Origin of the sequence: Haloferax gibbonsii ATCC 33959 (assembly GCF_000336775.1) — an archaeon.
Lineage (GTDB): Archaea > Halobacteriota > Halobacteria > Halobacteriales > Haloferacaceae > Haloferax > Haloferax gibbonsii.
This window is the reverse complement of sequence record NZ_AOLJ01000011.1, coordinates 1-443,739: the sequence shown is the minus strand read 5'-3', so window position 1 is coordinate 443,739 and position 443,739 is coordinate 1. Positions and strand designations below refer to the sequence as shown.

Genomic DNA, 443,739 nt, shown 5'->3' with positions numbered 1-443,739 from the left:
CGACCTCGCGCTCCTCCCGGTCGGAAGCACGGAACAGCACGGCCCGCACGCGCCGCTCGGAACCGACGCGCTCAACGCCGAATCGGTCGCCGAGGCGGGTGCCGACGCGTTCGACGGCGAGGTCGTCGTCGGCCCGACCATCCCGGTCGGCGTCGCCGAGGAACACCGCGCGTTCGACGGCACGCTCTGGGTCTCGCCGGACACCTTTCGCGCGTACGTCCGCGAGACTATCGAATCGCTCGCCCACCACGGCTTCGACCGCGTCGTCGTCGTCAACGGCCACGGCGGCAACATCGACGCGCTCGCGGAGCTCTGCCGGCGCGTCTCGCGGACGGGCGACGTCTACGCGGTCGCCTTCACGTGGTTCGACGCCGTCGGCGACCACTCCTCGGACATGGGCCACGGCGGTCCGCTAGAAACCGCCTTACTCCGTCACACGCACCCCGAACTGGTCCGCGAGGACCGAATCGACGAGGCCCGCGATGGGGGTGCCGACCGCTGGGGCGAGTGGGTCTCGGGCGTCAACCTCGCCCACGACTCCGACGAGTTCACCGACAACGGCGTCGTCGGCGACCCCGCCGAGGGGGACGCCGACCGCGGCGCGGAGCTGGAATCGCTCGCGGCCGAGGCGCTCGCGTCGCTCCTCGACGCGGTCGAGCGCCGGCAACTCGACTGAACGGCTCGCAAGTCGGCGCGCCGGCTCACCGGCGGGCCGGTCGGCGGGTTACTCCTCTTCCTCTTCTTCTTCGTCGTCGGCCGCTTCCGCCGCCTCCGCGGCGTCGGTGAGCGCGCCGCGGAGCTGGGGCATCGTGTTGGTGAGTTCCCCGACGAGTTCGTGGGCCTCCTCGACCATCTCGATGAGCTCCTGGAGCTCCTCGATGGCTTCTTCGAGGTCCTCGGGGTCGTCGAACGCCTCGGCGCGCTGGCCGATGACGTACCATTTCTTGGCCTGTCGGACGTGTTCGGCCGCGCCCTCGACGTCGAGCGAGGAGCGGAGACCGTTGAGGACGCCGAGGACGTTGTCGGCCTCCGCGTCCCACACGTCGTCCGGGTCGGGCAGCGCCGACCGGGCCTCGTCGAGGTGCTCCTCGACGTCGGCGCGCATCTCCGCCGCCGCCTCTCCGAACAGGTCGTCGTCGCCGAGCGTGCTTTGACTCATGCTCACACGTTCGGCGCGCGGGGGTTTAAAAACGACCCCGAAAGTGAAAGTGAAATCGAACGACTCCGCGCTCGTCGCGGGTGGATTCTCAGTCCACGTCGCCGAGGTAGACCGCGTCGCGTCCGCCGCCCATCTCGTCGGGGTCGCCGTCCCGAAGTCGGTCGCCGAGCGGGCCGGGGAAGAATCGGACCTCGCCGAGTTCGTCGAGGGGGAGCCACCGCACGCCCACCTGAACCGAATCGCGCTCTGTCGGGTCGTCCGGGTCCTCGCTCACTCGCTCGCACCAGAAGAAGTGGTCCACTTGGTGGCCGTCGTCGCCTCTGTCGTCGTAGTGCGTCGAGGGGACGAAGTCCCTGACGAACGCGAGCGACCCGACGGCGACCTCGTAGCCGGTCTCCTCGTACACTTCCCGGCGGACCGTCTCCGCGAGCGACTCGCCGCGCTGTTGGCCGCCGCCGGGCGCGACGTACCAGTCCTCGCCGTCGGTGCGGTACCGAATCGTGAGGAGTTCGCCGTCGCGGACGACGAGCCCGCGGGCGGCGCTTCGCGGCCGGGTCATTCGACCGACACGAGTTTCATCAGCGGGTAGCCGTCTTCCATCTCCATGCGCGTCCGGACGCGCACGCCCTCGTAGTCGATTTCCATCTCGACTTCCATGAACCGCCCCGTGAGTTCCGTGTAGTCGGCGGTCGACTCGGCGAGTTCGGCGTCCAGCGCGTCGTCGAGGATGCGCACGGAGACCGACTCGCAGTACGGTTGGTTCTCGATGGCCTCGGCCATGGCCCGTTCGAGGCTCCGGGCGCTGTCGGGCGAGACCGGCGTGCCGGCGAACTGGTGGTAGAGCGTCCCGAACTTGATGCCCGCCTCGAAGCAGGCCGTCTGCGGGTCTGTGACCATACCCGGAACTCCGTCGCCCTCGGGTAAAGTTCGGCGGTTTGAGGGGTCGCGCGAGCGCGAACCGGTCCTTACTTAGCCTCTCTTGTTAGAACTTACACCGAATGGACCAGCCGGTTTTGCTGACGGGGGCTGGCGGGCGCGTCGGCCAGGCGATACTAGGGCACATCGGCGACGCCTACGACTGGCGGCTGCTGGACCGCGAGCCACTCTCCGACGAGAAGATACCCGACTCGGTCGACCCCACGGAGGTGTACGTCGCCGACGTCACCGACGAGACCGCCGTGCGAAACGCCATGGACGGCGCCGAGGCCGTCATCCACCTCGCGGGCGACCCGCGTCCCGAAGCGCCGTGGGACAGCGTCCTGCGGAACAACATCGACGGCACCCAGCAGATGTTCGACGCCGCCGTCGACGCGGGCGTCGAGAAGTTCGCGTTCGCCTCCTCGAACCACGCCGTCGGCGCGTACGAGACGATGGACCGGACCCCGGACATGTACCGTCCGCACCACGAGTTCCGACTCGACGGGACCGAACTCCCGCGTCCGAGTAACCTCTACGGCGTGAGCAAGGCGGCCGGCGAGACGCTCGGCCGGTACTACCACGACCACCACGACATCTCGGTCGTGAACGTCCGCATCGGCAACCTCACCCAGCACCACCCGCCGAAGGAGTACGAGCGCGGCCAGGCGATGTGGCTGTCGTACCGCGACTGCGCGCACCTCTTCGAGTGCTGTATCGAGGCCGACTACGACTACGAAATCGTCTACGGTATCTCCGACAACGACCGGAAGTACTACTCCATCGACCGCGCCCGCGCGGTGCTCGGCTACGACCCGCAGGACAACTCCGCCGAGTTCACCTTCAAGGGCGAACCGCTGGACGAGGCCTGATTGCGTCGTCGGAACCCCGATTTTCGGCCCCGTTGAACGCCGATTCTTCAGATGAGTCGTCGTGTGAAACAGCCGGTCAGGAGGCGTGCGAACGTGTCGGAGAAAGCTTATAGAAATACGACACGATGGTGTACGTAATGTCGTCACCCGGTTCCAATGCGGAGGGAGCAGGAGTTTCGCTCCGCAACGCGGTTTTACTCCTCTGCTCCCTGTTCATCTTTCACCTCGGTCGGGGATGGGCGCGGGGACTCGTCGAAGGGAACTACCTGCTAGGCGTCGTCGGCTTGCTACTCGCCCTCGCTCCGGTAGTCTGGCTCCTGTTCGTAATTAGAGAGGCGTATTTCTGAAACGATATCGTCTCCAACGACGTTCGGCATCTCTCTCTTCTCACTCGAACAGGCCGCTCACGTCGTCTTCGCGCCGTCGCCGACGGCGGACGTGCTCACCCAATCGCTGAAACACCAACCCGCGCTGGGCCTCGTTGCGCACGAAGTCGAACACCATCGCCGTGAACTGCGTCTGCGCCCCGTCGGCGACCTCTTCGCGGGCGTACGCGACCGCGTCGGCGACGATATCCTCGTCGTAGCCGTCGAGTTCTTCCGCGAGCGTCTCGGCCGCGACGGCGACCGCGTCGAAATCGAGGTCGTCGTAGGTGACGACTCCCCCGTCGAGTCGGAGCGCGAGCGGGTCGTCGGCGACGGCGGGGTCGGCTTCGAGTCGTGCGAGAAACGTCCGAACGCCGGCGAGGTCGACGCCGCGGTAGTCGTCGCCGAGGCCGTCGAGGTACTCCCGCGCACTCCGGGCGAGGCCGACCGCGCCCGAGTCGTTGCCGTCGCGGGCGTGGTGGACCGCCGCGGTGAACTGGATGAGGCCGTGGAGGAACCGCTCGTCGTCGCTCCCGCGGTCGAGCGAGAGCCACTTCGCCTCCCACGCGCCGTGGGCCGCCCGGTACGCGCCCGCGTTGTAGATGGCGACGCCTGCGCGAAGCGAATCGTCCATGCGAACCGTTCGCCGTCTACGAGTAAAGATTCCGCGAAAAGCGGGGGCACCCGCTGTAGGCCTTGCATACTTATGCCTCTCGGGAACATATGTGGTATGATAGCATATGAATGCCCTCGAAACCCTCGTCCGAGGTGTCGTACGATGACCCAGTCCCCGGTTTGTATCCGCTGCGGTGAGCAGTACCTGTTCACGCGGGCGTACAAAGGCAACTACTGTCGGGACTGCCACGGGTCGTGGGCCGCGAAGCCCCGGTCCGAGGAGGCGCCTCGCCCCCGTCCACAGCGGCCGCGCACGACCTCGTCGGTCCGCCGCCGCGAGGACGACGAGCGGTCGCCCGGCCTCGAACCGCCCTACGACGAGGCGTAAGCTCGTTTTTTCCGGCCAGACTGCCGAGTGCGCTCGGGGGTCCGGGTTCGGTTTCGTCAACCGCCACGTTCGTACCCGCGACGGGTAGGCTCCCGTTAGCGACGGTTAGGGGACGCGTTCGCCCCGCGGATTGACCCGACCGGTGACTCTATAGGCCGCCCGGACGAGCGCTATCGAAATGTCGTCCGAGTCGATTACCGTCCATCTCGTCGGGGACTCCACCATGGCCGATAAGGATGCCAACGAGCGTCCCGAAACCGGCTGGGGAATGCCCTTCGCCGACCGCTTCGACGACGCCGTCGCGGTGGCGAATCACGCCCGAAACGGCCGGAGCACCCGCACGTTTCTGGAGGAGGGCCGCTGGCGTCCCGTCGTCCGGCAGTTGACCGAGACCGACTACGTGTTCGTCCAGTTCGGCCACAACGACGAGGTGCCCTCGAAGGAACAGCACACGACCGAGGAGGCGTTCGTCGACAACCTCCGGACGTTCGTCGGCGAGACGCGCGAGCAGGGGGCGACGCCCGTGTTGCTCACCTCCATCGCGCGTCGTCACTTCGACGACGACGGCGTCCCGAAGGACACCCACCGCGAGTACGCCGACCTGACGAGAGCCGTCGCGCGCGACCGCGACGTGCCGTTTATCGACATGGACGAGCGAACGCGGTCGCTCTTGGAGGAACTCGGTCCCGCGGACTCGACGGCGCTCTACAACCATCTGGAGCCGGGCGAACATCCGAACTACCCCGATGGAATCGCCGACGACACGCACTTCAGCGAGCACGGAGCGCGCCGCATGGCCGACCTAGTGCTCGACGGGGTCGAAGAACTGGACCTCGGACTGGCCGCCCACGCCGAGTCCTGACGCGCGCTGAACTCGCTCGCGGCGATATCGCTCGCCGTTCAGATTCCGTACGGAGACTGTAGACCGACCCGGGAGAACAGAAGGCTCTCGGAGGTCAGTTCCAGAGAGAAACGTCCTGACGGAGATTTGAACTCACTCACTTCGCTCACTGCGTTCGCTACGCTCCCTGTTCAAATCTCCTCGGTGGCCGCTCACCGCAGACAGACCGAGAGCCACAGAGGGCTCTCGGAGAATAGTGTTCTAAAGGAAAGCGTCCTGACGGAGATTTGAACTCCGGTCCCTGGCTCCGCAAGCCAGGAGGATAGTCCACTACCCTATCAGGACTGTCTTGCTGCATTCTTCGGTACTCGACGGTTACTTAAGACGGTTACGATGTGAACTCCCAGTGAACCGCGGGACCACGGCACGAGGCGGGCGTCGAACTCCGGGCACGGAACCCGGTCTCCGGCGTGAACGACGACCGCTTCTCACGCCGTCTCCGGCGCGTTTCCGTCCGCCGCGGCGACCGTGCGGACCGCACGCAAAGGACTTTTTCGCCGGCGAGCCTAGTCTCGTGTGTGAATCGACGCGCGCTCCTCCTCGGAACCCTCGGGCTGTGCACCTCGCTCACGGGGTGCGCGAGCGGCGGCGACGACGCCGCCGAGCGGTCGACGGCGAGCACCGAGACCGAGGCTGCGTCGACGACGGAGACGCCCCGCCGTCCGCGACTCGTCGGGCGCTCGTTCACGCCCGTCCGCGCCGACGCCTGTCCGGCCGACGGGGCGCTCGCGACCGAGACCGAGACCGGGTTCTCGGTCGTCGGCTGTGTCTCGGGGGCGACCGAGTGCACCATCGCCCGACTCACGCGGGCCGACTACGACGCCGACGCGGACACGGCCACGCTCGTCGTCGAGGCCGTCGAGCGGACCGACGTGAAGAACTGCGCCGAATCGCCGGTCGCCCGCGGCTACGAGGCGACGCTCCGGTTCGAAAGCGGCCTCCCCGGCCGGGCGGTCGTCGTCCACGACGACGCCGACGGTCGCCGCGAGGTCGCCCGCGTCGACGCGGACGCCTGACGGTCCGAAGGTTCAAATCCGAGGCCGCGGCCACCCCCGCTATGTCGCTCGATTCGCGCGGCCGGTTCGGCGGTCCAATCCGGAGGAAAACAACGCTTAAGCGCCGCCCTTCCCTGTTCGTCCATAGTATGAGTACGACGTTTGGTCTGCCGCGACGCGCGCGCTTCGTTCCGGGAGGTGACGCCTGATGGGCGTCATTCGGGAGGTCTACGACGACCTCGACACCGATGTCGAGTTCGAGAAGTTCGAGGCGGCGGTCAACGATAAGGTCGAACAGATGGGCGGCCTCGCCGACGAGGAGACGGCGGCGATGCTCATCGCCCACGAACTACGCGACGAGGAGGTCAACGGCATCGCCGACATCGAACCGGGCATGGAGGACGTGAAGTTCCTCGCCAAGGTCGTCAGCATCGGCGAGGTCCGGACGTTCGAACGCGACGGCGAGGACGAAGACGGGCGGGTCGTCAACATTGAGGTCGCCGACGAGACCGGTCGCATCCGCGTCTCGCTGTGGGACGAGATGGCCGCCGGCGCGAAGGAGAACCTCGAAGTCGGCACCGTCCTCCGCATCGGCGGTCGCCCGAAAGACGGCTACAACGGCGTCGAGGTCAGCGCGAGCAAGGTCGAAGAGGACCTCGACGCCGAGGTCGACGTGCAGGTGCTCGACACCTACCGCGTCGAAGACCTCGCGCTCGGCCTCTCGGACGTGAACCTCGAAGGCAAGATTCTCGACACCGGAACCGTCCGAACGTTCGACCGCGACGACGGTACCGAGGGTCGCGTCTCGAACCTCTCGGTCGGCGATCCGACCGGCCGCGTCCGCGTCACGCTCTGGGACGAGCGAGCGGACCTCGCCGAGGAGCTCGAAACCGGCCAGTCGGTCGAGGTCGTCGACGGCTACGTCCGCGAGCGCGACGGCTCGCTCGAACTCCACGTCGGCTCCCGCGGCGCGGTCGAAGTCATCGACGAGGACATCGAGTACGTCCCCGAGACGACCGACATCGGCACGCTCGAACTCGGCCAGACGGTCGACATCGCCGGCGGCGTCATCGAGGCGGACGGCAAGCGCACCTTCGACCGCGACGACGGTTCCGAGGGACAGGTCCGCAACATCCGCGTCAAGGACGACACCGGCGACATCCGGGTCGCCCTCTGGGGCGAGAAGGCCGACGCCGACGTCGACCTCGCGGACTACGTCGTCATCACCGACGTGGAGATAAAAGACGGCTGGCAGGAGGACCTCGAAGCCTCCGCCGGCTGGCGGTCGTCCGTCACCGTGATGGACGAGGCCCCCGAGGGCGCGGCCGGGACCGATGCCGGCGATTCGGGACCGACGCCGCCGAGCGACCAGGGCCTCGGCGCGTTCTCCGGCGGCGGTTCGTCCGAGTCGTCCGGTGACGCGTCCGCCGCGAACGGCGGGTCCTCGTCGGACGCGACCGCGACGGAGTCCGCCGGCGAGTCGGTCGAGTTCACCGGGACGGTCGTGCAGGCCGGGACGCCGGTCATCCTCGACGACGGCACGCAGACCAAGACCGTCGACACCGACGCCGACCTCGGCCTCGGCGACGAGGTGACGGTCTCCGGCACGGAGACCGACGGCCGCATCAGCGCCGAGACGGTCGAGGTCCACACCGGCGCACAGCGGTAACGACGAGGGCGCGACGAAACGACGGCGCTGCGAAGCGCCGAGGCGACGGCCGGTCGCCCATCGTCCCGCCGTCGGCGGGCCATCGAATCCCACTCATCGTTCGTCCGGTTTTGCGGGTTCTCACAGCGAAATCCCATCGCTCGGGAGCGCTGCGTGCGATAAAATACAGAAGGGGCCGCGACGGAAAGGATTATACGCCGCACGGACCCGATATGTGGGTATGAGTGTCGAGCTACCGTTCGCCCCGGTAGACGCGATTATCCGGCAGAACGCAGGTGAGTTGCGAGTGAGCGCCGGCGCCGCCGAGGCGCTCGCCCGCCGGATTCAGGACCGCGGCGCGGAACTCGCGATAGACGCCGCCGACCGGGCGACGGCGGACGGTCGCAAGACGTTGATGGCCGAGGACTTCGGCGTCCAGCAGGTCGTCGACCGCGACGAACTCCTCCTCCCTATCGCCCCCATCGACCGTATCGCCCGCCTCCGAATCGACGACCGCTACCGCGTCGCGATGGACGCTCGAATCGCCCTGGCCGATATCCTCGAGGACTACGCCGTCAACGTGGCGGGCGCCGCCGTCAAACTCGCCCACCACGCCGACCGGCGGACGGTCCAATCCGAGGACATCGAGACCTACTTCTCCCTCTTCGAATAATGCAATTCGGCTACAGCGAAACGTGTCTCGACCACGACACCGGGCCGCGACACCCCGAGACGGCCGACCGACTCCGAGCGATACGACGCGGGCTGGCGAAGCGCCACGGCGTCGAGTACGTCGACGCGCCCCCCGCCGAGAAATCGACCGTCGCGGCCGTCCACGAAGACGGCTACGTCGACGAGTTCCACGACTTCTGTCGCGACGGCGGCGGTAACTGGGACCCCGACACCGTCGCCGTCGAGGCGTCGTGGGACGCCGCGCTCACCTCCGCCGGCCTCGCCGAGTGGGCCGCCCGGGCCGCCCTCGACGGCGACGACGGCCGCGACACGCCGTTCTCGCTCGGCCGCCCCCCGGGCCACCACGCCGTCGAGGACGACGCCATGGGCTTTTGTTTCTTCAACAACGCCGCCGTCGCCGCGCAGGCGGTCATCGACGACGGCCTCGCCGAGCGCGTCGCCATCTTCGACTGGGACGTCCACCACGGCAACGGCACGCAGGACATCTTCTACGACCGCGGCGACGTGTTCTACACGTCCATCCACGAGGACGGCCTCTACCCCGGCACGGGCGAGGTCGAAGAGACCGGCGAGGGCGACGGCGAGGGGACGACTCTCAACGTGCCGCTCCACGCCGGCGCGGGCGACGCCGACTACGTCTACTCGTTCGACGAGGCGGTCGCCCCCGCAGTCGAACGGTTCGACCCCGACCTGTTCATCGTGAGCGCCGGCTTCGACGCCCACCGCCACGACCCCATCTCGCGGATGCGCGTCTCGACCGAGGGGTACGCGATGCTCACCGAGTGCGTCCAGGACCTCTGTGAGGCGACCGACGCCGCCATCGCTTTCGTCCTCGAAGGCGGCTACGGCCTCGACACCCTCTCCGAGGGCGTCGCGACCGTCCACGAGACGTTCGACGGCCGCATCGCGATGGACCCCGAGGAAGACCCCGACGAGAAGAACGTCGAGCTAGTCGACGACGTGCGCGCTGCTCACGGTCTCGGCACGAAGTAACGACCCAAGTCGGCGCCGAACGACTCGGCGAGCGCGGCCACGTCGTCGCCGACGAGCACGTCGTAGCCGTCCTCCCTGAGCGTCGATTTCACGTGTTTTCCGAGCGCCACGTCGAACAGCGCGTCGCTTTCGAGGAAGTCGGTCGCCGAGGTGAACTCCCGCTCCCGCTCGACCACGTAGCGGTCGCCGTCGAGGAACGGTCCGTAGTGGTCGTCGCCGTCCTCGTACGCGTCGTAAAACCCCTCGGCGTGGCGTCGGACGTGGACCGGCGGCCCCTCGTGGCGCTCGACCGCGGGACGCTCGGCAACCGAGAGTTCCGCGAAGAGGACGGCCTCTGCTTCGTCGCCGGCGTCGTCGGCGGCGAACGTCGCGCGCCGGAACACGTCGAAGCCGCGCCTGTCGAGGCCGTCGGTGACGCCGGTCAGCGACTTTCTCAGCTGCGGGTAGAGCTGGTCGTCCACGAGGTCCGGGCAGTCGAAGACGACGGCGACGGCCGTGGTCCCGCGGCGGTCGAGGTGGCTCCGAACGCCGTCGGCGTCGAGCGCCGGCGGGCCGGGCCGGAAAAACAGCGATTCGCGCGGCTCAGCGAGCAGGTCGCGGGCGTAGTGCTGGAGTCGGGCGACGTTCTCAGCCGAGCAGACCGCGGCGACGTTCCGCTCGGGGTCGGTCGGGTCGATGACGACGAGCGGGTCCGAGAAACGCCGCGTTCCGTGGCTTTCCGGGTCGAAATCGACCTGCGGGCTCCAGTCGGCGGCCGCCCGAAGCAGCGGCTCGAAGCCGCCGTGTTCGACCACGAGGAGTTCGGCGAGATAGCCGGAGAAGCCCTCGGTGCGGAGGTCGCTCCCGTAGGCTCCGATACCCTTCAGGAACCGCTTGAAGACGCGCACGTCGGCCGCGAGGTCGTCGTCGAGGCGCTCGGTCAGGTAGGCGTTGTGAAAGGGCGTCCGGTCGACCGCCGAGCGGATGTCGGAGGCGGTGGGCACGTCGTAACAGGGGACGAGGTCCACGTCGAAGCCGTCGTAGTCGCCTTTCACGTAGGGATGTTCGGCGTACTCCTCGTGGCCGTCGGGGAGGACCGCGTGGCCGACTTCGAGGCCGTACGTTTCGAGCTCCTCGCGGTCGAGGTCGGCCGGGAAGCGCACGAACAGGTCGATGTCGCGGTCGCCCGAGAGCCACGTGCCGCGGGCGGTGCTGCCGACTTGGAGCGCGTCGGCGTCCACCGGCAGGTCCGCGAGGGCGTCGCGGACGCGGGATTCGAGGGCCGACGCGGCCTCCGCGAGCGCCCGACGCTCCGCCTCGTCGGGGTCGATGCGCTCGCGGACCGCGGCGACGACCGCGTCGAGGTCCGAGTTCGTCATGCCCGCTGGTTTCCCGCGGGCGGGCGAAAGCGTGACGGTGCTCCCCCGACCGCGTCAGGCGGTGGCATCCGCCAGCCGTCGGGTAAAAACGAAAGCCCTATCAAGAAACATCGAATACGAGAGAGTGCAGACGAAAGCCGCCGTAGCTCAGTTGGTAGAGCACCTCGCTGTTAACGAGGTTGTCCCAGGTTCGAGTCCTGGCGGTGGCGCTTCTCCGTTTCTCACGTCGATGAGCGGTGCGTCTCCGATTCGCCGGCGGCGGCTTCTGATAAGACATAAGAGGGACGACGGGAAAGAATCGACCGAGGGCCCTTAGCTCAGTCTGGTCAGAGCGCTCGGCTCATAACCGGGTGGTCATGGGTTCGAACCCCATAGGGCCCATACGTTCTCCACACGGAATCGAGCCCACAGCGTATCGGCCGATTCTGTACGATACCGCCCCTGCTCCGGCCGTTCGAAACACGAGCGGTCCGCTCGGCGGACGTGATTCGAACGGATTTCTTGACGGACCCCGTCGCCGTCCCGCGGTCTATAGAGCCGACGGCGACCGCCCGGCGACTGCTTGCGAGCCACTCTGGCGTCGTTCCCTCGCCGTCCGTCTTCGAGCGGCGCGACGACCCGGTTGAAACGCGCGAATCGGCCCCACGAGACGCCGCGCCACCCACTCGAAAATTCATAATGAATGTGATATGTTGTGCGTGCCTATCACGGACAGGTGTATTCATCGGCCCAGGTCGTGTGCCCATCTCACACACGTCATTCGTCGTTTTAGAAGCAATCAGACGGTTCCGGCAAACGATGTTTTAGGCCACACGAAAAATTGTTTGTTCTCGGATAAGTATTAAGTGGCCTCGGTCCCAACTACTGATTGTAATGAGCACGCAGAAGTCAGTCCTCAAGGAAGCAGGCAGCGTCGGCGACAACCCCGTTCGGCTCGACACCGAGAAGGCCGAACAGATAATCGAAGCGCTGAACACCGACCTCGCGGACGCCTACGTCCTCTACCACCAGCTCCACAAGCACCACTGGAACGTCGAGGGTGCCGAGCACCTCCGCATCCACGAGTTCCTCCAGGAGGCCTACGAGGAAGTCGAGGAGGCCGCGGACGAAATCGCAGAGCGCCTCCAGTCCATCGGCGGCGTCCCTCACGCCAGCATGCCGGCGCTGAGCGAGGCGGCGACCGTCGAGCCCGAGGACGAGGACGTCTACGACATCCGCACGTCGCTCTCGAACGACCTCGAGATGTACGGCGACATCATCGAGAGCTACCGCGAGCACATCGAACTCGCCGCGGGTCTCGGCGACCACGCGACGGCGCACATGCTCCGCGAGCAGCTCATCGAAATCGAAGAACACGCCCACGTCATCGACCACTACCTCGAAGACGACACGCTCGTCCAGTAAGCACCGCCGCCGACGCGTCGGAGGACGACGCCCCCGTTCCGACGTTTCCGACGTTCTACGCTTTTTCTCGCGATAGCTGCCAGCGCTGTTCAGCTACTGCGCTCGTCAGGTCCGCACTCCGCGCAACCCGGTCCGAACGGAGTTACCGCGTGACGTCGACGGTCACGTCGCTCGAAATCCAGCCGTCGCTGTTGCCCGACTCCATGAACACCGACTTCCCCGGCCCGCCCTTGCAGACGGATATCTCGGGGGAGTCGGGTCGGTCCGGTTCCGACGCGGATTCAGCGTTCGACTGCGTACCAGCGGCCATTACGATGATTTAGGGAAACCTAAAACAAAAAGGGTGCGGTTCTGCGGCGGTATTTGCGTGCTATTTGTTGACAACTATCAGTACCGGAGGCGACTTTACCGCGACGTGTTCAGCTCGCGGGGCTGTCGGGGGAGGGTTGCGACGCCGATTCGGCCGATTCGGCCGCCCCGTTCGCCTCGGTCGCTTCGCCGCGGTTGTCGCCCCCGCGGAGCAGCGTCGCCGCGAGCCGTTCGGCAACCGTCGGACTGACGTTTCCGACCAGTTGCATCGCCTCCTCTTCGTGGTCGTCGACGCCGAGCACGTCCCGACAGAACCGCGAGAGGATTCGGTAGGTGTCGTAGAGCTCTCCGGCGGCGTCGCGACCCTCGTCGGTGAGCGTCGCGCCCTCGTAGGGCTCGTAGCGAACGAGCCCCTTCGCGTCGAGGTTCTGGAGGCGCTCGGTCGCCGCGGGCGGCGAGCGGTCGAGCGCGTCGGCGACGTAGCCCGGCGAAATCGGCGTCTCCTCGTCGTCCTCCCGCTCGGCGATGTACAGCGTGAGGAGGTACTGCGGCGCGCCGATCATACGCGGCGGACGAGGTGGTCGCGAACGGCCCGCTGGCAATCCGCGCAGACGCCCGCCGCGCGGGTCGCGGCCGTCAAGACCGGGTAGTCGGTCGCGCGGTCCTCGTAGAGATACTCGGCGAGAAACCGGTGGTCGATTTCGACCGCCGCGGTGTGGCGGGTCGCCCCGTCGAGATGCCGCTGTCGCTCGCGGACGAGTCGGTCGCACGCTTCTCGGTGGTCGGCCAGCGTCTCGTGGCGCTGCCGGAGCCCCTCGAACCCCAGTTCCGAAAGCGGCGTCGCGTCCGCCCGGCCCAGCCAGTTCTCGCACTCGTCCAGCACGGCGAGCGCCGCCCGGAGCGACCGTTCCTCGGCGTCGAGCGCCCGGCGCATCCCGTCGAGGCACCGTTGCCGGTCCGTCGCCGCCGACACGACCGCCTCCTTGACCGCCGGTGTGAACCGCCCCCCAGCGTCGGGGGAGAGCGCCGTCGCGACCTCGGGGCCGAACTCCTCGCGAATCGTCACCGCGAGCGGTTCGGACCCGTTCACGTCGGAGACGCTGTGCGGGCGTATCGTCTCCGCGAATAGCTCCCGGACCCGCCGTCGCCCCGGGCCGGCGTCTCGTCGCGTCGCCGCGGGTATCGATGTGGTCCCGCAGGCGGTCGCTCGGACGGTCCCGCTCGGTGGGCGCTCCGGCCGTGCGGCGAGCTTTCGAACGCGTCGCTCGAACCGCCTGACGGCCCGCCGCTTCGCCAGCACCTGTTCGCGCTCGCGTTCGACGCGGTCCAGCGCGTCCCTGACGCCCGCGGTGCGCTCAGCGTTCATCTCAATCTCCCTGCGAGGACGCCGTCGACGCGGTTGCCTCGGAATCCGCTCTGGTCATACCATTTAGGGCAACCTAAAACAACATAGTGTCTTCGGTTTTTAGGCCGTCCTAAATACGAGTGGCACGGAAGCGCCCGCGCGTCGAGCGTCAGGCGGTCACTCGTCGGTCGGGTCCGGTCGTTTACCCTCCGGGACGCCCCAGCCGAGTTCGGTGAGCGACGCCACGCAGACCGCCGCGACCACGACGTGCATCAGCATCAACACGAGAACGCCCGGGACCGTCGCTCCGGGATCGACGTACAGGAGTCCGAGGTCGGGTGCGAAGGACACTACGAGCACCGCCACGGCGACCCTGAGGAACGTCCGGTCCGCGTCCGCGACGCGGCCCGCGAGCAGTCCGTAGACGAGCGTCGCCGCGACCGCGCCGGCGGCCGAGAGAAACACGACCGGCGGGTACGAAAGCGGTCCGAAGACCTCGACGAGACCCGTTTCGAGGACGAGCGTCAACAGGAGCGCGTTCGCGACGGTCGCGACCGCCGCGGTCGCCGCTCCGCGACGCATGAGGTCTGTCCACGTCGGGCGGACCGCCGGTGTCACGGTTGCCATGCCACAACATAGCACTCCACGGCTGATGAATCTACGCGTCTTCGGCGGTTCGTGATTCTCGGCGAGTCCGACGCGTGGGTCGAAGGCGGCCGGTCGCCGCCCCGACTCAGTTCACCGGCGCAGCGTCCTGATTCAGTTCTCGGTCAGGAGCCGACGGAGTACGTAGTGGAGGATACCGCCGTTTTCGACGTACGTCACCGCGGCGGGCGTGCCGACCTGCGCGGTCACGTCGAACTCGATTTCGGTTCCGTCGTCCTTCGTGGCGACCACGGTCAGTTCGTCGTTGACTTCGAGGCCGTCGTCGAGGCCGCGGATGTCGAACTGTTCGGAGCCGTCGAGGCCGAGCGACTCCCACGAGTCGCCGTCTTCGAACTGGAGCGGGAGGACGCCCATGCCGACGAGGTTGTCCCGGTAGATACGCTCGTAGCTCTCGGCGATGGTCGCGCGCACGCCGAGGAGGTCCGTGCCCTTCGCCGCCCAGTCGCGGCTGGAACCGGTCCCGAACTCGACGCCCGAGAGGACGACGAGCGGGGTTTCCTCCTCGCGGTAGCGCTGGCTCGCCTCGAAGACGGTCGTCTCCTCGCCCGTCGGGTGGTGAATCGTGTAGCCGCCCTCCACGTCGTCGAGCATCTGGTTCTCGATGCGGACGTTGGCGAACGTCCCGCGCATCATCACCTCGTGGTTCCCGCGGCGGGAGCCGTAGGTGTTGAAGTCCACGGGGTCGACGCCGTGGTCCATGAGCCACTGGCCGGCCGGGAGCTTCGACCCGAACGGCCCGGCGGGGCTGATGTGGTCGGTCGTCACCGTGTCGCCGAGCGTCAGGAGACAGCGGGCGTCCTCGATGTCGGAGACGCCGGGTTTCTCCAGCGGGAAGTCCGTGAAGAACGGCGGCTCGCGGATGTAGGTCGACTCGTCGTCCCAGTCGTACACGTCCCCGGTCGGCGCTTCGAGCGCCTCCCAGCGCTCGTCGCCCTCGAACACCTCGGCGTACTTCTCGCGGAACATCGACGGGTCGACGCTATCGTGGATGGTCTCTCGAATCTCGTCGGCGTCCGGCCAGATGTCGGCGAGGTAGACGGCGTTGCCCTCGTCGTCGGTACCGAGCGGGTCGGTCTCGAGGTCGATGTCCATCCGGCCGGCGAGGCCGTAGGCGACGACGAGCGGCGGGCTGGCGAGGTAGTTCGCGCGAATCTTCGGGTGGATGCGCGCCTCGAAGTTGCGGTTGCCGCTGAGGACGCTCGTCGTCCACAGCCCGTGTTCGTCGATGGCGTTCTCGATGGGTTCCGGAAGCGGGCCGGCGTTGCCGATGCAGGTCGTACAGCCGTAGCCGACCACGTCGTAGCCGAGCGCTTCGAGGTGCGGGAGCAGGTCGGCTTTCTTCAGGTACTCCGTGACGACGCGGCTCCCCGGCGCGAGGCTCGTCTTGACGTACTCGGGCACGTCGAGACCCCTCTCCAGCGCGTTGCGCGCGAGGAGGCCCGCGGCGACCATGACAGACGGGTTCGAGGTGTTCGTACAGGACGTGATGGCGCTGACGACGACGCTCCCGTGGCCGATTTCGACCGTCTCGCCGCCGAGGTCGACTTCGACGCGTTTGGTCAGTTCCCCGAGGTCGGGCTCTTCGGGGGCCGTCTCTGGCGTCTCGGTCAGCGTCCCGCCGTCGCCCGCGAGTTCGCCGTCGGGGTCGCCCCCGCCCTCGCCGAGCCAGCGGACGATGGCCTCCTCGTCCACGTCGTCGACGGTGTCTTCGAACTCGCCGTAGAGGAGTTCGCGGAAGTGGGCCTTCATGTCGCCCATGGCGACGCGGTCCTGCGGGCGCTTCGGCCCGGCGAGACTCGGCTCGACGGCGGAGAGGTCCACGTCGACCGTCTCCGTGTACTCGGGGTGTTGCTCGCCGAAGAGGCCCTGCGCGTCGAGGTACTCGCGGACGAGTTCGATGTGTTCGGGCTCGCGGCCCGTGAGTTCGAGGTAGTCCAGCGTCGCCTCGTCGACCGGGAAGACGCTGATGGTCGACCCCTGTTCGGGGGCCATGTTGGAGATGGTCGCCCGGTCGGGGACCGAGAGGTTCCCCACGCCGGGGCCGAAGAACTCGACGAACCGGTCGACGACGCCGACCTCGCGGAGCTGTTCGGTGACGTGCAACACGAGGTCGGTCGCGGTCGCGCCTTCGGGGAGTTCGCCCTCGAGTTTGACTCCGACGACCTCGGGGAGCTTCATCGTGATGGGCTGGCCGAGCATCGCCGCCTCGGCCTCGATGCCGCCGACGCCCCAGCCGACGACGCCGATGCCGCCTATCATCGGCGTGTGGCTGTCGGTGCCGACGAGCGTGTCGGGGAGGAGCCAGCGGTCGCCGCGCCACTCGCGGTCGTGGACGACGCGCCCGAGGTGTTCGAGGTTCACCTGGTGGACGATGCCCGTCCCCGGCGGGACGACGCTGAAGTTGTCGAAGGCGTTCTGCGCCCACTTGAGCGCCTTGTAGCGCTCGGCGTTGCGCTCGTACTCCAGTTCGACGTTCTTCTCGTAGGCGTCGGGCGAGCCGAAGAAGTCCACCTGCACGCTGTGGTCGATGACGAGGTCACAGGGGACTTCGGGTTCGACGAGTTTCGGGTCCTTCCCGGCGCGGTCGGCGGCCGACCGGAGCGCCGCGAGGTCGACGACCGCGGGCACGCCCGTCAGGTCCTGTAGCACCACGCGAGACGGCGTGAACGGGACTTCGACGTTCGGCACGTCCGGCTCCCACGAGGCGGCGTTCCGCACGTCCTCCTCGGTGACGATGTCGCCGTCGACGTTTCGCAGCACGGACTCAAGCAGGATGCGGATGCTCACCGGCAGTCGGTCGAGTTCGCAGAGCCCCTGTTCTTCCAGAACGGTCAGGTCCGCCATCTTGTACGTGGTTCCGTCGTGTTCGAACTCACGGACGGCGTCCAGCGTATCTGCGTCGCTCATAGTCGACCGGTAGGGTCTCCGCGGGCTTGAATGCGGGACTCGTTCTCACGGCGTCGGAATCGAGGCGAACGGAGCTCCAGAGCGGCGATATCCGGGGCTCTGGAGGCCTAACGCCGGCTCACGGGGGTCTGGGTCGCGACTTCCCCAGTTCGCCCGCGACGATGACGCCGCCGTGTTCGAGAAGCGAGTACGAACAGTCCCAGCAACAGTACCGCAGGTCGTGGCCGCGGGCGACGACCACGTCGGCGCGCTCGCCGCAGCGATAACAGGGCCGGTGGTCCGCCGGGTGGATGACGCGCATCGGCCTCGGATTACTCCTCGGGGACGCCGGCGACCCCGACGAACTCGTTGACCTCGTCTTGGACGTACCGGCGGACGCGTTCGCAGTAGTCCCACAGGAGGTCGTTGAACTGCTCGCGCTCCGGTTCGGTCAGGCTCTCCCCGCCCCGCGACCACGACGAGGGAATCTCCGGGTGGCGGGTGCAGACGACCGAAATCGGGTGATTCTTCGGATGTCCCATGACGACCGCGTACTCGTCCGTCCCCCAGAGTCCGTCGCCGCCGTCGCCCGCGAGCTCCGCGTCCACCTCGTCGAGAAGCTGCCGCTCCTCGGCGGTGACGGCGGCGTCGTCGCCGGCGAACAGCTCGCGGTAGGCCCGGTCGCGGGCCGTGTAGGTCCACCCGTCGAGTCGCTCGCGCGCCTGTCGGAGGAGTCGTCTGTCAGCTTCCATGAGTATCCAAAGGGGCGCCGAGGCCATAGTCGTACGCCCGCCCCGTCCGAGCGACCGGAGCGCGAACCGTACGGCTCGCCCCCGTCGCTGAACCCGTGGCCGTCGGTCGCTGCTGCTGACGAAACACCTATTGAACTCACGGCTCTCGGACGAGTATGTCCACCCCCGACGACACCACCGGGAACGGCGGTGACGACCCCATCTCCGTCCTCTACGTCGGCCGGGACCCGGAGTTCGTCGCCCTCGTCGCGACGGCGCTCGAACGCGAGTCCGACCGGCTCGACGTCCGGGGCGAGACCGCCGTCATCGACGGTATCTCCGTCGTCGAGGACGACGGCGTCGACTGCGTCGTCTCGGAGTACCACCTCCGGGACGGCGACGGCCTCGACCTCCTCACCGCCGTTCGCGCCCGCTCGTCCGACCTGCCGTTCATCCTCTACACCGCCCACGGCGACGAGGCGGTGGCGAGCCGCGCGATTTCGCTCGGCGTCAGCGACTACGTCCGGCGGACCGCCGGCGACGAGGACTTCCACCTCCTCGCGAGCCGCGTGTTCAACGCGGTGTCGCAGTACCGCGTCCAGGAGCGACTCACCGAGTCCGACGCGCACCTCGCGACCGTCTACGGCCGCGTCACCGATGGCATCTTCGCGTTAGACGACGACTGGGCCGTCAGCTACTGGAACGACGCGATGGCCGAGCGAACCGGCGTTCCGGCCGCGGAGGCACTCAACCGCGACTTCCGCGAGCTGTTCCCCGAGGTCGGCTCCGAGATTCACGGGGCGCTCGAAGCCGCGATGGCGTCGGGAGCCACGACGCGACTCGACACCCGAATCGACGCCTTCGACGTTCGCGTCTCGGCGCGAATCTACCCCGACGACAGCGGGGTAAGCGTCTTCATCCGAGAGGTCGCCTCCGATGCCACAGCCGCGGCGGACAGAGCCGGTACCGACGATGCGGGCCTCGACGCCGGGGAAGTCGCGGACCGGTGCGACTCCGGAGCCGGAGCGAACGCGGGGACGCGTCTCCCGGGGAGAGACGCCGCCGAGCGCGAGCGCCTCGAACGGGCGCTTCGCGACCTGCAGTCGGTCGCCCGCGAACTCCTCCGCGTCGAGACGAGCGAGGCGGTCGCGGCCGTCGCCGTCGAGGCCGTCCGCGACGTGGTCGGCTGGCCCATCTCGGGCGTGTGGTTCTACGACCCCGACGACGACGCGCTCGTCCCGGTCGCGCAGTCCGACGCCGCCCGGCAGGTGTTCGGCGAGTCGCCCACCCTCCACCGCGACGGCGAGGAGACGCTCATCTGGGAGGCGTTCGACGCCAACGAGGTGCGGGTGTACGAGCGAACCGTCGGCGGGTCGGAGGTGCAGCACCCCGACTCGTCCATCGAGTCTGAGGTCCACGTCCCGCTCGGCGAGTACGGCGTCCTCCTCACCGGCGACACCCGTCAGGGGGCGTTCACCGACGTCGACGTCGAACTCCTCCAACTGCTCGCGTCCACCGTCTCGTCGGCCGTCGAGCGGGCGAAGCGCGAACAGACGCTCCGCGACCGCGAGGCCGAACTCGCGGCGGCGAACGAGCGACTCGACGAGTTCGTCTCCGTGGTCGCACACGACCTCCGAAACCCGCTTTCGGTCGCCAAGGGCTACCTCGAAATCGCGGCCGACACCGGCGACCCGGAGCACTTCGAAAAGATAGAGACGGCGCTCGAACGGATGAACGCCCTCATCAGCGACCTGCTCACGCTCGCCCGACAGGGCTCGCCGGTCACGGAGTTCGAGGCGGTCGACCTCCGGTCGAAGGTCACCCACGCGTGGAGCTTCGTCGCCACCGAGGACGCCCGTCTCGAACCGCTCGACCTCGGCGTGGTCCGCGCCGACACGGGCAGGCTCCTCCAACTGTTCGAGAACCTGTTTCGCAACGCTGTAGAACATGGTTCTACAGGCAACCAGACTACGTCTGGTGACGCTGTCGAGCACGGCGCCGCGGCCGCGACCGTGACCGTCGGCCGACTCGACGACGACGCGGGCTTCTACGTCGAAGACGACGGCGACGGCATCCCCGAGTCGCTCCGCGAGCGGGTGTTCGAACACGGGTACACGACCGACCGAACCGGGACGGGCTTCGGGTTGGCTATCGTCGAAAACATCGCCGAGGCCCACGGCTGGTCGGTCACGCTCACCGACGGCACCGACGGCGGCGCGCGCTTCGAGTTCCGCGGCGTCGAGTGGGTCGACATCGACGACGCCGAGTGACGGCGCTCACTCCTGGGCCGCGGTCAGTTTCTCCCTGAGCCGGTCGGCGTCGACGCGGAACTTGAACGCCGGTCGGCCGTCCACGTAGACGTACGGCACTCGCTCCCCGTACTTCTCGCTGAGTTCGTCGTCGGTATCGACGTTCACGAGCTCGATATCGACCGGGACGTCCGTCTCGCCTGCGACCTCGCGGACGGTCGCCTCCGCCTCGTCGCAGAGGTGACACTCCGTGCGCGTGTAGATGATGACGGGGACGGGGTCGCTCATCGCCCGATGTCGTCGCCGCGGCCTGTTGAGTCTTCTCGTCGGGCTCGTTCCGCCGGACGCCCCTTCGCTGGCGAACGGGCCGAGCGGTTCCTGACAGTCCGCAGGCGCGGGGCCGTTGGCGACGACCGCATCGTAACCCCGGTGATGCGTGCGAGGAATTCGTGTCACCGGGCCACTACGTTTCGGGTCGCGTCGGGCGCAGAACGTGTCATTAATGTATCTTTTGGCCGATTGGCAGTCGAAATAGAGCCGCAATTCGGGCGTTAGAGTGAATAAGGGCCTTGGTTTCTGCCGATACTCGTTATTCCGGACGGCGATTCCGGAGGCGAACTGTTAATATAGAAGAAGCGACCAGTCACAAATCGATCGAATCCTCGTATGGCGACAACATCCGAACCCGGACTCTCCGAGACGCGAATTCACGAGGTACTGAGTAACGACCGCCGTCGGATGGCCATCGAGTTCCTCCAAGACGGCGACCTGACCCTCCGCGAACTCTCGGAGCGCATCGCGGAAGCGGAGACCGGGGAGTCGCCGCCGCCGCGGAACATCCGCCAGAGCGCCTACGTCTCGCTGCAACAGACCCACATCCCCAAACTCGCCGAACTGGACATCGTGAACTACGACGACGAGTCGAAGGTCGTCTCGCTGGCCGAGGCGGGCGACGTGACGGTCTACATGGAGGTCGTCCCCGAGGGCGAACTCTCGTGGAGCGAGTACTACGCCGCGCTCGCCGCGCTCGGCATCGTCCTCATGATCGCCGCTGCTGTCGGCGTCCCGGTCATCTCCGGCGTCGGCGCGCCCGGTCTCGGTTCGCTCGTCTTCGCCGTTCTCGGCGGCTCCGCGGTCTACCAGCGCTGGACCCAAGAGAACTAACGCTTCGTCGTCCCCGCTTTTCTGTCGAGTCTGTCAGTTCAGTCGAACTCGTCGCCGGCCGCACCCCGCCCGCTCGCCGCCCGCTCGCCGCCCGGACACGACGGCGTCGGCGACGACTGGCGACGGTGGCATTTAGTCCTCTCCGCCACGATTCGGCGTATGCGCGACCCGTCCGACCCGAACGGACCGCCGACGGTCTGCGACGAGTGCGGCGCGAGACACTCGTTTCGGCGGCGGTTCGTCACCGGCGGCGGCTGGCGGGCCGTCTATCGGTGTTCTGAGTGCGGTTCCCGCGCGCCGAGCGACGCCGAGTGACCGAGTGCGCTCGGGAGTGACCGGCGACGACCCGCGGCGCGTCAGCAGTAGGTGTCGCGCATCGTCCGCGCGAACAGTCCGTCTCGGTCGAGCGCGATGGCGACGAGGACGAACTCCTCGTCGAGGGGGCGCAAGACGAACACCTCGCGGGGCGCGTCGGAGACGTCGGCCTCCTCGTCGAGGCGGTCTAAAAGCGGGTCCACGGGGACGACGCCGTCGCCGAACTCGTCGAACAGGTCGCGCGCGCCGGGCTGTTTCGCGAAGACGTAGAGCACGGCGTTCGGGTCGCCGTCGGTGCCGTAGGTGACGCGCGAGCCGATGGCCTCGCCGTCGCCGGTCGCCTGCCACGTCTCGCGGGCGGCCTCGAACAGCCCCGTCGCGGCACCGACGAACCGAAAGCGGGTCCGGTCGCGGACCGACACGTTCGCAAACTGCGGGTCGCCGTCGTCCCACGTCAACGTCGCCTCGATTTCGTTTCCGGGTTCGAGCGCCGAGACGCGCTCTGCGAGGTCGCCGTCGTAGCCGGTCTGTGGCACGTAGGTCGGTGAGTAGGCGTCGTCGGCGTCGGTCTCGACGGCCGGGTCGGTCCAGTCGACGCGCTCCTCGGGGAGTTCGAGCAAGAGGAGTTCGTCTCCGTCGCGCGGACTGCGATAGACCCGGAACCGGCCGGTCGTCGTGACCTCCATGTCGGCGGCTACTGGACGGACGGAAATACGCCTGCCGGTCGCCGCCGGTCGCCGGGCGACCCTACCGCGAGATGCCGTCGCCCTCGTCGGCGACGACGCGCTCGACGTCCTCGGGGTTGACGACCGCGATGTCGCCGTCGACGGTCCGCTTGAGCGACGCCGTCGCCGACGCCCACTGCAGCGACTCGGCCACGCTCCCGCCGTCGAGGTGCTTGGCGAGGTAGCCGCCGACGAAGGCGTCGCCGGTCCCGATGGCGTCGCGGGTCTCCGCCTCGTAGACGCCCTGTTCGGACACCGCTCCGCCGGAGACGGCGAGCGACCCCTCCTCGCCGCGGGTGACGACGACGGTCTCGATACCGTAGTCCTCGGCGAGCCCGCGGGCGACCGACTCGGCGTCGCCGTCGCGCCCGAGGACGGTCGCCGCGTCGCGTTCGGCGGCGAACAGCAGGTCGACGGAGCCGAGCAGGGCTCGGTAGCCCTCGGCCGCCTCCTCGGGCGACCAGAGCTTCGTCCGGTAGTTCAGGTCGAAGGCGGTCGTCGTCCCGGCGTCCTGCGCCGCATCGAGCACGTCGGCCGTGGTCTCGCGGAGCGTCTCGGAGAGCGCGGGGGTGATGCCGCTCGTGTAGCACACCTCGGCGTCGCGGACGGCGTCGAGGTCGGTTTCGCCCGTCTCCAGCGTCGTCACGGCCGCGTCGGCGCGGTCGTAGACGACGTTCGTCGGGCGCGGCGACGCCCCGTGTTCGAGGTAGTAGACGCCCTGCCGGGCGTCGTCGGTCCAGACGACGCCGTCGGTGTCGACGCCGTGGCTCCGGAGTTCGCCGACGATTCGCCGGCCGAGCGGCGAGTCCGGGAGCTTCGAGAACCACGCTGCGTCCCCTCCGAGTCGGGTGGCGGCGACGGCGACGTTCGACTCCGCGCCGCCCGCCTGCACTTCGAGTTCGCGGGCGGTCTCGAGTCGCTCGCCACGCGGCGGCGACAGCCGAAGCATCGTCTCGCCGAAGGTCACGAGTGCTGTCATGGAAGGCCGTTCGCGGGCGCGATATAAACCTCCGGCGTTGCCGTCGAATGACACGCCTGCGGTCGATTCGCTCGCCCCCCGCGCCGGCTCACGCGGCTGTCAATCGCCGGACCAGGTAGATGAACGCGATTGGGATGCTCAGAAACGGAATCGCCACGAGGTAGTACACGGGCGAGGGAACCCAGTCGCTCTCGCGGGCGAGGTCCAGCCGGTCGGCGTGGAGCGCCAGCGGGCCGACGACCACGGCGGCCGCCGTCCCGTAGAGCCGAATCGCCTGCCCGGCCGCGTCGGCCCACGGCGGCACGCTCGGTCCGGTCGCCGCCGTGAAGAGATACGAGACGACGAGCGCCAGCGGCCCGAAGCAGATGCCCAGAAAGACCAGCGGGTTCATCGCCTCCACCGTCTCGGTGCCCCGACTTGAATCCTCGCCGATGCTATCGGTTCCGAGAATCGGAGGTCGGGTCGCGGATAGCGGCGGCAACGCGACCGACCCGCGCCGGCTACTCCTCGCGTCGCCGCCCGCCGTGGCCGGGGTAGTCGCGCTCGAAGCGCGAGGCGATTTCGTCGCGGTCGAACTCGATGATGACCGGGCGACCGTGGGGGCAGGCGTAGGGATTCTCGCAGTCGTCGAGCGCGGCGAGCAGGTCGAGCACGGAGCCCTCCCGGAGCGACGTGTTGCCCGTAATCGAGGGGTAACACGCGAGGTCCGACAGCAGTTCGTCGGCGACGGCGTCGACGGTCTTCCGGCCGCCGTCGGCCTCCTCGCGGACGAACGCCGTCAGCGCGTCGCGGAGCAGTCCGGGGTCGAGCGCGGCGTCGAACACCGCCGGGACGGTCCGCACGGAGACGGTCCGCTCGCCGGTCCGCCCGGCGTGGAAGCCCACCTGCGCCAGCGCCTCGCGGTACTCCTCGAACAGCGCCGCCTCGCGCGCCGTGAGTTCGAGTTCGACCGGTTCGGCCAGCGCCTGCGTCGGCGTGTCGCCTTCGACCTCGCCCTTCAGGCGCTCGTAGTTCACGCGCTCGTCGGCGGCGTGCTGGTCGACGAGGACCAACCCCTCGCCGGTCTCGGCGACGATGTAGGTGTCCGCGAGTTGGCCGATGATTCGCATCGACGGGAGCGAATCGAACTCGGGCGAGAGGTCCGCCTCCTCCCCGGAGAGGTCGCGCTGGGTCGTCGGCGCGGTAATGCGCGAGGGACGACGTGGCGGGGTTTCGCTGTCCGACTCGGTCTCCGATTCGGGGTCGTCGGACGGCCTCGGTGCCTGCGCCGCCTCCGGTTCAGTCTCGTCGTCGGTCGAAAGCGACGACTGCTCGGTCGTCTCCGGTCCCGGCGCGAGGTCGTACTCGCGGGGCGGCGTCGGCGGCGCGGACGCCGGCGTCGAGGGCGAAGTCGAACCGGACGAACCCCCCGAACCCTCGGGCGTCTCGGCGGGCGTATCGGCGTCGCCGTCAGTCGGATTGTCGGTGCCGACTCCCGCCCCACGTTCAGTTGCAGTCGTGGTGTCTGGTCCGGCGTCGTCGGCCGCGTCCGGGTCCGGGTCCGGATTCGACCGCGCGTCCGACTCGCGGGCCTCCCGCGCCGACTGCACGTCCCGCGCGGACGGGGGGTCCGCGTCGTCTGTTTCGCCGGCCGATTCCGCTTCCCGGACCTCGTGGGGGTCCATCGACGCCGCGTCGTCGTCGTCCGGCGAACCGGGTTCGATGGCCGCCTCGTCGGCTTTCGACCGGCCCCGCGGGGCCGACGACCGGACGAGGCCGTGATTCAGCAGGGCGTCTTCGACCGCGTCGGTCACGTCGCGCTTGACGCCGGCCTCGTCGTCCCAGCGGACCTCCATCTTCCGCGGGTGGACGTTCACGTCCACGGCGTCGGCCGCGACCTCGACGAACAGCACCGCGAAGGGGTAGCGGTCGGCGTCGAGTTGGCCGCCGTAGGCGTCGAGGACGGCCTCGCGGAGCACGCGGTCGGTGACGTAGCGGTCGTTGACGAACGTCGAGAGATAGTCGCGGGTGCTTCGGGTCGTCTCGGGGTGGCTCACGAGCCCCGAGACGGAGACGCCGGGGGCGTCGCGGTCGACCGGAACCATCGACTCCGCGACCTCGCGGCCGTACACCGAGAGCACGGTCGACTGGAGGTCGCCGCGACCCTCGGTGGCGAACACCTCGCGGTCGTCGTGTTCGAGCGAGACGGCCACGTCGGGGTTGGCGAGGGCGTAGTGGGTGACGACCGCGTTGACGTGGTCGAACTCGGTCGCCGTCGTCTTGAGGAACTTCCGGCGCGCGGGCGTGTTGTAAAACAGGTCGTCGACCTCGACGACCGTCCCCTCGGGACAGCCGGCGGGCCGAATCGACTCGACCTCGCCGCCCTCGTAGTTCAGCTCCGTCCCCACGTCGCCGCCGCGGGGCTTCGACCGGATGGTCAGCCGCGAGACCGCGCCGATGGTGTGGAGCGCCTCGCCGCGGAAGCCGAGGGTGCCGACGCCGGCTTCGAGGTCCTCGATGTCGCCGATTTTGCTCGTCGTGTGCTCGCGGACGGCGAGTTCGAGGTCCTCCTCGTTCATGCCGACGCCGTCGTCGCGGATGCGGACGCCCTCCACGCCGCCGGCGTCGACGGCCACGGAGATGCGCGTCGCGTCCGCGTCGAGGCTGTTTTCGAACAGTTCCTTGACGACCGAGGCGGGTCGTTCGACCACCTCGCCGGCGGCGATGCGCTGGATGGTCTTCTCGTCGAGCTGTTTGATGCCGCTCATTCGCCGTCACCGCCGTCCAGTTTCGACTGCCAGGCCTGCACCTTCGCCATCAGGTCCAGCGGCGACGTGTCGTTCACGTCGGTCGCCCGGAGTTCGTCGAGGACGGCTTCGGCCTCCGGGTCCACCGCGGCCCCGGACTCGGTCTCTGTCTCGGCGTCGGCCGCCTCGGTGCTCGCCCCGGCGAGCGCCCCGGCCGACCCGTTGCCCGTCGCGCCGTTCGCGGGCGCGCCGGAGCCCGCCGAATCGCCGGCGGCGTCGCCGCCCTCCGCGACGTTCATCTGTCCGCTCCCCACGTCGAAGACGGCCTGTACGGGCTCCGAGGTTCCGGACCCCTTCGCCTCGATGGCCTTCTCCTCGCGGAGCCGGTCGAGCACGTCGGCGGCGCGGTCGACGACCGGGCGCGGAACCCCCGCCAAATCGGCGACGTGAATCCCGTAACTCCGGTCGGTCGGGCCGTCGACGACGGTCCTGAGGAAGGTCACGTCCCCGTCGCGCTCGTCGGCCGCGACGTGGACGTTGGCGACGCGGTCGAGGTGGCTGTCTCTTATACACATCTCTGATGGCGCGAGGNGCCGCCCACGCGATGGAGATGCCGTCGTAGGTGGCGGTTCCGCGGCCCACCTCGTCGAGGATGACGAGCGAGTCCTCGGTGGCCGAGTGGAGGATGTTCGAGAGTTCCTGCATCTCGACCATGAACGTCGAGCGACCCTGCGCGAGTTCGTCCAGCGCGCCGACGCGGGTGTAGATGCCGTCGACGACGCCGACGGTCGCCGAGCGCGCGGGGACGAAACTACCGACCTGCGCGAGGAGCGTGATGAGCGCCGCCTGCCGCATGTACGTCGATTTGCCGGACATGTTCGGCCCGGTGACGATGAGGAAGCCGCGCTCGTCGTCCATGCGGAGGTCGTTCGGGACGAAGTCGGTCGTCGTCTCCACGACCGGGTGGCGACCGGCCTCGATGTCGAGCGCCCCGGCGTCCGTGAGTTCGGGGCGCGTCCAGCCGTTGCCGGCGGCGTGGGTCGCGAGCGACGCCAGCGCGTCCACCTCGGCGATGGTCCGGCCCACGTCCTGTAAGAGTTCGGCGCGCCGGGCCACGCGCTCGCGGAGGTCCTCGAACAGTTCGTATTCGAGGTCGCCGCGGGCCTCTTCGAGCCGGAGCACCTCGCGTTCTTTCTCCTCTAACTCCTCGGTGACGAAGCGCTTTGAGTTCTTGAGCGTCTTTATCTGCCGGTAGTGTTCGGGCACCTGGTCGGCGACCGACTTGCCGACCTGGATGTAGTAGCCGTCGGTCTTGTTGCGGTCGACGGTGACGTGCGAGAGGCCGTGGTCCCGCTTTTCGCGGTCGGCGAGCGTGTCGAGCCACGACTTCGCCGACTCGTGGCGCTCGATGAGGGCGTCGAGTTCGTCGTCGTAGCCCTTCTGGAACAGCCCGCCCTGCGTGACCGTCTTCGGCGGGTCCTCGGCGAGCGCGTCGGCGAGGTCGGCGCGGAGGTCGGCCGCGGCGTCCCGGTCCGGCCGCGAGACGACTTCCGCGAGCGGGGAGTCCGCGAGTTCGGTCCCCTCGATGGCGTCGGCGAGCGCGGGAAGCACGGAGAGGGTGTCCCGGACCGACAGCAGGTCGGACGCGCCGGCGCTCCCGGACGCCGACCGGGAGGCGAGCCGTTCGAGGTCGTACGCCCCGTCGAGCACCTCGCGAACGCGCTCGCGGGCGAGGGCGGCCGCGGCGAGCGACTGCACGGCGTCGAGTCGGCGGGCGAGTTCGTCGCGGTCGCGCCGCGGTCGGGTCAACCACTCCCGGAGGAGGCGGCCGCCGGGAGAGGTGACGGTGTGGTCTATCGTGTCGAACAGCGACCCCGAGCGGTCGCCGTGCATCGTCTCGATGAGTTCGAGGTTGCGCTGGGTGGTCGCGTCGAGTTCGAGCAGGTCCGAGGGGTGGTAGACCTGCAGGCGGGTCATCGACCGGAGGACGCCCGCGCCCGTCTCCTCGACGTATGCGAGGACGCCGCCGGCGGCGCGGGTCGCGAGGTCGGAGTCGAGACCGACGCTGTCGACCGTGGACGCGCCGAACTGCTCGCGGACGGCGTGGCGGGCGCGACCCGGCGCGAACGCCTCGGTGGAGAAAAGCGAGAAGGAGGCGTCCGTGGCCTCGCGCAGCCGAGAGAGGGTCTCGTCGTCGCCGCGCAGTTCCGGGCCGGGGAGGACTTCGACGGGGGCGAAGCGGTAGAGTTCGGCCGCGGCGTCGTCGACGGTCGCGGCCTCGGTCACGAGGAACTGGCCGGTGGTGATGTCGGCGAACGCGAGGCCGACGCCGTCGCCGTCGGTCACGACGGCCGCGAGGAACTGCGCGTCGGCGCGCGACGTTTCGAGGAGCGTCCCCGGCGTGACGACGCGCTTGATTTCGCGGCGGAGGTCGCCGGACTCGGTCTCGTACTGGTCGGCGACGGCGACCCGGTAGCCGCGCTCGACGAGCGCCTTGAGGTAGGGCGTCAGGTCGTTCAGCGGCACGCCCGCCATCGGATACGACGACCCGTGCGAGGACTTCTGGGAGACCTTGAGGTCGAGTTCGCGGCCGACGGTCTCGGCGTCGTCGGCGAAGAACTCGTAGAAGTCGCCGCACTGCATGGCGAGCAGGTCGGCGTCGGTCTCCTCTTTCAGCGAGAGGAACTGTCCGACGATTCCCTGAGTAGTCATGTCCGCACGTGGGCGGGCCGGCGGATAAAACGCTACGATGCCCCAGTCGTGAGGGAGTGCGAGCGCCCCGAAACTGACCCCTCGGCGCGACGACTCGCTCGGCTGTTGCGTGGTAGCACATCCATATCTCGTGTTCGATGTTGGACAATCGTCCCAAAAATACAGCGTATGATAATCGGTGGCCCAAAATTATATACGGGAGTTGTCTCGGGAAATCTGTGACAGCAAGGTACGACAGACGAACGTTTCTCCGCACCGCCGCCGGCGCGGTGGGGCTCGGCTCGCTGTCCGGGTGCGTGGGGACGTTCGGAACGGAGTCCGGGGAGCCCGTTCGATTCGGGGCGATGTTGCCCGTCAGCGGGTCGCTGGAGCAGGTGGGAGTGCACGGAAAACGCGCCGCCGAGCAGGCGGTCGAAGACATCAACCGCGCGGGCGGCGTGCTCGGGCGGCCGGTCGAACTGACCACCGTGGACACGGAGGGGTCCGCGTCGGTCGCGACGGACGGTTACGCCTCGCTGGCCGACGCGGGCGTCGTCGGCTTCGTCGGCGGCCTCGTCAGCGACGTGTCGCTCGCGCTCGCCCCCGAGGCGGCCGACGACGCCGTCATGGAGATGAGTCCGGCGAGCACGAACCCGCGGCTCTCGGAGGCCGGGCGCGCCGACGGTCGGAAGTTCTTCGGCCGCACCGTCCCGAGCGACAGCCTGCAGGCGACCGCGATGGCGAAGATTCTCGACGCGCCGCAGTACGCCGACGCCGACCGGGTCGCCGTGCTCACCGTCGACGGGGCCTTCGGCTCCGACCTCGGCACCGCACTCGGCGACCAACTCGACGCGGAGGTCGTCACCGAGGTCAGCTACGACCCGGCCGCGGACGACTTCGGCGGCGTCGTCGACGAGGTGTTCGCCGACTCGCCCGACGCGGTCGGCTTCGTCAGCGTCCCCGGACAGGAGGGGGGCGTCCTCGACGCCTACGGCGCGTCCGACTACGAGGCCCCGTGGGTCTTCTCGGCCGGCCTGTTCGACGGCGAGATTCCGCCCTACTACGAGGGCTTCTACAGCGCCTCGCTGTCGTCGGTTCGGACTGACGGCTACTTCCACCTCGCCCAGCGGCTCTCCGACATCGCGCCGCTGCAACCCTACGCGGCGAACGCCTACGACGCCCTGTTCCTCATGGCGACCGCGGCGGAGTACGCGGGCGAGGCGTCGGGTCCGGCCATCGCAGACGCCCTGCAGACCGTCTCGGGCGGAACCGGACACACCGTCTCTGTCGGCGAGTTCGACCGGGTTCGAACGCTCGTCGACGCCGGCCGCGAACTGAACTACCAGGGCGCGTCGAGCGGGGTCGACCTCACCGAGGCGCTCGAACCGCTGAGTTCGTACCTCGTCGAGCGGGTCCACAACGGCTCGGTCGAGCAGGTCGAACTCCTCCAGCGCCAGTTCTTCGAGTCCGGAGGTGACCAATGAACCCGTTTTCGCGGCTGACGAGCCTCCTCGAACGGGCGCTTCCGAACGTGATTCGCCGCCGCTACGCGGCGAAATTCGGGGTTGTGCTCCTCCTCATCGCGCTCGTCATGGGCGGCGCGGGCGCGTACATCCACTTCGACACCAAGTCGGTCGTCGAGTCGCAGACCGAGTCGCAGATTCGCGGCGCGGCGGCGACGGAGGCCAAGTCGGTCGCCGACTGGGTGACCTCGAAGGAGTCCACCGTCTCGTTCCTCGCCGAGTCGCTCGCGGACCAACCGGCCGGGACTCCGCCCGCCGACCACCAGCGGTGGCTCGAAGGGAAGCTCATCCAACTCTCCGGCGACGTCCGCTCGCTCCACTACGTCGACGCCGACACCGGCGCGGTCGTCGCGAGCACGACCGACAGCGCGACCGGGCAGTCGCTCGACTCGCTGTCCGCGCCGTGGGCCGACGACGCCGCGTCGCTGGCGTCGGGCCAGTCCGTGACCGTCACCGAGCCGTACGAGTCCGGCGGCGAGCCGGTCGTCGCGTTCGCCGCGCCCGTCTCCGGAGCCAACGGCGCAATCGTCCTGACGGCGTCGCTCGCAGCGGGCTCCCACCAGTTCGAATCGCCCTACGCGACCGGCGACACCAAGGTCGTCTCCGAGTCGGGAACCATCCTCTTCGACAACCGGAAGGCGTCCATCCTCGACCAGTACGCGGCCGCCGACGGCTCGTCCATCGAGGCCATCGACGCGGCGCTGTCCGGACAGACCGGCTACGAGGTCGTCTCCGCCCGCACGGGCATGGCGTCCGGCGAGTACGCGATGGCGTACGCGCCCATCACCGGCACCGATTGGGTGCTCACCTACCACGTCCCGGCCGACCGGGCGTTCGCGCTCCAGTCGCAGGTGACGACGAACGTGATGCTCCTCGTCGCGTTCGGCGTCGGCGCGCTGTTCCTCGTCGGCGCGACCATGGGCCGCGGCACCGCGCGGTCCCTCTCGGTCGTCGCCCGCAACGCCGACGACATCGCCAACGGCGAGGTCGACGGCGACCTCCCGAACACCGCCCGCATCGACGAGATGGGCCGGCTGTACGACTCCTTCGAGTCGATGCAGTCGTACCTGACGACCGTCGCCGGGCAGGCCGAGGCGCTCGCGGACAAGCGCTTCGACGACCCCGTCCTCGACGAGGACATCCCGGGGTCGTTCGGCGAGTCGATGGGCCAGACGCACACGGAACTCGAAGCCCTCATCACCGAACTCGAAGCGACGGCCGCCGAGTTCAGTGAGACGATGGCGGACGCCGCCGACGGCGACCTCACGCGCCGGATGTCGGAGGACGCCGACAACGACGCGATGAACGAGATGGCGCGGTCGTTCAACGACATGGCCGACGAGCTCGAAGCGACCGTCGCGGAGGTCGTCGAGTTCGCCGAGACCGTCGCCGCGGCCAGCCAGGAGGTCACCGCGAGCTCCCAGGAGATAGAGCGCGCGAGCCGACAGGTCAGCGAGTCCACGCAGGTCATGGCCGAGGGCGCACACGAACAGCGCGAGAACCTCCGGCAGACGACGAGCGAGACGAGCAACCTCTCTGCGACCATCGAGGAGGTCGCCTCCTCGGCGAGCGAGCTCGAACGGACCGCCCAGCACACCCTCGAAGCGAGCGAGGACGGCCACGAGGCGGCCGCCAACGCCATCGACACCATCGAGACCGTCGAGACGCAGACCCGCCGGACGGTCGACCGCATCGAGGACCTCGAAGGCGACATGGCCGAAATCGGCGACATCGTCGAACTCATCACCGACATCGCGGAGCAGACGAACATCCTCGCGCTCAACGCGAACATCGAGGCCGCCCGCGCCGGCGAGGCCGGCGAGGGCTTCTCGGTCGTCGCAAACGAGGTCAAGGAACTCGCCGGCGAGACCAAGGCCTCCGCCGAGGAAATCGAGGCGACTATCGAGGAGGTCCAAGCGAAGTCCGCGGCGTCCGTCTCCGAGATGCGCGAGACGCGCGACGCCGTCGACTCCGGCGTCGACGCGGTCCAGACGGCCCGCGACTCGCTCGACACCATCGTCGAGAACGTCCGCGAGACGACCGACGGCGTCGACGAAATCAGCCGGACCACGGACGAACAGGCCGCCTCGACCGAGGAGGTCGCGTCGATGATGGACCGCGTCTCCGATATCAGCGACGAGACCGCCGAGCGCGCCGAGTCGGTCGCGGCCGCGGCCGAAGAACAGACCGCCTCGCTCAGCGAGGTCTCCGACGGCGCGGACCGTCTCGCTACCCAGTCCGAGCGGCTGATGTCGCTCGTCTCCGAGTTCACCGTCGACCACGACGCCGCCGACCGCGACGGCGCGTTCGCCGACGCAGACGCCGCGTCGACCGCCGAACTCGACGCCCCGGCGACCGACGGCGGTCTCGACGCAGACGGCCGTTCCGACCGCACCGACGACGGCCGTTCCGACAGACTCGACTGACGCCGCACCCGTCGCAGGGCACCCTGCGACCCTCCGAACGACTCGTCCCCCATTCGGCCCTCCGGTCCTTCATCCGGCCCTCTCCGGTCCCTCACTCGGCCTTCCTCGGTCCCCATTCGGCTCTCCCGCCCGACGACCGCGTTTCTCGACCGTTCGTTCTCCGTCTCCGTTCGCCAGAAAATATCACTTTCATATCACCCAATATCAAATATGATATCTCGGAGCGTAGCGTTATACCGGCAATCCGCGTGAGGTGGACGTATGGACCTGCTTTCGCGACTCGCGGCGCTGGTCCCGGGGGTCGGGGCTCGGACGCGGACCGACGGTGGCGCACAGGCTGACGAACGAGGGACGGTCGCGCTGGCGGCGGAGCGACTGGACACCGGTAGCCTGCTCGACGGCGTGGGAATGCCGGTGTTCGTCCTCGACGCCGACGGCCGGGTCATCACGTGGAACGGCCCGATTACGAAACTCACGGGCGTTCCCGCGGCGGAGGCGCTCGGGTCGGAACACGTGAGCGAACTGTTCTACCCGGACGGCCGGCGGGCGAAGACGCTCGCCGACAAGGTGCTCGACGACCCGCGGACCGCCGACGAGGTCCACGGGCTCGACGTGGTCGACGAGGGGAGCCGGCTCTACCGCGACACCAGTACCATGACCGACCGACACGGCGCGGACCGGCACATCGCTTTCACCGCCCAACCGCTGTTCGAGGGCGACGAACTGGTCGGCGTCGTCGAGGCGGTCCACGACCGGACCGACGCCGTGGAGAAACAGCGGGCGTCGGAGGCGCTCGTCGACGAGGTCTCGACCACCATCGGGAGCCTCACGGCCGGCGACCTCTCGGCCCGCGCGTCGTTCGCGGACGACCGCGGCGTCCTCAACGACGAGACGCTGGCGGTCGTCTCGGACCTCAACGAGATGGCGACCCGGTTCGACCGCCTCGCCAGCGAGGTCGACGCCACGACGGCCGACCTCGGCGGCGCGATTCAGCGGGCCGCGACCGCCGCGACCGACATCGAGTCGCAGGTCACGGAGCAGGCGGACCTCCTCTCGACGGGCGCAGAGGAGATGCAGGACCTCTCGGCCAGCATGGAGGAGATAGCGGCCACCTCCGACGAGGTCGCGTCGGCGGCGAATCAGGCCCGCGCGGCCGCCGAAAACGGGCAGGAGGCCGGCCAGAGCATCCGGTCCGCGACCGACCAGGTCATCGACATCTCCGACGAACTGCTCGACAGCGTGACCGAACTCCAACAGCGCATGGTCGTCATCGAGGAGGTCGTCGAGGTCATCGCGGAGGTCGCAGACCGGACGAACCTGCTCGCGCTCAACGCGAACATCGAGGCCGCCCGCGCCGGCGAGGCCGGCGAGGGCTTCTCGGTCGTCGCCGACGAGGTCAAGCAGCTCGCGAACCAGACCCACGAGCACACGGAGGAAATCGCCGACAGCATCGCCGAGATTCAAGAGCAGGCCGACGAGACGGTACTGGCCTCCGAGCAGTCCCACGAGCAGATTCAGGTCGCCTCCGGCGAAATCGAGGACGTGCTCGCCTCGCTCTCGGAAATCGCCGACGCCGCCGACTCCGCGGCCAACGGCGTCACCGAGGTCGCCCGCGCGACCGACTCGCAGGCGACCAACATCGAGGAGGTCACGACCACGATTCAAGTGGCCCAGGAACACGCGACCGCGGCCGAGGCGTCGACGACCGACATCACCGACGCGACGGCCGACCAGACGGTCGCGCTCGACGCGCTCGCCGACCGGGTGGACGCCCTCGTCGGCGGCGACGCGGCGGCGGTCGAGGAACTGGACGCGATGGACTTCGACGAGGTGGTCGACGGCGCGGACGCCGACTCGGTCCGCGCGGCGACCGACGGCGGCTCTGCGGACGAGTTCGGCGGGTTCCAGTTCGACCGGTAGCGCGACCGACTCGGGGCGTTCGACGACGCCGCGTTGGAGTTCTCTTCTCAGTCGAGACTGATTGCGCAGCTCTCGACGTAGTCGATGTCCTCGATGGAGTCGACGCCGCCCTCGCCGCAGACGGGGCAGTCCGGGTTCTTCCGGTACGGGACCGTCTCGAACGTCATGTCCATGGCGTCGTAAAACAGGAGCCGGCCGTCGAGCACCTCGCCCTCGTCGAGGAGGAGCTTCATCGCTTCCGTCGCCTGAATACAGCCGACCGTTCCGGGGAGGACGCCGAGGACGCCGGTCGTCGCGCAGTCGGGGACGGTCCCCGGTTCGGGCGCTTCGGCGAACAGACACCGGTAGCACGGCCCCTCGGGGACGAGCGTCGTCGCCTGCCCCTCGAACTTGTATATCGCGCCGTGGACCAGCGGGATTCCCTCGAAGCGACAGACGTCGTTGAGGAGGTAGCGCGTCGGGAAGTTGTCCGAGGCGTCGACCACCACGTCCGCGCCCGCGAGAATCTCGTGGACGTTCGACTTGTCCACGCGGGCTTCGACCGGCTCGACCGACACGTCGGGGTTGAGCCCGCGGACGAACGCGGCGGCGCTCTCGGCTTTGGCCACGCCCACGTCGTCGTCGCGGTGGATGACCTGCCGCTGGAGGTTGCTCCGCTCGACCACGTCGTCGTCGACGACGACGAGTTCGCCGACGCCGACCGCCGCGAGGTACTCGATGGCCGGCGCGCCCAACCCGCCCGCGCCGACGACGACGACCCGCGCCGAGAGCAGTCGCTCTTGGCCCTCCGGGCCGACCTCGTCCATGATGATGTGCCGCGAGTAGCGGTCCAACTGGGTGGCGTCGAGTGAGAGCGTCATATCCCGAGGTTGGCGTCGCCCCCGAATAAAGCCGCGGCACGGGCGGACCGGTTCCCGTGGCCCGGGTCGCGGACCGCCGTCGCCGCCGACGACATCGCCGGAAGCGACGCGCCTTTGACGCTCCGCCCGTCACGTCGGGTATGGTCGCCGAGACGACGCCCGACGAACTACGCGAGAGACTGGCCGACGACGAAGACATCGCCGTCGTCGACATTCGAGACCCCTCGTCGTACGCGTCCGGACACATCCCCGATTCGGAGAACCTCCCGGCGGCGACGCTCGGCCCCGAGGTGTTCGACCGCGAGTGGCCCGCCGAGGTCGTCGTCTCGTGTTACGTCGGCAAGAGTTCGAAGCAGGTCGCCTCGGTGCTGGACAGCAACGTCGACGCCGACGTGTCCAGCCTCCGCGGCGGCTTCGACGCGTGGGACGGCGCGGTCGAAGACGGGTCCGAGGGCGAGGCGGACCTCGGACCCACGTCGCCGTTCTGAGTCGCCGACGGATTTTCACGACGGCTCATCTCGACTCGCAGAGCGACGCCCGAATCTACGCCCCGGGAACCGTGACGGGCGACCCCCGCCGCCGGTTCCGGTTTCGGAGGTAGAAGACGAAGACGGCGAGACCGCCGAGCACCGGCAGGAGGACGAACGCGACGAAGAACCCGACGGCCCACATGTCCGCCGTGTCCATCGCGCGGCGCTTCGCGTCCCGGTATATCCACGCCGCCCCGAGGACCGCGGCGGCGAGGAGCAGCGGCCCGCTGATTTCGATACTGACCATGCAGTCGCGTCAGTAGTTCTGACCGACCGAAATAAGCGTACGGGCCGTCGATTCCGACGGAGACGAAGCCGCTGCTCGGCGGTGGATAAAGAGAGAAGATTGGCGCGGTGCGCGGGGCGTTACTTGCCGCGGCCGTTGCCGGCGCGGATGGACGGACGGATGTGCTCCGTGCCCTTGCCGCGGTTCTGGAGACCGCGGTTCTTCTTGCCCGCGTTGGTGAGACCGCGGAAGGCGCGGCCGTCGTGGGTGTTGTCGCAGATCCAGTTGAGGTCGTCGTCGTTCTGGATGGCCGGGTGCTCGGGGTCGACGAGGATGACTTCCTGCCACTTCTGGGAGCCGTCCTGTCCGACGCCGTAGGAGTTCAGCACGCGCAGGTTGGGGTGCTTGCGAGAGGCACGCTCCTCCGCGATGCGCGGGATGGACTTGCGGCGGCCGATGCGGTTGACGCCCTGGCGCTTCGTGCGGCGGCCGGCCTTGTGGCGCTGTTTGCGCGCGCCGCCCTTGCGGACGGAGACGCGGACCACGACGATGCCCTGCTTGGCTTTGTAGCCGAGCTCACGGGCCTTGTCGAGGCGGGTGGGGCGCTCGATGCGCTCGATAGCGCCCTGCTCGCGCCACTCCTGTTTTCGCTGCCACTGGAGTTCGGCCAGCTTGCCTTCCTTCGGGGTCTTCCACGCTTCCTTGATGTGGGAATAGAAGCTTCGTGCCATTGTATATCACCGCGGGCGCTTGCGATTCAGTCCGTCGGGGAACTCCCCTGAGACCACATTTCGTCCCGTTCGTGACGGGTGCCCTCTGGCGTGCCCGCATTGCCAGCGAGTTGGCGGAACTACCAACAGGGGAGGGTTAAGGACTTCGGATTCGAGCGACGCGCGTGCCACCGACTGGCGCGGTGAAACGGTCGAAAAAGACGGTATCGAGGGTGCCGCCGACGCGGCTCAGCCTTCCATCCCGCCGAACGACAGGCCACCTTCGATGTAGCGCTGTGCGAACAGGTAGATGAGCATGATGGGCGCGGCGAACGTCAGCGCGAACGCCGAGAACCGGGCCCACGGGATGGAGTACCGGCCGACGAGCGAGTACAGCCCGACGGGGAGGGTGTAGTTGTCCGTCGAAAGCAGCGTCTGGGCGACGACGAACTCGGTCCACCCGGTGAGGAAGGTGAAGATGAACACCGTCGCCAGCCCCGCCTTCGACAGGGGGAGGATGATTTCGGTGACGATCTTCCACGACGGCGCGCCGTCCATCATCGCGGCCTCCTCGTAGGAGACGGGAATCCCGTCCATGTACGTCTTCAGGAGCCACGTGTTGAACGGGACCGCGGTGGCGGCGTAGTACGCCGACAGCGCGAGCTTGCTGTCGTTGAAGCCGAACTGGACGAACAGGGCGTACAGCGCGATGAGGAGCGCGACGCCGAGGCCGCCGCCGATTTGCGTGAACAGCACGTAGCCGTACAGCACCTTCGAGCGCCCGATGAACTGCCGGCGCGACAGCGCGTAGGCGCTGGGGACGATGAGACACATCGCCAGTATCACCGTCGGAATCGCCACGGTGAGGCTGTTCGCGAAGAACCGCTTGAACTCGGAGGTCTCCGTGACCCCGTACTGCGACACGTCGAGGAACGTCAGTTCGGGCGTCTGCAGGAACACCTCGTAGCCGCCGAGGCCGAGGCTGATGCGGTAGCTCGGGACGATGAGGTCGCCGATGACCCACAGGAACGGCTCGATGGTCGGGTCGGCCGGCCACAGGCGAATCCCGCTCGACGAGTACAGCGACGCGCCGGTGCCCGAGAAGGCCCCGACGGCGACCCAGTACAGCGGGAACAACAGGAGCGCGACGACGACCGCGGCACCGAGGGTTATGCCGGCGGTCTTCAGCACCGTTGCGGGGCTGACGCGCCCCTCGCGGATGCCTTCGAGGGTGTACCTGGCGTCCTTGACCGACTCGACGGGGGCCATCGCGGCGGTCCGCGCGTCGTCGGCGAGCTCGGCCGCGATGTCGGAGATGGCGCTCATGCGTCGTCCACCCCCTCGGCGAGCTGTCCCTTCTTGACGTTCAGCATCATGAAGACGCCGATGACGGCCACGGCGACCAGCATGATGGCCGCGCCCTCACCGTACTTCTGGAAGCGGAACGCCTCGCGGTAGCCGTAGACGATGAGCAGTTCGTTCGTCCGCGACGGCCCGCCCTGATTGAACACGTACGGGATGAGGAACTGCTGGAACGACGCCGCGGCCGTGAGAATCGAGGCGAACAGCACGGGGCGCTTGATAGAGGGAAGCGTCACGTGCAGGAAGCGGGCGAAGAATCCCGCGCCGTCTATCATCGCCGCCTCGTGGAGCTCCTCGGAGACGTCCTGCAGGGCGCTCACGGTGATGATGACCATGAACGGGTACGCCAGCCACGCCTCGGTGACGTTGTAGGCGAGAAAGGCCATCCAGCGCTCGGAGAGCCAGGCGATGGAGTCGAGGCCGGCCATCCGGAGGAACTGGTTGGCGAGGCCGAACTCGGCGGAGCTGAAGATGCCGCGCCAGATGGTGATGGTGAAGATTCCCGGCAGGCCCAGCGGGATGATGATGAGCGCCCGCATGAACCGCTTGCCGCGGACGCGGTTGCCCGTCACCACGAGCCCGATGCCGAGGCCGACGAGCACCTTGAGCGCGACCGACGTGGCGACGAACAGCCACGTCACGCCCATCGAGTTCCAGAACTGGCCGTCCGAGAGGACCGTCGCGTAGTTGGCGAGGCCGACCCATTGCTCTTTGCCCTGGAACAGCGTGGCCGGCTCCGCGTTGGTGAACGAGAGATACACCAGGTACAGGACGGGAAAGAGCATGAACGCGAGGAAGACGAACAGCCCCGGCAGTACCAACAGCAAGGGCAGGTCGTCCTTGCTCACGACCGGGCTGTCCGCGACGCGCTCGACGGCGCTGTCGACGACGCTCATCGTCCTTACTCCCAGTTAGACCGGATGTTTTCTTCGGCCTTCGTGAACGCGGGTTCGAGCTCCGCGTCGCCGTTTTTCACGCTGTTGAAGGCGTCTTCGAGCGGCCCCCACACGTCGCCCATGTTCGGGTGCGTCGGGATGGGCGTGCCGAGCGAGACGGACTCCGAGAAGCCCTTGACGGCCTCGGGGAGGTCGCTGCTCGAAGCGAGTTCCTTGTGGACCGGGATGTAGCCGAACTCCTCGGCGTTCGCCGAGAGCACGTCGGTGTTCGTGGTGTACCACTCGGCGAACGCGCGGGACGCGGCCGCCGTCGCCTCGTCGCCCTCCAGCGTCGACGTGAAGTAGAGCTGCTTGACCGTCGTGTACGGCTTGGGCTCGGCGTCGCCCTCGGGCGAGGGGAGCCGGGCGATGCCGGCGTCGATGTCGTTGGAGCGAACGTCGCCGAGGAACCACGGCCCGTTGATGGCGAAGGGCGCGTTGCCTTCGAGGAAGACGGCCGCCTGCGGGTCGTAGCCCGTGTCCTTGGGCTGGTACGGGACGAAGTTGTCGAGGATGAACTGGAACCCGTCGAGGGTCGCCTCGTTCGACAGGCCGAGTTCGACGTTCGACTCGTCGAAGTAGTAGCCGCCGAAGGCGTGAGCCCACGCGCTCATGAAGTAGGCGTTCAGCGGGTAGCTGAGGCCGTACATCCCGTTTTCGGGGTCGTGGTACTCCTCCATGATGGCCGTCATGTCGGCGATGGTCTCGGGCGCTTCGTCCACCATCTCCTTGTTGTAGATGAGGCCGACGGTCTCGGCCGCGTAGGGGAGCGCGACGGTCGCGCCGTCGAACTGGACCGCCTCCTGCGCGGGGCGGGTGTAGACCGAGAGGTCCACGTCCAGCTGGTCGCTCTGGTCCGAGAGGAAGCCGTTCTGGTAGTACTCGCCGGTCCAGTCGTGGGCCCAGTCGAACATGCCCGCGCCCTGTCCGGCCGGGATGGCGGAGGTGGTCTTCTTCCGGAGGTCGGCGATTTCGGCGGGCTTGGCCGTGTGGTCCGTCTCCGAGGTGAACGTCTCGGCGTTGGCTTCGAGCGCCTTCTTCTCGGCTTCCGCGCGCTGATGCCAGAGCGTGAACGTCCCGCTCGGGCCCGCGGACTCGGTCTCCGCTCCCGCGGTGGTCTCTTCGCCACCGTCGTCGCCCTCCGCACCGCTCTGTTCGGGCGTCTGCGTCGAATCGGTCTCCGACACGCCCACGCACCCTGCGAGTGCGCCGACGGCCGTCGTGCCTGCCAGTTGCTTCAGGATTGTGCGGCGGTTCATTGGCATAACGAATCTATGATGAACTATGTGTTCATATATTTAATAGTTCGGAATGACGGCCGCATTCGCGGAGAAAATTGCCACTCCGATGGTCGGGTTCGATTCGCGATATGTGGTGTAGAGGCTTTCAGTAAGCCGAAAACAAGCGATAAATATAATACGAACTATTGCATCACAAATTCAGAAAATAGGAAAACGGTTATGGACGATGGGGCTAGACAGGGAGTAATGGCACGTCTCACGCTCGAAGCGCTTCGCAAGGAGTACGACCGGGGTCGCGTCGTCGCCGTCGAGGACCTCTCGCTCGACGTCGAGGACGGCGAGTTCATCACCGTCGTCGGCCCCTCGGGTTGCGGGAAGTCGACGACGCTCCGCATGGTCGCGGGGCTGGAATCGCCCTCCGGCGGCACGATTCGAATCGGCGACGAGGACGTCACGGACCAGCACGCCCGCAAGCGCGACGTGGCGATGGTGTTCCAGAACTACGCGCTGTACCCGCACAAGACCGTCATGCAGAACATGGCGTTCGGCCTGCGGATGAGCACCGACCTCTCGAAGGACGAGCGTCGCGAGCGCGTCCGCGAGACGGCGTCGATGATGGGCATCGAGGACCTCCTCGACGACAAGCCCGACGAGCTTTCCGGCGGGCAGAAACAGCGCGTCGCGCTCGGCCGCGCCATCGTCCGCGAACCCGACGTGTTCCTGTTCGACGAGCCGCTTTCGAACCTCGACGCGAAGCTCCGCACCACGATGCGGACCGAGATTCAGCGCCTCCAGAACGAGCTCGGCATCACCTCGCTGTACGTCACCCACGACCAGGAGGAGGCGATGACGATGGGCGACAAAATCGTCATCCTCAACGACGGGAAACTCCAGCAGGTCGGCCGCCCGAAGGACGTGTACGAGAACCCCGCCAACGAGTTCGTCGGCGGCTTCGTCGGCTCGCCCTCGATGAACTTCCTCGACGTGTCGGTCGAACGCGAGGGCGACCGCCTCGTCCTCGTCGGCGACGGGGCGTTCTCCTACCGCCTGTCCGAATCGTTCTCGGCGACGCTCCGCGAGGCCACCGACGCGACCGACCTCCGAGTCGGCGTCCGCCCGGAGGACGTGGTGACGGCCTCGTCCGGCGAGAACGTCGTCGACTCGACGGTCGGCGTCGTCGAGCCCATCGGCTCGGACAACTACCTCCACCTCGACATCGGCCCCGACTTCATCGCCCGCGTCGACTCGGACGTCGAACCCGAGACGGGCGAGACGGTCGGCGTCACCTTCGACGAGTCGGACCTCCACGTCTTCCACCCGCGGACCGGCGAGTCGCTCCTCTACCGCGAGTCCAAGCGGCGCGCGGCCCCGACGCAGCAGTCGTGAAGAAGTAGTTCGCTGTTTTCTCGCGGCGGTCCCTCGCTGTTCGACAGCCGCGTCGCCGCCGACTTACTCCCCGTCGAAGGCGTCGTCGGCGTCGAGCGTCGCCAGCGTCGCCAGCCGGAGCGCGTGCGGCCAGCCGAGCGGCGTCGCGCTGTCGGGCGTGCCGTCGTCGAAGAACTGCTCCGCGAGGTAGCCCTCGTCGGTGCACAGCGGGCCGTCGGGGAGGACGAGGTCAAGGAGCGCCCGGCCCTCGTCGGCGAACTCCCCGGCCCGGTCGTCGCCGTGTTCGGCCAGCAGGGCGGCGAGCTCGACGCCGGCGTTCGCGCCCCACGCGGTCGAGACGGTCCAAATCTTCTCGGAGGACTGCTCGCGCATCCGCCAGTCGTCGCCCTCGAAGCGGACGAGTCCCTTCACGTCGCTGTCGTCGGGGTCGTGCCAGAGGCCGTCGAAGACGGACTCGACGTGGCGGACGAGCCGGTCCAGCCGGTCGTCGTCAACGCCGTCGAGTCGGTCGTAGGTCCGGTGGGCCGACGCGAGCGCGAGCGCGGCGGAGTCGTAGCGGTCGTCGAGTTCGCCGTCGGCGACGCGGAGGGCGTAACAGCCGCGGCCCTCGCTCCAGAGGTGGTCGATGCCCTCGTACACCTCGCGGGCGCGCTCTGCGGCCCGGTCGGTCAGCGCCGAGTCGAGGTCAGACAGCGCGAGTTCGGCGTAGGCTTCGAGGAACGTCGCCGCGGTGTGGCTGAACCGGCCGGTCATGTTCTCCCACGCGTTCTGGCAGTCGACGGGGAGGCCGTCGTCGCCGAGGGTGTCGTCGAGGCTGTCGAGCGCGCTCGCCAGCGTCTCCTCGATGTCGGCGCGGAGGTCGTCGTCGGCACAGCGGTCGTGGTAGGCCGCGAGGAAGGCGATGACGCTCCCGGTCTGGTCGGCCTGATAGTCCGCGTCGTCGCCGGATTCGAGGCGCGCGTTCGCCCAGCCGGGCGCGAGCGAGCCGTCGAAGGGCCAGACGCGGTGGGGCCACGAGCCGTCCTCGCGCTGGGTTCGGCAGTAGGCGCGGGCGCTCCGCTCGTGCCACGCGTCGAGGCCGAGGTCGAGCCGCTCGTCGGACTCGAAGAGGAACGTCGAGATTTCGGCGTCGTCGCGGAACCACGTGTAGCCGTAGCCGCCCGAGTAGGCGTAGTAGGGGTCGAAGTCGGGACCGGCGATGCGGAGGCCGAGCGCCCCGGACAGAAGCGAGAGTACGCGGATGTCAGCGCGCATCGCGGCCGATTCGCGGTGGTCGGGAACCGCGCCTTCGACCTGTCCCGCGGTGCGCTCGCGGAGGTCGTCGAGGTCGCGGGCGACGAGGTCGCGAACGCGGTCCAGCGCGTCCTCCCGGCTCGTCTCGGTGTCGTCGGTGAGCAGGTGGCCGACGGCGGCCGCGCCCGCCTCGAACGGGACGGTCCCGACGACCGCGCCGCTCAGTTGGCCCTCCTCGTAGCAGTCGTCGGTGCGGGGGCGCGGCAGTTCGACCTCGCCCTCCGAGAGCAGTTCGTCGAAGCCCTCGGGCACGCGCCCCTCGACGTGTTCGAACGCCGGCGACGACGCGAGGAAGTCGTGTTCCTCGGCGTGGTAGGCCTCGACGGCGTCGCCGTGGGTCAGTTGCCCGACGAGCGTGTCGCGGCCGTCCGGCTGGAAGTGGACGAAGGCGACGAGTTCCACGTCGGCGTCGGTCTCGAACCGGCTGACGTGGCCGTCGCCGACCGCGAGGTCGTACTGCGTCACGCCGCCGTGGGGCGTCTCGTGTTCGGTGACGACGAGCGCGCCGTCGCCCGCGTACGACTGGCTCGCGCCCTCGTCGAACCAGTGGACGCCGGATTCGTCGCCGACGGGGCGGACGCCGAACCGGGAGCGCTCGACCCCCCAGAGCCCGGACAGCGGGTAGCCGAAGTCGCGGAGCGAGCCGTCGGTCTCGACGTGGACTAACCGGCTTCCGAGGCCCGAAAACAGGCCGCTCGTCGTCCGTCGCTCGCCCGGGAACCGAGTCGGGTGGTCTGCGTGCCGCTTGTAGTCGGCCAGCGCGTCGCGTAGTTGCATTGCTGAGTCGTGGGACCCCCGCAGATAATAATCTTGGTGTAATGTTCCTTCAAACTTTCATGCCGTTTCGAAACGGTAAGGGCCCCCCTCCCCGGAGAGGTGGTATGCATCACCCCGGTCCGCCGCGAGTCACGACGGTCGGCCGCCCCGTCGAACTCGCCCCGAGAGCCCCGGAACGAGACGCAACGTACCGCTGGCGCGTGCTCGACGCGCCCGAAGAGAGCGCCGTCGCGGTCGGCTCCGGGCCGGTCGCCCACCTCGCCCCCGACGTTCCCGGCACGTACCGTCTCGAACTCGACGCGCTCGACGGCCGCCACGAACAGACCGTTCGCGCCTTCCCCGACGACCGCCGCCCGGCGACGATGGCGGTCCCCGCGGCCGACCTCGAACCCGCGTCGCCCGACGAGGTGTCCGTCATCGGGCCGTTCAACGACCGCCTCGTCGGCCGCGACCGCCCGCGCCGCGTCGGCGACGACTACGCCCTCGACGTGGACCTTCCGCCGGGAACGCACCCGTTCGGGTTCGCCCCGCACGACGACCTCGCGGAGCAGGTCCGCGGCGAAGTCGAGGTTCCCGGACCGGGCCGCCCGCGGGTTCGACTCGACGCGCGAGTCGGGCAGGAGAACAGCGACGAACTGGTCGTCGTCGCGGACGCGGAATCCGCGCCCGACGCCGAGGAGGCGACTCTCTCGGTCGAGTTCCTGTTCGACGGCCGCGACGCGCTCGAACCGGGCGACTGCGAGGTCGATGGCGACCACCTGCGCGTCCCGGTCGAAACGCTCCGCGAGTTCGACTCGTCGGAGCCGGTCCGCGTCCACGCCGTCGCGGTCCAGACGACGACCGAGTCGGGCGAGTCGTCCGTCCGGCACTCGGTTCTCGACACGCTGGTCGTGGAGTCCGGAGGTACGGGTGACGAAACCGGTTCCGGCCTCGCCGGCCTCGCCGTCTCGCGTCCCGGCGACGCGCCCGAGTGGGCGCATCACGCGACCGTCTACGAGGTGTTCGTCCGGTCGTTCGTCGGCGAGACGCCCGACCCGACGTTCGACGAACTCGCCCGGCGGGTTCCCTACCTCGAATCGCTCGGCGTCGACTGCCTGTGGCTCACGCCGATACTGGAGAGCCACACGGCCCACGGCTACCACGTCACCGACTACTTCGAGACCGCCTCGGACCTCGGCACGCGCGACGACTTCGAGGCGCTCGCCGACCGCTGTCACGACGCCGGCATCCGCGTCGTCTTCGACCTCGTCATCAACCACACGTCGCGGGACCACCCGGCCTTCCAGTTCCACTCGACCGGCGTCCCCGGCTACGAGGACCACTACGCCCGCGTCCCCGAGCGCGAGGACCCCTCCGAGGTCGACTGGGGCGGCCCCGGCGCGGCGGAACACTACTTCAACTGGACGCGCATCCCGAACCTCAACTACGACTCGCCCGCGGTCCGGTCGTGGATGCTCGACGTGGTCTCCGAGTGGGCGGCGGTCGTCGACGGCTTCCGCTGCGACGTCGCGTGGGGCGTCCCCCACGGCTTCTGGAAGGAGGTCCGCGAGCGGGTGAAGGCCGACGACCCCGACTTCCTGCTCCTCGACGAGACCATCCCGCGGGACCCCGCGTACCACGAGACCGAGTTCGACGCCCACTACGACACGACGCTGTACGGGTCGCTCCGCGACGTCGGCGCGGGCGAGAAACCGGCGACGGCCGTCCTCGACGCGGTCGCAGACGCCCGCTGGCACGGCTTCCCCGACGACGCCGTGCAACTCCGGTACATCGAGAACCACGACGAGGAGCGCTACCGGAGCGAAGTCGGTGAGGACGCGCTCCGGGCGGCCGCGGCCGCGACGTTCACGCTCCCCGGCGCGCCGATGATTTACTACGGCCAAGAGACCGGCGTCGAAGCCCAGCGCGGGACGATGCGCTGGTACGACGCCGACACCGACCTCGTGGAGTTCCACCGGCGGCTCTCCCGTCTCCGCGACGCCCACGAAGTCCTCCGCGTCGGCGACGTCGAACTCGTCCCCGCCAGCGTCGCTCCCGCCGGAAACGGCGGCGTCGAGTCCGACCGCGTGGTCGCGTTCGCCCGCGACGACGGCACCGACCGGCTCGTCGTCGTCCTGAACTTCGACGGGGAGCCGACGACTGTGGAACTCGGCGCGGAAGTCGAAGGAACCGACCTCCTGACGGGCGAGCGAGTCGACGCTGGCGGCGCGGCCGGGGGCGACGGGCGCGCTCGCGTCACCGTCGCCGACGCGGCCGTGCTCCGAGCCGCCGGCGATTCGAGCCATTAAGTATCATGGTCGATGACAGTCCGACCATGGACGACCGGGAACTCGCCGACCTCCTCGAGCAGTTCGGGCTCTCAGAGAAGGTCGTCGACACGTACCTGACGCTGCTCGAACTCGGGGAGGCGAAGGCGAGCCAGATTGCCGACGCGGCGGGCGTCTCCAAGCGCTACGTCTACAGCGTGAGCAAGGAACTGGAATCGCGCGGGTTCGTGGAGGTCAACGACCACGTCGTGCCGACGACGATTCGGCCCCTCCCGCCGATGGAGGTCATCGAGTCGCTCTCCGAGAGCGTCGAGTCCATGCGCCCCGCGCTGGAGGAACGCTACACGGCCACCGCCCGCGACCAAGAGCGCTTCGAGGTCATCAAGTCCCGCGTGACGGTGCTCAAGCGCATCGCCGAACTCGTCGGCCGCGCCGAGTCCGAAATCACGCTGTCGCTCCCCTACGACGTGCTCGACGAGGTCGAAGACGAGCTTCGGGCGGCCCGCGAGCGCGGCGTGCTCGTCTCGCTCGTCGTCAGCGGCGTCGAACCGCACGACGACCTCGCGCTCGACGGCGTGGCCTCGCTGGTGCGCGTCTGGCACGAACTCATGCCCACGATGCTCACCGTCGACTCGCGAACGGGGCTCATCTCCCCCGGCGAGATGGTCGCCCGGTCGAACTCCGAGTCGCAGGCCATCGTCTTCGCCCAACCGCACCTCGGCCCGGTCATCGTCGGCTCCTTCTTCGGGAACTACTGGCCGATGGCCGCCGAGGCGTACACGACAGACCCCGACCCGCTCCCGGCGACGTACCACAACTTCCGCCACGCCGTCCTGCAGGCGGCGCTCTGCGAGCGCGCGGGCATCGACCTCGACGTGACCGTCAGCGGGCGGATGGTCCACACCGACGGCCCGACCGAACTCCACGGCCGCGTGGTCGACATCCGGCAGGGGCTCCTCGAACCCGCGAACAACTCCTTCCCGGTCGAGAACGCCTTCGTCGTCGAGACGGACGAGGGGACCTACAGCATCGGCGGACAGGGCGCGTTCGTCGAGGACTTCGAGGCCGACGCGGTCGAGTTCACCGCGACCGAGTAGCCTGCCTGACCCCGTTCCTGTTCCTTCGAGACCGCCCGCATCGCCGCCCGCGTGGTACGTTCGCGGACCCGCCACCGAATTATTACGTGGGCCTCGCGTTGGACGCTCATGGACCGCGACGGAGCCCGCCGCCTCGCCGCGCGGACGCTCGCCGTCATCCGCGAGAAGAACGTCACGGTGACGGCCGCGAGTCTCGCGTACTACGCGTTCAACTCGCTCGTCCCGCTGACGCTCCTGCTTTTCGTCCTCGTCACGACGTACGGCCGCGTCGAAGCCTTGCTCCCCACGTTCGAACTGCTCGTCGGCGTCGACCTCTCGCAGTTCGAATCGACGCTCAGAGCGGTGAGCGGGAACTCGGCCGGGCGAGTACGCGCCGCGGCGCTCGCCCTCGGTATCTTTCTCTGGAGTTCGCTCCGGCTGTTTCGCGGGATGGACAGCGTCTTCAGCGAGGTGTACGGCACGCGGAAAGAGGTCTCGGCGCTCAGGCGATTCCTCAACAGCGTCCTCGTCATGGCGACGGTCGCGGTCGGCGTCGGCGTCATCGCCGCCGCCGGTCTCGTCGTCTCCTTCCGCGTGACACAACTGCTGTGGTCGGTCGTCGCGCCGGTTCTCCTGTGGGCGCTGCTCACCGTGCTTTTCGTTCCGATGTACGCGCTGTTTCCGGGCGTCGACGTCTCTCCACTGGAACCGGTCCCGGGGGCGGCGCTCGCGGCGCTCGGGTGGACGGCGTCGCTCCAGGCGCTCCGCCTCTACTTCGGCGTCTCTCAGAGCATCGAACTCTACGGTGCCGCGGGCGGGGTCTTGCTCATCCTGACGTGGCTGTACGTCGGCTCGCTGGCCCTACTCGTCGGCGTCGTCGTCAACGCGGTGCTGGCGAACCGGGTCGATGCCGACGCCGACTGGTACCCCGGCGACGAGACGGCGGGTGACGAGACGACGGGTGACGAGCGAGGCTGACGGTGGCGCGTCGCCGCGAAAAAGCGTTCAGCGTCCCCTACCTGAATCGAGGAGAGAGTCCCGCCGTTCACGGCGGGCGTGAATCCGACAACAGGGACACAACCGCCGACAATGCTCAGTCCGGGGTATCCAAATCCTTCGCCGCGTGGAGCAACTTGTCCGTGACCTCATCGAAAGGTTGCACGGCGAAGGCGTTTCGACGGTGTACGTCGGGACGTTGACGGACGTACTCGATACGCACTGGTCGGTGGAGACGAACGCCAAGACGCACAACTTCTGGGCGTTCCGCGCGTTCATCAACCGCCTCGCCTGTACCGCCGAGGAGTATGGTATCTCGGTGGAGGTTCGTTCGGAAGCATGGACCTCTCAAGAGTGTCCGAACTGCGGTTCAACAGATCGGACGACACGCCACCGCGACACGCTGACGTGCCCGTGCGGTTTCGAGGGCCACGCAGACCTCACAGCGTCCGAAACGTTCCTGAGACGTCATCAGAACTCAGAACGTTCTGATTGGCGAACGAGACACGGTGTGTCTCGTCAACGGCAGACCGACGTAGCACGGCCGATGGCACGGCCCGTGTGCCTCAAGTGGAACGACCACGACTGGTCAGAGTCACCACGCTCTTGTTCCAACGAGGAGCGCACGAACCCGCAAGTTGCCTCCGTGGGTTGGTAAGCGATACCCCCAGCGAGAGGAAACCCCGGCGTTCGCGCCGGGGAGGATGTCATAGGAGGAACGTGACGACGGCCAGCACGAGGAAGATGACGACGAGGATGCGCGCGACTTTCATCGAGAGCCCCGCGATTCCACGGAAGCCGGCGAGCCCGGCGACGAGGGCCAAGACGAGGAACACGACGGCGTAGTAGAGGAACCCGCCGCCGCCCTGCAGCGGCGTGAGCGCGGCGACTCCGAGCGCCGAGAGCGTCATCGTCCGGCGGTGGGCCGCGTGCCCCCGCGTTTCACCTCCCGCACGTGTGCGACGGGTTTCGGCGGCTTCGGAGCGCGAGCGTCCCCGGTCTCATCGGCGTGAACTGTGTGTCTCATCGCGTTCGTGATTGCCACCCGCACACAATGAGGTCGGCCCCTGCATTGGCAAGGTTCGGTCCGTCGCGGGGGCCTGATTCGCCGACGCCGACCCCCGAGTTAGCGACGGTTCAACGCTTCGGCGGCGAGTTGCGCCGCGAATCCGGCGCTACTCCACCGGAGCGAGAGCGCTCCGGCAGCCAGAAACAGCACTCCCTGTTTGGTTCGGCCCTTCGCCAGCGCCCTGAACCCCGCGACGGCCGAGGTCAACACGCTCAGCGTTCTCGTCCACTTCGAATCCAGCAGTTGGCGTCCAATCACGTTCTGAACGAGCATCCGAAGCAGTGTAACCGGCGGGCCTGCGTGTGCCCCGGGCCGCCCGCAGACAAATGTACCACGCTCGCCTATCCACCGCCATGGCAACTATCGTACGGGGCGCGATTCCGTCCGAAGAATTCGCGTTAGGTCACACGCTCTCCGCACTTCCGGGCGTCGAAATCGAGTGCGAGCGTATCATCGAGAGCGGTGAACACACCGTGATGCCCCTCGTGTGGATTCGTCACGCCGACCGCTCGGACATCGACGACGCCCTGCGAGAAGACCCGTCGGTCGACGAAGTCACCTGTCTCTCGGAGTTCGACGACGAATATCTCTACCGGATGGCGTGGGTCGACCACGTTCACCTGCTCCTGCAGATGATAACGAACTCTCACGCGACGATTCTCGACGCGTACGGTTGGGGCGACGAGTGGCAGTTCCGCGTACTCTACCCGGCTCGCGACGACTTCGCGCGGACGCACGACTTCGCGGAGGAACACGGACTGCGATTCGAAATCGAGTCGATTCGAGAGATGGACGCCGAACCGGCCGGACGGTACGGTCTCACCGAAAGCCAGTTCGAGGCGCTCGTGACGGCGGCCCGAGAGGGCTACTTCGAAGTGCCCCGGCGAATCTCGCTCTCCGAACTGGCCGACAAGATGGGCGTCTCTCACCAGTCGCTCTCCGAGCGAATCAGGCGGGGAACGGATGCGCTCGTCGAAGACTCCTTGCTCATCGGGTCGGTCCCGGACGATTTCCGGGACTGAGACGCCGGATTCGGGATTTCATATCGCGGTATGTGATTTATTCTCTCGTCGAGTGGCCCCTCGGCGAGCGAGAGCGGTAGCTGACGCTCGCAACGGGTGACACGCGGAGTCGCCGAGCGAAAGGCCGTCAGGCGTGGGTGGTGACGCTCTCGAACTCGTTTTCGGCGATGGCGGCCGATAGGGCGTCGATATCCACGTCATCGGGCATCTCGGCGGGGTACTTGCGGCGGAAGTAGCCGACGATGTTCTTCGCGTCGCGCGCGAGGAGTTCGCGGGCGTTGTCGTGGTCGGTCGGGACGGCCTGCGGCCAGTCGAAGACCGTGATGCCGCGCTCGCCGACCGCGACGTTGTACTCGGACATGTCGGCGTGGACGTAGCCGGCCTCGTAGGCCTCGGCCATCTCGGAGAGAATCAGGTCGAGGACGCCCGTCACCTGCTCGGATTCGAGCTTCGCCTTGGCGAGTTCGACGCCGTCGAGTTTCGCCATGATGATCGCGTGGCGGTTGTGGTCGACGGGGCGCGGGACCGACACCTGCGGAAAGAGGGTTTCGAGCGCCTCGTACTCGCGTTCGGCCGCCTTGCGGGCGGTGTAGAGCCACGAGACGTGGTGGTTCTCGGAGGTGTAGTCGCGCTCGCGGCGCACCTCGCGGAAGTTGGTGTACCCCTCGCGGTGGAACTTGAGCGCGAGCGGCTTGAACGACTGCACCTCGAACACGTCGCTTTCCTTGCCGACGCCGAGGGGCGCGCCGAACCCCTGAATGGTGTCTCGTTGGGCGAACGTCCGGAGGGCGAGCGCGTCGTACCCCTCGACCGTGAGCTTGTACCCCTCGTACTGGATGGTCTTGCGCTCGATGAGCTCGCGGGTCATACAGCGGTCGATGCGGTAGTCGACCTCTTCGGCGGTCAGCCCCGAGTTCTTCGGGAGCTTCTCCCGGTTGACCCACTCGCTGAAGCGCATGCCCTGCTCGACGCCCGAGAGGAGGTAGAAGTCCTCGGGCTCGAGTTCGGCCATGACGCCGGCGACGTTCCGTACCATGCACGTCCGTCCGTCGGCGAGGCGTAAAAGGCCCGCGAGTCGGCGAATGTCGCCCATGATAAATTGCATGTGACGATACGAAATCGGGCGTGACGACTCACGCAGTTTCGGAGGGTGGTGTGGGGGTCGGCGTCCCCGTCAGAACTGACCGAAAGAGTTGCTACGCACAGTGCCTACCTACCGTTCGTACCGTAGTCGCCCCGTGGAACTGCCGTTACAGAGATACCTGCTCACCGTCTTCGGGGACGAGGACGTTCTCGGTCTCCGCTCGCAGTTCCTCACGGGAGAGCAGACAGTGGTTGATGGCTTCCATATGGACAACTGCCACGGTCGCATCCGTGGCCTCCCGGACGGCCGCGATGTCTTCGACGCCCATCGTGATTGGTTCGCCCTGGTCGAACTGTGCTTCCCCACCGTTGAGGACGACCATCTCAGGTTCGAACCGGTCGAGCGTTTCCGCTACTGGGTCGTACCAGATGGTGTCCCCGGCGATGTACAGCGACTTCTCGCCCTCGAAGGCGAACCCGGAGACAGGGCCCATCCCCTCGGCGAGTTCGCCGTGGCCGTGCTGTCCCGGCGTCCGGTGGATCGTCACCCCGTCGAACGACGTCTCGTCCTCGACGGGTCGCACGTCGGTGAAGCCCTCGTCGCTGAACGCGCCTGCGTCCTCGGGTTGGCAGAACAGCGGCACGTCCGCATCGAGTTTCTCTCTGGCTGCCTCGTCCCAGTGGTCGGGGTGACGATGCGTGACGACCACGGCGTCGTAGTCGAGTTCGACGTCCGGGAGCGGCACCAACGGATTTCGCTTCTGGTTCGCCGTCGTGAGGAACTCGGGCACCGCCGGATTGTCCGTCACCGTCGGCATCTCGCCCTGCGGCGTGAACATGGGGTCAACGAGGAACGTGGTGTCATCGACCGTCGCAAGCACCGTCGCGTTTCGCACGAGTCGTACGCGAATCTCGGAGTCGTTTGTCATACGCACCTCGCTTGGGGAGTTGACCGGTTACGATTTGTTCTGAAATATTCCAACTCCCTCGATTCGGGCGTGGTGGCAACTACTCGATGAACTCAACGTCCCCGAGGTCGAGGGACGTGTCGATATCGACGGTCATCGAGTCGGCGGCGAACTGTTCGGCAAGCCACGCCTCGGCTCGGTTGAGTCGGTACTGGAGCGTGGAGCTCGGCACGTCGATCTCCTCGGCGATCTCGCTAACCGAGGCCTTCCGAGGTTCTTCGTAGTAGCCGCGAGTGAGCGCGGCTTCCAGTGCTGTCTTTTGCGCTGTCGTAAGGTCGTGCTGTGTCCGTCCATCTTCGAGCAGACAGGGGGGTTCACCGAGTCGTTCGACCGTCAGCGAAAGTCCGTCGCGGAGATTCGCTCGAACGTCGTCGTGTAAGGTTCCGAGCGAGCCGTCGACGAGGAGGTGCCAGCGGAACTGGTCGCCGTGGCGTTCCGACCGCATTATCACTCCCTCACCGAGGTGGTTCGCGGCGGCGATCGGGAGTGACCGCGGGCCGTCACCTTCCCGCTGGAGCGAGTAGATTTTCCGCGATTCCGGGTTCGACGAGAGCATCTCGTACCTGTACTCGGTGACCGGTGCGCCGCACATCCCGACCAAACTCGACTCTTGGGCGACCCGTTCGAGGCGCTCGTCGTACTCGTCGAGGACGGACGGTGTGCCGACGAGCTTCTCGATGCCCCATACCGCCTCGCTGGTCGCTTGCACCTGCATCGACCGCGCGTACAAATCGGGAGACTCGATGAAGACGTCCATCAGTGGGTCGACCCCTCGCTCGTACTCGATGGTAAACACGACCTCGCGCATTATTGGATAATTCCGCTCGGTGGGTATAACCGGTCGGCTCCTATCCCAGAAACGCGCTCCTGATTGGGAGTACGTCTCCGAGCGCCCGGTTCAATCGGCGAAACCGCGCGAAAATCACTATCTCCCCGCCTCCGAGGCTGTGGACTCAGGCCGCGTCGAGGTGGAACTCGACGACCGCACCCTCGCCCTCTTCGGTCGGCGGGAGTCGGAGTTCGCCGCCGTAGGCCTCCACGATCCACTTCGAGAGCCAGAGGCCCAGCCCGTTGCCGTGGGCGAGGTCGCTCTCTTCGACGTTCTGCTCGATGAGTTCGCGCTGGTGGTCGGGGATGCCCGGTCCGTCGTCGGTCACGCGCACGACGACCTCGCTTCCGACGCGTTCGTACGCGAGTTCGACCGTCGGAGCCGGGCCGGCGTGTTCGAGCGCGTTCTCGACGACCTCGCGGAAGGCGATTTTCAGCTTCTTCCCGCCGACGACTGTCGCGGGGCCGTCGCCGCTGACGGTGATGGTCGCCTCCGGGGTGGCCGCCGAGCGGTCGTCGACGAGCGATTCGAGGAGCGCGCTGAGGTCGACCGTCTCGCCCTCGGGTTCGCTGTCGACGAGTTGGGTGACGGTCTTGACCTGGTCGCTCATCGTGCCGAGGTCGTCGCCGGTCGCTTTCAGGCGCTCGCCGATGCGGACGGTCTCGTCGTCGCCGCCGTCGGTCGCGAGTTGGTCGCCCCAGCCGAGGAGCAACTGCGCGGTGTGCCGGAGGTTGTGGCGGACGAGTCGGTTGATGACCGCCGACCGCCTGTACTGTTCGGACAGCTCGCGGGTTCGAATCCGGCGCACGTCGTTGAGGCCGATGAGGACGTGCGCGACGGCGCTCACGCCGACGACCACGGCGGCGCTGAAAAGCGGTTCGCTGACCGTCCCGCCCGCGGCCCGCTGGTAGCTCCCGATGAGCGCGAGGACGAACACGGTGACGACGACGCCGAGGAGGTTCCAGCCGGCGACGCGGGCGACATGGACGGTTTTGAGGTCGCTTCGGTAGACGACGGGGCCGACGGCGACGAAGAGCACCGCGATGAGGAGGCCGAAGCCCGCGGCGACGAGCCCCGCGAGGTCGGATGCGACCGAGGCGACGCTGTTCGAGACGATGGCGAACAGGGCCAGCCCGGTGAGGCTGAGCGACCCCGCGCCGACGAGACGAGAGACGTTCACGGTTCGTTGACTCTCGTGAGTGTAATAACGCTTCTCTGAAACGAGTTGTCACTCGACGTTGACGCGGTACGGAAGTCCCTCGGGGTCGAAGACGCCGTCGGCGTCGCACTGCGCAGAGACCGGGCCGACGGTCGCCTCGCTGTCGGTCGGGTACCACGCGCGGCCGACCGGCGAGACGACGAAGCGGGCGTCTCGGCCGCCGACGAACACGAGGTCACCGCCCTCGAACGACTCCAGCGGCTCGATGCCGAGGGTCTCGGTCATCGACGCCACGAACTCCTCGACGTTCGGGACCGCCATCCCGACCTCGGTCGCGCCGCGGAGGTCGGTCGCCGGGTCGAACTCGCCCGTGGCGTCGCCGTCGTAGCAGACGTACTCGATGACGTTGCCCTCTGGGTCCTCGAAGTAGACGGAGTCGCAGCCGAGGAAGTCGAACCGGACGCTCGGCCCCTCGTCGGTGTCGAGCACGTCAACGCCTGCGCGCTCGTCTAACCACGCGACCACGGAGTCGACCGCGGCGGAGACGGTGAAGGCGAGGTGGCCGGGGTCGGTGTCGCCGAGTTCGAACCACAGGGTCGTCTCTCCAGCGGTCGCCGAGCGTTGTGACCCGGTGACCGGCGCGAACCCGAGCGTCTCGACGTAGAACTCACACAGCGAGATGGGGTCGGTCGCGGCGAGGGCGACGCGGTTGAACTTCATGGTTCCACGTCACCGCGGTGCGGTTTAATCGAATCGCTCGCGTCGGCCGCGCCGGCCGCGTCGACTGCGCCGCCGGTCGGCCGCCCGACCGGTGACCGTCGCGACGAGGCCGGACGGCTCGCGGCCGAGCGTCGAAATCGCTTTCTCCCGGATGGACGAAGCCGACGTATGAACGACTCGCAGGGGTCGATTGCCGACCGCGAGTGGCGCGTGATTCGCGAGGAGGTCCGACCGGGGCCGATGCAGATGGCGCTCGACGAGGTCGCGGGCGAGACGGCCGCCGCGGGCGGCCCCCGGACCGTCCGCGTCTACTCGTGGGAGCCGAGTTGCCTCTCGCTCGGCTACGGACAGGACCCCGAGACCGTCGATTGGGACTACTGCGAACGCGAGGGAATCGACGTGACCCGCCGACAGACGGGAGGCGGCGGCATCTACCACGACCGCCACGGCGACGTGGCCTACTCCATCGCCGCGCCGAAATCGGAGCTGCCGGGCGACCTCATGGACTGCTATCACCTCCTGTGCGAGCCGATTCTCGACGCGATTCGCGCGGTCGGCGTGGACGTGGACTTCGTCGACGACGACGTGCCCGTCATCTGGCATCCCGCCTGCTACCTGCGGGCGCTCCACCCCGCCCACGACATGGTCGCCGCGGGCCGGAAGGTCGCGGGCAACGCCCAGTACCGCCGCCGCGACGCCGTCGTCCAGCACGGCTCGCTCACCTACTCGGTGGACGCCGAGACCCACCTCGACGTGTTANCCCCGCCCACGACATGGTCGCCGCGGGCCGGAAGGTCGCGGGCAACGCCCAGTACCGCCGCCGCGACGCCGTCGTCCAGCACGGCTCGCTCACCTACTCGGTGGACGCCGAGACCCACCTCGACGTGTTCGACGGCCACGACGTGACGCCCGAGGCGTTCCGCGAGCGCGTCGTCGGCATCGACGAACTCGTCGACGCCTCCCGCGAGGAGTTCGTCGCGGCGCTCACCGAGTCGCTCTCGGGGTTCGTCGACGCCGACGAGGGGTCGTGGACCGACGACGAACTCGACCGGGCGCGCGCGAAGGTCGACGAGAAGTACCGCGCTGACGACTGGGTACGCCGGCGTCCGGGGTCGCGGTCCGACTGACCGGCCGCCACCGCTCCCGTCGCCGTCGCCGCCGACTCCGAAGTCCCTTTGTTCGGGTACGCCGTCGGACTCTGCATGCACGTCGGCGCACACGTCTCGATGTCCAGTTCGAAGGTCTCCTCCGACGACGAGACCCCACCGCACGGTAACGTCGCCAACGCCGTCTTCCGGCAGGTCGCCTTCGGCGGCAACTGCGGGCAGATTTTCACCACCTCGCCGCAGGTGTGGCGCGACCCCGACATCTCCGACGAGGAGGCCGAACTGTTCCGCGAGGAGACCGCCGACGAACTGTCGGGGCCGTGGGTCATCCACTCGTCGTACCTCGTCAATCTCTGTACGCCCAAAGACGGCCTCCGACAGAAGTCGCTGGACTCGATGCAGACGGAGGTCGATATGGCCGACAAGCTCGGCATCGAGTACGTGAACGTCCACCTCGGTGCCCACACCGGCGCGGGCGAACAGCAGGGCCTCGACAACGCCGTCTCCGTCCTCGACGACCTCGACATCCCCGACGGCGTCACCGTTCTCATCGAGTCCGACGCGGGGTCGGGCACGAAGATGGGCGACGACTTCGCCCACCTCGGCTACGTCCTCGAGGAGTCCGAACAGGACCTCGACGTCTGTCTCGACACGGCCCACGCGTTCGCCGCGGGCTACGACCTCTCGACGGCGGCGGGCGTCGAAGAGACGTTCGAGGAACTCGACGCCGAGGTCGGTCTGGAGCACCTCAAGTGCGTCCACCTCAACGACTCGAAACACGAGTGCGGGACGAACAAGGACGAACACGCCCTCATCGGCGAGGGGCTCATCGGCGAGGCGGGCATGCGCGCGTTCATCAACCACGACGCCATCGTCGACAACGACGTGCCGCTCGTCCTGGAGACGCCCACCGAGGACGGCAAGGGCTTCGCGTGGAACATCGAGCGCGTCCGCGAACTCCGCGCCGACGCGGAGTAAGACACCGGACGGGGAGTCACTGACCCGTCGCATCGACTGTTTTTTGGGTCGCCGCGCCCGACACCGCGTGTGCGACGTTTCTCGGAATCGTACCTCCGGCGGACGCGAGCGGGCATGTGGGACGACTCCCGCGCGGCCCTCGCCGACCTCGACCTCGACGGCCGGGCTCGCATCCTCGACGTGGGCTGCGGGACCGGCGAGTTCACGCGCGTCCTCGCGGAGGCCTCGGACGCCCGCGTCGTCGGCGTCGACGCCGACACCGACCTGCTTTCTGTCGCCAGCGACCGCGCCGGAATCGAGGCGGTCGCCGGCGACGCGACCCGACTTCCCTTCGCCGCCGACAGCTTCGATTTGGTCGTCTGTCAGGCGCTCCTCGTGAACCTCCCCGACCCGACCGCCGCGCTCTCCGAGTTCGCCCGCGTCTCGTCGGACCTCGTGGCGACGGTCGAACCCGACAACGCCGCCGTCGGCGTCGACTCGACCGTCGAGGCCGAGGCCGCGCTCGACCGCCGCGTCAGAGACGCGTTCCGCGACGGCGTGGCGACCGACGTGGCGCTCGGCGACCGCGTCCGCGGGCTGTTCGCCGACGCCGGCCTCTCGGTCGTCGGAACCCGCCGGTACCACCACCGGAAGCTGACCGAGCCGCCGTACGACGACCACGACGTGCGGAGCGCGGCCAAGAAGGCGACCGGCGAGGGGCTCGACCGCCACGAGGCGGACCTCCGCCGCGGCCTCGACGACGACTCCTACGAGTCCGTCCGCCGCGAGTGGCGCGAGATGGGGCGCGAAGTCGTCCAGCAGATTCGGGACGGGGAGTACCGCCGGGCCGAGGTCGTCCCGTTCGACGTGACGACGGGGCGAGTGTAGTCGGGTCACCGCCGGACCGATTCAACGCGACCCGACTCGACGGCCGAAAAAAGCTATCTGTTCAGTAGCCGACCGCGAGCTGTTCGTGGACTGCGTCGCCGCTCTCCAGTTCGTCCGCGAACGCGATTGCGAAGTCCTCCATGGAGATGCGGCTCTCGCCGTCTTCGTCGGCGACGAGTTCGCCGAGCGCGGTCCGGAACTCGCCGGTCCGCTCGCCGGGTTCGATGAACGCCGCGGGCGCGACGTAGGTCCACCGCAGGTCGTCGGCGTCTTCGAGCAGGCCGTACGCCTCGATGGCGGCGCTGGCGACCGGCTTCCACTCGTCGGGGAACTCCGGCGAGTCGATGAGCCGCGTGTCGGGGGCGACGTTCAGGATGCCCGCGCCGCCGGTCCAGACGAGGCGGTCGACCGAGGCGCGGCGCATCCCGTCGACGACGGCGTCGAGCATCTCGACGAGGACCTCCGGCGACTCGTCGTCGCCCGGGCCGAGCGCGGAGGCGACCGCGTCGTGGCCCGCGGCGAGTCGCGCGATTTGGTCGGCGTCGGTCGCGTCGCCGGCGACCGCCGAGAAGTCGGGGTCGTCGACGCCGTCGACGTCGCCGCTTCGGGAGACGCCGGTCACCGCGTGGCCGCGGTTCAGGAGTTCGTTCGCGATTCGCGTGCCGATTCGGCCGCTCGCACCGAGGAGGAGTACGTGCATGATGGTGTGTTGTGGGTCGTGTCGTGAGTGTGTTCGTCGCTCGGTTCGCCGCGACGATGCGGTCACATCGTCATACTTGGTCAACGAGGGTGAGTTTATTATATCTAAGCGAACCTCGGTGTGAGTAGGTCACGCCGATGTCACCGCACCAGAACCTCGAAACGAAGTACGAACAGTGTCCGGTCATCAAGACGCTCGAAGAAATCGGCTCGCGGTGGCGGATGACGGTCATCCACGTGCTGCGCGAGGGCGACCTCCGGTTCAACGAACTCAAGCGCGCGAGCGGCGCGAACTCCCAGACGCTCTCGCGCGTGCTGGACGACCTTCAAGAGCTGGGGTACGTCGAGCGGGAGGTCGAAGACGGCAGTCCAATCGCGGTGTACTACTCGCTCACGCAGAAGGGCGAAGAGCTGCTACCGGCGTTCGACGACATCTCGGAGTGGGGCGAAAAATGGATGTCCGAGGACGGCGGCGCGGAATCGTAACCGGCGCAGCGTGGTCGCTCAGCCGAGGAACAGGTCGACGAAGTTCCCGCTCGACTGCCCGCGGTAGAGTTCCGAGTAGCCGCAGTTCGCACACGAGACGACGGTGAACTGGCGGTTCTGGATGTCGAACATCTTGGAGAGACCGGTCCCCGAGGTCGCGATGGAGTCGATTTCGGTCTCGGAGTGGCCGCACTTCGGACAGCCGTCGCGGTCGGCACTTGGTGGAGGGCTCATGTTGGGTAGTTGAACTACTCCAGTGAAAAAAACCACCTCCAAAACGATTTCCTGCCTCCCGCCCGCGAGTACGCACATGCCCGCCGGTGGTCTCGTGTTCTTCCTCTTCGTCCTCCTCAGCATCGGTGCCGCAATCGCCCTTTACGCCGCGATTCAAGGCGAGACGAGCGACTTACCGACGATGAGTCGCGAGGAGGCGGAACGCCGCGCCCGCGACGAGGGGATGCGGTACAACGAAAAACACGGTCGCGGAACCGACCGCCGCCCGGACGAGAACGACCGAGGTGACGGCTCTGGCTGGGGCTCCGAGCGCATCGACGACCGCGACCGCGGCCGCGACGACGACCGCGACTGGTAGCCGGTCGGCCCGGCTCGGTTCCGCCCTCAGACCACGTCGCCGCGGACCGACGTGCCGGTCTGTTCGGCCCGGTAGGCTCGCATCGCCTCGACGGCCGTCTCGGCCTCGTCGCCTTCCAGCCCGAGCATCTCCAGCGCGCCCGAGAGCGTCGGGAAGGCGAACTCGCTGTTCCGGAGTTTCGACATCGCGTCGGGCGAGCGCTGGCCGTCGGCGTAGAGGCAGACGCCGCGGGGGTCGAGAATCTGTTCGTAGGCCTCGCGGGCGACCGCGCCCTTCAGCCGCTGGGTGACGTTGTCCTCGAACGAGGCGTTGCACACTTCGAGGTGGACCGGTTCGTCGTCGTCGGGGAGCAGGTGAGCGGCGAGGCATTTCTCGGGGGCCGCGTAGCCGTTCGCGTTGGCTCGCAGCAGATCGGGATGCTCGCGCGCCCACTCGGCGCGGACGCTCTTGCCGACGCCCTTCACGCCGTGGGACCGCTCGAACGCCTCGGCCGCGTCGGGGTCGCCGCGGAGGAGGATGTCTTTCGTCACGTACACGTCGAGTCGGTCGAGGGGGTCGAGGCCGAGCGCCACGTCGCCGTAGACCCACACCTCGCGGACCGGAACGGGGAGCGTCTCGGACTCGACGGCGTCGACGACGGCGTCGACTCGGTCGAGGGCGGCGTCTCTGTCCATCGACTGTCCGTGGGGTTCGGAGGGTCAAACCGGTTGCGACCGAGCGTGATGGGTGTGACCGAGCGCGGTCGGGTCGCCGGTCGAGCGAGCGACGCCCGCCCCGAGGCGAAACCCGTATCCCTCCCGCCGGGCAAGCGACCGGCAATGGAGTGCGACAAGTGCGGCCGCGACGCGGTGATGCACGCGGCCTACTCCGGGGCCCACCTCTGCGAAGACCACTTTTGCGCCTCGGTCGAGAAACGCGTGCGCCGCCGCATCCGCGAGGACAACATGCTGCCCCGCGACGCCAGCCCGGAGAACCCTCAGACGTGGGTTATCGGACTCTCCGGCGGCAAGGACAGCGTCGTCCTCACACACATCCTCGACGACACGTTCGGTCGAGACCCCCGAATCGAACTCGTCGCCCTCACCATCCACGAGGGCATCGAGGGCTACCGCGACAAGTCCGTCGACGCCTGCGTCGAACTCGCGGAAGACCTCGACATCCACCACGAACTGGTCACCTACGAAGACGAGTTCGGCGTCCAGATGGACGACGTGGTCGAAAAGGACCCCGAGAACATGGCCGCCTGCGCCTACTGCGGCGTGTTCCGCCGCGACCTGCTCGAACGCTTCGCCGACGAGCTCGGGGCGGACAAACTGCTCACGGGCCACAACCTCGACGACGAGGCGCAGACGGCGCTCATGAACTTCTTCGAGGGCGACCTCAAGCAGGTCGCAAAGCACTTCGACGCCAGCATCGGCGACTTCGAAAAGCGCCGCGACGCCGGGGAGTTCATCCCGCGGGCCAAGCCGCTGCGCGACGTGCCCGAAAAGGAAGTCGCGCTCTACGCCCACCTGAAGGACCTCCCGGCGCACATCACCGAGTGCCCCCACTCCTCGGAGGCCTACCGCGGCGAGATTCAGCAGTTGCTGTTGAAACTCGAAGAGAACCACCCCGGCACCCGCCACTCCATCATGGCCGGCTACGAGGAGTTAGCCGAACTGACCGCCCGCGAGTACCGCGGCGAGGGCCGCGTCGACCTCAACGACTGCGAGCGCTGCGGGTCGAAGACCGCCGGCGACGTCTGTCGGAAGTGCCGGCTCATCGAGTCGATAGAAGCGGTCTGAGCGGTACGGAACGCCGATTTCTCGCCGTGTCTTACGAGTCGGACAGTCAGACAGCGACGGGTGAGGTCACACCGACCGAGCCATCGTCGACGCTCACGGTCGGAGAACCGCGTCAGCGAAAAAGAACCCACGAGTGTACCCGACGGGCGCGGCGGCGTCCGCGCGGGTCAGACAGGGCGTTACCGGATGACGTCGAGACCGTTGTTCTTCTCGACCTCGTCGCGGCCGCCGTCGGACCACGTGCCGCTCTGCGCCGTCTGGGCTCGTTCCGAGCTATCGAACTCCGAGCTTGAACCCGAGTGCTGTTGTTGCTGCGACTCGCGCGACTGGATGCTCTGACGCGACTTGTCGGCCTGCTTCTGCGTCGTCGGGCCGAGGACCTGCGCGGACTGGACGCCCGTCATGATGGCCATGACGCGGACTTTCCCCTTGTACTCGTCCTGAATGCGAGCGCCCCAGATGACGTTCGCGGCGGCTTCCAGCCGTTCGGTGATGTTGCTCGCGATTCCCTCGGCCTCCTTCAGCGTGAGGTCGGGGCCGCCCGTGATGTGGACGAGACCGCCGGACGCACCGCGGTAGTCCACGTCCAAAAGCGGGTGGTTCATCGCGTCGTTGACCACTTCTTGGGTCTTGTTCTTGTCTTGCGTCTCGCCAACGAGCATCACCGCGACGCCGCCCTGATTCATGATTGTCGACATGTCGGCGTAGTCGAGGTTGATGAGCGACGGTTGGGTAATCGTCTCCGAGATGCCCTTGACGGTCTCGGCGATAATCTGGTCCATGACCGAGAACGCCTTGCCGATGGGCAGGTTCGGGACGTAATCGAGGAGGCGGTTGTTGTCCAGCACGATGATGGAGTCGGCCTCGTTGCGGAGGTTTTCGAGTCCCTCCTCGGCCTTGACCGTGCGGGCGCGCTCGACGTTGAACGGGGTCGAGACCATGCCCACGACGATTGCGCCCTGCTCCTTTGCGATCTTCGCGACGACGGGGGCCGCACCGGTACCGGTGCCACCACCCATCCCCGCGGTGACGAACACGAGGTCGGCGTCGCCGAGCACGTCTTTGATCGTGCCCTGTGCCATCTCGGTCGCACGCTCACCCATCGACGGGTCACCACCGGCGCCGAGACCCTGCGTCAGGGACTTCCCGACGAGGATTTTCGTGTCCGCTTCGATCATCTTCAGGTGCTGCTTGTCGGTGTTGATGGCGACCGTGTCGGCTCCCTCGACACCGATGTTGTACAGGCGGTTGATGGTGTTGTTGCCAGCACCACCGGCGCCGACGATGACGATTCGCGGGTCACCGAACTGGTCGTCGCTGTCGTCGAGCGACGACTGCGTCTTGCGCTCGGCCTCGTCCCGTTCCATCGCCTCGCGAACGATATCCTGCATAGTTACACCTTTGCCCAGCCGCGCTTGCTGGTAGATTCGCGCTGTCGCTTGTCAGTAGTCTGTTCGTTGAGCATATCGCGAACGGCTGAACGGATGGCTTCGGATCGGTTCGGGAACTCTCCCGTCTCGACCATCCGCTCGACCTCCTCGATTTGCTGCTTCGGAATTCGTAGTGTCACACGCTCCATGTTTACATTCCCCCGGTAAGACGGCGCGCCGCACTCGTGTGCGAGTGTCTTACACCCGAAAACCGACGGACGACGCCGGGATGCGGGCCGCCGTCGGGTGGCTGTAAGACAACCGTCTTACGCGATAATCACCACAGAGGGATAGAATATAAATGTAACGGCGATTGTAAGACGGGGCTGAATATCCCGTATAGGACGCTTTAATCGCCGGTTATGCTCATTCCAGAACGTCGGCTGCGGGCGTCCGGCGACCGCAGTCGGGGCAGAACGCCCAGTCGGAGCGGAGTTCGTCGCCGCACTCGCAGAACACGCGATGGGAGGTTTTCTCGCCGCAGTTCGGGCAGTACACGTGGTCCTTCCCCACGGATTCGCCACATTGGCCACAGCTCATCTCGCGGTCGTCAGCCTTTGACGACTGCAGTTCGTCCCGTGTCTTACGAACCGTATTCGGGTTTTCTTCCCGGGCTACACCCGCGTTTACGCGTGATTCGCCGTTCGAACCATCGACGTTGATGTTGACGTTCAGGTCCGAGGGCGTCGGACGCTCGGACTCGCGGGCCGCCGCCGCTTCCTCGACGAGCGTCGGGAGTCGTTCGTCGAGTCGCTCGTCGACGAGTTCCTCGACCCGCGCCGAGAGCGCGCCGTCGAGGCCGTCGGTGTCGGACGCGTCGTCGTCCGCGGCGTCGTCACGTTCCAGGTCGTCGAGGTACCGGCGGAGCGCCTCGCGCATCACCTCGCTTTTCGAGGTGTCGAGGCGGTCCAAGCGCTCGACGAGGGCGTCGTCGGCGCGGAACGTGATTTTACTCATTACTCCGGGATTATCTCGGCGGCATATCAATGTTCGCACCTGTCTGACACACGGCACACATGCACGGTGCACGCGGCGGCGAGAATGATAATGGTTAAACGCATCGACCGGATAGCAATCGGTGACCGCTCTTAGCTCAGCCTGGCAGAGCAGCCGACTGTAGATCGGCTTGTCCCCCGTTCAAATCGGGGAGAGCGGATTTTGCTTGCAANACCGCTCTTAGCTCAGCCTGGCAGAGCAGCCGACTGTAGATCGGCTTGTCCCCCGTTCAAATCGGGGAGAGCGGATTTTGCTTGCAAAACCCGGTCGAGCCGGTTTGAGCAGCGAGCGACGCGAAGCGTTGCGAGTGAGTTCAAATCGGGGAGAGCAGTCAGGACCCGACTTCGTTCGAACCCTCACGAACAATCGGCGTATATCTCGCCGCGACCCCGTCATTTACCCCCGTCTGTCCGAAATCGGACGCCATGGATTCTCGACCGCTCGGTACGACTGGATTCGACGTCTCTGAGGTCGCGCTGGGAACGTGGCAACTCGGCGGTAGCTGGGGTCCAGTGACCGACGAAGAGGCGTACGACGCCATCGAAGCCGCGCTCGACGCGGGCATTAACTTCCTCGACACCGCGGACGTGTACGGCGACGGCGACAGCGAACGCCGAATCGGCGACGTGCTCGACGACCGCGACGACGACGTCACCGTCGCCACCAAGGCGGGGCGACGACTCGACCCGCACGAGGCGGACGGCTACAACCGCGAGAACCTCGAACGGTTCGTGGACCGAAGCCGGGACAACCTCGGTGTCGACTCGCTCGACCTCGTCCAACTCCACTGCCCGCCGCGGGACGTGTACTACCAGCCGGAGGTGTTCGACGCGCTCTCTGACCTCCGCGACGGCGGGAAGATAGACCACTACGGCGTGAGCGTCGAGAAGGCCGAAGACGGCCTCAAAGCCATCGAGTACGACGGCGTCGAGACGGTGCAGATAATCTTCAACCCGCTCCGACAGCGGCCGGCCGAACTGTTCTTCCGGGAGGCACAGCGCCGGAACGTCGGCGTCATCGTCCGCGTCCCGCTGGCGTCGGGGCTGCTCACCGGCGCGCTCTCCGAAGACGCCGAGTTCGGCGAGGACGACCACCGGAACTACAACCGAAACGGCGAGGCGTTCGACGTGGGCGAGACGTTCGCCGGAATCCCGTTCGAAGACGGTCTCGCCGCCGCGGACTCGATAGCAGAGGTCGTTCCCGAGGGAGTGTCGCTCGCGCAGTTCACGCTCCGCTGGATTCTCTCGTTCGACGCCGTGAGCACCATCATCCCCGGGTCGACCTCGCCGGAACACATCCGCGACAACGTCGCCGCGGCGTCGCTCCCGCCGCTGTCGGCGGAGCAGTTCCAGCACGTCGAAGAAGCGTATGACGCGTACGCGCGCGAACACGTGCACCATCGCTGGTGAGGTGTCCCAGTAGCGGCTACCGAGGTGCGACAGCCGGTTAGCTCTCGAAGACGTCCTCGTATTCGTTGCGGATGAAGTACCGGACCCAATTTCCGTAGGTCCGGTCGGCCGGGTGGTCGGCGACCTGTTCGTACTGGACGACACCGCCCTCGCCGACGACGTAGGTGCCGGCGATGCCGGTCACGCCGTGGCTGGTCTCTTCAGTCCCGCTGTACCGCGCAGCGACCTCGCCTTCCGGGTCGGCGGCCAGTTGGAAGTCGAAGTCGAACCGGTCGCGCATCTCGACCGCGTCGCCGAGGTCGCTCGTGACAACCGGGACCACGTCGACGCCGTCGTTGAACCAGAGGTCGTAGGCGACCTGGTCGAACGTCTGCAGTTGTTCGGCGCAGAACGAACACCACGTCCCGCGGTTGATGAGGACGACGGCCGGCCCGGTCTCCAGCGTCTCCGAGAGGGTGACGTCGTCGCCGGCGGTGCGTTCGAGCGTGAAGTCGGGTGCTTCGGTTCCCTGTAGACTCATGGCTCGAAGCGACGAACTGGTCGTAGCTATATGTGCGGTGGTTGGACGACTAGGGCACACCACCACCCGGAAGTGAAACCGGGGTCTTGTCGGACTCCGCAAGCGGTGATAGCCCGGCTGAATCTGCAGCTCGGTAATGCCCGAGTCTCTGCCACCCATCCACAGAAGATACTTATCCGCCAACACGTTCGAACCCAGTAGTGCCCTCCCGCAAGACGCTCCTCCTCGCAGTCGCTGTTGGGGTCGCGCTCATCGGCGGGTCCGTTGCGCTCGACGCGACGACCCCCGACAGGACGTACACCTACGAGGTGAGAGAGCTGTCTGCCTCCTCCGAGGGCGCCGCAGCGGTAGTCGTAGACGACACCACGGTCGATCTGGCGGGGCCGTCGGCGGCGTTCATCGCCAGCGACGGTCCCGGTGACCGACCGGAACGGACGGCGCTCCGCGAGGCGGCAAACGGGTCTCGGACGAAAGCGGCGCTCCCCGGGTCGCTCGTCGACCACCGGTATGCCGTCGTCGGGACTAGCGGCACCACCTCAGACGTGAGTGAGGTCTACCGCCTCCACGAATACGAGGAAGACGGGACGGTACGAGTCACCACCGAGCGAGTCACACTCCGCGCGTTCTACGACGACCTCGCGGTTTCCGCCGCCACCCCTCGACTACGCGAACTCGTTCGAACGGGGGAACTCACCACACACGAACGCCTGACCGCCGTTCTCGTCGCACACGACGGGCGGTACTACCACGTGACTCAACCACCGCTGTCAACCCGATACGCGGGGGTGAGCACTGACCTCCACGACGTGGGGTACCTGCTCGGGAGTGGGATCGCGCTCCTCGCGGGGGGATGGTACGTCCTCGAACGGTGGGGGCGACGCGCTCGAGGGGACGGTCCCGAGGTTCGTCGCTGACGACCAGCGAGACACTCGATGGGGCCGCCACAGCCGAACCCCCCGCTTCGCTATATTCAAGTACAGTTTCGCCAATGAAATTCTAGTGGCAGTCACGTTCGACCTCTTCGGTACGCTCGTCGACGCCGAGTACCCCTCAGACCCCGGCGCGGCGGTCGCAGACGCGCTCCGCGAGTACGGCGTCGCCGTCCCCGACGACTGGGACGACGCCTACCGCGAGGTCCACATCGACGCGCCCGAGGGCGCGGAAGTCCCGCTTCCGGCCCACGTCGCCGCGGCGCTCCGCTCTCGGGGCGTCGCCTCGCCGGACAACGCCGCTCGGCGGGCGGTCATCACGGCGTTCGACCCCGAGGTGACCACCCGTCCCGGCGCGGTCGAAGCGGTCGCGGCTGCCCGCGAGGCCGGCCCGGTCGGCCTCCTCTCGAACTGCTCGGTCCCCGAACTCGTCGCGCGGACGCTCATCCGGTCGGACCTCGACAGACGCGGTTTCGACGCCATCACGACGAGCGTCGCCTGCGGCTGGCGGAAACCCCACCCGCAAGCGTTCGAGGCGGCCGCTCGCGGCCTCGGCGTCGAGGCGACCGAGTTAGTCCACGTCGGCGACGACCCGGACTCCGACGGCGGCGTCGAGGGCGTCGGCGGCCGGTTCGTGAACCTCCGGGAGACGACGCTCGAATCGGTCGCGGCGAGGCTACGCGCCGGGGAGGACCCGTGCCCGTGACCGCCGCGGCCGCCGTCGTCGCCGCCGCGGCGCTGGACCGAGGGTTCGCCGAACCGCCGGCGCGAATCCACCCGGTCGCGCTGTTCGGACGACTCGTCTCCCCCGTCGACCGCGAGTGGACCCGTCCGACGCTCGTCGGCGGGGTCGCGGCCGTCGCGCTCCCGGCGCTCGCCGCGGGCGTCGCCGCGGGCGCGACGTGGGGTGCGACGCTCGTCTCGCCGTGGCTCGGCGCGGCCGTCGCCGCGCTCGCGCTGTTTTCGACCACGAGCCTTCGCATGTTGCTCGACGCGGCGGAGACGGTCGTCTCGGCCACGGCGGACGAGTCCGACCTCGACGCCGCCCGGGACGAACTCCGGGCGCTGGCCGGGCGCGACCCGTCGTCGCTCTCGGCGGCCGACATCCGGAGCGCCGCCGTCGAGAGCGCCGCGGAGAACCTCGCCGACGGCCTCGTCGCCCCGCTGCTCGCGTTTACGCTCCTCGCGCCCGTTTCGCTCCCGCTCGCGGTCGGCGCGGCCGCGTGGGTGAAAGGCGTCAACACGCTCGATTCGATGCTCGGCTACCGACACAAGCCGGTCGGTCGCGTTCCGGCCCGTCTCGACGACGCGGTGATGTGGCTCCCGGCGCGCGTCTCGGCCGTCTTGTTGGCCGTCGTCGCCGGCGCGCCGGCCACGGTGACGCGGGTCGGCGAGCTGGCGCGTCGCCCGTCGTCGCCCAACTCGGGGTGGCCGATGGCGACCCTCGCGGTCCTGCTGGAAACGCGACTCGAAAAGCCCGGTCACTACCTGCTCGACGGGGGACCCGAGGCCCCCGACGCGGCGACCGCCGCGCGGGGCGTCCGACTCGTCTCGCGGGCGGGGCTCGCCGCGTTCGCCGTCGCGGGGGTGGTCGCGTGGTTCTGACCGCGCTCCGCGGCGCGCTCGGCTTCCTCACCCGTCTCCCCGTCGGCGGCGACGAGTCGAACTGGGACGCCTTCAGACGCGCGCCCGTGGCGTTTCCGCTCGTCGGCTACGTCGTCGGCGCGCTCGCCGCGCTCCCGCTGTTGCTCCCGCTCCCGATTCCGACCGCGGCCGCGCTGTACCTCGTGACGCTGTACCTCGTGACCGGCGTCACCCACGCCGACGGCCTCGCAGACCTCGGCGACGCCGCGGTCGTCCACGGCGACGCCGACCGGCGGCTGTCGGTCCTGAAGGACTCCCAGACGGGGGTCGGCGGCCTGCTCGCGTTCGGCCTGACGCTCGTCGTCCTCGCGCTCGGCGCGTTCGGTCTCGCGGGCGCGGGTGGCCGTATCGGCCTCACGGCCGCCGTCGCAATCGCGCTCGCCGCCGAGGTCGGCGCGAAAGCCGGCATGGCGACGCTGGTCTGTCTCGGCACGCCCGCCCACGAGGGGCTCGGCTCGGCGCTCGTCGGCGAGAACAGCCCCTCGGGGCTGCTCGCTGTCGCCGTGGCCTGTCTCCCGGTCGTCGCGCTCGCGCCGGTCACGGGCGGTCCCGCCGTCGTCGCGGCGCTCTGCTGCGGGCCGGTCGTCGCGCTGCTCGTCCGCTCGTGGGGTCGCGCCCGACTCGGCGGCGTCTCGGGCGACCTGCTCGGCGCGACGAACGAGCTGGCCCGCGCCGCGGCCGTCCACGTGGGGGTGGTGGTATGGACGCTCTCGTGATGTGCGGCGGCCGCGGCACCCGCCTCGACGCGCCGGTCGAAAAGCCGCTCGTGGACATCTGCGGGCGACCCATGCTCGACCGAGTCGCCGCGGCGCTCCGCGATTCGAGCGTCGAGAGCGTCCGCGCGGTCACCTCGCCGCACACGCCGAACACCCGCGACCGCGCCGCCGACCTCGGCCTCGACCCCATCGAGGCCCCCGGCGACGGCTACGTCTCCGACCTCGGATTCGCGTTGGCCCGCGTCTCCCGACCGGCCGTCACCGTCGTCTCCGACCTGCCGCTCGTGGCACCCGAACACGTCGACGCCGTCGTCGCGGCCGCCGATGGCGGGGCCGCCACCGCGTGCGTCCCCGTCGAACTGAAGCGAGAACTCGGCGCCAGCGTCGACGACGCGCTCGTCTTCGACCACGAGGGGACCGCCGTCTGCCCGACCGGACTGGGCGTCGTCGGTCCCGCGGACGCAGATGGCGAGACCGACGCCGAGACGAACACGGACACCGACACCAACACTGACGCCGACACCAACACCGATTCGACCATGTACCTCTCCACAGACACCAGACTCGCACTCAACGTGAACCGCCCGACAGACATCGCGCTCGCGGAGGACCGATGCGAGTAGTCCTCGTCGCCGGCACGACCGAGACGGCGAAGATTCCCGGTATCAGCGCCGCCGGCGCGGACCCCTCGCTCGTCGGCCACACGCCGAGCGCCGACGCCGAAATCATCGAGTACGGCGAGCCCGTCCGCTCGCCGGTGACGCCGGTCAGTCCGACCGGCTGTCCGACGCCCGCGGCCGTCACCCGCGCCGTCAAGCAACTCACCGGATTCGACGTACTCACCGTCGACGCCGGCCTCGCCAAGCCGAGCGCCGCGCCGACCATCGACGTGGGCGCGCGACCCGGCCGCGACATCCGCGAGAGCGAACCGGTCCCGACCGCCCCCGGCGCGTTCGAGGCGGCCCGGCGGATGGGCCTCGCGCTCCCCGAAGACGAACTCGTCATCGGCGAGACCGTCCCCGGCGGGACGACCACCGCGCTCGCGGTGTTCCGCGCGCTCGGCGAGGAGTTCCCCGTCTCGTCGTCGCTCCCGGACAACCCGACGAGCCTGAAAGAGGAGGTCGTCGCCGAGGCGTTCGAAGCCAGCGACGTCGAACCCGGCTTCGCGGCCCACAAGCCCCGGCGCGCCGCCCGCTACCTCGGCGACCCGGTGCTTCCGGTCGTGGCCGGACTCACCGTCGGCGCGCTCGAAAACGGCATCGACGTGACGCTCGGCGGCGGGACGCAACTGCTCGCGGCCGCCGCGCTCGCCCGCCACGCCGGCGCGAACGGCGACCTGACCCTCGCCACCACTTCGTACCTCGCCGACGACGTGCCCGAGTTGGCCGACGCCGCCGAGGCGCTCGACCTCGAGTTGACCGTCACCGACCCCGGCTTCGAGACGCACCCGCTGGACCGCTACGCCGCGGGCGAGGCCAAGGAGGGCGCGGGCATGGGCGGCGCGCTCATGCTCGCCGACCGAATGGGCGTCCTCGACGACGTGGAGGCGGCCACGCTCGACGTGCTCTCGACGCTGGACCCCGAGGCCGTCGAGACCGGGACCGCGGCGGCCGACGCCGAGGTTGACGCCGACATCGACGATGGACCCTGAGTCCGTCCGGGCGGGGAGCCGCGTCCTCCACGGCGGGACCACCGACCCGACCGTCGTCGACTTCAGCGCGAACACCAACCCCGAGCGGCCCGCGGGCGTCGAGGCGGTGTACCGCGAGGCGTTCGACGCCTCGACCCGCTACCCCGACGACGACTACGCCGACTTCCGGGCGGCCGCCGGGGACTACGTCGGCTGTGTGCCCGAAGCGGTCGTGCCGACCGCCGGCGGCCTCGAAGCCCTGCGGCTCGCGTTCGAGGTGACGCTGTCGCCCGGCGACACCGCGCTCGTCCCCGAGCCGAGTTTCGGGGAGTACGACCGCGAGATTCGCCTGCAGGGCGCGGAGCCGGTTCCCGTCGCCCACGACGAACTCCTCGACGCCGACCCCGCGGGCCACGCGGTCGCGGTCGTCTGCACGCCGAACAACCCGACGGGCGAACTCGCGCCCGTCGTCGACCTCCGGGCGTTCGCGGCGCGCTGCCGCGAGGCCGACACGGTCCTCGTCGTCGACGAGGCGTTCCTCGATTTCACCGACGAGCCGAGCCTCGCGGGCGAACCCGGCGTCGTCGTCGCCCGGTCGCTGACGAAGATGTTCGGCCTGCCGGGCGTCCGCGCCGGGTTCGCCGTCGCCACCGACGACCTCGGCGACCGACTCGCCGTGGCCCGACGAGCGTGGTCGCTCTCGACGCCCGCGGCCGCCGTCGGCACGTACTGCATGGACGACGCCGAGTTCGTCTCGCGCACGCGAGAGCGCGTCGCGGACGAGCGCGAACGACTCCGCGAGACGCTGTCCGAGGCCTTCGACGTGTACCCGTCGGACGCGCCGTTTCTCCTCCTCGACGTCGGCGACCGCGACGTCGACGCGGTGGTCGAGACCGCCCGCGACCGCGGCGTCGCCGTCCGGGACGCGACGACGTTCCCGACGCTCGACTCGCACGTCCGCGTCGCGGTGAAACGCCCCGACGAGAACGACGAACTGCTCCGGGCGCTCGCCGCCGTCGCCGACGATGTTTGAGGCGACGCGCCGCGGCGGCGTCTGTCGGCTGGGCCGTCCGGACACGCGCTGGCTGTCGACGGGCTACGCCGGCGGCGAGTCGCGAGCCGACGCCGCGTTCAACGTCACCGTCCCCGAGGGCTGGCCCGAGACGGACCTCGACGCGTACGTCGAACGGCGGCTCTCGTCGGCCGGCTTCGACGAGCGCGGGCCGACGCTCCTGACGGGCGTGGGCCAGGAACACGCCCGGCGCGCCCGGTTCGACCCGGTCGAGGTCGTCGCCACCGCTGGCGTGTCGAACCCGGCGGAACTCCCGATAGACAGCGACCCGAGCGAGCGGGCCGACGAGTCGGGCGAATGGGACGACGAGTCCGACACGGCTGACGTGACGGCCGGCGGCGACGGCGGTGACCCGACAGGCACGGTCAACGTCTTCGTCGGGACGACGCGGTCGCTGGAGCCGGGTGCGCTCGCGAACCTCGTCGCCGTGGCCGCCGAGGCGAAGGCGGCGACGCTCCTCGCTCGCTGCGGCGCGCCGGGGACGACGACCGACGCCGTGGTCGCCGCGTGCGACCCCGCGGGCGACCCGGTGACGTTCTCGGGAAGCGCGACCGAGGTCGGCAACGCCGCGCGGGTCTGCGTCCGCGACGCGGTGCTCGCGAGCCTCGATTCGCGGTACGCTGACGACCCGATTCCGCGGGGCGTCGACGAGGCGAGTTACGGCGTCGTCGCCGACGACCGCGCGACCGTCTCTTCGATTTGAGAACTACCGAGAAAACGGCCCGTAGGGTGTGGAATCAACGGTGGTAGCTAAATGGTTCCCGTAGAAGCCTTGATTATAGTCGGTGGCTAGCACGTTGGTATGGATCCCGGTTCCGTTCCCGATGTCGACCACGTTACCCACGGCGGGACCGCCGACCACTCCCTCGTCGATTTCAGCACCGGGTCGAACCCGGAGCGGCCGGCGGGCATCGCCGGCGTCTACGAGTCGGCGCTCTCCACCTCGCGGCGATACTCGCTGGACGACTACTCTCGGTTTCGCGTCGCGGCCGCGGAGTTCGTGGGCTGTCACCCCGAGGAGGTCGTCCCCGCGGCGGGCGTCATCGAGGCGATGCGGCTCGCCGTCGGCGTGACCGTCTCGCCGGGCGACAGCGTGGCGCTCCCGGCACCCTGTTGCGGCGAGTACGCCCGCGAAATCCGGCTCCAGGGCGGCGAGCCGGTCCACGTCCCCCACGACCGACTGCTCGAAACCGTCGACCCCGGCGAGCACGCGGCGGTGATTCTCAGCTACCCCGCGAACCCCGTCGGGACGGCGTACCCGAGAGACGAGCTTCGGGCGTTCATCGACGCCTGCCGCCGGGTCGGCACGCCCGTCATCGTCGACGAGTCGTACCTCGGCTTCACCCGCCTCCCGAGCACGGCCGGCCTCGACGGCGTCATCGCGCTCCACTCGGTGACGAATATCTTCGGCGTCCCCTCGCTTCGAGCGGGGTTCGCGGCCGCGACGGGCGACCTCGGTGACCGGCTCTCGCGGGCGCGGTGTACGTGGGTGTTGTCGGCCCCCGCGGTCGAGGTCGCGACGTTCTGTCTCAAACAGGACGCCTTCCTCGAAGCCACGCGGGACCGGGTCGAACGGGAGCGCCCGCGGGTGGTCGCGGGCTTGGACCGACTCGGCTACGAACCGCACCCGGCCGACAGCACGCTCGTCTTGTTCCGCGCCGACGACGTCGACCGCGTCCTTCACGAGACCCGGCGTCGCGGCTTCGCCGTCCGCGACGCCCGCGACTACCAGCGGCTCGACTCGCACGTCAGAATCAACGTCCGCCGCCCGGACGAGAACGACCGCCTGCTCGACGCGCTCGCCGAGGCGACCTGAGTCGCCGCGGTCGCGTCTCGCTGACGCCGAGTCACCGATTCAGATAGACGATGAACGCGATGGTGAGGAGGGTCGCGTACACCGCGAACGTCGAGTCGTCGACGACGAAAGCGAACGATTGGATTACAATTCGGAACATCAGTGGTCGTTTCGCACCATGACGTGCTCACTATTAATGATTGTTACCGTTTGACACGGTATTCGTCGGCGCGCGTCCACAGCCGTTCCGAACACTTATGCGAAATCACCGGACACGTGGGGGCATGGTCGAGGCGTTCGCCGTCGCCAGCGGGAAGGGCGGCACGGGGAAGACGACGAGTACGCTCGCGCTGGGGATGGCGCTCGCCGAGGACTACGACGTGACCGTCATCGACGCGGACACGGGCATGGCGAACCTGCTGTTCCACGCCGGGTTGGACGACGCCGACGTGACGCTCCACGACTTACTCGTCGACGAGCGCGACGCCGCGGTGTCCGACGCGGTCTACGAGCGGTTCGGCATGTCGGTCGTCCCCTGCGGGACGAGTCTCGCGGCGTTCGAGGCCGCGGACCCCGGTCGCCTCCGGGACGTGGTCGCCGAACTCGCCGCCGACACGGACGTGCTGCTTCTCGATTCGCCCGCCGCGCTCGGCTCGAAGAGCGCGGTGCTTCCGGTCGTCCTCGCGGACCGCATCGTCGTCGTCCTCCAGCCCACCGTGCCGTCGTTGTCCGACGGGCTGAAAGTCCAGGAGTACGCTCACTCCTACGGCACCGACACGGCGGGCGTGGTGTTCAACCGCGTGCGACCCGACGAGAACGTCGACAAAATCGCCGAGCAGGCCGGCCGCTACTTCGGAGGGCAGACGCTCGCCTCGGTTCCCGAGAGCGACGCGGTCCGGGCGGCCCGCCGCGAGGGGAAGCCCCTCCTCGCGCACGCTCCCGAGGACCCGGCCGCGGACGCCTTCCGCGAGGCGGCCGCTCGACTCGACGTGCGCGACGGCGACGGCCGCGACGTGGCAGAGCGGTTCAAGAGCGCCGTCGTCCCCGAGCGGATATGAGAATCCCGCGGGGCGAACTCCGCCGGTCGCGCGTCGTCGACGACGCCGCGGCGGTCCTGCGGGCGGTGCTCGACGAGGAACTGACCGGCTACGTCGTCTTCGAGCCGCAGGACGCGCTCCTCCTCGGCGAGACCACCAGCGGCGTCGTCACGTTCGAAGACGGGATTCCCGTCCTCGCCTACGACACGGAGCGCGAGGTCGGCGGCCGCGACGGCCTGGAGGGGTTCGCCGTCACCGGCCCGACCCGCGCCGCGGTCCACGCCGTCGACGCCGCGGCCCTCGCGGACGCCCACGAGGTCGAGGCGTTCCGCATCCCGCCGGGCGAGCCGGCCCGCGTCCTCGCCGGCGACGAGCGGTTGGCCGAACGGACCGTCGACGCCGCCCCCGCCGCCCGCCGCGAAGAGGGCCGCGACCAGAGCGCGGTCGAGGCGTTCCTCGCCGACGCCGACGCGATCGAGGAGATCCGATCCGAGGCCCGCGAGGAGGCTCGCGCGAGGGCGTCGGAGTGGGGACTCGACGACGTGCTGGCGGACGACGCGCGCGACTCGGCCGCGATAGAACCCGGGACAGACAGCCGCTAACACGCTTCCCGAGGGCTGAGAACCGCCGACTGGTGTTATCGGCCGCGTGCGCGTCTGTACGGCTATGTCCGCAGAGAAACCCCAACAACTCACCTTCGACGTCAGCGCCCGCGCGGAATCCCCGACCGAGACCCGCGTCTCCACCCGCGGCTTCGAGTTCGTCGTCGACGAGCCCGAATCGCTCGGTGGAGCGAACGCCGGGCCGAACCCCGTCGAGTACGTCCTCGGGGCGCTCGCCGGCTGTCTGAACGTCACGGGGCACGTGGTCGCCCGCGAGATGGACCTCGACGTACGAGACCTCGAAATCTCCATCGAGGGCGACCTGAACCCCGCGAAGTTCATGGGCAAGCGCGACGACGGCCGCGCCGGCTACGAGGAGATTCGCGTCGCGGTCACCGCCGACGTGGACGCCGACGAGGCGACCATCGACGCGTGGCTCGCCGCCGTGGAATCGCGCTGCCCGGTCAGCGACAACCTGACCAACGCGACGCCGCTCGCGCTCTCGTTCGACCGACGGTAGGTGTCGTCCTCGCCTCGCCCACGCGGGGATAGAGCCAAACCGCCGTCGTCCGTAGTTCTCCTGTGACCGTTCTGCGCCTCCTTCGACTCCGCCGGCCCGCCGACTTCGCGGACTGGTACCGAATCGGTGCCGAGTACGTCCACGACGTGGCCGCGGGCATGGGACTCCGAGTCGGCGATTTCGAGTCGCGGGTGGTCCGCGCGACGGACGCCATGCGGGCGGGGCGGACCGACCTCCCACCGGACCTCGCCCGCTCCGTCGCCGCCGACCTGCTGGCCGACGCGGTGTTCTGCGACCCGTTCTGTCAGTGGATGCCGCTGTGGTACGAACTCGGCCTCGCGGCCCCCTGTGCCTACGCCGACTTCCGGCTTCGGCGGGTCGCCGAGCGCTACGCCGACGACCTCCCGCACCTGTCGGTGCCGCGGTTTTCCCGCCCGGACGACGTGTACGTCGACGGTCGCCCCGCGACGGCGTACGTCGACGGCTTCGCCGAGCGGTTCGTCCTCGCCGACGCGGTTCTCCATCTGGAGTGGTTCACCTACGTCGCCCGCGAGTCGGGCATCTTCGTCCCGCCGCTGTTGGTCGAGCGGACCCGCGAGCAGACCGTCGCCTACTACGCCGGCCGCCGGACCGAACTCGACCCCGACGTGCGGACCTTCCAGCGACTGCTGTTTTCGGACGACGAGTGGGTCCGTCGCATCGCCGACGTGTACGACCTCGACAGCGTCCTGTTCGACTACTGGGAGCGAATCCTCGCACAGGAACGCCGCCGGCTCTCGGCGTTCGACGGCTGACTCGCCGGTCGCCGAGGGGTGATTGCTGTCCACACGTCGCATATGACACTTGAAAAATGTTTTAACCGAGGACGTTGTAGGCGTCTACTGCAGGTACATACCTGCACTTGGGTTGCGTATACAGGGGAGTTTTTCCCCAGTGTCCGTGGAGTGCGGGCGGGTGCCCGGTCGCCCGTGCTTCCTTCTCAGTTGCCGAGCGGCGCGTCCGTCGCACAAAAAGTATCGGTCTCTGTTCAGGTCACGCCTCAGGTAGTTCGACAGCGCCGAGTTGCGTGAGCATGCCGAGCATGTCCGGTTGGACCCACCGCTCGACTATCATGTCGTCTTCGATACGGCTGAACACCATGTTGCCGACCTCGACCGTCTTCCCGGTGGGTTCGATGCCCATGAACGCGCCGTCGTGCGTCCCGCGGAGCGTGACGCGCATGGCGACCATGTCGCCCTCCGTAATCGCGTCTTCGACCGTGGCCGAGAAATCCGAAAAGGACTCTCGGAGTCCCGAAATCTGCGCTTTGAGTTCGTCGCGCCCGTGAACCTCCCCGAGCGGGCTGTGGTCGAGGATGTCCTCGGCGCAAATCTCGTCGATGAGGCCGATGTTCCCCTCGCTCGCGACTTCCTCCGGGAAGCGTCGGGCGATTCGCTCGTTCCCCGTCGGCGTCGGTGTCGGTGTGCTTGCTGATGCCATTCTGAGTTTCCCCTCTCTCGTACCCGTCCGCGAGCGGCCGCGTTCTCGCTCGCCGCCGCGGTGGATACAGTTGTCTCTACGCTGTGTGGGATGTTAACAATTGTTTGTTTAGAATCGTGTAGTTCGGGTGGATAGTTATGTAAATTTCATGCACGAAAGATGGCGTGGCGAATCTGAGAACTAACCCAAACGAATATACTCAGAAACTATATTCTGAAATTTTCCGGAAGACATTGGTAATTCAATAAATATATGCTACTATATGTTGTTTGACAAATATCGATTCAGAAGTCGCTCGTAGCCAGTGATATCTCGTCAAAGAGTATTGTGCAAAATTGGTTTTTCTCCTCGCTCCAAATCGCCGCCTCGGCGCGGTAATCTTTGTAGCGAACCTGAGTACATTTCGGGCCGACGCGCGTACGGCGAACCCTCAGTGATGACTCTCTCACAGCAGGCGGGACGACGGCCGCGTCCGCGGTCGGCGTCCGAGCCGTTCGAACGCAATACGTATATGGGTGTGCTCGCTCGACTCCCGACAATGAACGACACGTTGGTACGGTGTTGTATGGATGAGTGAGGTGCACAACGACGTCCAAGCGTACACGCTCCGGCTCGAACTCGTCGACGAACCCGGTGAACTCCTGCGCTCGCTGCAGCCCATCGCCGAGCACGGGGGGAACCTCCTCTCGATTTTCCACGAGCGCGGCAACGTCACCCCGCGCGGCTACATCCCGGTGGAAGTCGATATTGAGGCGACTCCCGACCGCTTCGACAACATCGTCGAGGGCCTGAGCGACGCCGGCATCAACGTCATTCAGGCCGGAACCGAGCGCTACAGCGAGCGCCTGACCATCATCCTCTCGGGACACCTCATCGAGACGGACCTCTCCGACACGCTGACGCAGATCGAGGCGACGCGGAACGCGACGGTCACCGACATCTCGCTGTCCGCGCCCGCCGGCTCCATCGACGTCTCCAGCGCCCGCTTCCAGTTGGCCGCGGCGTCGGGGGCGACTGAAGAAGTCCTCGCCGCGATGCGAGAAATCGCCGACGAGAAGGACCTGCAACTCGTCGAGCCGCTGACCGTGGGAGGTCGCGCGTGAGGCTCTGTGTCCTCGGCGCCGGTGCGGTCGGGAGTGCCGTCGTCGAACTGGCCGCGGAGCACGGCCACGCCGTGACCGCGTTCGCGGACTCCGAGAGCGCCGCCGTCGACGCCGACGGCCTCGACGCCGACGCGGTGCTCTCGAAGAAACGAGACGACGGCGTGGTCGGCGAGGCGCCCCCCGAGGCGGTGTTCGACGCCGCCTACGACGTGTTGGTGGAGGCGACGCCGACGACGCTCGGCGACGCCGAGCCCGGCTTTTCGCACGTCGAGCGCGCGCTGGCCGACGACCGCGATGTCGTCTTGGCGAACAAGGGTCCGGTCGCGGAACGCTACGCCGACCTGCGCGCGCTCGAAGCCGAAAGCGAGGGGACCGTCCGATTCGGCGCGACCGTCGGCGGCGCGCTTCCCATCCTCTCGACTATCGAGGACGTGGGTCCGTCGCGGGTGTCGGCGGTTTACGGCGTCCTGAACGGGACGGCGAACTTCGTCCTCTCGCGGATGGCCGCCGAGGGCCTCGACTACGAGCACGTGCTCGCGGAGGCCCAGGACCTCGGCGTCGCCGAGGCGGACCCGACGTTCGACGTCGACGGCACGGACACGGCCCTCAAGGGTGTCATCGTCGCCAACGTCCTCTCCGACGGCGAGACGGAGTTCACGCTCGACGACGCCGACGTCGAGGGGATTCAGGAGCTCTCGGGGAGCATGCTCGACCTGGCACAGGAAGACGGCCAGACGATTCGACTCATCGTCGAGGTCGCGGACGGCGGGGTCCGCGTCGGCCCGCGACTGGTACCTGAAAACGGGGCTGTCGCCCCGTCAGGGACCGAAAACGCCGTTCAAATCGAAGCCGACTACTGCGGTCGACTGGGTATCACCGGCCGAGGGGCCGGCGGTCCCGAGACGGCGAGCGCGGTGCTGACGGACGTCGAGCGACTCACCGACTGACGTCGAGCGACGAGTTCGCGGCGAAAAGAGATGAAACGAGTCTGTTGACGGCGGACGGCCGTCGGGTTTTCCGGCGTCAGTCCGAGAGCGTCAGTTCCTTCGGCACCGACACTTCGCTCCGGAGCGTGTCGATGACCTGTCCGTCGACGCGCTCGTTTTTCGTGAGTTCGATGAGCGAAGCGAGCTTTTCGAGCGGAATCTGCCCCGGCGCGTAGTCGTTGTCGTCCGCGAGCAGGGGCGCGTATCCGAGCTTCGACCCGTAGAGGTGGCCGATGACCCGCGTGTGGCTCCCGATTTCGCCCATGGAGATGCCGGCCACGTCGATGCCGCGGTTGGTCGCGTCGTTGACGGCCTCGAGGAGGGTGAGCGTGTCACCTTGGTTCCGCGGGAAGACCGCCACCTTCGCGATGTCGCCGAACTCCGCGCACTGTTCGATGATGGCGTCGAGGACCTCGCGGTCGGGCGTCTCGTCGAAGTCGTGGTGCGAGATGATGAGCTGGACGTCGTTCTCGCGGAACTCGTGGGCCAACCACTCCTTGGCGCGAACGGTCTCGAGTTCGATGTCGACGAACTCCACGGCGTCGAATCGAGATGCGGAAAAGAGGTCGTCCAGCCGGCCGGCGTCGCTGGCCTTTCCTCCGAACCAGCGAGCGCGGTTGGTCGCGATTATCGGGAGTTCGCCGTCGTACGCGGCGAGTTGTTCGAGCGGGTCGTCCGCCTTGTCCATTCGGAATTCGATGAGGTCTGCCACCCCTCGTGCGTCGACCTCTCGTGTGAGGTCGTTTGTTGTTGCCGCCAGCGCAGACTCGTCGAGTTTCATGTGAACGCCTATCACTCCGCTGCGTATAAATGTTAGCTGTCGGTGCAAGAGTTCTCACCTCCTCGTAGGCGGTGAGAGACGCCGTCTTCGGCGGATTCTCCGGAATGTTCATCCAGAATAATCGGCGTGAGCCGACGCTCTGTCGGCGCGGTTTTGAATGCTTCCGAGACATCGTCGGTGTACGTCGCTCATCGTCGGCCATTCGCTGTTAACCCGAGTTGGGACCGGCGGAGGTGGTCGTCGGTGCTGGGTACATCGAGAGCGTGCGTGCGCTCGGGACTGCCCGCTCAGTTGCGCGGAGCCAGACGATAGCTGGACGACGCGCGGTCGAGAGAGCGAGTTATACCAAATCTATCGGAAAATATTGAATGATGTGATTCTGATATAAATTTCCTTCTTCCGGCCCGTCGTCTTCGAAGCGCTCGTCCTGCGGTCCCGGATGTCGCGGACTGTCTCCCGGGCAGGCCGGTCGCTTCGGTGGGTACCCGTGTCCACGTGTTCGACACCGGCAGTACGGCCTCAGCGCGCGGAAGCGACCCAATCGAGCAGGTTCGACAGTTTTCTGAGGTCGATGTCGTTCGGGCCGCGCTCGTCGCTGACGACGGGCGCGTAGGCGATGGACGCACCGTAAAAGACGCCGATAACGCGAGTGTGCCGGCCGATATCCCCCAACGCGTATCCGGTGACTCGCACTCCCCTCTCGGAGGCGGCGTTGAACGACTGCAACAGCGAGAGCGAGTCCGTCTTCTCCTCGGCGAACACGACGAGCTTCGCCACGTCCCCGTACGTATTACACTCTGATATGATTCTATTTAGCTCTGATTTCTGAGGTGTCTCGCGGCGGTCGTAGTGAGAGACGATCAGTTCGACGTCGTGTCCGCGCAGTTCGTCCCGAAGCCACTCGCACTCGCGAATCGTCCGCAGTTCCACGTCGACCATCTCGACGGCGTCGAACGCGGCGGCGGCCGCGAGCGTCTCCAGTCGCTCGGACTCACCGGCGGTGCCGCCGGCCCACTCCGGCCGGTTGGAGACGACGAGCGGGAGCGCTCCCTCGTACTCGCCGAGCGCGTCGAGCGGGCGGTCCGCCCCGTCCATCCGGAACTCGACGAAGTCCGCGATGCCCTCCGCGGCCGTCGCTTCGGTCAGCGTGTCGGTCACTCCGGCTAACGCGTATGCGTCCGCACCCATGAGATTTGATACCAAGCACTCGTATAAAAGTAGTTCCCTCGAGAGCGCTCCGCGGCGACTCCTGTCGTCCCCGTGAAACTCCAGTCGCAGTCGCTGACACCGTCGTTTCTACAATGTTGTAACGACGCGAGAGCCGCGAAATCTCGGGAGACGACGCCGTTTCCCCGCGATTGATTACAATCCTAAATCTGTAATTATCATGGTCTTACAGACCGAATTTGTTTCAACGATGTCGAAATCCGGACGGTCGGCGCGTCGCTCGTTCGACCGGGCTGAACTTACCGACGCCACCAAGATTTAAATCGGGGAGTTCCGTATCCCTCAGTAACGATGGTTACGCAGCAAGTCCTAGTCACGGGTCCGTTCGGTGAGGCGGGCGAAGCGATTCTCAACCACCTCGCGGAACGAGACGAGTACGAGTTCACGTATCTCGACCGGACCGAACATCCGGAGTACGAGACGTTTGTCGCCGACATCGCGGACTACGAGGCGATTCGCCCGGCGTTCGACGGGCAGGACGCCGTCATCCACCTCGCCGCGCAGTCCGACGCGGGCGCGTCCTTCGAGGACATCATCGAGCCGAACATCACGGGCACGTACAACGTCCTCAAGGCGATGGAGGACGCCGGCGTCGAGAAGCTCATCTACGCCTCCTCCCAGCGCGTGATGGGCCTGTACGAAGAGGACCTCGCGCCCGACCTCTACGAGGAAGACTACCCCAGCAGGTACGACCCCTTCCGGCTCACCCACGAGACGCTCCCGAAGCCGGACGGCTACTACGGGGCCTCGAAAGTGTTCGGCGAGCACATCTGCCGGACGCACGCCCGCCGCGACGGCGCGCCGAGCCAGGTCTACTCGATTCGCATCTCGAGCGTCCGGACCGAGCGGTACGACCATCCCTACGGCGACGCGGAGCGCGGCGTCGACCGCGGCGACGAGCACAAAGTCGAGGAGGGCGAGGTGTGGGACCAGTCCCAGACCGGTTCGTGGGAGCGCGGCAGCCCCGAGTACGAGGAGATGGTCAAGCGGCTCAAAGCGACGTGGACCTCCCAGCGGGACTTCGCGCACCTGCTCGAATGCTGTCTCGAAGACGAGTCGGTCACCTACGACACGTTCTACGCGGTGAGCGGCAACAAGGCCCGCTGGTTCGATATCGACCACGCGAAGGCGGTCCTCGACTACGAACCGGCCGACGACGGCTCCGAGTGGGACAGCCCGCCCGAGTGAGCCGACGAGAGACCGACGCCGAGAGCGACGGCCACGACCGACGGCGGTGAGGCCGCCGGCTCAGTACTGCTTTATTTTCAGCTCGATGATGTTCTTCTTGTTCAGAAGCGACGGGGCGAGTTCCTCCTCGATGCGCTCGGGCTCCATGCGGCTCATCGGACCGCTGATGCTTATCGCGCCGACGGCGTCGTCCGGCTCGGAGACGATGGCGGTCCCGACGGCGCAGACCCCGGGGTAGTGCTCGCCGCGGTTGATGGAGTACCCCCGGTCGCGAATCGCCGCGAGTTCCTCGTGGAGCGCCCCGCGGTCGGTGATGGTGTCGTCGGTCAAGGCGGGGAGACCGCGGCGGTCGACGATTCGGTCGACCTCGTCCCGCGAGCGCTCCGCGAGCATCGCCTTCCCCGTCGCCGTCGAGTGGAGGTAGAGGTGGTCGCCGAGCGGCGCGTCGTCGTCGATGGACTCCGGGCTCTGAGCCTTGTAGAGCTGAACGGCGAACCCGTTTTGCTCGACCGTCACGTTGGTGTGCTCGCCGGTCTGTTCTTTCAGCTCGTCGAGTTCCGGCTTGGCGACCCGGTACAGCGCCATCCCGTCGCGCATCGCCCCGCCCATCTCGAGAAAGCGGAGGCTACAGCGGTACTCGCTTCCGACCTTGACGACGTAGTCGGTGTCCACGAGTGTCGCCAGGTGGATGTGCGCCGTGCTGACCGGCATCTCCATGTCCTCGGCGGTCTCCGACAGCGTCGCGCCGTCGACCTCGCGGAGGTACCGGATGATGTCGAACGCCTGTTCGACGCTCTGTATCCGCCGCGAGCCCGACCCGGTGGAGTTCGTCATGATTCGACAATTGACCACCGCGTCCCTAATAGCACCGATTCGTTTCAACGATGTTGGATTTCGAGGGGCGAACGCTTCGGCCACCGGCGTCACGGGTCGAGGCGTCGCTCGCTACGGGTCGGGTGCTCGCAAAAAAACGCGGGTCGCCGGGTGGCATGCCAGTCGAGATGCGGACTTCGCGGGTCAGTCGCGGTCGCTGTCCGCCGCGGCTTCGGTGACGTTACTGAATCGAGTCTTCGGGACCGACGATGGTCAGGTTCTCGAACAGTTCGTCGTAGCCGTTGAGTTCGTAGAGGTACTCGCCGTCCAGTACTTCCTCGCGGACGGAGTCCTCGGCGCTGAGCTTCTCGTGGGCGCGTTCGAGGACTTCTTCGGCCCCCTCGCGGGGGATGACCGCCAGTCCGTCGTCGTCGCCGATGACGATGTCGCCGGGGTCGACGCTCACGCCGCCGACGGAGACGGTGACGTTGATGGACCCGGGGTCCTGCTTGAGCGGTCCCTGCGGGTTGACGCCGCGGCCGTACACCGGGAACTCCATCTCGGCGATTTCCCGGCTGTCGCGGTACGCGCCGTCGATGACCAGCCCGGCGAGGCCGTTCGCCTGACAGGAGGTGCACATCAGTTCGCCGACGTGGCCGGTGTCGGTGTAGCCGTCGCAGTCGATGATGAGCACGTCGCCGGGCTCGGTCAGCGTGATTGCCTTGTGGATGATGAGGTTGTCGCCCGGGGCGGCCTTCACCGTGACCGCGGTGCCCGCCATCTCGACGCCCTCGTAGGCGGGCCGGAGGCCGGCGTCCATGGTCAGTCCGATGTTACCGGTCACGTCGGAGACGATGGTGCTCGGAATCTCTTCGAACGCCTCGACGAGTTCGCGGTCCGGTCGCTCTACGTCGGGCTCTATCGTGTGCATACCCGACCTGATGCGGACGATTCACGTTAAACTATCGGTCGGTCGAACGCGTGCGGTTCGCGGCGCGCGTCGCGGGTCCGGTCCGGTCGGTACGGCCGTCGCTCGCGGTGACGCGGGTCCGAAAGGGAGAAGGGCGCAGGTACGTGTCGCGTGGGGAGTCAGTCGGTCGCGGGGCTCGGAATTCGACTGCGGCGTTACTGCTTTTCGATGCCGAGTTCGTCGACGAGGTTGCCGTAGAACTCGTACTGCTGGTCGAGGAAGTCAGCGAGCTCGTCGGGGCCGCGTTCGACGCGAATGAAGTCGTTGTTCTCCATGAACTCCACGAACGAGTCGTCCTCGTAGACGGCGCTGTACACGTCGGCGAGCTCCTGCTTCAGCTCGTCGTCGATGCCGGCGGGCGCGAAGTGCGCGAGCCACGAGCCGATGGAGATGTCGAGGCCCTGGTTGGCGAGCGTCGGCGTGTTCGGGAGCGCGTCGACCTGCTGGTCGAACGCCACGCCGAGGGCGGTCAGTCCGCCGTCTTGGACCTGCGGGGCGACTTCCGCCGCGCCGACCGCGGTACAGTCCACCTCGCCGTTCACGACGGCCGTCATGGCCGGCGCGGCACCCTCGTAGGAGATGTGTTCGACGTTGACGCCGGCCTCGCTGGCGATACCCGCCGCGGCCATGTGCCACGACGAGCCGAAGCCGGAGTTCGCCATCTGCAGGGTGTTGTCCTTCCCGTAGTTGATCCACTCGTCGAGCGTGGAGAACTCGGCGTCCTCGCTGACGACGAGCGCCGCGGGGAACTCGGTGTACTGCATGATGGGCGTGATGTCGTCGGGGCTGAGGTCGGCGATACCGAGGTGCTCGAACAGCGCGATTTCGGGGGCCGTACAGCCGATGGTGTGCCCGTCGGGCTCGGCGTTGGCCGCCGCGTTCATCCCGACCGAGCCGGAGCCGCCGGTCTGGTTGCTGACGTTCCACGAGACCTCGGTGTGGTTCTCGGCCGCGTCGGCGACCGCGCGGCTGGTCCGGTCGGCCCCGCCTCCGGCCGACCACGGGGAGATGACTTCGACCGGCCGAGAGGGCCACTCCTGCTGTCCGGAGAGACTGCCGAGACAACCGGCAGACAGCGCCACGCCGCCGACGCCGGCTGCCTTGATGAAGTTCCGTCTGTTCAGCGTGCTGCGTCCACTCCGATTGCTAATGGTATCGTCTCCCATTGTACCCGAATGTTTGAACAATCCATACAATAAGCATTGCGGTCCCTCTGAATATGACGCGAGGCCAGCGGAGTCGGCGCAGTGCTTCGCTTCTGTGCGCCCGCGAGGTCCGCGAGCGCCGAGGCGAGCGGGCGCGTGGCGGGACGCTCGCGCACGTCTGGCCGGCTTCCGCCCGCAAGCTTCTCCCCCAAGAGCGTAGATTTATACCCCGGCGGTATTCAAGGAGATGTATGCGCGGGTTAGCCAAAACGAGCCGAGAGCCCGGAGCTATGGAACTCGTCGACGTCGAGACACCCGAACCGGCGTCGGACGAGGTCCTCATCGAAATCGACTACGCCGGGCTCTGCGGGAGCGACGCGGGAATCTACAAGTTCAAGTCCGCCTTCGAGCGGATGACCATGCCGACCATCATCGGTCACGAGTACACCGGTCGCGTGGTCGAGCGCGGCGACGACGCAACCCGGTTTTCCGTCGGTGAGCGCGTGGTCGAACGGCCGATTCGGGGCTGCGGCGAGTGTTTCCAGTGCCAAATCGGCGAGGAGAGCATCTGTCAGGACGCGGAACTGACCGGTATCGACCACGACGGCGCGTACGCCGAGTACATCGCCGTTCCCGAGTCGGCGCTCCAGTCCGTACCCTCGAACGTCGACCCGAAGCACGCGGCGCTCGTCGAGCCGACGGCGATTTGCACGCGCGCGGTCCTCCGGAACTCCCGCGTCGAGGCGGGCGACCGAGTGCTCGTCGCCGGACCCGGCCCCATCGGGTTGCTCTGCGCGCAGGTGGCCGCCTCGCAGGGCGCGGAGGTCGTCGTCGCGGGCGTCGGTCGAGACACGAACTACCGGCTGCCGCTCGCGGAGGAGCTCGGCTACCCCGCGCTCAACATCGAGGAAGACGACCTGACCGGTATCCAGCGCGAGCTGACCGGCGGCGTCGGCTTCGACGTGGTGTTCGACACGACCGGCCACCCGTCGGGGCTCCCGATGGCCGTCGAGCAGGTCCGCAAGGGCGGCCAAATCGTCCTCGTCGGCCAGACCGGCGAGACCACGATGGAGTTCACGCCGCTCGTCCGCGCCGAGGTCGACCTCCAGTGTACCTACGGTGCGACCTTCGAGGACTTCGAGCGGGCGTTCCGACTCATCGGCTCGGGCGACGTTGACCACGCCACGTTCCTCGACGACCGCTTCCGGCTCACCGAGTCCGAAGACGCCTTCGAGGCGTTCCTCGCCGGCGAGACCTGCAAGCCGGTGTTCGACGTTTCGGTCCTTCGAGACTGACGCGACCAGTTCCGTCTCGTTCGCAGCCGACTCTCCTCAGCGATTCATCTCTCGACCGCGGTTTTTCTCAGACGCAGGTCGCTCACCACCTCGCTCGTCTGTCACGTCACTCGTTCGTGTCTCGGTCGGACGCCGTTTACGGCGCGGCCGCTCGGGGTCGACGGTCGGAAAAGCATGCCGCGGAGTCGGCTATCGAGAATGTGACGCCGTCAACGCCGCTCGGTTCGGCGGGTCGGGTTCACTCCGGACGGGGGTCCCACTCGCGCTCGACGAGGAAGTCGTCGAGTTTGCCCTTCGGGTCCTCGAAGACGTGCGACCCGTGGAAGACGAGCAGCGTCTCGAAGTCGTACTGGAGCAGGTCGTAGAGGTTGATTTCGGCGGCCTCGTGGTCGTCGTTGAACAGCGCCGGCGGCGGGAGGAGGTAGCCCGCCGGGAGGCCCGCGCGGTCGGCCCCGTCGAGGGCGTCCCCGGAGATGAGGATGCCGCGGTCTTCGAGCAGGAGCGCCGAGGTCGCCTTCGTGTGCCCCGGCACCTCGATGACGCGGATGTTTCCGTCGAGCACGTCGCCGTCGGTGAACGTCACGTCCGGCTCGTAGTCGATGGCCTCGTGGAGCTTCGACTCGTTGGCCGACGCGAGGAGTTCGGGGTCGAACGCCTCCATCACCGACGGGAGGCCGCCGTGGTGGCCGTGGTCGCCGTGGGTGATGATGACGCGGTCGACGCCGCCGTACTCCCGTTCCAGAAGCTCGACGAGTTCGTCGCCGTCCTCGTCGAAGCCGGTGTCCACGAGCGTCGTCTTCCCCGTCGGCGTGTCCTTCAACACGAGCACCCGGACGTGTTCGAACTGAATCTGGTCGATACCCTCGGTGACGTTGCTAACACTCATTCCGGTGGAACGGTAGTTCGCAGCGCTGGTTAATTCTATCGATGGCCGCGAAACGCGGCGTTGTCGCCCGTAGACATGTCGAACGCGTGAATGTACCGGCCGGCCGTTGCAACCGCTCTCGTTGTGCAGTCGTCCACTCTCGACGGCCAACCCGAGGCGCGACTGGACAATCGACTCGGCCGCCTGCGGCTTTCGTGTCGAAATCGTGACTTTCAGCCCCGAACGGGCTCGTAAAGACCAATATGTTTATTACGAACGATTGCTTGGTATCATACCACGAGGCAGAAAAAATAATGGTGATTCAGAAAGTCGGGGCCGTCCTTGATAGAATCGGCTTGGAGAGTGTTCGTTCAAGTCCGCTGTCAGTCCTCTTTATCCTGTTTTCGGTCGTCGTCATCTTCTTTGCGAGCCAGTTCCCGTCGGGTGACGGCGTCGGGCCGTCGTTCTTCCCGATTGCGGTGTCGGTCGGCATCATCTTCTTCGCCGCTATCGACGTGCTGACGGGCTCCGACACGGAACTCGAAATGTCGGAGTTCGACTTCGGACCCGCCGCCGTCGTCGCGGCCTTCCTCGTCGGGTACGTCCTGTTGATGCCGGCTCTCGGGTTCCTCGTGTCGACCATGCTGTTCATGCCGGTCGTCCTCTACTACTCGGACATCCGCTCGAAGCTCCTCGTCGTGGCGCTGTCGATCGGGTTCCCGGTCGCGCTATTCTACATCTTCGGCCGGATTTTCCTCGTGCGCCTGCCTGAGGGCATCATCCCGGTGTCGCGGCTGCTGCCGCAGCTCCCGCTGGTGGTGACCTTCTGATGGTGGTTGAGTACATCTCGCAGGCGCTCGTCAACCTCGCCGACCCGTTCGTCCTCCTGCTGATGATCGGGGGTATCTTCCTCGGCATCCTCATGGGGTCGATTCCGGGGATGACCGCGACGATGACCATCGCGGTCCTGCTGTCGTTCACCTTCACGATGGAGCCGAGTCAGGGGATGATTCTCCTGTTGGGCATCTACGGCGGCGCGGTCTACGCGGGGTCGATTCCGGCGATTCTCATCCGCACGCCGGGCACCCCGTCGGCGGCGGCGACCATCTTCGACGGTTACCCGCTCTCCCAGAAGGGCGAGGCGGGCCGCGCGATTCGCGTGAGCACCATCGCGTCGTTCGTCGGCGGCGTCATCAGCGTCTTCGCGCTGATGTTCTTCTCGCCGGTCATCGCCGACGCCGCCCTCCGGTTCCGGTCGCCGGAGTTCTTCGCGCTCGCCTTCTTCGGGTTGACAATCATCGCCAGCGTGAGCGGCGACTCGCTCACGAAGGGGATGGTCTCGGGCCTGCTCGGGATGCTCGTCGCGACGGTCGGTATCGACCCCGTGACCGGCTTCCACCGCTTCACGTTCGACATCCCCGAACTGCTCACGGGCGTCGAGTTCATCGCCGTCATGATCGGTCTCTTCGGCATCGCCGAGGGACTCCGCAAGTACTCGCAGGGCATCAACAGCGGGAACGACCGCGTCGACCAGGAGATTTCCGGCGTGTTCCCCTCGCTTTCTGACCTGCGGTCCATCGCACCGGTCAGCGTCGGTTCGGGCGTTCTCGGGTCGTTCATCGGCGCGATTCCCGGCGCTGGCGGCGACATCGCCGCGTTCATCACGTACAACGAGGCCACCCGCTGGCTCAAAGACAGTATCCCGTCGTTCGGCGAGGGGAACGTCCGCGGCGTCGCGGCCGCCGAGTCCGGGAACAACGCGAGCACCGGCGGCGCGCTGATTCCGACGCTGACGCTCGGGATTCCGGGCGACTCCGTCTCCGCCATCCTCATCGGCGCGCTGTTGGTCCACGACGTGAACCCCGGGCCGGGCTTGTACCAAGAAGAGCCGGTGTTGCTGTACACCATCTTCGTCGGGTTCCTCCTCATCTACGTGTTCATCCTCATCTTCGGCCTGCTCGGCGCGAACTACTGGGCGCGCCTCATCAACATCCCGAAGTCCCACATCTGGCCCGTCATCCTCGTGCTGTGTGTCATCGGAGCCATCGCCCTCCGGGGCAACGTCTTCGACGCGTGGATTATGCTCGGCGCGGGCGTGTTGGGGTACGCGATGCGGCTCCGGGGGTACCCGCTGGCACCCATGGTGCTCGGGCTCATCCTCGCCCCCATCGCGGAGGAGAACCTCCGCCGGTCGCTCGTCCTCTCGGGCGGCTCGCCGAGCATCTTCCTCACGAGCCCCATCGCCCTCGTCATCATCCTGCTCGGCCTGGGCGCGATTGCGCTGCCCGCCGTCCGCTCGATTCGCGCGTAGCACCGCGTTCAGACCTCGTCCGCTTTTCTTTTCTCGCGGCACGCGCGTTCCGTCGAGCGCCGTCTCGCGTCGCCGACTGTCCACGAACCGCGCTGCGCTCCCGTCGCCTCGCTGAGCCCCTGCCGCGGCTGGCAGGGTTTCGGCCCGCTCGCTTCCGCATCTCTCTGTCGTACCTTCGTCGAGAGCGGAGCGTACCGCTCGACTCGCCCTCAGTTTTGAGGATGTTGAAATACAGGGGTATTTTTCTCCCGTCTGGCATCGGAATTACAGCAGTACAACTGTAACGAAACTCGCCGATTCCGACCCGTATTACGACATCGTTGAACTCAGATACTGCTCGCCGGGCGAACCCGTGGGCGGAGGACGACCGTCGGGACCGCGAGCCGCGTCGACGCGGTTGCTCCGAACGAGATTCGGCGAAACGATATTATATCTCTCCGTGGTACACGCTGGTATGGTCGTTGTTGCAGCAGTCGACCGGTCAGGTCGCTCATCACACGTTGTCGCGGAAGCCGCATCGCTAGCGGCGGCGTTCGACGAACCGGTCCACGTCGTCCACGCGTTGACTCGCTCGGAGTTCGTCGACCTCGGGCTGACGAGCGCGCAGGCCGAGAAGCCGAAGGACATGGTGGAGATTCGGTCCGCCGCCGCCGAGATGGCCGAAGACGCCGTGTCGGGACTGTCCGTCCCGTACGAGACGGTGGGACTCGTCGGCGACCCGGCCGACGAGGTCACCGAGTACGCCGACGAACAGGACGCGAGCTACATCGTGGTGAGCCCGCGACGCCGCTCGCGCACGGGGAAGATGCTGTTCGGAAGCGTCGCTCAGTCGATTCTCCTGAACGCGTCGTGTCCGGTCGTCTCGACGCTCGTCGCGCAGGAATAGCCGTTTTCCGGGACGTTCGCTCCGCGGGCCGTCGACGCTCGGGGCCGTTTCCCGTCCACCCGTTACACGCCCCTGAGAACGCGCGTCCCCCTTTTTACCGCAACTCTCCGTAGCCTCGACCGTACATGACGGTAACAGCAGTCGCAGATGGAGTGTACACGGTACAGTTCGACCACGTCCGCGTGTTCGTCCTCGAAGACCGACCGTCCGGAACGACCACGCTGGTCGACGCGGCGTTTCCGGACGACGGCGACGAGTTGGTGTCCGTGCTGGACTCGGCGTTCGGCGGCGTCGACCGGCTCGTCATCACCCACGGCGACGAGGGACACTTCGGCGGGACGCCCGCCGTGGTAGACGCGTTCGACCCCGAACTCCTCGTCCCCGGCGGCGCGAAGGGCTTTTACGACGCGCTCGACGTCGAGGCCGACCGGCACTTCCGCCACGACGACGTGCTCGACGGCGGGATTCGAATCGTACAGGTCCCGGGGCACACGGTCGCGAACAGCGGGCTGCTCTTGGAAGACGAGGGCGTCTTCATCGCCGGTGACGTCTTGGAGGGGTCGGACCGTCGCGGGCTCCCGCCGGGGTTCCTCGTCCCGCCCGCGGCGCAGTTCAACGACCTGAGCCACGAGGAAGCCGAGCGAAACCTCGTCAAACTGTTCGACTACGACATCGAACGGGTCCTCGTGAGTCACGGCACGCACGTCGACGAGGACCCGCTCGGAAAGCTCGACGCCTGGCTCATCGACCGCGAGTGGACGCTGTCGTACTGAGTCGGTTGAATCGACCAGTGGCGTCGTTCGGCGCACGTTCGAACACACAGTGCCACATGCGTTCGCACCCATTCTAACAGAATACTTTTATGTACTGAAAATAGATAGCTCTGAGTCACCAAGACAGCGTTTTCTGAATTTTCACCTGATAGGTGCACGCCTCCTATTGGGGGCAGGATGTTCAATACCGCGCTCTACGCCAATTTTCTCTTTCTCTGACATTGGATTCGAATACATCGACCACTATAGATAGTATCTAGTCGTATTCTCCAGCTATGGGCGTTCTTGCCGTGTTTTTCTCGTGACCGCGCCGATATTCGACTTCAGTGCTGAGAAATACTCAAAATAATATATTTGCCCAAAAGTTTCAAAATGCATATTATTCGAATCCTACTGCGCGACTACTGACCCATGTTCTGATGGAGTCGAATCCGCTTCGGCTCGTTTCGCCCCGAGAAGGCGCGGATTCGCACGAGGTGGTCGTTGGACTGGCGGCGGACCTCGCGGCCGTCGTCCGTGATGGTCCACTCGTCCGGCCCCTCGCCTTCGGTCACGCCGACGATGAACGAGGTGTTTCGGGTGTTCCGCCAGACCTTCCGGACGAACCGCTTGTCCGCGCCGCTCTGGAGCGGTCGCCCGCTCACCGGGTGGGAGTGCGCGCCGCCGGCCAGGCGGTGGTCGATGTCCCTGTGGAGGCTGGCCAGTCGCCGGAGGTGCGAGAAGAACTCCGAGGTGAACGAGATGGAGTCCGTGCGACTCCGGAGGAAGTCCGGGTGGTCGATGGCGTGGTGGTGGCGAATCAGACCGCGCTCGTCGGCGTACACCGTCGAGTAGACTTCACGGCCCGGCGTCGCGGTGGCCTGAAACGTCAGTTCGTTCAGCACGTGCTCCGTCACGTCGACGACCGAGGGGTCGCTCGACGCGGGCGCGTCGCCGAACGGGACGATTCCCGCGCCGGCGTCGATATCGTCCGCGGGCGTCTCCGGCGTCGACGACGGCGACGCTGACGACCTCTCGGGCCGGGTCGGCGTCGCTTCCGACGACGGCGACTCCGAGCCGTCACCGCTCGGCGGACTGCCCGCGCCGTCGTCCGGGGTCGTCCCCGCCGGGACCGGAAACTCTGCTGGGAGCGTCGTCTCGGGCTCCGGTGTCGTCTGCGACTCCCCGCCACCGGACGGCCCCCGACCGCTCGGCGCTCCGTCCGACGAGGAGCGATTCGGTCCGCTCTCAGGGGCGGCCGGCCGGCTCTCGGGCGTCGCTTCCGCGGAGCCCGACGCAGGGGGCGATTCGTCCGACGCCGCGCTTTCGCTCGATGACGCGTCGTCTCCCGCGTCGGGAGCGCCGCCAGCGCCGCCAGCACCGTCGCCGCCGCCGGCTTCGCCTCCACGAGTGTCTCCCTCGCCCTCCGCGTCGGACTGGTCGTCGTCGGAATCAGTCCCCGAACTCCCAGCGCCCGGACTCGAATCGTCTTTTGCCGGGGTCGAATCGGACCCGCGATTCGTCCGGTTCGATCCGTCTTGGTCGGGCTCCGGCCCGGTCGTCGAGTCATCTGGTTCCGAACCAGTCTCCGGTGCCTCCTCCTCGGGCGCATCCCCTCCAGTTTGCGGCGGCGACTGCGACGAACGGGGCAGGGTGGACCCGCCCGACGCGCGGCCGCCGTCCGGTGTGGTCTGCGGGGTCGTCCCGTCGCGGGGCACCGCCTTCTCGTCCGTCTCGGGCGACTGCGGAGGGCCCTCACCCGACGACTCGGGCGAAGCGTCGGTACTCGGTGGCCCGTCGGCGTCGGACGACGACGAGTCACCGGACGGCGCGTGCCCTGGAGAGTCGTCGCCCGACGCGGTCACGTGGTCGGGGAGGTCGACCGCCGACGCGAACACGAACCCCGCGACGTGAATCGCGGGGCGGTCCCATTCGACGACCTCGATGACCGGCGCGTAGTCGGACAGCACCGACCGGACGGGGCCGGTCCACTCGGACGGTGCCGACGCGGCGATGAAGTCCGGTTCGGTCCGGGCCATCGGGTGCCGAGGCTCCCCCTTGTGTCCGCGGAGTGCCTTCAGCGTCCCCTGACTCTCGCGTTCGGTTCCGGGTCGCTCCGCCGCTGGGAGCGTCACGGTGCGGACGGAACCGACGCCGGAAATCCCGTCAGTCCGAATCAGCGCCGGGAGGTACCGGAGCACGTCCGAGAGGACGGCCTCGTGGTCCGGGGTGACCACGAGCAGTAGCTCGTACGTCCGGCCGAGTCGCTCGACGGTCGTCTCGTTGTTCGCGGTCCCGACGAGAACGGGACTCACGTCCCGACAGTGAACGCCGAGTTCCTGCGGGATGCCTTCGAGCGTCGACGCCAGCGGGCGCTTGATGGGCGAGACGACGCCGAACGCGTCCGGGAGCGGCCGCGAGTCCGACGCGCGCATGAGGTGGTCGACGATGACGGACACGTCCCGCTCGTCGGACAGGCGGCTCACCGAAATCGACGGCGGGTCGCTCGCGCCACGAGCGTCGTCCGCGTCCGAGAGGTCCGAGCCGTCCGGGCTCGTCTCGTCGTCTGGGTCGTCTGGGTCGTCCGCGTCGTCCGCGTCGTCCGCCCCATCGAGCGAAGGCGCACCCTCGGGCTGGCAGTCCGGTGGTTCGTCTCGGGTCGTCCTGAACGGGACCACCCTCCGAACGGTCCGTCGGAGCGCCCACAAGCGCGGACGGAGTGCGGGCATCAGCCCCAAGAGACCGAGGTTCGTCGTGATGACCGCCTCGACCGATTCCGGAGCGACGACCGCGACCACGCCCAGTCCGAGGAGCACGGCGGCCGTCACGCCGAGCGCGACCCAAAGGAGGCGGCGGCGTCGGCTGGAGCTGGAGTCGTTGTCGATCGGTTCGTCGGCTCGCTCGTGGTCGTCGTCGGTCGGCTCGATGACTGCGCTCAGTTCTACGAGTTGGATATCGTCTGTCATGGTCGGTGAAAACGCGCGTTCGTGGGTGGTCTGCGGGCGGTGCGGCTTACTGCTCCGGGAGCGCCGGCTCGATGTGGTCGGCGAAGAAGCGCTCCCACCGGTCGACGGGGTCGCTCACGCCGAACTTCGCCGTGTGCGCCTCCCACACCTGCCGGAGCGGCGACGACTCGTCGTGGACCTCCGCGTCGACGTACGCCGCGCCGGCCCGGCGGACGTGAGTGTGTATCCACGCCGCGTCAAGCGGCCAGAAGCCGACGACGTGGGCGTTGGCCACGTCCGCGTGAATTGTCCGGAGGTTGTGGTGCTGGCCGAGGGTGACGCCGTGGGGGAGGACGACCATCAGGTCCGGTTCGGCCAGCGTCGGGACCGTCGCGTCGGGTTCGATGTCTCCGTTTTCGATGGCCCACGGAGCCCACTGCTCGGCCGACAGCCACGGCGTGAGGCTGTTTGCCGCCCGCTGAACCGCGGGGTTGAGGTCCATCTCGGCGCGGCCGCCGATGGGGACCGTCGTCATCGCGGCGCTCCAGTAGCCGAACGACCGGTTCGCCACGTCGGTGTGGGTCGTCGCCGCGAGGAACTTCGCCAGTTCCGGTGGCACGTCGTCCATCCCGACCGCCTGCGCCCGGTGGTCGATGAGTATCGCCGGCGCGTCCATGACCGCGACGCCGAGGCCGGCCAACAGCGCGTTCTGCGGGTTCTTGTGCAGCCCGTCAGCGGTCTTGTGCGAGGGAACGACCACGTCGACCGTCTCCTCGAAGACGAGGCCGACGTCGACGAACTTGTAGGCCGGAAAGCCGGTTCCGAGCGACGACGGGACCAGCGCGTGATCGGCGTCGTACGACAGCCTGAGCAGTTCGCGCTCGACTTCCGGGGCGAGCATCGGCGTGACGTCCTCGATGCGAAGCGGGTTGCGACCGAGCTGCACGTCCTGGACGAACCGCGACGGAATCGACGTTCCGAGCATCTCCTCGGCCCGGGAAATCCACTCGCGCCGCACCACGTCCGCGAGCGTGTTCGGCGGGAAGAACACGCCCACGCTGTTCTCGTCGTGGTCGTCGCCGTCGGCGCTCGGTCGGTCCGCCGCCGCGTTCGCCTCGACCGCCCCGCCGCCCGCACCGTCGGTGATGACCGCGTCGTCGTTCGACTCGTCGGTGCCGCTCCACGGAACCGCGTTGCGTACGTATTTGGATATGTTCATGGATGTCTCCGTGAGTGGTTATCTGAGGCCGGACCCCTCGACCTCGGGTTCGGTACCGGTGTCTTCGGTCTCCGGTTCGGACTGTCCGCGACGGCCAAGGGCGAATCCGACGACGCTCGTCACCGCACCGAGGGCGACGACAACCCCGCCAGCGACCCACATCGGCGACAGCCAGTTCGCCAGTCGGACCGCGTTCATCGAGGGAAGCGACGACTCGACGTCGCTGTTCAGCTGTCGCGCCGCTCGGTAGCGCTTCCGGTGGTCGGCGAGCGTTTCCGGGGTCTGCGCGCGAAGCTCGGCGGCGCGCTCGGCGAACTCGGCGGTGTCGGCCGTCGCGTAGCCCTTCGCCTCGCGCTTTTCGATGAAGCCGACCGTCGCGTTGAGGTTCCGCGCGGTCCCCTCGGCGTAGGCGCGGGCGAGGGCCGCGGTCGCCTGCTTCTCCGCGACCGACCAGTGTTCGGCTGCGGTGTCGTAGTTCGCCCGCGTGTAGCTCAGGTTCCCCGTCTCGATGCGGTTCTGGACCGTCTGGAGCGTGCTCGCCTCGACCGAGACCATCGGTCGGTCGTCGAGGCGGCGGAGTTCCGCGAGTCTGTCTTTCGCCGCCTCGCGGGCGTCGAGCGCCTCGTCCGCGCTCACCGAAGCGGTCGGGGGTCCGGACAGCGCCGCCGACCCCGCGTCGGCCGTGACGACCGGAACGGCGACCGCGAACAGCGAAAGCACGACGAGCGCCGCGAGGGTGGCGCGGACGACCACCGTCGTCACGGACGGCCGCCGCTCCGTCTCTTCGGACGCCGGGCGGGTACACCCGTGTCCGAACCGCGAGTTCATGTCTATATTCGGAGTGTTCGGATTCGATTCCGTCGATTTGCTGGGATGGGTTGAATCGTTGGTCATCGTAATCTGTTGTGTATCGGGTTTGTGGGGGTTCTCGTGACGTTCTCGTTTTCGTCTTCGCGTCACACAAACAGATTGTATGACTGTAAACAAATATCTTGCGTGTGACATAATTGGCTGTATTTTGTACCCTCGTATACAGTTTATATGCGTATACAGTAGTGCAGAATCGTATGACATACGCGATGACAAGAACTATCTCACCGTTTGACATACCGGCGGTCATGACGAAAGACGAGATACTCCAGGCCCGCGTCTCGAAGCGGGTCAAGAGACAGGTGGACGAGATCGCCCAGCAGAAGAACAAGAAAACGTCCGAATACGTCCGGTCGGTCATCAAGGCGAATCTCACGGACGACAGCGCGTCGGTCAACATCCCGAAGCTGTTCGAAGACGACCTCCGTTCGATTGCGCGCGACACGGGCGAGCGGACGGGCGTGTACGAGGCCATCGAAGCGCAGGTCTGGGAGACGATTTCCGACGACGCCTTCCGACAGGAGGTTCGGCGGCCGGTGTTCGACGCCGACGGCACCGTCACAATCGCGGGGCAGGGGTCCTCAACGTCGGTTGGCTACTGGCTCGCCGACCGCCTCCGCGACCGCGGCATCCGGTCACAGGTCCGCAGCGGCGTCGAAGCCACCGGGATGCACTCGTCGGCCGACGACACGATTCTCGCCATCTCGCGGAGCGGGAAGACTGATTCGATACTCGACCTCTGTTCGAATCAACAGGCGACCGTCGTCGCCGTAACGGACCCGGACAGCCCGCTCGCGGAGCGCGCCGACCACGTCGTCCCGCTTCCGGGCGTCGAAGAGCGAATCGAAATCTACGCGACGAAAAGTGTCGTCGCCCAGCTCGCCGTCCTGCAGGTCGTCTTCCTCGACGACTACGTCGACCTCCAGCGGTTTCAGGCGCGGTTCAGGGCCCTCGACGAGTTCGTCGAAGGCCAGTTCAAACAGGGCGACGACGCCGCCGGCCTCTCCGGCCAAAGCGATATTCTCGCGGCCATCGAAGAGCTCCAGCGACACAACGACCTCCAGAGCGACCCCATCTTCGGGGCCCTCGCGTCGCAGCGCGGGCTCGGAAACGAGGCGCAACTCAAGCTCACGGAGTTCCTCCACGTCCACGGCGAGGCGACGAACCTCCAGAACATCGTCCACCGCCTGGTCAACGTCCTCCACGGCGGTTCGAGCTACCTCGTGACGGCGATTCCGCAACAGGGCTCCGCGACGTACCGCGAGTGGAACGACGTGCTGTTCGGCGACGAAACCTCCGTCTGGAACGTCCTCCAGTCCGCGGACTTCGACCAGAAGGTCCCGCTCATCGCGTTCACGCTGAACGGTGGACCCGCAGAGCAGGCCGTCCGCGAGCGCTCGCTGTACGGTCGGGACGGGCTCGTCCGACTCGACGCCTACGCCGTCGAACCCGAGGCCCGAGACCTCATCCTCTTCGTGGCGATTCAACTGTTCGCCTACGGGGCTCTCTGCAAGCTCTGGCTCCAAGACCCGGCGCTCCAATCTCGGGTCATCCAGAGCATTTACAATCCGGCCGAGACCAGCGACACGGAGGTGAACTAACGTGCCGAACGACGGCTGGAACGCCGACTACTTCGACGACGAGTTCGACGAACCGGACCCGTGGGACTTCGATTCTTCGACCTACGAGCAGCGCAAGTACCGCCGCCAGAACCGCGTCGTCGAGAGCCACGTCGGCTCGCCGGAGTCGATTCTGGAGATCGGCTGCGCCGAGGGCGTTCACTCGGAACTCCTCTTAGAACGCTTCCCCGACGCGGAACTCCACGGCATCGACATCTCCGAGGCTGCCGTCGAGCGCGCTCGGGAGCGGACCGATAGCGACCGGGCGACGTTCTCCGCCGGCGAGGCGAGCGCGTATCTCGACTCCCTCGACGAGCAGTTCGACGTCATCGTCTGGAGCGAGACCATCTACTATCTCGGGGACACGATGAGCATCCCGGAGTTCCACCGGTTTCTCGACGTGGTGGCGGGCCTGCTTTCCCCCGACGGCGTGCTCTGTATGGCGAACATCGTCGGCCAAGACGAGGGGCCGGAAGCGCCGCTCACCGAAGCGCCGATTCTGGACGCCTACAAGACGCTCCTCGCCGCCCGACTGGACCGAGTCCACGAGGCGCGCTACACCGAGCCCAAATCCGAAGACGACGCCGAACACACCTACGAAGTCCTCGGCTACGTGCCGAGCGCCTAACCGCTTTTTCGACCGCTTTCAGTTCGGGCGCACGGCGACCTCTGTTTCAACTGGAGTACACCCCTGGATTTTCCCGCAACAACACCCACCCAAACAGCCATCGCGCCGTCCAAACAAACCCAGCCATCGCGCAGGCCAACCAACGGCGGCCATCGATACCAGTCGTTCGGGTCGAGCGACCCGCGAGAGAAGCGTGCTGGCGAGCGTCCACAGGGGAGACGGGTGTCGTCGCGGGGGGTGGAACACGGGACGGAAAGTGCCGACAGATGTGGGGGTACGACGCCAGATTCCCCCTCGAACGCGAAATCGAAATCGGTCGATACACCCCCTGTACGATGGGGTGTACCGGGGAATCGAGGGTGTGAGAAGTCGCGTCTCGCGGCGTGACGACGGGCGTGTGCGCCAGCAAGTGATGTGTTCATCACCCGAAACACGTCGCGAGGGGCGTCGAGCGTGGCGAACACGAACGAATCGGTGTCTCGAATCGGAGCGACTCGCGGGGGCTCACGGCTGGTTCGATACACCCCTGAAGGGGTCACAACCGAGTACACCCTTGCGGAGAACCGGCGTGCATGTACACCCCTGGAAACCGGGGGTGTAGCGCGTGTGGTTCGGTTCACCCCTGCAATCAGGGGTGTAGGTTTCGGCGCTGAGTATCAACCTTGTGAACGTGCGGGAAACAGCTATCACGGGGCTGTCGAGACCACAACTCGCAATGACGCCATCACTCCCGACCCGGGACCAGCTTCCAGAATCACTCCTCGAACAGGCGACCTGGGTGGGATGGCGCAGACAGACGCGTGGTGGAGACGAAACGAAGGTTCCGCGGGACGTGACAGGGGGGTACGCATCGGCGACCGACTCGGCGACATGGACGACGTTCGAGGAGGCGCGGGCGTACGCCCAGGATGGCCCGGCGGACGGCGTGGGCTATGTGTTCACCGACGACGGGCCGTTCGTCGGCATCGACCTCGACAAGTGTCGCGACCCCGAGACAGGCGTGACCGACGAGTGGGCACAAGAACTCATCGACCGCCTGGACTCGTATACGGAAGTCAGTCCCTCAGGGACGGGCTACCACGTCATCATCCGCGGGGTGCTGCCCCCAGGTGGCAACCGGACCGGGGACCTCGAACTGTACGATGATGCGCGGTTTTTCACCGTGACCGGCGACCACGTCGACGGGACGCCGACGACGATTGCCGAACGGGGCGACGAACTCGAAGCGATTCACGCCGCGTACTTCGAGACGCCGGCAGCTGTGGAGTCAGCGACGACGACGCCGACGACAGCGACAGCGACGACCACCAACGGGTCGACTGGCCCGGGCAACGACCTGTCTGACGACGCGCTCATCGAGCGGGCTACGAACGCCGCGAACGGCGAGAAGTTCAGCCGCCTGTGGCGCGGGGACACCACTGGCTACGACAGCCACTCCGAAGCGGACATGGCGCTGTGTTCGATGCTCGCGTTTTGGACGGCCGGTGACGCCCAGCAGATCGACCGCCTGATTCGCGACTCCGGGCTGTCTCGGCCGAAATGGGACGCCGTTCATTTCGCGGATGGGTCGACTTACGGCGAGACGACCATCGAGCGGGCAATCGCCGGGACGAGCGAGTACTATCAGTCGTCGAGTGGGTCGAGTGTGGGCCGGTCGGCGGCGGCGGATGCAGCCGACGGTCGGGCAGCGACCGACGCCGGTGACACCGTGTCCTCGACTGACCGAGGTGCTTCGTCGGCCGACCAGCCGCCGACGGTTCCGTCGCCACTCGGCGGGCGTGAAGCGGTCGGGCGTGTGAAAGAACTCACGACGCAGCTCGAATCGGCACTCGACGAGAACGAACAGCTGCAGGCGACACTCGAAGCCGAGCGGGCGGCGCGCGAGGCGGCCGAAGCACGGGTTCGCGAGTTAGAACGAGACGCAGACGAGGATAGTGGGGGGTGGTCGTTGTTCGGGTGGTTGCGGTGAAGTGAGGCGTTACTCGTCGTCTGTGTCACACACCAATTAGTGACTGACGAGCAGTTACCTTAGCTATTTAACCCATTCTTCGTATTGGTGACAATGATACTGAATGGCCCAAGCAGGCGAGATCTGAAATGAAATAAATGAGTGGACGCAACTTAGTTGGCGAAGACCTTCACGGAGTAGATCTATCTGGGATGAACCTTCAGGGAGTGGACTTCAGCTCCTCTAATCTTGAGAATGCGAATCTACGTGGTGCTGATCTCAGATACGCGGATTTTTCTGACGCAGAATTATCTGATGCGGATTTTACTGGTGCTGATCTCAGATACACTGATTTCACCAATAGCACTCTACGCAAAGCGGACCTTACTAACTCGGGTCTTGAGGGTTCAAAGTTGTCAAATTCTGATTTTGCACATGCGGATCTTAGCGGTGTTGACTTGTCACAAACACAAATTCACCGATGTAACTTTCAAAATATCTCTGCATTTGGTGCAGATTTTAGCCAGAAAGATTTGACGGGAAACGAGTTTGCTAGTGTTGATATCACGAACGGAGATCTCAGCGGTTCAAGATTAGGGGATATTGATTTCAAGGACGCAAATTTATACAATACAGACCTATCTGGTACAAAGTTACAACGAGCTAAGTTCCACCGTGCAGAGCTCGTTGATACGGATCTCACAGGTTCTGACCTCCGTGGGACTACGTTCGTTTCAGTAGACGTCCGGGGGATCCGATTCTCTGATGTAGAACTCAGCGGCTACACCACATTTCATGGCTTTTGTTCGGAACCCGCCAATGCATCGGAATGGAATGTATTGGCAGAGGGATACGAAGTAATTCGCAAGGCGTTCAGACAGAAAGCGCTTGATGACACCCATCGGGGACTGTACTACCTGCAACGCAAGGCCCGAACGAAAGAAGCCTCTCAGAATGGTCAGTTGGTCAAATATCTTGGAAACTTGGTTTCCCAAGGGTTGACTGGGTACGGGGTACGCGTAAGTTACGTCCTCATCTGGACGGCGTTATTGTTACTAATATCAACATTTTGGTATTCGATTGTGGGAACAGCAGATAGTTGGACTGGAGGGAGTCTCTTCTATAGTGTTTCAACGCTCGTGACGTCGGCTCCACACCCACCGAGAAACCTCGTGACATGGGTTCCTAGACAGTATACTGAATTCGTTGTGTTGTTCGAGACGTACGTCGGAACCCTGTTGATTGTTCTGCTTGGGTACGTGCTCGGAAACAGAGATACCATCTAAGGAGTTTTCGTCACCTCGAACGCCCCCACGGCGACGACTCGAGGGCCGCCGTGCGCGCCTCGGCCTTCGGCCTGCGGTGCTACAGTCGGCCGTCTTCGTCCTCGCCGCGGCCCCGTTCAGTCCCACCCTGTTAGGTGGGGTGTCATTCCTTGTGAAAGAATAATTGCGTAGGCAGAAATTATATTGCGCGCAAGCGCATATTGATGCGCATGACAGACACGCCGTCGTCGGGTCGACCACCCGATTTTTCGACATCGTTCCGTGAGCGACTCGATGAAGCCCCGGCAGATGACCGCGTCTACCGTGTCGCACTCGAACTCACCGAGCCAACGCGCGTCTCGGAGATTGCGACGCGGGCAGAATGTGCCCCGAACACCGCGCGGCGGCACCTCACTCGACTCGCCGACATCGGCGTGTTGACGCAGGTTGGCGACGACCCCATACGCTTTGAGCGCAACGAAGCCTACTTCGAGTGGCGACGCCAGCGCCGACTGGCTTCGCTCAGCGAGCAGGAGTACAAACAGCGCCTCGGGGAACTCCTCGCGGAAGACGCAGCATACCGAGACAACTACGGCGTTGACCGACCGGGTGCGCTCGACCCACTCGACTATCACGACTACGGCGACCCAGAGCAGGTCTGGCTCGACATCACCTCGTGGGAGGCCATCCAGACTGAGATTCGAGACCTTCGACAGGCACACGACAACCACTCGGAGCACGAAGGGCTCGCCTGAGCGTGCCCCCCGAGCGAACAAAACGGCAGCCGAACCGTGCGCTCCTTCGAGACCTTGCCAGCGGATTCGGGGATGAACCCTGGCTTTCATCGATAGCCGTCTTTCCTGCGAACCGACCGGACTCGATTGTCCTCACGGTTCGTCCGTTGTACTATCCGGAGTCGGTCGTCGACGCTGCATACATCGAAGTGCAGGCGTACACGGACGGGACCTTCCACATCACGTACGTCGAATCTCGACACGGTGATCGCTGGCTGTGCCGGTGGGACCGACACGACAGTCCCGACTACTCACGAGACCACTTTCACGAGCCCCCGGCGGCACGACACAGCGATGGTGTGAATCGAGACTATCCGCTGCATCTCGGTGACGTTCTCGCGGACGTTGTCGTCCCGTGGGTCAACCGCCGAGTCGGTGTAGTCTGGGACAACTACGAGGGGTGAACCTGTCCAGCGTGGTTCACTCGTTGACGGTCTGAAACGTCGACAGCGCCTCTTCGGGTCCGGGTTTCGATACGCTACTTGGTCGTGTTCACTCCTCTTCGCACTCGTTCGCCGACGACGCAATGGCTATCGTGCCGACGACAACTCACTACGCGCTCCCCTCCTTCGAAGACGAGACCATCACCCAGCCTACGCCACCGCTACGAGTGGTCCAACGTCGAATCGCGCAACTGCTGAAGCGTGTGCATCTCCGAAAACCCGGGCTGGTCGATTTGGAACGTCTTCGGCGGCGAGTTCGTACTGTAGGTTTTCTCGACGCGCGGCGGGCCCTCCTTCGGCTCGTTGAGCCCGCGGAGCACCTCGTGTGCATCAGCCCGATTTTTCACCACCCAGATGGCCGCTTCTGGATCGCAGGCGGCCATCTTATCGAAGTCCTCGGGGACCGCGGTGAGCAGGTCGTTGTTCACCCGCTCTGCTTCGAGGGTGACGACAATCTCTCCATCAGCATCGAGACAGACGGCGTCGAGTCGCGAGCCCTCGTGGTCGAAATACGAGACTGCCTCGACGGCGGCCGAATCGTCGTCCTCGACGAACGCCTGTTCGAGATAGCGCCGGCCGACTTCGACCATCACGACGTGGAGACTCGATTCGCTGAGGTCGCCGCGGCGGTGGCCATACGCGACGCCCTCGCGGTGGCGAACCCCAATCGCGCGGCGGCCCTTCGGCGTGACCGTATAGAGTTTGTGTGGATAGGTACAGTCGAGGGCGAGCGTGCCACCATCGACGAGTTCGCGAACCGAGGCGTGGTCGATGCCCGTGTACTCCTGGAGGCGGACCATACTGTCGTACAGGATGTCGTACTCGAATTCCGTGTCAAAGCGGCGTTGGTGTGCGGAATACACCGCCTGGAGGAACCGAAGCTGTGCATCCGTGAAGACGCTCTTGCGGCGCTCTTCGGGCGTGAGCGTCAGCGGCACGTTCGAAATCGGGATGTCGTCGCGGTCGACCTCGTCGAGACTGTGACAACACCCGATGGCGTTTTTCAGCCCCGTGAGCGACGGGTCATAGCGCGTCGAACACTCGTCGCATTTCGCCGCGTGCGCCTCGGGGTCATAGACGACCGTCGGCGGGAGCCGACTCGTGTAGGGGAGCGTCGAGTTGACCCGTGCTTCGGGAATCGGCGCGTTCCACGGTGCGTCTGCCGACTCCTCGGGCGGCTGTGTGGTCGACTCGGGCGTCCGTGCAGTCGCTTCGGGCGTCCCAGTCGGGTTGTCAGATGTCGGCGTGGGGGCCTGTTGTGACCGGCGCCTCTGTGCATCGACAGCGAGGCCATGGGCGTCTCGTGACCGCGCTTCCAGCAGGTCGCACGTCGCGGCGAACGCCGTCTCGCGGGCGTCGGAAAACGGCAAGTGTCCCTCTGGGTGGCCCGCGGGCAGCGGCGCGCTTTGGAGGACGAACGGCGTCGGTTCGGCGTGGCCGAACCCAGCGGGGAGCGTGGTCAGCCACTGGCCACGGCGGAGCGCGCGAAGGCGGGCTTGGACCTCGTTTGCAGGGTGGTCAGTCGTCGCGAAGCGATGGCTGAACTCGGGGTCGACCGCGACGTTGCCGGTGACAATCGTCGAGACGTTGTTCAGAACCTCGCGATACGCTTCGGGGTTGGCCTCGCGAAGCTGTGCTGGGAACTGCATCGCGAGCGTCATCGACAGGCCGAACGACCGCGACTGCGACAGAAGCTTCGACAGCAACGACGACGTCGACAGCTGAGAGGCTTCTTCGAGATACAGATTAACGAGTGGGTGATCATGGTCGCCGTCGGGGTGGTGTTGGGTGCGGCGACGCAGCGCCGTCCACAGCGACGACAACAACACGAGTGTGATGACGCGTCGCGATGCCGGTCGCAACCCACCCGTGTCGATGATGATGACGGCGTTGTCGTCGAGATGGCTTCGGAGGTCGAATCGCGGGCCAGTTCCGTCCTCGGCGTGGACGTGATTGAACAGCTGTGCAAGCCGGGCGTCGAGCGGCACCTTCTCGATGCGGTTGGCGACCCCCTGCATGAGTTCGTCGAACGAGCGCTTGGAGTTGGCCGCGACGCCCGCGAGCATGGCTTGGAGGTCGTCGTCGACGACCGGTGGCGGGTCGCGCGTCTCGTGGAGTCTGGCGACCGCGGTCTGGAACTCGCGGTGGGTGAACGCGTCCGCGCCGTGGACGGGGTCGAACATCGCCTTGAGGACGTAGCGGATGATGTCGGGCGACCGAACGGCCTGCTCGAAGCGGTCGCGACCCATGATGCCGATGAGGATATCGACGTAGTGGTCGACGACGTCCTCGACGGCAGTCGTGCGGTCGATGCCCGCATCGAGTTGGTCGCGAATATCGAAAAACGATAGCGCCGGCAGTGTCTCCGTGCAATCGAAGTAGTAGACGTTCTCGAGCGAGCCGTGGCGAGCGTAGTGCGCGCGGAGATAGTCCGCGGCCATGCCGTCGCCTTTGGGGTCGATGAGGATATCCGCGCCCGCGGTCGCGTCGTGATTGTCGAGCATGGCGGTGACGAGACTGGTCGACTTCCCGGAGCCGGTTCGGCCGAACCAGCCGACGTGCAGCGGCTGGAGCGACGGCGGAAGTGAGATGGGTGCGGCGTCGGCTTCGCCGTCGGCGCTCTGGGCGTAGCCAAGCGTCATCCCGGGGTCGCGATAGCGTTCGAGGCGGTCACGCGCCGGTCGGGTGAGCCCGTGTTCGTCCGTCGGCGTCGGCGCGAGTGCGCGCTGGGCATCGGCTGGGAGTGCCGACGCATCGAGGAGACAGAGTGCGGGGAGTTCGCGCCCATCCATGACGAGCGCGGGACTCGCGTGGTCGGTCCACGGGAGTTTCGTCCGCAGACTCATGTGTTCGGGGTCGACTGCGACGCGATTGCGGAGGGCTTCGAAGACCGCCTGTGCGTCGTCGCCGGTTCGCTCGCGGCCTTCGATGTAGTAGTGATCGCCGCTGAGCGGCGCGAACGCCGTCTGCAACGTAGTGAGCTCGGGGAGTGATTCATCGGGGTCTGTCGTCGTCGCCACCGCGCGGGCGGTGACGGTGAACGACCGTCGGGCGTCCTTGTCGTCGAGGGCGTCGAGTCGCGAGTTGACCGTCGGGTCGGCGGTGTTGGCGTCGGTGTTCGTCGAGGTAATCCAGTCGTCGACGAGTCGCTGTGACAGCGTATCGCGGCCGTTCGTCAGGCGGCGGCGACGGTCGCGGGCGTGGTGTCGCCAGTCAGCATGCGGGGTGACGAGCACTTGGACGGCCATCGGAACGGTCGCGTTCGCGAGCGTCGAGACGACCGTCGCAAGCGGTGGTCGTGTGTCCGTCTCGTGGAACGCGTCGTACGGCGTGAGAGTCGTCTGCCAGTCGTCGCGGCGGTCGGGACAGCCGACGAACTCGACCGCCCGATAGCGAGGTGGGCGGTAGCGTTCGAGCGCTTCGGCTTCAGGGGCGGCGTCTGGCTCGGCAGGCGAGAGTCGATCTAACGGGTCGGTCGTCGTCGTCGTAATCTCGAACGAGTCGGGGACGAGTTCGCGACACCACGAGTCGATGGCTCCGCCGAGATCACCATCGATGCTGAGCGTGTAGTCGATGGTACTCGCCGGCGAGCCGTCGGTGACGAGGAGCCATTCGAGCGTTGGTTGGTCGGTGGGCGCAGAAAGCAGGTCGAACAGTCGTGTGAACTGCGCGGCGACGGTCGTGGGGTCGAACGAATCCGTTGTTGGTCGCAACCGAATGAACGACCGCGTGGCTGTGGATTGAATAGTGCCCAACGGTCACGGTGATTCGAAATAATTCCTTCTCTATGTGTGGTTGTGATAACAGGACATTCGCCTGTTCTATCGATCAGCGACACAGCGTATTTCGAAGGGTGGTCCCCGTACATTGCTCCCGTCAATTACGATGGCCCCGCGAGTAGTGTCGCGGTATCCTTGTATGATTCATATTTGCGTGCTGCCCATGCAAACGACTCATCGTCAGCGGTCTCAAGAAGTGCATAGGGAATCCCATTATTCCCGCAACTTCCGACCTGCATCACGGTCTGGTCAAACAATCCGAGATACTGTGGGATTGGGTCGTCACAAACGTAGACAGACACTCGACCTGTTGCAATCATGTCTTCGAAGAGATCGACCACCGGCTCTGACTGGAGTACCTCTGCAACGGTACGGTCGACAATTACCTCATGTTCAGACTCGTGTTCGAGGATACTTCGGTATTTGACTTCCATCGACTCTCGGCCGACGGACGGTAAGAGGCCTCGATATCGATGTGCCGCCTGTACCGTCTCAATGTGACTGTCTAGTGGCCCAAATGAGTCGTTTGCCTCAGCAACCCAGATTCGTGCCGTCTGTAGACTCCTGAGATCGATATCGAACCAGTCAGGGTCGACTAACTGTAAAAACGGCGCGAGCCGTGTCGTCGTCTCAATTGTGTCCTGAAAGTCGGTAAACGCCTGGCCGAGAAACTCACCAACAGGGGTGAGACCATACATCCTCCCTTCATACGCCACAATTCCTGCAGACTCTAACTCGCGTACGCCTCGGTCAATCGTGGACCGAGAGACATCTAATTTGTCAACAAGTGTGCGCTTGTCTCTCGGTTGCTGCAAGAGACACTCGAGGAGTGCGGAGCGGCGGTTCAAAACACCGATCATGTCTGCCTCAATGGATACCATGGTGTCGCCTCGTTAGAGTAATATCTTCGTTCGGATATGATATATAAATTGACAAATTGTGTATGGATCCAGAAGTTCACTAACTCCGATGCATCGACGAATATCGACATCAACCTCCGAGTTTGAACAGACGAAATATCAGACCATCTGCTGAGTACTGTTTGGTTGCTGCCATTTATGACTACGCTTCTTATATCAGTTCGCAGGAGTTGACGAACCAACCGACGCGTGACGTAATGACTGCTCACCATCTATTTCAAATGGTAGCATGCCACACACAAAACCACCTCTCAAACGGCTCTTCCAGCGACAGTCACTTCTCGTACTCTTCGTCGTGATTTCGTTGCTGTTCGTCCCTGTCGGGGCAGTATACGCAGACGAGACTGCAGGAATCAAGCGCGTGCGGATTATCGATACTGTTGACCGCGACGGTGACGGGTATTACTCCTCGTTCACTATTGAACTCCTCCTCGACACCAAGTGCTGGGGTTGTTACGACAAAACAGGCATCATCAGTGACCCAGCGATGGAGCCAGTCATTCTCATGTCGATCGAGGGGTCCCGAATCGGTCGAAAGAACGTGGGTATGAACGACGACAATGTGCTCGTTGAGCTCTCGACAAAAGACGATTTGTGGGATAAGCAGTTTTCGCGACGTGAATTGGCTCTCGAGATCAGCTTGTGGGATGACGATGCACCACCACCGAATGCCGGTATTCTCACGACGGAGGTCGACGACAAAATCGATACTTGGTCAGGGACTGTAAAGTACGAGCCCAGCAGCCAAGACCAGCCAGGTGCGGATACTGCAGCCCAGTCGGAATCGACGAATCAGCAGTCTGAACCAAGTGGTCAAGCCCAAGCATCGTCGAGTACCCAATCCGAACCCACGTATCAAGATACAGATGGGGATGGGATTACTGACAGCGATGAGCGGTCGCTTGGCACAGACCCACGCTCGGCAGATACGGATGGTGACGGTCTCAGTGACAACCGAGAGCGGAGCGGCCCAACAAATCCGACGATGAGTGATTCCGATGGCGACGGGCTCACAGATGGTGAAGAAGTGAATTCGTACGGAACGAGTCCCACGTCAGTGGATTCTGATGGCGACGGGCTTACTGATAGTGCAGAGGTTTCAGGACCGACTGACCCCACACTGAGTGACTCCGACGGAGACGGACTCTCTGATGGGGATGAACAATCACAGGGGAGTGACCCCGTGATGGCCGATAGTGACACGGATGGCCTTACTGACGGACGTGAGGTCTCACTCGGGAGTAATCCAACCGAGATGGATTCTGATGGAGATGGCCTTACTGATGGTGAGGAAGTGAACGATATCGGCACTGATCCGACGGTGGTGGATACTGACGGTGACGGCCTCGAAGACCAGACGGAAGTCACGATTCACAACACGAACCCAACACAGGAAGATACGGACCGCGATGGACTTGTCGACGCACGAGAGGTCACCGAGACAGACACGAACCCACTGCAGGCAGATACTGATCGTGACGGCCTTTCTGACGGGGACGAGGTGACGATCCACCGCACAGACCCATTACAGGCAGATACTGATGGGGATGGCTATGGGGATACTGAGGAGGTTACCCTTGGAACTGACCCAACAGCAGCAACTGGCGTGACTGACTACTGGCTTTCTCGACTGCTGAACGCACTCGGCGGCTAGCTCATCTCTCTTTCATTCTCTTTAGCGACGGTGTACCGACGTTTTGAACGCCCCCGCGGCGACGACTCGAGGGCCTCCGTGCGCGCCTCGACGCTCGCGGTGCTCGCGTCTGCGGTGCTTCAGTCGGCCGTCGTCGCCCTCGCCGCGGCCCCGTTCAGTCCCACCCGGTGACTGGTCGGTCATCGTCGCGTCCGTGTTCGACGTCTGTGCGCTCCAGTATTTTATTGCGCGCCTGCAGGGGTGCAGGCGCGTGTGTTGGCCTGCGTTGATTCACAATGTGTCTAAACTGCGAGACGGAGTCGATTGTCGATAGCGCGACCGAACAACAGCTGGAATTCGAACTGTACGCGTGGCTTCGCCTGTATGCTGACGAGGGTGTTGACCCTGCGGCTCTCGTCCAGTTGTTGTTGCAGACGGCAGTCGTCGTCGACGAACTCGATGGCGTGCCGCGGACGCCGCCGGGCCGTGATACGACGGCGTACAAACAGCTGTTAGCGCGGACGGACGAGGTGAGCAACCGGTTAGGTGTCGATGACGTGAACAAATAGGGTTGGGCTCCTCTCGCGTCACTTCGAACTCGTTCCACGGTCGACGACGACTCGCCGCGTCTGTTTGGCGTCGAGCCCAAACAGGAGTCCAGCGAGGAAGAGGAGTTCGTTCCCCTGGTAGTACTGTGTGACAATATAGTCGATCAGGCCGATTTCTGGCGCGGCCACGCCGAAGATAACTAACAGAAGCGCGACGATGGCCGCGAGTCCGGCGACTGTTCGAACCACCACCCCCGAGACGAAGCCGACGAGGAACACGACAACTGCAGTGAGTAGACTCATCGCGTCTCTCAGAGGTGATGCAGAAGTAAAGTCGTCGTGGCCCAGCGCCGTTACTGTGTGAGGAACGCACTCACACAGCTCTCCTCACGAAACTCCGGGATCGAGAGGAAGAATTTGTTTTCCGACCAGAGTTCGTCGAAGGCGATTCGGTCGGTTCCCTGCGTTTCGGCGACCCGTTTGAACGCCGCTTGGAGTGAGCTTGCGGAGAGTCGTGTTCGTGGAGTACTCTCGGGATTCAGGTTCAACAGCGCGCTCGGTTTCGTCTTTTCCGGTCGCACCCCGTCGTCATGAATACAACCGGTTTCGACGAGGGCGGCGACCACGTGCTGGTCGAGCGGGACGTACAGGTCGCCGCACCACGCCTGCTTGAAGCCGAACGCGTGGACGACCTTGCGAAGGTACTCGTTAGCGATTTTCGGGCCGACACCCTCGATATCGGTGAGGTATTCATACGCGTCTGCGTGGGAGTCCAGCGACTGAAACGTCTCGGCATCGAACGCAGACCGGGACGTCTCCACCTGTTCGATGCTTTGGGGCCCGGCTCGTTGGCGAATGGTGATGCTGAAGATGGTCCCGAGGTGGTTGGCAATTGTCTCGGGTGTAATTCCGTAGATGGTCTCGTACTTCTGGCGGGTGTAGTGGACGTGTCGGCCGACGCCACCGTTGTCGTCGGTCGGAAGCGCTTCGAGGACGGCCCCCAAGCGTTCCTCATCAACCTCGAGTACCATGTGAACACTTCGCACCGGAGCTATGTGACGATATCGCTGGCTGTCACGTCGGGTCTCTCCAAGCAGTTCATCGACGGCGTGACCGAATAGTGGGCGTCTCCCAAGCGTCGCTCTCGTCGCTCTCGGAGTGAACAGCGACGCGCGTCCGTACGCTTGGGGGCGACGTGCTCGGGTTGTGCGCGCTCCGGCGGGCAGACCGTTCCTGCCGGGCCCGGGCGTTTCGCGCTTCCGTTGCGTCTCCGACGGACGGGGCACGGTCGCGGGGCCGGGTCGGGCCGGGTGCAGCCACCCGATACCGGTCAGCCCCGAGGGCGGGTCTGCGAGCACTCGACCCGCATCCGGGCCGTGACCGAGACCGGGCTGGCTGCATCTTCACCAGCCGTTGCGTCGGCGCTCCCTCGATGCGGTCGCGCCGACGGCCGGCTGGCTCAGACGTGGCCGCTTGCGCGGTCCGGGCGGGCTGCTCGCCGTTCGGGCACTTGCCCTCACCCCTCGTTCGCCCGGGCTGCGGTGGCTACTGGGGGTTCGCCGTGCTCACCCCCAGTATGCCACGGTCCGGGGCTCACTCAGGGCTGGCTGTGCGGCCTGCCGGGCATGCGCTCAAACTCGGCCGCGACGAGCTGTGGGTCCGCGGGCGTCCAGCCCGCACCGGGCTGCCGCACGAGGCGTTTCCGTTGCGTCTGCGACGGACGGGACAGGCTCGTGCGGGTCCGGGCGCGGTGCTGTTCCGGCGGGTCCTCGCTCTCTGCGGCCTCGCTGTGGCCGTATGCGACGCCGTTCAGGACTGTCAACCCCCCGCTTGCCGTCTCGTCGTCCCGGTTCAGCCGTTGCGTCTGCGACGGACGGCCTGCACGGGGCCGACGACCCGCGGGTCGGTGGATTGACTGCCCTGACCGCGCGCTCACCTCGAGGTTCACCCCCGCGCTCGTCTGTGGGGGACACCTGTTGGCGACGCGCCGCGCCGGACAAGCCGGCGAAGGCGCGGCGGCGTCGCCGTGAGACGATTGGTGTCGGTCAGTCTGTGAGAAGACTGCGGCTGGAGAGTCGTAGTGCCGGAAGAAGACGCCGAGTGAGCGCCTTCAGGATTCAGCAATGAGTAGTAAGAAGCAGTTCCGTAATGAAGTTTCGCACACCAACCACCCTCGAGCGGTCGACGACGACGTGGTCGATGAGACGCCAGCGCTCCATCCTACGGTTGAACTCGAAATCCAGGCCAAAGTTGACCTGAACAATCCGGACGCGGTTGGTCGGGGGCTGACCCTCGCCGAAGAAGAGCGAATGGCTGCACGTGAGTGGGAGATCGAACAGACGCGTGACCGGTGGGACCGGAGACAGACGTCGAGTCGGGAGATGCGGACGGCGACGGCGGTCGCACAGTCGAGTATCGAGGCAACGAGAGCGTTCAAGAAACGCGCGGGGTGTGTCAATCGGTGGGCTGACCCGGAAGAACCGGATCCACGTGAGCAACTGACGGCTGAGCAGTTGGGCGTCGTGAACAGAGAGGCAGGACGAATACAGTCGAAACTCGAAAGGTGGTCGCGGTCGGTGATCAGCCGGCGGTTAGCCGAGGCGGTCGCAGACGGACAGTCGATGATGAGCGCGGTCGTGGGTGTCTTCGAAGAGTTCCAACAGGCTCCGGGGACGGTGATTCCGATTGCGGCGGTCAGTGAGGTCAGTCGTCGTGAGGTGTCGATAGAAGGTCGTGTGAAGACACTTTGGGAGCCTATGAGTAGCGCGATTCAACAAGTGGGACTCATAGAGGATGAGACTGGAACGACAAAATTCACTATTTGGGCTAAGTCGAGAAAATCGGTTGTGAGAGAAGGCGAGCGGGTGACGCTGCGGAACGTCGCAAAGAGCTGGTACGGTGGGCGCGTGTCGGTGGCTGTGACGGGGTGGTCGGAGCTATCGTTCCCAGAGCGCGAGGCGTGGTGGGCTGAGTAGCCGTCGATTGCGTATTTTTTTGCTACCTTAAATTGGGATTTTATCGGACCCAGATGGGTGCGGGCATGTCATCCCGTCATCCAGAAATGAGAGTTGAAGGAGACTATACGTGCGAAATCTGTGGTGAATCGTTTGAAACCAACGTTGAGATTGCAGGTCATACTCGAGGCCATCAAATATCAATATCTAAAGAGGAATCTCTTGATGCGATACGAAAGCTGGCTGAAAAGAAAGGTAGAACACCCACATCTACTGAAATGGATGAGGAAGGCGAATGCTCTACAACCCCTATTCGAAAACACTTCAGGTGTTGGACTTCAGCAGTAGAAGCAGCAGGGCTCAAGCCAAACGTTAGGAAATCCGTCACGAAGAACTCTATTAGAGGAGAAATTCTCAGATTAGCTGGAGAGACGAACGGAACACCCACTACAAGAGAGATGAGACGTGATGGAAACGTCTCTGTTCGAACTGTTCGAAACCATTTCGGATCGTGGAACGAAGCATTGCGTTCCACAGGGTTGGATCCTAATCTCCAGCTTGATGCTTCTCGGGGTGATGTGGTTAAGGCAATTCGGCAGTTAGCAGAGAACCTTGGGCGGACTCCATCGTCAATGGAGATGGATGCTAGTGGTGAGTTTTCTACGGCAGTCGCTCAGCGTCTATTTGGGAGTTGGAATCGTGCCCTACGTGCTGCAGGGTTCGAGCCACGAATGCGTCGCAATATCTCTGAACCAATACTTCTTGGTGAGATTGACCGGGTGGTTGAGAAACTGGGTTATGTACCTTCATCGAATGAATTCGAAAAGCATAGCCGGTTCTCGCTTGGTCCTTACTGGCGCAATTTCGGGAACTGGGAGGATTCTGTTGAAGCAGCTGGTCACGAGCCCCGTCGAAGTATAGAGACTACTAAGCCTAGTAATTTATACTACGGTCCAAACTGGCCAAGACAACGAAGTCGTGCACTAGAACGGGACAATCACTGCTGTCAAACACCGGGCTGTGATTTCACGACCCAGTCACACCTGGAACGCTTCGGTTGTGACTTGTCTGTACATCATATCGTTCCAATCCGAGCATACGTTGATGAAGAAGGAGTCCTTGATTACAAGCAAGCAAATACACTTGATAATCTAGTTACTGTATGCCAGAGTCATCATCGTCTGTGGGAGCAAATTTCTCCACTTCGACTGGACCTCAGACCAAAATAGTAATCTCGCATTCTCAATAGCTCGACCGGATGTTCTGGCACGAATCAAAAACTCAGCACTACTATCTTATGATAGAGTGTCCGGGAAGTCATTCGTAATCTCCACTCCCGTGAATAGCAAAAATGGAACGAGCGCAAATTACGGTGCGTTAGACGATTCGTTCCGAGCTGTCAGTCTCACGCGCGAGGCGTGGTGGGCTGAGTAGGCGTCGCGGGCGGGGTTTTCTTTTTGACGTATCCACCAGCCCGGCCCCACCTCCCCACCCACCGCTCCGTGCTCGCACCTGCGGTGCTGCGCGCGCAGCCACGACCTCACGGCGGATTTTCGGCTGTGTTTAGTGCGCCGAATGAGGCCGTTTCGTACGCTCGACGCCAGAGTTGATGTACCGCTCGTGCAACGAGCATTGGCTCTGTCGTCACGATACAGGACTGCTCTACATCGTCCGAATTTGCGTCGGGTGGCGTATGAAAGTGCTTCGCTGGTGCGTCCGGTTTGGGATGGTAATCGTAGCGAAACTGTACACCACACTCATCGAGATAGTGGAAACTGTAGTACTGACGCTGGAACCAGCGAATATCGAACCGACACCACGTCGCCTCGGCGATCCCGTCTCGGAAGTGAATCTGTAGCTTCGTTGGGTCGAGGCGACTATCGAATCCCGCATCTTCGACGAGGCCGTCGGCACGTGTGAAGACCGTACGAATCTCTTCAAGCGCGACATCATCGATTGGGCCAACCGCGCCCTCAATGTCGGTCTCACCTGCCATTTACGCTGTGGTGTGAGAGCCGTCGTCCTGTAGTGCACCTCGGCTGCGAATCGTGTTTCCACGATCAGAGAGCCGAGCCGCTGCAGACCGGCTATCATCTGGGTCGAAGTCGTAGAGCGTCAGCGCAGCCTGGGCGATCTCAAGGTTCTGCTCAATTTGCTGCCATCGAGTGAGGTCTGCCCATCCGTCAGCACCGGACTCCAGTTCCAAGGTCAGTTCGTCGATAGTCGTCGCGTCGTACTGTTCTTGGATCGCTTGCCGTTCATCTTTTAGGTCTCGAATCGCCTGTCGAATCTCATCTTTCGTGTGCTCGCGGTGAATGTCGGCGATCCGCCGCATCGCCAGCATCTGCGGTGCGCGCATGTAGCGAGTGGCATCGTCAGCTGCAATCACTTTGACACGGCCAGTCTCAGCGAGCGCTGAGAGGTGCTTCCGTGCAGTTGGTTCACTCACGTGGGCGCGTTCAGCAACTTCGCTGGCAGTTTGCGGGTTGGTTGTAACGTCGATTACCTGTCGAATCCGCTCGAACGTCGTGGTGTCTGCTTTCCAGTCAGCAATGACTGCCTCGTTGACGTCACCTTGCCACGGTGTTGTGGAGGAGTCTGCCCCGGTCATTGGTCGTCGTACGAGCGTGGTGAGTAAAATAGCTTTGCTGGAGATTTCTAATTTTGGCTATCCTGCCAAACTGCGCTGGGCAGGTCATCCAGCAATAGTAAAATCACGATTAGTAAAATCACGATTAAGATAATCAGAACGACTATGATCTACCAAGCCAAACACAGTCTATGTCTCGGCCTGCCTTCGTCAACCGCGACGACGAACTCTCGTTTCTTCGATCCCGGTTCGACCGTGATACGGCGGAGTTGCTCGTCATCTATGGCCGGCGGCGGCTCGGAAAGAGTGCGCTCGTCCGTGAAGCAATTCGTGACCGAGACGATGCGGTGTACTGGCAGGCGACCGAGGAGACTCCGGACGTACAGCTCGCAAGCTTCGTCGAGACCGCTCGCGAGACGTACCCGGTCGTTGACGATATCAAGCGTGACTGGGAGTCGATTCTCAAGACGCTTGGGCGGCAGGACGCAGTCGTTGTCATCGACGAGTTTCCGTACTTGATCGAATCCGACGATGCAGTCCCCTCAAAGATACAGCGGGTCTGGGACCTCCATCTCGAACAGACGGCGGCGTCGTTGGTACTCGTCGGGTCGTCGATCAGCGTGATGGAAGAGAAAGTGCTCGGAGGCGGGAGCCCGCTGTACGGACGCCGGACCGGAACCATTGACTTGCCACCGCTTGCGTTGGCCGACGCACGACAGCTGTACCCCACAGACGACCCAGAGACAACGATTGAGACGTGGAGCGTCTTCGGTGGGACGCCGTACTATCTTCAGGCGCTCACCTCAACGGCATCGCTCGCGGAGAACATCCAGACACACGTGCTTTCCGAACACGGTGTGCTCCACAACGAGCCAGAGTTCCTCCTCCGGACAGAGTTTGGGATTCGAGAGCCACAGACCTACTACACAGTCCTCCGCGCGATTGCGACAGGAAAGCGCGAGGCGAATGAGATTGCTAACTTCGCCGGTATCGATTCGAACGCACTCGGATCGTATCTCGCGAAGCTCCGTCGACTGCGACTGGTCACACGGGATATCCCGGTCACGGCGAATCCCAATGCGACGCGAAAGAGCCGGTATCGACTGAACGAACCGCTGTTTCGGTTCTGGTTCCGTTATGTGTACGGCCAAGAAGGGACGCTCGCCCAGCTCGGTGACAATGCTTTCGAGGAGTTGGTCGCACCTTCGTTCTCGGAGTACATGGGCTCAATGTTCGAACTCGTCTGTCAGAATGCGCTCCCGTCGTTAGTTCCCAAGACCTACCACGGGATTGGCTATTGGTGGCACAAGCATCACGAACTGGACGTTGTCGGCCTTGCGAGTGACGGCACACTCGTCGCTGGGGAATGCAAGTACACGCAGCGAGAAATGAACGAAGGCGACCTTGCCGACCTAGAGCGGAGCGCTGCGCAGGTCGACTGGACGCCACCGGAGGGNGGAATGCAAGTACACGCAGCGAGAAATGAACGAAGGCGACCTTGCCGACCTAGAGCGGAGCGCTGCGCAGGTCGACTGGACGCCACCGGAGGGTGGTGATCCGACGTACCACTACTGTTGCTTCGCTCGTTCAGGATTCTCCGACGGCCTGCGAGCGGTTGCTGACGAGCGCTCGGATGTCTCTCTGTTCACGCCCAACGATATCGTAGAGCGCGTGTGACCTGCGACTGACGTAGTGGAGCCCCTCCGTCTCCTCTGTGAGATCTGTGTCGGTGGTGAGATTTTGGCTGTTTTGTCGCCCCCTGACGGGTGCGGGGCGTACTCATCCCCGCTGAGTGCAGATGGCAACGACAGAACCAACCCACAGAGACGCATCGTTTACTGACCGAACAACGCGTGCCGACGAGATGCACAGCGCCATCGACGACTGGATTGCCGACCTCCTCGCTGAGACGACCACCGCACGCACAAGCGAGGCGTTCCAACGATGGCTCAACGTCCAAAGCCGATTCCACGATTACTCCGCGCGGAACGCTCTCCTGATCTCGCTGCAATGTCCGGATGCGACGCACGTCGCGGGCTACCGAACGTGGCAGACCGAGTTCGACAGGCAGGTCTCGGAAGGTGAGTCGGCGATTTGGATTTGGGCACCGATCACGGTGAACGTCTGTCCAGCCTGTGGCGACCCGAAAGCCAGCCACGACGACGACTGTGAGGGCGATGGTGTGCCGTCCACGGAGTGGCCGACGCAGCTGCGCTCGTTCAAGCCGGTCCCCGTGTTCGACGTATCACAGACGACGGGCGAGCCGCTTCCGTCGCTACCGACGGAGACGTACGGTGATGCAGCCGACCTCGTCTCTGTGCTTTGTGCCGCAGCGGACTCGCTCGGCGTGGACGTGTCGCTCGTCTCCCCGAGTGAGTGGTCCCACGGCGGTGCGCGCGGCGTGTGTACGTTCACTCGTGGACAGCGCCCGAACATCGAGGTCAGACAGCGGTCGAACGAGGCGGACATGGCGACGACGCTCGTCCACGAGTTCGCTCACGGACTCCTGCACGCAGACCGGACGAGCCTGCCAGAGCGGTCGCTGCGCGAAGTCGAAGCCGAAGCGGTCGCGTATCTCGTCGGTCGGCAGTTCGGGCTGGACGTCGGTAATTCGGCGTTCTATCTCGCTGCGTGGGCGGGCGAGGACGCCGAGTCGGTGCTCGAACGGCTCAATCGGATTCGGTCGGTGACGGTGTCGATACTCGGAGCGGTTGATGATGCAGTCGGGGGGAATCAACGAGTACGGTAGTGTGGGGACGCGGGTACGCTCCCGCAGAACCACACCGGTTCCAGTTTCACTCTGTACCTGACGCCTATACGCACGCCAGCCAACCACACCCACATGATTCGGGACGCTGAGGTGTTGGACGAGGGCTTTGTCCCCAACGACCTCCAACATCGAGATGCGGAACTCACGCACCTCGAGTCCGTCCTGCGGCCGTTTGCGGACGGCGCACCTGGCCAGTCGGTCATCATCACCGGGCCGACCGGTGCTGGAAAGACAGTCACGGCGAAGTACGTCATCGAACAGCTCACAGCCGCCGCGCCAGCAGTACAATCGATTCACCTGAACTGCTGGCGGAGTCACACGCAGTTCCGCGCGTTCTATCGGATTCTCGACGAACTTGGGTTGGCGACGGACATTCACCGCGGGTCGACGCCGCACGACGAACTCATCTCGCGACTCGAAGCGTACGACGGCAATCCGGTTGTCGTCGTCCTCGACGAGGCAGATCAACTCGATTCAACGGACATCTTCTATGACCTCCACTCGCTGCCGAAGTTCGCCCAACTCATCGTCGCGAACGACCGCGACCAACTCTTCGGCCGGCTGAATTCGCGACTCCAGAGTCGCCTGCAGAGTGGCGAACACGTCACGATGTCCCGGTATCCGCCCGACGAACTCGTGTCGATTCTATCGGTCCGCGTCCGATGGGGTCTGGAAACCGGTGCGGTCTCACAAGATATCCTCGAACGGATTGCGGATGCCGCTGCCGGTGACGCCCGCGTCGCGCTTGGGATGTTGCGTCGGGCGGCCAACTACGCCGTCCGTGAACAGCGAGACGAGATCACGTTCGAGGTACTCGAAGCAGCGATGCCAGATGCACGGGCACAGATTCGCCAGCGAAACGTCGATGCGCTCAACGACCACCAACGAGCCGTCTTGGATACCGTTCGTGCCTATGGCCCGTTGAGCCCGCAGGAGATTTACGACCACTACGAACAGCAGATGGACGACCCAAACCAGCTTCGCACGGTGAAATCGTATCTCTCAAAACTGACCGAATACCGACTCATCGAGGCTGAGGGGTCGACCAGAGACCGGGTGTATCGGCCGGTGCAGTCGACCTAGTTGAGCTGTTGGATATCCTCGAAGACGTGGAGTGGTGTGCGAGAGACATCAGTTGTAATTGGAGATAGTGAACTAGATTTGTGGTTCCCTCGTCACCGAGGTCACTAAGCAACGGATCCTGGTTTGAGAATTATAGGACATTCTAGTTGACTAGTGATTAATTTCTTAACCTTCAATTCCACAATACTGTATTGTATACTAACATGAATCGGAGAGAGTACATCACAGCGTTCGGCACAACGATGATTGGGCTCACAACGGCTTCGGGGCCTGTTGCGGCAGACACAGCAAATGGTTCGCTCGAACTCGTCAGTTCGCCGAATCAAGACGAGTATTCAGATGGCGAAGAAGTAAGTGTCACAGTTGAGGTAACGAACGACGGTGGGAGCTCAAACACGATGTACGTCGGCTATTCCGTTGTTGATCCGAGCGGGGCAATGCTCGATAACGGTAAAACAACCGACAAAGACACAGACTACCTCTCCCCAGGGGAAACTCAGGAAGTAGAGGTCACGTGGGAAGTCACAAGTGAGGCGTCGCCCGGTAACTACGGGTATCTCGTCAAACTCTGGGACGACAGACAAAACAATGGCGCACCTGACGAAGGGTTGTACAACGAATTAGACGCGATTGACCACTCCGACGACAACGTCTTCGAGGTAGTGTGAATCATCACTCGTAGGGCTCTTGATCCTACGTTTTCGTCAACTCAGTAAGTTAGACTGACGACGAAATTTCACGTAGTCAAATTTCCGACTACTGGCGAGGAGGTTATGTTCTCCTCCGCCGGGTTGAGTATCACCCGTCTTGATTCGTGCAGGTCACGAATTGCACGAAACAGAGAGTACCGCAGTCATGCGATTCTGACCACGACCATCGGGGTTTCGTGAACTCGTGTACCGACCCAAGTTCGCTTATCGGACTCCTGAGCGAACAGCTGTGTATGCGACCAGAGTTTCAACAGCGTCGCCGCGAGTCAGCGACTGAGACGGCGCAGACAACCCGTGAGTCGTCCCCACCCGAATTGCCGACACTCGATGGCGGCTACCACCGACTCGTCGTCGAAAACGAGCCGCGGCCCGTGCAGATTCTACAGGCGCTCGTTTTGGACCACGTCCTCACCACCGGTGGCGATGTGTTGTGGCTTGACGCCGCCAATCACGCGAATGCGGCATCGCTGACGCGACTCTCGCCGAGCCGCCGACTCCTCAACCGCATCCACGTCGCCCGGGCGTTCACGCCGTACCAGCACGCGGAGTTAGCGACGACGCTCCAGGCGACGGTTGCAGAGAGCGACATCGACCCATCACTCGTCGTCTGTCCCGGCCTCGACGCACTCTACGATACAGACGAGGTTGCCGACGCGGTCGGGAAGCCACTCTTGTCGCGGGCGGTCGCCGCACTCAAGCGAGTCGCTCGGGAGTCAGACGCAAGTCTGCTTGCGACGCACCTCGGCCGTCCCGAGACGAGTCCGTACGCGGAAATCGTGGCGCGGGCCGTGCCATCGACGCTCTACTGCGAGCAGACGCGGTTTGGCCCGCGGTTCCGCGGTCCAGACTTCGAGACGCTGGTCTATCCCGATGCGACGGGGATGCAGACGACGCTTGCGTTCTGGCGTGACGTCTTAGCGCATCGTGCGACTGCCTCGGACATGGCCGTCGAACCAGCGACGCCAAGCGGGGTGATGATCGATGGGACGCAGTAGTCCGACCTATCGCGACCTGTTGCGGCGACTCGAACATGAGTGGGACGACTTCGAGCGCGCGCTTCGACGCCAGGACACGGGCCCATACAGCCGCTTGTGGGGCAATGCAACGCGATACGCGGACGCAGCGGGATATCAGAACCCACAGGAGCCGATGGACGCGGTGTTTCTCTCGATGCTCTTGGCGCACCAGCGGGCGCTCGAAGACCTCTACGACGAACTGGACGTGGCCGACCAGGCGGCGTGGTCTCCCCCGGACGACCGAGAGTGACGATGTGGTACACGTTCGACTTCATCGACGGCGACGTGTATCGCTGGACACCCGCAGGCGACACCGGAACCGCAACGTACGATATCGATTCGACGTATCGGCCGCGGTTCTACGTTCGTGGGGCACGCGAGACGCGAGCCGCGTACGAACGCGCACTCGAACCACATCCATCGGTTGCCACTGTGAAGACGGTCGAGCGGCGGCCGGGGTTCGGCGAGTCGCCCGAGCCGGTGACGATGATTGAGGCCACCACAGTCGATGCGGTCCCGACGCTCGCCCGCCAAACCAATCAGGTCGCGCTCCCGGACGAACTTCGGTGTTACAACGTTGATTTCTCTCCAGAGTTCCGGTACTGCCTCGAAACCAACACCGACCCGACGCCGACGACGCGACTCACAACGGTCGAACTGAGTCTGCCGCGAGCGCGCACGGCTGACGGGAAGCTATCGACGGTGACGATTGACGGCGAGACGGTCCGCGGGTCGCAGGCGACAGTCGTCGACGCGGTGGCGACGCGCGTCGCCGAGTGTGATCCAGACGTACTGTTTGTCAACGCGGCTTCGGTCATTCCACGACTGTTCGCGGCGGCACGCGACGAAGGACACACGCTGGAACTCGGTCGTGGCCCGCACGCCGCGACGTATCAGACACTCGCTGGCGAGTCGACGTATCACTCCTACGGACAGGTGGGTCACTCGCCAGCGCGCTACAACGTCCCCGGTCGCGTCGTGATCAATCGATCGGCCTCGTTTTTCCTCCGAGAGACGAATCTAGCTGGCTGTCTTGACCTCGTCGAGCGGTCGCGGAAACCGCTCCAAGAACAGGCGTGGGCCTCTATCGGAAACGTGCTGACCGCAATCCAGATTCGAGCCGCACAGCGTCGGGACGTGCTCGTGCAATGGCGGGCGTGGCGTCCCGAATCGTGGAAGACGATGGGATCGCTGTACACCGCCGACCGCGGGGGCTTTACATTCACCCCAGACGTCGGCGTCCACACCGACGTTCACGAGGTCGACTTTTCGAGTCTGTATCCGAACATCATCATCACCCGCAACATCAGCCCGGAGACGGTGCGGTGTGACTGCTGTTCGACTGCCGACGTGCCCGAGCTTGGGTACTCAATCTGTGACCGGGGCGGCTATCTCCCTGACGTACTCGACCCGCTCGTCTCGGACCGCGATGCGATCAAAGACCAACTCGAAGAAACAACCGACCCAACAGAGCGTGCGCGCCTCGAGGGAGAGTCGGCCGCGCTCAAATGGATTCTCGTCTCGTGTTTTGGGTATCAGGGATTCTCGAACGCGAAGTTCGGGCGCATCGAATGCCACGAGGCGATCAACGCGTTCGCGCGGTCGATTCTCCTCGATGCGAAAGACCAGTTGGAAGCGGCTGGCTGGGATGTCGTTCACGGCCTCGTCGATAGTCTGTGGGTGACCCCCGCATCCGACCGCAATCAGCGACCACTCACCGAGGTCTGCCGAACGGTGACAGATGATGTCGGTATTCGCTTAGAGTACGAGGGCGCGTTCGACTGGGTTGCGTTCGTTCCGAAGCGTGACTCTACGGAGGGTGCCCTCACCAAATACTTCGGCAAATACGCGGAGCCAACAGCGGCTGGGTCGGCGTACAAATACCGAGGCATCGAGTGTCGCCAACGGAGCACCCCATCCTTCGTTGGGAGCGTCCAGAAAGCACTCATTCGGACGTTCGACCAGTACCGCGAGCCTGGGTCGGTCATCGACAAACTGGCCGGTCATATCGATGCGTTGCACGCGGGCCGTGTCGACCCCTCGGACCTCGTGATCACCACGCGAACGTCGAAATCGCTCACCGAGTACACCCAGGCGACCCAGACGGTTGCGGCGCTGCAGCGAGCGGACGGACTGTATGACGACGACCAGCCTGCAGGAAGCACGGTCGAGTACGTCGTCGTCGACGACGACAAGCAGGGACATGAACGTGTTGCGCTCCGCGAAGAAGTGCCGTCAACGTACGACGCCGAGTTCTACGCAACGGCGCTAATTCGGGCGGCAACGAGCGTGCTCGCTCCGTGTGGGTGGACCCAAGCACGCATCGAACGAGCGCTCGCGGAGACCACCGAGACGTCGCTGGCCCGATGGGCGTGAGCGACCGCCGAGCAATTTTATCGCCCCCACACAGGGTGCGGGGGCTCACCACGAGCGCTCGCCGTGCCAATGACTACGACCCGACCACCCACCAGACAGTCTGTATCGACATCGACCCACCGCGGTCACGACCTCGTCCGCGTGACGGAGTGGCTGCCAGGAAGCAAGCCAACTGACTACGACATCGAACTGTCCGACGGCGACGGCTACCGAACGCGCTTTTGGCGCTGTCGGAACTGTGGCCACGAGCGGAATCGGCGCGACGAGTTCCGCGAGCCGTGTCGCGCGACACCGGGCCGCCCGCTCGTGAGTGACGGCGGCTACGCGGTCGAGGATTCGCGGACGTGGAAAGCACTCACCGAATCGATGACCGTCCGATTCGGGACCGTCGGCCCGCGCTACGAAGTCGACTCCTCAAGCGGGAACACCTACGAGGTCGATATTGCGGCTGGCACCTGTAGCTGTCCGGACCACCAGAAACGCGGTGTCGAGTGCAAGCACCTGAGACGGGTGTTGTTCGAACTCCGGACGCGCATCCTGCCGCAGCCGGACGGCCGCTTCGCGCGGTGTGAACGAGAGTCGCGACGAGAGACGAGCGCGTTCAGGCAATCGCGGTGAATTGTATCGCCCCCTGAGGGGTGCGGGGGAACTCACCTCGCACTTCTGATGGCAACGAACGATACCAACCACGACAGCGGCATCGCCGAACGAACACCGACCGGACACGAGATTCTCGTCGTCACCGAGTGGGACGACGACACACCGTCGCTCGAAACACTGGCGCAGTTCGACCAGGGTCGGCGGCGCGTCTGGCGCTGTGTCCAGTGCGGCGAAGAACGGCATGAGCCGTCCGGGTTCGAACAGGACTGTCCGTCTCAGTCGGTGTAGGTCGCGGGCAACGCGACGACGACACGCTACACACCGGAGCGCACCGCCAGCCAATTGTATCACCCCCTGAGGGGTGCGGGGTGGCGAACCAGGCCATCTCACGACCGACACCCATGTCTCTGAGAGAAATCTACAACCGAACCTTCGACGAATCGTGCGGGAAATCCATCGATGCTAGCGAGTGTCCCGAATGTGACGGACGACTCACGACAGACGGCGGTGAAACGGCTTGCGAGGCGTGTGGGCTCATCGTCGACCAGTACTATTTCGACCACACCCACGGCCCGCGTGTGTTCGACGAGGACCCACACTCAGTTCCGCGAACGGGTGGCCAACTCACTCCAGCACGACACGACAGAGGAGTCTCCGCGGAAATCGGTTACAACCGCGATGCGAACGGCCGGACGGTGTCTGCCAAGAAGCGACGACAACTTCACCGACTTCGGCGCGAACATCGCCGGGCACGCTTCGAGACGAAAGCGGAGCGAAACCTCGCGACCGCGCTCGGTGAAATCAGCCGGATGGGAAGCGCACTCGACTTGCCGTGGAGTCTCATCGAAGAGGCGAGTCAGCTCTACCGACGCGCCCAAGACGCAGACCTCATTCGGGGGCGGTCAGTCGAGATGATCGCCGCGGGGTGCCTGTATGCGACGTGTCGTCGTCGTGGCCTCCCACGCCCACGTGATGAAATCGCGAGCGTCGCACGCTGTTCGTGTGACCAAGTCCAGACGGGCTACCGGGCGCTCAACAGTGAGTTAGGAATCGATGCACAGGTCGTCACCGCGCGGACGTACGTCACTCGACTCGGCTCCGAGAGCGACCTCTCCTCGCGGGTGCAGTCGCGAGCGTACGAACTCGCGACGAGTGCGGACGAAGAAGGGATCACAAACGGGCGGAATCCAGCTGGCGTCGCGGCGGCGTGTCTCTATCTCGCGGGAACTGAGTTCGATGTGGGACCCACACAGACTGCACTCGCCGCACTCGCGGACGTCTCGGTCCCAACGCTCAGAGCGCGGTACGTCGAATTGACAGCACTGGCGTGAGTTGGGCGAACGACCCACTAAATTCTCAAATTTAGTATTTTAGTCCATAGCGTTATCGGCGATTATTATGATACTCGCTCATGGACAATTGCAGTTATCAACGGCGAGCATTCATCGCAGCAACGACTACTGGGCTGCTCGGTGGACTGGCTGGTTGTACCGGGGGAGACAGTGAGGCAGAAGCAGTGAGCCCGGACCCTGAGCCGACACAGACGAGCGACGAGTCTGGCCAAGCAGCGCCCACGTGTGATACGTCTAAAGTTGAGGATGAATCGCTCGTCAAAGCTCGGTGGGAAGGATACGCGAATGGGACGACAGAAATTGAGAGTGTAGATTTGACCGTGACGAGTGTTGTTGATTTCCCGATACAAGTTGCCGCACAAGTCTTTTTCTACAGGGAGAAAGGAGGGTTCGAGCCATCAACTATCGCAAAGAAGGGGTTTGGCGTTCTCGAACCAAACGAGCGGAAGACGCTGACCGTCACCAGAACAGGAGTTAGTTCTAAAGATTGGGACGTCGAACTGCTGTTTAGCTGTCCCTGACAGTCGTTCTGTAGTAACTGGGCCTCCTCGAGCGCACAACTCGTGGACAAAACGGCGACGGCCGGCTGCTTAGGCGTCTTCGTCGTCCGCGTTGTCAGCAGCCGGCGGGCGTCGCGAGAGTCGGTCGAAGCGTGATTGAGCGGCCTCGGTTCGCGCCTCGGTTTCGTCGGGTTCGTACCGTCCACCGTCGTATGCGCCGTCGACGACGGAAATCGTCAGGACTGCGTTTTGGGTTCTCGCTCGCCACGGCAACGCACCGCGGTCGACGACGAGTTGGTCGATATCCTGACCGTCGGCTTCGACGAGCAACACCGCGCGGTCGTCCTCGAATCGGTCGACTGTCGCCGTGTACGTCCCGTCTGGAATCATGCGTACGTCTCCTCAACTACGACCGCGCCGGTATTATCTACCACGGTGATGGTATCGCCACCGTTGTTCCAGATGGCCGACCCAGAGCCCCAGTAGTAGTCTGTCGACGTATCCGTGCCAGTCCCGGTGTGGAGGGTAATCGTCGCACTTGCGTCAAGTGTCGTCCCCGATGGGAAGGTGTACGTCCGACCTGCAGCATCGGAGACAGTCCACCCGGAGATATCGAGCGTCTCGCTTCCGGTGTTCTCGAAGACAATGTACTCGTCGTTCAGATTGTCCGTGTCGGCCCCCGCAGCATCGGCGTGTACGTCGGCGACGACAAGCGACGCAGCTGTCGGCTCGGTCTCAGTTTCAGTCCCACCGTCGGTTGCGACCGGCGTGAGCGTCGAGACCGTCCCGTCGGTCGTAATCGTCGTCCGGGCCGACACGTCGCCAGTCGTTCCCGGTTCGACTGCCGTCCCCTCACGGAGTTGTGTCGGGTCAGTCGGTGCATCGCGTTGGGTGCTCACGGTGACTTGCTGGCCGTCGCTTTCGAAGACAATCGTTCCGTGCGTTGCCGTCCAGTACGTCGGGACGGACTGCGCTGCGAGTCGAGACAGCGTCTCTTCGTTCGGGTGGCCGTACTGGGAGTCGTACGCGCTCGAGACGACGGCGACCTGTGGCTGGACGGCCTCGAGGAACGGTGCGGTGGTACTTCCAGCGGAGCCGTGGTGGCCCGTTTTGAGTACCGTCGCGTGCAACTGCGAACCGTACGTGTCGACGAGATACTCTTCGGCTTCGTGTTCGGCGTCGCCGGTCAACAGGAAGCGCGTCGACCCGAACTGCGTCATGAGGACGATACTGTTCTCGTTGCGATCTTCGTTGGCGAGGTAGCCCTCGGGTGGTGACAGGACCTGTGAGGTCACCGCTCCCATTTGGATTTCGTCACCGGCCTGCGTGCGGTAGAGCGGCACGTCGTGTTGTTCGACGGCATCGAGATACGCCTCGTACGTCTGGGAGGTGGAGGTAATCCCGGGGTCGTACACCGCACCGATACCGTCCGCCTGCGTTTCGAAGTAGTCGATAACAGCCGCGTTCCCACCGATGTGGTCCGCATCGGAATGGGAGGTCACGAGATAGTCGATGCGATCGATCTCGTGTGCTTGGAGGTACGAAAGCACGTGTTCACCGTCGTCTCGGAAGTCACCGGTGTCGATCAGCATTGTCTCACCATTGGGTGCGACGAGGAGTGTACTGACTGACTGTCCGACGTTGATGAAATGAACCTCAAGTGTGCCGTTGACCGACGTGACAGTCTGGGATGATTGTGTCGTCGCAGTCGGTGTTGTCGTGGGCGTTGCTGTCGGCGACGCAGTTGTTCCTGTGTCGGGTGCGGGGCCACCGGCACCAGTACAGCCGGCGATAAAAACGAGGAGGACGACCGCAATCGTCCGGACCTGGAGCGTCATACGACGACATTGGTGGCAGGTGGTTTATCTGTTAGTGGCCCTCTGAAATTCTTGGAAGTTGACACAGACGGAGTGCTGAATACAGCGCTGTCTGTGTAGGGTATGTATTTCGGTCCATAGGCTTATTCCTATGGAGGTAATAACATAGGGTGACGGATGGCGTCCTACATCACGATTGCAGATTGGAAGGCTGTCAAAGACGAATACGTCGTCAATGTAACCATCCGCCAAACGGAGGCTGATAAGTATCCTAGTGGGTGGGACTACAGTCTCCATCTCGGCAGCCTCGGTGGGGACACCATCCTCCGGTACGACAACGCCCACGAACGGACGAAGGGTCATGAGCGACATACCGGGTCTGAAGTCAAGATCATCGACTTCCCTGGGATGCTGACGCTCTACGACCGATTCAAAGAAGAGGCCGAGGAGATGTCATCCGTCTCCTGGGACTGGGAAACGTGAGAAATCGCGACAGGTGATCACGACATGACGAAGCTCAAAGTAACGGTTGGTGAGGGAAACGACCTCGACGAACACACGAGACAGCGACTCAAGGCGGCACAGGCAGGTGAGGAACTCGAAGACGCTCAGCCGGTGCTGAACTTCGACTCGTTCGCAGAACTCAGTCGGCTGCTCAGTCCGAAGAACCTCGAACTGTTAGAGGCGATCTCTAAGGATGAGCCGGACAGCATCCGCGAAGCCGCAGAATTGGTTGACCGTGATTACAAGCAGGTTCACCGGAATCTGACTGAACTGGCTGACATCGGTGTGATCGACTTCGAAGGCGGTGGCCCCGGACTCCCGAAGAAACCCGTACTAGCCTACGACGGTCTCGAAATTGACCTACCGTTCAACAACTCGAACAACAACGTTGGTGCCGCCGCGCCGTAGCCTGCGAGGACCACGGCTCGACGAGCCGATACCGGGTCCCTCGCGTCGCGCCTTCTTGTTCGATGAGTCGTGAACCGCCTCGGGGTCAAGCCCCGAGGCACTCGCCTTGTTCATCTGTAGATTAGTACCAAACCCCCCCGTTAGTCGTCAGCGAGTGGGCTCTCTACTCGGTCGTGTGCGCCGGGGTCGTAATCGATGACCTCGGTCTCGTCGGGCATCGCCCGCACCTCAATCCCGCGCCACTCACCGTCGAGTCCAACGAGCGCTTGTGAGTAGCCGAGTCGGTCAGAGCCGGGGACGGCGTCTTGGACGAATCGCATCTGTGCGTAGTTGAGGCCGAATTCGTTCGCCCAGGTCTCGTCCATCCCATCGAGATGGTGGAACTGCTTGATTGCGCATTGGTCGAGAATCGCTTCCGACTCCGGGTGTTGGAAGAACTCGTCGACGGTCTGGGTGACGAGCCGAATCGAGAGGTCGTGGTGACGGTGGTGTCGGAACACCGTCTCGAGGAACGACAGGCTCTCTGTGTCCTGCATGATGTAGCGGGCTTCGTCGATGACGAAGACGACCTCGTTGTCGGTCTCTTTGGCCCGCTCGTAGACGGCGGCGATGAGCAACTGCATGAGCAGGCTCGTACTGCCACCGACGGTTCCCTCCTGTTGGCCGAGGTCGAGATAGATGAGCTTCTCGTCGCGAATCTCGAACTCGGTCTGCCGGCCGAGGTTCTCGTAACGGCCACCGGCGGCGAACGGGCGAAGCTGGTCGATAAGCCACGCCGCGTCGGCTTCGAGCTTCGCCGTCTCGACAGAACTGCGAATGACGAACTCTTCGGGCGTCTCGGACATCGTCGTCAGCACGTCGAGGACGTCACGCATCGTCGGGCTCTCGTTGTCATGCGTCGCCACGTCGTCGGTGATTCCCTGTTCGAGATACGCTTCGGTGATGGCCAACTCGAGGGTCGTTCGGTGGTCGCCGAGGTGGATGCCACGGAGCGAAAAGAAGTTCGTCAGGAAGCTCAGCACGCTATCGATTTTCTCGTTGAACGGACTGGCATCATCGCCGAGCGTTCGCTGGACGCGCGGCGGTATCGGTTTGATTTCGAGGGGGTTGAGTCCCATCTTGCCACCCACCGTAATCCGGTGGGCGTTGAGCGCTTCGGCGACGCCGGCCCAGTTATTGAGTGGTTCGAGAATGATGCCGATGCGGTCTTTCGAGTTTGCAATCGAGCGGATGAAGTTCTGTTTTGCGCCGAACGACTTTCCGGAGCCGGGGTCGCCGACGGTGAACATCGCATAGCCGTTTTCGCGGGCGAACGCATCGATAACGACCGGGCTGTCGTTGTGTCGGTGAATGCCGACTTCGACGCCATCGGGTTCGAGAATCGTTGGATTGTGTGGCGACGCAAGCAACGCTCCCACGGCCCCGCCGAGGGCAACCACGTCTTCGTCGAACGGGTTGGGACCGAGCGGCGCGGCTGCTTGGAGTCCGCGGTCCTGTGCACAGGTCGCCGTCTTCGGCGTGAGGTTTGCGGGATGGTCGCGAAGGCGTCGCTTGACGGTTCGAACCGCCTCGCGAAGCTCGCCTCGGGTCTCACCACGCACGGTCAGAAACATCGCCTGTGAGAAGACGTGTTGGCCTTCTTCGACGGCGGTGTAGGTCGCGGTGGCTTCGTCAGCCCGCGTCTGGAGATACGAGCCACGAACAGTCTGTTCGAGTTTCGCGTCGACTTGGAGGTTATCGGCGAGCGTCTGCAGTTGGTCGCGAGCGCGAGCTTGATTTTTCGGCTGTAAGCGAACCGTACAGTCAAACTCGATATCGGTGAGATTGAACAGTTCGTTCAGATAGCCGTCTTTGGGATAATCGGGGTAGGACGCCAGATAGAGCGTCGTCGTCCATTGGTCACCGACACGTGCGGCGCGGGTATCCCACTCGATTGCGGCGGGCGCGGCCATCGAGGCGTGTGCGGTGTCAATTGCGTCCAGTATTTGACGGTCGTCGTCTGCTTGCTGTAACACCGACTCATCGAAGACGGCAGTTGGGTCGAACGCCGCAGTCGGTTGGTTCAGCCGACGCCAGCCGACCGTGAGCGCGACGCCAGCCAGAAACGCCAGTCCACTCCCAACGACGGCCCACAGGAGTGGTGCCGACAGCGACGTGAGATTCGACTGGAACGGGAGCACCGGCGTCTCAAACATCGGTCTCCTCCCGCTGGCTGTGTCCGAGCGCTGGTGCCGTTCGAATACTCGCTTCCGGGTCGCCGTACTCGTGGACGGCTCCATTCCAAAACTCGACTGACAGCAGGAACTGCTCTGTCGTTGAGAGCCGTCGGGCTGCCCAACCGCGTTGCTTCCCGATGAGTTCTGTTTCAAGTGTGCGGCACCGTGTGTCGACGGCGTCAAAGAGACGAGCCCGAACCTCCGCTTCGGTCAGTCTCTCTCGGCGCGTCACGAACGGCGTGAGCAACACCCCCACGAGTGGGAGCGCTGTCAGTCGCTCTAGCGGTGTGTCCTCCTCGTGCAGATCGCTGTAGACTTCGAACGGGTCGACTTCAACGCCGAGATAATAGCAGATCTCCTGTGTGCCAGCCATCTCTTCGGGTCGGGTTTCGCGATACTCGGTGAGGAGCCGCTCGAACGCCGGACTCTCGGTCACATCTTCGTCGGTGAGTCGGTCATCGATGCGGTCGATCAGTCGGTCGACGGGGAACGGACGCGTCGTCGCATGGAGGACGAGCGGAAAGTCGAGTTCATTGTTTGCGAACGTCTCGGCGACGTGTTGTCGTTGGGCCCAGTCGCCAGACATCGCGAAATCCATGTTCGATGGATTGAGCTCGACCATCCCGACCATCGTCCCGTCAGTTCGTTCGAGCGCGCCTGCGCCAGGCCACGCAGCGGCGATATTCGTGAGGTCTTGGGTCTGCTCAGTCGGGACGAAGGGGTTGTAATCGCCGAATGTCTGTGTTTGGTTTCCAGTCGCATCGGCTTCGGTGTCGGCGTACGCAGTCGTGAGTGATGGCCGGCCGAGATAGTAGTGGACGAGGTCGCTGAGCCAGGCGGTCGTCGTTCGGTGTGACGGCGTCGCGTAGACGGTAAGGAGGCCACAACAGAGCCCGCCAAGCCCGAGGGGCCAGAGGAGCGAATCGATACCGGTCAGTCCAGCGATGAAGATCCCAACAATTGGAAAGCCAACGAGTGGGTAGAGGTCGCCCTCTTCGATATTGAGGATCGGAATCCGAACCTCTTCGCCGAGCGTTTTCAGGAGTCGTCGTTCTGCAGGTGTGTCTTGTGCCATTAGTAGTATCCAGGGTCGTTCTCAGTTCGGCGATACGTCGGGACGCCGCGCTGGCCGTTCGCGTCAGAAGCGACGTGGTCGTGTTGTGTCGCCGTCGGCGGTGGTGACGACGGCTCGAGTGTGGTTTCAACGGCCCGGGCCGCTGCAGACCGCGCGCCGAGTTTCGCGACCGAGGCGGCACCGGCTGGGCCGCTGACGACGCCCGCACCGACAACCGTTCCAGCGGTGGCAGCGAGTCGCCCAGTCCGCTGTACCGCCCGCGTCGTTCGCGGGATGACATCGCGGAAGAGTCGCCATGCAATGTAGACCGACACGAGCGGGAGCGACGTCGCGAGCAGATACCGAGCAAAGGCGCTTGCTGGCAGCAGCCCGAAGTTAGCGAACGACGTGAGGATGAGGTCGTACGCACCAAACAGCAGGGCAATCGGAAGGGGGAGAATCAGGAGTGGGATGAATCGTCTGCACAGCGACGCTGTGAGTCGCGAGACGACGGGGAGGTTGGCGTACGTGACTGCGAGGCCGAACGGCATCGCGAAGATGTACCCGAACAACAGGAGATCACGAACGACAAACAGTGCTTGGAGGGCCCACATCCCAAGTGCGCCGAGCGCGCCGAGCCCGAACGCGAGAATCGGGTTCGTAATCGTCACGACCAGCAGGTCGGACAGCAACGTGCCGACGCTCGTCACCGGGGGGAGCAATAGCAGGGTGACTGCGTCAACGAGTGTGAGCGATGTTGCGGCAATCCAATACCAGCAGACGATGAGAACACCGCCTGTCCATGCCGACCGCGATGTCGCTCTCGCAATCAACGGATTTCCGAGATTGAACACCCGAATCGTGTTTCTCGCTTGAACGGCCATCACGAGGAGCAGTAACGCGAGGAAGGTGGTCTCCCCAGCGACGAGCGTCTCGTGGAGTGACTGCCACGGCTCGTTCGTCGGGACACCGATGCCAAGGACGCTCTCCGTTTGGGGAGTTGGCGTTCCGAAGGCGGCCGCAGTCAACTGTTCGTAGCCGTCAGTGATGCCGCGTTGAAACCAGCCGGTGACGGCTGTTAGAATGTCGGCAAACCACTCGCTGCCGAGTTCAGACAGCGTCGAGTCAGCCATGCCGCCTCCGGGTTCGACTGTGGGTCTTCGTGGGCAACCGCCTCGCTGGCGGTCGTAATCGGTACAACGGTGAAACGGGTTGTATACTGCGTCGTATCATGTGTTTGGAGAACTGAGGCGGCCAAGCTGGCGAGCGGCGTACAACACGCCACCAGCGGCGAGGAGGAGTTGTGACAGCTCCCAGAACGCGTCAGTGAGGCCCCGGAACGTGGTGAGAGGGTGCCACGTGGTCGTCGCATCGGCGGAGCGATAGGCACGCTGTCCCGGTCGCCACGTCGCTGGACGGTACGTCGCCCGATAGACGCCGGGTTCAGAAACGACGAGTGTCGCCTGTCCGGTCGCATTGAGCGACACAGGCGTTCCAGCGACGATGACCGTGCCACCGGAGTGGTTCGGTCCGGGTATCTCGGTCGACAGCGGTGCGCCAGTTGCTTCGTCTGTGAGGCTTACGCGAAGCGTTGCGTCCGTCGTGGAGTGTGATACAGTCGTCAGTTCGAGCGAGACATTCCGCACACGCTGTGGCGTCGCTGGGAGCGAGCGTGTCGTCGGTGGGCCGAAAACGAGTCCGTGGAGCGTCACCGACGACGCAGCCGGATGATGAAGCCGGAGGCTGTCGACGTGCTGGTACGCCGTCGGCGTAATTGTGAGATTCGAGTCGTCGAGCTGTGGGCGCGCGTGCTGCGTGCCCGTTCGGTCTGCAACCTGTACCGGGCCCCACGGACGGTCCGGCGCTGGGTGGGGGTTCGTTGGAACGGCATGCACGACGAGCGGTCGGACTGTCGGCCGAACCGTCTCTGTTGTCGTCGCAGTCGCTTTGTCGAGCGTCTGCCACGCCGGCTCTTCAGCGGTGTAGAACCGCCACACGTTCTGGACCGCGTGGTCAGGTGTCCCCGAAAGCGTGTACCGACTCCACGACGTCATGTTCGAGAGGAGGACTTTGCGAGTCCCGTCGTGAGTGGCGAGGGCGGCCGTCGTTGCCGCCGGCCGCGTGACGACGACGTCTCGTGTGTCGGTGACTGTGACGTTCGCGGTGATGAGTTCACTTGTCGTCTCGCGCGTACCGTTTGCAGTGACCGTGACTGTCCGTTCGAACGCAGCGGTGACGGTTGCTGTGAGCCGGAACTGCGTTCGCCCCGTCGGCACCTGCTGGTAGGTGAACGTCGGTTGCTGTGTGTTCGAGTCGGTCGCGACAACGTCGGTCTTGGTGGCAAGCGAGACGGATTCGACACGATGGGACTGCAGTCGCCAAGTGACGGTCGTGTTTCCGGTCGTGACTGGGCTGGTGTCGACTCGATAATCGACATAGCCATGGACGGTCCCCGTCGGCCGGACGTACCGCGTTGTCGTCGCATTCTCGTGGACGAGCGTCGACGGCGACACCGTCAGCAGCGACACCCGAACGTCTTGGAGTCGGCCATTGGAACCGGTCGGGGCCGACGATGGACCGATGGACGTGCTTTCGTCACCCGGCGTAATCGACTGCCGAAGGCGTTCGTTCGCCGCCGTTACGTTGGGCGGCGTCTCGTAGGTGAAGTCCGTACACGTTGCGAGTAGCTCGGCTGGCCGGGGGTCGCGTCCGTACTGCTCGCGGTAGCCGTCTGTTGTGAGACAGGTATCCGCATCGTCCGACCACCGTGTCGCATTTGTGTGCGGGGCCGGTTGCGAGTCGTTCTCGGCTGCTGCTGCTCCAACGCCAGCCAGCACGACGAGCGCAATGGCGGCGAGTATGCATGTCACACTACGGACCGAAGTGTGAGACCTCACGCGACCGCTAGATGGGGACGAGGTCGATACACGTCGCGAGCGGGAGACCCATGGTTCCTCCAGCGACGGTGTAGAGCGGGCCGAGTAAGACGAGTGTGAGCGTCGACTTGAGTGCGGTTCGCTTGTGTCGCTTAATCTTCTCTCGTTGGTCTGGGCTGAGCGTGAAAATCTCCGATAGTGAGTTCCCCTGCCAGACGACGACGAGTCCGATGAGTCCAATCGTCGTCGTGAGCTGGAAGAATCCAGAGATCATCGTCGGGAGTCGGTCTGTTTGACAGATGACGCTCTCTTGGGCGAGTGCCGGGTCGACAGCAATGAGACTGAGGAAGACGAATCCAACCAGCCCGTGTCGAGCGAGATGTCTAACCGTCGGTACTGCGTGCGCGTGGGTGGAAGAGCGAGCGCGTGCTGCTGCTCTTCGGACCCGAGTGAATGGTCGAGTCATACTTCTTGGGTAGGCGGGCTTGCACCGCGCTCGAATGGCGACTGCCACCGAACTGTCACCGAATGGGTAGAATTCGGAGACTATCGCTCGTCTTTCTCGATAGCTAGCTATAAATTTGACGCAGTATTATCGATTATGATATTAACAAACTCTCTATTTCAACGGTTTGAATGCAATTTGACAACGATTTCTCAGTAAAAGCTTAGAATTGATATTTACAATTAGCGAGCAACCGTACTGTGATTTTATGACAGCCGATAGGGGTGTCGGCTGTATTCGGCCGACGATTCCGTCTGAGACGAGTGTGGCAAACTTGCGATAACAGATCTCTCCGGTCGCTGAACACCTCATTCGTCCCGCAACGCGGGAATCCGAAGCACCACTTCGGTCCCGCCCTCCTCGCGGGGGTGGAACGCGACGGTGCCGCCGAGTTGGTCGACGCCCCACTTCACCAGCCAGAGCCCGAGGCCGCTGGCGTGTCTGAGTTGCGTCTCGCCGTGGGCGTCGATGGCGGCGAGTTCGCTCGCGTTGATGCCGGGGCCGTCGTCTTCGACGCGAATCACGAGTTCGCGTTCGTCCGCGGTCGCCGTCACGGAGACGACCGGCGTCGACGACGGGTTGTGCTGGACGCCGTTCTCGACGAGTTCGCGAACGATGGGTTCGAGCGTGGGCGCGCAGACGATTTCGGGGTCGGGAAGCGACGAGAGCCGGATGTTCGCACCGGGGGAGTCGGCTCGGACGGCGTCGGCGGCGGCCCGTATCTGGACGGCCGCGGGGAGCAGGCGGATGTCGCCGCTCCCGTCGTTATCGCGGGCCACGCCGAGTTTCCGCGCTTTCTGGCTGATGTTGACGAGCGTCGACGCGTGGTCGTGGAGGGTTTGGGCGTGGTCCCGCGCGTCGTCGAGTTCCCCGCCGTCGATGTCGTCCAAGACGAGGTTCGCGTAGCCTTCGAGGAGGTTCGCCTCGGTCCGGAGGTTGTGTCGGAGGACGCGGTTCATCACCTCGAGTTGCTGGAGATTCAGCCGGCGGTCGGTCACGTCGCGGAAGACGAGCGCGTGGCCGATGTCGCGGCCGTGGTGGTCGGTGAAGGCGCTCGTCCGGAGTTCGAAGTACCGCTGGCCCGACCCGAGCCTGACGGTGACTTGGTCTGTGTCCCGCTGGTCGGGCGAGAACTCCTCGATAACGTCGCCGATGGGCCGCCCCTTGAGTTCGGCGTCGTCGTCGCCGAGAATCCGCGCGGCCGACTGGTTCACGTCGGTGACGCGCCACTTCGTGTCGGTGATGAGCACCGCGTCGGCCATCGTCTCGACCACGCGTTCGCGGGCGACCCACCGCGGGACCGGTCGGGCTTCGAGGAGTTCGTAGCGGCTGATGGCGACGGTACAGGCGAGTCCCGCGAACGCGAAGGCCGCGGGAGTCATGTCGATGGCCGGGCCGTAGAGTTCGAGGAGCGTCGTGGCGGCGTTGCCGAGGACGGGCATCAGCGCCCCGACGATGAGGGTGGCGGCCTGCAGTCGGTAGATCGTCGGCATGTCGAGCGCCGTCCGCAAGATGACGGCTGAGCCGGCGACCCACAGCAGGTAGCTGTATCCCAACACGACCCAGTACAGCGGCCCCCAGTCGGTCTGGAGGACGGTAATCGTCCGCCCGACGGCGGGGACGACGGTCACGGAGCCCCACATCAGGTGATGCAGGGGATTGGTCCACACGGCGACGAGGCTGGCGAGCGGGAGCGCAGAGAGCGCGAGGAGCGACGCCGGTGCGGTGTAGCGGTCTCGCCCGGCGTAGGAAAACGAAAACAGGAACCACGCGAGCGGGGCCGCGAGGACGCCGACCCACTGGAGGTTCGCGAGCGTGAGTTTGAGCGCCATGTCGTCGACGATGAGTTCGAAGAGGTAGCCCGCCGACCACCACCCGCTGGCGAGGCCGAACGCGACCAGCCCGGTCGAACCGGGCGTCGGCCGTCGCCGCCACGCGAACAGGACGACGTAGCCACTTATCACTGCGGTGAGTATCATCAGCCCCACGATGACGACGACGAGCGGCACCGGTTGCGTGAGGAAATGCGCACCGGCGGTTCCCCCGAACACCACCTGTTCGAAAGTAGGCCACCCGATGTTCGGAATCACTATCCAGATAGTTATTCATCGAGTGACAAAAGGGTATTCGAGAATTCGGGGTGGCCGCCTCGGGTCGACAGCTACGCCGGCGTCACTCCGAACGGGCTCTCGGCTCGGTGTGTATCACACGAACGCACCGGCGGGACCGGCAACCGAAGCGACGACCGCGACGCCGACGGCCATCAGTACGCCCTCGCCGTCACGGAGCGTACAGAGCCGCTCGACCGACCGGGACGACCCGGTGAGCGCGTGGGTAATCCACGTCGAATAGGCGACCGACGGAAGGAGCGCGACCGGAGCCCACGCGGGGACGACGCCGACCCACGACGCCGCCCAGACGAGTCCGAGCGAGACGAGTTCCAGTCCGTAGAGGCCCAGTTGCGTGCGGCGGACACCGACGACCGTCGGCAGGGTCTCGACGCCGTTCCGGGCGTCGCCCGTCACGTCACGGACGTTGTGGACTTCGACCGAGATGGCCGAGCGGAAGAAGAACCACAGCGCCGCGACGGCCGCGCCGGCCGCGCCGGCGGCGTACTCGGGTGCCGTCGCGGCGACCGCGAGCGGGATGAACGCGACGGGGACCGCCCACGCGAGCGACACCGTCGCGGTGTTGACGAGAAAGACGTCCTTGAGTCGGTCGACAGACGACAGCGGGACGAGCGGGACGCTGTAGAACGCCGCGACGACGCCCGGAAACAGCGTCAGCCCGAGGGCGTAGACGCCGCCGTGCCGGACGGCGAGCCAGATCGCGACGGCGACGGCGACCACCGAGCACGCGGCGTACACCCGCGGGTGGGACGCCACGAAGGCGGTCCGCTCCGCGTAGTTCTCGGCGTCGGCGTCGAGGTCGGCGAGTTTGTCGAAGTTGTACACGCCGACGGTGATGAGAAAGCCGACGACGAGGGCGGCGTTCGGCGCGATTCCGGCGAGCGCGGACGCGACGAACACCTCGGCGATGGTCGACGCGCCGAGGAATACTGAGCTATGGACGACTGCACTGTACAGGCGGGGGGGGACGATTCGCATTGCGCCTTCGTGTCGTGGCGCGAGCGGATTAGTTGTGAGCCAGACAACAGTTCGGCGCAGTAGTCTAGTCTGGTCTGATCTGGTCTGGTCTGCGGCGCGTCCGAACGTGTTCGGGGCCTCGCTCATCCGGATTCGGTGCGTATCGGAGCGCATGGAGACACGGACTGCCGAGCGGGCGGAACGGAGAGAGATGGGAGCGACAGATGCGGCGTCGGAGACGGCCGAGACGGTGACGACGACGGTCGAGGTCAAACTGACCGGACACGTCAGGTCGGCCGCGGGCACGCATCAGGTCGAGTTCACCTTCGCGGGCGAGACGCTCCGGGCGTTCCTCGACGCGTTCTTCGAAGCCTACGACGTGCGTGACCTCGTCATCGCGGAGCGCGAGGCGGACGCGACGACGCGGGGATGGGCGCGGGTGGAACAACCCCCGGGCACGTGGCGGAAGAACCCCGAAGGGGAGCAGACGCGCCCCTACGCTCGTGTCCTCGTCAACGGCGTGTTCAACGAGAACCTCGACGGCTTCGACACGCTGCTCGAAGACGGCGACCGCGTCGCGCTCATGAAGCCGTTTTTGTACTGTGTGTGAGGGTGGCGTCTGCGTCGGTGAGTACCTCGGAGATGGCGGTGGGTCGCTCCCACGCCCGACCGCCACAGGACTAACGTCCCCCGCCGACAGATGGCAGGTATGTCATCGACCTCCGCGGACGACTCGACTCGCGACCGCGGCCCCGACGAGGCGTTCTGCCGCGACTGCGGCGCGGTCATCGACGCGCGCGCCGAAATCTGCCCCGAATGCGGGGTTCGCCAGCGCGACCCGCCGAAGTCGTCGATCGACTCGGCGCTCGACGACCTCCTCGAAGGCGGCAACCCCTTCGTCGCGGCGGTGTTGTCGGCGATTTTCCCCGGCCTCGGACAGCTGTACAACCGCGAACTCGAACGCGGCCTCGTCTTCGCGGTCGGCTTTATCGTCGCCTCTGTCTCGGTGATGGTCTTCATCGGCTTCCTCCTCGCGCCTGCCGTGTGGCTCTACGCGGTGTACGACGCCTACACCCGCGCCGAACTCCGTGCCGAGGAGTTACAGCGGGCGGCCGACCGGGAACACGAGACGGAGATTTCGGTTAGCGAGGCGGACGACGAGGAGCGCGAGGAATAGACGCGGAGCTTGGGGATAGGTTCGGTTTTCAGGCGTTTTTCATCCGGAGTGTTGCGTGCACGCTCTCCCACACCAACTGCGAAGTTCCTGAAATAATTCTGTTCGCAGTAGATATATCACCGCGAAGGGCGTTACTACGTGTATGGACACGACTGATACGCCCGATGAGATGTCGGACACGGGCGAAGAACCGCCTGCGTTCGATTCGTGGGAATCCCCAGGGGAACTGCTGAAGGGTGGGCCGACGAGAGAGCGTCTGCTGGATGTCGTCCTGCAGGTGCGCGAACCGACGAAAGTGTCGGTGATCGCTGAGCGTGCAGACTGTGATACGGAGACCGCACGGGACTACTTAGCGTGGTTTACCGAGATGGGAATCGTTCGTGAACTGTCTGGGCGACCGGTTCGGTACGAGCGGAACGATTCGTATCTGCGGTGGCGCAGAGTCGAGCGAATCCGCCAGCAGTACTCGGAGATCGAGATTGTCGAGCGGCTCAAAGAGACGGTCGATGCGGCCGAGGCGTACCGGGAACGGTTTGGCGTCGCATCGCCTGATGAGGTCTCCTTGGCAGACGAGCGCCACGAGGAGTCTGTCGAAGAGCGTTGGGAGGCCGTGTCTACGTGGAAGACGCTGGAGGAGCGTGCAGCCTTGTTAGATGCGGCGCGGCGCGATGAGTTGTCGGGCGGGCGTGCTGGGAGCATCAATGCGTGAGGACGAGCCGAACGGTACCGGCGGTATCGACAGCGATGTGTTGGAGCGGATTGGTCGGCGGTTGCGTGGAAGCGCTCGGTTCTCAACCGTCGAATATCGACCATCATACGCACCGAACGCCCTCGTGGCTGATTTTGACACCAGATATTTTCCGGCGGCCGTCGCGCGTGCATCTCTTCGTGTTCGGTGGTTTGTGACGGACGATTTCAGCGCACACTATCTCGAGCAGTATCGTGACGGAGGGTCGTGGGAATGTCGGTGGGACAGACACCCGAACAGCCACAACGACCGCGAGCATTTCCACCCGCCGCCGGACGCGGCGACGCCTGGTGAGGACACGGCGTTTGCGAGAGACTGGCGCGATGTCATTTCACGTGTGCTGTCGGAGCTGAGCGAGCGGATTCAGTCCTTCTGGGAGTAGCGTGTACGGCCTATACGACCTGTGTTGCGCAGCGCTGGGTGGTTGCTCACGCGGTTTCTGGTAGCCCTTCGGTCTCGCGGAGTGGGAACAACAGGTGGGCGTTCGTGACCGCTGGCTCGCCCTTCACGGCGTACGCCGCTCCGACGCCGGCGCTGAGGTCCGACGCGAAGTACGCGTCGCGGGACTCCTCCGAATCGAAGATGAAACACGCGCCGTACCGGTCGCGCTCTCGGTCGTGAACGAAGTACTTCTGTACGAGTCCGTCCACCGCTCGGAACTGCTTCGCCCGCTGGCGCATGGTCTCTTCGATGGCATCGTGCTCTAGCTCGGATTCGAACGTGGCGAAGACGATTTCCATAGTTCTTCATCCGAACGTTCGGTGCGAAGTGTTGTCATGATTCTTGCTGCGTAGTGCTCACTAGGTGAAATCCTCGGCTGAGGCTCGCGTTTCTCCGCAGGACAGTCGAGACTGCTGTTCGAAGCGTTCGTTCGCGTCTCTCAGCCACAGACCTCGGCGAGCACGTCTTCGAGCGGTGCCGCGAGGTCTTCAGCGGTCAACAGGGTCGCGTCGGCCCGATAGGTCTCGAACACGTCCGTCACCCACTCGAGGAACACGTCGTCGTCCGTCTCGATCATGCCGATCGAGACGTCTACGTCGTTCCGCACGACGAGACAGCCGACCCCGTCGTGGACCATCACGGGGTGCGAAATCTCGCCATCGTACACGTAAATGTCAGTACGGTCCGAGGCGACGATGGCTTCGAACTCGTCGAGAAACGCCGAGTCCATGGCGGACTCGAAGACGACCGGGGCGAACACCGCTTCGAACGTCTGTGTGCCGTGGACGATCGACCTGTATCGACCCTCGATGCACGGGTCGGGGAAGAAGTCGGTGAGGCTACGCGCAGTCTCGGAGATTCGTTCGAGCTCCCGCACGCGAGAGACCACGGCGAACGGATTGTACTGCGTTGCGTGCGTGACGGTCGCGTCGGTCAGCTGCTCGACGCTGACGCCAATCTCCTCGAGCGGTACGTACGGGAGGAGTTCGTTCAACTCGCGTGCGACCGCCATGTCACCGTGAAATCGCGCGAACGACGCTGCGACGAATCTGCCGAGCGGCGTCAACGAGTAGTGAGAGCCGTCGCGGACGAGCCAGCCACGCTCTTCGAACGCCTGTACGATGCGGCCGATGGTGGCCGACGAGGCACCGGTCGCCTCCCGAAGCGCCGCCCTGGAGCACCGGCCCTCGGCGAGCATCCGAATCACCACCGGACGGTGCTGAGAGTCCGCGAGGTACCTGATATCGTCGAGCGCCTCGTCCATGGTATAATCTAGCACGCTGTGCGCATAGCTGTTCGCGTTGTGACGGGAGAACAGGCGCGACACCCGGAGATTTCGGGGCGTCGTGACCTTCAGGACCCCTGTGCGTGTGGGTGGGTGCTCACTAGGTGAAACCCACACACCCCCTGTGATTTTAGCAGGAAGAATCATCACGTGGTCCGAGCGCCTCTGTGAGCGTGCATATGGGAGACAGAAACCACCTGCACGTGTGCCAGCACTGCGGCGTCGTCCACGCGACCGCGTCGCCGACGGCCCCCGAGGCGTGTGTCGTCTGCGAGGCGCTCACGTTCAGCCCGTCCGAACTGAACGCACTCCTCCGGACGAGAGGACGCATCGACCCCGAATCGACCGAGACTGACGGCGAGCGGGCGAGGTGGACCTCGCCACTCGTCAGTACGTCTTGAACTACTTCCTGTTTCGCTGAGGAATGCCTATTCCGACGGACAACGTCTGAAGATACGTTATGGACCGGTCTTACCCAGCGGTGGACGACGCCACTATCCGCGACCTCGACGCTCGTCTCCGCGGCGATGCACTCGGTCCGGAAGCGGACGGCTACGAGGAGGCCCGCACGGTATGGAACGCGATGATCGACCGGTATCCCGCCGTCGTCGTCCGGCCAGCGGACACGAACGACGTCGTCGCTGCCGTCACATTCGCTCGCCAGTACGGGCTGGCAGTCGCGGTCCAAGGCGGGGGCCACAACGTCGCCGGACACGGCGTCTGTGACGGTGGGCTGCTGATCGACTGCTCGTCGATGACGGAGATACGACTCGATGTCGAGACCAACACCGCCCGCGTCGAACCGGGTGTCACCGTCGGGGAGTTCGACCGGGCGACGCAGGTCCACGGCCTCGGCGCGCCGGCCGGAATTATCTCGGAGACGGGCCTCGCCGGGTTGACTCTCGGCGGCGGGTGGGGATGGCTCAGTCGTTCCTATGGGCTCACTATCGACTCCCTCCGGTCGGTCGAGGTCGTTACGGAAAATTCGAGGCGAAAGCCTCGCCCTTCAGGGCGGGGATGAAGTCGACCAATAGTATTCAACCGCCGACGACAGCACAGACGGGGTTCCAACGCAATCTTTAACCCGCCCGGTTGTGATAGTATGCATAGATGGTAAAGAGTACCCGTCACGCGAAATACGAACTCTACTACCACATAGTGTTCGTGCCGAAATATCGGCGTTCGAACCTGACGGGGAAGACAAAGGAACGTCTCGAAGCCATCTTCGCGGAAATCTGTGAGGACAAAGACCTCGAACTGGCCGAGTCCGAGGTCATGCCCGACCACGTACACCTGTTCATCGGGAGTCCACCCAAGAACGCACCGTCACTCATCGTCAACTGGGTCAAGGGCATCTCGGCGCGGAAGTATAACCAGCGGTACGACGACCGCGTGAAGTGGACTCGTTCCTACTACGTCGGAACAGCGGGAAGCGCCTCGAAGGGCGCTGTCGAACAGTATATCGCTGAACAGGAAGGTAGCGACGAATGAAGCGCGTCAACACCTTCGAGGTGCTTCCACAGACCGAGAACGACAAAGAGTGCCTTCTACGGCTCCTCGACGCCTCCGCTTCCCTGTGGAACGAACTGACCTACGAACGTCGCCAGAACTACTTCGGTGACGGCGACGTGTGGGACACCTCCGAGTACCGTGGACAGTACAACGGCGTCGTCGGAAGCGCGACCGTCCAACAGGTCACGCGCAAGAACAGCGAAGCGTGGCGGTCGTTCTTTGCCAAGGAGAAAGGCGAGTACGCCAACCCACCATCGTACTGGGGCAACGAAGAGGACGGACGCGAACTCCGCACCTACATCCGATGCAACCAGTACACGATTGAGTGGGGGAAGCGTAGTCGTCTCGAAATCCCTGTCGGGCAAGAACTGAAAGACGAATACGGACTCGGCTACCACGAACGACTCCGCCTCGAAGTCCGAGGCAACCCGAAATGGGACGGCAAACAGGGTCGTCTGGAACTTGAGTACGACGAGGTTAGCGACACGTTCAGGGCTTTCCAACCAGTCACCGTACCTGATTCTCGACTGGGTTCACCACTGGCTTCTCACGAAGCCGCCCTCGACGTTGGCGCGAACAATCTCGTCGCCTGTTCCACGACCACTGGGAACCAGTACCTCTACGACGGCCGGGAGTTGTTCAGACGGTTCCGCGAGACGACAGACGAAATCGCCCGCCTACAGTCGAAATTGCCCGAGAGACGGAGTCTCTCGGAATCACGGAAGACGGAGTCTTCCGGACGACTCCGAGAGGGGCGCTACTCCTCGAATCGGATTCGACGGCTGTACCGGCAGCGAACGAAACGCCGTGACCACGCACAGAACGCGCTGGTGCGCGACCTCGTTGAACGGCTGTACGACGAGGGCGTGGCGACGGTGTACGTGGGCGATTTGACCGACGTGCTGGAAACGCATTGGTCGGTCAGGGTGAACGAGAAGACGCACAACTTCTGGGCGTTCAAGAAGTTCATCCACCGTCTCGCGTGTGTCTGTGAGGAGTACGGCATCTCTCTCGAAGCCGAGTCGGAAGCGTGGACGAGTCAGACGTGTCCCGAGTGTGGCGACCACGAGGAGACGGTTCGCCACGGGGATACGCTGACGTGTCCGTGTGGTTTCGAGGGACACGCCGACCTCACGGCGTCAGAGACGTTCCTTCGGGAAAACAGCGATTGCGAAATCAGGCCGATGGCACGGCCCGTGCGATTTGAGTGGGACGACCACGACTGGTCGGGGAAACCACACCCTCACGAAAGTCCCAAAGAAGTGCGCACAAACCCGCAAGTTGCCTCCGTGGGTCGGTAGCCGAACCCCCAACGGAGGAATCCTCGCGCTTTAGCGCGGGGAGGATGTCAAGCCTCGGTTAGGACCGCCCCGTCCGCGTCGTTCGTCCCGGCGGACGTCCGTGGGGAACGAGTCGTCACCGCCTACCTGTGCTACGCAGGCGCTCTCGAAGACGGGGAGCGTGCGATTCGGCCACTACGAGAGTTCCAAGAGCCGACGGTCGACCTCGTTCGACCGCGCCAGTACACGGAGTTCCAGGGACTCTTCGACGACGTGTACCCGCCGGGGTACCGGAACTACTGGAAATCACAGTTCGTTAGCGAGGCCGGGCTGTCCGACGGGGCCATCGAGACGCTCGTCGACTACGCGAACTCGGTGACGTCGCCGTACACGTCGATCGTCATCGAGCATCTGGGTGGCGCGATTTCGCGTCTCGATTCGGACGCGTCCGCGTATGCCCACCGCGACGCTGGCTACTCGTTCAACATCTTCACCCGATGGACCGACGCCGACGAGGACGACGAACACGTCGCGTGGACGCGGGCGTTCTTCGCGGCGATGGCTCCGCACCTCTCCGACGGCGTCTCCGTGAACTTCCTCAGCCGCGAGGGGAACGAACGAGTTCGCGCCGCCTTCGGGGACAACTACGACCGGTTGGTCGAACTGAAACGCCAGTACGACCCGGAGAACCTGTTCCGGGTGAATCAGAATATCGCGCCGCGGGCCTGACGGAGAACAAGTTCCGCAGCGGAAAAAAAGCGTCTTCGACGGTCGGCGACGCGACGACTAGGCGAACTCGTCCGACAAATCGGCGTCCCAGTCCGGCGGGAGGAGCGGGTCGGGGTCCTCGTGGACGAACTCGACGCCCTTGTCGGGGTCCAGCGGGTGGACCTTCGTCCGCATCGTCTCGCCGGCGTCGAGGAGCGAGAACATGCGTTCGGACTCCGCGAGGCGGTAGTACAAGGGGAGGCAGACGGCGACTTCGTCGTCGGTGGCGCGGACGACGAGCGCGAGGTAGACGAGGCCGCCGGTGACCGCGCGGAACGCCTCGTACTCGTCGAACGTCGCGCCCGTGACGGCGGCTTCGAGGTCGGGATAGACGTCGTCGCCGACGACCACGTCGAGGCCGACGTGGTCGACGACTTCGTCGCCCGCTCCGGGGACTGGGACCACGTCCCCCGGCAGGGCGACGACGACCGTCCAGTCTCGCTCCCGATAGTCGTCGGCGAGCGCCTCGCACTCTTCGACCACCGTCTCCCACGTGCCCGACTCGTCCGAGAGCGGATGTTCTTCCATGCGGCATGGTGTCGGAGTCCGCTACCTAAACTTTGGCTTCTCCCGCCGCCGTCGCGCGCTTTCGCGCGTCACGCGGGCGACCGCAGGCGATTCAGCATTATGTTTCCCACGTATCAATTGGCAAAAATTGAAAAGGTATTTCACGCCATGCAGGTCATTCCCAGTCAATGAGGAATCTACTCTCTCTTTCGGACCTTCGAACCCAGTTCTCGACCGGCCGGGGTCGGGTCAAGGCCGTCGACGGCCTCGACCTCACGGTCGGCGAGGGCGAGACGGTCGGACTGGTCGGCGAATCCGGGTCCGGAAAGAGTGTGACGGCGTTGTCGGCGATGGGACTCGTCGACGACCCCGGCGAAATCGTCTCCGGGTCGGTCGAACTCGAGAGCGCCCGACTCGCCGAGGAGTTCCGCGAGGAGTACACCAACCCCGCCTTCGTCGACGGCGACGTCGTCAACCTCGTCGACGCCCCCGAGGAGGCGCTGCGGGCCGTCCGCGGGCGCGAACTCGGGATGATCTTCCAGGACCCGATGACCTCGCTGAACCCCTCGCTGACGGTCGGCGAGCAGGTCGCAGAGAGCCTCCGACTCCACCAGTACGGCGGTCGCCGCAAGGACTCGTGGTTCAACGCGGTCCGCGAACTGCTCCCCCGCATCAGCCGCGACATCGACGACGAAGTCGTCGAGCGGACCATCGACGTGCTCGAATCGGTCGGCATCCCCGAACCCGGCGCGCGGGTCGACGAGTACCCCCACGAGTTCTCCGGCGGGATGCGCCAGCGCGTTCTCATCGCCATCGCGCTCGCCTGTCAGCCGCGCGTGCTCGTCGCCGACGAGCCGACGACCGCGCTCGACGTGACCATTCAAGCGCAGATTCTCGACCTCATCGACGACCTGCAGGAGGACCTCGGCATGTCGGTGCTCATGATCACCCACGACCTCGGCGTCGTCGCCGAGACGTGCGACCGGGTCGCGGTCATGTACGCCGGCGAAATCGTCGAGGAGGGGCCGGTCGAGGAAATCTTCCACAACCCCTCGCACCCCTACACGTACACGCTCCTCGAATCGCTCCCGAGCGAGGAAAAAGAGCGCCTGACGCCCATCGAGGGCAACGTGCCGGACCTCATCGACATGCCCGAAGGGTGCCACTTCGCGCCCCGGTGTCCGTGGGCCCAGCCGGAGTGTACCTCGGGCGAGATACCGTACAAGCAACACGGCGACGACGCCGTGGACCACCGCTCGAAGTGCATCCTCGACGACTTCGACACCGACGAGTACGGCGGCGACGCCATCGAGTCGTCGACGGGCACCGAGCCCTCCGACACGCCGCTGCTCGAAGTCGACGGCATGCAGAAGTACTACGAGCAGGCCGACGGCATCCTCGACCGCTTCCTCGGGGCCGACGACCGGAGCGTGAAGGCGGTCGACGGCATCGACTTCACGGTCTACGAGGGCGAGACGCTCGGCTTGGTCGGCGAGTCCGGCTGCGGGAAGTCCACCGCCGGGCGGAGCCTCCTGCACCTGACGCCGCCGACCGGCGGGCGCGTCGTCTTCTCGGGGACGGACCTCTCCGGGCTCGACAGCGACGAACTCCGCGCGATGCGCCGCGACATGCAGATGATCTTCCAGGACCCGCTGTCGTCGCTGGACCCGCGGATGACCGTCGGCCAGACCATCCGCGAGCCGCTCGACGTCCACGACCTCCCCGTGTCCGACCCGGACGTGCGCGGCGAGGCCGACGTCACCGTGACCGGCATCGACGCCGAGCGCGTCTCGGTCACCGCGAGCGACGAGATCGACGCCATCGTCGGCTCCTCGAACGGCGTCGCAACGGCCACCGTGACCGTCACGGTCGCCGACGGCGAGGTCGACGTGGCCGTCGAAGAGCGGCTCCGCGCCGAGGTCGAAGTCGAGCGCGAGGGTGACGTCGTCTCGGGCGTCACCGTCCGCGTCACGCCGGGCGACTCGACCAGCGAGCGCCGCCGTCGCCGGGTCCACCAACTGCTCGACGCGGTCGGCCTCGAAGTCGGCCAGTACGACCGTTACCCGCACGAACTCTCGGGCGGCCAGCGCCAGCGCGTCGGCATCGCCCGGGCGCTCGCAGTCGACCCGGACTTCATCGTCGCCGACGAGCCGGTGTCGGCGCTCGACGTGTCCGTGCAGGCGCAGATTCTCAACCTGCTCGAAGACCTCCAGGAGCGCTTCGGGCTGACGTACCTCTTTATCGCCCACGACCTCTCTGTGGTTCGCCACATCTCCGACCGCGTCGCCGTGATGTACCTCGGCGAAATCGTGGAGGTCGCGGCGACCGACGAGCTGTTCGACGACCCACGACACCCCTACACGCAGGCGTTGCTGTCGGCGATTCCGGAGCCCGACCCGGCCGCCGAGACCGACGACCGCATCATCCTCGAAGGCGACGTGCCGAGCCCCATCAACCCGCCGTCGGGCTGCCACTTCCGGACGCGGTGTCCGCAGGTCATCCCGCCCGCGGACCTCGACATCGAGCAGGCGGCCTACCGCGAGGTGATGGACCTCCGCCAGCGCGTCGAGCGCGAGTCGCTGGACGTCGAGACCGCCCGCGACGCGGCGCTGGACGCGGGCGACCCGAGCGCCGAAGCGACGGTGAGCGCCGACGGCGGCACCGCCGACGCGGACGCCGTCGTGGACGAACTCCGCGAGTCGCATCTGTCGCACACGCTGTCGCCCGAACTCCGGGGCGTCGTCGACCGCGCGCTCGAACGCGTCGTCGCCGACGACTGGGACGAGGCGAGCGAGATTCTCCGCGAGCGATTCGAGAGCGTCTGCGAGCGCGACGCGCCCGAACTGGGCGAGCAAGCGCACCCCGCGGCGTGTCACCTCGTAGACGAATAGGCGGCGCGTCGGGGCCTATACGGCCTCTCGTCACCTATTCGACGTTTTTTGATTGTCTCGTATTTTTACCGGAACAGGTCGACGGTGTCTCTCGTTCCTCGCTTCAGCGCTTCGTTATTTTTATAGGTAGCCATTGATAGATACACGTATGTCACAAGATGGCAATGATGTTTCGCGGCGTCGGTTCCTGACGGCCGCAGGAGCTGCTGCAGCGACGGCCGGACTCGCGGGCTGTTCCGGCGGCGGCGGTGAGGACACCACCACCGAATCCGGTGAGACGACCGGTGAGGGCGAGACGGACCAGACCGAGACGGAGACCGAAGACGGCGGGTCGACGTCGGTCCTCCGCTACGGTCGCGGCAGCCACTCGCCGACGCTCGACTTCCAGAACAGCACGAGCGGCGAGGTCGCGAAGGTGACCGAACAGCTCTACGACACGCTCATCAACTTCGAGCCGGGCCAGTCCACGCTGACGCAGGGACTCGCCACCGAGTACTCCCTTGAGGGCCAGTCGGCCTCCATCACGCTCCGCGAGGGCGTGATGTTCCACAACGGCGAGGAGTTCACGGCGGAGGACTTCGTGGCGACGTATCGCCGCTTCGTCGACAGCGACTACGAGTACTACGCCGGCGACGACTACGTCTCGGCGTACGGGCCGTTCACCCTCGGCTCGTGGATCGACGAGATTCAGGTCGACGGCGACTACTCGATGACGATTCAGCTGACCCAGTCGTACGCGCCGTTCCTGCGTAACCTGGCGATGTTCGCGGCGGCGGTGCACTCCCTCGCCGCAATCGAGGAGTACGGCACGGACCTCAGTTCGAACCCCGTCGGCACGGGCCCGTTCCAGCTGAGCAACCTCGACGACGCGAACGAGCGCATCCGCCTCGAAGCCAACGCCGAGTACTGGGGCGAGGGGCCGAACGTGGACGAGGTCGTCTTCGTCACCATCGGACAGAACTCGACGCGCGCTCAGTCGCTCGCGTCGGGCGAACTCGACATCATCGACGGACTCGGCGCGCAGTCGTCCGTCCAGGTCGAAAACGCCAGCAACGCGAACCTCGTCCGCACCGAGGGTATCAACATCGGCTACATGGCGTTCAACATGGCGAGCCGCGAGGAGTTCCGCGACCGCCGCGTCCGGCAGGCCGTCAGCCACGCTATCAACACCGAAGCCATCGTCAACGAGATTTACTCGGGCTTCGCGACGCAGGCGAGCCAGCCGCTCCCGCCGAACGTCCTCGGTCACAACGACGACATCGACCCGTACCCGTACGACCCCGAGGAGGCCCAGCGCCTCCTCGAAGAGGCCGGCTACGGTGACGGCTTCTCGTTCGAACTGGCGACGTTCCAGAACCCCCGCGGCTACAACCCGTCGCCGATTCAGACCGCAGAGACCGTCGCGTCCAACCTCGGCGAAATCGGCATCGAGGTCGACATCAACCAGCAGTCGTTCGGGCCGTTCCTCGAATACACCGCCCAGGGCCGCCACGACGCGTGTTTCCTCGGCTGGTACACCGACAACGCCGACCCGGACAACTTCATGTACGTCCTCCTGCACCCGCAGGTAGAGGAAGGCGAACTCACGGAGGGACAGGACTGGGTCAGCTTCGACGCTGAGGGCTACAACACCAGTAACCGCTCGGCGTGGGCGAACCGCGACTACATGGACCTCGTCGAACAGGGCCAGAGCACCTACGACGAGGCCGAGCGCGAGTCGCTGTACAACGAGGCGAACCAGATCGCACACGACGAAGCCCCGTGGGTCTACCTCGACTACGCGGACGAGCTTCGCGGCGTCTCCAACCGCGTCAGCGGGTTCCAGATCGCCGCCATCAGCGGTCCGTACCTCAACCTGGTCAGCCTGAACTGAGGCACTGACCGCGCCCTCGACTTTCATGATTTCCACACGATTCGTACTCAAGCGGCTGCTGTTGCTCGTCCCCGTGCTGGTGGGAGTGGCGTCGCTCGTCTTTTCCATCCTGCACCTCTCGCCGGGTGACCCGGCGCTCACCATCGCGGGCGAGCGCGCCAGCGAGGAGTTCGTCCGGCAGATCGAAGAGAGCCTCGGCCTGAACGACCCCATCTGGGTGCAGTACGGGCGGTTCCTCGTCGATGCCGCGCAGTTCCAGTTCGGCGAGTCGTTCATCATCCAGCGGAACACCGCGGTCCGCGAGGTGCTCGCCAACAAGCTGCCGGTCACGCTCGAACTCGCCATCTACGGCCAGCTCATCGGTATCTCGCTGGGCATCCCGCTCGGCATCCTGAGCGCCGTCAAGCAGGACAGCATCACGGACCACCTGACCCGTATCGGCGCGCTCGCCGGCATCAGCGTGCCCATCTTCTGGAGCGGCCCGCTTCTCATCTTGCTGTTCGCGCAGGTGCTCGGGTGGCTCCCGACGAGCGGCCGCATCTCGGTCCTCTACAACGTCGAGGCCATCCGGGTGACGGGGCTCGTCACGGTCGACACGCTCCTCGCGGGCAACTGGGAGATGTTCGTCTCCGCGGTCCGCCACATGATTCTCCCGGCGTCGGTCATCGGCGTCTACTCGATGGCGCTCATCTCCCGGATGATGCGCTCGTCGATGCTGGAGGTCATCCGGCAGGACTACATGCGGACCGCCCGCGCGAAGGGCCAAGGCGCGAAGATAACGGTCCTGAAACACGGCTTCCGCAACGCGATGATTCCCGTCATCACGGTCATCGGCATCCAGTTCGGTGGCCTGCTCGGCGGCGCAGTACTCACGGAGACGGTGTTCGCCATCGGCGGCATCGGGACGCTTCTGGTCGAGGCCATCAAGGTCGGCGACTACCCCATCGTGCAGGGGACGGTCCTGACCTTCGCGTTCCTGTTCACGCTGGTCAACCTCGGCGTCGACATCACCTACTCCATCCTTGACCCGAGGATCGAACAATGAGCACGGAAACCACGACCACGACCACGAACGAGACGGCGGCGGACGTCGACCAGCGCGGGCTCATCGACCGCCTGACCGCGTCGCCGTTCGTCTCCCGACTGCTGTCGAACCGCCTCGCGCTCGCCGGCATCGCCATCATCGTCGCGATGGTGGTCATCGCGCTGTACGCGCGGCTGTTCTTGGACCTCGAGGTCATCACGCAGTCGCAACTCGGGACGAACCCGAACCGCGCCCCGCCGAGCCTCGACTACCCCTTCGGAACTGACGGGCAGGCCCGCAGCCTCCTGCCGCGGGTGGCCTACGGCGCGTGGTACGCGATGCTGTTCGGCACCGTCACGGTCGCCGCCTCGACCGTCCTCGGCGTCGGTCTCGGCATCGTCGCGGCCTACTACAGCGACGTGACCGACAACGTCATCATGCGGACGATGGACGTGCTGCTCGCGTTCCCGTCGCTCCTCTTGGCGCTGGCGCTCGTCGCCATCTTCCCCGACGAACTCGGGCTGTGGCGGGCGGTCGCCGCCCTGACGCTCGTCTACACGCCGCGGTTCGCCCGCGTCGTCCGCGGGGCCGCGCTGACCGTGCTCGAAAACGAGTACATCGACGCGACGGTCGCGCTCGGCGCGGCCGACCCGCGGGTGCTGATTCGGCACGTCCTGCCGAACTGTCTCGCGCCCATCACGGTCCAGAGCACGCTCAACTTCGGGCTGGCAATCATCGACCTCGCGGCGCTGTCGTTCCTCGGCTTCGGTGCCGAGGCCGGGACGCCCTCGTGGGGGCTCATGCTCTCGAACGGCGTGAGTCAGGGCCTCCTCACGGGCGTCTGGTGGTGGTCGTTCTTCCCCGGGTTCTTCCTCGCGCTCACCGTGCTGGGGTTCAACCTCCTCGGCGACGGCATGCGCGACGCGCTCGACCCGCGGATGCGCGAAGCGGTCGACTGACCGACCGTGTCAGCGCCACCGGAGCCGGCGGACGCGGACGCGGACGCGCCCCCCGCGCTTGAACGGGCGGCCGTTCGCCTTCGCCTCGTCGGCACCGCGGCCCTCGCGGGCGCGCTCGTCGCCGCCGTCTGGCTGGTCGCCACGCTGGTCGTCGGTGATTTCGCGGGGAGCGTCGAGACGACGTTCGCGCTCGGCTCGCTCGCGTTCGGGTTCGGCCTCCTCGGCTGGTCCGGGGCGGTCGCGCTCGGCCGCGGTATCGAGTCGATGCAGACGCACCTCGACACCGGAACGGGGTGGACGGAAGCGGACGCTCGGCGGGCGATGGCCCGGATTCTCGGGTTCGGGCTCGGCGTGATGCTCGGGGCGACGACGGTCGGTACGGCCGTCTCCGCCGTCGCCTGAGTCCGCCGAGCGAAGCCTCGGCGTTAGGCTCTCGGCAGTCGAAGCTCGATGACCGTCCCGTTCGGTTGGTTGTCCACGATATCCATCGAGCCGTTGCTGTTCGTCACCGCCCAGCGGACGAACCAGAGACCGAGCCCGTTCGTGTGCTGGAGCGGTGACTCCCGCCCGGTCATAATCGATTCGCGTTCGAGCGGTGGGAGTCCCGGCCCGTTGTCGGCGACGCGGACGACCACCTGTTCCGGACCGTCGTCGTCGGCGACAGAGAGTTCGATTTCGACCTCGTCGCCGCCGTAGACGACGGCGTTGTCGACGAGTTCGTTCACCGCGAGTTCGAACGTCGAGTGCGCCCACGCGTGCGCGCTCTCCGGCGCGTCGACGGTGATGGTCGCCGCAGGGTAGCTGATCCGAGCGCCTTCGACCACGTTGCGGACGCAGTCAGCGACGTTCTGCGGTTGCACTCGCTCGGTCACGTCGGGGTCGAGCGCGGAACTGAACTTCCGGGCCGTCTCGGCGAGCGAGAGGAGTTCGCTCGTCGCCCGCTCGATGGCCGCTGCCGATTCGCGCGTGTCCTCGTCGTCGGTGCCTTCGAGTAGCATCGTCGCATGCGCCTGCGCGATGTTCATTTTGTTCCGGAGGTTGTGTCGGATGACGCGGTCGAGGACGGACAGCCGACGCTCGTGTTCGTGGAGGTCGGTCACGTCGCGGCCGATACAGACGATACCGTCGAACTCGTCTTCGGAAGACTTCGCCGCGATAGTCGTCTGAAACTGCCGCTCGGAACCGGTTTGGCCGGCGACGACCGTCTCGATGGTCTCCTCGGCGCTATCGCCCGCGAGGAGCGACGCGATGGCCTCCAAGAGCGCTTGCGAGTGGTGCTCGCCGAACACCGTCGAGACGTGTTCGCCGACGAGGTCGTCGGGGTCGCGGCCCAGCAGGTCGGCGGTCGCGCTGTTCGCGAGGACGAACCGGAGGTTGTCGTCCAGCGTGTAAATCGGGTCCGCGGTCGTCTCGACGATGCGCTCGTAGCGTTCGAGTTCTCTCGACCGGGCCTTTCGCTCGGTGATGTCTTGGACGGTTCCTCGGAAGACGGGGGCGTCGGTCTCCCGCGTCGCGACGCCGCGGACGTTCACCCAGCGCATCTCGCCGCTCGCCGTCTCGAGGCGACATTCGAGTGACTGTTCTTCGCCGGTTTCGACGAGCCGTTCGAACCCCGCTCGGACCTTGGGCTCGTCTTCGGGGTGGTAGAACGAAAACGCCTCCGAGAGGTCGAACACCGTCCCCGGCTCGACGCCGAGGAGCTCCGCGAGCCCGCTCGTGAACAGCACCGCTCCGCTCTCCGTGTTGACCTCCCACGCGCCGACCGAGGCGATCTTCTGGCTCTGGTCGAACAGGTCGAGCAATCGCTCGCGCTCGCGCTCCTGTCGCTTCTGTGCTGTCACGTCCTCGATGGCGGCAATCACGCCGACGTGCTCCCCGTCGCTTCCGGTCAGCGGAGCGGCGTTGACGACGAGCCACCGCCGCTCGTCGTCGACGCCGATACCGTGTTCGAAGTTCGTGACCGTGTCGCCGGTCTCTCTCACCCGGTCGAAGGGGAGGTCGTCGCGGTCGAGCGGTTCCCCGCGTGCGTCGACGAGGTCCCACTCGGGGGCGTCGTACGACTGTCCGAGCACGACCGACCGCCGCAGACCGAGGACCTCCTGGGCCGCCTCGTTGGCGCGCACGATAATCCCGTCGTCGTTGAGGACCGCGATGCCGACCGGACTCGTCTCGAAGAGCTGTTTGAGCGTCTGGGTCTCGTGGATGAGCTGGTTCTTGAGCGCGTGGCGGACGGTCGCGTCGGTCTGGAACCCGACGAAGTGGGTGAGCTCGCCGTCCTCGTACACCGGCGATATCTTCAGTTCGTTCCAGAAGGGCGTCCCGTCCTTTCGGTAGTTCGTGAGACTGACGGCGACGCTCTCGCCGGCTTCGATCGCCTCGTGGAGTAGCTCGACCGGCTCGGTGTCGGTCTCTTCGCCCTGTAGAAACCGACAGTTCCGACCGAGCACCTCCGAGCGGTCGTAGCCGGTCATCTCCTCGAAGGCGTCGTTGATGTACGTGAGCGGCTGGTCGTCGTCGGCCTCGGTGATGGTGATGCCGACGGTCGCGCTGTCCATCGCGCGGCGGTACAACGCGAGTTGGAGCGACTGCCGCCGGGTCTGGAGGAGCGATTCGACCCGCGACCGGATGACCGCCTTCGGCGCGGGCACCGCGAGCACGTCGTCCGGAACGTCGTCGAGTCGTCGCGCGGCGACGGCCTGTTCGTCTTGGGCGACCGTCAACAACACCGGTACGAACCGGTCGTCGGCGTCGGCTTTGCGCTCGGCGAGCGCGTCGGCGACGGCCGAGTACGTCGCCATGTCGACGATACAGAGGTCGAACTCCGGGAGCGGGTCTTCGCCTGCACCTTCGTCTCCGTCTTCGCCTTCGCCTCCGCTTTCGCGGCCGCGTTCCCAGACGATGACCTCGTACGCGTCGAGGAGTTCAGCCAGTAGCTCGCGGTCGCGAGCGCCGCGGACCGCGAGGAGTATCCGTTCGTCCCCGGACGCGTCTCCGGCGGAACGTGTGTCGCTCCGCGACGCGTCTTCGCTCACGGTCACTCATCCTCGTTCCACGTCGGCGTCCCCGTGAGGATGCCTCGGAGTTCGTCCAGCGGTTCGCCGACGACGATGCCGTCGCTCCCGATTTTGAACGACCGGAGCGTCGGCTCGAAGGAGCCGAACCGCTTTTTCAGGACGCCGATGGCCTTGCGAATCTCGCCGCGCACCTCGATGTACCGGATGAACAGGATGTTGTCCGCGAGGTAGCTCACGTGGTTGTCGGAGGCGTGGAACGCGCCGGTGACCTGCTGTACCTCCTCGGTCAGCACGACGGTGACGCCCATGTTCTTGAGGTACCGCGCCAGCGCGTGGAGTTCGCGGCGGATGTCGCTTCGCTCGTCGGTGAGGCTGAGTTGGTAGCCGGCCGTGCCGTCTATCATCACGAACTCCGTGCCGTTCGCCTCGACCTCGGCGCGGACTCGGTGGGCGAACTCGTCGGTCGAAATCGAGAGCGGTTCGACGGCGTCGACCCGGAGGTTCCCCGACTCGACGAGGTCGTCTATCGGGATGCCGATGGACTCGGAGCGGTGCCGGAAGCTCGATTTGCTCTCTTCGAAGAGGTAGACCGCGGCGCGCTCGCCGCGGTCGGCGGTCGCCCGCGCGAACGCGGCTCCGGTGGTCGATTTCCCGACGCCGCTCGGGCCGCTGATGAGCGTGATGCTCCCGCGCTCGATGCCGCCGCCGAGCAGGGTGTCGAGGTCGTCGATGCCGGACGAGAGCGGTTCGATGGCGAACTCGCGGTGGTGCGACCCGGGGACGAGCCGCGGGAAGACGCGTATGCCGTGGTCGCCGTCGATTCGCATGGCGTGCGGCCCCGTCTGGGAGTCCGACCCGCGGAACTTCTCGACGCGAACCGACCGTCCCTCCTCGGACCGCAGGAGCGACAGCGACCCGTCACAGAGGTACGCGAGCGTCTCGTCGGTGTCGTCGCTCGACGGCTGGCTCGTGAACATCGTCGTCGTCCCCGACTGCTTGAGGTAGCTCAGGAGCGACGAGACGAGTCGACGGAACTGGTGCTTGTCCGACGAGAGCCGGCCGAGTTGGCTCAGCGGGTCGATGACCACCCTGTCGGGTTCACGTTCCTCGATTGCCGCTTTCAGTTCGGCCGTCGTCGATTTCCCTTCGACCTCGCTCGGCGACAGCATCGTGTACGCCTCGTCGTCGAGGAACGCCTCGGGCGACGGGCTCAGGTCGAGAATCGGCACCGCGGCGAGGTCGAACCCGAGCGTCTCGGCGTTCGCTCGGAGGTCGGCCGCGGACTCTTCGAAGGAGATGAAAAGCACGTCTTCGCCGCGTTCGACCCCGGCGGACAGGAAGTGGTAGCCGACGATAGTCTTTCCCGCCCCGGACGCTCCACGGACCATGTACGTCCGGTTCGGCAGTAGCCCACCGTCCAGCACTGTATCGAGTCCGGAGATACCCGTAGAGAGTCGTGGCGAGAGATTCGTCATGCTACTCACGTCTCACTGGCACACTAAGAAACTACCACCGTCTGAGAATGGCGTGTCGCGTCTCAGAACAGCACGCCTCAGAAAAAGGTCTCGGGAGGCCGCGGCGTCCGGTGGGGTTCAGACTGCCTCGGCCTGTTTCGCAGTCTTCCGAATCTCGTCGAGGACGGAGTCGAGAGCGAGCACGTCCGAGAGCGCTTCCATCGCGCTGGCGAAGGGGACGTCGAGCGCGTAGCTGTAGTAGTTCCCGCGCGAGCCGGTGCGGTTCTCCTCGGCCGAGAGGATGCCGAGCATCCGGAGGTCAGAGAGGTGGTTGTGGACCGACCGCTGGGCGAGCGGGTCGATGCCGGCGGAGTTGCACAGCCGGAGGTACTCCTGATAGAGGTCGCGCATCCGACACGGCGTCTCGTCGTGGGCGGCCTTCGAGACGACCGCGAGGAGCGCGAAGTGACCGTTTTCGGTGAGTTCGCGCATCCCCTCGACGACGCGTTCCTGTTCGAGTTTCTGCCGGGCGATGTCGACGTGGTCGAGCGTGATTCGCTCGTCGTCTTTGTTCTCGGCGTGTTCGCCGGCCAGTCGGAGGAGGTCGAGCGCCTGTCTCGCGCTCCCGCTGTCGCGGGCGGCGAGCGCCGCACAGAGGTTGAGCACGCCCTCCTCGCAGGCGTCCTCGGCGATGGCGACCTCAGCCCGCGATTCGAGGATGTTCTGCAGTTCGGGCGCTTGGTACGGCGGGAAGTGCAGTTCGCGCTCGCAGAGGGTGTCCTGCACGCGCGGGTCGAGCTGGTCGTGGAACTTGAAGTCGTTCGAGATGCCGATGAGGCCGACCTTGGCGTCTTCGAGCTTGCCGTTCGAACGCGCCCGCGGGAGTTCGTAGAGGAGTTCGTCGCGGTCGCCGATGGAGTCCACCTCGTCGAGGACGATGAGAACCGTTCCGCCCACGTCGTCCAACTCCTGAAACAGCTTCTTGAAGACGGTCTGTTGGGGGTAGCCGGTCGAGCTAATCTCCGCGCCCGGTGGCCGAAGCTCGTTGACGAGTTCGACCGCCACCTGGTACGAGGAGTTGAGGGTCTTGCAGTTGATGGAGATGACGCTGAGGTCGACGTCGTCGTACTGCGAGACGTCTTCGAGGAGCATCTCGAGGAGGAACTCGGTGACCGCGGTCTTCCCCACGCCGGTGTTTCCGTACAGGAAGACGTTGTTCGGCTCCCAGCCGTCGACGACCGGTTGGAGCGCGTCCATGTACTCCGAAATCTCGTCGTCGCGCTCCTCGATGCGCTCGGGCTTGTAGGACTCCCCGAGGGCGTCCTTGTTGGTGAAGACGTTTTGTTTTCGCTCGAACCGGCGCATTAGCGTCGGTCCGTTGTGGCGTCCCCTTATTTAAAACCCCGATTTCATCTGATTCATGTGAATTGCGGCGGCGGTGTCGTCGGGTGATGGGCGGCGTGTTCGGGTCGGAATCGTCGCCTTCTAACTGACCCTCGGTACCGCATACCGTGGTTCGTGTGAACTCGTTTGAACAGACACACACCACTTTTGCAAGTGAATAGGAGGATACGAGAGTAGCTAGTAGAACAACAGAGCGCGAGTTCAACTAAAGCGTTGACATGTCTCGGTGCCCGCGGTGCAGTTTGTAGTCAAACGTTTCTGTCGTGAACGGCCCGTAAACGGTCCAGTTCGGGAGAAGCCACCTGCAACGGTGGTGGGTGACGACGTTCGAGTCGCGACCGAGGTTCACTTGCACCCGTGCTCTCTCCGAGTGCCCGCCGATGCCACCCCCTCTCGGCGTTACCACGCTTCACGTGCAACGGTGGTGTCTGTGTGTCTCCCCAGCCCCTCCTTCCCACCGCCAATTCACTTGCAAACGTGGTGTGTGGGTGTCGTGCCTCGGCGTTCGTCCGCCGTACCCGCGGCTGGTTCACTTGCACGGGTGGTCTGTTCGGACGGTCATCCGGCACGGGAGGCGCGGCCACCGTTCGGTCCGAACGGATGCCGACACGACGTCGCTCACGTCCCGACGACCGCCCCGTCCCTCGAAATGTCTTTACCCCGCATACTGTTACCTACCATCGTGGACCGTTCCGCCCTCCGCGCACTCGCGCTCGCCCTCCTCGCGGTCGTCGCCCTCTCGGTCGTCGCCGCCACCATCGATTCGACCGTCGTCAGCGACGGCGGTCCAGTCGGCTTCGGTGGCGGCGAGACCGGGGGCGCAGTCGCTGGTGACACAGACGAGACCGGCGTGCAACCGACCGGCGGGTCGTTCGACGGCCTTAGCATCCCGACGCCGTGTCTCCCGTGGCTGCTCTCACCCGGAATCCTCGCCGGGGTCGCCCTCGTCTTCGTCCTCCTCGGCGCGTACGCCTACCGAGAGACCGGCTCGTTGCTCCCGCCGCTCGCCATCTTCGTGGCGCTCGGCCCGCCGGTCGTTCTCCTGTTCGCCCTCCTCACGGCGTGTCGCCGCGAGTTCTCGTTTTCGTCTCGCGCCGCGGCCGCCGCGCGCAACGTGTCGTTTCTCCCCGCCGGCGGCGGCGGCAGTCTCGGCGACGGCGGCGCGGCACAGGCCGTCTCGCCGCCGACACTCCTGTTCGGCCTCCTGTTGGGGGTCGCGCTCGTCGTCGCGGTCTTCCTGCTCGTCACCGGGACCAGCGACTCGCCCGAGGCCGACGACGAAATCGACCCGGCTGCCGAGGAGGAGGGACCGAACGTCGCCGCCGTCGGGCGGGCCGCCGGGGCCGCGGCCCAGCGCATCGAAGACGGTGACGCCGACGTGGAAAACGAAGTGTTCCGCGCGTGGGGAGAGATGACGGCGCTCCTCGACGTACCGAACCGCCGCGCCGCGACGCCGGCCGAGTTCGCGGATTCCGCCGTCGACGCGGGCATGGACCGCGACGACGTGGGCGACCTGACGACGCTGTTCGAGGAAGTCCGCTACGGCGGCTTCGAGGCGACGCCGGAGCGCGAGCGCCGCGCGGTCGACGCGCTCAGGAACATCGAAGCCACCTACGCCGACGCGACGGGGGACGACCGATGACGCTCGCGCGTCGGCTGTTCTTGCTCGTCGGCGTCGTCGCCACGGCCGCGGGCTTCGCGGTCGTCGCCGGCGTCTCGCTCGGCCTCGAACTGACGGACATCTTCCTCGGTCTCGTCGCGGCGCTCGCGGCGCTTCAGGGGCTTCGGTACGTCCAGCGCCGCCGCGAAACCCCGATGAACACCACGGTCACCGGCGACCCGGAGGCGAGAGTCGCGGTCCCGATACCCGGCTCCGACTTCGACGACGACCTCGTGTCGGCGATGGGTCGACACACCCACTGGGCCGCCCGCAAGCGAGTCGTCGACCGACTCGAAGCGCGGGCGACACAGGCCCTCGTCGCCCGCGACGGCCGCGCCCCCGAGGAAGCGGCCGCGCTCCTCGACACCGGCGGCTGGACCGACGACCCGGTCGCCGCGCGCTTTCTCGGCGCGTCCGTTTCGATTCCGCTCCGACAGCGCGTCCGGCTCTTCCTGTCTGGACAGTCGTCGCTCACCGACCGCGCCGGGCGAACCGTCGCCGCGATAGAGCGAATCGGCACTGACGACGGTCCCGCGGGTGAGCGCCGATGAGCCGCGGGTTCGACACCGAACGCTGGACCGGTCTCGACGGCCTCGTTCTCGCCGCGGCCGGCGCGGGCGTGTTCACCCGCGAGGCGTCGCTGCTCCTCGCGGCCGGCCTCGGCGTCGTCGTGCTCGGCTACGTCCGGGTCGCGGCGATTCCCGAGGTGTCGCTTCGCGTCGAGCGCGACCTCTCGGACGCGACGCCCGACCCCGACGACGAGGTCGAGGTCACGCTCCGCGTCACCAACGAGGGGTCGCGGACGCTTTTCGACATCCGGGTCGTCGACGGCGTCCCGCCGGCGCTCGGCGTCGCCGACGGCCCCGCCCGACTGGGGACGGCGCTCAGGCCGGGGGCGACCGCGACGGCGACCTATACGGTCACGGCCGTCCGCGGCGAGCACGCGTGGGAGGAGACGGTCGTCGTCGTCCGCGACCCGAGCGGGGCCGTCGAGTCCCGCGAGACGGTCAGCGCCGAGACGACGCTCCGGTGTGAACCCGAACTCGCCGCGACCGCCGACCTGCCGCTTCGCGGCCTCACCTCGAAGTACGCCGGCCGCGTCGAGACCGACGTGCCGGGGTCGGGACTGGAGTTCGCCTCCATCCGCGAGTACCGCCACGGCGACCCGATTCGGCGCATCGACTGGAACCGGCGCGCCCGCACGGGCGAACTCGCCACGGTGGAGTTCAGAGAAGAGCGCGCCGCGGCCGTCGTCCTCGTCGTCGACACCCGCCCGGAGGCGCACGTCGCCCCCGACGACGAGGCGGAGACCGCGGTCGAGCGCTCCGTCGACGCCGCGAGCGTCGCCTTCTCGGCGCTCCTCGACAGCGGCGACAGCGTCGGCGTCGCGGCGTTCGGGCCCGACGAGTGCTGGCTCGCCCCCTCGTCGGGCGCCGACCACCGCGCCCGCGCCCGTCGGCTGTTCGCGACCCACCCGGCGTTCGCGCCGACGCCGCCGGACGGGGCCTTTTTCCCCTCCGTCGCCGTCCGCCGACTCCGGCGTCGGCTCGCCAGCGACGCGCAGGTCATCTTCTGCTCGCCGCTCGTGGACGACTACGGCGTGTCGGTCGCCCGCCGCTTGGAGGCCTACGGCCACGCCGTGACGGTCGTCTCGCCCGACCCGACGACGACCGCGACCATCGGCGCGCGACTCGCGCGCATCGAGCGCGACCTGCGGCTCCGCGAACTCCGGCGGAGCGGCGTCCGCGTCCTCGACTGGGGTGACGAACCGCTCGGCGTCGCGCTCGCGCGGGCCGAAGCGGGGTGGTCGCGGTGAGCGAAATCACCCGCAAGCCGACCCGGACGGGGACCGCGATGGCGCTGTCAGTCGCCGGGCTCACGACGTTCACGCTCGGCTTCACCACGTCGACCGCGGCGGTCGGCGGCCTCGTCGCGACGGTCGCGCTCGCCGCCGGGCTGTTCCGGGGCTCGCGGCGCATCGTCGACGCCGCGGGCGGGCTGTTCTTCCTCTCGCTTCTCTTCGCGGGCGCGAGCGGGGCCGGAACGGAGGCGCTCCTCCTCGCCGCGCTCGGCTCGATACTCGCGTGGGACATCGCGGAGAACGCGCGGTCCGTCGGCGAACACCTCGGCCGCGAGACCGACACGCTCCGGCTCGAACTCGTCCACGCGGCGGCGACGCTCGTCGTGCTCGCGGTCGGGGCAGCGGTCGTCTACGGCGCGGACCGGGCGGCCGCCGGGGGCCAGCCCATCACGGCCGTCGTCTTACTGCTGGTCGGGGTGGTCGCGCTCGTGACGGTCGTCACGCGCTGAGCGGCGTGTCCGCCGCACGGCTCCCACTCACTCCAGCGTCGGCACGGTCACCCGGCCGAGCACGTCGTCGACGACGTCCGATTTCCGCACGTCCTCGACCCGTGCGTCCGGGGTCAAAACGAGCCGGTGGGCGAGCACGGACTGCGAGACGCGTTTCACGTCGTCGGGCGTGACGAACGCGCGGCCCTCGATGACGGCGCGGGCGCGGGTCGCCTCGAACAGCCGTTGGGTCCCGCGGGGCGAGACGCCGATGCGGACTCGGCGGTCGGTGCGCGTCTCCCGCGCGAGTCTCGCCATGTATTCGAGCAGGTCGTCCTCGACGCGGACCGACTCGGGCGCGCGGCGGATGGCGGCGACGGTGTCGCGGTCGAGGACGCGTTCGACGCTCGGGCTCTGTTCGCTCCGGCCGGCGCGCCGGTGGAGGAGTTCGACCTCGCCGTCGAGGTCGGGGTAGCCGATGGCCGACTTCACGACGAACCGGTCGACCTGCGCTTCGGGGAGGGTGAACGTCCCCTCCTGTTCGACGGGGTTCTGCGTGGCGATGACGAAGAAGGGCCTCGGGAGCTGGTGGGTCTCGCCGTCGACGGTCACCTGTCCCTCTTCCATCGCTTCGAGGAGCGCGGCCTGCGTCTTCGGCGGCGCGCGGTTTATCTCGTCGGCGAGGACGACGTTCGCGAAGATGGGACCCGGCGAGAACTCGAAGGTCCGCTCGCGTTCGTCGTAGATGTTCGTCCCGGTCACGTCGGCGGGAAGCAGGTCCGGGGTGAACTGCACGCGGGAAAACGACAGTCCGAGCGCGGTGGCGACGCTCCGCGCGGTGAGTGTCTTTCCGGTTCCCGGGACGTCTTCGAGGAGGACGTGGCCGCGGGCGAGGACGCCCGTCAGGACGGTTTCGAGGAAGGCTCGGTCGGCGATGACGGCCTCCGAGATGGCGTCGAGCACCTCGGTGCACGTCTCGCTGGCCGTGTCGATGTCCATACACCTCCCGGGTCTGCGTGCGACTTATTCCCATTGGTCGGCGGCGCTCTGGTCGGTCACTCGCCGGTCGTCGGTCCTGCCCGCCCCGCCCCGCCCGGACGCAGTTGGGCCACAGACTCGCCGACTGCGTCCGTGTGAGTCCTCGTCGCGGCCCTCGGAAATCGAAACGGATTAAACTATCCGCGAGAGAGACAACGATGGAAGCCGAGGTAGCCTAGCCCGGCCAAGGCGGTAGATTCGAAATCTACTGTCCATTCGGACACGTGAGTTCAAATCTCACCCTCGGCGCTTCTCGCGGCCACAACATTTCGAGCGGCGCGTCTCGTCGCGCCGTGACTCCGTGGCCGCGTGTGCAACGTCCTGAGATTTGAACCAGCGAGCGAACGCAGTGAGCGAGTGAGGTTCAACTCTCACCCTCGGCGCTTCTCGCGGCCACAACGTTCTGAGCGGCGCGTCTCGTCGCGCCGCCGTCTCACTCGTCGATGTCCTCCGCCGACCCGGACTCCCACCGTTCTCGATGGACGAGTTCGCTCGTGTCGAGACGCTCGCGCCACCCCTCTCGCTGAAGCACCGGCTCCTCCGGGAAGCCGGCTTCGGGATAGCCGACGCAGAGATACGCAATCGGCTCGACGTGGTGCGGAATCCCGAGCACTTCGCGGACCTCGTGCGGGTAGAGAAACGACACCCAGCCGACGCCGACGCCTTCGGCCCGCGCGGCCAGCCAGAGGTTCTGCACGGCGAGGCACGTCGAGTAGGCGTCCATCGCCTGCATCGTGTTGCGCCCGAGGACGTGCGGCGCGTCCCGCGTCGGGTCGCAGGTGACGCAGATGTTCACCGGGGCGTCGGTGATGCCCTCCAACTTCAGCCGGCCAAACTCCGATTTCCGGGGCTCTCGATAGCCCTCGCGGGCCGCCGCAATCGCCCGCTCCGCGATGGACGCGACGGCCGCCTTCGTCTCGGCGTCCTCGACGACGACGAAGTCCCACGGTTGCGAGAAGCCGACGCTCGGGGCGTGATGCGCGGCGTCGAGCAGTCGCGCCAGCGTCTCCTCCGGGACCGGATCGTCGCCGAACCGCCTGATATCCCGCCGCGCGTATATCGACTTGTACACTCCCGACCGCTCGCGCTCCGTGAACCCAACCATCGTTTCGGTAGTCCAGACTGGATTGCAAATCGGTTCTGATACGCCAGACGGCTCACGCTTCGCCTGCCGAAATAGTTACTAATCAGACATGAATGGTGGACCGTATGGACGCCACACTCGAACACAGACTCGAAGTCATCATCGCCCTCCTGTTCCTGTTGCTCACCATCGAGGTCTACCGACTTGCCGGCTACTTCGGCGTCGCGTTCGTCATCGTAGCCACTCTCATCACCTTCGGACTGGGCTCGAAGCCGAGTTCGACCTGAGTCGCGCTCTCCCCCGCGTGAGCGCCTCCCCCGCGCAGTCTCTCGATTTCACTTTCACTCTACTAGGATGCGATACATATCCCCTGCCCGCGTCGGCCAACGTATGAGTGCGAACGTAGCAAGCGCGGACACGAGCGAACGGGACGGGACGCGACGCATCGACGTGACGACGGTCCGGACCGGCCGCGTCGCCGACTTCGCGGAGACGGAACTCGGCGACGCCGCTATCGGGTTCGAGCGCCGGGGCGGCTGGACCTACCTCGTCGCAAAAGACACGCAGTAAGTCGGTGTAGACTGCGGTCTCAGAGCGAACTCGGTCACCCGCGAGCAAGGCCCGGAGAGCGGGAGCGGGCGCGAAGAAGCGGGGTCGTTTTCTCAGTCGTCGGCCGACGCGGGCGTCGGCGACGTGTGATTCGGCGCGAGCAGTCGGTCCAGCGCGTTCACCATCGCCTGGACGCTCGCCCGCGTGATGTCGGCGTGCGACGCCGCGACGGTGACGCTCCGGTCGCCGAGCGACATCGTCACCTCGACGGTCACGACGGCGTCGGTGCCGCCGGTGATGGCGTCGACGTGGTACTCGTCGAGTTGGGCGTCGGCGTTGGGGCCGAGCGCCTCGCGGACCGCCTTCACCGCGGCGTCGACCGGGCCGGACCCGGTGCCGGAGGCGACGCGCTCTTCGCCCTCGACGCGGAGGCGGACGCTCGCGGTCGGCGTGCCGCCGCCGGAGGCGGCCGTGAGGTCGAGCAGTTCGACCTGCCGGGCGCGCTCGCGGCCCTGGACGTCTTCTGCGAACGCGAGGAGGTCGGCGTCGGTGACGCGCTTGCCGCGGTCGCCGAGTTCCTTCACGCGCTCGACGACGGCCGCGACTTCCTCGTCGGTGGCGTCGACGCCGTGTTCGTCGAGGGCGGCCTTGACGCCGGCGCGGCCGGCGTGCTTCCCGAGGACGAGGCGGCGCTCGCGGCCGACCGTCTCCGGCGGGTACGGCTCGTACATCGCGTCGTCCTTGAGCGTCCCGTCGGTGTGGATGCCGCTCTCGTGGGTGAAGGCGTTCTGGCCGACGACCGCCTTGTTCGGCGGGAGCGCGACGCCCGTGGCCTGTGCGACCTTCTGGGCGAGCGCGTAGAGTTCGTCGAGCTTCACCGACTCCACGTCGTAGCAGTGGTCGAGCGCGATGGCGACCTCTTCGAGCGCCACGTTGCCGGCGCGCTCGCCGATGCCGTTGACCGTGGTGTGGACGAGGTCCGCGCCCGCGGCGAGGCTGGCGTGGACGTTCGCCATCGCGAGGCCGAGGTCGTCGTGGGTGTGCGTCGAGGTCGGCCCCAGTTCGGCGAGCCGAGAGACGACCTCGTAGGTGTGTTCGGGGCTCGTGTGGCCGACCGTGTCGGCGAAACAGAAGCGGTCGGCACCGGCGTCGTGGCTGGCGCGCGCGAGCGATTCGAGGAACTCCGGGGCGGCCCGCGAGCCGTCTTCACCGATGACCTCGACCCAGAGGCCGTGGTCCTTGGCGTAGGCGACGAGCTCGTCGGTCGTCTCGACGACGTCCTCGCGGGTCGTCCCGACTTTCGACTCGACGTGTCGGTCGCTCGCCGGCACGACGAGCGTGACGCCGTCCACGTCGCAGTCGAGCGCGAGGTCCACGTCGTTCTGGACGCCGCGGGCGAAACTCGTCACGGTCGCGTCGAGACCGAGCGACGTGACGCGCTTTATCGTCTCGCGCTCGCCGGGGCCGGTACAGGCGCTGCCGGCCTCGATGTAATCGACCTCCGCACGGTCGAGCGCGCGGGCGATATCGGCCTTCTCGGCCGGCGTCAGCGAGACGCCGGGGGCCTGCTCGCCGTCGCGGAGCGTTGTGTCTAGAAGCTGTACTGAATCAGAAGTGCGTAGCTCGGGGGTCTTCCCGAATCGTTCGTTCACGGTAGAATCGTGTCCTTGTAGGTTAGAACCGTCGAATTTCACAGCCAGCCGTCTCGCGACGACTTACTCTATCCTCCGTCGGTGTGGTAGGTCCCGACATAGTAGTTGAACACATATGTCGTCGAGTGTATAAAAGAGATGGTTCCGACAGAAATTGGTGTCTCGACGGGGGTGTCGTTGGAAGCGCGTTCAGTCGGTGGCTCCCGCGGCTGTCGGTTCGAACGCCTACTCGGAGAGTTCGACCAAATCGCCGGGTTCCACGCCGTCGGCCGCGCCCGCGGGGAGTTCGATGATGGTGTCGGCCATGCCGAAGCCGATACCCGTCCACGCCGACAGTCGCTTTTTCTTCGTCACCTCGTCGCCGACGAGCCAGAGCGCGTCGATGTCGAACGGGACGAACACCATGTGGAGGCTGTGGCGGTCGGCGTCGTCGAACCGGAACACGAGGGCGTAGTCGTCCGGCACGGAGCCGCGGAACATCAGCCCGCGCGCCTGCGAGAGAAACGAGTCGGCCGTCTCGACGTCCGACGCGAGTGTCGATTGGGTTCCGTTCTGTCGGTGGACGAGTCTCACGACGCCGGCTTCGACGGCGCGCGTGATGAATCCACCGCCGAGACGGCGGGTCGTCCGCCGTCGAGAGCAACGTTTAGGCCCGCCCCGCCCCGAACGCGCCCCATGGAGCGGACGCCGACAGGGACGCCCGTGGGAGTCGACGACCCCTACGACCACGCCGGTCGCTGCGACCACCTCACGAGCGACGGCGCGTGTCGCCTCGCCCGCGAGTACGCCGACCGCGACCCGGCGTTCGCCCGCGAGCGCGCCCGAGCGGATTACGAGTGCGTCGCGGCCGCGGAGGGCTGTGACTTCCGCGACTGCCCGCACTACGCGTCGACGACGAACGGCCGCGAGTGCGTCCGCTGCGGCCTCGTAGAGGTTCGCATGGCCCACGACTCGGCCGCCCGCCCGTTACTCGAAGAACACCACCTGTCGTACGGCGGCCGCGACGGCGACGAACCCTCGCACGAAATCACGGTCGCGCTGTGTCGGTGGTGCCACACGAAGGTCCACAAGTCGTTCGCCCGCATCGACGACGACGCCTCGCCCGACGTCGAGGCACTCGCCGAGCGGGAGGGCCGCCGGACGAAGGAACTCGACGAACTCGGATTTCAGACGGCCCGGGACCGCGCCGGCGACGAGTGAGTCGCCGTGGCGACTCTCGCCCCCAACCACCTCCGACGTGCCAATCTGATGCACGGATACGCGTATCTCGACCACTCTTCGATTGACTTTTAGGCACGGTGGTCCAATCCGGGACATGACCCGCATCGTCGTCATCGACAACCACGGGCAGTTCACCCACCTCGAACGGCGCGCGCTCCGCGACCTCGGCGTCGACACCGAACTCGTCGACAACGACACCGACCCCGCGGACATCGACGCGGACGGCATCGTCCTCTCCGGCGGCCCCGACATGGACCGCATCGGCCGCTCTCCCGACTACCTCGACCTCGACGTGCCCGTCTTGGGCATCTGTCTCGGCATGCAGATTCTCGCCGAAGAACTCGACGGCCGCGTCGGCTCCGGCGACTACGGCGGCTACGCCGACGTGGACGTGGAAATCCTCGACGAGGACGACCCGCTCATCGGCTCGCTCGCCCCCGAGACCCGCGTCTGGGCCAGCCACGCCGACGAGGTCAAGGAGGTCCCCGAGGGCTTCACCCACACCGCCACGAGCGACGTGTGTACCATCGAGGCCATGAGCGACGCCGACCGCGACCTCTACGGCGTCCAGTGGCACCCCGAGGTCGCCCACACCGACGAGGGCGAGGAAGTCTTCGAGAACTTCATCGACATCTGCGAGCAGTAGGCCGTCTCGCGGTCCGCGGCGACTCGCGTTGGTCTGTCGCCGCGACCAGACTCTCCCCGCCGCCGCGGGAGAAAATCGCATCCCGGCGACACGACGCGGTCTCCCACGGTCGTTCCTCGGAAGCAAGCCGAGACATTTACCGGCCTCCGTTCTGTCTGTTCGGGAAATGACCTCCACCCAGAGCGACCTCGCTGGGCTCTCGCGGTTCATCTTCCGCGCGCCCAGCTGGTACACGAGTCTCGGGTTCGCCCTGCTCGTCGCCGCGATGGCGGGCATCGGGGCGTTCGACTCCGGGGACCTCGCCAGCTCGTGGCGGGGTATCTTCTTCCTCGGCAGAGACGCTTGGGAAGGCATCTTCTTCATCGGGATTCCGACCGTCGTCGCGGCGTTCGGGACCACCGGCGTCGACCGGTTCGTCGGCGGGAAACTGACGCACAACCGCTCGTCGCTCCTCGCACTCGCCGGCGAGGTAATCATCGTCACGTTCCTCACCGGGGCCGCCATCGTCTCCGTCTTCACGGGCCTCGGCCAGACGTTCATCTTCGACGCGCTCGTGGTCGCCCTCGCGTCGGTGTTCGCCTTCCGCCTGCTCATCGTGATGGCCGTCTCGCGGTCGTCGCTGCTCATCGCGGCGGTCCCGGCGAGCATCCAGACCCTCACGTCCGCCGCGCTCCTGTTCGTCTACAGCGGGACGCTCCGCTTCTTCGAGGTCGGCGGTCCCATCCTCGACGCCTATCTGATGCCGTATCTCGCCCGTCCCGACCGGGCACCGCCGGAGCTGTCGGCTATCGCCCTGAGCCACTTCCAACTCCTCGCTATCACCTGCGTGGTGTACGCTCTCGGCGTCTACGTCTTCCTCCGCATCGTCGACCGCCCGTGGCGTCGGAGCCTCGGGGTATCCGTCCTCGATTTCATCCGCGGCTTCATCGGCCACATCGCCGAGGGCACCCGCGAGCTTGAGGACTTCTTCGAACAGCTCGGCCAGGAGGCAATCGTCCCCGTCACCGTGCTCTCGTTCGAGCGCGAGGACGGCACCGAGAAGGCCCGCTTCGTCCTGCCGATGATTCACCCCGGGCCGATGGGCGAAATCGGCGGCGGCAACTTCCCCGAACGCGTCGCCCGACGCGCCGAGGGCCTCGCGTTCCCGCCGCACGCGACCGCCGGCCACGACTTCAACCTCGTGACCGAGCGCGAGGTCGACGTGGTCCTCGACGCGGCCGACGACGCCTACGAGAGCATCGAGTACAGCTCCGACGTGACAGAAAGCGTCCGCGTGCAGTCCGGCGACGCGAAGATGCTCGGCCAGCGCTTCGGCGACGACGCGCTCCTCGTGTCGACGTACGCCCCGCAGTTCGCCGACGACGTCGAGTACGCGGTCGGCCTCTCGGCGTCCGCCGAGGCCCGCACGAGCGGCCTCCGGGACGTGCTCCTCGTCGACGCCCACAACTGCAACAACGGGCTCCAAGGGGCCGACCTCGGCCACGTCACCCCGGGGAGCAAGCGGTCGTTCGACATGATTACCGCCGCCGGACTCGCGGGCGAGGAACTCTCGGCGTCGTCGCACGACTCGCTCTCGCTGGGGACGGCCTTCGACCCGACCGACTGGACGCCCCGGGAGGGCATCGGGCCGCTGGGCATCCGCGTGGCCGCGACGAGCGTCGGCGACCAGACGACCGCGTACGTCCTCATCGACGGGAACAACATGGAACCGGGGCTGCGCGACCGCATCGTCGAGGGACTCACGACCGGGCCGAACGCGAAAGCCGACATCGCCGAGGTGATGACGACCGACACGCACATCGTCAACACCGTCGAGGCGGAAAATCAGGTCGGCGCGGCCATCGACCCCGACGAACTCCGCGAGACCATCGAGCGCCTCGTCGACGAGGCGCTCGCGGACGCCGAACCCGTCGTCGCCGGCATGGCGACCGAGCGCGTCGAGGTGACGATCTTCGGCAACGACCGCACCGAGACGCTCGCCAGCCACGCCAACGTCGTCGTCTCGATGGGCGGGGCGCTCGCGCTCGCGCTCATCCTCGCGGCGATGGCCGTCAGCCTGCTCGTGTTCTTCCTCGCGTAGGCGACTCGCCGCCGCTCGTCGCCCTCGCCTTCGCTCTCAGTTCCGCTCTCGCCGCCGGCCGCGTCGCCACTCACGATTCGATTCGAGCGACGAGCAGCCCCCCGTCGCACTACTTCAGCGAGAGCGTCCGCGTTTCGATAGCGCCGCAACTCGGACAGACCCGTCGGTAGAACACGCTCGACCCGGTCGTCTTGGCGGACCACTCACCGTCGCTGTCGGTGAAGCCGCACTTCGAACAGGTGAGGTCGGCCTCGCTGTATCGCTCTCGCAACCGGTCCAGTGCGGTCGTCCCTCTCGGCGTCCTTCTGATTGACATGAGGTAACATACACCACTATCATGTATAACTATGTCGCGTGGTACCACGCCCGAATGGAGTGATACTTGCGGAATCCAAAACCAACCCTGCAAATCGACGACGCTCGCTCCGCGTGAGGGTCGAGTCGGCGGCGCCGCTCACCGGGAAAAACCGAGTGCGGGGGGTGCCCGCGAGAACGTCCCTTACTCTTCGTCGGCGGCCGCGAACAGTTCGTCCACGGCCTCCTGCGCCGTCAGCGCCGCCTCCTCGGCGACGGCTTCCGCGTCGTCGGCGTCGTCGGGCGCGTTGACGTACACGTCCACGTCGAGGACGCCGTCTTCGAACGTCACGGTGACGTCGAAGTCCTTGACGCGAGACTGCTTGAAGCGGGCGAAGATGAGGCCCTCAGCCGCCTCCGCGGCGGTCTGGACCACTTCTTCGTCCGTCGGCTGTGGCATTTACGCGCCGCCGGGGCCCATCGGACCCGCGCCGCCCGCGCCGCCCTGGAGCATCTGCTGGAGCTCTTCCTGCAGGCTCTCGAACTTCTCCTGCACGCGCGTCTCCTGCTTCGTGAGCTGTTCGACGCGCACTTCGAGGCTCTCGACCTTCTCTTCGAGGTCGTCCTTGGCCGCTTCGTAGTCGGTCTCGATGAGGAGTTCGCCGACCTCGCGGTACATCTTGGAGTCAGCGTCGATTTCCTCGAGCGTGGTGAGCGCCGTCTGTGCTTCGTTGAGCGCGGTCTCGGAGGACTGCTTCTGCTCGGAGACGTTCTGGGCGGTCTCCTGAAGGTTCTGCAGTTCTTCGAGCTTCTCTTGGGCTTCCGGCGGCAGACTTCCCTGCATACCCGAACCGACGGGACGCCGGCCCTAAAACACCCGCGGTCTCCTACGCGGACCCGGACAGTGGCTCGCCGACGTCCGCGACGCGCTCTGCGGTCTCGACGAGGCGTATCCACGAGTTCAGGCCCGCGCGGAGCGCGACGAGGTCGTCGGCCTCGACGGTGACGACGACGGTCCGTCCCTCGCGGTCGACGCGGGCACCCGACCGGGCGTCGTCTATCTCGCCTTCCTCGACGGCGACGCTCCGCTCGACGACGCGTGCGCGCCGCTCCTCAGAATAGTCGAATTCGAGCGAAGCGCTGTGCGCTGGACGCACGCTACTCGACGGCGACTTCTTTGACGTTGGGGGACCGCTCCTTCAGGAGGACGCGGTGCCCGCAGTACGGACAGCGGACGCCACCGAACTCGTCCAGTTCGACATCGCGCTTGCACCGGGAACACTTGTAGCTCATTGTGAGATGTGAAGAGTCGAGGCTACTTGGGAGTTATTCGTCCTCGCCGGTGAGCGCGGCGCGGATGGAACGGCGGACCTGCTTGCCTGCGGGGGTCTGCGGGCGGTAGGTACCGCCGGTGAAGACCTCGCCGGTCTCTTCGTTCTTCCAGATGCCGGTTCCGACGCGGGTGACGTCGTCGCCGTCGACTTTGGAGTTGCGCATCTCTGCTTCGATTTCCTTGACGCGGCGTCGAGCGACGCGGCCGTACCGCGCGCCGAAGCGCCCGGAACTACCGACGGATCGAGCCTTCTTGTCGGCCATAGTACCGCGAACTACCTCGCCGGTATGGATAAACCCTACGAGTCGTCTCGGCATGTGACGGGCCTAGACACCGCTTTGTCGCCGGCGCGCGTACGGGAGACCATGACACAACACGTGGTGGTCGGTGCCGGCCCGGTCGGACTCGCGGTGATGGAACAGCTCAGGGAGCGCGGGGCGGACGTGGCCGCGGTGACGCGTCACGAACCTGACTACCTCCCCGAGGGCGTCGAGAGCCGCCTCGCGGACGTGCTCTACCCCGACCGCGCCGTCGCCGCGTTCGCGGACGCGGCTGTCGTCTACCACTGCGCCCAACCGCCGTACGACGAGTGGCCCGAACTGTTCCCCGACCTCACCCGCGGCATCGTCGCGGGAGCCGAAGCCGCCGGCGCGCGCCTCGTCGTCGCCGAGAACCTCTACATGTACGGCCCGGTGCAGGTCCGTCTCACCGAGGACCTCCCGTACGCCGCCACCGGCCCGAAGGGACAGGCCAGAGCCGAGTGCGCCGACATCGTCCTCGACGCCCACGAGGCGGGCCGCATCGAGGCCACCATCGGCCGCGCCAGCGACTTCTTCGGCCCGCGCGTCCGCGAGTCGGCCGTCGGCGAGCAGGTGTTCGGGGCCGCCGTCGCGGGCAAGCGCGCGAAGGTGTTCGGCGACCCGCGACTCGCCCACACCTACACCTACGTCCCCGACTTCGCGCGGGCGCTCGTCCTCCTCGGCGAGCGCGACGAGGCCCTCGGCGAGGTCTGGCACGTCCCGAACCCCGAGACGGTCTCGACGCGCCGCTTCGTCGACCTCGTCTACGAGGCCGCCGACGTCGACCCCGGCTTCCCGCGCATCATCGCCGCTCCGGGGCTCGCGCTGACCCTCGGCGGCTACCTGAGCGCGCCGCTGAAGGAACTCTCCGAGATGCGCTACGCCTTCGAGGAGCCGTACGTCGTCCGCGACGCGAAGTTCCGCGAGACGTTCGGCGACGCCGTCGAACCGACGCCGCTGCGAGACGCCATCGCCGAGACGGTCGCGTGGTACGAAACGCAGCGCGACGAAGCCGAGACGGAGCCGATTCACATCGAGACGGTCGCCGAGGGGGCCGCCGAGTCGGCCTGAGTCGGCCACTCGATTCCGGCCCGGCGTGTTTTCCTCCGCTACGTGTCTTGTAACTCGTCTTCTCGCAGCGCCTCGTTCAGGTCGTCGCGGACGCGCTCGCCCGTCTCGCGGTTCATCGCCGTCGTGACGATGCGGTTCTCCTGGACGCTCGACCCGTCTCGCAGGAGGAGTCTGACGTTGCCGTTGTCGTCGGCGCGGGTGACCTTCGCCCGGAGCCCCGTCCGCGACCCGGTGCCCCCGGCGTCGATGGGACCGGGAATGACCTTCTTGACGTGCGGGTGGCCGGCGACGACGCCGATCGCCCGGCGGCCCCGTCGCCCGCCGATGAGCGTGCTGTGGCTCCCGCCCAACTTCTCCGCGGGCGGGATGTCGACGACCTCCAGCGTCCGCTCGCCGCGGGTGTCGAGGACGCGCTGGACCGGGTCGTCGTCGGAGACGCGGTAGAACTCGTGGTGGAGTTGGGCGCGCGTCTCTCGGAGCGGGTCGCGCTCGCCCGCGGCGTACACGGTTTCGGGGCGCTTGCGCCGAATCTCGTCGGCGACGAGACCGGCGAAGTTGCGGAGCTGGACGACCTTCGTCTCGTCGTCCGACTCGGGAATCGTCGTGACGGTCGTCTCGCCGAGCACGTCCTCCTCGTCGAGAAACGTCAGCGTCGCGCGGTCGGCCTCGAAGACGGCCACGACGGCGTCGCAGTTGGCGGTGTTGCAGGTGAGACAGTAGTCTCCCGGCTTCTCTAACGGGTTTCCACACCGCCGACAGTGCATATCGACGTGTCGGGCGTGCGCGTACAAAAGGCCGTTTATGCGGGTCGGTCCGGACGCGACGCGGTCCCCGACGCGCGGTTCGCCCGGCGAAACATATTCGTCCCCGTGTCCGAGAGTCCACTTCGTATGCGCCGCCGCGCCCTTCTCGCATCGCTGTCGCCGCTCGCGCTCGCCGGTTTCGTCGGACTGGTCGCGCTCGCACTCGACCCCGAGACGACCGTCCGTCTCGCCACGCAACTGGGCCAGTCGGCGCTCGATACGGGTCTCGCTGTCGCCTCGTACCTCCGCCGGGCCGCGCCCCTCTCGACGGCGCTCTTCGCCGTTCTCGCGTGGGTCGCCGCCGGGAGCTTCCGCGCGTTCGTCGCCCACCGCGACCCCTCGGACACGCGGACGACCGCCGAACTCGCGTTCGCGCTCGTCGCCTCCGCGGCCGTCCCGCTCGTCGTCGTCTTCGCCCGCGACAGACCCGTCGTCGTCGCCGGCGCGGGCGTCGCGCTCCTCGCCGCCGGCGGTGCCGTCTTCGCCGGCCGCTCGAACGCCGAGGGCGTCGTCACCGGGTCGCTGTACGCGATGGCCCCCGTCGCGCTCGGCGGTGTCGCCGCGTCGCTCGTCGCCGGTCCCTCGGTCGCCCGAACCGCGACGCTGGCGCTCCCGCTGGCGGTCGGCTACGCGCTCGGCGTCGCCAGCGCCCGCGGCCGGTTCCGCCTCGGCGCGACGGTCTCGGCGCTCGCGTTCGCAATCCCCGCGTGGTCGTACTTCCCGCCGGCCGCGGAGGCCGCCGGCTTCCGGTTGGAGACCGTCGGTCTCGCGGTCGGGTTCGCGGTCGCCGCGACGCTCTTTTCGCTTCCCTTCGCGGCCATCGGCTACGCGACCACGCGCACCGCGGACGCCGAGCGACGGGCGGGAGCCAGCCCCGCGGCAAGCGCCGCAAAACAGTAAGTTCGCGTCTCGATTCCCGTTTCAGAGGTCGAGCGGGCCGGCCTTCAGGTACTCGCGCATCACGGCCGTCGCGTACGAGCCGTGGGGGAGCGCGAAGTCGAAGACGAGGTCGTCACCAGCGTCGTCAGCGTCGCCATCGCCGTCGGTGCCGCCCTCGCGGTCAACGTCGAGGTCGGTGCGGACGAGAATCGCCCGGCGCGTCCCGGTCGACCGGAAGTTGCCGGGGAGGTCGAAGTCGCCCGGTTCGAGGTCGAGGTCGTCGAGGACGGCCCGCTCGATGTCGCCCTGCTCGCCCTCGGCGAGTTCGGTGTCGGTGCCGACGAGCGGGGCCGTGACGAACGCGCGACCGCGTTCGATGTGTCGGCCCATGACCTCGACGCGGCGGCCCGTCGCGGTCTGGAGTCGGCTCACGTCGGGGAGCTCCAGCCCCTCGGGCGCGTCGCGGTCGGCGAAGCAGACCACGTCGCCCTCGACGGGTTCGTCGAACGGGAGGCCGCGGTCGAGGCGCTCCGAGAGCATCCGGTTGAACGCGTAGGACTGCGCGGCGTTGACGAACAGTCGCTGGAGGTTCGACGGGACCGATTCGAGCGCGTTGCGCCAGTCCTCGTCGGTCTCCGCGCCGTCCTCGGCGAGTCGGTGGAGCATGCCGCGCTCGTAGCCGAGGTAGCCCGGAATCCGGTCGAGCGCGCGGTGCCAGTCGGGGTCGGCCGACGCGGCTTCCTCGTCGACGACGGCGCGGCCTTCCTGCGTCTCCTCGGGTTCGTCCTCGGTCGGTCCGCCGCAGTACGCCAACACGGCCTCGCGCCACTCGCCGCGGACGACGTGCAGGCCGACTGTGTGGGTGATGGGGCGGATGCTGCCGAACCGCTGGTGGCCGAAGAAGTTCGGGACGCCGACGCGCTCGTCGCGGCCGCCGAACTCGGCGAGGGCGTCGGTGACGGCCGCGGCGTTTTCGGGGTTCTCGGGGTCGCGGACGCGGATGCGGAACCCGTTGCCCGCGAGGTCGCCGAAGTTCAGCGTGCGGCCGAGGCGGCCGACGACCTCGATGTCGGCGTTCGGAATCTCGGGCACGTCGTCGGCGTCGCCGCCGTTGACCGTGAACAGTTGGGTCGTCACGGCGTGTTTGTCCTTCGTGCCGGCCCACGAGACGCGCTCTCTGCTCGCGTCGAGTTCGTCCGAGAGCCGCCCCGCGAAGTCGTTGGTGTCCCAGCCGCGGAGGGTGACGCGGAGGACGAGGTTCGGGAAGTCGCCGGTCGGCGCGTCCGGCGGGCGGACGTTCAGCGAGTCGAGTTCGAGTTCGCGCACGCGGAAGTCCTCGGGGGCGACCCGAAGGCGGCCGCCGACGCCGTCGGCGTCGCTCACGTAGCTGTCGATGCCGACTGCGCGCTCCAGCGGGTGTGCCTCGCGCATCAGTACAGCGAGAGGTCGCCGGTCACGCGGTCGACCGATTCGTCGTCGGCGGGGCCGACGGCGAGCGCCGTCACCGTGCCGGGGTCGAGTTGCGTGTGCCCCGCGTCGCGGATGATGGCGTGGGGGATACCCGCTCGCTCGGCCTTGTCGGCGAGTTTGAACAGTTCGGACTCGCCGTTGGCCTTGAGGACGACTTTCTTCTGTCCCTCGCCCTTCCAGCGCTTCCGGGTCTGCGAGTCGGTGTCCTCGTAGGCGGACAGCGAGGCGTGGGCGACCTGCGCGGCGAGCTTTCCCCGGCCCATGCCGAGGTCGGCGCGTGCGACGATGGCCTGTTTCATGCCCGCTACTCCCCGCCGACGCGGTAAATGTCCTCCCATCGCGGGCGTCGCGTGCGGGCAGAAGACATTTCACCGACATCTCCGTGGTTCGACCGATGGCAGGTCCCCGAACGCCCCTCCTCAAGCCGCGCGAGTACTTCGCGTCGCGGCCGCGACCGCTCGACACCGGGCGGGCGCTCGCCGTCGTCGCGCTCGTGACGCTCGTCGTTGCAGCCGCCACCGGCGGCATCCTCGTCACGTTCACCCAACAGCTCGACCAGCAGGTCAGCGTCGACAACCCCGCGCACGCGCCGGAATGGATGTGCGAAAACTACGAAGAGGGCGGCCCGTTCGCCGACATGGACGCGCCGGCGGGCTGCGACCCCTCGGTCCCCGAACAGCTCGACGAGCGCCTCGGCGACCTCGTCTGGGACGAAATCTCGTGGGTCCCGTGGGCGATGCTCGTCGGCGTGCCGCTGTTCTGGCTCTTCGAGGGGGCGATGCTCCACCTCGGCACCTCGCTCGTCGGCGGCGAGGGCGGCTTCGCCGAGTCCCTGACGGTCGCCGCGTGGGGGATGGTCCCGAGCGCGGCCCGCGCCCTCGCGCTCGCCGGCTACCTCGCCTACGTCCTCCCGCGAATCGACCTCCCGTCGACCCCCGAGGCCGCGGTCACCGCGATGCAGTCCGCGCTGTCGGGCTTCGGCCTCGTCAGCGGGGTCGTCGTGGTTATCACGGTCGCGTGGGCGACGTACGTCCGGACCTACGGGATGGCCCGCGCCCGCGACCTCGACGTCGAATCGGCCGCGGTCGTCACCGTCGGCCTGAGTCTCGTCGGCCTCCTGTTCGAACTCATCTGAGCCGCGCCGAGCGGGGTGTCGTCTCCAAACCGAGACGGGGCGGTGTCGCCCCGCCGAGACTAGGTGGCACCTCCCGCCGAGAAGGTGGATTTACTTGTCCGCGTCGCGCTCCCTTCGAGTATGATACTCTCCGACTCGGACATCCTCGCACGCCTCGCCGAGGGTGACCTCGTGGTCGACCCGATAGACGACGTGGACATGCAGGTCCAGCCAGCGAGCGTCGACCTCCGCCTCGGCACCGAATTCCTGGAGTTCCAGCGCACGAACATCTCCTGTATCCACCCGAACCGAGAGCACGAAGTCTCCGAGTACGTCCGCGAGACGCACGTCCCGGAGGGCGACGACTTCATCCTCCACCCCGGCGACTTCGTCCTCGGCACGACCAAAGAGCGCGTGGCGATTCCGGACGACCTGCTGGCGACCGTCGAGGGGCGCTCTTCCCTCGGTCGCCTCGCGGTCGTCATCCACGCGACCGCCGGCATCGTCGACCCCGGCTACGAGGGCCAAATCACGCTCGAACTGTCGAACCTCGGCACCGCGCCGGTCGCGCTCACCCCCGGCATGCGCATCTCTCAGCTCGTGTTCACGGAGATGAAGTCGCCCGCCGACCGCCCCTACGGGGTCGAACGCGGCTCGAAGTATCAGGGCCAGCGCGGGCCGCAGGCGTCGCGGCTCAGCTCGGACCCCGAGTTCGGTGGCGACGAATGAAGTTCATCGAAGAAATCGTCGTGGACGCGTTCCTCCCGACGTTCCGCGCGCTCCTCGCGGAGGACCTCCGCGACCGCGGGTTCACCCAGTCGGAGGTCGCCGAGGCGCTCGGTATCAGCCAGAGCGCCGTCTCGAAGTACGCTCACGGCGAGGTCGCCACGAACGAGCGGGTCGCCACCGACCCCCGCGTCGTCGACCTCGTCTCCCGCGTCGGCGACGGCCTCGCCACCGGCGACATGACGCCCGTGCAGGCGCTCGTCGAGGCCGAGGTCCTCATCCGCCAACTCGAAGAGGGTGACCTGCTGTCGGACCTCCACGAAGAGGAGATGCCCGAACTCGCCTCCCACGACGGCTTCCGGAGCATCCACGACCCCGAGGGTCGCCTCCGAACCGTCGAGCAGGTCCGCTCGTCGGTCCGCCGCGGCCTCCGCATGCTCACGAACACCTCCGGCTTCGCGGGGCTCATCCCGAACGTCGGCTCCAACCTCGTGGAGTCGCTCCCGGACGCCGACAGCGTCGACGACGTGGCCGCCATCCCCGGCCGCATCTTCGACGTGAAGGGACAGGCGACCGTTCCCGGCGAACCCGAGTTCGGCGTTAGCGGCCACGTCGCGGGCGTCCTGCTTTCGGCCCGCGCCGCCGGTGCCGACGTGAACGCCGCGCTCAACATCGTCTACGACGCGGGCGTCATCGAGGACCTCGAAGCCGCGGGCTACGAGTGCATCGAGTTCGACCCGGACGCGCCGACCGACCCGGTCCGCGAACTCCTCACCGCCCGCGACCTGCCGGAGACGTTCGTCGTCTACCAGAGCGGCGGCTACGGCATCGAACCCATCACGTACATCCTCGGCCCCGACGCGCCCGCCGTCGCCGACGTGGTCCGCGTCCTGCTCTGAGGCCCGTCCCATGACAGCCGAACAGCCCAACTCCCGTTCCCGTTCTCGCTCCCCGTCGTCGGTCGCCCAGTCGTTCTACACCCGCTGGGCGACGCTGTACGACGCGCTCGCCCGCCGCGCGCCCGGCGTCGGGAGCGTCAGAACCGAAGCCGCCGACGCGCTCGCGCTCGCCCCGGGCGAGACGGTCGTCGAGATGGGCTGCGGGACGGGCGCGAACCTCCCGTACCTCGCCGAGCGCGTCGGTCCCGAGGGAACTGTCGTCGGCGTCGATTTCTCCCCCGGCGTCCTCGACGTGGCCCGCGAGCGGACCCGCGACTCCCCGAACGTCCACCTCGTTCGCGCCGACGCGACTCGGCCGCCGGTCGCACGCGGACTCGCCGAGTCCCCGGACGCCGTCCTCGCCACCTTCGTCTCGGGGATGTTCGACGACCCCGCGGCCGTGGTCTCGTCGTGGGCGGACCTCGTCGGCTCCGGCGGGCGACTCTGTCTCGTCGACCTCGCGGAGACGACCGACCCGCGCTGGCGACCGCTCAATCCGGCGTTTCGGGCGCTCGTCCGCGCCACCGCGCCGCCCGGGTCGCGCACGATGCGCGCGTCGCCGACGAAGATGCTGAACCGGCGGCTCGTCGCGGCCCACCGGACGCTCGAATCGCGGTGTCGGGTGGCCCACGAGACGACCCACGCGCTCGGCTTCGCGCGGGTCCGTGCGGGCGTCGTGAAGTAGCAATCGCCGGCGTGTGGTCCGACCGGCCGACAGAAGCGATATGTCGCCCCGGTGTCAACCGGTGGCATGGCCTCGTTCCTCGCGGAGCTTCTCGGCGCGCCCTTCAACGCGTTTCACCTCTTGTTCTTGGGGCTCGTCGGCTACTGGGTGTCTCTCGACGCCGCCGAGCGGGGGAGTAACGCGAGTCTCCTGTGGGCGCTCGGCTGTGTCGTCTTCCAACCGCTCGTCGTCGGGTATCTGCTCTACCGGAGTCGAATCGGCGGGCGGCCCGAACCGGCGGGCGTTCAGGAGCGACTGGTCGGAACCTTCGTCATCAGTCACTTCGTCGCGGCACAGCTCTGGTTCGCGCTGCGACTCGTTGACGTAGTCGCGTCGGTGGCGTACCCGCCGGTCGTCGAGTTACAGTACTATCTCGCGTTGTTCGCTGTCGGTGCCGTCCCCGGCTTCCTGCTCGTGTGGAACCGTGGGTGGGCGCGAATCCGGCGAACGCTCGGCTGGGTTCACGAACAGGAACGCGAGGGAGTCCAGCAGTAACGGAAAACGGGTCGGGAGCGACCCGAAACAAGTGTCAGAGGCGTCGGGGGAACCGACAATCGGACCGTCGGGAGACGGTCAGTCGTCGGCCGGAGCGGGCCCGGAGATGCTCACTTCGGGCGCGTCGCGGCCGAGTTCGTCGAGGCAGGACTGCGCCGCCTGTCGGCCGGACAGCAGCATGGCACCGAACGTCGGGCCCATGCGCGGCAGGTGGTGGGCGGTGGCGACGGCCATGCCGGAGGCGACGACGCCGGGGTGGACGACGCCCGTCGCGTCGACGATGCTGTCTTCGCTCTCGGAGACCCACATCGAGTCGTGGCCGGGCGAGTCGTGGCCGGGCGCGCCGTACTCGCCGTCGGCGGTCTTGTCCATGCCCGTGTTGTGTTCCTTGGCGTGTTCGATGCCGTTCACGTCGAGGACGCCGCGCTCGGAGAGCTTCGAGAGGACGACCGCGTCGTGGCCCGTCGCGTCGAGGACGAGGTCGGACTCGACCGCGATGGGGTCGACGCAGGTGAGTTCGCGCGGGAGCGCGTGGACCGGCGTCCAGTTCATGACGATGCCGCCGACGCGGTCGTCCTCGCGGAGGACGACGTCGGTGAACTCGGTCATGTTCTGGATTTTCGCGCCGGCGTCGCAGGCGGCCTTGATGAGCGCGGAACAGGCGTGCGGGCCGTCGGCGACGTACAGCCCCTCGGCCTCGTCGCTCTCCTCGTAGGGGACGCCGAGTTCGTCGAGGACGCGCTGGGCCGGGTCGCGGACGGTCACCTTGTTCATGAGGAAGCCGCCCAGCCAGAAGCCGCCGCCGAGGTAGTTGTTCTTCTCCACGATGGTCACGTCGACGCCGCGCTCGGCGAGTTCCTTGGCCGCGACGAGGCCGGAGGGACCGCCGCCGACGACGATGACTTCGGTGTCGGTGCGCTCGCGGAACTCCTCCATCCACGAGTCCGAAATCGCGCGTGTGACCTGTGCTTCTGTCGCGTCGGTGAATCCGTCGAACGACATATCACCTAGTGATATCACCTAGTAGTAAAGCCTGTTGGTCGGCGGACCCGCCGACCTAGGTATATCACGTTCTATTGTGTATGTTACTGCCATGGCGTACGTAGTCAAGATGCCCAAACTGGGACTGGAGATGAAGTCGGGCGAGCTCTCGGCGTGGCTCGTCTCGGAGGGCGACGAGGTCACCGAGGGCGAGCCAATCGCCGAAATCGAGTCGGAGAAGACGACGGCGGAAATCGACGCCAAGGAAGACGGCGTCCTGCGGCGCGTCGTCCTCGCCGAGGGCGAGTCGACAGCGCCCGGCGGCGCGCTGGCAATCGTCGCCGGTGCGGACGAGGACATCACCCAGTTGGAGGCGGACGCGGGCGTCGGCGAGGGTGGCGAGGAATCCGCCGCGACTGACGACGCGGCGGCGGACGCTGGCACGGCCGAGACGACCGAGACGGCGGCGACTGGCGACGCCTCGTCGGTGGCGAAACGACGGTCGAGCGGGTCGAGCGGGGCGTCAGGGAACGGCGAGGTCCGCGCGTCGCCGCGCGCGAAGCGACTCGCGGACGACCTCGGGCTCGACCTCACGGCCGTCGAGGGAACCGGGCCGCAGGGGGCAATCACCGAGAGCGACGTGGAAGCCGCGGCGGAGTCCGCGACGCCCGCCGAGACCGACGACTCCGGAGCGACCGCCGACACGGCGGACAAGCGCGTGTTTGCCCCGCCGAGCGCCCGCCGCCTCGCCCGCGAACTCGGCGTCGACATCGCGGCGGTCGAGGGCACGGGACAGAACGGCCGCATCACCGAGTCCGACGTGCGGGCGGCGGGCGGCGCGAGCGCGGCGGCAACCGACTCGCCGGCGACCGCCGGGGCCGATGCGACCGCCGCGAGCGAACCGGTCGAGACGGAGCGGCCGCTGTCGGGGATGCGCCGCACCATCGCCGACCGCCTCGGCGAGAGCTACCGTGAGGCGGTCCACGTCACAATCGACCGCCGCGCCGACGCGGAGGAACTGCTCGCCGCGGCGAACGCCGCCGACGACGCCCTCGGCGTGGACGTGTCGATAACGGACGTACTGCTCCTCGCGCTCTCGGCGTCCCTCGACGAACACCCCGAGTTCAACGCGACCTTCGAGGACGGCGTCCACAGGCTCCACGGGGAGCACAACGTCTGCATCGCGGTCGATATCGACGAGGGACTCATCGCGCCGGTCGTCCGCGACGTGGCCTCGCTGTCGCTCGCCGAACTCGCCGAGACCCGCGCCGAGGTCACCCAGCGGGCGCTGTCGGGTGACTTCACGATGGACGACCTCTCGGGGGGCACGTTCACCGTCTCGAACCTCGGCGTCCTCGGCGTCGAGTCGTTCGACCCGGTCATCAACCCGCCGCAGGTCGCCATCCTCGGCGTCAACACGATTCGCCGGGAGGCCGTGCCGACCGACGACGGCGACGTGGCCGTCCGGCGAGTTATCTCCTTTTCGCTGTCGTTCGACCACCGCATCGTCGACGGGGCGGACGCGGCCCGCATGCTCGGCACGCTCGTCGAACACGTCGAGAACCCGTGGTCGCTCGTCATCGCCGCCGGCGGGCGGTGAAAAAATCGGCGGCCGAACTGGTCGGTCAGGCCGGGCCGGGTCGGGGCCGCCGGCTCACCCGAGCCTGAAGCGCCCGTCGCTGGCCGCTCGTTCGAGGACCGACTCGACGTCGACCAGTCGCGGGCCGTCGCTCACCGGGCGGAGGCGGACGGTCCCGTTTCGCACCTCGTGTTCCCGCTCGCCGTCGACGCTGACGACCCCGCGGTCGACCTCGAACGCGTAGTCCTCGCCGTCGTCGAGGACGCGGTGTTCAGCCACGTCGACCGTCGAGAGTCGTCCGGGGACGGTAATCGCCCTGACCGTCGTTGGGGCGGTCGCTCCGCTCTCGCCGTCGCGAGCCAGTCGGAAGCCGACGCCGCCGGGGTCGTCCGGCCGGTGCGTGACGAGACCGCCGGCGATTCCCGAGAGCCCGATTTCGGCGGGCGACGACCGCGAGACGACGCCGCCGACGATGTCGCTCGGGTCGAGAATCGCCCGCGTGCCGACGAAGGGGCGGTCGAGAACGCCGACGGTTGCGAGCCCGCGGATGACCGTCGTCTGTTCGGCCCGGACGACGTTGACCTCGATGGTCCCGTGGCGCGTCGTCGCCTCCGCGGCGGGGACGGCTCCGCTTCCGACGAGCGCGGCGGCCGCGCCCGCGACGGTGCCGTCGACGGGCGTCGGGACGACGTTGTTCGTCCCCGTCGAGATGCTCACGACCGGCACGTCGCCGATGGTCTGGGCCACGTCCCGCGTCGTGCCGTCGCCGCCGAGGACGACGACGGCGTCGGCGTGGTCCGCGAAGTGGGCCGCGGCCGTTCTGCTGTCCCGTCCCGACGCCGTGACCGTCATGTCCACGAACTCGACGCCGAGTTCATCGGGCGCGTCGTCGACGATGCGGTCGGCGAGCCCCGTGCTGTCGGGCATGACGAGCACGTCCACGTCGTCGGCGAGCGTCAGCCCCGCGAGGACACAGCCCGCGGTGCGGCGTTTCGCGTAGTTGTTACTGACGCTCGCGCCGCCGGTGAGCCGACGGATGTCGCGGCCGGCGGCGGGGTTGACGACGAGACCGATAGTGGTCGTCACTTACACGATGCGGTTGATTGCGGCTTCCACGTCGGAGCCGTGGGGAAGCACCTCCTCTTCGAGCGCGGGGCTGAAGGGGATGTGAACGTCGGCGACGCCGACCCGCTGGATGGGCGCGTCGAGGCTGTAGAACGCGTTCTCCATGACGCGCGTCGCCACCTCAGCGTGGGTCCCGTACGACAGCGGGCTTTCGTCGGCGATGACGAGGCGACCGGTCTTTTTGACGCTCTCGACCAGCGTCTCGGTGTCCATCGGGTAGAGCGACCGGAGGTCGATGACCTCGACGCTCGTCTGTCCCGCGAGTTCCTCGGCGAGTTCGAGCGACTCGCCGACCATGCGCTGGGTGGCGACGACGGTCACGTCCTCGCCCTCGCGCTCGACGCTCGCGGTGCCGATTGGGATGGTGAAGTCGTCGTCGAGCGGCACCTCGCCCTTCTGTTCGTATATCTGCTTGTTCTCGAAGACGATGACCGGGTCGTCGGACCGGATGGCCGACTTCAACAGCCCCTTGGCGGACGCCGGCGTCGCGGGCGCGACGGCCATCACGCCGGGGAAGTGGGCAAACCACGTGTGAATCGTCCCGGAGTGCTGGCTGGCCGCGCCGCTCCCGCCGCCCTCGGTCGTTCTGACGGTGACGGGCATCTCCGTCTTACCGCCGAACATGTAGCGGTTCTTCGCCATCTGGTTGATTATCTGCTCGGAGCAGACGCCGATGAAGTCCGAGAACATGATTTCGACGACCGGCCGCGTTCCGGTCGCCGCAGCGCCGACCGCCGCGCCCATGAAGCCGGCTTCGCTGATGGGCGTGTCGCGGACGCGCTCCTCGCCGAACTGCTCGACGAGGTCGCCTGTGACCTCGTAGACGCCGCCGAACTTCCCGACGTCCTCGCCCATGACGAACACGTCGTCGTCGCGTTCGAGTTCCTCGCGGAGGGCGAGTCGAATCGCCTCCCGGATGGTCATCTCCTTCGTCTGGTCCGGGCCGGTCCCGCTGCTGGTCTCGGTGCTCATCGGTCCTCACCTCCGTCGGCCCGCATCCCGCTGGAGAAGTCGCTAATCTCCGGAACGGCCGCGTTGAACATGTCTTCGTACGCCTCGCTCGGGTCCGGGTACGCCGCGTCTTTCGCCTTCCCGACGGCGTCTTCGATCTGCTGGTCGATTTCGGCTTTCATCTCGTCGAACTCGTCTTCGGTTATCGTCCCCGCGTCCACGAGTCGTCGCTTGAACGACTCGATGGCGTCGCGGTCCTTCCAAATCGCGACGTCCTCCTCGGTCCGGTACGGCTGTTGGTCGCCCTCGAAGTGGCCGTGGTACCGATACGTCTCGGCCTCGATGAACGTCGGTCCCTCGCCGTCGGCGGCCCGCTTGCGCGCCTCCTTGACGGCCTCGTAGACCGCGGTGATGTCCATCCCGTCGACGGTGAAACCGGGGATGTTGTACGCCTCCGCGGTCTCGCTGAGGTTCTGGACGTTGTGCTGTTTCTCGACGGGTGTCGCCTCGCCGTACTGGTTGTTTTCGACGAGGAACACCGCCGGGAGGTTCCACGTCGCCGCGAGGTTGATGGCCTCGTGGACCTGTCCCTGTGCGACCGCGCCGTCGCCGAAGAACGCCAGCGCGACGGTGTCTTCGCCCTTCAGATGCGAGGTGAGCGCGGCACCCGTCGCCAGCGGCGGCCCCGCGCCGACGATGCCGTTCGCCCCGAGCATCCCCGCGTCGACGTCCGCGATGTGCATCGACCCGCCTTTGCCGTTACAGTAGCCGTTGGCCTTGCCGAACAGTTCGGCCATCATCAGGTCCGGGTCGAGGCCCTTCGCGATGCAGTGGCCGTGTCCCCTGTGGGTGCTCGTGATGTAGTCGTCCGATTCGAGGGCCGAACACGCGCCGACCCCGACCGCTTCCTCACCGACGTAGAGGTGGACGAACCCGGGGAGTTCGCCGTCGCTGAATAGGTCGGCCGCTTTCGTGTCGAACGCTCGAATCGTGAGCATCCGGCGAAGCGCCTCGCGCTGTCCATCCTCCGTCTCGATGTCTAGTACCACCATGCGACATCCCCACAATTGTCATAATCTATGATGGCTTTTTCTCAAACTGACAGTCACCGAGTTAGTCGCGCGGGTGTGACTGTGTAATCGAATCACACGGGGCTGTGCCGATTCTGACGACTCTCTTACACGAGGTGACGACATGCGTCGCCGCCCCGGATAGCCGGCCGGTTACACCGATGTCGCCTCCCAACTTTTGGTGTTCAGGTCCCAACGGACGGACATGCGAGCACTCCAGGTCGTGGTAGCATGAACATGCTCTACGAAGGCGAGTGGCGAACCGACAAGTTCGTCGCCAACAACGAAGACGGCGAGTTCGAGCGCCAGACGACCGACTTCCGCAACTGGGTCGGCGAGGACGAGCGGTTCCCGGTCGAGGCCGGGCGATACCACCTCTACATCTGTCGGGCGTGCCCGTGGGCACACCGCACCGCGATGACGCGCGCGCTGAAGGGCCTCGAAGACGCGATTTCGCTGTCGCTCGTCGAACCCGTCCGCATCGACGACGGCTGGGAGTTCTCCGAGGACCTCCCGGACCCGCTGTACGGCGAGGAGTTCCTCCGCGACATCTACCTCCGCGCCGACGACGAGTTCACCGGGCGCGTCACCGTGCCCGTGCTGTGGGACAAAGAGCGCGAGACTATCGTCAACAACGAGTCACGCGAGATAATGCGGATGCTCGACGAGGCGTTCGACCCCATCGCCGACAACGACGTGGACCTCAACCCCGACGGTTACGAGGAGGAGGTCGACCGCCTCATCGACGAGATTTACGAGCCGGTCAACAACGGCGTCTACCGCGCCGGATTCGCGACGACCCAAGAAGCCTACGAGGAGGCCGTCGAGGAACTGTTCGACGCGCTGGACCACTGGGACGAGGTCCTCGACGACCAGCGGTTCCTCGCCGGCGACGTGCTCACCGAGGCGGACATCGCGATGTTCGCGACGCTGATTCGCTTCGACCACGTCTACCACACGCACTTCAAGTGTAACAAGAAGGCCATCCACGAGTACGACAACCTCTGGAACTACACGAAGGAACTCTACCAGCTTCCGGGGGTCGCAAAGACGGTCAACATGGACCACATCGTCCGGCACTACTTCGTCAGCCACGGCGACATCAACCCCAAGCGCATCTACGGCGTCGGCCCCGACCTCGACTTCGAGGCGGAACACGACCGCGACCGCCTTCCGGCGGACCTCCCCGCGGCGCTGACGGCCGACGACTGAACCGCCGCTCGGTTTTCGCGCTCGTCTTCGTCCCCGTCCCCGTCCCCGTCTCCGTCTCCGTCCCCATCTTCGTTTCGCGCCCGGCTCCGTTCTCGCCGTCTCTCTCGACACCCTATTCCCGTTCGAAACGCTATCACTTCTCATGGCAAGCCGCGCGACCCGCGCGCTCCGGCGGTTCGAGCCGCCGTCGCGGGCGGTCGACTGGTCCATCTTCGCGCTCGTCGTCTTCGAGACGCTCTCGGGCGTGCTGAGCCTCGGGGCCGGCCATCCGGCCAACGGCCTCCTGTTCGTCGTCCACGGCGTCGCCGGCCTCTCGCTGGTCGCGCTCGTCGGCTTCAAACTCTATCGGGTCCGCCACCGCGTGGTCGACTCGCGGCTCCGGGACCGCCACACAGCCGTCTCGATTCTCCTCGCGGTCGTCGCGCTCGCGGCACTCGGCACCGGCATCGCGTGGGTGCTCGGCGTCGAGGTCCGAATCGCCTTCTGGACGCTTCTCAACGTCCACATCGGCTTCGGCCTGCTCGTCATTCCAGTCCTTCTCGTCCACCTCCGGGCGCGCTTCCGCGCACCCCGCGCGGTCGACTTCGCGGAGCGACGCCGGGCGCTCCAGTACGGCGCGATACTCGTCTTCGGCGCGGCGAGCTACCGCGCGACCGAGACGGTGGGGTCGCTCCGCGGCGTCGGTCGACGATTCACCGGGTCGCGGCCGCTCCCGCCCGGCGAGGGCAACGACGCCTTTCCGGTGACGAGTTGGGTCGCCGACGACCCCGACCCCGTCGACCACGACTCGTGGTCCCTTTCGGTCGCGGGACTGGTCGACCGTCCGCTCGAACTCGACCGGGCGGACCTCGCGCCCGACGAGACGCGGTCGGTCCTCTTGGACTGCACGAGCGGGTGGTACACCGAGCAGAACTGGACCGGCGTGAGACTCGGTGACGCGCTCGATAGCGCCGGTGTTCACTCGTCAGCGCGGTGGGTGACGGTCCGGTCGGTGACGGGCTTCCGGTGGTCCTTCCCAATCGCGGAGGCCCGGGAGATGTTGCTTGCGACCCGCGTCGGCGGCGAACCGCTCTCGCACGGCCACGGCGCGCCGCTCCGACTGGTCGCGCCGAACCGACGCGGCTTCCAGTGGGTCAAGTGGGTCGATGCGGTCGAGGTGCGCCGACGACGCGACCCGGCCCAGTGGCTCGCGGTGCTGGTGAGCGGGTTCGGATAGCGACGCTCACCACGGGAGAATCCACAGCACGTCGACGAGGCGGTCCAGAAGCGACGTGTCGCTCTCGCCGTCTTCGTCGGCCGTGTCATCGGTCGAAGCGTCCGTCGCCCCGCCTTCGTCGGGCGCGTCCGAATCGGTGGAGAGCATAGTCGTCGGTATGAGTATCAACGAAAAATAATTTCTGTGGAGAGGGTGCCGCGCGTCAAACCGAGCGGGTAGCGGGGGCCGAACTATCCGGTTCGGTCGCTTACTCGTCGTCTGTGCCCGCACGAATCGCTCGCTCTGCCGCGTCGAGGGCGGCGTCGGCGTCGAACTCGACGACGATGGTCTCCAGTTCCTCGCGCGTCGCGCCCGCGTCTCGCAGGTCGCGGGCGTGAGCGGTGATGTTCGGCACGGCGCGAACGATGTTGTCCACGATGGGGACCGTGGCGACCTGCGCCGACCGCGACATCGGGTTGAGGTCGACGACGATTTCGACTTTGTCCATCGCGCCGAGCGCCTCGGCCCGGTCGCCGTCCTCCAGCGGGACGACGACCACGTCGGCGCTCCCGATGCCGTCGGCGTCGACCTTCGCGCGCTCGTGGTCGATGCCCGGAATCCGCCCGTCGGCGGTGAGTCCCTTCACCTCGTCCGCGCCGTGGTCGCGCAGGTGGTCGACGATGGCCCGCATGCGCTCGTCGGTGCGGTTGAACAGATTGACTTCGATGTCGGCGTCGACGGCCGCCGCGAGTTCGACGATTTCGCCGGGGCAGAGCGCCGCGACGTTCCCGTTGACCGAGATGACCGGGTGGTCGGCGAGCAGGAGGTGCGCCGCGGCCGCCCGCGCGGCCTCGTCCGCGCTCGGAATCGTCCGCTCGCCGAGGAGGTAATCGAACGCCTCGCCGCGCCCCTGCGCGATGAGTCCCTGTCGGCTCGTGATACCCTTCTCGACGCCTTCCTCGATGCGGTGGCGGGTGAGAAGCGACTGGTATCTCGGGTGGCTCTCGGGAATCTCGATGTCGCTCATTGGTGGTGGGTCGTCGCCGCGACAGTAACACGTTTTCTCATCGGCGCGGGCGGGATTCCGCACCGCCCCCGACCGCGAGGTCGCCCTCGCGGCCGCCTACTCGCTCCGCAGCGTCGCGCCGGCGGGGTGGACGCGACAGCGCTCTGGGTCGTAGCCAGCGTCCGACAGCCCCGTCCCGACCGCGAACACCGTCTCGCCGAGCATCGCCATCGCCCCGTCGCCGCCGGCCGCGCGCACGTCGTCGATTGCGGCTTCGACCCGGTCGGTCAACAGGCCGGCGTCGCGGGCGAACCGTCGCGACTCGGCGACGAAGCGGTCGAGCGTCGGCTCGGCGCGGAGCTCTTCGAGGGCCGCCTCGCCGGCGGCGGTGAGTGCTGTCGTGTCTCCCGACAGCACGTCGGCCGTCGAGAGCCCGCCGAACGCGACGTACTCGATCTCGGGGCGCGCGGGGACGCCGTCCATCCGGCCGTGGGCCGGCGCGCCGGGTTCGACCCGAATCGGCATCCCGCCGCGGGCCTGCGCGACCACGTCGCCGAGGCCGGTCCCCGCGCGGACCTCGGCCACGTGGGCGAGGGTGACGAGTTCGTTTTCCGAGCGTCCGCGGGAGAAGACGGCGTTCGCCGCCAGCGCGGTCCCGAGCGCCATCGCGCCCGAGACGCCGAAGCCCGCGCCGAGGGGCAGGTCGCTTTCGGCGTCGACCGCGGCCGTCGCGCCGAGCGCCGCAAGTACGTCCGCCACGGGCGGCATCTCGACCGCCTCGCCGTCGAGGGTGACGGTCGTCTCCTGCGCCGGTTCGACCGTCACGGTGACGCCGTGGGAGAGTGTCAGCCCCGCGCCGCGGGAACCGGCGACCGCCGGGTCGGCGGCGGGGTGGGCGCTGAAAAAGCCCGTGACGTGGCCGGGCACGAACGCCGTCGCGTCGTCGCTCATCGGTCGTTCTACGACGGGGGTCGGTTAACGGTGTTGCGTTTCGTCGCGTCCGTGTTCGTATCGAGTCTGACTCAGGAACGCTCGTATTCGGTCGCTTCGTCCTCCCGGGTCGTTCGTCGCGATTCCGCCGTTTTGCGAGCGTCCGCGACCGTCTCCGTCTCCAACAGCCGCTCGACTTTCGCCTCGAACTCCTCCTCGGAGAGCTCGCCGGTCGCGTAGCGCCGGCGGAGCGTTTCGAGCGCGTCTTCGGTCTCGGTCGTCAACGACTCGCCCGCGTCGCCGCCGCGGCGGGACTCGTAGATGCGGACGAGAGCTATCGCGGCGGGGAGCACGCCCGCGAAACCGACCGGAAAGACGATCCAGAACCACGACACTCCGAGCGCGAGCAGGCCGAATCCGACCAGAAAGATGAGCCCCATGACGACGCCGGCGACCAGCTCTTCGAGCGCCGAGTCCTCGTCGTCGCCCGCGCCGTCGATGGCGTCGTCGACGATTCGCTTCGGGTCGGTCATCGGTATCCCTCGCGACGACGACGTTCGTGCATGGTGTTCTAACGTGTCCGGGAGGTAACGACTGTTTCGCAAAAAATGGGGCGCGCCGGTGGGTGCGTCTTCGCCCGTACGGGCTCAGATGGTGGCAGTCGCGCGGGAGCTCACTCGCAACGCGTGGCGTTGCTCCCGCGCTCGTGTTGCGCCGTCGCCTAGGGCGACAGGCGCTGCCGGTCGCGCGGGAACAGAACCGCTTCCCGGATGTTCTCCAGTCCGAGCATCGTCATGATGAGTCGCTCGCCGCCGAGTCCGAAGCCGGCGTGCGGGGGCATGCCGTACTTGAACATCTTCGTGTAGTACTCGAACGCGTCGGGGTCGAGGCCCTGCTGCTCGAAGCCGGCGACGAGGTGGTCGAAGCGGTGTTCACGCTGGCCGCCCGAGACGAGCTCCATGTTCGGGTGCATCATGTCGAAGCCCGTCGAGAGCGTCTCGTCGTCGTCGTGGTCCTTGATGTAGAACGGCTTGATCTCGCTGGGCCAGTCGGTGATGAAGTAGTGCTCGCCGACGTCCTCGCCGAGTGCCTTCTCGCCCTCGGTGGGGAGGTCGTCGCCCCAGACGAGCTGCTCGTCGAGCTTGCCCGTGGCGTTGATGCGCTGGATGGCCTCCTCGTAGCTGAGCCGCGGGAACTCGCCGGACGGCGCTTCGAACTCGTCTTCCAGACCGAGCGCTTCGAGTTCGTCCTGGCAGTGCTCCTCGACGGCCTCGTAGGCGGCCTTGACGACGGCCTCGCACACGTCCATCGCCTCGGTGTGGTCGATGAACGCCGACTCGAAGTCGATGGAGGTCGCCTCGTTGAGGTGGCGGGGCGTGTTGTGCTCTTCGGCGCGGAAGATGGGCCCGACCTCGAAGACGCGTTCGAGTCCGGAACCGACCATCAGCTGCTTGAACAGCTGCGGCGACTGGTTCATGAACGCCTCCTTGCCGAAGTACGTGATGGGGAAGAGCTCGGTGCCGCCCTCGGTCCCCGTGGCGACGATTTTCGGCGTGTTGATCTCGGTGGCGCGGAGGTCGCGGAACTGCTCGCGGACGGCGCGCTGGACCTCGGCGCGAATCTCGAAGATGGCCTTGACCTCGTCCTTGCGGAGGTCGAGCGTGCGGTTGTCGAGGCGCGTCGAGAGCTCGGCGTCGACCTTGCCGGAGGGGTCGAGCGGGAGCTGCGCTTCGGCCTCGGCGATGACGTCGAGGCTCTCGGGCGTGACTTCGACGCCCGTCGGCGCGCGGGGCTCCTCTGCGACCTCGCCGGTCACGGAGATGACGCTCTCGCGGTGGACGCCGAGACCCGTCTCGACGAGGTCGTCGTCCATCTCGTCTTTCTCGAACTTGACCTGAATCTTGCCGGAGGTGTCCCGGAGAATCAGAAACGCGATGCCGCCGAGGTCACGAACTTCGTGGACCCAGCCGGCGACGGTGACCGTGTCACCGGGTTCGGCGTCGGCCGTGTACGTTCGGTTTCGCATACGACGTGGTTCCCGACCGTTCGTCTTAAACATCGTGTCTTCGCCTCGCTCGGACGCGTTCGAGTGTCGAATCCACCGAGAAGCGGGACGATGTGGGGTACTCGTTGACGGGGTCTGTGGTACCGTGGTACTTAGTTCGCTGCGCGTGTCCTCCCGGTATGGCTCCCGACTCACCGGACGCGCCGGCGGACGAACCGCGAACCGACGCGGACGCTTCCTCGGAGTCCGGCCCAGCACCCAACGCCGCCCGCGTCGCCGACCTCGACTGGTCCGAAAGCGAGCGAGGCGACCGCTTCGCGTTCCGCCGGAAGCGACTCGCCGAACGCGCCGGCGGCCGCGACCTCGGCTGCTCGCTCTACGAGGTCCCGCCGGGGAAGCGCCCGTGGCCGACCCACTACCACGAAGGTAACGAAGAGGCGCTGTACGTGCTCTCCGGAACGGGCACGCTCCGGACACGAGAGGGCGCGGCCGACCTCGACCTCGAACCGGATACCTACGTCGCGCTCCCCGCCGGTGCCGACTACGCGAGACAAATCGAGAACGACGGCGACGAACCGCTCCGGTACCTCGCGCTCTCGACCATGAACCACCCCGACGTGACGGGCTACCCGGACTCCGACAAAGTCGGGGTGTTCTGCGGCGCGCCGCCGGGCGGCGACAAGAACGCCCGGACGCTCCACGGCTACTACCCGCGAGACGCCGAAGTCGGCTACTGGGACGGTGAGCCGACCGACGAGGAGTGAATCGGAATCGCTTCTCCCTTCCACCGCGGCGGCTCCGATGCTGAGGTTTATATCCGAACCCGCGGCCACCTCGCCTCGGACATGGACGTTTCAGACCTCGAAGCCGCGTTCGCCCTCCCGCTCGCCGAAGACACCTCGTTCGATACGACGCTCGTCGGCGTCCTCGCGACGCTCGCGTCGTTCGCCACGCCGCTCGCGGGCGTTCTCCTTGCGGGCTACGTGGTCCGCCTCGTTCGCGCCGGCGACCGCGACGCGACCGCGCTCCCGTCGTTCGACGACTACACCGACATGGTCGCCGACGGCGCTCGTCTCTCGGCCGCGCTCGTCGCGCTCCAACTCCCCGCAGTCGGCCTCGCGACCGCCGCGCTTCCGGGTTCCGGACTCTCGCTTGCGACGCTCACGTATGCGACCAATCCGGCGATGCTCGGGCTCCTCGGCCTCTCCGCGCTCGAAACCGTCGGTCTCGTCGCGGCCGGCCTCGCGGCACTGATGGGCTCGTATCTCTCGGTGGCCGCCACGGTCGCCCTCGCCCGCGAGGGGTCGCTCGCCGCGGCGATTCCGGTCGCGCGCGACATCGCGTTCGACCGCTCGTTTATCGGCGTCGCCTCTGGGGTCGCGCTCGTCGGCTTCGTGGCCGGCCTGCTCGTCTCCCTCTGCGCCGCGGTGCCGGCCGTCGGCACCGCGCTCGCCGCGACCGCGTCGTTCTGCTTTCTCGTCGCGTCGGCGACGCTCCTCGGTCGCGGCGCGCCGAACGCGTCGGCGCTCGGCGTCGATGCGTCTCGGCAGTCACACGCTGGCGGCGTGAACTCGGGGTCGGCCGAGTCGATGGAGTCGGCGTAGAAGACGAAACCGCGCCCGTGGGGATTACTCCGCGACGAGTTCGGCCGTCGCGTCCTTCGCGCCCTCGACCGTCTCGCGGACCGCGTCGACGCCCTCGTCGTGCAGGAGGTTGCCGACGACGACCGCGTCCGCGTGCTGACCCATCTCGTAGGCGGTGTCGTAGTCGTGGATGCCGCCGCCGTAGAACAGCGTCGCGTCGTCGAGCGCGTCGTGCGCCGCGCCGACCTTCTCGGGGTCGCCGTAGGTGCCGGAGTACTCGACGTAGATGATTCTCTGGCCGAACATCTTCTCGGCGACGCGGGCGAAGGAGGCCACGTCCTCGGCGGACTGGTCGGTGTCGGCGTCGGTGTACTCGGCGACCGACGACTCGGGGTTCAACACGATGTACGCCTCGGTGTGGGTGCGGTCCCAGTCGAGGCCGTCTTCGATGCGGACCCACTCCTTGTGCGCGCCGGTGATCCAAAACGAGTCGCTCGCGTTGAACACCGTCGGGATGAGGTAGCCGTCAAGCGCGTCGTCGTCGATGACGACGCCGGGGTTCGACGGCTCCTGGTAGATTGGCACGTCGTACTTCGAGGTCGCCTCGATGACGCGCTCCATCTTCTCCTCTGTGATGTCGAGCGTGCCGCCGATTTCGAGGGCGTCGGTGCCCGTCTCACACACGTCTTCGAACGTCTCGCCGTCGACGAGGTCCTTGTCAGGGTCGATTTTGGTGATATGATCCCAGTCTTCCCACGGATAGCTCATTGGTCGCTCTTTGCTTGAGGGGGCGTAAAAAGCGTGCGGATGAAATGAGGGGTTCGGGTGGTATCGGCCGGTTCGTGTCTGTGACGTTACGGTTTGTCGTTCAGTCCGCCGCGGTCTGCCACTTCCGAACCGTATCCGCGCCCACGCCCTCGACTTTCGCCGCGATGTCGTCGGGTTCGGACGCCTTCAGCGTCTTCACGTCCTCGATGCCGGCGTCTTTCAGTTTCTCGGCGGTCTTCGCGCCGATACCGCTGATGCTCTCTAGGTCGGAGCCGCCCTCGCCGTTCTGCTGGGCCTGATACTCTCGGTAGTTGCAGATGGGACAGCCGAGCTCCCACGGTTCGCGGTCGCCTTCGTACGTAATCCGGAGCTCTGGCAGGTCGTGTTCCTCGCAGGACTCGTCCGTCACCTCGATGTCGCCGCGACGGGGCAGCGGCAGCGAGTAGTCGCAGTCGGGATAGCGGGTACAGCCGACGAGCCGGGAGCCAGACCGGAGGCGCTTGATGGCGAGGTCGCCGTCGTGTTCGTCTCCACATTCGGGACACGTCCCGATGACGAGGTCGTCTTCCTCGTCGGCCTCCTCGGCCTTACAGAGCGGGCAGCCGTGGACGAACGTCTTGCGCCCGGCGAGCATCTTGATGTGGTGGAGGTCGTGTTCCTCGCAGGACTCCTCCATGATGAGCGGCTTGCCCGTGGAGGGAAGCGGGAGCGTGTAGGTGCAGTCGGGATAGGAGTCACAGCCGATGAAGTACGAGCCGCGGCGGCTCTTTCTGACGACGAGGTCGCCGCCGCACTCGGGACAGGTGCCGACCGTCTTGTCGGCTTTCAGCGAGTCTTGGAGCTGTTTTCCGAGCTCCTCGCGGGACTCCATCAGCCCCTCGAACACGTCCTGGAGCATCTCTTTGGACTCTTCGGTCACGTCTTCGAGGGTGGCCTCGCCGCGGGCGATGGCCAGCATGTCGGATTCGAGCTGCGAGGTCATCTCCTCGCTGACGATGAGTTTCGCGAAGTCCTCGGAGGCCTCCACGACCGCCCGCGCGAGCCGGGTCGGTCGCGGCGGGTCGCTCTCGATGTAGCCGCGGTCGTAGAGCTTCTGAATCACGTCGTGGCGGGTCGCCTTCGTCCCGATGCCCATCTGTTCCATCGTCTCGATGAGCCGCGACTGGCCGTAGCGCCGGGGGGGCTGGGTCTGCTTGGCGTCGAGGTGCGTGTCGGACAGCACGAGCGACTCGCCTTCCTCGACGTCCGGCACGAACGACTCGGTAGAGTTGAAGTACGGGTAGACGTCGTGGTAGCCCGCTTCGAGCAGGCGCTTGCCGTTGGCCTTCAGCGAGAGCCCCTCGACCTCGGCGACGACGCGGAGGTGCTCCCAGACGGCGTCCTCGGCGACGGTGGCGAAGAAGCGTCGGACGACGAGTTCGTAGACGTCCCACTCGTCTTCGGTGAGGTCGGACGCCGAGGGGAGTTCGCCGGTCGGGTGAATCGGCGGGTGGTCTGTCGTCTCGTTGTCGCCCTCGGTGGGCTCGATTTCCTCCTGTTCGAGGAGGGATTCGGCGTCCTCCTTGAACCGGCGGTCGCCCTCGAACGCGCCGAGCAGTTCGCGCGGGTCGAGGTCGTCGGGGTACACCGTGTTGTCGGTCCGCGGGTAGGTGATGTAACCGGCCGTGTAGAGGTCCTCGGCGATGCTCATCGCCCGCTGGGCGGAGTAGCCGATGGAGCCGGCGGCGCGGATGAACTGCGTGGTGTTGAACGGCGCGGGCGGCGTGTCGGTCCGCGTGCGGCGGTTGACCGACGCGACTTCCGCGGACTCGACGCCGAGAAGCGTCTGGTAGGCCGACTCCGCGGACTCCTCGTCCCAGATGCGCTCGGCTTCGGTGCCGTCGTCGTCGAGGTAGAAGTACTGCGCCTCGAAGGACTCGGCGTCGCCGTCGGCGTCCTTCGTCAGCTTGGAGAACAGCTCCCAGTAGTCCTCGGGGTCGAACGCCTCGATTTCGCGCTCGCGGTCGACGATGAGCTTCAGCGTCGGTCCCTGCACGCGACCGACCGAGATGAAGTCGTTGCCGAGCTGGCGGGCCGAAAGCGAGAGGAAGCGCGTGAGCGCGGCCCCCCAGACGAGGTCGATAATCTGTCGGGCCTCGCCCGCCGCGGCGAGGTTGAAGTCGAGGTCGTCGGGGTTCTCGAACGCCTCCGTCACCTCGCGCTTCGTGATGGAGGAAAACCGCACGCGGTCGACGGGCACGTCCTCGTTCACGTCGCGGACGAGCTCGTACGCCTCTTTCCCGATGAGTTCACCCTCGCGGTCGTAGTCGGTCGCGATGGTGACCGTCCCCGCGCGGCGGGCGAGCCGGCGGAGCGCGGCGACGATGTTCTCCTGCGTGGGGTGTTTCTCGACGGGCGCGCCGATGAGTTCGACCGGCTCCACGTCGCGCCAATCGTTGTACTCCGGCGGGAAGTCCACGCCGACGACGTGGCCCGACAGCCCGATGCAGCGCTTGCCGCCCCACTTGTAGACGTTCACGCCGTTCATTCGCTCCGCGGAGGCGGTCTCGCCGCTCAGGATGTCGGCGATGCGCCTCGCGGCGTTGTCCTTCTCGGTGATGATGAGTTCCGGACCCCTACTCATTGAGCGGCGATATGTCGGGGGTTGTCCTAAACCTTTCGTGCCGAATTCGGGGTGTAGACGCCTCAACGCGCGCGGATACGGGCGTGCGGGTGAGCGCGCTTCGCGCGCGAAGGTGTGTGTTCGCCGATGCGGCCGCGACGCCGCGTGACACCAGAAGCGATAACCTCCGCCCGCCGAACCTGAGACCGTGTCGGGTGACTCGCGAGTCGACATGACCGAGGGGGCGATAGCGCCCAAACTGCTCTCGCTCTCGTGGCCGCTCGTCGCGGGAAACCTCCTCCAGACGCTGTACAACCTCGCGGACGTGTTCTGGGTCGGCCGCGTCGGTGCGGACGCCGTCGCCGCCGTCTCGCTCATGTTCCCGACGAGTTGGATGTTCGTCTCGACCGCGATGGGAATCACCGCGGCGACCATCGCCCTCGTCTCGCAGCACGTCGGCGCGGGCGAGGACCGCGAGGCCGACCGCGTCGTCGGCCAGACGGTGCTTCTCACCCTCGCCGTGTCGGTCGTTCTCGCCGTCGCCGGCTTCGCGTTCAGACATCCGCTTTTAGAACTCATCGGCGCGGAGGGAGCCGTCTTCACCGAGGCGCTCGCCTACATCGAGGTCATCTTCCTCTCGCTCCCGCTCACGTTCCTGTTTTTCGCGTTCCGGGCGGCGCTACAGGGCGCGGGCGACACGAAGACCGCGATGTGGCTCATGGTCGCCTCCGCCGGCCTCAACGTCGTCCTCGACCCGATTCTCATCATCGGCTGGGGCCCAATCGCGGGGATGGGGACCCGCGGCGCGGCGATTGCGACGCTCGTCGCCCGACTGTTCGCGACGGCCGCCGGCGTCTACATCCTCCTGCGCGGCGACTGGGGAGTCAGACTCCGCCCCACCGACCTCCGACCCGACCCCGAGCGCCTCAGAAAGCTGGTCGATATCGGCTATCCCGCGACGCTCGACGGCTGGGCGCGGAGCTTCTCCGCGGTCGTGATGGCGGCGTTCGTCGCTCGGTTCGGACCGACGCCGACCGCGGCCTACGGCATCGGCGTCCGCCTCATGTCCGTCTCGTGGACCGTCTCCGGCGCGGTCGGGCAGGCGACGGCGACAGGCGTCGGCCAGAACCTCGGCGCGCGGACGCCCGACCGGGCCGCCTCGGTCGCGTGGACCGCGATGGCGGGGACGATGGGGCTGCTCTTCGCCGCCGCGGGGCTCGTGGTGGCCTTCCCGGCCGAGGCGATGCGTCTCTTTATTGACGAACAGCCGGTCATCGACGCGGGCGTGACGTTCCTCCGCATCGTCGCCCCGTCGTGGGCGTTCTTCGGCGGCGTGATGGTGATTCAGGGAGCGTTCCGCGGCGCGGGCGTCACCAAGGCCGCGATGGCGCTGTCGTTCCTCTCGCGGTGGATTTTCCGCGTTCCGGTCGCCCTCGCGGTCGCGTTCACGTGGACCGTCTCCCTCCCGGTCGTCGGCACCGTCTCGGGGCTCGCGCGGGGCGTCGAAGGCCTCTGGTGGGCGTACGTCGTCGGTGCCGTCACCTCCTTCGCCGTCGCCGTCGCGTGGTTCCGGCTCGGCACGTGGCGCGAGGGCGTCCTCGACCGCGGGGCGACGCCGGCGGCGGGTGACGACTAGTCTCGGCCACCATCGCCCTCCACCGGCTGACCTGACAGCAGAACGACTTTCCTCGACGGGTCGGAAGGGAGCGCCATGCGACAGCCCTCCACCGAACACCTCCGTCTCGGCCTCGCGGTCCTCCTGATTCTCACGCCGCTTTGGGGCCCGACGCTCGGGCTCACCGGACCGACGTACACCTACGAGTCAGCCGAAATCGGGGTCGAGGACGACCGACTCGTCGTGCCCGACCGTGATGCGCGCTCCGACCTGTGGCACGGCATCGACGGCTTCGCCTGCTCGGTCGGGTCGTCGGTGACTCGCTACTGCGCGCTGGAGGCCGCGACCCTGAACGGGTCGCTCGCGGTGGACCACCCCGACGTGAAATCCGGCTCCGGGCACCTCGACGCCGACGAACTGTATCTCGTCTACTACGACGGCCGGGTCTTCGAGCGCGAATCGACGTGGGAGGACGGCCGGTACGTCCTCTCGACGGCGCGCGTCTCGGCCGCGGCGGCGCTGGACGACGTGGCCCGCCCCCCGGACCGATACCCGACCGCGTGGGCGGCTATCGAAGACGGGTCGGCGACGGCGGACCACGAACTCTGGTCGGCGAACGCGGGCGCGAGAGTGTTCGAACTCGACGGCGACTACTTCCTCGTCTACCGGACCGGCGTGGACCGCCCGCTTCCGGCGTCGCCGGCGGCCGAGGAGGCCCTGACGTGGTTCGCGGTCGTCCTCGGGTCGGCGATGCTGTTCGGGCGCGACGATGACGACGACTGGTCGTAGTCACGCTCGCCGGGCCTGACAGGAAACGGCCGCTCGTCGCGGAGAAGAGAAACCGAAGACGGTCGGTTATTCGTCCAGTCGCTCGCGGAGCAACTGGTTCACCGTGCCGGGGTCGGCGCTCCCCTTGGACTTCTGCATGACCTGCCCGACGAGGAAGTTCAGCGCGCCGCCCTCGCCGTCGTGGTAGTCCTCGACGGCGTCGGGGTTCTCGTCGATGGCTTCCTGCACGAAGCCGCCGATTTCGTCGTCGTCGGCCTTGCCGAGCCCTTCTTCGTCGACGATGGTGTCGGGGTCCTTGCCCTCGTCGAGCATCTCGCGGAGGACGATTTCCTCGGCGTTCTTCGTCGTCACCTCGTCGGCGTCGACGAGTTCGACCAGCCGCGTGAACTCGTCGAGGCGGTCCGACACGTCCGTGATGTGCATGTCGCGGTAGTTGAGTTCGCCGAGCAGGTTGTCGGCGACCCACGTCGCGGCGAGGTCGGCGTCGAACTCGGCGGCCACGTCCTCGAAGAAGTCGGCGACCTCCTTGGTCGAGGTGAGCTTCGAGGCGGACTCCTCGTCGATGCCGTACTCGGTGTGGAAGCGCTCGCGGCGGGCGTCGGGGAGTTCCGGAATCGGAATCTCCTCCTTCCAGTGGGCGACCTGCAGCGGCGGGAGGTCGGCCTCGCGGAAGTAGCGGTAGTCCTTTTCTTCTTCCTTCGAGCGCATCGAGACGGTGATGCCGCGGGACTCGTCCCAGTGGCGCGTCTCCTGTTCGACGGCGCGGCCGCGCTTGATGGCGTTCTTCTGACGGGTGACCTCGTAGGCCAGCGCCTTCTCTGCGCCCTTGTGGCTGGAGATGTTCTTGACCTCGGTTCGGTTGGCCGCTTCGAGCGCCTCGTCGGAAATCGAGCCGTCGTCGTCGACCTCGTCGGCGGGGACGAGCGAGATGTTGGCGTCGATGCGGAGCGAGCCGTCGCGGGTGGCGTCGAACACGCCGAGGTATTCGAGCACCTCTTCGAGCTTCGCGAGGAACGCGCGGGTCTCCTGGGGGCTCCGGAAGTCGGGCTCGGTGACGATTTCGACCAGCGGCGTGCCGGCGCGGTTGTAGTTGACGAGCGTGTAGTCCGCCGTGTCGATGCTGCCGCCTTTGTGCTGGAGGCTGCCGGGGTCCTCTTCGAGGTGGGCGCGCGTGATGCCGATGTCCCGGCGGGTGCCCTCGACGGACACCTCCAGCGTCCCGTCGGCGCAGATGGGCGCGTCGTACTGGGTAATTTGGAAGTTCTTGGGCAGGTCGGGGTAGTAGTAGTTCTTCCGGTGGAAGCGGGTGTCCTCGGCGATATCGGCGTTCAGCGCCTTGCCGATTTTGACCGCCGACTCCACCGCCGCCTCGTTGAGCACCGGGAGCGCGCCCGGCAGCCCGAGACAGACGGGGCACACGCGGGTGTTCGGCTCCTCGTCCTCGGCAGGCTCGGTCGAACAGCTACAGAAAATCTTCGTGGCCGTCTCGAGTTGAACGTGGACCTCCAACCCGATGACGACCGCGAGTTCGCGCTGTTCGAGCGCTTGCGCAGTCATTGGGCGCGCTTCGACGGCGGTGGGCTAAAGACTAACGGGACCGGCCGCGGCTACGCCCCTTGGCGGCGTCACTTATCACCTCCCGCCCCGTCTCGACACGCGACTCAGATGACTGCAGACCTCAAAACCCGCGTCTGCGACGCTATCGACGACCGCGCCGACGAAATCATCGCCTTCGCGAAGGACGTGCAAGCCGAACCGGAACTCGGCTACAAGGAAGTCAAGACGACCGAGAAGGTCGTCTCTCTCTTCGAGGACCTCGACCTCGACGTGGAGACGGAACTGGCGATTACCGGCGCGCGCGCCAGAGCCGGCGAGGGCGACTTCGTCGCGGCCGTCCTCGGTGAACTCGACGCGCTCGTCAACCCGGACCACCCGATGGCGGACCCCGAGACCGGCGCGGTCCACGCCTGCGGCCACAACGCCCAGCTCGCGCACCTCGTCGGGACCGCCTTCGGCCTCGTCGAAAGCGGCGTCGTCGACGACCTCGACGGTGCGGTCGAGTTCGTCGCCGTCCCGGCCGAGGAGTATCTCGACCTCGACTACCGCCGCGACCTGCTCGAAGCGGGCGACATCGAGTTCTTCGGCGGCAAACAGGAGCTCATCCGCCGCGGCTACGTCGACGACTGGGACGCCGCCGCGATGATGCACGCCGGCAGCGACACGCCCGAGCGGACGATTACGAGCGACTTCTCGACGAACGGGTTCGTCGGCAAGTTCGTCACCTACCGCGGGGCCGAGGCGCACGCCGGCGCGGCCCCCGAAGAGGGCGTCAACGCGCTCAACGCCGCGATGCTCGGGATGAACGCGGTCCACGCCCAGCGCGAGCGCTTCCGCGACGAGGACCACGTCCGCGTCCACCCCATCATCACCCGCGGCGGCGACGGCGTCAACGTCGTCCCCGCAGAGGTGACGATGGAGTCGTACGTCCGCGCGGCCTCCGTCGAGGCCGTCTCCGAGGCGAACGAGTCGGTCAACCGGGCGCTCGCCTCCGGCGCGATGGGCGTCGGCGGCGACGTGGAAATCGAGGACTACCCCGGTTACATGCCGCTTCGGACCGACGAGACGATGGTCGCGTTCTACGACGAGAACGCCCGCGACGTCGTCGGCCCCGACGCCGTCGACGAGGGCCACGCCCACCTCTCGGGCTCGACGGACATGGGCGACATCACGCAACTCGTCCCCGGAATCCACCCGTGGACCGGCGGCTTCGAGGGCGCGATTCACGCCCGGGACTTCCGGGTCGTCGACGAGGAGATGGCGTACGTCATCCCGGCGAAACTCACCGCCTGCACGCTGGTCGACCTGCTCACGAGCCCCGAGGCGATGGCCGAGGTCCGCGCGGCGAAAGCAGAAAAGCGCAGTCGGGAAGCGTACCTCGAGGCGGTCCGCTCGCTCCGGCAGACGACGACCGAGTCGTACCGGGACTGAGGCGGCGGCGGCGAGCGTGCGAAGGCGGGGTCGCCCGCACACGTATCACATTTTCGGTGATTGTCTGACGCACATTTATGTCTCACGCGAGGGGCTATGTTACCCATGAGTAACCGGGTGGAGGAACTCGAATCCAAAGTCGCAGAACTGCAGGCCGCCGTGAACGGGCTCACCGAGGAACTCGTCGAGACCAAAGAACGGCTTCGCCAGCTCGAAGACGCCAACGACGTGGACGTCCCCTCGCGGGCCGCGACCCGCCGCGGCGACTGGGAGACCGAAGCCGAGTCCGCCGCGGAGCCCGCCGAGGCCGACGAGGCGGCGCCGGCCGACGGCGATGAGACTAAACCGGACGAGACCGACGAGACTGACGAAGGCGACGGCGAGACCCCCGACGACGACATCATCGTCGCGTAATCGGGCGCGCCGTCCGACGCGAGCGCGCCCCGTGTTCATGCGGCGCGCTCCACCTGCGGGCGTCGCCCGCGTGAACACCAACCCATGCACATCAAAGAGCTCGTCCTTGACGGTTTCAAGAGCTTCGGGCGGCCGACTCGCATCCCGTTCTACGAGGATTTCACGGTCGTTACGGGCCCGAACGGTTCCGGCAAATCGAACATCATCGACGGCGTCCTCTTCGCGCTCGGTCTCGCCCGCACCCGCGGGATTCGCGCCGAGAAGCTGACGGACCTCATCTACAATCCCGGTCACGCCGACGGGAGCGACGAGGCCGCGAAACAGCCCAAGGAGGCCAGCGTCACGGTCGTCCTCGACAACTCCGAGGGGACGCTCGACCGGTCGCAGGTCGTCAACGCCGCCGGCACCGACAAGGTCGGCGACGTCGAGGAGATAACCATCAAGCGCCGCGTCAAGGAGACGCCGGACAACTACTACTCGTACTACTACCTCAACGAGCGCTCCGTCAACCTCTCGGACATCAAGGACCTGCTCGCCCAGGCGGGCATCACCCCCGAGGGCTACAACGTCGTCATGCAGGGCGACGTGACCGAGATAATCAACATGACGCCCTACCAGCGGCGGGGCATCATCGACGAAATCGCGGGCGTCGCCGAGTTCGACGAGAAGAAAGACGCCGCCTTCGAGGAGTTGGAGGCGGTCGAAGAGCGCGTCGACGAGGCGGACCTCCGCATCGAGGAAAAGGAGACGCGCCTCGACCAACTCGCCGACGAGCGCGAGACCGCGCTCACCTACAAGGGACTCCGCGAGGAGAAAGAAGAGTACGAGGGCTACCTGAAGGCCGCGGAGCTCGAAGACAAGCGCGACGACCTCTCGCGGACCGAATCGCGCATCGAGTCCACGGAGGCCGACCTCGAAGACCTACAGGCCGAACTCGACGAGCGACAGGGCAAGGTCACCCGTCTCGAAGAGGACCTCGAAGACCTCACCCGCGAAATCGAGCGCAAGGGCGAGGACGAACAGCTCCGAATCAAGTCGGAGATGGAGGAGATAAAAGGCGACATCTCCCGGCTCGAAAACGCCATCGAGGCCGCCGAGGAAAAGCGCGACGACGCCGAGGCCGAGCGCCGGAAGGCGTTCGTCGACATCGACCGCAAGCAAGAACAGATCGACGACCTCGAAGACGACATCCGCGAGGTCAAAGTCGAGAAGGCGTCGGTCAAAAGCGACATCCAGTCCAAGCGGGTCGAACTCTCCGAGGTGCAGGCCGAAATCGACTCGGTCGACACCGAGTTCGACGAACTGAAGTCCGAACTCGCGGCGAGAAAGGAGACGCTCGACGAGCTCAAAGACGAGAAGAACGACCGCCAGCGCGCCAAGGACCGCCTGCTCGACGACGCGCGCCGCCGCTCGAACCAGATCTCGGAGACGCGGGACGAACTCGAACGCGCCCGCGAGCGCATCCCCGAACTGAAGGCGACGGTCTCCGACCTGCACAGCGAACTCGACACCGCCGAGAAGAACAAGGCGAAGATAGACGGCGTCATCGAGGACCTGCAGGCCGAGAAGGCCGAACTGAACGACGAACTCTCGGAGGTCACGGACGAACTCCAGACCAAGCAGTCCGAGTACGCCCGCCTCGAAGCCCGCGCCGGGAAGGACGGCGACAACTCCTGGCCCCGAGCCGTCACGACCATCCTCAACGCCGGCATCTCCGGCGTTCACGGCGCGGTCGGCCAACTCGGCTCCGTCGACGGCGAGTACGCCAAGGCGTGTGAGACGGCCGCCGGCGGCCGCCTCGCCAACGTCGTCGTCGACGACGACGGCGTGGGGTCGTCCTGTATCGACCACCTGAAGTCCCGCAACGCGGGCCGCGCGACGTTCCTGCCCATCACGAAGATGGACAACCGGAGCCTGCCGCGCAAGCCCAACAACCCCGGCGTCGTCGACTTCGCGCGCAACCTCGTCGACTACGACAGTCAGTACGAGTCCGTCTTCTCGTACGTCCTCGGCTCGACGCTCGTCGTCGAGGACATGGAGACCGCTCGGGACCTGATGGGCGACTACCGCATGGTCACCCTCGACGGCGACCTCGTCGAGCGCTCCGGCGCGATGACCGGCGGCTCCGGCGGCGGCTCTCGCTACTCCTTTTCGAAGTCCGGCGAGGGCAAACTCGAACGCCTCGCGAAGGAAATCACGAAGCTCGAAGACCGCCGTCGCTCGCTCAACGGCGAGATTCGGGACATCGACGACGACCTCGACGACGCCCGCGGCCGGGCCTCCGACGCCGCCGACCGCGTCCGGACCATCGAGCGCGAAATCGAGGACGCCGAGGAGGACATCGAGGACGCCGAAGCCGAAATCGACCGCCTCGACGACCGCCTCGACGAACTCCAGTCCGAACGCGAGTCGGTGGACGAACAGATGTCCGACCTCGACGACGAAATCGCCGACCTCGACGACGAAATCGAGACGGTCGAGGCCGCAATCGAGGACATCGAGACCGAACTCGCGGACTCCGAGATTCCGGAACTCACCGCCCGCGCCGACGACATTCGCGCGGACATCGACGACCTCGAAGACCGGATGTCCACGCTCGACGGCCGGCTCAACGAGATTCAGCTCGAAAAGCAGTACGCGGAAGACGCGGTCGACGACCTCCACGACACGGTCGAGGCCGCCCAGAACCGCAAAGCTGAGGCCCGGAAGTCCATCTCCGAGGCGGAGTCGAAAATCGAGGAGCGCGAGGGCGACCTCGAAGCAAAGCGCGAGGCGGTCGCCGAACTCGAGGAGGAACTGGTCGACCTCAAGGAGGACCGCACGGAGCTCCAGGGCGACCTCCGGGAGGCTCGGAGCGCCCGCGACGAGAAGAAAGACCGGGTGAACGCGGTCGAATCGAAGCTCGAAAGCATGCGCTCGGCCGCGGAGCGCCTCGAGTGGGAAATCGACGAACTCGAGTCGCAGGTCGGCGACTACGACCCCGACGAGATTCCCGACCACGATACGGTCGAGTCCGAAATCGAGCGGCTCACCGAGGAGATGGAGGAACTCGAACCGGTCAACATGCTCGCCATCGACGAGTACGACGACGTGAAGGCCGACCTCGAATCCCTCCAGGAGCGCCGCGACGTGCTGGTCGAAGAGCGAGACGCCATCGCCGACCGCATCGACCAGTACGAGTCCCAGAAGAAGGCGACGTTCATGGAGTCGTTCGACGCCATCGCCGAGAACTTCACCGACATCTTCGAGCGCCTGTCGAACGGGACGGGCCACCTCCAGTTGGAGAACCCGGAAGACCCATTCGAGGAGGGGCTGACGATGAAGGCCCAGCCGGGCGACAAGCCCATCCAGCGCCTCGACGCCATGTCCGGCGGCGAGAAGTCGCTGACGGCGCTCGCGTTCATCTTCGCAATCCAGCGGCACAACCCCGCGCCGTTCTACGCGCTCGACGAGGTGGACGCCTTCCTCGACGCCGCGAACGCCGAGCGCGTCGGCCAGATGGTCGACGACCTCGCGGGCGACGCCCAGTTCGTCGTCGTCTCGCACCGCTCCGCGCTGCTCGAACGCGCCGAGCGCGCCATCGGCGTGACGATGCAGGGCGACAACGTCAGCGCCGTCACGGGTATCCAGTTCGGCGGCGACGACGGCCCCGGAAGCGATGGAGGCGACGGAGGCGACGCGGACGGATTCGACGGCGACGACAGCGGAAGCGACGACGACGGCGACGACGCCGACGGTGGTGACGGCGGCGGAGCCGACGCGGACGTGGAAGCGGAGGTTCCGGCGGATGACTGACGACATCCCCGAACTGAACCTCTCTCGCGGGCGTGGCGAGCGCGATGCGAGCGACGAGGATGACGATGACGACGCGGTCTTCTCGTTCGGCGGCGACGACGCCGAGTCGGGTTCCGCGGCCGACACCACTCCGGACGCCGCCGACTCCGCCGGCCCCACCGAACCCGACGCGATGGACGAGGTTCTCCCGGAAGACGTCTCGGAGACCGACGACGACGAGGTCGAACCGGTCGAACTCCTCGTCCAACTCGCGAAGGAGGGCACCATCGACCCGTGGGATATCGACATCGTGGAGGTCACAGACGCCTTCCTGAACCGCCTCGACGCGATGGACCTCCGGACGACCGGGCGGGCGCTGTTCTACGCGAGCGTCCTCCTGCGCATGAAGTCCGACGAACTCCTCGCGCCGGACGAACCCGACGAGGAGGAACTCGAACCGTGGGAACTCGCCTTACAGGGCGGCGGCGACGAAGGTCACCCCGGCGACGACGACGGCGGTCCGCCCGGTTTCGACCCCATCGACGCGCTGGAAGACGAGATGGACCGCCGACTCGAACGCAAGCAGGCCCGCGGGTCGCCCGAAACGCTGGACGAACTCGTCCGCGAACTCCGGGAGGTCGAACGCGGGTCGTGGTGGAAGCGCCGCCGCGAGTACGACACCTCGGAATCGCCGCGCGGCTTCTCCCGGGGGACGCAGACGCTCGACTACCACACGCCCGGCGAGATGCGCGGCGCGGGCGAACCCACGGAGGACGACGTGACCGGGACCGCCCACAACGAGGATATCGAGGCGGTCGTCGAAGCCGTCGGCGACGTGCTCGCGACGCACTACCAGAAGGGCCGCGACGAGGTGCTGTTCGCCGAGGTCCGCGACGTGGCCGACACGGTGATGACGACCTATCTCGCGCTCCTGTTTCTGTCCCACCGGAGCACGGTCTACCTCAAGCAGGACGACCTGTTCGGCGACCTCTGGATTCGGAACCCCGAGGTGTTCGACGCCGACCCCGGCGCGGGGTCGGAGGTCGACCCGGACGCCGACGGAACTGACGCGTCGGAAGCCGAGACGGCCGTCGACGGCTCCGACGATACCGATGACGACGCCGACGACCCCGAACTCGAAGCCGAGGCCATCGCGGACGACTAGCTATTTTATCGGACCCGCCGTCACTCTCGGACGTGTCCCATCCGACCCTGCTCTCCAGCACGCTCCGGCGGTTGACGGTCGCGGTTTCGCTCGTCACGTCGACGCTGTTCGCGGCGCTCGCGGCGGCGATTCTGTTTCCCCAGTCTGCCATCTGGACGTGGGCGCTCCTGTTTTTCTTGCCCATCTTCTGGTTGCACTGCTACTTCCCCGGCTACGTCTCGTACAGTCCGACCTCGTTCGGCCGCGTCCGCGAGGTGGTCACGTCGCCGCGGGCGGTCCGCGAGTGCGTCGTCTGCGGCGAGTCGGACGACAGCGGCGTCGCTCGGGAGTTCAGCACGCAACTCGTCGCGGCCGGCATCCCGCTCGCGACGACTGACCGCGGGGAAAACGAGTACTGCGAACGCTGTCACGCGGTCGAGTTCTCGCCGGACGACGAGGTGGCGCGCGGTGAACGCGAGGTCCCGGTGCCGGAGGACGGTTCGGAAGAATCCGCAGAACTGAACGACTGAAGCGCCGGCTCAGTCGACGTACTTGTCGATGAGCGGCGCGAGCTTTTCTTTCGTCTCGGCGGGGATGGCCTCGTCGGGCGTGTTGATGGTCCCTTCGAGCGCGGCGTGGCTGTCGGTCTCGTGGCCGTCGGGTATCTTGCGGATGGCGGCCTCGACGGTCTCCTTGATTGCCTCCTCGTTGGCGGCGGCGTTCTTCAGCACCTCGTCGAGGGTGACTTCGCTGTCTTCCTTCCAGACGTCGTAGTCGGTGACGCCGGTGATGGTCGCGTAGGCCATCTCGGCCTCCCGGGCGAGTTTGGCCTCGGGGATGGTCGTCATGCCGATGACGTCCCAGCCCTGCGCGCGGTAGTGCTCGCTTTCGGCCTTCGTGGAGTACGAGGGACCCTCGATGCAGACGTAGGTGCCGCCCGCTTGGACCCGCGCGTCGGTCGCCTCCTCGGCGGCCTCAGCGAGGATGGAGACGAGTTCCTCGTCGTACGGCATCGCGAAGGGCTGGTGGACGACGATGCCCTCGTCGAAGAACGTAAGCGGGCGGTGTTTCGTGCGGTCGTAAATCTGGTCGGGGACGACGAGCGTCTGCGGCGGCAGGTCCTCTTTGAGACTGCCGACGGCGTTGCTGGCGAGGACGTGGGTGACGCCCAGTTTCTTGAGCGCGAAGATGTTCGCGCGGTAGGGGAGCGTCGTCGGCGAGTGCTGGTGGTCGGGGCCGTGTCGCGGGAGGAAGACGACCTCGCGGCCGGTGTCGCCGAACTCGCCGACGACGGGCGTCGTCGAGGGCTCGCCGAACGGCGTCTCGACGGGTTCCTCGCGGGTGTTCTCCAGCGGGAGCGCCTCGTAGATACCGCTGCCACCGATGAATCCGATCTTCATACTCGGAGGTGGGAGAGAGCGCACAAAATCGTGGCGAAACGGGGCCTACACCACGAAGCCGTGGTTCAAGAGGTAGATGAGCACCGAGAGCGCGGGCACGCTGAGGAGGGTCGTCGCGAAGACGGCCGCGGAGACGAACTCGGCGAGCGAGGTGGCCGAGCCGGTTCCGGTGGCGTCGCCGAACTCCGCGACGAGGATGAGCGGCGTGACCGCGGCGGGCATCGCGGATTCGAGGACGAACGTCCGCGCGACCGTCGGGTCGCCGAAACCGGCGACGAGCGCGACGCCGACGGCGACCGCGGGCGCGACGACTATCTTGAGCGCGGCGACGACGCCGACCTCCGAGAGCGTCGAGCCGAGGTCGGCCCCCGCGAGTTGGATGCCGAGGATGAGGAGCATCATCGGAATCGACGAGTCGCCGACGAGCCTGAGCGTCTCCATCGCGGGGACGCCCGTCGGCGGGACGACACCGAGCCAGCGAGCCGCGAGCGCGGCGACGACGGCGTAGACGAGCGGGATGCGGACGATGCGTTCGAGGCCGACGCGCCATCCCGGCGCGCCGTCGTCACGGTCGGTCCCTCGTCCGGCGATGTACACGCCCAGCGTGTAGATGAGGACGCTCTGGACGGCGAGGTAGACGACGGCCGTCGAGCGGCCGGTGTCGCCGAAGGCGAACGAACTGACGGGGATGCCGTAGTTGCCTGAGTTCGGAAAGGCGGCGACGAGGACGAGCGCGCCGAGAAGCGGTTCGGAGACGCCCGCGAGTCGGGCGATGCCGCCCGCGACGAGGAGCATGGCGACGTGGTAGACGACGACGCCGGCGGTGATGGTCGCCAGCGTCTCGCCGGCGAGTTCGGTCGTCGCGAGGCTGTAGAACACGAGGACCGGCGCGAGGACGTACACCGTGACCGTGTTGAGCGGCTCGGGGTCCACGTCGCGGACGCGGCCGAGGGCGAACCCCACCGCGCCGATGGCGAGAATCGGCAGGAGCGCGGTGACGAAGATAGAAAACAGCGACATGCGCGTGCCGAGGTCCGTCACGCAAACGAACGTTTCGCTTCGGACGAGTCCGGGCGGCGGTCGAGTGTGAGCGGTCGGAGGGGCGTTGAAGCCGACGGTCGAAGCAGTCGGACACGCGGCTCTGTTGAAATTCAAGGTTGGTGACAGTTTGTCGAGACCGTGCTGAATACGGGGTGCGAGTCTCGCATCCAGCGTCGGTTCGAGCAGTCCGCTACCGACGTGTACAGCCACTCTCTCTCACTCCGGTCGAAACGAGGAGTCGGGCTCCTCCCGGCGAAACGTCCGAAATAGATGACCGTACGAAATATCATAGATTTAGTATATATCCTCTGGAGCCGTCGTTATCTTGAGGTTTGTAATGTCTACAAAACGCGTAGCAGCCGAAGCCGGCGTCCGAGCCGCATCCGACCAGTTCTACGGGGCGCTGGAAGCGATGGCGAACGGGAATGCCGACTCCATGGCGGACATCTGGTCACACGAGGACGACGTGACGACCATGCACCCAATCGGTGGACGGGAAGAGGGTTGGGAGGCCGTCTCTGGGTCCTTCGCCGGAGTCGCATCGGCGAGTGCGGATGGCACGGTCATCCGAGCGGACCAGGTCATCCGCGTCATCGGCGACGCTGCGTACGAACTCTGCACCGAGTCGGTGTCGTGGACTTTTGCGGGTGAACCCATGTCCCTGGAGGGCCGGACGACCAACGTCTACCGGCAGGAGAAGGGCGAGTGGAAAATCGTCCATCACCACGCCGACCTCCACGCCGAGTTCGCCGAGAAAGTGGCGAACATGGGTGCCTGAGCGACCGACCGCCGGACGCCCGTCCGATTCGATGGTCGTTCTCCCGACTAATCGGTTCTATCAAACTCAGGTGGATTCAACAGCGTCGAAGCAGTCGAACGAAGCCGGGCCGAACCGAACGCGTCCGCGCTCAGGCCCCGACGCCGTCGTTTTCGAGGAGTCGCCACGCGCCGTCGCCGGTGGACTCGACGTAGCCGCGGCGCTCCATCTCGGACATGACTTCCGGCATCCGGTCGGGTTGGGCGATTTCCATCTCGATGCGGTCCACGTCGTGGAACTCCGCGAGGTAGTGGCGGACGTCTTCGAGTTCGAAGGTGTCGTCGTCGGCCTTCGCCATGACGCCCGAGGTGAGGTCTATCATGTCCTCGATGAAGTTCCACGGGTAGACGACCCACGCCCACTCTTCGAGGCGCTCGCCGACGTAGTCGGGTTCGAACTCGCTGGTCTGGAGGAGTTGGAGCGTCGCGGTCCGGACCTCGCCCGCGTTGCGCTCGTTGACGTACTCGTGTGCGCGCTTGATGGAGCCGCCGGTGTCGGCGATGTCGTCGATGATGAGCACGTCCTTGCCCTCGACGCTGCCTTCCGGCATCGGGTAGCGCACCTCCGGCTCGTTCGATTTCTGGGCCGTCCCGACGTAGTGTTCCATCTTCAGGCTCGTCAGGTCGTCCAACCCGAGGAAGTCACAGATGCAGCGGCCGGCGAACCAGCCGCCGCGGGCCAACGCGACGATGACGTCGGGTTCGAACTCGGATGTCTTGACCTCGTCCGAAACGTCGCGGCAGAGGCCGTAGATGTACTCCCAGTTCGTGATAGTACAGTTAAACTCGTCGGGGAGGTCGCCCATATCTTCCGTTCACCGTGCGTACTGCCGCGCCTGACGCCCTTTAATCTGTACGACTCGCTCCGCCCGTGTGTCGCCGTATCAAAACCGCTCGAACCGACGTTATTCGGTGACTAACCGGGGAACCCGTCGTTCAGGCGGACACTAACGTATGTTAACAAGGGGCATAGTTATGTCGAGTGCCGGAGTATGCGGATTTGTAGGTGAAACAGAATGCACACGTGTGGTAACTGTGGTGAGTTCGTCTCCCGCGACTTCGTCCGCGTCTTCGGCAACGACATGGACGAGGTCGTCGGGTGCCCAGCCTGTATGAACATGCGCGAAGTGATGCAGGGCGACGGCGCAGCTCAAACGAGCGGCCGCGTCCGGTGGACCCGCGCGTGAATCGGCCGACACCGACCGACCCGCGCTCGTATCGCGCTCTTCCCTTCTCTCTCGTGACGTGACCGCCGACCCGCTGGTTTGATACATCGCCGTGTAGTGCGCCTTTCCATGGATAGCCGACGCGCCCTCCTCGTCGACGCCTTCACGACCGAACCGCTGTCCGGTAACGCGGCCGGAGTCGTCCCCGACGCCGACGGACTCGACGCGGAACAGATGCGCGCCGTCGCCGCCGAACTCGGCGCGAGCGAGACGGCGTTCGTCTGCTCGTCGGCCGCCGCGGACCGCCGCATCCGCTACTTCACGCCGAAGCAGGAAGTCGACCTCTGCGGACACGCGACTATCGCGGCCCACGCTCACCTCGCGGCCGAGCGCGAACTCGAACCGGGTACCCACACGCTGGAGACGAACGTCGGCACCCTCGACATCGAACTCGGCGACCTCGGGGAGGTGTGGATGACGCAGAACGCGCCGACGGTGCGTCCCCTGGAAGTCGACTACGACCGCCTCGCGGCGGCGCTCGGCGTCGACGACGCCGCCCTCCGCGACGTGGGTGCGGACCTCCCCGTCGCGGTCGCCTCCACGGGGCTTCCCTTCCTCGTCGTCCCGGTCAACTTCCTCGAACACCTCTCGGGTGCGGACCCCGACGACGCCGCCATCGCCGACCTCGCCGCCGAACACGACGCGGCGGGCGTCTACGCCTTCACCTTCGACGCCATCGACGGCGACTCCACGCTCCACGCGCGGTGTTTCGCGCCCGGCATCGGCATCTCCGAGGACCCCGCGACCGGCACCGCCGCGGGTGCGTGCGGCGCGTACCTCCGGCAAGTGGGCGCGTTCGACTCCATGCCGGACGAACTCCGCTTCGAACAGGGCCACTTCGTGGACCGGCCGGGCACCGTCCGCGTGCGGGTCGGCGCGGAGATACGCGTCGGCGGTCGCGCGGTGCAGTCGCTCGACGGCGAGGTCGTCGTCCCGGAGTTCGCAGACGACGACATCATCGAAGCCTAAACTCCGTTCGAAAACGAGTCGGGCCGCGCCGGTCGACGCGACCTCAGCCGATGTACCGGAGGTCGTCGTCGCTGGCGATGCCGCCCTGCTGCTGCTGTTGCATCTCCTGAATCTTCGCGGCGACCTCCTTCATCTCCTCGGCGCGCTCTTCGAGCGATTCGAAGTCGACGCTGAACTCGAGGAGGTCCTGCAGGACCTCGATGACGACCTGCGCGCTCTGGGGGTCGACGAGGTAGCCGCTCGTCTCGCCCATCAGGCACGTCGCGTCGAGGCCGCGGCGACTCCCGAGGCCGAGAAGCAGTCCCGAGACGCCGACGACGCCGCCGGCGGGTTCGTCCTCTCGGAACTCGATGCCCGCCGCTTCGAGTTCGTCGAGACGGGACTCGTCGGCGACGGCGCCGAGGACCGACGGCTCGTCGACGAGCTCGCCGGTCGGGACGCCGCCCAGCGCGAACAGTCGCTCGACGCCGAACTCCTCGGCCACGTCGAGGAAGGCGTCGGTGAGGTGGTAGTGACCCTCGTTGGACTGCGCCTGGTGGTCGCCCGTCAGGAGGAGCAGGTCCGGCCCCTCACCGGGCGTCTCGACGGCGTGAATCGCGGCGTGGGTCAGCTCGGCGACGCCCTCGTCGATGCTCACCTGCGGCGGGAACACGTCGGCGTAGACGCGGCGGACCAGCGTGGCCTCCTCGAACTCCTCCAGCAGGTGCTCGACGGCGAGTTTGCCGACGTTCCCGACGCCCGGCAGTCCCTCGATGAGGACCGGGTCGGTGAGGTCGACCTCCTCGACAGCCTCGATTTCGATGTCGTCCATGCACGTAGTGGCGGACGCGCCGGTTAAGAGAGCGTCGGTAGCCGAAGACGGCTATTCCTCGGCGAGCCGGCGCTTCCGAGCGCGGCGGTACTCGCCGTAGGGGTCTTCTGGGTTGTACGGTGCGGGCGCGCTGTTCTCTGTGGTTGCGCCACACTCCGGACAGGTCTCAGAAAGTGAGTACACCGGGCGGTCGTGGCGGTCGCGCCACGCGCTGCACACCCGGATGTCAGACTTCATGCGATTACTCTTCGTCGCCGCTGCGTTCGCGGTGGTACTCCGCGGTTCCGCCCGCGGCCTCGATGACCTCGCGGGCCCGAGCGACGCTCGATTCGAGCTCCGTCTCGGCGGTCTTGTAGTCGGGCGCTTTGACCTTCACGCGGTACTCGGGCGCGCCGACGTACGTGACCGACAGTTCGATTTCGTCGCCGATTTCGTCGTCGCCCTCGGCGGCTTTGAGGGCCTCCTTCACGTCGTCGACGCCGTCGCCCGCGGGCGAGCGCAGGTCGACGTAGCCGGTGACGTTGACGAAGGGGACCGACACGTTCTGGCGCGCGGTCTCGACGATGGCTTCGAGCTCGTCGTCGTCGAGTTCGACGTCTTCGAGCGCCTCGAGACCGTGAATCGCGGCCTGCTCGAAGCCGTCGTAGAGCGATTCGAACTCGGCGAGCAGGGCGTTGGCGATGGACTGGTAGCGGTCGTCGGCGATGTCCTCGCCGAACGCCAGCGCCATCCACTTGTCGGCCTTCTGCTCGTTTTTCCACTCCTGAATCTTCTCTTTGCGCTGGTGCTCGTTGACGTCCTTTATCGAGAGGTCGATCTGCTGGGAACTCTCGTTGACTTCGAGCACTTTAGCGACGACTGTCTGTCCCTCGCGGACGTGGTCGCGAACGTTCTTAATCCATCCGCTGGCGACCTCGCTGATGTGGCAGAGGCCGCGTTTGTCTTCGTACTCTTCGAGGTCGACGAAGACGCCGAAGTCCGCGATGTCGTCTACCTTTCCGACGACGAGTTCGCCGGGGTCAGGCCATCCGCTGTACTTCATACGAGGTCCTCCAGGGAGTTACGCCTCAAGTTCGTCGCTGTCGCGACGCTCGACCGTCTCGACGACCTCGCCGTGGAATTCGGCGTTGCCGCCGGTCGGCGTGGCGAGGGTCGTCCCGCAGACGGCGCAGTTGACGACCGAGGAGGCTTTTCCGAAGACGACCTGTTCGTTCTCGCAGTCGCTGCACGCGACCTTGTAGAAGTTTCCTGCCATGATTTACTCCTGGAACTCCAGGCGACCGGCGCGCCAGCCCTCGCGCATGTGGGCCTTGCCACAGTCGGAGCAGATGTACTTCAGGTGGGTCTTCTTCGTCGGCTTGTCGCCACCGGGAACCTTGGAGAACTTACCGGCGTTACCGATCGTGGCCTTGCCGCGTCGCGTCTGACGGGCGTTCCACTTCATGCCGGTCGGGCGTCCCTTCCGGACCTTCTCCACTTCGTGTTCGTGGTGACCCTTGCAGTTCGGGCAGTACGTGTTGAAACGGCGTGGCATCTGCATAGATATCGACCTTGTGCTGGGTTTTGGTGTGGCCCGTTAAAACCCGTTTGGTTCGACGCGGCCCCTGAACTCGCCGCGACCGGGCGTTCGCCGTGTCACGTGTGGGCAGCCCACGGTGACTGCACCGTCCGTGATTCCCCCGCCGCGCGCCGCACGCCCGAAGCCGAAGCGATTAAGCGGTGACTGTGCCAATCCCGGCACATGAAGAAGCTCATCATCCACGGCGACCCCGGCGTCCGCCGCGACGGCGTCATCGAGTACGACGGCGAGGAGTACGTCCTCTTTTCGGTCGACCGACAGGGCGACTGGCACGGTCCCGACCGCGTCCAGCTGTGGTGCACCGTCGGCACCGAAGACGAGCGCGAGGCGTTCGAAAAGCGCGAGTTCGTCCCGCACTGGCTCGAAACCGAGGGCGTCGACGCCGAGGCCGTCGAAGTCGTCCGCGAGCGCGGCGCGGCCTAAGGTAGTCTCGCTTCTTCTACCTCGTAGACCGTGACCGAGCCCGACCGGTGGACCGGCGTCAGCCACGCCACGTCCGTCTCTATTTCCCCGTAGCGGGCGCGCTCGCCCGGTCCGACCCACACGTACCGAACCTCGTACTGCTCGACGAGCCGCGCCCGCGTCGACTCGTTGCCGACGTACATCGCGTCCACGTCACGCACGCGGTCGTAGTAGGCGTCGGGCCCGCGGTAGCCGACCTCGTGCGCCCAGCCGGCGACCGTCGGCACGCCGGTCAGGCTCGATTCGGGATTCCCGCGCCAGCCGTACATGACGGTCTCGCGCTCGTCGCTCACGGTCGCCGACCACGTCGTCCCCGGCGCGGTGAGCATCGTCGGGTTGCCCTCGACGTTCTCGTCGAGCCACGTGATTGCGGTCGATTCGTTTTCGTGCCACCACTCCGCGAAGGCCGTCGCGTCCAGCGTCTCCTCCTGCCGGGGGGTGTCCGCGTGGGCGGCGACGGCCAGTCCGCCGTACACCGACGTGGACGCGACGAGGAGGACGACGAACGCGACCCCGACGACGCTGACCGCCCCCCCGCGGACGCTGAGGTCGACCCTCGGAAGCGACACGTCGCTCGCGGCGACCGCGTCGCCGACGAAGCCGGCCAGCACGGCACCCATCGCACTCCCCCAGAGCACCCAGACCTGCATGTACGTCTTGAACACCGTGTTCATCCGACCGGGGCCGGCCTGCTCGTTCACGTAGATGAGCTCGACGAGCGTCACGAGGCCCGCGCCGGCGACGACGAGCACCGTCTCGAACCGCGGGTCGTCGGCGAACCGGAGGAGCACCCAACCGACGGCGACGAGGGGTGCGACGAGCGCGAGCGCGGCGAACGAGTGGACGGCGGCGACGACGGTCAGCACCGCGAAGCTCCCGAGGAGCGCGGCCCACTCGCGGCCGCCGAGGCCGTCCTGCGCCCCGAGGCGACGGACGTAGTAGCCCGCGAACGCCGCGAGGAACGCCCCGTGGACGAGCGCCAGCGCGCCGAACCCGCTCCGCTGGTCGGGCGCGAGAATCTCGACCGTCCGGGCGCTTCCACCGCCCGCGACCGCGCCGAGGAGGAACGGACTCGCGAGCACGGCGGCGACGACGCCGGCGAGTCCGACCGCCGCGACCGTCCCAACGAGTCGCGCTACTTCACCGGCAACTGGGTCGTCGCCGACGACCGAGCGAACGCGCTCCCGACCGGGAAACAGCGTCCACGGCCGTGCGGGCGCGAAGACCATCCCGAGGAACAGCACGCCGAACACCGACGGGAAACTCCACGTGTCGACGACGACCTGGAGCGCGCCGACGAGCGTCGTCGCGGCGACGAGGAGTCGGCGCTCGCCGACCGCCTCCTCCGGCGTCCGGAAGTACGCGAAGGCGAGGCCGGCCGCGAGGAGCAGAAACGGCGTGCCCATCATGTGGGCGTGGAGGTCGCCGTTGAGCCACGCGAAAAGCGGGAACTCGTTGATGGTACCCGGAATCACGCGGCTCGCGCTCCAGTACGAGAAGTTCGAGGTTCCGGCGATCACCTGCTCGACGGTGTACTGCGAGCGCTCGGCGACGGCTCGCGCGAGGGGTCGCCGGAGCCCCTCGGGGAGCGCGGCGAGGGCGAACCGCCCCGCGGTGACGAGGTTGCTGGCGAAGCCGACGAAGAACGCCGAGAGCAGGCCGCCGATTCGACCGTTCGCCCCCGAGGCGGCGGCGACCCCGCGCCCGAGTTCGAACGCCGCGGTGACGAGGAAGCCGAAGAAGCCGGCGAGCGCGAGGTTGTAGGCGAACGACGGGTCGGTGGCGGTGAGCCGCGCGAGGAGAATCGAGACGAGGTGGCCGCCGTAGTAGTAGCGGACCGGCTCGCCGGCGAACCACATGTCCTCCGGCGGGAGGACCGACGCGCGGGCGAGCGACTGGAGGAGGCCGAAGTCGAGGAACTTCTCGCCGCCGCCGGCGTGGACCGACGGGTCGAGCGCCCGGAGCGAGACCGCGAACAGGAAGGCGACGAGAAACACCGCGGCCGCGTCGGCGACGGCGCGCCGGTCGATGTCGAGGTCGGACGCGAGTCGGAGGTCGCCGCGGCGGAGCGCGCCGAGGTCGAGGCCCGCGACCGCGGACGCGACGAGGAGCGTCCCGACGCCGGCGACGAGGGCCACGGGGCCGAACGAGAGGTGGCCGACGTAGTAGGCGGGAAGGGTCAAGACGACGAGCGAGACGGGGAGGGCGAGTCCGGCACCGCGACCGGGAAGGCGTCGGAACAGGCGGGTCGCGAGGGGAAGGCCGACCGCCCAGAGGGCCGCGAACAGCAGCAACCACCGGACAACGAGGGCGTACTCCATCTGTCCGATGACTGCGCCGCGGATGCAATACGTTTTGTGATGGCCGGTGCGAAACAGAGCGGTTCGCTTTTTACCCCGTTGAGTGAATGGTCGTGCATGTCGCAGTCTGTCGGGGTGGTGGTCCCCGCCTATCGACCCGACCCAGAGCGTCTGGTCCCCTACGTCCACGCTCTCGTCGAGGAACTGGACCCCGAGGTGGTCCGGGTCGAACTCGACGCGCCGCGGCCCGAGACGCTCGACGCCCTCGACGCCCTCCCCGCCGTCGCTCACGTGAACCCGGTCGACGCCCGTCGCGGCAAGGGCGCGGCCATCACCGCCGGGTTCGAGTCGCTCCGCACGGACATCCTCTCGTTCGCCGACGCCGACGGGAGCACCCCGGCCGCGTCGATGGCGAACGTCGTCGCCGCCGTCCGCGAGGGGTCCGACCTCGCCGTGGGGTCGCGCCGTCACCCGAACGCGACCGTCGCCTCCCACCAGACGGTCGCTCGGCGCTACCTCGGCGACGGCTTCGCGTGGCTGGCCCGCCACCTGACCGAAGTCCCGCTGTACGACTACCAGTGCGGCGCGAAGGCCATCACCGCCGCGGCGTGGGCCGACGTTCGGACCCACCTGTACGAACCCGGATTCGCGTGGGACATCGAACTCATCGCCGTCTCGGGCGCGTTCGGCCACCGCGTGGCCGAGGTGCCGGTCGTCTGGGAGGACCAGCCGAACTCGACGGTCTCGCCGGTCGACACGACGCTCAAGATGGCCCGCGGGCTCCTTCGGTCGCGCCACCGCGCCCGGACGATTCGCGAGGACCGCCTCCACGAACTCATCGACGCTCGGAACGACGAGCGGACCCTCGTCGAGCAGTTCTCGGCGGAGGTCACGGATGACTGACCGGCTCTCGGCGCTCGTCTCCGGCACCCGATTCGGCAAGTTCGCCTCCGTCGGCGCGGTCGGCGCGGTGTTCGACCTCTCGTTGAGCAGTCTCCTCATCGTCTTTTTCGGCGTCGCCAACGAACTCGCGAAGCTCGCCGGCGCGGAGCTCGCAATCATCATCATGTTCGTCATCAACGACCGCTGGACGTTCGCGGGGGCCGGCTCGGACCTGCTCACCGCGAAGGTCCGGCGCTTCGTGAAGTCGAACCTCGTGAGGAGCGGCGGCCTCCTCGTGCAGGTGCTCGTCGTTCGGGCGCTCGGCGAGGTTCCGCTGTCGATTCCGGTCGCCGGCATCGACCTCTGGGAACTCATCCCGCTCCCCCTCGCTATCGGCGCGTCGATGCTCCTGAACTACGTCGCAGAAAGCCTGTTCACGTGGCGCATCGCGACCCGTTCGAGTCAGCGCGACTCACGGTGAAAATTGACACACAGCGGCCGAAACAGAAGTCTTAACAATAGCAGACTCGTTTGTTGATTCAGCGGGATGGGATAGCCAGGAGATTCCGCCGGGCTCATAACCCGGAGATCGGTAGTTCAAATCTACCTCCCGCTATTCTCCTGAAAACTACNAGCCAGGAGATTCCGCCGGGCTCATAACCCGGAGATCGGTAGTTCAAATCTACCTCCCGCTATTCTCCTGAAAACTACACCCCAAGCAGCGCGTTTTATCGCGCTGCGGCGGCCCGTCTTCTGTGGTACTCGCAACAGGTAGTTTGAACCAGAGAATCGAGCGAAGCGAGATTCGCGTCGTTCAAATCTACCTCCCGCTATGGTTTTGCCGACCGCAACTCCTAAGCGCCGAGTCTCGGCTCGGCGCGGCCCACGAGGTCGGCCTCATAGCTCAGTAGAGTTGAACCGGGGAGCGCCGCGAACCGGTGCGAATGAGGTCTACGTCTACGTTCTCGAACTCGCGACAGCGTGAGACCCGAACCCTCAGTCATTTCAAATCTGTAACACATATTGATAATCACTCCGCGAGTAGGGACCGAGTATGCCCTCTACAGATTCGGGAACAGAGTTTTGGTCTGCGATTCAGCGAACGATACTCGGCGGACTCCTCGCCATCGTCGCGATACTCGGGTTCGGCTGGACACGCCAACTGGGAACCGGAAATCTCCTCGTGGGTAGCTTCGGACTCCTCCTGTTCGTGGGTGCTGGCTACTGGATACTCTCCCTCTTTCGGATGGCCCTCGACGAGTGAGCGCGAGGCGAGGCTTCGCGCCGTCGCCCCAATCGACCGCTTCCGAAGGAGATTTTCGACCCCGACCCAACGAGAGCACAATGAGCGACCTCGAACGAATCTGCGCGGTCGGCGACGTGCCCGACGACACGACCTTTCTCTTTCGCGTCCGCGCGGCCGACGAAGACGACGCCGAGGAGCGCGAGGCCATCCTCGTGCGCACCGACGACGGCATCCAAGGGTGGCTGAACTACTGCATGCACCTGACGCACATCAAACTCGACAAGGGCTCCGGCGCGCCGATGCGCAACGGCGAGGTCATCTGCCAGAACCACGGCGCGTACTTCGAGGCCGACACGGGCTACTGCAACTACGGGCCCTGCGAGGGCGCGGTGCTCGACGACCTCGAAATCACGGTCGACGGCGACCACGTCTTCCTCTCGGACGAGGCGTTCGACTACGTCGGAGCAGGCGAAATCGAGACCGACCCCGCCGACCGGAGTTCGAGTTCGAACGTCGAGTTCTGACGGCGAGCAGACGGACGCGATTCAGTTCCCGTCGTTATCGTCGTCGCCGCCGTCGTCGCCATCGTTGTCGCCGTCGCCGCCGTAGTGGCGTCGCTCCACGTAGTCGTCGTAGAGCCGCGAGATGAGTTTCGTCACTGGTCCGTCGCCCACTCGGATACCGTCGACCGTCTCCACGGGTCGGAGTTCCCACGTCGAGTTCGTGAGGAACGCCTCGTTCGCGCCGCGCACGTCGTCCGGCGTGAAGCGTCGCTCCCGAATCGGGACGCCCTCCTGTCGGGCGAGGTCGAGGACGACGCGGCGGGTGATGCCCGGGAGGACCGGGCCGTCGAGACTCGGCGTGCAGAGCGCGTCGTCGTCGACGAAAAAGAGGTTGCTCGTCGCGCCCTCGGTGACGTAGCCGTCGGCGTCGAGCATGAGCGCCTCGTCAGCGCCGGTGACGCGGAGTTCGACGCGGGCGAGGATGCCGTTGAGGTAGTTGTGCGTCTTCGCCCGCGAGGGGAGCGACCGGTCGGGGATGCGCCGGGTCTTGACGGTCTGGACCGACGCCGGACCGTCCCACACGGGGTCGGAGCCGCGGCCGCCGCGGGAGAGCGGTTCCACGATGACGACGACGCGGGGGTCGACCTCCTCGGCCGGCGTGAGGCGGCCGCCCTGACTGCCGCGAGTGACGGAGAGCCTGACGTACGCCTCGTCGAGGTCGTTCGCCGCGAGCGTCTCGTCGATTCGCGCGCGCAGGTCGTCGTCGGACAGGCCGTGGTCCATCCCGAGCGCGTCGCACGTCTCGGCCAGTCGGTCGGCGTGGGCCTCCCAGTGGAACACTTCGCCGCCGTAGGCGCGGAGCGTCTCGAAGGCGGCGTCGCCGTAGAGGAAGCCGCGGTCCGTGACCGGAATCGACGCCGACTCGGCGGGGACGAGGTCGCCGTCGACGTGGTAACGAAGCGAACGCCCATCGGCGTCGTCGTCGCCGCTCATCGCTCCGCCTCCCACGCGTCGGCCGCCGGGCCGTCGCCGGCCGCGAGCGCGACGAAGTTGCGGACGATGTCCTTCCCCGAGTCGGTGAGGATGCTCTCGGGGTGGAACTGCACGCCGACGTGTGGCTTCTCGCGGTGGCGAACGCCCATCACGACCGACGGTTCGTCGGCCTCTTCAGCGTCTGAGCCGCCGTTTTCTGACTCCGCTGCGACGGTGTGGGCGGTCACCGCTAACTCGGGGGGCACGTCGTCGTGTTCGACCGCGAGCGAGTGGTAGCGGCCGACTTCGATTCGCTCGGGCAGCCCCGAGAAGACGCCCGCGCCGTCGTGCTCGACGAGCGACGGCTTCCCGTGGACGACGTGGGGCGCGTGGCCGACGCGGCTCCCGAGGGCGGCACAGAGCGACTGGTGGCCGAGACAGACGCCGAGCGTCGGGTAGTCGAGGTCGCGGAAGACCGAGACCGAGACGCCGGCGTCCGCGGGGGTGCCGGGGCCGGGCGAGACGACGATGCCGTCCGGGTCGATGTCGCGGATGTCGTCGGCCGAGAGCGCGTCGTTGCGGTAGACGAGCACGTCGTCCGAAGCGTCTCCGCGTTCACCCCCGCTTTCGCCCTGCGCCTCCGCGACCGCCTCGCCGACGTACTGCACGAGGTTGTAGGCGAACGAGTCGTAGTTGTCGACGACGAGGATACGCGTCATCGTTCGGCCCCCACGGTCATGTCAGCGCGCTCGCCGAGCGCCTCGTCGATGGCGGTGATGAGCGCCCGCGCCTTCGCCAGCGTCTCGTCGTACTCGCTGTCGGGGTCGGAGTCGTGGACGATGCCCGCACCCACGCGGAGGTGGTACTCGTCTCCGAAGCGGACGAGCGTCCGGATGACGATGTTCAGCACCGCGCGGTCGTCGAAGCCGACGGCGAACATGCTCCCGGTGTAGGGGCCGCGCCGGGTGGCTTCGAGTTCGTCGATAATCTCCATCGTCCGGGGCTTCGGCGCGCCCGTGATGGTCCCGCCGGGGAACACCGCGGCGACGGCGTCGGCGAGGCTGGTCCCCTCGCGTCGGGTCCCCTCGACCAGCGAGACGAGGTGCATCACCTCCGAGTAGCGGTCCACCCGGCGGTACTCCGTCACCTCGACCGACCCGTACTCCGAGACCTTCCCGAGGTCGTTGCGTTCGAGGTCGACGAGCATCGCGTGTTCGGCGCGCTCCTTCTCGTCGGTCGTCAGGTCGAGTTCCAGCGCGTCGTCCTCCTCGGGCGTCGCCCCCCGCGGGCGGGTGCCGGCGATGGGTTCGGTGACGAGGCGGTCGCCCTCGACGCGCAAGAGGAGTTCCGGGCTGGCGCTCACGAGGTCGACGCCGGGGAGTTCGAGCAGCCCCGAGTACGGCGCGGGGTTGACCTGTCGGAGCGCCGCGTAGGCGTCCACCGGGTGGACCGCCGCGGGCGCGACGAGCCGCTGCGAGAGGTTCGCCTGAAACGTGTCGCCGTCGCGGATGTACCGCTTCGCGGCGCGGACGCGGTCGGCGAACGCCTCGCGGCCGCAGGCGCTCTCGAACGTCGCCTCGTCGGATTCGACGGGCGCGGAGACGGGCTCTGGTTCGCCCTCGACCGCCTCGACGGCGAGGTCGGTCGCCCGCGTTCGCGCCTCGTCGTAGACGGCGTCGAGGTCGGCGTCGTCGTCGACGACGGGACAGCAGGTGACCCGGAGCGTCGTCTCGCCGTCGTCAGGACGGGGTTCCTCCCACGACGCCACGAGGTCGTAGAGGCCGAGTTGGAGGTGGGGGAGCCCCCGGTCGTCGGTCGTGTGCTCGGGGAGCGATTCGAGTTCGCGGGCCGCGTCGTACGAGAGCCACCCGAACAGGCCGCAGGGGTACGGCACGTCGCAGTCGCCGCGGACGAGCGTCTCCGAGTCGGCGAGCGATTCGAGCGCGGCGAGGCTCGGCGCGGTGTCGACGCCGGGGTCGCCCCAGTCGTCGCCGGTCGGGTCGTCGACGGTCAGGCGCTCCGCGGGGGAGACGCCGAAGGCACCCCAGCCGGGTTGCCCGCCGGTCGTCTCGTAGAAGAAGCCGCCGGCGTTCCGGCGGGCGCGTCGATAGGCGTCGAAGGGGTCCGAGACGGCGATGCGGGCCTCGACGGGGACGCGCGCGCCGGCGGGTGCGACCTCGGCGGTCGCGCGAAAGTCGTCGCGGTCGGTGACGACGGTCAATGCGGTCATTACTCACACCAGTCTGTCCGCCGGGTAAACGGTTTCGCGACGTGTCTGCGAGGTAGCGAGAGCGGCCGTCGGTCGGGAGAACAGTCGTCTCGGCCGCTCCCACGCGAGTCGGTTACGCCTCGCCGGCGCGGTCTATCCAGCGCTGGACCCGCTTCGGCGACACGTCGATTGCGTCGCCGACCTCGTCGGCGTCGGCCGCGGCGAGGTCCGCGACGGTATCGATGCCGATCTCGGAGAGTCGCTCGGCGTACGCCGGGCCGATGCCGCGAATCGTGTCCACGGTCGGCGCGTCGGGGTCGGCGGTCGGCTCGTCGGGTTCCGCGACCGCTTCGTCGGCCTCGTCGGAACCGTCGTCGGATTCCTCGCCTTCGTCTTCGTCGGATTCCTCGCCTTCGCTCTCGTCGGACTCCTCGGATTCTGGTTCGGCTTCGTCCTCGGGTTCCACTTCTTCTTCGTCGCCGGCTTCGTCCTCGGATTCTAGCTCCGGCTCCGGTTCGGCCTCCACTTCGTCGTCCGGTTCGGCCTCCTCGATGGCGTCGGCCGCGACCTCCGCGTCGTCGCGGGCGTCTTCGGCGGCTTCGTCGTCGGCCTCAGACGCCGCGTCGGCCTCGTCTTCGACCGCTGATTCGACCGCGTCGTCGGTCTCTTCGTCCGCCGTCTCGTCCGCCGATTCCGTCTCTTCGACCGGTTCCTTCACCGCGGCCTCGGTCTCGACGTTCGCTTCCTCGCGTTCGGTTCTGGTGTCGCGTTCGACCGTAACGGTCGCCGTGTCGTCACGTCCCTCCTTCGAGGAAGACGACGAGTCGCCACCAACGAGGGATTTCCAGAGCGACGAAATAGTGTCAAGCAAGCCCATGTTACCTTCTCCTATGCAATCCCGTTATTTAAAAACCAGCGGCCTCAGTCGCTCTCGAGGTGGCTCCGGAGCGCGGCGTTCATCGCGTCGACGGGCGCGTCGCGGCCGGTCCACCGCTCGAAGGCCTCGACGCCCTGCAGGAGGAGCATCCACGCGCCGTCGATAGTGACCGCGCCCGCCGCGGCCGCATCGCGGAGGAGTCGGGTCTCGAGCGGCGTGTAGACCGCGTCGAGCACCGCGAGGTCCCCGTGGAGGTACTCCGCGGGGACGGGCGTCTCGTCGGGCGACTCCATCCCGACGCTCGTCGCGTTGACGAGGACGTCCGCCTCCCGAATCCGGTCGAGCGTGTCCAGTCCGCCGCCGGTCGCGCCGGGGACGCCCCCGGCCAGTTCGACCGCGGTCTCGGCGGTTCGGTTGGCGACGTGGACCGACGCGCCCGCGTCGGCGAGGGCGAACGCGGCGGCCCGCCCCGCGCCGCCGGCACCGACGACCACGGCCGCGTTCCCGTCGAGGCCGACGCCGTGGCGCTCGAACGACCGGGTGACGCCCGCCGCGTCGGTGTTGTACCCCTGCGGCGTCTCCCCGCCGAAATCGACCGTGTTGACCGCGCCGATTCGCTCGGCGAGCGGGTCGGGTTCGACCAGTTCGAGCACGTCCTGTTTGAACGGGATGGTGACGTTCAGCCCCGAGACGCCGAGGGCGTCCGCGCCCTCGACGGCCGCCGCGATGTCGTCGCGGTCGGGTTCGAACGTGACGTACCGGGCGTCGAGGCCGGTTTCCTCGTAGGCCGCCTCGTGCATCGGCGGCGACAGCGAGTGGCCGACCGGGTTGCCGACGAGACCGTAGACTTGCATGGGCGGGTGGTGTCCTGCCGACGATATAACTCGCCCGCCCGCGTCGGATTCCGCCGGGACCCGACGGCCCCCACAGGGCGGATTTCCACCCGTTCGCTCTCCCGTGATAGCTTGTCGCGGATCCGCGGTGTACCGGCGCGCTTTTAGTCCCCCGTTGGTCTACTCCCGCGTATGTCGGCACTCGCAACCCTGCTTTCCTTCGATACCGCGCTCCTCGTGGCGGGTATCGTCGCGCTCTATCTCGGGGCCGAGGCGCTCGTCGAGGGCGCGTCTCGACTCGCCATCGGCCTCGGTCTCCGGGCGGCCATCGTCGGTGTGACCATCGTCGCGTTCGCGACGACCACCCCCGAACTCTTCGTCGCGGTCCTGAGCGGCCTGGGCTACAGCTCCGACCTCGGACTCGGCGCTATCGTCGGCTCGAACATCGCCAACATCGGTCTCGTCCTCGGAATCTCGGCGCTCATCCAGCCGATGGGCGTCTCGACCGCGACGCTCCGCCGGCACGTCCCGTTCATGATTGCCGCGGCGGTCGCGCTCGTCGCCCTCGGGATGGACGGGAACCTCAGCGCCGTCGACGGCGGCGTCCTCCTGCTCATCCTCGTCGCGTTCACGGGCTACCTGCTCTACCGCGCCCGGTCGGCGACGGCGGACGCCATCGGCGCGGACGAAATCGACATCGAGGACGAAGACGAGGTCTCCGCGCAGTTCAAGGACGTGGTCTATCTCGGGCTCGGCCTGCTCCTCCTGTTCGTCGGCTCGAACTGGCTCATTCAGGGCGGACAGGGACTGCTCGAATCCTTCGGGTTCGGTCCGCGGTTCATCGGGCTGACCGTCCTCGCGTTCGGCACGTCGCTGCCGGAACTCGCGGCGTCCGTCATCAGCGCGGTCCGCGGCGAATCGGAGTTCAGCATCGGCAACGTCGTCGGTTCCAACATCTACAACGTCGTCGCCGTCCTCGGCATCCTCGCCATCATGGTTCCCGTGAACGTCCCCCCGAGCACCATCTCGCTGGACTTCCCGGCGCTCCTCGTGTTCACCTTCGGAGTCATCGCGCTGATGCTCCGCAACCGCGACGTGTCCCGCCTCGACGGCGGCATCCTCGTCGTCGGCTACCTCGTGTTCTTCTGGCTCATCCTTCCCTGACATCCCTGCCGGACGACTTCGGCCGTCCGTCACACCCGTTTCGGGCCGATTTTGAAACACAAAAGCTACCGGCTTCGGCTTCGCTCTTGTAGCCACGATGGTACGGCAACTCAGCCATCCGCTGACCGCGGTGTTCGGAGCCGCACTCCTGACGGTCCCGTGGCTGGGCCTCCACACGGTGTTCGGCGTTGACCTCGCGACCGGCGTCACCGTCGGCCTCAGCGGTATCGCCGTCCTCGGGGCCTCGTTCCTCCTCGCGTGGGGCGCGGAGACCGCCGAGGCCGACGTGCCGCGGGCGTTCGCCCTCGCCATCCTCGCGGTGCTCGCGGTCGCCCCCGAATACGCCGTCGACGCCCTCTACGCGTGGGAAGCCGGCATCAATCCCGGCTCCCCCGAATCGGCCGAGGCCGCGAGCCTCGCCGTCGCCAACATGACCGGCGCGAACCGCATCCTCATCGGCATCGGCTGGTCCGCAATCGCCCTCTTCACCGTCTACCGCGCCCGCGACACCGGCGACGAGGCGGTCGAGTCTCGTCCCGGCTTCCTCGCGGACGTGGTCCGACTCGACCACGGCATCGCGACCGAGATTCTGTTCCTCTTCGCCGCGACCGTGTTCGCCTTCTTCGTCCCGCTCGGGGCGGGCATCGGCGCGGTCGATATGTTCGTCCTCGTCGGCCTCTACGTCGCGTACATCTTCGTGGCGATGAACTCGCCGCACGAGGACGAAGCGCAGATCGGCGTGCCCGCGTACCTCCAGTCGTACCGAAAACCCAAGCGCATCGCCACGACCCTCGCGCTGTTCGTCTTCTCGGGCATCGTCATCCTCGTCGCCGTCGAGCCGTTCGCTCACGGCCTCGAAGCCCTCGGGAAGTCGGTCGGCATCCCGTCGTTCCTGATGATTCAGTGGGTCGCGCCGCTGGCGAGCGAGAGCCCCGAACTCATCGTCGTGGCCTACCTCGTCAACAAGGCGCGGTCGACCGCCGGCTTCAACGCGCTCATCTCCTCGAAGCTCAACCAGTGGACGCTCCTCATCGGGACGCTCGTGCTCGTCTACAGCCTGTCGCTCGGCTACTACGGCCCGCTCCCGCTCGACACCCACCAGATGGGCGAACTCTGGCTGACGGCCGCCCAGAGCTACTTCGCCATCGCCATCCTCATCACGTTCTCCATCAGCCTCCGCGAGGCGGTCGCCCTGCTCGGGCTCTTCTTGACACAGTTCGTCTACTCCGTCACCGGTCTGGCGCTCACGCTCCCGATTCCGGGACTCGGCGCGGTCACCTTCGACGGCGCAACCTCGCTCATCGGCTTCTCCGTCGTCTATCTGGTCGTCGGAACGGCGCTTTTCGTCCGGCGACGCAAGCAACTTGCGGCGGTCGCCAAGCTCTCGGTCCGACGCGTTCGCGGCGACTACGGCGCGAACGAGGTTCCGGCCGCGGTGGAAGACTGACCGGCTCCCCTCGCCGCTTCCGACGCCCTTTTCGCCGGCCTCGGCGACCCTCGTATCGTGATTGGAATCGTCGTCAGCCGCGCCGACAGCGCATCGGTTCACATCGGCGAGCACCTGCTCGAACTCGCCGACTGGGACGAACGGACCGACGGGGACCGACCCGACGCCGACGGCGGCGGCACCGTCTTCTCCCGCGACGGCTTCGAACTCCGCGAGTTCGACGACCGACACATCGACCTCGACGACCCCGCCGAGGCGTTCGACGCCGACCTCGACCTCCTCGTCGTCGTCTCGCGGCACGCCGGCGAGACCGGCGCGCTCCTGACCGCGCACTTCACCGGGAACTTCGGCCCCGCCGACTACGGCGGCGAGCCGGGGCGATTCGCCCGCGCGTGCCCCAACGCCCAGCGCGCCGTCGTCGAGGCGCTCCGCGAGCGCGCGCCGGACGACTACGAAGTCGGCATCGAGGCGACCCACCACGGCCCGACCGAGCCGACGGTCCCCTCGATGTTCGTCGAACTCGGGAGCGACGAAGCGCAGTGGGGAGACCCCGAGGGGGCCCGCGCGGTCGCGGCGGCCGTCCTCGACATCGAGGGCGTCGCGCCCGACGCGGACCGCCAACTCGTCGGCTTCGGCGGCGGCCACTACGCCCCGCGGTTCGAGCGCGTCCTCCGCGAGACCGACTGGCGCGTCGGCCACATCGCCGCCGACTGGCAGCTCAAGGCGATGGGCGCGCCCGAGAACAACCGCGACGTGCTCCGCCGGGCGTTCGAGGCCTCCGCGGCCGATCTCGCGCTCGTCGACGGCGACCGCGACGACCTCGCGGCCGCCCTCGAAGCCGAGGGGTTCCGGGTCGTCTCCGAGACGTGGGTCCGCGAGACCGCGGGCGTCGCCCTCGACCGCGTCTCGGCCCTCGAAGCCGACGTCACGACCGTCGAGGAGGGACTCCGGTTCGGCGCGCGAATCGACGCCGACGACTACGAGGTCGTCTCGCTCCCCGACGGCCTGCTCGGCGAGGCGCAGGGCATCGACCTCGACGCCGCGCTCGACGCCGTCCGCGAGACCACCGTCGCCTTCCACACGACCGAGGGCGGCGCGCGCGCGGTTGGTCGCGCCGCCGTCGCGGGCGACGGCTACGACGAACTCGTGTCGCGGCTCTGCGACGTGCTGCGCGAGAAATACGACAGCGTCGTCCGCGACGACGGGGCGGTCACGGCGACGGTTCGGGCGTTCGACCCCGCCGCGGCACGCGAGTTCGGCGTTCCCGAGGGGCCGGCGTTCGGCAAGCTCTCGGCCGGGCAGTCGGTCGAGGTCGACGGCGAGACCGTCGCGCCCGAAGACGTATCGAAAGAACGACTCATCGAGTTCGTCGTGTGACCCCCGGCGGAGCGCGGCCGACCGATTCGCCCCGTGAACCGACCTGTGCCGCGGGCTCTCATGTCACGTTTCGGCACGAATCGGCGGCTCGTCGGACAGATGTCTGACGGAAGGGGGAAAGATAATTAGTCGTCCTCCGTAAACCGTCTCCATAAATATGGACTCTATCGTCGGCGACGCAATTGACGAGGCCGAGGCCGAGGACATGGGGGATGAGTCGGTTCAGGTCGACGACTCGACCAACATCAACCGGTCCGGGACGATGACTGACGACGAACTGAAAGCGGTTCTCAAAGACCTCCAGACCAACATCACGGTGGTCGGGTGCGGCGGTGCCGGCGGGAACACCGTCAACCGGATGCACGAGGAGGGAATCAAGGGGGCGAAGCTCGTCGCCGCCAACACCGACGTGCAGCACCTCGTGGAAATCGGGGCCGACACGAAGATTCTCATGGGCGAACAGAAGACCCAGGGTCGCGGCGCGGGCTCGCTCCCGCAGGTCGGCGAGGAGGCCGCCCTCGAATCCCAAGAGGAGATTTACGACGCCATCGAGGGCTCCGACATGGTGTTCGTCACCGCCGGCCTCGGCGGCGGCACCGGCACCGGCTCGGCCCCCGTGGTCGCCAAGGCGGCCCGCGAGTCGGGCGCGCTCACCATCGCCATCGTCACGACGCCGTTCACGGCCGAAGGCGAGGTGCGACGAACGAACGCCGAAGCCGGTCTCGAACGACTCCGCGACGTTTCGGACACGGTCATCGTCGTCCCGAACGACCGCCTGCTCGACGCCGTGGGGAAGCTCCCGGTCCGCCAGGCGTTCAAGGTATCCGACGAGGTGCTGATGCGCTCGGTCAAGGGCATCACCGAACTCATCACCAAGCCCGGTCTCGTCAACCTCGACTTCGCCGACGTGAAGACGGTCATGGAGCGCGGCGGCGTCGCCATGATCGGTCTCGGCGAGTCCGACTCCGAGTCCAAGGCCCAAGAGTCCGTCAAGTCCGCCCTCCGCTCGCCGCTTCTCGACGTGGACATCTCCGGCGCGAACTCCGCGCTCGTCAACGTCACCGGCGGCTCCGACATGAGCATCGAGGAGGCCGAGGGCGTCGTCGAGGAGATTTACGACCGCATCGACCCCGACGCGCGCATCATCTGGGGGACCTCGGTCGACGACGAACTCGAAGGCATGATGCGGACGATGATCGTCGTCACCGGCGTCGAGTCGCCCCAAATCTACGGCCGCAACGGCGAGGTGCAGGCGCAGGCCGAAGGCCGTCTCGAGGACATCGACTACGTCGAGTAGTCGCCGTCGTCGGCGACGCGGCCGGGAACGCGTCCACCGCGCTCGCGGTCCGGATGCCCTCCGTTCTCCTCCCCTCGCGTTCCGCGTAGCGGCGTCACTCCGCCGGATTCGACGTTCTCGCTCGCCTTCGAGACCGAATTCGGCTCGACGGTGCATCAATAGATAGAAAAAGCCCGACGCCTTAGGCCCCAGCAACATGGACGTTAAGTACGACCTGAACAGCTACGTTCGCGTGTTGAAACTCGCGAGCACCCCGTCCTGGCAGGAGTTCTCCCAGATCTCCAAAATCGCCGGCGCGGGTATCTTCCTCGTCGGACTGCTCGGTTTCATCATCTTCGCGGTCATGAGCTTCCTCCCCGGAGGGGTCTGAGATGCCCATCTTCGCCGTAAAGACCACCGCTCGCCAGGAGCGAACGGTTGCAGACATGATCGCGACGAAGGACTTCGCCGAGATTCACGCCGTCCTCGCGCCCGACTCGCTCACGAGTTACGTGATGGTCGAGGCCGACGACGACGGTATCGTCACGCGCGTCCTCGAGGAGATTCCGCACGCCCGCGGCCTCGTCGAGAGCGGCGGCGCGGTCGGCACCTCCAGCATGGCCGAAGTCGAACACTTCCTCTCGCCGACGCCGGACGTGGAGGGTATCGCGGAGGGCGACATCGTGGAACTCATCGCCGGCCCGTTCAAAGGCGAGAAGGCGCGCGTCCAGCGCATCGACGAGACGAAAGACCAGGTCACCGTCGAACTGTACGAGGCGACGGTCCCGATTCCGGTCACCGTCCGCGGGGACCAGATTCGCGTCCTCGACTCCGAAGAGCGGTAAGCGTCCGCCCCGACGAGGGCTCTCTTCTCTCTCAGTTTCGGCTCGACTCACCGCGCGCGACGAGCGCCGCGTCCCCCGGCGACCCACCCTCCCGGCGACTCCCATGTCCCCCGACAGTCCCCGGCGAGGCCGTCTCGCGCGACCGTGTCGCGTCCCACCGCGACTTCCGGCTGTTCCGTCTACAGCGCGCCCTGCTCGCGGAGCGTCTCGACGACGCTGTTGAGGTCCGCGTCCGCCTCGACGGCGTCTTTCACGTCCTCGCGGATGCGGACCGCGGAGGAGTCGGCGTCGTACGCGCGGACGAACTCGGCGCGGGTGTGCTCGTCGAAGGCGTGTCGAATCGCGAAGTAGCCCTCGGGGACGATGGTCCCGCACACTTTGCACTCGTGGCGCTCGTGTTCCACCGTCTGGTGGATGACCGCGCTTTCCGCGTCTTCGAACCGACCGTCACACCCTTCGATTCCGCACTTCCACCGGGACATGTTCCCACCGACGGACGTGAGCGACAAAACCGTTTCTTCGACCGCCCGGCGTTCGACAAATAGCAACCACTAACTGGTGGCTGACCCGACCGTATCGTGTGAGTGCGACCACGACGACGCGGGTCGATATGCACGTGAAGATTCTCGACGAGCGGGTCGTCTCGCGCGCGAAAGCCCGCGGTATCGACGTGCTCGTCTACGCGCCGCACTTCGTTCGCCTGCCAGACATCCGCGCCCGTGCGGCGCGCTTTTCGGACGACGACCTGCTCGTCGTCCCCGCCCGCGAGGTGTTCACGGGGCCGTGGCGCGACCGGAAACACGTCCTCGCGGTCGGCCTCTCGGACCCCGTGCCCGACTTCATCACCCTCGACGGGGCCTTCGCGGAGTTCGACCGGCAGGACGCGGCGACGCTCGTCCCGCACCCCGAGTTCCTGACGGTGAGCCTCACCGCCGAGGACGTGGCCGCCCGCCGCGACGACATCGACGCCGTCGAGACGTACAACACGAAGACCCTGCCGCGGGACAACCGCCGCGGGCGCGACATCGCCCGCGAGACGGGGCTGCCGGGGTTCGCGTCGTCCTACGCGCACCTCCACGGCACCGTCGGCGAGGCGTGGACCGAGTTCGACTGCGACATCCGCTCCGAGGCCGACCTCGTCGCCGCGCTCCGCGAGGGGGCGGAACGCCGGGTCGTCCGCCGCACAGGAGTTTCCCACGCGCTCCGCGGCGTGGCCGAGTTCGCCCACCTCGGCTACGAGAACTCGTGGGGGAAAGTCGACCGACTCCTGCTTTCGGGGATGGAGCCGACGCATCCGAGCCACATCGCCTACGACGGTCGGTTCGACGACGTGAGCGTCTACTGAGTCTCGCAAAATAGTTTTTCGAGCGCGTCCGAACGCGCCAGCATCGCGGCCGCCCCGCCCTCAGACCACCGCGGTGAACGTCGCCGCGGCGTCCGCGAGGGACACGTCGAGCGAAAAGAGGTAGTAGTGGACGCCGGCGAGGACGCCGAGTTCGGCGACCGTGACGACGACGGTCACCGAGTCGGCGTGTTTCGAACTCGTCGCCACGCCGGTCGGCAGGTCGTACTCCTGCGGCGAAAGCGGGTAGAACAGCGCGATGCCGCGCTTCGAGCCGACCATGTCGAGGACGTAGTGGGTGGCGACGCCGATCCAGACGAAGTGGAGGTTGCCGAAGACGAGCGGGAACGCGAGGAATATCGCCAGCACCGGGAGGTTGTGGAGCGTCTTGCGGTGCTTGCCGAAGGCGGTGTCCACGTCGGGAAACAGCGCCCCGAGGACGACGGGCAGCGACAACTGGCCGATTTTCTGGGCGAGGAGGAACGCCGAGTCGACCGTCGGTTCGAACGACCGCGGGTCCACGGTGAGGATGACGCCGAGCCCGAGCGCCAACAGGATGGCGTTGAGCACGTGTCCCTTCTTGTTCATGGATGCAGACTGGTCCGGCGGGATACAAAGCTTTCCCACGGAACCGACCGACGGCGGCCGTGCGACCGGCTCAGCCGGTCGTGGCGGACTCGATCTCTTCGCGGAGGAGCGCCAGCGCCCCGCGCGCAATCCGTTCTTTCACCTGCGTCCGCGACCCGTCGTACTCGAAGCGCTCGACGCGGGCGTAGGAGTCGCCGGAGCCCCACGGCGCGGCGAAGGCGACGCCGACGAAGACGGTCCCGACCGGCTTGCCGGGGAGTCCGCCCTCCGGCCCGGCGATACCCGTCGTGGCGAGCCCCCACGTCGCGTCGGCCACGTCGCGGACGCCGGCGGCCATCTCGCGGGCGACGGGCTCGGAGACGGCGCCGTGTTCGTCGAGCGACTCCCGCGAGACCGCCAGTTCGTGGCGCTTGGCGTCGTAGGAGTAGGTGACGAGCGAGCGGTCGAAGTAGTCGCTGGAGCCGGGCACGTCGGTCAGGAGCGACCCGACGAGGCCGCCCGTACAGGACTCCGCGACCGCGACGGTGTGGTCCGCCTCGCGGAGGGCGTCGCCGACGCGGACCTCCTCGGGCGGGTCGGATGCGAACTCGCGCATACGAGCGACGACGGGCGGTCGGGGCAAAAAGCGGTCGGGGAGGCCACCGGCGGCGTTGGCGTCGCGGTCGGCACCGATGCGGCGGGACAAAAGTCCACCGGCGGTTCCGAGACCGAGAAGTACACAAAGCCCCGCGGTGTCGGGTCCGACATGGACATCGACGTTGAGCCGACGGAGCGACCCGACGCCGACGAAGACGACGACGCCGGCGACGACGGGCCGGCCGAAATCGAGGTGGAAGTCACCGAGCCCGACGAGGTCACGTCGACCGACACCGAGGACCTCCCCGAGGGAATCGACGCCCCGGATTACGTCCTCTACGGCGGCAAGGGCGGCGTCGGGAAGACCACGATGGCCGCGGCGACGGCGCTCGCCAGCGCGGCCGACGGCACCGCGACGCTCGTCGTCTCCACGGACCCCGCGCACTCTCTTTCCGACACGCTCGGCGTGCCGGTCCCCGACAAGCCGACTCGGATTCGCGAGGAGATTCCCCTCTACGCGGCCGAAATCGACCCCGACGCGGTCATGGAAGGGCCGTTCGCCGGCGGCGACGGCTCGGGCGAGGACTTCGACGACGAGACCGACTTCGAGACCGGAGACTACGACGACGACAACCCCTTCGCCGGCGGCGACTCGGACTCCCCGTTCGGTGGGATGGGCGGCGGAATGGGCGGCTTCGAGGACCTCCTCGGCGGCGACGGGCCGATGGGAATGGGCGGCCCGATGCCCGGCGCGGACGAGGCCGCGGCGATGCAGCAGCTCCTCGAATACATGGACGACCCGCGGTTCGACCGCGTCGTCGTCGACACCGCGCCCACGGGCCACACGCTCCGCCTGCTCGAACTCCCCGAACTGATGGATTCCATGCTCGGCCGCATCGCCCGCATGCGCCAGCGCTTCTCCGGCATGATGGACAACCTCAAGGGGATGTTCGGCGGCGGCCCCGACGACCCGCAGGCCGGGATGGCGGACCTCGACGACCTCCGCGAGCGCATCGAGCGCCTGCGCGCGGTCCTCCGCGACCCGACGCGGACCGACTTCCGGGTCGTCATGATTCCCGAGGAGATGAGCGTCGTGGAGTCCAAGCGCCTCGTCTCGCGGCTCGACGAGTTCGGCATCCCCGTCCAGACGCTCGTCGTCAACCGCGTGATGGAGTCCGTCGAGGACGTGGCCGACGTCGACCCCAAGTGGATAGAGTCGCCCGACCTGGAGAACTGCGGCTTCTGTCAGCGCCGCTGGCAGGTCCAACAGGACGCGCTCCGCTCGGCGACGAACCTCTTCCGCGGCCGCGACGTGAAGCGGGTGCCGCTGCTCGCAGAACAAGTACAGGGCGAAGACGCCCTCCGGGTCGTCGCGACCTGTCTGAAGTAACGCCGAGACGGCGGTTCGCGGGCCGACCGCGACGAATTCAGGGCAGCTTGCGAGCGAAGCCGTAGAGCGCGTCGCGCCACGCGTCGGGCAGGAAGCGCGCGAGGACGCCGACGCGGGCGACGGTTCCGGGCTGGTAGCGCGCCCGCGGCTTGGTCGAACTCGCGGCGTTGACGATGTCTTCTGCGACGCGCTCGGGCGGAATCGCGCCGGGACCGCCGCCGCCGAGCGCCTGCGAGTCGTCGAACAGCTTGTAGAGCTTCTCGTACGCGCCGGAGCGGTCGAGGCCGTCGGCGTCCTCGCCGTTGCCGTTGACCTCGTCGTCCACGCGGTTCGAAAACTGCGTCTCGACCGGACCGGGTTCGATGAGGACGGCGTCGATACCGTACTCCTCGACCTCGGTGCGGAGCGCGTCGGTCATCGCCTCGATGGCGAACTTCGAGCCGGCGTAGACGCCGGTGCCGGGGAAGGCGACGCGGCCGACGACGCTGGAGACGTTGACGATGGTGCCGTCGCCCTGCGAGCGCATGTGGGGCAACACGGCGCGCATGAGTCGGTGGGGGCCGTAGACGTTCACGTCGAACTGGTCGTGGACCTTCTCGGTCGGCACGTCCTCGACGGGGCCCATCTGACCGTAGCCGGCGTTGTTGACGAGGCAGTCGATTCGGCCCTGCTCGTCGGCGATGCGGTCGACCACGCGGTCGACGTCCCCCTGGTCGGTCACGTCGAGCGTCGCGATGTTCGCGCCGCGTTCCCCCAGCGTCTCGATGTCGGCCGGGTTCCGGGCGGTGGCGTAAACCTCCCACTCCTCGTCGAGGAAGTCGAGCGCCGTCGCGCGCCCGATTCCCGAGGAGCAACCGGTGATGAGGACCGTCTTTTGATGCACGTCGGTAGGTCGAACCGCGCGCTGTTAAGTGTACGCGGTTCGCCACGATTGGGCCGCGGTCGCGTCTCAGTCTTCGTACTGCGCCTTCGCCTCGTCGGCGTACGCGTCGGCCAACCGGGTCGGTTCGGGGAGCTTGTACTGCCCCGAGAGCCGGGAGACGAGGTCGACGGTCGTGGCCGCAGAGAGGCGGTGGCCGGGGCTGACGTACAGCGGGTTCACGATGGGCCGCGAGTCGTACTGCCGCGACTGGAAGGCGTAGCCGATGGTCGTCTCGGGGCTGGCGGGGTGGCCGCCGACCGGGTCGACCGAGTCGTCGGCGCGAATCGGCGTTCGCCAGCCCTCCGGCCGGCCGTCCACGTCCTCGTCCGGCGTCCCGCAGAGGAGAGACTTGGCGACGCCGATGCTCGGCGCGTCGCAGACGACGCCGAGGTGGGTGGCGAGGCCGGCCTGTCGGAAGTGGATGCGGCCGGAGCCGTCGAAGACGAGCAGGTCGGGGTCGCGGTCGAGTTCGGCGAGCGCGTCGAGGATGGGACCGCCCTCGCGGAACGAGAGCAGGCCGGGGATGTAGGGTAACTCGAGGTCGGAGACGGCGTGGACGCGCTCGACGACCTCGCCGCCGCGGAGGACGACGACGGCGCTCAGCGCGCGGTCGTCCAGAAACGACTGGTCGATGCCGGCGACGAGCGGCGGTGGCGAGTCGGCGTCACCGCCGGGTGCTATCGCGTCCGTGAGCGTCTCGTTTTCCGTCTCCGGAGAGTCGAGCGAGACGCGCGTCGGGTCGAACGGGAGGTCGTCCTCGAAGACGGCGGCCTCGGCGACACGGCGCTGGAGTGACTCCATCTCGTCGCGCGAGAGGCCGGGGCGCGGCGCGAGTTCGGGGCGGGCCGGACGCATCTCAGAACCGGCCGCGACCGGGGCCGCCGGGACCGCCGGGACCGCGCCCGCCGAGCGAGAGCTGCGAGGGGACCTTCCGCTGGCCCTTCACCCGCTGGCCGTAGGCGAGGCCGATGACGAGGCCGATGAGGTGCGCGAAGTGGGCGATGCCGTCGGCGCTCTGGCTGACGAAGAAGAACACCGAGATGCCGGCGAACCCGAGCGTGAACAGCCACAGCGGCACGGGGATGATGAAGTACAGATAGATGCGGAGCCCCGGATTCAGGACCGTCAGGACGCCGAGGACGGCCATGATGGCGCCGCTCGCGCCGACGACGGCGCTCACACTTCCCGGCGACAGGAGCATCGACGAGCCGACCTGCGCCAGTCCGGCGAGCATCCCGCTGACGAGGAACAGCGCCGCGAACTTCCGCGAGCCGACGTAGCGCTCCACCAGCGGGCCGAAGAAGAACAGCACGATGGAGTTGCCGACGATGTGGTAGAAGCCGCCGTGGGCGAATATCGAGGTGACCCACGTCCAGACGTACTCGGGGTGAATGCTCGTGAGGTAGAAGGCGCTAATCGAGAGGGAGGTGAGACCGAGGAACTGCTCCAAGACGAGTTGGGCGAAGAACGTGAGCCACATCAGCGCGAGAAACAGGTACGTGACGTTCCCGCGGAAGTAGCCGAGCACGCCGCCTGCGCCCGCGAGCGAACTGAGCAGTCCGCCGCCGCGGCCGCCCTGATTGTTCACCGAATCGTCGAAGGAACTGTCGAAGACGCCGGCGGGGTCGTCCCAGTCGGAGAGCCCCGCGCAGTCGTGGTTCTCGGGGAGGCGGTGTTCGGAACAGAACGTCCCGCCACACCGTGAACAGCGGTACGGCAGACTCTCGTCCTTGCCGCACACGTCGCAGATAGGCATTACCAACGCCTTACAGCGGCGAGATAAAAAGGGGTTCCCTCATGGATGTGGGGTGTGAACATACAGCGAACGAGCGGTAGATTCAGGTGTTTCGTCGCTTCGGTCGGTGGGGCGCCCCATCTGTCAGAGGCGGCCGCGTGGCTGTCGGCGGCGTAGACATCGTGTCGCGCTCGGCGGTCGTCGCGCGAGAAATTCGGGGTTACGCGTCTTCGGAGGACGCTTCCTCGGCGTCTTCGTCCGCCTCGTCGGCGGGCGTGAAGTTCGTGGGGACGACGGTCGGGTGCTGAAGCCCGAGACGGGGTTGCTTGGCTGCCATGCTCGTCTCGACGTACCCGACACAGGGACTAAAGATTACCCATGCGCATAATTTATCGGTCGATGCGGCGGCGATAACTGTCGGGTATCCGCGTCGCCGACGCTGGTCGGTTTCCGTCGGACGCGTCTCGGGAGTCGACGCCGAGGTCGGCGGCGACGCTCCGACTCGAAGGCGACGTCGAAAAAGCGCGCGGCGGAGTCGCTTACGCGAAGTTCTCTTCGTAGAGGTCCATCGCGTGTTCGATGGCGTCCTTGGCGGCCTGCTTGTCCTCCCAGCCCAGCGTCTCGACTTCTTTGCCGGCCTCGAGGTTCTTGTAGGTCGCGAAGAACTCGTCAATCTCGTCGAGCGTCTGCTGCGGGATGTCTTCGAGGTCCTCGATGTGGTCGTAGCGGGGGTCCTCGATGGGGACGGCGATGACCTTGTCGTCCTGCTCGCCGTCGTCGTCCATCTTCATGAGCGCGACCGGGCGGGCCTCGATGACGCAGCCGGGGAACGTCTGGTCCTCGACGAGGACGAGCACGTCGAAGGGGTCTTCGTCGTCGTAGTACGTCTGCGGGATGAAGCCGTAGTCCGACGGGTAGTGGACGTTGGAGTGGAGCACGCGGTCGAGGACGACGCCGGGGATGTCCTTGTCGTACTCGTACTTGTTGCGCTCGCCTTTGAGACACTCGACAACTGCGTAGATTTCGTCCGGCGCATCGGGGCCGGTCTCCATGTCTTCCCAGAGGTTCACCATACCGAACCCATCCTCGATGCGGGCAAAAGTCCTTTCGGGATTGGTCTCGTACCGCTGTCATCCGGGTCCCGTCGGCCGCTTCGAACCCCTCTATATCTGGAGGTATTCCCCACAGAATCCCACGACGCTACTCCTATGCGTCTGAGATATTCCCCGGGTATGCCCGCTCGGCGACGCTGCGTCGTCTTCCCTTTGTCGCCGTGACTCGACTCTGTGCAATACCCGGCACTCGTGTGCGCTCTGCCCCAATTTCTTTGAATAATGGGCCTCCGTACGACGGCGAAACAGACTGCTCGTTGACAAAGTTTAAATAGGAAGGTGACATTTCCATATGCATGTCAGAGGCACAAACAATTGGCAACAAATCCGGTGCGGCTCGGGACCTCACCGCGTTCCAACAGAACATCCTCGTCATTCTCGCCGAGGAACCGATGTACGGCCTGGCTATCAAGCGTCACCTCGAATCGTACTACGACACCGAGGTCAACCACGGGCGTCTGTACCCCAACCTCGACGACCTCGTCGAGATGGGGCTGGTCGAAAAGAGCGAACTCGACAAGCGGACGAACCAGTACGAACTGACCGACGACGGCCTCCAGGCGGTCCTCGACCGCTTCGACTGGATGCTCTCGAAGTTCGTCACCGACGACGAGCGCGCCGAGATGGTCTCGGAGCTCGTCGAAGCCAAGCTGTAATCGGCTGCACACACCGCACGAACCGCGGGGTTCGCTCAGTTGTATTCGGGCACTTCGGCGTCTGCGGCGTCGAAGAGCAACTCGAGCGACTCCGGCAACAACGACCGCTGTTCCGCGGTCGGCCACGCGTTGCGTGGATAATATTCTTCGACGAACTCGCGCACTTCGGGAGCGCCAGCCATCTCGACTCGCCGGACGTAGTGGTTCCCGAGGAAGTCCGCGAACGCCCGCGCGTTCGCCGCGTGGTCCGCGCCGTGTTCCTCGGCGACGGTCTCGACGTACGCCGCGTTGTGCTCTTCGACCGCGCCCCACTCGTGGTCCTCTCCGGCCCCGGACAGGGGGCGTTCGATTCCGCGGTCGACATCGTCGATTTCCGTGGGGTCGACGACCCCGTCGTCGTCGACCCACTCGTCGGGGTGGAGCACCAACACGTCGTCCTCTTCGCGGTGTCGCGCGCGGAACTCGTACTCGCTCACGAGGTCGTCGCGGACGGACCGATACGTCGCCGCCTCGTCGGGGTCCACGGCGTCGCGGGCCAGCCGCGTCAGCCGTTCGGCCTCGGAGAGCACGTCTTCGGGAAGTTCTGGCTCAGGCATGGTCGAGGGCCTCGTTGGCTAAGGAGTCGGCGCGGTCGTTTATCTCTCGCGGTACGTGCTCCAGCGACCAGCGGTCGAACGCCGACAGCAGCTCTCGGGCCTTCACGCGGCGCTCTTTGAGACCGGGGTCGTTCGTGTTCCACTCGCCGCGGACCTGCTTGACGACCAGTTGGGAGTCGCCGCGCACGTCGATCTCGTCGTACCCATACTCCTCGGCGACCGACAGCGCCTCCACGAGCGCCTCGTACTCCGCGCGGTTGTTGGTCGTCTCGCCGATTCGCTTCGAGCCCTCGGCGACGATACCGTTGCTGGTCACGATAGCCCACCCGATGGCCGCGGGGCCGGGGTTCCCGCGGCTCGCGCCGTCGAAGTAGACGTGCGCGCGGCCGCCTTTCGGCTGGATGAGCGCGAGCAGGTCGGTCGGCCGCGACCCCTGTACGACGACTTTCCCGTCGTAGGCGACCGCGCTGGCGTCGCCGCGTTCGGCGCGCCACCGCTCGTGGTCGGTGTTTCCGGGCGAGACGGACACGCCCGCGGCTTCGAGTCGTCCTCGGGCTTCGTCGGGGTCGCACTCGACGGTCGGCATACCGTCACCTCACCGGTGATTCGGTAAAGGCGCTCCGTTCGTCGCTGCGGGCACGACGACACGTCGACGAACCCCGCCAAAGGTTGAAGTGCAAGGAAATAGACAATATATAAATGCGATGAAACGGCCTACCCGCCAGCGGGAGCGTGAGCACGACCGGACTCGATGGGGAGACGAGTCACAGGACGACGAGACATCAGAAGAGGAGTTGGACCTCGACGACCTCGACCCCGAGGAGGTCGTTCGGACCGGCGACGGCGAGTTGATTCACGAAGAGACCGGCATCATCATCGAAGAAGAGCGCATCGACCCCGGCCCGGAGTGGCGGGCGTTCAACCACTCCGAGCGGCAGTCGAAGTCTCGCGTGGGCGCGCCGACCACGCAGACGATGCACGACAAGGGGCTGACGACGACCATCGACTGGAAGGACAAAGACGCCTACGGCCGCTCTATCTCCTCGAAGAAGCGGTCGCAGATGCACCGCCTGCGCAAGTGGCAAGAGCGCATCCGCACGAAGGACGCCGGCGAGCGTAACCTCCAGTTCGCGCTCAGCGAAATCGACCGCATGGCCTCGGCGCTCGGCGTCCCGCGGTCGGTCCGCGAGGTCGCCTCGGTCATCTACCGCCGCGCGCTCAGCGAGGATCTGATTCGGGGGCGCTCCATCGAGGGCGTCGCCACCTCGGCGCTCTACGCCGCCTGTCGCAAGGAGGGCATTCCTCGTTCCCTCGAAGAGATTTCCGAGGTGTCTCGCGTCGAGCGCAAGGAAATCGGTCGCACGTACCGCTACATCTCCCAGGAGCTCGGCTTGGAGATGCGGCCGGTGGACCCGAAGAAGTACGTCCCGCGGTTTTCGTCCGAACTCGACCTCTCGAAGGAGGTCCAGTCGAAGGCGAACGAGATTATCGAGACGACCGCGGAACAGGGGCTTCTCTCCGGGAAGTCGCCGACCGGCTTCGCGGCCGCCGCAATCTACGCCGCGTCGCTTCTCTGCAACGAGAAGAAGACCCAGCGCGAGGTCGCCGAGGTCGCGCAGGTGACGGAAGTCACCATCCGGAACCGCTACCAAGAGCAGATCGAAGCGATGGGCATCCACACCTGAGCCCCACCCGCGCGAGTCGCATCCCCTTCTGAACCCGGACGCGTCGCCGAAGGTTCATACCCGCGGGCGACCCACGTCCGGTGAATGCGGCTCGACGAGTACATGGACATCGAGCGGGACGAGCGCGCCGAGCGGCGGCGACTCGCCGAGGAGAAGTCCTACGGCATCCTCGACCACCTCGAGACGTTCCAAGACCGGTTCGAGGAGACGGTGCAGGGAGACTCGCTGTACGGCGGCGTCTCCCCGTCTATCTTCGTCGGGCGGTCGAACTATCCGAACGTCTCGACGGGCATCCTCTCGCCGGTCGGCCACGACGAGGACGCGGCGTCGTTCGAGACGAGCGCCGCGTGGTACGACGAGGGCGTGAGCATCGACGACGTGTTCCAGCGGCGCACCTCGCTTCTGAACTCAAACCGCGGGACGAAGGTGACGAACGTCGCCGACTCGTGGGACGGCTTCCTCGGGACGCAACGCGAGGTCGCCATCGCCGACCGCCCCGTGACGGTCGAAATCGGTCTCGACGGGAAGCCGTCGCTCGACCTCGACGCCAGCGCCGACGACGTGGCGACCCCCGTCGGCCCGCGGGCCCGCGCCCGCTCCGCCGACCTCGCGGAGAACCCGCACGTCCCCAAACTGGTGAAAAAGACGCTCGAAGACGACGACTGGAACGCCGAGGGCGCGATGACGTACCTCTACCGCCGCGGCTTCGACGTGTACGACATCAACACCATCCTCTCTGCGGGCGCGCTCGGCCAGACCGAACAGCGCCGACTCGTCCCGACGCGGTGGTCCATCACCGCCGTCGACGACACGCTCGGCCAGTACCTCCGCGGACAGGTCAAACACGCTGACAGCGTCGACGGCGTCGAAATCTACCGCAACGAGTTCATCGGCAACGCCTTCTGGGTCATCCTCGCGCCGGGGCGCTGGGAGTTCGAACTGATAGAGCTGAAAGCGCCGGGGAGCGTCTGGAACCCCGACCCCGAGGCGGGGATGTACCTCGCGGCCGACCGCGAGGGCTACGAGGGCCGGACCGGCTACGTGAACGAGACGGCCGGCGCGTACCACGCCTCCCGACTCGGCGTCCTCGAACACCTCCAGGAGCGCGGCCGACAGGCGAAGGCGCTCGTCATCAGACACGTCTCCGACGACTACTGGGGGCCGGTCGGCGTCTGGCAGATACGCGAGTCCATCCGCCACGCCTTCGAAGGCGAGACGGCCGACGCCGAGACGTTCGGCGACGCCGTCCGCGACGTGACGGAGTACCTCCCCGTCTCGCTCGCGGACCTCCGGCGGAAGTCCACGATGGCCGCCGGCCTCCAGACCGACATCTTCGACTTCACGTGAGCAACGTATTTTGACAGTCGGATAATACGTTCTCGCATGGTCCCGTTACAGGTACCCGGCGGTCCCGAACTGCTCATCATCATCCTCATCTACGGCATCTTCGCGCTCCTCCCCGTGGTCGCGGCGCTCGTCGCGCTCTACCTGCTGTACAAGATTCGGGGCGACGTCAAGCGCATCGCGGACGCGGTGGACGCGCGAGACGGGTTGTAAGTCGAGACGGCTGGATACGCTCGGTGACCTCGATTATGCCTCGGCCGCGTCGAGGTTGGCGAGCGCCTGTTCGACGAGTTCGCCCGTGTCGGCGATGATGTCGGCCATCTCGTCGTTGTCGGGCGCGATACCGATGAGCCGGGCGACGCGCATGATGCTCAGGTGGTAGACGACCTGCTTGCCCGGTTCCTCCTCCCAGATGACCACGTTGCACGGGAAGAGCCCGCCCATCTTCTTGTCGGTGGCGTCGAGCGCGCGGTCCGCCATGTTCGGGTTACACGCGCCGAGGACGTAGTAGGGGTCGCGGCCGGCGTCGACCTTCTCGTTGAGCATCTCGGAGGGCGAAAATTCGGTGGCGACACCGAACCCGGCGTCGGTGAACGCCTCGCGGACGCGCTCGATTGCCGCCTCGTGTTCCATCTCGAGGACGACGCGTTCCTCGCCGATGTCTTCCGGTTTGATGGCGCTGGGGTCGATTGGGAGTGCCATGACCCACCCTTGACTCCCCGGCGGGGAAAAGCTATGGTAGTGTGCTCGACCTACACGAGCGAGTCGTCGACTTCCCACGACGCGGCGTCGTCGAGCACGGATTCGACGAACGACGCCTTCGCGTTCGTGTACCGACTCCGGTCGTCGGGGTGCGCCTCGGCGAGCCTGCGCTTGTGTCGCTCGTACTCGGCCGCGAGGTCGTCGTCTGCGCGGAGCGCGTCGCGGAAGGTGACCTGCTCGCGGTGGCAGTCGCTCCCGACTTCGGTCACGGAGAGATAGTGCGTCCGCCGCTCGGGCGGGCCGCGGACGAAAAATCGGCGGTCGGGAACGTCGTCGTCGGGGCGCTCCTCGTAGCCCGCGGCTTCGAGCGCCCGCGCGACGCCCTCGGCATCGTCGAGGTCGGAGACGAGGACGAGCAGGTCGAGGATGGGCTTTGCGGCTAATCCCGGAACTGCGGTGCTCCCGACGTGTTCGAATCGGACGCTGTCGCCGCCTCCTGCGCCACCGAGTCGCGGTCGCAGGCGCTCGACCTCGCGCTCGTACGCCTCGCGCCAGCGCGGGTCGTGCGCGGCGAGTTCGACGGTGCCGCGGGCGAGGCCGAGCGACGGATATGGGTCGTCGGCCGCAGACCGGTCCTTGCGGTCGCCGCCACCGTCGCTCATAGCGGAATCGGGAGCCACTGGAGCGCCGCGGCGACCCGCTCGGGGGGGAACAGCGGCGGGTGGAGCACGAGCCAGTCCAAGAGGATGAGCCCCCCGCCGTGGGCGACGATGGAGGGCAGAATCGAGTCGCTCTCGTAGTCGACGAGGCCGAAGAGCACGTCCGTCGGTGCCGACAGGAGAATCTCTATCGGGGGCTTGCCGACGTGGTGAAACGCGTAGAGCACCGGGCTGATGAGCGCGCTCTTCCGGCCGATTTCGCGGACGCCGACGCAGAGCAGGCCGCGGTAGTACGTCTCGGCCGCGACGACGACGAGCAACTGCTGGGCCGCGTGCGGGAGGAAGTCGGCGAGGGCGGTCGAGGTGTGCCACATCGGGTAGTACGCCCGAATCGACGGCAGGCTCGACCCGACGAGGTAAAACGGGAGAACGAACAGCGCGAGGAGAACCGTGTTGCGGAGCGCCGCCCGGTCGACGTTCCAGCCGAGGTTGCGACCGTGGGCGAGCGCGAGCGCTCCGGGTACGAGGATGAACAGGAGGGCGTCGTGGACCGCGCGGTAGGTGAGGTCGCCGGCGGGAAGCGGCCAGAGACTCCACGCGGCCCCGACGACGCCCCCGACGATGAGGGCGCGGTAGAGCCACGGGAGGCGGGCGAGCCGGCGGCGCAACACCGTTATTCCGTCTGGACGGGGTCGCGGCCGACGATGTCGAGCACGTCGTCGACGAAGGTCTGTCGCGTCTCGAAGTAGGTCTCGTCGGCCTCGGCGAGCACGTCTTCGAGGCTCTGGGGACCGTCGGGCGTGCGGATGACCGCGTCGCCTTCTTTGTTCAGGATGCTGCTCTTTTCTTGCGGCCACGTCAGTCGGGAGGCGACGCGCGCGAGGGGCGCACCTTCGACGGACGCGCCCGTACCGAGTTCGACGGCGGGTGCCTCGTCTGCTTCCTCGTCAGCCATGCGCGAGGGTTAGCCACCGCGCATGATAATCCCTTCGAGATTCGCATGCGACGATGACGGGCCGGCGACGCGTCCGGCGGGCCGACGCGCGGATATCGACAGCCCGCGACGTGTCGAGAAACAGATAATCGTCTGACGCATCGTTTTAGGGGCTGCTTTCGTAGTCGGGGCCATGACCAGTCTTTCGGAGGCGTACCACGGCGGCCGGGGCGGGCCGAGTCTCCGACGGCTGTCCCTGGGCTTCGGGGGGTTCCTCCTCGGCGTGTTGCTCGTCGTCGCGGGCATCGTCGTCGCGACGACCGACGTGTACACGTCCGGCGGGGCGACCCTCGGCGAAGCGCGCGAACTCGGGGGCATCCTCGGAGGCATCGGCGTCCCCGCCGTCTTCCTCGGCGTCCTCGCTGTCCTCCCCGCGAGCCGTCGAACCCGCGCCGCGTCGCTCATCGGAGCGAGCATCGCCGTTCTCGGCGTCGCGCTCTTCTCGCACGCCTACCCGTGTCAGTGGACCGGCGCGACCTGCGGGGCCGGCCTTCCCGACCTCACCCTCGAAACCGTCGCCGTCTACTTCTTCGGCACGCTCACGACGTTCTGGTGTCTGTTCGTCGGCGTCGCCAACTTCAAGACGCGGAACGACCCCGGCGGCACGGCCACGGTCCAAGTGACGAAGAAGGGCGAGACCCGCGTCGTCGAAGTCGAGAAGTCCGGCGGCGGCCTCGGCGGCATCGGTTTCCTCGGCGGCACGCCCGACGGCGACGTTCAGACGCAGACGAACCAGTCGACCGCCGGTGCCGACCCGACCGCCGGCGCGACCGACGGTGGCGCGTCGACGCAGGACATCACCCCGCTCGACGTCGAACCCTCGGCTTCGTCCTCGGCCTCGGCCTCGACGTCGTCGGACGGGTCGAACGCCCCCGACGCCTCGGCGACGGGGCAGTCCGGCGTCGATACCGTCCAGTCGGCGGAATCGGAGCGCTCGCCGGCCGGCGCGGCCGACCACCCCGCCGCGGACCGCCCGGCGAACGCCACGGTCGGCGACCGCTACTGCGGCAACTGCACGTACTTCGAGTACGTCCGCACCTCCGACGGGCTCAAGCCCTACTGCGCGGCCCACGACGAGATGATGCGGGACATGGAAGCCTGCGACGAGTGGTTCCCGCGCCGCCGCGAGTAGTCCCGCCGCCGACCCGAGTAGTCCCGCCGCCGACCCGAACGACCGACGACCGCGTTCCGCTTACTGTTCTCCGCCGTCCAATCTCGCTTCCACGTCGCGCCAGTGGCTCCCGCGCCAGAACACCTGCCCGCAGTCGCGACACCGCCACAGCGCCGTCTCCTTCGGGTCGGGCGCGTAGTCGGGGACCGGTTCGTCGCGGCCGACGGCCTCCACGCGGCCGTTACAGGCGCCGCACCGCGACGGCTCCTCGTCCAGCGAAACCGCGAAGCCGACCGATTCGAGTTCGCGGAGTTGCGCGATTGGTTCCCGTTCGGCGAGGAGGACGCTCCGGGAGGCTCGCTCGGCCAGTCGCACGTCGCGTGTGAGAAGAACACGCCTCTCGGCGTCCGCCCGCGCGAGCAGGCTGTCGTCGCCGGGGTCGGTTCGGGGGTCGCGGTTACCTTCAGAATCACCCGCCTCGTCCTCGCTGTCGAGCGCATATTCGGCGTCGTAGCCGCACATCCGCAGGTAGGTGGCGAGCTTGCCGAGCATCACGTCCAAGAGGAGCGCCGTGTCGCCGGGAGCGGCGCGGTCGACGCCCGAGGCGACCGTGCCGGGGTGGTCGGCCCCAACGTCGTCAGTCACGGAGGAAATCGGACAGTTCCTCGACCGACCGCGCGTTCAGCACGTCCGCGGTTTCGACCCAGCCGCGGCGGGCCGTGTGGACCCCGTAGCGGGCGTGGTCGAGTTCGGCTGGTCGGTGGGCGTCGGTGTCGATGGCGACTGTCGCGCCCGCCTCGACGGCGATTTTGAGCGCCTCGCCGTTCAGGTCGAGACGGTACGGGCTGGCGTTGAGTTCGAGCGCGACGCCGTTTTCGACGGCGGCCTCCGCGAGTCGCTCGTAGTCGAGGGGGAGGCCGGGCCGTTGGTTGATGAGCCGACCGGTCGGGTGGCCGAGGATGTTCACCGCGGGGTGTTCCATCGCGGTGACGAGTCGCTCGGTGGCCGTCTCGCGGTCCTGGTCGAGCGCGCTGTGTGGCGAGGCGACCACCACGTCGAGTTGGTCGAGCACGTCGTCGGCGACGGAGATGCCGCCCTCGGCGTCGATGTTGGCCTCGACGCCGGTGAACACCGCGATGTCGGCGTCGTCGGCGGCGGCGCGGACCTCGGCAATCTGGTCGAGTAGGTCGTCGTCCTCGACGCCGACGCCGCCGACCATGCCGGGGCCGGTGGCGTGGTCGGTGACGGCGTGGTAGTCGTAGCCGCGTTCCTCGGCGGCCGCGACCATCTCGGCAACCGTGTTGTCGCCGTCAGACCAGTCGGTGTGGGTGTGGAGGTCGCCGCGGAGGTCGCCCTCCGCGACGAGGTCGGGCAGGTCGCCGTCGGCGGCGCGCTCGATTTCGCCGGTGTCCTCGCGCAGCTCCGGCGGGACGAGCGGGAGGTCGAGCGCGGCGTACATCGACTCCTCGGTGTCGCCGGCGACGCGGGTTCCGGCCCGCGGGCCGTCGTCGGGGTCGTCCACGTCGGAGACGTCGAACATCCCGTACTCGTTCATCTTGAGGCCGCGGTCGATGGCGATGTTGCGGAGGTGGACGTTGTGGTCCTTGCTCCCGGTGAAGTACTGGAGCGCCGCGCCGTACTCCGCGGGGGCGACGACCCGGAGGTCGACCCGCATCCCGTTCACCCGGACGCTCGCCTTCTGCTCGCCCGCCTCGATGGTGTCGCCGACGAGGTCCCACGCGAGGAAGCGGTCGATGACCGCCTCGGCGTCGGCGCTCTCGGCGAGCACGTCGATGTCGCCGACCGTCTCGCGCCACCGCCGCATCGACCCCGCGGGCTCGACCCTGCCGACGGCGTCGTGGTCGCCGAGGTACGAAAGCAGGTCGTCGGCGACGGGTCGCGCCTTCCCGAGCAGTTCGCGGCCGGTCGCCTCGCGGGCGAACTCGATGCCGTCGAGGATGTTCGCCTCCGTCTTCGCGCCGAACCCCTTGACCTCCTGTATCTCCCCGTCGCGGGCGGCCGCTTCGAGGTCGTCGAGGTCGGCGACGCCGAGCGCCTCGTACAGTTTGCCGACCGTCTTCGGGCCGACGCCCTCGACGCTCGTCAGCCCGGCCATGTCAACCGGGAGGTCCGCGCGGAGCTCCTCCAACTCCTCGATGCTGCCGGTCTCGACGTACTCGACGATTTTCGAGGCGATGGCGTCGCCGACGCGGTCTATCTCTTGGACCGCGTCTTCGCCCTCCGCGGCGAGTTCCTCGACGGGCTTCGGATGCTCGCGGACGTTCTCGGCGGCGCGGCGGTAGCTCGACGGCTTGTAGGCCACGTCCTTCGCCTCCAACAGGTCGGCGAACTCCTCCAGCAGGCTCGCTATCTCGTCGTTTCGGCTCATCGGCCGCCCCGTTTGCCCTTGCCGCCGTCGCGCCCCAGCGCCTTCTTCAGGAAGCTCATCCACCGCTTCTGGTCCGCGGCGTTCTGGCGGTTTTCCTCCTGTTCGAGGTCGACCGCCCGAAGCTGTTCGAGGGCGTTCAACGCCCGGTCGATGCCGACGATGTCCTCGGCCAGCCGCCGCCCCTCGTCGTAGCTCACCTCGTTGTCCTCGATTCGCTGGAGCCGTTCGAGGCGCTCGCGGCGGAGGTTCCGCTTCGCCTGGTCGACGCGCTCCCGCTCGCCCGAGGGGATGGTGTCGCGGCGCTTGATCTCGAAGACGAACTCCCTGAGGTCTATCTCCTCGCCTTGGACCTCGATGCGGTCGGGAATCTGCGTGCCGACGGTCGCACCCTCCCGATTGACGCGCTCCAAGAGCTGTTTACGCTCGAACTCCTTCACGTCCGGTCGTTGTCCCGCGCGGCACTTCGCTCCTTCGCCCGTTCCGACCCGACTCTCTCGACTCGCTGAGCGTCCGGCGGAGAAACAGGTCCGAAACCCCCGAATAACGGTTATTCTCTCGGCCGTCGTACTCTCTCCTGAACCATGTCCATTGATACCAATCAACATAGTAGTACCGACGCCCCGGACGCCGGCGACTCGTCGACCGCGTTCGGTCGGGCCCGGCTGTACGCGTTCTACCTGCTCGCGGTCGTGACGCTCGGGATGGCGGCGGTCTTCGTCAGCGAACTGCTCTCGTTCGCCGTCGTCGGCTGGGGCGCGGGCGGCGACGTGCTCGCCGAACACCGCCTGCACGTGATGGTCATCGCGGCGAACGTCTGGATAATCATCCTCGGCGTCGCGAGCCAACTGTACCGTCCGCTGAAGCGGGTCGCGCTCATGCAGGTGGCCTTCGCCGTGACGACGCTCGTCCTCGTCGGCACCGTCGTCGGCGGCGGGCCGGTCGAGGAGGTCGTCCCCTTCTTCGTGCTCACCGGACTGATGCTACTGTTCCATCCCGCGGGACGGGACGTCATCTCGGTCGGCGACGACTACAGCCCGGCGCTCCTCGGCCTCGTCGCGGTCGCGGCGCTCCCGGTGCTCGCGTTCGCGGTCAACCAGTTCGGTCTGCAGGCGACCGGCGACGTTCACGCCGTCGCCGGCCACTACATGGAGATGACGACGATGGCAATCGGACTGCTCTTGCTCGGTCTCGTCGCGGCCGCGGGCGCGCCCGGACACCGCTTCGTCGCGTGGCTGACCGGCGGCCTCGCCGTCTACTTCGGCGCGGTCTCGCTCGTCTTCCCGACCCAGGTGTCCAGCGTGGGGTCGATGTGGGCGGTCGCGCTCGTCGCGTGGGGGCTGGCGTTCGTCGTCGCGAGCGAACTTCGGGTCAGCGGTCGGACCGCCGTCGCTCAGGAGCGCCCGTTCTCGATGCCCGGGCAGCCGCGGGTCTAGGCTGCGCGGACGGTCCCGCACGCGGGCTGCCCGGCCGGTCGAGATAGCCTGATTCGCGTCTGACACGTCGTCGTCGGTGGTAGCGCCCCGCCCTCGTCCGGTGAGATTCGCCGCTTTCTCCGACAGCGGCCCCGTATCCGTCGTCTCTCGTCGCAAACTCCGGCGGAGAGACGAACCTTCTTATGGTTCTCTTGGATACCGTGAGGTATGGGTTTGTTCGACCGACTCCGCGGCAAAGACCACCCCCGCGTCGCCTTCATCGGCATCGACGGGGTTCCGTTCACTCTCCTCTCTGAGCATCCCGACGAGTTCCCCAACTTCGCGGCGCTGGCCGACGCGGGCTCGGCGGGCGACATCGACAGCATCGTCCCGCCCGAGTCCTCGGCGTGTTGGCCGGCGCTCACGACCGGCGTCAACCCCGGCGAGACCGGCGTCTACGGCTTCCAGGACCGTGAGGTCGGCTCCTACGACACCTACGTCCCGATGGGTCGGGACGTGCAGGCCACCCGCGTCTGGGACCGCGTCACCGACGCCGGCCGCAAGGCCACCGTGATGAACGTCCCCGTGACGTTCCCGCCCCAGCGCAACGTCCAGCGCATGGTCTCGGGCTTCCTCTCGCCCGGCGTCGACAAGGCCGCCTACCCCGACGACTTCCGCGACGCGCTCTCCGAGATGAACTACAAGATCGACGTGAACGCGAAGCTCGGTCACGACGAGGACAAGACCGCGTTCATGGAGGACGCCCGCAAGACGCTCGACCGGCGCTACGAGGCGTTCGAGCGCTACATCGACCAGGACGACTGGGACCTCTTTTTCGGCGTCTTCATGACGACCGACCGCGTCAACCACTTCCTGTTCAAGGACTACGAGCGCGACGGGAAGAACAAGGACGCCTTCATGGATTTCTACCGCACCGTCGACGACTACCTCGGCCGCATCCGCGACGCCCTCCCCGAGGACGTGACGCTCATCGTCGCGTCCGACCACGGCTTTACGTCCCTCGACTACGAGGTCCACTGCAACACGTGGCTCGAGGAGAACGGCTGGCTCTCCTACGAGGACGACGACCACGACTCGCTTTCGGACATCGACAAAGACTCGAAGGCGTACTCGCTCATCCCCGGCCGGTTCTTCATCAACCTCGAAGGGCGCGAGCCCCGCGGGTCGGTCCCGCAGTCGGAGTACGAGGACGTCCGCGACGAGCTCAAGGCCGAACTCGAAGGCCTCGAAGGCCCCGACGGCAACAAGGTCGCAGACCGCGTCGTCGTCAAGGAGGACGCCTTCCGCGGCGACCACGACGACATCGCCCCCGACCTCGTCGTCATCCCGAACCACGGCTTCGACCTGAAGTCCGGGTTCAAGGGCCACGACGACGTGTTCGGCGTCGGCCCCCGCAACGGCATGCACTCGTTCGACAACGCGACGCTCTACGTCGACGACCCCGGTGCGGTCATCGAGGACGCCGACCTCTACGACATCGCGCCGACCATCCTCGACCTCATGGACATCGAGTACAGCCGCACTGAACTCGACGGCGCGAGCCTCATCCAGCAGTAAGCGACCGCTTCGGCTTCCGGTTCCGTCTTTTCGCAGTCGCTCGCGGCGGTTTATCGCTTACTGCCGGACCGCGTTCCAGACGTCCCGTTCGAGACGGTCGGCGTGAGCCAGTCGCACCTCTCTCGCCTCGGCGGCCGTGACCGTCTCGCGGTCGGCTACCTCGTGCGACACAGGGCTGTACGCGTCCACGTCGAACCCCATCCGGTCGAGGTACGACCGCACCGCCTCGGAGTCGAGGCCGTCCTCGATGGCGGCGTCGACGTAGCCGAGAACCGCGTCGAACTCGGGGAGGACGACCCGGTCGTCCGTCACGCCGCCGGCCTCGCCCTCGATTGCGAGGGCCGCGTCGTCGAGGCGGTTCACCACGCCCGCGACGCTGTTCGCCAGCCTGAGCACGTCGCTCGGGAGCGCGCAGTCCGGCGAGCGCCACTCGACCGTGCCGAACTCGGCTCTGAGTTGCACCGGCGTCCAGACCGCGCTCTCGGGGTCGAAGTTCGCCTCGACGGTCGCCCGGTCGACGCCCGCCTCCTCGGCGCGCACGACGAACTCCTCGAACCGGCGTTCGAGGCGGCGCGACCACTCCCGCGTGTCGTCGGCGTAGCGCCACAGCCGGCCTTGGTGGGGCACGTCGTCGTAGGTCATCCGGCGGTACAGCTTCGACCGCGCGCCCGCCGCCAACCGCTTCCCGTCGTAGTACGGCGAGGAGTTCACCAGCGCCAGCGCGGGGTCCAGCGCCACGAGCGCGTTGTACTGGTCGATCTCGCGGCCGGGGCGCTGTTCGACGTGGACGTGCGTCCCCACGCAGTGCCGCGCGTACCGGAAGTCCGACCCGATGACGCGGTTCTGGATGCGGGTTCGGTCGCTCTGACGCTCCGTCACCGTCTCGGTGCTAATCGGCGTGGCGAGCGGGACGAGCCGCTTTCCGACGACCTCGGCCCGCGAGAGGACGTCGCCGAGCCGCTCGTACAGCTCCTCGCGCAACTCGGCCGCCGAGTCGCACGGCGTCGTCTTCACCTCCAACACCGGCTCGACGAACTCCCGCTCGGCCCCCGGCGAGGCGTCGACGAGCTCGCCCGGGTCGGTGAGTGACCCGTCGCCGTCGGTGACCCAGTACTCGACTTCGACGCTTCGCCGGAGCGGGTCGACCGCCGACTCAGACATGGTGACCCCGGCGTCGCGCCGAGACGGCTCCTACGCTCATCGTTTCGTTCCACCTACACCCAATCATTGGTAACACATAGCACGGATTGGGGGCATGACGGAAAAGTCATTCGCAGATTGGGGAGAACTCCGGCATTCGGTGGACGAACGTCTTGAAAAAGTGGAATTATGTGGTCGTTAGTCGCGCCAGTGTTGGCCGGTCGCCATCACAGCAGGTCGTCGAGGTCGTCGTTGTGCCACATCTCTTTGGGGTCCTCTCGCGTTTCGGTCTTCGCCTGGTCGATGGCCTCGCGGGCGCGTTCCATGAACGACTCGACCCGCTCGGAGCGCTCGACGCCGCCGAGGAGGACGAGCGACGCGAGACGGCCGCTTTCCAGCGGGAAGTCGCCGCCGCGGACCTGCAGGCTGCCGGTCTCCTCTTCGACCCAGCGGCGCGCTCGCTCGACGCCCTTCCGCGGGATGGTGTCGGGTTCGCCGGCGATGATGACGAGCGCAGAGTCCGCGTCGCTGGCGTCCGGCAGGCTCGTGCCCGTCAGCACGGCGCGACGGGTCGTGCTCATGACCGCGTTGATGTTGTCCTCGGCGTCGGGAGAGGCCTCGGCGCTCGCGTAACCGAGCGCGGCGATGCCCCCGGAACGGAGGGTGTTGATGACTTCGGAGGTGTCGACGACGCTCTCGCCGACGCCCTCGGTCGCCTCGCCGGCCGCCAAGAGCAGACCGACCCGCCGGGCGATGGCGTCGTTGATGGCGTCGTAGCCCTCGCTCATCGACTCGCCGGACGAGCGGAAGGCGTCGTTGTCGACGAGGAGGACGGCGTCGGACTCGCGGGCGATGGTCTTGAGCGAGCGGCCGGCGTTCACCTGATACATCGCTCCTTCGTCTTGTCCGGGCAGGATTCCGAGGACGTACACCGGCACGTCGTAGACGCGGCGGAGCGCCTTCGCGAGGACGGGCGCGCCGCCGGACCCGGAGCCGCCGCCGAGCCCGGCGACGACGAAAATCGACTCCGCTTCGGCCGTGACGCGGCCGTCGAGGGCGGACATGACCTCGGTCTGGTCCGCCTCCATGACCTCGGCTCCGAGCTCGTTGTCGCCGCCGACGCCGTGACCGTTGACGCGGTCTTGGCCGATGAGCACGGTCTCGACCGGAAGCGGCTGGAGGTCCGCTTTCGCGGTGTTCACCGCGACGGCGTCGAGCACCGCGCCGAACCCCATCTGTCGGTCGAACGACTGGAGGGCGGTGGTGAGCTTCCCACCCGCTTGGCCCACACCAATCAGGACGGTTTTCATACCACAGTCCACTCCGTCGCTCGTCTTGAACGTTCCCCACGGGAGAACTGCTCGGCCGCTCGAACCCTGTTCAACCCCGGAGCTTTATCAGGGATAACGGGGCCAGGCCGCCCCATGACAGCCGACCCAGTCCACTTCGACGCTGACGGTGACGCAGACGCCGGCACGCCCGCTTCCCGCGGACCGGTCGCGGCGGACCACACCGCCGACCGCACTGCCGACCTCGCCGCGCGGCTCGACGCGGTCGAGCGAACCATCACCGACGGCGACGCCGACTTCTCGTCGCTGGAGGACCTCGCGTCCGTCGAGCGTCGGGTCTCCGAGCTCGAATCGGCGGTCGAGTCGCTCACCGAGCGCCTCGACGAGGTGGACGCCGCGACGCAGGCGGTGCGCGGCTACCTCGGCGGCGTCCGCGCGGTCAACGAGGACGTCGAGCGCCGGGCGAACGCCGCGCTCGCCAAGGCCGAATCGCTCGAAGCCGACCTCGTCGACGAGACCGCGTCTCCCGCGCCGTCGCAGTCGGCCGACACGCTCGCCGCGGAGGCGGCGTCGCACGCCGAACGACCCGCCGACGGGCGCGGCGGTACTCCCAGGCGCGAACCTAGCACCCGAGCCACCGACTCCCGGGCCGCCGACTCCGCCGACCGCGGACTGGCCGCCCGCCTCCGCGACGCGCTGTGATTCGCGTCGTCCTCGCGTGCCTCCTCGCGGTCGCCATCGCCGGCGTCGTCTTCCCGGCGGCCGACGCGGCGAGAGCGGACGCGACGACCGTGAAAATCGGCTCGATGGCCGACGACGTCGCGCACGCCGCGACGGCGCTCGCGGCCGCGGAAGACCCGACACCCGCCGGTGTGGCGGGTGCGCGGCGGCACGTCGTCCTCGACGTTCCCGCCGGGTCGTGGCGGGCCGCCGGCGTCTCCGAACTCGCGGTTCGCGGCGGCGACGGCGTCGAACTCTCGGCGAGCGTCGCCGGCGGCCCGACCGTCGTCCGTCGCGTCGGCGGTCCTCGGATTCGCGTCGTCGGCGACCGACTCGTCCTCGGGCCGGGCGAACACCGACTCAGGCTGACGCTCGAAGCCGACGCGGGCGGTTCGGTCGTCGTCCTCGCCCCCGCGACGGCCGACCCGCCGGCGGCGTAGGTTCAAATACCCGGACGGGACCACGCCCCCGTATGCCCCTCGACTCCTCTTCCATCGGACCCCTCTCCGAAACCGTCGCCGCGGCGCTCCCGGACGCGCTCGGCGACCGCCTCGCCGACGCGACCGGCGTTCGGGTCGCACCCCGCGATTCTCCCGACGAGTGTGGCTGTGTGACCGCGTTCTCGACGCCCGCCGACCGCCCCGACGACGACACCGTGACGCTCGTGGTCGACGCCGGGGACTGCCCGCACCGCGGGTCGCTTTCGACTGCGTCCGCCTGTCGAGCAACGGTCGTGGGCGCGCTCGAAACCCGTGACGCCGACCGGCTCGTCGTCCGAGCCGACGGACTGGAGCGCCGGTACGACGACGCCGCGACCGGCCTGCTCGTCGCCGCCGGCCGGTTCGCGGAGCGCGTCCGCTTCCGCGACGACCGCCTCGCCGACCGCGCCCGCGAAGACCCGCTCGGGGCCGCCCACGAGGCGACGGGTCGCGCGGGGCCGGTCCGCCGCGCGGCCATCGAGACCGGACTCGCAGCGGGTGCGTCTCGAAGCGCCGACTACGGCGACGCGCTCCGGGCGGTCGTCGGCCCGACGCTCGCGCGCTCCCGAGTCGACCCCCGTCCCCCGGCCGACGGGCGACTCGTCGGAGCGACCGACCTCGACACCGGCGCGGTCGCCCGCCGGTACGAGAGCGCTCGCGGCCCCGTTTACCACCTCACGCCGCCCGAATCGGCGCTCGACCAGCGCGCGGCGCGGACTCTCGAAGCCGCCCACGACAGACTCGCCAGCGGTGCCGTCGACGCCGGCCCGCGCGCACCGGGCCGCGCCGTCAGTCTCGTCGCCGACCCGGACGACCCGGTCGAGACGCTCGCGGCGATACTGGCGAAGCACACCGCGGGCCACGGCGTCCTCGACGACCTGTTTTCCGACCCCGCAGTCTCGGACGTGTACGTCTCGACGCCCGCCGACGAGAACCCGATTCGCGTCGTCGCCGGCGGCGTCTCGATGCCGACGAACGTCCGCCTCGCCCCCGGCGGGGCGGAGTCGCTCGCCTCCCGCCTGCGTCGCGTGAGCGGCGCGTCGTTCTCCCGCGCCGACCCGACGCTCGACACCGTGGTCGAGGCCGGCGGCGCGACCGTTCGGGTCGCGGGCGTGACCGCGCCCGCCAGCGACGGCCTCGGCTTCGCGTTCCGCCGCCACGACGAGACGCCGCTGACGCTCCCCGCGCTCGTCGCCAACGGGACGCTCTCGGCCGAGGCCGCGGCGCTCTGCTCGCTCGCGGTCGAACGCGGTGCCTCGGTCCTCGTCGCCGGGTCGCGCGGGGCCGGCAAGACGACGTTCCTCGGCTCGCTCCTGTGGGAACTCCCGCGCGACGTTCGCACGGTGCTCATCGAGGACACGCCGGAGCTTCCGGCGTCGAACCTGCTGGACGCCGACCGCGACGTGCAGACGCTCCGAACCGACACGACCGGCGGCCCCGAACCGACGCCGCAGGAGGCGCTTCACGCGGCGCTCCGGTTGGGTGACGGCGCGCTCGCCCTCGGCGAAGTCCGGGGGGAGGAGGCCGCCGTCCTCTACGAGGCGATGCGCGTCGGGGCGAACGCCAACGCGGTCCTCGGAACGATTCACGGCGACGGGGCCGCCGACGTGCGCGAGCGCGTCGTCTCCGACCTCGGCGTCCCGGCGTCGTCGTTCGCCGCGACCGACCTCGTCGTCACCTGCGAGCGCGCGAACGCTCACCGGGTCGCACGCGTCGAGGAGGTCCGGCCCGTCGGCGACGACGCGACGTTCGAGACGCTGTTCGAACACGACGGACGCACCCTCGAACCGACGGGGTCGGTCGCGCGCGGCGACAGCCTCGCGGTCGAGTCCGTGGCCCGTCCCGACGAGTCGTACGCGGACGTACTCGACGCGCTCGACGCTCGCGCTGCGCGTCTCGAATCGCTGGCTGACACGGGACGAACGACGCCGGACGACATCGCCGCGGCCCGCGCGGAGCGTGGTTCGGGATGCTGAGTCCGGACACGGCCACGAGCACGGGAGCGGGAGCGGACTCCGCTTCGACTCGGATACTTCACTCGGCCGCGACGACGCTCGCGCGGCTCTCGCCCGACTCAATCGACGCCGAGCCGAGCGACGACCTTCGTCGGTCGCTCGCGTTTCTCGGCTCGAATCTCGCCCCCGAGACGGTCGTCGCCGCGGGCTACGGCTCGTCGCTTCCCGCCGGGCTACTCGGCGGACTGGTCGCCCATCTCGCTCGACTCCCGACCGTCACGGTCGTCTTCGTCGCGCTCGCGGCCGCGCTCGGTGCGGCCCACGCGATTCACACGCTCCCGGTCTGGCTGGCGACGCTCCGCCGGACGCGGGCGCTCGGGAACGCGCCGGAACTCGTCGGCCGTATCGCGCTCCGGATGCGCATCGAGCCCTCGGTCGAGCGGGCCAGCGCGTTCGCCGCGCACGGCGGCGACGACCCGCTTTCGGCCTCGCTCGCCGCACACGTCGACCGCGCCCGCGGGACGCCGACGGCGGGGCTCTCCGAGTTCGCCGACGCCTGGCGCACGTGGTTCCCGGCGCTCGACCGCTCGACTGCGCTCCTGCAGACCGCCGCCGACGTTCCCGCCGGCGAGCGCGACCGGGCGCTCGACCGGGCCCACGAGGTCGTCCGCGAGGGCACCCGCGACCGCCTCGCCGACTTCGTCGGCTCCGTCCGCGGGCCGGTGACGGCGGTCTACGCCTTCGGCGTCCTGCTCCCGCTCGCGCTGGTCGGCGCGCTCCCGGCCGCCCGCGTCGCCGGCGTCGGCGTCACCGCCGGGCACGTCGCCTTCGTCTACGACGTGGCGCTTCCCGCCTGTCTCCTCGCCGCGGTCGGATGGGTGCTCGTTCGGCGGCCGGTCGCGTTCGCGCCGCTCTCGGTCGACGCGTCTCACCCCGCGGTCGACGACCACCGCGCTCTCGGCGTCGCCGGTGGCGCAGTCGCCGGAATCATCGGCTTCGTCGCCGCCGACGCGCTCGTCGCGCCGTGGCTCGCGCCGCTCGCCGCCGTCGGCATCGGAACCGGAACCGCGCTGTTCGTCGCGGCCCGCCCGGTCGTGGCGCTCAGAGCCCGCGTCCGCGCGGTCGAAGACGGCCTCTCCGACGCGCTCTACCTCGTCGGTCGCGCCGTCGGCGAGGGCGAGGCCGTCGAATCCGCGCTCGCCCGCGCGGCCACCTCGGTCCCGGGCGAAACCGGCGACCTGCTCGAAGAGGCCGTCGGCGTCCAGCGTCGCCTCCGAGTGGGCGTCGTCGAGTCGTTCCGCGGCGAGTACGGCGTCCTCGAATCGACGCCGAGCCCCCGCGTCGCGGGCGTGGCGACGCTCCTCGGCCTCGCCGCCAGCGAGGGTCGACCCGCCGGTCGCGCAATCGTCTCGATGGCCGACCAGCTCTCGGCGCTCTCCCGACTCGACGCCGAGGCCCGCCGCGAACTCGCCTCGGTCACGGAGACGCTGTCGAACACGGCCGCCGTCTTCGGGCCGCTCGTCGCCGGTGCGACCGTCGCGCTCGCCGACGGGATGGCCCCCGCGAAGACGCTCGACCAGACGGCCGTCGCGACGCCGCTTTCGACCGCCGACCTCGGGCTGGCCGTCGGCGCGTACGTCCTCCTCTCGGCGGTCATCCTGACGACGCTCTCGGTCGGCGTCGAACACGGTCTCGACCGTCACCTCGTGGCCTCCCGCGTCGGCCGCGCGCTCGTCTCGGCGACGACGACGTTCGCAGTCGCGTTCGCCGCCGCGGGGACGCTCGTCTGAGTCGCGGTCCTCGGGACGCTCGTCACCGGTTCCGTTTCCGTCGCCGTCCCGTGCTGAGGTTTATATACCCGGACGGGACCACCCCGGTCTATGCTCGACGCACCGCTCGATACGCTCTACACGTGGGCCGCGCTCTCGGTGGCCGCGACCGTCCTCGTCGGGACGGTCGCCGGCCTCCCGACGACGCCCGCTCCCGACGCCTCGGGAGTCGCCGACGCCGTCGACGCCGTGGCCGTCGCCGAGTACGACGCGACCGCCGAACACGAACTCGACGCCGACGCCGTCCGCATCGGCTCGCACCGAATCGGCCTCCGCAACGACGGCGGCGCGGCGCACGCCGCGTTCGCCTTCGGCCCGGTGACGCCGGCGACGCCCGACTCCCGACTCGGGTCGGTCGCCGCCGGCGCGTCCCCGAGCGCCGTCTTCGACTCGCCCGCCGCGTTCGCCGCCGCGGCCGAGACCGCACGCGACCGGAACGCCTCGTGGCGGCCCGCCAGCGAACCGCTCGTCGTCCGCCACGTCACCTGGGAGGGAACCGATGTCACCGTCGTCTCGGCGTAGGGCGCAGACCTCGCCGGTCGCCGCGCTGACCGCGCTGTTCGTCGTCTGCGCGGCCATCTCGGGCTACGCGACGGTCCTCGACGACTCGCTACCGACGACCGACCGCGACCTCGCGCCGGCGACGCTGTCGAACGTCGAGTCCGCCCTCGTCGACGACTCCGGCGTGGTCGTCAGCTCCCGGCTCTCGGACGCGCTCGACGCCTGTCCGGACGGGTTTTCCTGCCGCGTCGTCGTCGCGGTCGACGGCGACCGCCGCGCCGTCGGCCCCGCCGCGCCTACCGACGCCGACGCCGATTCGACTCGGGTCAGCGTTCGCGTCGAACCCGGTCGCGTCGGCTTCGGGACGCTCCGCGTCGAGGTGTGGCGATGACCGACCTCGTCTTCGACGTGACCGTCTGCTTGCTGCTCGTGACCGCGAGCATCGGTCTCGTCGTCACCGCGGACGCCGGCGCAGACACCGGAGTCGGCCGTGACACCGCCGCTATCGACGCCGACGGGGTCGCCTCGTCGCTGGCGACGAGCACCGCGACGGTCACCTACTCGCTCGCCCCCGGCGTCGAGGCCGCGGACCCGTCGCTCCTCGATGCCGGCGGCGTCGACGCCCGCGAACTCGACCGAACCGCGCACGGCAGCCTCGCCGGCCTCCTCGCCCGCGCGACACTCGGGGCGGTGACCGTCGACGGCGTTCGCCTGACCAGCGCCCGCGACGACTTCCGGGCCCGGGCCGCCGCCCGCGTCGCGTCCGAACTCCCGACTCGCGGCGTCTCCGTCGCCGTCGCGTGGACGCCGTTCCCCGGTTCGCCGGTCCGCGCGACCGACGCCCTCGGACCCGAACCGCCGTCCTCGGAAACGGTTCACTCCGCGACGCTCGACGTGCCGAGCGGGTTCCCCGCGGCGCGCGAAGACGCTGTCGCCGCCAGCGACGACGGCTTCGACGCCGTCGCTCGCGTCGCTGCGAACCGGACCGTCGCCGGGCTGTTCCCGCCCGCGCTCGCCCGCCTCGCGCTCCGCGGCGACGAGCCGGTTTCGACGCTGATGACCCACCGGTACGAACGAGCCGGCGCGCTGGTGAACGCCTCCGTCGCGCCCGAAGTCGCCCGCGAGGAGACCCGCGCCGCCAACGCCGACCTCGCGGCCGCGCTGGCTCCGCGCTTCGCCGACGCGATGCGCGCCCGGTACGACACCCCGCGCGCCGCCGCCGAAGCGGTCTCCGTCGGACGCGTCACTGTCGTCGTCAGGACGTGGTCGGCGTGAGGCTCGCCGACGACGACCGCGGTCGAGTGCCCTTCGCCCTGCTCGGCGTGTTGCTCCTCGTCGGGAGCGCGACGTTCTCCGGCGCGCTCTCGGCTCACGACCCCGTTGCCGACCGCCGCGTCGACGACGCGATGGACCGCGCGACCGCACAGGCCGACGCCGCCGTCCGCGCGGCGGTCGGAGACGCGGCGCGCGAGGCCGCGGCGAACCCCGTCACCTCGCCCGCGAACACGACCGTCGGGCGACTGCTCTCCGACGAGCGTCCCTTCCGCGACTACCTCAGACTCCGCATCGCGCTCGCCGCGACGGAGCGGCTTCGGGCCGTCTCCGTCGCCCGCGGCGACGTGAACGCGACCGCAACCCTGCCGCGACCGACGAACGAGTCGGCCCTCCGCGACGCGATGGACCGCGTCTCGATTTCGGGCCGCGAGAACGGGACCGTCCTCGTCGCGACCGTCGAGAACGTCTCGGTCGAGGTCGCTCGCGGCGGTCGCACGGTCGCCGCCGAGTCCGTCACCGCGACGGTCGGCGTCCGGACGCCCGTCCTCGCGCTCCACGACCGAACCGAGGCCTTCGAGCGCCGCCTCGACGCGAACGCGCTGGACGGCGGCACGCTCGACGCGACGGTGACGACCGCGCTGTGGGTCTCGGCGTGGTCCCGCGGCTGGAGCCAGTACGCCGGCGCGCCCGTGGACAACGTCGTCTCGAACGACCACGCGGCGCTGGCGACGAACGCCGGCGTCCTGCTCGCCGAACAGCAGGCGTTCGGAACTACCGACGCCGATGCTCGCGGGGCGACCGGGCGCGCCGCCGTCCACGCCGGTGCCCGGAGCCTGCTCTCGCAGACCGGCGTTCCGGCCGCGCCCGAACTGGCGAACGCGCTTCCCGCACCGAACCCGTCCGCCGAGTCGGTCGCGAACGAGATTCCGACGAACCGGACCATCGACGCCTCCGTCGGCTCTGCGGCCGACCACGCGCTGGTCGGTCTCGTCGACGGCCACGGCGACGCGCCCGCCTCCGACGACGTGGTCGCGGACGCCCATCGCGCCACCGTCGCAATCGAAGCCGACGCGACCGTCGTCGCCCACAGCGACGACCCGCCGGTCGACCTCGGAACCGAGTGGGAACTCGTCGACACCGCGACCGAGACGGCGTCGTCGGTCGAGACGATGGCGACGCGAACGCCGGCGCTCGAAGCCGATACCGTCGTCGTCGACGCCGGCTCCCGCATCGTGACGACGAGCGAGACGACCACTCGGACGTGGCGTCGGGGCAACGAGACGTTCCACACCGAAGAAACGACGGAGACGAGGACGCGCGTCGACCTCGCGGCCGTCGTGGACCCGGCCGCCGTGTCCGCCCCGGAACGACCTCTCGACCCGGCGGTCGAACCCGGCGGCGCGCTCGACGGCGAGAACTTCGCCGCGGCCGCGGACGCGGCCGAAGACGCGGTTGCGACTCGCGGCGGCTTCGACGACCTCGCCCGCGACGTCGCCGACGGCGACGCGCCCGCCCGACAGCAGACGACCGCACCGATGGCTCCCGGCCTCGACCGCTGGATTCGCTCCGACCTCGTCGCGCTCGCCGACCGCGTCAAAAACCGCAGTGTGACGGTGTCGGCTCGGCGGGTCGCCGCGGGCGAGGTGAACCCCGCCGCGGAACTCGCCGCCGGACTCCGCGCCGACCGTCCCGAACTCGTCGGTGTCCCGGCCGCCTACGACGGCGTCTCCGACCGGGCGCGCGTCGCGGTTCGCGCCGCGTACCTCGACCGCGTGCTGGCGGCGCTCGACCGCCGGGCGAACCGGACCGCGGCGGCGACCGGCGCGGCCGACGACGCGAGTACGGACGCGAACCTCGGGTCGCTCTCGGAGGCGGTCCGCGCCGAGGAGGTCGCTCGCGCGACGCTCGGCGAGACGCGAGCGGACGGCGCGAACGGAACCGACAACGAAACCGGCGTCCGATTCGTCCCCGACGCGGACCCGATGTACCTCTCGCTCGGCGGCCTCTCGGGGTCCGCGATGCCGACCGTCTCCCGCGGCGGCACCTACCACCCGCTCGTCGCCCGCAACACCAACCTGTTCACGCTCCCCTACGGCGACGCCGCCGACACCGTCCTCGAACCGGTGTTCGGCGCGAACCGCCGCGTCCCGCTCCGCGTCGCGGCCCGCGCTCTCCTCGCCGCCGACTCGACGCTCGCGGCGACGAACGGCACGAACGAGACGCTCGCCGACCGGCGCGACAGGCTCGAAATCGCGGTCGACCGGTCGACGGTTCCCGCCGAAGAGGCCGCCAGAGACACGCTCCGCGCGCACACCGACCGCTCGATGACGGAGCGCCAGCGGATTCTGGAGCGCGCGCTCGGCGAGTGGGACGACCCGGCCCACCGGGCGCTGGCGGTGACGAACGGCTCCGCGGCCCGCGCAATCGCCGTCGAGGCCGCCGGCACGGGAACCGTCGAGGCCGACCTTCTCGAACGCCGCCTCGACGAGGCGTTCCGAACCGTCCGCCGGGACCGCTCGACCACGGTCCCACAGCGGCTCACGAACCGGACCGTCGAGACGACGCGGACCGCCCGTCAGCAGGCCGTCGCCGACACGGCGACCGACGCGGCGATGAGCGCCACCGAGAAGGCGGTCACCGACCGCGTGAACGACACGCTCGATTCCCGCTTCGACACGTCGTTCAAGCGCGTCCCCGCCGGGATGCCCGTCGCGCCCGTCCCGGGGTACTGGTACGCGACGGTCAACGTCTGGGACGTGGAAGTCGCCGGCGAGTTCGCGCAGTTCCGCGTCCACGCCCGCGGCGACGCCGAATCCCTCACGTACGCCCGCGACGGCTCGACCGTCGCTCTCGACTGGGACGGCGACGGCGTCGCGGAGACGGTCGGCCACGGCGACCGCGTCACGTTCGACGTTGAGACGACAATCGTCGTCGCGGTGCCCCCGTCGGGCGTCGGCGTCGGCGACATCGACGGCGACGCGGACGAGCGCTCCGAGGGCTGGGCAGGCGGACCGGGATGCACCGTCGCGGGCGACTGCCATGCGGACGGGTAGCCGCCAATACGACCCGAGTGGCAACCGTTTTGCCGCCGGAACGCCGAATCGCGGTGTATGTTGCACGACGCCGCCGCGGAGCCCGGAACCCTCTCGGCAGACGAGTTGCGAGCCGCCTACGAGGACGAGATTCGCCGCGCAGTCGACGCCGCCGGGTCGGAGACGGCCGCCGAGGCCGCCGGCGTCTCGGAAGCCGCGCTCTCGAACGGCGTGTTGGACCTCACGCTCGAACAGGCCGCCGCGGTCCTCGAACTCGCCGACGGCAACCCCGACGCCGACGCCATCGTCTGGGAGTTCCGCGACCACCTCCTCATGGGTATGACGAGCGGCATCCTCGACGTCGACACGCTCGCGGCCGAGGTCGACCTCGACCTCTCCGGACAGGAGATTCAACAGGCAATCGAGGGGCGCACGGCCGCCACGCTGAACGAACTGGCCGCCATCCACCACGTCATCGCCGTCCGAAACGAACGATGAGAGTCGCCATCCTCGGCTGCGGCTACGTCGGCCTCGAACTCGCACGCACGCTCGTCGCCGACGACCACGACGTGTGGGGCGTCCGCCGCTCCGACGACGGCCTCGCCGCCGTCGAAGCGACCGGCGCGGAAGCGGTCCGCGCCGACGTGACTGACGCCGACTCGCTGGCGTCGGTCCCCGACGTGGACCACGTCGTCTTCGCCGCGAGTTCCGGCGGCCGCGGGGCCGACGCCGCCCGGACCGTCTTCGTCGAGGGTCTCCGAACGGCAATCGACCAGTTCGCCGCCCGCGACTCGCCGCCAGAGCGCCTCGTCTACACGTCGAGCACGGGGGTCTACGGCGACCACGGCGGCGACTTCGTCGACGAGTCGACGCCGCTCGACCCGACGACCGACAAGACGCGCGTCCTCGCGGAGGCCGAGCGCGTCGCCCGCGAGCACGCCGCCGAGCGTGGAATCGAGGGAACGGTCACCCGGTTCGCCGGGCTCTACGGCCCCGACCGCTACCGGCTCGAACGCTACCTGAACGGCCCGGTCACCGCGGGCTACCTCAACATGGTCCACCGGGACGACGCCGCGGGCGTCGTCGCGTACCTCCTCGAAACCGACCGCGCCCGCGACGACACCGTCCTCGTCGTCGACGACGAACCCGTCTCGAAACACGAGTTCGCCGACTGGCTGGCCGACGAGTGCGGCGTGCCGCGTCCGGAGAAGCGCACGAAGGAAGAACGCCTCGACGTCGGCGACCTCTCGGAGGCCGCCCGTCGCCGCATCCTGACGAGCAAGCGCTGTTCGAACGACCGCCTCCGCGACCTCGGCTATTCGTTCACGTATCCGACGTATCGCGAGGGTTACCGGGCGGCAATCGACGCCTACCGGGCCGGCGACGACTGAGCGTATTCGGGGGGCGACAGGTTCGAATCCCCGAAATTCTGTCACTCAGGACAACTCGATTAGGGGGAATATTCATACGGTAGGCCCCGGTCGTGTTGTGTATGTTCGGTCCGGTGGGGCAGTTCGACACGGGTGCTATCTTCGAGTCTATCGACTCGTTCGTGCGCGCGCACCCCGAAATCGCGGCGGCGCTCGTCGTCGCGCTCGGTGCCCTCTCGCTCGTCGTCTACGCCGCGATTCGCTTCAAGCGGCCGATGGGCACGCGCTTCGCCGAGGCGCTGGAGGACGTCGACGAGGTCGCCGTCCTCATGCACCCGAACCCGGACCCCGACGCCATGGCCGCGGCGATCGGCGTGGCCTGTCTCGCAGAACAGGTCGGTACCACACCGACCATCCAGTTCGCCGGCCAGATTCGACACCAGGAAAATCGCGCGTTTCGCACCGTTCTCGACCTCGACTTAGACCCTATCGACCACGTGAGCGACCTCGCCGCCGAGGCGGTCGTCCTCGTCGACCACAACGCGCCTCGCGGCTTCGCGGGGGCAGAGGGCGTTCTCCCCTACGCCGTCGTCGACCACCACCCCGGCGACGGGACCGGCGAGGTGTTCACCGACGTGCGCACCGACTACGGCGCGTGTTCGAGCATCATCGCCGAGTACTTCCGCGACGTGGGCGCGAAGCCCGTCCCGCCGGACATGCACGCCAGCGAGGTGAACGCCTCGTACACCGTCCCCTCGCAGGTCGCTACGGGCCTCGTCTACGGGATTCTCACGGACACCAAACACCTCACGGCGGGCTGTTCGGCCGCCGACTTCGACGCCGCCGGCTTCCTCTTTCCCGGCGTCAACGAGGACCACCTCGACCGCATCGCCAATCCCGAGGTCTCCCGCGAGGTGCTGGAGGCGAAGGCCCGAGCCATCGCCGGCCGCGACGTGCGCGGTCCCTTCGCGGTCGCCGACATCGGCACCATCTCGAACGTCGACGCCATCCCGCAGGCGGCCGACGAACTCATCCAACTCGAGGGCGTCACCGCGGCGGTCGTCTGCGGCGAGCGCGAGAGCAACGTCTACCTCTCGGGTCGCTCCCGCGACGACCGGGTTCACATGGGTCGGACGCTGGAGGCCGCCCTCGACCACTACCGCGGGGCGAGCGCCGGCGGCCACGCCCGGATGGGCGGCGGCCAGATAATCCGCCCCGACGCCGTCACCGACGGCGGCAACGGCGAGTCCATCGCCCGCGACGAACTCATCGAACACGTGTTCGAGGCGCTGTCGGGCGATATCTGACTCGCAGGCGGCCGCCTCCGAACCCGGACCGGTGGCCCTTAACCGTCGGCAGCCGTAGCCCCGCCCATGGCTACAGGACGGGCGACGTGGGCCTACCGCGACCGGTTCGGTGACAGTTTCGGCCGCACCTTCTACCGCCGGTTCGGCCCCGGCGTCGTCTCCAGTATCGGCATCGGGACCTACCTCGGCGAGCCGACCGACGCGGTCGACGACCGCTACCGCGAGTCGCTCGTCTCCGCGCTCGAACACGGCGTCAACCTCGTCGACACGGCGTCAAACTACCGTCACGGCCGCGCCGAGCGGGTCGTCGGCGACGCGGTCCGCGGGGCCGACGTCGACCGCGACGCCGTCGTCGTCGCCTCGAAGGCCGGGTTCGTCCCCTTCGACCGCGAGCGCCCCGACGACCCCGGCGCGTACGTCCGCGAGACGGTCCTCGACGCGGGCCTCGCCGACCCGGACGAACTCGCCCACGGCAGCCACACCATCGCACCCGCCTTCGTCGACGAGATGGTCGACCGGTCGCTCGACCTGACCGGACTGGACCACGTCGACTGCTACTACCTGCACAACCCCGAGACGCAACTGGCCGTCGCCGACCGCGAGACGGTGTACGACCGAATCGAGGCCGCCTTCGAGGTGCTCGAACGCCGGGTCGCCGCCGCCGACATCGGTCGCTACGGCGTCGCCACGTGGGAGGCGCTCCGGGTCGCGCCCGACCACGACGCGTACCTGTCGCTCCCCGAACTCGTCCGTCGGGCCGAGCGCGCGGCCGACACCGTCGGCAACGACGAGCACTCGCTCGAAGCGATTCAGCTCCCGTTCAACGTCGTGATGGCCGACGCGTTCACCGTCGAGGCCCACGACACCGACGCGGGCGAGGCGATGAGCGCGCTCTGGTACGCCCACGAGCACGGCCTGCACGCCTTCACGAGCGCCAGCCTCGCGCAGGGCGACCTCGCGACGGAGATTCCGGCGTCGGTGAACTCGGTGCTCGCCGGTGACACGGCGGCCCAGCGGGCGCTCAACTTCTCGCGGAGCGCGCCCGGCGTGACCGCGGCGCTCGTCGGCGCGTCGTCGGTAGCACACGTCGCGGAGAACATCGCGGCCGGCACGTTCGACCCCCTCGGGGCGCGGACGTTCGATTCGGTGTTCGAGTGAGCGGCCGCCGGTTCCCGTCGGGCGTCCGCTGTCGGTCGGTTCGTCTTATCTGAGTTCTTTCCACTCCCGCCCGCAGTCGGCGCAGATGCGGAGGGAAAACACCTCGTCCGGGTCGTTTTTCTTCTTCAGCGACTCGCCGCACTCGGAACAGGTCAGTCGTCCGTAGGTATCCTTCTCCAACTCCCCGTCTCGAAGCCCCTTCCGCGTTGTCTTCATAGGTGTCCGTTTGTGCAACGAACATAAAAACCCGACGACGAACCCCCGTTTTCGCCCGCACGACGCGCCGACGACCCCGCTCAGTCGAAAGTGTTGTGACCCCGCGGCGCGCGGTTCCGTCCGTGTCACGTGGCCGCCTCTTCGGAACGCTCTGCGGGATGGTGCTGCTCGTCAACCTCGCGCGGGTCGTCTTCGCACCCCTTCTCGGGGAGTTCATCACGTTCTTCGCGGTCGACCGCGCCACCGTCGGCATCGTCGCCACCCTCGTCTGGCTCGGGAGCGCCGTCCTCCGCGTGCCCACCGGCTGGCTGCTCACCCGCGTTCCGAGACACCGCGTGGTGCTCGGGACCGGCGTCGTCCTCGTCGTCGCCTCGGGCGTGACCGCCAGCGCGACCACCGTCGAGACGCTGATGGTCGGCGCGGTCTCGATGGGGCTCGCCTCGGGCGCGTACTTCGTCGCCGCCAACCCGCTCGTGAGCGAGCTGTTCCCCGACCGCGTCGGCCGCGCGATGGGCATCCACGGCACCGCCAGCCAGCTCGCGGCCGTCGGCGTCGCCCCCTTCGTCACGCTCGTCCTCGCGGTCGGTCCCGACCTCGTCCCCCGGCTCCCGTTCGTCTCCGCGGCGTGGCAACTCGTCTTCGTCTGCGTCGGCCTCGCGGCCGCCGTCGTGACCCTCGCGCTCTTTTTCACGGCCCGCTCGACCGACCTCCCCGACGCGGGCGCGGCCGACCGCGACCTCCTCGGCGCGGCCCGGAGCGAGTGGCGCGTCATCCTCACCGGCATCGTCATCCTCGGCTTCACCGGCTTCGTCTGGCAGGGCCTGTTCAACTTCTACGAGCTGTACATGGTGTCGAAGGGACTGCCGGCGACGACGGCGCGCAACATGCTGACGGTCATCTTCGGCGCGGGCGTGCCGGCGTTCTTCCTCTCGGGGCGGCTCGCCGACAAGCTGCCGCGCATCCCGTACATCCTCGGCGTGCTCGTCTCCTTCGTCGTCTCGGTGTTCGTCCTGACCGTGACGACGAGCCTCGTCGGCCTCCTCGTCGTCACCGCGGTCGTCGGCTACGTCATCCACAGCCTCTTTCCGGCGCTCGACGCCTACCTGCTCGACACGCTGCCCGACGAGAGCCGCGGGAGCGCCTACTCGGTGTACTCGTTCGGCATGATGATATTCCAGGCCAGCGGGTCGGGCGTGGTCGGCACCCTGACCGACTTCGGCTACGCGTTCGACGAGGTGTTCTTCTGGTTCTCGGTCGGGCTGGCGGTCGTCGTCACGGGCCTCATCGCCTTCCAGCGCGCCGGGCGCATCCCGAACTGACCCTCCGGACCGCCCGGCCGCTCCCGGAGCGAAGCCGGTAGCCGGCTCGGCTCTCGCCGCACTTTTGCTCGCCCGGTCCCTCGACCGACACGATGGAGTACGTACAAGAGCGGGTCACGACGCTCCACGACCTCTCCGGTTCGGTCCCCGACGCCCCGACCGACCGCGCCGCCGTGGTCGTGCCGATGACGGAGCGCGAGTACGCCGGCCTCGCCGCCGAGCGGGTGCTCTCGACGCTGGAGTCGCTCTCGCCGGCGCGGGTTGTCGTCCCCCTCCGCGCGCCCGCCGACCGGGTGGCCCCGTTCGCCGACTGGCTCGACGAGTACGACCTGCCGCTCGACGTGCTGTGGTGCGACGGCCCCCGCGTCGCCGACCTCCTCGACTCCCACGGCCTCGACGGCGAGCGGGGCAAGGGCCGCGACGTGTGGCTCGCGCTCGGCTGCGCCGCCCGCGAGGAGTACGTCGTCGTCCACGACGCGGACACGAAGACCTACGACGAGCGCTACGTCCCGCGGCTCCTGTTTCCGCTCGCGCACGGCCACGACTTCTCGAAGGGCTACTACGCCCGCGTCGAGGAGGGGCGGCTCTACGGCCGGCTGTTCAGGCTGTTTTACGCCCCGCTCGTCCGGGCGCTCGAGGACGAGACTGACGCGCCCATCGTCCGGTATCTCGACTCGTTCCGGTACGCCCTCGCGGGGGAGTTCGCTGCCACCTCGGACCTCGCGTTGCGGATGCGGTCGCCGCGGAAGTGGGGCCTCGAAGTCGGCACCCTCGGCGACGCCTTCGCCCGCGCCGGCTTCGACCGGAGCGCGCAGGTCGACCTCGGCGAGTACGAACACGACCACCGCTCCGTGAGCGGGCCGACCGGCCTCTCGGACATGAGCGAGTCGGTCGGGCGGACGCTCCTCCGGGCCGTCGTGGAACACGGCGGGAGCGTCGAGTTCGACACGCTCGCGGAGCGCTACCGCGAGGCCGGGAACAGACTGGTCGAGCAGTACGCGGCCGACGCCGCGTTCAACGGGTTCGACTACGACCGGGCGGACGAGCGCGAGCAGGTCGCCACCTACGCCGAGGCCATCTCGAAGCCCGGCGAGGACACGCGGCTCCCGGCGTGGCGGGACACGTCGCTGTCGCCCGACGCGGTGCTCGCGGCCGCGAGCGACGACCTCGACGACGTGCGGGAGGCTGCGGGCCGATGAGCGAGGCGACCTACGACGACCTCGCGGGCGTCGTCGACCTCTTCGGCGCGCTCACCCGCGAGGAACTGGAGACCGCGCTGGACGAACTCGCGTTCAAACAGGGCCGCGAGACCGACGGCGACGCCCTCTCGGACGCGATTTCCGACGCGGTCGACGCCTACTACCTCGTCCCCTACGAGGACGACGAGACGGACGCGGAACTCCTGACGGTCGGGCCGATGGCGTTTCCGACGCTCCCCGACCGGGCGGAGGACCTGCCGCACATCCTCGATTACCCCACTCGCGAGGTGCCGCGGGACGAACTGGCGACGCAGGTCGAAAGCCGTCTCCGCGCGGCGGCCGCGAGCGCGGTGCAGACGGGAGACGACGACGAAATCGCTCGCCTGCTGGACGTGACGTACGACCTCGAAGCGTGGGCCGACACCGACGTCGGGTCGATTCGCGAGCGCCTCGACGCCGCGCTGGACGCGGAGGGGCAGGCCTAAGTCTCGGCATCTCTTTACGAATCGTGACGATGGACCTCGCGGGCGTCACCCGACACGAACCGGTGACCGTCGACGCGGGCCGGCGGGCGGCCGTCATCGCTCCCGTCGTGTTCCGCGACGAGCGGCCGCACATCCTGTTTACCAAGCGCGCCGACCACCTCGGCGAGCATCCGGGCCAGATGAGTTTCCCCGGCGGCGGGCGCGAGCCGAGCGACGCCGACCTGCGGGCGACCGCGCTCCGCGAGTCCAACGAGGAAATCGGGCTCCGGCCCGAGGAGGCGGCCTTTCACGGCCGACTCGACGACATCCTCACCGTGACCGACTACGCCGTCTCCCCGTTCGTCGCCACGGTACCCGACCGCGAGTACGAACCCGACCAGCGCGAGGTGGCCGAAATCGCGGTGCTCGCGGTCGGCGACCTGACCGACCGCGCGAACTACGAGTCGGAGCGCCGCGACCACCCGCAGTACGGCGAGATTCGACTCCACTTCTTCCACGTCGACGGCTACACCGTCTGGGGCGCGACCGGGCGGATGCTCGTGCAACTGCTCGAACTCACGACCGACTGGCGCGCCCCCGAGGAGGTCGACCGCGTGGTCGACCCCGACGCCGACTACCCGGTGTAGCGTCCCCGCTCGGCGTCTCGTTCTCCTCGGCGCACTGCCCCCGGCGCGCCCGCTCGCGGTGCCTGAGTCAGTTCCGAAAAACAGCGTCAGCGTGTCGTCGCCCCCGCGACAACTCCCTTTCCGCCCCCCGAGTACCTCCTCAGCCGAGGAGGTACTTGAGCGCGGGGCGCTGGCGGACGAACTCCATCTTCTCGATGATGGCGTCGAGGCCGAGGATACGGCCCGCCGCGAGGGTGCCGACGATGGCGAACATCATCAGCCCGAACAGGTCGCTGTTGACGAGACCGTGGCCCCAGTCGGCGTTCCCGAGGTAGAAGAACACCATCAGGACGCCGCCGAAGAAGGCGGCGAGCCGGACGAGTGCCCCCACGATGAGCCCGAGACCGATGAGGAACTCGCCCCACGGAACCATGATGTTCGTGAGGTCGAGGAGCCACGGAGTCGCGGCGGCCCACGCGAAGAAGCCCTGCAGCGGCGAGGCGGCGGGGGCGTTCGCGAGGTAGCCGCCGGCGTTGAACGCTTCACCGGTTATCTTCCCCCAGCCCGCGTGGAGGAACCAGTAACCGGTGATGAGGCGGGTCAACACGAGCACGTAGCCCGTGACGCCCCGCGAGTAGTCGAAGTCCATCCTGTTCCCCAGCATCTCGATTTGTGCGTTAGCGGCCATCTCGGTTCACCTTACATCTGAATCGTCGGCCGCGAACCCCATATAACGGCGACGCGATTTCCGAATCTATAGAACTGGGAATCACCGAAAACGGGCGTCTGAGACTGTCACGATTCATTTTCGACTACTACTTCGAGTTTAGAATTGCGTCCTGAATACAATCGTGGCAGTACGACGGACGAACCATCGGTATTCCGCCGTGAGACGAGTCGTCACGCGATTCGACGCCGCTCGCCGCCGCTTCGAAACGGGGTATATAAACGTCGTCGGGAGAGCTATCATCGCCGTCACCGACAGGGTTTTGCCCTCCTCCGCGCTATCCGTTCTCACATGGTCGCACAGACGATGGATCGCGTTCCGCGACGGTACTGAAAGTTCTGTGGTGATAGTATGTTGACCGCCGAGCGTGCGGTCTCGAAAGCCGGTCTGGACGCTGTCGCACTCAAGCCCGCCGAGTGCGACGTGCGCGAGGCGCTGTCGGTCCCGCTCGACATCGTGGCTATCGACTACGAGGGCCGCGAGCGACTCCCCGACGAGGACGTGCTTCGCGAACTCGCGGCCGAAAAAGAGATTCGACTGACCACGCCGGTCCGCGCCGACGGCTTCGACCCGCTCGGCGACGACTCGCTGTACGAGTGGCTCCCCGACGGGATTCGGCAGGTGCTCGTGGCCGGCCACGGCGCGTATCTGACCGACGACGAGGCGCGCCGTGCGGTCGCGCCCCGTCTCCGCGCCGCGAGAGAGCGCGCGCCCGACGCGTGGGTCGGCACCGAGGGCATCGAACGAATCGCCCTCGCCGCCGGCGGCACCCAGTACGAACTCCTCTCGCGGTCGACCCGTAGGGACGTTCGGGCGCTCCGGGCCGCCGGCTTCGACGGCGAAATCGCGGTCTACGCCCCGACCGCCCTCACCGACGACGACGACGAGATTCTCGACGCCGTCGGCGCGTACGTCTCTCGCCGTCGCCCCGTCGCTCGCGCGCTCCCCGACGACGCCGCGACCGACGCCTCGGCCGAGGGCCGCGCCCGCGAGGTGCTCCTGAAGGCCTCGCGCGACTACGCGCTCATCGGCTCCGTGGCCGACGTGCGCCGGCGAATCGACGACCTCCGCGACGCCGGCATCGACCTCGTGGTCGGCTACCCGGCCCGCGGCGTCGACGAGTTCGCCGAGTAGTCCGGCGCGCCGCCAGCCGGTCGCCCGCGCTCGTCCCGTCCCTGCACCGAGCACCGGAGGCCTTTTACGCGGCCGCCGGAGAGGACAGGTGACGGCACGGTCGGGTGGCTCCTTTCGGACCCACGTGGTTTCCACGCGGGCCACGGCCGGCCGACCTACCCCGTCTCTCTACACATCCTGAGCGACCGCGCCGCGCGGGTCTCGACCGACGTTACGACCGCGAGCGGCGGCCATTCAAGTCGCTCGCCGACGCAGACGGGGTATGAACGAATCGGCGCGCGTCGCCGTCGTCGGCGCGGGCGCGGTCGGCCTGACGACCGCCTTCGACCTCGCCGAGCGCGGCGCGCGAGTCACGCTGTTCGAACGCGACGCGCCCGGCGGCGGGTCGACGGGCCGCGCCGCCGGCATCTGCTACGACGCCTACGCGGAGGACATCGACGTGGCCGTCGCCGACCGCGCGATGGCCCGGTTTCGGAGCCTCTCGGGCGAGGGCGGGTTCACCTTCCACGAGACGCCCTACGTCTTTCTCGCGCGCGAGGGCGACGACGCGGCGGCCGCGGCCCTCGAAGAGTCGGTCGAGCGAATGCGGGTCCACGACCGCGCGGTGTCGCTCGTCGGAGCCGACGAACTGGCCGACCGGTTCCCGATTCGGACCGACGACGTGCTCCTCGCGGGCGTCGCCGAGAACGCCGGCTGGGCCGACCCGGCGGCCTACGCGGACCTGTTCGTCGAGAAGTGCGAGTCCGCGGGCGTCGAGTTCCGCGTCGGCGACGCGGTGTCGCTCCGAACCGACCCGCCGGGCGTCGCCGTCGACGACGTGGTGACCGCCCGCTTCGACGCCGTCGTCGTCGCGGCCGGCGTCCACTCGCGCCGCCTGCTGGCCGACGCCGGCCACCCCATCGCGCTCAAGCCGTACCGGGCGCAGGCGCTCGTCGCTGACTGCGACTACCGCGGACCGACCGTCTACGACGCGACCGACGAGTCGTACCTTCGGCCGCACCCCGGCGGCGTCCTCGCCGGCGACGGCGTCGAACCGGTCGAGCCCGACCCCGACGACTGGGACCCGACCGCGGACGACTGGTTCGTCGCCGACGCGCTCGACGCGGTTCGGCACCGGGCGACGGTCGGCGACGCGGGGGGGTCAGAACTCGAACTCGACCGCGCGTGGGCCGGCCTCTGCGGGGCGACCCCCGACCGGAACCCGCTCGTCGGCGCGGTCGCCGACGGCGTCTACGTCGCCGCCGGCTGGCACGGCCACGGCTTCATGTGGTCGCCGGCAATCGGTGAGCGACTCGCCGAGGCGGTGCTCGGCGACGGTCGGGCGTCGATACCGGACGCGTTCGACCCTCGGCGCTTCGACGGCGACGAGGAGTTCGCGGTGGTCGAAGGGATGACGCTCGACGGGGAATGAACGAACGGGAAATGAGGGCGGTCGCCGCGTCGCGCCCGAAACGACACTTCAGGCGTCTTGGTCGTCCACGTCGCCGAAGTCGACTTCGTCGTCGGCCTCGGACTCGGTGTCGGTGTCGGCCTCGCCTTCGTCTTCCTCCTCGGTCACGGCGATGTCGCTCGCGCGCTCGTCCTTGGGAATCCGAATCTGGAGCGTGCCGTTCTTGCCGACCGTGGCGGTCCCCTCGGCGGCTTCGACCGACGCGTCGGAGGGGATGGTCGCCTTCCCCGAGAGCGTGAGGCCGCGGCCGGGGAAGCGCATCTCGTAGCCCTCGTGGAAGTCGCGGAAGCGGTCGATGCGAATCTCGACCTCGCCGTCGAGGAAGCGGACCTGCACGTCCTCGGCGCGGGCACCGGGCGCGTCGAAGACGACGAGGTAGGCGTCCTCGGATTCGAGCAGGTCGTGGGCGAGGGGCTTGCGCTCTTGCATCTGGCTGACGCCGCGGCCGACCCGTTCGAGGACGGCGTTCGCCGCCGACTCGCCGAACTTCCGCAGGTCGCTCATAGCTGAATCTCCTCCAGGAAGCGGGACTCGCCGCAGTACGGACAGGAGAAGTCCGCCACCGTCACGTCGTCGGGCATGTCGTAGGTGTAGTGCAGCTCGAACATGTCGAGTTCGCAGTCCTCGTTGGCGCACTTGACTTCGAGGGTCGCGGGCATGGCCGTCAGTTACGCTCCCACGCTCATAAACGCGCGGGAGGCGGAAGCGACTCACGGACCGCGCCATCGTCGACGCCTGCGGTCGCCCTCCCACGACTACCCCCGTCTGCGACCGCCGACCGGTTGCGTTTTCCGCGTCGAACCCGAACCGCGACCGATGACCGACCCCGCCGACCTCACCGTGACTATCGTCGACGGATACGTCGACGAGCCGGCGCACTTCGGCGTGCCGCCGTACATCTCGACGTATCCCAGGTTCACCGCGGGTGCGGTGGTCGACGCGGGCGTCCCCGAGTCCAACGTCGTCTACCACACCATCGACGAACTCCGCGAGGACAGACAGAAGTGGCGCGACGTGGCCGACGCCGACCTCATGATTTACATCGGCGGCATGACCGTCCCCGGCAAGTACGTCGGCGGGACGCCCGCCGAACCCGACGAGGTCCGCGAACTCGCGTGGGTCGCCGAGGGCACCGCGCTCATGGGCGGGCCGATTCGATTCGGCGTCGGCGACGAGAACGCCGGCGGCCAGGACATGGAGCGCAAGAACCTCGACTACGACTTCGTCGCCAAGGGCGACATCGAGGCGGCCGCCTACGACCTCGTCGACTCCGGCCTCGAAGGCTTCGGCAACCGCATGCGCGACAACGAGGAACTCGACCGCTGGGCCGCCACGGGCGCGTTCGTCGTCGAACAGCACCCCAACCACCCCGACCACCTCATCTGCGAGATGGAGACCTCGCGTGGCTGCGCCTACCGCTGTTCGTTCTGCACCGAACCGCTGTACGGCAACCCCGCGTTCCGAACCGCCGATTCCGTCGTCAAGGAGGTCGAGAACCTCTACAACCGCGGAGCGCGGCACTTCCGGCTCGGCCGACAGGCCGACATCCTCGCGTTCGGCGGCGACGGCGAGGCCCCGAACCCCGACGCGCTCCGCCGGCTCTACGGCGGCATCCGTGAGGTCGCCCCCGACCTCGGCACGCTCCACCTCGACAACGTCAACCCCATCACCATCGTCGGCTGGCCCGAGAAGTCCCGCGAGGCGCTCCGCATCATCGCCGAGCACAACACGGCCGGCGACACCGCGGCGTTCGGCCTCGAATCCGCCGACCCCGTGGTCCAAGAGGAGAACAACCTCAACGTCTCCGCCGACGAGTGCTTCGAGGCGGTCAAAATCGTCAACGAGGTCGCCGGCTGGCGGCCCGGCGACGACCCGGCGGACGCGCCGACCCACGGCCCGGACGCCGCGAACCGACTGCCGAAGCTCCTCCCCGGAATCAACCTCCTCCACGGTCTGAAAGGCGAGCGCGAGGAGACGTTCGAGCACAACAAGCGGTTCCTCCAGCGCGTCTACGACGAGGGGCTGATGGTCCGCCGCATCAACATCCGGCAGGTGATGGCGTTCGACGGCACCGACATGTCCGACACGGGTGCCGACATCGCCCGCGACCACAAACAGCTGTTCAAGACGTACAAAAAGGAGGTCCGCGAGGAAATCGACCGCCCGATGCTCCGCCGGGTCGCCCCCGCGGGCACGGTCCTCCCGAACGTCCACCTCGAATACCACCAGGACGGCCGGACGTTCGGCCGCCAGCTCGGGACCTACCCGCTTTTGGTCGGGATTCCGGGCGAGCGCGAGCTCGGGAAGACCATCGACGTGGCCGTCGTCGACCACGGCTACCGCTCCGTCACCGGCGTTCCCTACCCGCTTGACTTCAACGAGGCGTCGATGGACGAACTCACCGCCATCCCCGGCATCGGTCGCTCGACCGCCGGCGACATCGTGGTGAACCGACCCTACGCCGACGCGGCCGACGTGGGTGTCGACGCCGACGTGACGAAGTACGTTCAGTAGCCGACTCAGTTCCCAGAACCAGATTCTTCACGTGCAACCGCGCTCTCTCTGCGCGCCGACAACGGCCGTGCGTTCACTCGCAAGCGTGGTGCGTGATTCACTTGCAGCCGTGGTCTGTCGGTCGCGGGAGAGCGTCCCGTCGAGACGAACGGCGTCGAACCGCGAAAAGAGCGCCGTCAGAAGTCGTCTTCGACGACTTCGCCGACGGCGAAGTTAGACTTGACTTCGGTGATTTCGACCTTCACGCGCTCGCCGACTTCGGTGCCGGGGACGATGATGACGTAGCCGCGTTCGACGCGGGCGATGCCGTCGCCCTGCTTGCCGATGTCCTCGATTTCGACGTAGCGGAGTTCACCGGCTTCGACGGGCGGTTGCGGTTCGGCCGAGGGCGTCGGTCCGGCGTTCGATTCGGACTCGGCGGGCTCGTTCGACTCGCGGGAGATGAGCGCGACGCGGTAGGTCTCGCCGGGTTCGACGGTTCCGGTCTCGACTTCGCGGCGCGGGATTTCGACGACGTATCGGTCGTCCTCGGTGCGAACGTCAGCATTGAACAGACACAGGAGTTTATCTGAGATTTCCACCGTAAGACCTCCAATATGTGGTCAGGCCGGAGTGTTAAAGATGTACCGCAGTCATCGGGATTCGACTACTGAACCCGCGTCCCGTCGGGCCGTTTCGCGCCCTCCGAGTCGTGGACGACCACCTCGCCCGGCCCGGTCTCGACGGGCTCGTAGGCCTCGGTGACTCCCCGCGCCTCGCGTAGCTCTCGGACCGCCCGCTCTTTCAGCGCCCGCGCCAGTTCCTCCGCGTCCTCCCGAGAGATGTCTCGTCCGAGCCCCTCGCACTCGTGGGCGCGGACGACGCCCTCCTCGTCGACGGCCTCGCCCATCGGCTGGCTCGTCCCGCCGAGGGCGACGCTGAACGGGTAGGTCTCGCAGATGAGGGGGCGGTCCTCGTGGACCCGACAGGCCCCCTGCCCCTCGTCGTCTTCCTCGTAGAACCGGCAGTCGCCGCAGGCGCTCGTCTGGAGCGCCCACTCGAACGTCTCGCCCTCGGGGCCGTCGTCGCCCTCGACGAGGCCGTAGGGCATCGGGCGAGCAACGTCCCGCCACTCCATCGGGGTTCCCGACTCGTCGTTCGAGTCGTCCCCACCGGTCCCATCGCCGTCGGGGTCGGTGGCTCCGCCGGCCTCCTGCAGGGCGCGCACCTCGTCGGGAAAGACGGTCGCGGTGTGCGGTTCGGGGCCGTCGTCGCCCTCGTAGCCCTTGCAGCAGGCCCCGCAGCGCGTGCACTCGAAGCCGATGGACTCGATGGCGTCGGCGAGTTCCGACACGTCGAGGTCGCGGGCGCGGTCCAGTTCGGCGTCGAGGTCCATACCCGCGATGCGGGCGCGAGCCCAAAGAGGGGCGCGGTTTTTCGCGGGAGCGCGAGCCTCGGCCACCCGCGGACCCGGACGCCGACGACGCGCGACCTACCGCGGTTCGACTCGCTTCGCCTCCGGGTCCCACCGGACCCGACGCTCGGCGGCGAGTTTCTCGATGTGCGCGACGACCGTCGCGCGGGCGAGGTCGCGCACGGCGGACACGTCCTTCTCGTAGGCGGCGTCGGTCACGGCGTCCGGCGTCGCGTTCCCGGCCAGCACCGCGTCGAGGACGGCCCGTTCGCGGTCGTTTCGGTGCGCGACGAGCCGTGCCAGCGTCGCCCGCGGGTCCGTGATCTCGGGGCCGTGACCCGGAAGCAGCCGCTCGGGACCGCGCGCGTGGAGTCGCCTGAGCGCGACGAGGTAGGCGCGCACGTCTCCCTCGGGCGCGCCCACGACGACGCTCCCCTCGGCCACCGCGAGGTCGCCGCAGAGCACGCCGTCGCCGGCGACGAAGCTCACGTGGTCGCGGGCGTGCCCCGGCGTGTCGAGCACTTCGACGCCCGCGCCGACGGGGAGAACCGACCCCTCTGCGAACGTTCGGTCCGGTTCGACGCCGGTCGCGTCCGAGAAGGCGCGCTCGCGGCCGCGACGACACCAGACCGTCGCGCCCGTCTCGCGGGCGTAGGCGGCGACCGCGCCGACGTGGTCCGCGTGGGTGTGGGTGACCGCGATGTGGTCGACGCCCTCGCGCGCGACGAGGGAGTCCAGTTCGTCGGTGCGGGCCGCGGGGTCCACGAGCAGCGTGTCGCCGCCGTCGGCGACGAGGTAGGCGTTCGTCGCGCCGGTCGGCGCGCGGGTGGCGACGGGGACGGAGACGCGCGTGACGTGCATGCCGGCGGCTACGCTCGCCGACGGGTTATAGTAGCGTTTGCAAGTCAATGTGCACTCAATCGCACGCTGTCGTGCGATTGGATGTGTAACCAGTGCAAACGCTACTATAGATGGTTCGAGAGAAGTGGTGGCTTGGTCTGCGGGAGTGCGCCCCCGCGGGCGTGTTCTGTCGCGCTATCGGTGGACCGCGTGCTTACGTGTTGAGGAAGTAGACCTGCTTTCGCGCGTCCTTGAAGGAGTAACGCGAGCCGACGAGGTCAGACTCTTCGAGACGGTTGAGCGCGTAGCGGACGGTGCGGTCCGGCAGCAGCGACTCCTCCGCGAGCTGGCCCTGCGAGAGGGGCGCGTCGCTTTCGAGGACTTTTGCGACGAGCTTCGCGCTCGGGGGAAGCTCGCGGAGGCGCTCTCGGAACTCGGATTCCGAGAGCAGGTCTTCAGTATCTGGCTCTGCAGTGGTGGTGCTCATACCCGACACAGTCGGTTGCTCCGTGTTAAGGGTTAGCTACAAGTGTGTGAAAAGAATCCAGACACATAATACACATATTAATATCGTGCGTTTGTTGGAAAATCGCCCGCGAGTAGGCGTCTCACTCCGCGTTTCGCATTCTATCGACCGAAGGAGTGCCGAGTCGATAGCTCCCGAGCGGCGCGTGACACGCCGGGCAGTGGACGACGAGCCACCCCTCGCTGACGTGGCGCGTCAGTTCAGCCGCATCACAGGTCTCACCGCAGTTTCTGCATGTTGGCATATGGCACGATACGCGCTCAGCGGGGGAAAACCTCTCTGTCGTCGCTCGCCGAACCCCGCTTCCGCACCGCGTATCCAGTACCGTTTTAGGCTCCCCCCCGCGAGTATGCGTAGCGTGAAAGGAAAGGAGTGGTACCAGGCCGACGAGGTCGCCCAGGAGTACGACTCGAAGCGGTTCTCCAAGGGCGGTCGCCTCATCGACCGGCGAGAGAAGGAGGCGGTCCTCGCGGCGCTCGGCCCCGTCGAGGACAAGAACGTCCTCGAAATCGCCTGCGGGACCGGCCGGTTCACCGTGATGCTCGCCCAGGAGGGGGCGAACGTCGTCGGACTGGACATCTCGCGGGCGATGATGGTACAGGGGCGGGAGAAGGCCCGCAGAGCGGGCGTCGCCGACCGCATCGAGTTCCTCCGCGGCGACGCCGCGCGGCTGCCCTTCCCGGACGACCACTTCGACGCGGTGTTCGCGATGCGGTTTTTCCACCTCGCGGACACCCCGGCGAAGTTCTTAGCCGAAATGGCTCGCGTCTCGAAACAGCAGGTGTTCTTCGACACGTTCAACGACGGGAGCCTCCGGGTGGCCTACAACTGGCTGCTCCCGATGGGGTCGCGGCTCTACTCGGAAGGCGACGTGCGGCGGCTGCTCGGCGACGCCGGGCTCGACCTCGCCGACGCGAAACACGACTTCGTCATCCCGTTCGGCTTCTACCGGAAGGTCCCCAACGGCATCGCACAGCCGTTCCGTTCGCTGGACCTCGCCGTCGGCGACTCGCCGGTCGGCGACGACCTCGCGTCCGTGTCGTACTGGAACGCGCGGGTCGAGTCGGCCGACGAGCAGTCCCGCGCGGCGACCCGGGCGAGCGACGCCGAGTGAGGCGTTCTCACGGCAGAATTTAACACGATTCTCGATTCACATTTAAGTACGTCCACCGCAACTGTCGGGTATGGATCTCTCGGTTGTGCTCCCGACGCTCAACGGTCGGGACCGGCTCGCCACCAGCCTCGACGCGCTGGCCGAGCACGCCCCCGACGCGGAAGTCGTCGTCGTCAACGGCCCCTCCGCCGACGGCACGACCGGGATGGTGAGAGAGCGCGACGACGTGGACGTGCTGGTCGAAATCTCCGACCGCAACCTCAACGTCGCCCGCAACGCCGGCCTCGAAGTCGCCGGCGGCGACGTGGTCGCGCTCCTCCGATACGACCTCTCCGTGGAGTCGTCGTGGCTGTCGGCGCTCGAAGACGGCATCGCCGACGCCGACGTGGTCACCGGGCCGATGCACCAGACGCTCCGCAACGGCATGACGACGGAATCCCTCGAACGGAACGCCATCGGCGGCCGCACGGTGACGTACTTCAACGGCGGCAACGTCGCGTTCCGCCGCGAGATAATCGACGCCCTCGACGGCTTCGACGAGTACCTCCAGACGGGCGGCGCGCGCGACGCGGCGCACCGACTCGCCGGCTTCGACCGCTCGGTCGCGTGGGCGCCCGAGATGTGCGTCCGCCGCGAGTTCGAGGCCGACGGCGGCATCTCCGAACGCGACTGGGGCTGGAAGTACCGCTCTCTGACCTATCGGCTCGTGAAGAACTACGGCGTCAGGCCGGGGACGGTCAAGCGGACGACGAAACACGCGATTTCGGACGGCGTCGACGCCGCGCTCGGCGTCGTGAAAGGCGACGTGACTCCCTCCGGGTGGGTCGGGACCGGCCGCGACGTGGTCGGCGGCATCGCCACGGGCGTCTCGGACGGGTTGGTCGCCCGCGCCCGCGACCGAACCCGCGCCCGAAACCCCCACGGCCGGTCGAAGCGCGCCGACCGCGCCGTCGCCCGGTACGACTGGCGCTGACTCGTTTTACCGCTCTCCGGGGCCGAGCGCCTCGATGACCCGCGCCGCGTTCTTCGAGAACGCCTTCGCCAGCGCGTCCTCCGACACGTCGAGCGTCAGAATCTCCATGACGCCCACGTTCGGGTGGGTCTCGGGCGCGCCGCTGCCGAACAGCACGCGGTCCGGGTGTTCGAGGAGCGCGCGTTCGAGGACGCTCCGGTAGCGGACGAAACTCGTGTCGAGGTAGAGGTCGTCGTGGTCGTCGAGGAGGTCGATGGCCTCGTCCATCAGTCCGCGGTCGAGCGGGAAGCCGCCGAAACTCGACAGGATGACGGGGAACCGACCGAGCAGCGACTCGGCGACGGCGCTCGGCTCGAACGCCTGTCCGCCCTCGACGAAGACGGGAAGCCCCACGTCCTCCAGCATCGCGAGCGTCTCGTCGTCGGGGAGCCCGTCGACAGCCGGCGCGAGCGAGAACCCGTGGAAGCGGTCGTCGTAGGCGTACTGCTCGATGTCGCCGGGGTCGGCGTGGTGGTCCGCCCGCGACGACGTGAGGTTTCGGAGCCGCGCCGAGGCACGACCGCTCGGGTCGCGCGGCCCGTTGATGCGGGCGAACGCCAGAAACGGCCGGTCGACGCTCATCCGCGCGACCGCGTTGTTCGGACGGAGGTAGCTCTCTTCGACCCGCTGTGCGCCCGGCGAGACGACGGCGCGGACGACGCCCGCCTGATGCAGTTCGCGCTCCAGCCGCTCGGGGCTTATCTCCCGCCCGCGCGCCGCAATCGACTGCTCGTCGGGGTCGAGGCGGGCGTTCACGTCCACGACCCTGAACCCGTGTTCCAACTCCAGCATTGTCGAGTCACTCATCGGTGTCCGCCAAATAGGTTGCAGAATCCGCCGTAGTCGTTTCATCGAGTACACAGTACCGACGCGTTCGTTCAGCGTCGCGTGACGTTCATTCCTTCACGACGGTAGGGAGAGACGCTGAAACGCAGTTTTTTGCCCTACTCCACCTATCGTCCACGCGTGTGCCTCATCGTCGAGGTCGTCGCCCCGCTGTCCGCGCTCCCGTTCGGTCCCGCGGCCGAGGAACACGACGTCGAACTGGAGCTGGAACGGTCCGTCCCGACCGCCTCGCAGGCGGCGTCGTTCGTCTGGGTCCGCGGTCCCGACGCGGGGGCGTTCGGAGAGTCGGCGCGGTCGCTTCCGAGCGTCGACGACCTCACGCTCGTCGAATCCGTCTCGGACCGGGCGCTCTACGGCGTCTCGTGGGACGTCTCTCAGGCTCCGATTTTCGACGCGTTAGTGTCCAGAGACGCGGTTCTCTTAGAATGTCTCTCGACCGATGACTCGTGGTGGCTCAAGCTCCGCGTCTCCTCGCACCGCGTGCTGACCGACCTCAGACGCGAGTGGGCGGCCCACGGCATCGACGCCGAGTTCGACCGCATCACGTCCGTCGCGGCCGAGGAAGCGCCGGCGAGCGAGGGGCTGACCGACACGCAAGTCGAAGCCCTGCTCCTCGCGCTCGACCGCGGCTACTTCGACGAGCGACGGGACACGTCACTCGACGAGCTCGGTACGGAGCTCGGAATCTCGCGGCAGGCGGTCGCGGCCCGCCTCAAACGCGCCTATCGAACGCTCGCAGAGCGAATTCGCGACGAGCGACCCCCACAATAACGGGTTACATAATCAACGCACACCAATAGGTACCCGACTACCCATTCGGACTATATGGACGACCCGCTCGAAGATGGAGCCGGGTCCGTGGTAACCACCTCCGTCGACCGCTACGACGAGGTGGCGGTCGCCATCGCTTCGGCGGTCGCGACTGCCACGGAACTCAGCCCACTCGAACTCCCGCCGCTCTCGGACATCGGTGTCGACCCCGAAGCGCTCGACGTTCTCTTTCGCCTCTCTCACGACCCGTCTCGAAGGTTCTCGTTTCAGTACGCGGGCTATCTCGTCTCGCTGTTCGGCGACGGAACGCTCACCGTCGACACGCTCGACGAGTAGCGAGGCGCGACCGGCCGCCGACCGCGACACGAACCCCATGGCGGCTCCCCGAACCCTGCGACGCCCGCCCCGCGCTCGAATTCGAAAACCGTCGCCCTGTCGTGCGATTTCGTAGCTCGGCCTCGCCGAAACGTATTTATAGAACTGCAATCGTTGATAGCGGTTGAGGTTTCAACATGGCTTCACGAATGCAGCAACCGTTATACATTCTCGCAGAGGGGACGAACCGAACGCACGGCCGCTCCGCGCAGGACTCCAACATCCGCGCCGGAAAGGCGGTCGCCGAAGCCGTACGGACCACACTCGGCCCGCGCGGCATGGACAAGATGCTCGTCGACTCCTCGGGCGAGGTCGTCATCACGAACGACGGCGCGACCATCCTCGAGAAGATGGACATCGAGCACCCCGCCGCGCAGATGATCGTCGAAGTCTCCCAGACCCAAGAGGAGGAAGTCGGCGACGGCACGACCACCGCGGCCGTCCTCACCGGCGAACTCCTCGCGCACGCCGAGGACCTCCTCGACGACGACCTCCACCCGACGGTCATCGTCGAGGGCTACACCGAGGCCGCCCGCATCGCCCAAGAGGCCATCGACGACATGGTCCTCGACGTGACGCTCGACGACGACCTGCTCCGCAAGGTCGCCGAGTCCTCCATGACCGGCAAGGGCACCGGCGACGTGACCGCCGACGTGCTCGCCAAACACGTCGTCAAGGCGGTCCAGATGGTCCACGGCGACGCCGACGGGGCCTTCCACCGCGACGACGTTCGCGTGCTCACCCGCACGGGCGCGTCCTCCTCGGCGACCGAACTCGTCGAGGGCGTCGTCCTCGACAAGGAACCCGTCAACGAGAACATGCCCCGCGCCGTCTCCGACGCGACCGTCGCGGTCCTCGACATGAAACTCGACGTGCGCAAGGGCGAGGTCGACACCGAGTACAACATCACCTCCGTCGAACAACTCACCGCCGCCATCGACGCCGAGGACAGCGAACTCCGCGGCTACGCGAAGGCCCTCAAGGACGCCGGCGTCGACGTGGTGTTCTGCACCAAGTCCATCGACGACCGCGTCGCGGGCTACCTCGCCGACGCGGGCATCCTCGCGTTCAAGAGCGTGAAGAAGTCCGACGCTCGCGCCCTCGCCCGCGCGACCGGCGCGAAGCGCCTCGGTTCGCTGTCCGACCTCGACGAGTCCGACCTCGGTCACGTCGACTCCGTGAGCATCCGCACCTTCGGCGACGACGACCTCGCGTTCGTCGAGGGCGGTTCGGCGGCGAAGGCCGTCACGCTGTTCCTCCGCGGCGGCACCGAACACGTCGTCGACGAACTCGAACGCGCCATTCAAGACGCGGTCGACGTGGTCGTCGCCGCCATCGACAAGGGCGGCGTCGTCCCCGGCGCGGGCGCGACCGAAATCGCCATCGCCGACCGCATCCGCTCGGAGGCCGCCGGCATCGAGGGTCGCAAGCAACTGGCCGTCGAGGCCTACGCCGACGCCATCGAGGCGCTCCCGCGCACCCTCGCCGAGAACACCGGCATGGACCCCATCGACGCGCTCGTCGACCTCCGCTCCCGATACGAAAACGAGGGTATCGCCGGCATCATCTCCACCGGTCGCTCCGGCGAAATCGGTGACCCCGTCGAACAGGGCGTCATCGACCCCGCCGCGGTCAAGCGCGAAGCCATCGAGTCCGCGACCGAGGCCGCGACGATGATCGTCCGCATCGACGACGTCATCGCGGCCAAGTAACCGAACCGTCCGCAGAACACACTCCCCCATCCAACCCATCCTCCGGCGGCGCGCTCCGCCGCCGGGCCACTTCGTGTCGCTTTTTCCGTCTGTCCGCTCTCACACGGCCGCTCCAGAGCCGTGCCGCGGCGCGAGCACATATCAACTGGCCGCTACGTTCTTCAGTCGTGAGCGTCGAACTGCACTCCATGTCCGACGAAGTCGGGCTTCCGGAAGCCGTGTCGATGGCGATCGGTGGAATGGTCGGTGGGGGTATCTTCGCCGTGCTCGGCGTCGTCGCCGGCGCGGCCGGGACCCTCGCGTGGGCGGCGTTCGTCGTCGCCGGCGTGCTCGCGGTCTGTGCCGGTTACTCGCTCCTCCGACTGAACGGCCTGTGCGAGTCGCCGCGGTCGCCCGTCGGCTACGTCGAGCGGTTCACCGACAGCACCACGCTCTCGGGCGTCGTGGGTTGGACCTTCGTCTTCGGCTACGTCGGGACGATGGCGATGTACGCCTACGCCTTCGGCGGCTATTTCGTCGAACTCACCGGCGTCTCGTCGGTCGCGTCGGTCTCGATACAGCCGTTCGTCTCCGCGCTCACCGTCGCCGCGTTCGTGGGCCTCAACGTCTTCGGCGCGCACGCCTCCGGGCGGGCCGAAGACCTCCTCGTCGGACTCAAGGTCGCCATCCTGCTCCTGTTCGGTCTCGGCGGCGTCGCCTACGGCGCGACCCACGGCGGCCTCGGGTTCGGCCTGTCGAACGTCGGTATCGGCCCGCTCGTCGCGGCCGCCGTCTCCTTCGTCGCCTTCGAGGGGTGGGAGCTCCTGCTGTTCGACCAGGAGAACATCGCCGACCCCCGGGAGACGGTCAGAAAGGCGGTTTACATCTCCATCGCGGGCGCGACCGCTCTGTACGTCCTCGTCGCGCTCGTCACGACCAATCTCGCCGGAATCGACGCCATCCAGCGGCACGCCGAGACCGCGCTCGCGGTCGCGGCCCAGCCGTTCCTCGGACAGGCCGGGTTCGTCCTCATCTCGGTCGCGGCGCTGTTCTCCACGGGCAGCGCCATCAACGCCACGCTGTTCAGCTCCGCGCGGCTCTCGAAGCGCCTCGTCGCCGACGACCTGCTCCCGAGTCGGCTCCGCGACGACTCCGCCGACGAGCCGATTCGCCCGCTCGTGACGCTCGGGGTGCTCGCCGCCGGGTTCGCCTTCCTCGGAAGTCTGGACGCCATCAGTTCGTTCGCGTCGCTCGCGTTCATCAGCATCTTCGGCGGCCTCTCGCTTCTCGCGTTCCGGGAGCGCGAGAACCTCCGGACGACCGTGATTCCCGCCGTCGGAACCGTCGGCGCGCTCGGCTCCGCGGTCGCGCTCCTGTGGCACCTGTTCGACGCCGAGCGCGGGACGTTCTGGACCGTCCTCGCGCTCGCGGTGGTCGTCGTCGGCGTCGAGATGCTCTACTTCGAGCGCGAGACCATCGCGGACGAGGTCCAGTCCGCGGAGCGGGGCGTGGAAAACGAACTGTAACGTCCGGCGCGCGGCCTCGGATTCGCCACTCAGACCCGCGGTAACCGCCAGTCGTAGCGGAGCGCGAGCAGCCGAACCGAGAAGACGAGCGCGGCGCACAGCCCCGAGGGGACGCCGGTCGGCGCGCCGGCCGCGCGGGCGGCGAGGAACCCGATGCCCCCGACGACCGCGGGCGTCGCGTAGAAGTCGTCGCGGAGGACGACCGGCACGCGCCCGATGAGAATATCGGCGATTGAGCCGCCGCCGACGGCCGTGATGGTCGCGAGGATGACGACGCCGAACGACGTGACGCCGGCGTCGACGCCGACGAGCGCGCCGGTCGCCGCGAACGCCGACAGCCCGACCGCGTCGGTGGTCAGGAACGCCGGGTGGTCGCGCACGCGGCCCTCTATCGAGTGGATGAGGACGATTGCGAGGCCGACGCCGACGAGCGCGACGCTCATGTCCCACGTCGCCGCGAGCGAGGCCGGCAGCCGGTCGACCAGCACGTCGCGGGTCGTCCCGCCGCCGAGGGCGGTCACGATGCCGAGCACGGAGACGCCGAACACGTCGAGGCCGGCCTCGGCGGCCTTGAGCGCGCCGGCGACCGCGAACGCGAGGAGGCCGACGACGTTCATCACCGCGAAGGGGTCGACCTCGGGGACGACGACGGTGACGGGGACGGCGGCGGAACTGAGTGCGGGGACGGAGGCGAGAGCGCCCATCAGTCGACCCGGAGCTCGACGCGGTCGCCGGGCGCGAGGCCGAACGCCTCGTCGCCGCGGCCGTGGTTCACGTCGCACTCGACGTTGCCGTGGCTGCCGACGGTGAGCAGTCGCTCGCCGCGCGCGACGGCCTCGAAGGTGCGACCGACCGGGACCGACTCGCCGTTTACCGTCGCGCGGTCGCCCGCCGCGTCGCGGACGAACTCGCCCGGGACGTTGGTGATGCAGTTGCCGAAGTCGTCGACGACGAGCACCTCGCCCGTCGCCTCGCGGCCGTCGGCCGAGACGGTCGCCTCGGGGAGGCGGCACTCGGCGAGCGAGTCGACGGGAATCGGTTCGAAGCGGTCGACCGACCCGAGCGCCGACGCGCCCGCGACGTGGGCGTCGGCGGCCGCGGGCGCGAACACGTCCCGCCCGTGGAAGGTCGTCGAGTCGGGGTTCGGAACGTCGATTTCGTAGGCTTCGACCGGTGCGTCGGCGTCGCCGAGGGCGTCGACCACGCGTCTCGCTGGCGGGCGGAGAACGCCGTTATCGGGGCCGACGAGAACGTGGTCGCCGACGCGGAGGACGACCGCGCGCCGGTCGGTCCCGACGCCGGGGTCGACCACGACGAGGTGGACCGCGGGCGGGAAGTACGGAAGCGTCTCGCGGAGCCAGAAGGCGGCCGCGCGAACGTCCTGCCGCGGGAGGTCGTGAGCCACGTCCACGAGTCGCGCGTCGGTCCGCGAGAGGACGACGCCCTTCATCGCGGCCGGGTACGCCAGCCCGAAGTCGGACGCGAGCGTAATCATCTCAACAGGGGTTCGGGTCGCGGCTCCCGTCGTCGCCGACGCGCTCCGACCCGTCGGTGGCCGTGACGCGCTGGAGGCGCTCGATACCGTCGATTTCGCGGACCACGTCGGCCACCTCGTCGGGGACGAGCGACTCCCAGTCGCGGTCTTCGATCATGCGCTGGCGAACCTCCGTGCCCTCCAGCACCTCGCGGTTGAACATGGGCGACTGGTGGACCTCGACGCCCGCCTCTTTGAACAGTTGGATGACGAGCGGGTTGTTGGAGTACGCCACCTCGAAGGCGGGGGACATCGACTGGACGTGGCTGACCCACACCGAGTTGCGGTCGAGGTCCTCGATGGGGACCGCGTAGGTCGCGATGTCGAAATCCGAGACGGCCTTGTTGACCATCATGATTCGTTCGCCCGCGGTGAACGGGTTCCGCGGCGAGTGCGAGTCGCCCGCGGACCCGATGCCGAGGACGAGCTCGTCGACCTCGGTGGCAATCTCTTCGACCATTCGGTGGTGGCCGTTGTGGTACGGCTGGAACCGGCCGATGTAGAACCCCCGCATGCATCGGGCGTTAGTCCGGATTACTTATAAATACGCCGAGTCACGAGAATTCCGGTATTCTGGTGGTAGGGCCGTCGAAACGCGAGGTTACGGCAAGGTACGCCGGATGCACCCGGGGAGAAAGTATATCAGTCGCAGGGCCTACGTTAGAAGTAGCGACGACAGTTCTATGAGTAACGATACGAACACCGACGACAGCCTCCACGAGCGGGAGGATTCACCCGACGACGCGCCCTCCGAAGAGGGCATCGACGACGGGGGGACGCTCCAGCACGACGAGGCCGAAGAGGTCGACAAGAAGACGATCGACGACCTCGGGAGCGATGTCGAAATCGACGCCGACGTGGCCGAGAACGTGGACGAAGACGACCTCCTCGGTGGTCTCCGGATAGAGACGACCGACGAGATTCCCGTTCCGGACCGCCTCGTCGACCAAGTCATCGGGCAGGAGCACGCCCGCGACGTCATCATGAAGGCGGCCAAGCAGCGCCGCCACGTCATGATGATCGGCTCCCCGGGGACGGGGAAGTCGATGCTCGCCAAGGCGATGTCCGAGCTTCTCCCCCGCGAGGAGCTTCAGGACGTGCTCGTCTACCACAACCCCGACGACGGCAATCGCCCCAAGGTCCGCACGGTCCCCGCGGGCAAGGGTGACCAAATCGTCGAGGCGCACAAAGAGGAAGCACGCAAGCGCAACCAGATGCGCTCGTTCCTCATGTGGATCATCATTGCGGTCGTGCTGGGCTACTCGCTCATCATCGCCCAGCAGGTCCTGCTCGGCATCCTCGCCGCGGGTATCATCTACCTCGCGTTCCGCTACGGCTCGCGCGGTAGCGACGCGATGATTCCGAACCTCATCGTGAACAACGCGGACCAGAAGTCCGCGCCCTTCCAGGACGCGACGGGTGCCCACGCGGGTGCCCTCCTCGGCGACGTCCGCCACGACCCGTTCCAGTCCGGCGGCATGGAGACGCCCAGCCACGACCGCGTCGAACCCGGCGCGATTCACAAGTCGAACAAGGGCGTCCTGTTCGTCGACGAGATAAACACCCTCGACGTGCGCAGCCAGCAGCACCTGATGACGGCCATCCAGGAGGGCGAGTTCTCCATCACGGGCCAGTCCGAGCGCTCCTCGGGCGCGATGGTCCAGACCGAACCCGTCCCGACGGACTTCATCATGATCGCCGCGGGTAACCTCGACGCGATGGAGAACATGCACCCCGCGCTCCGCTCCCGTATCAAGGGGTACGGGTACGAGGTGTACATGGACGACACCATCGAGGACACCCCCGAGATGCGCCGCAAGTACGCGCGCTTCGTGGCCCAGGAGGTCACCAACGACGGCCGGCTCCCGCACTTCACCGAGGAGGCGGTCGAGGAGCTCATCCTCGAAGCCCGCCGCCGCGCCGGCCGCAAGGGCCACCTCACCCTCGAATTCCGCAACCTCGGCGGCCTCGTCCGCGTCGCTGGCGACATCGCCCGCGGCGAGAACGCCGAGCTGACCACCCGCGACCACGTGCTGCAGGCCAAGCGCCGCGCGCGCTCCATCGAGCAGCAGATCGCGGACCAGTACATCGAGCGCCGCAAGGACTACGAGCTCTCGGTCAACGACGGCTTCGTCACCGGCCGCGTCAACGGCCTCGCCGTCATGGGCGAAGACTCCGGCATCATGCTCCCCGTGATGGCCGAAGTCACGCCCTCGCAGGGCCCCGGTCAGGTCATCGCGACCGGCCAGCTCAAGGAGATGGCCGAAGAGTCCGTCCAGAACGTCTCGGCCATCATCAAGAAGTTCTCCAACCAGGACCTCTCGGAGATGGACGTGCACGTGCAGTTCGTCCAGACCGGCCAGCAGGGCGTCGACGGCGACTCCGCGTCCATCACGGTCGCGACCGCCGTCATCTCCGCGCTGGAGGACATCCCCATCGACCAGTCTGTCGCCATGACCGGCTCGCTGTCGGTGCGCGGCGACGTGCTCCCGGTCGGCGGCGTCACCCACAAGATCGAAGCCGCCGCGAAGGCCGGCTGTTCGACGGTCATCATCCCCGCCGCCAACGAGCAGGACGTGATGATCGAAGACGAGTACAAGGAGATGGTCGACATCATCCCCGTCTCGCACATCAGCGAGGTCCTCGACGTCGCCCTCGAAGGCGAACCCGAGAAGGACTCGCTCGTGGACCGCCTCAAGAGCATCACCGGCTCCGCCCTCAACAAGGGCAAGGGCGTCAAGGGGCCGTCCAGCCCCAGCCCGCAGTAACGCCGGATGACCGACTGGGCGGCGTTCGCAGGCTTCACCGGCCTCGTCCTCGCCGTCTTACTCTCTCTCGCGCACCTTTCTCGCGGCGTCCCGCACGCGGAGGGGACCGGCTCCGACGCACTCGACGCGCCCGCCGCTCCGGGCGACGGCGCTTCCGATTCCGACTCCCGAGCGACTGCCGCGGGCGACTCCGTTTCGACCGCTGCCGAGTCGGACGAGACCGACCACTCGGCCGAACTCGACACCGTCTCTCTGGCTTCCTTTTCGGTCGATTCGACCGACGCGTCACCGCGTCCCGAGTCGTCGACGCCCGCGGAGGGCGACGTTGCGGACGACCACGCTGACGTTGACGCCGCCCCTGAGTCCGAATCCGAACCCGAGTCCGACACCGACTCCGACCGAGCGACACCCCCCGGCGTCACCGCGGCCCCCGTTTCGGCCGTCTCGGAACGCTCCGGCTCCGCCGAGGACCTCCCGCCGCACCTCCTGCTGGCTAACGTCGCGCTCTCGCAGGCCTTTCTCGGCGGCTTTCTCGGCCTCGGCGCGTGGTACGCGGGCGTGCCGGCCGCGGCGCTCGGCCTCTCCGCCGCCGACCTCCCGACGCAACTCGTCGTCGGCGCCGGACTCGGACTCGCGCTCTACGGGGCCAACCGGGTCGGTTCGACGGTCAGCGAGCGGTTCGGCGTCGCGCCCGACGAGGCGGTCCGCGAGTCGCTGACGCCGCGGACGACCGCGGGCTGGGTGTTCCTGTTCGCGGTCGCGCTTCCGCTCATCGCCGGCTTCGAGGAGTTGCTGTTTCGGGGGGCGCTCGTGGGGGCGGTCGCCGCCGGCTTCGACGTGTCGCCGTGGCTCATGGCGGCGGTGTCGTCGGCCGCCTTCGGCGCGGGTCACGGTGCGCAGGGCCGACTCGGCATCATCGTCACCGGCCTCCTCGGGTTCGTCCTCGCGGCGGCGTTCGTCCTCACCGAGAGCCTGTTGGTCGTGGTCGTCGCCCACTACCTCGTGAACGCGCTGGAGTTCGCCGGCCACGAACTGTTCGGCTGGTAGCGGGCGTCGGACGCGCCGCCGAGTCCCGCCGAACCGCTCGCCGTCGCGGCGGCGGCGCGGGGATGCGTTCAAGTGCCCGCATCACGCGTAGCCAGTATGGATATCGATACGCGGCAGTTGACGCAGGCGGGGCTCATCGGCTATCTGGCGCTCGTCGTCGCGGCGTTCGCCACGGGGAACCCGACGCTCCGACTCGCGGCCGACGCCGCCTTCGGACTGACGGCGATTCTCCTCGGCGTCGTCACGCTCAGGATTCCGGTCGACAGCCGACTCAAGTACGTCGCCGGCGGCGGCTTCGTCCTCGCGGGCATCTCACAGTTCGCCGAACTCGCGACCGGCGTCGGCTCCGTCGGCCTCGCGAGCACGCTGTTCCTCCTCGGCGGCCTGCTCGGCTACCTCGCGCTCCGCCGGGAGACCGACGCGATGCCCTTCTGACTTCCGGCGACTGCGACGGTGACCGCGACGATGACGGCGGTGACCGCGGTTGCGACAACGACCGAAAACTAGATTCCTTCCGACTTCCGGAGCGCCTCGACCACGTCGTCGGGGGCGGCGCTCGGGCCGTCTTTCACGCGGTGGTCGGGGACGACGACCGGAACGGGATTGGCCGCGAGCGCCTCGCGGACGACGCGCTCGGAGTCGTCGTCCTCGGGGTCGAGGCCGGACATGCGGACGAGCAGGGCCACGTCGACGGTGTCTCCTCGCGGGACGTTGCGAAGCGACTCCAGCACGCTCCGCTGGTCGGTCGGGACGGTCAGACCGATGGGGACCGACGAGAGGTCCGTCTCGCCCCGGTCGATGGCGGCCAACACGGCGTCGAGGTGGTCGTGGTCCGACTCGGCGTCCGCCGGCAGCGAGTCCGGAAACGAGACGTTGATGACCTTTCCGCTGACCACGCCGACCTGCACGGGGCGACCGAGCGTGGACGATTCGCGCGCGTAGATTCCCGAGACGGGCATACGTTCGGCTCCCGTCGCCGGACGCTTGACCCTTCCGGCGACGGCGCTCGGTTTCGGGTCCGTCTCCGCGCGCCGCTCGCCCGCGTGCACGCGAGAGACGGTGAGTGTCCCCGACGACGCAAGCCTTATGTACAAATACGTGCGTTAGTGTACATCAATGAACGCTAGTGGAGACGAATTAGCTCCCGACGTGCGCGCCATCTTGGAGGCCGCGCGGGAGCGACCCGGCGGGGAGACGCGCGTGTCGGTCGACGCGCGGTCGTTCCCCGAGGCCGTGGCCGAAACGGAGGCCGCGGGCCGGGTCCCGGTCATCGCCGAGGTGAAGCCCACGAGTCCGACGACCGAGGGCGTCCGCGAGGACGACCCGGTCGAACTGGCCCGCGAGATGGTCGCCGGCGGCGCGACGGCGCTGTCGGTCCTCACAGAGCCCGAGCACTTCGGCGGCTCGGCCGAGTCGCTGCGGCAAATCCGGGAGGCCGTCGACGTGCCCGTCCTCCGCAAGGACTTCATCATGAACGAGGACCAACTGGACGTCGTGGAATCCGACCTCGTGCTCCTCATCGCGCGGTTCGTTGGCGATGACCTCCCGGACCTCGTCGAGGCGGCTCGCGACCGCGGCTTCCAGCCGCTCGTGGAGGTCCACACGCGCGAGGAACTCACCGCGGCGCTCGCGGCCGGAGCCGACATCGTCGGCATCAACAACCGCGACCTCGGGAAACTCGAAGTCGACCTCGGCACGTTCGAGGAACTCGCGCCGGAAGCGCCCGACGACGTGCTTCTCGTGGCCGAAAGCGGCGTGAAGACGGTCGAAGAGGCGCGGCGGATGCGCGAGGCCGGTGCCGACGCCCTCCTCGTCGGGACCGCCATCATGGACGGCGACGTACGACAGAACACGGAGACACTCACACAATGAGCGCAGACGGCAAGTTCGGCGACTACGGCGGACAGTACGTTCCCGAGGCCCTCATGCCGGCCATCGAGGAACTGACCGACGCGTACGAGCGGTACGTCCTCGACAACGAGGACGGCTTCATGGACGACTTCCGCGCGCGACTGCGGGACTTCGGCGGTCGGCCGACGCCGCTTCAGCGCGCGGACCGGCTCTCCGAGCGCTACGACCGCGAGGTCTACCTCAAGCGCGAGGACCTGCTTCACGGCGGCGCGCACAAGCTCAACAACGCGCTCGGGCAGGTCCTACTGGCGAAGTACATGGGCAAAGAGCGCATCATCGCCGAGACCGGCGCGGGCCAGCACGGCACCGCCACGGCGATGGCCTGCGCCCACCTCGATATGCCCTGCGAGATTTACATGGGCGAACGCGACATCAACCGCCAGCGCCCCAACGTCTTCCGGATGAAGCTCAACGGCTCCGAGGTGAACCCCGTCACGGTCGGCCGCGGCACGCTCAAGGAGGCCATCTCCGAGACGATGCGCGACTGGGCGACCAACGTCGAAGACACGCACTACGTCATCGGCTCCGTCGTCGGCCCGCACCCGTTCCCGAGCATGGTCCGCGACTTCCAGTCGGTCATCTCCGAGGAGGCCCGCACGCAGGCCAGAGAGAAACTTGGTCGACTCCCCGACGCCGTCGTCGCCTGCGCGGGCGGCGGCTCGAACACGATGGGCGCGTTCGCCGAGTTCGTCGACGACGAGGAGACCGCGCTCTACGCCGTCGAGGCCGGCGGCTCGACGCTCGAAGTCGACGAGGAAGCCGGCGTCGCGCCCAACTCGGCGTCGCTCACGACCGGGTCGGAGGGCATCCTCCACGGCGCTCGCACCCGGCTCCTCCAGGACCGCGACGGACAGATTATGGAGTCGCACTCGGTGTCGTCCGGGCTCGACTACGCCGGCGTCGGTCCCGAACTCGCGTACCTCGTGGACACCGGTCGCGTCACCGCCGTCAACGTCGACGACGACGAGGCGCTGACCGCGTTCCACCGGCTCTCGCAGATGGAGGGTATCATCCCCGCGCTGGAGTCGGCCCACGCGTTCGGCTACCTCGAATCGGTCGCCGGCCCCGACGCGCCCGACTCGGCGGAGGCGGACGCCCTCGGCGAGTACGTCGTCGTCAACGTCTCCGGCCGCGGCGACAAGGACCTCGAATCGGCCATCGAGGAGACCTACGAGCGCGACATCGACATCGCGCCGAACATGGACGAGTTCACGGGGGGCCTGTGATGTCGCTCGAAGACGCCTTCGCCGACGGCCCGGCGTTCATCCCGTACCTCGCCGCCGGCGACCCCGACTACGAGTCCTCGCTGAAATACGTCGAGGCGCTCGAACGCGGCGGCGCGGATATCATCGAACTCGGGCTTCCGTTCTCGGAGCCCATCGCCGAGGGGCCGACCATCCAGAACGCGGTGGTTCGGTCGCTCGAAGGCGGCATGACGCCGACGCGCTTCTTCGAGTTCGTCGAGGACCTCGACGTGTCGGTGCCGCTGGTCTGTATGACCTACTACAACCTCATCTACCGCTACGGCGAGGAGTCCGGTCCGCGGCCGTTCGTCGAGAAGGCGGCCGAAGTCGGCATCGAGGGCTTCGTCGTTCCCGACCTGCCGGCCGAGGAGGCCGGCCCGCTCCGCGAGGCCTGCGACGAGTTCGGCCTCGACCTCGTCTTCATCGTCGCGCCGACGACCCGCGGCGAGCGCCTCGACCGCATGATGGAACAGGTCTCGGGCTACGTCTACGTGCAGGCGCGTCTCGGCACGACGGGCGCGCAGTCGAGCGTCTCCGACCAGACCGGCTCGTCGCTCGAACGACTCGCCGACTACGACGTGCCCAAGGCGGTCGGCTTCGGTATCAGCAGCGGCGACCACGCGGAGCGCATCGTCGCGAGCGGCGCCGACGGCATCATCGTCGGCAGCGCGCTCGTGGACATAGTCGCCGACGGCCACGAGAACGGCGACGACGCCGAGACGGTCGCCGACCGCCTCGAAACGCTCGCCCGCGAACTGAAAGAAGGTGCAGTGGCCGGCGCCTCGCAACGCCCACCGCATCCGGAACGCACATAACCGCTCTGCCACCCTTTCTCATACATGAACACAGACATCGGACTCTCCGCACGACTCGAACGCATCTCCACAGACGGGCGATACCTCATCGTCCCGATGGACCACGGCATCACCCTCGGCCCGGTCACGGGCCTCGTCGACATCGAATCCACCATCGACGGCATCACCCGCGGCGGCGCGGACGCCGTCCTCACGCACAAGGGCACCGCCCCGCGCGTCCACCCGAACAAGAACGGTAAAGGCTACATCGTCCACGTAAACGGCTCGACCGTCATCGGCCCGGACGAAAACGACAAGCGACTCACCGGCACCGTCGAAGACGCCCTCCGCGTCGGTGCCGACGCCGTCTCCTTCCACATCAACGTCGGCTCGAACTACGAGCCCGACCAGATGACCCAGCTCGCCGACCTCTGTTCCCGCGCCGCCGACTTCGGCGTGCCCGTGCTCGCGATGTCCTACGCCCGCGGCCCCGGCATCGACGAACAGGACCCCGAGGCGCTCGCCCACGCCGTCCGCCTCGCCGAGGAAGTCGGTGCCGACGTGGTGAAGACGGCCTACAGCGGCGACGCCGACTCCTTCGGCCGCGTCGTCGAGGCCACGCGCCTGCCGGTCGTCATCGCCGGCGGGAGCCGCGGCACCGACCGCGAGACGGTCGAGATGGTCCGCGGCACGATGGACGCCGGCGCGGCCGGCGTCTCGATGGGCCGTTCCATCTTCCAACACGAGAACCCCGAAGCCATCACCCGCGCCGTGAGCGCCGTCATCCACGACGACGCCGACGCCGATACGGCTCTCGAACGCGCCGGCCTCGGAATCGAAGCGTAACGCGGGCCTCTTCGGACGACGGTTCTGTTTTCGGCTCCCTTCGGCATCCAGCCTACAGATAGATACCTGCCGAGCGCGAACCCCGAGCATGCGCGTCACGATGTGGGAGTTCGCGGTCGACGTGGACGAACGACTCCTCGGATGTCCGACCGACTCGCTCCGAACACAGCTCGCCGAGTACGAACGCGGGGAGCGACGCGAGTTCGACGTGGACGTGCGATTTCCCGACTCCTTTACCGGCGACGTGATGCGCGTGATGGCGTCGATTCCGTACGGCGAGACGCGCACCTACGGCGAGGTCGCGGCCGAACTCGACAGCCACGCGGTCGCCGTCGGCCAGGCCTGCGGGCGGAACCCGGTCCCGCTCGTCGTCCCGTGTCACCGCGTCGTCGGCGCGGACTCCCTCGGCGGCTTCTCCGCCGCCGCCGGCGTCGAACTGAAGCGCGCGCTCCTCGACCACGAGCGCGGCGCGGTCCAGACGGGGCTGGACGCGTTCTAACCGATTTCATATCGCCGTAACTGGTTTATCGAGCTTCGATTTGGTCGGGAACCGCCGCGCGGGCTAGTATTTCTCGACGACCCTCGGTCGAACCCAACACAGTTCGACTTCCCGTCCGGCGCTCGCCGAACGGTCCAGCTCGGCCCGCATTCGATTGCTCCGTCTTTCTGTGTCGGCGACGGCGTACCGTTCCCGGAACGCGACCCGAGTCACCGGCCCTCTGTCGATGACGGTGACGGCCGTGCGTCTTTCCCACCGCAACCCCCGGAGTTTCGTGCGGAATGTCGGGTGGTGCGTGTACGGTTCCGACCGATTCTGTGCCTGGAGTCAGTACCGGGATAGCCCGGTCGAACTCGCCTCCCAACCCGTCGGAGGTTCGGGCATCACAATCGATTCCGGGCCGTGCAGTCGATTCGTCTCTCGACTGACCGCCGCGGTCGACCTGTCTGACCGCGAAATTTCGTTCCGAACTGCGTCTCAGTCATCGTCCTATCTGAACGACGTTTTGGACTCGACAGCCCCGGTCGAAGTCTTCGATTCGACCGCGGGTTACCCTCCGAACTCGGCCGTAACCACCGTGTGCTCTACGAACCGTTTTCCGGACCCAACAGCCCGGAGCCTCGGACTCGCGTCAGCGCGTTCGAATCGGTCGTTCGACTCCGAATTTCGACCCGGGTTCCCCAAAATAAATCGTATAGCGCGATATAGAATTGCGGGGCGCGGCCGCACCGACCCCGAGGGACCCGTTCGCCGTCCGTTGATTCATTCGCCACGTTCAAGCCCACCCACCGAGTGAAGTCGATAATGACACGAAGCGTCTGGCTCAAAGCCGACGACGCGGTCGGCGACTGGGAGACGCGGAAGCGACGCATCACGGCCGGACTGGAAGCCGGCGTCGACTGGGTTCTCGTCGACGAGGCCGACGTCGAGAAGGTGCGCGAACTCGGTGACGTCAACATCGCCGCGTTCCGGACCGACGCCGACGTTCACGTGATGGAAGCGGAAGAAGACGACGCGGACCCCGAGGCGCTCGCCGACGCCTATATCGTCGGCAAGGACGGCGAGGGCGACGCGACCGTCGAACTCCCCTCCGATTTCTCCGGTTCTGCCGACCTGACGACGCTCCGCCGCGGCGACGACCTCGCAAACGGGTCGTACGTCCGCATTCTGAGCAAGGACTACGAGGCGTTCGCCGAGGAGGCCGCCCGCGACGGCGACTACACCATCGTCATCGGCGAGGACTGGACCATCATCCCGCTGGAGAACCTCATCGCCCGCATCGGCGACGAGACCGACCTCATCGCTGGCGTCACGACCGCCGAGGAGGCCAAGACCGCCTTCGAGACGCTCGAACTCGGCTCCGACGGCGTCCTCCTCGACAGCGACGACCCAGACGAGATTCGAAAGACCGTCGAGGTCCGCGACGAGGCCGAACGCGAGTCGCTCGACCTCGTCTGGGCCGAGGTCACGGAGGTCGAACGCACGGGCATGGCCGACCGCGTCTGCGTCGACACGGGCACCATCATGGACCACGACGAGGGGATGCTCGTCGGCTCGATGGCTCGCGGCCTTTTCTTTGTCCACGCCGAGACGGCGAAATCCCCGTACGTCGCGTCTCGGCCGTTCAGGGTCAACGCCGGCGCGGTCCACGCCTACGCGCGGACCCCCGACGGCGGCACCGTCTACCTCTCCGAACTCGAAAGCGGCGACGAGGTGCAGCTCATCGACACGAACGGGAACACCCGCGAGGCCATCGTCGGGCGCGTGAAGATAGAAAAGCGACCGATGTTCCGAATCTCCGCCGACTACGAAGGCGACCGCGTCACCACGCTCCTGCAGAACGCCGAGACCATCAAGGTCCACACCCGTGAGGGACGGACCGCGGTCACGGACCTCGAACCCGGCGACGAGATGCTCATCTACTACGAGGACACGGCTCGCCACTTCGGCGAGGCCGTCGAAGAGAGCATCATCGAGAAGTAATTCCGGAGAACCGTTTTTTCGGGGCGGACCGCCGACGCGAGCGCCTTATCCTTCGACCGTGTACCACTCGAGTTCCGTCGCACACCACGGACAGAAGTCGAGGTTTCGGTCGAGTTCGCCGCCGCAGACCGGACAGGTCGGCTCGCCGTTCGCGTTGCGGCCGCGGGGGCGAATCCCGACGCGGTAGGCGTCGAACGCGCTCAGGAACAGCAGTCCGAGGACGGGAATCAGCACCTCTCTCGGAACCGAGTCCACGGTCACGGTCGCCGGGTCGGCGAACGTCGAGAGCAACACCAGCCCCGCGCCGACGACGAAGGTGAACCACGCAATCGCGCGTCGCCACTCGCGGAGGTAGACGTGGCCCGCCCCGGCGATTCCGAGCGAGGCACCAACCACGCCGACGAGGGCTGCGACGAACGCGCGACGACGAGCATCGGGCATTGTTCGTTGGCGTCGTCGTCCGCACTCTTAAACGTCTGGATTATCCGATAGTCAGTTAACCGGAACCGAAGCCCGACGGGACGCGTTCGAACGCCCCGGATTCGAGCGTTTCGAGGTTAGTCGGTCGTCTGCGCGTCTTCCGAAGTCGGCGTCGTCCCCGCGGCGCTGGCGGCCCCGGCCCCGTCGTGCGGTTCGTGTTCGACGACGAACTCGCGGTCCGACCCGTCGGCCGACGCCTCGACCGACGTCACGCGGTACAGACGGATGCGACGCTCCTGTTTCGTCACGACCGGGAAGTCGTAGTGCTCGGCGTCGTGGCCGGGGCGCTCGTCGCGGTCGGCGACGAACTCCCGGTGGTCGTCGAGCCGGCGTTCGACCTCCGCGCGCGAGCGTTCCGGGAGGTCGTCGAGCCGCGTTTCGAACCCGGAGACGAGGTCGGCGTCGAGGTCGTAGCCGACCGAGTTCCGGCCCGCGAGCATGGCCGCGAGCGTCGTCGTCCCGGTCCCGGCGAAGGGGTCGAAGACGGTGTCGCCGTAGACGGAGTACATCCGAATCAGCCGGAGCGGAAGCTCGACGGGGAACGCCGCCGAGCGCTCTCTAGTGCCCGAATCGAGGCGCTGGTCGGTCCCGCCGAACTCCCAGAGGTCGGAGAACCAGCGGTTTCGCTCCTCCCAGAAGAAGGCGCTCTCGTAGCGCCGGTCGTCGCCCGGCGGGAACGACCGCGCTTCGCCCTTGCGGACCACGAGCACGTACTCGTGTTCGAGCGTGACGTAGGCGTTCGTCGGGAGCGTTCCCGACCCCATGAATTTCGTCAGGCTGTTGGTCGGCTTGCGCCAGACGGCGTCCGGAAGCGGCGTCAGCCCGCGCTCGCCGAGCGCGGTGAGCACGCGGGCGTGGTTGGGGTACTGGCGAAACGACCCGTCGAGGCTCCGGGTCGCGTCGCCGACGTTCACGCAAGCCAGCCCGCCGGGGGCGAGCACGCGGGCCACCTCGTCCCAGACGGCGTCGAGCTGCTCGTGCATCGCCTCGAACGCGGCGTCGCCGTCGCCCTCGTCGAGCGCCGCCGCGACGGCGTCGTCGCGCGCCGAAAAGAGGTCGTCCCACATCTCTATCATGGGGTACGGCGGCGACGTGACGACGAGGTTCACGCTCTCGTCGGCGAGTCCGGTGTCGGCGGCGTCGCCCACCGTGAGGGCGTGAGTCGTGCGCATCGTACGGACGTGTTCGCCCCGAAACAAAACCCTTCGCCTCGGTGCGGAGCCGGTCGCCCCCGCGCCGCCGGTCCCCGCGGTTCGAAGCCCCGGCCGGCCGCTCGCCGCGTCGAGCGCCGCCGCTGGCGAGCGAATAACCGAAAATCGAGTCGTCTCGTCCGATTCGAACCGCCGTCCGGCGCGGTCGTCCGGCGCGCGTGCTCAGACGAGGCCGAGGTTCTCCTCGGCTTCGAGGAGTTCGTGGTAGCGGTTGCGGATGGTGACCTCGGAGATGTCGGCCACGTCGCTGACGGCGGCCTGCGTGGTCTTCTCGTTGGTGAGGAGGGCGGCGGCGTAGACGGCGGCGGCGGCGAGGCCGACCGGCGACTTACCCGAGTGGACGCCCTTCTCCTTGGCGTTCTTCAGGAGTTGGCGCGCGCGCATCTTCGACTCGTCGGAGAGGCCGAGTTCGCTGGCGAACCGCGGGACGTACTGCTCGGGGTCGGCGGGCTTGACCTCCAGCGAGAGTTCGCGGGCGATGTAGCGGTAGGTGCGGGCGACCTCGCTCTTCTCGACGCGCGAGACCTCCGCGATTTCGTCGAGCGAGCGCGGGACGCCGGCCATGCGGGCGGCGGCGTAGGTACACGACGTGGCGACGCCCTCGATGGAGCGGCCGGGCAGCAGGTCGTCGTCGAGCGCGCGGCGGTAGATGACCGACGCCGTCTCGCGGACGTTCTCGGGCAGGCCGAGCGCGGAGGCCATGCGGTCGATTTCGCCGAGCGCCTGCTTCAGGTTGCGCTCTTTGGAGTCGCGGGTGCGGAACCGCTCGTTCCACTTGCGGAGCCGCTGCATCTTCTGGCGCTGGCGCGCGCCGAGGGAGTTCCCGTACGCGTCGCGGTCGCGCCAGTCGATGTTCGTCGACAGGCCCTTGTCGTGCATCGTGTTGGTCGTCGGCGCGCCGACGCGGGACTTCTCGTCTTTCTCGCGGGCGTCGAACGCGCGCCACTCGGGGCCGCGGTCGACGGAGTCCGCGGTCACGACGAGTCCGCAGTCGTTACAGACGGTCTCGCCGTGTTCGTCGTCGGTGACGACGTGACCGCCGCACTCGGGACACTGCAGCGTGTCGCCCTTCGTGTCTTCCTGTTCGGTTTCGGCCTCCTGTCGGCCGTTCTGCGTGTTTCGTTCCTGCTCCTGTGCGCCGGGGTTTCGGGTCCAGATTCGTTCACTCATGGATACGACGGCGGGTGCTCCGGGATGGGGTGGTTAGAGGCGGCTAGAACCCGGATGCTGTCCGTAACACCAGCAACCGCAGACGACCGCATAAATGGTTTGGTATCGCTTTCGGCGAGCGGCCTCGTTTGGCTGTGTGAGGCCGTCGCACGGGTGATTGAGGTTCATGAGGGATTCGGCGATTCACCGGTCACTCAGCGGCGGCTTCCCACCGACCGTAACGCGATACATACTTTTCTCGAAGGGGCGTTGCCACGACTACGCATGGCCGCCCACCCCCGCGTCGTCTCGCTCGCGCCGAGCGCGACGGCCATCCTCGATGCCGCCGGTCTCGACGCTCACGTCGTCGGGGCGACCGCTCACTCGCCGACCGACAAGCCGGTCGTCGGCGGCTGGCTGAACCCCGATTTCGACCGGGTCGACGAACTCGACGCCGACGCCGTCTGCACCTGCGACGACCTCCAGTCGGACGTCGCGGCGGCGGCCCGCGACCGCGGCTACGACGTGTTTCACGTCGCGCCCGCGACGCTCGCCGAGGTGTTCGACTCGTTTCCCGTCGTCTGCGACGCCGCGGGCGACGCCAGCGCCGGCGCGACGCTCGCCGAGGACTGCCGCGACCACCTCGCCCGCGTCGCCGACGCGGTCGACGACCGCGACCGCCCGACCGTCTACTGCGAGGAGTGGGCCGACCCGCCGATGGCCGCCGGCAACTGGGTCCCCGACCTCGTCCGCGCCGCCGGCGGGTCCGCCCCGCTCGTCGCGCCCGGCGAGCGGTCCGCCGAAGTCGACCCCGAGACCGTCGCGGCCGCCGACCCCGACCACGTTGTTCTCCACCCCTGCGGGAAGGGCGAGCGCGGCGACCCCGAGGCGTTCGAGGCCCGCGGGTGGAATCTCGACGCCGCGGTCCACGCCGTCGACGACTCGCTTCTCAACCAGCCGAGCCCGGCGGTCGTCTCCGGCGTCGACCGCCTCGCGCGACTGCTACACCCCGACGCCGACTTCCCCGAGCCGTGGGAGCCCGCGACCGCGACCGAATCCGACGAAGGGAAATAACCGGGCGACGCGCTACCGACATGGACATCGCGGTCGGAAGCGGCAACCCGGTGAAGCGGCGCGCGGTCGAACGAACCTGCCCCGACGCCTCCGTGGCGGCGGTCGCCGTCGACTCCGGCGTCTCCGAACAGCCGACGGGGAACGACGAGACCATCGCGGGCGCGGTCACCCGCGCGGAGCGGGCGCTCGACGCGGGCGACTACGACTTCGGCGTCGGCATTGAGGGCGGCGTCGCGACCTTCCCGGCCGGCGACGGCACCGACGGGCGGGACACGTATCTCGTGATGTGGGCGGCCGTGACCGACGGCGAGCGCGTCGGTCGCGCCGCGGGGCCGAGCCTCCCGCTCCCCGCCCGCATCGTGGACCGCATCGACGCGGGCGAGGAACTCGGGCCGGTGATGGACGACGTGCTCGGCACCGACGACATCGCGAAAAACGAGGGCGCGGCGGGCGTGTTCACCGGCGGTCGGCTCACCCGAACCGACGCGCTCGAATCGGCCGTGACGGGCGCGTTCGCGCCCTTCCGGTGTGAACTGTACTGAGTCGCTCCGTTACTCCGACTCGGCGAGTTCGTGGTCGCGGTCGCGCACGTCGGCGCTCTCTTCGACCGCGGTCGTCAGCGAGACGTTGAGCGACAGCATCGACGCGACGCCGCCGACGATGGTGACGGCGTTTTTCACCGCGTGGTCGAGGACCGCCGCGGCGAGCGCGGCCGCGGGCGTAATCGGCGCGAGGGCGGCCATGAACACCGTGAAGGCGATTTCGTAGAGGCCGACGCCGCCGGGCGAGAGCGGGAGCACCTTCGCGAGGTTGCCGACGCTCACGGCGAAAAACGAGACGCCGACGAGGACGACGGGGTCGATGTCGACGCCGAGCGCGAGCAGGACGACGACGGCCGTCACCACGTCGACGGTCCAGATGGCGAGGCTCGTCAGGCCGACGCGGCCGAAGGCGGCGCGGTTGCCGGCGACCGCCTGCAGGTCGGAGACGAACTGCTCGATGACGCCCGCGACGAGTTCGACGTAGGAGTCCGACGAGAACCGGCCGACGAACGCCCGGACGACGTTCCGGTCCGCGCGGGCCGACAGCGCGATGCCGATGACGCCGAGAATGGCGACGACGCCGACGCCGGTGGCGACGTAGGCGACGGTGCGCACGTCGTCGGCGGACACGTCGACCGTGCCGCCGCTCACGCCGGTCGCGAGCACCGTGGCGATGTCGTCGAGGCCGCCGGTCGCCGCGAGGCCGACGAGGACGACGCCCGCGAGCCCCGCGATGGTGAGCAGGTCGAAGACGCGCTCGACCGCGAGCGACGCGAAGCCCGAGGGGTACGGGATGTTCCGGCGTGCCTTCACGACGTAGGCGCGCACGGCGTCGCCCGCGCGGGCGGGGAACACGAGATTCCCGGTCTGACTGATGAATATCGCCCCCGTGAGGAAGCCCGCCTTCTCGCGGTAGCCGAGCTCGGCGAGGATGTCGCGGTAGCGAATCCCCCGAAGCGGCCACGAGACGACGTAGATTAGCGCCGCGGCCGCGACGAGCGCGGGGTCGGCCTCGCCGAGGACCGCGATGACCTCCGAGGGGTCGATGTAGAGCGTCATCAGCGCGAGCGCGAGGACGGTCAAAAGCAGGCCGGCGACGATGGTCACCCGGCGGGTGATGCGCGGCCGGACCGTGAGCTGCCACCACGTCCGGAGAATCTGGCTCCCCATCCCGAGGATGTCGCGGACGAGGTCGACTTTCGTGTCGCCTTTCGGCTCCCAGTCCACGGGGAACTCGGCGACCCGAAAGCCCGCGCGCTGGGCGCGGACGAGCATCTCCGTGTCCCAAAACCAGTGGTTGTCTTCCACGTCGTCGCGGAGCGCCTCGAACGCCTCGCGGCTGAACGCCTTGAAGCCGCACTGGTGGTCGCGGAGGTCCGAGCGGAGGAACAGGCGGACGAGCCCGTTGTAGGCCCGGCTCGGCACGCCGCGTTTCCGCGGGCGGTCGGCGACGCGGTCGGGCATCCAGCGCGACCCGGTCGCGGCGTCGTACTCGCCGGAGCGGACGCGCTCGACCAGCTCTTCGAGGTGGCGCATGTCCGTCGCGAGGTCCGTGTCGAAGTAGACGAGCGTGTCGCCACGGGCGGCCTCGAAGGCGCGTTCGAGCGCGCCGCCGCGACCGAGGCGGGCGTCGCTGTGGTAGTGGCGAATCCGGTCGTCCTCGGCGGCCAACCGGTCGGCTATCTCCGGCGTCTCGTCGTCGCAGCCGTCTTCGGCCACGATGACTTCGAAGGCGTCGGCGGGGAGGAACGATTCGAGCGTCTCGACGGTGACGCGGACCGTGTTTTCGATGGTCCGCGCCTCGTTGTAGGCGGGGAGGACGACGCTCACTTCGACGCCGGCCGCGGTCGCGGCGGCCGGGCGTCGTTCTGTCGGGCGACCCATTGTCGTCGTATGGCCGCTATCCGCGTATGAATTTTCTGTCTTGGAACAGGTACGGTCCGTGAGACGGACAGTTCGGAACGTTCGGGTGTTCGGCGGCCGCTTCGATGCGCCCCGGCGCGGCCCGACGCGCTCCGATGCGTCCGGCCTGTTCCCTCGTTGGTGTGTCCGCGTCGCGTGGGTGTTAGGCGACTGTACCTGCGACGGCTCGGTGAAGCCCTCCCGGCGGCTCGTTTTCGGTGAAAATCGCAAGACAGCGCCGTGTTAAGTTCCCGTACCAAACCCCTGATAGGCGTCTCGTCTCTCTGTGTAGGTATGAGCACGACCGCCTCCGCGACCGCAGTCGAGGGCGAGGTCCTCGACGCCAACCGCAGTCTCTCGGAGAAACAGCGCCGCATCCTCGACTACCTCCGCTCCAACGCCGGGGCGAAGACGTACTTCAAGTCCCGCCTCATCGCCGACGACCTCGACCTCTCGGCGAAGGAGGTCGGCGCGAACATGCGCCCCATCCTCGACGGCGACTTCGACGTGAGCGTCGAGAAGTGGGGCTACTCCTCGGGCACCACGTGGAAGGTGACCGTCTGAGCCCCCGCTGACGTTTCACTCAGGCCCCGCCGCACGCCGTCCTCGGCGTGCACCCCGGCGCGTCCTCCCTCGCGCCGCTCCCACCCGGAACGCCGTCGTCTCCCACCCACGCGTCGTTCCATCCCCGTTTTTTGGGTTTTCTCGCGTCCCAGCCCCGCCGCTGGGAGTCGGTATGGACACGGAACCGTCACACGGTACAGCGTCAGTCGCCCGTCTCGACCGCCGGCCTCGACTCGTCCGACCTCGTCAGGGGTCGAACCGGATGAGTTCGGCCGCGTCGTCGGCGAACGCCGCGGCGTCGGAGCCGAAGGAGTCGGCGTAGCGAATCAGGAGCGTGATGACCGTCTCGGGGTTGCGGACCGCGTAGCCGTCCTCGCGCGAGAGGAGGCCCACGGCGTCGAGTTTCTTCGCGTACGTGCTCACCGTCGCCCGCGAGACGCCGAGGCGGTCGGCGAGTTCGCTTCCCGTCGCGTCGGGGTCGCGAAGCAGGTGGACGAGCATCCCGCGCGGCGTGTCGCGGCGGAGATAGCCGAGCGCGACCTGCTCGAACTCGGAGAACCGACTCGCGGGGAAAAACCGCTTGTAGTCGCCGTCGCGGCGCACTTCGAGCGTGTCGTCGTCGACGAGGTTCCGGAGGTGGTACTGCGTCTCGCCGGTCCCTAACTTGAGGTCGTCGCGGACCTTCGAGAAGTGCGCGCCGGGCGTGGACGCGACGTAGCCGACGATGGCGTCCCGCGCGTCGCTCGACCCGGACGAGTCGTCCTCGCTGTCGTCGCCACCCCCGAGGCCCACGAGCGGCGTGGCGGCCCCGAGCGCGGCGAACCGACGGAGGGTCGCGCGCTTGTCTTCGTCTACCCGGCGGTTCGACATCTACTCCCACATACGAGACGGCGCGAAGAAAAGGGCTTCGGCATTTACAACCGTCCGAGTCCGGGACCGTCCGCCGATGCGACTATTCGAGGTCCTTCTCGAAGGACATCTCGCTTTCGTCGTCGCCGTCACCGTCGGCGTCGGGTTGCCCGTTGCTCGCGGTCTCCGTGTCCGCCGACCCGCCGGTCGCGGCCGCGTCGTCGTCGCCCTCGCTTTCGGCGACGACCTCGTCGGACGACTTGATGGGGTCTTCTTCCTCGTCGGCCTCGGCGATGACCTCGTCGGGCGACTTGATGTCGTTGACCTCGGCGCCGGCCTTGATGGCTTCGGCCTCCTGTTCGAGCTGTTCGACGTCCATCTCGGCGGCCTGGTCTATCTGGCCGAGAATCTCCTCGATGTCGTCGAGCCCGATGAGTTCGCGGGTCTCCTCGTCGAACTGCTTGCTGGAGAGGCCTTCCATGTCCTGCACGTCGGAGCCGGTGAGCTGTTTGCCGTAGCGGCCGACGAGCGACGTGAGCTCCTGCGGGAGGACGAACGTCGTGGACTCGCCCTGTCCGATGCGTTCGAGCGTCTCCATGCCCTTGTCGATGATGGCGCGCTCGCCCATCGACTCGGCGGATTTCGCGCGGAGGACCGTCGAGATTGCGTCACCCTGCGCTTCGAGAATCTGCGACTGCTTTTCACCCTGCGCGCGGATGATGTTCGACTGCTTTTCACCCTCCGCGGTCTCGACGGCGGAGCGGCGTTCACCCTGCGCTTCGAGAATCATGGCGCGGCGGCGGCGCTCGGCGGAGGTCTGCTGTTCCATCGCCTGCTGCACGTCGGCGCTGGGGTTGACCTCGCGGACCTCGACGGACTCGACGCGGACGCCCCACTCGTCGGTCGGCTCGTCGAGTTCCTTGCGGATGCGCGCGTTGATTTCCTGACGCTTGTTGAGCGTGTCGTCGAGCTCCATGTCGCCGAGGACGGCCCGGAGGGTCGTCTGGGCGAGGTTGGAGACGGCGCGCTTGTAGTTGTCGACCTCGAGGAACGCCTTCTTCGCGTCCATCACCTTGATGTAGACGACGGCGTCGGCGGTCACCGGCGAGTTGTCGCGCGTGATGGCTTCCTGTCGGGGCACGTCGAGCGTCTGGGTCCGCATGTCGAACGCGTAGGTCCGAGAGACGAACGGCGGGATGAAGTTGATACCCGGTTCGAGGAGGCGTCGGTACTCCCCGAACACCGTGAGCGCCTTCTTCTCGTAGGCGTCCACGATTTCGACCATCTGATACACCGTCACGATGGCGAGGACGAGCACGAGGAGGCCGACGACGACGCCTCCGATGCCCAGTCCCGCCTGGAGGGCAAGTAAGTCCATACGCCCGTGTTGGGTTGGACGAATGATAAGTATTCGTGTGGTGCGGCCGTCACGTCGGACGATTTCGGCGGCGACGAGGGCGCAGTCGGCCCGAACCGCGCCGGTCGGCGCGCGGCGGCCGCCGGTCAGACGCCTTCGGTACCCTCTCGTTCGAGTTCTTCTTCGCGCTCCGCGGACTCCTCGCGTCGCTGCCGCGCCCGCTCGCGGGCGAGTTCGCGGTCGATTTCGTCTTCGCCGGGGCCGACTCCCTCGACGGTCACGACGTTGCCGCCGCCGGGGTCGACGACGATGACTTCGGTTCCTTCCTCCAGTTCGCCGTGGACGGAGCGGGCGGCGTAGTAGGGGTTAAAGCCGCCCTCGTCGAGTTTGACCTCGCCGCTGGTCGGCGTGACGCGCTCGGTGACGCGCCCCATCTTCCCCGTCAACGCGTCCGAGTCGCTCGTCTTTCCCTCTCCTTTCCCGCCGTAGAGGTCGAGCTCTCGGTAGCCGTAGAGCGCGAGCGCGCCGAAGACGAAGACGAGCAGACCCAGGATAAGCGGGGTCGCGAGCGGCGCGATGAGGAGGCCGGCCAGTCCCGCCGCGAGGAGGGCGACGCCGAGGACGACGAAATGTGCGCCGGGGGCGATGGCCTCCGCGAGCGACAGGCCGAGCCCCGCGAGCACGAGCAACAGCGGAAGCGTCTCGGGGGTGATGAGACCGGTCTGTAACGGGAACGGCAGGTATGCCATACCGGCTCTAGGGCCGTCGCCCGATTAAGGATTGAGGGTCGAATTCGTCGCGGGGGCCGCGGTCGGTGCGCGATTCCCGTGGCGGGGCGGACTCGCCCGCGCTCAGTCGTCGCCGTTCGGGTCGGTCGAGACGGTGTCGTCGTGGACGAACGCCACGGTGTCCTCGTTCGTCGGCTGGACGAGGACGGTCCCGGTGGTCGCGTTCGTCGGCACGGCGAAGACGGTCCAGACGTGCGTGCTCTCGCCGGGAGCGAACAGCGCGCCGTTGTCGAAGCCGGTCGCGTTCGACAGCGGCTGGTGACCGTAGCTGACGCCGTCAGACTCGAACACGAGCGCCGACTGCGGTAGGTTCCCGGGTGAGCCGCTCGCGGCCGTCGCATTGAGTCCGACGACGACGAACCGCTCTCCCTCCGGCGCGGCGTACGTTTGGTTACCCACCTGAAGCGAGTCTGCCGTCCGCGCGTTCCACCGAGCGACCAGGTCGGCCGAGTCGGTGCTCGCGCCCGAGAGCGCGGAGACGGCGACGCCGTTTCCGCCGGCGCTCGACCCGCCGAGCCCGTCCACCATCGGCCCGAGTACGGCCACGGAACCGAGCGCGAGGACGAGCAACAGGACGGCGACGACGACGACGCGGACGCTCGGCGGCGACCCGGACTTCAGGTCGTCGACCGACGACGGCAGCCTGTCGCGGAGCGAACCGCCCGAGGAGTCGTCGCCGCCGCCCCCACCCCCGTCGCCGTCGCCGGTGAGCCCGGCGAGCCGTTCGCGTACGGCGGCTATCGGGAGCGACGCCAACGCCTCTTCGACCGGCTCGGGCAGGTCGAACGGCAGGCCGAACTCGACCTCCGCCGTCTCGAACACCTCGCCGTCCGTGTACTGTTTGACGGTCTGTTCGAGTCCCTCGTCGGCGACGGTCTCGCCGAGTTCGTCGCGGTCGAGCAGCGTCACGTCGTGGTTCGTGGCGAACCCGCGGACCGAGTCGTCGAACTCGCCCTGCGTGGCGACGACGACGGTGTCGATGCCGCGTTTTTTCGCGTGCGCGACGAACCCCTTGACGTGCCCCGTTCCCACCGTCGTCTCGACGGACGGGAGCACGAGCATGAGCCCTTTCGTGCCGTCGCCGCGCTGCCCCTGTACGAGGTATCGACCTTCGCCTCGGGGCTGGGCGTTCGTCTGCCAGTTCCGTTGGGTCCAGAGGTCCGAGAGGAAGTGGACGAACTTCGTCGGTTCGAGTTCGACGAGTCTCGTCACTGTTCGCGTCCCTCCGGTCCGTCGGGGGCGGGTCGTCGGTCGTGTCCGCGTCGGTCGTGTGTCATCTTGTCGCCTCGGTGTTCGTCAGCGTCGCAGTCGCCGCGCGGCCAGTCCGGTGAGGACGAGCGCGACGACCGTCAGCCCCGGCGAGAACGGGATTCCAGTGTTCGTTCCGGCGGCGGCCGGTTCCAGCGGCGTCCGTTCGACGACCGGGAACGGCGTCTCGGTTGTCGTTTCCGCGGTCGGTTCTGTTGTCGTCGCGGTCGGCGTGGCCGTCGGCGTCGGCGTCTTCGCGCCGGGTTCGAGTCGGACCATCGCGTCGTCGGCGACGATGGTGCCGACCGTCTCGTTGTCGTCCGCGGTCGCGTTGCCGTCGGTACCATTACCGTCGCCGCCGGTCCGGTACGGCGCGTCGACCGCGACCGAGAAGTTCCCGTCGCGGTCGCGGTCCGCGTAGGCGATGGCGAGCAACTCCGCGTCGGCCAACTGTCGGCGGTCGAAGTCTACGACGACGTTTCGATGCGTCCCCGGCGGGAGGTACGCGCTCGTCCCCAGCGGCTCCTCGTCGGCGGTCTCGACGGCGACGAAGCCGCCGACCGAGAGGTTCACGCGGCTGATGGTGACGAACGTCCCGTCGGTCTCCTGGTCGACGAACCGGAGGTTCGCCTCGGAGTCGAGGATGCGCATCGTGTGTTCGGTCTCGTCGCGGTAGTCGCGCACCCAAAGCGGGAACGTGAGCCCGCGGTCCTCGGGCGCGAACGTGAGGTTCTGCGAGACGGTCCGGTTCGCCGTGACCGTCATCGGCACGAGCCTCAAGAACGGCTGGCCGGGGGCGCGCGCCCGGAGTTCGACGACGCTGTTCGGCGCGAGGGTGGTCTCACCGGTGACGTTCACCCGCAGTGACTCCCACGGGTACACCGTCTCGTTTCGCACCTCGATGGAGACGGTCGGTTCGACGAGCCGCACCCGCGAGCGCGCCGTGATGGTGTCCTCGTCGACGAAGTCGCTGTGGTCGCCGCGGAGCGTCACCTGCAGTTCGTACTCCTCGGTGTCACCTTCCAGCGGGAGCTCCGAGGTGTCCCAGACGACCAACACCTCGTCGTTCTCGAAGTCGGTGACGACGGTCGTCCCGTTTTCCGGCGTCGCGAGGAACGTCTGTTGTTCTCGGTTCGGCCGGACTTCGAGCTGATTCAGCGTGATTTCGATGCCGCGCGCGTTCGCGCCGCCGGTCACGTCGTCCGGGTTCAGCGCCGATTCGAGCCCGCTCTCGTCGAGGCGGACGACCGCGAGGTCGCCCTTGGCGACGGTCGTCCGCTCGGTCATCACGCCCCGAACGTCCCCGGGCGACACCGACGCGTCGGAGTCGTTCAGGCTCGCGGGCGCGACGTTGGTCGTCGCCGACGTGTTCCCGCGCTCCGCGACGTCGAGTTGGCCGATGGCGCGTTCGACGCCGTCGATGGTGACGTTCATCATGTACGTCGCCGGCTCGATGGGCTCGCCGAGGTGACCGGTGTGGAGCGTCTTGTTGCCGCCGCCGGAGACGTACGTCTCGGGCGCGCCGGTCGAGTTGTAGGTGTCGACGGTCAGGGTGGTCGTCCCCGACCCGACGAGGGCGACGGTCAGGTGGTAGCCGTAACCGTCGCCGCCGATGTGGAGCGTGCCCGGCTGGGAGTGCTGGACACGTATCTCGACGACGTCGCCGCGGGTGACGGTGGTAACGTCCTCGCCGAACGACGCGGTCGGCTCGTCGGCGGCGACTGCGGGCGTCGGAACCCAGAGCGCCGCGAGGAGAATCAACGCGGCGACCAACACGGAGGGTGCGCGGACTGCGTAACTCATTTGGTGTGTCCCGGTCGGGGGGTTGACGGTGGTTCCCCTCGGGGTCACATAAATCAACAGTCCCGATTATCAAAACGGAAAGTCGGATGGTCGAGGTTCGGACCTCGCGGCGGCTCGCGACCGGCGCGCCGTTGGGCGGTCAGACCGCGCCCGGGAACACGGTGATGACGATGAGCCCGACCGCGAGGAGGACGCCGAGGAACACGAACGCGACGTTTTCGGCCCGCGGTGACCCGGGCTCGATGGGGAGCTGTTCGATCTCGGGTTCGTCGTCGACGATGCCGTCGGGGCCGACGTCGTCGACGCCGAAGCGCCACTCGCCGTCGCCGTCGCGGTCGTCTTCGGCCTCGGGAGAGGGTGCGCGGGACATCGAATCGTGGGTAGGCGTCGCGGCGGGAAAGGGCTACCGCACTACTGCCGGTTGCCGCGGTCGTGGCTGATGACGTCGCCCTCGTAGACGATACCGCGCTCGGCGTGGAGCGTGACGGTCGCGCCCTGCTTGATGGTCTTCGGGAGCGGCGCGCCCGACACCATCGGGATGTCGAGTTCGCGCGCGACGAGCGCCGGGTAGCCGGTCATGCCCGCGCGGGCGTCGACGATTCCGGCGAGCTTGTCGGCGTCGCCGTCGAACTCGCCGTCGAACTCGGCCGACAGCGCGAGAATCGCGCCCTCGGGCACGTCCGTGAGGTCGCCGTCCTCGGTGCGGTAGAGGGGGCCGGCGACCCGGCCGCTGACGATTTTCCGGCCCGTGGCGACGGGCTCGGCGGCGACGTGAACCTTGAGCATGTTCGTCGTGTTCGTCCCTTCGAGCTCCGTCATCATGCCGGAGAGGACGACGATGGTGTCGCCGGACTCCGCGACGCCGGCGTCGAGCGCGGCGGTGACGGCGTCGTCCATGACGCCCTCCACGCTCGGGCTGTAGTCGGCGTACTGCGCCGAGACGCCCCACGAGACGGCGAGCTGACGGCGCGTCCGGTCGTTCGGCGTGACGGCGACGACGGGGACGCCGGGGCGGAACTTCGCGGTCTTCCGGGCGGTGTAACCGGACTCGGAGACGGCGACGACGGCCGCGGCGTTCACGTCGCGGGCGAGGTAGCGCGCCGAGCGGGCCAGCGCCTCGGTGCGGGAGCCCTCGTCGGCGGTCGGGACGCGCTGTTCTTGGCTCTCGTCGTACTCGGGGCTCTCTTCGACTTCCTCGACGATGCGGGACATCGTCTCGACGACGCGGACGGGGTGGTCGCCGACGGCGGTCTCGCCGGAGAGCATCACGGCGTCGGTGCCGTCGAGGACGGCGTTGGCCACGTCGGACGCCTCCGCGCGGGTCGGGCGGCGCGAGCGGACCATCGAGTCGAGCATCTCGGTCGCGGTGATGACCGGCGCGCCCGCGGCCTGCGCTTTGCGGATGGTGCGCTTCTGGATGATGGGAACCTCTTCGAGGGGGCACTCGACGCCGAGGTCGCCGCGGGCGACCATCACGCCGTGGGCCGCCTGGATGATTTCGTCGAGGTTCTCGACCGCGCCGGCGCGCTCGATTTTGGCGATGATGGGAATCTCCGCGCCGAGGTTCTCGAGGGTGTCGCTGATGGTGTAAACGTCCTCCGCGTCGCGGATGAACGAGGCGGCGACGTAGTCGACTTCCTTCTTCGCGGCGAGCTTCAGGTTCTCGTAGTCGGAGTCGGTGATGAGGTCGATGTCGAGGTCGACGCCGGGGACGTTCACGCCCTTGCGCGAACTGAGCTTCCCGCCGGAGACGATGGTCGCGTGGACCGAGTCGTCCTCGACGCGCTCGACGGTGGCCTCGATGCGGCCGTCGTCGAGGAGGATGGTGTCGCCGGACTCCGCGGCGGTGATGGAGTACGACAGCCCGACCGCCTCGGGCGTGGCGTCGTCGCCCTCGTAGAAGCGGACCTCGCTTCCGGTTTCGAGGTAGATGTCCTCGTCGATGTCGGCGGTTCGGACCTCGGGGCCCTGCAGGTCGAGCATGGCCGCGAGCGGTTCGTCGGTCGCGTCGTCGACGGCGCGGATGCTGTCGATGACGTCGGACCGGTGTTCGACGTTGCCGTGGCTCGCGTTCATCCGGGCGACGCTCATGCCGGCGTCGGCGAGCCCGCGAATCGTCTCCCGGTCGAAGGACGCGGGACCGAGGGTGCAGACGATTTTTGCGTTTCTCATGGCGTCGCCTACGAGTGACTGATAAAAAAGCCCGATGATGAACTCGGTGTCGAGTAACGGGTTCGCATACGTACTCTCTATAGTTCGCCCGTCGAACTGACCGCTCGGTCGCCGTCACGAAACTATAATGGTCGTTCGGTAAATTTCTCCGTCGTATCTGACGTAGCCGGGGTCGCGGAACTCGTTTCTGTCCGTTCCCTCCCGAAGGGTCACGGTCTCGCCTCCGAGCGCCTCCCGAAACGCCGACTGCTGGGCCGGCGCGAGGTTCTGGTACGAGACGGCCCCCTCGCCCTGCGGGAGGTCGTCGACCCGGGCGACGCTCAGTCTCGCGGTCCCGCTCGCGCCGCCGAGACAGCCCGTCGAGACGACGAGCGCCGCGGCGAGTAACACGCTGAGTCGCATGGCGGCGCTCCAGCGTCGCCGCTCAAATCGGCTCCGGTTGCGACGCGGGATTCGAGCGTCGAACGCCGACTCAGTCGGAGACGGTCGTCCGGTAGATGTCGCCGTCGTACCGGACGTAGCCGGGGTCGGCGAACTCGTTTCTCGCGGCCTCGTTCGGTATCGCCGCCGGTTCGCCGGTCGAGACTGCCTCCTCGAACGTCTCGCGTTGGTCGGGGTCGAGGTTGCCGAAGGCCACCGCGCCCTGTCCCTGCGGGAGTTCGTCCACGCGCTCGACGGTCAGGGTGCCCGCGCCGCCGCCCGTGACCGCGGCGACGACGCCCGCGAACACCGCGAGCGCGACGACGATTCCGACCGCTTCCCGTCTTCCGATTCGCATGGGCGACGCTCGGGAGTCGGCGCAGTTAGGCGCTGTGGTCCACGCCTGATACGAGGGCGGTGGGGCGGTCGAGACGGCGCGTCGGAAAAAATCGGGTCGCGAGCGGTCGCGTATCGGGTCGCAGACGGTCGCTTACTGGACTTTCGTGCCGGGGACGGCGTCGCCGTGGGTCGTCAGGATGTCGGCCTCGTCGCCCGCGGCCAACAGCATCCCGTTGGACTCGACGCCGAACAGCTCGGCCTTCTCGAGGTTGGCGACGATGATGACCTTCGACCCGGCGAGCGAGTCGAGGTCGTGAAGCTGTTTGATGCCGGCGACGATTTGGCGCTCTTCGACGCCGATGTCGACGGTGAGCTTGGCGAGTTTGTCCGCGCCGTCGATGCCCTCGGCGGCGACGATTTCGCCCACGCGGATGTCGAGCTCCTGGAAGTCCTCGAAGGAGATGCGGTCGTCGGCGAGGGGTTCGAAGTCGATGTCGGCGTCAGAGTCGGAGTCTGCGTCCATATCCTCCTCGGCGTCCTCGTCGGACTCGTCGCTTTCGGATTCCGTCTCGGCAACGCGCGCTTCGAGCTTCTCGTTGAGTTCCTCGACGCGCTCGTCTTCGATTTTCTCGAACAGCGCCTCGGGCTCGCCGAAGGACGCCGGTGGAGCTTCGAAGGCGTCGTCGACGCCGGTGTCGGTCACCGAGCCGTCCTCGCCGAGTTGCTCCCAGAGCGCCTGCATCTTGCCCGGCGCGACGGGGAAGAACAGCACGGCGATGGCCTTCGCGATTTGGACGCAGTCGCGGATGACCTGCGCCGCGGCCTCGGGGTCCTCGTCGGTGAGCTTCCACGGCTCGTTGTGCTGGATGTACTCGTTGCCGAACTGCGCGAGGCGGACGGCGGCGTTGCCGGACTTCCGGACCGAGTAGTCGTTGATGCCGGCTTCGAACTCGTCGATGGCCTCCTGAATGCGGGCTTCGACTTCCTCGGACACCTCAGCCTCGGGCGTCCCCTCGAAGTTGCGGTACGCGAAGAGCATCGACCGGTAGAGGAAGTTGCCGACCGTACCGACGAGTTCGCTGTTCACGCGGTCTTTGAACTTCGACCACGAGAAGTCAACGTCCTGCTGGAATCCGCCGTTGGTGGCGAGGTAGTACCGCAGCAGGTCGGGGTGGAAGCCCTCGTCGAGGTACTCGTCGGCCCAGACGGCGCGGTTGCGCGAGGTGGAAAAGCCCTTGCCGTTGAGCGTGATGAAGCCGGAGGCCATGACCGCGCGCGGCTCGACGTAGCCCGCGCCGCGGAGCATCGCCGGCCAGAAGACGGTGTGGTGCTGGATGATGTCGCGGCCGATGATGTGGACGATGTCACCGCCGGACTCCGTCCGGCGAGCCTCCGAACCCGCGTCGGATTCAGAGACACCGGCGTCCTTCCACGCGGCCTCCCAGTCGAATGTGTCGGCGCCGACGCGCTCCGTGTACTGCTTGGTCGAGGAGATGTATTCGATTGGCGCGTCGACCCAGACGTACAGCACGAGGTCGTCGCTATCGTCACGCCCAGACTCCGTCTGGTCTGCCTCCGAATCCTCGGCGGATTCGGAGACGCCGGGGTAGTCGATGCCCCAGTCCATGTCGCGGGTGATACACCAGTCCTGCAGTTCGCCCTCTATCCACTCGCGGGGCTGGTTCTGGGCGTTCGAGGTGCCTTCGAGGCGGTCGATGAACTCCTGGAGGTAGTCTTGGAGGTCGGAGACCGCGAAGAACTTGTGCTCGCGCTCGCGGTACTCCGCGGCGTTGCCGGTGAGCGTCGAGGTCGGGTCTTCGATTTCGCCGGGTTCGAGGTGGCGGCCGCAGCCCTCGTCGCACTCGTCGCCGCGGGCGTGCGCGCCGCAGTACGGACAGGTGCCCTCGACGAAGCGGTCGGGGAGCCACTGGTCCGCCTCGGGGTCGTAGGCGACCGGAATCTCCTTCTCGTAGACGTAGCCCTCGGCTTCGAGCGTGCGGACGATTTCCTGGGTCAGTTCGGTGTTCGTCTCGTCGTGGGTGTGGCCGTAGTTGTCGAACTCGATGTTGAAGCGGGGGAACGTCGCCTCGTACTTCTCGTGGTGGCGGAGCGCGAACTCCTCGGGCGTGACGCCCTCCTTCTCGGCGTTGACGGCGACGGGCGTGCCGTGCATGTCCGACCCGCTGACGAAGGCCGTCTTTTGGCCGAGTGTTCGCAGCGAGCGACTGTAGATGTCGCCGCCGACGTACGTTCTGAGGTGGCCGATGTGGAGGTCGCCGTTGGCGTACGGCAGTCCACACGTCACCACCGCTGGCTTCTCCGTGGGGAAGTCCTCGTGACTCATATGTGTCGTGTATCTCGGAAGCGGGCCTAAAGCCCGCCGCTTCGGATGCGTCTGTCTGGCGGTGCGATATCGCCCCGAGGTTCGCCGGACCCGACCGTCGTCTCACGTTACCGAGGCGACGGCCGGAGGCGGGTCCACCCGCGGCTAAAAGGGAGCGCGCATACGCATGTTGTCGGGGAGACCCGTCGCGGTCACACCGGTACTGAAGCCGAGCGCGCCTATAAATTATCGGGACCGCTCGGGACCGCCGCACTCGACTGGCTGCGGACGACCGGGCTGCGGACGACCGCGACGGCGACGCGCCAGCACGAGTCACGCAACCGCTATCTCGTCGGCCGACGCCCTGTTCGGCGTGACTACGACTACCGCCTCCCAACCCGCCCGGAGCGTCGGCTTCGCCGCCGTGTTCGCCATCCTCCTCGGGCTGTTCGTCTCCGGCTACGGTCTCCTTCTCGTCCCGCAGTCGCCGCTCGGCGGCGGCTGGATTCTCGCCATCGGCGTCTCGCTCGCGCTCGCCGGTGTCTTCGCAATCGAGTCGGTCGGCCGACGCCTCGGCCTGTCCGCGGCCACGTGCCGGACACTGTCGCTGTCGTTCGCGGCGCTCGCGGCCGTCCTCTTCGTCGCGTTCGTCGTCGTCAACTACGCGTCCGTCGAGTCGTTCGAGGCGACCTCGGAGTCCGCGACAGGCTCCGAAGCGAGTGGCTGACAGCGGTACTGACGGCGGCGCGACGACGACAGCGAGGTGAGCCGACCCGCGCGCGCCCCGCTCAGAGGAACGCCAGCGCGGCCTCGATACCGATGACCGTCACGATGAGTCGGCCGCAGGAGCCGACGAACGTCGCGGCCGCGAACTTGAGGTAGTCGTCTTCGAGGACCGAAAACGCGTAAATCGAGAGCGTGTCGGGAAAGCCCGGCACGCAGAGCGCGGCCGCGAGTCCGGCGAAGCCCCAGTTCTGTGCGATTTGGACGGCCTTGCGCTCGGTCCACCCCATCACGTCGACCGGGAGCCGTTCGAGCGCCCGTTCGACGTAGCCCGACTCCGTCGTCTGACGGCCGATGTAGAAGGCGAAGACGCTGCCTGCGGCCTTGCCCGCGCCGCTGACGAGGATGATGACCGCCAGCTTCGCGCCGTAGGGGAGCCCGAGGTCGAGCGGGGCGGCGAGGACGATTTCGCTCACGCCCGGGAGGGCGAAGGCGATGAGAAACGAGTACGCGAAGATGATGACCAGCCCGACCCAGCCGGTGGCCGTCTCGACGAGCGACGAGAGCCACGAGAAGTCGGGGTACAGACTGAGCGTCAGGTCTGCGAGCGATGCGAACGCGGTGAGAGACACACGAGAGGGTCGAAGCCAGTCGGTTGTAAGTTTTCAGGTTCGGACCGGCTCAGTTGCGCGTCGGCCCCGACCGGAGGTCGTCGAGGTCCGAGAGGAACGCCCGGAGCGACTCGCGGGAGACGTGCGGCATGCAGACGATGCGGAGTTCGCCGCTCGCGGTCCGCGAGATACGCCAGCCGAGGTCCCGAAGCGACTCGAACTGCCCGTCGGGGACGCTCGCGGCGACCAGCGGGAGGTCCGGTTCGACCGCGTCGTAGCCCCGAGAGCGGAGTTCGTCGTAGAACCACTCGGCGTTCGTCTGCTGGCGCTCGTAGGCGTCGCGGTAGCCGTCGGGCCAGAGTTCGCGCATCGCGGCGGCCGCGGAGGCGACGCCCGCGCCGCTTCGGGTGCCGGTGAGGCTCGCCTGCGACGCGGATTCGAGGTACGGCGTGTCGACCGCCAGCGAGTCGACGACCGACTTGTCGCGGAACAACAGGCCGCCAGCGGGGACGACCGCCTGCCCGTACTTGTGGGGGTCGATGGTCATCGAGTCGATTGGCGCGTGAGCGAACGACCACTCGTGGTCGGTGAAGGGGAGGATGAACCCGCCCCACGCGGCGTCGACGTGCATCAGCGCGCCGGCGTCGTGGGCGACCGCGGTCAGCTCGGGTATCGGGTCGACGCGGCCGAACTCGGTCGTGCCGGCGACGCCGGCGACGAGGACGGTGTGGTCGTCGACGGCCTCGCGGACGGCCGCGACGTTCGCGCGGTAGTCGTCGTCGACGGGGACGATTCGGAGCTCCACGTCGAGCACGTCGGCGGCCTTCTGGAAACTGAAGTGGATGCTCTCGGGGGCGACGACGTTCGGGTCGTCGTCGCGGGCGTGGTTGCGCGCGGCTCGGATGGCCTGGATGTTGGCCTCGGTCCCGCCGCTTGTCACGTAGCCGTGGGGGGCCGAGAGGCCGGTGATGTCGCCGAGGTACGAGAGTGCGTCTTCTTCGAGGGCGGCGACGGCCTGATAGGTCGCCGGGTCGCCGGGGTTGGTGGCAAAGAACCGCTCTGCGGCCTTCCGGGCGGCCGGGTGCGGTCGGGTGCACATCGAAGAGAGGACGCGGTCGAACTCCTGCGGTGCCGCGCGCTGCATGCATCCCACTATAACCACACCCAGTATATCGGTTCCGCTCCATTGCGCCGCGTCGCCCAGCCGATGGCGTCGCTACCCGGACGAGAAAAGACGGGAGAGGGTGGTTCGACCTCGACGTTCGCCGGGGTCAGCGAACCGAGTCGAGGAGGAGCCGCTGTTCGACGCGCTTGACCTCGTGTTGCACGTCGCGGACGGCGTCGATGTTGGCCGAGATGGAGCTGACGCCCTTGTCGACGAGGAACTGAACCATCTTGGGCTTCGAGCCGGCCTGCCCGCAGATGCTCGTCTTCACGCCGACCTCGCGGCACGTCTCGATGGTGTCGCCGATGAGTTTGAGCACCGCCGGGTGCAGTTCGTCGTAGATGTCGGCGACGTGCTCGTTGTTGCGGTCCACCGCGAGGGTGTACTGCGTCAGGTCGTTCGTGCCGAACGAGGCGAAGTCGATGCCGGCGTCGGCGAGCTCTTCGATGCAGAGCGCCGCGGCCGGCGTCTCTATCATGACGCCCCACTCGCGCTTTTCGGGGTCGATGCCGGCCTCGCGCATGTGCTCTTTCGCCCGCAGCACGTCCTCGGCGTCGTTGACGAGCGGGAACATGACTTCGAGGTTGTCGTAGCCCATGTCGAACAGGCGGCGGAACGCCTGCAGTTCGAGGCGGAAAACGCTCGGGTTGTCGAGGCCCCGACGGATGCCGCGGTAGCCGAGCATCGGGTTGTGCTCGCGCGGCTCGTTCTCGCCGCCTTCGAGCTGTCGGAACTCGTCTGTCGGCGCGTCGAGGGTGCGGACGCGGACCGGCCGCGGGTAGAACTCCTCTGCGGCCTCGCGGACGCCAGAGACGATTTCGTCCACGTAGGCGCGCTCGCCGTTCTGCTCGATGAACCGCTCGGGGGTCTTGCCGAGCGTCAGGACCATGTGCTCGATGCGGAGCAGGCCGACGCCGTCAGCGCCCGTCGCGGCGGCGCGCTCGGCCGCCTCGGGGATGGAGACGTTGACCTTGACCTCGGTCGCGGTCATCGGCTTGACGGGCGTCTTGGGGCGGGCCTCCTCGACGGGCTGGCGCTGTTTCTCCTCGGGCTCTTCGCCCTCGCGGACGGTTCCCTTGTCGCCGTCGATGGTGACGACCTCGCCGTCTTCGAGGGTCTTCGTCCCGTCGCCGGTACCGACGACCGCGGGCACGCCGAGTTCGCGGGAGACGATGGCCGCGTGGGAGGTCATGCCGCCCTCGTCGGTGACGATGCCGGCGGCGCGCTTCATCGCGGGCACCATGTCGGGCATGGTCATCTCGGTGACGATGATGTCGCCCTCGGCGACCTGGTCGAGGTGGTCGAGCTTGGTGACGATGCGGGCGCGGCCGGAGGCGATGCCGGGGCTCGCGCCGAGGCCGCGGATGAGCACGTCGTCGCCGGTCGCGGCCGCCCGCGAACGTCCGCTGTCGCCCTCGTCTTCCTCGCCGTCGTCAGCCTCGGCGATAGTCGTAATCGGGCGCGACTGGAGCATGTAGACCTCGCCCTCGTAGACGGCCCACTCCACGTCCTGCGGCGTCTCGTAGTGGTCTTCGACCAGTTCGCCGAGTTCGAGCAGGCGGGAGACCTCGTCGTCGGTGAGGACGCGCTCGTGGCGGCGGTCGCTCGGCACGTCGCGCATGACGGTCTCGCCGCTCTCCTCGTCGCGGACGCACATCGTCTTCTTGTCCGCGATGGTCGCCGTCTCGACCTCGCCGGTCTCGCGGCTGATGACGTAGTTGTCGGGCGAGACGGTGCCGGAGACGACGGCTTCGCCGAGACCCCACGCGGCCTCGATGATAATCTCCTTCTTGCCGGTCGAGGGGTGTCGGGTGAACATCACGCCGGACTTCTCGGCGTCGACCATCTGCTGGACGACCACCGCGATGTCGACCTTGTCGTGGGGGAAGCCCTTGCGGTTGCGGTAGTAGATGGCGCGCTCGGAGAACAGCGAGGCCCAACACTCCTTGACGCGGTCGAGGAGGTCCTCCTCGGTGACGTTCAGGAACGTCTCCTGTTGGCCCGCGAAGGAGGCGTCCGGCAGGTCCTCGGCCGTCGCGGACGACCGGACGGCGACGAAGGCGTCGCCCTCGCCGACGCTCCGGTAGGCGTCGAGGATTTCCTCCCGCACGTCGTCCGGCATCGGCGTCTCCATGATGAGGTCGTGCGCCGTCTCGTGGGCCGCCTGCAGCGCCTCGGAGTCCTCGTGGTCGACCTCGACCGCGGCGAACAGCTCGTCGTCGATGCCCGCGTCCTCGATGAACGCGCGGTACGTGCTCGCCGTCACGACGAATCCCGGCGGGACGGGAAGCCCCGCACCGGTTAGTTCGCCCAGCGACGCGCCTTTCCCGCCGACCAGGTCGAGGTCGTCAGCCCGTACGTCGTCCAGCCAGACTACAGCCATGTGATGTTCGTATGGTCCCGCACCCCGATAAAGAAGTTTGCGAACGAAACAAGTATGAATGAAAACTCACTCGAAGGCGAGTATTAAATTGCGGCGTCGACCCGGAGGCGGACGTTCTCAGGACTCTCGGCGCGCCCGTCCGTGTTCTTCGCAGAGGATTTCGCCGGTGTCCGGGTCGAGGTAGAACGGCGACCCGGCTTCGACCGGCTTCCCGCAGACCCCACAGCCGTCGTCGTGTCGGAGGAAGTACTTCCCCTCGGCGCGGCCCGTCTCCAGTCGTCCGGCGGCGACGGCCGGTCGCGTCAGTCCCTCGCCGATTTGGGTTCGCTCAGCGCTGTCGGCCTCCTCGAAGCGAATCGGTCGCATGCCGGCTCTTCGTTCTCCCGCGGCAAATCGGTACGGGCAGCGAGGGGTTCATAATCGCTCGCCACGTGACTTCTAGCGTGCTTCCGGAGTGGGTCTTTCTGCTCCCGCCGTGGCTCATCGTCGGCCTCGCCGCGGGCGCGGTCGCCTCCGTCGTCGTCGCCGGCGTCTTCGTCGTCGGCGGTCGTGTCTTCCCGGAGCGGCGGGTCTCCCGCGGCCCCCGCGTCGACGGGACGGGCCGCCGCCGCCACGAAATCCGCGACTACCTCACCGCCATCGACGAGCGGTTCGTCGAGGACCGCCCGATCCGCGGCGAGACGGTGGCGTTCTTCCTCCCCGACCGCGGCGTCGCCATCACCTTCGACGCGCAGGCGTTCTTCCGCCTCGAACGCGCCGGCGTCTACGCCGTCCTCTGCGAACACGAGATGCCCGGCGGCCAACTCGGCCGGCGGCTCCCCTTCGACGTGCCGGACATCGAGCCCGAACTGGCCGACCTCGACGACCCCGTGTCGGCCGCGTTCGACCGGCTCGACCTCCCCGCGAACGCCTCCTCGGACGCCGTCAGAGACGCCTATCGAGCGCGGGTGAAGGACGTACACCCCGACCACGGCGGCGACCGCGAGCGGTTCCGCGAGCTACGGGAGGCGTACACGATGGCCCGAGAACACGCGGAGAGTTAAGCGGCGAATTCGACGTCGAGAAAACCCGAAACCGGCGCGGAGCTACGGCTCCGTCACTTCGAACAGCACGCCCGCGTCGCGGAGCGCGTCGGTCACGCGCCCGGCGGTGTCTGTGCTGGCGACGACCGCGGCGTCGAGTCCGCGGGCCGCGGCGTCGGCGGCGACCTCGCCCGGCGCGAACCACGTCCGCACGTCGACCGATGCGTCGCGGCAGGCGACGACGGCCTCGACGCCCGCGGCGACGACGATGTCGGCCTCGTCGCACGCCGCCGCGAGCGCGTCCGCGTCGACCGCGTCGGACTCGGCGAGCCGCGCGGGCGGCACCTGCAGCACGCGGACCGAACCGGGTTCCATCTCGATGACGCCCTCGAAGCCGGTGACGCTGGCCGCGTCGCCCGCCTCGGCGTCGGTGGTCGCGACGCCGATGGCCGGCCCGTCGTCGCCGGGCGTGGCGTGTAGCAGGCCGTCGCGGAGCGACAGGGTCACCGTGTCGCCGGCCGCCACGTCGTCGGTGACGATTGCGGCGTCCTCGTTGACGCTCTCCAGCACGTCGTCGGTGACGTGTTCGGCGAACCGCTGGAGGGCGCGCGCCTCCTGAAACAGCCAGTCGACGCCCTCTTTCGTCACGCGGTAGCGCGACCGGCCCTGCTTTTCGACGAGCCCGTCTTCGACGAGGTCGCGGATGTACTCGGAGACCGCCTGACTCGTCACCCCGACCGCCTCGGCGATTTCGCCCTGACTCACCGCCGGCTGCCGGTCGGCTATCTCGGCGAGGATGCGAAAGCGGGTCGCGGTGCGCTTGTCCTCCAGTGCGCCGCTCATGTGCCGAACGTGGGACGCACCGACTAAAAAGGCCCCTGCTCCGACGCCGGCTCCACCTCCAATTCCGCCGGCCTCTCGCGGGCGTTCGCCCCGGCGCACGCCGCCGATGGTGATTTGTCTCCGACGCCCCTCGATTCGGTCGTGACCCGCGTCTCCGTCCGCGAGCGCGCCGTCTTCTTCCCCGACGCCGACGCGCTCGTCCTCTCGGACCTCCACGTCGGCCGAGCGGACGCCTCGGCGGTCGATTTTCCGCTCGGCGAGGGGACCGACCTCGCGGAGCGCCTGCGAGCCTACTGCGCCGAGTTCGCCCCCGGCGAGGTCGTCTTCGCCGGTGACGTGCTCCACCGGTTCGACCGCGTCACGGAGCGCCACGTCGCGGCCCTCGAAACCCTCGCGGAGACGTGCGGCGACGCCGGTGCCGACCCGGTGTTCGTCGCCGGCAACCACGACACGATGCTCGCGGAGGGCTGGTCGGGAGACGTACACGACGAGTACCGCCTCGCGGACGGGACGCTCGTCTGCCACGGCCACCGCGAGCCCGACGGCGACGCCGACCGGTACGTCGTCGGCCACGACCACCCGACGCTCGCCGTCGAGGGTCGGCGGCGACCCTGCGTCCTCTACGGCCCCGACGCCTACCGCGGCGGCGACGTGCTGATGCTCCCGGCGTTCACCCGCCTCGCCGCGGGCGTCGAAGTAAACGGGATGCGCGGGGCCGACTTCGACTCGCCGCTGGTGCGCGACGCGGACGATTTCAGGCCGCTCGTCCGCGACGCGGAGGCGGGCGAGACGCTCACGTTCCCGCCGCTGGGGAAGCTCCGTCGGTTGCTCTGAGCCGTCGGTTCCGGGCGTTTTAGCCCGCAGAGACCGACTTCTGCTTCTCGCCCGACGAGAACCGAGATTGGTGGCTTTGGCTCGCGGCGACGTACTGCTAGTCGTCATGCCCGCCATCGCCACCGCCGTTCGAACGCACCGATTCGTCAGTTTCGTCGCGCTGACGTTCCTCTTCACGTGGCTCGCGTGGGTCCCGGCGGCGCTCCTCGTCAGCGCCGAGCGCATCGTTCCCGTGTCGTTGCTCGTCCTCGCGGGCGGATTCGGGCCGTTCCTCGCCGCCATCGTCGTCGCCGCGGCCACCGGCGACCTTCGCCCGTGGCTTCGTCGCGTCGTGAGTCCCCGCGCGCCGCCGTTCGTCTGGGTCGCCGCCGCGGTCCTCCCCCCGGTCCTGTTCGGCGCGACCCTCGCGTTCACCGTCGCGCTCGGGTGGACGTTCGAGTCCGCGGCGCTCGGTCCGGCGACCCTGTTCGCGGCGCTCCTCGTCTCGTCGTTCATCAGGGGCGGACTCGAAGAACCGGGGTGGCGTGGATTCGGACTGCCGGTCCTCCAGCGGCGACTCGGCGCGTTCCGCGCGTCCCTCGTCATCGGCGTCGTCTGGGCCGCGTGGCACGCGCCGCTTTTCGCCATGCCCGGGAGTTCGCAGGCGGGCACGTCGTTCGCCTTCTACCTCGTGTCGGTCGTCGGAATCAGCGTCGTCACGACCTGGCTCTACAACGAGTCCGGCGGGCGCGTCCTCGTCCCCGTCGCGTTCCACTCGGTCTGGAACGCGACCTCGGTCTTCCTCTCGACGGGAATTAGTGGTGACGGCCTGCTCCCCGCCGAGGCCGCTCTGGCCGCGGCCGCGTGGCTGTTCGTCGGCGTGCTCGTCTACCGATACGGCGCGGCGCGCCTGTCTTCGAAGCCGCTCCCGACGAACGGGCTCTCGTTCGCGGGCGAGCGCACTCGCAAGGCCGAACTGCCGCGCGAAGACGGTCCCGCGCGGTCGCTCGACTGACCGCCACAGAAGGTAGGCAGACCGCTCCGCAAGGCGCGCACCGGCTCAGGAGAGGTCGTCGCGGACGGCGTCGGCCGCCTCTTTCCCGCTCCGCATCGCGCCCTGAATCGACGACCACGCGGTGTAGTCGCCGGCGAGGTACGCCCGGCCGGGGGCGTCGCGGGCGTCCGGAAGCGACTCGTGGACGCCGGGCGGTTGGGCGAACTGCGCGAAGGAGATGTAGTCGGTGTGGAGCAGTTCGAGGTCGTCGAAGTAGCGGTCGGGGTACCACGCTTCGAGCGTCCGCCGAGTCTTCTCGAACAGTTCCTCCTCGGAGTTGTCCTGTGCGGCCGCGCCGAGGAACGTCGCGTTCAGGAGTTCAGCGCCCGGCGGGGCGTACTCCGGTGCGACGGTCGACAGCGGGACGACCGTGTTGGGGTCGGGGCTCGGCGCGTTGAGCATGATTCGCTTGCCCGCGTCGAGGCCGCTCCCGCTCGGGAGCGTGTAGTACTGGGTGACGCAGCCGTGTGCCTCGGTCGGAATCGACCCGACGCCGGTCAGTCGCCGCGCCTCCTTGGGGTCGGTGGCGACGACGACCGCGTCGGCTTCGAGCGACTCGCGGCCCGTGGTGACGACCGCGCCGTCGCCGTCGGACTCGACCGACTCGACGCGCTCGCCGAGGCGGACGGTCGCGCCCTCGTCGCGGGCGGCGTCGGCGAGTTGCTCGGGAACCGCCTGCATCCCCGCCGCGGGGACCGCGGTGCTCCCCGTCGAGAGCATCTTGAAGGTGTACTCGAACACCCGCTTCGACGAGGAGAGCGAGCGATCGAGCGTGATGCCGCCGTAGAAGGGCGCGACGAAGTGCTCGATGTAGTCCTCGGAGAAGCCCCAGTCGCGGAGGTACGACCGGATGCTCCGGTCCGCCGAGGCGAAGATTCCCTCTTCGTCGCGGGTGCTCACGTCCTGTCTGAGCGCCAGCGTCCGGAGCTTGTCGCTCGTCGTCACCTCGGGGTTGCGGACGGACTCGAACAGGCTCCCGATGTCGCGGAAGGGGTCCGAGAGGACCGCGCGCCTGCTCGGTCGGCAGATGGTCGCGCCGGGCGTGAACCGCCGGAGGTCGAGCGCGTCGAGGTCGAGTTCCCGCCGGACCGCGGGGTAGTCGGTGAAGAGGACCTGAAACCCGCGGTCGAGCGTGAAGCCGTCTTTCGTCCGGGTGCGGACCCGTCCGCCGACGTCGTCGCGCCGCTCCACGACGGTCACGTCGGCCCCGTCGGCGGCGAGGTGTCGCGCGGCGACGAGGCCCGCGAGGCCCGCACCGACGACCGCGATGTGGCTATCGTCCATATCTCGTCTCTCGGACGGGCGACACAAAGCCGCTACGGGTGGCGGCCATCGGCCGACGGGAAGGGCTTAGTCCCTCCCCCCGTAAGCCCCGCCCATGCAGACGTCCGACACCTTCTCCGGGCTGGTGTGCACGGAGACCGGCGACGAGTACGACGCGGACGCGACCGGCGCGAGCGACGCCGACGCGCCGCTTGACCCCACCTACGACCTCGACGCGGTCGAGTGGGACGCCGAGACGCTCGCCGAGCGCCCCTTCGACACGATGTGGCGCTACCGCGAACTGCTCCCCTTCGCGGAGCCGGTGACCGCCAACGAGGGCGCGACGCCGCTCGTCGCGGCCGACGCGCTCGGCGAGGAGGCCGGCGTCGGCTCCTTCCTCATCAAGGACGAGGGCCGCAACCCGACCGGGACGTTCCTCGACCGCGGCTTCTCGCTCGCCGTCACCGCCGCGCGCGAGGCCGACGCCGAGGTCGTCGCGCACGCCTCGCCCGGCAACGGCGCGCAGTCGGCGGCCTCCTACGCGGGCCTCGTGGACGCTCGCTCCTACGGCTTCGTCCCCTCGCGGACGCCGTTCCCGAACAAGGCCATGGTGAACGTCCACGGCGGCCAGATGAAGGTCGTCGGCGGGCGCTACCCCGACGCCCTCTCGGCGCTCCACGAACAGCTCAAGAGCGACTGGCACACGCTCCAGGAGTTCGACAACCCCTACCGCCACGACGGCGCGAAGACCATCGCCTACGAGGTCGCAGAGCGCCTCGACTGGTCGGTGCCTGACTGGGTCGTCGTCCCCGTCTCGACCGGCGAACTCGCCTACGGCGTCCACAAGGGCTTTTCCGACCTCGTCGAACTCGGACTGGTCGAGTCGGTCCCCAAACTCGTCGCCGCGCAGTCCGTCGGGTGCTCGCCGGTCACCACCGCGTGGGAGGCCGAAAGCGACGCCCACGAGGCGTGGAACCACCCGGACACCATCGTCGGCGAACTGGAGATTCCGGACCCCGCGGGCGGGTTGCTCGCGCTCCGTGCCGTCCGCGAGTCCGGCGGCGCGGCCGTCGCCGTCAGCGACGACGACGCGCTCGAATCCGCCGTCACCGCCGCCCAGACCGCCGGCGTCGAGGTCGGTCCCGCGGGCGGCGTCGCGCTCGCCGGCGCGTGGGAACTCGCGGACGAGTTCGACGAGGACGACACGGTCGTCGTCGTCAACACCGAGTCCGGGACGAAGAACGCCGACATCCTCCGCAGTCACCTGATGGGACAGGGCGTCTGAGGACCGCTTCGGCCGGCTGGTTCCCCGTTCGAACGTCCACGTTACCTCCATCAGACTTTTACTTTAGACGCATCTAATCCGTGGTATGTTGAGCGACGTGATGGAGGACTACCTGAAGGCAATCTACACGCTCCAGATGGAGCAGGGACCGCCGGTTTCGACCTCCGACATCGCGGAGTACCTCGGGAAGACGCCGCCGACCGTGACGAGCATGGTCGGCAAGCTCGAAGAGCGCGGGCTGGTCGACCGCGAGAAGTACAAGGGCGTCGAACTGACCACGGAAGGCGAGACCGTCGCGCTGGAAGTCCTCCGCCACCACCGCCTCTTGGAGGCGTACCTCACGGAGCACCTCGACTACTCGTGGAGCGAGGTCCACGACGAGGCGGACGCGCTCGAACACCACATCAGCGAGGAGTTCGAAAAGCGGGTCGCGGCCGCCCTCGGCGAACCCGAGGTCGACCCCCACGGCGACCCCATTCCGAGCGCCGACCTCACGCCGCCGGACTCCTCGGGGCTGTCGGCGCTCTCCGAGTGCGAGGTCGGTGACCACCTCGTCGTCGCCCGTGTCAGCGACCGGGACCCCGCGGAGTTGGAGTACCTCTCCGAGGCCGGCGTCACGCCCGGCACGACCATCGAAGTGACCGACATCGCCCCCTTCGGAATGGTGACGGTGCGCGTCGGCGACGACGGGCGCGAGCAGAGCCTCCCGGAGTCGGTGGCCCGAACGATTCGCGTCCGACCGCCCGACGAGCCGAGTAGCGAGGAGGTGTCGCCGGCGTGACCGGCTGGTGGGAGATTCTCGTCATCGCCCTCGTCTCCCAACTTGCGGTCCTGCCGGGCGAGAAGGTCCAGTTCATCATCGCGGGCCTCTCGACCCGCTTCGACCCGAAGGTCGTCGTCGCGGCCGCGGGGTCGGCGTTCGCACTCTGGACGGCCCTCGAAATCATGCTCGGGCAGGCGCTCAAGAGCGCGCTCCCGCCGGCCGCGCTCGACGCCATCACCGCCGTCCTGTTCGCCACGTTCGCGGTGTTGCTCTATCGCGCTGCACCCGACGCGTCCGCGGGGAGCGAGGTCGCGACCACCGACGGCGGCGTCTCCGGGTTCGACGACGCGCCGACGGTGTTCGGTCGCGAACTGTCGACGCAGGGCTTCGGCGGCTTTCTGCCCATCTTCGCCATGATGGCCGCTGGCGAGTTCGGCGACAAGACCCAACTCGTCACCATCGGTCTGGCCGTGCAGTACGGCGCGACCTCGGCCATCTGGGTGGGTGAGATGCTCGCCATCATCCCCGTGAGCATCGCCAACGCGTACTTCTTCCACCGCTTCTCGGGCCGGGTCGACACGCGCAAGGCGTACCTCGGCGCGGCCGCCCTGTTCGGCTTCTTCGCCGTCGATACCCTGCTCGCCATGGCCACCGACTTCTCCGTCTGGGAGACGCTCGTCGGCACCGTCAGCGACGCCGTCCTCGCGCTGGTCTGACCGGCGGCCGACTATCTGTTCGGGGGGCTGAACCCCTGCGCCGTCGCTTCCGCGCCATTTTTCACGGCATCGCGCCCAAGAGAGAGCCATGTCTACCCTCCTCCCGTCCTTGGGTGCCGGCTTGGTGTTCGGGCTGGCCCTCGCCGCGCCGCCCGGCCCGATGAACGCCGTCATCGCCGAGGAGAGCGTCGTCCGCGGGTGGACCGCGGGCGCTCGCGCCGGACTCGGCGCGATGAGCGCCGACGCGCTGTTTTTCGTCCTCGCGGCGCTCGGCCTCGTCGCGTTCGTCGAGCAGTTTCCGACGGTGCAGGCCGTCATGGTCGGTGCCGGGGGCGTCCTCATGCTCTACTTCGCCTACGGCGCGGCACAGGAGATGGACACCACGTTCCGCGAGGCCGCCGACCCCGACGAGGACAGCGCCGGCTTCACGAAGGCGTTCGTGCTCGCGCTGACGAACCCCTATCAGATTCTGTTCTGGCTCACCATCGGCGTCGGCCTGCTCGAAACCGGGACCGTCGACGTGCTCGCCCACACGCCCTATCTCGGCGCGTCGCTGTCGAATCTGCTCATCGTCGAGACGGGCAGCCCGGCGCTCATCCTCGGCTTCTTCGGCGGTATCGCGCTCTGGGTGACCGGGTTCCCCGCGGCGCTCGTCGCGGCCGAACAGCGCGTCGACTCCTTCGCGCCCGCCGTCGCCGCCGTCAGCGCCGTCGTTCTCGGCGGGTTCGGCGTCGTCTTCATCTGGGACGCGGTGCGGTCGCTCGTCTTCACCTGGGACGCGGTGCGGGCGCTCGTCTCCATCTGGGACGCGGTGCGGTCGCTCGTGCTCTGACGCGCGGAAAAATGAGTTTCTGAGCCGCTACATGTCGCCGACGATGTCGTCGGCAATCGTGTTCAGGTAGTTGCTGTGGTCGTCGCCGACCTGCCCCTCCACGTCGTGGTCGGTGTAGTTCCCGGGCGGCGTGTCGCCGTCTTCGAGACCGGTCTCGCCGAGTGCCTGGTCGAACTCGATGGTGTTGTACACCCACTGGAGCACGTCGTCGGCCTCGTTGTAGTAGTTGTGAACGTGGCCGGTCCGGTCGCGGATGGCCTCGTAGGTGGCTCGCCCTTCTTCCTCCCCGGGGACCTCGTTGTCGGTCGCGGCCCCGAACGGGTGGACGGTCGCCACCTCGTGGCCCGGGTCGGTCCAATCGCTTCGGCCGTCGAGGGTTCGGAGCGCGCTGAAGACGACCTGCGCGCCGAGCGAGTGGCTGGCGAACCGGAGGGTCGCGCCCGGACAGGCCGCCTTGAGGTCGACGGCGAACTGCGCGAGTTTGCGGCCGTTCGCCTGGGCGATGTCCTGCGACTCGGACCAGCCGTAGTCCCAGCCGCCGCCCTTGTCGTTGTCCCACGTGTAGCCGACGACCGCCCCGCCGTAGCCGGCGGCGGAGAGTTCGGCGTCGGCCGTCGCTATCTTGTCGAGGGCGGCCGCCTCGGGGTCGTCGCCGTCCTTGTCCCAGCCGTGGACGAACACGGTCAGGTCGGAGGCGCACCCGGCGTCGACGCCGGGCACGTCGCCGGAGGTGTCGTAGCCGCGGGTGGTGTGACCGGACGCGAGCGAGCCGTCGTCGTCGAAGTGGTCGCGCGTCGAGACGTGCGGAACCGACGCGGCGGCCGCGGAACCGCTTCCGAGGGCCGCGAGTCCGGAGAGCGCTGCTGCTGTCGTTACGAGGAACTGCCGTCTGTGTGCCATGGGTTGTCTACCCGCGCGTCTGCGGGTGTCTTTCGTGCGAAGCGAAACGTGATAAATCAAACTACGGTTCGGTACGTTGAGATACTGTCCCACGAGGCGGCCCAAACCGGGTTACCGTGTCGCGCTCGGGGTGACAGACGGGGGGCCGTCCGGCCGCCGAGACGAGAAACACTATGAACCGCCGTGGCCGATTTCCGCGTATGTTCGACAAATCGACGTGGATAAAGCTGCCCCGGAGCGTCCTTCAGGGCCACGGCGTGCTCGACGACCTCTCGGCCGCGGTCGACGAGTTGTACCTCTCGGGCGAGCCGTTTCTCGTCACGAGTCCGTCGCCGAACCGCATCGCCGGCGACCGGGTCCGCGAGCAGTTCGACGGTATCTCCTCGGTCTCCTTGGACCGCGCGAGCTTCGAGTCGGTCGAGCGCGTCGTCGACGCGGCGCGCGAGGCCGACGCGGGCTACCTCATCGCCCTCGGCGGCGGCAAGCCCATCGACGTGGCGAAGATGGCCTCCGACCGCCTCGACTGCGGGTTCATCTCGGTCCCGACGGCGGCGAGCCACGACGGCATCGTCTCGGGTCGGTCCTCGATTCCCGAGGGCGACACCCGCCACTCGGTCGCCGCCGACCCGCCGCTCGCGGTCGTCGCCGACACGGAACTGCTCGCGGAGGCTCCGTGGGAGCTCACGACCGCCGGCTGCGCCGACATCATCTCGAACTACACCGCGGTCAAAGACTGGGAGCTGGCCCACCGCCTGAAGAACGTCGAGTACTCCGAGTACGCGGGCGCGCTCTCGCAGATGACCGCCGAGATGCTCGTCGGTAGCGCCGACTCCATCAAACCGGGGCTCGAAGAGTCCGCGTGGATCGTGACGAAGGCGCTCGTCTCCTCGGGCGTCGCCATGTCCATCGCCGGCTCCTCGCGGCCCGCGTCGGGCGCGGAGCACCTCTTTTCGCACCAGCTCGACCGCATCGCCCCCGGAAGCGCCCTCCACGGGCATCAGGTCGGCGTCGGCTCCATCATGACCGAGTACTTCCACAGCGGCGCGCGCGGCGAGTGGACCGACATCCGCGACGCCCTGTCGACGATGGGCGCGCCGACGACCGCGGACGAACTCGGCATCGACGACGAGACGATTATCGAGGCGCTCACGACCGCGCACGAGATTCGCGACCGCTACACGATTCTCGGCAACGGCGTGAGCGAGGAGGCGGCCATCGAGGCCGCGACCATCACCGGCGTCATCTAAGCCCACCTTTTTACGCCTCGGGTCGCGAGGCGACCACTCGGCGCAAAAACTTGGAGGGAAAAAGCCACGAGACTCGGCCTCCGGCCTCGCTCGTGGTACCGCGCTTTCGTGTCACACGACGTGGTGCTCTCGGGACTCCGTAACACGGGGTTCCGACCGAAGCAAGTCGACTTCGCACAGTCGTGGATTGAGTCGAGTCTTGGTGGTACCACTCTCAAACGCCGTCCGGAACCCGAAGACGGAATACGCCGTCTTCCCAAGCCCCGCCCATGGCAACTGCGAGCGCAGACAACCCCCTGAAGGAACACCCCGCGGCCGCGACCGCCGTCCTCTCGGTCGTCGGGTACGCCCTCGTCATCGGGACGTTCCTCGGCGTCGTCCCCGGCAGGGTCTTCCCCGACCTGTCGCTCCCACAGGTGAACCACCTCTCCGACGCCATCGCCGTCGTGAACACGGTGAACGTCCTCGTCATCGCGGCGGGCTGGCGCTGGATTCGCCGCGACGAGGTCAAGAAGCACGCGGCCGCGATGGTCACGTCGTTCGGCCTCATCCTCGTCTTTCTGGTGATGTATCTCGCCAAAATCGGCGGCGGCGGCACCAAGGAGTTCGTCGGCCCCGCGTTCGCGTACTACCCGTATCTGGCGATGCTGGCGATTCACATCATCCTCTCTATCGTCTCGGTGCCGGTCGTCCTCTACGCGCTCATCCTCGGGATAACCCACTCCGAGCGCGAACTCCGGACCGAGACGCCCCACCGGAAGGTCGGCCGCATCGCGGCCGGCGCGTGGCTCGTCTCGCTCGCCCTCGGCGTCGTGACGTACCTGCTTCTCAACCACATCTACAGCTGGGAGTACACGGTCACCGCCGTCGAGTCCGCGGGCGCGCTCGTCGCACCCGCCGTCGGGCTCTGAGGCGCGTCGCCGGACCGCGCTCCGTTCTGTCGGCGCTCCGGCGGCCGCTCGTGTCGCGCCCTCGAAAACTGTGGATTTTTATTGCGCGGCGTAGTGGCGGCGAATATGCGAGTCGCGCTCGTCTCGATGTACACGACGCACCACGAGGAGACGGGAGCGACCAGACGGCTCCGACGGACGGCCGAACTCCTCGCCGAGCGCGACCACGAGGTGACGGTGCTCTGTGCGAAGTGGTGGGACGGCGAGGTCGTCGAGTTCAAACAAGACGGGGTGACCTATCACCGCGTGACCGACGCGCCCTCCGTCGGCGGCTTCGCCTCCCGCGTTCCCTTCGCCCTCCGCGAGGTTTCCCCCGACGTGATTCAGGTCGCGAGCTACCCGCCGTCGCACGTCGCGGCGGTCAAGACCGCGGCGCGGTTCCTCCGGACGCCGGTCGTCGCCGACTGGTGGACCCGCGACGACCGCGGCGGCTCGCGGGCCTACCGGCGGGCGGCGAAGGCCCCGAACGCCGTCTTGGTCCCCTCCGAGATGGTCCGCACGCAGGTCCGCGAACTCGGCGCGCCGGTCGACGCGACCCGTCTCGTCCCCGAGCCCATCAGCATGGACCTCGTCCGGAGCGCCGACGCCGAGGAGCGCGCGGACGTGGTGTACGCCCGCGACCTCGACGAGCACGCGAACGTCGAGAGCTTCCTCCTCGCGCTCGCGGAACTCCGCGACAAGGAGTGGTCCGCCGCCGTCATCGGCGACGGCCCGGAGCGCTCGACGGCCGAACAGACCGCCCGCGACCTCCGCATCGACGACCGCGTGGAGTTCCTCGGCGAACTCCCGGCTGACGAGGCGGTGCCCATCATGAAGGGCGCGCACGTCTTCGCGCAGACGGCGACGGTCGAGCCTTTCGCGACGAACCTGCTGTGGGCGCTCGCCTGCGGCTGTGTGTCCATCGTCGAGTATCAGGCTCGGTCGTCGGCCCACGAACTCGTCGAGGGCCGCGAGCGCGGGTCGCTCGTCACGAGTCCGCAGGAACTCGCGGACGAAATCGTCGCCGCCCGCAGGTACGACCACGAGACGGTCGACGACGACTTCGCGAGCTACGACTACCGGCGTGTCATCGAACAGTACGAGTCGGTGTACGAGACCGAGCGCGACGACTACGGCTTCTTCTGACTCGGCCACCGTGCCGGCGGCTGTCGCGGCGGCGACCGAACCCGAGCGAGTGCGGCCGCTCGTGACTGGTAAAAATCGAGAGGAGTGACGACCGCGTCAGTCCTGGACGTCGTAGTCGCCACCGTACTTCATGAAGAAGTACGCGAGGCCGAGCGTCGCGACCATCGCGAACGTCGTGGCCACGCCGAGGGACTTCGCGCTGTCGGGGACCTGCGGGAGGTTCGAACCGCCGCCACCGCCGGTGCTGACGGTCGGCACGTCGCTGCCGACGGCGACCGCGCCGAGCATGCCGAGCGCCTCGTGGGGCACGCAGTGGTACTTCGTGATGCCCGCGTCGCCCTCTTCGAAGGTGTATTCGTAGGTGCTTCCGGCCTCGGAGACGGCCGAGCCGGAGTCGAGCGACGCGCCCTCGCTCGCGACGACGTTGTGGCCGCCGCCCTCGCCGGTCCACTCCCACGTCACGGTCGTTCCGGTGTCTATCCAGACGCCGGCGGGCGCGAACGCGAGTGCGCCGCCGTTACCTTCCGCGCCCACTTCGATGGTGACCTCGCTCTGGCCGCGGAGGTCTTCGTAACCCCCGTCGATGCCGTCGAGGTGGCCACCGAAGTCTGGTTCTTCCGTCTGCGCCGCGGCCGTGCCGGAAGTGGCGGCGACCGCCGCGCCGCCAGCGGCCGCCCCGAGGAACGCCCGCCGAGACATATCCACGTTGCCGTCGGTCATGTCCGCCGCTTGGTGTGGGCCTGTAGTGAATACTTTGGTTCTCGTCCGCCGGTCGGGGGTGCCGCGCCTCGATATAGGGGGCGCCCCGCGGTATCGGCCGCGCCGCCGGGGGGTCGCCTACAGCGTGTAGTCGAACTCGCCCGTCTCGCTCTCCAGGAAGGCCGTCAGGAGGTCGATGTAAGCGACCACGTCGTCCTCGTGGACGCTCTCGGTGACGGTGTGGAGGTAGCGCGTCGGCATCGAAATCGCGCCGACGGGCTTCGCGCCGTAGCTGTTCTGGAAGCCGCCGGTGTCGGTGCCGCCCGCGGGGAGCAGTTCCAGCTGGTAGGCGATGTCGTTGTCCTCGGCCACGCTGCGGAGGCGACGGTGGACCTTCGGGTTGGCGATGGCGCTGGAGTCCTTGAGCTTGATGCCCGCGCCCTCGCCGAGTTTCGTGACGTGGTCTGCGGGGTCGAATCCGGGCACGTCGTTGGCGACGGTGGTGTCGAGGCCGAGCGCGAGGTCGGGGTCGAGGTCGACGCCGAGCGCCTGCGCGCCGCGGAGGCCGACTTCCTCCTGGACCGTCGCGGCGAAGTGGACCGTCACCTCGGGGTTCTCGATGCGCCGGGCGGCCTCCAGCATGGCGAACAGGCAGACGCGGTCGTCGATGGCCTTGCCCGTCACGTGGTTCCCCATGCGGACGGTCGTCTGCTCCATCGTCACGAGGTCGCCGACGGAGACGGTCTCCTCGACGGTCTCTGCGGGGAGGCCGAGGTCGACGTACACGTCCTCGACTTTCGGCTCTTTCTGCTTCTGTTCTTCAGTCAGCGTGTGCGGGGGGACCGAACCGATGACGCCGGTGCGGTCCTCGTCTTCGGTGTGAACCGTCACGCGCTGGGCTTTCAGGACGCGGGGGTCCCAGCCGCCGAGGGCGTCGAGCTGCAGGAAGCCCTCGTCGTTGACGTGACGGACCATGAAGCCGATTTCGTCCATGTGGGCGGCGACGGCGACCTCGTAGTCGCCTTCGCCCTCGATGGTGCCGACGACGTTGCCCATCGCGTCGACCCGGACGGAGTCGGTCGTCGCTTCGAGGTCCTCGCGGACGAGCGCGCGGATTCGGTCCTCGTAGCCGGGGACACCGCTGGTCTCGGTGAGTTGCTTCAGGCGGTCGAAGTCGAAGTCCATGCGAGTGCATGAATTGCCGTTGTAGATAAGTCCATCAGTCCCGGGCGAGCGTGCCGACACTCGGCGGGCCGCCGCGCCGTCTCGCAAAGAACTCTAAATATATTTATTATTGTTCCGGAACCCTTTTCCACCTCTCTACGTAGGTACACGGTATGTCCGACACCGAAGCTCAGCTCCGCGAGCAGTTCATGGACGCCTTCGCGAACGCCGATTTCCCCGTGAAGAACCAGATGTCTCTCGTCCCCGCGCTCCCGAACGGTCCGGGCACGAAGTTCAAGGCCGACGACGTGACCATCACGGCGATGGAGCTGGCCGCGAAGCTCGGCAAGCACCAGGACTTCCCGTACGAGGACGCCGAGAGCCTCGTCGACGACATCATCGCCGGCCTCAAGGCCGAAGACATGATCTGAGTTCGGTCGTCGCGTGACCGAGACGAAACGCGCGCTCTGGGACCGCTTCGTCGACCGCTTCGTCGACGCCGCGGACCCGATTTCACTTTTCGAGACGGCCGCCGACGAGACCGTCGAGACCATCGCGTACGGCCGTTCCGGCCGGCGGACGCTCCGCCGCGGCGAGCGCATGGAGCGCCGACTCCGCGAGGCCGGCGGCCGCGTCGTCGCCGACTACGACCGACGCGAGGGCCGCTACGAGGGGCTCGTCTACATGATGTACACCCTCGACGGCGACGAGGTGGTCCCCCGGTACCTCGGCAAGTGCGGGAAGTTCGGCGCGTCCGGCACCGACCTCAACAGCAACCTCAAGAACGTCGACACGAACGACGGAAAGCTCGCGCGCTGGGGCTACGGGAACTACTACCACGTCGGCGACCTCTCGTCGGCGGTCTTCCGCGGCGACGGGCCGGGGAAGTACGACCGCTGGGTGGACGCGCTGTTCGCCTCGACAGACCCGCCGCGGCTCCGCGAACCGGTCTACTTCTGGGTCGAACCGTGGGCGGTCGGCACCGAGGGGCCGTACCCCGACACGCGGCCGTACCTCGAAGAACTGGAGTACCAACTCATCGGCATCGCCTTCGAACTGTACCCGGAGCGCCTGCTCAACACCGAGGGCGTGCCGACGAACCCCGAGGCCTACGCGAAGATGCGCGGGTGGACCGACCGCGAGGACGCGCGGCTTTCGGACTTCTGACACCCAAACCGATTTCTCGTCGCCGGGGCAATTCGAGGTATGCGAACGTACGACATCGAGCGCTACCTGAACATCAGGAGCGCCTACGGCGCCTCGTTCTCGGCCGACGGCGAGCGCCTGTCGTTCCTCATGGACACGACGGGCGTCCCGCAGGTCTGGACGGTCGATTCGCCCGGCGCGTGGCCCGAACAGCGGACGTTCTACGAGGAACGCGTCACCTTCGCCTCGTGGTCGCCCGAGCGCCCCGAACTCGCCTTCGGCATGGACAAAGGCGGCAACGAGCGCGCGCAGTTGTTCCGACTCGAACCCGACACCGGCGTCATCGAGAACCTGACCGAACACCCGGACGCCAAGCACCGCTGGGGCGGCTGGAGCCACGACGGCGAGCGGTTCGCGTTCACCTCGAACCGCCGCGACAACGCCGTCTTCGACGTGTACGTGCAGGCCCGCGACGCGAGCGGCACCGACGCCGAACTCGTCCACGAGGGCGACGGCTGGCTCACCGTCGGCGGATGGTCGCCCGACGACTCGAAGCTCATCGTCCAAGAGGCGTACTCGAACTTCGACCAGGACGTGTCGGTCCTCGACCTCGCCACGGGCGAGCTGACCCACCTCACGCCGCATCAGGGGACGGTCCGCTTCCAGAGCCCCGAGTGGGGGCCCGACGGAGAGAACGTCTACATGGTGACCGACCGCGGGAGCGACACGCTGGAACTCGTCCGCTACGAACTCGCCTCCGGGGAGTTCACGACCGTCGACACCGGCGGCGACCACGAACTGGACGGCATCAGCATCGACCGCGAGTCGCGTCGGCTCGTCTACTCCCGGAACGTCGAGGGGTACACGGAACTCACCTTCGGCGAACTCACCGCGCCCGACCGCATCGACGTGCTCCCCCAACCCGACCTGCCGAACGGTGTCGCCGGCGGCGTCTCGTTCTCCCCGGACGGCGAGCGCGCCGCGGTCACCGTCACCGCCAGCGCCGACACCGCGAACGTCTACGTGGTCGAGTTGGCCACGGGCGACGCCGAGCGATGGACGCTCGCGGCGACGGCGGGCATCCCGCGGGACACGTTCGTTCCGCCCGAGCTCGTCCGGTATCCGACGTTCGACGGCCGCGACATCCCGGCGTTCTTCACGCTCCCCGAGGAGTCGCCGGAGGGCGAGACGCCCGTCATCGTGGACATCCACGGCGGGCCGGAGTCCCAGCGCCGGCCGTCGTTCTCGGCGGTCAAGCAGTACTTCCTCTCGCGCGGCTACGCCTACTTCGAGCCGAACGTCCGCGGCTCCGCGGGCTACGGGAAGGCGTACGGCCACCTCGACGACGTCGAAAAGCGGATGGACTCCGTCGCGGACATCGAAGCCGCCGTCGAGTGGCTCCACGACCACCCGGCTGTCGACCCCGACAAAATCGTCGCCATGGGCGGCTCGTACGGCGGGTTCATGGTGCTCGCGGCGATGACCGAGTACCCGGACCTGTGGGCCGCCGGCGTCGACATCGTCGGCATCGCCAACTTCGTGACGTTCCTCGAAAACACGGGCGACTGGCGGCGCGAACTCCGCGAGGCCGAGTACGGGTCGCTCGAAGACGACCGCGAGTTCCTCGAATCCATCTCGCCCATCAACAACGTCGAGAAGATTCGCGCGCCGCTTTTCGTCCTCCACGGCGAGAACGACCCGCGGGTGCCGGTCAGCGAGGCCCACCAACTCGTCGAGGAGGCGAGGGAACACGCCCACGTCCGCGAACTCATCTTCGACGACGAGGGCCACGGCTTTTCCAAACTGGAGAACCGCATCGAGGCGTACTCCCAGATAGCCGACTTCCTCGACGAGTACGTCCGGAGCGCGCCCGCCGCGGACGACTGAATCGGACCTGCCTTATTTTCCGTTAGAGTCAAAGCGCGGGACATCGAATCCCCGTCTATGAGCGCGGACTCCGAACAGCGAACGATCCGGTGTCTCATCGCGAAGGTGGGACTGGACGGCCACGACCGCGGTGCACACGTCATCTCTCGCGCCTTCCGCGACGCGGGCTTCGAAGTCATCTACTCCGGACTGCATCGCGCTCCGGACGAGATTATTCAGGCGACGGTCCAAGAGGACGTGGACGTACTGGGCATCTCTATCCTCTCCGGCGCGCACAACACGCTCGTCCCGAAGGTGATGGCCGGCCTCGAAGAGTACGGCGCGCTCGACGACACGCTCGTCATCGTCGGCGGCATCATCCCCGAAGAAGACCGGCCGAGACTCCTCGAACAGGGCGTCGACGCCATCTTCGGTCCCGGCACGCCGATGCAGGAGACCATCGACTTCGTGAAGGAAAACGCGCCCGAGCGAGCGTGACGATGAGCCGGGCGGTCGAATCCGACCTCGTCGAGCGACTCCTCGACGGCGAGCACCGAGCGCTCGCGCGGGCCATCACGAAAATCGAGTCGCAGTCGCCGGGCTACCGGGACATCGTCTCGGAACTCCACGCCCACACGGGCGACGCCTCCGTCGTCGGCATCACGGGCAGTCCCGGTGCCGGCAAGTCGACGCTCGTCGACAAGCTTGCGAAGCACTACCGCGACCAGGGAGAAACGGTCGGCGTCATCGCCGTGGACCCCTCCTCGCCGTACACCGGCGGGGCCGTCCTCGGCGACCGCATCCGCATGGCCTCGAACGTCGGCGACATGGACGTGTTCTTCCGGTCGATGAGCGCCCGCGGCCAGCTCGGCGGCCTCTCGACCGCCACCGCGGACGCCGTGAAGGCGCTCGACGCCTTCGGGAAAGACCGCATCATCATCGAGACGGTCGGCGCGGGGCAAAACGAGGTGGACGTGGTGAAGACCGCGGACACGGTCGTCGTCCTCGTCCAACCCGGCAGCGGCGACGACGTGCAGATGCTCAAGGCGGGCATCCTCGAAATCGGCGACCTGTTCGTCGTCAACAAGGCCGACATGGAGGGCGCGTCGCGCACCGTCGCCGAGCTACAGGAGATGATTCACCTCCGCGACGACCCGCGGGCGAACCTCGACACCGGCCACCACGGGGCCGAGGCGTTCGACGACGCCGGTCACGGACACGGCGGGCACGCGGACGCGAGCGATGCCGAGACCGACGCCGACGCCGAGGGCGAACCCTCCGACGCCGACGAACCGCCCGTCTGGACGCCGCAGGTCCTCGAAACCGTCGCCACGACCGGCGAGGGAATCGACGAGTTGGTCGAGACGCTGGACGACCACCGCGACTACCTCGACGCCTCCGGCGAGTTGGCGGAGAAGGCCCGCAAGCGCGCGGGAGAAGAGATTCGCCAGCTCCTCCGAAGCGACGTGAACCGGCTCCTCGAAGCCGAGCTCGACCGCCGCGGCGGAGTCGACGCGTTCGCCGAGGCGGTCGTCGAAAAGGAGACGGACCCCTACGCGGTCGCCGAAGACGTGCTCGAACCGCTTCGGGAGTGTCTGGACGACCGAGACGACTGACGCCGAGCGCCGGGCCGACGTTCCCGCCGCCCGCGACCCCGCCACGGGCGGGCGAATTAAGGCCACCGCGCACCATCTACGTGACATGAAACTCCGACGAGCCATCGGACTGGCCGCAGCGGGCGTCGGTCTCGCCGCCGCGACCAACGCCGCCCTCTCGAAACGCGTGGGTCCCCTCGAACCGCCGCTCTCCGGAAACCACGGGACGTACCGCTGGCGCGGCATGGACGTCTCGTACGTCGAAGCCGGCGACGAGGACGACCCGACGCTCGTCTTCCTCCACGGCATCAACGCCGCGGGGTCGTCCGGCGAGTTCCGCGAGGTGTTTTCGACCCTCGCCGAGGACTACCACGTCGTCGCGCCCGACCTCCCCGGATTCGGGCTTTCGGACCGGCCGGCGCTGTACTACTCGCCCGCGCTCTACGAGGACTTCGTCGGCGACTTCCTCGCCGAGTACGACGACCCCGCGGTCGTCGCCTCGTCGCTCACCGCGGCCTACGCCGTCGCCGCCGCGGAGCGAGACGACGTGTCGGTCTCGCGGTTCGTCCTCGTCTGTCCCACGTCGCGCGGCGGCCCGGACCCCAAGGAGTGGCTCCGCGAACTCGTCCGCGCGCCGGTCGTCGGCGAGGCGCTGTTCAACGTCGTCGCCTCCCGGCCGTCGATTCGCTACTTCAACGCCGACCACGGCTACTACGACCCCGAGAAGGCGGGCGAGGAGTGGCAGGAGTACGAGTGGCGCACCGCCCACCAGGAGGGCGCGCGCTTCGCGCCGGCGTCGTTCATCTCCGGCTACCTCAACACCGACGTCGACCTCGGCGAGGCGCTGTCGGCTCTCGACGTCCCGACGACGCTCGTCTGGGGCCGCGAGAGCGACATCACGCCGCTGAAGCGGGGCCGCGACCTCGCGGACGCCGCGGACTGCACGCTCGTCGTCTTCGACGACGCGATGTTGCTCCCGCACGTCGAGTTCCCGAACGCCTTCGTCGACACCGTCCGCGACGCCCTCGACTGAACGGGGCCGAAGCAGCGGCCGCGGCCGCGACCACGAGCCGAACCGACCCAACCCGACCCAACCCCCCGAACTGAACCGATGTTCGACTCCCTGTCGCTGTTCTCGCTGTTCCTGTACGGAGCTATCGCGCTCCTCGCGGCCGGCTTCTGGGCGTGGCTCCTCGGTTCGTACGTCTTCGGCTGGCGCTCGCCGCTGGAGGCCGTCGAGGCGCGCGAGAGATAACGTGCGACGAGTGTGGCGCTACTCGCTCGCGGGCCGGAACACGAGCAACCGCTCGTCAGTCGTCGCGTTCGTGCCCACGTCTACCGAGACGGTCGTTCCGAGGTCGACCTCGTCGGCGGGGAGGTCGCGGACGACGCCCGTGAGTTTGACGGGGCCGAACGACGCGATGGCCGTCACGTAGGGCGCTTCGTCTGCGAAGTTCGGCGCGGGGACGTGCACCTCGGTGAAGGTGAGTACCTCGCCCGTCTCCGGGAGCGGTTCCGCCGTCAACTCGGCCGCGCCGCAGTGCGGACAGGAGCGCCGCGGCGGGAGCGAACCGTGACCGTCCGGACACGCGAGGTAGTAGCCCTCGCCGTCGGCGATTGCGGCCAGCCACTCGTCGTAGCCGGTGTCGCTCATCGGTCCACCTCCAAGACGTGGACGACCGCGCTGGCGACGGTTCCGCCCGCGTTGTGGGTGACGCCGACCCGAGCGTCCGGGACGGCGTCGCTGTTGCCGTGGTCGCCGCGCAGGAGCTTCGTCATCTCGACGATTTGGGCGGTCCCCGTCGCGCCGACGGGGTGGCCCTTCGCCTTGAGGCCGCCCGAGAGGTTCACCGGGAGGTCGCCGTCGCGGGTCGTCTCGCCGCGGGCGGCCGCGCCGACTCCCTCGCCGTGGTCGTAGAGGCCGAGCGATTCGAGCGCGAGCACCTCGGCGATGGTAAAGCAGTCGTGGACCTCGGCCACGTCCACGTCGTCGGGGCCGATGCCGGCGTCCGCGTAGGCCGCGTCGGCGGCTTTCGTCGCTGCGGGCGTCCGCGCGAGGTGGGGTCTGTCTTGGAGCGCGGCCTTGTCGCCGCCCTGCCCCGACCCGGTGACGGAGACGGGCGCGTCGAGGCCGCGTCGCTCGGCGTAGTCGTCGCTGACGAGGACGACCGCGCTCGCGCCGTCGGTGATGGGGCAGGCGTCGTAGAGGGTGAGCGGGTCGGCGACGACGGGGCTTTCGAGCGCGTCGTCGACGGTGATTTCGCGGTGGAACTGCGCGTAGTCGTTGTGCATCGCGTTGGCGTGGTTCTTCACCGCGATGTGCGCGAGGTCCTCGCTGTCGCCGCCGAAGGCGTCGAAGTACGCGCGAGCCATGAGCGCGTACGCGCCCGGGAACGTGACGCCCGCGCGGACCTCGAACAGTTCGTCCGCGGCGATGGCGAGCGACTGGGTCACCTCGGCGGTCCCGAGGTTGTTCATGCGCTCCATGCCGCCGGCGAGGACCACGTCGGCCGCGCCGCTCCGAATCGCGGCGACGGCCTGTCGGAAGGCGACGCCCGCGGAGGCGCAGGCCTGCTCGTAGCGGGTCGCGGGGCAGTCGAGGCCGGCGGCCTCGGCCATGACCGGCCCCTGGTGGCCCTGCTTCTCGGCGAGTTCGCCCATGAAGTTGCCGTAGAAGATTTCCTCGTAGTCGTCGCGGGAGACGCCGGCGTCCTCGCGGGCGGCGAGGGCGGCCTCCGCGAACAGGTCGCGACCGGTTCGCTCGGGGTGACTGCCGAACTTCGTCAGTCCGACCCCGGCGATTCGCACGTCAGTCATGAATGAACGTACGTGATAGATGGTCCTTGAACCTGCCGTTCGCCCGTGGTCCTCCTCCCGCGGTTCGCTCCCGTTTTCCCGCCGTCGCGGGCGCGGCGACTCGAACCGGGAACCTTGTCGGTGTCGGTCGATTTCGCGCCGAGTCCGACGCCCGTTTTCGACCCATCGCAACGGTTACCACGGCCCCGCGAGACGGTCCACTATGAGTGACTGGATAGGCGACACGTTCACCAGCGAGGTCGGCTGGAACCACCTGGAGACGCTCGTCGACATCGGCAACCGAATGACCGGCTCGCCCGGCGAGCGCGAGGCGATGGAGGCGACCCGAGACGCCCTCGAACGCGTCGGCGCGCGCAACGCCCGCATCGACCCGTTCGAGATTCAAGGCTGGGAGCGCGGCGACAGCGCCCTCTACGCCGCAGACACCACGCAGGACTGCATCGCGCTCCCGCGCAGCCCCGCCGGAACAGCGAGCGGCGAGCTGGTCGACCTCGGCTACGGGCTGCCCGAGGACTTCGACCGCGACCTCTCGGGGAAGGTCGTCGTCGTCTCCACGACGGTCCCCGACCACTACGACCGCTTCATCCACCGCCGCGAGAAGTACTACTACGCCGTCGAGGCCGGCGCGGCCGCGTTCGTCTTCGCCAACCACGTCCCCGGCCAACTCCCGCCCACGGGGAGCGTCGGCACCGCCGAAGCGCCCATCGGCGACATCCCCGCCGTCGGCGTGAGCAAGGAGGTCGGCGCGCGCCTCCGTCGCCGGTTCGACGGCGACGAGGTGACCGTCGACGTGACCTGCGAGACGCCCGCGGCCGAAAGCGGGAACGTCCACGCCGAACTCGGCCCCGACACCGACGAGGAGGTGCTCGTCACGAGCCACCTCGACGCCCACGATATCGCCGAGGGCGCGATGGACAACGGCGCGGGCACCGCGATGGTGGTCGAGGTCGCCCGCGCGCTCGCCGCCCGCGAGGACGAACTCGACACGCGCGTCCGCTTCGTCTGCTTCGGCGCGGAGGAAGTCGGGCTCGTCGGCTCCGACTACGAGGCCGACCGCCTCGGCGACGACCGGGCGAACGTGAAGGCCATCGTCAACAACGACGGCGTCGTCGCTGGGCGGACGCTCAAGCTCACGACCCATGGCTTCGACGAGCTCGAAGCCGCCGCCGACGCCGTCGCAGAGCGGTTCGACCACGATATTTCGACGCTTCCCGAACAGCTCCCCCACAGCGACCACTGGCCGTTCGTCGCCCGCGGCGTCCCGGCGTACATGGTCGGCAGCGAAAAGGAGGGCCGCGGCCGCGGGTGGGGCCACACCCACGCCGACACCATCGAGAAACTGGAATCGCGGACGCTCCGCGAGCAGGCGATTCTCCTGACGGAACTGACCGTCGAACTCGCCGACGCCGACCGCGAGATTCCCCACGCCGACCCGGCGGACATCGCGGCGGCGCTGGAAGCCGAAGACCAGGCCGAGGGGATGAAAGTCACCGGCGACTGGCCGTTCTGAGGCGGTCGGCGACGCGCCCGTCCCGCTCGGGTCGCGCCGGACCTCGCGCAACCGAACCACGAGGGCTTTTATTCGCGGCGGCGTAGCACGGGACGATGCTACGGGGGCTCGCCGCGGGTGGACGACGATGAGATTCGGTATCGTCGGTGACGACTCGGTCGCCACCGCCGTCAGAGCGGCCGGTGCGTCGGTCGAACCGACGTCGGCCGAGGCGGACGCCGTCGTCGCGGTCGGCGAGTCGGCGCTCTCGACGGTCGCGCTCGGCTCCGAGTGGTCGTGTCCGGTCGTCCCCGTCGACTGCGGCGCGCCGTGGTCGACCCCGCGGCGCGGACTCGAATCGCGGCTGTCCGCGGTCGCGGCGGGTGACGGTCGAGTCGTCGACCACCCGACGCTCTCGCTCCGCGTCGGCGGGGACGCGGCGGGTCGCGCGCTCCTCGACGCGATGCTCGTTACGAGCGAACCGGCACACATCTCCGAGTACGGCGTCGCCCGCGCGGAGGCCGCGGTCCCCTTCTCGTCGGACCCGACCGACGAGTCGCGCGCGGCGGCGCGCTGGACGCCGGTCGACGAGTTCCGCGCCGACGGCGTCGTCGTCGCCACGCCGCTCGGGAGTTCCGGCTACGCGCGCGCCGCGGGCGGCGCGGTCGTCGGTCCGGCCGCCGGGCTCGCCGTCGTCCCCGTCTCACCGTACGCGACGCAGACGGACTCGTGGGTCCTCCAACCGCCCGTCCGGCTGTCGGTCGAACGCGACGACGCGCCCGTGTCCCTCGTCGCCGACGACGAGGTCGTCCGGGAAGTTCTCCCGTCCGAGTCGGTGGTCATCGACCGCGACGGGAGCGTTCCGCTCCTCGTCGAGTGAGCGCCTCGCTCGGCCGTGATTCAGACACCGAGCGGCGGCGCTCGGCGCGGCGAAAATACGTGTTCCTCGTGAGCGGTGCGAGCGTGACGACGCGGAGAAGAGTGCGTCGCGGAGTTAGACGATGAGGTTCCAGTAGTCCGCGACGAGGAAGAAGAGGCTCTGGAACGCCGCGTACAGGAGCACGAGCGTCGCGGCGACGAGCGAGCCGTTCGGGCGTTCGAGCGGCTTGTCGGTGCGGGCTTCGACCTTACGCGCTTCGAACTCGAAGAAGTCGGTGACGAACATCCCGACGACCAGCACGGTCAGCACCATGCCGCCGTGCGGCTCGACGAGCAGGTAGAGGAACGAGGTCAGGACGAGCGCACCCGAACTAATCGAGTGCGGGAGGTACCGGGAGACTGCCTCCTCTCCACCCTCCTTGGCCTGTCGGACGTGCGACCGGTGACCGAGGAAGCGCGTCGCGAAGTTCGCAAGCACGAGCACGAGCGCCACGTGCGGGACGACCGGTTCGACCGCCGCCAACTGGTCGAGCGGGACGAGGAACTGTAGTGGGTGCATACAGGACCGTCGGAGCGAGACTCATTAGAGTTTTTCCAATCCGACGCGGGAGCGGCGGGGAGGGCGACCGCTATTGTGGGGGGTTCTTCGTCGACTCGAAGCGAGATGAGAGGAGAACGGAGCGCGGTGTCGGCTTACTGCGCGTTGCGGCGCTCTTCGAGCGCGGACATAATCTGGTGACCCGCCGGGATGAGCACCCAGAAGGTGAGCGCGCCGAGAAGCGCGAACCAGAGGAACACGTCCATCAGGGTGACGGCGATGATGTTGAACAGTCCCTCGGTCGCGCCGGACGACAGCGGCTCGATGAGCTGTTGTGTGCTCTCGAAACTGCTCGTCCGGTACCACGACGCGAGCACCAGCCACGCGAGTCCGGACCCGGTCAGGATACCCAGACCCTTGATGAATTCGTCAGCCATTGTTCGAGTCTTCGCCGGAGTCCTCTTGAGACTTTCCCATTCCTTGGGCGCGAAATCGGGTGCCGAGCGTGTAGACGACCGCGCCGAACGCGATGATGCCGAGTCCGAAGACCGCGAGGGCCGTGCTCAGTAGGCCGTCCGCGACGCCGATTCCGAGCGCGCCGAGCGCGCCCGCGATGACCGCGCGGAGCGCGCTCACCTGCAGCGTCGCGGCGTCGAGGAAGACGAAGCCGAGAACCACGCTGACGACGGCGATGAGCGTCGAGAAGACGGTGATAGTCTTGTAGAGCCGCATGGGAACGACGATGTCGCGCCGGCCGCGGCGTCCCCGCCGCGTCTCGTCGGCGTCGCCGGTTCGACCGGTTGCGTCGCTGTCTGTCATCAGTGACGCTAAGAAGGGACGGTTGGTAGTGGTTCCGCTCTATTTCGGCGGGCGAAGCCGGTAGTAGCGGCGGTTGAGGTTGTACATGTACCCCTCGCGCATCGTCTTCAGCACCGCGTAGGTGATGGTCCCGAAGACGAACGGGAGCAGGAACGTCAGGTCGAACAGCAGGTCGACGTTCATCGGCATGAGGTTCTTGATGGCCAGAAGCGAGATGGTCATCGCGAACACCACGCCGAAGACGCCGACAGCGGACCAGAACGGCTGCTCGACGGGTCGCCGGGCCGAGCCCTTGTTGAGGAAGGGCACGATGGCGATGAAGCCGACGACGACGCCGTTCGCCAGCACGCCGTAGGTACGGTCGGCCATCAGCTTCTGTCCGCCGAGGATGGCCAGCTCGGGGTTCAGCGGGTTGAGCTTGAGCAGGCCGAACGACCAGTAGAGGTACCAGTCGGGCAGGATAATCGCCGGGGTGCTCGACGGATTCGCGGGGTTGCCGATGTGCGGCGGCATGGTCGCCGAGAGGAACAGAATCATCCCGACGAAGAACGACGCAATCGAGAGGTTGCGGACGGTCTCGTGGGGCCACGTGGGGAACGCCAAGACGTCGCGTTCGACGTAGTCGGACTCCGTGCGAAGGTCCTGGTCTTCACGACGTGCGCGCTCGAAGTACTCGTAGGTGAGCCGGGAGAGCCCCGTCTTGCGAGCCTTGCGCTCGCTCCACGTGGGCGTCTCGTCGTCCGGGGCCACGATGCCCGCGCCGTCGGATCGAATCTCCTCGTTTTCGGGTTCGTTGTCGCTCATGATTGTCACCTCAGTGCGGCTCCGCGATGCCCTGCACCCACACGATGCCGATGTGGATCGCGATGAGCGTCGTCACGACGAACGGGAGCAGGAACACGTGGATGATGTACATGCGCTGTAGCGTCGACTGGCTCAGCGAGAAGCCGCCGAACAGGAGCTGTGCGACCCACTCACCGGCGAGCGGGACCGACAGCGACATCTCGACGCCGATCTGCCCCGCCCAGTAGGCTAGCTGGTCCCACGGGAGGAGGTATCCGGTGTACCCGAACACCATCGTCAGGCTGATCAGGACGATGCCGAGAAGCCAGTTCAGCTCGCGGGGTTCCTTGTACGACCCCGTGAAATAGACACGGAGCATGTGCAGGAACACGGCCGCGACCATGACCTGCGCCGCCCAGCGGTGGACGGAGCGGAGCATGAAGCCGAACTGCAGGTCGCGCATGATGAATTCGATACTGCTGTAGGCCGTCGTGGGGTCACCGGTCGTCGCCGGGGAGTAGTAGAACCCGAGAAGGGCACCACTTATCGCCGCGACGACGTACGCGAGCGTCGAGAACAAGCCGAGCGTGTACAGGGGGTACCAGTACCAGAACTTGTTGTCGAGGTTGTACTGCTCGGTGTGGCTCTTCGGCATCTGGAGGTTGACTCGGTAGTAGAGCGTCTCCAGAAGTTCCAGATAATCGACGATGCGGAGTCGCTTATCCAGCCAGATGAGCGTGGTGAGGAAGGTGGCCTCGACCGGGGTGAGGTCCTTCTTTTTCATCCAGGCCTTGTGGTCGTAGTCGTCTTTGCGTTCGAGACTCATGGTTTATCGCTTGTAGTAGGGGTACACCGCGCGTTTGACCTGTTCCCACGCGTCGTCGCTGCTGAAGGTGACACCGTCGACGTCCTCCTCGCGGACGTAGAGGTCTTCCCACTTGCGACGCCGCTTTTTCACGATCATCACGTCGGGGAGGAACTCCTTGCGGTACAGCGCGAGGATGAACGCGAGGTCCACGAAGATGACGGCGAGGACGCCGCCGAGGAACATGTTCCCCGTGTCCGTCAGGCCCCACCCGGAGACGAAGCCGTAGGTGAAGAGGAACACGAACACGACCTCGATAATCGTCAGGAGGACGATTGCGATGGCCGCTGCGGTGCTCTCGCGCGCCGGTTCGTATCGGTGAATATCGCCGTATGTGCTGCCGGTCGAAGACATTATTCGCCACCTCCGGTGTTACCCGTATTTGGGGACTCGCCGTACTTCAAGATGAAGAACGTGTAGATGATGGTGACGAGGATGCCCAGAATCGTCGCCGAGCCGACCCAGTGGGCCTGAATCGGGACGCCGAGTTCGTGCAGTTCCTTCTCGCCGCCACCGCCGGTGCTGATAGTCGCCACGTCGTCGCCGACGGCGACCGCGCCGAGCATGCCGAGCGCCTCGTGGGGCACGCAGTGGTACTTCGTGATGCCACCGTTCTCGAACGTGAACTCGTAGGTCGTTCCGGCCTCGGAGACGGACGCGCCGGAGTCGAGCGACGCGCCCTCGCTCGCGACGACGTTGTGGCCGCCGCCTTCGCCGGTCCACTCCCACGTCACGGTCGTGCCGGGGTCGATCCAGATGCCAGCCGGTCCGAACGCAAGGTTACCTCCGTTGCCGGACGCGCCGACCTCGATGGTGACTTCGCTCTGACCGCGGAGGTCTTCGTAGCCTCCGTCGATGCCGTCGAGGTAGCCACCGAAGTCGGGTTGAACCTGCGCTCCACCGCCGCCTTCCTGCGCAGCAGCGGTCCCGGCGGCAGCGGTCGCGGCGGCTGTCGCACCGCCAGCCGTTCGGAGAAACTCCCGCCTTTTCATACGGTCGTTCGTCAGGATGGGACGCGCTTAAACCCACCGACTATGCCGTCACGGAGGGTGTTTGCGAGGTGAGCGCGCGCCGGTCTCAGCCCTCAGAACTGAGGGCGTCTCCCTCGGGGGCCTCGACCAAGGACGCGACGTTCTCGTCCCCGTCGAACGTCGGGACGAACTCGGGGCGCGACCCGCCTTCGAGACCCATGACGCGGAGCCTGTCTCGGTACTCCTCGGCGCGGAAGCGGTCCGAGAGCCGGGCGTTCGCCACGACGACGAAGAGGAAAAAGCCGATGACGAGAAAGCCCAGCCCGGCCAGCGGCGCGATAATCGAATCGAGGTCGGGGAGGACGAGCCACGCGCCGATGAGCGCGAACCCGCCGAGTAGCTGCCCGAACGCGACGATTTGGAGCATTCGGTTGCCGAAGTCGCCGGTCCCCTGTGCGACCTCTTCGGGTTCGGGGAGCCTGACGGTCTCGGGCGCGTCGTTCACCTCGAAGTCCTCCATCGAACAGAGCGCGACGGTCGGTTTCACGTCGCGGAGGACGGTCCCCTCGCCCTCGACGCTCCCGTCCGGGTAGACGACGGCGTAGCCCTCGTCGGAGTACGCGAGAATCCGTGGCTCGCCGTTTTCCGTCACGCGTTCGAGGACGGCGAACACTTCGCGAATCGCGACGCGGTAGCGGAGTTCCTGTTCGACGCGGTCGAGCAACTCCTCGCCGACAACCCACGAGTCGGGGTCGAACGCGGCGTCCCACTCTTCGGGGGTCATCTTCGCCATGTCGGCCGGGCCGAAGTTCTCGAAGTCGTACTTGGCTTCGACCTCCTCGCGGAGGGCCGCGAGCTCCGCGTCGGACATCGCGGCGTCGGCGTCCGCGTCCGGTGACGAGCCGTCGTCGGCCGGGGCGGAAGACGAGTCTGACATCGCCACGGAGTAGGGTCCACGCCGGTAAACGTGTTCCGACCCCGAACCGCGTTCGTCGCGGGCGGTCGGCCACGAGCCGCCCATCGGACGCGACCGCTCGCTGGTCCAGCGCTCGAACGGCGGTGGTCCGGTGCTCGAATCCCGGCGGTCGCGGCCGACGTTTAGCTCCTGTCGCGTGGTCTAGCGCTCGAACGGGACGCGGCGCATCGGTCCCTTTAGGCCGACCGGGTGCTAACGCCGTGCGATGGCAGACGAGACGACGCTCGCCACGCTCGCCGCGATTACCGTCACGGCCAGCTTCCCGTTCTACATCTACGGCGCGTGGATAATGATCGACGCCGAGACGGTGTCGTGGGACGTGCTCGTCTACCACCTCAAAATCATCTTCCCCGGGCTCGTGTTGAACACGGTCCCGGTCGTCACGTGGATGCTCCCCCGGCTCTTTCAGCAGCTCAACGGGCTCAGCGCCCTCCACGCGATTCTCGGCCTGCAGGCGTACGCGATGCTCATCTTCGCGCTCACGGGAATCGTCCGCATCTTCCAGGCCAAGTGGGAGGCCGACCTCTACCGCGACCCGGACCAGGACGTGTCGCTCGACGACCTCCACGAGAACATGGGCGCGTGGCGCGGCCGCCTCCGCGTCGGCGTCTTCGGCTACGTCATCTTCTGGGTGTTCGCGTGGCTGCTCGGTATCTACCGCTACCTGAGCGGTTACGTGTTCGTCTGAGCGCTCACCACGCCTCGCCGCTGGCGAGGTCGACCTCGTGGTCGAGCTTCGACGAGGGGCAGACGTCTTCGAGCACGCAGGCGTCGCAGTCGGGGTTGCGCGCGTCGCAGACGGCCCGCCCGTGACTGATGAACAGGTGGGTGAACTGCTGCCAGTCGCGCTCGGGGACGACCGGCATCAGGTCCTCTTCGATTCGCTCGGGGTACTCCTCTTCTGTCAGCCCGAGGCGGCGCGAGAGCCGCTGGACGTGGGTGTCGACGACGATTCCCTCCACGATGTCGTGGCCGTGCTGGAGGACGACGTTCGCGGTCTTCCGGCCGACGCCGGCGAGGTCGGTCAGCGCCGACATGGTGTCCGGAACCTCGCCGTCGTGCTTCTCGATGATGTCCGCGCACGCGGAGCGGATGTACTTCGCCTTGTTGTTGTAGTAGGTGATGGAGCTGATGTCGTCGGCTAACTCCTCTTGGTCGGCGGCGGCGTAGTCCGCGGCGCCGTCGTACTTCTCGAACAGCTCCGCGGTGACCTTGTTGACGCGCTCGTCGGTACACTGCGCCGAGAGCATGACGGCGATGAGCAGTTCGAGGCGGTTCGAGTAGGAAAGCGAGATAGTGGTGTCGGGGTACTCCTCGTACAGTCGGTCGAAGACCTCCTCGGCTTGCGCCTCGCGGCTTTCGAGTGGCGTGCCCATACCTGTGGGTGCGACCCGGTCGGTTTCAGTCGTTCGGGTTGGGGCGAGGGGTGCGGATTCCTGACCGTCCGGATTCCTGACCGTCCGGATTCTCGCGGTTTAAGAGCCAGCGTTCGGTGTTATGGACGCGTCAGTCGTCTATACGGACGGAGTGAGCACGATGACACCAACCACCGACTCCCGACGGGACGGCAGTCCGCCGACCGAGACGCGACCCGAACGAATCGCCGAGACGCCGGGCGCACACGACCGCCGGCGCGACCGGTTCGTCGCCGGCGCGATGCTGTTCGCGTTCGGCCTGCTCGCGTTCATGGGAATCATCACCGCCGAGGCGTTCTACCCCGGCTACAACGCGGGCGTACAGGAGATAAGCGACCTCGGCGCGACCAGGCCGCCAAACAGCATCATCCTTCAGCCGTCGGCGACGATTTTCAACGCGACGATGGTGCTTTCGGGGCTGTTGGTCCTCGGCGCGAGCTACTTCGCGCACCGGGGGCTCCGCGACCGCGTCGTCACCGCCGCCGTCGCGATGCTCGGCGTGGGCATCCTCGGCGTGGGCGTCTTCGACGGGAGCGAAGCCCCGATGCACGGGCTGTTCGCCCTCCTGACGTTCTTCGCCGGCGGCCTCTCCGCGGTCGTCGCCGCGCGGGTCATCGAGACCCCGTTCCGGTATCTCTCGGTCGCGGTGGGCGGGTTCGTCCTCGCCCTCCTGGCGAGCATCTTCGCGTTCGGCCTCCTCGGCCTCCCGCACCCGCTTTCGTTCCTCGGCGCGGGTGGTATCGAGCGCTACGTCGCCTACCCGGTGCTCCTGTGGTTCATCGGGTTCGGCGGCTACCTGATGGGGTCCGCGTCGGAGACGGCCCTCCCCGACCCGACCGATTCGGCCGCGTGAATACCGACGATTTATCATTCACGACCGCGACCGACCGAGTATGTCCGCGCTCGAACTTCCCGGCCGGCGCGAATCGTGGTTGACCGCGGCCGCGACGCTCGGCGGGTACGGTCTCATCCTCGCCGCGATGTTCCTCGCGCTGTTCGTCCTGCCGTACTTCGCGTTCGCCGCGTAGCCACTCGGCGGTCGGCGTCGCGCGAAAAGCGAAGTAGAATCGAAACCGAAACGAAACGCGACTCGCGTCGGTTACGCGAACGCGCGGGAGACTTCCGTCTCGTCCGAGGCTTCCTGCTGAATCTTCTCCCAGGCGTCGAGGAAGTCCTGCATGTATATCTCCGTGCGGTCGTCGCGGATGGCGAACATCCCCGCTTCCGTACAGACGGCCTTGATGTCGGCACCGGAGGCGTTGTCGGCCATCTCGGCGAGTTCGACGAAGTCCACGTCGTCGGAGACGTTCATCTTCCGGGTGTGAATCTGGAAGATTATCTCGCGGCCGTCCTCGTTCGGCTTGGGCACCTCGATGAGGCGGTCGAACCGCCCCGGCCGGAGAATCGCGGGGTCGAGCATGTCGAAGCGGTTGGTCGCCGCGATGATGCGGATGTTACCGCGCTCGTCGAAGCCGTCCATCTCGGCGAGCAGCTGCATCATCGTGCGCTGGACCTCGGCGTCGCCGGAGGTCTTCGAGTCCGTGCGCTTCGAGGCGATGGCGTCTATCTCGTCGATGAAGATGACGGCGGGCTCGTTCTCGCGGGCGACCTCGAACAGGTCGCGGACGAGCTTCGCGCCCTCGCCGATGAACTTGTGCACCAGCTCGGAGCCGGCCATCTTGATGAACGAGGCGTTCGTCTGGTTGGCGACGGCCTTCGCGAGCATCGTCTTGCCGGTCCCCGGCGGGCCGTAGAGGAGCACGCCGGACGGCGGGTCGATGCCGACCTTCTCGAACATCTCGGGGCGGTCGAGCGGCATCTCGACCGTCTCGCGGACCTCCTGCATCTGCTCTTCGAGTCCGCCGATGTCCTCGTAGGTCACGTCGGGGCTGTGTTCGACCTGCATCACGCGAGCCCGGACGTCCGTCTCCTTGTCGAGTCGCTTGACGATAGAGAGGGAGTTGTTCACGGCGACGCGCGCGTCGGGTTCGAGCTCCTCGCGCATCTCGTCTGTCACTTCGGTGAGGGCCTCTTGGTTGTTACCGTGCTGCTTGATGATGACCCCCTCGTCGGTGATTTCCTGAACCGTCGCAACGAAGAGCGGCGACTGCTTGAGCTTCTTGTTCTCGTGGGTAAGCCGCTCGAGCTTCTGTTGATACTTGTTGTTCTCGGCGTTCGTGTCGAGGAGCTTGTCGCGCATCTCCTCGTTCTGCGTTTCGAGAACTTCGAGCCGCTCTTGAAGGGCGGTGATCTTCTCCTGCTGCGACGCCGAGTCCTTATCGTAGGGGAGGTCGACGTCGTCCACAGTATCGGTCATCATCCGGCATAGGGTGCAGGTTCATAAGAGGCTTCGGGTGTGTGAGGGATTCGCCGCCTAGGGCCCGTCTGCCGCCCGGATGACGAGTCTGACGCGCGTCACATAAATTCCCCATAGTAATAAATCTGGATAGCAAATATTATCTAATAGCATTGCATGGTACCTCGTACGATGAGCACCACGGAAGCAGTCGAACGCGAGTCCGAGCCCCAGTCAGACGACCGGTGGGAATCGGTTCGGGACATGCCCCCGAGCGCGAAGTTGGTCGCGAAGATTCTCGATTACGAGGACACGCTCACCCAGAGCCAAATCGCCGAAGAATCGCTTCTCCCCCCGCGTACCGTCCGCTACGCGCTCTCCCGGCTGGAAGACGAGGGCGCGGTCGACTCCCGATTTTCGTTCTCCGACGCGCGCAAGCGCCTCTACACGCTCAACATTTAAATCCGAACGCGCGGCCACGTCGCCGCATGTCTTCGCCCGCTCCCGACGACGTCGGCCGCGCGCTCGCCGCGCTCGCCGACGCCGACGCTGACGCCGGTATCCCCGACTACGAGTCGCGCCCGCCCGCCGAAGTCGTCGCCGAGGCGCGAAACGCCTTCGAGTCGCTCCGTTCTGCCGCCCAGTTTCTCTCCGACGGAGGCGAACTAACGCTCCGCCGAGCGGTCGGCGAGGCCGCCCGGTGCGGACACCGCGAGTGCGCGCGCACCGGTCGGGCGCTCCTCGCGGACCTCGACCGCCTGCGCGGCGCGCTCGTCGACGCGGGCGCGACCGAGGTGTCGAATCGGCGCTCCCGAACCGCACAGCGACGACCGCGGGACGCCGACCACTTCCGCTCCGGTCGCACAACCGTTTTCAGCGGCGGTGGCGAACCGGTTGATAGATGACACGGGTGATACACACCGGCGACACCCACATCGGGTATCAGCAGTACCACTCGCCGGAGCGCCGACAGGACTTCCTCGACGCCTTCGAGCGGGTCGTCGCGGACGCGCTCGACGGAGACGTGGACGCCGTCGTCCACGCCGGCGACCTCTACCACGACCGCCGTCCCGAACTCCCCGACCTCCTCGGGACGCTCGCCGCGCTCCGCCGCCTCGACGACGCCGGGATTCCCTTCCTCGCCATCGTCGGCAACCACGAGTCGACCCGCGGGGGCCAGTGGCTCGACCTCTTCGAGCGCCTCGGACTGGCGACGAGACTCGGACGCGACCCCCACGTCGTCGGCGACGTGGCGTTCTACGGGCTCGACCACGTCCCGCGCTCGCGCCGAGACGAACTCGACTACCAGTTCGAACCGCACGACGCCGAGCGCGCGGTGCTCGTCGCCCACGGTCTGTTCACGCCCTTCGCGCACGCCGACTGGGAGACCGAAACCGTCCTCGCCGAGTCGAACGTCGACTTCGACGCGGTCCTCCTCGGCGACAACCACGTCCCCGACACCGCCGAACTCGACGGGACGTGGGTGACCTACTGCGGGTCGACCGAGCGCGCGAGCGCGAGCGAGCGCGACCCGCGCGGGTACAACCTCGTTCAGTTCGGGCCCGACGAGGTCGACATCCGTCGGCGCACCCTCGAAACGCGACCGTTCGCCTTCGTCGAGGTCGACCTCGCCGGCGACGAGGGCATCGAGCGCGTCCGCCAGCGGGTCCGCGAGTTCGACCTCGAAGACGCGGTCGTCATCGTCGAACTGCGAGGCGAGGGCGACGCCGTCACGCCCGCGGCGGTCGAGTCGTTCGCCGTCGAGGAGGGCGCGCTCGTCGCCCGCGTCAACGACAAGCGCGATATCGACGACGGCGCGGAACTGGCGACCGACGTGAGCTTCGCCGACCCCGACGACGCGGTGCGCGAGCGGGTCCGCGAGATGGGCCTGTCGAGCGCCGCCCTCGACGTGGACGAGACGGTCCGGGCGAGCAAGGTCGCCGACTCGAACGTCCGCGACGAGGTCCGCGAGCGCGTCGAATCGCTGCTCTCCGACGACCCGGGAGCCTTCGTCGCCGCCGAGAGCGGGGATGACCTCGAGAGCGACGACGGCGTCGAGGCCGAGGATTCGGAGGCCATCGAGGACGCCGCGGACGCTGAGGACGCGGAAGCCGCCGAAGACGCGGCCGAGTCCGACACAGGGACGACGACCGAGACCACCGCTGAAACGACGACCGAATCCGACTCTGAGGCCGCCGCGGAACCGGCGGCGAGCCAAGACAGCTCGCTGGGTGATTTCGCGTGAGGTTCACCCGAATCGCCATTCGGAACTTCAAACCCTACGAGGACGCCGAACTCGACCTCAGAGACGGCGTTACGGTCATCCACGGCGTCAACGGCAGCGGCAAGTCGTCGCTCCTCGAAGCGTGTTTCTTCGCGCTCTACGGCTCGAAGGCGCTCGCGGGGACGCTCGAAGACGTGGTGACGACGGGCGCCGACGACGCCGAAATCGCGCTCGAATTCGTCCACGACGGCGGCGAGTACCGCATCGAGCGTCGGATTCGCGTCTCCGGCGACCGCGCGACCACCGCCAAATGCGTCCTCGAAGGCCCCGAGGGGACCGTCGAAGGCGCGCGCGACGTTCGCCGACACGTCGCGTCGCTCCTGCGCATGGACGCCGAGGCGTTCGTGAACTGCGCGTACGTCCAGCAGGGCGAGGTCAACAAGCTCATCAACGCGACGCCGAGCCAGCGCCAGGACATGATAGACGACCTCCTGCAGCTCGGAAAGCTCGAAACGTACCGCGAGCGCGCCGGCAACGCTCGGCTCGGGGTCGAAGACGTGCTGACGAGAAAGCGGAGCGTCCTCGAAGACGTCGAGTCGCAAATCGAGACGAAAGAGGAGGCGGACCTCCACGCGACGCTCAACGCGCTCGAATCCGAACTCGACTCCCTCGACGAGGAGATTTCGAACTACGAGGGCCAGCGCGACAAGGCGAAGGCGGCGCTCGACGCCGCCGAGGCGACGCTCGACGAGCACGCCGAAAAGCGGGAGCGACTCGACGAGGTCGAGGCGGCAATCGAGGACCTGACCGCGAAAATCTCCACGGACGAGACGAAGCGCGACGACCTCTCGGAGCGCGTCCGCGAACTCGACGCCGCCGCCGACGACCTCGAATCCGACATCGACGACGCCCTCGACCGGGCCGACCTCGACGACGCGAGCGACGAGGCGATTGCCGGCGCGCGGGAGGCGCTTTCGGAGCGCGAATCCGGGCTGCGCGACGACCTCTCCGAGGCGCGGACGCGGGCGCAGGCGTTCGAGACGCAGGCCGAGCGGCTCGCCGAGCGCGCCGCCGACCTCGAATCGCGCGCCGAGGAGAAACGCGAGGCCGCCGAGGCCGACGCGGAGACCGCCGCCGAGGCCGAGCGGGAGCTCGAATCGTTCCGCGAGACGCGCGCGGAGCTTCGGTCGTCGCTCGACGACGCCGAAGCGCGGTTCGAGGACGCCCCCGTCGAACTCGGCGAGGCCGCCGACCTCCTCGAAAAACGGCGTGAGGCGCGGTCCGACGCCCGCGAGTCGCTCGCGGAGACGGAGACCGAACTGAAGAACGCGCGCGAGCGTCTCGCCGAGGCCGAGCGCCTCCGCGACGCGGGCAAGTGCCCCGAGTGCGGGCAGCCGGTCGAGGGCTCGCCCCACGTCGACGCCATCAGCGAGCGCGAGGCCGCCGTCGAATCGCTGGAAGCCGACCTCGACTCGCTCGAATCGGACGTCGAGTCGCGCTCGGCGGCCGTCGAGGCGGCCGAGGCACTGGTCGAAATCGAGAACCGCGCGGGCTCTCAGCGCGACAAACTCGACCTCGCCGAAGAACGCATCGCCGACCGCGAGGAGACCGTCGAGAGCCGCCGGGAGGCCGCCGCGGAGAAGCGCGAGGCCGCCGCGGAACTCGAAGCCGAGGCCGAGGAGAAACGCGAGGCCGCGACGACGCAGGCCGAGCGGGCCGAGGAGGTCGCGGAGACGGTCGAGTCGCTCGAAGCGGACCTCGAAGCACTCGACGAGCGGCGCGACCGACTCGACCGCGTCGAGTCGCTGGTCGACGCGCGAGCCGAGAAAATCGACGCGCGGGACCGGCTCCGCGAGAAGCGCGAGACGCTCGCAGACGTGAACCGCGAGCGCCGCGAACACCTCCGAGAGCGTCGCGAGCGCCGCGACGAACTCCGAGAGACGGTCGACGAGGAGGCGGTCGAGGGGGCGAGACAGCGCAGGGAGAACGCCGCGGCGTACCTCGAACGGGTCGAAGACGAAGTGCTTCCCGAACTGCGAGACAAGCGCGACGAACTCCAGAGCCGCGTCGGCGGCGTCGAGGCCGAACTCGAACAGTTGGACGGCCTCCGGGAGCGCCGCGAACACCTCTCCGAGCGCGTCGACGCCCTCGAATCGGTCCACGAGGAGGTGTCGACGCTCGAATCGACCTACGGCGACCTCCGGGCGGAGCTTCGCCAGCGCAACGTCGAGGTGCTCGAACGGATGCTCAACGAGACGTTCGACCTCGTCTACGCCAACGACGCCTACTCGCGCATCCGGCTCGACGGCGAGTACGGCTTGACGGTGTTCCAGAAGGACGGCACCGCGCTCGAACCCGAACAGCTCTCGGGCGGCGAGCGCGCCCTGTTCAACCTCAGCCTCCGGTGTGCCATCTACCGGCTCCTCGCCGAGGGTATCGACGGCGCGGCACCGCTCCCGCCGCTCATCCTCGACGAGCCGACGGTCTTCCTCGACGACGGCCACGTCTCGCGGCTGGTCGACCTCGTCGAGGACATGCAGAACCGCGGCGTCAAGCAGATTCTCATCGTCAGCCACGACGACGAGCTGGTCGGTGCGGCCGACGACCTCGTCCGCGTGGAGAAGAACCCGACGACGAACCGCTCGACGGTCGAGCGAACCGACGCGCCGACCGTCGAGAGCGCGCTCGCGGACGACTGAGAGCGGGTCGGTTCCGCCGCGAGTGACCCTATTCGCTCGCCCGCAGCAGTTCGACCCCTTCTTTCGCGGTCTCAGTCGCCTCGTAGCCGCGCTCCCCGTAGACCGTGGTCTCGGCGACGAGGCCGGCGACCCGGAACTCGGTCAGGAGGCCGTGGAGGTCGCTCTCGCAGAGGTCGTAGGCCCCGAGGAGGTCGACCGCGGGGAGCGGCCCGCGGTCGACGAGGTCGACGAGCAAGCCCAGTCCGCGCTCGGTCGGGACCGCGACGAGTATCTCCCGGACCGGCTCGGGAACGGCTCGTGCGGCGGTTTCGAGCGGAGACTCGCCGCTCACGGCTTCGAGTTCGTCGTTCGGCAGGTGTCGCTCCTCGCCGGTCTCCGGGTCGCGGACGCGGCTGGCGTCGCTCGACTGCTTGACGAGGAGGTACGTCCGGCCGTCTGGCCCGCGAACGGTTCGCATATGTCTCGGCGAAGGGCGCGACGACTGTTAGCGGTTGCGCTCGGGAGCGTCTTCGTCGGTGTCGCTTACATCACCGTCGTCCGCATCGTTCGCATCGTCCTCGTCGTCCCGCCACTCCCCTCGCTTGAACTCTCGGTAGACGGAGTAGACGCGGGCGAGCACGACCACACCGAACAGAAACAGGCCTGCGCCGAGGAGCGTGTCGCCGCGGAAGTAGGCGAGCATCGGGCCGACCGTGACTCCCGCGAGGCCGACGTTCGCGAGGACGACGCTCGCCCAGAACAGGCGGGCTACCTCGGGGTTCACGTCGGGGGAGAACTCCGGCGCGTCGTCGCCGTCGCTCTCGCCGTCCGAATCCTCGTCGGCGTCCTCGCCGGGGATGCGAACGCGGGGAATCGTCGGGAGCTCCTTTTCGGGGTTCCCCCAGCGGGCTTCCGGGTCTCCCCAGCGGGCCTCGGGGTCGCCCCATCGCGTTTCGGGGTCGATTTTCGAGGCCATGTCCGCCGACGGACGCTCCGCGTCGTCGCCTTCGTCTTCCGCGTCAGCGGCGGGCGTTCCCTCGCGTCGCTCGTCGTCCGTCACGCTCGCGTCGAGACGCCGTGCCGAGAAAAAGTGTCCGTTTCGGCCGAGTCAGGCGCAGTCGTCGAGGCGCATCGACCGCGATGCCTCGACCCACGCGAGTGGGTTCTCCGCGTCGTAGAACACCACGCCACCGTCGATATCGTAGGATTCGACCGTCTCGGCTCCCGTCGGACCAGCCGGTCCGTCGCCGTCGATCGTGCCATCCCACCGCTCCGGAGTTGCGTGGTCGGTCATATCGTGTGACAAGGAATGTCACACATGGATATATGTCTTTCCGTGGTTCGGGGTGCAGTTCGCGGAAACGCCGGGGTTTTTAGCCGCGCCATCGAAGCGACTGGCATGACGCAGACGGGTCTGACCGACTTCGGGGGGAACGACGCCGACGGCGCGGGCGACGCGCGGCCTGACGAGGAGGCCGCCATCGTCGCCGGCGACGCCGGCCAGCACGTCTCCGACGTCATCGACACGGACGAGGTGCGGTTTCCCGACCCGGACGGGACGGTCGAACTGGCCGTCACGCAGGTCGACTACACCATCGAGGGCGCGGGGCGCGACGAGTACCCGGTGATTCACATCTTCGGTCGGACGGCGGACGACGAGACCGAACACGTCCGCGTGCTCGGGTTCCGGCCGTACTTCTACGCGCCCACGGACAGCCTCGACGACGACGCGCTCGACAAGGACGTCATCACCGGCACCGAGGACGGCTACGAGAGCATCCGCGGCGAGGAGCTAACGAAGATTTACGGCCGCACCCCCCGCGACGTCGGCCAGATTCGCGACGAGTTCGACCACTACGAGGCGGACATCCTCTTTCCGAACCGCCTGCTCATCGACAAGGACATCAAAAGCGGCGTCCGCGTCCCCGAGCGCCGCCTCGACGACGGGTCGATTCAGGTTCCCCACCAGGAGGTCGCGCCCGCGGCGGTCGACGCGAGCCTTCGGGTGAACACCTTCGACATCGAGGTCAACGACCGGAACGGCTTCCCCGAGGAGGGCGAAGAGCCGATTATCTGTCTCACCAGCCACGACTCCTACCGCGACGAGTACGTCGTCTGGCACGCCGTCGCCGACGAGGGCCTCGGCAAGCGCCCCGAGTCGCTGCCGAACTACGAGTTCCTCGGGGAGGACGCGGACGTGGAGGTCAGGACGTTCGACGAGGAGGCGGCGATGCTCGACGCCTTCCTCTCGTACATCGAGGAGACCGACCCCGACATCCTCACCGGGTGGAACTTCGAGGACTTCGACGCGCCGTACTTCCTCGACCGGTTGGAGGAGGTCGACAGGAGGACCGACCTGAACCTCGACTACAACCGCATGTCGCGGCTCGGCGAGGTCTGGCGCGGCGGCTGGGGCGGCCCGGACATCAAAGGGCGCGTCGTCTTCGACCTGCTGTACGCCTACAAGCGCACCCAGTTCACCGAACTCGAATCCTACCGCCTCGACGCGGTGGGCGAACTCGAACTCGACGCGGGCAAGGAGCGCTACTCGGGCGACATCGGCGACCTCTGGGAGGAAGACCCCGAGCGCCTGCTCGAATACAACCTCCGCGACGTGGAGCTGTGCGTCGAAATCGACCGGAAACAGGACATCATCGCCTTCTGGGACGAGGTGCGGACGTTCGTCGGCTGTAAGCTCGAAGACGCGCCGACGCCCGGCGACACCGTCGACATCTACGTGCTCCACAAGGTCCACGGCGAGTTCGCCCTCCCCTCGAAGGGCAAACAGGAGTCGGAAGACTACGAGGGTGGAGCCGTCTTCGACCCCATCACCGGCGTCAAGGAGAACGTCACGGTGCTCGACCTGAAGTCGCTGTACCCGATGTGCATGGTGACCATCAACGCGTCGCCGGAGACGAAAGTCGACCCCGAGCGCTACGACGGGGAGATGTTCCGCGCGCCCAACGGGACGCACTTCCAGCAGGAACCCGACGGCATGATTCGGGAGATGGTCGACGAACTCCTCACCGAGCGCGAGGAAAAGAAGTCGCTTCGGAACTCCCACGACCCCGGCTCGTCGGAGTACGAACAGTTCGACCGCCAGCAGGCCGCGGTGAAGGTCATCATGAACTCGCTGTACGGCGTGCTGGGCTGGGACCGCTTCCGACTCTACGACAAGGAGATGGGCGCGGCGGTGACGGCGACCGGGCGGAAGGTCATCGAGTTCACGGAACAGGCCGCGAACCAAATCGGCTACGACGTGGCCTACGGCGACAGCGTGACGGGAGATCGCCCGGTCGTCGTCAGAGACCCCGGTGGGACTGTTCGAATCCTTCCTATCGAGGACTTGTTTGCCCGCGGAACGACTGAATCTGAGGTACTCATCGCTGCCGACGGGGACGTCGTCGCAAGTGCCACTCCCGGGAAGACTCGCCGAGCGCTCGACGGGTGGGACGCCCTCTCTGTGAACGAAGATGGAGAGGCGGAGTGGCAACCGATTGCGCAGGCGATTCGCCATAACACAGACAAACCGGTGGTGAACCTCCAACACAAGTTCGGTGAGTCGACGACGACGAGAGACCACTCGTACGTCGTCCCCGGTGAAGACGGCCTCACAACTGTCTCTCCGGACGACGTGGCGGAGCCGTATCGCGTCTCCGGGGTACCCGATGTCGAGCCTGTCGAGCAGGTCGACGTCTACGAGGTCCTTCGTGGGTACGAACGCGAGTACGAGGACGGACGGAGCGTCGGGAGCGATAATTCGATAACGAAGCGGAAACAAATCCATGCGGACGACGAGTATGTCTGGTTCGGCCACGAGCACCACCGAGACGTCGACTCGACCGTCAAAGTCAAACGATTCGTCGATATCGACAGCGAAGATGGTGCAGCACTCATTCGGCTCCTCGGTGCGTACGTCTCTGAAGGAAGCGCATCCACTGGCGAGACGGCGACGTCGAAATTCGGGGCAAGTATCGCTGAATCCGACCGTGAGTGGCTAGCCCAACTCCAGCGAGATTACTCTCGACTGTTCGAGAACACGACCGCCGGTATCATTACGAGCGACCGACGAGCGGAGCGAACCGTCGAGTATCAAACGGACACAGGCGGTGCGTCGGTCACGTACAATGACGAGACGCTGAAACTGCAGATGATGAACGAACTCGCTGCTGTGTTCTTCCGCGAGTTCGCAGGGCAGACGTCGCGTGGTAAACGGATCCCCTCATTCGTCTTCCACCTTCCTGAGGAGAAGCAAGACTTGTTCCTGACGTTGCTCGTCGAAGGCGATGGATCTCGCGAATTCCCACGATACACCGAAGCGTACGCACAGCGAAACTTCGACTTCGAGACGACGAGCCGAGAACTTGCTGCCGGTCTCTCGATGTTGCTCACGCAACGGGGGCAAAAACACTCGCTCAAGTATCGGGACAGCAAAGACTCGTACACTATTCGGACGTGTAGCTCCTACCGGGAAGGCCGAGACCCCGTGCTGACCGAAGTCGACCACGACGGCTACGTGTACGACCTGAGCGTCGAAGAAAACGAAAACTTCGTCGACGGTGTTGGAGGTATTGTCCTTCACAACACCGACAGCGTCATGCTCGAACTCGGCCCCGACGTGTCGAAACAGGAGGCCATCGAGCAGTCGTTCGACATCGAGGAGCACATCAACGCCGCCTACGACGACTTCGCGCGCGACGAGTTGGGCGCGGACGAACACCGCTTCCAAATCGAGTTCGAGAAGCTGTACCGGCGGTTCTTCCAGGCGGGGAAGAAGAAGCGCTATGCGGGCCACATCGTCTGGAAGGAGGGCAAGGACGTCGACGACATCGACATCACGGGGTTCGAGTACAAGCGCTCGGACATCGCGCAGATAACGAAGGAGGTCCAGAAGAACGTCATCGACATGATCGTCCACGGCGAGGAGACGGAAGTCATCAAAGACTACCTCCACGACATCATCACCGACTTCGAGTCGGGGAACCTGCCGCTCGAACAGGCCGGCATCCCCGGCGGCATCGGCAAGCGCCTCTCGGCGTACGAGACGCCGACCGCGCACGTCCGCGGGGCGCAGTACGCCAACGCCTTCCTCGGGACGAACTTCGGGCGGGGCTCGAAGCCGAAGCGGGTCTACCTCAGGAAGGTCCACCCGTCGTGGTTCCGCGAGATGGAGACCGGCGAGTTCGACCCGCAGGTCGACGACCTCTACCGCGAGTTCAAGCGCGACCCCGACGTCATCTGCTTCGAGTACGCCGACCAGATTCCAGAGGCGTTCGAGGTCGACTGGGACACGATGCTCACCAAGACGCTCGAAGGGCCCATCTCCCGCGTCATCGAGGCGCTCGGGATGTCGTGGGACGAGGTGAAAAGCGGTCAGGAACAGACCGGCCTCGGGAGCTTCATGTGACCGGTCGTATCACCAGGTGATGAAACCAAATTCAGTTACGTAGATGGCGATACCGTAACGTCGTTCGGCTGTCCGAAACCCGGACGAGTGTTCCGAACTGCCGTGATTCTTTGCGGTTTTGAAAACAAATTTTCTTTCTACAAAAGGTGGCGGGGGTGAATGCGCAAGCATTATGGGCGATACTCCCCACCCTTCGAGTACGAGGCAACGAACCAACGATGGCAACTCTCGAGATCAAGAACCTCCACGCACGTGTCGCGGAGGAAGACGGTGAGCAGATTCTGCGAGGTGTCGACCTGGAAGTCAAATCCGGCGAGATCCACGCACTGATGGGTCCCAACGGGTCCGGCAAGTCTACGACTTCTAAAATCATCGCCGGGCACCCCGCCTACGAGGTAACCGACGGCGAAATCCTCCTCCACCTGGAGGACGACGACTTCGGCGACCTCGAAATTCCGGACGACGCCCGCACGTGGAACCTTCTGGAACTGGAGCCGAACGAGCGCGCCGCGCTCGGCATCTTCCTCGGCTTCCAGTACCCCGCGGAAATCGAGGGCGTCACCATGACGAACTTCCTCCGCACCGCGCTCAACGCGAAGATCGACGAGCGCGAGGAGCTCCTCTTCGGCGAGGACGACGAGGAAGAAGAAGAGGAAGCCGGCTACGACACCTCCCCGATGGAGGGTAACGTCGACGACGGCGAAGTCGGCGTCGCCGAGTTCCAGAAGCTCCTCAAGGAGAAGATGGACCTCCTCGACATGGACGAGAAGTTCATGCAGCGCTACCTCAACGCCGGGTTCTCCGGCGGCGAGAAGAAACAAAACGAGGTCCTTCAGGCCGCGATTCTCGAACCGTCGATTGCGGTTCTCGACGAGATCGACTCCGGTCTCGACATCGACCGCCTGCAGGACGTCTCGAAGGGTATCAACGCGCTGCGCGACGAGCAGGGCACCGGTATCCTCCAGATCACTCACTACCAGCGTATCCTCGAATACGTCGAGCCGGACCACGTCCACATCATGCTGGACGGCAAGGTCGTCAAGAGCGGCGACGCCTCGCTCGCGTCCGACCTCGAAGACAAGGGCTACGACTGGGTCCGTGAGGAAGTGTACGAAGCCGCGTAATCCCCCAACATCATGAGTTCCGACCAAGACCACCTCAAAGAGACAGACACGGAAGCTCGCTTCGAGTTCAAGAAGGAGCAGAAGGCCGCGTTCGTGGCCGAGAAGGGTCTCACCGAAGAGACCATCCGCGTTATCTCGGAGGACAAAGACGAGCCCGAATGGATGCTCGAGCGCCGCCTTCGCGCGCTCAAGCAGTACCAGAAGATGCCGATGCCGACCGACTGGCCCGGCCAGCCTGACCTCTCCGAGGTCAACGTGGACGAAATCGTCCCGTACATCCGACCCGACGTGGAAGTCCGCGGCGGCGTCGACGACTGGCGCGACCTGCCGGACGACATCAAGGACACCTTCGACAAACTGGGTATCCCGGAAGCCGAGAAGAACGCCCTCTCGGGCGTCGGCGCCCAGTACGAGTCCGAAGTCGTCTACCAGAACATGCAGGAGCGCTGGGAGGAGAAAGGCGTCGTCTTCATGAACATGGACCAGGCGGTCCAGGAGCACGAAGACATCGTCAAGGAGTACTTCATGACGAAGTGCGTCCCCCCGAGCGACAACAAGTTCGCGGCGCTTCACGGCGCTATCTGGTCCGGCGGCTCGTTCGTCTACGTCCCCGAGGACGTGACGGTCGAGATGCCGGTCCAGGCGTACTTCCGCATGAACTCCGAGGGCATGGGCCAGTTCGAGCACACGCTCATCGTCGCGGAGAAGGGCTCCGAAGTCCACTACATCGAGGGCTGTTCGGCTCCCAAGTACTCCGCGTTCAACCTCCACTCCGGCGGCGTCGAAGTGTTCGTCGGCGAGGACGCCCACGTCCAGTACTCGACCGTTCAGAACTGGTCGAAGAACACCTACAACCTCAACACCAAGCGCGCCATCGTCGAGAAGGGCGGCCGAATGGAGTGGATTTCGGGCTCGATGGGCTCGAAGGCCACCATGCTGTACCCGGCCTCGATTCTGAAGGGCCGCGGCGCCTCCGACAACCACATCACCATCGCCTTCGCGGGCGAGGGCCAGAACATCGACACCGGCGCGAAGGTGTACCACAACGCCCCCGAGACGAAGTCGACCATCGAGTCGAAGTCCATCTCGAAGGACGGCGGCCGCACGAACTACCGGGGTCTCGTCCACATCGCCAACGGCGCGAAGAACTCCTCGACCGCGGTCGAGTGTGACGCGCTCATGTTCGACAACGAGTCCACCTCGGACACGATGCCGTACATGGAGATCAACGAGTCCACGGTGGACGTCGCCCACGAGGCGACCGTCGGCAAGATCGGCGACGAGGACATCTTCTACCTCCAGTCGCGCGGTCTCGACGACGACGACGCGAAGCAGATGATCGTCTCCGGGTTCATCGAACCCATCACGGAGGAACTGCCCATCGAGTACGCGGTCGAACTCAACCGACTCGTCGAACTCGAGATGGAGGGTAGCCTCGGATAACCAATGAGTGCGCAACTTCCCGCAAACCTGTCCGCAGAGACGGTACGAGAGATTTCGGACGCACGGGACGAGCCGGAGTGGCTCCTCGAGACCCGACTCGAGGCCCTCGAAGCACTCGACGAGCTCGAACTGCCGGACGTCATCCAGACGCCCGGTCGCCGCTGGACGAACCTCGAAGCGCTCGACTTCGAGTCGCTCGTCGACCCGCTGAACCAGGCCGACGAGACGACCCGCGAGTCGCCCGAGGGCGTCGTCGTCCTCCCCTTCACGGAGGCGCTCTCCGAGTACGGCGACCTCATCGAGGAGCGCTTCGGCTCCGTCGTCGACCCCCAGTCGAACTACCTCACCGCCCTCTCGGCGGCGCTGTTCACGACGGGCACGTTCATCTACGTCCCCGAGGGCGTCGACGCCGAGGACGTGAAGATTCGCGCCGAGATGAACTCTCGGTCGCTGTTCAGCCACACGCTCGTCGTCACCGAGAAGTCCTCGTCGGTCACCATCCTCGAAGCCGTCGAGTCCGGCGACAGCGTCGACGACGCGCGGTACTTCTCGAACCTCGTCGAGATCGACGCGGGCGAGAACTCGTACGTCCAGTACGGCTCCCTGCAGAACCTCGACGAGGAGACGTACACGTACTCGCTCAAGCGCGCCGACGCCGACACCTACTCGACCGTCAACTGGATCGAGGGGAACCTCGGCTCGCGGCTCACCCGCAGCGACGTCGAGACCGAACTCAACGGCGAAGCGTCGGAGACGAAAATCGTCGGCGCGTTCTTCGGTCACGACGACCAGCACCTCGACGTCAACGCCCGCGTCTGGCACAAGGCCGAGAACACGACGGCCGACCTCGTGACCCGCGGCGTCCTCGACGACGAGGCGCGCTCGGTGTACGAGGGCGTCCAGGACGTCGGCCGCGACGCGTGGAGTACGAACTCCTACCAGCGCGAGAACACGCTGATGCTCTCGGACCAGTCCGAGGCCGACGCGTCGCCGAAGCTCATCATCAACAACCACGACACCGAGGCGTCTCACGCCGCCTCCGTCGGGCAGGTCGACGCCGAGGACCTGTTCTACATGGTCTCTCGGTCCATCCCCGAAGAACAGGCCCGTAACATGCTCGTGGAGGGCTTCTTCGTCCCCGTCCTCGAAGAGATCGAAGTCGACGAGTTCCGCGACGACCTCGAGGAACTCATCGCGGCCCGCCTGCGGTAGGCAGACCGCTCCGCGGCGCGGCTTCGACGACCGTTTTTCTCGTCCCGCCGACCCGCGAGGGAACCGCTTAAGTCGGTTACTCCCGGAGAGGTGTGTATGTACGTCGTGGGACCGTGTCTTCGAACGTCGAGGGGGACGAGTCCGTGAGCGTCGGGTATCAGGTCACCTCGGACCACCAGCTCGCCCGACTCCTCCAGATCGGTATCGTCCTCGAAGAGGTCGTGGAGGCGCGCGCCTACCACCACCACGAGGAACTCGGCGAAGACGCGCTCGACGAGGAGGTTCGAGCCCTTCTTTCGCACGCCGCCGAGGAGTCTGCCGACCACCGCGAACGCCTCGAAGCCGTCATCGACCGGCTGGAGGTCGACAGCGTCCCCTTCGAGGAGATAGAGGCGCTGGTCGAAGCCCAGTACGGCCAGACGAAACCCGAGGACTTCGACGGCGTTCTCTACGACCAACTCTGTAACGAGGAGACCGCCTACAAGTTCTACGACGACGTCATCGAGGCCATCGAGGCGAGCGACGCACAGTTCTCTATCGACCGCGAGGAACTCGTCGCGACGCTGTCGGCGATTCGCGAGGAGGAAGCCGAGGGCGTAGAAGAAGTAACGCGAATCATGGAAGACCGCGAGTGAAACGATGAACACGGCAGACCAATACGTCAAGGCGATTTACCTGCTGCAGGAGATGGAGAACGGCCCGGCAGCCACCGGCGCGCTCGCGGACATGATGGAGGTGAGCCCGGCGAGCGCGAACGAGATGATCGGCAAACTCGAATCCCGCGGCCTCGCCGAACACGAGAAGTACAAGGGCGTCACCCTCACCGACGAGGGTATCGTCCGCGCTCGCGACGCGCTCCAGACCTACTGCATCATCGAGCGCTTCCTCTCGAACGTCCTCGACGTCGAGGAGTTCCGCGCGGAGGCCCGCGAACTCGAACCCGTCATCGACGGGATGATCGCGGAGCGACTCGACACCATCATCGACCGCAACTCCGAGTGCCCCGACTGTTTCGACCCTGAGACGGACGCCTGCGAGTATCTCGAGGTGTGCGGCGCGGAACCCGAGACGGAGACGGAAGTCGCCGATTAATCGCCGCCGGCGACCGGCCGGAACCGAAGCGTTTTCATTTACCAGCGGATAACCGACGAGTGCGCAGTCCCGTGGTGGTGAGCAATCTCGAAGAGATTGCGAGGCACAGGGGACGAGTGAACGACGTGACCGAAGTCCCGTGGTGTAGTGGCCAATCATAGCGGCCTTTGGATTGGTTCGGTTCAATGCGTGCCGAGAAGACAGCCGCTGACGGCGGTTCGAATCCGCCCGGGACTACTACCTCAAGCGTTCTAATCCTGACTGGGACCGGTGTTGTCCGGTTCCGGTTCGTTCTACAACCCTACGAGTTCAGGTCTGTAGTGGGTTGCCCGCACAGCCATAGACACACCGCTTTGAGGTGGTGAGTGCCAACTGACAATCTAAAAAAGGTAAACCGAGGCTAGAACTGCAGCCTACTGCTCTTCTTTCTCCGCCTGAACCTTCTCACTGACGAGTGAGTAGGTCTCTTTGGTGAAGCGATATTCACTTGGGTCGGCGTACGGGAGCAGCACGGTCCGGCCTACGGCTTCGTTCACCTTCTGCCTGACTTGGTTGACATCGTACGGATTCTCTACCTCGCTGAGTAGGTCTCGTGTGATACCCTCGCGGTCACACACCTGACTAACTAGCGTGTGAAGAGCACTTGCGTCGCCCCAAGGTGCTGCGTTTCGGGTGTCTCGGGTCGAGTCGTACTCGACATCCAAGATGATGGGGTTTGTCCCCCCTTGAAATTCCAGGGTGAGATAGCCGTCGTCGACGAGGTCGTTCAGCAACCGAGTGTACTTCAGCGAGGTGAGTACACGGTCTTTGTCGTCGATGACATCCTCGACGGCTGTCGATTCCTTCACGTCGTCGTGAAGGTTTGGACGTTCGAACGTTTGAGGTCCGTTGACGTAGGCAACGGTCTTTGCTACTCGCTGTCGTGCCGGGGTGAGTTCATCCCACGGCGTATGGTCGGTGGTGGTGTTTGAGTCTGTGGTAGAGCTCATTGTGCCGCATCCGACCGATAGCGACATGGGTAAACTATTTGCTTAGGCTAATCTAGATATAGATAAGCCCTGATAGCCTACCGTGTCGCAGGGACCCCAAGTCCCTTCGGCCAGATAGGGGTGTTGAAGGGGCTGCACAATCGGTCCGCGCGGTTCCCTGGCAGGTTCCGCGGACCGAACTTACTGCGTTTCTCACATTGATTAGGTCGTGAACTACGACGTTTGATGTAACATGCGTGCGACGACATATAAGTATTACTCCGAGAATATGGGTTTCAAACCTATATTAGAATTCCTGGGATATATGACTGGATCATCTTCTGTGTCAATACTGACCGTCTTTGTGCCACAAGCATCCCGAATCATGGCTCACAAGGAAATGCAGCATAGTTTAGAAACACCTGTTATCAAAAAATCCAGAGATATTTTTCATCTCTGGGAAAGAATTATGTCTGCAGAACTCGACTGAATGAGATAGAAATGGAAACTACTGTGACATTCGAATATGGGCCGATGACTGTAGAGATTCACGCTCTAAACGACGAAGATTACCAAGAAGAGGTCCTTGACCTCATGCAATTCATCGAGAATAATCAAGACCAGTTCAATGAATTCGGCGTGGATCAAGTGTCTCCGGAAATAGAGTCGGATAAAACTGAAAGCACTTCTTTGGAATCCTTTGCTCAGAATGGAGTTGAAGAAGAGAATACAGAACCGGGGCCATTGCACTCAATTGCATCACAACTTCATGTATCTGAGAGTCAACTTGAGAGATTTCTCCACGTAAACCCTGATGACGACGAAATGCCAGTATTGTATTCCGAAGAATTAGGAAAGATTGGAAAAAGACAAACAGACCGACAACGGGTCGCTTCACTAATACTGCTGTATGTGTGGCATGAGTGCTACGAGGCAAACCGTGTAAAGTCGTCAAAGCTCAAGGATGCGCTTGAATTGTCTAGTATCTCTTCTTCAGGAATGGCAAATATGTATCAGGGCGAAGGAGATCGATACTTCAATAGAGCAGGCAGGGGGCCCTCCGCAACAGTCAAATTGACTCCACCTGGAAAGAGACAAGCCAGAAAAATCCTACGTAAGTTCACCCAGAAAGATGGCGGAGAAAATTAAAACAAGGTGAAGAACGAGCGTTTGCTTTCTGTATCTCTTCTCTGATGAAGCGGTTGTTATGAGCTAAGCGTGGAACAGGGGGTGTCGTGTGCTCTTGAACTACTCTTGCCTCGTTTGGTGCTCGTGCTTTCTGGTTTTGAGACAAAGAATCACGACCTCACCATGTCGATAAATTGTCTCATTCTCTTGCTCTATACGGTCCCTCAATTAGATCGTGATTAGGTGCGGATGATCCGGAGATAGATACGTGATGCAGCGGTGTTTATTTGCTGCTCTGAAAAGACAGGTCCGCTAAGAAAAGTACAGCGGAGAAGTATCTGACGAACTTCTAAGACGGTAGTCACCTAATATAGTCCTGATTCAAAAACACGACACGCCGAATCATTTCGTCGCCGAGCGATTTTTAATACCGGACAATGACAGTATACTAACGTGTCTCTGCTGCACCCGGTGTCGACCGCTCGCCACCTCGCGTACTCCCTCCACTACGCGCTCGTTCGGGCGAACTACGAACGACGGTTCGTCGCCACGAAGAAGCACGTCGGGCGCACGAGTTTCAGGAGCTACGAACTGTACAACCGCCACGGCAACGACGTGCTCCTGCAGGCGCTGTTGCTCGGTCTCGACGACGATGACGTCGTGGTCGACGTGGGCGCGAACACGGGAACCTACACGCTCGCAACCGCGGCCAGCGAGTCCTCCGCGCGGGTGGTCGCCGTCGAACCGCATCCCGAAGTCGTCGGCCAGTTGCGGGCGAACGTCGAGGTCAATGACTTCGACGACCGGGTGGACCTTCTCGAGTGCGGCCTCGGCGAGGCCGACGAGTCGCGGGAGTTCCACCTGTCGAGTTACGACGAGTTGGGTTCGTTCTCGCGGGACCACGCGAGCGCGTGGGAAGCGCAGGTCGTCGACACGGCGTCGGTGTCGATGCGGCGGCTCGACTCGCTCGTCGATTCCGGGACGGTTCCGCCGCCGGACCACCTGAAGGTGGACGTAGAGGGGTTCGGTCTGAACGTGCTCCGGGGGGCGGAAACGGTCCTCCGCGAGTACCGGCCGACGGTGTATTTCGAACTGCACGACGCCCGCGGGAGCCACGACGAGGCGGCGGCGAAGGCCCTGCTCAGGGAGGCGGGCTACGAACTGGTCCCGGTCAAGGAAGGTTGGGTGTGCGAGCCGCGGGCGCGGACCGAGGCGGCCCAGTCGGCGTAGTCGCGGGCGGTCAGTCGGGTTCGGTCGGGGTCGAATCGGCTATTCGAGGACGAAGTTCACGCGCTCGTGAGCCGAGCCCTGGGTGGTCCGGCCGGTGACGGAGACCGTGCCGATGTCGCCCGTCGCCGAGACGTGCGTCCCCGCGCAGGCGGTCCGGTCGAAGGGGTCGTCCGGGTCGCCGATTTCGACGATTCGGACCTCTCGAATCGAGTCCGGAAGCAGGTGCAGTCGGGTGCGCTCGGGGTCGAGCGTCGCCTCGGCCTCGTCGCGGTCGAGGCCGTACCACCGAACGGGGAGGTCGGACGCGACGAGGTCGTTCAGGCGCGTCTCGATGGTCCGGAGGTCGTCGCCGTCGAAGCGGTCGTAGGCGCAGTCGAGATGCGCGTGGTCGGCGTACAGCTGGTTACCGGTCGTCTCGGCGTCGAACTCGTCGAGGAGGACCGCAGAGAGGAGATGCTGGGCCGTGTGGTAGCGGCTGTGTGCCCGCCGCCGCGCCGCGTCGACGCGTCCGAAGACGGCCGTTCCCGGCTCGGGGGCGTCGCCCGCGACGACGTGTTCGATTCGGTCGCGTTTCCGCACGTCCGTCACGTCCCACGTCTCGCCGTCGCCGCTCTCGCCGTCTCTCGATAGGGTGCCCGTGTCGTTCGGTTGGCCGCCGCCGGTCGGGTAGAAATAGGTCCGGTCGAGGACGACGCGGTCGCTTCCGCGGACCGTCTCGACGGTCGCCTCGAACTCGTGTGTCGTCGCGTCGTCGAGGTATCGTGCTTCGGTCACGGCGGGGACGACGCGGTCGTTCGAGTTAACTCCCGCCGATGTGGCACCGAGTCACACCGCCGGCCACGAGACCCGGTCTGGTCGCCCGAGAGCCCGGTTCGCGCGACTCAGGGTGGTCGTAACGCCTAAGAGTGGAACGACCCTCATTCCGTGTAATGAGAATACGCACGTGCCAACACCTACGGAGGTTCTGCCGTGGGCGTTGAAATCAAAGAGTCGGCCGTCTCCGACGCGGAGTTCGAGGATATGAAGCGTTTCGTCTCGGACTATCTCTCTGCGAGCGTCGAAAACGAAGACGACGGCGGGCGGATGCGCTGGTACCCGTGGCACTCCGCGGAGTACCGGTTCAACCACATCCTCAACGTCGTCGACCTCGCGACGCGCATCGCCGACCGCGAGGGCGCTGACGTCGACGTCGTCCGCGTCGCCGCGCTCTTTCACGACATCTCGAAGCTCGAAGCCGACCAGGAGGTCCACGCCGAGGAGGGCGCTCGCGTCGCCCGCGAGTTCCTCAGCACCCACGGCGACTACCCCGAGTCCTTCGTCGACCAGGTGTGTCAGGTCGTCTCCGACCACTCGTATCAGGGCCCGCTGACGGACGTGTCGCTGGAGACGCGCTGTCTCATCGAGGCCGACATCCTCGACAAGATCGGCGCGAACGGCACCGCGCTGATGCTCCTGCGGATGGGCTACGAGGCGCGGACGCACATGGACGCCGCCGAGATGGTCGAGCGCGTCTTCGAGCGCGGCCGCGACGCGTCCGCGCGTCTCGAGACCGACACGGCCCAGAGCTTCGCTCACCAGCGGCTCAAGCGCGTCAAGTGGTTCCGCGAGTGGCTCGAAGACGAGGTCCCCGAGATGGACCACGACGGCCAGTTCAGCGGCTGAACGCCGGCGCTCTCAGAGCGTATCGAGAATCGACAGTACGCGTTCTTCGGCGTCGCGGCCGGGGTCGTGTTCGGAGCCGTCGCGGTCGCTGTCGCGGTGGTCCGCGACCGACCGGCGCATCGCCTCCTCGACGGGGGTGGACTCCCACCCGAGACGGGCGAGTTTGTCCGTCGCGAGGACGTGCGGGTAGTCGCGGTAGAGGATGAAATCGTCCATCGAGAGGTCCGTCGCGGCGAGTTCGCGCTCGCCCGCGTGGACCACCTCGACGTCGGTGCCCGCGGCGTCGGCGATGACCTGAACCATCTCTTCGAGCGTGACGAGCCGCCTGTCGCCGACGTTGTAGGCCTCGCCGGCCTCGCCCTCCTCGGCGACGACGCGCATCGCGCTCGCCACGTCCTCGACGTAGGCGCGGTGCCAGACGTTCGTCCCGTCGCCGGGGACGACGACGCGGTCGTAGTTCAGCACGCGGTCGATCCAGTAGTCGAGGCGCTCGGTGTAGTCCTCGGGGCCGTAGACGATACACGGGCGGACGGACATCGCGTTGATGCCCCGCGAGGCCGCCTCGAAGACGACGCGGTCGCCCTCGGCCTTCCGCGGGCCGTAGCTCGCGCCCGAGTCGTCTGCCGCCTGCTCGTCGGTGCAGTCGCACAGCGGCGTCTCGTTTTCGCGCTTCGGGATGACCTCGCTTCCGTAGGCCGCGCCGCTGGAGATGTAGACGTAGGCGTCCACGTCGGCGAAGATGTCGACCGCGGAGGCGACCTCGGCGGGCTTGTACGCCACGCAGTCGAAGACGGCGTCGGGGTCGACGGTCAGCTTCGCGGTCCGAAGCGCCTCGTCGTCCGTTCGGTCGCCCTGGACGTGCTGGACGCGCGGGTCGTCCTCGAAGGGGTTGTCGTGGTTCCCGCGGTTGAAGATGGTCACGGCGTAGCCGCTGTCGAGGAGTTCCGAGACGAGGTGGCGGCCGATGAACCGCGTGCCGCCGATGACGAGTGCGTTGTCCATGTCTCGGTCGAAGGCGCGCGCGGTGAAAAACGTGGGAGAATCGGCGGTGGGTTCCGGGGACCCGCGCTATTCGTGGGTGTCTCACTCCACCCGTTCGAGTACCACGCCGTCCTCGAATCCACCGCGCTCGGCCGCCTTCTCTCTCGCCACCGTCTCGACCCACTCCCAGTCCTCGTCGCACCGGTCGAGAACCGCGTCCACGACGGCGAACACGTCTGCGAGTTCTTCGAGGCGTCCCGATTCGGCGAACTCCTCGGCCTCTTCGACCAGTTTCTCGCGCAGCCGCTGGTCGAACTCTTCGTCGTCTGCAATGTGGACGGCCGGTGTCTCGCCCGATTCGCGGATGATTCGTGGAATGTCGTCGCGGACGAGTTTGTCGTACTCGCGGGGCATATCGTCGAGTTCGGACGGTCGGTGAAAAAATGGGACGGCAGAGGGGTGACGGAGGTCTTTCCCCCGAAATCAGTCGGTCGAGAGACTGACGGTGTCGGTGCTCCGGTTCCCATCCGGCCCGGTGACGCGGAGCGTCACGTCGAGTGTGCCACAGAAGTCGAGCGTGATCTCTGTCGTCGAACCGCGTTCTTCGAACGATGCGCCCTCGCCGAACTGCCACTCGTAGGTCGCCACCTCACCCGTCGACGCGGTTCCGTCGAGGCCGACGGTGGTCCCGGAATCGAGGTCCGTCGAGTCGGCGTCTTCGGGGTCGGTGACGATGCGGGCGACCGGGGCATCCGAGGAGCGCGGGAGATTCCTCGAATCGGGGGCGGTGGGACTCCCTTCGAGGGCGAACACCCCGGCCTGCTCGGTGGACTCTTCTTCCAGATAGCCGGCGAAGATTCGTCCGCCCGCGAGTGCCGGCGTCGATGCTTTTCGGGACGGTGCGCCCTGCTCGTGTCGAACCAGATAGGACCACTGTGGGGACCCGTCTTCGGTCGAGAGCGCGTGTATCGTGGGGTGTCGGCGTTCGCGTTCGAACTCGCCGACGGACTTGGGGATGGCGCTCCCGCCGAGGTAGACGGTGTCGCCGGCGACGCTCGGGTCGCCGTGGAGTTCGGTCGAGGTGTCGTGCGTCCACAGCACGTCTCCGGTGTCGGCGTCGAGCGCGTAGACCGTCGAGAGGATACCCTCCTCGGCCACCGAGTCCACGTCGAGCGCGGTGGTGACGTAGACGGTGCCGTCGGCGACGGCCGGTGCGCTGATGAACCGCGCCGACTCCTCGCCGTCGGGTGTGAGTCTCGTCTCCCACTCGATGCTCCCGTCCTCGTCGCTGTGTGCGACGACTCGGTTTATCTCGTCCGTGCGGAACCGATTCCCGGAGGAACGGTAGATGCGACCGTTTTTGTGGGCCGAGTCGACGAAGTTCACACCGTCTTCCAGCACCGCCGTCCACCGCCTGCTCCCGTCGTTGGAGTTCCACGCGACGAGTTCGTTCGCCGCGTCGGTGTACGTCGCCATCCCGTAGAGCGTCTCGTCGTCGCCAATGTAGGGATAGGACCGGTACGACGCGTCGGAGCGCCACACGACTTCGCCGCTCTCGGGGTCGAGTTCCGCGACGACCGACTCCTGTTGGTCCGGGTCTGCGCTGGCGTTTGTCAGGTGCTGGACGTAGAGGGAGCCGTCGGCGATGAGCGGCGTCCCGAGCCACTCCTCGTCCGGACTTGCGTAGTCCGCTGGTGTCTTCTGCCAATTAATTTCGCCGGTATCCAAGTCGAGCGCGTGGAGGCCACCGTATTTGACGTCCGAATCGGTGTATCCTGCCTCGCTCGTCACGAAGAGCGTCCCTTCTGCCACGGCTGGAGTGTCGGTCACCCGGCCGATTCCGGGCTCTGACGCCCCGTACTCCGGTGCGATGTATTTCCAACGTTCTTCGCCCGTGTCGACCTCGTAGGCGACGACGCCCCCGCGGAACGTGCTGTCGTTGGTGTAGAACGTCTGGAAGACGGCCCCGTCGTCGACGAGTACCTCGTTCGCGCTGGTCTTATGCCACGTTCCGTCCAGCCACGACAGGGCGGCGTACTCGTCGTCGGGCGCCGATTCGGGAGCGACTGCACCGGTGCGTCCCGGTTCGGCACGAGACTGCGACCAATCCTCGGTCGTGACCGTGTCCGATTCTGCCGTCGAGTGACTGTCCGCGAGCGAGGTGCCGGCCACGCCGGATGCCGTGAGGGCACCGAGCGTGGCGAGGACTGTCCGGCGCGAGTAATCTCGGGTCATGTCCACGCCGACATGGCCCCGGACGGCTCATCATTATCTGTTCGGTAAGTGATACGAAACAGTCCGAAAAAACACACCGAACAGCAAGAAAACGCGGGACTGCGACCGAACCGTCAGTCGCTGACGGTCGAGTCGGTCCTCAGTCGTCGCTCGTCGTCGCTGCGCCGACTCTGTCGGTACCGGCGTCGACGATTGCGCCCGCCTTCGCCGGAAGTTCGTTACGCACGTCCTCGCGGCCGTCCTCGGCGATGACCTCGGCGTACGCGTCGGGCATCACCTTCACGAAGTCGCCGAGCACCGACTGCCAGTCGTCGAGCAGTTCGGCCGCGCGGTCGGACTCGGTGTACGCGAGGTGGTTCTCGACGAGTCGGGTGAGCATCGCCTCGTCCTTGTCGTCGAGGTGGGTTTCGAGCGTCACCATCTCGGTGTTCGCCTTCGCGGCGAACTCGTCGTCGGGGTCGTAGACGTAGGCCACGCCGCCGGACATGCCCGCGGCGAAGTTGCGCCCCGTCTCGCCGAGTACGGCGACGACGCCGCCGGTCATGTACTCGCAGCCGTGGTCGCCGACGCCTTCGACGACCGCCTTCACGCCGGAGTTGCGGACGCCGAAGCGCTCGCCGGCGAGGCCGTTGACGTAACATTCGCCCTGCGTCGCGCCGTAGAGGGCGACGTTGCCGATGAGGATGTTCTCTGCGGCCTCGTAGTTGGCCTCGGCGGGCGTGTTGACGATGACGCGGCCGCCGGAGAGGCCCTTGCCGACGTAGTCGTTCGCGGCCCCGGTGAGCCGCATCGTGACGCCGCGGGCGAGGAAGCCGCCGAACGTCTGGCCGGCGATACCGTCGAACTCGCAGCGGATGGTGTCGTCCGGCAGGCCCTCGCCGCCGTGGGCGTTCGAGATGCGGTTCGAGAGCATCGCGCCGACCGCGCGGTCGACGTTCGAGAGGTCGCGGCGGATGACGACCGACTCGCGGTCCTCGATTGCCTCCGCGGCCTCGTCGATGAGCTTGTGGTCGACGTGCGTCCCGATGTCCGCGTGGACCTGCTCTTCGGTCTTGCGGCGCGCGCCCGTCTTGGGCTCGGCCAGCACCGACGAGAGGTCGAGGTGCTTGGCCTTCTCGTGGTCCGTCTCTATCTGCCGGAGCAGGGACGGACGACCGATCATCTCGTCGAGCGAGGTGAAGCCGAGGTCGGCCATGATCTCGCGGAGTTCCTCCGCGATGAACGTCATGTAGTTGATGACGTGGTCGGGCTCGCCGGGGAAGCGGCGGCGCAGGTTCTCGTCCTGCGTGGCGACGCCGACCGGACAGGTGTTCTCGTGGCACTGGCGGGCCATCACGCAGCCCGAGGTGACGAGCGACGCGGTCCCGAAGATGTACTCCTCGCCGCCGAGGAGGGCGGCGATTGCCACGTCGCGGCCGGTCTTCATGCCGCCGTCGACGGAGACACGGATGCGGGAGCGAAGCCCCGTCGCGCGGAGCATCTGGTTGGCCTCGGCGAGGCCGAGTTCCCACGGGAGGCCCGCGTTCTTGATGGAGGTCTTCGGCGACGCGCCGGTGCCGCCGTCGTGGCCGGAGATGTGGACCACGTCGGCTTTCGCCTTCGAGACGCCGGCGGCGATGGTGCCGATACCGGCCTCGGAGACGAGCTTGACGTTGATGTCGGCGTCGGGGTTGGCCGACTTCAGGTCGAAGATGAGCTGTTTGAGGTCCTCGATGGAGTAGATGTCGTGCAGCGGCGGCGGCGAGATGAGGCCGACGCCCGGCGTCGCGTAGCGGACGTGGGCGATCATCTCGTTGACCTTCTTGCCGGGGAGGTGGCCGCCCTCGCCGGGCTTCGAGCCCTGCGCCATCTTGATCTGAATCTCGTCGGCCGACGAGAGGTAATGCGAGGTGACGCCGAAGCGGCCGGAGGCGACCTGCTTGACGTTACACTCCTTTTCGGTGCCGAAGCGCTCCGGCGGTTCGCCGCCCTCGCCGGAGTTGGACTTGCCGCCGATGCGGTTCATCGCGATGGAGTTGTTCTCGTGGGCCTCCGGCGAGAGGCTGCCGAGCGACATCGCGGCCGTCGAGAAGCGCTTGACGATGTCCTCGACGGGTTCGACCTCGTCGATGTCCACGGGCTCGCGGTCGGAGTCGAACTCGAGCAGGCCGCGGAGCGCCTTCAGCTGCTCCGACTGGTCGTTGACCAGCTCGGCGAACTCCTTGTACTTCTCGTAGTCGCCGGCGCGGACCGACTGCTGGAGCGTGCCGACGGTCTGGGGGTTCCAGCCGTGGTGGATGCCGGCCGAGCGGTTCTCGTACTCGCCCTGCCGTTCGAGCTTCGGGTCCGCGCCGAAGGCGGCGGCGTGGCGGGTCAGCAGGTCCTCTTCGATGACGTCGAGTCCGATACCCTCGGTGCGGATTTCGGTGCCCTCGAAGTACTCGGCGACGAAGTCGGAGGCGAGGCCGACGGCTTCGAAGATCTGCGCGCCGCGGTAGCTCTCGACCGTCGAGATGCCCATCTTGGCCATCGTCTTGAGCAGGCCGTCTTCGAGCGCGTGAACGTACGCGTCGATGGCCTCGCCCTCGTCGGCCCCGTCGGGGCCGGCGACGATGTCCTCGATAGTCTGGTAGGCGAGGTAGGGGTTCACCGCGCCCGCGCCGTAGCCGACGAGCGTGGCGAGGTGGTGGACCTCGCGGGGGTCGCCGGATTCGACGACGAGCCCGGCGTGGTTCCGCAGGCCGTTGCGGACGAGGCTGTGGTGGACCGCGCCCGTCGCGAGCAGGCTCGGGATGGCGACCCGCTCGGAGCCGACGTTGCGGTCGGAGAGGACGACGATATCCGCGCCGTCTTCGATGACCGCCTTGGCCTCGTCGCGGACGGCCTCGATGGCCTCGCGGAGGTCGCCGCCCTGCTCGTAGGTGATGTCGACGACGGCGCTGCGCATGTCGTCGTCGAGGTCCTTGATGGCGGCCGTCTCGGCGTCCGTGAGGACGGGCGAGTCGAGGACGAGCTGGCGCGCGTGGTCGGCCGACTCGTCGAGCAGGTTACGCTGGAAGCCGAGCCGCGACTCCAGGCTCGTCACGAGCTTCTCGCGGATGTAGTCGATAGGCGGGTTCGACACCTGCGCGAACAGCTGCTTGAAGTAGGTGAACAGCGGGCGGTTGAGGTCCGACAGCACCGAAAGCGGCGTGTCGTCGCCCATCGAGCCGACGGGGTCCTTGCCGTCGCGGGCCATCGGCTCTATCATGTGGTTGAGCTGGTCGTGCGTGTAGCCGAACGCCGCCTGCGTCGCCCGGAGCGACTCGACCTGTCCGCGCGAGGTGGAGTCCGCGTCGCCGGCGAGCTCGTCGAGGTGGCGCTGCTGTTCGTCGAGCCACTCGCCGTACTTCTCGTCGGTGAGGGAGTCGAACACCTCGGCGTCGGGGATGACGCGGCCCTCGTCGGGGTCGGCCATGAAAATCTCGCCGGGTTGGAGGCGGCCGCGGGACTCGATTTCCGCGGGGTCGGTGTCGAGCGCGCCGACCTCGCTGGCGACGATGAGGCGACCGTCGGTCGTCACCTCGTAGCGGCACGGCCGGAGTCCGTTGCGGTCGAGGACGGCGGCGATGCGGTCGCCGTCGGTCGCCGCGACGAGCGCGGGGCCGTCCCACGGCTCGACCAGCGAGGCGTGGAAGTCGTACCAGTCGCGGCGCGCCTGGTCCATCGCGTCGTCGTTGCGGTACGCCTCGGGGATGAGCATCCGCAGGACGTGCGGGAGTTCGCGGCCGCCCTTGAGGAGCAGTTCGACCGCGTTGTCGACGCTCGCGGTGTCGGACTGGTCGGCCTTCGTGATGGGCCTGAGCGTCTCGATGTCGTCGCCGAAGGCCTCGTGCTGGAGGTCCGTCTCGCGGGCGCGCATCCAGTTGACGTTACCGCGGATGGTGTTTATCTCGCCGTTGTGGATGACCTGGCGGTACGGGTGGGCGAGGTGCCACGCGCCCAGCGTGTTGGTTGAGAAGCGCGCGTGAACGAGCGCGAGTTCGGTCACCATCCGCTCGTCGCCGAGGTCGGGGTAGTAGTTCGGGAGCTGTTCGGCCGTGAGCAGCCCCTTGTAGACGATGGTCTTGCGGTCGAGCGAGCAGACGTAGAACCGGCCTGCGCCCTCGATGGCGAGGGTATCGACCGCCTTCTCGGCGGCGCGACGGGCGAGGTAGAGCGCCCGGTCGAACTCGTCTGCGGTCATCTCGTCGGCCGGCTCGACGAACAGTTGCCAGACGTCGGGTTCCGATTCGAGCGCGGTCGCGCCGAGTTCGGAGTTGTCGGTCGGCACGTCGCGCCAGTCGAACACGGACAGCCCGTGGTCGGCCAGCGAATCCTCGACAACCGCCGAAACGCGCTCGCGGACCTCGTCGTCGGTCGGCATGAACACCGAACCGGCCGCGTAACGGTCCGGAAGCTCGGTTTCGAGGACTGCTTCGAAGAATTCGTCCGGTCGCTGGAACAGGATACCCGCCCCGTCTCCGGTGTTCTCCTCGGCGCCCGTGGTGCCGCGGTGCTCGAGGTTCTCCAGGAGTTCGAGGCTGTCTGCGACGACTCGGTGCGAGGCGCCGTTTTCAAGGTCTACGACGGCCCCAACGCCGCAGTTCGACCGCTCGTCGGTCGGGTCGGCTAACCCGCCCTGAGCGAAGGGTGCGTCTATGTGTGGCTTGGTCATACGCCAATGGTACAGCTACCACCATAAGCAACTTTTCCTGAAACCATAAGGGTGTTACAATGTCATATAAGGATGTATCCATACATAGTATGTCGACTAATGATGATTCGACGCACGACGAAAAATATGAATAATCGTGTGGAACTGTGGGGCGGGCGGCTCAGTAGGACTTCGCGAAGTACGCGGTCTCCTCGGCGTCGTCGCCGCAGACCGCGCAGTCCTCGCCGTCGTGAATCTCCGCGTCCTCGTCGTTCAGGGGAACCATGACGATTTCGGCGGCGATCTGGTCTTTAATCTCGTCCTCGCAGGCCTCGTCACCGCACCACGGCGCTTTCACGTAGCCGCCGTGCTGGCCGATGGTGCCGAGAATCTCGTTGCGGGCGGACGCCTCGCGGACGTTCTCTTCGAGGTTCTCCTCGGCGGCGGCGTAGAGCTTCGCGTACACCTCGTCGAACTGCTCTTGGACGGCCTCGGCGATGTTCTCGCGGTCGAGTTCGACCGACTCGCCGTCGGGTCGGTGGACGGCGGTGACGACGTCGTCGTCGACCTCGTTCGGGCCGATTTCGAAGCGCACGGGGACGCCCTTGAGCTCCCACTCGTTGAACTTGAACCCGGGGTTGCGCTCGTCGCGGGCGTCGAGTTCGACGCGGACGCCGGCGTCTTCGAGCTCGTCGGCGATGTCCTCGGCGTACTCGAGGACCTTCTCCTGCGTGTCGGCCTGCCAGATGGGGACGATGACGACCTGCTCGGGCGCGATGGTCGGCGGCAGGACGAGGCCCTGGTCGTCGGAGTGCGTCATGATGAGCGCGCCGAGCGAGCGCCACGACAGGCCCCACGAGGTCGTGTGGGCGGGCTCTTCGTCCTCGTCTTCGGTCGTGTAGGTGAGGTCGAACGCCTCGGCGAAGGAGGTGCCGAGGTAGTGGGAGGTGCCGGCCTGCACGGACTTGCCGTCGGGCATGAGCGCCTCGACGGTCGTCGTCGTGTCCGCCCCGGGGAACTTGTCGTGTTCCGGCTTCGCGCCGCGGAGCACGGGGATGGCGAGCACGTCCTCGTAGAGCGACCGGTACTGCGAGAGGCGAGTCATCGTCTCGTCCCACGCGCCGTCGCGGGTCTCGTGGGCCGTGTGGCCCTCCTGCCAGAGGAACTCCTTGGTGCGGAAGAACGGCTTCGTCTCCGTGGCCTCCCAGCGCACGACGGAGGCCCACTGGTTCACGCGGAGCGGGAGGTCGCGGTGGCTACGGACCCACCGGGCCATGTAGGGCGCGATGATGGACTCGGAGGTCGGGCGGACGGCGAGGCGCTCTTCGAGTTCCTCGTGGCCGCCGTGGGTGACCCACGCGACCTCGGGGTCGAAGCCCTCGACGATGTCCTTCTCGCGTTCGAGATAGCTCTCGGGGATAAACAGCGGGAAGTACGCGTTCTGGACGCCCGTCTTCTTGAACTCGCCGTCGAGGTAGTTCTGGATGGACTCCCACAGCGCGTAGCCGCGCGGGCGGGTCACGATGAAGCCGCTCATCCCCTCCGGGCCGTAGTTCGCGAGGCCCGCCTTCTGGACGACCTCGGCGTACCACTCGCCGGTGTTGTACTGCTTCGACTCGGTGATACCGAGTTCCTGCTCGTCGCTCATTGCCCATCGGTAGCCGCAGCGAACCCTTAAACGCCCCGAAGGTGCCGGCGGGCCGCCCCGCCGCACGGACCGTCTTTCGCCGACGACGTTCGGCGACTCCGGCGGACGCATAGATACATATCGTCGGGTGTCCTACCAGAACGTGGTGGTTGGCGTGCTAACAATGGACACAATTGTGAGCGACGAGCGGCCGACTCCTCGGGAGGAGGCGGTCCGAATCGAACTGTGGGTTCCGAGCGGCCGGCGCGCGGAGTTCACACCGGTCATCGAGCGACTGGACGATATCGCCGAACGCGGCCTCGTCTCGGAGTACACGGTCGAGACGTGGGACCGATTCGTGGACCTTTCCGGCAAGTTGAGCCCGCGCGAGCGCCGCGCCCGCGACCGACTCGCGTCGTACGCGCGGTGGGCGGCGACGCGCGGCGAGCGCTTGGCGGGGTTAGGCGACCCCGAGGTGCGCGGCATCGGCCGGATGGGACCGGAACGACCGACGCGGCGGACCCCGCGGGCGGTCATGGCGGAGTACGAGGACGGCGTTCTCGCGCACGTGACCGCGTGCGAGGAGTGTATCGGTGCGTTCCGCGGACGTCTCAGCGACCTCGATTCCCAGGCCGAACGCGAGTCCGAGCAGTCGTCGGAGCGCGTCCGAATCGAGTGGTAAGCGGTCCGAACACGGTTTTTTCCGGCGACACCGCCCCGTCGTCAGCGCCGGCTGTCGAACGGTGAGTCGCCCTCGCGCCACGACCACCCCGGCAGGCGGGTCTGAAACCCCGCGGCGAGGGCGGCGTCGAGGTCGTCGCGTCCGGCGGGACCGTCGGTGTGGACGGCCACGTCCGCGAAGTGGAACGTCGCCTGCGCGAGCAGTCGAAGCGGTTCGCCGCCGGCGATGGTCGCCGCGAGTTCGCGGCCGAGCACCTCGTCCACGACGAACCCCGGATAGTCGTCCTGCACGTCCAACTGTTTGAGGATGCGCACGTAGGCCGCGACGTTGACGCCGACCTCGCCGTCGGCGAACACCGCGTCGACCGCGTCGAGGTAGGCCGCGTCGTCGACCTCGCCGACGCGCGTGTCGAACTGCTCGCCGAGTCGGGTCCGCGTCTCGTTGATGAGCGGGACGACCACGTCCGCGCGCTCTCGAACCCAATCGTGTTCCGCCGAGACGGCCGCCGGTGTGAGTTCCATGGTCGTCGGTCGCCCCCGAGACGCTTCGACTTTGCGAAGGGTTTTATACTGGCGACATGGTACTGTCGGGTAAGCGGGTTTTCCCTGCCTCTTCCCGCAGTCGAGATACCACCGTATTCAGTTCACTATGCTCTCTCCGCAGTTGGCCGAGACTGGCACTCGTACACGTGGACCGTCTCGTGTCGACGCTCCTGAGGTAGGGGTTCCCGAGACCTGCCGGCGCAGGACCGGACGGGTCGCTCGTAACTATGAGCTCCGTAGATAAACAACTCGAGAATTTGAAGGCAGAGATTACGAACGAACTCCCCCGCGACATCTCGGTTTCCGACGTCAAGTACGAGGGTCCCGAACTCGTCGTCTACACGCGCGACCCGAAGAAGTTCGCTCAGAACGGCGACCTCATCCGGAAACTCGCGAGTAAGCTCCGAAAGCGAATCACGGTTCGCCCGGACCCGGACGTGCTGTCCGACCCCCGAGAGGCCGAACCCAAGATTCTGAGCGTCATCCCCGAGGAGGCCGGCGTCACCGACCTCGACTTCCACATCGACACCGGCGAAGTCGTCATCGAGGCCGAGAAACCGGGCATGGTCATCGGTCGCCACGGCTCGACGCTCCGCGAGATTACGCAGAAAGTCGGTTGGACGCCCGAAGTCGTCCGCACCCCGCCCATCGAGTCCTCGACGGTCTCGAACGTCCGCAACTTCCTGAAGCAGGAACGCGAGGACCGCCGCCGCATCCTCGAACGGACCGGTCGGCAGATTCACCGCGAACAGCTCTCGGACGACGAGTGGGTCCGCATCACGACCCTCGGCTGCTGCCGCGAGGTCGGCCGCGCGTCCTTCATCGTCTCGACGCCCGAGACCCGCATCCTCGTCGACTGCGGCGACAAGCCCGGCTCCGACGACGTGCCGTATCTGCAGGTCCCCGAGGCGCTCGGGTCGGGCGCGAACTCGCTCGACGCGGTCGTTCTCACCCACGCCCACCTCGACCACTCGGCGCTCATCCCGCTTCTGTTCAAGTACGGCTACGACGGTCCCATCTACACGACCGAGCCGACCCGCGACCTCATGGGCCTGCTCACGCTCGACTACCTCGACGTCGCCTCGAAGGAAGGTCGCACCCCGCCGTACGAGTCCGAGATGGTCCGCGAGGCCATCAAGCACACCATCCCGCTGGAGTACGGCGACGTGACCGACATCGCGCCCGACGTGAAGCTCACCTTCCACAACGCGGGCCACATCCTCGGCTCCGCCGTCTCGCACTTCCACATCGGCGACGGCCTCTACAACGTCGCGTTCTCCGGCGACATCCACTACGAGGACACCCGCCTGTTCAACGGCGCGGTCAACGACTTCCCGCGCGTGGAGACGCTCGTCCTCGAATCGACCTACGGCGGCCGCAACGACTACCAGACCGACCAGCAGGACTCCGAAAAGCGCCTCATCGAGGTCATAAACGAGACGTACGACCGCGGCGGGAAGGTCGTCATCCCGGCGTTCGCTGTCGGTCGCTCCCAGGAGATCATGCTGGTCCTCGAAGAGGCGATGCGCTCCGGTAAGATTCCGGAGATGCCCGTCCACCTCGACGGGATGATCTGGGAGGCGACGGCCATCCACACGACCTACCCCGAGTACCTCCGCGACGACCTCCGCGACCGCATCTTCCACGAGGACGAAAACCCGTTCCTCGCCGAGGAGTTCAACCACATCGACGGCGGCGAAGAGGAGCGACAGGACGTCGCCGACGGCGACCAGGCCATCATCCTCTCGACCTCCGGGATGGTCACCGGCGGCCCCATCATGTCGTGGCTCCGCCACGTCGGCCCCGACCCGAAGTCCCGGCTGGTCTTCGTCGGCTACCAGGCCCAGGGGACGCTCGGCCGCCGCATCCAGAACGGCTGGGACGAGATTCCGGTCAACGGCCGCGACGGCATGGGCCGGTCTGACACGCTGAAACTCGAGATGGACGTCGAGACCGTCGACGGCTTCTCCGGTCACGCCGACCGGCAGGGCCTCGAGAACTTCGTCAAGACGATGAACCCGCGCCCGGAGAAGGTGCTGTGCGTCCACGGCGACGAGCGCTCCGTGCAGGACCTCTCGTCGGCGCTCTACCACGACTACAACATGCGGACGTTCGCGCCGAAGAACCTCGAGACGTTCCGCTTCAAGTAACGACTCTCGTCCACGGCGACCACACCGGCGCGTCAATCCCCCGCCGCGCGACGATTTCTCACGGACGGCTTCCGGGCGAAGATTAATCACGACGCTCGAACGAGTGTTTGCCATGCGTCTCGCACTTATTGCTCACGACGAGAAGAAGCCGGACCTCATCTCGTTCGCCGAGGAGCGACAGGCCGACCTCGAACGCTTCGAGCTCATGGCGACGGGGACGACCGGTCAGCGACTCATCGACGCCACGGGCCTCGACATCGAGCGCAAGCAGTCCGGGCCGCTCGGCGGCGACATGCAGATCGGCGCGGAGATAGCCAGCGAGACCTGCGACGGCGTCATCTTCCTCCGCGACCCGCTGACCGCCCAGCCCCACGAGCCGGACATCACCGCGCTGCTCCGCATCTGTGACGTGCACCAGACGCCGCTGGCGACCAACCTCGCCAGCGCGGACGCCGTCCTCGACGAACTCATCAGACAGCTCGACGGCGAGGAGTAACCGCCGGGTCCGAGTTGCGTCCGCGGTTTCGTTTGCTTCGACACACGGTATCATCCCTGAGAACCGCGGCGTATCCTTAATTACCAGCGCGCCGGAGGCGACGGTATGAACGCCGCGACCCGCGCGTCCCTGACGCTCGCCGTGATTCTCGCCGTCGCGACCGCCCCGGTCGCCGCCGCGACCGGCCCGACCTCGCCGTGTTTCCCCGGCGAGGGCCACCAATTCGACATCGGCGGCGAGGGCGCGGGCATCGACCTCGTGGTCTTCCTCTCGGTCTTCGAGAACCTCGGCGGCGAGGGCGGCTTCGGGATGGAAGCCAGCGGCTCCGTCGGCAACGACTCCGTCGTCCAGCTCCGGGCGGGCGTCGCGTTCGACGGCGTCGGCCCCGCGTCGGCGTTCCTCTCGAACCCCTTCTCGCGGTTCAGCGTCGTCTACGACTACTCGATGAACCTCCCGATGTTCGCCGACTCGGGTATCGAATCGAGCTACGAGGACGACGGCTCGCCGGTCAGCGGGCTCAAAACGAAGTCCTGTTAATCAGTCGTCCGCGGCCGCGGGGTCGGTGACGGACTGCGCCGCCGCGTCGACGCCGACCATGTCGCACACGTCGGCCATCGGGCACGCCTCGGGGCCGTCGAGACACGCGGGTTTGCGGGCCGTGCAGAACTCGCGACCGAACTGAATCATCGCGGTGTGGCCGAAGCCGCATTTTTCGTCGGGAATGTCGCGTTCGAGCGCCGCGCGAACGCCCTCGTGGTCGGCGTCGGCCGGCGCGAGTCCGATTCGCCGAGCGATGCGGTGGACGTGCGTATCGACCGGGAAGACGCCGCCGCGGCCGCCCGCAAAGAGGAGGACGCAGTCGGCGGTCTTCGGGCCGACGCCTTTCATCTCTAGGAGCCGGTCGCGGACCGTCGAGGGGTCTTCCTCGCGGACGTAGCGGTCGAAACCGGCCTCGCTCCCGAAGTCGGCCAGCACGTCCTCGGCGACGCCTTGGATGAGCTTCGACTTCTGGTTGTAGAGCCCGCCGGAGCGGATGGCCTCGACGATGCCCTCGCGGTCGGCCGCCGCCAGCGACTCGGCGAGGTCGCCGCCGCCGTACTGCGCCATGAGTTGGTCGTGGGCGGGCTGGCTCGCCTTGTCGCTCGTGTTCTGACTCAGAATCGTCCGGACGAGGCACTCGAAGCCGCCCTGTCCGCCGTAGGCCTTCCGCCAGTAGCGTTCGCCGAGTCGGTCGACGACGACCTCGGCGCGCGTCGCGGTCTCGGGGTCGGCGGGGTCGAACGCCGTCTCTCGACCGCCGCCGCTCGCGCCGCCGCTGATGTTCTCGGAGGGTTCTTCGGGCATGCCCGAAGGTTACGACCGCGCGGTGAAAAGCGCATTCCGTCGGTCGGCTCGCGTCGGTCCGCCGTCCGCGCGGGACTATTCGACTTCGATGGTGACCGTCAGTTCCGCGCCGTCGGCGAGCGCCGAGACGAGGTCGCGGTCGAAGCCCGCGGCGGCGTGGGCCGCGCCGACCGCACCCGTCCGGTCGTCCACGTAGTCGCTCGTGCGGAAGACGACGCTGCGGTCGCCCTCGAAGGAGAGGTCCGGGTGTCCCCGGGCGCGGACCGTCTGTTCGTAGGTGTCGCCGTCCGCGTCCACGCGGACGCGCACGTCGATAGTGGCGTCGTGGGACTGACAGGCCTCGACGAACGCCGGGTCGAAGTCGGCGGGGGTACGGTCGGCCTCGACGCCGATGATGCAGTCGCCCGCGGGGGTGAGCCAGTCGTCGCTCGTCACCTCGAACGTGCTCGCGTGCTCGGCGCGCACGTGCTCGTGGCCGCGTGCGCGGATGACTTCTCTCATGGCGTGGCATCCGACCCGACTCGGTTTAGCCCCCACGGTTCGCATCCCATTTATATACGACCATGGCAAACACTGACATGGCGAATACGGTCGATACGAGCGGTGTGGTAACTGTTTTCACCCGAATTTCCACCGAAGTATTTATTAACTGGTCGCCTGTATGTGTATGTACCTGAGCGCCTCCGGCGTTCCGGCGGCATCGCACGCAGAATGATCGGGAATTCTTATCCACGGTCGGTCGCACTCCCACGAGCAGCCGCCACGCACGGAGTGGTGATGGTATCGAGGATTGATTACGCATGGTAACGAAGCAGGAAGTACTTAGCGAGTTCGACGTGCAGGAACTCGACGAGGCACGAAACATCGATCTCCCAGACGAAAAGCTCGAGAGCGGCTCGAAAGGCGAACTCATCAAACTCGCCGGTCAACTCCGTGACCGCCGCAATGAACTAAACCAGATGGCTTCTGAGCGCGCATCCAAGCGCGACGACCTCAACGCGATGACTCGCGAGAAGGTCGACGAAGCCCAGAAGCACCGCGAGAAGCGCGACGAAATGAACTCGCAGGTGCAGGAACACAAGCAGAGCCGCAACGAGCTCAACGCGAAGGCCAACGAGCTCTTCGACGAGGTCGACGAGATGAAAAGCGACCTCGAGCTCGATGACGGCAAGGACATCGACGAGCTCAAAGAGGAGATCGAGCAACTCGAGTTCCGCCAGCAGACCGAAGTCCTCTCGACAGAAGACGAGCGCGAGCTCATCGAGAAGATCGAGAACAAGCGCGAAGAACTTCGCCAAAAAAAGGACAAGGTCGAAGAGAGCGGTGACCTCGAAGAACTCATCGAAGAGGCAGAAGAGGTCCGCTCCGAGGCGTCCCAGCACCACCAGAAGGTGACCGAGCTGGCCGACGACGCCCAGGAACACCACAACCAGATGATCGAGGCCTACCGCGAGGCCGACGACATCCGCGACAAGGCCGACGAGATGCACGAGCTCTTCGTCGAAGCCCAGGAAGCGGCCGACCGTCACCACGAGGACTTCGTCCGCGTCCAGAAGCGCCTCCGCGAGCTGGACAAGAAGGAAGAGCGCCAGCGCAAGGACTCCCGCGCCGAGGAGCGCGAAGCCGCCAAGGCCGAGGCCGAGGAAATCTACCAGAAGTTCAAGGAAGGCGAGACCCTCGAGACCGAGGACCTGATGAAGCTTCAGAAGTCCGGTCTGCTCTAAACCCCGGTCACTTTCTCTCTCTTCGTCGCGCTTGCGACGTATCATTTTTATCCCGTTCGAAGCCCCAGCGACAGCCATGAGTGATTCACCGTGACCGACAGCTTCACGCGCATCTACCGGTTGGCTATCGTGGTCGTCCTCGCCGTCGTCGCGGCGGCGGTCGGCTGGATCCTGTTCTACCGCGTCCCCGACACGCTCGCGGACCTCGCGGGGCTCCTCTTGGTCATCGGAACCGTCGTCGCCGCGCTCCGCGTCGGCGGTAGGCTCGCCGCCGCGGCCTTCCCCGACTACGACGTGGCCGAGGTCGCCGTCGAAGGGGCAATTTCCCGCGACGGCGGCGGTGGTCCCGTTCCGGGTCGCGGCGGCGGGACGCCCGCCGACGACATCGTCGAACAGATCGACGCCGCGGCCGACGACGAGAACGTCGACGCGCTCCTCGTCAAACTGAACACGCCCGGCGGCGAGGTGCTGCCGAGCGACGACATCCGCCGAGCGGCCGCCGACTTCGACGGGCCGACGGTCGCGTACGCCACGGACACCTGCGCCTCGGGCGGCTACTGGATCGCCAGCGGCTGCGACGAGCTGTGGTCCCACGACGTGAGCGTCGTCGGCTCCATCGGCGTCATCGGCTCGTCGGTCAACGCCTCGGAACTGGCCGACAAGGTCGGGCTCTCCTACGAGCGGTTCGCCGCGGGGAAGTACAAGGACGCCGGGATGGCGCTTAAGGAGCCGACCGAGGACGAACGCGAGTACCTCCAGGGGCTCATCGACGACTACTACGACGACTTCGTCGAACGGGTGGCCGAGGGCCGGGACATGGACCCGCAGGTCGTCCGCGACACGGAGGCCCGCGTCTACCTCGGCGAGGAGGCGCACGAACTCGGACTGGTCGACTCGCTGGGCACCCGCGACGACGTGGAAGACCGACTCGCCGAACTCCTCGGCCGCGACGAGGTCTCGGTCAGGGAGTTCACCCCCGAGGTCGGCCTCACCGACCGGCTCCGCGGCGGCGTCGAGGGCGCGGCGTACGCCTTCGGCGCGGGGGTCGCCTCGTCGGTCGAACCGGACGACGGCTTTTCGTTTCGGTTCTGACGACTGGGAGGCTTTTTAGCCCGCGCCCGCGTTCGTCTTCGACGTGACAACGCTCGTCCTCTGTGTCGACCGGGCGAACGACATCGGCCGCAAGACCGGGCTCTCGACGCCCGTCGTCGGCTGGGAAGCGGTTCGGTCGCTCGTCACCGACGTGGGCCTCGCGGACCCCGAGGATTCGAGCGTCAACTGCCTTCTCGCGGCGCTTCGGACGACGCGCGAACTCAGGGACGAGCGCGAGGACGCCGAAATCGCGGTCATCTCGGGAACGAGCGACAGCCCCGTCGGAGCCGACCGCGCCGTCGCGCGACAGCTCGACGACCTCGCCGAGCGCTACGACGTCGAGTCCGCGGTCGTCGTCATCGACAGCGCGGAGGACGAGCGGCTCGTCCCCGTCGTCGAGAGCCGGTTCCGGGTCGACGCGGTCGACCGCGTGGTGGTCCGACAGGCCCACGACATCGAGTCGACGTACTACCTGCTCAAGCAGTTCCTCGGCGACGAGGAGCTTCGCTCGACGATACTCGTCCCGCTCGGCGTCGGACTGCTCCTCGTCCCGCTGCTTCTCGTCCAGTTCACTCCCGCCGTCGCGATGGCCGGGCTCGCCGCCCTGATGGGCGCGGTGCTCCTCTACAAGGGGCTCGCTATCGACGAGTTCCTCTCGGACGCGCCCGACCAGATTCGCGACGCCCTCTACTCCGGACAGGTGTCGGTCGTCACCTACGCGGTCGCCGCGGGGCTGGCCATCGTCGGGCTGTTCCTCGGCGCGCTGGCCATCCGGACGCCGGGCGTCGGCGGGAGCGAGGAGGTGCTCGTCCCGTCGCTCCTGTTCGTCTACCACAGCGTCCCGTGGCTGGCGCTCGCCGCGCTGACCGCGAGCGCGGGCCGTCTCTTGGACGAGCTCATCGGGAGCGAGCGCGTCTCCACGTCGTACATGAACCTCCCGTTCGGCGTCGTCGCCATCGGGCTGGTCGTCCGCGGGTTCGCCGGTTTCCTCCTCGAACGACAGGGGGAGTTGCCGAACCTCGAACTGCTCGGGCGGCTCGCGCTCACGCCGGTCCAGCGGCTGGCGATGTTCATCGTCGCCGGCATCGTCGTGAGCGTCGTGGGCGTCCGCATCTCGGCGAGCGTCTCGGACGAGACGCTCGAAGACGTGGTCGACACGCCGCGAGAAAACGAGAGCTGAGGTCTTCCGCGCCGCTTTGTCGCTTCGCTCCGCGCCGTTAGTTCGCCGCTCGGTACTCGCCGTGCTTGACGCCGATGGCGAGACAGACAGCCCCGAAGACGAGCATCGCGGGCGTCACCATCATCAGTACGGTACTCGTGGCCATGACGCCCATCCCGACGAGGGCCGCGGTTCCGACGACGACGAGCGCGACGAGCAACGCGACTGTCTTGGGGAGGTCGAATTCCATGCGATTCTGTCGGGACTCGTTCGACAAATCCGTTGCGGCTTCCGACGGCGAATCGAGAGGCGAACCGGAAAAACGCGGGTTCAGTCGCTTACCAGGGCGCGAAGTCGGGGTCGATGCAGCGCTCTTCGGTCTCGATGGCGTCGATGGCGGCCACGTCTTCGTCGTCGAGGTCGAGCGCGAGCGACTCCCAGTTGTCGCGGATGTGGCCCTCGCTCGTCGCCTTCGGAATCGCGGTGACCCCCTTCTCGCGGAGCCACGCCAAGGACACCTGCGCCTCGCTCGCGTCGTGCTTCTCGGCGATGTCGGACAGCACGTCGACGTCGAAGACGTTCCCGCGGGCGAGCGGCGAGTACGCGACGATTTCGATGTCCTCCTCGGCGCAGACCTCGCGGAGCTCTTCCTGCTGGAGGAGCGGGTGCATCTCGATCTGGTTGGCGAAGGCGCCCGACTCGGACAGTTCGACGGCCTCGCGGACCTGCTCGGGCTCGAAGTTGGAGATGCCGACGCGCTTTGTCAGCCCGCGTTCGACGAGTTCGTCGAACGCCGCGAGGGTCTCTTCGGCGTCGTACTCGCGGGACGGCCAGTGGACGTACAGGAGGTCGACGTAGTCCACGCCGAGCTTTTCGAGGCTCTCTTCGGTGCTCTCGATGACGTCGTCGTGGGACAGCTTGTCGGCCCACACCTTCGTCGCGAGGAACACCTCGTCGCGGTCGACGTCGGCGGCGGCGATGCCCTCGCCGACCTCCGCTTCGTTCTCGTACGCTTGGGCGGTGTCGATGTGGCGGTAGCCCATCTCCAGCGCCGTCTGCACCGCGTTGCGACACTCGTCGGCGTTCGTGTTCTGCCACGTCCCGAGCCCGAGCATCGGCATCCCGTTCGCCCGCGGTGCGTCGTCCGCTGAAGCGGCGTTCTCCGTCATGGGCGAACCGTGGGCCGCGAGTTGAAAAGACGTTCCGAAAGGGCGGGCGAATTTCCGGCTTTCACGGCCTGAGAGTGTGTCACACGGCGTCTCACACCTTTCGACGTCCCGCGGCGGATAGTTTATGTGACATGTGGTAGCATATCTGAACGGTGGTCAGGAATGTCGTCCGCATCAGAACCCTTGACAGAAGAGAACACGAACGCGTTCGCACACCGCATCGCGGGTGACTCGCTCGTCTACGAGTGTCCGAACTGCGAGTTCGGCGAGGTGTTGGTGACGGAACTCATCGAATCCGACGACGCCCGGTGTCTCGATTGCGGGACGCGCTACCGACTCCACGTCGAGTCGGTAGAGTAACGAGCGGGTTGGCGGGCGTCCCGGCGACGGTCCCAGTTCGACCCGTTCGCCTCGATTCGCCCGGCCGGTTTTCTCCGCGGCGGCGAGACTGTCATACTCTCAGAGCGCCTCTAGGTGGCATGCCTCAACTACGCACAGCCCTCGCGCTCGCGCTCGTCGTCGCGCTCGCGGGATGCCTCGGTGGACTCGGCGGCTCGACCACGTTCGCGGCCCAGCCCGCGACGATTCCCGCGTCGACCTACGAGGCACACGGTTACGTCCACGGCAACAGCACCGTCGTCCCGCTTTCGTACGACGTCGGCGTCGGTCCCGCCTCCCGCTCCGTCGGCGCGGACGTCTGGGTGTCCGGATACTCAAAGACGACCGACGACGACGATATCACGGCGCTCGTGGTCGTCTCGTCGCCGAACGCCGAGGTCGCCGGCCAGTCGGTCAACCCGCTTTCGAACCTCGGCAACCGCGAGCTCGTCGCGGCCGGTCTCGACTTGCTGGCCGACGCGCAGGCGCTCGGAAACGTCCCCGAGGTCAACGGCGTCCGCGAGGTCGGTGCGCGAAACGTCACGATGCTCGGGTCGGAGACGGAACTCGTCACCTACGCTGGCACGGTCGAAGTCGAAGCCGGTGAGACCGCAGTCGACGGCGAGACGGTCGCCTACGAGGGCGGGACGGCCGAAGTGAAACTCCACCTCGCGACGGTCGAACACGACGGCGACGTGGTGGTCGTCCTCGCGGTCCACGGGGCGGACGTGGACGAGACCGAGGCGGTCGCGGCGCTCGCGGGCGCTGTCGAGCATCCGGGGACGGTCGAAAGAACGGTCGAAGTTCGATGAGCGGGCGGCGCGGCGTCGACCGCGAGTTCGGCGTTAGTAGAACTCGCGGACGAGGTCCATCGCGTCGTCGGGCGCGCCCGACGGGATGTCCGACATGTTCTGGTCGACGCCGAACTTCTCCTCGTAGGAGACGGAGCTTTCGTCCTTGTAGATGACGCCCTCGTACTCCTTCGACGAGTCGAGAATCTTCTCTTTGGCCGCGTCGTAGTCGGTCGGGTCGTGGTCGGTGTCCGCGAGGTCCACGAGGTTGTCGCGGAAGTAGTCGTAGGTGTCCACGTCGTTGAACGTGACACAGGGACTGAACACGTTCACGAAGCCGAAGCCGTCGTGCTCGATGGCCTCCTGGACGATTTCCGCGTGGCGCTTGTGGTCCGTCGCGAACGACTGCGCGATGAACGTGCCGCCGGCCGCGAGCGACAGCGCGAGCGGGTTGACCGGGGGCTGCTTCGGTCCCTCGGGGGTCGTCGAGGTCTCGAAGTCCTCGCGCGAGGTCGGCGAGGCCTGCCCCTTCGTGAGGCCGTAGATGCGGTTGTCCATGACGGTGTAGGCCATGTCCACGTTGCGGCGGACGGCGTGGATGAAGTGACCCGCACCGATGGAGTAGCCGTCACCGTCGCCGCCGGCGGCGACGACGGTCAGGTCGGGGTTCGCCAGCTTGACGCCGGCGGCGACCGGGAGCGAGCGCCCGTGGACGCCGTGGATGGCGTACGAGTGCATGTACGTCCCGATTTTCCCGGAACAGCCGATACCGGCGACCATGAACGTGTTGTCGGGGTCGGTGCCGGAGTTGGCGAGGGCTTTCATGATGCCGTTCATCGTCCCGAAGTCCCCACAGCCGGGACACCAGGTCGGTTGTTTGTCTGACTTGAAGTCGGTGAAGCGGACGTTTGAGCTCATGCTGAGACCTCCTCTGCGTCGAGGGTGGCTTTGATTTCGTCTGCGAGTTCGTCCGCCTTGAAGCGGACGCCGTCGTACTTGTTAATGCGCTTGACACGGGTCAATGTGTCGTGCTCGACGACGTTGGCGAACTGCCCCGTCGCGTTACACTCGACGACGATGACCTCGTCTGCCGCCTCGATTTCCTCGGTGAGGTCCGGCCGCGGGAACATGTACGGGACCGACAGGAAGCGAACGTCGATGCCGTCCTCTTCGAGGAAGTCGAGCGCCTCGACGAGCGCGCCCTCGTTGGAGCCCCACGAGAGGATGAGCGTGTCCGAATCGGCGTCACCGAACTCGCGCGGCGAGAAGTCCTCGGTCTCCTTTGCGGTCTCGACCTTCCGGTCGCGCTTGTCGACCTGCTCGACGCGCATCGACCGGTCTTCGGTCCGCCGACCGAGTTCGTCGTGTTCGAGACCGGTCGACATGTGTGCGCCCTGTTCCGTGCCGGGGAACGCGCGCGGGCTGACGCCGTCGTCAGTGAGCGCGTGCGGCTGGAAGCGACCTTCCTCGTCGAGCCACTCGTCGATGGAGTCGTCGTCGACGACCTTGCCGCGGTCGATTTCGACTTCGTCCATGTCGAACGCCTCGGGGGAGAACGTCTGTTCCGTGACCGCCATCGCGAGGTCGGCCGCGACGTAGACCGGAACCTGGTACTTCTCGGCGAAGTTGAACGCTTCGACGGTCTTCCAGAAGCACTCGTCGATGCTCGTCGGCGCGACGACGAAGCGCGGAATCTCGCCGTGGCCGCCGTAGAGCATCATGTTGAGGTCGCCCTGTTCCTGCTTGGTCGGCATCCCCGTCGAGGGACCGGAGCGCATCACGTCGACGATGACGAGCGGCGTCTCCGAGGTGGCGACGAGACCGAACGTCTCGGTCATCAGGTCGATACCCGGACCGGACGTCGCGGTCATCGACCGCGCGCCGGCGCGTGCCGCACCGAGCGCGAGGTTGATGGCCGCGAGTTCGTCTTCCGCCTGTACGACGTGACCGCCGTAGCGTTCGATGCGGCCGGTGAGATACTCCATCACGTCCGTCGCGGGCGTGATGGGGTAGCCGGCGTAGAAGCGGCAACCGGCGGCGATGGCGCCCATGCCGATGGCCTGGTCGCCGTTGATGAGCACGTAGTCCTCGTCGGTCGTCTCGAGGTCGTAGTCGAACTCGTGGTCGTACTCGTCGTGGACGTATTCGAGGCCCGCGCGAGCCGCCTTCTTGTTGTTCTCGACGATGGCCTCGCCCTTCCCGCCGAAGCGCTTCTGCAGCGCGCTGTCGAGGTTCTCGATGGGGAAGTCCGCGACGGCGCACGCCGCGCCGAGCGCGACGACGTTGCGCATGATAGCGCCGCCCGCCTCCTCGGCGAGCGCCTTGAGGGGGATGTCCAGCCCGACCATTCCCTCGGGGATTTCGACGTCCGCCATCGTCGAGCGGTCGCCGTCGTAGATGATGACGGAGCCCTCGTGCAGTTCGTCGAGGTTCTCGTCGATTGTTCGTTGTGTGAGTGCGATGAGCACGTCGAGTCGGTCGACGACGCTCTGTACGGGGTCGATGGCAGTCCGAACCTTGTACGCGGTGTATCCGCCCCGGATTCGCGAAGCGAAGTCCTTAGAGGTGAACACGTGGCGTCCAGCCCGGGATAGCGCCTGAGCGAAAATCTTCCCCGTGGAGTCGATGCCATCGCCAGCCTCGCCGCCGATGGCCCAGTTGAAGTCCGCAGGCATGCTGAGTGAAATCTACCCATAGCCGGGTCAAAAGCCTTCTGAAAATTGGTGTTAAACGACGGTACCGGTAACATATAGAAATTTAACGAACAAGTTTTAGAGGCGCTAATTGAGATGGTTATGTGAAATAAGGGGCCGCCTATGTGGGAAATAACTGGACGAACATCCAATCAAGGTGTGTTTTGCCCTCTCGTGGCAATTCTTTCCGGTTCACACTATGTGCACGGCCGGGACGGTTTGTCCTGCTCTCCGGCGCACGCGTCCGGGAAGGCAAGGCCCTTGTGAGCCTGCGACCAAGCCGCTCGCATGGACGCAATCGTCACCGTCGCCGCGGTCCGCGACGTCGGCCCCGGAACGGTCGCCATCGAGTTCGAGACGCCCGACGGCTTCGAGGCCGAACCGGGCCAGTTCGTCAAGCTCTCCGCCGAGGTCGACGGCGAGTCGTACGCGCGGTTCTACACGCTCTCGTCGCCCGGCGTCGGCGACACGTTCGAGGTGACCGTCGGCATCGACCCCGAGGAGGCCGGGGCGTTCAGCCAGCACCTCGACTCGCTCGCCGCCGGCGACGACATCGAGATTTCCGGGCCGTTCGGTCAGAGCTACTACGACGGCGAGTCGCGCGTGGTCGTCCTCGCGGGCGGCCCCGGCGTCGGCCCCGCGGTCGGCATCGCCGAGGCCGCGGTCGCCGACGGCAACGAGGCCGCCGTGGTCTACCTCGACGACGCGCCCGCGCACGAAGACCGGCTCTCCGCGCTCCGGGACGACGGCGCGAGCGTCGTCGTCACCGGCGACGAGTCCGCCCTCGCCGACGCCGTCTCCGACGCGCTCACCGGCGACGAGGGCGAGCAGGTGTTCGTCTACGGCTTCGCCGACTTCGTCGAGCGCGCGACCGACGCGGTCGAAGCGGCCGGCGGCGACGCCGACGCGGCGAAAGTCGAGAACTTCGGGTAGGCGCTTCGACCGCCTGCCCGCCCGCCCAGCGCTGTCCAGCACTGCCCAGCACTATTCTACCGGTCGCCACGCCGTCAGCACCGCGACCGCGAGCGCGACGGCGACCCACCCGACGAGCCCCGCGAGCGCCGCGCCCGGCGAGGTCGAACCGCCGGTCTCGACGGCGACGCCGAGGACGAGCGACCGAAACGCGCCGTTCGGGCTCGCCGCGAGGACGAGCGGGACCGCGTCGATGCCGAGACTCCCCGAGGCCAGTCCGGCGACGGCGGCGGCGTCGACGCCGACGACGAAGGCGACGAGCAGGCCGACGGCGAGCGCGATTGCCTGCCGGGCGGTCCGCGCGGCGGCCGAGACGGCGAGCGCGACGGCCGCGACCGCGAGGGCGAACAGGACGGCGAGGACCGAAAACCGGAGGAACGCGACCGGCGAGTCGGCGGCCTCGTTCAGCGCGAGGAACGTCGGGTCCGGCGGCGAGAGGACGGGGACGGTCGCGCCCGCGGCGAGCAGCGACCCGAAGACGACGAACACGAGCGCGAGCCCGCGGCCGAGGTAGACGCCGCCGACGTAGGCCGGGCGAGACACGTCGAACGTCCTGAGCACGTCGAGTTCGCCCGACTCGCGGTCCGAGAGCACCGCCCGGTAGCAGAGCGCGACGGCGAGAAGCGGGACGAGCGCCTCCACGAACGGGACCAAATCCAGCACCAGCGGGACGTACCCGCCGCGCGCGCCGGAGCCCGCGGCCGCGACCGCGACGACGGTCAGCGCGAAGACGACCGAGAGCGCGACGACCGCGGGGGTCCTGACGACCGTCCGAAGCTCGCGCGCCGCGATGGCGAACAGGTCGCCGAGGCCGTCGCGGCCGCCGGCGCTCATCTCCCCGTCACCTCCTCGGTCGCCACGAGGTCGCCGAAGGCGGTCTGGAGGTCGGCCGCGCCGACCGATTCGACCACCGCTCGCGGGTCGCCGTCGGCGACGAATCGCCCGCCGTCGAGGACGACCACGCGGTCGGCGGTCCGCTCGACGGGGCCGAGGTTGTGCGACGAGAGGACGACCGCGACGCCCGCGTCGGCGAGGTCGGAGACGATGTCGAACAGCCGTTCGACCATGCCGGGGTCGAGGCCGCTGGCCGGTTCGTCGAGGACGACCACGGCCGGGTCGCCGACGAGCGCCCGCCCGAGGCCGAGCAGGCGCGTCATCCCGCCGGAGAGCGCGTCGACCCGGCGGTCGGCGGCGTCCGCGAGGCCGACTCGCTCCAACACGTCGGCCACGTCCACGTGGTCGTCCACGAACTGCGCGTAGAATTCGAGCGTGTCGGTCGCGGAGAAGCCGGCGCGGAAGCCGGGCTGTTGCGGGAGGTAGCCCACGCGGGCGCGCCCGTCACTGGCTCCGATGGTGACCGTTCCCTCGTCGGGCGCGCGGACCCGCGCGAGAAACCGCAGGAGCGTGGACTTCCCCGAGCCGTTGGGGCCGACGAGCGCGACGATTTCGCCGGGGGCGACCGACAGCGAGACGCCGTCGAGGACGCGCACGTCGCCGAAGGCGTGGCTGAGGTCGGTCGCGGCGATAGCCGGTCGGTCGGCGGCCGCGGCGGCGGCGCTCTCGCCCGTCGATTCGTCGGAATCCGTCTCGGCCGTCGTCGTGGGTTCGGGGTTCGACATCGTGGTGGGTTCGTCAGTCGCTGGCTCCGCCGATTCGCGGTCAGCCATCGGTCTCCTCCGTCGCGTTCAGGGCGGCGAGCGTCTCGGGGCGGACCGGTTCGGCCCGCGGCGCGGCGTCGACGACGCCGGACCCGCGGAGGCCGGACACCGCGTCGCGGGCGCGGCGGAGCGCGCGCACCGCGGGCGACTCCGAGAGCGCGAGCGCGCCGGGTTCCCGGCCGAGTTCGGCGTCGACCGCCCCGGAGGGTTGGTACGCTCGGTCGTAGACCCCGTCGCCGTCGGCGTCTTCGAGCGGGAGGTCGCCCCAGTAGTTGCCCTCGCCGCCGGCGGTCCACGTCCGCATCGGGCCGAGCGACGACTCGACGCGCACGTCGTTGTCCACGATGTCGTTTCGAACGACGACGTTCGTCGGGAACGTCGAACTCCCGCGGATACCGACCCCGTTTCCGGCGACGACGTTTCCGACGTACACCTGCCGGTCGCCGCTCACGTCCATGCCGTAGTCGTTGCCGGCGAAGACGTTGTCAGCGACGTAGGTGTCGCTCCCGGCGGGCATGAACCCGAAGTCCGACTCGCGCACGTCGTTTCCGACGACGAGGTTGCCGACGGGCCGGGTCATGAGGACGACGCCGATGCGGTCCCCGCGGACGACGTTGTCGGCGACGAGCGCGTCTGAGGTGTACATCTGGTGGACGCCGTAGCGACCGTCCTCCATGCGGTTGTCGCGGACGACGCTCCCGTCGGCGCGGTGGGTGTAGACGCCGTCGCGGCCGTCGAGGAACGTCGAGTCCTGCACGACCGACCGCTCGCCGATGAGGACGACGCCCATGAAGCCCTCCGAGGGCTCGTCGGCCCCGCGGACGGTCACGCCGTCGACGACGCTGTCGGCGCTCTCGCGGGCGATGATGCCGCTCGCGGGCGTGTCGATTTCGACCCCGCGGACGGCCGACTGGTTCGCGCCGTCGAGGACGACACCGGCGTCGCCGCGGCCGTAGGCGAGTTCGACGCGGGTGTCCCAGTCGACGGACTCGTTGCTGGCGCGGACCCGGCGGGTCCCGGTCTCGCCGACCCCGGCGATAGAGAGGTTCCCGACCGCGCTCCGGTCGGCGCGGAGGTGGACGACGCTGCCGTTTCCGTCGCCGACGAGCCGCGTTTCGGGTCCGGCTCCGAGGAGCGTAACCGAGCGGTTCAGTCCGACCGCGTCGACCGAGTAGGTGCCCGGGGGGACGTAGACGGTCGTGTTCGCGGGGGCCGACGCGACGGCGGCTTCGACGGTCGGCGCGTCCTCGCCGACGACGGTCGAGACGGGCCTGTCGAACAGCGCATCACTCGCAGCGGTGGTCTGGTTCGCCCACTCGTGGTGGGCGGCGACCGACGACTCGAAGGCGTCGAGCCGTGACGAAAGCGGGTCGCCGGCGCGGTCGCGGAGCGTCGCCCAATCGACGACCGTGCCGCCGTGGGCGTCAGCGAACGAGCGCGCCGCGTCGGCGTCGGAAAACGGGACGGCAATCGGCCCGGAGGGGACTCGCGCGCCGGCGTCCACGACGAACGACGCCTCGGACGCCTTCGTCCAGCCGGGGTTGCGGTTGTGTTCGGTTCGGAGGTAGCCGTCGTCGTCGAGCGCGGGCGAGACCGTCGCGTAGTCGGTGACGAACACCGCGAGCGGGTCGCCGAACTGGCGGGCGCTCTCGGCCGTGGACACGTCCGCGGCGGCCGTGGTCACGTCGTAGTAGCCGATGATGAAGCGGTACCGCGAGAAGTGGACCTGCGCGAGCGGGACTTCGAAGCCCTCGACTTCGGCCGTGCGAACGTCGACCGACGTGCCGCCGGTCTTGACGGTGTCGTCGAAGGGGACCGGCGCGACGGAGCCCGAGGCGGGGACGACGAAGGAGACGCTCGCGAGGACGAAGACGAGCGCCGTCGCGGCGGCGACCCAGCGGGTCGTCTCGGGCGTGACGAGCGCCATCGGTCAGCGCCCGACCCCGTCGGATGCGGGGACCCCGGCGGGGTGAGCCGCCGCGTCGAGGTGCCCCCTGCCTGTCGCGCGGTCGTACATGCCGGTGGCTAGGTCTTCGGGGGGTGATATGCGCGATGGTCTGTCCGTCGAAGCCCCGGGGGCGGACCCGTGCCGTCCGGCGGGTCGACTTCGACCCGAATCCTTAATCATCGTCCATACGGATTCACGAGCATGTACGACGAGGAAGATTTGGCGTCCATCCGCGAGGCGCGCGACGAGTGGGAATCGGAGACCCGCGACCCCTTCGTGGAGAAGGGCGGCGAGCGCAAAGACCGGTTCGCCACCGTCTCGAACCACGAGGTCGAGGACCTCTACACCCCCGACGACGTGGCCGACCTCGACTACGAATCGGACCTCGGCTTCCCCGGCGAGTCCCCGTACACGCGCGGGGTGTACCCGACGATGTTCCGCGGGCGGACGTGGACCATGCGGCAGTTCGCCGGCTTCGGCACGGCGAAAGAGACCAACGAGCGCTTCCACTACCTCATCGAGAACGGTCAGACCGGGCTCTCGACGGCGTTCGACATGCCCTCGCTCATGGGCAAGGACTCCGACGACCCGCTTTCCGACGGCGAGGTCGGAAAGGAGGGCGTCGCCGTCGACACCCTCCGCGACATGGAGGTGCTGTTCGACGGCATCGACATCGGCGAGGTGACGACCTCCTTTACCATCAACCCCTCCGCGCCGGTCGTCTTCGCCATGTACGTCGCGCTCGCGGACAACCGCGGCGTCCCCCGCGAGCAGATAGGCGGCACCTTCCAGAACGACATGCTCAAGGAGTTCATCGCGCAGAAGGAGTGGGTCATCCCGCCGGAACCGTCGCTCAAACTCGTCACCGACACCGTCGAGTTCGCCGCCGAGGAGACCCCGCGCATCCGACCCATCTCGGTGTCGGGCTACCACATCCGCGAGGCCGGGTCGACGGCGATTCAAGAACTCGCGTTCACGCTCGCCGACGGCTTCGCCTACGTCGAAGACGCGGTGGACCGCGGCCTCGACGTGGACGAGTTCGCCCCCCAGCTGTCGTTTTTCTTCAACTCCCACAACTCCATCTTCGAGGAGGTGGCGAAGTTCCGCGCCGCCCGCCGCATCTACCACGACGTGATGTCGGAGTGGTACGACGCCGGAGACGAGCGCTCGAAGCAGTTGAAGTTCCACACCCAGACGGCGGGGCAGTCGCTGACGGCCCAACAGCCGCTCAACAACATCGTCCGCGTCACGATTCAGGCGCTCGCGGGCGTCCTCGGCGGCACGCAGTCGCTCCACACGAACAGCTTCGACGAGGCGTTGGCGCTCCCCTCGGAGGAGGCCGTCACCGTCGCCCTGCGGACCCAGCAGATAATCGCCGAGGAGTCGGGCGCGGCCGACGTCATCGACCCCCTCGGCGGGAGCTTCTTCGTGGAGACGCTGACCGACGAAATCGAGGCCGAGGCGATGGCCTACATCGAGGAGATTCGGGAGATGGGCGACGGCTCGGTCCGCGACGGCGTCCTCGCCGGTATCGACGAGGGCTACTACCACCGCGAGATAAGCGAGGCGTCCTACGAGTACCAGTCGCGGGTCGAAGACGGCGAGGAGGTCGTCGTCGGCGTCAACAAGTACGCCAGCGACGACGACAGCCGTCCCGACCTGCTGCACGTCGAAGACGAGGTGCAGGACCGACAGCTCTCGCGCCTCGAATCCGTCAAGGAAGACCGCGACGACGAGGCGGTCGAAGCCGCCCTCGACGAACTCCGCGAGACGGTCCGAAACGGCGGGAACGTCATGCCGGTGCTCGTCGACGCCGCCAAGGAGTACGTCACGATGGGCGAAATCATGGACGTGTTCGCCGAGGAGTACGGCACCTACCGCGAGACCATCGGCGTGATGTGAGAGTCGCCGGCGCGGCGAACCCGCCCGAAATGTTGGGGATGACATGAACGTTAGCTGACTGGAACGCGCGCCGCCGGCTCGCGTAACCGACCGACGGACCGGTGACCGCCCGCGGCGAGAGTCCCCGCTCGGACTGCTGGACTACATAGATTTATCATGGAGGATTGGTGTAGTTAGCACGTACTATGGCAGACGGTGACACCGAACTGGAGGCACGGCTGGTCGAGCAAGAGGAGTTCGAACCCTCCGAGGAGTTCGTCGCGCAAGCGAACGTCTCCGACCCGGCCGTCTACGACGAGTTCGAGGAGAACTGGCCCGAGTGTTGGGAGGGGGCCGCCGAGATGCTCGACTGGGACGAAGAGTACGACGAGGTGCTGGACGACTCGAACCCGCCGTTCTACAAGTGGTTCACGGGCGGCAAGCTCAACGTCTCGTACAACTGCGTCGACCGGCACGTCGAGAACGGGGACAAGAACCGCGTCGCCATCAAGTGGGAGGGTGAACACGGCGAGACGCGGACGTACACCTATCAGGACCTCTATCGCGAGGTGAACGAGTTCGCGGCGGCGCTGCGCGACCTCGGCGTCGAGGAGGACGACGTGGTCACGCTCTACATGCCGATGATTCCCGAACTGCCCATCGCCATGCTCGCGTGCGCCCGCATCGGCGCGCCGCACTCGGTCGTCTTCGGCGGCTTCTCCGCCGACGCGCTGGCGACGCGGATGAACTCCGCGGACTCCCGGTTCCTCGTCACCTGCGACGGCTACTACCGCCGCGGCGACCCGCTCGACCACCTCGACAAGGCCAACGAGGGCCTCGACGGCGTCGACCACGGCGTCGACGCGACGGTCGTCGTCGACCGCCTCGGCGACGACGGCTTCGGCCACGACCTGAAGGGCAATCAGCACGACTGGGACGACCTCCTCGACGAGCACGCCGGCGAGCGAATCGACCCCGTCGAGCGCGACGCCGAAGACATGCTGTTCCTGATGTACACCTCGGGCACGACGGGACAGCCGAAGGGCGTCAAGCACACCACCGGCGGCTACCTCGCGTACGCCGCGTGGACCTCTCACGCGGTCCTCGACATCGAGAAGGAAGACACGTACTGGTGTTCGGCGGACATCGGCTGGATTACGGGCCACTCCTACATCGTCTACGGGCCGCTGGCGCTCGGGACGACGACGGTCATGTACGAGGGGACGCCCGACTTCCCCGACCGCGACCGCCTGTGGGACATCATCGAGAAGTACGCCGTCGACATCTTCTACACCGCGCCGACGGCGATTCGCGCGTTCATGAAGTGGGGCAGCAGGTTCCCCGAACAGCACGACCTGTCGAGTCTGCGCCTGCTCGGCACCGTGGGTGAGCCCATCAATCCGCGGGCGTGGAAGTGGTACTACAAGCACATCGGCAACGAGGACTGCCCGGTGGTAGACACGTGGTGGCAGACCGAGACCGGCGGCATGATGATAACGACCCTCCCGGGAATCAAGAAGATGAAACCCGGGTCGGCCGGCCCGCCGCTGCCGGGCATCGACGCCCGAATCGTCGACACGAAAGGAAAGCGGGTCGACGCCGGTCGGGCGGGCTATCTCACGGTGAACAAGCCGTGGCCGGGGATGCTCCGGACGCTCTACAAGAACGACGAGCGCTTCATCCAGGAGTACTGGCAGGAGTACTCCGACACCGACAGCGACGACCCCGACGACTGGGTCTACTTCCCCGAGGACGGCGCGAAAATCGACGGCGACGACTACATCACTATCCTCGGGCGCGTGGACGACGTCATCAACGTCTCGGGGCACCGCCTCGGGACGATGGAAATCGAGTCGGCTATCGTCGGCGTCGAGGGCGTCGCCGAGGCCGCCGTCGTCGGCGGCAATCACGAGGTGAAAGGCGAGGCGGTCTACGCCTACGTCATCACCGAGGAGGGACAGGACGAAGACGACGAGATGCGAAAGCGCATCATCGAGGGCGTCGAGGACGCCATCGGTCCCATCGCCCGCCCCGAGATGGTCGTGTTCACGCCGGAACTGCCGAAGACGCGGTCCGGGAAGATTATGCGCCGTCTCCTCGAGGAAATCGCGAACGGCGAGGAACTCGGCGACACGACGACGCTCCGGAACCCCGAAATCGTCGAGTCGATTCAGCGGCAGGTCGAAAGCGAGTAACCACCGGCTCCACCACCGTCGGCCCCGTCCTATCGCGGCTTTTCTTCGACCCACGCCGACAGCGACGGCTCGTCGCGGAAGTACAGTCGTTCCCGGACGCCGTCTCGTTCGACCACGGCGAGGAGGTGTTTCTCGGAGAGCCGAATCTCCTCGCCGCTGTAGGTACAGGGTTCGATTCGCTCGTCGCCCGGCCGCCACAGCCGATGGGGGACGACGCGAACGATGGTCTCGTCCCGGCCCGTCGGCGAGCGCCCGGTGTAGTCTGAAAGCGCCATACGCGCGCTACGGACTCCTCGAATAAGGTATTTTCCTGCATAGTTTGTGTAGTAATATAGTCTCTCGCGGCGCGAGTCGTGGGATATTGTGGCTCGGTGTGCGAATAGTTCTCAATTATCCGCGCCGCGGTACCAGCCCGCACATTTATTTTGAACGTTAGTGAAGGATAGCGCGTATGAAGAAACCACTCCTGGTGACGGAGTTCCTCGACCGCGCGCGGCGGTACTACGGGGACGAGGAGGCGGTCGTGGCGACGACCGGCGAGCGCTTTACCTACGACGAACTCGGCGAGCGCGCCGACGGCTTCTCGGCGGCGCTCCAGTCCCGCGGCGTCGAGAAGGGAGACCGGGTTGCGGTGCTCGACCCGAACACCCACTACCACCTCGAAGCCGCCTACGGGTCGATGCAGCTCGGAGCCGTCCACATGCCGCTGAACTACCGGCTCGTCCCGGCCGACTTCGAGTACATGCTGAACGACGCGGACGTGACGGCCGTCTACGCCGACTACGCCTTCGCCGAGAAGATAGACGAGGTCCGCGACGAGATTCCGACGGAGATCTTCGTCACGAACGACCCCGAGAAGGCCGCCGAATCGACCGACAGCGAGTGGCTCGACTTCGACGAGTTGGTCGCGGAGTCGACCGACTACGAGCGCCCGGAGATGGATGAAGACGACATCGTCACCATCAACTACACCTCGGGGACGACCGGCGACCCGAAGGGCGTCTGTCGGACCCACCGCGCGGAGACGATTCACGCCTACCTCGTCTCGATGCACCAGGACATCGCCGACGACGACGTCTACCTCTGGACGCTCCCGATGTTCCACGTCAACGGCTGGGGGCACATCTACGCGATTACCGGACACGGCGCGAAGCACGTCTGCACCCGCGGGGTCGACGCCGAGACCGTGTTGGACGCCATCCGCGACGAGGACGTGTCGTATCTCTGCGCCGCGCCGACGGTGCTGAACATCCTGATGAAACACTACCGCGAGGAAGGCGGTGTCGAGACGACCGGCGCGAGCCCCGTCCGGGCGGCGACCGCGGGCGCGGCCCCGCCGGAGGCGACGATTCGGACCGTCGAAGACGAGTTCGGCTGGCGGCTCATGCACGTCTACGGGGCCACCGAGACCGGCCCGCTCATCACGACCTCGGAGGCCGGTCGCTACCTGGGGGACGGCGACGACCGTTTCGGCGTGAAGAAGAAACAGGGTATCGGCTACCTCGGCACCGACGTTCGCGTCGTCGACGAGGACGGAAACGACGTGCCGAGAGACGACCAGTCCATCGGCGAAATCGTCGTCGCGGGCAACCAGGTGATGGAGAAGTACTGGAACAAACCCGAGGAGACGGAGGAGGCCTTCTCGGCGCGGCTGGAGGGCTACTACCACATGGGTGACCTCGCGGTCGTCGACGAGAACGGCTTCATCAGCATCCAGGACCGCAAGAAGGACATCATCATCTCCGGCGGCGAGAACATCTCCAGCATCGAACTGGAGGACACGCTGTTCGACCACGACGAGGTCGCCGACGTGGCGGTCATCCCCGTCCCGTCCGACGAGTGGGGCGAGTCGCCGAAGGCGTTCGTCGTGCCGACGAGCGGTGACCCCGACGCGCCGGGCGTCACCGCCGAGGCGCTCATCGAGTTCTGTCGGGAGCGCATCGCGACGTACAAGGTGCCGAAGGAAATCGAGTTCGTCGCCGAACTCCCGAAGACCGCGACCGGGAAGATTCAGAAGTACGAACTGCGCGAGCGGGAGTGGGAAGACGAGGGGCGGATGGTCGGGGAAGGATAGGAACGACCGCGTTAAGTCCGCATTTCTGCGGGTAGCCGACTCTTAACCGCGGCCGCGGGGTCTCGTTTGGAGGGCGTGCGCGGTTCAGCGGTCGTTGCAGGGGCAGTCGAGGCCGAGGGAACCCGGGTTGTTGTTGAACGCGTCGAGGGTGTCTTTGAGCTTCTCGCCGTCGACGCCGCCGGCGTACCAGCTCGTCTGTTTTCCGTTGCCGTTGCTTCCCCAGCTAGAGTTGCTGAGCCACGTGCCGGCCATGTTCTTGACTTCCTCGATGGTGTAGCCCGCGTAGTAGCCGTACTGGATAGTCGCGCCGCCACTCGTGCATCCCGGGTCGTTACCCGGTCTGTTCCGGAGGTTGAGGATGATGGCGAGGTAGTGTTTCGCCATGATATTCGCCTTATCGCCCTTCGTGGGCGCGACGAGGAACTCGCGCCACTCGTCGTGGGTCTTGGTGACGCCGCGGAGGGTGTATTCCGAGTTGGGTCCCTCGCCGAGAACCGCCCAGTTGTCTTCGGGGTCGCTGTACTCCGCGTGGTTCGCCCAGTAGCCGGGCGTCTTGGGACACATGGTCGCTGCCACGGAGCCGGAAACCGCGGGGATGCCGATACCGATGCCGAGCGCCGACATCGCGCCGAGTCGGAGCACGGAGCGTCTTGTCGGTTTGAATCCGTCGTTCGTGTCGTCTGTCATAGTAGTGCCACGGAGGGTGGCTGATGCATTATTTGCGCTTTGCCGGGTTAGTTATAAATCGGACATTCACGAAGGGCGGGAGCTTAACGGTCGCTGTCGAACCGGGAGAATCACGTTGAAACGGTGGAATCCGCGTATATATATCTAGTATTCTGATAGTTGTGAACCGATAGTCGACCCGCCCACGCGGTCGGCGACGCTGCGGACTCGCGGGCGCAGCGCCCCCACTGAATCGAGTTCGTTGGCTCTGTTTACCGCCTTCGACGACCGGCCTAAGGGGGACGAACGTGGCGAGCAAGTCCGCCACCGGCGCGTATTTTACGTCTGCAACGCGTGGGACGTAACGAAGCGCCCGCTCCACCGGTGCCTCCGGCTGGTGGCCCCTTGTACTATCCCGTAGACGACCCGATTCTATCATTATTGTTAATACAAGTAATAGGGAATCCATACATAACTATTATTAACGATGTATCCGCCGATGTGTCTATGGCACGGGATAACAAGTCTCTAAATCGACGAGACGTGCTGAAGGCGACTGGTGCTGTTGGGACCGCTGGCTTGGCAGGGCTGGCGGGGTGCACCGGCGGCGGCGACGGGAGTAACGGTGGCGACGGAAGCGGCGGTGGAGGGGGTGGCGGCGGAGACGACGAGTATCCGGCGCTGGGCAACTTCCCCATCGAGGGTGACACGGCCACGTTCGGCTTCAACGTCCCGCAGTCGGGACCGTACGCCTCGGAGGGTGAAGACGAGCTTCGGGCCTATCAGCTCGCGGTGAAGCACCTCAACGAGGGCGGCGGCTGGGTCGACTCGCAGTTCGACGACCTCTCCGGCGACGGCGTCCTCGGCTACACCATCGACCACGTGGACGGGGACACGGCCACGGACGCGGACCAGGCGCGGCAGTCCGCCTCGGGGATGATTCAGCGCGACGACGCCATCATGATTTCGGGCGGGTCGTCCTCGGCGGTCGCCATCGCGGTGCAGGGGCTGTGTCAAAACGAGAAAGTCATGTTCATGTGCTGTCTGACGCACTCGAACGACACCACCGGAAAAGACTGCGTCCGCTACTCCTTCCGCGAGATGTTCAACGCCTACATGACGGGGCAGGCGCTCGCACCGGTCGTCCGCGACGCCTACGGAGAGGGCCTGCAGTTCTACCAGCTCTACGCCGACTATAGTTGGGGGCAGACCCAGCAGGCGTCGATGGAGCAGTTCATGACGGACGTGGCCGGGGGGGAGCAGATCGAGTCGGTCGCGACCCCGCTCGGAACGTCCGACTACTCGACGTACCTCTCGGAGGCACAGAGCTCCGGTGCGGACGTGCTCATCTTGAACCACTACGGCCTCGACGGCGCGAACTCCATGCAGCAGGCCATCGACGCCGGCATCGACGAGGACATGGAAATCATCGTTCCGCTGTACAACCGCCCGATGGCGGAGGCGGCGGGCGGTGCGATAGAGGGAATCTACGGCACCGTCGCGTGGGACTCGCAGATAGACAACACGCCGTCGCAGGAGTTCACGCAGGCGTTCCGAGACGAGTACGACCGGACGCCATCGGGCCCCGCTCAACTGGCGTACGCACAGACGCTCCAGTACGCGGCCGCCGTCGAGCGCGCGGGCACGTTCTACCCGCCGGAGGTCATCAAGCAACTCGAAGACTACGAGTACGACAACATCGGGATGGGCTCGGAGACGATGCGCGGCTGTGACCACCAGGCGCAGCGAGACGTGCCGGTCGTCCAGGGGCTTCCCGCCTCCGAGCAGAGCGAGGGGACGTACTTCAACATCGTCAACATCACCAGCCGCGACGACCTCGGCTACGCGTGCGACGCCGGGCCGGCGGCCGAGTGTGAACTCGGGTCCTACGAGTAGACACTCACCCCCACCGTTATCTTAATGAAAGTTAATCGCAGACAACCACGCACACGTAAATGAGTAAGTTTAGCATACCCATGGTAGTTCGCGCTTCGAACATCCGAGGCGGAGGTGGGGGGCGATGAGCCTTCTGTCGGACGTACTCGTCATCCTGCTCAACGGGCTGCAGCAGGGGGCTATCTACGTCCTCTTGGCGGTCGGTCTCTCCATCATCCTCGGCACGCTCAAGTTCGTCAACTTCGCGCACGGCGCGCTGTATCTCGTCGGCACGTACGCGGGGCTGTTCGTCGCGCTGAACGTCCCGCTTTCGAACGGGAAACTGGCCGAGTGGGGCTTTTCGAGCTTCGGGCTCGACATCGGCTTTCTGGCCGCCCTGCTTTTCGTCCCGCTTTTCGTCTTCGGGGTCGGCCTGCTGATGGAGCGGTACCTCGCGCGAGCGTTCTACGACCGTCCCGACACCGACCAGATTCTCGTCACGTTCGGCCTCGCAATCGTCGTCCAGGAGCTGTTCCGCGTCCTGTTCGGCAGCAACAGCCTGCCGTTCGAACAGCCCGAGCGAATCCTCTCTGTCGGCTCGTTCGCCGGCATCCCCGTCTCCGGCCCGATAGCGCTGCCCATCGTGGGTAACTTCCCGCAGTGGCGGCTCTGGGTCATCGGTATCACGGCCGTCCTCGTGGCGCTCGTGTACCTGCTCGTCGAGTACACCGACTTCGGTCTCGTCGTTCGCGCCGGCACCCGCGACGCCGAGATGGTCCGACTCCTCGGCATCAAAATCACCCGCCCGTACATCGTGGTCTTCGGTATCGGCGCGGCGCTCGCCGGGGTGGCGGGCGTCGTCGGCGGCCCGCTGAACGTCGTCAACCCGACCATCGGGACGAACATCCTCGTCCCGGCGTTCCTGACGGTCGTCATCGGCGGGGTCGGAAGCATCGCCGGCGCGGTCCTCGGCGGCATCGTCTTCGGCCTCACGACCGCCGCGCTCGTCTCCTTCGCGCCCGCGTGGTCGCAGGTCGGCCTGTACGCCATCGCGGCCATCGTCCTCCTGACGAGGCCGCAGGGCCTCCTCANTCCTTCGCGCCCGCGTGGTCGCAGGTCGGCCTGTACGCCATCGCGGCCATCGTCCTCCTGACGAGGCCGCAGGGCCTCCTCGGCGACGAAGAGGTGACGCCATGAGCGAGAAGGACGCCAACCCGAGCGCGAAGGACGCGCTCGTCGGCGGCACCCTCTTCGGTCGCTGGGAGAAACTCCGCGGCCGGGAGGGGACGGTCGTCGGTATCACGGCCATTCTCGTCGCGGTGTTCCCGTACCTCTTCGCCCGCGCACCCGTCGTCTCGGGGTTCCTGCAGGGCTACCAGAGCCTCGCGACGCTCATCCTCATCTGGGGCATCTTCGCCATCGGCTTCGACCTGCTGCTCGGCTACACCGGACTGCTCTCGTTCGGCCACGCGGCCTTCTGGGGCGGCGCGGCGTACGCCGCGGGCATCGTCGCCAAGAACGTCAGCGGCGACCCCATCGTGATGGTCGTCTCGGGGACGCTTTTCGCCGTGCTCCTCGCGTGGGTGCTCGGCTTCCTGTCGCTCCGCCGCGGTGGCATCTACTTTTCCATCCTCACGCTGGCGTTCGCCCAAATGTTCTACTACATGGCCGCGTCGCCGCTGGCGTTCCTGACCAACGGCGAAAACGGCCTGACCGGCGTCGAGGTCGGCAGTTTCCTCGGCGTCATCCACCTCGAAGCGGACGTGCCGTCAATCGGCGGGATGCTCCTCGGAACGTGGCTCTACGCCTTCGTCGGCGTCTTCTTCGTCGGCGCGGTCGCGGTCGCCTACCGCATCCTCAACTCCCCGTACGGGATGGTGTTTCGCGCCATCCGGGAGAACGAACAGCGTGCGGAGTTCGTCGGACTCAACGTCTGGCGGTACAAGCTCATGGCGTTCATCATCTCGGGCGGGTTCGCGGGCGTCGCCGGGAGCCTCTTTACCATCCACGGTGCGTACGTTCCGCTCCAGTCGCTGTTCTGGACGGAGTCCGGCGACATCGTCGTCATGACCGTCCTCGGCGGCGCGGGCTCGATGTTCGGACCGGTCCTCGGTGTCGGACTGTACCTCTACATCGAGAACATCGTCAGCACCATCCAGGCGCTGACGATTCCCTTCACGGGCATCGTGCTCGTCCGGGACTTCGGGTTCTACTGGCACCTGCTCTTGGGCGTCGTCTTCGTCGCGGTCGTCTGGGTCGTTCCGGACGGCCTGTGGGGCATCCTGAACCGGCTCCGCGAACTCGCGGTCGACCTCGGTTCGAAGGCGGCGAAGCGACTTCGCGCGCGCTCCGAGAACGGAGGTGGCGGCCAATGACGCTCCTCGAAACGGAGAACCTCGTCAAGGAGTTCGGCGGCCTCGTCGCGACCGACGACGTGAACCTCACCGTCGAGGAGGACGAGCGCGTCTCTATCATCGGCCCGAACGGCGCGGGGAAGTCGACGCTCATCAACCTCATCACGCGACGGCTCGACCCGACGAGCGGCGATATCCGGTTCAAAGGCGAGTCAATCGTCGGCCTCGAACCGCATCAGGTGGTCCAACGCGGCGTCTCGAAGTCGTTCCAGACCGCCTCTATCTTCCCCGACCTCACCGTCAGGGAGAACGCCGAAATCGCGGCGCTGGCGGCCGAGCGCGGTGCGTTCGGCTTCGAGTTCCTGAGACACCGCGACAGCCTCACGGACGTACACGGCGTCGCCCGCGACACGCTCGACTCGGTCGGGCTGTTGGACCGCGCGGACACTATCGCGACCGACCTTCCCTACGGCGACAAGCGTCGCCTCGAAATCGGTATCGCACTCGCGAGCGAGCCCGACCTGCTCCTCATGGACGAACCGACCGCCGGCATGTCTCCCGAGGAGACGAAGTCGACGGTCGACCTCATCGAGCGGGTCAAACGCGACCACGGGCTCACGTTCGTCCTCGTCGAACACGACATGGAAATCGTCTTCAGCATCTCAGATCGCATCGTCGTCCTCAGCCGCGGCGGCATCATCGCCGAGGGGACCCCCGACGAGATTCGGGGCAACGAAGCCGTCCAAGAGGCGTACCTCGGAGGTGTCGAGCTATGAGCCTCCTCGAAATCGACGGTATCGACGCCTACTACGGCGAGAGCCACATCATCCGCGACCTCTCGATGAGCGTCGAGGAGGGGGAGATATGCGCGCTCCTCGGCCGCAACGGCGCGGGCAAGACCACCACGCTCCGGTGCATCGCCGGCGCGACGCCGCCCGACGTTCGGAAGGGGCAGATTCGGTTCAAGGACGGTGACATCACGGGCGTCGCCGCGGAAGACGTGTCGGTGCAGGGAATCTCCCTCGTGCCCGAAGAGCGGCGCATCTTCCCGAACCTCTCGGTCGCCGAGAACCTCCACCTCGCGGAGGTCGTCAACAACAAATCGAACACGTGGGGTCGGTCGCTGTCGTTCGGTCACAAGGGGATGTCGACCGAGGAGGTCTACGACCAGTTCCCTCGGCTGGACGAGCGGAAAGACCAGCGCGCGGGGACGCTCTCGGGCGGCGAACAGCAGATGCTCGCCATCGCGCGCGCTCTGAAGCAGAACACGGACCTGCTCCTCCTCGACGAGCCGTACGAGGGGCTCGCGCCCAAGATTATCGAGGACGTGGAGGACGCGGTCGAGCGCATCAGCGACGCGGGGACGACCATCCTCCTCGTCGAACAGAACGCCGCGGCGGCCATCAAACTCGCCGACCGCGCGTACGTCATCGACCAGGGGAGCATCGTCTTCGACGGGAGCGCCGACGAACTCCGCGAGGACGACGAGACCCGCGAGCGGTACCTGGGGGTCTGACCGTGGCCGCGACCCACGCCGACCCCGAGACGGCGCTCGAAACGCTCATCGCCGCCGGCGCGGTCGACGAAGCGCCCGACGGGACGCTCTCGACGACGGCGGAGTTCGAGAAGACGCTCGCCGTCTACCACGACATCTACGGCGCGGTTTCGACCGAGGAGTTCCACCAGACGGTCTCGGACCTCTTCGGCGTCGCGCCCGAGAACGTCGAGGAGCGACTCGACGAGTTCGGCGTCACCAGGGCCGACGTGGTCGCCTACCTCGCGGCGAAGTCGTTCCTCGACGCGCCGGTCGAACAGGACTCGCTGTTGGTCATGGCGGGCTTGCTCGTCGAGATGACCTCGTCGTCGCCGGTGCCGGCCGCGCTCGACGAACTCGACGACGACACCTTCGAATCCTACCTCGCAGACCACTCGGACGCCGTCGTTTTCGTCTGGCGACGCTTCTGCGAGCCCTGTGACGCGATGAAGGAGGACCTCGGCGCTGTCCTCGACCGAGTCCCGGACGGCGTCGCGGCCGCGGGCGTCGACGGCGAGACGGCCGACGAGTTCTGTCGGTCTTTCGAGGTCGACGCGGCGCCGACGGTGCTGTGCGTTCGCGACGGCGACCTGCGAGAACGAGCGTCCGGCCGTCAGACCCCCGACGAAGTCGCGGGACTCTTCGACCGGGTCTACTAGTCTTTTCGCTTCGTCGTGCCCGTCACCATGACGGGCCGCTCGGAGTTCAGAATCACCGTCTGCGTGACGCTCCCGAACAGCGCCTTCCCCGCCGGCGAGCGCTTCCGCCCGGCGGTGACGATGAGATCCGCGTCCTCCTCGTCGGCGAACTCGATGATGACCTCCGCGGGGTCGCCCGACGACTCGTTGACGTCGTACTCGATACCGCGGTCTTCGAGGAACTCGCCGGCCTCCCGGACCGAGTGAATCTGCGTCGCCGACGCCCCGCTCGGGTTGTCGGTGAAACTGTGGACGAGCGTCACCTCCTTCTCGTCGGGTTCGCCGGGGAGATTCGCGACCTCTTCGACGCACGCGAGCGCGTGCTCCGCGTCGTCATCGACACCGATTACCACGTGATACATACTACCACGTCCCGGTCGCCGGTCTTAGTATTTGTGCTGAACGTTCGTGCGAATTAGGCCGCGTCGTCGAGTCCCGCCGAGACGTAGACCACGAGCGCGAGCGGGGCGCCGAGGACGAGCGCGATGGTCAGCGCGCCGTAGGCCGCAAAGCCGAGGGGCGTCGGCGGGAACGGCACCAGAAAGAGGAACCGGGGGGCGCTGAGCCCCGAGACGAACGTGCCCGTGAGGTAGCCCGCGGCCCCGGCGACGGCGACGAGGGCGGCGTACAGTCCGAGGACGAAGCGGTGACCGCCGACGTTCGAACTCACGGTCCACGCTCGGGGGCGGACGCTGTTAGGGGTTTCCGTTCGCCTCGGGAGGAGGCGGTTCCCGTCCGCGTACCGATGCACCTTTTGCCGCACGCCCTAAGGGTGAGCTATGTCGGATACCGATATCCTCGGACTCGTGCTCGGGGCCATCGCGATACTGATGTTCGCGACGGGCGTCCTCCTCGTCGTCTGAGCATCGCCCGGTTTTCCGCGCCGCCGCATCGAGAGCAGTCGCTTTTCTCCACCGTGACCGTCGTCGCTCGCGAGCGGCGGCGCTGGCGATGTCGTGATGTTTCAGCGCACGCGAGCGACCGACAGCTACGATAACACAAGTGCGGGCGCGTGGACGCACGGACAGTCAGCGCCGTCGGGCGCGTTCGCTCTCGAAAGACAGCGTCCGAAAAATGAAACCGAAACGCCGGCGAGCGGCGTCGACTACGCGTCGTCCGCGGATTCCGCGTCCGCGTCGTCGACCGTCTGTCCGCCGTCGGTGGCGAGTTCGGTCTCTTCTTCGCCGCCGTCGGTGACGGCCGTCTCCAGTTTGCGCTCGAACCAGGTCCACTCGGCCGTGACGAGGTCGTCGTCGGCGAGGTCCCACGGGTCGCCGTCTTGGACTTCGCGGCCTTCGAGCCACGACTGGACGAAGTTCCAGACGAAGATTATCTGGCCGACGAGCAGGATGAGCGCGCCGACCGTGGCGACCTGATGGAGCGTCGCGAACTGCGGCAGGTAGGTCGCGTAGCGACGCGGCATCCCGCCGTAGCCGAGCAGAATCATCGCGAAGAACGTCAGGTTCGTCCCGACCATCGAGAGCCAGAAGTGCCACTTACCGAGCGTGACCTGGTACATCCGGCCGGTGTAGATGGGGAACCAGTAGTAGAGCCCGGCGAAGCCGGCGAAGGCGATGGCACCCATGACGATGTAGTGGAAGTGTCCGACGACGTAGTAGGTGTCGTGGAGCACGAGGTCCACCGGAATCGACGCGAGGAAGACGCCCGTCACGCCGCCGATGATGAAGTTCGAGACGAAGCCGATACAGAACAGCATCGGCGTCGTGAGGCGAATCTTCCCGTTCCACATCGTCGTAATCCAGTTGAACGTCTTGACCGCGCTCGGTATCGCGATGGCCAGCGAGACGGCCATGAACGAGGCGCGGAGACGGGGGTCGATACCCGTCGCGAACATGTGGTGCGCCCAGACGCCGAACGAGAGGACGCCGATGGCGAGCGTGGAGTAGACGACGAACTTGAACCCGAAGAGCCGACGGCCCGCAAAGCGCGGGAGCACGAGGCTCACGATGCCCATCGGGGGCAACACGAGGATGTACACTTCGGGGTGGCCGAAGAACCAAAACAGGTGTTGCCAGAGAATCGCGCCGCCGTCGACCGAGAAGAACATCGTACCGAAGTTCCGGTCGAGAAGCAGCATCACGATGGCGCTGCCGAGAAGCGGGAACGCGAAGAGGATGAGCCCCGACTGGGTCAGAATCGTCCACGAGAAGATGTCGAGATTCGCCCACGAGACCTTCTCGTTGCGCTCCGTGAAGATGGTCGCGATGAAGTTGATCGCACCCATCGTGGCCGAGACACCGGAGAGGTGCAGGCCGAGGAGCATCAGGTCGACGCCGGCGTTCATCTGGTTGCCGGAGCCGACACCGGCGGAGAGCGGCGTGTACATCGTCCAGGCCGTCTGCGCCGGGATGACGTCCGGGATGGGGAAGAACCCGGCCCAGATGAGAAGCGCCGCCGGCGGCAGGAGCCAAAAGGCGATGGCGTTGATACGCGGGAACGCCATGTCGTCCGCGCCGATGAGAAGCGGGATAAAGTAGTTCGAGAACGCGGCGATGATGGGCGTCCCGAACAGGAACAGCATCGTAATCCCGTGGCTTGTGAGCAACGAGTTGTAGAACGTGTTCGAGATAAGCGTCATCGACGGGTCCGCCAGTTCAATCCGCATCAGGACGACCATGAGTCCGCCCACGGCGAACGCGACGAGCGCGTACGCGCCGTAGAGCATCCCGATGTCCTTGTGGTCGACCGTCGTCAACCAACGGATGACCCCGGATGGTTTCTCCTCCGAGACGTACTGCTCTGCGGTACCACCGACCGTGCCTCCGCCCGCGAGCGGGGTGTACGACCGCCAGTCTTCGACCCGCGCGAGCCACGCGGCGACGGCGATGAGGAAGACCCCCATGAGCACCGTCAGTGCTAACTGTCCGTTAACCTCCATGGAAGTGCCTGAGTAGTGCAGGGTAATGAAAGATTCGGGACCGCCCTGCGATTCGAGGTGCTTTAAGCCGTCTCGTCCGCGGCTTCGACGGCGTCGTCATCCGTCGATTCTTCGAGTTCGGCCGTCTCTTCGCCCTCCGCTTCGTGAAGCGGCTTCGCGCCGGGAACGGTCGCCTGTCCGGGCGCGTAAACGGTGCCTTCCTTCTCGGAGCCCGCGATGGCCTTCCCCGAGAGGTAGGTGAGCGCGGCGAGGAGCACGAACGGCGCGATGAGAAGCGTGTACTGGAGCCCCGAAGTGAGCGATTCGAACCCAAACGGATTGACGAAGGTGAAAGCCACCACGAAAAACAGGATGATGGCCAGCGGAACCATGTTGACCGTGAGGTCGAGGATGGTCTCCTTGTCGAACGTCTTGGTTGCCATATCGAGACAGTCGGGGACGCCGTTCAAATAGATTGTTGGTTTCTCGTCCGGTCGGGGCGGGGTGGGACGGTCGCGTGGGCGTCCGCGGCGGTCAGAAGGTCTGTCGCTGCTCGCGGACGAACAGTTCGAAGACGACGCCGCCGACCACCAGCAGAATCGCGGCCGCGATGACCGCGTAGCCGCGGGTGACGAGGGCGATGTCGGTGAACGCGAGTCCCGCGCCGAACGCGAGGAAGATGGCCGCAAGCGCGGTGACTGCGCGAATCGTCGAGGTGACGTAGCCGGACTCCTTGAGGATGCCGACGACGCTCCCGCCGAACAGGAGCAGGCCGCCGACGGCGAGTGGAAACAGGCCAAACAACAGACCCAACTCGGAGATGGGTATCCCGAGCGCGATGAACACGGGCCACGGACTGGCCGTGCGGTACTGGTCGGAAAGTCCCGGCGCTTCGTCCATACCCGTCCGTTGGACTGTGTGGTAACAAGCCCTTCGGAACCGAGACTAGCGGAGGGAGATGCCCTGTCGCGCGAGAAAGTCGCTGACCGCACGAATCTCGACCGGGCTCCCGATGATTCGGCACGTGCCGCCGTCCTTTCGGTGGACGGAGACGATGAAATCCGTTTCGAGGTCGTCGCGCACGCTCTCCAAGAGGTCGCACGGGAGCACGATTTGCGTGCTATCGCGGAGCGTCCGAGGGTCGGGCATCGGTGTTCATCGGGCGGTCGAAGGGGTCGTGTATAACCGTGCCGATACTTGTCTGTTCGCGCACGCGAGACTACCACGGTACCCGACGCGTCGGCGCGTCGAAATCCGCCGCGCGGAAGGAAAGGGTTTTTCGACGGACGCGGCGGAACTGTTGACGATGGGACTGGAGGAGGAGATCGAAGATATCCGCGAGGAGATATCTAACACGCCGTACAACAAGTCGACCGAGGCGCACATCGGTCGGCTGAAGGCGAAACTCGCGGAACTGAAAGAGAAACTCGAAAACCAGAGTTCGGCCGGCGGCGGCCAAGGGTACGCCGTCGAGAAGACCGGCGACGCGACGGTCGCGCTCGTCGGCTTCCCCAGCGTCGGCAAATCGACGCTCATCAACGCCCTCACCAACGCCGACAGCGAGACGGGCGAGTACGAGTTCACGACGCTCAACGTGAATCCGGGGATGCTGAAGTACAAGGGCGCGAACATCCAGATACTCGACGTGCCGGGCCTCATCGAGGGGGCCGCTGGCGGTCGCGGCGGCGGCAAGGAGGTCCTTTCGGTCGTCCGCACCGCCGACCTCGTCGTGTTCATGCTCTCGGTGTTCGAGATAGAGCGCTACGAGCGGTTGAAACACGAACTCTACAACAACAAGATTCGGCTCGACACGTCCCCGCCGAACCTCTCTATCAACAAGAAGGGCAAAGGCGGCATCAACGTGACAAAAAGCGACAGCGTCGACCTCGAAGAGGAGACCATCAAGGGCATCCTCCGCGAGCACGGCTTCGTCAACGCCGAGGTGACCCTCCGCGGCGAGACGACCATCGACGAACTCGTCGACGGCATCATGAAAAACCGGGTCTACCTGCCGTCTATCGTCGCCGTCAACAAGGCCGACCTCATCGACAAGGACTACCTCCCGACCGTCGAGGAGAACCTCCGCGAGATCGGCCTCGACCCCGACGAGGTCACGTTCATCAGCGCCGAGGCCGAGAAGGGTCTCGACGCGCTGAAAGAGGAGATCTGGGACGCCCTCGGGCTCATCCGCATCTACATGGACAAGCCCGGGCGCGGCGTCGACTACGACGAACCGCTCGTCCTCCGCGAGGGCGACACCATCGACGACGCCATCCACGAACTCGGGGCCAAACTCGACGAGCGGTTCCGGTTCGCACGCGTCTCCGGGCCGAGCGCGAAACACGACGACCAGCAGGTCGGCCGCGACCACGTCCTCGCCGACGAGGACGTGCTCCGCATCATCGCCCAGCGGTGACGACCGACCCGGCGACCCGGTCGGCTTCGCGGTCGTCCGCGCGCCGCCGACTCCAGCTACTCCTCGTCTTCGTCCTCGGTCTCGTTCCGTGGTCCGTCCAGACGTTCACGACCGGGGCTCTCACGCTCCTGTTCCCGTGGGGGCTCGTCGGCCCCTCGACCGGGAGCGTGACGACCATAACCGACTTCTTCCTGCGTTTTACGATGGGGCTTCCGGACTACATCCTCGTGTGGCCGGTCGGCGTCGCCTGCTACGCCGTCGCGCTCGGAAGCGCGCTCTCGGGCGTCCTGTTCGGCCGCGAGGACGTTCGACTCACCGCGGCCGGGCTCGCCCTCGCCGGCGTGACTCAGTTAGAGGTCGCCCGCGGGTTTTCGGTCCAACCGGGACGGACCGCGTGGCCGGTCGGTACCGTCCTCCTGTGGGCCGTGGCGGGGTTCGTGTATTGGTCGCGCGCGAGCGAGCGCGACCCGCGGTGACGCCGCTTCAGTCGTCCGCGGCCGTCTTGGGCCGGTAGTTTCGACTGACGGCCTTCCACGTCCCCGTTTTGAAGCGGTAGTAGTTCAGCGCCGCCGGAATCGTCGTCTCGGCGAGGAACGCCAGATAGAGTCCGACGAGCCCAAGCGAAGTGACGGAGCCGATGTAGGTGAGCGGAATCGACCCGAGGAACATCCCGACGAACTGGCTGCCGAACGTCCAGCGGGTGTCGCCGCTGGCGTCGAGCGGACCCGCGGACCCGCCGGAGACGCCCTGTAAGATGACTGCGATGCAGGCGACGTAGACGAGGTCGATGGCGATGGGGACCGCCGGATCAGCCGGGTTGTCCACGAATCCGAGGACGATGGGGCGAGCGAATATCGCCACGAGGGCCGCCGAGACGATGTACGTGGCGACGGCGAACCGAATGACTTCGTTGCCGTAAGCCTCGGCGGTCTGCTCGTCGTCCTTGCCGAGCGCCTGCCCGACGAGGCTCGACGACGCCAGTCCGAATCCCCAGCCGGGGGTGTTCATCAGTCCCCAGATACGGCGGGCGATGACGAACGCCGCCACCACGTCCGGCCCGAAGCTGTCGAGGATGGCGAGCATCGGGAACTCGGCGACCGTCCAGACGAGCCCGCGACCCATCACGGGGAGGCCGATTTTGACGAGGTCGACGAGCGTCCGGGGGTCGACGAACGACCCGAAGGGGTCGATGGTGACGGGGAACGCGCCGACCCCGGGAAGCGACCCGCGAGACAGGCCGACTGCGAACGCGCCGGCGACGACGACGTTCGAGAGGACGGTCCCGAGGGCGGCGCCCTCAACGCCCATGTCGAGGCCGAAGATGAGCACCGCGTTGAGGACGATGTTGATGACCGCGCCGCTCGCGCGGAGCGTCATCGCGGTGTAGGCGTCGTCGCTGCCGACGAGGACTCGGCTCCCGATGAGGTTCAGGCCGGCGAAGGGGACGCCGAGGCCGACGATTCGGAGGTACGCCGCCCCGAGTTCGATGGCTCCTTGGTTGCTGCTCAGCACGGAGATGAGTTCGGTGGGAAACAACCAGAAGACGGCCGTGACGGGGAGCGTGGCGACGACGGTCAAGAGCGCGCTCGACCGTACCGCGAGTCCTAACTCGTCTATCGCGTCCGCGCCGAAGCGCTGGGAGACGAGTGCGATGGTCCCCCCGGCGATACCGCCGCCGAGTGCGAAGGCGAGCCCCCAGTACGGCCCGGCGAACCCGACGCCGGTGATGGCGACGGTCCCGGAGGCGATACCCACCATCGCCACGTCGACGGCGTTCTTCGACATCCGGGCGATGCCGGTGACGACGCGGGGCCACGAGAGGTCGGCGATGCGGACCGCGCGCTCGCGGTCGAGGAGACCGAATCGGGCGAGCGCCAGCCCGATGCCGAGGATGAGGAGGCGAACGGGATTGGGGACCGGGAACACTGCCGAATCGTAACTTCGGGGAGTACTTATGCACCACGTAACGGACCGAAAGTTCCGGTAGACGGCGTGTGGCAACCATCGACGGTGGGTTCCGCGTTCGGTACGTTTTTCGCCGGCGCGACACATCACTCGGGTATGTCCGGAACCCTCGACCACGTGATGATTCGCGTCGAAGACCTCGAGGAGTCGCTCGACTGGTACACGACCCACCTCGGCTACGAGGAGAAGGGTCGCTGGGAGGCCGACACGTTCACTAACGTCTACCTCGGTCCCGAGGACCTCCACGAGGAGGGCGCGGTCCTCGAACTCACCTACAACCACGGCGACCACACCTACGAGATGGGCGACGCGTGGGGCCACATCGCGGTCCGCGTCCCCGAGGACGAACTCGAATCCTCCTACCAGCAGCTCATGGACGAGGGCGTCGAGGACTACCGCGACCCCGAGTCCTGCGGCGGTCGCTACGCGTTCGTCAAGGACCCCGACGGCCACGAGGTCGAAATCGTCAAGCGGGACCACGGCGCGAAGTGGAGCCTCGACCACACGATGATTCGCGTCGAGGACGCCGACGAGGCGCTCGGCTTCTGGACCCGCAAGTTCGGCTACGAGCACACCGGCCGCTGGGAGTCCGACACCTTCGCGAACTACTTCATGAAGCCCGAGGGCGCGGCCGAAGAGGCGATGGCCGTCGAACTCACCTACAACTACGACGGCCGGAGCTACGAGATGGGCGACGCGTGGGGCCACCTCGCCGTCAGCGCCGACGACCTCCACGACTACTGGGAGACGCTCATGGAGCGCGAGGCCGAGGACTACCGCGACCCCGAGTCCTGCGACGACATGTTCGCGTTCACCAAGGACCCCGACGGCCACGAAATCGAAGTTATCCCCGCCGACTTCGAGTCACCGGAATAACAGGTAGAATTTCTAACACTCTGCCGGTTCTGTTTATTCGCTGAACAGTACTCGTCTCTCGACGCTCTCCACGGAGAGACATTCCACAAAGTATTTATCCAATCTCCGGAGAGTCGCTTTCGTACCCCTACCCAAGGTGAAAATCAGCGAGTAATCCCCCCGCCCGACTACCCACGGGCGTACGGGAAAAAGCTGCTTCGCCGCTTATAGACTCATCTATAACAATGACAGCAAACAAACAAGTTCGCGCGGTTCTGCTCGCTGCGCTGATGGTTTTCTCGGTCTTTGCCGGGTCCATCGCGTTCACGGGCACTGCCGCTGCGGCGGCTACGTCGGCTACGGTATCTCCTGATACCGTCGACAAAGGCCCGTCTGCATCCGTCGATGTTACCGTTAACTCTGGCGGAGCGAACGATGTTCACGTATGGCTCGACCTGAATGACGACGGCTACTATAACGCCTCGGAGCCGAACAGCACGGATACCGCGGCCGCTACGGCAACCCTCTCGCTCTCGATTCCGGAGAGCGTCTCCGCCGGTGAGTACAACGTCTCCGCCGCAGAGAGCGCTATCCTGACCGCCGGTACCACCCAGCAAGAGGCTTACGACACGCTTGATGTCGTTGCCGCCAACCCTGCTGACTTCAACTCCGCCACCCACTTCGACGATGGCACGCCGAAGGTCGAAGTCGCCTTCGACGAGGCCGTCACGGTCAACGAGATGAACGTCACGGACGGCGAGACCAACCTCTCGCAGTCCGTCTCCGTCTCCAGCGGCCAAGTCAACGTCACCCTCAGCCAGGTTTACACCGACGACCTCGAAGTCACGTACAACGTGACGGACACGTCCGGTAACACGGCCACCGCGACTGAGGACGTCACCTTCGCTCCGATCTACGTCGCAAACGAGTCCAACAACACGGCCTACCAGGGCTCCAACGTCGCGGTCGTCGCGAGCGCGGTGGACACCGACGTCGAAGTCGAAGGCGCTGACGACGACAACAACTACCAGTTCTCCGGTTCCACTGGCCCCAACAGTCAGGTCTTCGTCTTCGACACGGACGGCAAGACCCTCGACACGTACCAGTTCACGGTCGGCGGCGCCCAGAAGGCGCAGGTTGACGTTCGCGACCTCGGTCTCGAACTCACCGTCGACGACCTCAACATCACGACCAAGGACGGTATCGAAGGCTCCGTCTCGGCTAACGCGGGCGACCGCACCGTCGACATCGTCGCACTTGACGACGACGGCGACGAGGTCGAGGACACCGAGACGACCGTTACGCTCAACGGCCAGGGTGAAGCCGACTTCAACCTGAGCTCGGTCGACGCTGGCGAGTACACGATTGAGGCGACTGACGCCTTCACGGGCGTCACGCTCGAGTCCGACACGGTCACCGTCTCGAAGGCCAAGGACTCCACGGGTGACTTCGCGTCGTCCGTCATCAACGAACAGGTCGGCGACGTCGCCGAAATCACCGTCACGCTCGACGGCACGGACACCGGGACGGTCACCATCGGTGACTACAGCCTCGGTTACAGCGCGAACGTCACCGTCGAAGACGACAACGACGACGGTGAGGTCGTCCTTCTGTTCAACAGCTACGCACCGAAGAAGACCTCCTCGTTCGACGTTGACGACAGCGACGACGAGTACACGGTCGAGGACATCACCACGGATATCCCGAGCGGTGAGACCCTCGACGCCGGCGATTACGACCTCGAGGTCGCCACCGGCGGCGAGGCCGACAACGTCGCGACGCTCGTCCTCGAAGACCGCAGCACCGACAGTGTCGCCACTTGGACGGCACCCACGGGCGCTGACCTCACCGAGACCGAAGACGTCTACGACGCCATCGAGAACGAGAACCTGACGCAGACGGACTCGCTTGCTAACGGCGACGTCGTCGTCACGCAGGTCTCCGCGACGGGCCTCGAAGGCGCGTTCGACGCGTCGAACTTCGACGCCCTCTCGGGCACGCAGTTCAACCTCACGGTCGAGCAGACGAACCCCGGTCCGAACCGCGACGCGAAGGTCCTGGGTATCAACAGCTCGAGCGCCACGATCATCGCTGACGGTGACAACGACACGTACTTCATCGTCTACGACCTCGACGACGTCTCTGCCTCGCGCACGGACTACTACGACAACACCTCGACGCTCTACGAAGTCGAGGACGACGACGCGTTCAACGCGACGTTCACCGTCCTCGAAGACGGTGACCTCGCCGAAGACGACGAGTCGGCATCCGACGAGTTCGAAGTCGTCACCCCCGAACTCGAACTGGACCAGGACGAGTTCGCGGTCGGTAACGCCGCCGAGCAGTCCATCTCGGGCACGGCCACCGTCGCCCCCGGTACGGAACTCACCATCCGCGTGACCTCCGACGGCGACACCCAGCCGCGCTTCCTGAAGACCGCTTCGGTGTACGTGCAGGCCGACGGCACGTTCTCCTCCGCGTTCGACTTCTCGGAGCAGAACCTCAACGACACGTTCGAAGTGACGGCTTCCGTCGACTCCGGCACGGCTGACGATGCGACCGCTGACGGCATCGTCGGCGAAGCCATGGAGACGACGACGGCCGCGGAAACGACCACCACCGAGGAATCCACGGAAACGACCACCACCGAAGAGTCGACCGAGGAGCCCACGGAAACGGCAACCGCGACCGAAGAGCCGACTGAGGAAGCGACCGAGGAGACCACCGAGTCCAGCACGCCTGGCTTCGGTGTCGTTGTCGCCCTCGTCGCCCTCGTCGCCGCGGCACTCCTCGCAGTCCGCCGCGACAACTAACGACCGCTAATCCACCACCGGGGTTCTCCCGGTCCCCTCAACACTTCTTTATCGACCGCCCACACAGCGGCGGCGCTGCGCGTTCGGGTCGACCCAACGGTCGCGTGGATTCGACGCCCGGAACGACAAGGGATTTATTCGCTCCACCGCATCGAACACGTATGCCCGGTCTCCTCTCCGACGTCCTCGCGTGGCTGGTCATCGGTACCTTCGTCGCCGGCGCGGTCGCCAACGGGCGGGACCGCGAGCTCGGACGGCGGGTGATGACCGCAGCGTGGGTGTTGTTTGCGGTCTTCTGGCTCCAACTCATCCCGCATTTCACGCTCGTTCACAAGAGCTACATCGAGGGGCTGTTGACCATCGCGGCCGTCCCGGCGTCGCTCTACGCCGGGTGGCTCCTCTACAACGGCCGCGACACGCTGTTCGTTCTCTCGCGGGCCGTCGCCGCCATGGGCGTGGTCTACCTTCCCTTCGAGACGATTCCCGCGCTGACGCTGTTCGGGACGACCATCCCGGCCCCGCGGGGCGTCCTCATGGAGTCCGTCGCGGCGCAGACGCGCTTCCTCATCGAGTCGCTGGGCTACACCCCCCAGATGATTCCCGGCGACGAGGGCTATCTGAACACGTTCCTGTGGATGCAGGGCTCTCACCGAATCGAAATCTCGGTCGTCCTCGCCTGTACCGGTCTCGGTAGCATCGCCATCTTCGCCGGGCTCATCGCCGCCGTCGACGCCCCGATGCGACGGAAGCTCCGCGGACTCGCTATCGCCGTTCCCATCATCTACGCGCTGAACCTACTGCGGACGACGTTCATCACCATCTCAGTCGGCAAACAGTACTTCCAGTGGTTCGTCGACGAGGTTCTGTTCCTCTTCGGCTCGTCGGACCCCTACATGGTGTCGTTTTTCATCTCCGACCGCATCATCAGCCAGGCGCTCGCAGTCGTCGCGCTCGTCGGCATCACGTACCTCGTCGTCCAAGAGGTGCCGGAACTCCTCACCGTCATCGAAGACGTGCTCTATATGGTGACCGGCGAGGAGTACGACCTCAGAAGTGAGTTGGGCCTCGACGGCCGGGCGTAGTCGGCTCCGTGCGGACGTAGTTCCGGTTTCGTTCTCGTTCTCGTTCGATTCTCGTCTCGCCTCAGTTTTCGTCGTCGAACAGTTCTTCGGGCGCGCCGCCGAGCGCCGAGAGCGCGTCGGCTTCGACGTGGTGGACCTCGCCGGGGATGACGAGCATGTGCAGCGGTTCGCCGAAGTCGCGCTCGGCGAGCGCCGACAGCCGGTCCGCAGCGACGACGGGGTCCGGACTCCCAGCCCGGCAGACGGCCACGCCCAGGGCGTCGCCGTCCCAGTGTTCGGCGAAGAGTTCGGCGGCGTAGTCGGCGGTCATGTACTGGTCGCCGTCGACCTCGACGCCGCGACGACCCTCCCAGTCGACCTTGATGTCGAGGTAGACCAGCGTGTGCAAGCCGAGTTCGCGGTTCGCTTCGAGCGAGTCGACGACGCTCTTCGGCACCGGGTCGCCACCGTGAACGTACGGGAACGGGAGCGTCACGGCCTTCCCGAAGCGGTAGTTCTGGAGTCCAGTCAGGCCGCTGGCGGCGGACTGGGCGGTCACGCCGTGGACGAGTCGCGTCTCGATACCGCGTTCTTCGGCCCGGAGGCGCAGGTCGACGTGCGTGGTCGAAATCATCGTGTCGCCGGCGGTGAGGAACGCGACGTGATCGTCCTCCGCGGCGTCGAGTATCGGCTCGGGGTCCTGTTCGACGCCGGCGCGGTCGCGGACCTCGATGCCGATGTCGTGGTAGGCTTCGAGTTCCTCGACGGTCGCGCCGACGAGGTGGCTCGTGTAGAACTCCGCGAAGGCGCGGTCGGCGTCCGCGAGCGCCTCCCGCCCTTCGACGGTGATGGAGCGCTCGTCGTACAGCCCGAGGCCGATGAAAGTGAGCATGTCCGTCCTCTGTCGCGGGCGATGATAAGCGGCGTGACCTCCGACGAGACGACGATGCCCATTGTTTGAGATTGTCCAACACACTATTGTAGTTTGGCGGAAAATATCACCTCTGCATGGCAACCGACAGCCGCACACTAGAGACGGAGATGTTCGGACGACCGGTACGGTTCGACTACTCGGAGCGGTGGGTGGGCTACTCGCTTTTCCTCCTCAGAGTGGTGATGGGGTGGACGCTGTTCCAAGGCGGCATCACGAAGCTCGTGACGTACCTCGATGCGGACCCCTCGAACAACTGGACTGCGGCGGGCTACCTCGCCAACGCGATTCCCGCGGGGAACCCCCTGATGGGGCTGTGGAGTTCGATGGCGGGGAGCCCGCTCATCGACATGCTGAACATGTGGGGCTTGACGCTCGCGGGATTGGCGCTCATCCTCGGCGCGTTCGTCAGATTTAGCGCCTTCTGGGGCGCAGTTATGATGCTGTTCTACTGGGCGGCGGCGCTCGAAGGCGGCATCCTCGCCGGACTGCCGCTGGCTCACGGCTGGGTCGTCGACGACCACATCGTCTACGCGGTGTTGCTGTTCGGTCTCGGTGCGTTCGGTGCGGGTCGTATCCTCGGCGTCGACGCCTACCTCGAAAACATGGAGTTCGTGCGGCGTAACCGGTGGATGAGTCTCGTCATGGGCTGACGACCGCGCACCAGCGACCGTTCTTTGGCCCCCGGCGCCGAACCCGACGGAACTTTCTCGACTGCCGCGTTTCGTTCGACTGATGTCGACACCTCGTGCGACGGTCTCCTGTCCGACGTGCGGCCTCGAAGAACACTTCTCCAAGCTCGCCGACGCGCGTCTCAGAATCGAAGAACATCGCGCGGAGACCGGACACGACCCCACGTGGGAGTTGGGACGGTTCGCACCCGGCGTGGAGAAGATGGGCGACGAAGCGGGCGTCTGCGGTGTGAACCTCGACGGGGACCGCTGACCGACATTCCGCACCCCAGCCCCGCCGAGCGTCGAGTCAGCGGATATGAGATTCATAACAATACGATATTCCGCCGAACGAGTGGGTATGTGGTGTGAACGGTGCGGACGGGATACGACGGTTCGGAGACACGCGGTAGACGAGTTCACCGGATTCCTCTGTAGCGACTGTCGGGTCGTTTGGGACCGATTTACCTCGGCGTAGCCGACGGAGGCGGTTCGGGCACCCGTTTCGCCGGCGCCGATAGCTACTTTTCGACCCGGTCGATAGCTGTGTCCGATGGTCGATGGAACCCGAGTCGCGGCCGTAGACGACGTCCCCGAAAACGGGTCGTACCTGTTCACCGCGGAGGACGCGTATTCGCGGACGAAAGAGCTCATCCTCGTCCGATGCGACGACGAGTCGGGCATCGAAGCGTGGCCGAACACGTGCACCCACGAGAACCAGCGGTTCGACCGCGGGACCGGTGCGGCGATGCGCGACGGCGAGATCATCTGCCCGAAACACGGGTCGATGTTCGACGCCTGTTCCGGCGCGTGCGAAAACGGCGAGGCGGCCGGTACCAGTCTCCCCGAGGTGGATGTCACGGTCGCCGACGGCGGCGTCTTCCTGATTGACGACGAGTACACCTATCTCTACGAGGGCGCGGCCCGAGACGACGAGGACGACGAGGATGACGACGATATTCCGAGTTCGACGTCACACATCGGATTTTAGGCCGCCCCTGCGACGCCCCGCCGCCGCGACCGTCGGTGCAGTGGTTGCCTACTGGTCGGAACCGGGCGAGAAGACGCGCTCGGGTCTCGACGCGCTTAGGTCCGGCTCGGGTTCGATTTCGAGGGCGTTTCGACGCGGGCTGACCGCCGTTCGCACGGCGACTACTCGAACGGGTTAGTCGACGCCCGCCTTTTCGGAGCGTCCACAACTACTCAGAGATGGGCGCGTGGTTCTGACGCGGCTGCTGCGGGGTGGACCATCATCTCTGGGGTTTGAGTTCGGCAGAAAGAGCCGGTGGAGGGCTCTCAACTGAACCTTTACCAGCCCATCGGCTGTCGATTCTCTCATGCCTTCCGACCCGAAGCAGTCGGTCGCGACNAGCCGGTGGAGGGCTCTCAACTGAACCTTTACCAGCCCATCGGCTGTCGATTCTCTCATGCCTTCCGACCCGAAGCAGTCGGTCGCGACCCTCCGGAAGAAACTCCGGAACGGAACCCGCGGCGGCTGTGACCGCGACCGCGAACTCCTGCTCGACTTCTCGGACGAACTTCGCCTGCTGCGCGAAGACTACGGCCACTACCGACACGAGAAGCTCCTCAGGCACAACGTCCGCATCAGCGAGAACGCAGAGACGTGTCTCCACGAGACGCTCGTGCGGGAACGCGACGGCGATGCCGACGACGAGGAGACGTTCTACGACGCCAAGGACGCCGCGAAGGTCGTCGTCCGCTGGATTCACGGCACCTACGACATCGAAGACGGCTCCCAAGAGACGAACCGCGACTACCGCGTGGCGTTTCGGCTCTTCGCGAAGCACGTCACCCGCGGGGACGACATCCCGGACACGCACTCGTGGATTTCGACGAAGACCAGCCGGGACTACCAGCCCGAACCCGACGAGGCCGACATGCTCGACCTCGAACGCGACGTCGAGCCGATGATAGAGGCGGCGCGGAACCCCCGCGACAAGGCGCTCATCGCGCTGCAGTTCGAGGGCGGCTTCCGCGGCGGCGAACTGTACGACATGCGCGTCGAGGACATCACGGACGGCAAGCACTCGCTGAAGGTCCGCGTCGACGGGAAGCGCGGCGAACACGACGTCCACCTCATCGTGGCCGTCCCGTACGTCAAGCGCTGGCTGGCCGAACACCCCGGCGACCACGACGACTATCTCTGGACGAAGCTCACCGAACCCGAGCGGTTCAGCTACACGCGTTTCCTCCAATGCTTCAAGGCCGCGGGTAAGCGCGCCGAGATTCGAAAGCCCGTCACGCCGACGAACTTCCGGAAGTCGAACGCCTACTGGCTCTCGACGCGCGAGAAGTCCCAAGCGTTCATCGAGGACCGGCAGGGTCGCGCCCGCGGGTCGCCCGTCATCTCCCGGTACGTCGCGAAGTTCTCCGGCGAGACCCAAGAGATTCAGTACGCGGCCATGCACGGTCTCGAAGCCGTCGAGACGGAGACGAAGGAACTCGCGCCCGTCACCTGCCCGCGCTGTGAGAAGGAGACGCCGCGGGAGCGCGGCTTCTGCATCCATTGCAACCAGTCGCTCGACATCGAGTCGAAGGAGCTCCTCGACCGCATCGGCACCGCCATCGACGACAAGGTGGTCGAAGCGGACGACGCCGACACCCGCCGAGACCTGCTTCGCGCTCGGCGGACGCTCGACGAGCGCCCGGCGATGATGGACACGGAGGAGCTTCACGAGTTGGCCTCGCGATTCTCTCTTTCCGACGAAGCCTGAAGCGCGAGTTCGAACACGCGCCCGATGTCGTCGTCTTTGAACTGCTCGTAGAGTCGTTCGAATAGCTCGCGCTCCTCTTCGGTCAGGGTGTCACGCGGCGGCGACTCGGCGCGGCTCATGGGTCGACCCTCCGGTTGGGACGGTGGGGACAGTCGCGACGTTCACCGTCCTCGTCGGGGCCGCGGTTGGCCGCCCGGCCGTGGCCGTACTCCGTGCGGTCCGGGCCGACGGTAATCCAGAAGCCGCAGACCGTGCAGTAGGCAGTGTGGTTCGGGTTCGTGACCGGAACGAGGTGGTNCTCCGTGCGGTCCGGGCCGACGGTAATCCAGAAGCCGCAGACCGTGCAGTAGGCAGTGTGGTTCGGGTTCGTGACCGGAACGAGGTGGTCCGGGAGGTCGGTATCGGCGTCCTCGTCGACGTCGGCCTCGAAGCGCCCGCAGTTCCCCCGCGGCGGGACGGCCTCGGTGGGAATCATTCGCCGCCTCCGGCGAGGTTGTACTTGCGGACGATGAGCCCGTCGCGGAACTCGCTGGCGCGTTCGGCGGCGGCTTCCAGCGCGGTCGCGAGCGCCCGGGCCTGTTCGGGCGTGAACGTCGTCGCCGTACTGAGGCTTCGGAACTCCTCGCCGACCTCGAAGATGACCGAGCCGTGAGCGACCTCGACGTAGAGGNGGGCCTGTTCGGGCGTGAACGTCGTCGCCGTACTGAGGCTTCGGAACTCCTCGCCGACCTCGAAGATGACCGAGCCGTGAGCGACCTCGACGTAGAGGTGGTTCACGCGGTCTTCGACCTCCGCGGAGATGCTTCCCCTGACGGTCGTCGATTCGATGTCGAGCGTGACGGCGAGTTCGTTCGCGCCGGCGTTCGCTTGCGCGTCGGGGACCGGGGATTCCCAGTCGCTCATCGGTTGCCTCCGGTGAGGTCGCTCGCACGAACGAATCCGAGTTCGCACCCGCACGGGACGACGGTGTGGCTGCCGGGTGCCGAGGTGGTGAAGCCCTCGATTGGCGTGGTGCAGACGGGGCAGTTGGACGGTGATTCCTCTTTCGGGTCGCGGGGTTTATCTCGCCCCCGCGAGTGGGNGGTGAAGCCCTCGATTGGCGTGGTGCAGACGGGGCAGTTGGACGGTGATTCCTCTTTCGGGTCGCGGGGTTTATCTCGCCCCCGCGAGTGGGTTAGTTCGGTCGTCATTGGCTGTCGCGACGACCCTTACCGGGCTCCTGTCTCAGCAGGGGGCCGGAGTTTCTACCAGACCTGTAAGCACCGACGAGGGTCGTCTGTATCCACCTTGAGACGCATTGGATATAAATCCTATTGACGATAGTACAAAATTAGACAAACCTATCGTCAATACACTTGTTACCGATAGGTGTGATTTTTGGCTCATGTCCGTCGACAATACAAGAGAAATGGTTGAGCGAATTTCGTGGTTCTCTCCCGTTGACTACGAGATACTGATGTTCTACGACGAGCACGACGTCGGAGTGACGGCGAAATCGCTTGCCTACAACATCGACTACAACCGAAAGTACGTCAACCAGCGCGTTCGCGTACTCGAGGACGCCGGCTTCTTCACCAACACGAACGGAATCTACGAACTCACGGACTTCGGTCGCGACTTCCTCGCTGGAAGGGTTGACGCCGACGACGTTGAGGCGCTCGGCGACGACTGATTCTGTTGGTGTAGCTGTGAGCACGGCATGCTAACTGAGGCCGGTTGGTTAGAAAGGGATGATTGGGTGGTGTCCGGATTGGCCGATACTGCAGCATCTTCCATCGACCTACTTAAACAAACCCGCTACTGAAGGTCGATGGAAACTAGCGCCTGTAAACAACAGTTATGGGCTTTGAGAGTAGAATTTTGACCGGGGTTTCAGACGAACCAAGCTGGTGTTGAAGCGCGTCCAGTCCGTGACCATCAACTACAATCAGGGGTTTCAGACGAACCAAGCTGGTGTTGAAGCAGTTTGTTGTTCCCAAACCGGACTTCCGCGCCCCCGTTTCAGACGAACCAAGCTGGTGTTGAAGCTGGACAAGCACTCCCAACCGAACATCGCCTTGAGCGCGAGTTTCAGACGAACCAAGCTGGTGTTGAAGCTCTCCTCGTTCGCTTCAAGACGCGCCCGGTCGGGGTGTTTCAGACGAACCAAGCTGGTGTTGAAGCAAACTCCCCGGCTTCGGCGAGGAGTACGACGACTGGTTTCAGACGAACCAAGCTGGTGTTGAAGCGATGTCGTAGGACTCGCTCTCGCGGTGCTCGGCCAGTTTCAGACGAACCAAGCTGGTGTTGAAGCATAAATACGGGATGTGGTTGAGGACGGCACGCGCGCGGTTTCAGACGAACCAAGCTGGTGTTGAAGCCGTTTCGACGAACGCCGGTGCGCCCGACGGTCGCGTGGTTTCAGACGAACCAAGCTGGTGTTGAAGCCCGTACGTCGTTTGGGCGATGTCGCGCCAGTTGACCGTGTTTCAGACGAACCAAGCTGGTGTTGAAGCTCCATCCCCGCCGCGCGTCGGAACCAAATAGTCACGGTTTCAGACGAACCAAGCTGGTGTTGAAGCGTTGATCGCCGTGATNGTTGAAGCTCCATCCCCGCCGCGCGTCGGAACCAAATAGTCACGGTTTCAGACGAACCAAGCTGGTGTTGAAGCGTTGATCGCCGTGATCTTGGCGACGCCCTCGTCGGCGTTTCAGACGAACCAAGCTGGTGTTGAAGCCTGTTTCCATTGGGTCTTACTCTCGCCACCGTCGGGTTTCAGACGAACCAAGCTGGTGTTGAAGCGTCGTCGTTGGGGCGACGGCCGGGCTCGCAGGGGGCAACGGAACTGGTTTCAGACGAACCAAGCTGGTGTTGAAGCACGCCCTCGGACCCGCATCTCCTCATCGAGACGGTCGTTTCAGACGAACCAAGCTGGTGTTGAAGCGACGACCTTCGCGGTGAATTGGAGGCCAACGAATAGTTTCAGACGAACCAAGCTGGTGTTGAAGCCTCGTGGACGTGACTTCGTTGGTTGCGCCACCGGGGAGTTTCAGACGAACCAAGCTGGTGTTGAAGCCCGTTGCATGGTCGATGATCGGGGCTAATTCGGTTGTTTCAGACGAACCAAGCTGGTGTTGAAGCAACAGCTACTACCGGGACGAGGTCGCAGAACTCGCCCAGTTTCAGACGAACCAAGCTGGTGTTGAAGCCACGCTTCGACGTTTTCGGCTTTTGGTACGCGACGGTTTCAGACGAACCAAGCTGGTGTTGAAGCCGCAAGAGCGCCTAAGCCCCCGGCGTTCACTTTCACTCGTTTCAGACGAACCAAGCTGGTGTTGAAGCACGAGCAGGGGCGGGCAGATCGACGACTCAACGAGTTTCAGACGAACCAAGCTGGTGTTGAAGCCCGGAACGTCGCCCGCCGTGACGGCAATCGGCGTGTTTCAGACGAACCAAGCTGGTGTTGAAGCGTCGACGCGGACCTGCAACAGAGAGGTGGTCGAGAGTTTCAGACGAACCAAGCTGGTGTTGAAGCGTCCAGGTGTCGGGCATCGTCCGCAAGGCGACTGACGGTTTCAGACGAACCAAGCTGGTGTTGAAGCCACAAGACGAAAATGGTCAAACAACGAACGGCTCGTGGTTTCAGACGAACCAAGCTGGTGTTGAAGCCCCGCCACAGAGCTAGAGGCGTCCGGGTCGAACGAGTTTCAGACGAACCAAGCTGGTGTTGAAGCTTCCAGCGGTCGGTGACGCGGTTATCTTCCTCGGGGGTTTCAGACGAACCAAGCTGGTGTTGAAGCTGAGCGCCCCAACAATCGGCACAAGTGCAAACGCGTTTCAGACGAACCAAGCTGGTGTTGAAGCGTATCCGACGAACGGGTCGGAAACCGACACGGCGAGCGTTTCAGACGAACCAAGCTGGTGTTGAAGCGGCTCACTCTGAGCCTGGCGAGGGGAAGACCTCGTTGTTTCAGACGAACCAAGCTGGGGTTGAAGCCTCACATGGGAACCCATACGCGCGCGTACGTAAACGAGTTTCAGACGAACCAAGCTGGTGTTGAAGCAGTAGATGAACTCAGTACCGTTTGACAGGGCTTGGGTTTCAGACGAACCAAGCTGGTGTTGAAGCTTCAACGACCGTCGTCTCGTTGAGGAGGTCGTTGGGGTTTCAGACGAACCAAGCTGGTGTTGAAGCTCGACGTTTGACGATTCGAGTCACTTTCTGGAAGCGTTTCAGACGAACCAAGCTGGTGTTGAAGCACGTGACGTCTCGGATGGACCTCGGCGAGGGTCTCATGTTTCAGACGAACCAAGCTGGGGTTGAAGCGAACCCCGTTCGAGTACGATGAGTCAGTGACGGTCGTTTCAGACGAACCAAGCTGGTGTTGAAGCTCACCAAGCACCGCAATGCCGATTGGCATTCCGTTCGTTTCAGACGAACCAAGCTGGTGTTGAAGCGCGCTGGAGGTGAAGATCGACGAGAGCCAGCAGGGGGTTTCAGACGAACCAAGCTGGTGTTGAAGCAGCGTGAAGAGACGTTCTACCACGCCGAGGGGAGCAGTTTCAGACGAACCAAGCTGGTGTTGAAGCCTCGTCATCGTCCGCAGGCGCTACGGCCTCCACCGGTTTCAGACGAACCAAGCTGGTGTTGAAGCTTCTACACCGACGACGACGCGCCCGCTGGATGGGCGGTTTCAGACGAACCAAGCTGGTGTTGAAGCCACGAACGACGGGGCAAGACGTTCGACCGCAGTCACAGTTTCAGACGAACCAAGCTGGTGTTGAAGCACTCACGATCAATCTTACTTCGCCCGGGTCCTCGGGTTTCAGACGAACCAAGCTGGTGTTGAAGCTCGTCTTCCGGCTCGTCGGGAGTGTCGTCGGTCTCGTTTCAGACGAACCAAGCTGGTGTTGAAGCCATCGCTCGGCTACCTCGCCGCGACGTTCGCCGCCGTTTCAGACGAACCAAGCTGGTGTTGAAGCATAGGGTGTATGAACGTGGTATGGAAGCCGCGCCGAGTTTCAGACGAACCAAGCTGGTGTTGAAGCAGGATAATCAAGCTCCGTATGCCACCCACGACACTGTTTCAGACGAACCAAGCTGGTGTTGAAGCATGGAGCCCAATACGGGTCGATTCCTCGATAATAAGTTTCAGACGAACCAAGCTGGGGTTGAAGCCTCTCGTCGAGGACGGGCGGCGACCAGGACGGCGGCGTTTCAGACGAACCAAGCTGGTGTTGAAGCCGACCCGATGGACACGGCGAGAATCTGGTCTCTCCCGAGTTTCAGACGAACCAAGCTGGTGTTGAAGCCCGTTCCACCCCAGCCGAGCCATGCAACGGTTCCGTGTTTCAGACGAACCAAGCTGGTGTTGAAGCTCACCAGCTGCCGGAGCGCGTCGTTGACGTACTGTTTGTTTCAGACGAACCAAGCTGGTGTTGAAGCACGACATCATTCGCGCCCATCTCGAAAACGCTCAAGCGTTTCAGACGAACCAAGCTGGTGTTGAAGCCATGGGGCGATGGTGACGCCCTTCGTGGACTACACGTTTCAGACGAACCAAGCTGGTGTTGAAGCCTCCCAGCGCCGGCGCTCATCGGTCACCTCCGCCGGTTTCAGACGAACCAAGCTGGTGNCGTTTCAGACGAACCAAGCTGGTGTTGAAGCCTCCCAGCGCCGGCGCTCATCGGTCACCTCCGCCGGTTTCAGACGAACCAAGCTGGTGTTGAAGCTTCACGGCGGAATGTTCGGATATCAGGAATGCACTCGTTTCAGACGAACCAAGCTGGTGTTGAAGCTTTGATGGAAGCCAGACGTGGCCCAGAACCAGTGGGTTTCAGACGAACCAAGCTGGTGTTGAAGCGCGATTCGGTCTCGTTCGACATCACCGTCGAGCACCGTTTCAGACGAACCAAGCTGGTGTTGAAGCGTTTCGCCAGCTAATCGTCCGGGTCGGCTTCCCGGTTTCAGACGAACCAAGCTGGTGTTGAAGCTCTTGGCTCAAGTCGTCGACGGTTTCAACACCCGTTTCAGACGAACCAAGCTGGTGTTGAAGCNCAGACGAACCAAGCTGGTGTTGAAGCTCTTGGCTCAAGTCGTCGACGGTTTCAACACCCGTTTCAGACGAACCAAGCTGGTGTTGAAGCTTCTCACCGACGTTTCTCGACCCTCGAGCGACAGTTTCAGACGAACCAAGCTGGTGTTGAAGCGCGAGTAGAGTTCCACACCGTACGAGAACATTGACTTGTTTCAGACGAACCAAGCTGGTGTTGAAGCGACGTCGCGCCGGCGGAGGGCGACCGCCGTGTATCGGGTTTCAGACGAACCAAGCTGGTGTTGAAGCACGGACCCGACGCCGCCGCTGGCTGCGAAGGCGTGTTTCAGACGAACCAAGCTGGTGTTGAAGCTCATTCAGAACCACCGGCCCGACGCGCTCTCCCGAGGGTTTCAGACGAACCAAGCTGG

At 66.9% G+C, this 443,739-nt stretch carries 444 protein-coding genes, 8 tRNA genes, 5 pseudogenes and 1 CRISPR repeat array (1 of these 458 only partly in view); of the genes and pseudogenes, 249 read left to right on the top strand and 208 right to left on the bottom strand.

What is annotated here, in order from left to right; translation table 11 throughout:
- Positions 1–676 carry the 3' portion of a creatininase family protein gene (locus C454_RS05020; RefSeq protein WP_004973334.1) on the top strand. Its footprint begins 47 nt before the window's first position, so 676 of the gene's 723 nt are visible here — the last part of the coding sequence; the start codon falls outside the window, past its left edge; its stop codon occupies positions 674–676.
- A 48-nt stretch (positions 677–724) separates the two neighbouring features.
- On the opposite strand, the gene C454_RS05015 is transcribed toward C454_RS05020, so the two are convergent.
- The 3 genes from C454_RS05015 to C454_RS05005 form a co-directional block, all read right to left on the bottom strand.
- Positions 725–1,159 (bottom strand): DUF5790 family protein, encoded by a 435-nt coding sequence (locus C454_RS05015; RefSeq protein WP_004973330.1) that lies wholly within the window; start codon positions 1,157–1,159, stop codon positions 725–727.
- An 88-nt stretch (positions 1,160–1,247) separates the two neighbouring features.
- Positions 1,248–1,718, bottom strand: coding sequence for an NUDIX domain-containing protein (locus C454_RS05010; protein ID WP_004973329.1), 471 nt, complete (start codon positions 1,716–1,718; stop codon positions 1,248–1,250).
- On the bottom strand, positions 1,715–2,056 hold the full coding sequence (locus tag C454_RS05005) for a dihydroneopterin aldolase family protein (protein ID WP_004973327.1): 342 nt from the start codon (positions 2,054–2,056) through the stop codon (positions 1,715–1,717). The genes C454_RS05010 and C454_RS05005 overlap by 4 nt, the downstream gene beginning before the upstream one ends.
- Before the next feature lie 101 nt (positions 2,057–2,157).
- Between C454_RS05005 and azf the strand changes: the two genes are divergently transcribed.
- Both azf and C454_RS21170 read left to right on the top strand, forming a co-directional pair.
- Positions 2,158–2,946, top strand: a complete 789-nt coding sequence (gene azf, locus C454_RS05000) for an NAD-dependent glucose-6-phosphate dehydrogenase (protein WP_004973324.1) — start codon at positions 2,158–2,160, stop codon at positions 2,944–2,946.
- A 137-nt stretch (positions 2,947–3,083) separates the two neighbouring features.
- Positions 3,084–3,293 (top strand): hypothetical protein, encoded by a 210-nt coding sequence (locus tag C454_RS21170; protein WP_049904977.1) that lies wholly within the window; start codon positions 3,084–3,086, stop codon positions 3,291–3,293.
- A gap of 40 nt (positions 3,294–3,333) precedes the next feature.
- On the opposite strand, the gene C454_RS04990 is transcribed toward C454_RS21170, so the two are convergent.
- The gene (locus tag C454_RS04990) at positions 3,334–3,945 is read right to left on the bottom strand and encodes a DUF309 domain-containing protein (protein WP_004973319.1); all 612 of its coding nucleotides are present in this window, start codon (positions 3,943–3,945) and stop codon (positions 3,334–3,336) included.
- A gap of 144 nt (positions 3,946–4,089) precedes the next feature.
- Between C454_RS04990 and C454_RS04985 the strand changes: the two genes are divergently transcribed.
- Positions 4,090–4,314, top strand: coding sequence for a DUF7564 family protein (locus C454_RS04985; protein WP_004973316.1), 225 nt, complete (start codon positions 4,090–4,092; stop codon positions 4,312–4,314).
- Positions 4,315–4,492: 178 nt separating this feature from the next.
- The gene (locus C454_RS04980) at positions 4,493–5,176 is read left to right on the top strand and encodes a rhamnogalacturonan acetylesterase (RefSeq protein ID WP_004973314.1); all 684 of its coding nucleotides are present in this window, start codon (positions 4,493–4,495) and stop codon (positions 5,174–5,176) included.
- A gap of 251 nt (positions 5,177–5,427) precedes the next feature.
- Here the strand turns inward: C454_RS04980 and C454_RS04975 are convergent.
- Positions 5,428–5,500 (bottom strand) — tRNA-Arg (locus C454_RS04975).
- Positions 5,501–5,733: 233 nt separating this feature from the next.
- Between C454_RS04975 and C454_RS04970 the strand changes: the two genes are divergently transcribed.
- The 4 genes from C454_RS04970 (at position 5,734) to C454_RS04955 (ending at position 9,544) form a co-directional block, all read left to right on the top strand.
- Positions 5,734–6,231 (top strand): hypothetical protein, encoded by a 498-nt coding sequence (locus tag C454_RS04970; RefSeq protein ID WP_004973313.1) that lies wholly within the window; start codon positions 5,734–5,736, stop codon positions 6,229–6,231.
- 187 nt (positions 6,232–6,418) lie between these two features.
- Positions 6,419–7,879, top strand: coding sequence for a single-stranded DNA binding protein (locus C454_RS04965; RefSeq protein WP_004973311.1), 1,461 nt, complete (start codon positions 6,419–6,421; stop codon positions 7,877–7,879).
- A gap of 220 nt (positions 7,880–8,099) precedes the next feature.
- Positions 8,100–8,531: a histone gene (locus C454_RS04960; RefSeq protein ID WP_004973309.1), complete on the top strand. Its 432-nt coding sequence runs from the start codon at positions 8,100–8,102 to the stop codon at positions 8,529–8,531.
- Positions 8,531–9,544, top strand: coding sequence for a histone deacetylase family protein (locus C454_RS04955; protein WP_004973306.1), 1,014 nt, complete (start codon positions 8,531–8,533; stop codon positions 9,542–9,544). The genes C454_RS04960 and C454_RS04955 overlap by 1 nt, the downstream gene beginning before the upstream one ends.
- Here the strand turns inward: C454_RS04955 and cca are convergent.
- Positions 9,523–10,902 carry a CCA tRNA nucleotidyltransferase gene (cca, locus tag C454_RS04950; RefSeq protein WP_004973303.1) on the bottom strand — a complete coding sequence of 460 codons (1,380 nt, stop codon included), beginning with the start codon at positions 10,900–10,902 and terminating at the stop codon, positions 9,523–9,525. The two genes, C454_RS04955 and cca, sit on opposite strands and share 22 nt — an antisense overlap.
- 136 nt (positions 10,903–11,038) lie before the next feature.
- Here cca and C454_RS04945 point away from each other — a divergent pair.
- From C454_RS04945 to dpsA, 3 genes are all read left to right on the top strand, one after another.
- Positions 11,039–11,111, top strand: a tRNA-Asn gene (locus C454_RS04945).
- A gap of 97 nt (positions 11,112–11,208) precedes the next feature.
- A tRNA-Ile gene (locus C454_RS04940) sits at positions 11,209–11,283 on the top strand.
- Positions 11,284–11,775: 492 nt separating this feature from the next.
- Positions 11,776–12,306 (top strand): DNA starvation/stationary phase protection protein DpsA, encoded by a 531-nt coding sequence (gene dpsA / locus C454_RS04935; protein ID WP_004065235.1) that lies wholly within the window; start codon positions 11,776–11,778, stop codon positions 12,304–12,306.
- Positions 12,307–12,448: 142 nt separating this feature from the next.
- On the opposite strand, the gene C454_RS20670 is transcribed toward dpsA, so the two are convergent.
- From C454_RS20670 to C454_RS04905, 7 genes are all read right to left on the bottom strand, one after another.
- Positions 12,449–12,616, bottom strand: a complete 168-nt coding sequence (locus C454_RS20670) for a hypothetical protein (protein WP_004973301.1) — start codon at positions 12,614–12,616, stop codon at positions 12,449–12,451.
- A 109-nt stretch (positions 12,617–12,725) separates the two neighbouring features.
- Positions 12,726–13,178 carry a metal-dependent transcriptional regulator gene (locus tag C454_RS04930; RefSeq protein WP_004973299.1) on the bottom strand — a complete coding sequence of 151 codons (453 nt, stop codon included), beginning with the start codon at positions 13,176–13,178 and terminating at the stop codon, positions 12,726–12,728.
- The gene (locus tag C454_RS04925; protein WP_004973297.1) at positions 13,175–13,981 is read right to left on the bottom strand and encodes a DUF7260 family protein; all 807 of its coding nucleotides are present in this window, start codon (positions 13,979–13,981) and stop codon (positions 13,175–13,177) included. The genes C454_RS04930 and C454_RS04925 overlap by 4 nt, the downstream gene beginning before the upstream one ends.
- A 156-nt stretch (positions 13,982–14,137) precedes the next feature.
- Positions 14,138–14,587: a DUF6069 family protein gene (locus C454_RS04920; RefSeq protein WP_049904976.1), complete on the bottom strand. Its 450-nt coding sequence runs from the start codon at positions 14,585–14,587 to the stop codon at positions 14,138–14,140.
- A gap of 132 nt (positions 14,588–14,719) precedes the next feature.
- Positions 14,720–17,533 carry an aconitate hydratase gene (locus C454_RS04915; protein WP_004973292.1) on the bottom strand — a complete coding sequence of 938 codons (2,814 nt, stop codon included), beginning with the start codon at positions 17,531–17,533 and terminating at the stop codon, positions 14,720–14,722.
- A gap of 118 nt (positions 17,534–17,651) precedes the next feature.
- Complete coding sequence (locus C454_RS04910; protein ID WP_004973290.1) at positions 17,652–17,834, bottom strand: hypothetical protein; 183 nt, start codon at positions 17,832–17,834, stop codon at positions 17,652–17,654.
- A gap of 10 nt (positions 17,835–17,844) precedes the next feature.
- Positions 17,845–18,264: a DUF7539 family protein gene (locus C454_RS04905; RefSeq protein WP_008091801.1), complete on the bottom strand. Its 420-nt coding sequence runs from the start codon at positions 18,262–18,264 to the stop codon at positions 17,845–17,847.
- Between the two features lie 155 nt (positions 18,265–18,419).
- On the opposite strand from C454_RS04905, the gene C454_RS04900 reads away from it, so the two are divergent.
- Entirely contained in the window at positions 18,420–20,513 is a 2,094-nt protein-coding gene (locus C454_RS04900) for a receiver/sensor box histidine kinase (protein ID WP_004973288.1), read from the top strand.
- A 6-nt stretch (positions 20,514–20,519) separates the two neighbouring features.
- Here the strand turns inward: C454_RS04900 and C454_RS04895 are convergent, their stop codons facing one another.
- The gene (locus C454_RS04895) at positions 20,520–20,780 is read right to left on the bottom strand and encodes a glutaredoxin family protein (RefSeq protein WP_004973285.1); all 261 of its coding nucleotides are present in this window, start codon (positions 20,778–20,780) and stop codon (positions 20,520–20,522) included.
- 378 nt (positions 20,781–21,158) lie between these two features.
- Between C454_RS04895 and C454_RS04890 the strand changes: the two genes are divergently transcribed.
- Together C454_RS04890 and C454_RS20665 are read left to right on the top strand one after the other, a co-directional pair.
- Positions 21,159–21,656: a DUF7344 domain-containing protein gene (locus C454_RS04890; RefSeq protein ID WP_004973284.1), complete on the top strand. Its 498-nt coding sequence runs from the start codon at positions 21,159–21,161 to the stop codon at positions 21,654–21,656.
- A 159-nt stretch (positions 21,657–21,815) separates the two neighbouring features.
- Entirely contained in the window at positions 21,816–21,971 is a 156-nt protein-coding gene (locus tag C454_RS20665) for a hypothetical protein (RefSeq protein ID WP_004973279.1), read from the top strand.
- Between the two features lie 41 nt (positions 21,972–22,012).
- Here C454_RS20665 and C454_RS04885 read toward each other — a convergent pair whose 3' ends face one another.
- The 5 genes and pseudogenes from C454_RS04885 to C454_RS04865 all read right to left on the bottom strand — a co-directional run.
- Positions 22,013–22,657 (bottom strand): DUF6663 family protein, encoded by a 645-nt coding sequence (locus tag C454_RS04885; RefSeq protein WP_004973277.1) that lies wholly within the window; start codon positions 22,655–22,657, stop codon positions 22,013–22,015.
- A gap of 61 nt (positions 22,658–22,718) precedes the next feature.
- Positions 22,719–23,675, bottom strand: coding sequence for a bifunctional 2-dehydro-3-deoxygluconokinase/2-dehydro-3-deoxygalactonokinase (gene kdgK1, locus C454_RS04880; RefSeq protein ID WP_004973274.1), 957 nt, complete (start codon positions 23,673–23,675; stop codon positions 22,719–22,721).
- A gap of 88 nt (positions 23,676–23,763) precedes the next feature.
- Complete coding sequence (locus C454_RS04875) at positions 23,764–24,066, bottom strand: hypothetical protein (RefSeq protein ID WP_004973272.1); 303 nt, start codon at positions 24,064–24,066, stop codon at positions 23,764–23,766.
- Between the two features lie 109 nt (positions 24,067–24,175).
- Positions 24,176–26,422 (bottom strand): DNA mismatch repair endonuclease MutL, encoded by a 2,247-nt coding sequence (gene mutL, locus C454_RS04870; RefSeq protein WP_004973270.1) that lies wholly within the window; start codon positions 26,420–26,422, stop codon positions 24,176–24,178.
- 14 nt (positions 26,423–26,436) lie between these two features.
- A pseudogene (locus C454_RS04865) lies at positions 26,437–29,113 on the bottom strand (MutS-related protein); the annotation flags it as partial.
- 284 nt (positions 29,114–29,397) lie between these two features.
- Here C454_RS04865 and C454_RS04860 point away from each other — a divergent pair.
- The 3 genes from C454_RS04860 (at position 29,398) to C454_RS04850 (ending at position 34,961) form a co-directional block, all read left to right on the top strand.
- Entirely contained in the window at positions 29,398–30,576 is a 1,179-nt protein-coding gene (locus C454_RS04860; RefSeq protein WP_394324753.1) for an ABC transporter substrate-binding protein, read from the top strand.
- The gene (locus tag C454_RS04855; RefSeq protein ID WP_004973268.1) at positions 30,573–33,041 is read left to right on the top strand and encodes a methyl-accepting chemotaxis protein; all 2,469 of its coding nucleotides are present in this window, start codon (positions 30,573–30,575) and stop codon (positions 33,039–33,041) included. Before C454_RS04860 ends, C454_RS04855 begins: the two co-directional genes overlap by 4 nt.
- 261 nt (positions 33,042–33,302) lie before the next feature.
- Positions 33,303–34,961 (top strand): methyl-accepting chemotaxis protein, encoded by a 1,659-nt coding sequence (locus tag C454_RS04850; protein WP_004973266.1) that lies wholly within the window; start codon positions 33,303–33,305, stop codon positions 34,959–34,961.
- A gap of 47 nt (positions 34,962–35,008) precedes the next feature.
- Here C454_RS04850 and ubaA read toward each other — a convergent pair whose 3' ends face one another.
- On the bottom strand, positions 35,009–35,821 hold the full coding sequence (gene ubaA, locus C454_RS04845; RefSeq protein ID WP_004973264.1) for an SAMP-activating enzyme E1: 813 nt from the start codon (positions 35,819–35,821) through the stop codon (positions 35,009–35,011).
- A gap of 140 nt (positions 35,822–35,961) precedes the next feature.
- Between ubaA and C454_RS04840 the strand changes: the two genes are divergently transcribed.
- A complete protein-coding gene (locus C454_RS04840; protein WP_004973262.1) occupies positions 35,962–36,309 on the top strand; it encodes a rhodanese-like domain-containing protein in 348 nt (115 codons plus the stop codon).
- A gap of 55 nt (positions 36,310–36,364) precedes the next feature.
- Here the strand turns inward: C454_RS04840 and C454_RS04835 are convergent, their stop codons facing one another.
- The 5 genes from C454_RS04835 to C454_RS04815 all read right to left on the bottom strand — a co-directional run bounded on the left by C454_RS04835 (position 36,365) and on the right by C454_RS04815 (position 40,843).
- Entirely contained in the window at positions 36,365–36,598 is a 234-nt protein-coding gene (locus tag C454_RS04835) for a hypothetical protein (RefSeq protein WP_004973256.1), read from the bottom strand.
- 119 nt (positions 36,599–36,717) lie between these two features.
- Positions 36,718–37,308, bottom strand: coding sequence for a 50S ribosomal protein L15e (locus tag C454_RS04830; RefSeq protein WP_004973253.1), 591 nt, complete (start codon positions 37,306–37,308; stop codon positions 36,718–36,720).
- A 228-nt stretch (positions 37,309–37,536) separates the two neighbouring features.
- Positions 37,537–38,613 (bottom strand): sugar ABC transporter permease, encoded by a 1,077-nt coding sequence (locus tag C454_RS04825; RefSeq protein ID WP_004973251.1) that lies wholly within the window; start codon positions 38,611–38,613, stop codon positions 37,537–37,539.
- Positions 38,610–39,545: a carbohydrate ABC transporter permease gene (locus tag C454_RS04820; RefSeq protein WP_004973245.1), complete on the bottom strand. Its 936-nt coding sequence runs from the start codon at positions 39,543–39,545 to the stop codon at positions 38,610–38,612. Before C454_RS04820 ends, C454_RS04825 begins: the two co-directional genes overlap by 4 nt.
- A 5-nt stretch (positions 39,546–39,550) precedes the next feature.
- Positions 39,551–40,843, bottom strand: coding sequence for a substrate-binding domain-containing protein (locus C454_RS04815; RefSeq protein ID WP_004973243.1), 1,293 nt, complete (start codon positions 40,841–40,843; stop codon positions 39,551–39,553).
- 228 nt (positions 40,844–41,071) lie between these two features.
- On the opposite strand from C454_RS04815, the gene C454_RS04810 reads away from it, so the two are divergent.
- Positions 41,072–42,211 (top strand): ABC transporter ATP-binding protein, encoded by a 1,140-nt coding sequence (locus C454_RS04810; protein WP_004973242.1) that lies wholly within the window; start codon positions 41,072–41,074, stop codon positions 42,209–42,211.
- A 63-nt stretch (positions 42,212–42,274) separates the two neighbouring features.
- Here the strand turns inward: C454_RS04810 and C454_RS04805 are convergent, their stop codons facing one another.
- Entirely contained in the window at positions 42,275–44,281 is a 2,007-nt protein-coding gene (locus C454_RS04805; RefSeq protein ID WP_004973240.1) for a glycoside hydrolase family 15 protein, read from the bottom strand.
- A gap of 104 nt (positions 44,282–44,385) precedes the next feature.
- On the opposite strand from C454_RS04805, the gene C454_RS04800 reads away from it, so the two are divergent.
- The 4 genes and pseudogenes from C454_RS04800 to C454_RS19775 form a co-directional block, all read left to right on the top strand.
- Entirely contained in the window at positions 44,386–46,569 is a 2,184-nt protein-coding gene (locus tag C454_RS04800; protein WP_004973237.1) for an alpha-amylase family glycosyl hydrolase, read from the top strand.
- A gap of 5 nt (positions 46,570–46,574) precedes the next feature.
- Complete coding sequence (locus C454_RS04795) at positions 46,575–47,645, top strand: TrmB family transcriptional regulator (RefSeq protein ID WP_004973235.1); 1,071 nt, start codon at positions 46,575–46,577, stop codon at positions 47,643–47,645.
- Positions 47,646–47,753: 108 nt separating this feature from the next.
- Entirely contained in the window at positions 47,754–48,602 is an 849-nt protein-coding gene (locus tag C454_RS04790; protein ID WP_004973227.1) for a YihY/virulence factor BrkB family protein, read from the top strand.
- A gap of 148 nt (positions 48,603–48,750) precedes the next feature.
- Positions 48,751–49,278 (top strand): annotated as a pseudogene (locus C454_RS19775) (zinc ribbon domain-containing protein); the annotation flags it as partial.
- A 49-nt stretch (positions 49,279–49,327) separates the two neighbouring features.
- On the opposite strand, the gene C454_RS04785 reads toward C454_RS19775, so the two are convergent.
- Both C454_RS04785 and C454_RS04780 read right to left on the bottom strand, forming a co-directional pair.
- Positions 49,328–49,531: a DUF1328 domain-containing protein gene (locus C454_RS04785; RefSeq protein ID WP_004973225.1), complete on the bottom strand. Its 204-nt coding sequence runs from the start codon at positions 49,529–49,531 to the stop codon at positions 49,328–49,330.
- Positions 49,532–49,746: 215 nt separating this feature from the next.
- Entirely contained in the window at positions 49,747–49,947 is a 201-nt protein-coding gene (locus C454_RS04780) for a hypothetical protein (RefSeq protein WP_147299476.1), read from the bottom strand.
- Positions 49,948–50,042: 95 nt separating this feature from the next.
- Between C454_RS04780 and C454_RS04775 the strand changes: the two genes are divergently transcribed.
- Complete coding sequence (locus C454_RS04775; RefSeq protein WP_004973222.1) at positions 50,043–50,711, top strand: helix-turn-helix domain-containing protein; 669 nt, start codon at positions 50,043–50,045, stop codon at positions 50,709–50,711.
- Between the two features lie 127 nt (positions 50,712–50,838).
- On the opposite strand, the gene C454_RS04770 is transcribed toward C454_RS04775, so the two are convergent.
- The 5 genes from C454_RS04770 to C454_RS04750 all read right to left on the bottom strand — a co-directional run bounded on the left by C454_RS04770 (position 50,839) and on the right by C454_RS04750 (position 55,470).
- Positions 50,839–51,747, bottom strand: a complete 909-nt coding sequence (locus C454_RS04770) for a serine/threonine-protein kinase RIO2 (RefSeq protein WP_004973221.1) — start codon at positions 51,745–51,747, stop codon at positions 50,839–50,841.
- 214 nt (positions 51,748–51,961) lie between these two features.
- Complete coding sequence (locus C454_RS04765; protein WP_004973217.1) at positions 51,962–52,723, bottom strand: MBL fold metallo-hydrolase; 762 nt, start codon at positions 52,721–52,723, stop codon at positions 51,962–51,964.
- A 79-nt stretch (positions 52,724–52,802) separates the two neighbouring features.
- Positions 52,803–53,570, bottom strand: a complete 768-nt coding sequence (locus C454_RS04760) for a helix-turn-helix domain-containing protein (RefSeq protein WP_004973215.1) — start codon at positions 53,568–53,570, stop codon at positions 52,803–52,805.
- A gap of 145 nt (positions 53,571–53,715) precedes the next feature.
- On the bottom strand, positions 53,716–54,771 hold the full coding sequence (locus C454_RS04755) for a sensor histidine kinase (RefSeq protein ID WP_004973213.1): 1,056 nt from the start codon (positions 54,769–54,771) through the stop codon (positions 53,716–53,718).
- 48 nt (positions 54,772–54,819) lie between these two features.
- Complete coding sequence (locus C454_RS04750; protein WP_004973209.1) at positions 54,820–55,470, bottom strand: VOC family protein; 651 nt, start codon at positions 55,468–55,470, stop codon at positions 54,820–54,822.
- A 168-nt stretch (positions 55,471–55,638) separates the two neighbouring features.
- Between C454_RS04750 and C454_RS21335 the strand changes: the two are divergent.
- The 4 genes and pseudogenes from C454_RS21335 to C454_RS04730 all read left to right on the top strand — a co-directional run.
- Positions 55,639–56,220: pseudogene (locus tag C454_RS21335) on the top strand (lipoate--protein ligase family protein); the annotation flags it as partial.
- Positions 56,220–56,597: pseudogene (locus tag C454_RS21330) on the top strand (lipoate--protein ligase family protein); the annotation flags it as partial. The pseudogenes C454_RS21335 and C454_RS21330, both read left to right, overlap by 1 nt.
- A 75-nt stretch (positions 56,598–56,672) precedes the next feature.
- Positions 56,673–57,554 (top strand): deoxyribonuclease IV, encoded by an 882-nt coding sequence (locus C454_RS04735; protein ID WP_004973207.1) that lies wholly within the window; start codon positions 56,673–56,675, stop codon positions 57,552–57,554.
- Between the two features lie 114 nt (positions 57,555–57,668).
- Positions 57,669–58,421, top strand: a complete 753-nt coding sequence (locus tag C454_RS04730) for a class I SAM-dependent methyltransferase (protein WP_049905018.1) — start codon at positions 57,669–57,671, stop codon at positions 58,419–58,421.
- Positions 58,422–58,482: 61 nt separating this feature from the next.
- Here C454_RS04730 and C454_RS04725 read toward each other — a convergent pair whose 3' ends face one another.
- The gene (locus tag C454_RS04725) at positions 58,483–59,121 is read right to left on the bottom strand and encodes an NAD(P)-dependent oxidoreductase (RefSeq protein ID WP_004973200.1); all 639 of its coding nucleotides are present in this window, start codon (positions 59,119–59,121) and stop codon (positions 58,483–58,485) included.
- 137 nt (positions 59,122–59,258) lie between these two features.
- On the opposite strand from C454_RS04725, the gene C454_RS04720 reads away from it, so the two are divergent.
- On the top strand, positions 59,259–59,606 hold the full coding sequence (locus tag C454_RS04720; protein WP_004973197.1) for a winged helix-turn-helix transcriptional regulator: 348 nt from the start codon (positions 59,259–59,261) through the stop codon (positions 59,604–59,606).
- An 18-nt stretch (positions 59,607–59,624) separates the two neighbouring features.
- On the opposite strand, the gene C454_RS04715 is transcribed toward C454_RS04720, so the two are convergent.
- Entirely contained in the window at positions 59,625–59,840 is a 216-nt protein-coding gene (locus C454_RS04715) for a zinc ribbon domain-containing protein (protein ID WP_004973188.1), read from the bottom strand.
- A gap of 76 nt (positions 59,841–59,916) precedes the next feature.
- Here C454_RS04715 and C454_RS04710 point away from each other — a divergent pair, with 76 nt between their 5' ends.
- Positions 59,917–60,198, top strand: a complete 282-nt coding sequence (locus C454_RS04710) for a hypothetical protein (RefSeq protein ID WP_004973186.1) — start codon at positions 59,917–59,919, stop codon at positions 60,196–60,198.
- 26 nt (positions 60,199–60,224) lie between these two features.
- Here C454_RS04710 and C454_RS04705 read toward each other — a convergent pair whose 3' ends face one another.
- Positions 60,225–60,872 carry a DUF7095 family protein gene (locus tag C454_RS04705; RefSeq protein ID WP_004973183.1) on the bottom strand — a complete coding sequence of 216 codons (648 nt, stop codon included), beginning with the start codon at positions 60,870–60,872 and terminating at the stop codon, positions 60,225–60,227.
- A gap of 144 nt (positions 60,873–61,016) precedes the next feature.
- Here C454_RS04705 and ncsA point away from each other — a divergent pair, with 144 nt between their 5' ends.
- Positions 61,017–61,982: a tRNA 2-thiolation protein NcsA gene (gene ncsA, locus C454_RS04700; RefSeq protein WP_004973180.1), complete on the top strand. Its 966-nt coding sequence runs from the start codon at positions 61,017–61,019 to the stop codon at positions 61,980–61,982.
- A 179-nt stretch (positions 61,983–62,161) separates the two neighbouring features.
- On the opposite strand, the gene ftsZ (C454_RS04695) is transcribed toward ncsA, so the two are convergent.
- From ftsZ (C454_RS04695) to C454_RS04685, 3 genes are all read right to left on the bottom strand, one after another.
- Positions 62,162–63,373 (bottom strand): cell division protein FtsZ, encoded by a 1,212-nt coding sequence (gene ftsZ / locus C454_RS04695; RefSeq protein ID WP_004973177.1) that lies wholly within the window; start codon positions 63,371–63,373, stop codon positions 62,162–62,164.
- Between the two features lie 2 nt (positions 63,374–63,375).
- Positions 63,376–63,561, bottom strand: coding sequence for a ribbon-helix-helix domain-containing protein (locus C454_RS04690; protein ID WP_004973176.1), 186 nt, complete (start codon positions 63,559–63,561; stop codon positions 63,376–63,378).
- A gap of 217 nt (positions 63,562–63,778) precedes the next feature.
- Positions 63,779–64,369, bottom strand: coding sequence for a double zinc ribbon domain-containing protein (locus C454_RS04685; RefSeq protein ID WP_004973173.1), 591 nt, complete (start codon positions 64,367–64,369; stop codon positions 63,779–63,781).
- Between the two features lie 125 nt (positions 64,370–64,494).
- Here C454_RS04685 and C454_RS04680 point away from each other — a divergent pair.
- From C454_RS04680 to C454_RS04670, 3 genes are all read left to right on the top strand, one after another.
- Positions 64,495–64,568 (top strand) — tRNA-Tyr (locus tag C454_RS04680).
- A 14-nt stretch (positions 64,569–64,582) separates the two neighbouring features.
- A tRNA-Tyr gene (locus C454_RS04675) sits at positions 64,583–64,656 on the top strand.
- A gap of 177 nt (positions 64,657–64,833) precedes the next feature.
- On the top strand, positions 64,834–65,817 hold the full coding sequence (locus tag C454_RS04670) for an aldo/keto reductase (protein ID WP_004973170.1): 984 nt from the start codon (positions 64,834–64,836) through the stop codon (positions 65,815–65,817).
- Positions 65,818–65,854: 37 nt separating this feature from the next.
- Here C454_RS04670 and C454_RS04665 read toward each other — a convergent pair whose 3' ends face one another.
- The gene (locus tag C454_RS04665) at positions 65,855–66,337 is read right to left on the bottom strand and encodes a peroxiredoxin family protein (RefSeq protein WP_004973168.1); all 483 of its coding nucleotides are present in this window, start codon (positions 66,335–66,337) and stop codon (positions 65,855–65,857) included.
- 200 nt (positions 66,338–66,537) lie between these two features.
- On the opposite strand from C454_RS04665, the gene C454_RS04660 reads away from it, so the two are divergent.
- The 13 genes from C454_RS04660 (at position 66,538) to C454_RS04600 (ending at position 77,076) form a co-directional block, all read left to right on the top strand.
- Positions 66,538–67,251, top strand: a complete 714-nt coding sequence (locus C454_RS04660; RefSeq protein ID WP_004973167.1) for a hypothetical protein — start codon at positions 66,538–66,540, stop codon at positions 67,249–67,251.
- A gap of 85 nt (positions 67,252–67,336) precedes the next feature.
- The gene (locus C454_RS04655; protein ID WP_004973166.1) at positions 67,337–67,972 is read left to right on the top strand and encodes an HAD family hydrolase; all 636 of its coding nucleotides are present in this window, start codon (positions 67,337–67,339) and stop codon (positions 67,970–67,972) included.
- The gene (locus tag C454_RS04650; protein WP_004973165.1) at positions 67,963–68,871 is read left to right on the top strand and encodes a CobD/CbiB family cobalamin biosynthesis protein; all 909 of its coding nucleotides are present in this window, start codon (positions 67,963–67,965) and stop codon (positions 68,869–68,871) included. Before C454_RS04655 ends, C454_RS04650 begins: the two co-directional genes overlap by 10 nt.
- Positions 68,862–69,626: an adenosylcobinamide-GDP ribazoletransferase gene (gene cobS, locus C454_RS04645; RefSeq protein WP_004973164.1), complete on the top strand. Its 765-nt coding sequence runs from the start codon at positions 68,862–68,864 to the stop codon at positions 69,624–69,626. Before C454_RS04650 ends, cobS begins: the two co-directional genes overlap by 10 nt.
- Entirely contained in the window at positions 69,611–70,249 is a 639-nt protein-coding gene (locus C454_RS04640; RefSeq protein ID WP_004973162.1) for an NTP transferase domain-containing protein, read from the top strand. Before cobS ends, C454_RS04640 begins: the two co-directional genes overlap by 16 nt.
- Positions 70,240–71,277: a nicotinate-nucleotide--dimethylbenzimidazole phosphoribosyltransferase gene (locus C454_RS04635; protein ID WP_004973160.1), complete on the top strand. Its 1,038-nt coding sequence runs from the start codon at positions 70,240–70,242 to the stop codon at positions 71,275–71,277. Before C454_RS04640 ends, C454_RS04635 begins: the two co-directional genes overlap by 10 nt.
- A complete protein-coding gene (gene cobD, locus C454_RS04630) occupies positions 71,267–72,289 on the top strand; it encodes a threonine-phosphate decarboxylase CobD (RefSeq protein ID WP_004973157.1) in 1,023 nt (340 codons plus the stop codon). Before C454_RS04635 ends, cobD begins: the two co-directional genes overlap by 11 nt.
- The gene (locus C454_RS04625) at positions 72,282–73,031 is read left to right on the top strand and encodes an adenosylcobinamide amidohydrolase (protein WP_004973156.1); all 750 of its coding nucleotides are present in this window, start codon (positions 72,282–72,284) and stop codon (positions 73,029–73,031) included. The genes cobD and C454_RS04625 overlap by 8 nt, the downstream gene beginning before the upstream one ends.
- Before the next feature lie 99 nt (positions 73,032–73,130).
- Positions 73,131–74,144 (top strand): pyridoxal phosphate-dependent aminotransferase, encoded by a 1,014-nt coding sequence (locus tag C454_RS04620; RefSeq protein ID WP_004973151.1) that lies wholly within the window; start codon positions 73,131–73,133, stop codon positions 74,142–74,144.
- 263 nt (positions 74,145–74,407) lie between these two features.
- Positions 74,408–75,181: a nucleotide-binding protein gene (locus C454_RS04615; RefSeq protein ID WP_004973148.1), complete on the top strand. Its 774-nt coding sequence runs from the start codon at positions 74,408–74,410 to the stop codon at positions 75,179–75,181.
- Positions 75,178–75,762, top strand: a complete 585-nt coding sequence (locus tag C454_RS04610) for a hypothetical protein (protein ID WP_004973146.1) — start codon at positions 75,178–75,180, stop codon at positions 75,760–75,762. The genes C454_RS04615 and C454_RS04610 overlap by 4 nt, the downstream gene beginning before the upstream one ends.
- Positions 75,763–75,826: 64 nt before the next feature.
- Positions 75,827–76,282: an OsmC family protein gene (locus tag C454_RS04605; protein ID WP_004973143.1), complete on the top strand. Its 456-nt coding sequence runs from the start codon at positions 75,827–75,829 to the stop codon at positions 76,280–76,282.
- 62 nt (positions 76,283–76,344) lie between these two features.
- Positions 76,345–77,076, top strand: coding sequence for a hypothetical protein (locus tag C454_RS04600; RefSeq protein WP_004973141.1), 732 nt, complete (start codon positions 76,345–76,347; stop codon positions 77,074–77,076).
- Between the two features lie 238 nt (positions 77,077–77,314).
- Here C454_RS04600 and C454_RS04595 read toward each other — a convergent pair whose 3' ends face one another.
- Positions 77,315–77,761: an ester cyclase gene (locus C454_RS04595; protein WP_004973132.1), complete on the bottom strand. Its 447-nt coding sequence runs from the start codon at positions 77,759–77,761 to the stop codon at positions 77,315–77,317.
- A gap of 569 nt (positions 77,762–78,330) precedes the next feature.
- Here C454_RS04595 and C454_RS04590 point away from each other — a divergent pair.
- On the top strand, positions 78,331–78,864 hold the full coding sequence (locus C454_RS04590) for an amino acid-binding protein (RefSeq protein WP_004973130.1): 534 nt from the start codon (positions 78,331–78,333) through the stop codon (positions 78,862–78,864).
- Positions 78,861–79,811 (top strand): homoserine dehydrogenase, encoded by a 951-nt coding sequence (locus tag C454_RS04585; protein WP_004973128.1) that lies wholly within the window; start codon positions 78,861–78,863, stop codon positions 79,809–79,811. The genes C454_RS04590 and C454_RS04585 overlap by 4 nt, the downstream gene beginning before the upstream one ends.
- A gap of 76 nt (positions 79,812–79,887) precedes the next feature.
- Here C454_RS04585 and C454_RS04580 read toward each other — a convergent pair whose 3' ends face one another.
- Positions 79,888–80,562, bottom strand: coding sequence for a type I 3-dehydroquinate dehydratase (locus C454_RS04580; protein WP_004973126.1), 675 nt, complete (start codon positions 80,560–80,562; stop codon positions 79,888–79,890).
- Positions 80,563–81,150: 588 nt separating this feature from the next.
- Positions 81,151–81,819, bottom strand: a complete 669-nt coding sequence (locus C454_RS04575; protein ID WP_049904969.1) for a type I 3-dehydroquinate dehydratase — start codon at positions 81,817–81,819, stop codon at positions 81,151–81,153.
- Positions 81,820–82,149: 330 nt separating this feature from the next.
- Here C454_RS04575 and C454_RS04570 point away from each other — a divergent pair, with 330 nt between their 5' ends.
- Positions 82,150–83,046 carry an NAD-dependent epimerase/dehydratase family protein gene (locus C454_RS04570; protein WP_004973113.1) on the top strand — a complete coding sequence of 299 codons (897 nt, stop codon included), beginning with the start codon at positions 82,150–82,152 and terminating at the stop codon, positions 83,044–83,046.
- Between the two features lie 60 nt (positions 83,047–83,106).
- On the opposite strand, the gene C454_RS04565 is transcribed toward C454_RS04570, so the two are convergent.
- From C454_RS04565 to C454_RS04555, 3 genes are all read right to left on the bottom strand, one after another.
- The gene (locus C454_RS04565; protein WP_004973112.1) at positions 83,107–83,880 is read right to left on the bottom strand and encodes an IclR family transcriptional regulator; all 774 of its coding nucleotides are present in this window, start codon (positions 83,878–83,880) and stop codon (positions 83,107–83,109) included.
- A gap of 220 nt (positions 83,881–84,100) precedes the next feature.
- Positions 84,101–84,790, bottom strand: coding sequence for a 4-carboxy-4-hydroxy-2-oxoadipate aldolase/oxaloacetate decarboxylase (locus tag C454_RS04560; RefSeq protein WP_004973111.1), 690 nt, complete (start codon positions 84,788–84,790; stop codon positions 84,101–84,103).
- 194 nt (positions 84,791–84,984) lie between these two features.
- Positions 84,985–85,995: a Bug family tripartite tricarboxylate transporter substrate binding protein gene (locus tag C454_RS04555; protein ID WP_004973104.1), complete on the bottom strand. Its 1,011-nt coding sequence runs from the start codon at positions 85,993–85,995 to the stop codon at positions 84,985–84,987.
- Positions 85,996–86,225: 230 nt separating this feature from the next.
- Between C454_RS04555 and C454_RS04550 the strand changes: the two genes are divergently transcribed.
- On the top strand, positions 86,226–87,269 hold the full coding sequence (locus C454_RS04550; RefSeq protein WP_004973103.1) for a zinc-dependent alcohol dehydrogenase: 1,044 nt from the start codon (positions 86,226–86,228) through the stop codon (positions 87,267–87,269).
- A 238-nt stretch (positions 87,270–87,507) separates the two neighbouring features.
- On the opposite strand, the gene C454_RS04545 is transcribed toward C454_RS04550, so the two are convergent.
- Complete coding sequence (locus tag C454_RS04545) at positions 87,508–88,155, bottom strand: MBL fold metallo-hydrolase (RefSeq protein ID WP_004973102.1); 648 nt, start codon at positions 88,153–88,155, stop codon at positions 87,508–87,510.
- Between the two features lie 293 nt (positions 88,156–88,448).
- Here C454_RS04545 and C454_RS04540 point away from each other — a divergent pair, with 293 nt between their 5' ends.
- The 4 genes from C454_RS04540 to C454_RS04525 all read left to right on the top strand — a co-directional run bounded on the left by C454_RS04540 (position 88,449) and on the right by C454_RS04525 (position 92,104).
- The gene (locus C454_RS04540; protein ID WP_004973101.1) at positions 88,449–88,964 is read left to right on the top strand and encodes a tripartite tricarboxylate transporter TctB family protein; all 516 of its coding nucleotides are present in this window, start codon (positions 88,449–88,451) and stop codon (positions 88,962–88,964) included.
- On the top strand, positions 88,964–90,445 hold the full coding sequence (locus tag C454_RS04535; RefSeq protein ID WP_004973100.1) for a tripartite tricarboxylate transporter permease: 1,482 nt from the start codon (positions 88,964–88,966) through the stop codon (positions 90,443–90,445). Before C454_RS04540 ends, C454_RS04535 begins: the two co-directional genes overlap by 1 nt.
- Positions 90,446–90,899: 454 nt before the next feature.
- On the top strand, positions 90,900–91,331 hold the full coding sequence (locus C454_RS04530; RefSeq protein ID WP_049904968.1) for a universal stress protein: 432 nt from the start codon (positions 90,900–90,902) through the stop codon (positions 91,329–91,331).
- Between the two features lie 125 nt (positions 91,332–91,456).
- The gene (locus C454_RS04525) at positions 91,457–92,104 is read left to right on the top strand and encodes an MBL fold metallo-hydrolase (protein WP_049904967.1); all 648 of its coding nucleotides are present in this window, start codon (positions 91,457–91,459) and stop codon (positions 92,102–92,104) included.
- 401 nt (positions 92,105–92,505) lie between these two features.
- On the opposite strand, the gene C454_RS20520 is transcribed toward C454_RS04525, so the two are convergent.
- From C454_RS20520 to C454_RS04510, 3 genes are read right to left on the bottom strand one after another with little or no spacing between them, the layout of a single operon-like run.
- Positions 92,506–95,049, bottom strand: coding sequence for a hypothetical protein (locus tag C454_RS20520; RefSeq protein ID WP_004973094.1), 2,544 nt, complete (start codon positions 95,047–95,049; stop codon positions 92,506–92,508).
- A gap of 46 nt (positions 95,050–95,095) precedes the next feature.
- Positions 95,096–96,247, bottom strand: coding sequence for a hypothetical protein (locus C454_RS04515; protein ID WP_004973091.1), 1,152 nt, complete (start codon positions 96,245–96,247; stop codon positions 95,096–95,098).
- A gap of 18 nt (positions 96,248–96,265) precedes the next feature.
- The gene (locus C454_RS04510; RefSeq protein ID WP_004973088.1) at positions 96,266–97,075 is read right to left on the bottom strand and encodes a hypothetical protein; all 810 of its coding nucleotides are present in this window, start codon (positions 97,073–97,075) and stop codon (positions 96,266–96,268) included.
- A gap of 290 nt (positions 97,076–97,365) precedes the next feature.
- On the opposite strand from C454_RS04510, the gene C454_RS04505 reads away from it, so the two are divergent.
- From C454_RS04505 to C454_RS20295, 6 genes are all read left to right on the top strand, one after another.
- Complete coding sequence (locus C454_RS04505) at positions 97,366–98,718, top strand: SIS domain-containing protein (protein ID WP_004973087.1); 1,353 nt, start codon at positions 97,366–97,368, stop codon at positions 98,716–98,718.
- Position 98,719: 1 nt separating this feature from the next.
- Positions 98,720–99,364: a class I SAM-dependent methyltransferase gene (locus C454_RS04500; protein ID WP_004973086.1), complete on the top strand. Its 645-nt coding sequence runs from the start codon at positions 98,720–98,722 to the stop codon at positions 99,362–99,364.
- Positions 99,365–100,079: 715 nt separating this feature from the next.
- Entirely contained in the window at positions 100,080–101,333 is a 1,254-nt protein-coding gene (locus C454_RS04495) for a phage NrS-1 polymerase family protein (RefSeq protein ID WP_049904966.1), read from the top strand.
- 137 nt (positions 101,334–101,470) lie between these two features.
- The gene (locus tag C454_RS19770; protein WP_004973084.1) at positions 101,471–102,598 is read left to right on the top strand and encodes a pentapeptide repeat-containing protein; all 1,128 of its coding nucleotides are present in this window, start codon (positions 101,471–101,473) and stop codon (positions 102,596–102,598) included.
- A 209-nt stretch (positions 102,599–102,807) separates the two neighbouring features.
- Positions 102,808–103,332, top strand: a complete 525-nt coding sequence (locus C454_RS04490; RefSeq protein WP_115804543.1) for a DUF7342 family protein — start codon at positions 102,808–102,810, stop codon at positions 103,330–103,332.
- A 2-nt stretch (positions 103,333–103,334) separates the two neighbouring features.
- On the top strand, positions 103,335–103,775 hold the full coding sequence (locus tag C454_RS20295; RefSeq protein WP_152421519.1) for a hypothetical protein: 441 nt from the start codon (positions 103,335–103,337) through the stop codon (positions 103,773–103,775).
- A 200-nt stretch (positions 103,776–103,975) separates the two neighbouring features.
- On the opposite strand, the gene C454_RS04485 is transcribed toward C454_RS20295, so the two are convergent.
- Positions 103,976–107,569 carry a TraM recognition domain-containing protein gene (locus C454_RS04485; RefSeq protein ID WP_004973080.1) on the bottom strand — a complete coding sequence of 1,198 codons (3,594 nt, stop codon included), beginning with the start codon at positions 107,567–107,569 and terminating at the stop codon, positions 103,976–103,978.
- A gap of 125 nt (positions 107,570–107,694) precedes the next feature.
- Positions 107,695–108,474 (bottom strand): helix-turn-helix transcriptional regulator, encoded by a 780-nt coding sequence (locus C454_RS04480; RefSeq protein WP_004973078.1) that lies wholly within the window; start codon positions 108,472–108,474, stop codon positions 107,695–107,697.
- A gap of 268 nt (positions 108,475–108,742) precedes the next feature.
- On the opposite strand from C454_RS04480, the gene C454_RS04475 reads away from it, so the two are divergent.
- On the top strand, positions 108,743–110,167 hold the full coding sequence (locus tag C454_RS04475; RefSeq protein ID WP_049904965.1) for a binary toxin-like calcium binding domain-containing protein: 1,425 nt from the start codon (positions 108,743–108,745) through the stop codon (positions 110,165–110,167).
- A 275-nt stretch (positions 110,168–110,442) separates the two neighbouring features.
- Positions 110,443–110,715, top strand: coding sequence for a hypothetical protein (locus C454_RS04470; RefSeq protein WP_004973075.1), 273 nt, complete (start codon positions 110,443–110,445; stop codon positions 110,713–110,715).
- Between the two features lie 18 nt (positions 110,716–110,733).
- Here C454_RS04470 and C454_RS04465 read toward each other — a convergent pair whose 3' ends face one another.
- Positions 110,734–110,997 (bottom strand): hypothetical protein, encoded by a 264-nt coding sequence (locus C454_RS04465; protein WP_049904964.1) that lies wholly within the window; start codon positions 110,995–110,997, stop codon positions 110,734–110,736.
- A 50-nt stretch (positions 110,998–111,047) separates the two neighbouring features.
- Complete coding sequence (locus tag C454_RS04460; RefSeq protein ID WP_004973070.1) at positions 111,048–111,725, bottom strand: hypothetical protein; 678 nt, start codon at positions 111,723–111,725, stop codon at positions 111,048–111,050.
- 1,092 nt (positions 111,726–112,817) lie between these two features.
- On the opposite strand from C454_RS04460, the gene C454_RS04455 reads away from it, so the two are divergent.
- Positions 112,818–113,669 carry a DNA-binding protein gene (locus tag C454_RS04455; RefSeq protein WP_049904963.1) on the top strand — a complete coding sequence of 284 codons (852 nt, stop codon included), beginning with the start codon at positions 112,818–112,820 and terminating at the stop codon, positions 113,667–113,669.
- Between the two features lie 53 nt (positions 113,670–113,722).
- Positions 113,723–114,877, top strand: coding sequence for a homing endonuclease associated repeat-containing protein (locus C454_RS21230; RefSeq protein ID WP_394324752.1), 1,155 nt, complete (start codon positions 113,723–113,725; stop codon positions 114,875–114,877).
- Positions 114,878–115,188: 311 nt separating this feature from the next.
- On the opposite strand, the gene C454_RS04450 is transcribed toward C454_RS21230, so the two are convergent.
- Together C454_RS04450 and C454_RS21000 are read right to left on the bottom strand one after the other, a co-directional pair.
- Complete coding sequence (locus C454_RS04450) at positions 115,189–115,644, bottom strand: hypothetical protein (RefSeq protein ID WP_004973063.1); 456 nt, start codon at positions 115,642–115,644, stop codon at positions 115,189–115,191.
- Entirely contained in the window at positions 115,645–116,259 is a 615-nt protein-coding gene (locus tag C454_RS21000; RefSeq protein WP_004973061.1) for a winged helix-turn-helix domain-containing protein, read from the bottom strand.
- Positions 116,260–116,429: 170 nt separating this feature from the next.
- Here C454_RS21000 and C454_RS04440 point away from each other — a divergent pair.
- From C454_RS04440 to C454_RS20280, 11 genes and pseudogenes are all read left to right on the top strand, one after another.
- Positions 116,430–117,915 (top strand): annotated as a pseudogene (locus tag C454_RS04440) (ATP-binding protein).
- 187 nt (positions 117,916–118,102) lie between these two features.
- On the top strand, positions 118,103–118,987 hold the full coding sequence (locus tag C454_RS04435) for an ImmA/IrrE family metallo-endopeptidase (RefSeq protein ID WP_004973056.1): 885 nt from the start codon (positions 118,103–118,105) through the stop codon (positions 118,985–118,987).
- A 93-nt stretch (positions 118,988–119,080) separates the two neighbouring features.
- The gene (locus C454_RS04430; protein WP_004973054.1) at positions 119,081–120,091 is read left to right on the top strand and encodes a Cdc6/Cdc18 family protein; all 1,011 of its coding nucleotides are present in this window, start codon (positions 119,081–119,083) and stop codon (positions 120,089–120,091) included.
- A gap of 203 nt (positions 120,092–120,294) precedes the next feature.
- Complete coding sequence (locus C454_RS20290) at positions 120,295–120,759, top strand: COG1361 family protein (RefSeq protein WP_152421518.1); 465 nt, start codon at positions 120,295–120,297, stop codon at positions 120,757–120,759.
- A 275-nt stretch (positions 120,760–121,034) separates the two neighbouring features.
- Positions 121,035–121,796, top strand: a complete 762-nt coding sequence (locus C454_RS04420; protein ID WP_049904960.1) for a P-loop NTPase family protein — start codon at positions 121,035–121,037, stop codon at positions 121,794–121,796.
- Positions 121,783–122,067, top strand: coding sequence for a hypothetical protein (locus C454_RS20285; RefSeq protein ID WP_042664242.1), 285 nt, complete (start codon positions 121,783–121,785; stop codon positions 122,065–122,067). The genes C454_RS04420 and C454_RS20285 overlap by 14 nt, the downstream gene beginning before the upstream one ends.
- A 2-nt stretch (positions 122,068–122,069) precedes the next feature.
- Positions 122,070–124,193: a type B DNA-directed DNA polymerase gene (locus tag C454_RS04415; RefSeq protein WP_049904959.1), complete on the top strand. Its 2,124-nt coding sequence runs from the start codon at positions 122,070–122,072 to the stop codon at positions 124,191–124,193.
- Between the two features lie 69 nt (positions 124,194–124,262).
- Entirely contained in the window at positions 124,263–124,811 is a 549-nt protein-coding gene (locus C454_RS04410; RefSeq protein WP_233510271.1) for an SWIM zinc finger family protein, read from the top strand.
- Between the two features lie 48 nt (positions 124,812–124,859).
- Positions 124,860–125,081: a hypothetical protein gene (locus tag C454_RS04405; RefSeq protein ID WP_004973044.1), complete on the top strand. Its 222-nt coding sequence runs from the start codon at positions 124,860–124,862 to the stop codon at positions 125,079–125,081.
- A gap of 113 nt (positions 125,082–125,194) precedes the next feature.
- Entirely contained in the window at positions 125,195–126,124 is a 930-nt protein-coding gene (locus C454_RS04400; protein WP_004973042.1) for a transcription initiation factor IIB, read from the top strand.
- An 80-nt stretch (positions 126,125–126,204) separates the two neighbouring features.
- Positions 126,205–126,666, top strand: coding sequence for a hypothetical protein (locus C454_RS20280; RefSeq protein WP_152421517.1), 462 nt, complete (start codon positions 126,205–126,207; stop codon positions 126,664–126,666).
- 69 nt (positions 126,667–126,735) lie between these two features.
- On the opposite strand, the gene C454_RS04395 is transcribed toward C454_RS20280, so the two are convergent.
- A complete protein-coding gene (locus C454_RS04395) occupies positions 126,736–127,035 on the bottom strand; it encodes a DUF3006 domain-containing protein (protein ID WP_004973041.1) in 300 nt (99 codons plus the stop codon).
- Complete coding sequence (locus C454_RS04390) at positions 127,032–128,483, bottom strand: lamin tail domain-containing protein (RefSeq protein WP_081605185.1); 1,452 nt, start codon at positions 128,481–128,483, stop codon at positions 127,032–127,034. Before C454_RS04390 ends, C454_RS04395 begins: the two co-directional genes overlap by 4 nt.
- A gap of 156 nt (positions 128,484–128,639) precedes the next feature.
- On the opposite strand from C454_RS04390, the gene C454_RS04385 reads away from it, so the two are divergent.
- Together C454_RS04385 and C454_RS04380 are read left to right on the top strand one after the other, a co-directional pair.
- Positions 128,640–128,945: a toxin-antitoxin system TumE family protein gene (locus tag C454_RS04385; RefSeq protein WP_004973038.1), complete on the top strand. Its 306-nt coding sequence runs from the start codon at positions 128,640–128,642 to the stop codon at positions 128,943–128,945.
- Between the two features lie 24 nt (positions 128,946–128,969).
- The gene (locus C454_RS04380; RefSeq protein WP_004973037.1) at positions 128,970–129,374 is read left to right on the top strand and encodes an HVO_A0114 family putative DNA-binding protein; all 405 of its coding nucleotides are present in this window, start codon (positions 128,970–128,972) and stop codon (positions 129,372–129,374) included.
- A 140-nt stretch (positions 129,375–129,514) separates the two neighbouring features.
- Here the strand turns inward: C454_RS04380 and C454_RS04375 are convergent, their stop codons facing one another.
- The 7 genes from C454_RS04375 to C454_RS04345 form a co-directional block, all read right to left on the bottom strand.
- Positions 129,515–131,569: a VirB4 family type IV secretion system protein gene (locus C454_RS04375; RefSeq protein WP_204365850.1), complete on the bottom strand. Its 2,055-nt coding sequence runs from the start codon at positions 131,567–131,569 to the stop codon at positions 129,515–129,517.
- Positions 131,562–132,665, bottom strand: a complete 1,104-nt coding sequence (locus tag C454_RS04370; protein ID WP_004973034.1) for a hypothetical protein — start codon at positions 132,663–132,665, stop codon at positions 131,562–131,564. Before C454_RS04370 ends, C454_RS04375 begins: the two co-directional genes overlap by 8 nt.
- Entirely contained in the window at positions 132,665–133,777 is a 1,113-nt protein-coding gene (locus tag C454_RS04365; RefSeq protein WP_004973032.1) for a hypothetical protein, read from the bottom strand. Before C454_RS04365 ends, C454_RS04370 begins: the two co-directional genes overlap by 1 nt.
- Positions 133,778–133,873: 96 nt before the next feature.
- On the bottom strand, positions 133,874–135,514 hold the full coding sequence (locus tag C454_RS04360) for a hypothetical protein (protein ID WP_152421516.1): 1,641 nt from the start codon (positions 135,512–135,514) through the stop codon (positions 133,874–133,876).
- A gap of 34 nt (positions 135,515–135,548) precedes the next feature.
- Positions 135,549–135,794 (bottom strand): hypothetical protein, encoded by a 246-nt coding sequence (locus tag C454_RS04355; protein WP_004973027.1) that lies wholly within the window; start codon positions 135,792–135,794, stop codon positions 135,549–135,551.
- A 539-nt stretch (positions 135,795–136,333) separates the two neighbouring features.
- A complete protein-coding gene (locus tag C454_RS04350; RefSeq protein WP_049904958.1) occupies positions 136,334–138,115 on the bottom strand; it encodes a histidine kinase N-terminal 7TM domain-containing protein in 1,782 nt (593 codons plus the stop codon).
- Positions 138,116–138,229: 114 nt separating this feature from the next.
- A complete protein-coding gene (locus C454_RS04345) occupies positions 138,230–139,132 on the bottom strand; it encodes a UbiA family prenyltransferase (protein WP_004973023.1) in 903 nt (300 codons plus the stop codon).
- A gap of 190 nt (positions 139,133–139,322) precedes the next feature.
- Between C454_RS04345 and C454_RS04340 the strand changes: the two genes are divergently transcribed.
- The 4 genes from C454_RS04340 (at position 139,323) to C454_RS04325 (ending at position 141,418) form a co-directional block, all read left to right on the top strand.
- Positions 139,323–139,721, top strand: a complete 399-nt coding sequence (locus tag C454_RS04340) for a ubiquitin family protein (RefSeq protein ID WP_004973022.1) — start codon at positions 139,323–139,325, stop codon at positions 139,719–139,721.
- A 99-nt stretch (positions 139,722–139,820) separates the two neighbouring features.
- Positions 139,821–140,288 carry a zinc ribbon domain-containing protein gene (locus tag C454_RS04335; RefSeq protein WP_004973020.1) on the top strand — a complete coding sequence of 156 codons (468 nt, stop codon included), beginning with the start codon at positions 139,821–139,823 and terminating at the stop codon, positions 140,286–140,288.
- A 142-nt stretch (positions 140,289–140,430) separates the two neighbouring features.
- Positions 140,431–140,997: a DUF7342 family protein gene (locus tag C454_RS04330; RefSeq protein WP_004973018.1), complete on the top strand. Its 567-nt coding sequence runs from the start codon at positions 140,431–140,433 to the stop codon at positions 140,995–140,997.
- On the top strand, positions 140,990–141,418 hold the full coding sequence (locus tag C454_RS04325; protein ID WP_049904956.1) for a hypothetical protein: 429 nt from the start codon (positions 140,990–140,992) through the stop codon (positions 141,416–141,418). Before C454_RS04330 ends, C454_RS04325 begins: the two co-directional genes overlap by 8 nt.
- A 46-nt stretch (positions 141,419–141,464) precedes the next feature.
- Here the strand turns inward: C454_RS04325 and C454_RS04320 are convergent, their stop codons facing one another.
- Together C454_RS04320 and C454_RS04315 are read right to left on the bottom strand one after the other, a co-directional pair.
- A complete protein-coding gene (locus C454_RS04320) occupies positions 141,465–141,776 on the bottom strand; it encodes a YdhR family protein (protein WP_004973017.1) in 312 nt (103 codons plus the stop codon).
- 140 nt (positions 141,777–141,916) lie between these two features.
- Positions 141,917–142,741, bottom strand: coding sequence for a helix-turn-helix transcriptional regulator (locus C454_RS04315; RefSeq protein WP_004973014.1), 825 nt, complete (start codon positions 142,739–142,741; stop codon positions 141,917–141,919).
- 200 nt (positions 142,742–142,941) lie between these two features.
- On the opposite strand from C454_RS04315, the gene C454_RS04310 reads away from it, so the two are divergent.
- The 5 genes from C454_RS04310 to C454_RS04290 all read left to right on the top strand — a co-directional run bounded on the left by C454_RS04310 (position 142,942) and on the right by C454_RS04290 (position 146,283).
- Entirely contained in the window at positions 142,942–143,163 is a 222-nt protein-coding gene (locus C454_RS04310) for a hypothetical protein (RefSeq protein ID WP_004973012.1), read from the top strand.
- Positions 143,164–143,222: 59 nt separating this feature from the next.
- The gene (locus C454_RS04305; RefSeq protein ID WP_004973011.1) at positions 143,223–143,783 is read left to right on the top strand and encodes an FAD-binding oxidoreductase; all 561 of its coding nucleotides are present in this window, start codon (positions 143,223–143,225) and stop codon (positions 143,781–143,783) included.
- 89 nt (positions 143,784–143,872) lie between these two features.
- Complete coding sequence (tnpA, locus tag C454_RS04300) at positions 143,873–144,253, top strand: IS200/IS605 family transposase (RefSeq protein ID WP_004973010.1); 381 nt, start codon at positions 143,873–143,875, stop codon at positions 144,251–144,253.
- Entirely contained in the window at positions 144,250–145,575 is a 1,326-nt protein-coding gene (locus tag C454_RS04295) for an IS200/IS605 family transposon protein TnpB (RefSeq protein WP_004973008.1), read from the top strand. Before tnpA ends, C454_RS04295 begins: the two co-directional genes overlap by 4 nt.
- A gap of 252 nt (positions 145,576–145,827) precedes the next feature.
- Positions 145,828–146,283, top strand: a complete 456-nt coding sequence (locus C454_RS04290) for an FAD-binding oxidoreductase (protein WP_004973005.1) — start codon at positions 145,828–145,830, stop codon at positions 146,281–146,283.
- A gap of 57 nt (positions 146,284–146,340) precedes the next feature.
- Here the strand turns inward: C454_RS04290 and C454_RS04285 are convergent, their stop codons facing one another.
- Positions 146,341–146,850: a DUF7529 family protein gene (locus C454_RS04285; protein WP_004973004.1), complete on the bottom strand. Its 510-nt coding sequence runs from the start codon at positions 146,848–146,850 to the stop codon at positions 146,341–146,343.
- Positions 146,851–147,017: 167 nt separating this feature from the next.
- Between C454_RS04285 and C454_RS04280 the strand changes: the two genes are divergently transcribed.
- From C454_RS04280 to C454_RS04260, 5 genes are all read left to right on the top strand, one after another.
- Positions 147,018–149,720, top strand: a complete 2,703-nt coding sequence (locus C454_RS04280) for an ABC transporter ATP-binding protein (RefSeq protein WP_004973002.1) — start codon at positions 147,018–147,020, stop codon at positions 149,718–149,720.
- 148 nt (positions 149,721–149,868) lie between these two features.
- A complete protein-coding gene (locus tag C454_RS04275) occupies positions 149,869–151,593 on the top strand; it encodes an ABC transporter substrate-binding protein (RefSeq protein WP_004973000.1) in 1,725 nt (574 codons plus the stop codon).
- 25 nt (positions 151,594–151,618) lie between these two features.
- Complete coding sequence (locus C454_RS04270; RefSeq protein ID WP_004972998.1) at positions 151,619–152,638, top strand: ABC transporter permease; 1,020 nt, start codon at positions 151,619–151,621, stop codon at positions 152,636–152,638.
- Entirely contained in the window at positions 152,635–153,576 is a 942-nt protein-coding gene (locus C454_RS04265; RefSeq protein WP_004972996.1) for an ABC transporter permease, read from the top strand. The genes C454_RS04270 and C454_RS04265 overlap by 4 nt, the downstream gene beginning before the upstream one ends.
- Positions 153,577–153,582: 6 nt before the next feature.
- The gene (locus tag C454_RS04260) at positions 153,583–153,978 is read left to right on the top strand and encodes a DUF7268 family protein (protein WP_004972994.1); all 396 of its coding nucleotides are present in this window, start codon (positions 153,583–153,585) and stop codon (positions 153,976–153,978) included.
- A 23-nt stretch (positions 153,979–154,001) separates the two neighbouring features.
- Here C454_RS04260 and C454_RS04255 read toward each other — a convergent pair whose 3' ends face one another.
- The 3 genes from C454_RS04255 to C454_RS04245 all read right to left on the bottom strand — a co-directional run bounded on the left by C454_RS04255 (position 154,002) and on the right by C454_RS04245 (position 159,409).
- Entirely contained in the window at positions 154,002–156,614 is a 2,613-nt protein-coding gene (locus tag C454_RS04255; RefSeq protein ID WP_004972991.1) for a PAS domain S-box protein, read from the bottom strand.
- Positions 156,611–158,065: an ATPase domain-containing protein gene (locus tag C454_RS04250; RefSeq protein WP_049904955.1), complete on the bottom strand. Its 1,455-nt coding sequence runs from the start codon at positions 158,063–158,065 to the stop codon at positions 156,611–156,613. Before C454_RS04250 ends, C454_RS04255 begins: the two co-directional genes overlap by 4 nt.
- Positions 158,066–158,182: 117 nt before the next feature.
- Positions 158,183–159,409: an orc1/cdc6 family replication initiation protein gene (locus tag C454_RS04245; RefSeq protein ID WP_004972987.1), complete on the bottom strand. Its 1,227-nt coding sequence runs from the start codon at positions 159,407–159,409 to the stop codon at positions 158,183–158,185.
- Between the two features lie 721 nt (positions 159,410–160,130).
- Between C454_RS04245 and C454_RS04240 the strand changes: the two genes are divergently transcribed.
- Genes C454_RS04240 through C454_RS04225 form a run of 4 tightly spaced genes read left to right on the top strand, consistent with a single transcriptional unit; the run spans position 160,131 to position 163,418 of the window.
- Positions 160,131–161,090 carry a DUF4129 domain-containing protein gene (locus C454_RS04240; RefSeq protein ID WP_004972985.1) on the top strand — a complete coding sequence of 320 codons (960 nt, stop codon included), beginning with the start codon at positions 160,131–160,133 and terminating at the stop codon, positions 161,088–161,090.
- Positions 161,087–161,659 carry a DUF7269 family protein gene (locus tag C454_RS04235; RefSeq protein WP_004972984.1) on the top strand — a complete coding sequence of 191 codons (573 nt, stop codon included), beginning with the start codon at positions 161,087–161,089 and terminating at the stop codon, positions 161,657–161,659. The genes C454_RS04240 and C454_RS04235 overlap by 4 nt, the downstream gene beginning before the upstream one ends.
- On the top strand, positions 161,656–162,924 hold the full coding sequence (locus C454_RS04230) for a DUF58 domain-containing protein (RefSeq protein ID WP_004972982.1): 1,269 nt from the start codon (positions 161,656–161,658) through the stop codon (positions 162,922–162,924). The genes C454_RS04235 and C454_RS04230 overlap by 4 nt, the downstream gene beginning before the upstream one ends.
- Positions 162,912–163,418: a DUF7519 family protein gene (locus C454_RS04225; protein ID WP_004972979.1), complete on the top strand. Its 507-nt coding sequence runs from the start codon at positions 162,912–162,914 to the stop codon at positions 163,416–163,418. Before C454_RS04230 ends, C454_RS04225 begins: the two co-directional genes overlap by 13 nt.
- Before the next feature lie 27 nt (positions 163,419–163,445).
- Here C454_RS04225 and C454_RS04220 read toward each other — a convergent pair whose 3' ends face one another.
- The gene (locus C454_RS04220) at positions 163,446–164,396 is read right to left on the bottom strand and encodes an AAA family ATPase (protein WP_004972977.1); all 951 of its coding nucleotides are present in this window, start codon (positions 164,394–164,396) and stop codon (positions 163,446–163,448) included.
- A gap of 203 nt (positions 164,397–164,599) precedes the next feature.
- Here C454_RS04220 and C454_RS04215 point away from each other — a divergent pair.
- Positions 164,600–164,684, top strand: a tRNA-Ser gene (locus C454_RS04215).
- 184 nt (positions 164,685–164,868) lie between these two features.
- Here the strand turns inward: C454_RS04215 and bluB are convergent.
- Positions 164,869–165,540, bottom strand: coding sequence for a 5,6-dimethylbenzimidazole synthase (gene bluB, locus C454_RS04210; RefSeq protein ID WP_004972975.1), 672 nt, complete (start codon positions 165,538–165,540; stop codon positions 164,869–164,871).
- Between the two features lie 104 nt (positions 165,541–165,644).
- On the opposite strand from bluB, the gene C454_RS20655 reads away from it, so the two are divergent.
- Together C454_RS20655 and C454_RS04205 are read left to right on the top strand one after the other, a co-directional pair.
- Positions 165,645–165,806 (top strand): hypothetical protein, encoded by a 162-nt coding sequence (locus tag C454_RS20655; protein WP_007275755.1) that lies wholly within the window; start codon positions 165,645–165,647, stop codon positions 165,804–165,806.
- A gap of 103 nt (positions 165,807–165,909) precedes the next feature.
- Positions 165,910–166,089 (top strand): hypothetical protein, encoded by a 180-nt coding sequence (locus C454_RS04205; protein WP_004972970.1) that lies wholly within the window; start codon positions 165,910–165,912, stop codon positions 166,087–166,089.
- A 92-nt stretch (positions 166,090–166,181) separates the two neighbouring features.
- Here C454_RS04205 and C454_RS04200 read toward each other — a convergent pair whose 3' ends face one another.
- Positions 166,182–167,720 (bottom strand): (R)-citramalate synthase, encoded by a 1,539-nt coding sequence (locus C454_RS04200; RefSeq protein ID WP_004972964.1) that lies wholly within the window; start codon positions 167,718–167,720, stop codon positions 166,182–166,184.
- A gap of 225 nt (positions 167,721–167,945) precedes the next feature.
- Positions 167,946–168,293 (bottom strand): DUF192 domain-containing protein, encoded by a 348-nt coding sequence (locus tag C454_RS04195; RefSeq protein ID WP_004972963.1) that lies wholly within the window; start codon positions 168,291–168,293, stop codon positions 167,946–167,948.
- A gap of 102 nt (positions 168,294–168,395) precedes the next feature.
- On the opposite strand from C454_RS04195, the gene C454_RS04190 reads away from it, so the two are divergent.
- From C454_RS04190 to C454_RS04180, 3 genes are all read left to right on the top strand, one after another.
- Positions 168,396–168,920: a DUF7097 family protein gene (locus C454_RS04190; protein ID WP_004972961.1), complete on the top strand. Its 525-nt coding sequence runs from the start codon at positions 168,396–168,398 to the stop codon at positions 168,918–168,920.
- Between the two features lie 115 nt (positions 168,921–169,035).
- A complete protein-coding gene (locus C454_RS04185) occupies positions 169,036–169,587 on the top strand; it encodes a GMP synthase subunit A (RefSeq protein ID WP_004972959.1) in 552 nt (183 codons plus the stop codon).
- A 166-nt stretch (positions 169,588–169,753) separates the two neighbouring features.
- On the top strand, positions 169,754–171,667 hold the full coding sequence (locus tag C454_RS04180) for a DUF2070 family protein (protein ID WP_004972957.1): 1,914 nt from the start codon (positions 169,754–169,756) through the stop codon (positions 171,665–171,667).
- Positions 171,668–171,776: 109 nt separating this feature from the next.
- Here C454_RS04180 and C454_RS04175 read toward each other — a convergent pair whose 3' ends face one another.
- The 6 genes from C454_RS04175 to C454_RS04150 all read right to left on the bottom strand — a co-directional run bounded on the left by C454_RS04175 (position 171,777) and on the right by C454_RS04150 (position 173,557).
- Positions 171,777–171,983, bottom strand: a complete 207-nt coding sequence (locus C454_RS04175) for an HVO_0649 family zinc finger protein (protein ID WP_049904953.1) — start codon at positions 171,981–171,983, stop codon at positions 171,777–171,779.
- Between the two features lie 183 nt (positions 171,984–172,166).
- Complete coding sequence (locus C454_RS04170; protein ID WP_004972953.1) at positions 172,167–172,421, bottom strand: DUF3194 domain-containing protein; 255 nt, start codon at positions 172,419–172,421, stop codon at positions 172,167–172,169.
- A complete protein-coding gene (locus C454_RS04165) occupies positions 172,422–172,805 on the bottom strand; it encodes a prefoldin subunit beta (protein ID WP_004972952.1) in 384 nt (127 codons plus the stop codon).
- A gap of 43 nt (positions 172,806–172,848) precedes the next feature.
- Positions 172,849–173,118 (bottom strand): KEOPS complex subunit Pcc1, encoded by a 270-nt coding sequence (locus C454_RS04160; RefSeq protein ID WP_004972949.1) that lies wholly within the window; start codon positions 173,116–173,118, stop codon positions 172,849–172,851.
- Position 173,119: 1 nt separating this feature from the next.
- Positions 173,120–173,254 (bottom strand): DNA-directed RNA polymerase subunit P, encoded by a 135-nt coding sequence (locus C454_RS04155; RefSeq protein ID WP_004044283.1) that lies wholly within the window; start codon positions 173,252–173,254, stop codon positions 173,120–173,122.
- Between the two features lie 33 nt (positions 173,255–173,287).
- The gene (locus C454_RS04150; RefSeq protein ID WP_004972948.1) at positions 173,288–173,557 is read right to left on the bottom strand and encodes an eL43 family ribosomal protein; all 270 of its coding nucleotides are present in this window, start codon (positions 173,555–173,557) and stop codon (positions 173,288–173,290) included.
- 102 nt (positions 173,558–173,659) lie between these two features.
- On the opposite strand from C454_RS04150, the gene C454_RS04145 reads away from it, so the two are divergent.
- Positions 173,660–174,664 carry an NAD-dependent epimerase/dehydratase family protein gene (locus tag C454_RS04145; protein ID WP_004972945.1) on the top strand — a complete coding sequence of 335 codons (1,005 nt, stop codon included), beginning with the start codon at positions 173,660–173,662 and terminating at the stop codon, positions 174,662–174,664.
- 38 nt (positions 174,665–174,702) lie between these two features.
- Here the strand turns inward: C454_RS04145 and C454_RS04140 are convergent, their stop codons facing one another.
- Positions 174,703–175,428: a DUF2103 domain-containing protein gene (locus C454_RS04140; protein WP_004972943.1), complete on the bottom strand. Its 726-nt coding sequence runs from the start codon at positions 175,426–175,428 to the stop codon at positions 174,703–174,705.
- A 126-nt stretch (positions 175,429–175,554) separates the two neighbouring features.
- On the opposite strand from C454_RS04140, the gene C454_RS04135 reads away from it, so the two are divergent.
- Positions 175,555–176,367 carry a hypothetical protein gene (locus C454_RS04135; protein ID WP_004972942.1) on the top strand — a complete coding sequence of 271 codons (813 nt, stop codon included), beginning with the start codon at positions 175,555–175,557 and terminating at the stop codon, positions 176,365–176,367.
- A gap of 21 nt (positions 176,368–176,388) precedes the next feature.
- On the opposite strand, the gene truD is transcribed toward C454_RS04135, so the two are convergent.
- On the bottom strand, positions 176,389–177,777 hold the full coding sequence (gene truD / locus C454_RS04130) for a tRNA pseudouridine(13) synthase TruD (RefSeq protein WP_004972940.1): 1,389 nt from the start codon (positions 177,775–177,777) through the stop codon (positions 176,389–176,391).
- Positions 177,777–178,115 carry a peptidyl-tRNA hydrolase Pth2 gene (gene pth2 / locus C454_RS04125; RefSeq protein WP_004972937.1) on the bottom strand — a complete coding sequence of 113 codons (339 nt, stop codon included), beginning with the start codon at positions 178,113–178,115 and terminating at the stop codon, positions 177,777–177,779. Before pth2 ends, truD begins: the two co-directional genes overlap by 1 nt.
- Positions 178,116–178,210: 95 nt before the next feature.
- On the opposite strand from pth2, the gene C454_RS04120 reads away from it, so the two are divergent.
- The 5 genes from C454_RS04120 (at position 178,211) to C454_RS04100 (ending at position 181,813) form a co-directional block, all read left to right on the top strand.
- Positions 178,211–178,951: a Yip1 family protein gene (locus C454_RS04120; RefSeq protein ID WP_004972935.1), complete on the top strand. Its 741-nt coding sequence runs from the start codon at positions 178,211–178,213 to the stop codon at positions 178,949–178,951.
- A 120-nt stretch (positions 178,952–179,071) separates the two neighbouring features.
- On the top strand, positions 179,072–179,659 hold the full coding sequence (dcd, locus tag C454_RS04115; RefSeq protein ID WP_004972933.1) for a dCTP deaminase: 588 nt from the start codon (positions 179,072–179,074) through the stop codon (positions 179,657–179,659).
- The gene (locus tag C454_RS04110) at positions 179,656–180,555 is read left to right on the top strand and encodes a thiamine-phosphate synthase family protein (protein ID WP_004065036.1); all 900 of its coding nucleotides are present in this window, start codon (positions 179,656–179,658) and stop codon (positions 180,553–180,555) included. Before dcd ends, C454_RS04110 begins: the two co-directional genes overlap by 4 nt.
- A gap of 10 nt (positions 180,556–180,565) precedes the next feature.
- Complete coding sequence (locus C454_RS04105) at positions 180,566–181,279, top strand: class I SAM-dependent methyltransferase (protein ID WP_004972930.1); 714 nt, start codon at positions 180,566–180,568, stop codon at positions 181,277–181,279.
- A gap of 66 nt (positions 181,280–181,345) precedes the next feature.
- Positions 181,346–181,813: a hypothetical protein gene (locus tag C454_RS04100; RefSeq protein WP_004972928.1), complete on the top strand. Its 468-nt coding sequence runs from the start codon at positions 181,346–181,348 to the stop codon at positions 181,811–181,813.
- A 78-nt stretch (positions 181,814–181,891) separates the two neighbouring features.
- Here C454_RS04100 and C454_RS04095 read toward each other — a convergent pair whose 3' ends face one another.
- The gene (locus tag C454_RS04095) at positions 181,892–182,815 is read right to left on the bottom strand and encodes a sulfide-dependent adenosine diphosphate thiazole synthase (protein WP_004065032.1); all 924 of its coding nucleotides are present in this window, start codon (positions 182,813–182,815) and stop codon (positions 181,892–181,894) included.
- Positions 182,816–182,906: 91 nt separating this feature from the next.
- Here C454_RS04095 and C454_RS04090 point away from each other — a divergent pair, with 91 nt between their 5' ends.
- Positions 182,907–184,394, top strand: a complete 1,488-nt coding sequence (locus C454_RS04090; RefSeq protein WP_049904952.1) for a dihydrolipoamide acetyltransferase family protein — start codon at positions 182,907–182,909, stop codon at positions 184,392–184,394.
- 54 nt (positions 184,395–184,448) lie between these two features.
- Here C454_RS04090 and C454_RS04085 read toward each other — a convergent pair whose 3' ends face one another.
- The 3 genes from C454_RS04085 to C454_RS04075 are packed head-to-tail and all read right to left on the bottom strand — an operon-like array spanning position 184,449 to position 187,501.
- Positions 184,449–185,459 carry an NAD(+)/NADH kinase gene (locus C454_RS04085; protein ID WP_004972924.1) on the bottom strand — a complete coding sequence of 337 codons (1,011 nt, stop codon included), beginning with the start codon at positions 185,457–185,459 and terminating at the stop codon, positions 184,449–184,451.
- Positions 185,460–186,470, bottom strand: coding sequence for an alpha-ketoacid dehydrogenase subunit beta (locus C454_RS04080; protein ID WP_004972922.1), 1,011 nt, complete (start codon positions 186,468–186,470; stop codon positions 185,460–185,462).
- A complete protein-coding gene (locus C454_RS04075) occupies positions 186,467–187,501 on the bottom strand; it encodes a thiamine pyrophosphate-dependent dehydrogenase E1 component subunit alpha (RefSeq protein ID WP_004972921.1) in 1,035 nt (344 codons plus the stop codon). Before C454_RS04075 ends, C454_RS04080 begins: the two co-directional genes overlap by 4 nt.
- Before the next feature lie 249 nt (positions 187,502–187,750).
- Between C454_RS04075 and C454_RS04070 the strand changes: the two genes are divergently transcribed.
- Positions 187,751–188,731, top strand: a complete 981-nt coding sequence (locus C454_RS04070) for a glutathione S-transferase family protein (protein ID WP_004972919.1) — start codon at positions 187,751–187,753, stop codon at positions 188,729–188,731.
- A gap of 142 nt (positions 188,732–188,873) precedes the next feature.
- Complete coding sequence (locus tag C454_RS04065; RefSeq protein WP_004972917.1) at positions 188,874–189,947, top strand: molybdopterin-dependent oxidoreductase; 1,074 nt, start codon at positions 188,874–188,876, stop codon at positions 189,945–189,947.
- 6 nt (positions 189,948–189,953) lie between these two features.
- Here C454_RS04065 and C454_RS20650 read toward each other — a convergent pair whose 3' ends face one another.
- From C454_RS20650 to aspS, 5 genes are all read right to left on the bottom strand, one after another.
- Positions 189,954–190,094: a hypothetical protein gene (locus C454_RS20650; protein WP_004972915.1), complete on the bottom strand. Its 141-nt coding sequence runs from the start codon at positions 190,092–190,094 to the stop codon at positions 189,954–189,956.
- Positions 190,095–190,194: 100 nt separating this feature from the next.
- The gene (locus C454_RS04060; RefSeq protein ID WP_004972913.1) at positions 190,195–190,953 is read right to left on the bottom strand and encodes a 4-phosphopantoate--beta-alanine ligase; all 759 of its coding nucleotides are present in this window, start codon (positions 190,951–190,953) and stop codon (positions 190,195–190,197) included.
- Positions 190,954–191,049: 96 nt separating this feature from the next.
- Positions 191,050–191,883 (bottom strand): pantoate kinase, encoded by an 834-nt coding sequence (locus tag C454_RS04055; protein ID WP_004972911.1) that lies wholly within the window; start codon positions 191,881–191,883, stop codon positions 191,050–191,052.
- A 71-nt stretch (positions 191,884–191,954) separates the two neighbouring features.
- Positions 191,955–192,395: an SHOCT domain-containing protein gene (locus C454_RS04050; protein ID WP_004972909.1), complete on the bottom strand. Its 441-nt coding sequence runs from the start codon at positions 192,393–192,395 to the stop codon at positions 191,955–191,957.
- A 188-nt stretch (positions 192,396–192,583) separates the two neighbouring features.
- Positions 192,584–193,888, bottom strand: a complete 1,305-nt coding sequence (gene aspS, locus C454_RS04045; RefSeq protein WP_004972908.1) for an aspartate--tRNA(Asn) ligase — start codon at positions 193,886–193,888, stop codon at positions 192,584–192,586.
- A 158-nt stretch (positions 193,889–194,046) separates the two neighbouring features.
- Here aspS and C454_RS04040 point away from each other — a divergent pair, with 158 nt between their 5' ends.
- Both C454_RS04040 and C454_RS04035 read left to right on the top strand, forming a co-directional pair.
- The gene (locus tag C454_RS04040) at positions 194,047–194,631 is read left to right on the top strand and encodes a cupin domain-containing protein (protein WP_004972906.1); all 585 of its coding nucleotides are present in this window, start codon (positions 194,047–194,049) and stop codon (positions 194,629–194,631) included.
- An 81-nt stretch (positions 194,632–194,712) separates the two neighbouring features.
- Entirely contained in the window at positions 194,713–195,471 is a 759-nt protein-coding gene (locus C454_RS04035) for a DUF4013 domain-containing protein (protein WP_004972899.1), read from the top strand.
- Between the two features lie 24 nt (positions 195,472–195,495).
- On the opposite strand, the gene C454_RS04030 is transcribed toward C454_RS04035, so the two are convergent.
- Together C454_RS04030 and C454_RS04025 are read right to left on the bottom strand one after the other, a co-directional pair.
- Positions 195,496–196,218, bottom strand: coding sequence for a phosphoglycerol geranylgeranyltransferase (locus C454_RS04030; RefSeq protein WP_004972898.1), 723 nt, complete (start codon positions 196,216–196,218; stop codon positions 195,496–195,498).
- Between the two features lie 100 nt (positions 196,219–196,318).
- A complete protein-coding gene (locus tag C454_RS04025; RefSeq protein ID WP_004972896.1) occupies positions 196,319–198,841 on the bottom strand; it encodes a DNA topoisomerase I in 2,523 nt (840 codons plus the stop codon).
- Between the two features lie 187 nt (positions 198,842–199,028).
- Here C454_RS04025 and C454_RS04020 point away from each other — a divergent pair, with 187 nt between their 5' ends.
- Together C454_RS04020 and C454_RS04015 are read left to right on the top strand one after the other, a co-directional pair.
- The gene (locus tag C454_RS04020) at positions 199,029–200,456 is read left to right on the top strand and encodes an MATE family efflux transporter (protein ID WP_004972894.1); all 1,428 of its coding nucleotides are present in this window, start codon (positions 199,029–199,031) and stop codon (positions 200,454–200,456) included.
- 75 nt (positions 200,457–200,531) lie between these two features.
- Positions 200,532–201,224, top strand: a complete 693-nt coding sequence (locus C454_RS04015) for a hypothetical protein (protein WP_004972893.1) — start codon at positions 200,532–200,534, stop codon at positions 201,222–201,224.
- 66 nt (positions 201,225–201,290) lie between these two features.
- On the opposite strand, the gene gatB is transcribed toward C454_RS04015, so the two are convergent.
- Entirely contained in the window at positions 201,291–202,781 is a 1,491-nt protein-coding gene (gene gatB, locus C454_RS04010; protein ID WP_004972890.1) for an Asp-tRNA(Asn)/Glu-tRNA(Gln) amidotransferase subunit GatB, read from the bottom strand.
- Positions 202,782–202,889: 108 nt separating this feature from the next.
- Between gatB and C454_RS04005 the strand changes: the two genes are divergently transcribed.
- The 5 genes from C454_RS04005 (at position 202,890) to C454_RS03985 (ending at position 210,074) form a co-directional block, all read left to right on the top strand.
- On the top strand, positions 202,890–204,212 hold the full coding sequence (locus C454_RS04005; protein WP_004972888.1) for an amidohydrolase: 1,323 nt from the start codon (positions 202,890–202,892) through the stop codon (positions 204,210–204,212).
- Positions 204,213–204,317: 105 nt separating this feature from the next.
- Positions 204,318–204,626 (top strand): DUF7518 family protein, encoded by a 309-nt coding sequence (locus tag C454_RS04000; protein ID WP_004972887.1) that lies wholly within the window; start codon positions 204,318–204,320, stop codon positions 204,624–204,626.
- A gap of 84 nt (positions 204,627–204,710) precedes the next feature.
- Positions 204,711–208,421 carry a chromosome segregation protein SMC gene (gene smc / locus C454_RS03995; RefSeq protein ID WP_004972885.1) on the top strand — a complete coding sequence of 1,237 codons (3,711 nt, stop codon included), beginning with the start codon at positions 204,711–204,713 and terminating at the stop codon, positions 208,419–208,421.
- Positions 208,414–209,565: a segregation and condensation protein A gene (locus tag C454_RS03990; RefSeq protein ID WP_049905013.1), complete on the top strand. Its 1,152-nt coding sequence runs from the start codon at positions 208,414–208,416 to the stop codon at positions 209,563–209,565. The genes smc and C454_RS03990 overlap by 8 nt, the downstream gene beginning before the upstream one ends.
- 32 nt (positions 209,566–209,597) lie before the next feature.
- Positions 209,598–210,074, top strand: a complete 477-nt coding sequence (locus C454_RS03985; RefSeq protein WP_049904951.1) for a hypothetical protein — start codon at positions 209,598–209,600, stop codon at positions 210,072–210,074.
- Between the two features lie 9 nt (positions 210,075–210,083).
- On the opposite strand, the gene mtnP is transcribed toward C454_RS03985, so the two are convergent.
- Together mtnP and C454_RS03975 are read right to left on the bottom strand one after the other, a co-directional pair.
- Entirely contained in the window at positions 210,084–210,944 is an 861-nt protein-coding gene (gene mtnP / locus C454_RS03980) for an S-methyl-5'-thioadenosine phosphorylase (protein ID WP_004972879.1), read from the bottom strand.
- A 45-nt stretch (positions 210,945–210,989) separates the two neighbouring features.
- Positions 210,990–211,985 carry an AEC family transporter gene (locus C454_RS03975; protein ID WP_004972877.1) on the bottom strand — a complete coding sequence of 332 codons (996 nt, stop codon included), beginning with the start codon at positions 211,983–211,985 and terminating at the stop codon, positions 210,990–210,992.
- A 337-nt stretch (positions 211,986–212,322) separates the two neighbouring features.
- Here C454_RS03975 and C454_RS03970 point away from each other — a divergent pair, with 337 nt between their 5' ends.
- A complete protein-coding gene (locus tag C454_RS03970; RefSeq protein ID WP_231608298.1) occupies positions 212,323–212,763 on the top strand; it encodes a YybH family protein in 441 nt (146 codons plus the stop codon).
- Positions 212,764–212,893: 130 nt separating this feature from the next.
- Here the strand turns inward: C454_RS03970 and C454_RS03965 are convergent, their stop codons facing one another.
- Positions 212,894–213,607, bottom strand: a complete 714-nt coding sequence (locus tag C454_RS03965; RefSeq protein ID WP_004972873.1) for a phosphoribosyltransferase — start codon at positions 213,605–213,607, stop codon at positions 212,894–212,896.
- 210 nt (positions 213,608–213,817) lie between these two features.
- On the opposite strand from C454_RS03965, the gene C454_RS20645 reads away from it, so the two are divergent.
- Both C454_RS20645 and C454_RS03960 read left to right on the top strand, forming a co-directional pair.
- Positions 213,818–213,988 (top strand): DUF7563 family protein, encoded by a 171-nt coding sequence (locus C454_RS20645; RefSeq protein ID WP_004044240.1) that lies wholly within the window; start codon positions 213,818–213,820, stop codon positions 213,986–213,988.
- A gap of 108 nt (positions 213,989–214,096) precedes the next feature.
- Positions 214,097–214,996 (top strand): PhzF family phenazine biosynthesis protein, encoded by a 900-nt coding sequence (locus C454_RS03960; RefSeq protein WP_004972869.1) that lies wholly within the window; start codon positions 214,097–214,099, stop codon positions 214,994–214,996.
- Positions 214,997–215,039: 43 nt separating this feature from the next.
- Here the strand turns inward: C454_RS03960 and C454_RS03955 are convergent, their stop codons facing one another.
- Genes C454_RS03955 through C454_RS03940 form a run of 5 tightly spaced genes read right to left on the bottom strand, consistent with a single transcriptional unit; the run spans position 215,040 to position 217,347 of the window.
- Entirely contained in the window at positions 215,040–215,807 is a 768-nt protein-coding gene (locus C454_RS03955; RefSeq protein WP_004972867.1) for a proteasome assembly chaperone family protein, read from the bottom strand.
- A gap of 51 nt (positions 215,808–215,858) precedes the next feature.
- A complete protein-coding gene (locus tag C454_RS19760; RefSeq protein ID WP_004972865.1) occupies positions 215,859–216,044 on the bottom strand; it encodes an RNA-protein complex protein Nop10 in 186 nt (61 codons plus the stop codon).
- Between the two features lie 4 nt (positions 216,045–216,048).
- On the bottom strand, positions 216,049–216,849 hold the full coding sequence (locus tag C454_RS03950) for a translation initiation factor IF-2 subunit alpha (RefSeq protein WP_004972863.1): 801 nt from the start codon (positions 216,847–216,849) through the stop codon (positions 216,049–216,051).
- A gap of 18 nt (positions 216,850–216,867) precedes the next feature.
- Complete coding sequence (locus tag C454_RS03945) at positions 216,868–217,062, bottom strand: 30S ribosomal protein S27e (protein ID WP_004044235.1); 195 nt, start codon at positions 217,060–217,062, stop codon at positions 216,868–216,870.
- 3 nt (positions 217,063–217,065) lie between these two features.
- On the bottom strand, positions 217,066–217,347 hold the full coding sequence (locus C454_RS03940; protein WP_004972860.1) for a 50S ribosomal protein L44e: 282 nt from the start codon (positions 217,345–217,347) through the stop codon (positions 217,066–217,068).
- Positions 217,348–217,548: 201 nt separating this feature from the next.
- Between C454_RS03940 and C454_RS03935 the strand changes: the two genes are divergently transcribed.
- Positions 217,549–217,809: an HAH_0734 family protein gene (locus tag C454_RS03935; RefSeq protein WP_004972858.1), complete on the top strand. Its 261-nt coding sequence runs from the start codon at positions 217,549–217,551 to the stop codon at positions 217,807–217,809.
- On the opposite strand, the gene C454_RS03930 is transcribed toward C454_RS03935, so the two are convergent.
- Positions 217,806–220,169 carry a DUF2298 domain-containing protein gene (locus C454_RS03930; protein WP_049904950.1) on the bottom strand — a complete coding sequence of 788 codons (2,364 nt, stop codon included), beginning with the start codon at positions 220,167–220,169 and terminating at the stop codon, positions 217,806–217,808. The genes C454_RS03935 and C454_RS03930 overlap by 4 nt on opposite strands.
- Before the next feature lie 96 nt (positions 220,170–220,265).
- On the opposite strand from C454_RS03930, the gene C454_RS03925 reads away from it, so the two are divergent.
- The 5 genes from C454_RS03925 (at position 220,266) to C454_RS03900 (ending at position 222,800) form a co-directional block, all read left to right on the top strand.
- On the top strand, positions 220,266–221,051 hold the full coding sequence (locus C454_RS03925) for a glycosyltransferase (protein WP_049904949.1): 786 nt from the start codon (positions 220,266–220,268) through the stop codon (positions 221,049–221,051).
- Positions 221,044–221,511 carry a GtrA family protein gene (locus C454_RS03920; protein ID WP_004972853.1) on the top strand — a complete coding sequence of 156 codons (468 nt, stop codon included), beginning with the start codon at positions 221,044–221,046 and terminating at the stop codon, positions 221,509–221,511. Before C454_RS03925 ends, C454_RS03920 begins: the two co-directional genes overlap by 8 nt.
- 60 nt (positions 221,512–221,571) lie before the next feature.
- Positions 221,572–221,646, top strand: a tRNA-Met gene (locus tag C454_RS03915).
- Between the two features lie 438 nt (positions 221,647–222,084).
- Positions 222,085–222,294, top strand: coding sequence for a hypothetical protein (locus C454_RS03905; RefSeq protein ID WP_004972851.1), 210 nt, complete (start codon positions 222,085–222,087; stop codon positions 222,292–222,294).
- 80 nt (positions 222,295–222,374) lie between these two features.
- Positions 222,375–222,800: a Rieske (2Fe-2S) protein gene (locus C454_RS03900; RefSeq protein WP_004972848.1), complete on the top strand. Its 426-nt coding sequence runs from the start codon at positions 222,375–222,377 to the stop codon at positions 222,798–222,800.
- 21 nt (positions 222,801–222,821) lie between these two features.
- On the opposite strand, the gene C454_RS03895 is transcribed toward C454_RS03900, so the two are convergent.
- The 5 genes from C454_RS03895 to C454_RS03875 all read right to left on the bottom strand — a co-directional run bounded on the left by C454_RS03895 (position 222,822) and on the right by C454_RS03875 (position 227,691).
- The gene (locus C454_RS03895; RefSeq protein WP_004972845.1) at positions 222,822–223,772 is read right to left on the bottom strand and encodes an aminotransferase class IV; all 951 of its coding nucleotides are present in this window, start codon (positions 223,770–223,772) and stop codon (positions 222,822–222,824) included.
- The gene (locus tag C454_RS03890; RefSeq protein ID WP_004972840.1) at positions 223,769–224,470 is read right to left on the bottom strand and encodes an anthranilate synthase component II; all 702 of its coding nucleotides are present in this window, start codon (positions 224,468–224,470) and stop codon (positions 223,769–223,771) included. The genes C454_RS03895 and C454_RS03890 overlap by 4 nt, the downstream gene beginning before the upstream one ends.
- A complete protein-coding gene (gene pabB, locus C454_RS03885) occupies positions 224,467–225,981 on the bottom strand; it encodes an aminodeoxychorismate synthase, component I (protein WP_004972837.1) in 1,515 nt (504 codons plus the stop codon). Before pabB ends, C454_RS03890 begins: the two co-directional genes overlap by 4 nt.
- 112 nt (positions 225,982–226,093) lie before the next feature.
- A complete protein-coding gene (locus tag C454_RS03880) occupies positions 226,094–226,837 on the bottom strand; it encodes a helix-hairpin-helix domain-containing protein (protein WP_004972836.1) in 744 nt (247 codons plus the stop codon).
- Positions 226,838–226,881: 44 nt separating this feature from the next.
- Positions 226,882–227,691, bottom strand: coding sequence for a shikimate dehydrogenase (locus tag C454_RS03875; protein ID WP_004972834.1), 810 nt, complete (start codon positions 227,689–227,691; stop codon positions 226,882–226,884).
- A gap of 171 nt (positions 227,692–227,862) precedes the next feature.
- Between C454_RS03875 and C454_RS03870 the strand changes: the two genes are divergently transcribed.
- The 6 genes from C454_RS03870 (at position 227,863) to C454_RS03845 (ending at position 233,779) form a co-directional block, all read left to right on the top strand.
- The gene (locus C454_RS03870) at positions 227,863–228,834 is read left to right on the top strand and encodes a calcium/sodium antiporter (protein ID WP_004972832.1); all 972 of its coding nucleotides are present in this window, start codon (positions 227,863–227,865) and stop codon (positions 228,832–228,834) included.
- A gap of 130 nt (positions 228,835–228,964) precedes the next feature.
- Entirely contained in the window at positions 228,965–230,281 is a 1,317-nt protein-coding gene (locus tag C454_RS03865) for a sodium:calcium antiporter (RefSeq protein WP_049905011.1), read from the top strand.
- 57 nt (positions 230,282–230,338) lie between these two features.
- A complete protein-coding gene (locus C454_RS03860) occupies positions 230,339–231,658 on the top strand; it encodes a D-aminoacyl-tRNA deacylase (RefSeq protein WP_004972826.1) in 1,320 nt (439 codons plus the stop codon).
- 157 nt (positions 231,659–231,815) lie between these two features.
- The gene (gene ftsZ, locus C454_RS03855; protein ID WP_004972824.1) at positions 231,816–232,955 is read left to right on the top strand and encodes a cell division protein FtsZ; all 1,140 of its coding nucleotides are present in this window, start codon (positions 231,816–231,818) and stop codon (positions 232,953–232,955) included.
- Between the two features lie 196 nt (positions 232,956–233,151).
- Positions 233,152–233,325, top strand: coding sequence for a protein translocase SEC61 complex subunit gamma (locus C454_RS03850; RefSeq protein ID WP_004044219.1), 174 nt, complete (start codon positions 233,152–233,154; stop codon positions 233,323–233,325).
- A 1-nt stretch (position 233,326) separates the two neighbouring features.
- Positions 233,327–233,779, top strand: coding sequence for a transcription elongation factor Spt5 (locus C454_RS03845; RefSeq protein WP_004972823.1), 453 nt, complete (start codon positions 233,327–233,329; stop codon positions 233,777–233,779).
- Positions 233,780–233,958: 179 nt separating this feature from the next.
- Here the strand turns inward: C454_RS03845 and C454_RS03840 are convergent, their stop codons facing one another.
- On the bottom strand, positions 233,959–234,261 hold the full coding sequence (locus tag C454_RS03840) for a DUF7565 family protein (protein ID WP_049905009.1): 303 nt from the start codon (positions 234,259–234,261) through the stop codon (positions 233,959–233,961).
- A gap of 98 nt (positions 234,262–234,359) precedes the next feature.
- On the opposite strand from C454_RS03840, the gene C454_RS03835 reads away from it, so the two are divergent.
- Complete coding sequence (locus tag C454_RS03835) at positions 234,360–235,124, top strand: PHP-associated domain-containing protein (RefSeq protein WP_193363450.1); 765 nt, start codon at positions 234,360–234,362, stop codon at positions 235,122–235,124.
- 60 nt (positions 235,125–235,184) lie between these two features.
- On the opposite strand, the gene C454_RS03830 is transcribed toward C454_RS03835, so the two are convergent.
- Together C454_RS03830 and C454_RS03825 are read right to left on the bottom strand one after the other, a co-directional pair.
- A complete protein-coding gene (locus C454_RS03830) occupies positions 235,185–235,709 on the bottom strand; it encodes a metal-dependent hydrolase (RefSeq protein WP_004972819.1) in 525 nt (174 codons plus the stop codon).
- Between the two features lie 70 nt (positions 235,710–235,779).
- Positions 235,780–236,304, bottom strand: coding sequence for a CinA family protein (locus C454_RS03825; protein ID WP_004972816.1), 525 nt, complete (start codon positions 236,302–236,304; stop codon positions 235,780–235,782).
- Positions 236,305–236,454: 150 nt separating this feature from the next.
- Here C454_RS03825 and C454_RS03820 point away from each other — a divergent pair, with 150 nt between their 5' ends.
- Positions 236,455–237,675, top strand: coding sequence for an ArsA family ATPase (locus C454_RS03820; protein WP_004972813.1), 1,221 nt, complete (start codon positions 236,455–236,457; stop codon positions 237,673–237,675).
- A 37-nt stretch (positions 237,676–237,712) separates the two neighbouring features.
- Here the strand turns inward: C454_RS03820 and C454_RS03815 are convergent, their stop codons facing one another.
- From C454_RS03815 to C454_RS03800, 4 genes are all read right to left on the bottom strand, one after another.
- Entirely contained in the window at positions 237,713–238,558 is an 846-nt protein-coding gene (locus C454_RS03815) for an SDR family oxidoreductase (protein WP_004972811.1), read from the bottom strand.
- 66 nt (positions 238,559–238,624) lie between these two features.
- Positions 238,625–239,452: an endonuclease V gene (locus C454_RS03810; protein ID WP_004972809.1), complete on the bottom strand. Its 828-nt coding sequence runs from the start codon at positions 239,450–239,452 to the stop codon at positions 238,625–238,627.
- A gap of 1 nt (position 239,453) precedes the next feature.
- Positions 239,454–240,353, bottom strand: a complete 900-nt coding sequence (locus tag C454_RS03805) for a rhomboid family intramembrane serine protease (RefSeq protein ID WP_004972808.1) — start codon at positions 240,351–240,353, stop codon at positions 239,454–239,456.
- Positions 240,354–240,871: 518 nt separating this feature from the next.
- Entirely contained in the window at positions 240,872–241,405 is a 534-nt protein-coding gene (locus C454_RS03800) for an inorganic diphosphatase (protein ID WP_004972805.1), read from the bottom strand.
- A gap of 335 nt (positions 241,406–241,740) precedes the next feature.
- On the opposite strand from C454_RS03800, the gene C454_RS03795 reads away from it, so the two are divergent.
- On the top strand, positions 241,741–242,100 hold the full coding sequence (locus tag C454_RS03795) for a PadR family transcriptional regulator (RefSeq protein ID WP_004972802.1): 360 nt from the start codon (positions 241,741–241,743) through the stop codon (positions 242,098–242,100).
- A 35-nt stretch (positions 242,101–242,135) separates the two neighbouring features.
- Here the strand turns inward: C454_RS03795 and C454_RS03790 are convergent, their stop codons facing one another.
- The gene (locus tag C454_RS03790) at positions 242,136–242,696 is read right to left on the bottom strand and encodes a DUF7108 family protein (RefSeq protein ID WP_004972801.1); all 561 of its coding nucleotides are present in this window, start codon (positions 242,694–242,696) and stop codon (positions 242,136–242,138) included.
- Positions 242,689–243,282: a ribonuclease HI gene (gene rnhA, locus C454_RS03785; RefSeq protein ID WP_004972799.1), complete on the bottom strand. Its 594-nt coding sequence runs from the start codon at positions 243,280–243,282 to the stop codon at positions 242,689–242,691. Before rnhA ends, C454_RS03790 begins: the two co-directional genes overlap by 8 nt.
- 118 nt (positions 243,283–243,400) lie before the next feature.
- Here rnhA and C454_RS03780 point away from each other — a divergent pair, with 118 nt between their 5' ends.
- From C454_RS03780 to C454_RS20640, 3 genes are all read left to right on the top strand, one after another.
- Positions 243,401–244,381 carry a transcription initiation factor IIB gene (locus C454_RS03780; protein WP_042663705.1) on the top strand — a complete coding sequence of 327 codons (981 nt, stop codon included), beginning with the start codon at positions 243,401–243,403 and terminating at the stop codon, positions 244,379–244,381.
- Positions 244,382–244,465: 84 nt separating this feature from the next.
- Positions 244,466–245,728 carry a DNA repair protein NreA gene (gene nreA / locus C454_RS03775; RefSeq protein WP_004972796.1) on the top strand — a complete coding sequence of 421 codons (1,263 nt, stop codon included), beginning with the start codon at positions 244,466–244,468 and terminating at the stop codon, positions 245,726–245,728.
- A gap of 36 nt (positions 245,729–245,764) precedes the next feature.
- Positions 245,765–245,938 carry a hypothetical protein gene (locus C454_RS20640; protein ID WP_004972794.1) on the top strand — a complete coding sequence of 58 codons (174 nt, stop codon included), beginning with the start codon at positions 245,765–245,767 and terminating at the stop codon, positions 245,936–245,938.
- Between the two features lie 33 nt (positions 245,939–245,971).
- Here the strand turns inward: C454_RS20640 and C454_RS03770 are convergent, their stop codons facing one another.
- From C454_RS03770 to C454_RS03755, 4 genes are read right to left on the bottom strand one after another with little or no spacing between them, the layout of a single operon-like run.
- Complete coding sequence (locus C454_RS03770; protein ID WP_004972792.1) at positions 245,972–246,427, bottom strand: DUF302 domain-containing protein; 456 nt, start codon at positions 246,425–246,427, stop codon at positions 245,972–245,974.
- A 50-nt stretch (positions 246,428–246,477) separates the two neighbouring features.
- Positions 246,478–247,089 carry a GrpB family protein gene (locus C454_RS03765; protein WP_004972789.1) on the bottom strand — a complete coding sequence of 204 codons (612 nt, stop codon included), beginning with the start codon at positions 247,087–247,089 and terminating at the stop codon, positions 246,478–246,480.
- Entirely contained in the window at positions 247,086–247,757 is a 672-nt protein-coding gene (locus tag C454_RS03760) for a CPBP family glutamic-type intramembrane protease (protein ID WP_049904948.1), read from the bottom strand. Before C454_RS03760 ends, C454_RS03765 begins: the two co-directional genes overlap by 4 nt.
- A gap of 2 nt (positions 247,758–247,759) precedes the next feature.
- The gene (locus tag C454_RS03755) at positions 247,760–248,041 is read right to left on the bottom strand and encodes a DUF5789 family protein (protein WP_004972783.1); all 282 of its coding nucleotides are present in this window, start codon (positions 248,039–248,041) and stop codon (positions 247,760–247,762) included.
- A 172-nt stretch (positions 248,042–248,213) separates the two neighbouring features.
- On the opposite strand from C454_RS03755, the gene C454_RS03750 reads away from it, so the two are divergent.
- On the top strand, positions 248,214–249,212 hold the full coding sequence (locus C454_RS03750) for a DUF7139 domain-containing protein (RefSeq protein ID WP_004972781.1): 999 nt from the start codon (positions 248,214–248,216) through the stop codon (positions 249,210–249,212).
- A 60-nt stretch (positions 249,213–249,272) separates the two neighbouring features.
- On the opposite strand, the gene C454_RS03745 is transcribed toward C454_RS03750, so the two are convergent.
- Genes C454_RS03745 through C454_RS03735 form a run of 3 tightly spaced genes read right to left on the bottom strand, consistent with a single transcriptional unit; the run spans position 249,273 to position 252,017 of the window.
- On the bottom strand, positions 249,273–249,836 hold the full coding sequence (locus C454_RS03745; RefSeq protein WP_004972779.1) for a Mut7-C RNAse domain-containing protein: 564 nt from the start codon (positions 249,834–249,836) through the stop codon (positions 249,273–249,275).
- A complete protein-coding gene (gene polX / locus C454_RS03740) occupies positions 249,829–251,580 on the bottom strand; it encodes a DNA polymerase/3'-5' exonuclease PolX (RefSeq protein WP_004972774.1) in 1,752 nt (583 codons plus the stop codon). The genes C454_RS03745 and polX overlap by 8 nt, the downstream gene beginning before the upstream one ends.
- The gene (locus tag C454_RS03735; RefSeq protein ID WP_004972771.1) at positions 251,577–252,017 is read right to left on the bottom strand and encodes a DUF5788 family protein; all 441 of its coding nucleotides are present in this window, start codon (positions 252,015–252,017) and stop codon (positions 251,577–251,579) included. The genes polX and C454_RS03735 overlap by 4 nt, the downstream gene beginning before the upstream one ends.
- A gap of 144 nt (positions 252,018–252,161) precedes the next feature.
- On the opposite strand from C454_RS03735, the gene C454_RS03730 reads away from it, so the two are divergent.
- Both C454_RS03730 and C454_RS03725 read left to right on the top strand, forming a co-directional pair.
- Complete coding sequence (locus tag C454_RS03730) at positions 252,162–253,013, top strand: hypothetical protein (protein WP_004972769.1); 852 nt, start codon at positions 252,162–252,164, stop codon at positions 253,011–253,013.
- A 207-nt stretch (positions 253,014–253,220) separates the two neighbouring features.
- Entirely contained in the window at positions 253,221–254,570 is a 1,350-nt protein-coding gene (locus C454_RS03725) for an alkaline phosphatase family protein (protein ID WP_004972767.1), read from the top strand.
- Positions 254,571–254,627: 57 nt separating this feature from the next.
- On the opposite strand, the gene C454_RS03720 is transcribed toward C454_RS03725, so the two are convergent.
- Together C454_RS03720 and C454_RS03715 are read right to left on the bottom strand one after the other, a co-directional pair.
- Positions 254,628–255,731 carry a glutamate-cysteine ligase family protein gene (locus C454_RS03720; protein ID WP_004972765.1) on the bottom strand — a complete coding sequence of 368 codons (1,104 nt, stop codon included), beginning with the start codon at positions 255,729–255,731 and terminating at the stop codon, positions 254,628–254,630.
- Between the two features lie 206 nt (positions 255,732–255,937).
- Complete coding sequence (locus tag C454_RS03715) at positions 255,938–257,020, bottom strand: tubulin/FtsZ family protein (protein ID WP_004972763.1); 1,083 nt, start codon at positions 257,018–257,020, stop codon at positions 255,938–255,940.
- Positions 257,021–257,134: 114 nt separating this feature from the next.
- Here C454_RS03715 and C454_RS03710 point away from each other — a divergent pair, with 114 nt between their 5' ends.
- The 12 genes from C454_RS03710 (at position 257,135) to C454_RS03655 (ending at position 270,625) form a co-directional block, all read left to right on the top strand.
- Positions 257,135–257,701: a DUF7310 family coiled-coil domain-containing protein gene (locus C454_RS03710; protein WP_004972761.1), complete on the top strand. Its 567-nt coding sequence runs from the start codon at positions 257,135–257,137 to the stop codon at positions 257,699–257,701.
- Positions 257,698–258,159: a DUF7311 family protein gene (locus tag C454_RS03705; protein WP_004972759.1), complete on the top strand. Its 462-nt coding sequence runs from the start codon at positions 257,698–257,700 to the stop codon at positions 258,157–258,159. The genes C454_RS03710 and C454_RS03705 overlap by 4 nt, the downstream gene beginning before the upstream one ends.
- Before the next feature lie 32 nt (positions 258,160–258,191).
- Positions 258,192–260,174, top strand: a complete 1,983-nt coding sequence (locus tag C454_RS03700; RefSeq protein ID WP_004972757.1) for a type II/IV secretion system ATPase subunit — start codon at positions 258,192–258,194, stop codon at positions 260,172–260,174.
- Positions 260,168–261,943, top strand: coding sequence for a hypothetical protein (locus C454_RS03695; RefSeq protein WP_004972755.1), 1,776 nt, complete (start codon positions 260,168–260,170; stop codon positions 261,941–261,943). The genes C454_RS03700 and C454_RS03695 overlap by 7 nt, the downstream gene beginning before the upstream one ends.
- 90 nt (positions 261,944–262,033) lie before the next feature.
- Positions 262,034–262,504, top strand: coding sequence for a DUF7283 family protein (locus tag C454_RS03690; protein WP_004972753.1), 471 nt, complete (start codon positions 262,034–262,036; stop codon positions 262,502–262,504).
- Positions 262,482–262,874: a DUF7285 family protein gene (locus tag C454_RS03685; RefSeq protein ID WP_004972752.1), complete on the top strand. Its 393-nt coding sequence runs from the start codon at positions 262,482–262,484 to the stop codon at positions 262,872–262,874. The genes C454_RS03690 and C454_RS03685 overlap by 23 nt, the downstream gene beginning before the upstream one ends.
- Positions 262,871–263,758, top strand: a complete 888-nt coding sequence (locus C454_RS03680) for a DUF7284 family protein (protein WP_004972750.1) — start codon at positions 262,871–262,873, stop codon at positions 263,756–263,758. Before C454_RS03685 ends, C454_RS03680 begins: the two co-directional genes overlap by 4 nt.
- A complete protein-coding gene (locus C454_RS03675) occupies positions 263,746–266,811 on the top strand; it encodes a DUF7286 family protein (protein WP_004972747.1) in 3,066 nt (1,021 codons plus the stop codon). Before C454_RS03680 ends, C454_RS03675 begins: the two co-directional genes overlap by 13 nt.
- Positions 266,812–266,868: 57 nt before the next feature.
- Positions 266,869–267,288 carry a DUF5791 family protein gene (locus C454_RS03670; protein WP_004972745.1) on the top strand — a complete coding sequence of 140 codons (420 nt, stop codon included), beginning with the start codon at positions 266,869–266,871 and terminating at the stop codon, positions 267,286–267,288.
- Positions 267,285–268,181: an SDR family oxidoreductase gene (locus C454_RS03665; RefSeq protein ID WP_004972743.1), complete on the top strand. Its 897-nt coding sequence runs from the start codon at positions 267,285–267,287 to the stop codon at positions 268,179–268,181. The genes C454_RS03670 and C454_RS03665 overlap by 4 nt, the downstream gene beginning before the upstream one ends.
- Before the next feature lie 101 nt (positions 268,182–268,282).
- The gene (locus tag C454_RS03660; RefSeq protein ID WP_004972741.1) at positions 268,283–269,467 is read left to right on the top strand and encodes a DHH family phosphoesterase; all 1,185 of its coding nucleotides are present in this window, start codon (positions 268,283–268,285) and stop codon (positions 269,465–269,467) included.
- Positions 269,468–269,533: 66 nt separating this feature from the next.
- Entirely contained in the window at positions 269,534–270,625 is a 1,092-nt protein-coding gene (locus tag C454_RS03655) for an aldo/keto reductase (protein WP_004972739.1), read from the top strand.
- A gap of 45 nt (positions 270,626–270,670) precedes the next feature.
- Here the strand turns inward: C454_RS03655 and C454_RS20635 are convergent, their stop codons facing one another.
- Positions 270,671–270,841, bottom strand: a complete 171-nt coding sequence (locus tag C454_RS20635; RefSeq protein ID WP_004972738.1) for an HVO_0758 family zinc finger protein — start codon at positions 270,839–270,841, stop codon at positions 270,671–270,673.
- Between the two features lie 158 nt (positions 270,842–270,999).
- Between C454_RS20635 and C454_RS03650 the strand changes: the two genes are divergently transcribed.
- The 4 genes from C454_RS03650 (at position 271,000) to C454_RS03635 (ending at position 274,470) form a co-directional block, all read left to right on the top strand.
- Positions 271,000–272,160: an MFS transporter gene (locus C454_RS03650; RefSeq protein WP_004972735.1), complete on the top strand. Its 1,161-nt coding sequence runs from the start codon at positions 271,000–271,002 to the stop codon at positions 272,158–272,160.
- Between the two features lie 92 nt (positions 272,161–272,252).
- Complete coding sequence (locus C454_RS03645; protein ID WP_004972730.1) at positions 272,253–273,359, top strand: glycosyltransferase family protein; 1,107 nt, start codon at positions 272,253–272,255, stop codon at positions 273,357–273,359.
- Positions 273,356–273,844 carry a DUF7109 family protein gene (locus C454_RS03640; RefSeq protein WP_004972728.1) on the top strand — a complete coding sequence of 163 codons (489 nt, stop codon included), beginning with the start codon at positions 273,356–273,358 and terminating at the stop codon, positions 273,842–273,844. The genes C454_RS03645 and C454_RS03640 overlap by 4 nt, the downstream gene beginning before the upstream one ends.
- 29 nt (positions 273,845–273,873) lie before the next feature.
- Positions 273,874–274,470 (top strand): NUDIX hydrolase, encoded by a 597-nt coding sequence (locus C454_RS03635; protein WP_004972726.1) that lies wholly within the window; start codon positions 273,874–273,876, stop codon positions 274,468–274,470.
- 139 nt (positions 274,471–274,609) lie between these two features.
- Here C454_RS03635 and C454_RS03630 read toward each other — a convergent pair whose 3' ends face one another.
- Positions 274,610–275,098 carry a DoxX family protein gene (locus tag C454_RS03630; RefSeq protein ID WP_004972722.1) on the bottom strand — a complete coding sequence of 163 codons (489 nt, stop codon included), beginning with the start codon at positions 275,096–275,098 and terminating at the stop codon, positions 274,610–274,612.
- A 429-nt stretch (positions 275,099–275,527) separates the two neighbouring features.
- On the opposite strand from C454_RS03630, the gene C454_RS03625 reads away from it, so the two are divergent.
- Positions 275,528–276,310 (top strand): DUF7388 family protein, encoded by a 783-nt coding sequence (locus C454_RS03625; protein ID WP_004972720.1) that lies wholly within the window; start codon positions 275,528–275,530, stop codon positions 276,308–276,310.
- A 262-nt stretch (positions 276,311–276,572) separates the two neighbouring features.
- A complete protein-coding gene (locus tag C454_RS03620; protein ID WP_004972718.1) occupies positions 276,573–277,721 on the top strand; it encodes an NAD(P)/FAD-dependent oxidoreductase in 1,149 nt (382 codons plus the stop codon).
- A gap of 48 nt (positions 277,722–277,769) precedes the next feature.
- Here C454_RS03620 and C454_RS03615 read toward each other — a convergent pair whose 3' ends face one another.
- Together C454_RS03615 and C454_RS20630 are read right to left on the bottom strand one after the other, a co-directional pair.
- Positions 277,770–278,264, bottom strand: a complete 495-nt coding sequence (locus C454_RS03615) for an Hsp20/alpha crystallin family protein (RefSeq protein WP_004972716.1) — start codon at positions 278,262–278,264, stop codon at positions 277,770–277,772.
- Complete coding sequence (locus tag C454_RS20630; RefSeq protein WP_004972714.1) at positions 278,261–278,419, bottom strand: DUF7559 family protein; 159 nt, start codon at positions 278,417–278,419, stop codon at positions 278,261–278,263. Before C454_RS20630 ends, C454_RS03615 begins: the two co-directional genes overlap by 4 nt.
- A gap of 157 nt (positions 278,420–278,576) precedes the next feature.
- On the opposite strand from C454_RS20630, the gene C454_RS03610 reads away from it, so the two are divergent.
- A complete protein-coding gene (locus tag C454_RS03610; protein WP_004972713.1) occupies positions 278,577–280,274 on the top strand; it encodes a radical SAM protein in 1,698 nt (565 codons plus the stop codon).
- A gap of 176 nt (positions 280,275–280,450) precedes the next feature.
- On the opposite strand, the gene C454_RS03605 is transcribed toward C454_RS03610, so the two are convergent.
- From C454_RS03605 to C454_RS20625, 5 genes are all read right to left on the bottom strand, one after another.
- Positions 280,451–280,855, bottom strand: coding sequence for a TRAM domain-containing protein (locus tag C454_RS03605; RefSeq protein WP_004972711.1), 405 nt, complete (start codon positions 280,853–280,855; stop codon positions 280,451–280,453).
- A 65-nt stretch (positions 280,856–280,920) separates the two neighbouring features.
- On the bottom strand, positions 280,921–281,649 hold the full coding sequence (locus C454_RS03600; protein ID WP_004972709.1) for a YkgJ family cysteine cluster protein: 729 nt from the start codon (positions 281,647–281,649) through the stop codon (positions 280,921–280,923).
- Positions 281,650–281,745: 96 nt separating this feature from the next.
- A complete protein-coding gene (locus tag C454_RS03595) occupies positions 281,746–282,528 on the bottom strand; it encodes an MBL fold metallo-hydrolase (protein ID WP_004972707.1) in 783 nt (260 codons plus the stop codon).
- A gap of 193 nt (positions 282,529–282,721) precedes the next feature.
- Complete coding sequence (locus tag C454_RS03590) at positions 282,722–282,994, bottom strand: winged helix-turn-helix domain-containing protein (protein ID WP_004972706.1); 273 nt, start codon at positions 282,992–282,994, stop codon at positions 282,722–282,724.
- A gap of 121 nt (positions 282,995–283,115) precedes the next feature.
- Positions 283,116–283,277, bottom strand: a complete 162-nt coding sequence (locus C454_RS20625; RefSeq protein ID WP_004972703.1) for a hypothetical protein — start codon at positions 283,275–283,277, stop codon at positions 283,116–283,118.
- Between the two features lie 114 nt (positions 283,278–283,391).
- On the opposite strand from C454_RS20625, the gene C454_RS03585 reads away from it, so the two are divergent.
- Together C454_RS03585 and C454_RS03580 are read left to right on the top strand one after the other, a co-directional pair.
- Entirely contained in the window at positions 283,392–284,147 is a 756-nt protein-coding gene (locus C454_RS03585) for a class I SAM-dependent methyltransferase (protein WP_004972701.1), read from the top strand.
- A gap of 70 nt (positions 284,148–284,217) precedes the next feature.
- On the top strand, positions 284,218–285,120 hold the full coding sequence (locus C454_RS03580) for a glycosyltransferase family 2 protein (RefSeq protein ID WP_004972699.1): 903 nt from the start codon (positions 284,218–284,220) through the stop codon (positions 285,118–285,120).
- Between the two features lie 6 nt (positions 285,121–285,126).
- On the opposite strand, the gene C454_RS03575 is transcribed toward C454_RS03580, so the two are convergent.
- Entirely contained in the window at positions 285,127–285,951 is an 825-nt protein-coding gene (locus C454_RS03575; RefSeq protein ID WP_004972697.1) for an amidohydrolase family protein, read from the bottom strand.
- Between the two features lie 174 nt (positions 285,952–286,125).
- On the opposite strand from C454_RS03575, the gene C454_RS03570 reads away from it, so the two are divergent.
- The 4 genes from C454_RS03570 to C454_RS03555 all read left to right on the top strand — a co-directional run bounded on the left by C454_RS03570 (position 286,126) and on the right by C454_RS03555 (position 290,368).
- Complete coding sequence (locus C454_RS03570; RefSeq protein ID WP_004972695.1) at positions 286,126–286,776, top strand: helix-turn-helix domain-containing protein; 651 nt, start codon at positions 286,126–286,128, stop codon at positions 286,774–286,776.
- A gap of 54 nt (positions 286,777–286,830) precedes the next feature.
- Positions 286,831–287,112 (top strand): HalOD1 output domain-containing protein, encoded by a 282-nt coding sequence (locus C454_RS03565; protein WP_004972693.1) that lies wholly within the window; start codon positions 286,831–286,833, stop codon positions 287,110–287,112.
- 188 nt (positions 287,113–287,300) lie between these two features.
- The gene (gene thsA, locus C454_RS03560; RefSeq protein ID WP_004972691.1) at positions 287,301–288,863 is read left to right on the top strand and encodes a thermosome subunit alpha; all 1,563 of its coding nucleotides are present in this window, start codon (positions 287,301–287,303) and stop codon (positions 288,861–288,863) included.
- A 188-nt stretch (positions 288,864–289,051) separates the two neighbouring features.
- The gene (locus C454_RS03555; protein WP_004972688.1) at positions 289,052–290,368 is read left to right on the top strand and encodes an APC family permease; all 1,317 of its coding nucleotides are present in this window, start codon (positions 289,052–289,054) and stop codon (positions 290,366–290,368) included.
- 29 nt (positions 290,369–290,397) lie between these two features.
- On the opposite strand, the gene C454_RS03550 is transcribed toward C454_RS03555, so the two are convergent.
- The 3 genes from C454_RS03550 to C454_RS03540 are packed head-to-tail and all read right to left on the bottom strand — an operon-like array spanning position 290,398 to position 292,416.
- Positions 290,398–291,072, bottom strand: a complete 675-nt coding sequence (locus C454_RS03550) for a trimeric intracellular cation channel family protein (protein WP_004972685.1) — start codon at positions 291,070–291,072, stop codon at positions 290,398–290,400.
- Entirely contained in the window at positions 291,072–291,863 is a 792-nt protein-coding gene (locus C454_RS03545) for an SAM hydrolase/SAM-dependent halogenase family protein (RefSeq protein WP_004972683.1), read from the bottom strand. Before C454_RS03545 ends, C454_RS03550 begins: the two co-directional genes overlap by 1 nt.
- Position 291,864: 1 nt before the next feature.
- On the bottom strand, positions 291,865–292,416 hold the full coding sequence (locus C454_RS03540) for a nicotinamide-nucleotide adenylyltransferase (RefSeq protein ID WP_004972681.1): 552 nt from the start codon (positions 292,414–292,416) through the stop codon (positions 291,865–291,867).
- A gap of 169 nt (positions 292,417–292,585) precedes the next feature.
- On the opposite strand from C454_RS03540, the gene lonB reads away from it, so the two are divergent.
- From lonB to C454_RS03525, 3 genes are all read left to right on the top strand, one after another.
- Positions 292,586–294,670, top strand: coding sequence for an ATP-dependent protease LonB (gene lonB / locus C454_RS03535; RefSeq protein WP_004972677.1), 2,085 nt, complete (start codon positions 292,586–292,588; stop codon positions 294,668–294,670).
- Between the two features lie 6 nt (positions 294,671–294,676).
- Positions 294,677–295,717, top strand: coding sequence for a CPBP family intramembrane glutamic endopeptidase (locus C454_RS03530; RefSeq protein WP_004972675.1), 1,041 nt, complete (start codon positions 294,677–294,679; stop codon positions 295,715–295,717).
- 96 nt (positions 295,718–295,813) lie between these two features.
- Positions 295,814–296,152 carry a hypothetical protein gene (locus C454_RS03525; RefSeq protein WP_004972673.1) on the top strand — a complete coding sequence of 113 codons (339 nt, stop codon included), beginning with the start codon at positions 295,814–295,816 and terminating at the stop codon, positions 296,150–296,152.
- Between the two features lie 68 nt (positions 296,153–296,220).
- Here the strand turns inward: C454_RS03525 and C454_RS03520 are convergent, their stop codons facing one another.
- A complete protein-coding gene (locus C454_RS03520; protein ID WP_049905008.1) occupies positions 296,221–296,676 on the bottom strand; it encodes an MGMT family protein in 456 nt (151 codons plus the stop codon).
- Between the two features lie 157 nt (positions 296,677–296,833).
- On the opposite strand from C454_RS03520, the gene trpC reads away from it, so the two are divergent.
- The 6 genes from trpC to C454_RS03490 all read left to right on the top strand — a co-directional run bounded on the left by trpC (position 296,834) and on the right by C454_RS03490 (position 302,994).
- Positions 296,834–297,589: an indole-3-glycerol phosphate synthase gene (trpC, locus tag C454_RS03515; protein WP_049904947.1), complete on the top strand. Its 756-nt coding sequence runs from the start codon at positions 296,834–296,836 to the stop codon at positions 297,587–297,589.
- Positions 297,586–298,854, top strand: coding sequence for a tryptophan synthase subunit beta (gene trpB, locus C454_RS03510; RefSeq protein WP_004972665.1), 1,269 nt, complete (start codon positions 297,586–297,588; stop codon positions 298,852–298,854). The genes trpC and trpB overlap by 4 nt, the downstream gene beginning before the upstream one ends.
- Entirely contained in the window at positions 298,854–299,687 is an 834-nt protein-coding gene (trpA, locus tag C454_RS03505) for a tryptophan synthase subunit alpha (RefSeq protein ID WP_004972663.1), read from the top strand. The genes trpB and trpA overlap by 1 nt, the downstream gene beginning before the upstream one ends.
- A gap of 24 nt (positions 299,688–299,711) precedes the next feature.
- Complete coding sequence (locus tag C454_RS03500) at positions 299,712–300,512, top strand: 2-amino-3,7-dideoxy-D-threo-hept-6-ulosonate synthase (RefSeq protein ID WP_004972661.1); 801 nt, start codon at positions 299,712–299,714, stop codon at positions 300,510–300,512.
- Between the two features lie 88 nt (positions 300,513–300,600).
- Positions 300,601–301,011, top strand: coding sequence for a methylated-DNA--[protein]-cysteine S-methyltransferase (locus C454_RS03495; protein ID WP_004972659.1), 411 nt, complete (start codon positions 300,601–300,603; stop codon positions 301,009–301,011).
- Between the two features lie 804 nt (positions 301,012–301,815).
- Positions 301,816–302,994, top strand: a complete 1,179-nt coding sequence (locus C454_RS03490) for a 3-dehydroquinate synthase II (protein ID WP_004972657.1) — start codon at positions 301,816–301,818, stop codon at positions 302,992–302,994.
- A gap of 45 nt (positions 302,995–303,039) precedes the next feature.
- On the opposite strand, the gene C454_RS03485 is transcribed toward C454_RS03490, so the two are convergent.
- From C454_RS03485 to C454_RS03475, 3 genes are all read right to left on the bottom strand, one after another.
- The gene (locus tag C454_RS03485; RefSeq protein WP_004972655.1) at positions 303,040–303,435 is read right to left on the bottom strand and encodes a DUF7575 domain-containing protein; all 396 of its coding nucleotides are present in this window, start codon (positions 303,433–303,435) and stop codon (positions 303,040–303,042) included.
- Positions 303,436–303,551: 116 nt separating this feature from the next.
- A complete protein-coding gene (locus C454_RS03480) occupies positions 303,552–304,646 on the bottom strand; it encodes a DNA-methyltransferase (protein WP_004972654.1) in 1,095 nt (364 codons plus the stop codon).
- A 201-nt stretch (positions 304,647–304,847) separates the two neighbouring features.
- Positions 304,848–305,855, bottom strand: a complete 1,008-nt coding sequence (locus C454_RS03475) for a transcription initiation factor IIB (protein ID WP_004971221.1) — start codon at positions 305,853–305,855, stop codon at positions 304,848–304,850.
- Positions 305,856–306,119: 264 nt separating this feature from the next.
- On the opposite strand from C454_RS03475, the gene C454_RS03470 reads away from it, so the two are divergent.
- Positions 306,120–306,908 carry a helical backbone metal receptor gene (locus tag C454_RS03470; RefSeq protein ID WP_004972650.1) on the top strand — a complete coding sequence of 263 codons (789 nt, stop codon included), beginning with the start codon at positions 306,120–306,122 and terminating at the stop codon, positions 306,906–306,908.
- A 20-nt stretch (positions 306,909–306,928) separates the two neighbouring features.
- Entirely contained in the window at positions 306,929–307,450 is a 522-nt protein-coding gene (yjjX, locus tag C454_RS03465; RefSeq protein ID WP_004972648.1) for an inosine/xanthosine triphosphatase, read from the top strand.
- Positions 307,451–307,459: 9 nt separating this feature from the next.
- On the opposite strand, the gene aglD is transcribed toward yjjX, so the two are convergent.
- Positions 307,460–309,334 (bottom strand): flippase domain-containing glycosyltransferase AglD, encoded by a 1,875-nt coding sequence (gene aglD / locus C454_RS03460; RefSeq protein ID WP_004972645.1) that lies wholly within the window; start codon positions 309,332–309,334, stop codon positions 307,460–307,462.
- Positions 309,335–309,646: 312 nt separating this feature from the next.
- Between aglD and C454_RS03455 the strand changes: the two genes are divergently transcribed.
- Complete coding sequence (locus C454_RS03455; RefSeq protein WP_004972643.1) at positions 309,647–309,916, top strand: DUF7123 family protein; 270 nt, start codon at positions 309,647–309,649, stop codon at positions 309,914–309,916.
- A 246-nt stretch (positions 309,917–310,162) separates the two neighbouring features.
- On the opposite strand, the gene C454_RS03450 is transcribed toward C454_RS03455, so the two are convergent.
- The 10 genes from C454_RS03450 to metG form a co-directional block, all read right to left on the bottom strand.
- On the bottom strand, positions 310,163–310,786 hold the full coding sequence (locus C454_RS03450) for a winged helix-turn-helix transcriptional regulator (protein WP_004972642.1): 624 nt from the start codon (positions 310,784–310,786) through the stop codon (positions 310,163–310,165).
- Between the two features lie 82 nt (positions 310,787–310,868).
- Positions 310,869–312,143, bottom strand: a complete 1,275-nt coding sequence (locus C454_RS03445; protein ID WP_004972640.1) for an SPFH domain-containing protein — start codon at positions 312,141–312,143, stop codon at positions 310,869–310,871.
- A 125-nt stretch (positions 312,144–312,268) separates the two neighbouring features.
- A complete protein-coding gene (locus C454_RS03440; RefSeq protein WP_004972638.1) occupies positions 312,269–312,871 on the bottom strand; it encodes an NfeD family protein in 603 nt (200 codons plus the stop codon).
- 102 nt (positions 312,872–312,973) lie between these two features.
- Positions 312,974–314,122, bottom strand: coding sequence for a restriction endonuclease (locus C454_RS03435; RefSeq protein ID WP_004972636.1), 1,149 nt, complete (start codon positions 314,120–314,122; stop codon positions 312,974–312,976).
- Between the two features lie 84 nt (positions 314,123–314,206).
- Positions 314,207–315,961 (bottom strand): DUF7282 domain-containing protein, encoded by a 1,755-nt coding sequence (locus C454_RS03430; RefSeq protein WP_004972635.1) that lies wholly within the window; start codon positions 315,959–315,961, stop codon positions 314,207–314,209.
- 139 nt (positions 315,962–316,100) lie between these two features.
- Positions 316,101–316,331, bottom strand: a complete 231-nt coding sequence (locus tag C454_RS03425; RefSeq protein ID WP_004972634.1) for a DUF7312 domain-containing protein — start codon at positions 316,329–316,331, stop codon at positions 316,101–316,103.
- 41 nt (positions 316,332–316,372) lie between these two features.
- Positions 316,373–318,133, bottom strand: coding sequence for a pyruvate kinase (gene pyk, locus C454_RS03420; RefSeq protein WP_004972633.1), 1,761 nt, complete (start codon positions 318,131–318,133; stop codon positions 316,373–316,375).
- Between the two features lie 114 nt (positions 318,134–318,247).
- Entirely contained in the window at positions 318,248–318,535 is a 288-nt protein-coding gene (locus C454_RS03415; RefSeq protein WP_004972632.1) for a hypothetical protein, read from the bottom strand.
- A gap of 70 nt (positions 318,536–318,605) precedes the next feature.
- The gene (locus C454_RS03410; RefSeq protein ID WP_004972631.1) at positions 318,606–318,911 is read right to left on the bottom strand and encodes a hypothetical protein; all 306 of its coding nucleotides are present in this window, start codon (positions 318,909–318,911) and stop codon (positions 318,606–318,608) included.
- A 132-nt stretch (positions 318,912–319,043) separates the two neighbouring features.
- Complete coding sequence (gene metG, locus C454_RS03405; protein WP_004972630.1) at positions 319,044–321,236, bottom strand: methionine--tRNA ligase; 2,193 nt, start codon at positions 321,234–321,236, stop codon at positions 319,044–319,046.
- 352 nt (positions 321,237–321,588) lie between these two features.
- Here metG and C454_RS03400 point away from each other — a divergent pair, with 352 nt between their 5' ends.
- Complete coding sequence (locus tag C454_RS03400; RefSeq protein WP_004972629.1) at positions 321,589–321,942, top strand: hypothetical protein; 354 nt, start codon at positions 321,589–321,591, stop codon at positions 321,940–321,942.
- A gap of 61 nt (positions 321,943–322,003) precedes the next feature.
- On the opposite strand, the gene C454_RS03395 is transcribed toward C454_RS03400, so the two are convergent.
- From C454_RS03395 to C454_RS03380, 4 genes are all read right to left on the bottom strand, one after another.
- A complete protein-coding gene (locus C454_RS03395; RefSeq protein WP_004972628.1) occupies positions 322,004–322,570 on the bottom strand; it encodes a YqaA family protein in 567 nt (188 codons plus the stop codon).
- A gap of 49 nt (positions 322,571–322,619) precedes the next feature.
- Positions 322,620–323,693, bottom strand: a complete 1,074-nt coding sequence (mfnA, locus tag C454_RS03390; RefSeq protein ID WP_004972627.1) for a tyrosine decarboxylase MfnA — start codon at positions 323,691–323,693, stop codon at positions 322,620–322,622.
- Positions 323,694–323,820: 127 nt separating this feature from the next.
- On the bottom strand, positions 323,821–326,097 hold the full coding sequence (gene ppsA, locus C454_RS03385; protein WP_004972626.1) for a phosphoenolpyruvate synthase: 2,277 nt from the start codon (positions 326,095–326,097) through the stop codon (positions 323,821–323,823).
- A gap of 117 nt (positions 326,098–326,214) precedes the next feature.
- The gene (locus C454_RS03380) at positions 326,215–326,463 is read right to left on the bottom strand and encodes a hypothetical protein (protein ID WP_004972625.1); all 249 of its coding nucleotides are present in this window, start codon (positions 326,461–326,463) and stop codon (positions 326,215–326,217) included.
- 77 nt (positions 326,464–326,540) lie between these two features.
- On the opposite strand from C454_RS03380, the gene C454_RS03375 reads away from it, so the two are divergent.
- A complete protein-coding gene (locus C454_RS03375) occupies positions 326,541–327,140 on the top strand; it encodes a J domain-containing protein (protein WP_004972624.1) in 600 nt (199 codons plus the stop codon).
- 42 nt (positions 327,141–327,182) lie between these two features.
- Here the strand turns inward: C454_RS03375 and C454_RS03370 are convergent, their stop codons facing one another.
- Positions 327,183–327,962 (bottom strand): DUF7839 domain-containing protein, encoded by a 780-nt coding sequence (locus C454_RS03370; RefSeq protein WP_004972623.1) that lies wholly within the window; start codon positions 327,960–327,962, stop codon positions 327,183–327,185.
- A 141-nt stretch (positions 327,963–328,103) separates the two neighbouring features.
- Here C454_RS03370 and C454_RS03365 point away from each other — a divergent pair, with 141 nt between their 5' ends.
- Both C454_RS03365 and C454_RS03360 read left to right on the top strand, forming a co-directional pair.
- On the top strand, positions 328,104–328,796 hold the full coding sequence (locus tag C454_RS03365; protein WP_004972622.1) for a metallophosphoesterase: 693 nt from the start codon (positions 328,104–328,106) through the stop codon (positions 328,794–328,796).
- Positions 328,797–328,866: 70 nt separating this feature from the next.
- Positions 328,867–329,790: a CPBP family intramembrane glutamic endopeptidase gene (locus tag C454_RS03360; protein WP_152421515.1), complete on the top strand. Its 924-nt coding sequence runs from the start codon at positions 328,867–328,869 to the stop codon at positions 329,788–329,790.
- A gap of 45 nt (positions 329,791–329,835) precedes the next feature.
- Here C454_RS03360 and C454_RS03355 read toward each other — a convergent pair whose 3' ends face one another.
- Complete coding sequence (locus C454_RS03355; protein ID WP_004972620.1) at positions 329,836–331,113, bottom strand: NAD(P)/FAD-dependent oxidoreductase; 1,278 nt, start codon at positions 331,111–331,113, stop codon at positions 329,836–329,838.
- A gap of 94 nt (positions 331,114–331,207) precedes the next feature.
- On the opposite strand from C454_RS03355, the gene C454_RS03350 reads away from it, so the two are divergent.
- The 4 genes from C454_RS03350 (at position 331,208) to C454_RS03335 (ending at position 334,688) form a co-directional block, all read left to right on the top strand.
- Entirely contained in the window at positions 331,208–332,377 is a 1,170-nt protein-coding gene (locus C454_RS03350; RefSeq protein WP_004972619.1) for a threonine synthase, read from the top strand.
- Between the two features lie 85 nt (positions 332,378–332,462).
- Positions 332,463–333,158 carry a metal-dependent transcriptional regulator gene (locus C454_RS03345; RefSeq protein WP_004972618.1) on the top strand — a complete coding sequence of 232 codons (696 nt, stop codon included), beginning with the start codon at positions 332,463–332,465 and terminating at the stop codon, positions 333,156–333,158.
- Positions 333,155–333,856 (top strand): TMEM165/GDT1 family protein, encoded by a 702-nt coding sequence (locus C454_RS03340; protein ID WP_004972617.1) that lies wholly within the window; start codon positions 333,155–333,157, stop codon positions 333,854–333,856. The genes C454_RS03345 and C454_RS03340 overlap by 4 nt, the downstream gene beginning before the upstream one ends.
- A 124-nt stretch (positions 333,857–333,980) precedes the next feature.
- Positions 333,981–334,688: a LysE family translocator gene (locus tag C454_RS03335; RefSeq protein ID WP_004972616.1), complete on the top strand. Its 708-nt coding sequence runs from the start codon at positions 333,981–333,983 to the stop codon at positions 334,686–334,688.
- Positions 334,689–334,715: 27 nt separating this feature from the next.
- Here C454_RS03335 and C454_RS03330 read toward each other — a convergent pair whose 3' ends face one another.
- Positions 334,716–335,588: an alpha/beta hydrolase gene (locus tag C454_RS03330; protein WP_004972615.1), complete on the bottom strand. Its 873-nt coding sequence runs from the start codon at positions 335,586–335,588 to the stop codon at positions 334,716–334,718.
- A 200-nt stretch (positions 335,589–335,788) separates the two neighbouring features.
- Between C454_RS03330 and C454_RS03325 the strand changes: the two genes are divergently transcribed.
- The 3 genes from C454_RS03325 to C454_RS03315 all read left to right on the top strand — a co-directional run bounded on the left by C454_RS03325 (position 335,789) and on the right by C454_RS03315 (position 338,910).
- A complete protein-coding gene (locus tag C454_RS03325) occupies positions 335,789–336,835 on the top strand; it encodes an NAD(P)-dependent glycerol-1-phosphate dehydrogenase (protein ID WP_004972614.1) in 1,047 nt (348 codons plus the stop codon).
- Positions 336,836–337,104: 269 nt separating this feature from the next.
- Complete coding sequence (locus tag C454_RS03320; protein WP_004972613.1) at positions 337,105–337,746, top strand: DUF420 domain-containing protein; 642 nt, start codon at positions 337,105–337,107, stop codon at positions 337,744–337,746.
- Between the two features lie 105 nt (positions 337,747–337,851).
- Positions 337,852–338,910: a glycosyltransferase family 4 protein gene (locus tag C454_RS03315; protein WP_004972612.1), complete on the top strand. Its 1,059-nt coding sequence runs from the start codon at positions 337,852–337,854 to the stop codon at positions 338,908–338,910.
- A 96-nt stretch (positions 338,911–339,006) separates the two neighbouring features.
- Here C454_RS03315 and C454_RS03310 read toward each other — a convergent pair whose 3' ends face one another.
- Positions 339,007–339,630 (bottom strand): halocyanin domain-containing protein, encoded by a 624-nt coding sequence (locus C454_RS03310; protein WP_004972609.1) that lies wholly within the window; start codon positions 339,628–339,630, stop codon positions 339,007–339,009.
- Positions 339,631–339,747: 117 nt separating this feature from the next.
- Complete coding sequence (locus C454_RS03305; protein ID WP_004972608.1) at positions 339,748–340,794, bottom strand: M42 family metallopeptidase; 1,047 nt, start codon at positions 340,792–340,794, stop codon at positions 339,748–339,750.
- A gap of 152 nt (positions 340,795–340,946) precedes the next feature.
- Here C454_RS03305 and C454_RS03300 point away from each other — a divergent pair, with 152 nt between their 5' ends.
- From C454_RS03300 to C454_RS20620, 7 genes are all read left to right on the top strand, one after another.
- A complete protein-coding gene (locus C454_RS03300; RefSeq protein WP_004972607.1) occupies positions 340,947–341,204 on the top strand; it encodes an MTH865 family protein in 258 nt (85 codons plus the stop codon).
- A gap of 13 nt (positions 341,205–341,217) precedes the next feature.
- A complete protein-coding gene (locus C454_RS03295; protein ID WP_004972605.1) occupies positions 341,218–341,940 on the top strand; it encodes a hypothetical protein in 723 nt (240 codons plus the stop codon).
- A 39-nt stretch (positions 341,941–341,979) separates the two neighbouring features.
- Entirely contained in the window at positions 341,980–343,806 is a 1,827-nt protein-coding gene (locus tag C454_RS03290) for a S9 family peptidase (protein WP_004972604.1), read from the top strand.
- 57 nt (positions 343,807–343,863) lie between these two features.
- Positions 343,864–344,283, top strand: a complete 420-nt coding sequence (locus C454_RS03285; RefSeq protein WP_004972603.1) for a cobalamin B12-binding domain-containing protein — start codon at positions 343,864–343,866, stop codon at positions 344,281–344,283.
- Between the two features lie 2 nt (positions 344,284–344,285).
- On the top strand, positions 344,286–345,401 hold the full coding sequence (gene meaB / locus C454_RS03280; protein WP_049904946.1) for a methylmalonyl Co-A mutase-associated GTPase MeaB: 1,116 nt from the start codon (positions 344,286–344,288) through the stop codon (positions 345,399–345,401).
- A gap of 85 nt (positions 345,402–345,486) precedes the next feature.
- On the top strand, positions 345,487–346,413 hold the full coding sequence (locus C454_RS03275) for an alpha/beta fold hydrolase (protein WP_004972601.1): 927 nt from the start codon (positions 345,487–345,489) through the stop codon (positions 346,411–346,413).
- Between the two features lie 78 nt (positions 346,414–346,491).
- Complete coding sequence (locus C454_RS20620) at positions 346,492–346,635, top strand: hypothetical protein (RefSeq protein ID WP_004972600.1); 144 nt, start codon at positions 346,492–346,494, stop codon at positions 346,633–346,635.
- An 18-nt stretch (positions 346,636–346,653) separates the two neighbouring features.
- On the opposite strand, the gene C454_RS03270 is transcribed toward C454_RS20620, so the two are convergent.
- Together C454_RS03270 and C454_RS03265 are read right to left on the bottom strand one after the other, a co-directional pair.
- Positions 346,654–347,034 carry a Zn-ribbon domain-containing OB-fold protein gene (locus C454_RS03270; RefSeq protein WP_004972598.1) on the bottom strand — a complete coding sequence of 127 codons (381 nt, stop codon included), beginning with the start codon at positions 347,032–347,034 and terminating at the stop codon, positions 346,654–346,656.
- The gene (locus C454_RS03265) at positions 347,031–348,197 is read right to left on the bottom strand and encodes a thiolase domain-containing protein (protein ID WP_004972597.1); all 1,167 of its coding nucleotides are present in this window, start codon (positions 348,195–348,197) and stop codon (positions 347,031–347,033) included. Before C454_RS03265 ends, C454_RS03270 begins: the two co-directional genes overlap by 4 nt.
- Before the next feature lie 202 nt (positions 348,198–348,399).
- Between C454_RS03265 and C454_RS03260 the strand changes: the two genes are divergently transcribed.
- Together C454_RS03260 and C454_RS03255 are read left to right on the top strand one after the other, a co-directional pair.
- Positions 348,400–349,707, top strand: coding sequence for a M28 family peptidase (locus C454_RS03260; protein WP_004972595.1), 1,308 nt, complete (start codon positions 348,400–348,402; stop codon positions 349,705–349,707).
- Between the two features lie 127 nt (positions 349,708–349,834).
- The gene (locus C454_RS03255) at positions 349,835–350,566 is read left to right on the top strand and encodes an NAD(+)/NADH kinase (protein WP_004972594.1); all 732 of its coding nucleotides are present in this window, start codon (positions 349,835–349,837) and stop codon (positions 350,564–350,566) included.
- Positions 350,567–350,680: 114 nt separating this feature from the next.
- On the opposite strand, the gene C454_RS03250 is transcribed toward C454_RS03255, so the two are convergent.
- The 8 genes from C454_RS03250 to C454_RS03215 form a co-directional block, all read right to left on the bottom strand.
- A complete protein-coding gene (locus C454_RS03250; RefSeq protein ID WP_004972593.1) occupies positions 350,681–351,124 on the bottom strand; it encodes a DUF7313 family protein in 444 nt (147 codons plus the stop codon).
- Positions 351,125–351,258: 134 nt separating this feature from the next.
- A complete protein-coding gene (locus tag C454_RS03245) occupies positions 351,259–351,540 on the bottom strand; it encodes a DUF7314 family protein (protein WP_004972591.1) in 282 nt (93 codons plus the stop codon).
- Positions 351,533–351,922: a DUF7315 family membrane protein gene (locus C454_RS03240; protein WP_004972590.1), complete on the bottom strand. Its 390-nt coding sequence runs from the start codon at positions 351,920–351,922 to the stop codon at positions 351,533–351,535. The genes C454_RS03245 and C454_RS03240 overlap by 8 nt, the downstream gene beginning before the upstream one ends.
- 39 nt (positions 351,923–351,961) lie before the next feature.
- Positions 351,962–352,726, bottom strand: a complete 765-nt coding sequence (locus C454_RS03235) for a cytochrome b family protein (RefSeq protein ID WP_004972588.1) — start codon at positions 352,724–352,726, stop codon at positions 351,962–351,964.
- A 10-nt stretch (positions 352,727–352,736) separates the two neighbouring features.
- On the bottom strand, positions 352,737–353,531 hold the full coding sequence (locus C454_RS03230) for a cytochrome b (RefSeq protein ID WP_004972586.1): 795 nt from the start codon (positions 353,529–353,531) through the stop codon (positions 352,737–352,739).
- A gap of 3 nt (positions 353,532–353,534) precedes the next feature.
- Positions 353,535–353,924 (bottom strand): DUF7318 family protein, encoded by a 390-nt coding sequence (locus C454_RS03225; RefSeq protein ID WP_004971171.1) that lies wholly within the window; start codon positions 353,922–353,924, stop codon positions 353,535–353,537.
- On the bottom strand, positions 353,924–354,562 hold the full coding sequence (locus C454_RS03220; RefSeq protein WP_004972585.1) for a halocyanin domain-containing protein: 639 nt from the start codon (positions 354,560–354,562) through the stop codon (positions 353,924–353,926). Before C454_RS03220 ends, C454_RS03225 begins: the two co-directional genes overlap by 1 nt.
- Positions 354,563–354,647: 85 nt before the next feature.
- Positions 354,648–355,478, bottom strand: a complete 831-nt coding sequence (locus tag C454_RS03215; protein WP_049904945.1) for a DUF7319 domain-containing protein — start codon at positions 355,476–355,478, stop codon at positions 354,648–354,650.
- Positions 355,479–355,722: 244 nt separating this feature from the next.
- Between C454_RS03215 and C454_RS03210 the strand changes: the two genes are divergently transcribed.
- Positions 355,723–356,205, top strand: a complete 483-nt coding sequence (locus C454_RS03210) for a DUF7321 family protein (protein ID WP_004972583.1) — start codon at positions 355,723–355,725, stop codon at positions 356,203–356,205.
- Positions 356,206–356,209: 4 nt separating this feature from the next.
- On the opposite strand, the gene nth is transcribed toward C454_RS03210, so the two are convergent.
- Positions 356,210–356,893: an endonuclease III gene (gene nth / locus C454_RS03205; protein WP_004972582.1), complete on the bottom strand. Its 684-nt coding sequence runs from the start codon at positions 356,891–356,893 to the stop codon at positions 356,210–356,212.
- 160 nt (positions 356,894–357,053) lie between these two features.
- Between nth and C454_RS03200 the strand changes: the two genes are divergently transcribed.
- Positions 357,054–357,785 carry a DUF998 domain-containing protein gene (locus C454_RS03200; RefSeq protein WP_004972581.1) on the top strand — a complete coding sequence of 244 codons (732 nt, stop codon included), beginning with the start codon at positions 357,054–357,056 and terminating at the stop codon, positions 357,783–357,785.
- 40 nt (positions 357,786–357,825) lie between these two features.
- Complete coding sequence (locus C454_RS21110; RefSeq protein ID WP_004972580.1) at positions 357,826–357,960, top strand: hypothetical protein; 135 nt, start codon at positions 357,826–357,828, stop codon at positions 357,958–357,960.
- A 71-nt stretch (positions 357,961–358,031) separates the two neighbouring features.
- On the opposite strand, the gene pan1 is transcribed toward C454_RS21110, so the two are convergent.
- Positions 358,032–359,249 (bottom strand): proteasome-activating nucleotidase Pan1, encoded by a 1,218-nt coding sequence (pan1, locus tag C454_RS03195; protein WP_004971162.1) that lies wholly within the window; start codon positions 359,247–359,249, stop codon positions 358,032–358,034.
- A gap of 171 nt (positions 359,250–359,420) precedes the next feature.
- Between pan1 and C454_RS03190 the strand changes: the two genes are divergently transcribed.
- The 4 genes from C454_RS03190 to rad50 are packed head-to-tail and all read left to right on the top strand — an operon-like array spanning position 359,421 to position 364,151.
- Positions 359,421–359,690 (top strand): helix-turn-helix domain-containing protein, encoded by a 270-nt coding sequence (locus C454_RS03190; protein ID WP_004972579.1) that lies wholly within the window; start codon positions 359,421–359,423, stop codon positions 359,688–359,690.
- Positions 359,691–359,716: 26 nt separating this feature from the next.
- Positions 359,717–360,133 (top strand): hypothetical protein, encoded by a 417-nt coding sequence (locus tag C454_RS03185; RefSeq protein WP_004972578.1) that lies wholly within the window; start codon positions 359,717–359,719, stop codon positions 360,131–360,133.
- Positions 360,130–361,473 (top strand): DNA double-strand break repair protein Mre11, encoded by a 1,344-nt coding sequence (gene mre11 / locus C454_RS03180; RefSeq protein WP_049904944.1) that lies wholly within the window; start codon positions 360,130–360,132, stop codon positions 361,471–361,473. Before C454_RS03185 ends, mre11 begins: the two co-directional genes overlap by 4 nt.
- Entirely contained in the window at positions 361,470–364,151 is a 2,682-nt protein-coding gene (gene rad50, locus C454_RS03175) for a DNA double-strand break repair ATPase Rad50 (RefSeq protein ID WP_004972575.1), read from the top strand. Before mre11 ends, rad50 begins: the two co-directional genes overlap by 4 nt.
- A 28-nt stretch (positions 364,152–364,179) precedes the next feature.
- Here rad50 and C454_RS03170 read toward each other — a convergent pair whose 3' ends face one another.
- From C454_RS03170 to C454_RS03160, 3 genes are read right to left on the bottom strand one after another with little or no spacing between them, the layout of a single operon-like run.
- Positions 364,180–364,608 (bottom strand): DUF7346 family protein, encoded by a 429-nt coding sequence (locus tag C454_RS03170; protein WP_004972574.1) that lies wholly within the window; start codon positions 364,606–364,608, stop codon positions 364,180–364,182.
- Positions 364,609–364,635: 27 nt separating this feature from the next.
- Complete coding sequence (locus tag C454_RS03165) at positions 364,636–365,190, bottom strand: DUF7322 domain-containing protein (protein ID WP_004972573.1); 555 nt, start codon at positions 365,188–365,190, stop codon at positions 364,636–364,638.
- A gap of 48 nt (positions 365,191–365,238) precedes the next feature.
- Positions 365,239–365,424 carry a DUF7331 family protein gene (locus C454_RS03160; protein ID WP_004972572.1) on the bottom strand — a complete coding sequence of 62 codons (186 nt, stop codon included), beginning with the start codon at positions 365,422–365,424 and terminating at the stop codon, positions 365,239–365,241.
- Between the two features lie 105 nt (positions 365,425–365,529).
- Between C454_RS03160 and C454_RS03155 the strand changes: the two genes are divergently transcribed.
- From C454_RS03155 to C454_RS03125, 7 genes are all read left to right on the top strand, one after another.
- Entirely contained in the window at positions 365,530–369,537 is a 4,008-nt protein-coding gene (locus C454_RS03155) for a DNA polymerase domain-containing protein (RefSeq protein WP_004972571.1), read from the top strand.
- Between the two features lie 218 nt (positions 369,538–369,755).
- Positions 369,756–370,661 (top strand): ABC transporter ATP-binding protein, encoded by a 906-nt coding sequence (locus C454_RS03150; RefSeq protein WP_004972570.1) that lies wholly within the window; start codon positions 369,756–369,758, stop codon positions 370,659–370,661.
- A gap of 12 nt (positions 370,662–370,673) precedes the next feature.
- Positions 370,674–372,104 carry a Fe-S cluster assembly protein SufB gene (gene sufB, locus C454_RS03145; RefSeq protein ID WP_004044077.1) on the top strand — a complete coding sequence of 477 codons (1,431 nt, stop codon included), beginning with the start codon at positions 370,674–370,676 and terminating at the stop codon, positions 372,102–372,104.
- A gap of 3 nt (positions 372,105–372,107) precedes the next feature.
- Positions 372,108–373,316, top strand: a complete 1,209-nt coding sequence (gene sufD / locus C454_RS03140; RefSeq protein WP_004972569.1) for a Fe-S cluster assembly protein SufD — start codon at positions 372,108–372,110, stop codon at positions 373,314–373,316.
- A 143-nt stretch (positions 373,317–373,459) separates the two neighbouring features.
- A complete protein-coding gene (locus tag C454_RS03135) occupies positions 373,460–373,951 on the top strand; it encodes a hypothetical protein (RefSeq protein ID WP_004972568.1) in 492 nt (163 codons plus the stop codon).
- Positions 373,952–373,955: 4 nt separating this feature from the next.
- Positions 373,956–374,408, top strand: a complete 453-nt coding sequence (locus C454_RS03130; protein WP_004972567.1) for a metal-dependent transcriptional regulator — start codon at positions 373,956–373,958, stop codon at positions 374,406–374,408.
- Positions 374,409–374,541: 133 nt separating this feature from the next.
- Positions 374,542–374,645, top strand: a tRNA-Gln gene (locus tag C454_RS03125).
- A gap of 176 nt (positions 374,646–374,821) precedes the next feature.
- Here C454_RS03125 and C454_RS03120 read toward each other — a convergent pair.
- Complete coding sequence (locus tag C454_RS03120) at positions 374,822–375,397, bottom strand: hypothetical protein (protein WP_049905006.1); 576 nt, start codon at positions 375,395–375,397, stop codon at positions 374,822–374,824.
- A 480-nt stretch (positions 375,398–375,877) separates the two neighbouring features.
- Here C454_RS03120 and C454_RS19755 point away from each other — a divergent pair, with 480 nt between their 5' ends.
- A complete protein-coding gene (locus C454_RS19755; protein WP_081605182.1) occupies positions 375,878–376,525 on the top strand; it encodes a hypothetical protein in 648 nt (215 codons plus the stop codon).
- 450 nt (positions 376,526–376,975) lie between these two features.
- On the top strand, positions 376,976–377,734 hold the full coding sequence (locus C454_RS03115; protein ID WP_004972564.1) for an FkbM family methyltransferase: 759 nt from the start codon (positions 376,976–376,978) through the stop codon (positions 377,732–377,734).
- A 39-nt stretch (positions 377,735–377,773) separates the two neighbouring features.
- On the opposite strand, the gene C454_RS03110 is transcribed toward C454_RS03115, so the two are convergent.
- The gene (locus C454_RS03110; protein WP_004972563.1) at positions 377,774–378,508 is read right to left on the bottom strand and encodes an alanyl-tRNA editing protein; all 735 of its coding nucleotides are present in this window, start codon (positions 378,506–378,508) and stop codon (positions 377,774–377,776) included.
- Positions 378,509–378,703: 195 nt separating this feature from the next.
- Between C454_RS03110 and C454_RS03105 the strand changes: the two genes are divergently transcribed.
- Positions 378,704–379,396, top strand: coding sequence for an HD domain-containing protein (locus C454_RS03105; RefSeq protein ID WP_004972562.1), 693 nt, complete (start codon positions 378,704–378,706; stop codon positions 379,394–379,396).
- Between the two features lie 12 nt (positions 379,397–379,408).
- On the opposite strand, the gene C454_RS03100 is transcribed toward C454_RS03105, so the two are convergent.
- The 5 genes from C454_RS03100 to proS all read right to left on the bottom strand — a co-directional run bounded on the left by C454_RS03100 (position 379,409) and on the right by proS (position 388,914).
- Positions 379,409–380,398: an NAD-dependent epimerase/dehydratase family protein gene (locus tag C454_RS03100; protein ID WP_004972560.1), complete on the bottom strand. Its 990-nt coding sequence runs from the start codon at positions 380,396–380,398 to the stop codon at positions 379,409–379,411.
- 81 nt (positions 380,399–380,479) lie between these two features.
- Positions 380,480–380,791 carry a nucleoside triphosphate pyrophosphohydrolase gene (locus C454_RS03095; RefSeq protein ID WP_004972558.1) on the bottom strand — a complete coding sequence of 104 codons (312 nt, stop codon included), beginning with the start codon at positions 380,789–380,791 and terminating at the stop codon, positions 380,480–380,482.
- 69 nt (positions 380,792–380,860) lie between these two features.
- On the bottom strand, positions 380,861–382,612 hold the full coding sequence (locus tag C454_RS03090) for an outer membrane protein assembly factor BamB family protein (RefSeq protein ID WP_049905005.1): 1,752 nt from the start codon (positions 382,610–382,612) through the stop codon (positions 380,861–380,863).
- 139 nt (positions 382,613–382,751) lie between these two features.
- The gene (gene gltB / locus C454_RS03085) at positions 382,752–387,287 is read right to left on the bottom strand and encodes a glutamate synthase large subunit (RefSeq protein ID WP_049904943.1); all 4,536 of its coding nucleotides are present in this window, start codon (positions 387,285–387,287) and stop codon (positions 382,752–382,754) included.
- Positions 387,288–387,447: 160 nt separating this feature from the next.
- Positions 387,448–388,914, bottom strand: a complete 1,467-nt coding sequence (gene proS / locus C454_RS03080) for a proline--tRNA ligase (RefSeq protein WP_004972554.1) — start codon at positions 388,912–388,914, stop codon at positions 387,448–387,450.
- A gap of 163 nt (positions 388,915–389,077) precedes the next feature.
- Here proS and C454_RS03075 point away from each other — a divergent pair, with 163 nt between their 5' ends.
- Positions 389,078–389,575, top strand: coding sequence for an HTH domain-containing protein (locus tag C454_RS03075; protein WP_004972553.1), 498 nt, complete (start codon positions 389,078–389,080; stop codon positions 389,573–389,575).
- Between the two features lie 41 nt (positions 389,576–389,616).
- On the opposite strand, the gene C454_RS03070 is transcribed toward C454_RS03075, so the two are convergent.
- A complete protein-coding gene (locus tag C454_RS03070; RefSeq protein WP_004972552.1) occupies positions 389,617–390,096 on the bottom strand; it encodes a hypothetical protein in 480 nt (159 codons plus the stop codon).
- Positions 390,097–390,344: 248 nt separating this feature from the next.
- Here C454_RS03070 and C454_RS03065 point away from each other — a divergent pair, with 248 nt between their 5' ends.
- The 3 genes from C454_RS03065 to C454_RS03055 all read left to right on the top strand — a co-directional run bounded on the left by C454_RS03065 (position 390,345) and on the right by C454_RS03055 (position 393,300).
- The gene (locus C454_RS03065; RefSeq protein ID WP_004972551.1) at positions 390,345–392,267 is read left to right on the top strand and encodes a beta-CASP ribonuclease aCPSF1; all 1,923 of its coding nucleotides are present in this window, start codon (positions 390,345–390,347) and stop codon (positions 392,265–392,267) included.
- Positions 392,268–392,379: 112 nt separating this feature from the next.
- On the top strand, positions 392,380–392,763 hold the full coding sequence (locus C454_RS03060) for a methylglyoxal synthase (RefSeq protein WP_004972550.1): 384 nt from the start codon (positions 392,380–392,382) through the stop codon (positions 392,761–392,763).
- A 105-nt stretch (positions 392,764–392,868) separates the two neighbouring features.
- Complete coding sequence (locus tag C454_RS03055; RefSeq protein WP_004972549.1) at positions 392,869–393,300, top strand: DUF7332 family protein; 432 nt, start codon at positions 392,869–392,871, stop codon at positions 393,298–393,300.
- On the opposite strand, the gene C454_RS03050 is transcribed toward C454_RS03055, so the two are convergent.
- Positions 393,301–394,107 carry an endonuclease III domain-containing protein gene (locus C454_RS03050; protein ID WP_004972548.1) on the bottom strand — a complete coding sequence of 269 codons (807 nt, stop codon included), beginning with the start codon at positions 394,105–394,107 and terminating at the stop codon, positions 393,301–393,303.
- A gap of 75 nt (positions 394,108–394,182) precedes the next feature.
- Entirely contained in the window at positions 394,183–394,608 is a 426-nt protein-coding gene (locus tag C454_RS03045) for a DUF371 domain-containing protein (protein WP_004972547.1), read from the bottom strand.
- A gap of 299 nt (positions 394,609–394,907) precedes the next feature.
- Here C454_RS03045 and C454_RS03040 point away from each other — a divergent pair, with 299 nt between their 5' ends.
- The 3 genes from C454_RS03040 (at position 394,908) to C454_RS03030 (ending at position 398,103) form a co-directional block, all read left to right on the top strand.
- On the top strand, positions 394,908–395,831 hold the full coding sequence (locus tag C454_RS03040) for a coiled-coil protein (protein WP_004972546.1): 924 nt from the start codon (positions 394,908–394,910) through the stop codon (positions 395,829–395,831).
- 90 nt (positions 395,832–395,921) lie between these two features.
- The gene (gene sppA / locus C454_RS03035; RefSeq protein ID WP_004972545.1) at positions 395,922–396,923 is read left to right on the top strand and encodes a signal peptide peptidase SppA; all 1,002 of its coding nucleotides are present in this window, start codon (positions 395,922–395,924) and stop codon (positions 396,921–396,923) included.
- A gap of 43 nt (positions 396,924–396,966) precedes the next feature.
- Complete coding sequence (locus C454_RS03030; protein WP_004972544.1) at positions 396,967–398,103, top strand: DUF373 family protein; 1,137 nt, start codon at positions 396,967–396,969, stop codon at positions 398,101–398,103.
- A gap of 37 nt (positions 398,104–398,140) precedes the next feature.
- Here C454_RS03030 and C454_RS03025 read toward each other — a convergent pair whose 3' ends face one another.
- Together C454_RS03025 and C454_RS03020 are read right to left on the bottom strand one after the other, a co-directional pair.
- Positions 398,141–398,332 carry a DUF7333 family protein gene (locus C454_RS03025; RefSeq protein WP_004972543.1) on the bottom strand — a complete coding sequence of 64 codons (192 nt, stop codon included), beginning with the start codon at positions 398,330–398,332 and terminating at the stop codon, positions 398,141–398,143.
- An 88-nt stretch (positions 398,333–398,420) separates the two neighbouring features.
- Positions 398,421–399,203: an aldo/keto reductase gene (locus C454_RS03020; RefSeq protein ID WP_004972542.1), complete on the bottom strand. Its 783-nt coding sequence runs from the start codon at positions 399,201–399,203 to the stop codon at positions 398,421–398,423.
- A gap of 210 nt (positions 399,204–399,413) precedes the next feature.
- Here C454_RS03020 and C454_RS03015 point away from each other — a divergent pair, with 210 nt between their 5' ends.
- Entirely contained in the window at positions 399,414–399,611 is a 198-nt protein-coding gene (locus C454_RS03015) for a hypothetical protein (RefSeq protein WP_049904942.1), read from the top strand.
- Positions 399,612–399,730: 119 nt separating this feature from the next.
- Positions 399,731–400,441 carry a DUF6517 family protein gene (locus tag C454_RS03010; protein ID WP_004972540.1) on the top strand — a complete coding sequence of 237 codons (711 nt, stop codon included), beginning with the start codon at positions 399,731–399,733 and terminating at the stop codon, positions 400,439–400,441.
- Positions 400,442–400,474: 33 nt separating this feature from the next.
- On the opposite strand, the gene C454_RS03005 is transcribed toward C454_RS03010, so the two are convergent.
- On the bottom strand, positions 400,475–401,338 hold the full coding sequence (locus C454_RS03005; protein WP_004972539.1) for a 2-oxoacid:ferredoxin oxidoreductase subunit beta: 864 nt from the start codon (positions 401,336–401,338) through the stop codon (positions 400,475–400,477).
- Entirely contained in the window at positions 401,335–403,095 is a 1,761-nt protein-coding gene (locus tag C454_RS03000) for a 2-oxoacid:acceptor oxidoreductase subunit alpha (protein WP_004972538.1), read from the bottom strand. The genes C454_RS03005 and C454_RS03000 overlap by 4 nt, the downstream gene beginning before the upstream one ends.
- Positions 403,096–403,401: 306 nt before the next feature.
- On the opposite strand from C454_RS03000, the gene C454_RS02995 reads away from it, so the two are divergent.
- A complete protein-coding gene (locus C454_RS02995; protein WP_004972537.1) occupies positions 403,402–404,046 on the top strand; it encodes an FAD-dependent oxidoreductase in 645 nt (214 codons plus the stop codon).
- Between the two features lie 51 nt (positions 404,047–404,097).
- Here the strand turns inward: C454_RS02995 and C454_RS02990 are convergent, their stop codons facing one another.
- The 3 genes from C454_RS02990 to C454_RS02980 are packed head-to-tail and all read right to left on the bottom strand — an operon-like array spanning position 404,098 to position 407,670.
- Positions 404,098–404,919, bottom strand: coding sequence for an ABC transporter permease subunit (locus C454_RS02990; RefSeq protein ID WP_004972536.1), 822 nt, complete (start codon positions 404,917–404,919; stop codon positions 404,098–404,100).
- Positions 404,916–405,752: an ABC transporter ATP-binding protein gene (locus C454_RS02985; protein WP_004972535.1), complete on the bottom strand. Its 837-nt coding sequence runs from the start codon at positions 405,750–405,752 to the stop codon at positions 404,916–404,918. The genes C454_RS02990 and C454_RS02985 overlap by 4 nt, the downstream gene beginning before the upstream one ends.
- Entirely contained in the window at positions 405,745–407,670 is a 1,926-nt protein-coding gene (locus C454_RS02980; RefSeq protein ID WP_004972534.1) for a NosD domain-containing protein, read from the bottom strand. The genes C454_RS02985 and C454_RS02980 overlap by 8 nt, the downstream gene beginning before the upstream one ends.
- A 222-nt stretch (positions 407,671–407,892) precedes the next feature.
- Here C454_RS02980 and C454_RS02975 point away from each other — a divergent pair, with 222 nt between their 5' ends.
- Together C454_RS02975 and acs are read left to right on the top strand one after the other, a co-directional pair.
- Positions 407,893–409,593, top strand: a complete 1,701-nt coding sequence (locus C454_RS02975) for an acyl-CoA mutase large subunit family protein (protein WP_004972533.1) — start codon at positions 407,893–407,895, stop codon at positions 409,591–409,593.
- A 185-nt stretch (positions 409,594–409,778) separates the two neighbouring features.
- Entirely contained in the window at positions 409,779–411,767 is a 1,989-nt protein-coding gene (gene acs, locus C454_RS02970) for an acetate--CoA ligase (protein WP_004972532.1), read from the top strand.
- Positions 411,768–411,796: 29 nt separating this feature from the next.
- Here acs and C454_RS02965 read toward each other — a convergent pair whose 3' ends face one another.
- The gene (locus C454_RS02965) at positions 411,797–412,042 is read right to left on the bottom strand and encodes a hypothetical protein (protein WP_004972531.1); all 246 of its coding nucleotides are present in this window, start codon (positions 412,040–412,042) and stop codon (positions 411,797–411,799) included.
- Positions 412,043–412,218: 176 nt separating this feature from the next.
- On the opposite strand from C454_RS02965, the gene C454_RS02960 reads away from it, so the two are divergent.
- Positions 412,219–413,841, top strand: a complete 1,623-nt coding sequence (locus C454_RS02960) for a long-chain-fatty-acid--CoA ligase (protein WP_004972530.1) — start codon at positions 412,219–412,221, stop codon at positions 413,839–413,841.
- A gap of 84 nt (positions 413,842–413,925) precedes the next feature.
- On the opposite strand, the gene C454_RS02955 is transcribed toward C454_RS02960, so the two are convergent.
- Complete coding sequence (locus C454_RS02955) at positions 413,926–414,528, bottom strand: hypothetical protein (RefSeq protein WP_004972529.1); 603 nt, start codon at positions 414,526–414,528, stop codon at positions 413,926–413,928.
- Between the two features lie 558 nt (positions 414,529–415,086).
- Between C454_RS02955 and C454_RS02950 the strand changes: the two genes are divergently transcribed.
- From C454_RS02950 to C454_RS02925, 6 genes are all read left to right on the top strand, one after another.
- Positions 415,087–416,403, top strand: a complete 1,317-nt coding sequence (locus C454_RS02950; protein ID WP_004972528.1) for a substrate-binding protein — start codon at positions 415,087–415,089, stop codon at positions 416,401–416,403.
- Positions 416,404–416,527: 124 nt separating this feature from the next.
- Positions 416,528–417,535, top strand: a complete 1,008-nt coding sequence (locus C454_RS02945; protein ID WP_004972527.1) for a branched-chain amino acid ABC transporter permease — start codon at positions 416,528–416,530, stop codon at positions 417,533–417,535.
- A gap of 40 nt (positions 417,536–417,575) precedes the next feature.
- The gene (locus tag C454_RS02940) at positions 417,576–418,757 is read left to right on the top strand and encodes a branched-chain amino acid ABC transporter permease (RefSeq protein WP_004972526.1); all 1,182 of its coding nucleotides are present in this window, start codon (positions 417,576–417,578) and stop codon (positions 418,755–418,757) included.
- A complete protein-coding gene (locus C454_RS02935; protein WP_004972525.1) occupies positions 418,754–419,512 on the top strand; it encodes an ABC transporter ATP-binding protein in 759 nt (252 codons plus the stop codon). Before C454_RS02940 ends, C454_RS02935 begins: the two co-directional genes overlap by 4 nt.
- Positions 419,509–420,252, top strand: a complete 744-nt coding sequence (locus tag C454_RS02930; protein WP_004972524.1) for an ABC transporter ATP-binding protein — start codon at positions 419,509–419,511, stop codon at positions 420,250–420,252. Before C454_RS02935 ends, C454_RS02930 begins: the two co-directional genes overlap by 4 nt.
- Positions 420,253–420,254: 2 nt before the next feature.
- A complete protein-coding gene (locus tag C454_RS02925) occupies positions 420,255–420,929 on the top strand; it encodes a thioredoxin family protein (protein ID WP_004972523.1) in 675 nt (224 codons plus the stop codon).
- On the opposite strand, the gene C454_RS02920 is transcribed toward C454_RS02925, so the two are convergent.
- From C454_RS02920 to C454_RS02895, 6 genes are all read right to left on the bottom strand, one after another.
- A complete protein-coding gene (locus C454_RS02920; RefSeq protein ID WP_004972522.1) occupies positions 420,926–421,330 on the bottom strand; it encodes a universal stress protein in 405 nt (134 codons plus the stop codon). The two genes, C454_RS02925 and C454_RS02920, sit on opposite strands and share 4 nt — an antisense overlap.
- Positions 421,331–421,383: 53 nt before the next feature.
- Positions 421,384–421,638, bottom strand: coding sequence for a DUF7520 family protein (locus C454_RS02915; protein ID WP_004972521.1), 255 nt, complete (start codon positions 421,636–421,638; stop codon positions 421,384–421,386).
- A 435-nt stretch (positions 421,639–422,073) separates the two neighbouring features.
- On the bottom strand, positions 422,074–423,831 hold the full coding sequence (locus tag C454_RS02910; RefSeq protein ID WP_004972520.1) for a cbb3-type cytochrome c oxidase subunit I: 1,758 nt from the start codon (positions 423,829–423,831) through the stop codon (positions 422,074–422,076).
- Between the two features lie 98 nt (positions 423,832–423,929).
- On the bottom strand, positions 423,930–424,289 hold the full coding sequence (locus tag C454_RS02905; RefSeq protein ID WP_049904941.1) for a DUF6684 family protein: 360 nt from the start codon (positions 424,287–424,289) through the stop codon (positions 423,930–423,932).
- Between the two features lie 91 nt (positions 424,290–424,380).
- Positions 424,381–424,746 carry a DUF7541 family protein gene (locus tag C454_RS02900; RefSeq protein WP_004972518.1) on the bottom strand — a complete coding sequence of 122 codons (366 nt, stop codon included), beginning with the start codon at positions 424,744–424,746 and terminating at the stop codon, positions 424,381–424,383.
- Between the two features lie 45 nt (positions 424,747–424,791).
- Positions 424,792–424,995: a VNG_1110C family protein gene (locus tag C454_RS02895; protein WP_004972517.1), complete on the bottom strand. Its 204-nt coding sequence runs from the start codon at positions 424,993–424,995 to the stop codon at positions 424,792–424,794.
- 157 nt (positions 424,996–425,152) lie between these two features.
- On the opposite strand from C454_RS02895, the gene C454_RS02890 reads away from it, so the two are divergent.
- Both C454_RS02890 and C454_RS02885 read left to right on the top strand, forming a co-directional pair.
- Entirely contained in the window at positions 425,153–426,262 is a 1,110-nt protein-coding gene (locus tag C454_RS02890) for an OBG GTPase family GTP-binding protein (RefSeq protein WP_004972516.1), read from the top strand.
- The gene (locus tag C454_RS02885) at positions 426,259–426,738 is read left to right on the top strand and encodes a TIGR04206 family protein (RefSeq protein WP_004972515.1); all 480 of its coding nucleotides are present in this window, start codon (positions 426,259–426,261) and stop codon (positions 426,736–426,738) included. The genes C454_RS02890 and C454_RS02885 overlap by 4 nt, the downstream gene beginning before the upstream one ends.
- Positions 426,739–426,745: 7 nt before the next feature.
- Here the strand turns inward: C454_RS02885 and C454_RS02880 are convergent, their stop codons facing one another.
- Positions 426,746–428,188 carry an MATE family efflux transporter gene (locus C454_RS02880; protein ID WP_004972514.1) on the bottom strand — a complete coding sequence of 481 codons (1,443 nt, stop codon included), beginning with the start codon at positions 428,186–428,188 and terminating at the stop codon, positions 426,746–426,748.
- Positions 428,189–428,323: 135 nt separating this feature from the next.
- Here C454_RS02880 and C454_RS02875 point away from each other — a divergent pair, with 135 nt between their 5' ends.
- The 3 genes from C454_RS02875 to artA all read left to right on the top strand — a co-directional run bounded on the left by C454_RS02875 (position 428,324) and on the right by artA (position 432,977).
- Entirely contained in the window at positions 428,324–429,103 is a 780-nt protein-coding gene (locus C454_RS02875; RefSeq protein ID WP_049904940.1) for a VOC family protein, read from the top strand.
- 269 nt (positions 429,104–429,372) lie between these two features.
- Entirely contained in the window at positions 429,373–431,895 is a 2,523-nt protein-coding gene (locus C454_RS02870; protein ID WP_394324751.1) for an ArtA-dependent S-layer glycoprotein, read from the top strand.
- A gap of 161 nt (positions 431,896–432,056) precedes the next feature.
- The gene (gene artA, locus C454_RS02865) at positions 432,057–432,977 is read left to right on the top strand and encodes an archaeosortase A (protein ID WP_004972511.1); all 921 of its coding nucleotides are present in this window, start codon (positions 432,057–432,059) and stop codon (positions 432,975–432,977) included.
- A gap of 61 nt (positions 432,978–433,038) precedes the next feature.
- Here artA and dph5 read toward each other — a convergent pair whose 3' ends face one another.
- Positions 433,039–433,848: a diphthine synthase gene (dph5, locus tag C454_RS02860; RefSeq protein ID WP_004972510.1), complete on the bottom strand. Its 810-nt coding sequence runs from the start codon at positions 433,846–433,848 to the stop codon at positions 433,039–433,041.
- A gap of 149 nt (positions 433,849–433,997) precedes the next feature.
- Between dph5 and C454_RS02855 the strand changes: the two genes are divergently transcribed.
- From C454_RS02855 to C454_RS02840, 4 genes are all read left to right on the top strand, one after another.
- A complete protein-coding gene (locus tag C454_RS02855; RefSeq protein WP_004972507.1) occupies positions 433,998–434,540 on the top strand; it encodes a DoxX family protein in 543 nt (180 codons plus the stop codon).
- Between the two features lie 82 nt (positions 434,541–434,622).
- Positions 434,623–434,832, top strand: coding sequence for a DUF7542 family protein (locus C454_RS02850; protein WP_004972506.1), 210 nt, complete (start codon positions 434,623–434,625; stop codon positions 434,830–434,832).
- Between the two features lie 279 nt (positions 434,833–435,111).
- Positions 435,112–435,549 carry a Rieske (2Fe-2S) protein gene (locus tag C454_RS02845; protein WP_004972505.1) on the top strand — a complete coding sequence of 146 codons (438 nt, stop codon included), beginning with the start codon at positions 435,112–435,114 and terminating at the stop codon, positions 435,547–435,549.
- 436 nt (positions 435,550–435,985) lie between these two features.
- A complete protein-coding gene (locus C454_RS02840) occupies positions 435,986–437,293 on the top strand; it encodes a tyrosine-type recombinase/integrase (protein WP_004972504.1) in 1,308 nt (435 codons plus the stop codon).
- On the opposite strand, the gene C454_RS02835 is transcribed toward C454_RS02840, so the two are convergent.
- Positions 437,251–437,412, bottom strand: coding sequence for a hypothetical protein (locus tag C454_RS02835; protein ID WP_004972502.1), 162 nt, complete (start codon positions 437,410–437,412; stop codon positions 437,251–437,253). The two genes, C454_RS02840 and C454_RS02835, sit on opposite strands and share 43 nt — an antisense overlap.
- Positions 437,413–438,677: 1,265 nt before the next feature.
- Between C454_RS02835 and C454_RS02820 the strand changes: the two genes are divergently transcribed.
- Positions 438,678–438,965, top strand: a complete 288-nt coding sequence (locus C454_RS02820) for a phage repressor protein (RefSeq protein ID WP_049904937.1) — start codon at positions 438,678–438,680, stop codon at positions 438,963–438,965.
- Between the two features lie 197 nt (positions 438,966–439,162).
- A CRISPR array of direct repeats spans positions 439,163–443,681; the repeat unit is 30 nt; unit sequence GTTTCAGACGAACCAAGCTGGTGTTGAAGC.
- Positions 443,682–443,739: the final 58 nt, after the last annotated feature.

What these genes read in the sequence shown, in the direction of transcription:
- C454_RS05015 (WP_004973330.1), bottom strand. Translation starts at nt 1,159, where the DNA reads ATGAGTCAAAGCACGCTCGGCGACGACGACCTGTTCGGAGAGGCGGCG.
- C454_RS05010 (WP_004973329.1), bottom strand. Translation starts at nt 1,718, where the DNA reads ATGACCCGGCCGCGAAGCGCCGCCCGCGGGCTCGTCGTCCGCGACGGC.
- C454_RS05005 (WP_004973327.1), bottom strand. Translation starts at nt 2,056, where the DNA reads ATGGTCACAGACCCGCAGACGGCCTGCTTCGAGGCGGGCATCAAGTTC.
- azf (WP_004973324.1), top strand. Translation starts at nt 2,158, where the DNA reads ATGGACCAGCCGGTTTTGCTGACGGGGGCTGGCGGGCGCGTCGGCCAG.
- C454_RS21170 (WP_049904977.1), top strand. Translation starts at nt 3,084, where the DNA reads ATGTCGTCACCCGGTTCCAATGCGGAGGGAGCAGGAGTTTCGCTCCGC.
- C454_RS04990 (WP_004973319.1), bottom strand. Translation starts at nt 3,945, where the DNA reads ATGGACGATTCGCTTCGCGCAGGCGTCGCCATCTACAACGCGGGCGCG.
- C454_RS04985 (WP_004973316.1), top strand. Translation starts at nt 4,090, where the DNA reads ATGACCCAGTCCCCGGTTTGTATCCGCTGCGGTGAGCAGTACCTGTTC.
- C454_RS04980 (WP_004973314.1), top strand. Translation starts at nt 4,493, where the DNA reads ATGTCGTCCGAGTCGATTACCGTCCATCTCGTCGGGGACTCCACCATG.
- C454_RS04965 (WP_004973311.1), top strand. Translation starts at nt 6,419, where the DNA reads ATGGGCGTCATTCGGGAGGTCTACGACGACCTCGACACCGATGTCGAG.
- C454_RS04960 (WP_004973309.1), top strand. Translation starts at nt 8,100, where the DNA reads ATGAGTGTCGAGCTACCGTTCGCCCCGGTAGACGCGATTATCCGGCAG.
- C454_RS04955 (WP_004973306.1), top strand. Translation starts at nt 8,531, where the DNA reads ATGCAATTCGGCTACAGCGAAACGTGTCTCGACCACGACACCGGGCCG.
- cca (WP_004973303.1), bottom strand. Translation starts at nt 10,902, where the DNA reads ATGACGAACTCGGACCTCGACGCGGTCGTCGCCGCGGTCCGCGAGCGC.
- dpsA (WP_004065235.1), top strand. Translation starts at nt 11,776, where the DNA reads ATGAGCACGCAGAAGTCAGTCCTCAAGGAAGCAGGCAGCGTCGGCGAC.
- C454_RS20670 (WP_004973301.1), bottom strand. Translation starts at nt 12,616, where the DNA reads ATGGCCGCTGGTACGCAGTCGAACGCTGAATCCGCGTCGGAACCGGAC.
- C454_RS04930 (WP_004973299.1), bottom strand. Translation starts at nt 13,178, where the DNA reads ATGATCGGCGCGCCGCAGTACCTCCTCACGCTGTACATCGCCGAGCGG.
- C454_RS04925 (WP_004973297.1), bottom strand. Translation starts at nt 13,981, where the DNA reads ATGAACGCTGAGCGCACCGCGGGCGTCAGGGACGCGCTGGACCGCGTC.
- C454_RS04920 (WP_049904976.1), bottom strand. Translation starts at nt 14,587, where the DNA reads ATGGCAACCGTGACACCGGCGGTCCGCCCGACGTGGACAGACCTCATG.
- C454_RS04915 (WP_004973292.1), bottom strand. Translation starts at nt 17,533, where the DNA reads ATGAGCGACGCAGATACGCTGGACGCCGTCCGTGAGTTCGAACACGAC.
- C454_RS04910 (WP_004973290.1), bottom strand. Translation starts at nt 17,834, where the DNA reads ATGCGCGTCATCCACCCGGCGGACCACCGGCCCTGTTATCGCTGCGGC.
- C454_RS04905 (WP_008091801.1), bottom strand. Translation starts at nt 18,264, where the DNA reads ATGGAAGCTGACAGACGACTCCTCCGACAGGCGCGCGAGCGACTCGAC.
- C454_RS04900 (WP_004973288.1), top strand. Translation starts at nt 18,420, where the DNA reads ATGTCCACCCCCGACGACACCACCGGGAACGGCGGTGACGACCCCATC.
- C454_RS04895 (WP_004973285.1), bottom strand. Translation starts at nt 20,780, where the DNA reads ATGAGCGACCCCGTCCCCGTCATCATCTACACGCGCACGGAGTGTCAC.
- C454_RS04890 (WP_004973284.1), top strand. Translation starts at nt 21,159, where the DNA reads ATGGCGACAACATCCGAACCCGGACTCTCCGAGACGCGAATTCACGAG.
- C454_RS20665 (WP_004973279.1), top strand. Translation starts at nt 21,816, where the DNA reads ATGCGCGACCCGTCCGACCCGAACGGACCGCCGACGGTCTGCGACGAG.
- C454_RS04885 (WP_004973277.1), bottom strand. Translation starts at nt 22,657, where the DNA reads ATGGAGGTCACGACGACCGGCCGGTTCCGGGTCTATCGCAGTCCGCGC.
- kdgK1 (WP_004973274.1), bottom strand. Translation starts at nt 23,675, where the DNA reads ATGACAGCACTCGTGACCTTCGGCGAGACGATGCTTCGGCTGTCGCCG.
- C454_RS04875 (WP_004973272.1), bottom strand. Translation starts at nt 24,066, where the DNA reads ATGAACCCGCTGGTCTTTCTGGGCATCTGCTTCGGGCCGCTGGCGCTC.
- mutL (WP_004973270.1), bottom strand. Translation starts at nt 26,422, where the DNA reads ATGAGCGGCATCAAACAGCTCGACGAGAAGACCATCCAGCGCATCGCC.
- C454_RS04855 (WP_004973268.1), top strand. Translation starts at nt 30,573, where the DNA reads ATGAACCCGTTTTCGCGGCTGACGAGCCTCCTCGAACGGGCGCTTCCG.
- C454_RS04850 (WP_004973266.1), top strand. Translation starts at nt 33,303, where the DNA reads ATGGACCTGCTTTCGCGACTCGCGGCGCTGGTCCCGGGGGTCGGGGCT.
- ubaA (WP_004973264.1), bottom strand. Translation starts at nt 35,821, where the DNA reads ATGACGCTCTCACTCGACGCCACCCAGTTGGACCGCTACTCGCGGCAC.
- C454_RS04840 (WP_004973262.1), top strand. Translation starts at nt 35,962, where the DNA reads ATGGTCGCCGAGACGACGCCCGACGAACTACGCGAGAGACTGGCCGAC.
- C454_RS04835 (WP_004973256.1), bottom strand. Translation starts at nt 36,598, where the DNA reads ATGGTCAGTATCGAAATCAGCGGGCCGCTGCTCCTCGCCGCCGCGGTC.
- C454_RS04830 (WP_004973253.1), bottom strand. Translation starts at nt 37,308, where the DNA reads ATGGCACGAAGCTTCTATTCCCACATCAAGGAAGCGTGGAAGACCCCG.
- C454_RS04825 (WP_004973251.1), bottom strand. Translation starts at nt 38,613, where the DNA reads ATGAGCGCCATCTCCGACATCGCGGCCGAGCTCGCCGACGACGCGCGG.
- C454_RS04820 (WP_004973245.1), bottom strand. Translation starts at nt 39,545, where the DNA reads ATGAGCGTCGTCGACAGCGCCGTCGAGCGCGTCGCGGACAGCCCGGTC.
- C454_RS04815 (WP_004973243.1), bottom strand. Translation starts at nt 40,843, where the DNA reads ATGAACCGCCGCACAATCCTGAAGCAACTGGCAGGCACGACGGCCGTC.
- C454_RS04810 (WP_004973242.1), top strand. Translation starts at nt 41,072, where the DNA reads ATGGCACGTCTCACGCTCGAAGCGCTTCGCAAGGAGTACGACCGGGGT.
- C454_RS04805 (WP_004973240.1), bottom strand. Translation starts at nt 44,281, where the DNA reads ATGCAACTACGCGACGCGCTGGCCGACTACAAGCGGCACGCAGACCAC.
- C454_RS04800 (WP_004973237.1), top strand. Translation starts at nt 44,386, where the DNA reads ATGCATCACCCCGGTCCGCCGCGAGTCACGACGGTCGGCCGCCCCGTC.
- C454_RS04795 (WP_004973235.1), top strand. Translation starts at nt 46,575, where the DNA reads ATGGTCGATGACAGTCCGACCATGGACGACCGGGAACTCGCCGACCTC.
- C454_RS04790 (WP_004973227.1), top strand. Translation starts at nt 47,754, where the DNA reads ATGGACCGCGACGGAGCCCGCCGCCTCGCCGCGCGGACGCTCGCCGTC.
- C454_RS04785 (WP_004973225.1), bottom strand. Translation starts at nt 49,531, where the DNA reads ATGACGCTCTCGGCGCTCGGAGTCGCCGCGCTCACGCCGCTGCAGGGC.
- C454_RS04775 (WP_004973222.1), top strand. Translation starts at nt 50,043, where the DNA reads ATGGCAACTATCGTACGGGGCGCGATTCCGTCCGAAGAATTCGCGTTA.
- C454_RS04770 (WP_004973221.1), bottom strand. Translation starts at nt 51,747, where the DNA reads ATGGTACGGAACGTCGCCGGCGTCATGGCCGAACTCGAGCCCGAGGAC.
- C454_RS04765 (WP_004973217.1), bottom strand. Translation starts at nt 52,723, where the DNA reads ATGACAAACGACTCCGAGATTCGCGTACGACTCGTGCGAAACGCGACG.
- C454_RS04760 (WP_004973215.1), bottom strand. Translation starts at nt 53,570, where the DNA reads ATGCGCGAGGTCGTGTTTACCATCGAGTACGAGCGAGGGGTCGACCCA.
- C454_RS04750 (WP_004973209.1), bottom strand. Translation starts at nt 55,470, where the DNA reads ATGAAGTTCAACCGCGTCGCCCTCGCCGCGACCGACCCCATCTCGCTG.
- C454_RS04735 (WP_004973207.1), top strand. Translation starts at nt 56,673, where the DNA reads ATGCACGTCGGCGCACACGTCTCGATGTCCAGTTCGAAGGTCTCCTCC.
- C454_RS04730 (WP_049905018.1), top strand. Translation starts at nt 57,669, where the DNA reads ATGTGGGACGACTCCCGCGCGGCCCTCGCCGACCTCGACCTCGACGGC.
- C454_RS04725 (WP_004973200.1), bottom strand. Translation starts at nt 59,121, where the DNA reads ATGCACGTACTCCTCCTCGGTGCGAGCGGCCGAATCGGCACGCGAATC.
- C454_RS04720 (WP_004973197.1), top strand. Translation starts at nt 59,259, where the DNA reads ATGTCACCGCACCAGAACCTCGAAACGAAGTACGAACAGTGTCCGGTC.
- C454_RS04715 (WP_004973188.1), bottom strand. Translation starts at nt 59,840, where the DNA reads ATGAGCCCTCCACCAAGTGCCGACCGCGACGGCTGTCCGAAGTGCGGC.
- C454_RS04710 (WP_004973186.1), top strand. Translation starts at nt 59,917, where the DNA reads ATGCCCGCCGGTGGTCTCGTGTTCTTCCTCTTCGTCCTCCTCAGCATC.
- C454_RS04705 (WP_004973183.1), bottom strand. Translation starts at nt 60,872, where the DNA reads ATGGACAGAGACGCCGCCCTCGACCGAGTCGACGCCGTCGTCGACGCC.
- ncsA (WP_004973180.1), top strand. Translation starts at nt 61,017, where the DNA reads ATGGAGTGCGACAAGTGCGGCCGCGACGCGGTGATGCACGCGGCCTAC.
- ftsZ (WP_004973177.1), bottom strand. Translation starts at nt 63,373, where the DNA reads ATGCAGGATATCGTTCGCGAGGCGATGGAACGGGACGAGGCCGAGCGC.
- C454_RS04690 (WP_004973176.1), bottom strand. Translation starts at nt 63,561, where the DNA reads ATGGAGCGTGTGACACTACGAATTCCGAAGCAGCAAATCGAGGAGGTC.
- C454_RS04685 (WP_004973173.1), bottom strand. Translation starts at nt 64,369, where the DNA reads ATGAGTAAAATCACGTTCCGCGCCGACGACGCCCTCGTCGAGCGCTTG.
- C454_RS04670 (WP_004973170.1), top strand. Translation starts at nt 64,834, where the DNA reads ATGGATTCTCGACCGCTCGGTACGACTGGATTCGACGTCTCTGAGGTC.
- C454_RS04665 (WP_004973168.1), bottom strand. Translation starts at nt 66,337, where the DNA reads ATGAGTCTACAGGGAACCGAAGCACCCGACTTCACGCTCGAACGCACC.
- C454_RS04640 (WP_004973162.1), top strand. Translation starts at nt 69,611, where the DNA reads ATGGACGCTCTCGTGATGTGCGGCGGCCGCGGCACCCGCCTCGACGCG.
- C454_RS04635 (WP_004973160.1), top strand. Translation starts at nt 70,240, where the DNA reads ATGCGAGTAGTCCTCGTCGCCGGCACGACCGAGACGGCGAAGATTCCC.
- cobD (WP_004973157.1), top strand. Translation starts at nt 71,267, where the DNA reads ATGGACCCTGAGTCCGTCCGGGCGGGGAGCCGCGTCCTCCACGGCGGG.
- C454_RS04625 (WP_004973156.1), top strand. Translation starts at nt 72,282, where the DNA reads ATGTTTGAGGCGACGCGCCGCGGCGGCGTCTGTCGGCTGGGCCGTCCG.
- C454_RS04620 (WP_004973151.1), top strand. Translation starts at nt 73,131, where the DNA reads ATGGATCCCGGTTCCGTTCCCGATGTCGACCACGTTACCCACGGCGGG.
- C454_RS04615 (WP_004973148.1), top strand. Translation starts at nt 74,408, where the DNA reads ATGGTCGAGGCGTTCGCCGTCGCCAGCGGGAAGGGCGGCACGGGGAAG.
- C454_RS04610 (WP_004973146.1), top strand. Translation starts at nt 75,178, where the DNA reads ATGAGAATCCCGCGGGGCGAACTCCGCCGGTCGCGCGTCGTCGACGAC.
- C454_RS04605 (WP_004973143.1), top strand. Translation starts at nt 75,827, where the DNA reads ATGTCCGCAGAGAAACCCCAACAACTCACCTTCGACGTCAGCGCCCGC.
- C454_RS04595 (WP_004973132.1), bottom strand. Translation starts at nt 77,761, where the DNA reads ATGGCATCAGCAAGCACACCGACACCGACGCCGACGGGGAACGAGCGA.
- C454_RS04590 (WP_004973130.1), top strand. Translation starts at nt 78,331, where the DNA reads ATGAGTGAGGTGCACAACGACGTCCAAGCGTACACGCTCCGGCTCGAA.
- C454_RS04575 (WP_049904969.1), bottom strand. Translation starts at nt 81,819, where the DNA reads ATGGGTGCGGACGCATACGCGTTAGCCGGAGTGACCGACACGCTGACC.
- C454_RS04570 (WP_004973113.1), top strand. Translation starts at nt 82,150, where the DNA reads ATGGTTACGCAGCAAGTCCTAGTCACGGGTCCGTTCGGTGAGGCGGGC.
- C454_RS04565 (WP_004973112.1), bottom strand. Translation starts at nt 83,880, where the DNA reads ATGACGAACTCCACCGGGTCGGGCTCGCGGCGGATACAGAGCGTCGAA.
- C454_RS04560 (WP_004973111.1), bottom strand. Translation starts at nt 84,790, where the DNA reads ATGCACACGATAGAGCCCGACGTAGAGCGACCGGACCGCGAACTCGTC.
- C454_RS04555 (WP_004973104.1), bottom strand. Translation starts at nt 85,995, where the DNA reads ATGGGAGACGATACCATTAGCAATCGGAGTGGACGCAGCACGCTGAAC.
- C454_RS04550 (WP_004973103.1), top strand. Translation starts at nt 86,226, where the DNA reads ATGCGCGGGTTAGCCAAAACGAGCCGAGAGCCCGGAGCTATGGAACTC.
- C454_RS04545 (WP_004973102.1), bottom strand. Translation starts at nt 88,155, where the DNA reads ATGAGTGTTAGCAACGTCACCGAGGGTATCGACCAGATTCAGTTCGAA.
- C454_RS04540 (WP_004973101.1), top strand. Translation starts at nt 88,449, where the DNA reads ATGGTGATTCAGAAAGTCGGGGCCGTCCTTGATAGAATCGGCTTGGAG.
- C454_RS04535 (WP_004973100.1), top strand. Translation starts at nt 88,964, where the DNA reads ATGGTGGTTGAGTACATCTCGCAGGCGCTCGTCAACCTCGCCGACCCG.
- C454_RS04530 (WP_049904968.1), top strand. Translation starts at nt 90,900, where the DNA reads ATGGTCGTTGTTGCAGCAGTCGACCGGTCAGGTCGCTCATCACACGTT.
- C454_RS04525 (WP_049904967.1), top strand. Translation starts at nt 91,457, where the DNA reads ATGACGGTAACAGCAGTCGCAGATGGAGTGTACACGGTACAGTTCGAC.
- C454_RS20520 (WP_004973094.1), bottom strand. Translation starts at nt 95,049, where the DNA reads ATGACAGACGATATCCAACTCGTAGAACTGAGCGCAGTCATCGAGCCG.
- C454_RS04515 (WP_004973091.1), bottom strand. Translation starts at nt 96,247, where the DNA reads ATGAACATATCCAAATACGTACGCAACGCGGTTCCGTGGAGCGGCACC.
- C454_RS04510 (WP_004973088.1), bottom strand. Translation starts at nt 97,075, where the DNA reads ATGAACTCGCGGTTCGGACACGGGTGTACCCGCCCGGCGTCCGAAGAG.
- C454_RS04505 (WP_004973087.1), top strand. Translation starts at nt 97,366, where the DNA reads ATGACGAAAGACGAGATACTCCAGGCCCGCGTCTCGAAGCGGGTCAAG.
- C454_RS04495 (WP_049904966.1), top strand. Translation starts at nt 100,080, where the DNA reads ATGACGCCATCACTCCCGACCCGGGACCAGCTTCCAGAATCACTCCTC.
- C454_RS19770 (WP_004973084.1), top strand. Translation starts at nt 101,471, where the DNA reads ATGAGTGGACGCAACTTAGTTGGCGAAGACCTTCACGGAGTAGATCTA.
- C454_RS04490 (WP_115804543.1), top strand. Translation starts at nt 102,808, where the DNA reads ATGACAGACACGCCGTCGTCGGGTCGACCACCCGATTTTTCGACATCG.
- C454_RS04480 (WP_004973078.1), bottom strand. Translation starts at nt 108,474, where the DNA reads ATGGTATCCATTGAGGCAGACATGATCGGTGTTTTGAACCGCCGCTCC.
- C454_RS04475 (WP_049904965.1), top strand. Translation starts at nt 108,743, where the DNA reads ATGCCACACACAAAACCACCTCTCAAACGGCTCTTCCAGCGACAGTCA.
- C454_RS04470 (WP_004973075.1), top strand. Translation starts at nt 110,443, where the DNA reads ATGTGTCTAAACTGCGAGACGGAGTCGATTGTCGATAGCGCGACCGAA.
- C454_RS04465 (WP_049904964.1), bottom strand. Translation starts at nt 110,997, where the DNA reads ATGAGTCTACTCACTGCAGTTGTCGTGTTCCTCGTCGGCTTCGTCTCG.
- C454_RS04460 (WP_004973070.1), bottom strand. Translation starts at nt 111,725, where the DNA reads ATGGTACTCGAGGTTGATGAGGAACGCTTGGGGGCCGTCCTCGAAGCG.
- C454_RS04455 (WP_049904963.1), top strand. Translation starts at nt 112,818, where the DNA reads ATGAGTAGTAAGAAGCAGTTCCGTAATGAAGTTTCGCACACCAACCAC.
- C454_RS21230 (WP_394324752.1), top strand. Translation starts at nt 113,723, where the DNA reads ATGGGTGCGGGCATGTCATCCCGTCATCCAGAAATGAGAGTTGAAGGA.
- C454_RS04450 (WP_004973063.1), bottom strand. Translation starts at nt 115,644, where the DNA reads ATGGCAGGTGAGACCGACATTGAGGGCGCGGTTGGCCCAATCGATGAT.
- C454_RS21000 (WP_004973061.1), bottom strand. Translation starts at nt 116,259, where the DNA reads ATGACCGGGGCAGACTCCTCCACAACACCGTGGCAAGGTGACGTCAAC.
- C454_RS04435 (WP_004973056.1), top strand. Translation starts at nt 118,103, where the DNA reads ATGCACAGCGCCATCGACGACTGGATTGCCGACCTCCTCGCTGAGACG.
- C454_RS04430 (WP_004973054.1), top strand. Translation starts at nt 119,081, where the DNA reads ATGATTCGGGACGCTGAGGTGTTGGACGAGGGCTTTGTCCCCAACGAC.
- C454_RS20290 (WP_152421518.1), top strand. Translation starts at nt 120,295, where the DNA reads ATGAATCGGAGAGAGTACATCACAGCGTTCGGCACAACGATGATTGGG.
- C454_RS04420 (WP_049904960.1), top strand. Translation starts at nt 121,035, where the DNA reads ATGCGACCAGAGTTTCAACAGCGTCGCCGCGAGTCAGCGACTGAGACG.
- C454_RS20285 (WP_042664242.1), top strand. Translation starts at nt 121,783, where the DNA reads ATGGGACGCAGTAGTCCGACCTATCGCGACCTGTTGCGGCGACTCGAA.
- C454_RS04415 (WP_049904959.1), top strand. Translation starts at nt 122,070, where the DNA reads ATGTGGTACACGTTCGACTTCATCGACGGCGACGTGTATCGCTGGACA.
- C454_RS04410 (WP_233510271.1), top strand. Translation starts at nt 124,263, where the DNA reads ATGACTACGACCCGACCACCCACCAGACAGTCTGTATCGACATCGACC.
- C454_RS04405 (WP_004973044.1), top strand. Translation starts at nt 124,860, where the DNA reads ATGGCAACGAACGATACCAACCACGACAGCGGCATCGCCGAACGAACA.
- C454_RS04400 (WP_004973042.1), top strand. Translation starts at nt 125,195, where the DNA reads ATGTCTCTGAGAGAAATCTACAACCGAACCTTCGACGAATCGTGCGGG.
- C454_RS20280 (WP_152421517.1), top strand. Translation starts at nt 126,205, where the DNA reads ATGGACAATTGCAGTTATCAACGGCGAGCATTCATCGCAGCAACGACT.
- C454_RS04395 (WP_004973041.1), bottom strand. Translation starts at nt 127,035, where the DNA reads ATGATTCCAGACGGGACGTACACGGCGACAGTCGACCGATTCGAGGAC.
- C454_RS04390 (WP_081605185.1), bottom strand. Translation starts at nt 128,483, where the DNA reads ATGACGCTCCAGGTCCGGACGATTGCGGTCGTCCTCCTCGTTTTTATC.
- C454_RS04385 (WP_004973038.1), top strand. Translation starts at nt 128,640, where the DNA reads ATGGCGTCCTACATCACGATTGCAGATTGGAAGGCTGTCAAAGACGAA.
- C454_RS04380 (WP_004973037.1), top strand. Translation starts at nt 128,970, where the DNA reads ATGACGAAGCTCAAAGTAACGGTTGGTGAGGGAAACGACCTCGACGAA.
- C454_RS04375 (WP_204365850.1), bottom strand. Translation starts at nt 131,569, where the DNA reads ATGTTTGAGACGCCGGTGCTCCCGTTCCAGTCGAATCTCACGTCGCTG.
- C454_RS04370 (WP_004973034.1), bottom strand. Translation starts at nt 132,665, where the DNA reads ATGGCACAAGACACACCTGCAGAACGACGACTCCTGAAAACGCTCGGC.
- C454_RS04365 (WP_004973032.1), bottom strand. Translation starts at nt 133,777, where the DNA reads ATGGCTGACTCGACGCTGTCTGAACTCGGCAGCGAGTGGTTTGCCGAC.
- C454_RS04355 (WP_004973027.1), bottom strand. Translation starts at nt 135,794, where the DNA reads ATGATCTCTGGATTCTTCCAGCTCACGACGACGATTGGACTCATCGGA.
- C454_RS04345 (WP_004973023.1), bottom strand. Translation starts at nt 139,132, where the DNA reads ATGCGAATCGTCCCCCCCCGCCTGTACAGTGCAGTCGTCCATAGCTCA.
- C454_RS04340 (WP_004973022.1), top strand. Translation starts at nt 139,323, where the DNA reads ATGGGAGCGACAGATGCGGCGTCGGAGACGGCCGAGACGGTGACGACG.
- C454_RS04335 (WP_004973020.1), top strand. Translation starts at nt 139,821, where the DNA reads ATGTCATCGACCTCCGCGGACGACTCGACTCGCGACCGCGGCCCCGAC.
- C454_RS04330 (WP_004973018.1), top strand. Translation starts at nt 140,431, where the DNA reads ATGGACACGACTGATACGCCCGATGAGATGTCGGACACGGGCGAAGAA.
- C454_RS04325 (WP_049904956.1), top strand. Translation starts at nt 140,990, where the DNA reads ATGCGTGAGGACGAGCCGAACGGTACCGGCGGTATCGACAGCGATGTG.
- C454_RS04320 (WP_004973017.1), bottom strand. Translation starts at nt 141,776, where the DNA reads ATGGAAATCGTCTTCGCCACGTTCGAATCCGAGCTAGAGCACGATGCC.
- C454_RS04315 (WP_004973014.1), bottom strand. Translation starts at nt 142,741, where the DNA reads ATGGACGAGGCGCTCGACGATATCAGGTACCTCGCGGACTCTCAGCAC.
- C454_RS04310 (WP_004973012.1), top strand. Translation starts at nt 142,942, where the DNA reads ATGGGAGACAGAAACCACCTGCACGTGTGCCAGCACTGCGGCGTCGTC.
- C454_RS04305 (WP_004973011.1), top strand. Translation starts at nt 143,223, where the DNA reads ATGGACCGGTCTTACCCAGCGGTGGACGACGCCACTATCCGCGACCTC.
- tnpA (WP_004973010.1), top strand. Translation starts at nt 143,873, where the DNA reads ATGGTAAAGAGTACCCGTCACGCGAAATACGAACTCTACTACCACATA.
- C454_RS04295 (WP_004973008.1), top strand. Translation starts at nt 144,250, where the DNA reads ATGAAGCGCGTCAACACCTTCGAGGTGCTTCCACAGACCGAGAACGAC.
- C454_RS04285 (WP_004973004.1), bottom strand. Translation starts at nt 146,850, where the DNA reads ATGGAAGAACATCCGCTCTCGGACGAGTCGGGCACGTGGGAGACGGTG.
- C454_RS04280 (WP_004973002.1), top strand. Translation starts at nt 147,018, where the DNA reads ATGAGGAATCTACTCTCTCTTTCGGACCTTCGAACCCAGTTCTCGACC.
- C454_RS04275 (WP_004973000.1), top strand. Translation starts at nt 149,869, where the DNA reads ATGTCACAAGATGGCAATGATGTTTCGCGGCGTCGGTTCCTGACGGCC.
- C454_RS04270 (WP_004972998.1), top strand. Translation starts at nt 151,619, where the DNA reads ATGATTTCCACACGATTCGTACTCAAGCGGCTGCTGTTGCTCGTCCCC.
- C454_RS04265 (WP_004972996.1), top strand. Translation starts at nt 152,635, where the DNA reads ATGAGCACGGAAACCACGACCACGACCACGAACGAGACGGCGGCGGAC.
- C454_RS04250 (WP_049904955.1), bottom strand. Translation starts at nt 158,065, where the DNA reads ATGACGAATCTCTCGCCACGACTCTCTACGGGTATCTCCGGACTCGAT.
- C454_RS04245 (WP_004972987.1), bottom strand. Translation starts at nt 159,409, where the DNA reads ATGCGCCGGTTCGAGCGAAAACAAAACGTCTTCACCAACAAGGACGCC.
- C454_RS04235 (WP_004972984.1), top strand. Translation starts at nt 161,087, where the DNA reads ATGACGCTCGCGCGTCGGCTGTTCTTGCTCGTCGGCGTCGTCGCCACG.
- C454_RS04230 (WP_004972982.1), top strand. Translation starts at nt 161,656, where the DNA reads ATGAGCCGCGGGTTCGACACCGAACGCTGGACCGGTCTCGACGGCCTC.
- C454_RS04220 (WP_004972977.1), bottom strand. Translation starts at nt 164,396, where the DNA reads ATGGACATCGACACGGCCAGCGAGACGTGCACCGAGGTGCTCGACGCC.
- bluB (WP_004972975.1), bottom strand. Translation starts at nt 165,540, where the DNA reads ATGGTTGGGTTCACGGAGCGCGAGCGGTCGGGAGTGTACAAGTCGATA.
- C454_RS20655 (WP_007275755.1), top strand. Translation starts at nt 165,645, where the DNA reads ATGGACGCCACACTCGAACACAGACTCGAAGTCATCATCGCCCTCCTG.
- C454_RS04205 (WP_004972970.1), top strand. Translation starts at nt 165,910, where the DNA reads ATGAGTGCGAACGTAGCAAGCGCGGACACGAGCGAACGGGACGGGACG.
- C454_RS04190 (WP_004972961.1), top strand. Translation starts at nt 168,396, where the DNA reads ATGGAGCGGACGCCGACAGGGACGCCCGTGGGAGTCGACGACCCCTAC.
- C454_RS04185 (WP_004972959.1), top strand. Translation starts at nt 169,036, where the DNA reads ATGACCCGCATCGTCGTCATCGACAACCACGGGCAGTTCACCCACCTC.
- C454_RS04180 (WP_004972957.1), top strand. Translation starts at nt 169,754, where the DNA reads ATGACCTCCACCCAGAGCGACCTCGCTGGGCTCTCGCGGTTCATCTTC.
- C454_RS04175 (WP_049904953.1), bottom strand. Translation starts at nt 171,983, where the DNA reads ATGTCAATCAGAAGGACGCCGAGAGGGACGACCGCACTGGACCGGTTG.
- C454_RS04170 (WP_004972953.1), bottom strand. Translation starts at nt 172,421, where the DNA reads ATGCCACAGCCGACGGACGAAGAAGTGGTCCAGACCGCCGCGGAGGCG.
- C454_RS04165 (WP_004972952.1), bottom strand. Translation starts at nt 172,805, where the DNA reads ATGCAGGGAAGTCTGCCGCCGGAAGCCCAAGAGAAGCTCGAAGAACTG.
- C454_RS04155 (WP_004044283.1), bottom strand. Translation starts at nt 173,254, where the DNA reads ATGAGCTACAAGTGTTCCCGGTGCAAGCGCGATGTCGAACTGGACGAG.
- C454_RS04150 (WP_004972948.1), bottom strand. Translation starts at nt 173,557, where the DNA reads ATGGCCGACAAGAAGGCTCGATCCGTCGGTAGTTCCGGGCGCTTCGGC.
- C454_RS04145 (WP_004972945.1), top strand. Translation starts at nt 173,660, where the DNA reads ATGACACAACACGTGGTGGTCGGTGCCGGCCCGGTCGGACTCGCGGTG.
- C454_RS04140 (WP_004972943.1), bottom strand. Translation starts at nt 175,428, where the DNA reads ATGCACTGTCGGCGGTGTGGAAACCCGTTAGAGAAGCCGGGAGACTAC.
- C454_RS04135 (WP_004972942.1), top strand. Translation starts at nt 175,555, where the DNA reads ATGCGCCGCCGCGCCCTTCTCGCATCGCTGTCGCCGCTCGCGCTCGCC.
- truD (WP_004972940.1), bottom strand. Translation starts at nt 177,777, where the DNA reads ATGCGCGAGGCACACCCGCTGGAGCGCGCAGTCGGCATCGACAGCTAC.
- pth2 (WP_004972937.1), bottom strand. Translation starts at nt 178,115, where the DNA reads ATGAAACAGGCCATCGTCGCACGCGCCGACCTCGGCATGGGCCGGGGA.
- C454_RS04120 (WP_004972935.1), top strand. Translation starts at nt 178,211, where the DNA reads ATGGCAGGTCCCCGAACGCCCCTCCTCAAGCCGCGCGAGTACTTCGCG.
- dcd (WP_004972933.1), top strand. Translation starts at nt 179,072, where the DNA reads ATGATACTCTCCGACTCGGACATCCTCGCACGCCTCGCCGAGGGTGAC.
- C454_RS04110 (WP_004065036.1), top strand. Translation starts at nt 179,656, where the DNA reads ATGAAGTTCATCGAAGAAATCGTCGTGGACGCGTTCCTCCCGACGTTC.
- C454_RS04105 (WP_004972930.1), top strand. Translation starts at nt 180,566, where the DNA reads ATGACAGCCGAACAGCCCAACTCCCGTTCCCGTTCTCGCTCCCCGTCG.
- C454_RS04100 (WP_004972928.1), top strand. Translation starts at nt 181,346, where the DNA reads ATGGCCTCGTTCCTCGCGGAGCTTCTCGGCGCGCCCTTCAACGCGTTT.
- C454_RS04095 (WP_004065032.1), bottom strand. Translation starts at nt 182,815, where the DNA reads ATGTCGTTCGACGGATTCACCGACGCGACAGAAGCACAGGTCACACGC.
- C454_RS04090 (WP_049904952.1), top strand. Translation starts at nt 182,907, where the DNA reads ATGGCGTACGTAGTCAAGATGCCCAAACTGGGACTGGAGATGAAGTCG.
- C454_RS04080 (WP_004972922.1), bottom strand. Translation starts at nt 186,470, where the DNA reads ATGAGCACCGAGACCAGCAGCGGGACCGGCCCGGACCAGACGAAGGAG.
- C454_RS04075 (WP_004972921.1), bottom strand. Translation starts at nt 187,501, where the DNA reads ATGGTGGTACTAGACATCGAGACGGAGGATGGACAGCGCGAGGCGCTT.
- C454_RS04070 (WP_004972919.1), top strand. Translation starts at nt 187,751, where the DNA reads ATGAACATGCTCTACGAAGGCGAGTGGCGAACCGACAAGTTCGTCGCC.
- C454_RS04065 (WP_004972917.1), top strand. Translation starts at nt 188,874, where the DNA reads ATGGCAAGCCGCGCGACCCGCGCGCTCCGGCGGTTCGAGCCGCCGTCG.
- C454_RS20650 (WP_004972915.1), bottom strand. Translation starts at nt 190,094, where the DNA reads ATGCTCTCCACCGATTCGGACGCGCCCGACGAAGGCGGGGCGACGGAC.
- C454_RS04060 (WP_004972913.1), bottom strand. Translation starts at nt 190,953, where the DNA reads ATGAGCGACATCGAGATTCCCGAGAGCCACCCGAGATACCAGTCGCTT.
- C454_RS04055 (WP_004972911.1), bottom strand. Translation starts at nt 191,883, where the DNA reads ATGAGCGACGACGCGACGGCGTTCGTGCCCGGCCACGTCACGGGCTTT.
- C454_RS04050 (WP_004972909.1), bottom strand. Translation starts at nt 192,395, where the DNA reads ATGACCGACCCGAAGCGAATCGTCGACGACGCCATCGACGGCGCGGGC.
- aspS (WP_004972908.1), bottom strand. Translation starts at nt 193,888, where the DNA reads ATGCGAAACCGAACGTACACGGCCGACGCCGAACCCGGTGACACGGTC.
- C454_RS04040 (WP_004972906.1), top strand. Translation starts at nt 194,047, where the DNA reads ATGGCTCCCGACTCACCGGACGCGCCGGCGGACGAACCGCGAACCGAC.
- C454_RS04035 (WP_004972899.1), top strand. Translation starts at nt 194,713, where the DNA reads ATGGACGTTTCAGACCTCGAAGCCGCGTTCGCCCTCCCGCTCGCCGAA.
- C454_RS04030 (WP_004972898.1), bottom strand. Translation starts at nt 196,218, where the DNA reads ATGAGCTATCCGTGGGAAGACTGGGATCATATCACCAAAATCGACCCT.
- C454_RS04025 (WP_004972896.1), bottom strand. Translation starts at nt 198,841, where the DNA reads ATGAGTAGGGGTCCGGAACTCATCATCACCGAGAAGGACAACGCCGCG.
- C454_RS04015 (WP_004972893.1), top strand. Translation starts at nt 200,532, where the DNA reads ATGCGACAGCCCTCCACCGAACACCTCCGTCTCGGCCTCGCGGTCCTC.
- gatB (WP_004972890.1), bottom strand. Translation starts at nt 202,781, where the DNA reads ATGACTGCGCAAGCGCTCGAACAGCGCGAACTCGCGGTCGTCATCGGG.
- C454_RS04005 (WP_004972888.1), top strand. Translation starts at nt 202,890, where the DNA reads ATGACTGCAGACCTCAAAACCCGCGTCTGCGACGCTATCGACGACCGC.
- C454_RS04000 (WP_004972887.1), top strand. Translation starts at nt 204,318, where the DNA reads ATGAGTAACCGGGTGGAGGAACTCGAATCCAAAGTCGCAGAACTGCAG.
- smc (WP_004972885.1), top strand. Translation starts at nt 204,711, where the DNA reads ATGCACATCAAAGAGCTCGTCCTTGACGGTTTCAAGAGCTTCGGGCGG.
- C454_RS03990 (WP_049905013.1), top strand. Translation starts at nt 208,414, where the DNA reads ATGACTGACGACATCCCCGAACTGAACCTCTCTCGCGGGCGTGGCGAG.
- mtnP (WP_004972879.1), bottom strand. Translation starts at nt 210,944, where the DNA reads ATGAAGATCGGATTCATCGGTGGCAGCGGTATCTACGAGGCGCTCCCG.
- C454_RS03970 (WP_231608298.1), top strand. Translation starts at nt 212,323, where the DNA reads ATGTCTACAAAACGCGTAGCAGCCGAAGCCGGCGTCCGAGCCGCATCC.
- C454_RS03965 (WP_004972873.1), bottom strand. Translation starts at nt 213,607, where the DNA reads ATGGGCGACCTCCCCGACGAGTTTAACTGTACTATCACGAACTGGGAG.
- C454_RS20645 (WP_004044240.1), top strand. Translation starts at nt 213,818, where the DNA reads ATGCACACGTGTGGTAACTGTGGTGAGTTCGTCTCCCGCGACTTCGTC.
- C454_RS03960 (WP_004972869.1), top strand. Translation starts at nt 214,097, where the DNA reads ATGGATAGCCGACGCGCCCTCCTCGTCGACGCCTTCACGACCGAACCG.
- C454_RS03955 (WP_004972867.1), bottom strand. Translation starts at nt 215,807, where the DNA reads ATGGACGACATCGAAATCGAGGCTGTCGAGGAGGTCGACCTCACCGAC.
- C454_RS19760 (WP_004972865.1), bottom strand. Translation starts at nt 216,044, where the DNA reads ATGAAGTCTGACATCCGGGTGTGCAGCGCGTGGCGCGACCGCCACGAC.
- C454_RS03950 (WP_004972863.1), bottom strand. Translation starts at nt 216,849, where the DNA reads ATGAAGTACAGCGGATGGCCTGACCCCGGCGAACTCGTCGTCGGAAAG.
- C454_RS03945 (WP_004044235.1), bottom strand. Translation starts at nt 217,062, where the DNA reads ATGGCAGGAAACTTCTACAAGGTCGCGTGCAGCGACTGCGAGAACGAA.
- C454_RS03940 (WP_004972860.1), bottom strand. Translation starts at nt 217,347, where the DNA reads ATGCAGATGCCACGCCGTTTCAACACGTACTGCCCGAACTGCAAGGGT.
- C454_RS03935 (WP_004972858.1), top strand. Translation starts at nt 217,549, where the DNA reads ATGAAGAAGCTCATCATCCACGGCGACCCCGGCGTCCGCCGCGACGGC.
- C454_RS03930 (WP_049904950.1), bottom strand. Translation starts at nt 220,169, where the DNA reads ATGGAGTACGCCCTCGTTGTCCGGTGGTTGCTGCTGTTCGCGGCCCTC.
- C454_RS03925 (WP_049904949.1), top strand. Translation starts at nt 220,266, where the DNA reads ATGTCGCAGTCTGTCGGGGTGGTGGTCCCCGCCTATCGACCCGACCCA.
- C454_RS03920 (WP_004972853.1), top strand. Translation starts at nt 221,044, where the DNA reads ATGACTGACCGGCTCTCGGCGCTCGTCTCCGGCACCCGATTCGGCAAG.
- C454_RS03905 (WP_004972851.1), top strand. Translation starts at nt 222,085, where the DNA reads ATGCCCTCTACAGATTCGGGAACAGAGTTTTGGTCTGCGATTCAGCGA.
- C454_RS03900 (WP_004972848.1), top strand. Translation starts at nt 222,375, where the DNA reads ATGAGCGACCTCGAACGAATCTGCGCGGTCGGCGACGTGCCCGACGAC.
- C454_RS03895 (WP_004972845.1), bottom strand. Translation starts at nt 223,772, where the DNA reads ATGAGCGGCGACGACGACGCCGATGGGCGTTCGCTTCGTTACCACGTC.
- C454_RS03890 (WP_004972840.1), bottom strand. Translation starts at nt 224,470, where the DNA reads ATGACGCGTATCCTCGTCGTCGACAACTACGACTCGTTCGCCTACAAC.
- pabB (WP_004972837.1), bottom strand. Translation starts at nt 225,981, where the DNA reads ATGACCGCATTGACCGTCGTCACCGACCGCGACGACTTTCGCGCGACC.
- C454_RS03880 (WP_004972836.1), bottom strand. Translation starts at nt 226,837, where the DNA reads ATGGGCTTGCTTGACACTATTTCGTCGCTCTGGAAATCCCTCGTTGGT.
- C454_RS03875 (WP_004972834.1), bottom strand. Translation starts at nt 227,691, where the DNA reads ATGCAAGTCTACGGTCTCGTCGGCAACCCGGTCGGCCACTCGCTGTCG.
- C454_RS03870 (WP_004972832.1), top strand. Translation starts at nt 227,863, where the DNA reads ATGTCGGCACTCGCAACCCTGCTTTCCTTCGATACCGCGCTCCTCGTG.
- ftsZ (WP_004972824.1), top strand. Translation starts at nt 231,816, where the DNA reads ATGGACTCTATCGTCGGCGACGCAATTGACGAGGCCGAGGCCGAGGAC.
- C454_RS03850 (WP_004044219.1), top strand. Translation starts at nt 233,152, where the DNA reads ATGGACGTTAAGTACGACCTGAACAGCTACGTTCGCGTGTTGAAACTC.
- C454_RS03845 (WP_004972823.1), top strand. Translation starts at nt 233,327, where the DNA reads ATGCCCATCTTCGCCGTAAAGACCACCGCTCGCCAGGAGCGAACGGTT.
- C454_RS03840 (WP_049905009.1), bottom strand. Translation starts at nt 234,261, where the DNA reads ATGTCCCGGTGGAAGTGCGGAATCGAAGGGTGTGACGGTCGGTTCGAA.
- C454_RS03830 (WP_004972819.1), bottom strand. Translation starts at nt 235,709, where the DNA reads ATGAACAAGAAGGGACACGTGCTCAACGCCATCCTGTTGGCGCTCGGG.
- C454_RS03825 (WP_004972816.1), bottom strand. Translation starts at nt 236,304, where the DNA reads ATGCGCGAGTTCGCATCCGACCCGCCCGAGGAGGTCCGCGTCGGCGAC.
- C454_RS03820 (WP_004972813.1), top strand. Translation starts at nt 236,455, where the DNA reads ATGGACATCGACGTTGAGCCGACGGAGCGACCCGACGCCGACGAAGAC.
- C454_RS03810 (WP_004972809.1), bottom strand. Translation starts at nt 239,452, where the DNA reads ATGCGTCCGGCCCGCCCCGAACTCGCGCCGCGCCCCGGCCTCTCGCGC.
- C454_RS03805 (WP_004972808.1), bottom strand. Translation starts at nt 240,353, where the DNA reads ATGCCTATCTGCGACGTGTGCGGCAAGGACGAGAGTCTGCCGTACCGC.
- C454_RS03800 (WP_004972805.1), bottom strand. Translation starts at nt 241,405, where the DNA reads ATGGTGAACCTCTGGGAAGACATGGAGACCGGCCCCGATGCGCCGGAC.
- C454_RS03795 (WP_004972802.1), top strand. Translation starts at nt 241,741, where the DNA reads ATGTCAGAGGCACAAACAATTGGCAACAAATCCGGTGCGGCTCGGGAC.
- C454_RS03790 (WP_004972801.1), bottom strand. Translation starts at nt 242,696, where the DNA reads ATGCCTGAGCCAGAACTTCCCGAAGACGTGCTCTCCGAGGCCGAACGG.
- rnhA (WP_004972799.1), bottom strand. Translation starts at nt 243,282, where the DNA reads ATGCCGACCGTCGAGTGCGACCCCGACGAAGCCCGAGGACGACTCGAA.
- C454_RS03780 (WP_042663705.1), top strand. Translation starts at nt 243,401, where the DNA reads ATGAAACGGCCTACCCGCCAGCGGGAGCGTGAGCACGACCGGACTCGA.
- nreA (WP_004972796.1), top strand. Translation starts at nt 244,466, where the DNA reads ATGCGGCTCGACGAGTACATGGACATCGAGCGGGACGAGCGCGCCGAG.
- C454_RS20640 (WP_004972794.1), top strand. Translation starts at nt 245,765, where the DNA reads ATGGTCCCGTTACAGGTACCCGGCGGTCCCGAACTGCTCATCATCATC.
- C454_RS03770 (WP_004972792.1), bottom strand. Translation starts at nt 246,427, where the DNA reads ATGGCACTCCCAATCGACCCCAGCGCCATCAAACCGGAAGACATCGGC.
- C454_RS03765 (WP_004972789.1), bottom strand. Translation starts at nt 247,089, where the DNA reads ATGAGCGACGGTGGCGGCGACCGCAAGGACCGGTCTGCGGCCGACGAC.
- C454_RS03755 (WP_004972783.1), bottom strand. Translation starts at nt 248,041, where the DNA reads ATGGCTGACGAGGAAGCAGACGAGGCACCCGCCGTCGAACTCGGTACG.
- C454_RS03750 (WP_004972781.1), top strand. Translation starts at nt 248,214, where the DNA reads ATGACCAGTCTTTCGGAGGCGTACCACGGCGGCCGGGGCGGGCCGAGT.
- polX (WP_004972774.1), bottom strand. Translation starts at nt 251,580, where the DNA reads ATGAGCCGAAACGACGAGATAGCGAGCCTGCTGGAGGAGTTCGCCGAC.
- C454_RS03730 (WP_004972769.1), top strand. Translation starts at nt 252,162, where the DNA reads ATGTCCATTGATACCAATCAACATAGTAGTACCGACGCCCCGGACGCC.
- C454_RS03725 (WP_004972767.1), top strand. Translation starts at nt 253,221, where the DNA reads ATGGGTTTGTTCGACCGACTCCGCGGCAAAGACCACCCCCGCGTCGCC.
- C454_RS03720 (WP_004972765.1), bottom strand. Translation starts at nt 255,731, where the DNA reads ATGTCTGAGTCGGCGGTCGACCCGCTCCGGCGAAGCGTCGAAGTCGAG.
- C454_RS03715 (WP_004972763.1), bottom strand. Translation starts at nt 257,020, where the DNA reads ATGAAAACCGTCCTGATTGGTGTGGGCCAAGCGGGTGGGAAGCTCACC.
- C454_RS03710 (WP_004972761.1), top strand. Translation starts at nt 257,135, where the DNA reads ATGACAGCCGACCCAGTCCACTTCGACGCTGACGGTGACGCAGACGCC.
- C454_RS03700 (WP_004972757.1), top strand. Translation starts at nt 258,192, where the DNA reads ATGCCCCTCGACTCCTCTTCCATCGGACCCCTCTCCGAAACCGTCGCC.
- C454_RS03695 (WP_004972755.1), top strand. Translation starts at nt 260,168, where the DNA reads ATGCTGAGTCCGGACACGGCCACGAGCACGGGAGCGGGAGCGGACTCC.
- C454_RS03690 (WP_004972753.1), top strand. Translation starts at nt 262,034, where the DNA reads ATGCTCGACGCACCGCTCGATACGCTCTACACGTGGGCCGCGCTCTCG.
- C454_RS03685 (WP_004972752.1), top strand. Translation starts at nt 262,482, where the DNA reads ATGTCACCGTCGTCTCGGCGTAGGGCGCAGACCTCGCCGGTCGCCGCG.
- C454_RS03680 (WP_004972750.1), top strand. Translation starts at nt 262,871, where the DNA reads ATGACCGACCTCGTCTTCGACGTGACCGTCTGCTTGCTGCTCGTGACC.
- C454_RS03670 (WP_004972745.1), top strand. Translation starts at nt 266,869, where the DNA reads ATGTTGCACGACGCCGCCGCGGAGCCCGGAACCCTCTCGGCAGACGAG.
- C454_RS03665 (WP_004972743.1), top strand. Translation starts at nt 267,285, where the DNA reads ATGAGAGTCGCCATCCTCGGCTGCGGCTACGTCGGCCTCGAACTCGCA.
- C454_RS03660 (WP_004972741.1), top strand. Translation starts at nt 268,283, where the DNA reads ATGTTCGGTCCGGTGGGGCAGTTCGACACGGGTGCTATCTTCGAGTCT.
- C454_RS03655 (WP_004972739.1), top strand. Translation starts at nt 269,534, where the DNA reads ATGGCTACAGGACGGGCGACGTGGGCCTACCGCGACCGGTTCGGTGAC.
- C454_RS20635 (WP_004972738.1), bottom strand. Translation starts at nt 270,841, where the DNA reads ATGAAGACAACGCGGAAGGGGCTTCGAGACGGGGAGTTGGAGAAGGAT.
- C454_RS03650 (WP_004972735.1), top strand. Translation starts at nt 271,000, where the DNA reads ATGGTGCTGCTCGTCAACCTCGCGCGGGTCGTCTTCGCACCCCTTCTC.
- C454_RS03645 (WP_004972730.1), top strand. Translation starts at nt 272,253, where the DNA reads ATGGAGTACGTACAAGAGCGGGTCACGACGCTCCACGACCTCTCCGGT.
- C454_RS03640 (WP_004972728.1), top strand. Translation starts at nt 273,356, where the DNA reads ATGAGCGAGGCGACCTACGACGACCTCGCGGGCGTCGTCGACCTCTTC.
- C454_RS03635 (WP_004972726.1), top strand. Translation starts at nt 273,874, where the DNA reads ATGGACCTCGCGGGCGTCACCCGACACGAACCGGTGACCGTCGACGCG.
- C454_RS03630 (WP_004972722.1), bottom strand. Translation starts at nt 275,098, where the DNA reads ATGGACTTCGACTACTCGCGGGGCGTCACGGGCTACGTGCTCGTGTTG.
- C454_RS03625 (WP_004972720.1), top strand. Translation starts at nt 275,528, where the DNA reads ATGTTGACCGCCGAGCGTGCGGTCTCGAAAGCCGGTCTGGACGCTGTC.
- C454_RS03620 (WP_004972718.1), top strand. Translation starts at nt 276,573, where the DNA reads ATGAACGAATCGGCGCGCGTCGCCGTCGTCGGCGCGGGCGCGGTCGGC.
- C454_RS03615 (WP_004972716.1), bottom strand. Translation starts at nt 278,264, where the DNA reads ATGAGCGACCTGCGGAAGTTCGGCGAGTCGGCGGCGAACGCCGTCCTC.
- C454_RS20630 (WP_004972714.1), bottom strand. Translation starts at nt 278,419, where the DNA reads ATGCCCGCGACCCTCGAAGTCAAGTGCGCCAACGAGGACTGCGAACTC.
- C454_RS03610 (WP_004972713.1), top strand. Translation starts at nt 278,577, where the DNA reads ATGACCGACCCCGCCGACCTCACCGTGACTATCGTCGACGGATACGTC.
- C454_RS03600 (WP_004972709.1), bottom strand. Translation starts at nt 281,649, where the DNA reads ATGGACCTCGACGCCGAACTGGACCGCGCCCGCGACCTCGACGTGTCG.
- C454_RS03595 (WP_004972707.1), bottom strand. Translation starts at nt 282,528, where the DNA reads ATGCACGTCACGCGCGTCTCCGTCCCCGTCGCCACCCGCGCGCCGACC.
- C454_RS03590 (WP_004972706.1), bottom strand. Translation starts at nt 282,994, where the DNA reads ATGAGCACCACCACTGCAGAGCCAGATACTGAAGACCTGCTCTCGGAA.
- C454_RS20625 (WP_004972703.1), bottom strand. Translation starts at nt 283,277, where the DNA reads ATGCCAACATGCAGAAACTGCGGTGAGACCTGTGATGCGGCTGAACTG.
- C454_RS03580 (WP_004972699.1), top strand. Translation starts at nt 284,218, where the DNA reads ATGGATCTCTCGGTTGTGCTCCCGACGCTCAACGGTCGGGACCGGCTC.
- C454_RS03575 (WP_004972697.1), bottom strand. Translation starts at nt 285,951, where the DNA reads ATGCTGGAGTTGGAACACGGGTTCAGGGTCGTGGACGTGAACGCCCGC.
- C454_RS03565 (WP_004972693.1), top strand. Translation starts at nt 286,831, where the DNA reads ATGGACGACCCGCTCGAAGATGGAGCCGGGTCCGTGGTAACCACCTCC.
- thsA (WP_004972691.1), top strand. Translation starts at nt 287,301, where the DNA reads ATGCAGCAACCGTTATACATTCTCGCAGAGGGGACGAACCGAACGCAC.
- C454_RS03555 (WP_004972688.1), top strand. Translation starts at nt 289,052, where the DNA reads ATGTCCGACGAAGTCGGGCTTCCGGAAGCCGTGTCGATGGCGATCGGT.
- C454_RS03550 (WP_004972685.1), bottom strand. Translation starts at nt 291,072, where the DNA reads ATGGGCGCTCTCGCCTCCGTCCCCGCACTCAGTTCCGCCGCCGTCCCC.
- C454_RS03545 (WP_004972683.1), bottom strand. Translation starts at nt 291,863, where the DNA reads ATGATTACGCTCGCGTCCGACTTCGGGCTGGCGTACCCGGCCGCGATG.
- C454_RS03540 (WP_004972681.1), bottom strand. Translation starts at nt 292,416, where the DNA reads ATGCGGGGGTTCTACATCGGCCGGTTCCAGCCGTACCACAACGGCCAC.
- lonB (WP_004972677.1), top strand. Translation starts at nt 292,586, where the DNA reads ATGAGTAACGATACGAACACCGACGACAGCCTCCACGAGCGGGAGGAT.
- C454_RS03530 (WP_004972675.1), top strand. Translation starts at nt 294,677, where the DNA reads ATGACCGACTGGGCGGCGTTCGCAGGCTTCACCGGCCTCGTCCTCGCC.
- C454_RS03525 (WP_004972673.1), top strand. Translation starts at nt 295,814, where the DNA reads ATGGATATCGATACGCGGCAGTTGACGCAGGCGGGGCTCATCGGCTAT.
- C454_RS03520 (WP_049905008.1), bottom strand. Translation starts at nt 296,676, where the DNA reads ATGCCCGTCTCGGGAATCTACGCGCGCGAATCGTCCACGCTCGGTCGC.
- trpC (WP_049904947.1), top strand. Translation starts at nt 296,834, where the DNA reads ATGAACGCTAGTGGAGACGAATTAGCTCCCGACGTGCGCGCCATCTTG.
- trpB (WP_004972665.1), top strand. Translation starts at nt 297,586, where the DNA reads ATGAGCGCAGACGGCAAGTTCGGCGACTACGGCGGACAGTACGTTCCC.
- trpA (WP_004972663.1), top strand. Translation starts at nt 298,854, where the DNA reads ATGTCGCTCGAAGACGCCTTCGCCGACGGCCCGGCGTTCATCCCGTAC.
- C454_RS03500 (WP_004972661.1), top strand. Translation starts at nt 299,712, where the DNA reads ATGAACACAGACATCGGACTCTCCGCACGACTCGAACGCATCTCCACA.
- C454_RS03495 (WP_004972659.1), top strand. Translation starts at nt 300,601, where the DNA reads ATGCGCGTCACGATGTGGGAGTTCGCGGTCGACGTGGACGAACGACTC.
- C454_RS03490 (WP_004972657.1), top strand. Translation starts at nt 301,816, where the DNA reads ATGACACGAAGCGTCTGGCTCAAAGCCGACGACGCGGTCGGCGACTGG.
- C454_RS03485 (WP_004972655.1), bottom strand. Translation starts at nt 303,435, where the DNA reads ATGCCCGATGCTCGTCGTCGCGCGTTCGTCGCAGCCCTCGTCGGCGTG.
- C454_RS03480 (WP_004972654.1), bottom strand. Translation starts at nt 304,646, where the DNA reads ATGCGCACGACTCACGCCCTCACGGTGGGCGACGCCGCCGACACCGGA.
- C454_RS03475 (WP_004971221.1), bottom strand. Translation starts at nt 305,855, where the DNA reads ATGAGTGAACGAATCTGGACCCGAAACCCCGGCGCACAGGAGCAGGAA.
- C454_RS03470 (WP_004972650.1), top strand. Translation starts at nt 306,120, where the DNA reads ATGGCCGCCCACCCCCGCGTCGTCTCGCTCGCGCCGAGCGCGACGGCC.
- yjjX (WP_004972648.1), top strand. Translation starts at nt 306,929, where the DNA reads ATGGACATCGCGGTCGGAAGCGGCAACCCGGTGAAGCGGCGCGCGGTC.
- aglD (WP_004972645.1), bottom strand. Translation starts at nt 309,334, where the DNA reads ATGGGTCGCCCGACAGAACGACGCCCGGCCGCCGCGACCGCGGCCGGC.
- C454_RS03455 (WP_004972643.1), top strand. Translation starts at nt 309,647, where the DNA reads ATGAGCACGACCGCCTCCGCGACCGCAGTCGAGGGCGAGGTCCTCGAC.
- C454_RS03450 (WP_004972642.1), bottom strand. Translation starts at nt 310,786, where the DNA reads ATGTCGAACCGCCGGGTAGACGAAGACAAGCGCGCGACCCTCCGTCGG.
- C454_RS03445 (WP_004972640.1), bottom strand. Translation starts at nt 312,143, where the DNA reads ATGGACTTACTTGCCCTCCAGGCGGGACTGGGCATCGGAGGCGTCGTC.
- C454_RS03440 (WP_004972638.1), bottom strand. Translation starts at nt 312,871, where the DNA reads ATGGCATACCTGCCGTTCCCGTTACAGACCGGTCTCATCACCCCCGAG.
- C454_RS03430 (WP_004972635.1), bottom strand. Translation starts at nt 315,961, where the DNA reads ATGAGTTACGCAGTCCGCGCACCCTCCGTGTTGGTCGCCGCGTTGATT.
- C454_RS03425 (WP_004972634.1), bottom strand. Translation starts at nt 316,331, where the DNA reads ATGTCCCGCGCACCCTCTCCCGAGGCCGAAGACGACCGCGACGGCGAC.
- pyk (WP_004972633.1), bottom strand. Translation starts at nt 318,133, where the DNA reads ATGAGAAACGCAAAAATCGTCTGCACCCTCGGTCCCGCGTCCTTCGAC.
- C454_RS03415 (WP_004972632.1), bottom strand. Translation starts at nt 318,535, where the DNA reads ATGCGACTCAGCGTGTTACTCGCCGCGGCGCTCGTCGTCTCGACGGGC.
- C454_RS03410 (WP_004972631.1), bottom strand. Translation starts at nt 318,911, where the DNA reads ATGCGAATCGGAAGACGGGAAGCGGTCGGAATCGTCGTCGCGCTCGCG.
- metG (WP_004972630.1), bottom strand. Translation starts at nt 321,236, where the DNA reads ATGAGTCACGAGGACTTCCCCACGGAGAAGCCAGCGGTGGTGACGTGT.
- mfnA (WP_004972627.1), bottom strand. Translation starts at nt 323,693, where the DNA reads ATGCAGCGCGCGGCACCGCAGGAGTTCGACCGCGTCCTCTCTTCGATG.
- ppsA (WP_004972626.1), bottom strand. Translation starts at nt 326,097, where the DNA reads ATGGCTGTAGTCTGGCTGGACGACGTACGGGCTGACGACCTCGACCTG.
- C454_RS03380 (WP_004972625.1), bottom strand. Translation starts at nt 326,463, where the DNA reads ATGCGACCGATTCGCTTCGAGGAGGCCGACAGCGCTGAGCGAACCCAA.
- C454_RS03370 (WP_004972623.1), bottom strand. Translation starts at nt 327,962, where the DNA reads ATGAGCGGCGCACTGGAGGACAAGCGCACCGCGACCCGCTTTCGCATC.
- C454_RS03355 (WP_004972620.1), bottom strand. Translation starts at nt 331,113, where the DNA reads ATGGACGATAGCCACATCGCGGTCGTCGGTGCGGGCCTCGCGGGCCTC.
- C454_RS03350 (WP_004972619.1), top strand. Translation starts at nt 331,208, where the DNA reads ATGCAGACGTCCGACACCTTCTCCGGGCTGGTGTGCACGGAGACCGGC.
- C454_RS03345 (WP_004972618.1), top strand. Translation starts at nt 332,463, where the DNA reads ATGTTGAGCGACGTGATGGAGGACTACCTGAAGGCAATCTACACGCTC.
- C454_RS03330 (WP_004972615.1), bottom strand. Translation starts at nt 335,588, where the DNA reads ATGGCACACAGACGGCAGTTCCTCGTAACGACAGCAGCAGCGCTCTCC.
- C454_RS03325 (WP_004972614.1), top strand. Translation starts at nt 335,789, where the DNA reads ATGTTCGACAAATCGACGTGGATAAAGCTGCCCCGGAGCGTCCTTCAG.
- C454_RS03320 (WP_004972613.1), top strand. Translation starts at nt 337,105, where the DNA reads ATGGCAACTGCGAGCGCAGACAACCCCCTGAAGGAACACCCCGCGGCC.
- C454_RS03315 (WP_004972612.1), top strand. Translation starts at nt 337,852, where the DNA reads ATGCGAGTCGCGCTCGTCTCGATGTACACGACGCACCACGAGGAGACG.
- C454_RS03310 (WP_004972609.1), bottom strand. Translation starts at nt 339,630, where the DNA reads ATGACCGACGGCAACGTGGATATGTCTCGGCGGGCGTTCCTCGGGGCG.
- C454_RS03305 (WP_004972608.1), bottom strand. Translation starts at nt 340,794, where the DNA reads ATGGACTTCGACTTCGACCGCCTGAAGCAACTCACCGAGACCAGCGGT.
- C454_RS03300 (WP_004972607.1), top strand. Translation starts at nt 340,947, where the DNA reads ATGTCCGACACCGAAGCTCAGCTCCGCGAGCAGTTCATGGACGCCTTC.
- C454_RS03290 (WP_004972604.1), top strand. Translation starts at nt 341,980, where the DNA reads ATGCGAACGTACGACATCGAGCGCTACCTGAACATCAGGAGCGCCTAC.
- C454_RS03285 (WP_004972603.1), top strand. Translation starts at nt 343,864, where the DNA reads ATGAGCGCGGACTCCGAACAGCGAACGATCCGGTGTCTCATCGCGAAG.
- meaB (WP_049904946.1), top strand. Translation starts at nt 344,286, where the DNA reads ATGAGCCGGGCGGTCGAATCCGACCTCGTCGAGCGACTCCTCGACGGC.
- C454_RS03275 (WP_004972601.1), top strand. Translation starts at nt 345,487, where the DNA reads ATGAAACTCCGACGAGCCATCGGACTGGCCGCAGCGGGCGTCGGTCTC.
- C454_RS20620 (WP_004972600.1), top strand. Translation starts at nt 346,492, where the DNA reads ATGTTCGACTCCCTGTCGCTGTTCTCGCTGTTCCTGTACGGAGCTATC.
- C454_RS03270 (WP_004972598.1), bottom strand. Translation starts at nt 347,034, where the DNA reads ATGAGCGACACCGGCTACGACGAGTGGCTGGCCGCAATCGCCGACGGC.
- C454_RS03265 (WP_004972597.1), bottom strand. Translation starts at nt 348,197, where the DNA reads ATGACTGACGTGCGAATCGCCGGGGTCGGACTGACGAAGTTCGGCAGT.
- C454_RS03260 (WP_004972595.1), top strand. Translation starts at nt 348,400, where the DNA reads ATGAGTGACTGGATAGGCGACACGTTCACCAGCGAGGTCGGCTGGAAC.
- C454_RS03255 (WP_004972594.1), top strand. Translation starts at nt 349,835, where the DNA reads ATGAGATTCGGTATCGTCGGTGACGACTCGGTCGCCACCGCCGTCAGA.
- C454_RS03250 (WP_004972593.1), bottom strand. Translation starts at nt 351,124, where the DNA reads ATGCACCCACTACAGTTCCTCGTCCCGCTCGACCAGTTGGCGGCGGTC.
- C454_RS03245 (WP_004972591.1), bottom strand. Translation starts at nt 351,540, where the DNA reads ATGGCTGACGAATTCATCAAGGGTCTGGGTATCCTGACCGGGTCCGGA.
- C454_RS03240 (WP_004972590.1), bottom strand. Translation starts at nt 351,922, where the DNA reads ATGACAGACAGCGACGCAACCGGTCGAACCGGCGACGCCGACGAGACG.
- C454_RS03235 (WP_004972588.1), bottom strand. Translation starts at nt 352,726, where the DNA reads ATGAGCGACAACGAACCCGAAAACGAGGAGATTCGATCCGACGGCGCG.
- C454_RS03230 (WP_004972586.1), bottom strand. Translation starts at nt 353,531, where the DNA reads ATGAGTCTCGAACGCAAAGACGACTACGACCACAAGGCCTGGATGAAA.
- C454_RS03225 (WP_004971171.1), bottom strand. Translation starts at nt 353,924, where the DNA reads ATGTCTTCGACCGGCAGCACATACGGCGATATTCACCGATACGAACCG.
- C454_RS03220 (WP_004972585.1), bottom strand. Translation starts at nt 354,562, where the DNA reads ATGAAAAGGCGGGAGTTTCTCCGAACGGCTGGCGGTGCGACAGCCGCC.
- C454_RS03215 (WP_049904945.1), bottom strand. Translation starts at nt 355,478, where the DNA reads ATGTCAGACTCGTCTTCCGCCCCGGCCGACGACGGCTCGTCACCGGAC.
- C454_RS03210 (WP_004972583.1), top strand. Translation starts at nt 355,723, where the DNA reads ATGGCAGACGAGACGACGCTCGCCACGCTCGCCGCGATTACCGTCACG.
- nth (WP_004972582.1), bottom strand. Translation starts at nt 356,893, where the DNA reads ATGGGCACGCCACTCGAAAGCCGCGAGGCGCAAGCCGAGGAGGTCTTC.
- C454_RS03200 (WP_004972581.1), top strand. Translation starts at nt 357,054, where the DNA reads ATGACACCAACCACCGACTCCCGACGGGACGGCAGTCCGCCGACCGAG.
- C454_RS21110 (WP_004972580.1), top strand. Translation starts at nt 357,826, where the DNA reads ATGTCCGCGCTCGAACTTCCCGGCCGGCGCGAATCGTGGTTGACCGCG.
- pan1 (WP_004971162.1), bottom strand. Translation starts at nt 359,249, where the DNA reads ATGACCGATACTGTGGACGACGTCGACCTCCCCTACGATAAGGACTCG.
- C454_RS03190 (WP_004972579.1), top strand. Translation starts at nt 359,421, where the DNA reads ATGAGCACCACGGAAGCAGTCGAACGCGAGTCCGAGCCCCAGTCAGAC.
- C454_RS03185 (WP_004972578.1), top strand. Translation starts at nt 359,717, where the DNA reads ATGTCTTCGCCCGCTCCCGACGACGTCGGCCGCGCGCTCGCCGCGCTC.
- mre11 (WP_049904944.1), top strand. Translation starts at nt 360,130, where the DNA reads ATGACACGGGTGATACACACCGGCGACACCCACATCGGGTATCAGCAG.
- C454_RS03170 (WP_004972574.1), bottom strand. Translation starts at nt 364,608, where the DNA reads ATGCGAACCGTTCGCGGGCCAGACGGCCGGACGTACCTCCTCGTCAAG.
- C454_RS03160 (WP_004972572.1), bottom strand. Translation starts at nt 365,424, where the DNA reads ATGACCGACCACGCAACTCCGGAGCGGTGGGATGGCACGATCGACGGC.
- C454_RS03155 (WP_004972571.1), top strand. Translation starts at nt 365,530, where the DNA reads ATGACGCAGACGGGTCTGACCGACTTCGGGGGGAACGACGCCGACGGC.
- C454_RS03150 (WP_004972570.1), top strand. Translation starts at nt 369,756, where the DNA reads ATGGCAACTCTCGAGATCAAGAACCTCCACGCACGTGTCGCGGAGGAA.
- sufB (WP_004044077.1), top strand. Translation starts at nt 370,674, where the DNA reads ATGAGTTCCGACCAAGACCACCTCAAAGAGACAGACACGGAAGCTCGC.
- sufD (WP_004972569.1), top strand. Translation starts at nt 372,108, where the DNA reads ATGAGTGCGCAACTTCCCGCAAACCTGTCCGCAGAGACGGTACGAGAG.
- C454_RS03130 (WP_004972567.1), top strand. Translation starts at nt 373,956, where the DNA reads ATGAACACGGCAGACCAATACGTCAAGGCGATTTACCTGCTGCAGGAG.
- C454_RS03120 (WP_049905006.1), bottom strand. Translation starts at nt 375,397, where the DNA reads ATGAGCTCTACCACAGACTCAAACACCACCACCGACCATACGCCGTGG.
- C454_RS19755 (WP_081605182.1), top strand. Translation starts at nt 375,878, where the DNA reads ATGGAAACTACTGTGACATTCGAATATGGGCCGATGACTGTAGAGATT.
- C454_RS03100 (WP_004972560.1), bottom strand. Translation starts at nt 380,398, where the DNA reads ATGGACAACGCACTCGTCATCGGCGGCACGCGGTTCATCGGCCGCCAC.
- C454_RS03095 (WP_004972558.1), bottom strand. Translation starts at nt 380,791, where the DNA reads ATGCCCCGCGAGTACGACAAACTCGTCCGCGACGACATTCCACGAATC.
- C454_RS03090 (WP_049905005.1), bottom strand. Translation starts at nt 382,612, where the DNA reads ATGACCCGAGATTACTCGCGCCGGACAGTCCTCGCCACGCTCGGTGCC.
- gltB (WP_049904943.1), bottom strand. Translation starts at nt 387,287, where the DNA reads ATGACCAAGCCACACATAGACGCACCCTTCGCTCAGGGCGGGTTAGCC.
- proS (WP_004972554.1), bottom strand. Translation starts at nt 388,914, where the DNA reads ATGAGCGACGAGCAGGAACTCGGTATCACCGAGTCGAAGCAGTACAAC.
- C454_RS03075 (WP_004972553.1), top strand. Translation starts at nt 389,078, where the DNA reads ATGGACACAATTGTGAGCGACGAGCGGCCGACTCCTCGGGAGGAGGCG.
- C454_RS03070 (WP_004972552.1), bottom strand. Translation starts at nt 390,096, where the DNA reads ATGGAACTCACACCGGCGGCCGTCTCGGCGGAACACGATTGGGTTCGA.
- C454_RS03065 (WP_004972551.1), top strand. Translation starts at nt 390,345, where the DNA reads ATGAGCTCCGTAGATAAACAACTCGAGAATTTGAAGGCAGAGATTACG.
- C454_RS03060 (WP_004972550.1), top strand. Translation starts at nt 392,380, where the DNA reads ATGCGTCTCGCACTTATTGCTCACGACGAGAAGAAGCCGGACCTCATC.
- C454_RS03055 (WP_004972549.1), top strand. Translation starts at nt 392,869, where the DNA reads ATGAACGCCGCGACCCGCGCGTCCCTGACGCTCGCCGTGATTCTCGCC.
- C454_RS03050 (WP_004972548.1), bottom strand. Translation starts at nt 394,107, where the DNA reads ATGCCCGAAGAACCCTCCGAGAACATCAGCGGCGGCGCGAGCGGCGGC.
- C454_RS03045 (WP_004972547.1), bottom strand. Translation starts at nt 394,608, where the DNA reads ATGAGAGAAGTCATCCGCGCACGCGGCCACGAGCACGTGCGCGCCGAG.
- C454_RS03040 (WP_004972546.1), top strand. Translation starts at nt 394,908, where the DNA reads ATGGTAACGAAGCAGGAAGTACTTAGCGAGTTCGACGTGCAGGAACTC.
- C454_RS03025 (WP_004972543.1), bottom strand. Translation starts at nt 398,332, where the DNA reads ATGGAATTCGACCTCCCCAAGACAGTCGCGTTGCTCGTCGCGCTCGTC.
- C454_RS03020 (WP_004972542.1), bottom strand. Translation starts at nt 399,203, where the DNA reads ATGCCGATGCTCGGGCTCGGGACGTGGCAGAACACGAACGCCGACGAG.
- C454_RS03015 (WP_049904942.1), top strand. Translation starts at nt 399,414, where the DNA reads ATGTCGTCCGCATCAGAACCCTTGACAGAAGAGAACACGAACGCGTTC.
- C454_RS03010 (WP_004972540.1), top strand. Translation starts at nt 399,731, where the DNA reads ATGCCTCAACTACGCACAGCCCTCGCGCTCGCGCTCGTCGTCGCGCTC.
- C454_RS03005 (WP_004972539.1), bottom strand. Translation starts at nt 401,338, where the DNA reads ATGAGCTCAAACGTCCGCTTCACCGACTTCAAGTCAGACAAACAACCG.
- C454_RS03000 (WP_004972538.1), bottom strand. Translation starts at nt 403,095, where the DNA reads ATGCCTGCGGACTTCAACTGGGCCATCGGCGGCGAGGCTGGCGATGGC.
- C454_RS02995 (WP_004972537.1), top strand. Translation starts at nt 403,402, where the DNA reads ATGGACGCAATCGTCACCGTCGCCGCGGTCCGCGACGTCGGCCCCGGA.
- C454_RS02990 (WP_004972536.1), bottom strand. Translation starts at nt 404,919, where the DNA reads ATGAGCGCCGGCGGCCGCGACGGCCTCGGCGACCTGTTCGCCATCGCG.
- C454_RS02985 (WP_004972535.1), bottom strand. Translation starts at nt 405,752, where the DNA reads ATGGCTGACCGCGAATCGGCGGAGCCAGCGACTGACGAACCCACCACG.
- C454_RS02980 (WP_004972534.1), bottom strand. Translation starts at nt 407,670, where the DNA reads ATGGCGCTCGTCACGCCCGAGACGACCCGCTGGGTCGCCGCCGCGACG.
- C454_RS02975 (WP_004972533.1), top strand. Translation starts at nt 407,893, where the DNA reads ATGTACGACGAGGAAGATTTGGCGTCCATCCGCGAGGCGCGCGACGAG.
- acs (WP_004972532.1), top strand. Translation starts at nt 409,779, where the DNA reads ATGGCAGACGGTGACACCGAACTGGAGGCACGGCTGGTCGAGCAAGAG.
- C454_RS02965 (WP_004972531.1), bottom strand. Translation starts at nt 412,042, where the DNA reads ATGGCGCTTTCAGACTACACCGGGCGCTCGCCGACGGGCCGGGACGAG.
- C454_RS02960 (WP_004972530.1), top strand. Translation starts at nt 412,219, where the DNA reads ATGAAGAAACCACTCCTGGTGACGGAGTTCCTCGACCGCGCGCGGCGG.
- C454_RS02955 (WP_004972529.1), bottom strand. Translation starts at nt 414,528, where the DNA reads ATGACAGACGACACGAACGACGGATTCAAACCGACAAGACGCTCCGTG.
- C454_RS02940 (WP_004972526.1), top strand. Translation starts at nt 417,576, where the DNA reads ATGAGCGAGAAGGACGCCAACCCGAGCGCGAAGGACGCGCTCGTCGGC.
- C454_RS02935 (WP_004972525.1), top strand. Translation starts at nt 418,754, where the DNA reads ATGACGCTCCTCGAAACGGAGAACCTCGTCAAGGAGTTCGGCGGCCTC.
- C454_RS02930 (WP_004972524.1), top strand. Translation starts at nt 419,509, where the DNA reads ATGAGCCTCCTCGAAATCGACGGTATCGACGCCTACTACGGCGAGAGC.
- C454_RS02920 (WP_004972522.1), bottom strand. Translation starts at nt 421,330, where the DNA reads ATGTATCACGTGGTAATCGGTGTCGATGACGACGCGGAGCACGCGCTC.
- C454_RS02910 (WP_004972520.1), bottom strand. Translation starts at nt 423,831, where the DNA reads ATGGGGGTCTTCCTCATCGCCGTCGCCGCGTGGCTCGCGCGGGTCGAA.
- C454_RS02905 (WP_049904941.1), bottom strand. Translation starts at nt 424,289, where the DNA reads ATGGCAACCAAGACGTTCGACAAGGAGACCATCCTCGACCTCACGGTC.
- C454_RS02900 (WP_004972518.1), bottom strand. Translation starts at nt 424,746, where the DNA reads ATGGACGAAGCGCCGGGACTTTCCGACCAGTACCGCACGGCCAGTCCG.
- C454_RS02895 (WP_004972517.1), bottom strand. Translation starts at nt 424,995, where the DNA reads ATGCCCGACCCTCGGACGCTCCGCGATAGCACGCAAATCGTGCTCCCG.
- C454_RS02890 (WP_004972516.1), top strand. Translation starts at nt 425,153, where the DNA reads ATGGGACTGGAGGAGGAGATCGAAGATATCCGCGAGGAGATATCTAAC.
- C454_RS02875 (WP_049904940.1), top strand. Translation starts at nt 428,324, where the DNA reads ATGTCCGGAACCCTCGACCACGTGATGATTCGCGTCGAAGACCTCGAG.
- C454_RS02870 (WP_394324751.1), top strand. Translation starts at nt 429,373, where the DNA reads ATGGTTTTCTCGGTCTTTGCCGGGTCCATCGCGTTCACGGGCACTGCC.
- artA (WP_004972511.1), top strand. Translation starts at nt 432,057, where the DNA reads ATGCCCGGTCTCCTCTCCGACGTCCTCGCGTGGCTGGTCATCGGTACC.
- dph5 (WP_004972510.1), bottom strand. Translation starts at nt 433,848, where the DNA reads ATGCTCACTTTCATCGGCCTCGGGCTGTACGACGAGCGCTCCATCACC.
- C454_RS02855 (WP_004972507.1), top strand. Translation starts at nt 433,998, where the DNA reads ATGTTCGGACGACCGGTACGGTTCGACTACTCGGAGCGGTGGGTGGGC.
- C454_RS02850 (WP_004972506.1), top strand. Translation starts at nt 434,623, where the DNA reads ATGTCGACACCTCGTGCGACGGTCTCCTGTCCGACGTGCGGCCTCGAA.
- C454_RS02845 (WP_004972505.1), top strand. Translation starts at nt 435,112, where the DNA reads ATGGTCGATGGAACCCGAGTCGCGGCCGTAGACGACGTCCCCGAAAAC.
- C454_RS02840 (WP_004972504.1), top strand. Translation starts at nt 435,986, where the DNA reads ATGCCTTCCGACCCGAAGCAGTCGGTCGCGACCCTCCGGAAGAAACTC.
- C454_RS02835 (WP_004972502.1), bottom strand. Translation starts at nt 437,412, where the DNA reads ATGAGCCGCGCCGAGTCGCCGCCGCGTGACACCCTGACCGAAGAGGAG.
- C454_RS02820 (WP_049904937.1), top strand. Translation starts at nt 438,678, where the DNA reads ATGTCCGTCGACAATACAAGAGAAATGGTTGAGCGAATTTCGTGGTTC.